This is a genomic window from Brachybacterium sp. NBEC-018, from assembly GCF_024860185.1.
GTDB classification, from domain to species: Bacteria; Actinomycetota; Actinomycetes; order Actinomycetales; family Dermabacteraceae; genus Brachybacterium; species Brachybacterium rhamnosum.
This window is the reverse complement of record NZ_CP100650.1, coordinates 1,360,078-1,805,632: the sequence shown is the minus strand read 5'-3', so window position 1 is coordinate 1,805,632 and position 445,555 is coordinate 1,360,078. Positions and strand designations below refer to the sequence as shown.

Annotated in this window: 413 protein-coding genes, 11 tRNA genes and 1 riboswitch (1 of these 425 cut by a window edge); of the genes, 161 read left to right on the top strand and 263 right to left on the bottom strand. The window is 73.0% G+C overall.

Annotated elements, in window-relative coordinates:
- From NLU66_RS08140 to NLU66_RS08125, 4 genes are all read right to left on the bottom strand, one after another.
- Positions 1 to 1,769 carry the 5' portion of a DUF4209 domain-containing protein gene (locus NLU66_RS08140; protein WP_259362396.1) on the bottom strand. It extends 52 nt beyond the left edge of the window, so 1,769 of the gene's 1,821 nt are visible here — the first part of the coding sequence; the start codon lies at positions 1,767 to 1,769; its stop codon lies off the left edge, out of view.
- 120 nt (positions 1,770 to 1,889) lie between these two features.
- The gene (locus NLU66_RS08135; protein ID WP_259362395.1) at positions 1,890 to 2,936 is read right to left on the bottom strand and encodes a DUF4238 domain-containing protein; all 1,047 of its coding nucleotides are present in this window, start codon (positions 2,934 to 2,936) and stop codon (positions 1,890 to 1,892) included.
- Positions 2,937 to 3,522: 586 nt separating this feature from the next.
- Positions 3,523 to 4,608, bottom strand: a complete 1,086-nt coding sequence (gene ychF / locus NLU66_RS08130) for a redox-regulated ATPase YchF (protein WP_259362394.1) — start codon at positions 4,606 to 4,608, stop codon at positions 3,523 to 3,525.
- Between the two features lie 90 nt (positions 4,609 to 4,698).
- Positions 4,699 to 5,349 carry an NAD(P)-dependent oxidoreductase gene (locus tag NLU66_RS08125; RefSeq protein ID WP_259362392.1) on the bottom strand — a complete coding sequence of 217 codons (651 nt, stop codon included), beginning with the start codon at positions 5,347 to 5,349 and terminating at the stop codon, positions 4,699 to 4,701.
- A gap of 174 nt (positions 5,350 to 5,523) precedes the next feature.
- On the opposite strand from NLU66_RS08125, the gene NLU66_RS08120 reads away from it, so the two are divergent.
- Together NLU66_RS08120 and NLU66_RS08115 are read left to right on the top strand one after the other, a co-directional pair.
- Positions 5,524 to 5,886 (top strand): winged helix-turn-helix transcriptional regulator, encoded by a 363-nt coding sequence (locus NLU66_RS08120; protein ID WP_259362391.1) that lies wholly within the window; start codon positions 5,524 to 5,526, stop codon positions 5,884 to 5,886.
- Between the two features lie 62 nt (positions 5,887 to 5,948).
- A complete protein-coding gene (locus NLU66_RS08115; RefSeq protein ID WP_259362390.1) occupies positions 5,949 to 7,160 on the top strand; it encodes a DNA recombination protein RmuC in 1,212 nt (403 codons plus the stop codon).
- Positions 7,161 to 7,225: 65 nt separating this feature from the next.
- On the opposite strand, the gene NLU66_RS08110 is transcribed toward NLU66_RS08115, so the two are convergent.
- Positions 7,226 to 8,230: a 4-hydroxy-3-methylbut-2-enyl diphosphate reductase gene (locus NLU66_RS08110; protein WP_259362389.1), complete on the bottom strand. Its 1,005-nt coding sequence runs from the start codon at positions 8,228 to 8,230 to the stop codon at positions 7,226 to 7,228.
- 177 nt (positions 8,231 to 8,407) lie between these two features.
- Between NLU66_RS08110 and xseA the strand changes: the two genes are divergently transcribed.
- Together xseA and NLU66_RS08100 are read left to right on the top strand one after the other, a co-directional pair.
- Positions 8,408 to 9,712, top strand: coding sequence for an exodeoxyribonuclease VII large subunit (xseA, locus tag NLU66_RS08105; protein WP_259362388.1), 1,305 nt, complete (start codon positions 8,408 to 8,410; stop codon positions 9,710 to 9,712).
- Complete coding sequence (locus NLU66_RS08100; RefSeq protein WP_259362387.1) at positions 9,709 to 9,990, top strand: exodeoxyribonuclease VII small subunit; 282 nt, start codon at positions 9,709 to 9,711, stop codon at positions 9,988 to 9,990. The genes xseA and NLU66_RS08100 overlap by 4 nt, the downstream gene beginning before the upstream one ends.
- A 24-nt stretch (positions 9,991 to 10,014) precedes the next feature.
- Here NLU66_RS08100 and NLU66_RS08095 read toward each other — a convergent pair whose 3' ends face one another.
- Positions 10,015 to 10,656, bottom strand: coding sequence for a DUF4245 domain-containing protein (locus NLU66_RS08095; protein ID WP_259362386.1), 642 nt, complete (start codon positions 10,654 to 10,656; stop codon positions 10,015 to 10,017).
- 56 nt (positions 10,657 to 10,712) lie between these two features.
- Here NLU66_RS08095 and NLU66_RS08090 point away from each other — a divergent pair, with 56 nt between their 5' ends.
- Both NLU66_RS08090 and NLU66_RS08085 read left to right on the top strand, forming a co-directional pair.
- Positions 10,713 to 11,624 carry a carbohydrate kinase family protein gene (locus NLU66_RS08090; RefSeq protein ID WP_259362385.1) on the top strand — a complete coding sequence of 304 codons (912 nt, stop codon included), beginning with the start codon at positions 10,713 to 10,715 and terminating at the stop codon, positions 11,622 to 11,624.
- Between the two features lie 63 nt (positions 11,625 to 11,687).
- On the top strand, positions 11,688 to 13,103 hold the full coding sequence (locus NLU66_RS08085) for a class II fumarate hydratase (protein ID WP_259362384.1): 1,416 nt from the start codon (positions 11,688 to 11,690) through the stop codon (positions 13,101 to 13,103).
- A 104-nt stretch (positions 13,104 to 13,207) separates the two neighbouring features.
- On the opposite strand, the gene NLU66_RS08080 is transcribed toward NLU66_RS08085, so the two are convergent.
- A complete protein-coding gene (locus NLU66_RS08080) occupies positions 13,208 to 14,656 on the bottom strand; it encodes a PhoH family protein (protein WP_259362383.1) in 1,449 nt (482 codons plus the stop codon).
- A 318-nt stretch (positions 14,657 to 14,974) separates the two neighbouring features.
- Positions 14,975 to 15,733 carry an isoprenyl transferase gene (locus NLU66_RS08075; protein ID WP_259362382.1) on the bottom strand — a complete coding sequence of 253 codons (759 nt, stop codon included), beginning with the start codon at positions 15,731 to 15,733 and terminating at the stop codon, positions 14,975 to 14,977.
- Between the two features lie 174 nt (positions 15,734 to 15,907).
- On the opposite strand from NLU66_RS08075, the gene trhA reads away from it, so the two are divergent.
- Entirely contained in the window at positions 15,908 to 16,897 is a 990-nt protein-coding gene (gene trhA, locus NLU66_RS08070) for a PAQR family membrane homeostasis protein TrhA (protein WP_323374649.1), read from the top strand.
- Between the two features lie 35 nt (positions 16,898 to 16,932).
- Here trhA and NLU66_RS08065 read toward each other — a convergent pair whose 3' ends face one another.
- Together NLU66_RS08065 and mca are read right to left on the bottom strand one after the other, a co-directional pair.
- Positions 16,933 to 17,292 carry a hypothetical protein gene (locus NLU66_RS08065; protein ID WP_259362380.1) on the bottom strand — a complete coding sequence of 120 codons (360 nt, stop codon included), beginning with the start codon at positions 17,290 to 17,292 and terminating at the stop codon, positions 16,933 to 16,935.
- Complete coding sequence (gene mca, locus NLU66_RS08060; RefSeq protein ID WP_259362379.1) at positions 17,289 to 18,194, bottom strand: mycothiol conjugate amidase Mca; 906 nt, start codon at positions 18,192 to 18,194, stop codon at positions 17,289 to 17,291. The genes NLU66_RS08065 and mca overlap by 4 nt, the downstream gene beginning before the upstream one ends.
- A gap of 189 nt (positions 18,195 to 18,383) precedes the next feature.
- Between mca and NLU66_RS08055 the strand changes: the two genes are divergently transcribed.
- Both NLU66_RS08055 and greA read left to right on the top strand, forming a co-directional pair.
- Positions 18,384 to 18,776: a DUF4307 domain-containing protein gene (locus tag NLU66_RS08055; RefSeq protein ID WP_259362378.1), complete on the top strand. Its 393-nt coding sequence runs from the start codon at positions 18,384 to 18,386 to the stop codon at positions 18,774 to 18,776.
- A 243-nt stretch (positions 18,777 to 19,019) separates the two neighbouring features.
- Positions 19,020 to 19,508 (top strand): transcription elongation factor GreA, encoded by a 489-nt coding sequence (gene greA, locus NLU66_RS08050; protein WP_137770176.1) that lies wholly within the window; start codon positions 19,020 to 19,022, stop codon positions 19,506 to 19,508.
- A gap of 121 nt (positions 19,509 to 19,629) precedes the next feature.
- On the opposite strand, the gene NLU66_RS08045 is transcribed toward greA, so the two are convergent.
- Positions 19,630 to 20,970 (bottom strand): AI-2E family transporter, encoded by a 1,341-nt coding sequence (locus tag NLU66_RS08045; RefSeq protein WP_259362377.1) that lies wholly within the window; start codon positions 20,968 to 20,970, stop codon positions 19,630 to 19,632.
- A 198-nt stretch (positions 20,971 to 21,168) separates the two neighbouring features.
- Here NLU66_RS08045 and NLU66_RS08040 point away from each other — a divergent pair, with 198 nt between their 5' ends.
- Positions 21,169 to 22,017 (top strand): ABC transporter ATP-binding protein, encoded by an 849-nt coding sequence (locus NLU66_RS08040; protein ID WP_259362376.1) that lies wholly within the window; start codon positions 21,169 to 21,171, stop codon positions 22,015 to 22,017.
- The gene (locus NLU66_RS08035; RefSeq protein ID WP_259362375.1) at positions 22,002 to 23,714 is read left to right on the top strand and encodes a hypothetical protein; all 1,713 of its coding nucleotides are present in this window, start codon (positions 22,002 to 22,004) and stop codon (positions 23,712 to 23,714) included. Before NLU66_RS08040 ends, NLU66_RS08035 begins: the two co-directional genes overlap by 16 nt.
- Positions 23,715 to 23,744: 30 nt before the next feature.
- Here NLU66_RS08035 and NLU66_RS08030 read toward each other — a convergent pair whose 3' ends face one another.
- The 7 genes from NLU66_RS08030 to glmS all read right to left on the bottom strand — a co-directional run bounded on the left by NLU66_RS08030 (position 23,745) and on the right by glmS (position 30,838).
- Positions 23,745 to 24,257, bottom strand: a complete 513-nt coding sequence (locus tag NLU66_RS08030; protein WP_259362374.1) for a GNAT family N-acetyltransferase — start codon at positions 24,255 to 24,257, stop codon at positions 23,745 to 23,747.
- Positions 24,258 to 24,273: 16 nt separating this feature from the next.
- On the bottom strand, positions 24,274 to 25,035 hold the full coding sequence (gene tsaB / locus NLU66_RS08025; RefSeq protein WP_259362373.1) for a tRNA (adenosine(37)-N6)-threonylcarbamoyltransferase complex dimerization subunit type 1 TsaB: 762 nt from the start codon (positions 25,033 to 25,035) through the stop codon (positions 24,274 to 24,276).
- A complete protein-coding gene (tsaE, locus tag NLU66_RS08020; RefSeq protein ID WP_259362371.1) occupies positions 25,035 to 25,610 on the bottom strand; it encodes a tRNA (adenosine(37)-N6)-threonylcarbamoyltransferase complex ATPase subunit type 1 TsaE in 576 nt (191 codons plus the stop codon). The genes tsaB and tsaE overlap by 1 nt, the downstream gene beginning before the upstream one ends.
- Positions 25,607 to 26,755: an alanine racemase gene (gene alr / locus NLU66_RS08015; protein WP_259362370.1), complete on the bottom strand. Its 1,149-nt coding sequence runs from the start codon at positions 26,753 to 26,755 to the stop codon at positions 25,607 to 25,609. Before alr ends, tsaE begins: the two co-directional genes overlap by 4 nt.
- A 13-nt stretch (positions 26,756 to 26,768) precedes the next feature.
- Positions 26,769 to 28,316 carry an NAD(P)H-hydrate dehydratase gene (locus NLU66_RS08010; protein WP_259362369.1) on the bottom strand — a complete coding sequence of 516 codons (1,548 nt, stop codon included), beginning with the start codon at positions 28,314 to 28,316 and terminating at the stop codon, positions 26,769 to 26,771.
- Positions 28,313 to 28,807, bottom strand: coding sequence for a holo-ACP synthase (locus NLU66_RS08005; RefSeq protein ID WP_323374648.1), 495 nt, complete (start codon positions 28,805 to 28,807; stop codon positions 28,313 to 28,315). Before NLU66_RS08005 ends, NLU66_RS08010 begins: the two co-directional genes overlap by 4 nt.
- A 162-nt stretch (positions 28,808 to 28,969) precedes the next feature.
- Positions 28,970 to 30,838: a glutamine--fructose-6-phosphate transaminase (isomerizing) gene (gene glmS / locus NLU66_RS08000; RefSeq protein WP_259362368.1), complete on the bottom strand. Its 1,869-nt coding sequence runs from the start codon at positions 30,836 to 30,838 to the stop codon at positions 28,970 to 28,972.
- 202 nt (positions 30,839 to 31,040) lie between these two features.
- Here glmS and coaA point away from each other — a divergent pair, with 202 nt between their 5' ends.
- On the top strand, positions 31,041 to 31,997 hold the full coding sequence (gene coaA / locus NLU66_RS07995) for a type I pantothenate kinase (RefSeq protein WP_259362367.1): 957 nt from the start codon (positions 31,041 to 31,043) through the stop codon (positions 31,995 to 31,997).
- A gap of 231 nt (positions 31,998 to 32,228) precedes the next feature.
- On the opposite strand, the gene NLU66_RS07990 is transcribed toward coaA, so the two are convergent.
- Both NLU66_RS07990 and glmM read right to left on the bottom strand, forming a co-directional pair.
- Complete coding sequence (locus tag NLU66_RS07990; RefSeq protein ID WP_259362366.1) at positions 32,229 to 33,020, bottom strand: hypothetical protein; 792 nt, start codon at positions 33,018 to 33,020, stop codon at positions 32,229 to 32,231.
- Positions 33,021 to 33,062: 42 nt separating this feature from the next.
- The gene (gene glmM / locus NLU66_RS07985; protein ID WP_259362365.1) at positions 33,063 to 34,415 is read right to left on the bottom strand and encodes a phosphoglucosamine mutase; all 1,353 of its coding nucleotides are present in this window, start codon (positions 34,413 to 34,415) and stop codon (positions 33,063 to 33,065) included.
- A gap of 192 nt (positions 34,416 to 34,607) precedes the next feature.
- Here glmM and NLU66_RS07980 point away from each other — a divergent pair, with 192 nt between their 5' ends.
- Positions 34,608 to 37,961 (top strand): DEAD/DEAH box helicase, encoded by a 3,354-nt coding sequence (locus NLU66_RS07980; protein WP_259362364.1) that lies wholly within the window; start codon positions 34,608 to 34,610, stop codon positions 37,959 to 37,961.
- Positions 37,962 to 37,977: 16 nt separating this feature from the next.
- Here the strand turns inward: NLU66_RS07980 and cynS are convergent, their stop codons facing one another.
- The 4 genes from cynS to truA all read right to left on the bottom strand — a co-directional run bounded on the left by cynS (position 37,978) and on the right by truA (position 40,881).
- The gene (gene cynS / locus NLU66_RS07975; protein ID WP_259362363.1) at positions 37,978 to 38,472 is read right to left on the bottom strand and encodes a cyanase; all 495 of its coding nucleotides are present in this window, start codon (positions 38,470 to 38,472) and stop codon (positions 37,978 to 37,980) included.
- Positions 38,473 to 38,698: 226 nt separating this feature from the next.
- A complete protein-coding gene (gene rpsI / locus NLU66_RS07970; RefSeq protein ID WP_137770163.1) occupies positions 38,699 to 39,199 on the bottom strand; it encodes a 30S ribosomal protein S9 in 501 nt (166 codons plus the stop codon).
- 49 nt (positions 39,200 to 39,248) lie between these two features.
- Positions 39,249 to 39,692, bottom strand: coding sequence for a 50S ribosomal protein L13 (gene rplM, locus NLU66_RS07965; protein WP_137770162.1), 444 nt, complete (start codon positions 39,690 to 39,692; stop codon positions 39,249 to 39,251).
- A 313-nt stretch (positions 39,693 to 40,005) separates the two neighbouring features.
- Positions 40,006 to 40,881 (bottom strand): tRNA pseudouridine(38-40) synthase TruA, encoded by an 876-nt coding sequence (gene truA / locus NLU66_RS07960; protein ID WP_259362362.1) that lies wholly within the window; start codon positions 40,879 to 40,881, stop codon positions 40,006 to 40,008.
- A gap of 113 nt (positions 40,882 to 40,994) precedes the next feature.
- Between truA and purD the strand changes: the two genes are divergently transcribed.
- Positions 40,995 to 42,287 (top strand): phosphoribosylamine--glycine ligase, encoded by a 1,293-nt coding sequence (gene purD, locus NLU66_RS07955; RefSeq protein ID WP_259362361.1) that lies wholly within the window; start codon positions 40,995 to 40,997, stop codon positions 42,285 to 42,287.
- A complete protein-coding gene (locus tag NLU66_RS07950) occupies positions 42,284 to 43,189 on the top strand; it encodes a phosphoribosylaminoimidazolesuccinocarboxamide synthase (RefSeq protein ID WP_259362360.1) in 906 nt (301 codons plus the stop codon). The genes purD and NLU66_RS07950 overlap by 4 nt, the downstream gene beginning before the upstream one ends.
- Before the next feature lie 28 nt (positions 43,190 to 43,217).
- Here the strand turns inward: NLU66_RS07950 and NLU66_RS07945 are convergent, their stop codons facing one another.
- Entirely contained in the window at positions 43,218 to 43,946 is a 729-nt protein-coding gene (locus NLU66_RS07945) for an MBL fold metallo-hydrolase (protein ID WP_259362359.1), read from the bottom strand.
- 211 nt (positions 43,947 to 44,157) lie between these two features.
- On the opposite strand from NLU66_RS07945, the gene purS reads away from it, so the two are divergent.
- Together purS and purQ are read left to right on the top strand one after the other, a co-directional pair.
- Entirely contained in the window at positions 44,158 to 44,409 is a 252-nt protein-coding gene (gene purS, locus NLU66_RS07940; protein ID WP_259362358.1) for a phosphoribosylformylglycinamidine synthase subunit PurS, read from the top strand.
- Entirely contained in the window at positions 44,409 to 45,134 is a 726-nt protein-coding gene (gene purQ / locus NLU66_RS07935) for a phosphoribosylformylglycinamidine synthase subunit PurQ (protein WP_137770156.1), read from the top strand. Before purS ends, purQ begins: the two co-directional genes overlap by 1 nt.
- A 102-nt stretch (positions 45,135 to 45,236) precedes the next feature.
- On the opposite strand, the gene NLU66_RS07930 is transcribed toward purQ, so the two are convergent.
- Positions 45,237 to 46,493, bottom strand: a complete 1,257-nt coding sequence (locus tag NLU66_RS07930) for a class I SAM-dependent methyltransferase (protein WP_259362357.1) — start codon at positions 46,491 to 46,493, stop codon at positions 45,237 to 45,239.
- On the bottom strand, positions 46,490 to 47,542 hold the full coding sequence (locus NLU66_RS07925; RefSeq protein WP_259362356.1) for a pirin family protein: 1,053 nt from the start codon (positions 47,540 to 47,542) through the stop codon (positions 46,490 to 46,492). The genes NLU66_RS07930 and NLU66_RS07925 overlap by 4 nt, the downstream gene beginning before the upstream one ends.
- Before the next feature lie 39 nt (positions 47,543 to 47,581).
- Between NLU66_RS07925 and NLU66_RS07920 the strand changes: the two genes are divergently transcribed.
- On the top strand, positions 47,582 to 48,736 hold the full coding sequence (locus NLU66_RS07920) for a serine hydrolase domain-containing protein (protein WP_259362355.1): 1,155 nt from the start codon (positions 47,582 to 47,584) through the stop codon (positions 48,734 to 48,736).
- A gap of 95 nt (positions 48,737 to 48,831) precedes the next feature.
- The gene (locus tag NLU66_RS07915; RefSeq protein WP_259362354.1) at positions 48,832 to 49,797 is read left to right on the top strand and encodes a nucleoside hydrolase; all 966 of its coding nucleotides are present in this window, start codon (positions 48,832 to 48,834) and stop codon (positions 49,795 to 49,797) included.
- 7 nt (positions 49,798 to 49,804) lie between these two features.
- On the opposite strand, the gene NLU66_RS07910 is transcribed toward NLU66_RS07915, so the two are convergent.
- Genes NLU66_RS07910 through NLU66_RS07900 form a run of 3 tightly spaced genes read right to left on the bottom strand, consistent with a single transcriptional unit; the run spans position 49,805 to position 53,399 of the window.
- Positions 49,805 to 50,710: a MaoC/PaaZ C-terminal domain-containing protein gene (locus tag NLU66_RS07910; protein ID WP_259362353.1), complete on the bottom strand. Its 906-nt coding sequence runs from the start codon at positions 50,708 to 50,710 to the stop codon at positions 49,805 to 49,807.
- Between the two features lie 5 nt (positions 50,711 to 50,715).
- Complete coding sequence (locus NLU66_RS07905; RefSeq protein WP_259362352.1) at positions 50,716 to 52,056, bottom strand: 3-oxoacyl-ACP reductase; 1,341 nt, start codon at positions 52,054 to 52,056, stop codon at positions 50,716 to 50,718.
- Positions 52,057 to 52,085: 29 nt separating this feature from the next.
- Complete coding sequence (locus NLU66_RS07900) at positions 52,086 to 53,399, bottom strand: acetyl-CoA C-acetyltransferase (protein WP_259362351.1); 1,314 nt, start codon at positions 53,397 to 53,399, stop codon at positions 52,086 to 52,088.
- Positions 53,400 to 53,571: 172 nt separating this feature from the next.
- On the opposite strand from NLU66_RS07900, the gene NLU66_RS07895 reads away from it, so the two are divergent.
- From NLU66_RS07895 to purL, 3 genes are all read left to right on the top strand, one after another.
- On the top strand, positions 53,572 to 54,198 hold the full coding sequence (locus NLU66_RS07895) for a TetR/AcrR family transcriptional regulator (RefSeq protein WP_259362350.1): 627 nt from the start codon (positions 53,572 to 53,574) through the stop codon (positions 54,196 to 54,198).
- Positions 54,195 to 56,360, top strand: coding sequence for an acyl-CoA dehydrogenase (locus NLU66_RS07890; RefSeq protein WP_259362349.1), 2,166 nt, complete (start codon positions 54,195 to 54,197; stop codon positions 56,358 to 56,360). The genes NLU66_RS07895 and NLU66_RS07890 overlap by 4 nt, the downstream gene beginning before the upstream one ends.
- Positions 56,361 to 56,460: 100 nt before the next feature.
- Entirely contained in the window at positions 56,461 to 58,788 is a 2,328-nt protein-coding gene (gene purL / locus NLU66_RS07885) for a phosphoribosylformylglycinamidine synthase subunit PurL (RefSeq protein WP_259362348.1), read from the top strand.
- 66 nt (positions 58,789 to 58,854) lie between these two features.
- Here purL and NLU66_RS07880 read toward each other — a convergent pair whose 3' ends face one another.
- The 22 genes from NLU66_RS07880 to NLU66_RS07775 all read right to left on the bottom strand — a co-directional run bounded on the left by NLU66_RS07880 (position 58,855) and on the right by NLU66_RS07775 (position 75,112).
- The gene (locus tag NLU66_RS07880; protein ID WP_259362347.1) at positions 58,855 to 61,218 is read right to left on the bottom strand and encodes a polysaccharide pyruvyl transferase family protein; all 2,364 of its coding nucleotides are present in this window, start codon (positions 61,216 to 61,218) and stop codon (positions 58,855 to 58,857) included.
- A 34-nt stretch (positions 61,219 to 61,252) separates the two neighbouring features.
- On the bottom strand, positions 61,253 to 63,370 hold the full coding sequence (locus NLU66_RS07875) for an S-layer homology domain-containing protein (RefSeq protein WP_259362346.1): 2,118 nt from the start codon (positions 63,368 to 63,370) through the stop codon (positions 61,253 to 61,255).
- A 258-nt stretch (positions 63,371 to 63,628) separates the two neighbouring features.
- Positions 63,629 to 64,087, bottom strand: coding sequence for a 50S ribosomal protein L17 (rplQ, locus tag NLU66_RS07870; protein ID WP_259362345.1), 459 nt, complete (start codon positions 64,085 to 64,087; stop codon positions 63,629 to 63,631).
- 29 nt (positions 64,088 to 64,116) lie between these two features.
- Positions 64,117 to 65,112: a DNA-directed RNA polymerase subunit alpha gene (locus NLU66_RS07865; protein ID WP_137770142.1), complete on the bottom strand. Its 996-nt coding sequence runs from the start codon at positions 65,110 to 65,112 to the stop codon at positions 64,117 to 64,119.
- A 175-nt stretch (positions 65,113 to 65,287) separates the two neighbouring features.
- On the bottom strand, positions 65,288 to 65,692 hold the full coding sequence (rpsK, locus tag NLU66_RS07860) for a 30S ribosomal protein S11 (RefSeq protein WP_137770141.1): 405 nt from the start codon (positions 65,690 to 65,692) through the stop codon (positions 65,288 to 65,290).
- A 113-nt stretch (positions 65,693 to 65,805) separates the two neighbouring features.
- On the bottom strand, positions 65,806 to 66,180 hold the full coding sequence (rpsM, locus tag NLU66_RS07855) for a 30S ribosomal protein S13 (RefSeq protein ID WP_137770140.1): 375 nt from the start codon (positions 66,178 to 66,180) through the stop codon (positions 65,806 to 65,808).
- Positions 66,181 to 66,387: 207 nt separating this feature from the next.
- On the bottom strand, positions 66,388 to 66,501 hold the full coding sequence (gene rpmJ, locus NLU66_RS07850) for a 50S ribosomal protein L36 (protein ID WP_010532506.1): 114 nt from the start codon (positions 66,499 to 66,501) through the stop codon (positions 66,388 to 66,390).
- A 21-nt stretch (positions 66,502 to 66,522) separates the two neighbouring features.
- Complete coding sequence (gene infA, locus NLU66_RS07845; RefSeq protein WP_010532507.1) at positions 66,523 to 66,744, bottom strand: translation initiation factor IF-1; 222 nt, start codon at positions 66,742 to 66,744, stop codon at positions 66,523 to 66,525.
- 351 nt (positions 66,745 to 67,095) lie between these two features.
- Positions 67,096 to 67,932 (bottom strand): type I methionyl aminopeptidase, encoded by an 837-nt coding sequence (gene map / locus NLU66_RS07840; RefSeq protein ID WP_259362344.1) that lies wholly within the window; start codon positions 67,930 to 67,932, stop codon positions 67,096 to 67,098.
- An 11-nt stretch (positions 67,933 to 67,943) separates the two neighbouring features.
- Positions 67,944 to 68,558: an adenylate kinase gene (locus tag NLU66_RS07835; RefSeq protein WP_259362343.1), complete on the bottom strand. Its 615-nt coding sequence runs from the start codon at positions 68,556 to 68,558 to the stop codon at positions 67,944 to 67,946.
- On the bottom strand, positions 68,555 to 69,859 hold the full coding sequence (secY, locus tag NLU66_RS07830) for a preprotein translocase subunit SecY (RefSeq protein WP_259362342.1): 1,305 nt from the start codon (positions 69,857 to 69,859) through the stop codon (positions 68,555 to 68,557). Before secY ends, NLU66_RS07835 begins: the two co-directional genes overlap by 4 nt.
- A gap of 166 nt (positions 69,860 to 70,025) precedes the next feature.
- Complete coding sequence (gene rplO / locus NLU66_RS07825) at positions 70,026 to 70,481, bottom strand: 50S ribosomal protein L15 (RefSeq protein ID WP_259362341.1); 456 nt, start codon at positions 70,479 to 70,481, stop codon at positions 70,026 to 70,028.
- Between the two features lie 3 nt (positions 70,482 to 70,484).
- Positions 70,485 to 70,667, bottom strand: coding sequence for a 50S ribosomal protein L30 (gene rpmD, locus NLU66_RS07820; protein ID WP_168198052.1), 183 nt, complete (start codon positions 70,665 to 70,667; stop codon positions 70,485 to 70,487).
- On the bottom strand, positions 70,664 to 71,347 hold the full coding sequence (gene rpsE / locus NLU66_RS07815) for a 30S ribosomal protein S5 (protein WP_137770135.1): 684 nt from the start codon (positions 71,345 to 71,347) through the stop codon (positions 70,664 to 70,666). Before rpsE ends, rpmD begins: the two co-directional genes overlap by 4 nt.
- A 37-nt stretch (positions 71,348 to 71,384) precedes the next feature.
- Positions 71,385 to 71,771 (bottom strand): 50S ribosomal protein L18, encoded by a 387-nt coding sequence (gene rplR, locus NLU66_RS07810; RefSeq protein WP_137770134.1) that lies wholly within the window; start codon positions 71,769 to 71,771, stop codon positions 71,385 to 71,387.
- A 2-nt stretch (positions 71,772 to 71,773) separates the two neighbouring features.
- The gene (gene rplF, locus NLU66_RS07805) at positions 71,774 to 72,316 is read right to left on the bottom strand and encodes a 50S ribosomal protein L6 (protein WP_259362340.1); all 543 of its coding nucleotides are present in this window, start codon (positions 72,314 to 72,316) and stop codon (positions 71,774 to 71,776) included.
- Positions 72,317 to 72,335: 19 nt separating this feature from the next.
- Positions 72,336 to 72,734, bottom strand: a complete 399-nt coding sequence (rpsH, locus tag NLU66_RS07800) for a 30S ribosomal protein S8 (protein ID WP_137770132.1) — start codon at positions 72,732 to 72,734, stop codon at positions 72,336 to 72,338.
- A 67-nt stretch (positions 72,735 to 72,801) separates the two neighbouring features.
- The gene (locus NLU66_RS07795) at positions 72,802 to 72,987 is read right to left on the bottom strand and encodes a type Z 30S ribosomal protein S14 (protein ID WP_103384804.1); all 186 of its coding nucleotides are present in this window, start codon (positions 72,985 to 72,987) and stop codon (positions 72,802 to 72,804) included.
- Between the two features lies 1 nt (position 72,988).
- Positions 72,989 to 73,561: a 50S ribosomal protein L5 gene (rplE, locus tag NLU66_RS07790; protein WP_259362339.1), complete on the bottom strand. Its 573-nt coding sequence runs from the start codon at positions 73,559 to 73,561 to the stop codon at positions 72,989 to 72,991.
- A complete protein-coding gene (gene rplX / locus NLU66_RS07785; RefSeq protein ID WP_103384802.1) occupies positions 73,561 to 73,947 on the bottom strand; it encodes a 50S ribosomal protein L24 in 387 nt (128 codons plus the stop codon). Before rplX ends, rplE begins: the two co-directional genes overlap by 1 nt.
- Before the next feature lies 1 nt (position 73,948).
- Positions 73,949 to 74,317 carry a 50S ribosomal protein L14 gene (rplN, locus tag NLU66_RS07780; RefSeq protein ID WP_137770131.1) on the bottom strand — a complete coding sequence of 123 codons (369 nt, stop codon included), beginning with the start codon at positions 74,315 to 74,317 and terminating at the stop codon, positions 73,949 to 73,951.
- A 387-nt stretch (positions 74,318 to 74,704) separates the two neighbouring features.
- Positions 74,705 to 75,112, bottom strand: a complete 408-nt coding sequence (locus NLU66_RS07775; RefSeq protein ID WP_259362337.1) for a hypothetical protein — start codon at positions 75,110 to 75,112, stop codon at positions 74,705 to 74,707.
- Between the two features lie 103 nt (positions 75,113 to 75,215).
- On the opposite strand from NLU66_RS07775, the gene NLU66_RS07770 reads away from it, so the two are divergent.
- Complete coding sequence (locus tag NLU66_RS07770; protein ID WP_259362336.1) at positions 75,216 to 75,626, top strand: hypothetical protein; 411 nt, start codon at positions 75,216 to 75,218, stop codon at positions 75,624 to 75,626.
- Positions 75,627 to 75,715: 89 nt separating this feature from the next.
- Here NLU66_RS07770 and NLU66_RS07765 read toward each other — a convergent pair whose 3' ends face one another.
- From NLU66_RS07765 to ngcE, 15 genes are all read right to left on the bottom strand, one after another.
- Entirely contained in the window at positions 75,716 to 77,365 is a 1,650-nt protein-coding gene (locus NLU66_RS07765; RefSeq protein WP_259362334.1) for an MFS transporter, read from the bottom strand.
- 380 nt (positions 77,366 to 77,745) lie between these two features.
- Positions 77,746 to 78,060, bottom strand: a complete 315-nt coding sequence (rpsQ, locus tag NLU66_RS07760; protein ID WP_103384700.1) for a 30S ribosomal protein S17 — start codon at positions 78,058 to 78,060, stop codon at positions 77,746 to 77,748.
- Between the two features lie 22 nt (positions 78,061 to 78,082).
- Positions 78,083 to 78,316: a 50S ribosomal protein L29 gene (rpmC, locus tag NLU66_RS07755; RefSeq protein ID WP_103384701.1), complete on the bottom strand. Its 234-nt coding sequence runs from the start codon at positions 78,314 to 78,316 to the stop codon at positions 78,083 to 78,085.
- Positions 78,316 to 78,735 carry a 50S ribosomal protein L16 gene (gene rplP / locus NLU66_RS07750; protein ID WP_103384702.1) on the bottom strand — a complete coding sequence of 140 codons (420 nt, stop codon included), beginning with the start codon at positions 78,733 to 78,735 and terminating at the stop codon, positions 78,316 to 78,318. The genes rpmC and rplP overlap by 1 nt, the downstream gene beginning before the upstream one ends.
- A 5-nt stretch (positions 78,736 to 78,740) precedes the next feature.
- The gene (rpsC, locus tag NLU66_RS07745; RefSeq protein WP_259362333.1) at positions 78,741 to 79,574 is read right to left on the bottom strand and encodes a 30S ribosomal protein S3; all 834 of its coding nucleotides are present in this window, start codon (positions 79,572 to 79,574) and stop codon (positions 78,741 to 78,743) included.
- Between the two features lie 10 nt (positions 79,575 to 79,584).
- Entirely contained in the window at positions 79,585 to 79,938 is a 354-nt protein-coding gene (gene rplV, locus NLU66_RS07740) for a 50S ribosomal protein L22 (RefSeq protein WP_103384703.1), read from the bottom strand.
- 50 nt (positions 79,939 to 79,988) lie between these two features.
- The gene (gene rpsS / locus NLU66_RS07735) at positions 79,989 to 80,270 is read right to left on the bottom strand and encodes a 30S ribosomal protein S19 (protein WP_114853748.1); all 282 of its coding nucleotides are present in this window, start codon (positions 80,268 to 80,270) and stop codon (positions 79,989 to 79,991) included.
- Positions 80,271 to 80,285: 15 nt separating this feature from the next.
- A complete protein-coding gene (gene rplB / locus NLU66_RS07730) occupies positions 80,286 to 81,122 on the bottom strand; it encodes a 50S ribosomal protein L2 (RefSeq protein ID WP_103384749.1) in 837 nt (278 codons plus the stop codon).
- Positions 81,123 to 81,170: 48 nt separating this feature from the next.
- A complete protein-coding gene (gene rplW / locus NLU66_RS07725) occupies positions 81,171 to 81,473 on the bottom strand; it encodes a 50S ribosomal protein L23 (protein ID WP_103384748.1) in 303 nt (100 codons plus the stop codon).
- On the bottom strand, positions 81,470 to 82,414 hold the full coding sequence (gene rplD / locus NLU66_RS07720; protein ID WP_259362332.1) for a 50S ribosomal protein L4: 945 nt from the start codon (positions 82,412 to 82,414) through the stop codon (positions 81,470 to 81,472). Before rplD ends, rplW begins: the two co-directional genes overlap by 4 nt.
- Before the next feature lie 5 nt (positions 82,415 to 82,419).
- Positions 82,420 to 83,100, bottom strand: a complete 681-nt coding sequence (gene rplC / locus NLU66_RS07715; protein ID WP_137770125.1) for a 50S ribosomal protein L3 — start codon at positions 83,098 to 83,100, stop codon at positions 82,420 to 82,422.
- 11 nt (positions 83,101 to 83,111) lie between these two features.
- Positions 83,112 to 83,420: a 30S ribosomal protein S10 gene (gene rpsJ / locus NLU66_RS07710; protein ID WP_137770124.1), complete on the bottom strand. Its 309-nt coding sequence runs from the start codon at positions 83,418 to 83,420 to the stop codon at positions 83,112 to 83,114.
- 362 nt (positions 83,421 to 83,782) lie between these two features.
- Positions 83,783 to 84,706, bottom strand: coding sequence for a carbohydrate ABC transporter permease (locus NLU66_RS07705; RefSeq protein WP_259362331.1), 924 nt, complete (start codon positions 84,704 to 84,706; stop codon positions 83,783 to 83,785).
- Positions 84,703 to 85,683: a carbohydrate ABC transporter permease gene (locus NLU66_RS07700; protein WP_259362330.1), complete on the bottom strand. Its 981-nt coding sequence runs from the start codon at positions 85,681 to 85,683 to the stop codon at positions 84,703 to 84,705. Before NLU66_RS07700 ends, NLU66_RS07705 begins: the two co-directional genes overlap by 4 nt.
- Entirely contained in the window at positions 85,683 to 87,170 is a 1,488-nt protein-coding gene (ngcE, locus tag NLU66_RS07695) for an N-acetylglucosamine/diacetylchitobiose ABC transporter substrate-binding protein (RefSeq protein WP_259362329.1), read from the bottom strand. Before ngcE ends, NLU66_RS07700 begins: the two co-directional genes overlap by 1 nt.
- A 271-nt stretch (positions 87,171 to 87,441) precedes the next feature.
- Here ngcE and NLU66_RS07690 point away from each other — a divergent pair, with 271 nt between their 5' ends.
- Positions 87,442 to 88,413 carry a general stress protein gene (locus NLU66_RS07690; protein WP_259362328.1) on the top strand — a complete coding sequence of 324 codons (972 nt, stop codon included), beginning with the start codon at positions 87,442 to 87,444 and terminating at the stop codon, positions 88,411 to 88,413.
- A 236-nt stretch (positions 88,414 to 88,649) separates the two neighbouring features.
- Here the strand turns inward: NLU66_RS07690 and tuf are convergent, their stop codons facing one another.
- From tuf to NLU66_RS07595, 18 genes are all read right to left on the bottom strand, one after another.
- Positions 88,650 to 89,837, bottom strand: coding sequence for an elongation factor Tu (tuf, locus tag NLU66_RS07685; protein WP_259362327.1), 1,188 nt, complete (start codon positions 89,835 to 89,837; stop codon positions 88,650 to 88,652).
- Between the two features lie 124 nt (positions 89,838 to 89,961).
- Positions 89,962 to 92,115, bottom strand: a complete 2,154-nt coding sequence (gene fusA / locus NLU66_RS07680; RefSeq protein WP_259362326.1) for an elongation factor G — start codon at positions 92,113 to 92,115, stop codon at positions 89,962 to 89,964.
- 90 nt (positions 92,116 to 92,205) lie between these two features.
- The gene (gene rpsG, locus NLU66_RS07675; RefSeq protein ID WP_137770118.1) at positions 92,206 to 92,676 is read right to left on the bottom strand and encodes a 30S ribosomal protein S7; all 471 of its coding nucleotides are present in this window, start codon (positions 92,674 to 92,676) and stop codon (positions 92,206 to 92,208) included.
- On the bottom strand, positions 92,676 to 93,050 hold the full coding sequence (gene rpsL / locus NLU66_RS07670) for a 30S ribosomal protein S12 (RefSeq protein WP_103384966.1): 375 nt from the start codon (positions 93,048 to 93,050) through the stop codon (positions 92,676 to 92,678). Before rpsL ends, rpsG begins: the two co-directional genes overlap by 1 nt.
- Positions 93,051 to 93,574: 524 nt before the next feature.
- Positions 93,575 to 94,897, bottom strand: coding sequence for a resuscitation-promoting factor (locus NLU66_RS17705; protein WP_323374636.1), 1,323 nt, complete (start codon positions 94,895 to 94,897; stop codon positions 93,575 to 93,577).
- 222 nt (positions 94,898 to 95,119) lie between these two features.
- Positions 95,120 to 95,569, bottom strand: a complete 450-nt coding sequence (locus tag NLU66_RS07655) for a hypothetical protein (RefSeq protein WP_259362325.1) — start codon at positions 95,567 to 95,569, stop codon at positions 95,120 to 95,122.
- A 134-nt stretch (positions 95,570 to 95,703) separates the two neighbouring features.
- On the bottom strand, positions 95,704 to 96,369 hold the full coding sequence (locus tag NLU66_RS07650) for a response regulator transcription factor (protein WP_259362324.1): 666 nt from the start codon (positions 96,367 to 96,369) through the stop codon (positions 95,704 to 95,706).
- Positions 96,366 to 96,596, bottom strand: coding sequence for a hypothetical protein (locus NLU66_RS07645; RefSeq protein ID WP_259362323.1), 231 nt, complete (start codon positions 96,594 to 96,596; stop codon positions 96,366 to 96,368). The genes NLU66_RS07650 and NLU66_RS07645 overlap by 4 nt, the downstream gene beginning before the upstream one ends.
- Before the next feature lie 4 nt (positions 96,597 to 96,600).
- Positions 96,601 to 98,010, bottom strand: coding sequence for a hypothetical protein (locus NLU66_RS07640; protein WP_259362322.1), 1,410 nt, complete (start codon positions 98,008 to 98,010; stop codon positions 96,601 to 96,603).
- A gap of 204 nt (positions 98,011 to 98,214) precedes the next feature.
- Positions 98,215 to 102,099, bottom strand: coding sequence for a DNA-directed RNA polymerase subunit beta' (locus NLU66_RS07635; protein ID WP_259362321.1), 3,885 nt, complete (start codon positions 102,097 to 102,099; stop codon positions 98,215 to 98,217).
- A 99-nt stretch (positions 102,100 to 102,198) separates the two neighbouring features.
- Entirely contained in the window at positions 102,199 to 105,687 is a 3,489-nt protein-coding gene (gene rpoB, locus NLU66_RS07630; RefSeq protein WP_137770114.1) for a DNA-directed RNA polymerase subunit beta, read from the bottom strand.
- Between the two features lie 509 nt (positions 105,688 to 106,196).
- Positions 106,197 to 106,580, bottom strand: a complete 384-nt coding sequence (gene rplL, locus NLU66_RS07625) for a 50S ribosomal protein L7/L12 (RefSeq protein ID WP_103384855.1) — start codon at positions 106,578 to 106,580, stop codon at positions 106,197 to 106,199.
- An 87-nt stretch (positions 106,581 to 106,667) separates the two neighbouring features.
- The gene (rplJ, locus tag NLU66_RS07620) at positions 106,668 to 107,183 is read right to left on the bottom strand and encodes a 50S ribosomal protein L10 (protein ID WP_137770113.1); all 516 of its coding nucleotides are present in this window, start codon (positions 107,181 to 107,183) and stop codon (positions 106,668 to 106,670) included.
- A gap of 397 nt (positions 107,184 to 107,580) precedes the next feature.
- Positions 107,581 to 108,300: a 50S ribosomal protein L1 gene (gene rplA, locus NLU66_RS07615; RefSeq protein WP_259362320.1), complete on the bottom strand. Its 720-nt coding sequence runs from the start codon at positions 108,298 to 108,300 to the stop codon at positions 107,581 to 107,583.
- A gap of 4 nt (positions 108,301 to 108,304) precedes the next feature.
- The gene (gene rplK, locus NLU66_RS07610; protein WP_137770111.1) at positions 108,305 to 108,736 is read right to left on the bottom strand and encodes a 50S ribosomal protein L11; all 432 of its coding nucleotides are present in this window, start codon (positions 108,734 to 108,736) and stop codon (positions 108,305 to 108,307) included.
- A gap of 170 nt (positions 108,737 to 108,906) precedes the next feature.
- Positions 108,907 to 109,806, bottom strand: coding sequence for a transcription termination/antitermination protein NusG (nusG, locus tag NLU66_RS07605; protein WP_259362319.1), 900 nt, complete (start codon positions 109,804 to 109,806; stop codon positions 108,907 to 108,909).
- 74 nt (positions 109,807 to 109,880) lie between these two features.
- Entirely contained in the window at positions 109,881 to 110,117 is a 237-nt protein-coding gene (gene secE / locus NLU66_RS07600) for a preprotein translocase subunit SecE (protein WP_240811261.1), read from the bottom strand.
- 63 nt (positions 110,118 to 110,180) lie between these two features.
- Positions 110,181 to 110,253 (bottom strand) — tRNA-Trp (locus NLU66_RS07595).
- Positions 110,254 to 110,453: 200 nt separating this feature from the next.
- Here NLU66_RS07595 and NLU66_RS07590 point away from each other — a divergent pair.
- Both NLU66_RS07590 and NLU66_RS07585 read left to right on the top strand, forming a co-directional pair.
- Entirely contained in the window at positions 110,454 to 111,692 is a 1,239-nt protein-coding gene (locus NLU66_RS07590; RefSeq protein ID WP_259362318.1) for a pyridoxal phosphate-dependent aminotransferase, read from the top strand.
- Positions 111,693 to 111,711: 19 nt separating this feature from the next.
- Positions 111,712 to 112,761, top strand: a complete 1,050-nt coding sequence (locus tag NLU66_RS07585; RefSeq protein WP_259362317.1) for an adenosine deaminase — start codon at positions 111,712 to 111,714, stop codon at positions 112,759 to 112,761.
- Here the strand turns inward: NLU66_RS07585 and galK are convergent.
- The 4 genes from galK to NLU66_RS07565 all read right to left on the bottom strand — a co-directional run bounded on the left by galK (position 112,749) and on the right by NLU66_RS07565 (position 116,973).
- Positions 112,749 to 113,972 carry a galactokinase gene (gene galK / locus NLU66_RS07580; protein ID WP_259362316.1) on the bottom strand — a complete coding sequence of 408 codons (1,224 nt, stop codon included), beginning with the start codon at positions 113,970 to 113,972 and terminating at the stop codon, positions 112,749 to 112,751. The genes NLU66_RS07585 and galK overlap by 13 nt on opposite strands.
- Positions 113,973 to 114,083: 111 nt before the next feature.
- Entirely contained in the window at positions 114,084 to 115,145 is a 1,062-nt protein-coding gene (locus NLU66_RS07575; protein ID WP_259362315.1) for a lactonase family protein, read from the bottom strand.
- Complete coding sequence (locus NLU66_RS07570) at positions 115,142 to 116,602, bottom strand: threonine/serine ThrE exporter family protein (RefSeq protein WP_137770104.1); 1,461 nt, start codon at positions 116,600 to 116,602, stop codon at positions 115,142 to 115,144. Before NLU66_RS07570 ends, NLU66_RS07575 begins: the two co-directional genes overlap by 4 nt.
- A gap of 80 nt (positions 116,603 to 116,682) precedes the next feature.
- Positions 116,683 to 116,973 carry a DUF3017 domain-containing protein gene (locus NLU66_RS07565; RefSeq protein WP_259362314.1) on the bottom strand — a complete coding sequence of 97 codons (291 nt, stop codon included), beginning with the start codon at positions 116,971 to 116,973 and terminating at the stop codon, positions 116,683 to 116,685.
- Positions 116,974 to 117,058: 85 nt separating this feature from the next.
- Between NLU66_RS07565 and NLU66_RS07560 the strand changes: the two genes are divergently transcribed.
- Positions 117,059 to 118,597 carry an aspartate ammonia-lyase gene (locus tag NLU66_RS07560; protein WP_259362313.1) on the top strand — a complete coding sequence of 513 codons (1,539 nt, stop codon included), beginning with the start codon at positions 117,059 to 117,061 and terminating at the stop codon, positions 118,595 to 118,597.
- A gap of 117 nt (positions 118,598 to 118,714) precedes the next feature.
- On the opposite strand, the gene ppk2 is transcribed toward NLU66_RS07560, so the two are convergent.
- The 3 genes from ppk2 to purN all read right to left on the bottom strand — a co-directional run bounded on the left by ppk2 (position 118,715) and on the right by purN (position 122,141).
- Entirely contained in the window at positions 118,715 to 119,620 is a 906-nt protein-coding gene (gene ppk2, locus NLU66_RS07555; RefSeq protein WP_259362312.1) for a polyphosphate kinase 2, read from the bottom strand.
- 147 nt (positions 119,621 to 119,767) lie between these two features.
- Positions 119,768 to 121,402, bottom strand: coding sequence for a bifunctional phosphoribosylaminoimidazolecarboxamide formyltransferase/IMP cyclohydrolase (gene purH / locus NLU66_RS07550; protein ID WP_259362311.1), 1,635 nt, complete (start codon positions 121,400 to 121,402; stop codon positions 119,768 to 119,770).
- 115 nt (positions 121,403 to 121,517) lie between these two features.
- A complete protein-coding gene (purN, locus tag NLU66_RS07545; RefSeq protein ID WP_416232187.1) occupies positions 121,518 to 122,141 on the bottom strand; it encodes a phosphoribosylglycinamide formyltransferase in 624 nt (207 codons plus the stop codon).
- A 36-nt stretch (positions 122,142 to 122,177) separates the two neighbouring features.
- Here purN and NLU66_RS07540 point away from each other — a divergent pair, with 36 nt between their 5' ends.
- Positions 122,178 to 122,585, top strand: coding sequence for a hypothetical protein (locus NLU66_RS07540; RefSeq protein ID WP_259362310.1), 408 nt, complete (start codon positions 122,178 to 122,180; stop codon positions 122,583 to 122,585).
- 7 nt (positions 122,586 to 122,592) lie between these two features.
- Here the strand turns inward: NLU66_RS07540 and NLU66_RS07535 are convergent, their stop codons facing one another.
- A complete protein-coding gene (locus NLU66_RS07535) occupies positions 122,593 to 124,050 on the bottom strand; it encodes a DUF6350 family protein (RefSeq protein WP_259362309.1) in 1,458 nt (485 codons plus the stop codon).
- Between the two features lie 83 nt (positions 124,051 to 124,133).
- Between NLU66_RS07535 and NLU66_RS07530 the strand changes: the two genes are divergently transcribed.
- Entirely contained in the window at positions 124,134 to 125,420 is a 1,287-nt protein-coding gene (locus NLU66_RS07530; protein ID WP_259362308.1) for an isochorismate synthase, read from the top strand.
- A 39-nt stretch (positions 125,421 to 125,459) separates the two neighbouring features.
- On the opposite strand, the gene NLU66_RS07525 is transcribed toward NLU66_RS07530, so the two are convergent.
- The 4 genes from NLU66_RS07525 to NLU66_RS07510 are packed head-to-tail and all read right to left on the bottom strand — an operon-like array spanning position 125,460 to position 131,252.
- Positions 125,460 to 126,935 carry a trypsin-like peptidase domain-containing protein gene (locus tag NLU66_RS07525; protein ID WP_259362307.1) on the bottom strand — a complete coding sequence of 492 codons (1,476 nt, stop codon included), beginning with the start codon at positions 126,933 to 126,935 and terminating at the stop codon, positions 125,460 to 125,462.
- Positions 126,936 to 126,940: 5 nt separating this feature from the next.
- A complete protein-coding gene (gene menD / locus NLU66_RS07520; RefSeq protein WP_259362306.1) occupies positions 126,941 to 128,668 on the bottom strand; it encodes a 2-succinyl-5-enolpyruvyl-6-hydroxy-3-cyclohexene-1-carboxylic-acid synthase in 1,728 nt (575 codons plus the stop codon).
- 53 nt (positions 128,669 to 128,721) lie between these two features.
- The gene (locus NLU66_RS07515; protein ID WP_259362305.1) at positions 128,722 to 129,699 is read right to left on the bottom strand and encodes an o-succinylbenzoate synthase; all 978 of its coding nucleotides are present in this window, start codon (positions 129,697 to 129,699) and stop codon (positions 128,722 to 128,724) included.
- 23 nt (positions 129,700 to 129,722) lie between these two features.
- A complete protein-coding gene (locus NLU66_RS07510; RefSeq protein ID WP_259362304.1) occupies positions 129,723 to 131,252 on the bottom strand; it encodes an amino acid permease in 1,530 nt (509 codons plus the stop codon).
- Between the two features lie 131 nt (positions 131,253 to 131,383).
- Here NLU66_RS07510 and NLU66_RS07505 point away from each other — a divergent pair, with 131 nt between their 5' ends.
- The 3 genes from NLU66_RS07505 to NLU66_RS07495 are packed head-to-tail and all read left to right on the top strand — an operon-like array spanning position 131,384 to position 134,663.
- Positions 131,384 to 132,376: a 1,4-dihydroxy-2-naphthoyl-CoA synthase gene (locus NLU66_RS07505; RefSeq protein WP_259362303.1), complete on the top strand. Its 993-nt coding sequence runs from the start codon at positions 131,384 to 131,386 to the stop codon at positions 132,374 to 132,376.
- Positions 132,373 to 133,710: an AMP-binding enzyme gene (locus NLU66_RS07500; RefSeq protein WP_259362302.1), complete on the top strand. Its 1,338-nt coding sequence runs from the start codon at positions 132,373 to 132,375 to the stop codon at positions 133,708 to 133,710. Before NLU66_RS07505 ends, NLU66_RS07500 begins: the two co-directional genes overlap by 4 nt.
- Before the next feature lie 56 nt (positions 133,711 to 133,766).
- A complete protein-coding gene (locus NLU66_RS07495) occupies positions 133,767 to 134,663 on the top strand; it encodes a 1,4-dihydroxy-2-naphthoate polyprenyltransferase (protein ID WP_259362301.1) in 897 nt (298 codons plus the stop codon).
- Between the two features lie 45 nt (positions 134,664 to 134,708).
- On the opposite strand, the gene NLU66_RS07490 is transcribed toward NLU66_RS07495, so the two are convergent.
- Positions 134,709 to 134,984: a DUF4229 domain-containing protein gene (locus NLU66_RS07490; RefSeq protein ID WP_259362300.1), complete on the bottom strand. Its 276-nt coding sequence runs from the start codon at positions 134,982 to 134,984 to the stop codon at positions 134,709 to 134,711.
- 62 nt (positions 134,985 to 135,046) lie between these two features.
- Complete coding sequence (locus NLU66_RS07485) at positions 135,047 to 135,385, bottom strand: hypothetical protein (protein WP_259362299.1); 339 nt, start codon at positions 135,383 to 135,385, stop codon at positions 135,047 to 135,049.
- 101 nt (positions 135,386 to 135,486) lie between these two features.
- Here NLU66_RS07485 and NLU66_RS07480 point away from each other — a divergent pair, with 101 nt between their 5' ends.
- Positions 135,487 to 135,834, top strand: coding sequence for a PLD nuclease N-terminal domain-containing protein (locus NLU66_RS07480; protein ID WP_259362298.1), 348 nt, complete (start codon positions 135,487 to 135,489; stop codon positions 135,832 to 135,834).
- Between the two features lie 78 nt (positions 135,835 to 135,912).
- On the opposite strand, the gene ccsB is transcribed toward NLU66_RS07480, so the two are convergent.
- The 6 genes from ccsB to NLU66_RS07450 are packed head-to-tail and all read right to left on the bottom strand — an operon-like array spanning position 135,913 to position 141,263.
- A complete protein-coding gene (ccsB, locus tag NLU66_RS07475) occupies positions 135,913 to 136,953 on the bottom strand; it encodes a c-type cytochrome biogenesis protein CcsB (protein WP_259362297.1) in 1,041 nt (346 codons plus the stop codon).
- Entirely contained in the window at positions 136,950 to 138,629 is a 1,680-nt protein-coding gene (resB, locus tag NLU66_RS07470) for a cytochrome c biogenesis protein ResB (protein WP_259362296.1), read from the bottom strand. Before resB ends, ccsB begins: the two co-directional genes overlap by 4 nt.
- Entirely contained in the window at positions 138,629 to 139,438 is an 810-nt protein-coding gene (locus NLU66_RS07465) for a cytochrome c biogenesis CcdA family protein (protein ID WP_259362295.1), read from the bottom strand. The genes resB and NLU66_RS07465 overlap by 1 nt, the downstream gene beginning before the upstream one ends.
- The gene (locus tag NLU66_RS07460) at positions 139,435 to 140,016 is read right to left on the bottom strand and encodes a TlpA family protein disulfide reductase (RefSeq protein WP_259362294.1); all 582 of its coding nucleotides are present in this window, start codon (positions 140,014 to 140,016) and stop codon (positions 139,435 to 139,437) included. The genes NLU66_RS07465 and NLU66_RS07460 overlap by 4 nt, the downstream gene beginning before the upstream one ends.
- Positions 140,013 to 140,660: a histidine phosphatase family protein gene (locus tag NLU66_RS07455; RefSeq protein ID WP_259362293.1), complete on the bottom strand. Its 648-nt coding sequence runs from the start codon at positions 140,658 to 140,660 to the stop codon at positions 140,013 to 140,015. Before NLU66_RS07455 ends, NLU66_RS07460 begins: the two co-directional genes overlap by 4 nt.
- 57 nt (positions 140,661 to 140,717) lie before the next feature.
- Positions 140,718 to 141,263, bottom strand: a complete 546-nt coding sequence (locus NLU66_RS07450; RefSeq protein ID WP_259362292.1) for a MarR family winged helix-turn-helix transcriptional regulator — start codon at positions 141,261 to 141,263, stop codon at positions 140,718 to 140,720.
- A 124-nt stretch (positions 141,264 to 141,387) separates the two neighbouring features.
- Here NLU66_RS07450 and NLU66_RS07445 point away from each other — a divergent pair, with 124 nt between their 5' ends.
- Positions 141,388 to 141,918, top strand: a complete 531-nt coding sequence (locus NLU66_RS07445; RefSeq protein ID WP_259362291.1) for a YceI family protein — start codon at positions 141,388 to 141,390, stop codon at positions 141,916 to 141,918.
- A gap of 88 nt (positions 141,919 to 142,006) precedes the next feature.
- Positions 142,007 to 142,306, top strand: coding sequence for a glutaredoxin family protein (locus tag NLU66_RS07440; RefSeq protein ID WP_259362290.1), 300 nt, complete (start codon positions 142,007 to 142,009; stop codon positions 142,304 to 142,306).
- Positions 142,307 to 142,383: 77 nt separating this feature from the next.
- Here the strand turns inward: NLU66_RS07440 and NLU66_RS07435 are convergent, their stop codons facing one another.
- The 3 genes from NLU66_RS07435 to NLU66_RS07425 all read right to left on the bottom strand — a co-directional run bounded on the left by NLU66_RS07435 (position 142,384) and on the right by NLU66_RS07425 (position 146,100).
- Positions 142,384 to 142,482: a 30S ribosomal protein bS22 gene (locus NLU66_RS07435; RefSeq protein ID WP_019174583.1), complete on the bottom strand. Its 99-nt coding sequence runs from the start codon at positions 142,480 to 142,482 to the stop codon at positions 142,384 to 142,386.
- 181 nt (positions 142,483 to 142,663) lie between these two features.
- A complete protein-coding gene (locus NLU66_RS07430) occupies positions 142,664 to 144,364 on the bottom strand; it encodes a GTPase (protein ID WP_259362289.1) in 1,701 nt (566 codons plus the stop codon).
- Entirely contained in the window at positions 144,361 to 146,100 is a 1,740-nt protein-coding gene (locus NLU66_RS07425) for a dynamin family protein (RefSeq protein ID WP_259362288.1), read from the bottom strand. The genes NLU66_RS07430 and NLU66_RS07425 overlap by 4 nt, the downstream gene beginning before the upstream one ends.
- A gap of 129 nt (positions 146,101 to 146,229) precedes the next feature.
- On the opposite strand from NLU66_RS07425, the gene NLU66_RS07420 reads away from it, so the two are divergent.
- Entirely contained in the window at positions 146,230 to 147,126 is an 897-nt protein-coding gene (locus NLU66_RS07420; protein WP_259362287.1) for a hypothetical protein, read from the top strand.
- 17 nt (positions 147,127 to 147,143) lie between these two features.
- Here NLU66_RS07420 and NLU66_RS07415 read toward each other — a convergent pair whose 3' ends face one another.
- Complete coding sequence (locus NLU66_RS07415) at positions 147,144 to 148,361, bottom strand: acetoin utilization protein AcuC (protein ID WP_259362286.1); 1,218 nt, start codon at positions 148,359 to 148,361, stop codon at positions 147,144 to 147,146.
- Positions 148,362 to 148,461: 100 nt separating this feature from the next.
- On the opposite strand from NLU66_RS07415, the gene NLU66_RS07410 reads away from it, so the two are divergent.
- Positions 148,462 to 149,877, top strand: coding sequence for a TrkH family potassium uptake protein (locus tag NLU66_RS07410; RefSeq protein ID WP_259362285.1), 1,416 nt, complete (start codon positions 148,462 to 148,464; stop codon positions 149,875 to 149,877).
- A gap of 54 nt (positions 149,878 to 149,931) precedes the next feature.
- The gene (locus tag NLU66_RS07405; RefSeq protein WP_259362284.1) at positions 149,932 to 150,603 is read left to right on the top strand and encodes a potassium channel family protein; all 672 of its coding nucleotides are present in this window, start codon (positions 149,932 to 149,934) and stop codon (positions 150,601 to 150,603) included.
- 78 nt (positions 150,604 to 150,681) lie between these two features.
- On the opposite strand, the gene proC is transcribed toward NLU66_RS07405, so the two are convergent.
- From proC to NLU66_RS07385, 4 genes are all read right to left on the bottom strand, one after another.
- Positions 150,682 to 151,521 carry a pyrroline-5-carboxylate reductase gene (gene proC, locus NLU66_RS07400; protein ID WP_259362282.1) on the bottom strand — a complete coding sequence of 280 codons (840 nt, stop codon included), beginning with the start codon at positions 151,519 to 151,521 and terminating at the stop codon, positions 150,682 to 150,684.
- A 22-nt stretch (positions 151,522 to 151,543) separates the two neighbouring features.
- A complete protein-coding gene (locus NLU66_RS07395; RefSeq protein ID WP_259362281.1) occupies positions 151,544 to 151,762 on the bottom strand; it encodes a hypothetical protein in 219 nt (72 codons plus the stop codon).
- On the bottom strand, positions 151,759 to 156,405 hold the full coding sequence (locus NLU66_RS07390; protein ID WP_259362280.1) for a hypothetical protein: 4,647 nt from the start codon (positions 156,403 to 156,405) through the stop codon (positions 151,759 to 151,761). The genes NLU66_RS07395 and NLU66_RS07390 overlap by 4 nt, the downstream gene beginning before the upstream one ends.
- A 76-nt stretch (positions 156,406 to 156,481) precedes the next feature.
- Positions 156,482 to 157,378 (bottom strand): DeoR/GlpR family DNA-binding transcription regulator, encoded by an 897-nt coding sequence (locus tag NLU66_RS07385; protein WP_259362279.1) that lies wholly within the window; start codon positions 157,376 to 157,378, stop codon positions 156,482 to 156,484.
- A gap of 164 nt (positions 157,379 to 157,542) precedes the next feature.
- Between NLU66_RS07385 and NLU66_RS07380 the strand changes: the two genes are divergently transcribed.
- A complete protein-coding gene (locus NLU66_RS07380) occupies positions 157,543 to 157,737 on the top strand; it encodes an antitoxin (protein WP_259362278.1) in 195 nt (64 codons plus the stop codon).
- Positions 157,738 to 157,882: 145 nt separating this feature from the next.
- Here the strand turns inward: NLU66_RS07380 and NLU66_RS07375 are convergent, their stop codons facing one another.
- Together NLU66_RS07375 and NLU66_RS07370 are read right to left on the bottom strand one after the other, a co-directional pair.
- Positions 157,883 to 158,521 (bottom strand): copper resistance CopC family protein, encoded by a 639-nt coding sequence (locus NLU66_RS07375; protein ID WP_259362277.1) that lies wholly within the window; start codon positions 158,519 to 158,521, stop codon positions 157,883 to 157,885.
- 88 nt (positions 158,522 to 158,609) lie between these two features.
- Complete coding sequence (locus tag NLU66_RS07370; protein ID WP_259362276.1) at positions 158,610 to 160,046, bottom strand: nitrilase-related carbon-nitrogen hydrolase; 1,437 nt, start codon at positions 160,044 to 160,046, stop codon at positions 158,610 to 158,612.
- A 73-nt stretch (positions 160,047 to 160,119) separates the two neighbouring features.
- Here NLU66_RS07370 and NLU66_RS07365 point away from each other — a divergent pair.
- Positions 160,120 to 160,192: transfer RNA gene (locus NLU66_RS07365), tRNA-Arg, on the top strand.
- A gap of 25 nt (positions 160,193 to 160,217) precedes the next feature.
- On the opposite strand, the gene NLU66_RS07360 is transcribed toward NLU66_RS07365, so the two are convergent.
- The 6 genes from NLU66_RS07360 to NLU66_RS07340 form a co-directional block, all read right to left on the bottom strand.
- A complete protein-coding gene (locus tag NLU66_RS07360; RefSeq protein WP_259362275.1) occupies positions 160,218 to 161,285 on the bottom strand; it encodes a tyrosine-type recombinase/integrase in 1,068 nt (355 codons plus the stop codon).
- Positions 161,282 to 161,515 (bottom strand): helix-turn-helix transcriptional regulator, encoded by a 234-nt coding sequence (locus NLU66_RS07355; RefSeq protein ID WP_259362274.1) that lies wholly within the window; start codon positions 161,513 to 161,515, stop codon positions 161,282 to 161,284. Before NLU66_RS07355 ends, NLU66_RS07360 begins: the two co-directional genes overlap by 4 nt.
- A gap of 76 nt (positions 161,516 to 161,591) precedes the next feature.
- Positions 161,592 to 163,094, bottom strand: coding sequence for a replication initiator (locus tag NLU66_RS07350; protein ID WP_259362273.1), 1,503 nt, complete (start codon positions 163,092 to 163,094; stop codon positions 161,592 to 161,594).
- On the bottom strand, positions 163,084 to 163,341 hold the full coding sequence (locus tag NLU66_RS17730) for a WhiB family transcriptional regulator (RefSeq protein ID WP_416232194.1): 258 nt from the start codon (positions 163,339 to 163,341) through the stop codon (positions 163,084 to 163,086). The genes NLU66_RS07350 and NLU66_RS17730 overlap by 11 nt, the downstream gene beginning before the upstream one ends.
- A gap of 11 nt (positions 163,342 to 163,352) precedes the next feature.
- Positions 163,353 to 164,897 (bottom strand): hypothetical protein, encoded by a 1,545-nt coding sequence (locus NLU66_RS07345; protein ID WP_259362272.1) that lies wholly within the window; start codon positions 164,895 to 164,897, stop codon positions 163,353 to 163,355.
- The gene (locus NLU66_RS07340; protein ID WP_259362271.1) at positions 164,897 to 165,271 is read right to left on the bottom strand and encodes a hypothetical protein; all 375 of its coding nucleotides are present in this window, start codon (positions 165,269 to 165,271) and stop codon (positions 164,897 to 164,899) included. Before NLU66_RS07340 ends, NLU66_RS07345 begins: the two co-directional genes overlap by 1 nt.
- A 147-nt stretch (positions 165,272 to 165,418) precedes the next feature.
- Here NLU66_RS07340 and NLU66_RS07335 point away from each other — a divergent pair, with 147 nt between their 5' ends.
- On the top strand, positions 165,419 to 166,183 hold the full coding sequence (locus tag NLU66_RS07335; protein ID WP_259362270.1) for a GntR family transcriptional regulator: 765 nt from the start codon (positions 165,419 to 165,421) through the stop codon (positions 166,181 to 166,183).
- A gap of 4 nt (positions 166,184 to 166,187) precedes the next feature.
- Positions 166,188 to 166,856, top strand: a complete 669-nt coding sequence (locus NLU66_RS07330) for a YdcF family protein (protein ID WP_259362269.1) — start codon at positions 166,188 to 166,190, stop codon at positions 166,854 to 166,856.
- Between the two features lie 46 nt (positions 166,857 to 166,902).
- Here the strand turns inward: NLU66_RS07330 and NLU66_RS07325 are convergent, their stop codons facing one another.
- Together NLU66_RS07325 and NLU66_RS07320 are read right to left on the bottom strand one after the other, a co-directional pair.
- Entirely contained in the window at positions 166,903 to 167,685 is a 783-nt protein-coding gene (locus NLU66_RS07325; protein ID WP_259362268.1) for a TIGR02391 family protein, read from the bottom strand.
- A gap of 4 nt (positions 167,686 to 167,689) precedes the next feature.
- Positions 167,690 to 168,334, bottom strand: a complete 645-nt coding sequence (locus tag NLU66_RS07320) for a hypothetical protein (RefSeq protein WP_259362267.1) — start codon at positions 168,332 to 168,334, stop codon at positions 167,690 to 167,692.
- Between the two features lie 471 nt (positions 168,335 to 168,805).
- Here NLU66_RS07320 and NLU66_RS07315 point away from each other — a divergent pair, with 471 nt between their 5' ends.
- Both NLU66_RS07315 and NLU66_RS07310 read left to right on the top strand, forming a co-directional pair.
- Positions 168,806 to 169,546: a hypothetical protein gene (locus NLU66_RS07315; RefSeq protein ID WP_259362266.1), complete on the top strand. Its 741-nt coding sequence runs from the start codon at positions 168,806 to 168,808 to the stop codon at positions 169,544 to 169,546.
- Between the two features lie 543 nt (positions 169,547 to 170,089).
- Positions 170,090 to 170,182 (top strand) — tRNA-OTHER (locus NLU66_RS07310).
- A 47-nt stretch (positions 170,183 to 170,229) separates the two neighbouring features.
- Here the strand turns inward: NLU66_RS07310 and NLU66_RS07305 are convergent.
- A complete protein-coding gene (locus NLU66_RS07305) occupies positions 170,230 to 171,120 on the bottom strand; it encodes an alpha/beta hydrolase (RefSeq protein WP_259362265.1) in 891 nt (296 codons plus the stop codon).
- A gap of 66 nt (positions 171,121 to 171,186) precedes the next feature.
- Positions 171,187 to 171,648 (bottom strand): MarR family winged helix-turn-helix transcriptional regulator, encoded by a 462-nt coding sequence (locus NLU66_RS07300; RefSeq protein WP_259362264.1) that lies wholly within the window; start codon positions 171,646 to 171,648, stop codon positions 171,187 to 171,189.
- Positions 171,649 to 171,818: 170 nt separating this feature from the next.
- Between NLU66_RS07300 and NLU66_RS07295 the strand changes: the two genes are divergently transcribed.
- The 4 genes from NLU66_RS07295 to NLU66_RS07280 all read left to right on the top strand — a co-directional run bounded on the left by NLU66_RS07295 (position 171,819) and on the right by NLU66_RS07280 (position 174,616).
- Positions 171,819 to 173,033: an MFS transporter gene (locus NLU66_RS07295; RefSeq protein WP_259362263.1), complete on the top strand. Its 1,215-nt coding sequence runs from the start codon at positions 171,819 to 171,821 to the stop codon at positions 173,031 to 173,033.
- Between the two features lie 83 nt (positions 173,034 to 173,116).
- A complete protein-coding gene (locus NLU66_RS07290) occupies positions 173,117 to 173,941 on the top strand; it encodes an aldo/keto reductase (RefSeq protein WP_259362262.1) in 825 nt (274 codons plus the stop codon).
- A 101-nt stretch (positions 173,942 to 174,042) separates the two neighbouring features.
- The gene (locus tag NLU66_RS07285; RefSeq protein ID WP_259362261.1) at positions 174,043 to 174,312 is read left to right on the top strand and encodes a hypothetical protein; all 270 of its coding nucleotides are present in this window, start codon (positions 174,043 to 174,045) and stop codon (positions 174,310 to 174,312) included.
- Positions 174,313 to 174,463: 151 nt separating this feature from the next.
- Positions 174,464 to 174,616: a hypothetical protein gene (locus NLU66_RS07280; protein WP_259362260.1), complete on the top strand. Its 153-nt coding sequence runs from the start codon at positions 174,464 to 174,466 to the stop codon at positions 174,614 to 174,616.
- Between the two features lie 126 nt (positions 174,617 to 174,742).
- Here NLU66_RS07280 and NLU66_RS07275 read toward each other — a convergent pair whose 3' ends face one another.
- Together NLU66_RS07275 and NLU66_RS07270 are read right to left on the bottom strand one after the other, a co-directional pair.
- Positions 174,743 to 175,843 (bottom strand): Gfo/Idh/MocA family protein, encoded by a 1,101-nt coding sequence (locus NLU66_RS07275; protein ID WP_259362259.1) that lies wholly within the window; start codon positions 175,841 to 175,843, stop codon positions 174,743 to 174,745.
- A 146-nt stretch (positions 175,844 to 175,989) separates the two neighbouring features.
- The gene (locus NLU66_RS07270) at positions 175,990 to 176,286 is read right to left on the bottom strand and encodes a Dabb family protein (protein WP_259362258.1); all 297 of its coding nucleotides are present in this window, start codon (positions 176,284 to 176,286) and stop codon (positions 175,990 to 175,992) included.
- A gap of 77 nt (positions 176,287 to 176,363) precedes the next feature.
- Between NLU66_RS07270 and NLU66_RS07265 the strand changes: the two genes are divergently transcribed.
- Positions 176,364 to 177,050: a DNA alkylation repair protein gene (locus tag NLU66_RS07265; protein ID WP_259362257.1), complete on the top strand. Its 687-nt coding sequence runs from the start codon at positions 176,364 to 176,366 to the stop codon at positions 177,048 to 177,050.
- 65 nt (positions 177,051 to 177,115) lie between these two features.
- Here the strand turns inward: NLU66_RS07265 and NLU66_RS07260 are convergent, their stop codons facing one another.
- The 4 genes from NLU66_RS07260 to NLU66_RS07245 all read right to left on the bottom strand — a co-directional run bounded on the left by NLU66_RS07260 (position 177,116) and on the right by NLU66_RS07245 (position 181,295).
- Positions 177,116 to 178,849 (bottom strand): bifunctional 3'-5' exonuclease/DNA polymerase, encoded by a 1,734-nt coding sequence (locus NLU66_RS07260; protein ID WP_259362256.1) that lies wholly within the window; start codon positions 178,847 to 178,849, stop codon positions 177,116 to 177,118.
- Positions 178,850 to 178,928: 79 nt separating this feature from the next.
- Positions 178,929 to 180,143, bottom strand: a complete 1,215-nt coding sequence (fdhA, locus tag NLU66_RS07255; RefSeq protein WP_259362255.1) for a formaldehyde dehydrogenase, glutathione-independent — start codon at positions 180,141 to 180,143, stop codon at positions 178,929 to 178,931.
- A 208-nt stretch (positions 180,144 to 180,351) separates the two neighbouring features.
- The gene (locus NLU66_RS07250) at positions 180,352 to 180,555 is read right to left on the bottom strand and encodes a cold-shock protein (protein WP_103385063.1); all 204 of its coding nucleotides are present in this window, start codon (positions 180,553 to 180,555) and stop codon (positions 180,352 to 180,354) included.
- A 272-nt stretch (positions 180,556 to 180,827) separates the two neighbouring features.
- Positions 180,828 to 181,295, bottom strand: a complete 468-nt coding sequence (locus NLU66_RS07245) for a GNAT family N-acetyltransferase (protein ID WP_259362254.1) — start codon at positions 181,293 to 181,295, stop codon at positions 180,828 to 180,830.
- A gap of 42 nt (positions 181,296 to 181,337) precedes the next feature.
- Between NLU66_RS07245 and NLU66_RS07240 the strand changes: the two genes are divergently transcribed.
- Positions 181,338 to 181,946: a class I SAM-dependent methyltransferase gene (locus NLU66_RS07240; RefSeq protein ID WP_259362253.1), complete on the top strand. Its 609-nt coding sequence runs from the start codon at positions 181,338 to 181,340 to the stop codon at positions 181,944 to 181,946.
- Between the two features lie 6 nt (positions 181,947 to 181,952).
- Here the strand turns inward: NLU66_RS07240 and NLU66_RS07235 are convergent, their stop codons facing one another.
- On the bottom strand, positions 181,953 to 183,338 hold the full coding sequence (locus NLU66_RS07235; RefSeq protein ID WP_259362252.1) for an MFS transporter: 1,386 nt from the start codon (positions 183,336 to 183,338) through the stop codon (positions 181,953 to 181,955).
- A riboswitch (TPP riboswitch) is annotated at positions 183,330 to 183,422 on the bottom strand. Its footprint overlaps the gene before it by 9 nt.
- Before the next feature lie 120 nt (positions 183,423 to 183,542).
- Positions 183,543 to 184,025 (bottom strand): hypothetical protein, encoded by a 483-nt coding sequence (locus NLU66_RS07230; RefSeq protein WP_259362251.1) that lies wholly within the window; start codon positions 184,023 to 184,025, stop codon positions 183,543 to 183,545.
- Between the two features lie 100 nt (positions 184,026 to 184,125).
- Between NLU66_RS07230 and NLU66_RS07225 the strand changes: the two genes are divergently transcribed.
- On the top strand, positions 184,126 to 186,132 hold the full coding sequence (locus NLU66_RS07225) for a prolyl oligopeptidase family serine peptidase (protein WP_259362250.1): 2,007 nt from the start codon (positions 184,126 to 184,128) through the stop codon (positions 186,130 to 186,132).
- A gap of 15 nt (positions 186,133 to 186,147) precedes the next feature.
- On the opposite strand, the gene NLU66_RS07220 is transcribed toward NLU66_RS07225, so the two are convergent.
- From NLU66_RS07220 to NLU66_RS07180, 9 genes are all read right to left on the bottom strand, one after another.
- Complete coding sequence (locus NLU66_RS07220; protein ID WP_259362249.1) at positions 186,148 to 187,149, bottom strand: acyltransferase family protein; 1,002 nt, start codon at positions 187,147 to 187,149, stop codon at positions 186,148 to 186,150.
- Between the two features lie 98 nt (positions 187,150 to 187,247).
- Positions 187,248 to 188,012 (bottom strand): phosphotransferase family protein, encoded by a 765-nt coding sequence (locus NLU66_RS07215; RefSeq protein WP_259362248.1) that lies wholly within the window; start codon positions 188,010 to 188,012, stop codon positions 187,248 to 187,250.
- 67 nt (positions 188,013 to 188,079) lie between these two features.
- Complete coding sequence (locus tag NLU66_RS07210; protein ID WP_259362247.1) at positions 188,080 to 188,298, bottom strand: hypothetical protein; 219 nt, start codon at positions 188,296 to 188,298, stop codon at positions 188,080 to 188,082.
- A gap of 146 nt (positions 188,299 to 188,444) precedes the next feature.
- Positions 188,445 to 189,251, bottom strand: a complete 807-nt coding sequence (locus NLU66_RS07205) for a DUF4184 family protein (RefSeq protein ID WP_259362246.1) — start codon at positions 189,249 to 189,251, stop codon at positions 188,445 to 188,447.
- A 65-nt stretch (positions 189,252 to 189,316) separates the two neighbouring features.
- Complete coding sequence (locus NLU66_RS07200) at positions 189,317 to 189,745, bottom strand: GNAT family N-acetyltransferase (RefSeq protein WP_259362245.1); 429 nt, start codon at positions 189,743 to 189,745, stop codon at positions 189,317 to 189,319.
- A 36-nt stretch (positions 189,746 to 189,781) separates the two neighbouring features.
- A complete protein-coding gene (locus tag NLU66_RS07195; RefSeq protein ID WP_259362244.1) occupies positions 189,782 to 190,381 on the bottom strand; it encodes a phosphoglycerate transporter in 600 nt (199 codons plus the stop codon).
- A gap of 38 nt (positions 190,382 to 190,419) precedes the next feature.
- Positions 190,420 to 191,886: a hypothetical protein gene (locus tag NLU66_RS07190; RefSeq protein WP_259362243.1), complete on the bottom strand. Its 1,467-nt coding sequence runs from the start codon at positions 191,884 to 191,886 to the stop codon at positions 190,420 to 190,422.
- A gap of 425 nt (positions 191,887 to 192,311) precedes the next feature.
- A tRNA-Lys gene (locus NLU66_RS07185) sits at positions 192,312 to 192,384 on the bottom strand.
- Positions 192,385 to 192,465: 81 nt separating this feature from the next.
- Positions 192,466 to 193,047, bottom strand: coding sequence for a hypothetical protein (locus NLU66_RS07180; RefSeq protein ID WP_259362242.1), 582 nt, complete (start codon positions 193,045 to 193,047; stop codon positions 192,466 to 192,468).
- Positions 193,048 to 193,130: 83 nt separating this feature from the next.
- Here NLU66_RS07180 and NLU66_RS07175 point away from each other — a divergent pair, with 83 nt between their 5' ends.
- Positions 193,131 to 193,793: an IMPACT family protein gene (locus tag NLU66_RS07175; RefSeq protein ID WP_137770050.1), complete on the top strand. Its 663-nt coding sequence runs from the start codon at positions 193,131 to 193,133 to the stop codon at positions 193,791 to 193,793.
- Positions 193,794 to 193,817: 24 nt separating this feature from the next.
- Here NLU66_RS07175 and NLU66_RS07170 read toward each other — a convergent pair whose 3' ends face one another.
- Positions 193,818 to 194,546, bottom strand: a complete 729-nt coding sequence (locus NLU66_RS07170) for a hypothetical protein (protein ID WP_259362241.1) — start codon at positions 194,544 to 194,546, stop codon at positions 193,818 to 193,820.
- A 108-nt stretch (positions 194,547 to 194,654) separates the two neighbouring features.
- Between NLU66_RS07170 and NLU66_RS07165 the strand changes: the two genes are divergently transcribed.
- The 3 genes from NLU66_RS07165 to NLU66_RS07155 all read left to right on the top strand — a co-directional run bounded on the left by NLU66_RS07165 (position 194,655) and on the right by NLU66_RS07155 (position 197,866).
- Positions 194,655 to 195,431, top strand: coding sequence for an IclR family transcriptional regulator (locus tag NLU66_RS07165; protein WP_259362240.1), 777 nt, complete (start codon positions 194,655 to 194,657; stop codon positions 195,429 to 195,431).
- Between the two features lie 190 nt (positions 195,432 to 195,621).
- Entirely contained in the window at positions 195,622 to 196,392 is a 771-nt protein-coding gene (locus tag NLU66_RS07160) for an SDR family oxidoreductase (protein WP_323374601.1), read from the top strand.
- 70 nt (positions 196,393 to 196,462) lie between these two features.
- Positions 196,463 to 197,866: a GntP family permease gene (locus tag NLU66_RS07155; protein WP_259362239.1), complete on the top strand. Its 1,404-nt coding sequence runs from the start codon at positions 196,463 to 196,465 to the stop codon at positions 197,864 to 197,866.
- Between the two features lie 94 nt (positions 197,867 to 197,960).
- On the opposite strand, the gene NLU66_RS07150 is transcribed toward NLU66_RS07155, so the two are convergent.
- Positions 197,961 to 198,245 (bottom strand): GlsB/YeaQ/YmgE family stress response membrane protein, encoded by a 285-nt coding sequence (locus NLU66_RS07150; RefSeq protein ID WP_259362238.1) that lies wholly within the window; start codon positions 198,243 to 198,245, stop codon positions 197,961 to 197,963.
- Between the two features lie 298 nt (positions 198,246 to 198,543).
- On the opposite strand from NLU66_RS07150, the gene NLU66_RS07145 reads away from it, so the two are divergent.
- From NLU66_RS07145 to NLU66_RS07125, 5 genes are all read left to right on the top strand, one after another.
- Positions 198,544 to 199,758, top strand: a complete 1,215-nt coding sequence (locus NLU66_RS07145) for an inorganic phosphate transporter (RefSeq protein WP_259362237.1) — start codon at positions 198,544 to 198,546, stop codon at positions 199,756 to 199,758.
- Between the two features lie 2 nt (positions 199,759 to 199,760).
- Complete coding sequence (locus NLU66_RS07140) at positions 199,761 to 200,045, top strand: hypothetical protein (protein ID WP_259362236.1); 285 nt, start codon at positions 199,761 to 199,763, stop codon at positions 200,043 to 200,045.
- A 17-nt stretch (positions 200,046 to 200,062) separates the two neighbouring features.
- Positions 200,063 to 200,833 (top strand): DUF3349 domain-containing protein, encoded by a 771-nt coding sequence (locus NLU66_RS07135; protein ID WP_259362235.1) that lies wholly within the window; start codon positions 200,063 to 200,065, stop codon positions 200,831 to 200,833.
- A gap of 91 nt (positions 200,834 to 200,924) precedes the next feature.
- Positions 200,925 to 204,818: a Pls/PosA family non-ribosomal peptide synthetase gene (locus NLU66_RS07130; RefSeq protein ID WP_259362234.1), complete on the top strand. Its 3,894-nt coding sequence runs from the start codon at positions 200,925 to 200,927 to the stop codon at positions 204,816 to 204,818.
- Entirely contained in the window at positions 204,815 to 206,194 is a 1,380-nt protein-coding gene (locus NLU66_RS07125) for a M1 family metallopeptidase (protein WP_259362233.1), read from the top strand. The genes NLU66_RS07130 and NLU66_RS07125 overlap by 4 nt, the downstream gene beginning before the upstream one ends.
- Positions 206,195 to 206,491: 297 nt before the next feature.
- Here the strand turns inward: NLU66_RS07125 and NLU66_RS07120 are convergent, their stop codons facing one another.
- Both NLU66_RS07120 and NLU66_RS07115 read right to left on the bottom strand, forming a co-directional pair.
- Complete coding sequence (locus NLU66_RS07120; protein ID WP_259362232.1) at positions 206,492 to 207,130, bottom strand: 4'-phosphopantetheinyl transferase family protein; 639 nt, start codon at positions 207,128 to 207,130, stop codon at positions 206,492 to 206,494.
- A 77-nt stretch (positions 207,131 to 207,207) separates the two neighbouring features.
- Positions 207,208 to 207,966, bottom strand: a complete 759-nt coding sequence (locus NLU66_RS07115) for an SDR family NAD(P)-dependent oxidoreductase (protein WP_259362231.1) — start codon at positions 207,964 to 207,966, stop codon at positions 207,208 to 207,210.
- Positions 207,967 to 208,098: 132 nt separating this feature from the next.
- Here NLU66_RS07115 and NLU66_RS07110 point away from each other — a divergent pair, with 132 nt between their 5' ends.
- Positions 208,099 to 208,725, top strand: a complete 627-nt coding sequence (locus NLU66_RS07110; RefSeq protein ID WP_259362230.1) for a TetR/AcrR family transcriptional regulator — start codon at positions 208,099 to 208,101, stop codon at positions 208,723 to 208,725.
- Positions 208,726 to 208,804: 79 nt separating this feature from the next.
- Here NLU66_RS07110 and nrdF read toward each other — a convergent pair whose 3' ends face one another.
- On the bottom strand, positions 208,805 to 209,773 hold the full coding sequence (gene nrdF / locus NLU66_RS07105; RefSeq protein ID WP_259362229.1) for a class 1b ribonucleoside-diphosphate reductase subunit beta: 969 nt from the start codon (positions 209,771 to 209,773) through the stop codon (positions 208,805 to 208,807).
- Positions 209,774 to 209,983: 210 nt separating this feature from the next.
- Here nrdF and NLU66_RS07100 point away from each other — a divergent pair, with 210 nt between their 5' ends.
- The 3 genes from NLU66_RS07100 (at position 209,984) to NLU66_RS07090 (ending at position 212,966) form a co-directional block, all read left to right on the top strand.
- A complete protein-coding gene (locus NLU66_RS07100; RefSeq protein ID WP_259362228.1) occupies positions 209,984 to 211,381 on the top strand; it encodes a DUF418 domain-containing protein in 1,398 nt (465 codons plus the stop codon).
- Positions 211,382 to 211,557: 176 nt separating this feature from the next.
- Entirely contained in the window at positions 211,558 to 211,944 is a 387-nt protein-coding gene (locus NLU66_RS07095) for a PadR family transcriptional regulator (protein ID WP_259362227.1), read from the top strand.
- Positions 211,941 to 212,966, top strand: a complete 1,026-nt coding sequence (locus NLU66_RS07090; RefSeq protein WP_259362226.1) for a permease prefix domain 1-containing protein — start codon at positions 211,941 to 211,943, stop codon at positions 212,964 to 212,966. The genes NLU66_RS07095 and NLU66_RS07090 overlap by 4 nt, the downstream gene beginning before the upstream one ends.
- A 13-nt stretch (positions 212,967 to 212,979) precedes the next feature.
- On the opposite strand, the gene NLU66_RS07085 is transcribed toward NLU66_RS07090, so the two are convergent.
- Positions 212,980 to 214,380 carry a multidrug effflux MFS transporter gene (locus tag NLU66_RS07085; RefSeq protein WP_259362225.1) on the bottom strand — a complete coding sequence of 467 codons (1,401 nt, stop codon included), beginning with the start codon at positions 214,378 to 214,380 and terminating at the stop codon, positions 212,980 to 212,982.
- 269 nt (positions 214,381 to 214,649) lie between these two features.
- Between NLU66_RS07085 and NLU66_RS07080 the strand changes: the two genes are divergently transcribed.
- Positions 214,650 to 216,134: a sugar porter family MFS transporter gene (locus tag NLU66_RS07080; protein WP_416232186.1), complete on the top strand. Its 1,485-nt coding sequence runs from the start codon at positions 214,650 to 214,652 to the stop codon at positions 216,132 to 216,134.
- Between the two features lie 98 nt (positions 216,135 to 216,232).
- Here the strand turns inward: NLU66_RS07080 and NLU66_RS07075 are convergent, their stop codons facing one another.
- The 3 genes from NLU66_RS07075 to NLU66_RS07065 form a co-directional block, all read right to left on the bottom strand.
- Positions 216,233 to 217,822, bottom strand: a complete 1,590-nt coding sequence (locus NLU66_RS07075; RefSeq protein WP_259362224.1) for an MFS transporter — start codon at positions 217,820 to 217,822, stop codon at positions 216,233 to 216,235.
- 162 nt (positions 217,823 to 217,984) lie between these two features.
- Positions 217,985 to 218,767, bottom strand: a complete 783-nt coding sequence (locus tag NLU66_RS07070; protein WP_259362223.1) for an IclR family transcriptional regulator — start codon at positions 218,765 to 218,767, stop codon at positions 217,985 to 217,987.
- A gap of 16 nt (positions 218,768 to 218,783) precedes the next feature.
- A complete protein-coding gene (locus tag NLU66_RS07065) occupies positions 218,784 to 219,881 on the bottom strand; it encodes a D-2-hydroxyacid dehydrogenase (RefSeq protein ID WP_259362222.1) in 1,098 nt (365 codons plus the stop codon).
- A 123-nt stretch (positions 219,882 to 220,004) separates the two neighbouring features.
- On the opposite strand from NLU66_RS07065, the gene NLU66_RS07060 reads away from it, so the two are divergent.
- The 3 genes from NLU66_RS07060 to NLU66_RS07050 all read left to right on the top strand — a co-directional run bounded on the left by NLU66_RS07060 (position 220,005) and on the right by NLU66_RS07050 (position 222,205).
- The gene (locus tag NLU66_RS07060; RefSeq protein ID WP_267136241.1) at positions 220,005 to 220,964 is read left to right on the top strand and encodes an NAD(P)-dependent oxidoreductase; all 960 of its coding nucleotides are present in this window, start codon (positions 220,005 to 220,007) and stop codon (positions 220,962 to 220,964) included.
- A gap of 64 nt (positions 220,965 to 221,028) precedes the next feature.
- Positions 221,029 to 221,544: a hypothetical protein gene (locus NLU66_RS07055; RefSeq protein ID WP_259362221.1), complete on the top strand. Its 516-nt coding sequence runs from the start codon at positions 221,029 to 221,031 to the stop codon at positions 221,542 to 221,544.
- A complete protein-coding gene (locus NLU66_RS07050) occupies positions 221,531 to 222,205 on the top strand; it encodes a hypothetical protein (RefSeq protein WP_259362220.1) in 675 nt (224 codons plus the stop codon). The genes NLU66_RS07055 and NLU66_RS07050 overlap by 14 nt, the downstream gene beginning before the upstream one ends.
- Here NLU66_RS07050 and NLU66_RS07045 read toward each other — a convergent pair.
- Positions 222,189 to 222,494, bottom strand: a complete 306-nt coding sequence (locus NLU66_RS07045; protein WP_259362219.1) for a hypothetical protein — start codon at positions 222,492 to 222,494, stop codon at positions 222,189 to 222,191. The genes NLU66_RS07050 and NLU66_RS07045 overlap by 17 nt on opposite strands.
- Positions 222,495 to 222,703: 209 nt before the next feature.
- Here NLU66_RS07045 and NLU66_RS07040 point away from each other — a divergent pair, with 209 nt between their 5' ends.
- Positions 222,704 to 223,621: a WXG100 family type VII secretion target gene (locus tag NLU66_RS07040; RefSeq protein WP_259362218.1), complete on the top strand. Its 918-nt coding sequence runs from the start codon at positions 222,704 to 222,706 to the stop codon at positions 223,619 to 223,621.
- A 79-nt stretch (positions 223,622 to 223,700) separates the two neighbouring features.
- On the opposite strand, the gene nrdE is transcribed toward NLU66_RS07040, so the two are convergent.
- The 4 genes from nrdE to NLU66_RS17690 all read right to left on the bottom strand — a co-directional run bounded on the left by nrdE (position 223,701) and on the right by NLU66_RS17690 (position 228,783).
- Positions 223,701 to 225,833 (bottom strand): class 1b ribonucleoside-diphosphate reductase subunit alpha, encoded by a 2,133-nt coding sequence (gene nrdE / locus NLU66_RS07035; RefSeq protein WP_137770031.1) that lies wholly within the window; start codon positions 225,831 to 225,833, stop codon positions 223,701 to 223,703.
- 5 nt (positions 225,834 to 225,838) lie between these two features.
- Positions 225,839 to 226,237: a class Ib ribonucleoside-diphosphate reductase assembly flavoprotein NrdI gene (nrdI, locus tag NLU66_RS07030; protein ID WP_259362217.1), complete on the bottom strand. Its 399-nt coding sequence runs from the start codon at positions 226,235 to 226,237 to the stop codon at positions 225,839 to 225,841.
- A 20-nt stretch (positions 226,238 to 226,257) separates the two neighbouring features.
- Entirely contained in the window at positions 226,258 to 226,521 is a 264-nt protein-coding gene (gene nrdH, locus NLU66_RS07025; protein ID WP_259362216.1) for a glutaredoxin-like protein NrdH, read from the bottom strand.
- 576 nt (positions 226,522 to 227,097) lie between these two features.
- On the bottom strand, positions 227,098 to 228,783 hold the full coding sequence (locus NLU66_RS17690; RefSeq protein ID WP_267136240.1) for a Gfo/Idh/MocA family protein: 1,686 nt from the start codon (positions 228,781 to 228,783) through the stop codon (positions 227,098 to 227,100).
- 213 nt (positions 228,784 to 228,996) lie between these two features.
- On the opposite strand from NLU66_RS17690, the gene NLU66_RS07010 reads away from it, so the two are divergent.
- Both NLU66_RS07010 and NLU66_RS07005 read left to right on the top strand, forming a co-directional pair.
- Complete coding sequence (locus NLU66_RS07010) at positions 228,997 to 229,668, top strand: lysophospholipid acyltransferase family protein (RefSeq protein WP_259362215.1); 672 nt, start codon at positions 228,997 to 228,999, stop codon at positions 229,666 to 229,668.
- Positions 229,669 to 229,800: 132 nt separating this feature from the next.
- On the top strand, positions 229,801 to 230,184 hold the full coding sequence (locus tag NLU66_RS07005) for a universal stress protein (RefSeq protein ID WP_259362214.1): 384 nt from the start codon (positions 229,801 to 229,803) through the stop codon (positions 230,182 to 230,184).
- Positions 230,185 to 230,261: 77 nt separating this feature from the next.
- Here NLU66_RS07005 and NLU66_RS07000 read toward each other — a convergent pair whose 3' ends face one another.
- Together NLU66_RS07000 and NLU66_RS06995 are read right to left on the bottom strand one after the other, a co-directional pair.
- Complete coding sequence (locus tag NLU66_RS07000; protein WP_259362213.1) at positions 230,262 to 231,773, bottom strand: catalase; 1,512 nt, start codon at positions 231,771 to 231,773, stop codon at positions 230,262 to 230,264.
- Between the two features lie 66 nt (positions 231,774 to 231,839).
- Positions 231,840 to 232,313 carry a Fur family transcriptional regulator gene (locus NLU66_RS06995; RefSeq protein ID WP_259362212.1) on the bottom strand — a complete coding sequence of 158 codons (474 nt, stop codon included), beginning with the start codon at positions 232,311 to 232,313 and terminating at the stop codon, positions 231,840 to 231,842.
- Positions 232,314 to 232,525: 212 nt separating this feature from the next.
- Here NLU66_RS06995 and NLU66_RS06990 point away from each other — a divergent pair, with 212 nt between their 5' ends.
- The 4 genes from NLU66_RS06990 to NLU66_RS06975 all read left to right on the top strand — a co-directional run bounded on the left by NLU66_RS06990 (position 232,526) and on the right by NLU66_RS06975 (position 236,094).
- The gene (locus tag NLU66_RS06990) at positions 232,526 to 233,722 is read left to right on the top strand and encodes a sensor histidine kinase (RefSeq protein WP_259362211.1); all 1,197 of its coding nucleotides are present in this window, start codon (positions 232,526 to 232,528) and stop codon (positions 233,720 to 233,722) included.
- Complete coding sequence (locus NLU66_RS06985; RefSeq protein ID WP_259362210.1) at positions 233,722 to 234,432, top strand: response regulator transcription factor; 711 nt, start codon at positions 233,722 to 233,724, stop codon at positions 234,430 to 234,432. The genes NLU66_RS06990 and NLU66_RS06985 overlap by 1 nt, the downstream gene beginning before the upstream one ends.
- Positions 234,433 to 234,699: 267 nt before the next feature.
- Complete coding sequence (locus NLU66_RS06980; protein ID WP_259362209.1) at positions 234,700 to 235,182, top strand: hypothetical protein; 483 nt, start codon at positions 234,700 to 234,702, stop codon at positions 235,180 to 235,182.
- 108 nt (positions 235,183 to 235,290) lie between these two features.
- On the top strand, positions 235,291 to 236,094 hold the full coding sequence (locus NLU66_RS06975; RefSeq protein ID WP_259362208.1) for a hypothetical protein: 804 nt from the start codon (positions 235,291 to 235,293) through the stop codon (positions 236,092 to 236,094).
- Between the two features lie 66 nt (positions 236,095 to 236,160).
- Here NLU66_RS06975 and NLU66_RS06970 read toward each other — a convergent pair whose 3' ends face one another.
- From NLU66_RS06970 to NLU66_RS06960, 3 genes are all read right to left on the bottom strand, one after another.
- Positions 236,161 to 236,340, bottom strand: a complete 180-nt coding sequence (locus tag NLU66_RS06970) for a hypothetical protein (RefSeq protein WP_259362207.1) — start codon at positions 236,338 to 236,340, stop codon at positions 236,161 to 236,163.
- A gap of 67 nt (positions 236,341 to 236,407) precedes the next feature.
- Complete coding sequence (locus NLU66_RS06965; protein ID WP_259362206.1) at positions 236,408 to 236,581, bottom strand: hypothetical protein; 174 nt, start codon at positions 236,579 to 236,581, stop codon at positions 236,408 to 236,410.
- A gap of 11 nt (positions 236,582 to 236,592) precedes the next feature.
- Entirely contained in the window at positions 236,593 to 236,790 is a 198-nt protein-coding gene (locus NLU66_RS06960) for a hypothetical protein (RefSeq protein WP_259362205.1), read from the bottom strand.
- A gap of 1,589 nt (positions 236,791 to 238,379) precedes the next feature.
- Here NLU66_RS06960 and NLU66_RS06955 point away from each other — a divergent pair.
- Complete coding sequence (locus tag NLU66_RS06955; RefSeq protein WP_259362204.1) at positions 238,380 to 239,183, top strand: hypothetical protein; 804 nt, start codon at positions 238,380 to 238,382, stop codon at positions 239,181 to 239,183.
- Between the two features lie 269 nt (positions 239,184 to 239,452).
- On the opposite strand, the gene NLU66_RS06950 is transcribed toward NLU66_RS06955, so the two are convergent.
- Positions 239,453 to 239,908 (bottom strand): hypothetical protein, encoded by a 456-nt coding sequence (locus NLU66_RS06950; RefSeq protein ID WP_259362203.1) that lies wholly within the window; start codon positions 239,906 to 239,908, stop codon positions 239,453 to 239,455.
- A gap of 332 nt (positions 239,909 to 240,240) precedes the next feature.
- On the opposite strand from NLU66_RS06950, the gene NLU66_RS06945 reads away from it, so the two are divergent.
- Positions 240,241 to 240,480 (top strand): hypothetical protein, encoded by a 240-nt coding sequence (locus NLU66_RS06945; RefSeq protein WP_259362202.1) that lies wholly within the window; start codon positions 240,241 to 240,243, stop codon positions 240,478 to 240,480.
- Positions 240,481 to 240,552: 72 nt separating this feature from the next.
- Here the strand turns inward: NLU66_RS06945 and NLU66_RS06940 are convergent, their stop codons facing one another.
- Positions 240,553 to 240,972 (bottom strand): hypothetical protein, encoded by a 420-nt coding sequence (locus NLU66_RS06940; protein ID WP_259362201.1) that lies wholly within the window; start codon positions 240,970 to 240,972, stop codon positions 240,553 to 240,555.
- A gap of 849 nt (positions 240,973 to 241,821) precedes the next feature.
- Between NLU66_RS06940 and NLU66_RS17725 the strand changes: the two genes are divergently transcribed.
- Positions 241,822 to 242,040, top strand: a complete 219-nt coding sequence (locus NLU66_RS17725) for a tautomerase family protein (protein ID WP_416232193.1) — start codon at positions 241,822 to 241,824, stop codon at positions 242,038 to 242,040.
- An 89-nt stretch (positions 242,041 to 242,129) separates the two neighbouring features.
- Here NLU66_RS17725 and NLU66_RS06935 read toward each other — a convergent pair whose 3' ends face one another.
- The 4 genes from NLU66_RS06935 to NLU66_RS06920 form a co-directional block, all read right to left on the bottom strand.
- Positions 242,130 to 242,447, bottom strand: coding sequence for a hypothetical protein (locus NLU66_RS06935; RefSeq protein ID WP_259362200.1), 318 nt, complete (start codon positions 242,445 to 242,447; stop codon positions 242,130 to 242,132).
- A 37-nt stretch (positions 242,448 to 242,484) separates the two neighbouring features.
- A complete protein-coding gene (locus NLU66_RS06930; RefSeq protein ID WP_259362199.1) occupies positions 242,485 to 242,943 on the bottom strand; it encodes a hypothetical protein in 459 nt (152 codons plus the stop codon).
- Between the two features lie 382 nt (positions 242,944 to 243,325).
- Positions 243,326 to 243,401, bottom strand: a tRNA-Thr gene (locus tag NLU66_RS06925).
- Positions 243,402 to 243,507: 106 nt separating this feature from the next.
- Positions 243,508 to 245,157: an alpha/beta hydrolase gene (locus tag NLU66_RS06920; RefSeq protein WP_259362198.1), complete on the bottom strand. Its 1,650-nt coding sequence runs from the start codon at positions 245,155 to 245,157 to the stop codon at positions 243,508 to 243,510.
- Between the two features lie 163 nt (positions 245,158 to 245,320).
- Here NLU66_RS06920 and NLU66_RS06915 point away from each other — a divergent pair, with 163 nt between their 5' ends.
- Together NLU66_RS06915 and NLU66_RS06910 are read left to right on the top strand one after the other, a co-directional pair.
- Positions 245,321 to 246,445: a sensor histidine kinase gene (locus NLU66_RS06915; RefSeq protein ID WP_259362197.1), complete on the top strand. Its 1,125-nt coding sequence runs from the start codon at positions 245,321 to 245,323 to the stop codon at positions 246,443 to 246,445.
- A complete protein-coding gene (locus NLU66_RS06910) occupies positions 246,430 to 247,113 on the top strand; it encodes a response regulator (RefSeq protein ID WP_259362196.1) in 684 nt (227 codons plus the stop codon). Before NLU66_RS06915 ends, NLU66_RS06910 begins: the two co-directional genes overlap by 16 nt.
- A 23-nt stretch (positions 247,114 to 247,136) precedes the next feature.
- Here NLU66_RS06910 and NLU66_RS06905 read toward each other — a convergent pair whose 3' ends face one another.
- The gene (locus tag NLU66_RS06905; RefSeq protein WP_259362195.1) at positions 247,137 to 247,499 is read right to left on the bottom strand and encodes a metallopeptidase family protein; all 363 of its coding nucleotides are present in this window, start codon (positions 247,497 to 247,499) and stop codon (positions 247,137 to 247,139) included.
- On the bottom strand, positions 247,496 to 248,098 hold the full coding sequence (locus tag NLU66_RS06900) for a TetR/AcrR family transcriptional regulator (protein WP_259362194.1): 603 nt from the start codon (positions 248,096 to 248,098) through the stop codon (positions 247,496 to 247,498). Before NLU66_RS06900 ends, NLU66_RS06905 begins: the two co-directional genes overlap by 4 nt.
- 109 nt (positions 248,099 to 248,207) lie before the next feature.
- Here NLU66_RS06900 and NLU66_RS06895 point away from each other — a divergent pair, with 109 nt between their 5' ends.
- Together NLU66_RS06895 and NLU66_RS06890 are read left to right on the top strand one after the other, a co-directional pair.
- Positions 248,208 to 249,227: an aldo/keto reductase gene (locus tag NLU66_RS06895; RefSeq protein ID WP_259362193.1), complete on the top strand. Its 1,020-nt coding sequence runs from the start codon at positions 248,208 to 248,210 to the stop codon at positions 249,225 to 249,227.
- A 31-nt stretch (positions 249,228 to 249,258) separates the two neighbouring features.
- Positions 249,259 to 249,624 (top strand): hypothetical protein, encoded by a 366-nt coding sequence (locus tag NLU66_RS06890; RefSeq protein WP_259362192.1) that lies wholly within the window; start codon positions 249,259 to 249,261, stop codon positions 249,622 to 249,624.
- 67 nt (positions 249,625 to 249,691) lie between these two features.
- Here NLU66_RS06890 and NLU66_RS06885 read toward each other — a convergent pair.
- From NLU66_RS06885 to NLU66_RS06865, 5 genes are all read right to left on the bottom strand, one after another.
- A tRNA-Phe gene (locus NLU66_RS06885) sits at positions 249,692 to 249,767 on the bottom strand.
- 151 nt (positions 249,768 to 249,918) lie between these two features.
- Positions 249,919 to 250,938, bottom strand: coding sequence for an NADP-dependent oxidoreductase (locus NLU66_RS06880; protein WP_259362190.1), 1,020 nt, complete (start codon positions 250,936 to 250,938; stop codon positions 249,919 to 249,921).
- Positions 250,939 to 251,041: 103 nt separating this feature from the next.
- A tRNA-Asp gene (locus NLU66_RS06875) sits at positions 251,042 to 251,115 on the bottom strand.
- Between the two features lie 285 nt (positions 251,116 to 251,400).
- The gene (locus NLU66_RS06870; protein WP_259362189.1) at positions 251,401 to 251,592 is read right to left on the bottom strand and encodes a hypothetical protein; all 192 of its coding nucleotides are present in this window, start codon (positions 251,590 to 251,592) and stop codon (positions 251,401 to 251,403) included.
- 100 nt (positions 251,593 to 251,692) lie between these two features.
- A tRNA-Glu gene (locus NLU66_RS06865) sits at positions 251,693 to 251,768 on the bottom strand.
- 228 nt (positions 251,769 to 251,996) lie between these two features.
- Here NLU66_RS06865 and NLU66_RS06860 point away from each other — a divergent pair.
- The gene (locus NLU66_RS06860; RefSeq protein ID WP_259362188.1) at positions 251,997 to 253,667 is read left to right on the top strand and encodes a formate--tetrahydrofolate ligase; all 1,671 of its coding nucleotides are present in this window, start codon (positions 251,997 to 251,999) and stop codon (positions 253,665 to 253,667) included.
- A 21-nt stretch (positions 253,668 to 253,688) separates the two neighbouring features.
- Here the strand turns inward: NLU66_RS06860 and mnhG are convergent, their stop codons facing one another.
- From mnhG to NLU66_RS06830, 6 genes are read right to left on the bottom strand one after another with little or no spacing between them, the layout of a single operon-like run.
- Positions 253,689 to 254,291 carry a monovalent cation/H(+) antiporter subunit G gene (gene mnhG / locus NLU66_RS06855; protein WP_259362187.1) on the bottom strand — a complete coding sequence of 201 codons (603 nt, stop codon included), beginning with the start codon at positions 254,289 to 254,291 and terminating at the stop codon, positions 253,689 to 253,691.
- Entirely contained in the window at positions 254,288 to 254,869 is a 582-nt protein-coding gene (locus NLU66_RS06850) for a monovalent cation/H+ antiporter complex subunit F (RefSeq protein WP_259362186.1), read from the bottom strand. The genes mnhG and NLU66_RS06850 overlap by 4 nt, the downstream gene beginning before the upstream one ends.
- On the bottom strand, positions 254,866 to 255,402 hold the full coding sequence (locus NLU66_RS06845) for a Na+/H+ antiporter subunit E (RefSeq protein WP_259362185.1): 537 nt from the start codon (positions 255,400 to 255,402) through the stop codon (positions 254,866 to 254,868). The genes NLU66_RS06850 and NLU66_RS06845 overlap by 4 nt, the downstream gene beginning before the upstream one ends.
- Entirely contained in the window at positions 255,399 to 256,955 is a 1,557-nt protein-coding gene (locus NLU66_RS06840) for a Na+/H+ antiporter subunit D (RefSeq protein WP_259362184.1), read from the bottom strand. The genes NLU66_RS06845 and NLU66_RS06840 overlap by 4 nt, the downstream gene beginning before the upstream one ends.
- Positions 256,956 to 256,958: 3 nt before the next feature.
- Positions 256,959 to 257,657 carry a Na(+)/H(+) antiporter subunit C gene (locus NLU66_RS06835; RefSeq protein ID WP_259362183.1) on the bottom strand — a complete coding sequence of 233 codons (699 nt, stop codon included), beginning with the start codon at positions 257,655 to 257,657 and terminating at the stop codon, positions 256,959 to 256,961.
- Positions 257,647 to 260,583, bottom strand: a complete 2,937-nt coding sequence (locus NLU66_RS06830) for a Na+/H+ antiporter subunit A (protein WP_259362182.1) — start codon at positions 260,581 to 260,583, stop codon at positions 257,647 to 257,649. Before NLU66_RS06830 ends, NLU66_RS06835 begins: the two co-directional genes overlap by 11 nt.
- 144 nt (positions 260,584 to 260,727) lie before the next feature.
- Here NLU66_RS06830 and NLU66_RS06825 point away from each other — a divergent pair, with 144 nt between their 5' ends.
- Positions 260,728 to 262,071: an MFS transporter gene (locus tag NLU66_RS06825; protein ID WP_259362181.1), complete on the top strand. Its 1,344-nt coding sequence runs from the start codon at positions 260,728 to 260,730 to the stop codon at positions 262,069 to 262,071.
- Positions 262,072 to 262,081: 10 nt separating this feature from the next.
- Here NLU66_RS06825 and NLU66_RS06820 read toward each other — a convergent pair whose 3' ends face one another.
- Together NLU66_RS06820 and dcd are read right to left on the bottom strand one after the other, a co-directional pair.
- Entirely contained in the window at positions 262,082 to 262,882 is an 801-nt protein-coding gene (locus NLU66_RS06820) for a hypothetical protein (RefSeq protein ID WP_259362180.1), read from the bottom strand.
- Complete coding sequence (gene dcd / locus NLU66_RS06815; protein ID WP_259362179.1) at positions 262,879 to 263,472, bottom strand: dCTP deaminase; 594 nt, start codon at positions 263,470 to 263,472, stop codon at positions 262,879 to 262,881. The genes NLU66_RS06820 and dcd overlap by 4 nt, the downstream gene beginning before the upstream one ends.
- A gap of 108 nt (positions 263,473 to 263,580) precedes the next feature.
- Here dcd and NLU66_RS06810 point away from each other — a divergent pair.
- Positions 263,581 to 263,651, top strand: a tRNA-Gly gene (locus NLU66_RS06810).
- Between the two features lie 78 nt (positions 263,652 to 263,729).
- Positions 263,730 to 264,314, top strand: a complete 585-nt coding sequence (locus tag NLU66_RS06805; protein ID WP_259362178.1) for a TetR/AcrR family transcriptional regulator — start codon at positions 263,730 to 263,732, stop codon at positions 264,312 to 264,314.
- A gap of 12 nt (positions 264,315 to 264,326) precedes the next feature.
- On the opposite strand, the gene NLU66_RS06800 is transcribed toward NLU66_RS06805, so the two are convergent.
- From NLU66_RS06800 to NLU66_RS06770, 7 genes are all read right to left on the bottom strand, one after another.
- Complete coding sequence (locus NLU66_RS06800) at positions 264,327 to 266,732, bottom strand: pyrophosphatase (protein WP_259362177.1); 2,406 nt, start codon at positions 266,730 to 266,732, stop codon at positions 264,327 to 264,329.
- 19 nt (positions 266,733 to 266,751) lie between these two features.
- Positions 266,752 to 268,671, bottom strand: coding sequence for a redoxin domain-containing protein (locus NLU66_RS06795; RefSeq protein ID WP_259362176.1), 1,920 nt, complete (start codon positions 268,669 to 268,671; stop codon positions 266,752 to 266,754).
- Positions 268,672 to 268,798: 127 nt separating this feature from the next.
- Entirely contained in the window at positions 268,799 to 269,491 is a 693-nt protein-coding gene (locus tag NLU66_RS06790) for an HAD family hydrolase (RefSeq protein WP_259362175.1), read from the bottom strand.
- Positions 269,488 to 270,204 carry an HAD family hydrolase gene (locus tag NLU66_RS06785; RefSeq protein WP_259362174.1) on the bottom strand — a complete coding sequence of 239 codons (717 nt, stop codon included), beginning with the start codon at positions 270,202 to 270,204 and terminating at the stop codon, positions 269,488 to 269,490. Before NLU66_RS06785 ends, NLU66_RS06790 begins: the two co-directional genes overlap by 4 nt.
- A gap of 73 nt (positions 270,205 to 270,277) precedes the next feature.
- Entirely contained in the window at positions 270,278 to 271,585 is a 1,308-nt protein-coding gene (locus tag NLU66_RS06780; protein WP_259362173.1) for a bifunctional o-acetylhomoserine/o-acetylserine sulfhydrylase, read from the bottom strand.
- Positions 271,586 to 271,672: 87 nt separating this feature from the next.
- Positions 271,673 to 273,334, bottom strand: a complete 1,662-nt coding sequence (locus NLU66_RS06775; protein WP_259362172.1) for an ABC-F family ATP-binding cassette domain-containing protein — start codon at positions 273,332 to 273,334, stop codon at positions 271,673 to 271,675.
- A gap of 148 nt (positions 273,335 to 273,482) precedes the next feature.
- Positions 273,483 to 274,973 carry a glycoside hydrolase family 3 N-terminal domain-containing protein gene (locus NLU66_RS06770; RefSeq protein WP_259362171.1) on the bottom strand — a complete coding sequence of 497 codons (1,491 nt, stop codon included), beginning with the start codon at positions 274,971 to 274,973 and terminating at the stop codon, positions 273,483 to 273,485.
- 58 nt (positions 274,974 to 275,031) lie between these two features.
- Between NLU66_RS06770 and NLU66_RS06765 the strand changes: the two genes are divergently transcribed.
- Positions 275,032 to 276,048 carry a BadF/BadG/BcrA/BcrD ATPase family protein gene (locus tag NLU66_RS06765; protein ID WP_259362170.1) on the top strand — a complete coding sequence of 339 codons (1,017 nt, stop codon included), beginning with the start codon at positions 275,032 to 275,034 and terminating at the stop codon, positions 276,046 to 276,048.
- 37 nt (positions 276,049 to 276,085) lie between these two features.
- Positions 276,086 to 277,507, top strand: coding sequence for a flavin-containing monooxygenase (locus tag NLU66_RS06760; RefSeq protein ID WP_259362169.1), 1,422 nt, complete (start codon positions 276,086 to 276,088; stop codon positions 277,505 to 277,507).
- On the opposite strand, the gene NLU66_RS06755 is transcribed toward NLU66_RS06760, so the two are convergent.
- The 10 genes from NLU66_RS06755 to NLU66_RS06710 all read right to left on the bottom strand — a co-directional run bounded on the left by NLU66_RS06755 (position 277,449) and on the right by NLU66_RS06710 (position 288,156).
- Entirely contained in the window at positions 277,449 to 279,251 is a 1,803-nt protein-coding gene (locus NLU66_RS06755) for a CopD family protein (RefSeq protein WP_259362168.1), read from the bottom strand. The two genes, NLU66_RS06760 and NLU66_RS06755, sit on opposite strands and share 59 nt — an antisense overlap.
- The gene (locus tag NLU66_RS06750) at positions 279,248 to 279,664 is read right to left on the bottom strand and encodes a fluoride efflux transporter FluC (protein ID WP_259362167.1); all 417 of its coding nucleotides are present in this window, start codon (positions 279,662 to 279,664) and stop codon (positions 279,248 to 279,250) included. Before NLU66_RS06750 ends, NLU66_RS06755 begins: the two co-directional genes overlap by 4 nt.
- Positions 279,661 to 280,350, bottom strand: coding sequence for a fluoride efflux transporter FluC (locus tag NLU66_RS06745; RefSeq protein ID WP_259362166.1), 690 nt, complete (start codon positions 280,348 to 280,350; stop codon positions 279,661 to 279,663). The genes NLU66_RS06750 and NLU66_RS06745 overlap by 4 nt, the downstream gene beginning before the upstream one ends.
- Positions 280,351 to 280,423: 73 nt before the next feature.
- A complete protein-coding gene (locus NLU66_RS06740) occupies positions 280,424 to 281,857 on the bottom strand; it encodes a dihydrolipoamide acetyltransferase family protein (protein WP_259362165.1) in 1,434 nt (477 codons plus the stop codon).
- Between the two features lie 13 nt (positions 281,858 to 281,870).
- Positions 281,871 to 282,872, bottom strand: a complete 1,002-nt coding sequence (locus tag NLU66_RS06735) for an alpha-ketoacid dehydrogenase subunit beta (protein ID WP_259362164.1) — start codon at positions 282,870 to 282,872, stop codon at positions 281,871 to 281,873.
- Entirely contained in the window at positions 282,869 to 283,996 is a 1,128-nt protein-coding gene (locus tag NLU66_RS06730) for a thiamine pyrophosphate-dependent enzyme (protein WP_259362555.1), read from the bottom strand. The genes NLU66_RS06735 and NLU66_RS06730 overlap by 4 nt, the downstream gene beginning before the upstream one ends.
- A 117-nt stretch (positions 283,997 to 284,113) precedes the next feature.
- The gene (locus tag NLU66_RS06725) at positions 284,114 to 284,866 is read right to left on the bottom strand and encodes a DUF6882 domain-containing protein (protein ID WP_259362163.1); all 753 of its coding nucleotides are present in this window, start codon (positions 284,864 to 284,866) and stop codon (positions 284,114 to 284,116) included.
- 68 nt (positions 284,867 to 284,934) lie between these two features.
- Positions 284,935 to 286,230, bottom strand: coding sequence for a Gfo/Idh/MocA family protein (locus NLU66_RS06720; protein ID WP_259362162.1), 1,296 nt, complete (start codon positions 286,228 to 286,230; stop codon positions 284,935 to 284,937).
- Positions 286,231 to 286,264: 34 nt separating this feature from the next.
- Positions 286,265 to 286,888, bottom strand: coding sequence for an AAA family ATPase (locus tag NLU66_RS06715; RefSeq protein WP_259362161.1), 624 nt, complete (start codon positions 286,886 to 286,888; stop codon positions 286,265 to 286,267).
- Positions 286,846 to 288,156, bottom strand: coding sequence for an MFS transporter (locus NLU66_RS06710; RefSeq protein ID WP_259362160.1), 1,311 nt, complete (start codon positions 288,154 to 288,156; stop codon positions 286,846 to 286,848). Before NLU66_RS06710 ends, NLU66_RS06715 begins: the two co-directional genes overlap by 43 nt.
- 378 nt (positions 288,157 to 288,534) lie before the next feature.
- Here NLU66_RS06710 and NLU66_RS06705 point away from each other — a divergent pair, with 378 nt between their 5' ends.
- Complete coding sequence (locus NLU66_RS06705; protein WP_259362159.1) at positions 288,535 to 290,259, top strand: HNH endonuclease; 1,725 nt, start codon at positions 288,535 to 288,537, stop codon at positions 290,257 to 290,259.
- A gap of 19 nt (positions 290,260 to 290,278) precedes the next feature.
- Here the strand turns inward: NLU66_RS06705 and NLU66_RS06700 are convergent, their stop codons facing one another.
- Complete coding sequence (locus NLU66_RS06700; protein WP_259362158.1) at positions 290,279 to 291,421, bottom strand: histidinol-phosphate transaminase; 1,143 nt, start codon at positions 291,419 to 291,421, stop codon at positions 290,279 to 290,281.
- Positions 291,422 to 291,492: 71 nt separating this feature from the next.
- Positions 291,493 to 292,440, bottom strand: a complete 948-nt coding sequence (locus NLU66_RS06695; RefSeq protein ID WP_259362157.1) for an alpha/beta fold hydrolase — start codon at positions 292,438 to 292,440, stop codon at positions 291,493 to 291,495.
- Positions 292,441 to 292,524: 84 nt separating this feature from the next.
- On the opposite strand from NLU66_RS06695, the gene NLU66_RS06690 reads away from it, so the two are divergent.
- The 3 genes from NLU66_RS06690 (at position 292,525) to NLU66_RS06680 (ending at position 294,807) form a co-directional block, all read left to right on the top strand.
- Positions 292,525 to 292,917, top strand: a complete 393-nt coding sequence (locus NLU66_RS06690) for a phage holin family protein (protein ID WP_259362156.1) — start codon at positions 292,525 to 292,527, stop codon at positions 292,915 to 292,917.
- Positions 292,918 to 293,035: 118 nt separating this feature from the next.
- Positions 293,036 to 294,481: an adenylosuccinate lyase gene (gene purB, locus NLU66_RS06685; protein ID WP_259362155.1), complete on the top strand. Its 1,446-nt coding sequence runs from the start codon at positions 293,036 to 293,038 to the stop codon at positions 294,479 to 294,481.
- Complete coding sequence (locus NLU66_RS06680; RefSeq protein WP_259362154.1) at positions 294,478 to 294,807, top strand: metal-sensitive transcriptional regulator; 330 nt, start codon at positions 294,478 to 294,480, stop codon at positions 294,805 to 294,807. The genes purB and NLU66_RS06680 overlap by 4 nt, the downstream gene beginning before the upstream one ends.
- 15 nt (positions 294,808 to 294,822) lie before the next feature.
- On the opposite strand, the gene NLU66_RS06675 is transcribed toward NLU66_RS06680, so the two are convergent.
- Positions 294,823 to 295,524, bottom strand: coding sequence for an SDR family oxidoreductase (locus NLU66_RS06675; RefSeq protein ID WP_259362153.1), 702 nt, complete (start codon positions 295,522 to 295,524; stop codon positions 294,823 to 294,825).
- Positions 295,525 to 295,587: 63 nt separating this feature from the next.
- On the opposite strand from NLU66_RS06675, the gene NLU66_RS06670 reads away from it, so the two are divergent.
- The gene (locus NLU66_RS06670) at positions 295,588 to 296,349 is read left to right on the top strand and encodes a CPBP family intramembrane glutamic endopeptidase (RefSeq protein ID WP_259362152.1); all 762 of its coding nucleotides are present in this window, start codon (positions 295,588 to 295,590) and stop codon (positions 296,347 to 296,349) included.
- Positions 296,350 to 296,379: 30 nt separating this feature from the next.
- On the opposite strand, the gene NLU66_RS06665 is transcribed toward NLU66_RS06670, so the two are convergent.
- From NLU66_RS06665 to mshD, 10 genes are all read right to left on the bottom strand, one after another.
- Positions 296,380 to 296,703 (bottom strand): rhodanese-like domain-containing protein, encoded by a 324-nt coding sequence (locus tag NLU66_RS06665; RefSeq protein WP_259362554.1) that lies wholly within the window; start codon positions 296,701 to 296,703, stop codon positions 296,380 to 296,382.
- Between the two features lie 73 nt (positions 296,704 to 296,776).
- Complete coding sequence (locus tag NLU66_RS06660) at positions 296,777 to 298,129, bottom strand: FtsX-like permease family protein (protein WP_259362151.1); 1,353 nt, start codon at positions 298,127 to 298,129, stop codon at positions 296,777 to 296,779.
- Complete coding sequence (locus tag NLU66_RS06655; RefSeq protein ID WP_259362150.1) at positions 298,126 to 298,905, bottom strand: ABC transporter ATP-binding protein; 780 nt, start codon at positions 298,903 to 298,905, stop codon at positions 298,126 to 298,128. The genes NLU66_RS06660 and NLU66_RS06655 overlap by 4 nt, the downstream gene beginning before the upstream one ends.
- Positions 298,906 to 299,023: 118 nt before the next feature.
- The gene (gene pstB, locus NLU66_RS06650) at positions 299,024 to 299,809 is read right to left on the bottom strand and encodes a phosphate ABC transporter ATP-binding protein PstB (protein WP_259362149.1); all 786 of its coding nucleotides are present in this window, start codon (positions 299,807 to 299,809) and stop codon (positions 299,024 to 299,026) included.
- Positions 299,810 to 299,838: 29 nt separating this feature from the next.
- Positions 299,839 to 301,002, bottom strand: a complete 1,164-nt coding sequence (gene pstA / locus NLU66_RS06645) for a phosphate ABC transporter permease PstA (protein ID WP_259362148.1) — start codon at positions 301,000 to 301,002, stop codon at positions 299,839 to 299,841.
- 4 nt (positions 301,003 to 301,006) lie between these two features.
- Positions 301,007 to 302,026: a phosphate ABC transporter permease subunit PstC gene (pstC, locus tag NLU66_RS06640; RefSeq protein ID WP_259362147.1), complete on the bottom strand. Its 1,020-nt coding sequence runs from the start codon at positions 302,024 to 302,026 to the stop codon at positions 301,007 to 301,009.
- A 99-nt stretch (positions 302,027 to 302,125) separates the two neighbouring features.
- Positions 302,126 to 303,265: a phosphate ABC transporter substrate-binding protein PstS gene (gene pstS / locus NLU66_RS06635; RefSeq protein WP_259362146.1), complete on the bottom strand. Its 1,140-nt coding sequence runs from the start codon at positions 303,263 to 303,265 to the stop codon at positions 302,126 to 302,128.
- A 215-nt stretch (positions 303,266 to 303,480) separates the two neighbouring features.
- Positions 303,481 to 303,771 (bottom strand): DUF4190 domain-containing protein, encoded by a 291-nt coding sequence (locus tag NLU66_RS06630; RefSeq protein ID WP_259362145.1) that lies wholly within the window; start codon positions 303,769 to 303,771, stop codon positions 303,481 to 303,483.
- 384 nt (positions 303,772 to 304,155) lie between these two features.
- Entirely contained in the window at positions 304,156 to 305,112 is a 957-nt protein-coding gene (locus NLU66_RS06625) for an NUDIX hydrolase (RefSeq protein WP_259362144.1), read from the bottom strand.
- A gap of 2 nt (positions 305,113 to 305,114) precedes the next feature.
- Positions 305,115 to 306,014 carry a mycothiol synthase gene (gene mshD, locus NLU66_RS06620; RefSeq protein ID WP_259362143.1) on the bottom strand — a complete coding sequence of 300 codons (900 nt, stop codon included), beginning with the start codon at positions 306,012 to 306,014 and terminating at the stop codon, positions 305,115 to 305,117.
- A 173-nt stretch (positions 306,015 to 306,187) separates the two neighbouring features.
- Between mshD and NLU66_RS06615 the strand changes: the two genes are divergently transcribed.
- The 6 genes from NLU66_RS06615 to NLU66_RS06590 all read left to right on the top strand — a co-directional run bounded on the left by NLU66_RS06615 (position 306,188) and on the right by NLU66_RS06590 (position 311,035).
- Positions 306,188 to 306,937 carry a hypothetical protein gene (locus NLU66_RS06615; protein ID WP_259362142.1) on the top strand — a complete coding sequence of 250 codons (750 nt, stop codon included), beginning with the start codon at positions 306,188 to 306,190 and terminating at the stop codon, positions 306,935 to 306,937.
- 163 nt (positions 306,938 to 307,100) lie between these two features.
- Positions 307,101 to 307,748: an FABP family protein gene (locus tag NLU66_RS06610; RefSeq protein ID WP_259362141.1), complete on the top strand. Its 648-nt coding sequence runs from the start codon at positions 307,101 to 307,103 to the stop codon at positions 307,746 to 307,748.
- A gap of 7 nt (positions 307,749 to 307,755) precedes the next feature.
- Entirely contained in the window at positions 307,756 to 308,892 is a 1,137-nt protein-coding gene (locus NLU66_RS06605) for a YgfZ/GcvT domain-containing protein (RefSeq protein ID WP_259362140.1), read from the top strand.
- A 31-nt stretch (positions 308,893 to 308,923) separates the two neighbouring features.
- A complete protein-coding gene (locus tag NLU66_RS06600; protein ID WP_323374553.1) occupies positions 308,924 to 309,367 on the top strand; it encodes a hypothetical protein in 444 nt (147 codons plus the stop codon).
- The gene (locus NLU66_RS06595) at positions 309,364 to 310,671 is read left to right on the top strand and encodes an FUSC family protein (RefSeq protein WP_259362139.1); all 1,308 of its coding nucleotides are present in this window, start codon (positions 309,364 to 309,366) and stop codon (positions 310,669 to 310,671) included. The genes NLU66_RS06600 and NLU66_RS06595 overlap by 4 nt, the downstream gene beginning before the upstream one ends.
- Positions 310,672 to 310,714: 43 nt before the next feature.
- Positions 310,715 to 311,035 carry a DUF2516 family protein gene (locus NLU66_RS06590; RefSeq protein WP_259362138.1) on the top strand — a complete coding sequence of 107 codons (321 nt, stop codon included), beginning with the start codon at positions 310,715 to 310,717 and terminating at the stop codon, positions 311,033 to 311,035.
- 81 nt (positions 311,036 to 311,116) lie between these two features.
- Here NLU66_RS06590 and fbaA read toward each other — a convergent pair whose 3' ends face one another.
- From fbaA to NLU66_RS06575, 3 genes are all read right to left on the bottom strand, one after another.
- On the bottom strand, positions 311,117 to 312,142 hold the full coding sequence (fbaA, locus tag NLU66_RS06585) for a class II fructose-bisphosphate aldolase (RefSeq protein ID WP_137769907.1): 1,026 nt from the start codon (positions 312,140 to 312,142) through the stop codon (positions 311,117 to 311,119).
- A gap of 133 nt (positions 312,143 to 312,275) precedes the next feature.
- Positions 312,276 to 312,911 (bottom strand): TrmH family RNA methyltransferase, encoded by a 636-nt coding sequence (locus tag NLU66_RS06580; protein ID WP_259362137.1) that lies wholly within the window; start codon positions 312,909 to 312,911, stop codon positions 312,276 to 312,278.
- On the bottom strand, positions 312,908 to 313,576 hold the full coding sequence (locus tag NLU66_RS06575; protein WP_259362136.1) for a DedA family protein: 669 nt from the start codon (positions 313,574 to 313,576) through the stop codon (positions 312,908 to 312,910). The genes NLU66_RS06580 and NLU66_RS06575 overlap by 4 nt, the downstream gene beginning before the upstream one ends.
- Before the next feature lie 122 nt (positions 313,577 to 313,698).
- On the opposite strand from NLU66_RS06575, the gene NLU66_RS06570 reads away from it, so the two are divergent.
- A complete protein-coding gene (locus tag NLU66_RS06570) occupies positions 313,699 to 314,622 on the top strand; it encodes a neutral zinc metallopeptidase (protein WP_259362135.1) in 924 nt (307 codons plus the stop codon).
- Positions 314,623 to 314,701: 79 nt separating this feature from the next.
- Here the strand turns inward: NLU66_RS06570 and pyrE are convergent, their stop codons facing one another.
- Positions 314,702 to 315,301, bottom strand: coding sequence for an orotate phosphoribosyltransferase (pyrE, locus tag NLU66_RS06565; RefSeq protein ID WP_259362134.1), 600 nt, complete (start codon positions 315,299 to 315,301; stop codon positions 314,702 to 314,704).
- Between the two features lie 43 nt (positions 315,302 to 315,344).
- Positions 315,345 to 316,193 (bottom strand): SDR family NAD(P)-dependent oxidoreductase, encoded by an 849-nt coding sequence (locus NLU66_RS06560; protein WP_137769902.1) that lies wholly within the window; start codon positions 316,191 to 316,193, stop codon positions 315,345 to 315,347.
- Between the two features lie 93 nt (positions 316,194 to 316,286).
- On the opposite strand from NLU66_RS06560, the gene NLU66_RS06555 reads away from it, so the two are divergent.
- From NLU66_RS06555 to NLU66_RS06525, 7 genes are all read left to right on the top strand, one after another.
- Positions 316,287 to 317,102 (top strand): exodeoxyribonuclease III, encoded by an 816-nt coding sequence (locus NLU66_RS06555; protein ID WP_259362133.1) that lies wholly within the window; start codon positions 316,287 to 316,289, stop codon positions 317,100 to 317,102.
- Positions 317,103 to 317,468: 366 nt separating this feature from the next.
- Positions 317,469 to 318,593, top strand: a complete 1,125-nt coding sequence (locus NLU66_RS06550; RefSeq protein WP_259362132.1) for a hypothetical protein — start codon at positions 317,469 to 317,471, stop codon at positions 318,591 to 318,593.
- Entirely contained in the window at positions 318,590 to 319,783 is a 1,194-nt protein-coding gene (locus NLU66_RS06545; protein WP_259362131.1) for a TadA family conjugal transfer-associated ATPase, read from the top strand. The genes NLU66_RS06550 and NLU66_RS06545 overlap by 4 nt, the downstream gene beginning before the upstream one ends.
- Complete coding sequence (locus tag NLU66_RS06540) at positions 319,780 to 320,871, top strand: type II secretion system F family protein (protein ID WP_259362130.1); 1,092 nt, start codon at positions 319,780 to 319,782, stop codon at positions 320,869 to 320,871. Before NLU66_RS06545 ends, NLU66_RS06540 begins: the two co-directional genes overlap by 4 nt.
- Before the next feature lie 128 nt (positions 320,872 to 320,999).
- Positions 321,000 to 321,200 (top strand): DUF4244 domain-containing protein, encoded by a 201-nt coding sequence (locus tag NLU66_RS06535; protein WP_137769899.1) that lies wholly within the window; start codon positions 321,000 to 321,002, stop codon positions 321,198 to 321,200.
- Positions 321,200 to 321,643 carry a TadE family type IV pilus minor pilin gene (locus NLU66_RS06530; RefSeq protein WP_259362129.1) on the top strand — a complete coding sequence of 148 codons (444 nt, stop codon included), beginning with the start codon at positions 321,200 to 321,202 and terminating at the stop codon, positions 321,641 to 321,643. Before NLU66_RS06535 ends, NLU66_RS06530 begins: the two co-directional genes overlap by 1 nt.
- Positions 321,640 to 321,972 (top strand): Rv3654c family TadE-like protein, encoded by a 333-nt coding sequence (locus tag NLU66_RS06525; protein WP_259362128.1) that lies wholly within the window; start codon positions 321,640 to 321,642, stop codon positions 321,970 to 321,972. Before NLU66_RS06530 ends, NLU66_RS06525 begins: the two co-directional genes overlap by 4 nt.
- Positions 321,973 to 322,004: 32 nt before the next feature.
- On the opposite strand, the gene NLU66_RS06520 is transcribed toward NLU66_RS06525, so the two are convergent.
- Positions 322,005 to 324,443: a DEAD/DEAH box helicase gene (locus NLU66_RS06520; RefSeq protein ID WP_259362127.1), complete on the bottom strand. Its 2,439-nt coding sequence runs from the start codon at positions 324,441 to 324,443 to the stop codon at positions 322,005 to 322,007.
- 79 nt (positions 324,444 to 324,522) lie between these two features.
- On the opposite strand from NLU66_RS06520, the gene NLU66_RS06515 reads away from it, so the two are divergent.
- The 9 genes from NLU66_RS06515 (at position 324,523) to NLU66_RS06475 (ending at position 336,565) form a co-directional block, all read left to right on the top strand.
- On the top strand, positions 324,523 to 326,151 hold the full coding sequence (locus NLU66_RS06515) for a methyltransferase (RefSeq protein WP_259362126.1): 1,629 nt from the start codon (positions 324,523 to 324,525) through the stop codon (positions 326,149 to 326,151).
- Positions 326,148 to 327,218 carry a phosphatase PAP2 family protein gene (locus tag NLU66_RS06510; RefSeq protein ID WP_259362125.1) on the top strand — a complete coding sequence of 357 codons (1,071 nt, stop codon included), beginning with the start codon at positions 326,148 to 326,150 and terminating at the stop codon, positions 327,216 to 327,218. The genes NLU66_RS06515 and NLU66_RS06510 overlap by 4 nt, the downstream gene beginning before the upstream one ends.
- Positions 327,219 to 327,301: 83 nt before the next feature.
- Positions 327,302 to 329,995, top strand: coding sequence for a type I DNA topoisomerase (gene topA, locus NLU66_RS06505; RefSeq protein WP_259362124.1), 2,694 nt, complete (start codon positions 327,302 to 327,304; stop codon positions 329,993 to 329,995).
- 185 nt (positions 329,996 to 330,180) lie between these two features.
- On the top strand, positions 330,181 to 331,527 hold the full coding sequence (locus NLU66_RS06500; protein WP_259362123.1) for an ABC transporter substrate-binding protein: 1,347 nt from the start codon (positions 330,181 to 330,183) through the stop codon (positions 331,525 to 331,527).
- A gap of 77 nt (positions 331,528 to 331,604) precedes the next feature.
- Entirely contained in the window at positions 331,605 to 332,654 is a 1,050-nt protein-coding gene (locus NLU66_RS06495) for a carbohydrate ABC transporter permease (RefSeq protein WP_259362552.1), read from the top strand.
- Positions 332,651 to 333,544 carry a carbohydrate ABC transporter permease gene (locus tag NLU66_RS06490; protein WP_259362122.1) on the top strand — a complete coding sequence of 298 codons (894 nt, stop codon included), beginning with the start codon at positions 332,651 to 332,653 and terminating at the stop codon, positions 333,542 to 333,544. Before NLU66_RS06495 ends, NLU66_RS06490 begins: the two co-directional genes overlap by 4 nt.
- Before the next feature lie 77 nt (positions 333,545 to 333,621).
- Positions 333,622 to 334,683: a Gfo/Idh/MocA family protein gene (locus tag NLU66_RS06485; protein WP_259362121.1), complete on the top strand. Its 1,062-nt coding sequence runs from the start codon at positions 333,622 to 333,624 to the stop codon at positions 334,681 to 334,683.
- Positions 334,680 to 335,411 carry a dTMP kinase gene (tmk, locus tag NLU66_RS06480; protein ID WP_259362120.1) on the top strand — a complete coding sequence of 244 codons (732 nt, stop codon included), beginning with the start codon at positions 334,680 to 334,682 and terminating at the stop codon, positions 335,409 to 335,411. The genes NLU66_RS06485 and tmk overlap by 4 nt, the downstream gene beginning before the upstream one ends.
- Positions 335,408 to 336,565 carry a DNA polymerase III subunit delta' gene (locus tag NLU66_RS06475; RefSeq protein WP_259362119.1) on the top strand — a complete coding sequence of 386 codons (1,158 nt, stop codon included), beginning with the start codon at positions 335,408 to 335,410 and terminating at the stop codon, positions 336,563 to 336,565. Before tmk ends, NLU66_RS06475 begins: the two co-directional genes overlap by 4 nt.
- Before the next feature lie 172 nt (positions 336,566 to 336,737).
- Here the strand turns inward: NLU66_RS06475 and NLU66_RS06470 are convergent, their stop codons facing one another.
- From NLU66_RS06470 to NLU66_RS06455, 4 genes are all read right to left on the bottom strand, one after another.
- Positions 336,738 to 337,745 carry a DUF3027 domain-containing protein gene (locus NLU66_RS06470; protein WP_259362118.1) on the bottom strand — a complete coding sequence of 336 codons (1,008 nt, stop codon included), beginning with the start codon at positions 337,743 to 337,745 and terminating at the stop codon, positions 336,738 to 336,740.
- Positions 337,746 to 337,750: 5 nt separating this feature from the next.
- Positions 337,751 to 338,137: a cold-shock protein gene (locus tag NLU66_RS06465; RefSeq protein ID WP_137769886.1), complete on the bottom strand. Its 387-nt coding sequence runs from the start codon at positions 338,135 to 338,137 to the stop codon at positions 337,751 to 337,753.
- A gap of 104 nt (positions 338,138 to 338,241) precedes the next feature.
- Positions 338,242 to 338,985 carry an NUDIX hydrolase gene (locus NLU66_RS06460; RefSeq protein WP_259362117.1) on the bottom strand — a complete coding sequence of 248 codons (744 nt, stop codon included), beginning with the start codon at positions 338,983 to 338,985 and terminating at the stop codon, positions 338,242 to 338,244.
- Positions 338,982 to 339,677 carry an endonuclease III domain-containing protein gene (locus NLU66_RS06455; protein ID WP_259362116.1) on the bottom strand — a complete coding sequence of 232 codons (696 nt, stop codon included), beginning with the start codon at positions 339,675 to 339,677 and terminating at the stop codon, positions 338,982 to 338,984. The genes NLU66_RS06460 and NLU66_RS06455 overlap by 4 nt, the downstream gene beginning before the upstream one ends.
- Before the next feature lie 159 nt (positions 339,678 to 339,836).
- On the opposite strand from NLU66_RS06455, the gene NLU66_RS06450 reads away from it, so the two are divergent.
- The gene (locus NLU66_RS06450; protein ID WP_137769883.1) at positions 339,837 to 340,514 is read left to right on the top strand and encodes a Crp/Fnr family transcriptional regulator; all 678 of its coding nucleotides are present in this window, start codon (positions 339,837 to 339,839) and stop codon (positions 340,512 to 340,514) included.
- 96 nt (positions 340,515 to 340,610) lie between these two features.
- On the opposite strand, the gene NLU66_RS06445 is transcribed toward NLU66_RS06450, so the two are convergent.
- Genes NLU66_RS06445 through NLU66_RS06430 form a run of 4 tightly spaced genes read right to left on the bottom strand, consistent with a single transcriptional unit; the run spans position 340,611 to position 342,449 of the window.
- Positions 340,611 to 341,426 carry an MBL fold metallo-hydrolase gene (locus NLU66_RS06445; protein WP_259362115.1) on the bottom strand — a complete coding sequence of 272 codons (816 nt, stop codon included), beginning with the start codon at positions 341,424 to 341,426 and terminating at the stop codon, positions 340,611 to 340,613.
- 1 nt (position 341,427) lies between these two features.
- Entirely contained in the window at positions 341,428 to 341,925 is a 498-nt protein-coding gene (locus tag NLU66_RS06440; protein WP_259362114.1) for a RidA family protein, read from the bottom strand.
- 3 nt (positions 341,926 to 341,928) lie between these two features.
- Entirely contained in the window at positions 341,929 to 342,105 is a 177-nt protein-coding gene (locus tag NLU66_RS06435; RefSeq protein ID WP_137769880.1) for a DUF4177 domain-containing protein, read from the bottom strand.
- Positions 342,106 to 342,146: 41 nt separating this feature from the next.
- Entirely contained in the window at positions 342,147 to 342,449 is a 303-nt protein-coding gene (locus NLU66_RS06430) for a WhiB family transcriptional regulator (RefSeq protein WP_416232185.1), read from the bottom strand.
- A gap of 221 nt (positions 342,450 to 342,670) precedes the next feature.
- On the opposite strand from NLU66_RS06430, the gene NLU66_RS06425 reads away from it, so the two are divergent.
- The 6 genes from NLU66_RS06425 (at position 342,671) to NLU66_RS06400 (ending at position 349,995) form a co-directional block, all read left to right on the top strand.
- Positions 342,671 to 345,079 carry a penicillin-binding protein gene (locus tag NLU66_RS06425; RefSeq protein ID WP_259362112.1) on the top strand — a complete coding sequence of 803 codons (2,409 nt, stop codon included), beginning with the start codon at positions 342,671 to 342,673 and terminating at the stop codon, positions 345,077 to 345,079.
- On the top strand, positions 345,079 to 346,008 hold the full coding sequence (locus NLU66_RS06420) for a metallophosphoesterase (RefSeq protein WP_259362111.1): 930 nt from the start codon (positions 345,079 to 345,081) through the stop codon (positions 346,006 to 346,008). The genes NLU66_RS06425 and NLU66_RS06420 overlap by 1 nt, the downstream gene beginning before the upstream one ends.
- Positions 346,009 to 346,075: 67 nt before the next feature.
- Positions 346,076 to 346,149 (top strand) — tRNA-Pro (locus NLU66_RS06415).
- A 480-nt stretch (positions 346,150 to 346,629) separates the two neighbouring features.
- Positions 346,630 to 347,730 carry a peptidoglycan-binding protein gene (locus NLU66_RS06410; protein ID WP_259362110.1) on the top strand — a complete coding sequence of 367 codons (1,101 nt, stop codon included), beginning with the start codon at positions 346,630 to 346,632 and terminating at the stop codon, positions 347,728 to 347,730.
- Between the two features lie 229 nt (positions 347,731 to 347,959).
- A complete protein-coding gene (locus tag NLU66_RS06405; protein ID WP_259362109.1) occupies positions 347,960 to 349,369 on the top strand; it encodes a beta-N-acetylhexosaminidase in 1,410 nt (469 codons plus the stop codon).
- Positions 349,370 to 349,392: 23 nt separating this feature from the next.
- Positions 349,393 to 349,995 (top strand): LytR C-terminal domain-containing protein, encoded by a 603-nt coding sequence (locus NLU66_RS06400; protein WP_259362108.1) that lies wholly within the window; start codon positions 349,393 to 349,395, stop codon positions 349,993 to 349,995.
- On the opposite strand, the gene NLU66_RS06395 is transcribed toward NLU66_RS06400, so the two are convergent.
- Positions 349,996 to 351,975 carry an Ig-like domain-containing protein gene (locus NLU66_RS06395; protein WP_259362107.1) on the bottom strand — a complete coding sequence of 660 codons (1,980 nt, stop codon included), beginning with the start codon at positions 351,973 to 351,975 and terminating at the stop codon, positions 349,996 to 349,998. It lies immediately after the preceding gene.
- A gap of 109 nt (positions 351,976 to 352,084) precedes the next feature.
- Between NLU66_RS06395 and NLU66_RS06390 the strand changes: the two genes are divergently transcribed.
- Positions 352,085 to 353,542, top strand: a complete 1,458-nt coding sequence (locus NLU66_RS06390; protein WP_259362106.1) for a maltokinase N-terminal cap-like domain-containing protein — start codon at positions 352,085 to 352,087, stop codon at positions 353,540 to 353,542.
- Here NLU66_RS06390 and NLU66_RS06385 read toward each other — a convergent pair.
- From NLU66_RS06385 to NLU66_RS06375, 3 genes are all read right to left on the bottom strand, one after another.
- A complete protein-coding gene (locus tag NLU66_RS06385) occupies positions 353,517 to 354,005 on the bottom strand; it encodes a hypothetical protein (RefSeq protein ID WP_259362105.1) in 489 nt (162 codons plus the stop codon). The two genes, NLU66_RS06390 and NLU66_RS06385, sit on opposite strands and share 26 nt — an antisense overlap.
- A 160-nt stretch (positions 354,006 to 354,165) precedes the next feature.
- Positions 354,166 to 357,564 carry an ATP-binding protein gene (locus tag NLU66_RS06380; RefSeq protein ID WP_259362104.1) on the bottom strand — a complete coding sequence of 1,133 codons (3,399 nt, stop codon included), beginning with the start codon at positions 357,562 to 357,564 and terminating at the stop codon, positions 354,166 to 354,168.
- A gap of 22 nt (positions 357,565 to 357,586) precedes the next feature.
- Complete coding sequence (locus NLU66_RS06375) at positions 357,587 to 358,336, bottom strand: TetR/AcrR family transcriptional regulator (RefSeq protein ID WP_259362103.1); 750 nt, start codon at positions 358,334 to 358,336, stop codon at positions 357,587 to 357,589.
- A 97-nt stretch (positions 358,337 to 358,433) separates the two neighbouring features.
- Between NLU66_RS06375 and NLU66_RS06370 the strand changes: the two genes are divergently transcribed.
- Entirely contained in the window at positions 358,434 to 359,423 is a 990-nt protein-coding gene (locus NLU66_RS06370; protein ID WP_259362102.1) for an epimerase, read from the top strand.
- On the opposite strand, the gene NLU66_RS06365 is transcribed toward NLU66_RS06370, so the two are convergent.
- The 6 genes from NLU66_RS06365 to NLU66_RS06340 all read right to left on the bottom strand — a co-directional run bounded on the left by NLU66_RS06365 (position 359,410) and on the right by NLU66_RS06340 (position 366,353).
- A complete protein-coding gene (locus tag NLU66_RS06365; protein WP_259362101.1) occupies positions 359,410 to 360,444 on the bottom strand; it encodes an alcohol dehydrogenase catalytic domain-containing protein in 1,035 nt (344 codons plus the stop codon). The genes NLU66_RS06370 and NLU66_RS06365 overlap by 14 nt on opposite strands.
- Before the next feature lie 43 nt (positions 360,445 to 360,487).
- On the bottom strand, positions 360,488 to 362,335 hold the full coding sequence (locus NLU66_RS06360; protein ID WP_259362100.1) for an SIP domain-containing protein: 1,848 nt from the start codon (positions 362,333 to 362,335) through the stop codon (positions 360,488 to 360,490).
- A gap of 4 nt (positions 362,336 to 362,339) precedes the next feature.
- Positions 362,340 to 363,359, bottom strand: coding sequence for a FecCD family ABC transporter permease (locus NLU66_RS06355; protein WP_259362099.1), 1,020 nt, complete (start codon positions 363,357 to 363,359; stop codon positions 362,340 to 362,342).
- Positions 363,356 to 364,354, bottom strand: coding sequence for a FecCD family ABC transporter permease (locus tag NLU66_RS06350; protein WP_259362098.1), 999 nt, complete (start codon positions 364,352 to 364,354; stop codon positions 363,356 to 363,358). The genes NLU66_RS06355 and NLU66_RS06350 overlap by 4 nt, the downstream gene beginning before the upstream one ends.
- Positions 364,355 to 364,357: 3 nt before the next feature.
- Complete coding sequence (locus NLU66_RS06345; protein ID WP_259362097.1) at positions 364,358 to 365,431, bottom strand: ABC transporter substrate-binding protein; 1,074 nt, start codon at positions 365,429 to 365,431, stop codon at positions 364,358 to 364,360.
- A 202-nt stretch (positions 365,432 to 365,633) separates the two neighbouring features.
- A complete protein-coding gene (locus NLU66_RS06340) occupies positions 365,634 to 366,353 on the bottom strand; it encodes a DUF4194 domain-containing protein (RefSeq protein WP_259362096.1) in 720 nt (239 codons plus the stop codon).
- 161 nt (positions 366,354 to 366,514) lie between these two features.
- Between NLU66_RS06340 and NLU66_RS06335 the strand changes: the two genes are divergently transcribed.
- Both NLU66_RS06335 and NLU66_RS06330 read left to right on the top strand, forming a co-directional pair.
- Entirely contained in the window at positions 366,515 to 369,622 is a 3,108-nt protein-coding gene (locus tag NLU66_RS06335; protein ID WP_259362095.1) for a hypothetical protein, read from the top strand.
- A gap of 123 nt (positions 369,623 to 369,745) precedes the next feature.
- Positions 369,746 to 370,153: an MGMT family protein gene (locus NLU66_RS06330; RefSeq protein ID WP_259362094.1), complete on the top strand. Its 408-nt coding sequence runs from the start codon at positions 369,746 to 369,748 to the stop codon at positions 370,151 to 370,153.
- A 15-nt stretch (positions 370,154 to 370,168) separates the two neighbouring features.
- On the opposite strand, the gene NLU66_RS06325 is transcribed toward NLU66_RS06330, so the two are convergent.
- On the bottom strand, positions 370,169 to 371,065 hold the full coding sequence (locus NLU66_RS06325) for a helix-turn-helix transcriptional regulator (protein ID WP_259362093.1): 897 nt from the start codon (positions 371,063 to 371,065) through the stop codon (positions 370,169 to 370,171).
- A gap of 101 nt (positions 371,066 to 371,166) precedes the next feature.
- Here NLU66_RS06325 and NLU66_RS06320 point away from each other — a divergent pair, with 101 nt between their 5' ends.
- Positions 371,167 to 372,654 carry an MFS transporter gene (locus NLU66_RS06320; protein WP_259362092.1) on the top strand — a complete coding sequence of 496 codons (1,488 nt, stop codon included), beginning with the start codon at positions 371,167 to 371,169 and terminating at the stop codon, positions 372,652 to 372,654.
- Here NLU66_RS06320 and NLU66_RS06315 read toward each other — a convergent pair.
- Complete coding sequence (locus NLU66_RS06315; RefSeq protein WP_259362091.1) at positions 372,624 to 374,153, bottom strand: DUF3375 domain-containing protein; 1,530 nt, start codon at positions 374,151 to 374,153, stop codon at positions 372,624 to 372,626. The genes NLU66_RS06320 and NLU66_RS06315 overlap by 31 nt on opposite strands.
- A gap of 121 nt (positions 374,154 to 374,274) precedes the next feature.
- On the opposite strand from NLU66_RS06315, the gene NLU66_RS06310 reads away from it, so the two are divergent.
- Positions 374,275 to 377,259, top strand: a complete 2,985-nt coding sequence (locus NLU66_RS06310) for a glycoside hydrolase family 2 TIM barrel-domain containing protein (RefSeq protein ID WP_259362090.1) — start codon at positions 374,275 to 374,277, stop codon at positions 377,257 to 377,259.
- 105 nt (positions 377,260 to 377,364) lie between these two features.
- Complete coding sequence (locus NLU66_RS06305) at positions 377,365 to 378,033, top strand: hypothetical protein (protein ID WP_259362089.1); 669 nt, start codon at positions 377,365 to 377,367, stop codon at positions 378,031 to 378,033.
- Positions 378,034 to 378,088: 55 nt separating this feature from the next.
- On the opposite strand, the gene NLU66_RS06300 is transcribed toward NLU66_RS06305, so the two are convergent.
- Positions 378,089 to 379,714 carry a PQQ-like beta-propeller repeat protein gene (locus tag NLU66_RS06300; protein ID WP_259362088.1) on the bottom strand — a complete coding sequence of 542 codons (1,626 nt, stop codon included), beginning with the start codon at positions 379,712 to 379,714 and terminating at the stop codon, positions 378,089 to 378,091.
- Entirely contained in the window at positions 379,711 to 381,036 is a 1,326-nt protein-coding gene (tgt, locus tag NLU66_RS06295; protein ID WP_259362087.1) for a tRNA guanosine(34) transglycosylase Tgt, read from the bottom strand. Before tgt ends, NLU66_RS06300 begins: the two co-directional genes overlap by 4 nt.
- A 115-nt stretch (positions 381,037 to 381,151) precedes the next feature.
- Between tgt and NLU66_RS06290 the strand changes: the two genes are divergently transcribed.
- Complete coding sequence (locus NLU66_RS06290; RefSeq protein ID WP_259362086.1) at positions 381,152 to 382,129, top strand: hypothetical protein; 978 nt, start codon at positions 381,152 to 381,154, stop codon at positions 382,127 to 382,129.
- 840 nt (positions 382,130 to 382,969) lie between these two features.
- Here the strand turns inward: NLU66_RS06290 and NLU66_RS06285 are convergent.
- From NLU66_RS06285 to NLU66_RS06275, 3 genes are read right to left on the bottom strand one after another with little or no spacing between them, the layout of a single operon-like run.
- Positions 382,970 to 383,980 (bottom strand): flippase-like domain-containing protein, encoded by a 1,011-nt coding sequence (locus NLU66_RS06285; RefSeq protein WP_259362085.1) that lies wholly within the window; start codon positions 383,978 to 383,980, stop codon positions 382,970 to 382,972.
- Entirely contained in the window at positions 383,977 to 385,092 is a 1,116-nt protein-coding gene (locus tag NLU66_RS06280) for a glycosyltransferase family 4 protein (protein WP_259362084.1), read from the bottom strand. Before NLU66_RS06280 ends, NLU66_RS06285 begins: the two co-directional genes overlap by 4 nt.
- A complete protein-coding gene (locus NLU66_RS06275; RefSeq protein ID WP_259362083.1) occupies positions 385,089 to 386,219 on the bottom strand; it encodes a glycosyltransferase family 2 protein in 1,131 nt (376 codons plus the stop codon). Before NLU66_RS06275 ends, NLU66_RS06280 begins: the two co-directional genes overlap by 4 nt.
- Positions 386,220 to 386,432: 213 nt before the next feature.
- Between NLU66_RS06275 and NLU66_RS06270 the strand changes: the two genes are divergently transcribed.
- Positions 386,433 to 387,923 (top strand): hypothetical protein, encoded by a 1,491-nt coding sequence (locus tag NLU66_RS06270; RefSeq protein ID WP_259362082.1) that lies wholly within the window; start codon positions 386,433 to 386,435, stop codon positions 387,921 to 387,923.
- Here the strand turns inward: NLU66_RS06270 and NLU66_RS06265 are convergent.
- From NLU66_RS06265 to NLU66_RS06250, 4 genes are all read right to left on the bottom strand, one after another.
- Positions 387,856 to 389,721, bottom strand: coding sequence for a hypothetical protein (locus NLU66_RS06265; protein WP_259362081.1), 1,866 nt, complete (start codon positions 389,719 to 389,721; stop codon positions 387,856 to 387,858). The genes NLU66_RS06270 and NLU66_RS06265 overlap by 68 nt on opposite strands.
- Before the next feature lie 145 nt (positions 389,722 to 389,866).
- A complete protein-coding gene (locus NLU66_RS06260; RefSeq protein WP_259362080.1) occupies positions 389,867 to 391,111 on the bottom strand; it encodes a polysaccharide pyruvyl transferase family protein in 1,245 nt (414 codons plus the stop codon).
- A complete protein-coding gene (locus NLU66_RS06255) occupies positions 391,108 to 392,136 on the bottom strand; it encodes a lysylphosphatidylglycerol synthase domain-containing protein (RefSeq protein WP_259362079.1) in 1,029 nt (342 codons plus the stop codon). The genes NLU66_RS06260 and NLU66_RS06255 overlap by 4 nt, the downstream gene beginning before the upstream one ends.
- Before the next feature lies 1 nt (position 392,137).
- Positions 392,138 to 393,214 carry a nitroreductase family protein gene (locus NLU66_RS06250; RefSeq protein ID WP_259362078.1) on the bottom strand — a complete coding sequence of 359 codons (1,077 nt, stop codon included), beginning with the start codon at positions 393,212 to 393,214 and terminating at the stop codon, positions 392,138 to 392,140.
- Positions 393,215 to 393,498: 284 nt separating this feature from the next.
- Here NLU66_RS06250 and NLU66_RS06245 point away from each other — a divergent pair, with 284 nt between their 5' ends.
- From NLU66_RS06245 to NLU66_RS06230, 4 genes are all read left to right on the top strand, one after another.
- Complete coding sequence (locus NLU66_RS06245; RefSeq protein ID WP_259362077.1) at positions 393,499 to 394,815, top strand: UDP-glucose dehydrogenase family protein; 1,317 nt, start codon at positions 393,499 to 393,501, stop codon at positions 394,813 to 394,815.
- Positions 394,816 to 395,183: 368 nt separating this feature from the next.
- Positions 395,184 to 397,295, top strand: a complete 2,112-nt coding sequence (locus tag NLU66_RS06240; protein ID WP_259362076.1) for an acyltransferase family protein — start codon at positions 395,184 to 395,186, stop codon at positions 397,293 to 397,295.
- Position 397,296: 1 nt separating this feature from the next.
- Positions 397,297 to 399,324, top strand: coding sequence for a DUF6541 family protein (locus NLU66_RS06235; protein ID WP_259362075.1), 2,028 nt, complete (start codon positions 397,297 to 397,299; stop codon positions 399,322 to 399,324).
- Entirely contained in the window at positions 399,321 to 400,727 is a 1,407-nt protein-coding gene (locus tag NLU66_RS06230) for a M18 family aminopeptidase (RefSeq protein WP_259362074.1), read from the top strand. Before NLU66_RS06235 ends, NLU66_RS06230 begins: the two co-directional genes overlap by 4 nt.
- 52 nt (positions 400,728 to 400,779) lie before the next feature.
- On the opposite strand, the gene NLU66_RS06225 is transcribed toward NLU66_RS06230, so the two are convergent.
- Complete coding sequence (locus NLU66_RS06225; protein ID WP_259362073.1) at positions 400,780 to 401,073, bottom strand: hypothetical protein; 294 nt, start codon at positions 401,071 to 401,073, stop codon at positions 400,780 to 400,782.
- A gap of 14 nt (positions 401,074 to 401,087) precedes the next feature.
- Here NLU66_RS06225 and NLU66_RS06220 point away from each other — a divergent pair, with 14 nt between their 5' ends.
- Positions 401,088 to 401,915: a uroporphyrinogen-III synthase gene (locus NLU66_RS06220; RefSeq protein ID WP_259362072.1), complete on the top strand. Its 828-nt coding sequence runs from the start codon at positions 401,088 to 401,090 to the stop codon at positions 401,913 to 401,915.
- A gap of 2 nt (positions 401,916 to 401,917) precedes the next feature.
- Complete coding sequence (locus NLU66_RS06215; protein WP_259362071.1) at positions 401,918 to 402,310, top strand: hypothetical protein; 393 nt, start codon at positions 401,918 to 401,920, stop codon at positions 402,308 to 402,310.
- On the opposite strand, the gene NLU66_RS06210 is transcribed toward NLU66_RS06215, so the two are convergent.
- Positions 402,275 to 403,690, bottom strand: coding sequence for a glutamyl-tRNA reductase (locus tag NLU66_RS06210; protein WP_259362070.1), 1,416 nt, complete (start codon positions 403,688 to 403,690; stop codon positions 402,275 to 402,277). The genes NLU66_RS06215 and NLU66_RS06210 overlap by 36 nt on opposite strands.
- 259 nt (positions 403,691 to 403,949) lie before the next feature.
- On the opposite strand from NLU66_RS06210, the gene hemE reads away from it, so the two are divergent.
- The 8 genes from hemE to hemL all read left to right on the top strand — a co-directional run bounded on the left by hemE (position 403,950) and on the right by hemL (position 412,941).
- Positions 403,950 to 404,969, top strand: a complete 1,020-nt coding sequence (gene hemE / locus NLU66_RS06205; RefSeq protein WP_259362069.1) for a uroporphyrinogen decarboxylase — start codon at positions 403,950 to 403,952, stop codon at positions 404,967 to 404,969.
- Positions 404,966 to 406,639, top strand: coding sequence for a protoporphyrinogen/coproporphyrinogen oxidase (locus tag NLU66_RS06200; protein WP_323374513.1), 1,674 nt, complete (start codon positions 404,966 to 404,968; stop codon positions 406,637 to 406,639). Before hemE ends, NLU66_RS06200 begins: the two co-directional genes overlap by 4 nt.
- Complete coding sequence (hemQ, locus tag NLU66_RS06195) at positions 406,636 to 407,373, top strand: hydrogen peroxide-dependent heme synthase (RefSeq protein ID WP_259362068.1); 738 nt, start codon at positions 406,636 to 406,638, stop codon at positions 407,371 to 407,373. The genes NLU66_RS06200 and hemQ overlap by 4 nt, the downstream gene beginning before the upstream one ends.
- A 33-nt stretch (positions 407,374 to 407,406) precedes the next feature.
- Positions 407,407 to 408,657, top strand: a complete 1,251-nt coding sequence (locus NLU66_RS06190) for a ferrochelatase (RefSeq protein WP_416232184.1) — start codon at positions 407,407 to 407,409, stop codon at positions 408,655 to 408,657.
- Positions 408,654 to 409,604 (top strand): hydroxymethylbilane synthase, encoded by a 951-nt coding sequence (gene hemC, locus NLU66_RS06185; RefSeq protein ID WP_259362067.1) that lies wholly within the window; start codon positions 408,654 to 408,656, stop codon positions 409,602 to 409,604. The genes NLU66_RS06190 and hemC overlap by 4 nt, the downstream gene beginning before the upstream one ends.
- Positions 409,601 to 410,446 (top strand): uroporphyrinogen-III synthase, encoded by an 846-nt coding sequence (locus NLU66_RS06180; RefSeq protein ID WP_259362066.1) that lies wholly within the window; start codon positions 409,601 to 409,603, stop codon positions 410,444 to 410,446. Before hemC ends, NLU66_RS06180 begins: the two co-directional genes overlap by 4 nt.
- On the top strand, positions 410,443 to 411,513 hold the full coding sequence (hemB, locus tag NLU66_RS06175) for a porphobilinogen synthase (RefSeq protein ID WP_259362065.1): 1,071 nt from the start codon (positions 410,443 to 410,445) through the stop codon (positions 411,511 to 411,513). Before NLU66_RS06180 ends, hemB begins: the two co-directional genes overlap by 4 nt.
- A gap of 123 nt (positions 411,514 to 411,636) precedes the next feature.
- Entirely contained in the window at positions 411,637 to 412,941 is a 1,305-nt protein-coding gene (gene hemL, locus NLU66_RS06170; protein ID WP_259362064.1) for a glutamate-1-semialdehyde 2,1-aminomutase, read from the top strand.
- Positions 412,942 to 413,048: 107 nt separating this feature from the next.
- Here the strand turns inward: hemL and NLU66_RS06165 are convergent, their stop codons facing one another.
- Both NLU66_RS06165 and NLU66_RS06160 read right to left on the bottom strand, forming a co-directional pair.
- Positions 413,049 to 414,494 carry a tagaturonate epimerase family protein gene (locus NLU66_RS06165; protein ID WP_259362063.1) on the bottom strand — a complete coding sequence of 482 codons (1,446 nt, stop codon included), beginning with the start codon at positions 414,492 to 414,494 and terminating at the stop codon, positions 413,049 to 413,051.
- A gap of 216 nt (positions 414,495 to 414,710) precedes the next feature.
- A complete protein-coding gene (locus NLU66_RS06160; protein ID WP_259362062.1) occupies positions 414,711 to 416,426 on the bottom strand; it encodes an HNH endonuclease in 1,716 nt (571 codons plus the stop codon).
- Between the two features lie 189 nt (positions 416,427 to 416,615).
- Here NLU66_RS06160 and NLU66_RS06155 point away from each other — a divergent pair.
- A tRNA-Met gene (locus NLU66_RS06155) sits at positions 416,616 to 416,689 on the top strand.
- 31 nt (positions 416,690 to 416,720) lie between these two features.
- Positions 416,721 to 417,338 (top strand): pentapeptide repeat-containing protein, encoded by a 618-nt coding sequence (locus tag NLU66_RS06150; RefSeq protein WP_259362061.1) that lies wholly within the window; start codon positions 416,721 to 416,723, stop codon positions 417,336 to 417,338.
- An 80-nt stretch (positions 417,339 to 417,418) separates the two neighbouring features.
- On the opposite strand, the gene NLU66_RS06145 is transcribed toward NLU66_RS06150, so the two are convergent.
- From NLU66_RS06145 to NLU66_RS06115, 7 genes are read right to left on the bottom strand one after another with little or no spacing between them, the layout of a single operon-like run.
- Complete coding sequence (locus tag NLU66_RS06145; RefSeq protein ID WP_259362060.1) at positions 417,419 to 418,009, bottom strand: CoA-binding protein; 591 nt, start codon at positions 418,007 to 418,009, stop codon at positions 417,419 to 417,421.
- Positions 418,006 to 419,418 carry an O-acetylhomoserine aminocarboxypropyltransferase/cysteine synthase family protein gene (locus tag NLU66_RS06140; protein ID WP_259362059.1) on the bottom strand — a complete coding sequence of 471 codons (1,413 nt, stop codon included), beginning with the start codon at positions 419,416 to 419,418 and terminating at the stop codon, positions 418,006 to 418,008. Before NLU66_RS06140 ends, NLU66_RS06145 begins: the two co-directional genes overlap by 4 nt.
- On the bottom strand, positions 419,415 to 420,599 hold the full coding sequence (gene sfnG, locus NLU66_RS06135; protein ID WP_259362058.1) for a dimethylsulfone monooxygenase SfnG: 1,185 nt from the start codon (positions 420,597 to 420,599) through the stop codon (positions 419,415 to 419,417). Before sfnG ends, NLU66_RS06140 begins: the two co-directional genes overlap by 4 nt.
- A 50-nt stretch (positions 420,600 to 420,649) precedes the next feature.
- Positions 420,650 to 422,734 carry an acetate--CoA ligase gene (gene acs / locus NLU66_RS06130; RefSeq protein WP_259362057.1) on the bottom strand — a complete coding sequence of 695 codons (2,085 nt, stop codon included), beginning with the start codon at positions 422,732 to 422,734 and terminating at the stop codon, positions 420,650 to 420,652.
- Positions 422,731 to 423,507 carry an ABC transporter permease gene (locus NLU66_RS06125; protein WP_259362550.1) on the bottom strand — a complete coding sequence of 259 codons (777 nt, stop codon included), beginning with the start codon at positions 423,505 to 423,507 and terminating at the stop codon, positions 422,731 to 422,733. The genes acs and NLU66_RS06125 overlap by 4 nt, the downstream gene beginning before the upstream one ends.
- A gap of 50 nt (positions 423,508 to 423,557) precedes the next feature.
- Positions 423,558 to 424,634: an aliphatic sulfonate ABC transporter substrate-binding protein gene (locus NLU66_RS06120; protein ID WP_259362056.1), complete on the bottom strand. Its 1,077-nt coding sequence runs from the start codon at positions 424,632 to 424,634 to the stop codon at positions 423,558 to 423,560.
- Positions 424,631 to 425,461: an ABC transporter ATP-binding protein gene (locus tag NLU66_RS06115; protein WP_259362055.1), complete on the bottom strand. Its 831-nt coding sequence runs from the start codon at positions 425,459 to 425,461 to the stop codon at positions 424,631 to 424,633. The genes NLU66_RS06120 and NLU66_RS06115 overlap by 4 nt, the downstream gene beginning before the upstream one ends.
- 425 nt (positions 425,462 to 425,886) lie before the next feature.
- Between NLU66_RS06115 and NLU66_RS06110 the strand changes: the two genes are divergently transcribed.
- From NLU66_RS06110 to NLU66_RS06100, 3 genes are all read left to right on the top strand, one after another.
- Complete coding sequence (locus NLU66_RS06110; protein WP_259362054.1) at positions 425,887 to 426,786, top strand: C40 family peptidase; 900 nt, start codon at positions 425,887 to 425,889, stop codon at positions 426,784 to 426,786.
- Between the two features lie 258 nt (positions 426,787 to 427,044).
- On the top strand, positions 427,045 to 427,437 hold the full coding sequence (locus NLU66_RS06105) for a YciI family protein (protein WP_259362053.1): 393 nt from the start codon (positions 427,045 to 427,047) through the stop codon (positions 427,435 to 427,437).
- A gap of 34 nt (positions 427,438 to 427,471) precedes the next feature.
- Positions 427,472 to 428,662: an RNA polymerase sigma factor gene (locus NLU66_RS06100; protein WP_259362052.1), complete on the top strand. Its 1,191-nt coding sequence runs from the start codon at positions 427,472 to 427,474 to the stop codon at positions 428,660 to 428,662.
- A gap of 24 nt (positions 428,663 to 428,686) precedes the next feature.
- Here NLU66_RS06100 and NLU66_RS06095 read toward each other — a convergent pair whose 3' ends face one another.
- Entirely contained in the window at positions 428,687 to 429,805 is a 1,119-nt protein-coding gene (locus NLU66_RS06095) for a glycosyltransferase family 4 protein (protein ID WP_259362051.1), read from the bottom strand.
- Between the two features lie 10 nt (positions 429,806 to 429,815).
- Positions 429,816 to 430,964, bottom strand: coding sequence for an NAD-dependent epimerase/dehydratase family protein (locus NLU66_RS06090; protein ID WP_259362050.1), 1,149 nt, complete (start codon positions 430,962 to 430,964; stop codon positions 429,816 to 429,818).
- 149 nt (positions 430,965 to 431,113) lie between these two features.
- Between NLU66_RS06090 and folP the strand changes: the two genes are divergently transcribed.
- On the top strand, positions 431,114 to 432,040 hold the full coding sequence (gene folP, locus NLU66_RS06085) for a dihydropteroate synthase (RefSeq protein WP_259362049.1): 927 nt from the start codon (positions 431,114 to 431,116) through the stop codon (positions 432,038 to 432,040).
- A 27-nt stretch (positions 432,041 to 432,067) separates the two neighbouring features.
- Here the strand turns inward: folP and NLU66_RS06080 are convergent, their stop codons facing one another.
- Positions 432,068 to 432,880, bottom strand: coding sequence for a serine hydrolase domain-containing protein (locus NLU66_RS06080; protein WP_259362048.1), 813 nt, complete (start codon positions 432,878 to 432,880; stop codon positions 432,068 to 432,070).
- Positions 432,877 to 433,719 (bottom strand): serine hydrolase domain-containing protein, encoded by an 843-nt coding sequence (locus NLU66_RS06075; protein WP_259362047.1) that lies wholly within the window; start codon positions 433,717 to 433,719, stop codon positions 432,877 to 432,879. The genes NLU66_RS06080 and NLU66_RS06075 overlap by 4 nt, the downstream gene beginning before the upstream one ends.
- Positions 433,720 to 433,943: 224 nt before the next feature.
- On the opposite strand from NLU66_RS06075, the gene NLU66_RS06070 reads away from it, so the two are divergent.
- The 9 genes from NLU66_RS06070 (at position 433,944) to NLU66_RS06030 (ending at position 444,629) form a co-directional block, all read left to right on the top strand.
- On the top strand, positions 433,944 to 434,708 hold the full coding sequence (locus NLU66_RS06070; RefSeq protein WP_259362046.1) for a L,D-transpeptidase family protein: 765 nt from the start codon (positions 433,944 to 433,946) through the stop codon (positions 434,706 to 434,708).
- Positions 434,709 to 434,958: 250 nt separating this feature from the next.
- A complete protein-coding gene (locus NLU66_RS06065) occupies positions 434,959 to 435,672 on the top strand; it encodes an FhaA domain-containing protein (protein ID WP_137769819.1) in 714 nt (237 codons plus the stop codon).
- Between the two features lie 7 nt (positions 435,673 to 435,679).
- Positions 435,680 to 436,192, top strand: a complete 513-nt coding sequence (locus NLU66_RS06060) for an FHA domain-containing protein (protein WP_259362044.1) — start codon at positions 435,680 to 435,682, stop codon at positions 436,190 to 436,192.
- Positions 436,189 to 437,472 carry a PP2C family protein-serine/threonine phosphatase gene (locus NLU66_RS06055; RefSeq protein ID WP_137769817.1) on the top strand — a complete coding sequence of 428 codons (1,284 nt, stop codon included), beginning with the start codon at positions 436,189 to 436,191 and terminating at the stop codon, positions 437,470 to 437,472. The genes NLU66_RS06060 and NLU66_RS06055 overlap by 4 nt, the downstream gene beginning before the upstream one ends.
- Position 437,473: 1 nt before the next feature.
- The gene (locus tag NLU66_RS06050; RefSeq protein ID WP_137769816.1) at positions 437,474 to 438,868 is read left to right on the top strand and encodes an FtsW/RodA/SpoVE family cell cycle protein; all 1,395 of its coding nucleotides are present in this window, start codon (positions 437,474 to 437,476) and stop codon (positions 438,866 to 438,868) included.
- Positions 438,865 to 440,310, top strand: coding sequence for a peptidoglycan D,D-transpeptidase FtsI family protein (locus NLU66_RS06045; protein WP_259362043.1), 1,446 nt, complete (start codon positions 438,865 to 438,867; stop codon positions 440,308 to 440,310). Before NLU66_RS06050 ends, NLU66_RS06045 begins: the two co-directional genes overlap by 4 nt.
- Positions 440,307 to 441,788 carry a serine/threonine-protein kinase gene (locus tag NLU66_RS06040; RefSeq protein ID WP_259362042.1) on the top strand — a complete coding sequence of 494 codons (1,482 nt, stop codon included), beginning with the start codon at positions 440,307 to 440,309 and terminating at the stop codon, positions 441,786 to 441,788. The genes NLU66_RS06045 and NLU66_RS06040 overlap by 4 nt, the downstream gene beginning before the upstream one ends.
- Complete coding sequence (pknB, locus tag NLU66_RS06035) at positions 441,785 to 443,977, top strand: Stk1 family PASTA domain-containing Ser/Thr kinase (RefSeq protein ID WP_323374497.1); 2,193 nt, start codon at positions 441,785 to 441,787, stop codon at positions 443,975 to 443,977. The genes NLU66_RS06040 and pknB overlap by 4 nt, the downstream gene beginning before the upstream one ends.
- The gene (locus NLU66_RS06030) at positions 443,964 to 444,629 is read left to right on the top strand and encodes an anthranilate synthase component II (protein WP_259362041.1); all 666 of its coding nucleotides are present in this window, start codon (positions 443,964 to 443,966) and stop codon (positions 444,627 to 444,629) included. Before pknB ends, NLU66_RS06030 begins: the two co-directional genes overlap by 14 nt.
- Positions 444,630 to 444,695: 66 nt before the next feature.
- Here the strand turns inward: NLU66_RS06030 and NLU66_RS06025 are convergent, their stop codons facing one another.
- On the bottom strand, positions 444,696 to 445,448 hold the full coding sequence (locus tag NLU66_RS06025; RefSeq protein ID WP_259362040.1) for a DUF881 domain-containing protein: 753 nt from the start codon (positions 445,446 to 445,448) through the stop codon (positions 444,696 to 444,698).
- Positions 445,449 to 445,555: the final 107 nt, after the last annotated feature.

The following is a 445,555-nucleotide window of genomic DNA, read 5'->3' as shown; positions in this document are numbered from 1 at the left end:
GGCCACGTCACCAGCCGCAGACAGAACCACCACATGTAGAGCGCCGAGTAGCTCCACGCCGAGTTGTCATCGAGAAGGCCGTGCGCGAGGTCGTTGCGTAGGTTCGGACCACCTTGGACGACCAACATTGCCTTCATCTCCATGACCATCCCTGCACCAAAGACGTCCTCGGTCTCGGTCATGTCGAGAAGCGCGTTCAAGCTCTTCTCACTCTCCACGCCCTGCTCATCGACGAACAACGTGTACACGTCGTGCCGCCTCAACATGACCCGCACGACTTGCTCCAACTGCGGGACCAGAACAGAGACCGCAGCGCCGAAGTTTCCGCCCATGCCGAGCGCCAGCCCGTCGCCCCACAACGTCTCGTGCCCCTCGGGCACTGTCGGCGACTCCACGCACAGCGACACCATGTACTGCCGACTGAACCGGTGCTCAGTAGTCAGGACCTCTTGCGCAGGCTGGATGATTCCCTTTCCGAGCAATTGGGAATGAAAAAACACCGTGCGGACCATCTCGGCCCACACCGCGTCCTCATCGGCTTGACCTGAAGACCCGGGCCTCGATGCGATCTTCCGGAAGTCAGAGGAAAACGTAGATGATCCAAAGAGGTGGCTGATGGTGCCCTCCAGCATCTTCGCGGCGTTCTCGCGCGTACTGGCTTCGTCTAGCGGCGGTGCGAGCATGGCAAATGCAGCGAGCGCGTCGAACTTGTCCGCGTGACCCGAGACTTGTGACCGTGCGTAGGACACTGCGTCAGTCAGATCGACCGGGTCCGACTGGATACGCATCATCTGCTCCATCGACGACTCCCGGCTCTCACGCAACCGAATGCGGAGGTTGTCGATGAGCTCGTCGAGTCCGTTCTCGAGCCGGTAGGAGCGCGGGAGGGTTCGGAGGACTGCGATGGCCTTCTCCAAGAAATGGCCCTCGGCCAGCGCGCCCGCCTCTGGGTCCGTCTGAATGCGGGAATCGGCTTCTGTGATGTAAGTCCGCGCAACGCGCTCGGTCGCAGAGCTCGTCGCTGCCGAGTCCGACCCACTAAGCCACGCGAGCGCCTCACGCTCGAGATGGCGCGACAGGCGAGGGGTTTCCGACGACGCCTGTGCCGCGAGCGCGAACAGCGCCTCGCGCACCTCAGTGCGCCCGGCAGCGTCGACACGACCGTGTTGGCGCAATGTCTCCGCGAACCCCACTGTTCTAAAGCTGTCCGTGACCTCGCCGGCCACGACCTGGGCCTTCAGCGCGTCCGACATTTCCTCCACACGCGCCTGGCCGTCCGGGCCGCGCCGTGCTGCAAGCTCGAACGCTCGAACCCACGCGTCCTTCCCCACGCTGAACCACACATCGTCCGTCAGCGGCGCGGCCCGATAAGCGTCGATGGCCCGGTCCAACATCGCAACGTCCGATCGCTCCCCGTAGACCCAGGCGACATCAGCGACCCGAGCCCGCAGATCATCACGTTCGACGAGAGGAGCGATACGTGCCAGTAACGCCACCTGGTCGGCATCGAAGTCCGCCGGTACCACAGTCCGCTTGCCACTGATCTGCATCGCGGGTGCGAACGGCTCCAGCCAGTCCTCAGCGTTCAGCATCGCCGACGACACCATCGCCAACACCCGCAGCACTTGTGCGTGAAGCCCCGTGACGGCCGGATCGGCAGCCGCCCGCTCGAGATGCGATGACAACAACTCTGGCGGTTCATAGCGGTCATCAAGCGACGCCGCCGCCAGCACGTCCTCCCACCACGTCGGGTCGATCGCGTCGCTCACCGAATCTCCCATGCTCATACGCCACACTTCCTCTACCGGAACATCATCGCCGCCGACGACGCTAGCCCGAGCCGTCTGAGGTCGTCATGCCTTGGTGCTCCGCGCTTTCCCTCTGTCCAGTCAGCCCTCGCGTCCGTTGGGCGCGAACAGCGGCTCACCGTCGAAGTCCATGTCGACGAGTCCTCCGATCGGTTTGATGTTGATCAGGTCCGGCTCGGGCAGATTGACAGGGACATACCGCTCGTCCTCGGGGTGGTGAAAGACGTACTCCCCAGCCGACTCCGCGGTGTGCAGATTGAACAGTTTCTCCATTGCTGTGGTCCCGGCCTGGATCCGGTCTATCCGTCCGGCAAGCACCATCTCGCGGAGCTGTTGGACACGCGGATCGTCCGCTCCGGCACCCTCCAACGTCGCCATGGGATCGCTCATGAGGAGCCCCAACTTACGCGTGAGCGGGAACGTGACGCCCCATGCCGTCGCGAAGCCGACTCCCTCCCACGGCTCGTCGTCCGGTCGGCGCACCAGACTGACCGGAGCATCCGATGTGATGAGGGAGCGTCGGTCGAAGCGAATGAGTGCCCAGGGGCGGATCGCAAGGTAGGGCGTCAGTTCGATCGCGGTCTCGACTGCGTTCTGGATGTGAGCCAGGTTGGAGAATCCGATCGGCGGTCCACCGGGCTGCGTGACCTCGTTCCAGATTCGATCCTCTTGCTCCGGCGTCGGGTCGAATCCGAGATTGTCACGGATCCACGCACCGACATTCTTGCGACCACCAGCACCCACCTCCAGCCGGACCATGGTCGCGCGGAGATGCTCGGTCGTCCTCCGAGTATCCGGCCCTCGCACGCTCTGCAACGCCGTGTAGTGGGCGAAGGCCCGCCTGTTCTCCTCGGAGGGAGGAAACTCGCCGTTGGCGAAGCCCTTGATGATGCCGAGGGCCTGGCCCTCGACCTCGCTCAGCGCCTTCTCGAACGCATCCGGCTCATCGAACTCACCGACCGTGTGGAAGTGGTTCTGCGCAGCCACGTTCTTCACGCTCGGCGTGTATGGCTGCCGGGAGCGGTCGAGGGGTACGACCCTGATGCGCTCTTGGCCCGTCGCGAAGCCTCGAAGGTACCCCTGCGGCACATAGTGATGCAGCTTCGCCGTGCTCTTCTTGCCAGTCATGTGCGCACTATCTCTGCGGTCGCACCTGAATCGCCCTCACCCATGCAGCTCCCCCTACGTCGCACATCTGCGCACCTCTTCGATTCAAACTGCAGACCCCTTCTTCATGGCGACAGTCTTCCCTACGGGACCGCCAGTCTGAGCGACAAGGGGAAGAAACAGCTCTTCGCAGTCGTGTACAGCGGCGACAGATCCACCACCTACATCTGGCACATCAAGATGTCCTGCGGCCATACGAACACGACCTCTACAGGCGACGGACGCCCCTATCAGCCGAGCACGCATAGCTGCCCGGAGCGCCGCATCCGGCGCGCCGTCGTCATGGTCGCCCGCGGCATGCCCGAAGTCGATGACGACAGCACCGGCGGAGAACCACAATGAGTCAGCATCGCGCCGAATGACCGAGGAGGCCGGACGCGCTCGCAACCGCGTCCAACCGGGCTGCGCGCCTGCCGTGACGCCGATCGCGGATGCTCAGACGCGAGACTGGGACCCAAAGCAGATGTCAGACGGGCACGTGGGTCGCATTTCGCCACCTACGGACCTCATACTGTTTTCGCAGGTCAGCAGGTACTCTTGGCGGTTTCTAGACATTAAACCTAAATTCCACGACGTCGCCGTCCTTCATGACGTACTCCTTGCCCTCCATGCGGACCCAGCCCTTGGCCTTGGCCTCGGCCATGGAGCCCGCCTCGAGGAGGTGGTCGAAGGAGACGATCTCCGCCTTGATGAAGCCGCGCTCGAAGTCGGTGTGGATGACGCCGGCGGCCTGCGGGGCGGTCGCACCCTGCGGGATGGTCCAGGCGCGGGACTCCTTGGGACCGGCGGTGAGGTAGGTCTGCAGGCCCAGGGTCTGGAAGCCCACGCGGGCGAGCTGGTCCAGGCCGGACTCTTCCTGGCCGGTGGACTCGAGCATCTCCTTGGCCTCGTCCTCGTCGAGCTCGATGAGCTCGGCCTCGAACTTGGCGTCGAGGAAGATCGCCTCGGCAGGGGCGACGAGCTTGCGCAGCGCGTCCTGGGAGGCGGTGTCGGCGAGGCCCTCCTCGTCGGTGTTGAAGACGTAGATGAAGGGCTTGGCGGTCATGAGCTGCAGCTCGCGCAGCTCGGCGACCTCGATGCCGGCCTTCTCGGCACCCTGGAAGAGGGTCACGCCGGTCTCCAGCAGCGTCTGCGCCTTCTTCACGTTCTCGAGGACGCTCGCCTCGATGAGACCGCGCTTGGTCTCTTTCTCGAGCCGCGGCAGCGCGTTCTCGATGGTCTGGAGGTCCGCGAGGATGAGCTCGGTGGTGATGATCTCCATGTCGCCGGACGGGTCGGTGGAGCCGTCCACGCGGGTCACGTCGGGATCAGCGAAGGCGCGGGTGACCTGGCAGATCGCGTCGGCCTCGCGGATGTTGGCGAGGAACTTGTTGCCGAGGCCCTCGCCCTCGCTGGCGCCCTTGACGATGCCGGCGATGTCCACGAAGGAGACGGTCGCGGGCACGAGCTTCTCGCTGCCGAAGACGCCGGCGAGCTGCGCGAGCCGCGGGTCCGGGAGCGGGACGACGCCGACGTTCGGGTCGATCGTGGCGAACGGGTAGTTCGCCGCGAGGACCTCCGCGCGGGTCAGGGCGTTGAAGAGGGTGGACTTGCCGACGTTGGGCAGTCCGACGATTCCGATAGAGAGAGCCACGGGAGGTGATTCTACGGGGCGGGCCGCGGGGCCCGGGAGCGGATCCGGTGAGCCACCGGTCTCACTCCCGGGCCGGGCCCTGCTGATCGCTCAGTAGGCGACGTGGAAGCGGGCGCGGTGGTGCGCGGGCTTCTCGATCTCGTCGACGAAGGCGACGCCGAGATCCTCCGCGGAGAGCGCGGAGTTCCCGGCCTCGTCCACGAGCAGGAGGTCGTCGCTCACGCGGTAGGTGCCGGTGCGCTCCCCCGGCGCATGGGCGCCGAAGCCGCCCGCGGGGCTCACGAAGAACCAGTCGAGGTCGGTCGTGTCCTCGCGGAGGTCGGTGAGGACGTCGGTGAGCTCCTTCGCCTCGGCCGTGAAGGCCTCGGGGAAGTCGGGGGTGTCCTGGACCTGCGGGCCGCCCTCGGCGACGAGGGTGGAGCCGGCGCCGCCGACCACGCCGAAGCGTGCGCCCTGCTCGCCGGCGATGCGCGCGGCGGCCGCGTAGGCGGCGCGGAGCGTGCCGGGCTCGGCGAGGTCACCGCGGGGCGCGGAGGCGGCGATGACGACGTCGGCCCCCTTCACGACCTCCTGGAGCAGGGTCTCGTCGCGCAGGTCGCCGGCGCGGTGCGCAGCGCCGGCGGGCAGGGACTCCGGGGCGGTACGGGAGACGGAGAGGACGTCGTGGCCGCGGGATGCGGCCTCCGTGACGATGCCGGTGCCGGCGTAGCCGGTCCCTCCGAGGACGACGATGCGAGCCATGTGCTCTCCTTCCGGGCGCCCTGGAGGCGCCGCTGATGATGATCACCCACAGCACATGCCGCGGACCTTGATGCTCACTGTAGGTAACCTAGTCTCCGTCGGGAAGTAGGCACTTTCCGGTAACCGTCCCCGCGCCGCCGCCCACCCGCCCCGCGCCCCTCGGAGGAGACCCCGATGACCGTCCTCGACGTCGACCCCTACGCCCGCGACTGCCCCTCCCGGCAGCTGCTGGACCGCATCGGGGACCGCTGGACCGTGCTCGTCATCAACGCCCTCGAAGGCGGGCCGCAGCGCTTCTCGCAGATCTCGCGGCGCGTGGACGGCATCTCCCAGAAGATGCTCACGCAGACCCTCCGCGCCCTCGAGGCCGACGGCCTCGTCGAGCGCACCGTCTACCCCGAGATCCCGCCGCACGTCGAGTACGAGCTCTCGGCGCTCGGCCGCTCCCTGCTCGAGCCGCTCGGCGCACTCATCACCTGGGCCGTCGAGAACCTCGGCGCCGTGCAGAGCTCCCGGGAGCGCGTGGCCGCCTCCTGAGCGCATCCTCGCGAACGGCGCGGCAGGCGTCGTTCGTCGGGCCCCCGTGGTGTGCTGGGCGGATGGACGCCCTCACCGTGATCCTCATCCTCCTGGCCGGGGCCGCGCTCGGCGCCGCCGTGACCTGGCTGCTGCTGCGCGAGCGGGTGCGCGCCGCGGAGGCCGGCCACGGCCACCGGCAGGCGGAGTCCACCGCCCTGCTGGACCTCGCCGGGGAGCGCTTCGAGCGGGACAGCGCCCGGCGCGAGGCCACCGAGCACGCGCGGGACGCGCAGCTCACCCGCACCCTCGCCCCGATCTCCGAGTCCCTCGCCCAGGTGGAGCGGGCGCTCGCCCGCACCGAGCAGCTCCGCTCGCAGTCCGACGGCGCCCTGCGCCGCCACCTCGGCGAGCTCGCCGAGCGCACCGAGCGGCTCGACGCGGGCACCCATGCGCTGACGACGGCCCTCCGCGCGCCCACCGCCCGCGGCCGCTGGGGCGAGGTGCAGCTGCGCCGGATCGTCGAGGCCGCCGGGATGCTCGAGCACGTCGACTTCACCGAGCAGCACGCGGGCACGAGCGCCGGCGGCGAGCGGGGGCAGCGGCCGGATCTCGTGGTCCACCTCGCCGGGGACCGGCACGTCGTCGTCGACGCGAAGGCCCCGATGGACGCCTACCTCGACGCGATCGAGCAGACCGACCCGGACCACGCCGCGGGGCGCCGCCGCGCCCACGCGAAGGCCCTGCGCGGCCACGTCGACGCCCTCGCGAAGAAGTCCTACTGGGCCTCCCTCGGGGACACCCCCGAGTTCACGGTGATGTTCGTGCCGAGCGACGGCGTGCTCGCCGCGGCGCTCGAGTCGGAGCCCGGACTGCTCGAGCACGCCTTCGCCAAGGACGTCGTCATCGCCTCCCCCGCCACGCTCGTCGCGCTGCTGCGCACCGTCGCGCACACCTGGCGCACCGACGCGCTGAACAAGGACGCCCGCGAGGTGCTCGAGGCGGGTCGCGAGCTGCACCACCGGCTCGCGACGCTGAGCGGTCACCTCGGCAAGGTGGGCCGCTCGCTGGACTCCTCCGTCGCCGCGTTCAACGACGCCGTCGGCTCGCTGCAGTCCCGGGTCATGGTCACCGCGCGCCGCTTCGAGGACCTGGGCCTCACGGCCTCCTCGATCGACGAGGTCGAGCAGCTCACGCGCCGCTCCCGCAGCCTCGGAGAGGACGAGATCGCCGATCTCGCCCGCGGGGACGGGGCCGACGGCCGCGACGCCGGGCGGGAGAGCCGCGCGGGCTGAGCCGTCCGGCTACGCGTCCGGGCGCCGAGCTCAGCGCACCGAGCCCGAAGCTCAGGGCCTGCCGCTCAGGACTCCGCGGTCGCGCGGTCGCCCGAGGGGCGGGTGCGGCGGTCCGACTCGCCGGCCGCCTTCATCTCCTGGCGCAGCTCGCGCGGCAGGGAGAACATGAGGTCCTCGGTCGCGGTGCGCACGGGCTTCACGTCGCCGTAGCCGCGCTCGGCGAGCTCGGCGAGCAGCTGCTGGACCAGCACGTCCGGCACCGAGGCGCCGGAGGTGACGCCCACGGAGCCAACGCCCTCGAACCACTCCTCGCGCAGCTCGGAGACGTCGTCGATGCGGTGGGAGGCCTTCGCCCCGGCCTCGAGCGCGACCTCCATGAGCCGCACCGAGTTCGAGGAGTTCGGGGAGCCGACCACGAGCACGAGATCCGCGTCCGGGGCGATCTTCTTGATCGCGACCTGGCGGTTCTGGGTGGCGTAGCAGATGTCGTCGCTCGGCGGCGCCTGCAGGGTCGGGAACCGCTCGCGCAGGCGGTCCACGGTCTCCATGGTCTCGTCGACGGAGAGCGTGGTCTGCGAGAGCCACACGACTTTCTCCGGGTCGCGCACGGTGACGTGCTCGACGTCGTCCGGGGAGTTGACGATCTGCACGTGATCGGGCGCCTCGCCGGCGGTGCCCTCGACCTCCTCGTGGCCGGTGTGGCCCACGAGCAGGATGTCGTAGTCCTCGCGGGCGAAGCGCACGGCCTCCTTGTGCACCTTCGTCACGAGCGGGCAGGTCGCGTCGATCGTGCGGAGGTTCCGGGCCTCCGCCATCTCGCGGACCTTCGGGGAGATGCCGTGCGCGGAGAAGATGACCAGGGCGCCCTCGGGCACCTCGTCGACCTCCTCGACGAACACGGCGCCCTTCTCCTTCAGACGGTCCACGACGAACCTGTTGTGCACGATCTCGTGGCGCACGAAGACGGTCTCGTCGTAGTGCTCGAGGGCACGCTCGACGGCGACGACGGCGCGATCGACGCCCGCGCAGTACCCGCGGGGCTCGGCCAGGAGGACGGTTCCGGTGCTCACCGCTCCATCGTAGGAAACCTGCAGGCCCCGTGGCACGGGGGTGCGCCATGCCTCACCACACCTCCACATCACACGCCGGCCCGGCACCTCGCACCGATCGTTCCTCCCCAGTGCCCGTGCGTCCCCCGCCGGCGGTGCCGGGCCCGGGGTGTCCGCCGCGCGTGCCAGAGTGGACCCATGACCGAGCCCCTCCCCGAGCAGTCCGCGGCCGCCCCGCGGCCCGCGCCCGCCGCGACCGCGGCGGAGACCACGCTGGAGAACCCGTGGCCGCTGCGGCAGCTGTCGGTGAAGGTCGGCGAGTACGTCTCGCGCATGTCCCCGATCTGGGTCGAGGGACAGATCGTCCAGCTCAACCGGCGGCCCGGCGCCGGGCTCTCCTTCATGACCCTGCGGGACGTCGACGTCGACATGTCCTTCTCCGTCCCGGTGCGCGAGCACGTGCTTCGCTCACTCCCCGTGGAGCCCGTGCCCGGCGCGCGCGTGGTCGTGCACGCAAAGCCCACCTTCTGGACCAAGCGCGGCAGCCTCCAGCTCGAGGCGGACGACATCCGCCCCGTCGGCCTCGGCGAGCTGCTCGCCCGGCTCGAGCAGCTGCGCCGCAGCCTCGCCGCGGAAGGGCTCTTCGAGGCCTCCCGCAAGCAGCCCCTCCCCTTCCTGCCCCGCACCGTGGGGCTCATCTGCGGCCGCGAGTCCGCCGCGGAGCGGGACGTGGTCGTCAACGCGGAGCGGCGCTGGCCCGCCGTGCGCTTCGCGATCCGCGAGGTCGCCGTGCAGGGTGCGCGCGCCGTGAAGGAGGTCTCCGCGGCGCTCACCGAGCTCGACGCCGCCCCGGAGGTCGACGTCATCGTCATCTCCCGCGGCGGCGGCTCCCTCGAGGACCTGCTGCCGTTCTCCGACGAGCAGCTCGTGCGCCTCGTCGCCGGCGCCCGCACCCCGATCGTCTCCGCGATCGGGCACGAGGTGGACACCCCGCTGATCGACCTCGCGGCCGACGTCCGCGCCTCCACCCCCACCGACGCCGCGAAGCGCGTCGTGCCGGACATCCAGGCGGAGCGGGACCAGCTGACCCTGGGCCGCACGCGGCTGCGCGCCGCGATCCGCACCCGCATCGACCGTGAGCAGAGCGCGCTCGAGGCGATGCGCTCGCGTCCCGTGCTCGAGGACCCGAGCTCGATCCTCTCGGGCCGCGAGGAGGAGATCCGCTCCCGCATCGCGCTCGCCCGCACGCTCATGGGCTCGCGTCTGGACCGCGCGCGGGACGAGGTGGTGCACCTGGGCCGCCAGGTGCGCGCGCTGAGCCCGCTCGCGACCCTCGAGCGTGGCTACGCCGTGGTGCAGACGCCCGACGGCGGCGTCCTCCGCTCCCCCGACGACTCCGCCCCCGGCGACGCGCTGTCCGTGCGGGTGGCCGGCGGTCGCTTCGGCGTGGAGCGCACCGCGCAGGACCCCTACATCCCCCCGACCCACGAGGAGACCTCATGACCAGCCCCGATGCATCCGTGGAGCCCGTCGAGCCGAGCGGCGAGGACCAGGCCCCGCTGCCGGAGGACGTCGCCGCCCTCAGCTACGAGGCCGCCCGCGACCAGCTGGTCGACGTGGTGCGCCGCCTCGAGTCCGGGCAGGGTGGGCTCGAGGACTCGATCGCGCTGTGGGAGCGGGGCGAGATGCTCGCCCGCCGCTGCCAGCAGTGGCTCGACGGCGCCCGCGAGCGCCTGGACGACGCCGTCGCCGCACGCCGCGGGGGCGAGCAGGAGCGCTGATCGCGACCGGTCCTTCGTCCCCGCTCAGCCGATCGAGGTGAGCGCCGCCTCCATCACGGTGCGCAGCTCCTCGGGATCGGCCTTGCCGTGCACGAGGATCCCGAAGTCCTCCCCCTGGCAGGCGATGCCGTTCTGGGTGCCGCCCTCCCCCTCCCCGGTGAGGACCTGGCACGCGGCGCCGGAGATCGTCGTCTCCTCCTGGACGGTGGAGCCGGGGATCTGCGCGGAGAGCAGCTGCGGGGTGACCTCGCCCTGCTCCTCGAGGGACACGAGGTGCCCGGCGGGGGACGTGTAGCCGATCGTCCACGCGGCCGGGTCCGCGCCGTCGAGGCGGGCGCTGCGGGCGGTCCAGTCGTCCTCGAGCGCCGGGTGCGCGACCGGGAAGTCCACCTCGGCCTGGGCGCGCTCCGCGCTCGCGGCCACGTCGAGCCGCGAGTTCTCGGGGACCTCCCGCTGGAGATCGTTGCCGACGCCGAAGAACGCGACCGCGAACAGCGCGACCACGGCCATCATGATGCCGAGCGCCCACGTCATGTTGCGCAGGGACGTGTTCTTGCGCGAGGGGAGCTCGTAGTTCGAGGTGCGCGGTGCCTGCTCCGGGTCGCCGTCCGGGGCCGCCGCCGTCGCGACGGAGCGGTCAGGGGAGTCCTCGGGCTGGGCATGCATGTCCCCCATTGTCACCCGTGTTCGCCCCTCCCCGCGAAACCTGCGATGATCACCCGGTGACAGCGAGATTCCTCATCGCCGGAGAAGCCCTCACCGACATCGTCGTCCAGTCCGACGGTGACCGTCAGGAGCACCCCGGCGGCTCCCCCCTGAACGTCGCCGTGGCCCTGGGCCGCCTGGGACACGACGCGCACCTGCTCACCCGCATCGGCTCCGACGAGCGCGGCGCGGCGATCCGGGCGCACGTCGAGCAGTCCCACGTGCAGCTCACCGGCGGTGCGATCGTCGACGCCCCCACCTCCACGGCGGAGGCGGTGCTCGACGCGACCGGCGCGGCCACCTACACCTTCGACCTCGTGTGGGACCCGGACCCCTCCGGCCTGCCCGAGCGGATCGATGCCGTGCACACCTCCTCGATCGCCGCCGTGCTCGAGCCCGGCGCCGCGACCGTCGCCGAGGTGCTGCGTCGCCACCGCGCGACCTCCCTCATCAGCTACGACCCCAACGCGCGCCCCACCCTCATGGGCGATCCCGCGCGGGTGAGGCCGATCGTCGAGGCGAACATCGCGCTGAGCGACATCGTCAAGACCTCCGACGAGGACGTCGAGTGGCTCTACGGCACCGACGACGTCGAGGACGTCGTCGCGTCCTGGCGCCCCCTCGGCCCGGCCGTCACCGTGCTCACCCGCGGCGGCGAGGGCGCGGTGGGCTTCACCGACGCCGGCCGCGTGCAGGTCGCCCCGGAGCGCGTCGAGGTCGTCGACACCGTGGGCGCCGGGGACACGTTCTCCGCCGGCCTGCTCGACGCCCTCGCCCACCGCACCCTGCTGGGTCCCGAGCACCGCGAGCAGCTGCGCGAGCTGCCCTCCGACGAGCTCGCCGGCGTGCTGCGCCGCGCCGCCCGTCTCGCCGCGGTGACCGTGTCCCGCGCCGGGGCGAACCCGCCCTGGGCCCACGAGCTGGCCTGACCCACCCCGCCCCGCGGGGCACCGACCACCATCCCGAACGAGCATCAACCAGGAGGTTCCTCCATGTCCCAGACCGTCAGCGCCGCCGATCAGGACGGGTACCGCATCGAGCACGACACCATGGGCGAGGTGCGGGTGCCGGCCTCGGCGCTCTACCGTGCGCAGACCCAGCGCGCGGTGGAGAACTTCCCGATCTCCGGCCAGGGCCTCGAGCCGGCGCACATCCATGCGCTCGCCCAGGTGAAGAAGGCCGCCGCCCGTGCGAACGTCGAGCTCGGCGTCCTGGACGCGGGCATCGCCGAGGCGATCGTCGCCGCGGCGGACGAGGTCATCGCCGGGGAGCACGACGACCAGTTCCCGGTGGACACGTACCAGACCGGCTCCGGCACCAGCTCGAACATGAACATGAACGAGGTGCTCGCGACCCTCGCCTCGCGCGGCGATCTCGAGGTGCACCCCAACGACGACGTGAACTGCTCGCAGTCCAGCAACGACGTGTTCCCCACCTCGGTACACGTCGCCGTGACGCAGGGCGTCGTCGAGCACCTCCTGCCCTCCCTCGCGCACCTCGCCGAGGCGCTCGAGGAGAAGGCCGAGGCCTGGAAGAGCGTCGTGAAGTCCGGCCGCACCCACCTCATGGACGCGACCCCGGTGACGCTGGGCCAGGAGTTCGGCGGCTACGCGGCGGCCGTGCGCTACGGCATCGAGCGGGTCGAGGCGGCCCTCCCCCGCACCGCGGAGGTCCCCCAGGGCGGCACCGCCGTCGGCACCGGCATCAACACCCCGATCGGCTTCCCGCAGAAGGTCATCGCGAACCTCGCCGAGCAGACCTCGCTGCCGCTGACCGAGGCGCGCAACCACTTCGAGGCGCAGTCCGCCCGCGACGGCCTCGTCGAGATGTCCGGCGCGCTGCGCACGATCGCCGTCTCCGTCACGAAGATCTGCAACGACCTGCGCTGGATGGGCTCCGGCCCCAACACGGGCCTCGGCGAGATCGCGATCCCCGATCTCCAGCCGGGCTCCTCGATCATGCCCGGCAAGGTCAACCCGGTGATCCCGGAGGCCGTGCTCATGGTGTGCGCGAAGGTCGTGGGCAACGACGCGGCGATCGCCTGGGGCGGCGCGCAGGGCGCCTTCGAGCTGAACGTGCAGATCCCGCTCATGGGCACGAGCCTGCTCGAGTCGATCCGCCTGCTCGCGAACGCCGCGACGGTCCTGGCCGACAAGACCGTCTCCGGCCTCACCGCGAACGAGGAGAAGGCCCGCTTCTACGCGGAGGCCTCCCCGTCGATCGTCACGCCGCTGAACAAGCTGATCGGCTACGAGTCCGCCGCGAAGATCGCCAAGCACGCCGTCGCGGAGCGGATCTCCGTGCGCGAGGCCGTCATCGCGCTGGGCTTCGTGGAGCGCGGCGAGCTCACCGAGGAGCAGCTCGACTCCGCCCTCGACGTGCTCTCCATGACCGCGCCGAAGGCCTGATCCGCTCCCGGGCCCCGGGACCGCGCAGGGCGCGCCACCTCCTCGGTGGCGCGCCCTGCGTGCGTCCGGGCGGGGGCCGACGGGCCGGCCCCGTCGGCCCCCGCTCAGTCGATGGGCTCGTCGAGCACGTGGGTGACGAGCTCGGCGACCTTCGAGCGCTCCGAGCGCTGCAGCGTGATGTGCCCGAACAGCTCGTGGGACTTGAGCGCCTCGACGACGGAGGCGATGCCGTCGTAGCGGCCGATGCGCAGGTTGTCCCGCTGCGCGATGTCGTGGGTGAGGACCACCCGGGAGTTCTGCCCGATCCTCGAGAGCATCGTCAGCAGCACGTTGCGCTCGAGGGACTGCGCCTCGTCGACGATCACGAAGGCGTCGTGCAGGGAGCGGCCGCGGATGTGGGTCAGCGGGAGCACCTCGAGCATGCCGCGCGAGGCGACCTCGTCGATGACGTTCTGGGAGACCATCGAGCCGAGGGTGTCGAACACCGCCTGCCCCCACGGGCCCATCTTCTCGCCCTGGTCGCCGGGCAGGAAGCCGAGCTCCTGGCCGCCCACCGCGTACAGCGGGCGGAACACCATGATCTTGCGCTGGGTGCGGCGCTCGAGGACCGCCTCGAGGCCGGTGCACAGGGCCAGGGCGCTCTTGCCGGTGCCCGCGCGCCCGCCGAGGGAGACGATGCCGATCGAGTCGTCGAGCAGGAGGTCGATCGCGATCCGCTGTTCCGCGGAGCGGCCGGAGACGCCGAACACGGTCTGGTCGCCGGGGACGAGGCGCACCTTCTTGTCGCGGGTGAGCCGGCCCAGTGCCGAGCCGCGGTTGGAGGTGATCGTGAGGCCCGTGTGCACGGGGTGGTGGGCGACCTCGGGCAGCTCGACCTCCTCGCCGTCGTACAGCCGGGAGACGGTGGCCTCGTCCGTCGCGACGGAGACCATGCCGGTGTAGCCGCGGTCGCGGGCGAGCTCGGCGCGGTACTCCTCGGCGTGGATGCCGGAGGCGGAGGCCTTGATGCGCATCGGCAGGTCCTTGGAGACCAGCACGACGTTCTTGCCCTCGAGCTGCAGGTTCTTGGCGACGGCGAGGATGCGGGTGTCGTTGTCCCCGAGGCGGAAGCCGTCCGGCAGGGAGGCGGTGCTCATGTGGTTGAGCTCGACGTGCACGTGCCCGCCGTCCTTGCCGATCGGCAGCGGGCGGGAGAGGTTGCCGTGCTGGTCGCGCAGGTCGTCGAGGATGCGCAGCGCCTGGCGGGCGAAGTAGCCGAGGTCCGGGTGGTGGCGCTTGGCCTCGAGCTCGGTGATGACGACGATCGGCAGCACGATGTCGTGCTCGGCGAAGCGGTTCAGCGAGAGCGGGTCCGCGAGCAGCACCGAGGTGTCCAGGACGTAGGTGATGACGCCGGTCTCGAGGTCCTGCAGCACCTCCTGCGCGCCGCCCGGTCGCAGCGAGGGCACCACGGGCGCGCTCCCCAGCGGTGCCGTTCCCGCCCCGTATCCCGATGCGTCCCCCGCGACGACCTGCTCGGTCAGCGTCTCGCGGGTGGTGGTGGTCTCGTCCATGGGAGCCTCCGTCCTGTGCGGTTGCCTGGAGGCTAGCGCTCCCGGCAGCCGTGCTCGGGCGCCTCCCGCGGGGCACGGGATCGACGTTCACCCGATCGTCATCCGGTGTTGTCCGGATCACATGACGTCCATCCTGCCACCGCCCGCGCGCGGGCCGGGGACCGTGCGGCGGCCGTGATCCAGCGGTGACCCGACCTGCCCGGACGGGCGAGTGACGGCGGGTCGTCGACCCCGCCCGAGGGCGTGCGTCAGGGGATGGGCAGGCCGACGGTCGACGGCGGCTCCCCATCGGTGCGGCCGACGGCCGGGAGTCGGGGCTCAGGCGCCGAAGCGGCGCTCGCGGCGGCAGAACTCGCGCAGAGCGCGCAGCAGGTCCACGCGGCGGAACCCGGGCCAGTAGGTCTCGCAGAACCAGTACTCGGAGTGCACGGACTGCCACAGCAGGAAGCCGGAGAGCCGCTGCTCGCCGGAGGTGCGGATGATGAGGTCCGGGTCCGGCTGGCCGCGCGTGTAGAGGTGCTCGGAGATCGAGTCGGTGCTGATGGCGGAGGCGATCTCCTCCGGGCCGAGCCCCTGGGCGCCGAGGTCGCGCACGAGCTCGCGGACGGCGTCGACGATCTCCTCGCGCCCGCCGTAGCCGATCGCCACGTTGACGGTGAGCGGGGAGTCGACGACGGCGGCCTCGCGGATCCCCGCGATCGCGTCCTGCACCTCGGCGGGCAGCAGGTCCGCGTTGCCGGTGAGCCGCACCCGGTGGCCGGCGCCCGCGATCTGCTCGATGGTCTCGGTGATGATCGCGTAGAGCGCGCCGAGCTCCTCCGCGGGGCGGTGGAGGTTGTCGGTGGAGAGCATCCACACGGTGACGAGCGGGATCTCGAGGTCCTGGCACCAGGAGAGGAACTCGACGATCTTCTCCGCGCCGGCGCGGTGGCCCTGGGCGGTGGTGGCGCCCGCGGCCTTCGCCCAGCGGCGGTTGCCGTCGACGATGACCCCGAGGTGCTGGGGCAGCGAGAAGTCCTCGAGCTCCTTGGTGAGGCGGCGCTCGTAGACGCGGTAGAGGAGGGAGTCGTCGTCCATGGCGCTCTCCGTTCCTCCGGGGTGTCCAGGCGGTCGGCGCGGACCTCCCCGGTCTCCCGCGCTCGTCCATTATCCGTGACGCGGGGAGCAGCTCCGGGCACCTGGCGCAGATCCACACCGGATCGCCACAGGGCGCATCAGCGAACCTACGGTTGCGTAGGTTACGCTTCGACCATGAGCACCGGCATCCGTCGCGGGAACGCGAGCAGCCCCGCCGTGAACCCCGGCGACACCCCTGGCGGGAACCCCGTCGCCCCCACCTCCGACCCCGCCTCCGCCCCCGACGCCGAGGCGGCCCTCGAGGGCGCCACGGAGCAGCCCGTTCCGCAGGCCGCCGCGACCGACGTCGACACGGCGGACGCCGCGCACGCCCGCGCCGCCGGCTCCCCCGCCGGCCGCGCGCCCGGCTCCGGATCCGGCTCCAGGACCGCCCCCGAGGCGGCCGACGCCGACATCCCCTCCGCGGAGGACCACCCCTGGGCGCCCCGCACCCTCACCCGCGCGGTGGCCGCCCGTGCCCGGCAGCTCGGCATCACGCTGCCCAAGCCCCGCCTGCGCGGCATCTCCCACCTCGCCGCGTTCCCCGCGGCGCTCATCGCGGGGCTCGTGATCGTCGCGCTCGGGGACTCGCTCGCGAACCGCCTCGCGATGGTCGTCTTCGTGACGACGGCGTCGCTGCTCTTCGGCGTCTCCGCCACCTACCACCGCGGCACCTGGTCACCGCAGCACGCGATCATCCTGCGGCGCTTCGACCACGCGAACATCTTCCTCATCATCGCGGGCACCTATACGCCGCTCGCCGTGGCCCTGCTCGAGCCCCGGTCCGCGGCGATCCTGCTGACGATCGCCTGGGCGGGCGCGCTGATCGGCGTCGCCTTCCGCGTGTTCTGGACCCACGCGCCGCGCTGGCTCTACGTCCCCGCCTACGTGGCGCTCGGCTGGATCGCGATCTTCTACATGCCGCAGTTCCTCGCGGGCGGCGGCTGGGCCGTGGTGTGGCTGCTCGTCGCGGGCGGCCTCGCGTACACCGCGGGAGCGGTGGTCTACGGCCTCAAGCGGCCGAACCCCTCCCCCGCCTGGTTCGGCTTCCACGAGATCTTCCACGCGGCGACGCTCGCCGGCTTCGCCTGCCACTTCGTGGCGGTCGCGATCGCCGTCGTCTGATCCCGCACCGGCCTCGCGCCGGGGGCCGGAGGCGGTCAGCGCCCGCTCGGGTCCTCCGGGGTGCCCGGGGCATCGGCGGCGCCCGGCTCCGAGCCGCCGTCGCGGGGCTCGCCGTCGGCGTCGGCCGTGGACGATCCACCGGCGTCCGCACCGGCCCCGGAGGCCTCGCGCTCCGCGGCCTCGCGCTCCTCGGCGTGGCGCGCCTCGACCTTCGCGGTCGCCTGGACGCGGCGCACGCGCCGGTTCATGTCGACCACCAGCAGCAGGATCACGATCCCCACGAGGAAGATCGCGATAAAGCCCGGGGTTCCCGGGGTGATCGTGCTGGGGGTCATGTCACCGCCGTCGGAGGGCGCCGCCAGCAGCACGGCGCGGGAGATCTCGACGGGGCTCATCGGCCCTCCTCCTGCTCGGGGCGGAGGCCGGCGAACAGATCGTCCTCCGGCAGCTGCACGCCGATCCGGGAGATGTGCAGCTCGAAGTCCTCCGTGCCCCACACCTCGCGCTCCACGTCGTGCGAGATCCGGAAGAACGGCCCCTCGGGGTCGACCTGGGTGGCATGGGCGCGCAGCGCCTCGTCCCGCACGTCGAGGTAGTCCTTCACGTCGATGCGCGTGGTGAGCAGGCGGTCGCGGCTCTCGTCGAAGTGCTGGAGCATGAGCTCGAGCTCCTCGTTCGGCATCTGGTGCGTGCGCAGGTGGCGCGCGACGACCGCGAGCTTCTGGCGGTGGAAGACGTTCGTGTAGTAGACCTTCGCGACCTCCCACGGCTCCCCGAGCTCGGGGGCGTACGCGGGATCCGCGGCGAGGCGGAACGCCTCCATGCTCACGCGGTTGGTCTGGATGTGATCGGGGTGCGGATAGCCGCCGTTCTCGTCGTAGGTGACGAGCACGTGCGGGCGCAGGCGGCGCAGCGCCTCGACGAGCGGGCGCGCGGCCTCCGCGGGGTCCAGGGTCGCGAAGCTGCCCTCGGGCAGGGCCGGCAGCGGGTCCCCCTCGGGCAGGCCCGAGTCGACGTAGCCGAGCCACTCGTGGGCGATGCCGAGGATCTCCTGTGCGCGGGCCATCTCCGCGCGGCGCACGGCCGGGAGGTTCCGCGCGATCTCCTCGTCCCCCTGCAGGTGCGGGTTCAGGATGTCGCCGCGCTCGCCGCCGGTGCAGGTGACGACGGTGACCTCGACGCCCTCGCGCACGTAGCGGGCCATCGTGCCGGCACCCTTGCTCGACTCGTCGTCGGGGTGCGCGTGGACGGCCACCAGGCGCAGGGGCTCGTCAGGGGCGGGACGCAGGACGCTCACGGTTCTCCTCGGGAGGATGCGGCGGGAGGCCGCCGGGACGGGGCGGGCGGCGCTCGCGGGAGCGCTGTCCGGCACCGCACGAGACTACGCCACCCCACCTGGGGCGTCGCTCCGTCATGTCACCCCCGCCACAGCAGTGCACGAACGCCGCGGGGGCCGCGTCCCAGGTGGATCTGGGAGACTCCTGCCATGAGCGACTCCCCCGCCCGGGACACGGCCCGCTACGGCGGGCCCCTCGTCCCCCGACGCACCGCCCGCCTCCTCCTGGTGCTCGGAGCGGCCCTCGCGCTCGTCGTGCTCGTGCTCGTCGGCCTGCGCTTCGCGGACCAGCCCGTGCGCTCCGAGCTCATCTCCTACGACCACGTCGGCGAGCACGAGATCCGCGTGGACTTCACCGTGACGATGACCCCGGGCGACGCCGCCACCTGCACGATCCAGGCGATGAACGACGGCCGCGCCCAGGTGGGCTTCGTCGAGGTCCCGATCCCCGCGCAGACCGAGCGCCGCACCGCGCACACGGTGACGATCTCGACCCAGGGCGAGGCGGTCTCCGCCGAGATCCTCGACTGCTCGCCGGTCTGAGCCGCGGCGGCCCCGGCGCCGCCGGAGGCGCTCCCGCGGGCGGCGGCGGGACCCCGAACACGCGGTCGGCACCTGCGTGGATGCTGGGGCCACCGCGCACGCCCGGTGTAGAGTTCTCCGGATACCGGCTCCACGCCGGACGTCATCACCCGCACACGGGGCGCATGGATGTCATGTGCCCCGTGATTCGTGTCGGAGGGCCCTGACGCCCTCCCCACCCCACAGAACGACAGGAGTGAACCCATGAGCAGCCAGCCGAATGGCGCCTGGCTCACCCAGGATGCCTACGACCGCCTCGCCAACGAGCTCGCGGAGCTCGAGGGCCCGCGTCGCACCGAGATCGCCGAGCGCATCGCCGCGGCCCGCGACGAGGGCGACCTCAAGGAGAACGGCGGCTACCACGCGGCCCGCGAGGAGCAGGGCATGAACGAGGCCCGCATCACGGACCTCAAGCACCTGCTGAAGAACGCCGTGGTCGGCGAGGCCCCGGAGGACGACGGCGTCGTCGAGCCCGGCATGGTCGTCACCATCACGATGGCCGGCTCCGAGCGCACCTTCCTGCTCGGCAACCGCGAGATCGCCGAGGGCACCGACCTCGAGGTCTTCTCCTCGGACTCCCCGCTCGGCGCGGCGATCCACGGCGCGAGCGTCGGCCAGACGATCGACTACACCGCCCCCAACGGCAAGTCGCTGCCGATCGAGATCACCGGGGCCACGCCCTACAAGGCCTGACCGCAGGGCTCCCGCGCCGGGGTCCGCGCGGGACAGCGGAGAGCGAAGCCCCCACCGGCCGTGCCGGTGGGGGCTTCGTCGTGTCCGGGTCCCGGAGGACCGGGGAGGGCTGCGGAGGGGATCAGCCCTCGGTGGTCGTCGTCCCCGGGGCCCTTCCGGGCGCCCTCTCAGGGGCCGTCACGGGGGTGTCCTCCGCGTCGCCCGCGGGAGCCGACGCCGGCGCCGCCTCGTCCGGCCCCTTGTCCGACTCCTCGGACTTCTCCACCTCGGCCTCGTGCTCGCTCGCCTCCTCCTCGGCGTCGGAGCCGCGGGCGCCGCGGCCCAGCGAGGCGAGGAAGGTCCTCAGCGTGGGGTCCGTGCCCAGCTCGGGGCTCGGGTCACGACCCACCAGGTAGAGCATCGTCGCGTTGACGAAGGCGATGATCGGGATCGCGAAGAGCGCACCGGGGATGCCGGCGACCATCGCGCCCGCGGCCACGCCGAGGAACACCGCGAGCGGGTGGAGCTCGACGGCCTTGCCCATGAGGAAGGGCTGGAGCACGTTGCCCTCGAGCTGCTGCACGCCGAGCACCACGACGAGCATGATGATCGCGCCCACCCAGCCGTTCAGCACGAGCACCAGCAGCACCGCGATGGCGCCGGAGAGGATCGCGCCCACGAGCGGGATGAACGAGAACAGGAAGACCAGCAGCCAGATCGGCACGGCGTACACGCCGAGGCCCAGGGCCAGCATGCCGATCGCGATGCCGGTCGCGTCCACGGCCGCGACGAGGATCTGGGTGCGCACGTACGCCGAGAGGGCCTTCCAGCCGCGGCGCACGGACTCGTGGGTGGGGACGCGCGCCTGCGGGGGCAGCAGACCGATCACCCAGCGCCAGATCCCGGCGCCGCCGGAGAGCATGAAGAAGAGGGTGAACAGGCACACGACGACGCCGGTGACGACGTTGCCGAGGACCGCCGCGGTGCTCAGCGCCGAGTTCAGCAGGGCATCGGCGTTCTGCTGGAGCTGGGTGAGCCCCTCGTCGATCGCCGAGCTGATCATCGTGTCGTCGATCTGGAAGGTGCCGGTCGCCCAGGTCGTCAGGGCCTGGAAGCCGCCGATGGCCTTGTTCTGGATGTCCGACCACTGGGCGATGAGCTGGCGGCCGGCGAGGGTGAACATGCCGGCGATGACGATGAGCAGGCCCAGCATCGCGACGGCGCTCGAGGCGCCGCGGCCCAGGAAGGTGTACTTCGTGAGCAGCTTGACGATCGGCTGGAGCATCGCAGCGAGCAGCACGGCCAGCAGCACCGGGATCACGAGCGTGGAGACCTGGGAGATTCCCCAGAGCAGCAGGGCCGCGGCGGCGACGATGACGAGCAGGCGCCAGGACCAGGCACCGAGGCGGCGGACGCCGATCGGGATCTCCGCGACCTCCTGGGCGAGGGCGGGGCCCTTGGGGGCGGGACGCAGCTGGGGCATCGCTTCTCCTTCCGGAGCCGATCGGCTCACGGGCCCCACTGTAGCGGCCCCGCTCGCGGCCGCACCTGCCGACGACCAGCCGGTACACGTGGCCCGGCCCGACGGGGCGCCGTCGGTCGGAGGTCCCCGACGAAGGTCGCACCCCCTCGCGCCCCGTGGCGGGGTCCCGCAGCGGCGCGGGTCACTAGCGTGGGGCGCATGTCGACGCCCGACGCCTCCCCCGCCCCCCGCCCCGCCGTTCCCGAGGAGCTCGGCGCCGCCGCGCCGCTCGACGCCGGCGCCGCCCCCGACTCCTCCGCCGCGCTCTCGATCCGCGGCCTGCGGAAGTCCTTCGACGACCGCGAGGTCGTTCACGGCCTCTCGCTCGACGTGCCCCGCGGCTCGTTCTACGGGATCGTCGGCCCGAACGGCGCCGGGAAGACGACGACGCTGTCGATGGCGACCGGACTGCTGCGGCCCGATGCCGGCAGCGCCGTGGTGCTCGGCGAGGACATGTGGCAGCAGCCCGCACGGGCGAAGGCCCGCCTCAGCGTGCTCGCCGACGGCCTGCGCACCTTCGACCGGCTCACCGGCCGGGAGCTCCTCACCTACGTGGGCCTGCTGCGCGGCATGGACGCCGCGACCGTCGAGGAGCGCAGCGCCTCCCTGCTCGAGGCGCTCGACCTCGCGGGCGAGGACGGCAAGCTCGTCGTCGACTACTCCGCCGGCATGACCAAGAAGATCCTGCTGGCCTCCGCGCTCATCCACGCCCCGCGGCTGCTCGTGCTCGACGAGCCGCTCGAGGCCGTCGACCCCGTCTCCGCGCAGGTCATCCGCACCATCCTCACCGCGTACGTGGACGGCGGCGGCACCGTCGTGCTCTCGAGCCACGTCATGGAGCTCGTCGAGGGCCTGTGCAGCCACGTCGCGATCATCGCGGGCGGCGAGCTCAAGGCCGACGGCACGCTCGCCGAGGTGCGCGGCGAGGGGACCCTCGTGCAGCGCTTCATCGATCTCGTGGGCGGCGCACGCGTCGCGGAGGGGAGCCTGTCGTGGCTGGAGTCCTGAGCAGCGAGCAGACCGCCGTCGCCTCCGCCCAGCACGCGGGGCACGGCGATATCCCGACGCGCGCGGTGATCCGCCTGCTGGTGGGCCTGAAGTGGACGCTGTGGAAGCGGTCCTACCGCAAGAACGTCGGCAAGATCGTCGGCACCGTGATCGGCTCGCTCTACGCGCTCGGCGGCCTCGTGGGCCTCACCTTCGCCTTCCTCGGCACGACGCTGTGGAGCGGCGAGGGCGAGACCTTCCCGCTGATCCTGCGCACCCTCGGCGTCGCCGCCGTGCTCCTCTGGCTGCTGATCCCGCTGCTCGCCTTCGGGGTCGACGACACCCTCGACGCCCGCGCCTTCGCCCTGCTCCCCCGGCGCGCCCGGGAGCTGCAGCCGGGCCTCTTCGCCGCCGCGGCGCTCAGCCTGCCGAGCCTGTTCACGCTCGCCGCCGTCGCCGTCGCGACCGTCTTCGAGGCGATCTGGCTGGTGCTCCTGGGCCCCGGCCCGCTGTGGACGGTGCTCGCGCTGATCGCCCTGGTCCCCGCGAACCTCGCCGGGATCGTGCTGTGCCTGCTGCTGCCGCGCGCCGTGTTCGCCCACCAGGCGGGTCGGGCGAGCTCCCGCAGCGGCCGCGAGCTCGGCGGGATCCTCGCGATGGTCGTGTTCCTCGCGGTCGTCTACGCCTTCTCCGTGGGCATGCAGTCGCTCGGCTCGCTCGACCTCGACCAGCTGCTGCCCGCCCTCCTCGTCGCCGTGGACGTCCTCGCCTGGACGCCGATCGGCGCCCCCTTCGCCGTGCCCATGGACCTCGCCGAGGGCGCCGTCCTCGTGGCCCTCGGGCGGGCCGCGGTCACGGCCGCCTCGATCTGGCTCGTGTGGCGCTGGTGGCGACGCTCCCTCGACGCGGCGATGACCTCCGCGCTCACGGGGGACGCCTCCTCCGGCACGGCGAAGGTCTCCGCCCTCGTCCCCCGCTGGGCGCCCAGCACGGCGCTCGGCGCGGTGATCGGTCGCAGCCTGCGCTACTGGCGACGGGACACGCGCTACCTCGCAGCGATCAGCATCTACCCGGTGATGTTCGTGTTCTTCGGGGCGATGGGGTTCGTGCTGCCGGAGTCGCGCTCGTTCATGATGATCATGGTCGTCGCGATGGGCGGTCTCACGGGCATCGCGATCTCCAACGAGATCGGCTTCGACGGCCCCGCCGGATGGGTGAACATCACCGCCGGGGCGCCGGCCCGGGCGAACCTGCTGGGCCGGGTCGTCGCCGCCGCCGTCATCGTGCTCCCGATTGTCCTCGTGCTCTCCGCCGTCGTCTCCGTCGTGCTCGGCATGGCCGCGCACCTGCCCGTGATCCTGCTCGGCATGCTCGGGCTCGTGCTCTCCGGCTGGGGCGCCTCGGTCCTGGCGGGCACGCTGCTGCCCTACCCCACGTCCCCTCCGGGCACGAACCCGATGAAGGACAAGTCCGCCTCGAGCGCGAACGCCATGCTCTCGATGGCGATCACCTCGGCCGCGGTGGGCGTGCCGCAGATCCCGGCGATCGGCCTCGCGATCTGGGGTCTGCTGGGCGGTGGCCCGCTCATCGAGCTGCTCGCCGGGCTCGTGGCCGTCCTGATCGGCGCGGTCGTGCTGGTCGTCGGGCTGCGTCTGGGCGCCGCCCGGCTCGAGCGGTCCTACCCCGAGCTGTTCCAGAAGGTCCGCGCCTTCGTCTGAGCGGCGGCGGTCGGGCCCACCGGCGGGCTGTCAGGCCCGCAGGCGGCGCTCAATGACGAGGGCGTCGACGGTGCGGTCCGGGAGCCGGTAGTAGCCGGGGCGACGGCCGATCTCGGCGTACCCGGCCCGCGTGTAGAACGTGCGGGCCCGGTCGTTGTCCTCCCGCACCTCGAGCAGCATGCGCTCCGCGCGGCGCACCACGGCGACCTCCTCGCACCAGCGCAGCAGCGCCCGGCCGATCCCGACCCCCGGCCGCAGGGTGCCGATCGTGTGCAGGTCCGCCACGTCGCCGGCGACCATGATCCCGGCGTAGCCGAGCAGCGGGCCCGCGGCGTCCTCGCCCTCCGCGGCGACCACGTAGTCCCGGGAGGGGTGGGCGATCTCCTCGGCGAGCTGGGCGGGGCTCCAGGCCTCACCGGGGAAGAGCGCGAGCTCCGCCTCCGCGATCGGGCCCAGGTCCTCGGGGCGGGCACGGCGCAGGGCCCAGGGCGTCCCGGGCTCCGGGGCGGGACCGCCCACGGTCACGGCGCTGATTGGCGGCATGGCCTCGGGCCGGGCCTCAGCGGCCCAGCGCGCTCTTGCGCGCGGTGGGCTTCGCGGCGTCGGGCTCGCGCAGGTACAGCGGGGCCGTGTCGGTGAGGTCCTCGCCGCGGGCGACCAGCTGCGAGGCGACCTGGAGCAGGTGCCCGGCGCCCGCGTGCGCGAGCGACGAGGTCGCGGGCAGCAGCTCGGGGTAGAGGGCGGCTCCGGAGCCCACGAGCAGGTCGCAGGCCGTGAGCTCGGCGGCGACGTCCGCGGGGGCGCCGACGGCGGGGCCGTGCTCGCGCACCAGGTCCCCGCCCTCCGTCCGGCGGTAGCGGGCGTGGTAGACCTCGCGGCGACGGGCGTCGAGGGCGACCGCGACCGTGAGCGGCGCACCGGCCCCGGGGCCGACGGCGGGGTCGTCGGGACCGGCGGCGGCGTCGGCGGGACCGGAGTCGGCGTCGGCCTCGGCGAGCGCCTCGTGCGCGAGCGCGTCGAGGGAGCAGACGCCCACGAGCGGCACGTCGAGCACCGCCGCGATCGTGCGCGCGACGACGAGTCCCACCCGCAGCCCGGTGAAGGGACCGGGGCCGCGGCCGGCGACGACGCCCGTCACCTCGGAGCGGGTGGCGCCCGCAGCGGCGAGCACCTCGTCGACGAGGCCCAGCAGCACCTCGTCGTGGTGGCGGGCGCGGTCGTCCCCGGCGACGGCGAGCACCTCGAGCGGCTCGGGCCCGCCCAGGGTGCCGCGGGCCGCGGCGACGCTCACGGCGCCGGAGGTGTCGATCCCGAGCAGCATCAGCGTGACTCCTCGTCCTCCGCCGCGATCACGGCGGTCGGGGCGGTGGTGGTGACGGACAGGTCCGCGGAGCGCAGGGCCTCGGCGAGGTCGGTGCGGGCCGCCTCGTCCCAGCGCGGGCCCTGCGGGGTCAGGCGGATCGTGCGCGGCTCCTCTGGGTCCTCCGGGTCGCCGTCCCAGATCTCCGGCCGCTCGAGCTCCACGAGCAGCCACGACTCCACGAGGTGCTCCACGCGGCCGCGGCCCCATTCGATGACGGTGACGGCGCGGTCGAGATCCGCCTCGAGGTCGAGGTCGTCGAGGTCCTCCCCGTCGCCCAGCCGGTAGGCGTCGACGTGGACGAGGTCCGGGCCGCCGCTCAGCGAGGGATGGACCCGCTCGATGACGAAGGTCGGCGAGGCGACGGCGCCGCGCACGTCGAGCCCGGCCCCGAGGCCCTGGGTGAACGTGGTCTTCCCGGCGCCGAGGGGGCCGTCGAGCACGAGCAGGTCGCCGGCGCGGAGCACGCCCGCGAGGGCGCGGGCCAGGGTGCGGGTCCCCTCCGCGCGGTCCGTCTCGACGCAGAGCGTGGTCACGGGAGGACCTCGCGGGCCACGCGGCCGGAGACGGAGGTGAGCACCTCGTAGGGGATGGTGCCGGCGGCGCGCGCCCAGTCCTCCGCGGACGGGGCGCCGGCGCCGAACAGGACGACCTCGTCCCCCGCGCGGGCGGCGGAGTCCGGGCCGAGGTCCACGACGATCTGGTCCATGCTGATGCGCCCCACCTGCGGGGCGCGCAGGTCACCCTCGGCGGTGCGCACGAGCACCTCGGCGCGGCCGCTCGCCGCACGGTGCAGGCCGTCCGCGTAGCCGATCGGGACGAGGCCCAGCCGGGTCGCGCGGGAGGTGGCGTGGGTGCGGCCGTAGCCGACGCTCTGCCCCTCCGGCACCTCCTTCACCAGCGCGAGGCGGCTCGTGAGGCTCATCGCGGGGCGCAGCTCGAGGTCCGTCGGCACCGGGGCGTAGCCGTACAGCGCGAGCCCGGGGCGCACGATGTCGCGGTGCAGGTCGGGGCGGGTGAGCGTCGCCGCGGAGTTCGCGAGGTGCTGCAGCGGCACGGGGCCCATCTCCTCGGCGAGGTCCGCGCAGGCGGCGTCGAAGATCTCGACCTGCGCGTCGGTCGCCGGGTCCGCCGGGTCGTCGGCGCTGGTCAGGTGCGTCCAGGCGGCGCCCACGCGGAGGTAGTCGTCCTCCTGGATCGCGGCGGCGATGCGGCGCACGTCCTGCGGGAGCACGCCGTTGCGGCCCATGCCGGTGTCGATCTTGAGGTGGAGGCGGGCGCGGCGGTCGGCCTGCCGCGCGGCCTCGGAGAGCAGGGAGACCATCTCGAAGGAGCCGACGGAGACGTTGACACCGGCGCGCAGGGCCTCCGGCAGCACGGCCTTCGCGGTCTCGGGCTCGTAGAGCCAGGTGAGGATGTTGACGTCGAGGCCCGCGCGCGAGAGGGCGAGGGCGCTCGCGGGGTGGGCCACGCCGAGCCAGGTCGCGCCGCCCTCGAGGGCCGCGCGGGCGGCGGTGAGCATGCCGTGCCCGTAGCCGTCCGCCTTCACGACGGCCATCAGGGCGGTGTGCCCGGCGAGGGTGCCCGCGATGGCGCGGGTGTTCTCGGTGATGGCCGAGGGGTCCACGACGGCACGGTTCGGCACGTGCCGCGGGTCCTCCGCGGGGATCGGGATGGTCATGGTGCTCCTTCGCTCAGGGCAGGGCGCCCGCCAGGATAGCGGCGAGAGCGGCCGGGAGGTGGTCGGCGACGTCCAGGGCGACGAGGGGGACGAGGCCGTCGCGGGACGCGAGCCGGCCAGCGCGGCCGTGCAGCAGGGCGGCGAGGGCGGCGGCCTCGGGGCCGGGGAGACCGGCCGCGAGGAGGGTGCCGAGGATCCCGGCGAGCACGTCCCCGGTGCCGGCCGTCGCGAGCTGCGAGGTGGCGTCGTCCTGGGCGAGCAGCGGCCCGCCCGTGCGGCCGGGGGCGACGACGGTGACGGCGCCCTTGAGGAGCACCGTCGCGCCCGTGGTGCGGGCGAGTGCGCTGGCCAGCGCCGGGGCGCTCTGCTCGGTGTCGATCTCGAGACGCTCCGCGAGACGGTCCGCCTCGCCGCGGTGCGGGGTCAGCACGATCTCCGATCCGAACCGGTCCTCGGAGCCGATCGCGCCGAGCGCGCCGGCGTCGATCACGCCGCGGCCCGGGCCGTGGGCGCCGCGCCGCAGCAGGGCCACGCCGGCCCGGGCGCGGGGGTCCTCCGGGGAGAGACCGGGGCCGACGACGAGCGCGTGGGTGCGGCCCGCGGCCTCGAGATCGATGACGGGCCGGGCGTGACCGGTCTCATGCGAGGGCGGGGTGGGGCTCTCGTGGCCCACGACCTCCGGCCGGCGGTGCAGCACGAGCTCGCGCACGCTCTCCGGGGCGAGCAGGCGCACCATGCCGGCGCCCGCGCGGGCGGCGCCCGAGACGGAGAGCACGGCCGCGCCCGGATAGTCGGGGCTGCCGGCGGCGAGGGCGACGACCCCGCGGCGGTACTTCGTGGACCCCGCCCCCGGGCGCGGGAACAGGGTGCGCACGTCGGCGTCGGTGAGCCGCTGGACCACGAGCCCGGGACCGGAGGTGGGCAGGTGCGGGTCCAGGCCCAGGTCCACGGGGTGCACGGTCCCGGCGAGCGCGCTGCCGCCGGGGAGGAGGAGGCCCGCCTTCACCGCGCCGAAGGTGAGGGTGGCACGGGCGGCGAGCACCTCGGGGGCCGCCTCGCCGGTGGTCGCGTCGAGGAAGCTCGGCAGGTCCACGGCGATCACGGGCAGGCGGTGGCGACGCACGGATTCCAGCAGCGGGACGATCGGGGCGGGCACCTCGGGCCGGCCGCCGATGCCGACGATCGCGTCGAGCACGAGGTCCATCTCGTCGAGGAGGTCGTCGAGGTCCCGCTCGGGCAGCTCGTCGAGGCGGTCGATCCGCCCGCCGGCCTCCCGCAGCGCCTGTGCCCCGCCCTCGTGCAGGCTCGCGCCGGTCGCGAGCGCCCGCGCCTGCACACCGCGGCCGCGCAGCAGGGCTGCCGCGTGGAGGCCGTCCCCGCCGTTCGCGCCCGAGCCGGCGAGCACGAGCACGCGGCGGTCGCGCAGCGGGCCGCGGGGCTCGAGCAGCGCCGCGACGTGTGCGTCGATCGCGGCGGCGGCGCGCTGCATGAGCGGCTCTCCCGCGTCCAGGAGGGGACGCTCGGCGGAGCGGACGGCGGCGGCGGAGTAGCCGATGATCATCGCGGGACCTCGATGTTCGCTGTCGGGGACGGATCGGCCCGCTCGGCGACGACGATCGCGGTGGCGATGTCGCCGTCGTGCGAGAGGGACAGGTGCAGGTGCGTCACCCCGAGCTCCTCCGCCGCGGCGAGGGTCGCGCCGCGCAGCACGAGGTAGGGGCGGCGCACGGCGGTGCGCTGGACGGTGACGTCCTGCCAGGAGAAGTCGCCGGGATGGCCGAGGGCCTTGCCGACGGCCTCCTTCGCCGCGACCCGTGCCGCGCGGGAGGCGAGGGAGAGCTCGCGCTCCTCGGGGGCGAAGAGCCGCTCGCCGAGGGCGGGGGTGCGCTCGAGCAGGCCCTCGAGCCGCGAGATCTGGGCGACGTCGATGCCGACGCCGACGATCCGGCCGTCCTCGCGCGGCGGGAACGCCCGGCCCGTGACGGTCGTCCCGTCGGTCGACCTGTCAGTGCTGCCCGCGGCGGTGGCCCCGGGCTCGGAAGAGGTGCTCACCCTCGCAGTATCACACCCGCTCCCCCACCCGTGCAGGCCCGTCGGCCCGCAGCAGGACGACCGGCCCACCACCCCGGGAGGGGTGACGGACCGGCCGTCGGGCGCGCCGCGCAGGCGCCGACGGGTGCGCCGCCCACAGCGGCGCGCCCCGTCGTCAGCGGGTCACTCGACCGTCACCGACTTCGCGAGGTTGCGCGGCTGATCGACGTCCAGGCCCTTCGCGGCGGCGAGGGCGCACGAGAAGATCTGCAGCGGGATCACGGTCAGCAGCGGCGCGAAGAGCGTGCGGGTCGCCGGGACGCGCAGGACCACGTCCGAGTACGGCAGCACGTCCTCGTCGCCCTCCTCCGCGATCACCAGGGTGCGGGCGCCGCGGGCGCGCACCTCCTGGATGTTCGAGACGACCTTCGAGTGCAGGGAGTCGCGGCCGCGCGGGGACGGCACGATGACGAAGACCGGCTGCCCCTCGTCGACCAGGGCGATCGGCCCGTGCTTGAGCTCGCCGGCGGCGAAGCCCTCCGCGTGGATGTAGGCGATCTCCTTGAGCTTGAGCGCCCCCTCGAGCGCCGTCGGGTAGCCGACGTGGCGGCCCAGGAACAGCACGCTCGTGGTGTTCTTCATCGACTGCGCGAGCTCCTCGACGGCGCCCGCGCCGTCGAGCACCGTCTGCACGTGCGCGGGGAGCTGCTCGAGGTCCTCCATGAGGGCCGCGATCTCGTCGGGGAAGAGGTTCCCGCGCACCTGGGCGAGGTACAGGCCCAGGAGGTAGCAGGCGGTGATCTGGCCGAGGTACGCCTTCGTCGAGGCGACCGCGATCTCGGGGCCCACGTGGAGGTACAGGGCGGCGTCGGCCTCGCGCGGGATCGTCGAGCCGTAGGTGTTGCAGATCGCGACGACCTTCGCGCCCTGCTCCTGCGCGTGGCGCATGGCCATGAGGGTGTCCATGGTCTCGCCGGACTGGGAGATCGCGACGACGAGGGTCTTCTCCGTGACGATCGGGTCGCGGTAGCGGAACTCGTGCGCGAGCTCGACCTCGGTGGGGATGCGGCACCAGTGCTCGATCGCGTACTTCGCGACGTTGCCGGCGTTCGCGGCGGTGCCGCACGCGACGACGATGATCTTGTCGATGCTGCGCAGCACCGACTCGTCGATGCTCATCTCGTCGAGGTGGAGGGCGCCGCTCTCGATGCGGCCGCGGAGGGTGTCCGCGACGGCGGTCGCCTGCTCGTGGATCTCCTTGGCCATGAAGGAGTCGTAGCCGCCCTTCTGCGCGGCGGCGACGTCCCAGGCGATCGTGTACTGCTTCTTCTCGGTGACCTCGGTGCCCTCGAAGTCGGTGACGGCGACGTCGTCGGCGGTGACGGTGACGACCTGGTCCTGACCGATCTCGAGCGCCTCGCGGGTGTTGTCCACGAAGGCGGCGACGTCGGAGCCGAGGTAGTTCTCGCCCTCGCCGAGGCCCACGACGAGCGGGGAGTTGCGGCGGGCGGCGACGACGCGGTCCGGCTGGTCGCGGTGGATGGCGAGGAGGGTGAAGGCGCCCTCGAGCTGGACCGCGGCGGCGCGCAGGGCGAGGGTGAGGTCGCCGGTGCGCTGCATCTCGCGGGCCACGAGGTGCGCGGCTGCCTCGGAGTCGGTCTCGGAGCGGAAGGTGTAGCCGTCGGCCTCGAGGGAGGCGCGGAGGGCGGCGAAGTTCTCGATGATGCCGTTGTGGACGAGGGCGAGCTCGTCGTCCTTGCCGCCCAGGTGGGGGTGGGCGTTCTCGTCGGTCGGCGCGCCGTGGGTGGCCCAGCGGGTGTGGCCGATCGCGACCGCGGAGGTCGGGACGTCCTGTCCCTCGAGCACCCCCCGGAGGTTCTTCAGCTTGCCCTTGGCCTTCGCGACGCGCACCTCGGAGCCGTCGAGGACGGCGACGCCCGCGGAGTCGTATCCGCGGTACTCGAGACGGGCGAGGCCCTGGAGGGCCACGTCGACGGGACGGGAGGAGGGGGAGGCGGGGCGCTGGCCCACGTAACCGACGATTCCACACATGGGGACGAACGTAGCGCCCCGGGAGGCCCCGCGCCGCACCAGATCGCCGCAGGTCACGAGTGTTCGCTCACGCTTCACCCTCCTCGTGACCGGTCGTGACGGGCGGTGCGCACGCCCGTGCACGATCGCGCAGGGGTGCGTCGTGGGTCTCACCGGCGCGGGAGTGACGGGGGCACGGGCGGGCGGCTGGAAGAATCGCCCCATGAGACCCGCTGCCGCGTCGAGTGCCGTCACCCCCTTCCTCGAGATCCCCCGCGAGGACTGGGCGAGGCTCTCCCGGCAGACCCCGCTCCCCCTGGACGCGCGGGACGTCGACAAGCTCCGCGGCCTCGGCGACATGATCGACCTGAGCGAGGTCGACGCCGTGTACCGGCCGATCTCCCGCCTGCTGAACATCCAGGTCGCCCAGGCGCAGCGCCTGCGCCGCTCGCGCGGGGACTTCCTCGGCGAGCAGCAGGTGCGCACCCCGTACATCATCGGCGTCGCCGGCTCCGTCGCGGTCGGCAAGTCGACGACGGCCCGCCTGCTGCGCGAGCTCATGGCCCGCTGGCCGGACACCCCCCGCGTGCAGCTCGTGACGACCGACGGCTTCCTGCTCCCCAACGCGGAGCTCGAGTCCCGCGGGATCATGCACCGCAAGGGCTTCCCCGAGAGCTACGACCGGCGCCGGCTGCTGCGCTTCGTCGCGGACGTCAAGGCCGGGGTCGAGCGCGTCGAGGCGCCCGTGTACTCGCACCTCGTCTATGACATCGTGCCCGACGAGCGCGTCGTCGTGGAGAGCCCCGACGTGCTCATCCTCGAGGGCCTGAACGTGCTCCAGCCCGCGCGGCCGCGGCGCGACGGCCGGCTCGGCATGGCCGTCTCCGACTTCTTCGACTACTCCGTCTACGTCGACGCCCGCGGCGAGGACGTCCAGCGCTGGTACGTGGACCGCTTCCTCGCCCTGCGCCGCACCGCCTTCTCCGACCCGCGCTCGTACTTCCGCCGCTACGCGGAGCTCACGGACGAGGAGGCGGTCGAGACGGCGCTGCGGATCTGGCACACGATCAACGGGCCGAACCTCTCCGAGAACGTGCTGCCCACCCGCGGCCGCGCCGACCTCGTGCTGCGCAAGGACGCCCGGCACCGCGTGCAGAACGTGCTCCTGCGCAAGGTCTGAACCCGCCCCCGCGCCCGCCCACGCCCACGCACCCACGCACCCACGCACCTGCGCGCCCGCGCGCCCGCGCAGAACGGGGATGGTCCGATTCTGTTCCAGATCCACCATTGATCTGGCCCAGAATCGGACCATCGGCAATTGCGCGCGAGCGCCGGGCTCGCGGGAACGCCGAACTACAGGGAGCGCTGGGCTCGCGGAAGCGCCAGGCTCGAGGGAAAGCCCGGCCCCGGTTCAGTCGAAGGCCGGGTCCTGCTCGAGCCGCTCTGCCAGCAGCCGCTCCGCAGGGCCCAGCGAGCTCAGGGCGAGCGGCTCGTCGACGCCGGGGACCATCCCACCGCCCCACCAGCGGACGGTGCCGGGCCACCAGATGACGGTCCCGTGCGCGGCATACGGGTGGGAGGCATCGTGCACCTCTCCCCAGCGGGCCCTGATCCCGTCGTCCTCCTCGCGACGCAGCGGAGGACGCTCGAGCAGGCGCAGCAGCGCTCCGCCGCGCCGGGCGTGCCAGGAGGGCTGGGCGAGATCCGCGGGCGCGCCGTCGTCCAGGATCCCGGGGAGCAGCAGCACCTCGGCGTCCTCGGCGAGCGGCGCAGGTTCGCTCTCGATCGACCGGCTCAGCAGCTCGGCGAGACCGCCGATGATCGCCCCCTCCGGGCCCGGTGGCGGGTCGAGGTGCCACTGCGCGGGCGCGGACGGCGCCAGGGCCGCGTGGGCGAGGGGCAGGTCCTCGTCGTCGAGGTCCCTGCGCTCGAACCAGACGTCGAGCTCCGACGTCGTCGAGTCCTGCCCGAGCAGCACGGACGGCACCCGGGCATCCGAGGACGGGGGATCGTCGGGCCAGGTGCGCAGGGAGCGGCCGTCGTCGGCGATCCGATATCGCAGACGAAGGGCGACCTCCCCACCGACCTCGAGCGCGAGCATCGCCGCGCCGGGCCGCAAGGGTGTGGATCCGGCCACGGGGAGCACAGGCCACGGCTGCCACCACGTGCTCACCGCGACGGCGCGCGGCGTCCGCTCCGTCATCCCCGTGACCTTCAGATCAGCCGCGCCGGCGGTGCCCCGCGCTCAGAGCGCGAGGCGCTCCTGGACGACGGCGGCGAGGCGCTCGGCGACGGCGGTCGCGGTCTCGTCCGTGGGGGCCTCGACCATGACGCGGACGACGGGCTCGGTGCCGGAGGGGCGCAGCAGCACGCGGCCGCTCTCGCCGAGCTCCGCCTCCGCCGCGGCGACCGCGTCGCGCACCTCGTGGTCGATCGTCGCGCGGGCCTTGTCGACGCCCTTGACGTTGATGAGCGCCTGCGGGAGGCGGGACATGACGTCCGCGAGCTCGCGGGCGGAGGTGCCGGTCGCGGCGATGCGCTGCAGCAGGTGCAGGGCGGTGAGCTCGCCGTCGCCGGTGGTGGCGTGCTCGGCGAGGATCACGTGACCGGACTGCTCGCCGCCCACGGAGTACCCGCCGAGGTTCATCTCCTCGAGCACGTAGCGGTCGCCCACGCCGGTCTGGGCGAGGGTGATGCCGTGCTCCTTCATGGCGAGCTTGAGGCCGAGGTTGCTCATGACGGTGACGACGAGGGTGTCGTCGTGGAGCTTGCCGCGCTCCTTGAGGTCCAGGGCGAGGATCGCCATGATCTGGTCGCCGTCGACCGGCTCGCCGTCCGCCGCGACCGCGAGGCAGCGGTCCGCGTCGCCGTCGAAGGCCACGCCGAGGTCCGCGCCGTGCTCGAGCACCGCGGCCTGCAGCGGGCCGAGGTGCGTGGAGCCCACGCCGTCGTTGATGAGGCCGCCGTCGGAGCGGTCTCCGATCACGTGGACGGTCGCGCCGGTGCGGCGCAGCGCCTCCGGCCCGGAGACCGAGGCCGCGCCGTTCGCGCAGTCGGCGACGACGGTGAGGCCCGTGAGCGGGCGGTCGAGGGTCGCGACGAGATGCTCGACGTACTGCTCGACGGCGTTCTCGTAGGGGCGGATGGTGCCGACGGCGGTGCCCTGCGGGCGCTCCCACTCCTCGCCGAGCCGCGCCTCGATCGCGTCCTCGACCTCGTCGGGCAGCTTCACGCCGCCGCGGGCGAAGAACTTGATGCCGTTGTCCGGGGCCGGGTTGTGGGAGGCGGAGATCATGACGCCGAGGTCCGCACCGGTGGACTGCACGAGGAAGGCGAGGCCCGGGGTCGCGATGATGCCCGCGTCGAGCACGTCGACCCCGGCGGAGGCGAGGCCCGCGCTCACCGCGGCGGCGAGGAAGTCGCCCGAGGGGCGGGTGTCCCGGCCGACGATCGCGACGGGCTTCTTCCCGTCCGCCTCGAAGGCGCCGAAGGTCCCCAGCACGTGGGCGGCGCCCACCGACAGCTCGACCGCGAGCTCCGCGGTGATGTCGTCGTTCGCGCGTCCGCGCACGCCGTCGGTGCCGAAGAGTCGAGCCATGAGGAGGGTCCTTCCGAGATGCGGGGCCCTGCGCGGCCTGCGCGGGCGGAACGGCACCGACTGTAGCGCCCGGGGCTCCCCCGGCGCCCCGGGCGCGCCCCGCGTGGTCGTGCTCACGCCGCCCCCGTCGGCCCACCGTGGGCCCTCCCTCGGATGCGCCGTGAGGGCTCCGCGCTCGATACGCTGTCCCCTATGCCTTCGTCGGCCTCCTCCGCCTCCACCCCGCCCTCCGCCGCCGCGCCGCTGCCGCACGTGCCGCCGCTCGCGATCAGCCAGGCGGTGGGCGACGCCGCCGCCGGCCGCGGCCTCGAGTACTCGCGCCAGAAGCGGGTGATCTCCCTGGACTGGGACCGCGCCGCGGGCCGCGCCGAGGCGGAGGTCGAGGGGATGAGCGACCGCTACCGGGTCGTCGTCGAGCTGCGTGAGTACGAGGAGGACGCCGTCTCCCGCCGCTTCTGGCGCCCCACGGCGGGCGGCATCTGGCGGCCCACCGGCTCCCGCTGCACGTGCCCCGTCTCCCGCGACTGCAAGCACGTCGCGGCGACCCTGTACGCGCTCGACGCCCGCGCCGAGGAGCAGGACCGCGAGCACCCGCCCTCGGAGTGGCGCTCCGTGCTGCGCCCCCTGCTCGGCGAGGAGGCCGCCGAGGAGACGACGCCCCAGCCGCTCGCCCTGCGCTTCGACCTCGCGGCCGCGCCGCTGCAGGGCCGCGGCGCGCGGATCGGCCGGGAGGACGTCACCGAGGAGCACCTCGCGGCCGGCTCGCCGCTGTCGCTCAGCATGCGCCCGCTGATCATGGGCCGGAAGGGCACCTGGATCAAGGGCGGCATCTCCTGGCGCACCTTCGAGTACCGCGTCCACTCGACCGCCTACGACCCCGCCCATGCGGAGGCCCTCACCCGGATCTTCGCCGCGGCCTCCGCCGAGCGCTCCTACGCGGTGGGCGCGATCGAGCAGCTGTGGATCAACCAGATCGGCTCGCCGCTGCTGTGGCAGGCCCTCGCCCACGCGCGCGACGTCGGCGTCGCCTTCCTCCCCGGCAGCGCGCTCACGGGTCTCTCGCTCGCGGGCTCCGCCGCGGTCACGGTGGACCTGCGCAGCACCGGCGAGGGCGCGCCGCTCGTCGTCCGGCCGCTCGTGACGATCGACGACGTGCCCGCCCCGCACGCCCGCCCGCTCGGCAGCGCCGGCATCATCGACCTGGACCCGGAGCGCGCCGAGCCCGCACCGAAGGGCGACGGCCTGCGCCTCCCGGCCCGGATCGCCCCCGCCGGCAGCCCGATCCCCACCGCCCTGCAGCGCCTCTTCCAGCGCACCGCGCCGCTCGAGGTCCCGCCCGCCGAGCGCGAGGAGTTCCTCGAGGTCGCCTACCCGCACCTGCGGGCCACGACGGCCGTGACCAGCTCCGACGGCAGCGTCGAGATGCCCGCGGTGCGCCCTGCGACGCTGCGCCTCGCCGCCGCCTACGCCGAGGGCGACCGCCTGGACCTCACCTGGTCCTGGCAGTACCACGACCCCTCGCGCACCCTCCCCATCGACCGCCGCCAGGGCGTGCGCCGCGACGTGGAGCACGAGGACGCGGTGCTCGAGGCGGCCCGCTCCCTGTGGGCGCAGGCCGGCCGCGACGCGACCGAGCACCTCTCCGGGCCGGACACGGCCGCCTTCACCGAGCACGTCCTCGACGCGCTCGGCACCCTCGACCACGTCGAGGCGCGGATCGTCGGCACCCGCCACGCCTACCGCGAGCTCGACGGCTCCCCGCAGGTGCGCGTGAACCAGTGGCCCACCCCCGGCAAGAACGACTGGTTCGACCTGGGCTTCGAGATCACGGTCGACGGCCGCACGATCCCCTTCCCCACCCTGTTCACGGCCCTCGCGACCGGCCAGGGCCGGCTCATGCTCCCGGACCGCACCTACTTCTCCCTCGACAACCCCGTCTTCGACCGGCTCCGCGAGCTGATCGGCGAGGGCGAGGCGCTCGCGGAGTGGAACCCCCACCAGCAGCAGATCAGCCGCTACCAGGTGGACATGTGGGAGGACATCACCGCGATCGCCGAGGAGGCCCGGGCGAGCGCCGAGTGGGAGCGCAGCGTGGGCGCCCTCGCCCGCCTCACGGAGATCACCGCCCCGCCCCTGCCCGCCGCCCTCACGGCGACCCTGCGTCCCTACCAGGAGGAGGGCTTCGCGTGGCTCGCCTTCCTGCTCGAGCACGGCCTGGGCGGCGTGCTCGCCGACGACATGGGCCTCGGCAAGACGGTCCAGACCCTCGCCCTGCTCGCCCACGCCCGGGCGAAGGATCCCACCGCCCCGCCCTTCCTCGTCGTCGCGCCGTCCTCCGTGCTCGGCGTGTGGCGCGCGGAGGCGGAGCGCTTCACGCCCTCGCTCAAGGTCGTCGTCGTGGACCGCACGGCCCGCGCCCGCGGCACCGACGTCTCCCGCGAGATCCTCGGCGCGGACCTCGTCGTCACCAGCTACACCGTGCTGCGGATCGACGCCGAGGAGTTCACGGCGCTGGAGTACCAGGCGCTCGTGCTCGACGAGGCGCAGTTCGTGAAGAACCGCCGCTCCCGCTCCCACCAGGTCGCCGCGGAGATCCGTGCCTCCTTCCGGCTCGCGATCACCGGCACGCCGATGGAGAACACCCTCGAGGACCTCTGGTCGATCCTCGCGCTCGCCACCCCGGGCCTGTTCCCCTCCGCGATCGCGTTCCGCCAGCGCTACACCGCGCCGATCGAGTCCGGGGAGCACCCGGAGCGGATGGCGGAGCTGCGCTCCCGCGTGCGGCCCTTCCTGCTGCGCCGCACCAAGGAGCTCGTCGCGAAGGACCTCCCGCCCAAGCACGAGCAGGTGCTCACGGTGACGCTCTCCGAGCAGCACCGCGCCCTGTACGACTCGATCCTGCAGCGGGAGCGCAAGAAGGTCCTCGGCCTCATCGAGGAGGACCTCGACCGCAACCGCTTCATCGTCTTCCGCTCCCTCACCCTGCTGCGGATGATGGCGCTGGACCCCTCGATCGTCGACGCGGAGGCGCACGGCGACGTCGCCAGCTCGAAGCTCGAGGCGCTGTTCGACCGCCTCGACGAGGTGGTCGACGGACACCGGGTGCTGCTGTTCAGCCAGTTCACCTCGCACCTGCGGCACGTGGCCGACGAGCTCGACATGCGCGGCATCCGCTACGCCTACCTCGACGGCTCCACGAAGGACCGCGACGCCGTGGTCACCTCGTTCCGCGAGGGGGACGCGCCGGTCTTCCTCATCTCGCTCAAGGCGGGCGGCTTCGGCCTGACCCTCACGGAGGCGGACTACGTGTTCCTGCTGGACCCGTGGTGGAACCCGGCCGCGGAGAACCAGGCCGTGGACCGAGCCCACCGCATCGGCCAGGACCGCACCGTCATGGTGTACCGCATGGTCGCGGAGGACACGATCGAGGAGAAGGTGCTCGCCCTGCAGCAGCGCAAGGCGGAGCTCTTCGAGGCGCTCACCGAGGGCGGCGGCGCCTTCGCCCGCGGCATCAGCGCGGAGGACATCCGCGAGCTGCTCGCCTGATCCGGGGCGACCGCGCTCAGGCCTCCGAGGAGACCCAGTCGTAGGGCAGGAACTTCCCGTCGATCGTGAGCACGACCCGGTCGCCGCCGGCGTGCTCGCCCCGGCGCAGGTCGATCGAGCAGTTGATGGCGCTCATGATCCCGTCGCCGAACTCCTCGTGGATCAGCGCCTTCAGCGCCGGGCCGTACACCTGGATCAGCTCCTGGAACCGGTAGATCGTCGGATCGCTGAGCGCCTCGTGGTCGGCGGTGCGGGTGGGCTGACGGGTGAGGGCGGCGACGAGGGCCGGCTCCAGGTCCAGGACCTCCCGCAGCACCTCGGCCTCCGGCGACGGCACGGGGTGCGCGCCGAGCACGGCCGCGGTGAGCCAGACGACCGGCCGTCCCGTGCGCTCGGCGAGCGCGGCCCAGGTGATCCCCCGCTCGCGGCGCCGCTCGTCGATCAGCTCCCCCGCCCGGCTCTTGCCGACGGGCTCCGGTGCTGCGGTGCTGGGCGTCCCCGAGGTGGTCATCGGTGGTTCCTCTCGTCTCCGACACGGATCGAGCGGCCAGGATGCTCGCCGCCGTCGGCGCCGGGGACTGCGGTCCGCCCACCGTGCACGGAGGTCTCGGTCCGGTCTCACCCCGAGGCCGACGGCGCCCCGCGCGGACCCGGGGACGCGGAAGGGCCCCGCCACCCGGAGGTGGCGGGGCCCTTCGCAGCAGAGCGCTCGAGCGCTCGAGGCGGTGATCCGGGGATCAGCGCTTCGAGAACTGCGAGGCCTTGCGGGCCTTCTTGAGGCCGGCCTTCTTGCGCTCGATGACGCGCGCGTCGCGCGTCAGGAAGCCGGCCTTCTTCAGGGTCGCGCGGTTGGCGTCCTGATCGATCTCGTTGAGCGCGCGGGAGACGCCGAGGCGCAGCGCACCGGCCTGGCCCGAGGGGCCACCGCCGGAGATGCGGGCGACGACGTCGAAGCGGCCCTGCAGATCGAGCACCTTGAAGGGGTCGTTGACCTCCTGCTGGTGCACCTTGTTCGGGAAGTAGTCCTCGAGCGTGCGGCCGTTGACGGTCCACTGGCCGGAGCCGGGGATCAGACGGACGCGGGCGATGGCCTCCTTGCGGCGGCCGGTGCCGTACCCGGGCGCGATGGCCGACTGGCCGGAGCCGACGGCCTCCTCGCCGGTGGACTCGGTGGTGAAGGTCGAGGGAGCCGACTCGTCAGTGACGGTCTCGAGGTCCTCGTGGGTGGTCTCGGTCACGGTTCTCCTAGATGTTTTCCGTGCAGTGAGCGGCAGCGGCGGGGGCCGCTTACTGCGCCACCTGGTCGATGGTGAAGGGGACGGGCTGCTGGGCCGCGTGCGGGTGCTCGCCGCCTGCGTAGACCTTCAGCTTCTTGAGCTGCTGGTCGGCCAGCTTGTTCTTGGGGAGCATGCCCTTGATGGCCTTCTCCACCGCGCGCTCCGGATGCGTCTCGAGGAGCTCGGAGTAGGGGGTGCTCCGGAGGCCGCCCGGGTAGCCGGAGTGGCGGTAGGCCAGCTTGGCCTCACGCTTGTTCCCGGTCAGGGCGACCTTCTCGGCGTTGATGATGATCACGAAGTCGCCTGCATCCACGTGGGGTGCGAAGACCGGCTTGTGCTTGCCCCGCAGCAGCTGAGCAGCCTGGGAAGCGAGCCGGCCGAGGACGACATCCGTTGCGTCGATGACGTACCAGGAACGCTCGACATCGTCGGGCTTCGGGGTGAACGTACGCACTCGTGCCTTCTTCTCTCGTCGGAGTGCCCGTCGAGCTCGTTGCTCGCGGGGCACGTTTCGATGGACCGTGGACACGCTTCCTTCGAAAAAAGCATGGCCTTCTCGTCGTGCCCGTCCCGTTCCGCCCACGATGCGGCGACGGTCCTGGATGCGGGTGAGACCCCTCCTCGCGCCGGAAACCAGGTTTCGGCAGCGGAGCAGAGCGCACATCAAGGCACGACGACGCCTCAGGATAGTCGCGGGCGAGCAGGGGGGTCAACGCGGGGAGCGCCCCTCGGGGAGTGGCTTCGCCCACGTCCGCCGCGCCCGGGGCTCAGCCCCGGAGGGTCCGCGCCCGTCGCGCCTGCTCGGCGAGGCCGTCGTCCGGCGGGTACTCGATGTCCTCGAGGGTGAGCCCCTGGGGCGGGCACAGGCTCGCGGCGCCCGCCTCGCCGCGCCGGCCGGCCTCGCGGGTGCGGGCGGCGAGCACCGCCGCGGGCCAGTCCTCCCCCTGGCGGCCCTCCCCCACGGGCAGCAGGGTCCCCACGAGCGAGCGGACCATGTGGTGGCAGAAGGCGTCGGCCCGCACGGTCGCGACGACGAGCCCGGCATCGGCGCTCCCGGGCGCCGGGCGCTCCCAGCGCAGCAGCTCGAGGGTGCGGGTGGTGCTCGCCCCCTCGCGGGGCCGGCAGAAGGAGAGGAAGTCGTGCTCGCCGAGCAGCACCTCGCTCGCCCGGTCCATCGCGTCCACGTCGAGGGGCCGACGGTGGCGCAGCACGTCCCGGCGCAGCGGGTCGTGCACGGACGGGGAGTCGGAGATCCGGTAGCGGTAGGTGCGGCGCAGCGCACCGAAGCGGGCGTCGAACGCGTCCGGGACGACCCGTGCGGAGTGGACGACGACGTCCGAGGGCAGGACGCCCGCGAGCCGGGTCACGAGGGCCTCGGCGGGGTCCCGGTCGGAGCGGCCCGGCAGGACCGCGAGGGTCTGCACACCAAGGTCGAGGTGGCACACCTGCCCGCGGGCGTGGACACCGGTGTCGGTGCGGCCGGCGACGGTGACGGAGACCGGGGTGCGGGTCACCTGGGCGAGCGCGGCCTCGAGCTCCCCCTGCACGGTGCGCAGCCCCGGCTGCACGGCCCAGCCGTGGAAGGCGGTGCCGTCGTAGGAGAGGTCGAGCCGCAGGCGGCGGGTGGGGTCGGGCTCCGGCATACGGGCGATCGTAGCCGCGAGCGGGCCGCCCTCCTCGTGCACGCCCGGAGCCGCACCCTCCGCAGTGCGGGCACCTCCGCGGGAGGTGGACAGCCGTCGGTACCCTGGCCCGCGTGAAGATCCTCGTCATCGGCTCCGGTGGTCGCGAGCACGCGATCGTGCGCCGCCTCGCCGCCGATTCCCCCGCCCCCGAGCTCCACGCCGCCCCCGGCAACCCCGGGATCGCCGCGCTCGCGACCTGCCACGACGTCTCCGTCGACGACCTCGACGGCCAGGTGGCGCTCGCGCAGGAGCTCTCCCCCGACCTCGTCGTCGTCGGCCCCGAGGCCCCGCTGGTCGCGGGCGCCGCCGACAGGCTCCGCGCCGCGGGCCTGACGGTCTTCGGCCCCTCCCAGGAGGCCGCACGGCTCGAGGGCTCCAAGACCTGGGCGAAGGAGATCATGGACGCCGCGCGCGTCCCCACCGCCATGGCGGTCACCGCCACCACGGGGGACGAGGTGCTCCCCGCGCTGGACCGGGTGAACCCGCTGCGGGACGTGCCCTTCGTCGTGAAGGCCGACGGCCTCGCCGCCGGCAAGGGCGTCGTCGTCACCCCGGACATCGAGCACGCGATCGCCCACGGCCGCGCCGTCATCGGCGCAGGCGGCTCCGTCGTCGTCGAGGAGTACCTCGACGGCCCCGAGGTCTCCCTGTTCTGCGTGAGCGACGGCACCCGCGTCGTCCCGCTCGCCCCCGCCCAGGACTTCAAGCGCGCGCTCGATGGCGACGAGGGCCCCAACACCGGCGGCATGGGCGCCTACTCCCCGCTGCCCTGGGCCCCCGCCGGCCTCGTCGAGGAGATCGTCGAGAAGGTCGCCCAGCCCACGATCGACGAGCTCGCCGCCCGCGGCATCCCCTTCGTGGGCGTGCTCTACTGCGGCCTCGCGCTCACCGCCCGCGGCGTGCGCGTGGTCGAGTTCAACGCCCGCTTCGGCGACCCGGAGACGCAGGTGGTCCTCGAGCGGCTCACCTCGCCGCTCGGCCCGCTGCTGCTCGCCGCCGCCCAGGGCGACCTCACGACCGCCGGCGAGCTCACCTGGAGCGACGACGCCGCGGTGACCGTGGTGATCGCCTCCGCCGGCTACCCGCGCAGGAACCGCACCGGTGACGTCATCACCGGGATCGAGCAGGCCGAGGCCACCGGGGCGCACGTGATCCACTCCGGTACCGCCCTCGACGCCGACGGGGACCTCGTGAGCGCCGGCGGCCGGGTGCTGTGCGTCGTGGGCCGCGGCCGGAACCTCTCCGCCGCCCGCGCCGCCGCCCTCGCCGGGGTCGACGCGATCGACCTCGAGGGCTCCCACCACCGCACCGACATCGCCGCCGAGGCCGCCGGGTCCGAGTCCCGGAGCGGGGGCCGGGCATGAGCGCCGCGCTGATCGAGGCCCCCGCGCTCGAGGGCTGGGACCACGCCGTCACCGGCAAGGTGCGCGAGCTGTACGTGCCCGCCGGGGAGGACGTGAGCACCGCCCAGGAGGTGCTCGTCCTCGCCACGGACCGCATCAGCGCCTACGACCACTCCCTGCAGCCGGGGATCCCGGACAAGGGCCGTCTGCTCACCGGGATCAGCCTGTTCTGGTTCGAGCAGCTCGCCGATCTCCTCCCCCACCACGTGCTCTCCGCGACGGACGTCCCGGAGCAGGTCGCCGGGCGCGCGCTGCGCTGCCGGGGCCTGGACATGGTGCCGCTGGAGTGCATCGCCCGCGGCTATCTCACGGGCTCCGGCCTCGCCGACTACCGTGCGGGCGGCTCCGTGGGCGGGCACGTGCTGCCCGCGGGCCTGCGCGAGGCCTCCCGCCTGGACCCGGCGATCTTCACGCCGTCGACGAAGGCGGGCCCCGGTGAGCACGACGAGAACATCACCGTCGCGGAGGCGGGCGACCGCCTCGGCGAGGAGCTCGTCGCGGAGCTCGGCAGCCTGACCCTCGCGGTCTACGAGCGGGCCCGCTCGCTCGCCGCGGAGCGCGGCATCCTGCTCGCGGACACGAAGCTCGAGTTCGGCCGTTCCCGCACCGACGGCGCCCTGACCCTCGGCGACGAGGTGCTCACCCCGGACTCCTCGCGGTTCTGGTCCGCGGAGTCCTACCGCGAGGGCGCCGCGCAGCCGAGCCTGGACAAGCAGTACGTGCGCGACTGGCTCACCTCCCGCGCCTCCGGCTGGCACAAGGGCTCCTCGACGCCGCCGCCGGAGCTCCCGGCGGAGGTCGTCGAGCAGACCCGCGCGCGCTACGTCGAGGCCTACGAGCGGCTCACCGGCACGAGCTTCTGAGCAGGGCGGGGCCCGCCCCGACCTGCGCTCAGAGCTCGACCTGACCGTCCACGCCCCAGTCGCGCACCTCGGTGCCGGCGGGGGCGAGGGCGGCGGACTGCCGCAGGAAGATCGGGCGGCCCAGCTCGCTCGCGACCGCCTCATGGACGGGCAGCGCGAGCACGGGACGCACCTCCCGGAGGAACTCGATCGTCTCGCTCATCTTCGACCAGGGGGCGACGACGGCGAAGGCGAGCACGTCGATGCCGTGGAACTCGGGGACCGGTTCGAGGGAGTCGCCCGTGATCCCCAGACGGGGCCCCTCACCGGCGCGGAGCACCAGGCCGCAGTTGCCCACGCGCGGGATGTCCGGGTGGATGATCGCGTGCCGGCCGCCCACCGCCTCGATCCGCAGCTCCGGCTCCCCGGCCGCGGCGGGGAACACGTGCGCGGCCCCCGCGGCGAGCGAGAGGGTGCGCCCCCGCGGCACGGCGGGCCCCTCCCCCATCGGCCCCGCGTCCTCCTGCTCGAGCAGCGTCGCGGTCTCCGGCTCCGCGACGACCACGGCCTCGGGGCTCGCGGCGAGCACCTCGGCGAGCAGCGCGCGGGAGACGTGGTCGGTGTGCTGGTGGGTGATCGCGACGACGTCGATCGCGGAGAGGACCTCGGGGCCGAGCGCGCGCACGGCCTCCGCGCTGAAGGCGCCCGGGTCCACGAGGACGCGGCGGCCCCCGAGCTCGACGAGCAGGCACGAGTGGACGAGATGGCGGATGCGCATGGCGGGACCTCCTGGCGGGGCGGGCGCTGACGCACAGCACGGTACGCCGCCAGCCCGGGACCCGCGGCAGGGCGGCGGATGCCCGGCGGCGGGCGCCCGGGCACCGCGGGCCCCGCAGTCGATACCATGGCCCTGCAGACGCTCGCGGCCGTGCCCTCCGGGGCCGCCACGGGCCCTCGCCCACCCAGCGCCGTCCCCCAGGAGAACGCCCATGCCACGCGTCGTGGTCCACGTCATGCCGAAGCCGGAGATCCTCGACCCGCAGGGGAAGGCCGTCGCCGCCGCCCTGCCCCGCCTCGGCTTCGAGGGGATCGCCTCCGTGCGCCAGGGCAAGCGGTTCGAGCTCGAGGTGGAGGGCGAGGTGACCGAGGAGGTCCTCGCGACCCTCCGCGAGGCCGCCTCGACGCTGCTGTCCAACCCGGTGATCGAGGACGTCGTCGCCCTCGAGGTCGAGGACGCCTGATGCGCATCGGCGTGGTGACCTTCCCGGGCACCCTCGACGACCGGGACGCCCTGCGGGCCGTGCGCCTCGCGGGCGGCGAGCCCGTCTCCCTGTGGCACGGCGACGACGACCTCCAGGCCGTCGACGCGGTCGTGCTGCCGGGCGGCTTCTCCTACGGCGACTACCTCCGCGCGGGCGCGATCAGCGGCTTCGCCCCGGTGATGGGCAAGCTCGTGGACGCCGCGAAGGGCGGGCTGCCCGTGCTCGGCATCTGCAACGGCTTCCAGATCCTCTGCGAGACCCACCTGCTGCCCGGCGCGATGATCAAGAACGCGCACCGCTCGTTCCTGTGCCGCGACCAGCCCCTGCGGATCGAGAACAACCGCACCGCGTGGACCACGGAGTACGCGGAGGGCCAGGTCATCCGCGTGCCGCTGAAGAACCAGGACGGCCAGTACGTGGCCGATGACCGCACCCTCGCGCAGCTCGAGGACGAGGGCCGCGTCGTGTTCCGCTACGTCGCGGGCGCGACCCACGGCCCGGCGGGCTTCGAGGCGAACCCCAACGGCTCGCGCCACGACATCGCCGGCATCACCAACGAGGCGGGCAACGTCGTGGGGCTCATGCCGCACCCCGAGCACGCCGTCGAGGCGGGCTTCGGCCCGGACCAGCCGGGCGAGGGCACCCGCACCGGGACCGACGGGCTGGGCCTGTTCACCTCGGTGCTGCGCAGCCTGGTGGCCTGACCGGCCGCACGGCTCCCGCCGCCGAGAGGCGCGCTCCGACCTCCGGGTCGGGGCGCGCCTCTCGCGTTCCCGGGCTGGTCGGCCCGGGGCCCGTCGGGCGACTCAGCGGCGGCGGGCGCTCAGCACCGTGAAGCGGCGGTCCCGGGCGCGCTCGCGCACCGCGCCGATCCGTCGCGCGAGCTCCGCGCGGTAGCGCAGGGAGGAGTTGTGGACGAGCCACAGCTCCCCGCCGGGGCGCAGCACCCTCGCGGCGGCGTCGAGCAGGTCCTGCACGAGCGTCGCGTCGACCGCGGTGCCGTCGTGGAAGGGCGGGTTCAGCACCACGAGATCCACGCCACCCACGCCGCCCGCCGCGGCGCCCGGCCCGTCCTCGTCCCCGAGGAGGTCGTCGAGCTCCGCCGCCGCCTCGGCCTCCTCGAGGGTGCGCTCGAGGGCGTCCTCCCAGAGGACGTCGACCCCGTCGCGGTCCAGGCCGTTCGCGGCGAGGGTCGCCCGGGTAGAGAGCACGGCGTCCGCGTCGTCGTCGCTGCCGCGCACCCGCGCCCCGGGCAGCGCCGCGGCGAGGTAGGCGGTGAGCAGGCCGTTGCCGCTGCCGAGGTCGATCGCGGAGCGGATCCCCTCCGTGCCCCGTCGGAGGTGCTCGTCGAGGGCATCCAGCAGGAGCAGGCTGCCGGCGTCCGCCGCGGCGCCGCCGAACACCCCGCCGTGCGCGCGCAGCGCGAGGGCGCGCCGCTCCCCGATCACGGCGACCTCGGCGCTGCCCTCCTGGGCCCGCGGCGCCGGGGCGTCCTCCCGGACGCCGCTCGCGATCAGCGCGCGGGACTTGCCGACCCCGCGGCCGCCCCGCACCTCGGTGAAGGCGCGGGCGAGCACCTCGTTCTGGCTGCGGGTCATGTGCTTGACGCGGCCGCCGGCGACGAGCGTGTGCTCCCGCCCGCCGTCCCCGGAGCGGGCGCCGGCGAGCGCGAGGGCGGTGTCCTCGAGGGCGCGGAGCGACTTGGGCAGGCGCGCGAGCACCGTCAGGCACCCCTCCCCCGCGGCGGCGGCCTCGGCGAGCGCGGCGGGCTCGGTCCCCTCCTCGCCGGCCGTGGCGAGGACCAGGCGGCCGCTCGCGAGCGCCTCGGCGAAGCGCGCGGCGAGCGCGGTGGTGAGGGCGCGGGAGGAGGCGCGGGTGATCACGCGGCCGTCCTCGTGCTCGGCCATGGTCGTGAGGGCGAAGGCGGTGAGCGCGCCGGTCGCGTCGTCCAGGACGAGGACGTCGCAGGGGCAGCCGATGCCCTCCTCCTCGGCGGCGGCGATGATCGCGCGGTCCGTCTGGTCGGGGGCGGGCGCCGGGTCGTGCGGCGTGCTGGTGGTCATGCGGGGTGCTCCTCGGGGTGGCCCACGCGGCCGCGGGTGCGCAGCCGTCCGTGGGGAAGGGCGGGGGCGGGCAGCGCCGCCGGGGTGTGCGGGGCGAAGGGGCCGAACTGCTCGGCGTCGGCGGCGAGGCCGGCGCGCTCGCGGGTCAGCGGGTCCACGGCGGCGCCGTCGGGCCCGTCCTCCTCGCCGATCTCGACCTGGTAGCGGGCGCGGAAGGCGACGATCTCCTCGTGGGTGCGGCCCACGAAGTTCCACCACATGAGGATCTCCTCGCCGAGCGGCTCCCCGCCGAGCAGCAGGACCCGCAGGTCCTCGCCCTCCTCGGCGGTGAGGGTGAGGGAGGAGGCGCCGTCGGGCAGGACGTGCAGCTCCCGCGGGGCCGCGGTCGTTGATCGCTCTCCCGCCTCGAGGCGGGCCGTGCCGCGGTCCACGAGCAGGCCGTGCTCGTGGGACGGGTCGAGGTCCATGCTCGCCCTCGTCCCGGCGGCGAGGTCGATCTGGGCGAGGAGGAGGGCGGTGTCGGTCGTGACGGGGCTCGCGTCGGCGAGCACGGCGCCGCCCGCGCGGAGGGTGAGGGCGCCGAGACCCACCCGCATCCGGGCGGGGCCGCCGGCCTGCTCCACGGGGGTGGTGACGAGGAACTCGCGCTCGCGGAAGCGGCGGGCGTCGGGCAGCGCGTACCAGAGCTGGACGCCGTGCAGCACGGTCGTGTCCGGGCTCGAGAACTCCGAGTGGGTGATGCCGGCGCCCGCGACCATGAGGTCCAGGTCGCCGGGGCGCACGAGGGCGTGGCTGCCGAGGGCGTCGCGGTGCACGATCGCGCCGTCGAACAGCCAGGAGACGGTCGCGAGCCCGGTGTGCGGATGGCGGGGCACGCGCATCCCGCCGGAGGCCTCGACGTCGTCGGGGCCGAAGTGGTCCACGAAGCACCAGGCGCCGATGAGGGAGGTCGCGCGCGCGGGGAGGGTGCGGTGCACGGTCATCGCGCGCGGGCCGCCCAGCGGGACCTCGCGCGGCGCGAGCAGCAGGAAGTCCTCGAACGCGCTCATGCCCGCGAGTCTACGGGCGCGTCTGCGTAGGCTGGCGGCATGACGACCCCCGCGGCCCCGTCCCCCGGCTCCTCCCGCTCCGCCGAGTCCGTGCTCGAGGACGCCGTGCGGCGCGGCGTGGTGCCGGGCGGCATCGTCGCCCGCGGCCGCGATCCGCGACCGGTGCCCGTCGGCGTCCACGGGATCCGCGGGGCCGACGGGGCCGACGGGGCCGACGGGGCCCCGTGGCGCGGCGACGAGATCGTGCGCATCCAGTCCATGTCCAAGGCGATCCTCGCGGTCGCCGCGCTGCGCCTCGTGGAGCGCGGCGCGCTGGGGCTGGACTCCCCGGTCGCGTCCTGGATGCCGGAGCTCGCGGCGCCGCGGGTGCTGCGCCGCCCCGACGCCCCGCTCTCGGACACGGTCGCGGCCGACGCTCCGCTCACCCTGCGCCACCTGCTCACCTGCACCTCGGGCTACGGCATGGCGCTCACGCCGTCCCCGCTCCAGGACGCGATGCGGGACGCCGGCCTCGAGGCGGGCGCGCTGCCCTGGCCGATGGACGCGGACGCCTTCGTCGGCGCCCTCGCCGCGCTGCCGCTCGTCGGCCGGCCCGGCGCGCGCTGGCGCTACCACCACTCCTTCTCCCTGCTCGGGGTGCTGATCTCCCGCGTGACCGGGACGAGCACCGGGGAGCACCTGCGCACGGACCTGCTCGACCCGCTCGGCATGGTCGACACCGCGCACCGCGTCCCCGCCGGGCAGGAGCACCGCCTGCCGCCCGCCCTCGGCGAGGAGGACGGCGCGCTCGTGGAGCGCGAGCCGGCCGGCGGCGGCCCGCTCACCGGCCCCGCCCCGCACGACGTGAGCCACGAGGAGCTCGTCTCGACCGCGGCGGACTACCTGCGCTTCCTCACCGCGCTCCGTGACGGCGCCCTGCTCACGCCCGCGCACCTCGCGCTCATGACCACCGACCAGGTGCCCGCCGCGGCGAAGGACCCCGACGGCTTCTTCCCCGGTTTCTGGGAGACGACCGGCTGGGGCATGGGGGTGTGCACGGTGACCGCCGGTGCGCACCGGGGACGCTGGGGCTGGTCCGGCGGCTACGGCACGGACTTCTTCGTGGACCCGGACGGCTCCGTGGGCCTGCTGCTCACCCAGCTCGAGATGGGCGAGCGGATCGGCCCGCTGCTCGAGGCGTTCCAGAAGAGCTGAGTCGAGCCGGTCGGGCGCCGCGCACCGGCTCGTCGTCCTCGACCATCCGCGGATGGGCCATGGGGCGATCTTGCCGCAGCCCGTAGGCTCCCGCCATGACGCTCCCCCTCCTGGTCGACTGCGACACCGGCATCGACGACGCGATCGCCCTGACCTACCTCGCCTGCCGGGAGGACGTGGAGGTGGCCGGGATCGTCTCGACCGGCGGCAACGTGCCCGTGGAGGCCGTGCACCGCAACAACCTCGTGCTCGCGGGCCTGCTGGGGCTCGAGGTTCCCGTCTCGCGTGGGGCGGGGGCCCCGCTCGTGGAGCCGCCCATGTACGCAGAGGACACCCACGGGCCGACGGGCCTCGGCCATGCGGTGCTGCCCGAGCCGGAGCGGGAGGAGGATCCCCGCGCGGGAGCGCAGCTGTGGGTGGACCTCGCCCGTGAGCGCCCCGGCGAGCTCGAGGGCCTCGTGCTGGGCCCGCACACGAACCTCGCCCTCGCGCTCGAGATCGAGCCGGAGCTGCCGCGGATGCTGCGGCGCCTGCACATCATGGGCGGGGCGATCCACCACCGCGGCAACACGGGTCCCACGAGCGAGTGGAACGTGGCCGTGGACCCGGAGGCCGCGCAGCGCGTGCTCGCCGCCTTCACGGAGGCCCCGCGGCGACCCGTGCTCGGCTCCCTCGAGGCGACCGAGGCGGTGCGCTTCGAGCCCGCGACCCTCGAGGCGGTCGAGGGGATCGCGAGCGGCACGGGACATCCGGTGGCGCGGATCATCGCGGACGCCCTGCGCTTCTACTTCGCCTTCCACGAGTCCGACGGCTACGGCTGGATGGCGCACGTGCACGACCCGATCGTCGCGATCCACGCCGTGACCGGCGACTTCGCCGCGACCTCCCCGCTCGCCGTGGACGTCGAGCTCACGGGGACGCTCACCCGCGGGCAGACCGTCGGCGACGTGCTGGGCCGCTGGGGCCGCGAGCCGAACGTCGACGTGCTGCGCGACGTGCGGGCGGAGGCCCTCGTGGAGCATCTGCTCTCGACGCTCCGCGAGGGCCTCTCCCGCGACTGATCCGGCCTCAGCCGAGCGGCGTCACCGCGACCTCGAAGCAGCGTCGGTCGGGCTTGCCGTCCCGCCCGGGCCGCCAGCCCACGCAGGTGGTCGAGCCGTCGGCCCGGTCCTCGTAGGAGACGAGCACCGTGCCGGGCAGCGTGACGGGGGCGTCGAACTCGACGTCCCAGCGCAGCGGCCGGGAGAGGTCCGGCCGGGCCTCGGTGAGCGCCCGCGCGGCCGTGTACATGCCGTGCGCGATCGCCCTGGGGAACCCGAAGGCGCGGGCGGTCAGGCCGCTCATGTGGATGGGGTTCGCGTCCCCGGAGACCGCGGCGTAGCGGCGGCCGGTGTCCGCGCCGAGGGACCAGCGGCCGGTGGGGCGCGGCGCGACGAACTCGCGGCGCCGCGAGGGGGAATCCGCACCCGTGGCCTCCGCGGCGGGGCTGTCGCCCTTGGCGAGGTAGGTGGAGACATCCGTCGCGATGATCGCGCCGCCCTGGTCCAGCACCGTCGCGACGGCCTCGAAGGTCCAGCCCTTGCGGTGCGGGCGCAGGTCCCGCACCCGGCACTCGACGTCGACCTTCTCCCCCACGCGCACGCTGCGGTGCTGGAGCAGCTGGTTGCGCAGGTGCACCACGCCCAGCAGCGGGAAGGGGAACTCGTCCCGCGCCATGAGCGCGAGCGAGACGGGGAAGGCGAGGATGTGCAGCACCGCGGGGTGGACGAGGTCCGTCGCGGCGCCGCCCAGCAGGTGGTCCACGTCCCGGGCCCGCTCCGCGTCGATCCGCACCCCGCGCACGCGGTAGGCGAGCGAGGGCAGCGCGGGCTCCCGGCGGCGGGAGCGGCGCGCGCGGGACGGCGTGAGCGCCGCCGCGTACACCGCGGGGAAGGACGGGACGTCCCGGAGGTCCTTGATCGTCTCGGCGCTCACGGGTCTCACCGCCCCACGATGTTCTGGCCGCACACGCGCAGCGTCTCGCCGTGGATGCCGCCGGCCTCGTCGGAGGCGAGGAAGGCGATCGCCTCGGCGACGTCCACGGGGAGCCCGCCCTGGCGCAGCGAGCTCACGCGGCGCGCGAGCTCGCGGTTCAGCGGGGGCATCCGGGCGGTCATCTCGGTCTCGATGAAGCCGGGCGCGACCGCGTTCGCCGTCCCGCCGAGCTCCCGGAGCCGCTCGGCGAGCGCGGCGACGAAGGCCATGACGCCGGCCTTCGAGGTCGCGTAGTTGGTCTGCCCGGCGTTGCCCGCGATGCCGCTCGTCGAGGCGAGGGAGACGACGCGCGGCCGCGGGCCGAGCGCGTCGCCGGCCGCGACCAGCGCCTCCATGAGCGTGATCTGGCTCGTGATGTTCACCGCGAGCACGCTGTCCCAGCGGTCCGGCGTCATGTTCGCGAACATCTTGTCGCGGGTGATGCCGGCGTTGAGGACCACGCCGTCGAGCACGAGTCCCCGCTCGCGCAGCTGGGCCACGAGCCGCTCGCCGGCGCCCGCGGAGGTCACGTCGAGCTGCACGGGCACGGCCCGCAGCTCGTTCGCGAGGCGCGCGAGCTCGGTGCCCGCGCCGGGCACGTCCAGGAGCACGAGACGGGCGCCGTCGGCGGCGAGGGTCCGCGCGATCGCCGCGCCGATGCCGCGCGCGGCGCCGGTGACGAGCACGGTGCGCTCCGCGAAGGGGCGCGAGCGGTCCGCCGGGGCGGTGCCCTCGGCGCCGTCCACGGTGAGGATCTGGCCGTCGACGTAGGCGCTGCGGGCGGAGAGCAGGAAGCGCAGGGCGCCCAGCACGCTCGGGGCGTCCAGGGGCACGCCGTCGACGACCTGCACGCCGTTCGCGGTGCCGCCGCCGCGCATCTCGTGGGCGAGGGAGCGCAGCCAGCCCTCGACGCCGCCGCGGGCGGCGTCCCGGGCGGGGTCCTCCCCCGTCGCGGGACGGGAGAGGGAGACGACGCGCGCGCCCGGGGCGAGGGAGCGCATGGCCCCGGCGAGCGGGAGCAGGATCTCGCCCAGCGCTGCGGGGGCGGCGACCTCGTCGAGGACCGCGACCACGGAGCCGACGGTGCGCAGCTCGTCGAAGCGGCGACGCACGTCGACGCCCTCGGCGAGCAGCAGGGAGGTGATGGCGTCGGCCCCGGAGGAGCGGCCGAGCACGACGACGGGGCCGAGCACGGGCTCGGGGCGGTCCTCGCGGCGCAGCAGGCGGGAGGGGCGCGGGAGCCCCAGCTGCTTGGCGATGGTCCTCCCCGGGGCGGAGCGGACGAAGCGGGTGTAGGCGTCGGTCATGGTGACCTCGGTTCTCCTTCCCGTCGCGCTCAGGCGACGGACTCGATGAGGGCCACGGTGCCCTGGCCGGCGGCCGCGCAGATCGACACGAGGCCGCGCTGCACGGTCCCGGTCTCGACGTGGCGGGCGTGGAGGTGCTTGGCGAGGCTCGCGACGATGCGGCCGCCGGTCGCGGCGAAGGGGTGCCCGGCGGCGAGCGAGGAGCCCAGCGGGTTGAGCTTCGTGCGGTCGATCGCGCCGAGCGCGCCGTCGCGGCCCAGGCGCTCGCGGCAGAACTCCTCGGACTCCCAGGCCTTGAGGGTCGCGAGCACGGTCGCCGCGAAGGCCTCGTGGATCTCGTAGACGTCGAGGTCCTGGAGGGTCAGGCCGTTCGCGTCGAGCAGCTCGGGGACGGCGTAGGCCGGGGCCATGAGGAGGCCCTCGTCGCCGTGCACGAAGTCGACCGCGGCGGAGCGGGCGTCGATCACGCGGGCGAGCGGGGTGAGGCCGCGCTCGGCGGCGAACTCGGCGCTGCCCAGCAGCACCGCGGAGGCGCCGTCGGTGAGCGGGGTCGAGTTGCCGGCGGTCATCGTGGGCTCGGCGACCTGGGGGCTCTTCACGCCGAAGACGGGCTTGAGGCCGGCGAGCTTCTCGAGGGTCGAGTCCGCGCGCAGGTTCTGGTCGCGGGAGAGGCCGCGGTAGCCGGTGACGAGGTCGTCGTGGAAGCCGGCGTCGTAGGAGGCGGCGAGGTGCTGGTGGGAGGCGAGGGCGAGCTCGTCCTGCGCCTCGCGGGTGATGCCCCACTGCGCGGCGGTGAGCGCCATGTGCTCGCCCATCGAGAGCCCGGTGCGGGGCTCGCCGTTGCGCGGGGGCACCGGGGCGAGGTCCGCGGGGCGGATCGCGGCGAGGGCCTTGAGGCGGTCGGCGGTGCTGCGGGCGGCGCTCGCGCGGTGGAGGATCCGGCGCAGGCGGGCGGAGACCTCGATGGGGGCGTCGGAGGTGGAGTCGACGCCCGCGGCGATCGCGGAGTCGATCTGGCCCAGGCGGATCCGGTTGGAGACGTGGACGACGGCCTCGAGGCCGGTCGCGCAGGCCTTGGAGAGGTCGATCGCGGGGGTGCGGGGGTCCAGCGGGGTGCCCAGCGCGCTCTCGCGGGTGAGGTTGAGGTCCCCGGCCAGCTTGAGCACGGCGCCGCCGGCGACCTCGCCGAGGCGCGCGCCCTGGAGGCCGTAGCGGGCGATGAGGCCGTCGAGCGCGGCGGTCAGCAGGTCCTGGTTCGAGATCCCGGCGTAGGGGCCGTTCGCGCGGGCGAAGGGGAGGCGGTTGCCGCCGAGGATCAGGGCGTCGCGGGGGCTGGAGTTCACGGTGCACCTCGTTGTGGTCGCGGGTCGGGGTCGGTCCGTCGTCCGGGACGGCCCTGCGGGTGGCGGGGCGTCCGGCGGTCGGTGGTCGGCGCCGGGGTCGGCAGAGGATCGTGGCGATCGATCGCCCGTGACCCTTTACATAGAACCGGCGGTACTTGATACCCTACGTACCGTGAATGCGACGACGCAAGCCCCCCTCGACGGCCGCTCGGCCCGCTGGGCCCAGCACCGCGAGCAGCGGCGGGCCGAGCTGCTCGACGTGGCCCGGCACCTCATCCACGACCGCGGCCCCGACGTGACGATGGAGGACATCGCCGCAGCCTCCGGGACCTCCAAGTCGATCGTCTACCGGTACTTCTCGGACAAGGCGCAGCTCCAGCAGGAGCTCGGCCGCTCCATCCTCGCCACGATGCACCGCCGCCTCCTCCAGGAGCTGGAGGACCTCGAGGCGGGCGGCGCGACCCCCGGCGCACCGGAGCGGATCCACGCCATGATCCGCGCCTACGTCGAGACCGCCGAGCGCTCCCCCGGCGTGTACCGCTTCATCATCCGACCCAGCGACGGGCTGAACCACTTCCTGGACAGCGTCTCCCGGCTCATCGCCACGTTCCTGCCCGACTCCGTGCCCGCCCCGCAGATGTGGGCTCACGGGGCGGTGGGCTTCGTCGAGGGATCGGTCGACGCCTGGATGACGCAGCAGGAGACCCACGCCTCCGACCCGACCACACCCGCGCCGCTCGACGCCGACGACGTCGTCACCCACCTCACCAGCTGGCTCATGAAGGGAATGCACCCGTGAACACCACCGACACGACCCCCGAGGCCGTCACCTCATCCACCGCGCACGCGAGCACCGCGACCCCCACCGGTCCGCTGCCCGTCCCGCCCGCCGGCGGTCCCCGCCTCGACGTCGAGGCCGTCTCCGCCGCGCTGCTGGGCAGCTGGGCGGAGGTGCGCCGCGAGGCCCGCGAGCGCGCCGCCCGGCCCGAGATGCACCGCCCCGTCGACGCGACCGTCGCCGAGCACCGCGAGCGGGTCTTCGGTCAGCTGCAGACCCTCGCCGACGAGGGCGTCGCCCGCCCGATGCTCCCCGAGTCCCTCGGCGGCCCCAACGACAACGGCGCCAACGTCGCCGCCTTCGAGGAGCTCGTCGTCGCGGACCCGTCCCTCCAGATCAAGTCCGGCGTGCAGTGGGGCCTGTTCACCTCCGCGATCCTCCAGCTCGGCACCGAGGAGCACCACCGCGCCTGGATCCCCGGCGCGATGAGCCTCGAGACCCCCGGCGCCTTCGCCATGACCGAGATCGGCCACGGCTCCGACGTCCAGTCCCTCGCGACCACCGCGACCTACGACCCCGAGACCGACGAGTGGGTCATCCACACGCCCTTCCGCGCCGCCTGGAAGGACTTCCTCGGCAACGCCGCCGTCCACGCGCGCGCCGCGACCGTCTTCGCGCGGCTCGTCACGCGCGGCGTCGACCACGGCGTCCACTGCTTCTACGTGCCCGTGCGCGACGCCGAGGGGAACCTCCTGCCCGGCGTCTCGAGCGAGGACGACGGCGAGAAGGGCGGCCTGAACGGCATCGACAACGGCCGCCTCGCCTTCGACCACGTCCGCGTGCCGCGCACGAACCTGCTGAACCGCTACGGCGACGTCGACGCGGACGGGGTCTACTCCTCCCCCATCGACTCCCCCGGGCGCCGCTTCTTCACGATGATCGGCACCCTCGTGCAGGGCCGCGTCTCCCTCGACGGCGCCTCCAACCGCGCGAGCCAGCTCGCCCTCACGATCGCGCTCACCTACGCCTCCCAGCGCCGGCAGTTCTCCGCCGCGGACCCGTCCCGCGAGACGGTCCTGCTGGACTACCAGGCGCACCTGCACCGCCTGCTGCCCAAGCTCGCCGCGACCTACGCGGGCGCCTTCGCGCACGAGCAGCTGCTGCAGGCCTTCGACGACGTCTTCTCCGGCCGCGGCGACACCCCCGAGGCCCGCGAGGACCTCGAGACCCTCGCCGCCGCGCTCAAGCCGACGTCGACCCGGCTCGCCCTGGACACGCTCCAGGAGTGCCGCGAGGCCTGCGGCGGCGCCGGCTTCATGGGTGAGAACCAGCTCGTGGGCCTGCACCAGGACCTCGACGTGTACGCGACCTTCGAGGGGGACAACACGATCCTCCTGCAGCTCGTCGCCAAGCGCCTGCTCGCGGACTACACCTCGGAGCTCAAGAGCGTGGACCGCGCGGGGATCGGCCGCTTCATCGCCCAGCGCGCGGAGACCCTCGCCCGCCGCCACACCCCCTGGACCGAGCTCGCCCAGGGCATCGGCGACCGCGGCAACCCGCGCCGCGCCTTCGACTCGATGCGCCAGGCGGACTTCCAGGAGGAGATGCTCGCCGGCCGCGCCCGGATCAAGGTCGAGGAGGTCGCGCTCGCGCTGCGGCCCGCGGGGAGGATGTCCCCCGAGGACGCCGTCGCGCACGTCAACAAGCACCAGGTCGAGATGCTCGACGCCGCCCGCGCCCATGCGGACCTCGTGCGCTGGCGCGCCTTCACCGACGGGATCGCGGCGATCGACAGCGAGGGCTCCCGCGCCGTGCTCACCGAGGTCCGCGACCTCTTCGGGCTCACCGTCATCGGGGACGATCTCGCCTGGTTCCTGCTCAACGGCCTCATCTCCACCCAGCGCGGCCGGCAGATCGCCGCGGACCAGCGCCGGCTGCTGTGGCGCCTGCGCCCGCACGTGCTCGACCTGGTCGCCGCCTTCGACGTGCGCCCCGGCCACGTCCGGGCCCCGATCGCGCTCGGCGGGGAGAAGGAGCGGCAGGACGAGGCCGCCGCGTACTTCCGTGCGCAGCGGGCCAGCGCGGACGCCCCCGTGAGCGAGAAGGTCCTGCGTGACCAGGAGCGACGCCGCCAGAAGGCGGCACGCGGGGCGGGCGGCTCCGCCCGCGGCGCCCGGCGCTGAGCGGCCCGGCCCCGGGAGCGGGCGTCGACGTAGGATGGGGCGGGCCGGTCACGACCGGCCCGCCCCCTCTGTCGCCGCCACGAAACGGACCCGACCGCGCATGACCGCCTCCGCCCCCACCCCGTCGGCCCCGCAGCCCGGCACCGAGATCGACACCGTCGAGGACGCCGCGGGCACCCCGGAGCAGGCCCAGCCCTTCGCCGAGCTCGGCCTCAAGGAGGACGAGTACGCCTCGATCCGCGAGATCCTGGGCCGCCGCCCCACCAACGCCGAGCTCGCCATGTACTCCGTCATGTGGTCCGAGCACTGCTCCTACAAGTCCTCCAAGATCCACCTCAAGACCTTCGGCGACCACATCACCGAGGCGATGCAGGAGCATCTGCTGGTGGGCATCGGCGAGAACGCCGGCGTCGTCGACATCGGCGACGGCTGGGCGGTGACCTTCAAGGTCGAGTCCCACAACCACCCCTCGTACGTCGAGCCCCACCAGGGCGCCGCGACCGGCGTGGGCGGCATCGTCCGCGACATCATCGCCATGGGCGCGCGCCCCGTCGCCGTCATGGACCAGCTGCGCTTCGGCGCGATCGACCACCCGGACACCGCGCGCGTGGTGCACGGCGTCGTCTCCGGCGTGGGCGGCTACGGCAACTCCCTGGGCCTGCCGAACATCGGCGGCGAGACCGTCTTCGACGCGGCGTACCAGACCAACCCGCTCGTCAACGCGCTCGCGGTGGGCGTCATGCGCCACGAGGACATCCACCTCGCCTCCGCGACCGGCACCGGCAACAAGGTCGTGCTCTTCGGCGCGCGCACCGGCGGCGACGGCATCGGCGGCGCCTCGATCCTCGCCTCGGAGACCTTCGACGAGGGCGGCCCCGTGAAGCGCCCGAGCGTCCAGGTGGGCGACCCCTTCATGGAGAAGGTGCTCATCGAGTGCTGCCTCGAGCTCTTCCACGGCGGCGTGGTCGAGGGCATCCAGGACCTCGGCGCCGCGGGCATCTCCTGCGCCACGAGCGAGCTCGCCTCCAACGGCGGCTCCGGCATGCACGTGGACCTCGAGACCGTGCTGCTGCGCGACCCGACCCTCACCGCGGGCGAGATCCTCATGAGCGAGTCGCAGGAGCGCATGATGGCGGTGGTGACGCCGGAGAACCTCGAGCGCTTCCTCGCGATCACCGCGAAGTGGGACGTCGAGACCGCCGTGATCGGCGAGGTGACCGGCGACGGCCGCCTCACGATCGACCACCACGGCCGGCGCATCGTCGACGTGGACCCGGTGACGGTCGCCCACGGCGGCCCCACCTACGACCGCCCCTACGCGCGCCCCGACTGGCAGGACGCCCTCCAGGCGGACCGCGCCGAGGACCTCCCCCGCCCCGAGGGCGCCGAGCAGCTTGCCGCGACCCTGCGCGAGCTCGTCGCCTCCCCGAACCTCGCCTCCGCCGCCTGGGTCACCGACCAGTACGACCGCTACGTGGGCGGCCAGACCGCGCTCGCCATGCCGGACGACGCCGGCGTGCTCCGCGTGGACGAGACCACCCACCGCGGCGTCGCCATCGCGACCGACGCGAACGGCCGCTACACGAAGCTCGATCCCCGCACCGGCGCCCAGCTCGCCCTCGCGGAGGCCTACCGGAACGTGGCCACCGTGGGCGCCCGCCCGCTCGCCGTCACCGACTGCCTGAACTTCGGCTCCCCGGAGGACCCGGGCCCCATGTGGCAGCTCGTCGAGGCGATCGGCGGCCTCGCGGAGGCGTGCGAGACGCTCGGCGTCCCCGTCACCGGCGGCAACGTCTCCCTCTACAACTCCACCGGTGAGCCCGGGCGCATCGACTCGGCGATCCACCCGACCCCGGTCGTGGGCGTGCTCGGCGTGCTCGACGACGTCACCCGCCGCACCCCCTCGGGCTGGCACGAGGAGGGCCTCGCCGTGCTGCTGCTCGGCACCACCCGCGAGGAGCTCTCCGGCTCGGCCTGGGCGCAGGTCGCCCACGACCACCTCGGCGGTCTGCCCCCGCAGGTGGACCTCGAGGCGGAGCGTGCGCTGGGCCGCGTGCTCATCGCCGCGCGGGACGCCTCGCTCGCCTCCGCGGCGCACGACCTCTCCGAAGGCGGCCTCGCGCAGGCGCTCGTGGAGTCCGTGACGCGCTTCGGCACGGGCGTGCAGGTCGATCCCGCCGCGCTGCTCGAGCGGGACGGCGTGGACCTGTTCACGGCGCTGTTCTCCGAGTCCCAGGCCCGTGCGCTCGTCGCCGTCCCCGCGGAGCGCGAGCAGGAGCTGGCCGGCCTCGCCGCGGAGCACGGTGTGCCCGCGCTGCGCCTCGGCACCACCGGCGGCACCGCCCTCGAGCTCGAGGGCGTCGGCTCCTTCGAGGCGGCCGAGCTGCGGGAGCTGCGCGAGGGCACGCTGCCCCGCCACTTCGGCTGAGCGCCCCGCCCACGACGACGGGCCCCGCCCGGGAGAACTCCTCCCGGGCAGGGCCCGACGCGCTGCTCAGCGCTCGCGCCGCCCTCGCAGGCGCCGCACCGCGCGCGCCCCGAGGCTCAGGGCGTCCAGCCGCGCGACCTTCTCGCGGACCTCGGCGAGCTCCTCCCGCGTGGCGCGGAGCTCCTCGTGCAGCGAGTGCAGCTCCTCGACGAGGCGGTCCTCGCTGCGCTGCAGCATCGTGCCCGTGCTGTGCGTGAGGTAGAGCGGCAGCCCCAGGCCGTGGTCCCGCGTCCAGGAGCGCAGGTGCCGCTCGCGCAGCACCGCGTCGAAGGCGACATGCTCGTCCCGGCGGGTCGTGATCGAGTTGCCGCCCGACCCCGTGGCCCGGGGCCGCTGCCGCCAGTGCGCGAGCGGCCGCTCGAGGAAGCCGACCTCCGCGCGCTCGAGCAGCGCGAGGTGGAAGGCGTAGTCCCCCACCACGGGCAGCGACTCGTCGAAGAGCCCCACGGCCTCGTGGATCGCGCGGCGGTGCAGCATGGCGATCGGCGTATGGCGGTTGATCTCGAGGTAGTCCAGGAGGCGCACCCCGGTCACCTCCGGCCAGGAGACGTGCACGCCGTCCTCCACGAAACCGGCGTCCGTCTCGTGCTCGTGGACGACGAGCGTGCGCACCACCACCGCGTCCCGCGCGGGGTGCTCCGCGAGGTGCGCGGTGGTCTCCTGGAGGAAGGTCGGGTGCCAGGTGTCGTCGTCGTCGTGGACGGCGATCAGCGGGGCGGAGGTCGCGGTGAGCCCGGCGTTGCTCGCAGCCTCCATGCCCTCGGAGGCGGTGCGGTGCACGACGGCGAGGCGGCCGGCGGCCTCCTCGCGGTGGCGGTCGAGGACGGCGTCCACCGCGGCGGCGTCGCCGGCGTCGTCCACGACCAGCAGCTCCCAGTCCTGCCGGCTCTGGCCGAGCACGTCCTGCACGGCGCGGTCGAGCATGAGCGGGCGCCGCTGCGTGCGCATGAGGATCGAGACCTCGGGCGTCACGGCTCGGGGACGTCCCCGGTGCTGCGGCGGCACGAACGGGGCGAGAGGGGCCTCGAGCTCCGCGGGCCAGCGGGCCGCGCGCGGGAGGCCCGCGCCGCGCGGGTCCGGGAGCCCGGAGGCGTCGTCGGCCCCGCGCAGCACGGCGTCGATCCGGTCCCACCACTCCTCGACGGCGGCGAGGACGGGCCCGCGGGCCGCAGCGAGCCGCTCGCGCTCGGCACCGCGGCCGGCCACGAGGGCGTCGAGGACCGGCTCGAGCAGGGCGGAGGGGGCGCGCGCGGCAGGGTCCCAGAGCGCCGCGAGCGGCACCGTCCCGCCGCCGATGCCCATGTTCGCGAGCGCCCCGTCCATGCGGGAGGCGCCGTAGCGGTTCAGCGGCAGGGCGAGGACCCCCGCTCCCCCGAGGGCGCCGAGCACCACGGGGTGGAAGCGCGTGGAGACCACCCAGGCGGCCCGCTGCGTGCGGGCGACGGCCGCCGTGTCGGTCTCGATCGGCAGCACACGGGCGGGGACGGTGAGCCGGGCGGCGAGCTCCTCGTGGATCGCGAGGTCGGCGCCGCCGGTGTCGGGATCGGCCATGTGGGGCAGCAGCTCGACGTCGGCGCCGGTGCGCGCGGCGAGGCCGTCGACCACGGCGGCGAGCATCCGCACGTAGTCCTCGCGCGGGAAGGGGTCGCCGTCGGCCCCGAGCGTCACGGAGAGGGCGCCGGTCCCGTCCCCGGGGGCGGAGCCCTCCGCGCCCGCGGGGCCGACGGAGCCGGCGGGACCGGCGGGGCCGTCGGGATCGGAGCCGTCGACGGGGACGAGCCCGATCGCGTCGTCGAGGGTGTGGAGGATCGCCGGGTGCTCCGGGGCGATCTGCCGGGCGAGGCGCGCGCTGTGCGCGTCCCGCAGCCCCACGAGCGTGCACAGGTCCAGCAGCTCGCGGATGCGGTCGCGGTCCTGCGGGGTGAGCTCGGGGCCCAGGCTCTGGCCGCTCAGCACGACCGGCAGGCCGAGCGAGCGGGCCACCAGCGCGGTCGCGAGGCGCTCGTCGAGCAGCCAGCCGTAGCGGGAGGTGAGCGCGCCGCCGCCGCCGATCACGAGGGCGTCCGCCTCCCGCAGGCGGTCCACGAAGGCATGGAGCTTGTCGCCGCGCGGCAGCGCGCCCGCGTCACCGTCGAGGACCCGCCGGATCTCCCCGAGGTAGGCGGCGCGGCGCTCGAGCTCCCAGGGGAAGACGAGAGCGGGGAACGACGGGTCGGGCCGCCCCCCCGCCGGGCCGAACTTCTCGAGGCGGCTGATGCGCAGCACCTCGTGCCCCCGCTCGCGCAGGCGACGGGCCGATGCGCTCGCGATCGCCTCGTCCCCCACGTGGTAGACGGTCTGGTCCACATCGCACAGCAGGGCGACCTTCACGCGGGGTGCTCCTTCCGGCGGGCGTGCCTGGTGGTCACAGCCCGCGATGGTCCATCCAGCGGATCATGAACGCCGCCATCGCGTCGCGGGCGATGGGCAGCGTGGGACGGAAGGTCCCGTCGCTCCAGCCGGTGGTGATCTTCGTCGAGGCGAGCCACGTGATCTCGCGGGCGAACTGGTGGTTCGCCGGCACGTCGCGGAACCCGCTGGTCGTCCCCGTGGAGGGACTCCCCGAAGCACGGTACAGGAAGGCGGCGACGGCTCCCCGCTGCACGGATGCCGTGGGCCGGAAGGTGCCGTCCGGCCAGCCCTCGACGATGCCCTGCGCATGCGCCCAGCAGATCTCCTCGTAGTACATCGTGGAGGGGCTCATGTCCCGGAAGGGCGACCGCGCGGGCGGGGTCGAGGCGGGCGCGCCGAGCGCCCGGTGCACGAAGACGACCATCGCGTCCCGCTGGATCGGGGACAGCGGGCGGTAGGTGCCGTCGGGCCACCCGGTCGTGATGCCGCGGGCGGCGAGCGCGTCGATCTCCGGGAAGTACATGTGCTGCCCGGTGACGTCGCGGAACCGGTTCTTCAGGAACACCGCCTCCTCGCCGCTGCCCACGGCCTGCCCCGCCGCGAAGCCCTGCAGGGTCCGGCCGCCCTCGCGGCGGGGGTTCCCGAGCGGTCGTCCCCAGGAGGCGCTCCACCGGCGGGAGACCTCGCTGCGCCAGCCCGTCGCGGTCGCCGCGCCGCGGCCGCTGAGCACGAGCCCGGAGGTGAGCACGGTCGCCTCGAGGTCCCCCGTGATGTGGGCGCTCCGGACCACGGTGCCGAGCGCCGACCCGCCGCCGGCCCGGGAGAAGGCGCCGAGGTGCTTGCGCCAGCCGCCGTCGATCCTCCGCTGCGCCGCGTCGCGGATGCTCTCGAGCTTCCCGTAGAGGTTCCTGCCGGGGCACTCGGTGACGTTGACGTCGCGGTGCCCCATGACGACCTTCAGCTCGTGGGTGCCGATCGGGTAGTTCGTGTCCGGGGTGGTGACGTCCCAGGTGCCGGTCGCGTGCGTCGAGGTGGTGAAGGTGCTCAGCAGCTTCCAGCCGACGAGCCGCGTGATCGCGTCCTGCGCCGCGGAGGGGACGGAGGCGACGTCGTAGTCGCCGAGCAGCGAGATGCCGAAGGAGCCCGTGTTGTAGCCGCGGGCGTGCGCGCCGACGATGTTGCGGTGCAGGCCGCCGCCGCGCCCCTCGAACACCTGCCCGTACTTGTCCACGAGCATGTTGTAGCCGAGGTCCGCCCAGCCCAGGGTGCGCGTGTGATAGCTCAGGATCCCCCGGATCAGCTGCGGGGAGTCCTTCGCGGAGTAGGCGTTGGACCCGGCCGTGTGGTGGACGACGACCGCCTTCAGGCGATCGGCGGCGCTCGTCGAGCGCACGAGGGACTCGTCCGCTCCCCAGGCGGCGCGGGAGACGAACGCCGGTGCCCCGGGCATCGGCGGCGTCGCCGGGTTCGTCACGGCTGCGGCGCGCAGCATCGGCTGGTCCTCGAGGCCCAGGCTCGCCGAGGGACCGCTGTAGCTGCCGACCTCGGCGTCCGCATCGAGCGGGGAGGTCGTCAGCAGGTGGGCGGTGAGCTCGTCCGCGACGTCCTCGCCGTCCCGCTCGGCGCGGATCTGCACGCCGGTCACGGGCCCGAGCCAGCCGGCCTCGGTGGCGGGGACCTCGTCGCCGGTGCCCGGATCGGTCGCGGGGTCCAGCGCGTGCCAGTCCGTCCAGCCGCCGCCCGCGAGCCGGCCGCGCACCGTCACGGCGGGTGCCCCTCGCCCGTCCTCCCAGCGCACGCCGACCATCGTCGCGGTGTGCTCGGGCAGGTCACGGGCGGGCACCCCCGCGGCGTCGGCGCCTCCCGCGTCCGACGGACCGGAGCCCGCGTCCTCCACGTCGACCTGGTCGGTGCCCGCGAGCGGCACGTCGACGATCCGGGTCTCACCACCGGTCACGGCCGGGTCCGCATGGGCGGGAGGGGCGGTGACCCCGACGGCGAGGGCGGCGCCGGTCGCGGGGAGCCCGAGGGCGGTGAGGGCGAGCAGGCCGCGCCGGCTCGGTCCCGTCGGCCGAACACGGGGCGGATCGTGCGGGGCGGGGGCGTCGTGAGGGCGGGTCGGCTCGAGCATGCGCTGCTCCGATGCAGGAGGGGGACGGGACACGGAGAGCCGGCCGAGGCCCTCCCCCACACCGTAGGCCGGGCCCGGCGCCGAATCCCTGGACACGTGCCATCGGAAGCGGATCGTTGCCCGACCGCGACCTGCCTCCCAGGATCCGACCCCGGCGCCGGGCCACCTGCCGGAGCCCGGCCACCTCCGGGTGTCCGGACGGCGAGAGGCCCCGCCGAGCGATGCTCGACGGGGCCTCTGCGCGTGGCGCGAGGGGGCTCAGGCCTCCTCGGTCTCCTCGGACGCGGCGGCGGGGGCCTCGGTGGCGTTCGCCTTCGCGGCGCCCTCGGCCTCCTTCACCACGGCCTGCTTCGGGGAGTACTCCTCCTGCACCAGCTCGATGACCGCCATGGGGGCGTTGTCGCCCTTGCGCGGACCGATCTTGGTGATGCGGGTGTAGCCGCCGGGACGCTCGGTGAACGTCGGGGCGATCTCCTCGAAGAGCGAGTAGACGACGCCCTTGTCGCGGATGGTGCGCATCACGCGACGACGGGAGGCGAGATCGCCCTTCTTGGCGTGGGTGACGAGACGCTCGGCGTACGGGCGCAGGCGCTTCGCACGGGACTCGGTCGTCGTGATCGCCTTGTGCCGGAACAGCTCGGTGGCGAGGTTGGCGAGGATCATCCGCTCGTGCGCGGGGGACCCTCCGAGGCGCGCGCCCTTGGTGGGAGCAGGCATGGTCGTTCTCCTAGAGGTTCAGATGAAGGTCAGTACTGGTCGCCGAAGTCGTCGGAGTAGGAGTCCAGGGCGGACGGGTCGAACCCGGCCGGGGAATCCTTCAGCGACAGACCGAGGTCGGCGAGCTTCGCCTTGACCTCGTCGATGGACTTCTGCCCGAAGTTGCGGATGTCGAGCAGGTCCGCCTCGCTGCGAGCGGTGAGCTCGCCGACGGTGTGCACGCCCTCGCGCATGAGGCAGTTGTACGACCGCACGGTGAGGTTGAGGTCGTTGATCGGCAGCGCCAGATCGGCGGCCAGGGCCTGGTCCGTCGGGGACGGGCCGATGTCGATGCCCTCGGCCTCCTGGTTCAGCTCGTGCGCCAGACCGAACAGCTCGACCAGGGTCTTGCCGGCGGAGGCGACGGCGTCGCGCGGGGAGATGGCGGGCTTCGTCTCGACGTCGACGATGAGCTTGTCGAAGTCGGTGCGCTGCTCGACACGGGTGGCCTCGACCTTGTAGGTCACCTTCAGGACGGGCGAGTAGATCGAGTCGACCGGCACGCGGCCGATCTCCCCGTCGAGGGACTTGTTCTGAGCGGCGGAGACGTAGCCGCGGCCGCGCTCGACGATCAGCTCGACCTCGAGACGGCCCTTCTGGCTGAGGGTCGCGATGTGGAGGTCGGGGTTGTGGATCTCCACGCCGGCGGGCGGGGTGATGTCGGCCGCGGTCACCGGGCCCTCCTCCTCCTTGCGGAGGTACATCACGACGGGCTCGTCGTTCTCCGAGGAGACGACGAGGTTCTTGATGTTGAGGATGATCTCGGTGACGTCCTCGCGCACGCCGGCGATGGTGCTGAACTCGTGCAGCACGCCGTCGATGCGGATCGAGGTGACCGCGGCACCGGGGATCGAGGAGAGCAGGGTGCGGCGCAGCGAGTTGCCGAGCGTGTAGCCGAAGCCCGGCTCGAGCGGCTCGATGACGAACCGGGAGCGGTACTCCGACACGACCTCTTCGGTCAGCGTGGGGCGCTGTGCAATGAGCACTGTGGGTCCTTTCCGTGAGCGTCCGCCATATGACGCTCAGAAGGGGGCGATGGTCTGAGAAGGGTGGTGGTCCAACAGGTGCGACGGGGGTCGGCGGACGCCCGGACGCACCGGTGCCGGCCGCGATCCGGGAGCACGGATGCTCCGCGGGATCACGGCTCACGGCCGACGAGGCTCAGACGCGGCGACGCTTCGCCGGACGGGTGCCGTTGTGCGCCTGCGGGGTGACGTCCTGGATCGAGCCGACCTCGAGGCCGGTCGCGGTGAGCGAGCGGATCGCGGTCTCGCGGCCGGAGCCCGGGCCCTTCACGAAGACGTCGACCTTCTTCAGGCCGTGCTCCTGGGCGCGGCGCGCGGCGGCCTCGGCGGCCATCTGCGCGGCGTAGGGGGTGGACTTGCGCGAGCCCTTGAAGCCGACCTGGCCGGCGGAGGCCCAGGAGATGACAGCACCGGTCGGGTCGGTGATCGACACGATGGTGTTGTTGAAGGTGCTCTTGATGTGGGCCTGGCCGTTGACGACGTTCTTCTTGTCCTTGCGGCGCGGCTTGCGCGCGGCGGCCTGGCGGGTCTTGGTTGCCATGCGGCGGAACTCCTCTGGTGGGTATCGGGTGCGCCGGATCCCTCAGCGGCGCGAAGTGTGTGCGGGGCTGCGCCGGAGCGCGGGCACCGGCATCACCACGGCGGTGCCGTGGGTCAGCGGGCCTTCTTCTTGCCCGCGACGGTGCGCTTGGGGCCCTTGCGGGTACGGGCGTTGGTCTTGGTGCGCTGACCGCGCACCGGAAGGCCGCGGCGGTGACGCAGGCCCTCGTAGCTCCCGATCTCCACCTTGCGGCGGATGTCGGCGGCGACCTCGCGGCGGAGGTCACCCTCGACCCGGTAGTTCGCCTCGATGTGGTCGCGCAGCTTGACGAGCTCGTCGTCGCTCAGATCGCGCACTCGCGTGTCACCGGAGACCCCGGTGGCGGCGAGGGTCTCGAGCGCACGGGTGCGCCCCACGCCGAAGATGTACGTCAGGGCGACCTCGAGGCGCTTCTCGCGCGGAAGGTCGACTCCCACCAGACGTGCCATGTGCAGTTTCTCCTTGTTCCTCCGGAGGCCTGATCCGACACCTCGCCGACGGGCTGCTCCCGTGGCGCCGCAGCCTCCGACTGCGGGTGACCGGCCGAGGCCGGTGATGTCGACTCTTCATTTGTGTGTGCCCCCGCGGGGGCGGTGCCGCGCGATGGCGGCGGGGTCACGGCAGGACCGTGGCTGCGGGGCCCGGAGGCCCCGGGATCAGCCCTGGCGCTGCTTGTGACGCGGGTTCGAGCAGATCACCATGACGCGCGAGTGGCGACGAATCACCTTGCAGTTGTCACAGATCGGCTTGACGCTCGGCTTGACCTTCATGTCTTCCTTCTCCCAGGACGATCACTTGTAGCGGTAGACGATGCGGCCCCGGTCGAGGTCGTAGGGGCTCAGCTCGACGACCACGCGGTCCTCGGGAAGGATGCGGATGTAGTGCTGGCGCATCTTCCCGGAGATGTGCGCGAGCACCTTGTGCCCGTTGTCGAGCTCGACGCGGAAGCGCGCGTTCGCGAGCGCCTCCGTGACCGTGCCCTCGACCTCGATCACGCCGTCCTTCTTGGCCATGCCTCCCCAATCTCTCACCCCCGGTCGCCCGGTGGCTGAGTTCCGCATTCGGTGTCCGCCGTCCCCTGCCGCCTGACGGCGGTACGGTGGACGACGCAGGCTGCTCAGCACCCGGGCCGACCGTCCTGGGACGGCGGCTGACGGGCCCGCGGACCGGCTCGGCTCCGACCGGGATTCGCTTCCGGATCGGGGCAGGGCACGGCGCTCACGCGCGGAGCACACCCGATCGACCAGCGTACACGGCATCCGCGGGACCCGCGAGGGAATGTGCCGATGACCCCCGTCACGTGACCGGACGGGCCGGCGCCCGGAGGGCTCCCGGGACGTCGTGCGACGCGCCGGGAGGAGGCGTCAGGCCGCGGGATCCGGTGCGGCCGTGATGCCCGCGGCGGCGAGGCGGGCGGCGCCGCCGTCGGCTTCGGTGAGGACGATCAGGCCCTGCTCCGTGACGGCGACCGAGTGCTCGGCGTGGGCGGCCCGGCCGCCCCCGGTGGCGCGGACGGTCCAGTCGTCCTCGTCCATCTCCCACTCCCCCGAGCCCTGGATGAGCATCGGCTCGATCGCGAGGCACAGGCCGGGGACGACCTTCGCGCCCCGCGAGCGGGTGCGGTAGTTCATGACGTCGGGCGGCTGGTGCATCGCGGTGCCGATGCCGTGGCCGCCGAAGCCCTCGAGATGGGAGAGGGTCTCCCCCGCCTCCATCGCCACGAGGTCCTCGATCGCGGCCCCGATCTCGCCGACGCGGCGGGCCGAGGCGAGGGCGGCGATGCCCTCCCACAGCGCGGCGTCGGTGATGCGCACGAGCTCCTCGTCCGCCGCACGCCGCGGCGCGCCGACGATGTGGGTGCGCGCCGCGTCGGAGTGCCAGCCCTCGACGATGCAGCCGCCGTCGATGGAGACGACGTCCCCCTCCTCGATGACGAGCTCACCGGGGATGCCGTGGACGACGACCTCGTTGACGCTGATGCAGAGGGAGGCGGGGAAGCCCTGGTAGCCCTTGAAGTTCGGCAGGGCGCCCTCGTCGCGGATCATCTCCTCGGCGAGGGCGTCCAGCTGCGCGGTGGTGATCCCGGGACGCAGCTCGCGGGCGAGCATGTCGTGCACGCGCGAGAGCAGCAGTCCGCTGCGGCGCATGATCGCGATCTGCTCGGCGGTCTTGAGCTCGACCTTCTCCCGCACGATCCCCACGGCGCGCCCGCTCAGCCCTGCAGCGCGGCGGTCAGCGCCGCGGAGACCTCGTCGATCGAGGCCATGCCGTCGACGCGGCGCAGCACGCCGCGGCCCTCGTACACCTCGACCAGCGGGGTGGTCTGCTCGGCGTACACGTGGAGGCGGTGACGGATGGTCTCCTCGGTGTCGTCGCTGCGGCCGGACTCCTGGCCGCGGGCGATGAGGCGCTCGACGACGGTGTCGTCGTCGGCCTCGAGCAGGAGCACGCGGTCCAGCGCGGTGCCGAGCTCGGCGAGCATGCCGTCGAGCGCCTCGACCTGCGCGAGGGTGCGCGGGTAGCCGTCGAGCAGGAAGCCCTCGCGGGCGTCGTCCTGCGCGAGGCGGTCGCGGACCATGTCGTTGGTGACCGAGTCCGGCACGTACTCGCCCTTGTCCATGTAGGACTTCGCGAGGACGCCGAGCTCCGTGGACTGCGAGACGTTCGCCCGGAAGATGTCGCCGGTCGAGATCGCGGGGATCCCGAGCCCCTCGGCCAGGCGCGCGGCCTGGGTGCCCTTGCCGGCGCCGGGAGGGCCGACGATCAGCAGGCGGCGGGCGGTCGGAGCGGTGTCGCTCGCGGGGGTGCTCGTGGAGGTGTCGGTCACCGGAGGATCCCTTCGTAGTGGTGCTGCTGGAGCTTGGCGCTGATCTGCTTCACGGTGTCGAGACCGACGCCGATGATGATGAGCAGCGACGCCCCGCCCAGCGGGAAGTTCTGCGAGGCACCCAGGTACACGAGCGCGAACAGCGGGATCAGGGAGATCACCGCGAGGTAGATCGCGCCGGGCGTCTGGATGCGGTTGATGACGTAGGTCAGGTACTTCTCCGTGGGGCGGCCCGCGCGCACGTTGGGCACGAAGCCGCCGTACTTCTTCATGTTGTCCGCGATCTCCTCCGCGTTGAACGTGATGGAGACGTAGAAGAAGGCGAAGAAGACGATCAGCGCGACGTACACGGCGGCGTAGATCCACGAGAACGTGAAGCCCATGACGAGGTGCGTGTTGATCCACTGCACCCATCCCGCGCTCGGGTCGCCGAACGAGGCGGCCATCTGCGGCAGGGCGAGGATCGAGCTCGCGAAGATCACGGGGATCACGCCGGCCTGGTTGACCTTGATCGGGATGTAGGTGGAGGTGCCGCCGTACATGCGCCGGCCCACCATCCGCTTCGCGTACTGCACGGGGATGCGTCGCTGGGACTGCTCCACGAACACCACGCCGAGCATGACCACGAGGGCGATGACGATGACGAGGGCGAAGGTCATCCAGCCCTGGAGCTGCCAGATCTGGCCGAGCGCCGCCGGGAAGGAGGCCGCGATCGAGGTGAAGATCAGCAGGGACATGCCGTTGCCGATGCCGCGCTCGGTGATCATCTCGCCCATCCACATGATGAGGACGGTGCCGACGGTCATGGTGAGCACCATGAGCACGAGGGTCACGATCGACTCGTCCGGGATCAGGGTGAGGTTGCAGCCGGTGAAGAAGTTGCCCGAGCGCACGAGGGTGATGATCGTGGTCGCCTGCAGGACCGCGAGGCCGATCGTCAGGTAGCGCGTGTACTGGGTGAGCTTGGCGGTGCCCGACTGGCCCTCCTTGTGGAGGGCCTCGAAGCGCGGGATGACCACGCGCAGCAGCTGGATGATGATCGACGCGGTGATGTAGGGCATCACGCCGAGCGAGAAGATCGACAGCTGCAGGAGGGCCCCGCCCGAGAACAGGCTGACCATCCCGAGGACGCTGCCGCCCTGGGCGGCGGAGGCCTGGTCGGAGCACACCATCACGTTGGTGTAGTCGAAGCCCGGGGTGGGGATGAAGACGCCGAGCCGGTAGACGGCGAGCAGGCCCAGGGTGAAGAGGATCTTCGCCCTCAGCTCCGGTGTGCGCAGCACACGCACGATCGCGTTCACGAAAATTCCTCCTGGAGGTCCGGGGACGGGGACCGCCGGTCCTGCCGGCGGAGCCCGTGGCCGCCATGGCGGCACGGTCGTCGGACCGGTCCCGTAGGTGCTGATGCACGACGACGGGGCACCGCGGCACAGAGTATTCTGCGCCGCGGTGCCCCGTCAAAAGAGGTCACGCGGTGGTGACGGTCCCACCCGCCGCGGTGATCTTCTGCTCCGCCGAGGCGGAGAACTTCTGCGCGGTCACGTCGAGCTTGACGCTCACCTCGCCCGTGCCCAGCACCTTGACGGGCTGGTTCTTGCGCACGGCGCCCTTGGCGACGAGGTCCTCGACCGTCACGGAGCCGCCCTCGGGGAAGAGCTCCTGCAGGGTCGCCAGGTTCACGACCTGGAACTCGACGCGGAAGGGGTTGGTGAAGCCGCGGAGCTTCGGGAGGCGCATATGCATCGGCATCTGCCCGCCCTCGAAGCCGACGGGCACCTGGTAGCGGGCCTTCGTGCCCTTGGTGCCGCGGCCCGCGGTCTTGCCCTTGCTCGCCTCACCACGGCCGACGCGGGTGCGCGCGGTCTTGGAGCCCGGCGCGGGGCGAAGGTCGTGGAGCTTCAGGGGGTTCTGGTTGTCGGTCATGGATCAGTCCACCTCTTCGACCGTCACCAGGTGGGTGACGGCGCGGATCATGCCGCGGATCTCGGGGCGGTCCTCCTTCACCACCGTGTGGCCGATGCGCTTGAGGCCGAGGCCGCGCAGGGTCGCACGCTGGGACTGAGTGCCGCCGATGTCGGAGCGCACCTGGGTCACCTTGAGCTGCATCACGCACCCACCTTCTCGGCGCGGGCGGCGGCGCGGCCCTCGGCCTGCGCACGCAGCAGGGCCGCAGGAGCGACGTCCTCGACGGGGAGACCGCGACGGGCCGCGACGGCCTCCGGCTCCTCGAGACGCTGGAGGGCGTCCACCGTCGCACGGACGATGTTGATCGCGTTGGTCGAGCCGAGCGACTTCGAGAGGACGTCATGGACGCCCGCGCACTCGAGCACGGCGCGGACGGGACCGCCCGCGATCACACCGGTGCCGGGGGCAGCCGGACGCAGCAGGACGGTGCCCGCGGCGTCGTGGCCCTGGACCGGGTGCACGACGGTGCCCTGGATGCGGGGGACGCGGAAGAAGTTCTTCTTCGCCTCCTCGACACCCTTGGAGATCGCCGAGGGCACCTCCTTGGCCTTGCCGTAGCCGACGCCGACGGTGCCGTCGCCGTCACCCACGACCACGAGGGCCGTGAAGGAGAAACGACGGCCGCCCTTGACGACCTTCGACACGCGGTTGATGCTGACCACGCGCTCGAGGAATGCCGACTTCTCGGCCTCCTGGTTGTTGCGCCCACGGCCCTCGCCGCGGCGCCCGCCGCGATCGTTGCCGCCGCGGCCGCTGTCGTTGGTGGAGTTCTCGCCCCGCCGGCCGGTGGCCGCGGGACCATTGTTCCGCTGCTGTGCAGCCATGTTCAGATCCTCTTCTCGTCCTGTGTCCGGGGGGCGGTCACAGCGCCAGGCCGGCCTCGCGAGCGCCGTCAGCGACGGCGGCCACACGACCGTGGTACTTGTTGCCGCCGCGATCGAACACGACAGCCTCGATGCCGGCGGCCTTGGCGCGCTCGGCGACCAGGGTGCCGACGGTCTTGGCCTTGTCCGACTTGGTGGCGGAGGCGGCGCGGACGTCGGCCTCCATCGTCGAGGCCGAGGCCAGGGTGCGACCCAGGGAGTCGTCGACGACCTGGACGAACACGTGGCGCGACGACCGGGTGACCACCAGGCGCGGGCGCTGGGCGGTGCCGATGACGCGACGACGGACGCGGAGGTGACGACGGCCGCGGGAGCGCAGCTTCGAGCCGGCCTTGCCCTTGGTGTGCTTGAGTGCGTACCCCATGATCACTTACCAGCCTTTCCGGCCTTGCGGAGCACGGTCTCGTCCGCGTAGCGCACACCCTTGCCCTTGTAGGGCTCGGGCTTGCGCAGCTTGCGGATGTTCGCGGCGACCTCGCCCACCTGCTGCTTGCGGATGCCGTTGACCGCGAACTTGGTCGGCGACTCCACGGCGAAGGAGATCCCCTCGGGGGCCTTCACCACGACGGGGTGGGAGAAGCCGAGGGCGAACTCGAGGTCCGTGCCCTTCGCGGTCACGCGGTAACCCGTGCCCACGATCTCCAGCTTCTTCGTGAAGCCCTCGGTCACGCCGAGGACCATGTTGTTGATGAGCGTGCGGGTCAGGCCGTGCAGGGCCCGGTTCTCGCGCTCGTCGTCGGGACGGCCGACGACGATCGAGCCGTCCTCCGCGCGCTCGACGGTGATGGGCGCGGGCACCTCGTGGGTGAGCTCGCCCTTGGGGCCGGTCACCGTGACGGTGCGACCCTCGATGGAAACGTTGTTGACTGCGGCCGGCACAGTGACCGGCAGGCGTCCGATGCGGGACATATGAAGGCTCCTCTCCCGCTCACCAGATGTAGGCGAGGACTTCCCCACCCACACCCTTCTTGGCAGCCTGCTTGTCGGTCAGGAGGCCGGAGGACGTGGACAGGATCGCCACGCCCAGTCCGCCGAGGACCTTGGGCAGGTTGGTGGACTTGGCGTACACGCGAAGGCCGGGCTTCGAGATGCGGCGCACACCGGAGATGGCGCGCTCACGGCTGTCGGAGTACTTGAGCTCGAGGGAGAGGGTCTTGCCCACCTCGGCCTCTTCCTCGGTCCAGCCGAGGACGTAGCCCTCGGCCTTGAGGATGTCCGCGATGCGGACCTTGAGCTTCGAGGACGGCATGGTCACGGTCTCGTGGTAAGCGCCGGAGGCGTTACGGATGCGCGTGAGCATGTCCGCGATCGGGTCGGTCATGGTCATGTCTGTAGCTTCTTCCTCACCTGGTTTCCCTCACCCCTCGCGGGACGGGGACCTGTGGCGATAGTCCTTACCAGCTGCTCTTGGTCACGCCGGGCAGCTCACCGCGGTGAGCCATCTCGCGCAGGCACACACGGCACAGCCCGAACTTCCGGTACACGGAGTGGGGGCGGCCGCAGCGCTGGCACCGGGTGTAGCCGCGCACGGCGAACTTCGGCGTACGCTCCGACTTCTTGATCAGGGCGGTCTTGGCCATATCAGTTCTCCTTGAAGGGGAAGCCGAGCAGCTTCAGCAGCGCGCGCCCCTCGTCGTCGGTCTTCGCGGTGGTCACGACCGTGATGTCCATGCCGCGGACGCGGTCGATCTGATCCTGGTCGATCTCGTGGAACATGACCTGCTCGGTGAGACCGAAGGTGTAGTTCCCGTTGCCGTCGAAGTGGTTCGGCGACATGCCGCGGAAGTCGCGGATGCGCGGGAGCGCGGTCGAGAGCAGACGGTCCAGGAACTCCCACATGCGATCGCCGCGGAGCGTGACGTGCGCGCCGATCGGCATGCCCTCACGCAGCTTGAACTGGGCGATGGACTTGCGGGCCTTGGTGACCTGCGGCTTCTGGCCGGTGATCGCGGTGAGATCCTTGATCGCGCCGTCGATGACCTTGGAGTCGCGAGCGGCGTCGCCGACGCCCATGTTCACGACGACCTTGGTCAGGCCCGGGATCAGCATGACGTTCTCGTAGCCGAACTGCTCGGTGAGCTGGCCCTTGATCGTCTCGCGGTACTTGCTCTTCAGGCGCGGGGTGGGCGCCTGCGTGGTGGTCGTCTCCGACATCAGATGTCCTTCCCGGAGCGCTTGGCGTACCGCACGCGGACCTGCTTCGTGCGGCCGTTCTCGAGCTCGACGGTCTCGACGCGGAAGCCGACCTTGGTCGGCTTGTTGTCCTCCGGGTCCACCAGAGCCACGTTGGAGACGTGGATGGGGGCCTCGCGCTGCTCGATGCCGCCCGCACCGCCGGCCTGGTTCGGCTTGAGGTGGTGGGTGCGACGGTTCACGCCCTCGACGAGGACGCGCTCGGTGTCGGTGAACACCTCGAGCACACGGCCCTGCTTGCCCTTGTCGCCGGCCTCGAGGCCGCGCTTGGCGGCCGCATCGGCGTCGCCGGTGCGACCGGAGATGACCTGCACGAGGTCACCCTTCTTGATCTTCATCTTTGCCATGTCACACGACCTCCGGCGCCAGCGAGACGATCTTCATGAACCGCTTGTCGCGCAGCTCGCGACCGACGGGCCCGAAGATGCGGGTTCCGCGCGGCTCACCGTCGGTCTTGAGGATGACCGCGGCGTTCTCGTCGAAACGGATGTACGACCCGTCGGCACGACGGCGCTCCTTGGTCGCACGCACGACGACGGCCTTGACGACGTCGCCCTTCTTCACATTGCCACCGGGGATGGCGTCCTTGACGGTCGCCACGATGGTGTCGCCGATTCCGGCGTAACGGCGACCGGAGCCACCGAGAACGCGGATGCAGAGGATCTCCTTGGCACCCGTGTTGTCGGCGACCTTGAGTCGCGACTCCTGCTGAATCACTCCGTACTCCTGTCGTCTCACCGGTTCTCACCCGCGTGAGCGGGCCGAGCCTGGCGGAACGGATGGTGGACCGCTGCCCGGCGAGGCGCCCCCGGAGGGGCGGATCGTCGGCGCGGACAGCCACGGGCATCAAAAAACCCTCCGGCGGACTCGGGCACAAGGACCGTTCCCTCGGCCGGGGCCGTGGGGACGGGCGGTGCGAGGTCTCCGTCGGGGGATGGACGCTGCCGTCCGCGAGATCCGGGCTCTCACCCGGATTCGCAACCGTCCCAGCATAGGCGCTCCGCGTGCACCGTGGGAAGGGAGTTCCCGGGCCGCCCCCGTGTGTCCTTGCTCTCGGAGCGCGGCCGCTCCGGTCGCGCCGGGCCCCGCGATCCTTCCGCCGCCTCACTCCGGGGCGACGATCCAGAGCTCCTCGGCGCCGCGGCAGGCCTCCGGGACGGTCCACGAGTCGGAGGTCCTCCACGTGGTGTCCGAGGCCTCGATGCTCCCCCCGCCGAGCTCGACGTACTGACCCACGGTGAAGGACCGAGGCCGCGCGTCGGACCGTCCGAAGACGGGGTACACGTCCTCCCCCTCGTCGCCCCGGACGACGAGGCACCCGCGGACCTCGGCGACCGTACCCAGCAGCAGCGCGGCATCCCCTTCGCGGGAGTCCGGGAGGGTGATCCAGGTCAGTCCCGCCTCGTTGACCGCCGGCTCGGGCGCCCCGCATCCTGCGGCCGCCGCGAGCAGCAGCGCCGCGGCGCCGAGCATCCGCACGCCGCTCCCCCACCGCACCGCCCCGTGGTCCATGCCCCGATGCTCCGCGCCCCCGCCCGTCACCGCCAGGGACCCCAGCCGATCGGCATCGGATCGTGACGGACCACCTCGGCGGCGCAGTCCCTAGACTCGCCGCATGATCGACATCGACGTCGCCCGCCGCCTCCGCGCCGCGGGCCTGGACTGGGAGCCCCGCGACGGGGACCGCTTCGCGATCGACACGGAGGACCTGAGGGAGGAGACGTTCCTGCTCTCCTCCATGGTCATCGAACCGGGGATCAGCCGCAGCGGCGGGAAGGTGCTCCGCTTCAACGGGACCACCGAGTGGGCGCTCGACTCCGTGGAGGAGCGCGAGGTGGTGTGGATCCCCCGCGAGGACCAGCTGCGTGAGGCCCTCGGCGACGCGTTCCTCGCCCTGCGCCGCGACCCGGCCGGGACCGGCTTCGTCGTGGACATCGCCCGTGGGACGGACAGCCGCGCGATCACCGCCCCGCACGCGGAGGACGCCCTCGCCGGAGCGCTGCTCGTGCACCTCAGCGAGGACTGAGAGAGGACACCCCTCCCCCCATCGCACACGACGACGGGCCGCCCACCCGGAGGTGGACGGCCCGTCGGTCGCGTGAGGGAGCGCTGCGCTCAGGCCTTCGCGGAGGGCTCCGCGTCGCCCGCGCCCGCGGCGTCCGTCGGCAGCCCGGCACCGGGCTGGTCGAGGGCGTCCTCGATCTCCCGCTCGAGCTCCTCGGGCACCACGATCGGCATCTCCGAGGTGTTCAGCAGGGGGTTCTCCTCCTGGTGCTCGACCAGGTCGATCGCCTCCTCGGTGGTCTCCACCGCAGGGAACGAGCCCAGCAGCGGCCGCTGCGCGCTCTCGCGCATGAAGATCACCGCGATGCCCGCGATCACGGCGAACGCCATGATCCAGATCGCCGGCATGTAGCTGTTGCCCGTGAGCTCGATGAGGGTCTGCGAGATGAGCGGCGTGGTGCCGCCGAACAGCGAGACGGACACGTTGTAGGCGATGCCCATCGCGCCGTAGCGCGCGGCCGTCGGGAACAGCGCCGGCAGCGCCGAGGCCGAGGGCCCGATGAACAGGGCCACCGGGACGGCGACCATCACCATCGCGGCCTGGATCGCGAAGAAGGAGCTCTGGTGCATGAGCCAGAAGGCCGGCAGCAGCAGGACGACCGCGGCGATCGCGGCGGTGAAGTACAGGTTGCGGCGCCCGAACCTGTCCGAGGCCATCCCGACGAACGGGATCATCGCGCAGAGGATCAGCAGCGAGGGGATCGTCGCGGCGGCGCTCGCCATCTCGTTGAAGCCGAACTCGCTGCCCAGGTAGGTGGGCATGTAGCTCGTCAGCGCATAGCCGGCGGTGTTCGTCGCGGCCACGATCGCGATCGCGATGAGCAGCTCGCGCCAGTGGTGCTTGACGATCGCACGAGGACCCTTGCGGGCGTGCAGCGAGGAGTCGTCCTCCCCGGCCTGCGCGGCGGCGCCGTGGCCCTGGGCCTCCGCGGCCTGCTCGGCCTCGGTGGCCTCGTAGGCCGGCGTCTCGGGGATCCGGGCGCGGAACCAGATGGCGACCGCGCCGAGCGGGATCGCGAGCAGGAACGGCACCCGCCAGCCCCAGTTGAGCATCGCGTCCGGTCCCCAGACCTCCGCGGTGATGAGGTGGGTCAGCGCGACCGCACCGGCACCCATCGCGAAGCCGAGGTAGGAGCCCACGTCCAGGAGCGAGGAGTAGAAGCCGCGCTTGCGGTCCGGGGAGAACTCGGCGACGTAGGTCGTGGCGCCGGCGTACTCGCCGCCCGTCGAGAAGCCCTGGACGAGCTTGAGGGCGTAGAGCAGGAAGGCGGCCCAGACGCCGATGTCGGCGTAGGTGGGGAGCACACCGATCAGGGCGGTGGCGATCGCCATCATCGCCATCGTGAAGAACAGGACCTTCTGGCGCCCGATCTTGTCACCGAGCGGGCCGAGGACCAGACCGCCGAAGGGACGCACCAGGAAGCTCACCGCGAAGGCGAGCAGCGACAGGATGAGGTCGAGGCTCTCGCTGCCGGTCTGGAAGAACAGCTGCGACAGCATGATGGCCATGTAGCCGTACACGCCGAAGTCGAACCACTCCATGACGTTGCCGACCACGGTGCCGCCGATGGCGGTCCGCATGCGGCGCCCCTTGACGACGAGGACGTCGTCGACCTCGAGGCGGGGCGGCTTCGGTGAGCGGCGGCCCTTGCGGGGGCGGCGCGCTGCGGGCGGGGTGGTCGATTCGGATGATGAGGACATGGACCTGCCTTCGTGAGGCGGGTGCACGAGGGGCCGACGAGCGGCGCTTCCTACCTCGCGATCACGGGCGCGCGGTGTCCCCGACCGGGGGCTCTGCGGCGCCCGGATCCTGGGCACGGCCATATAGACAACCACGTTGCACAGCCGATGTCACGCCCATGACCTGCATCGATGCTCAGAAATCGGTGCTGACCAGGTGAAGCGGAGCCTGAATTCGTCCTGTGACCCAGGTCGCAGGAGCGTCCTCCCAGCAGCATCGACGGCGCGTCCGTCGGGCCCCTTCGGGCGTCCGCCCGAGGGCACGGAGAAGGGCCGGCCACCCCCTCGCGGGGATGACCGGCCCTTCTCGGATGCGGTCGACGGTCACGAGGACCGATCGATCACTTGGCCTTCTCGACGACCTCGACCAGACGCCACCGCTTGGTGGCGGACAGCGGCCGGGTCTCCATGATGAGCACGCGGTCGCCGATGCCGGCGACGTTGTCCTCGTCATGGGCCTTGAACTTGTTGGTCTTCGTGAGGACCTTGCCGTAGAGCGCGTGCTTCACGCGCTCCTCGACCTCGACCACGATGGTCTTGTCCATCTTGTCGGAGACCACGAAGCCGCGGAGCGTCTTGCGGTAGGGACGCTCGTGGGACGACGCGTGAGCGCCCTCCTTCGCAGCGGCCTCGACCTCAGGGGTGTTCTCGTTCATCTCTCAGTTCCTCGCTTCGCGGTCACTCGGCGGAGCCGGGGGCCTGGCGGATGCCCAGCTCGCGCTCGCGCAGGATCGTGTAGATCCGTGCGATGTCCTTCTTGACGGACCGCAGGCGGCCGGAGCTCTCGAGCTGACCGGTGGCGTTCTGGAAACGGAGCTTGAACAGCTCGTCCTTGGCCTTGGCCAGCTCCTCGGCCAGCTTGACGTCGTCCAGCTTGTCGAGTTCGTCGGCGGTGAGCTTGGTCGCTGCCATCAGATGTCACCACCCTCTCGGGTCAGAATGCGGCACTTCATGGGGAGCTTGTGGATCGCGAGGCGGAGGGCCTCACGGGCGGTCGCCTCATCGACGCCGGCGATCTCGAACATGACGCGACCGGGCTTGATGTTGGCGATCCACCACTCCACGGAGCCCTTGCCGGAGCCCATGCGGACCTCGGCGGGCTTCTTGGTGAGCGGGCGATCGGGGTAGATGTTGATGTACACCTTGCCGCCGCGCTTCATGTAGCGCGTCATGGCGATACGAGCCGCCTCGATCTGACGGTTGGTGACGTAGGCCGGCGCGAGCGCCTGGATGCCGTAGTCGCCGAACGCCAGCTCGGTGCCGCCCTTGGCCATGCCGCTGCGGGTCGGGTGGTGCTGCTTGCGGTGCTTGGTCCTGCGAGGGATCAGCATGTCGCTCAGGCCTCCGTTCCGGGCTGCTGCGCGGGTGCTGCCTGCTCCGCGGGGGCGGCGGTCTGCGGTGCAGACTCGTTGCCCTCACGACGCGCGGCGGCGTTGCGCTCGTTGCGACGGCCGCGGGGACGCTCGGCACGGGGGCCACGACCGCCGGAGCGGGGACCCTGTGCGGCGGCCTGCTGGGCCGCGAGCTCCTTGGCGGTGACGTCGCCCTTGTAGATCCACACCTTCACGCCGATGCGGCCGAAGGCGGTGCGGGCCTCGTAGAAGCCGTAGTCGATGTTCGCCCGGAGGGTGTGCAGAGGCACGCGACCCTCGCGGTAGAACTCGCTGCGGCTCATCTCGGCGCCGCCGAGGCGGCCGGCGACGGCCACTCGGATGCCCTTCGCACCGGCGCGCTGCGCGGACTGCATGCCCTTGCGCATCGCACGGCGGAAGGAGACACGGGCGGCGAGCTGCTCGGCGATGCCCTGTGCGACCAGCTGGGCGTCGGCCTCGGGGTTCTTGACCTCGAGGATGTTCAGCTGGATCTGCTTGCCGGTGAGCTTCTCGAGCTCACCGCGGAGGCGCTCGGCCTCCGCGCCGCGACGACCGATCACGATGCCCGGGCGGGCGGTGTGCAGGTCCACGCGGACACGATCGCGGGTGCGCTCGATCTCGACCTTGGAGATGCCGGCTCGCTCGAGTCCATCGGACATGAGCTTGCGGATCGCGACGTCTTCCTTCACGTAGTCGCGGTACCGCTGGCCGTCCTTGGTGGAATCGGCGAACCAACGGCTGGTGTGCTCCGTGGTGATCCCGAGGCGGAACCCGTTCGGATTGACCTTCTGGCCCATTCGGGACTCCTTACTTGTTCACGGGAGCGACCACCACGGTGACGTGGCTGGTGCGCTTCTTGATCTGGAAGGCTCGACCCTGTGCACGCGGCTGGAACCGCTTCATGGTCGGACCCTCGTCGACATAGGCGGCCGAGACGACGAGCTCGCGCTCGTCGAAGCGCTCACCCGCCTGATCGGCCTTGACGCGAGCGTTGGCGATCGCGGACTGGACGAGCTTGAGGACGGGCTCGCTGGCGGCCTGCGGGGCGAACCGCAGGGTGTCCAGGGCCTCAACCGTGCTCTTGCCACGAATCAGGTCGACAACGCGGCGAGCCTTCATGGGCGACATGCGGAGGTACCGCACCTGCGCCTTGGCTTCCATCGTTTCCTGCTTTCTCTCGAATTCGAGAAGTGCTGCCGTGCTGACCGAGGTCAGCGGCGGCGGCCCTTCTTGTCGTCCTTCTCGTGGCCCTTGAAAGTCCGCGTGGGGGCGAACTCGCCGAGCTTGTGGCCGACCATCGACTCGGTGACGAACACCGTGACGTGCTTCCGACCGTCGTGCACTGCGAAGGTGTGACCCAGGAAGTCCGGAGTGATGACACTGCGGCGCGACCAGGTCTTGATGAGGTTCTTGGTGCCCTTCTCGTTCTGGACGTCCACCTTCTTCTGCAGGTGGTCGTCGACGAACGGGCCCTTGGCGATACTGCGAGGCATGTGCGGTTCTCCCTATCAGCGCTTCTTGCCGGTCCGTCGACGGCGCACGATGAGCTTGTCGCTCTCCTTGCCCGGACGACGGGTACGACCCTCGGGCTGACCCCAGGGCGAGACCGGGTGACGACCACCGGAGGTGCGGCCCTCGCCACCACCGTGCGGGTGATCGACCGGGTTCATGACCACGCCGCGGACGTGCGGGCGCTTGCCCTTCCAGCGCATGCGGCCGGCCTTGCCCCAGTTGATGTTGGACTGCTCGGCGTTGCCGACCTCGCCGATGGTCGCGCGGCAGCGCGCATCGACGTTGCGGATCTCGCCGGAGGGCATGCGCAGCTGCGCGAAGCGGCCCTCCTTGGCGACCAGCTGCACGGAGGCGCCGGCCGAGCGGGCGATCTTGGCACCGCCGCCGGGGCGCAGCTCGATCGCGTGGATCACGGTGCCCAGCGGGATGTTCTTGAGCGGCAGGTTGTTGCCGGGCTTGATGTCCGAGCCCTGACCGTTCTCCACCCAGTCACCCTGACGCAGCTTGGCCGGGGCGAGGATGTAGCGCTTCTCGCCGTCGGCGTAGTGCAGCAGCGCGATGCGCGCGGTGCGGTTGGGGTCGTACTCGATATGCGCGACCTTCGCGTTCACGCCGTCCTTGTCGGAACGACGGAAGTCGATGACGCGGTAGGCCCGCTTGTGGCCGCCACCGCGGTGACGGGACGTGACACGACCGTTGGCGTTGCGGCCGCCGCTCTTGGAGAGCGGGCGGACCAGCGACTTCTCAGGCGTGTCGCGGGTGATCTCGACGAAGTCGGCGACGCTCGAGCCGCGACGGCCCGGCGTGGTCGGCTTGTGCTTGCGAATTCCCATGGTGGGTTTCCCTCAGACTCTCTTCGGCTCCTCGGACGTCGGCCGCGCTCAGGCGACCGACCCTCCGAAGATGTCGATGGCTCCGTCGGTCAGGGTGACGATGGCGCGCTTGGTGTCCTTGCGCTTGCCCATCCCGAAGCGCGTGCGACGCGCCTTGCCCTGACGGTTGATCGTGTTGACCGAAGAGACCTTGACGTCGAAGACCTTCTCGACGGCGATCTTGATCTCGGTCTTGTTGGCGTCGGCAGCCACCAGGAAGGTGTACTTGCCCTCGTCCATCAGCCCGTAGCTCTTCTCGGAGACGACCGGGGCCAGCAGGACGTCGCGGGGATCCTTGTTCAGCGCGCTCACTTGGCGGCCTCCTCATCGGACGAGGCGGACTCCTTGACGGCGTTCACGAACCCGGCGGCCTTGGCGGCCTCCTCCGTCGCGAACCAGACCTCGGCCTTGGTGCGGCCGTACCACGGAGAGTCCACCGAGTGGAACTTCATGGAGTCCTTGTTGCCCTTGATGCTGAAGCCCTCGGGGGCGGAGCCGTCGGCCAGGGGGGCCGCCGATCCCTCGCCGAAGGGGGCGTCCTGCGCGGCAGCGGCGACCGGAGCGGCCGGGGCGGACGCCTCGGTACGGGCCTTCGCGAAGCCGGAGGTGGGCAGGGACAGGGTTGCGGCGGCCACGAAGTCCTCGAGCGCACCGGAGGTGAACACGACGTCGTCGGAGAGCATGACGTCGTAGGTGTTCAGCTGATCGGCGTACAGGACGTGCGCGGTCGGCAGGTTGCGCGAGCTCAGGGCGCCCAGGTCGTCGTCGCGACGCACGACCACCAGCAGGTGGCGACGGTCGGAGACGTTCGACAGGGTCGAGCGGACGGCCTTGGTGGACGGGGCGTCACCCTCGAGGAGGGAGGACACCACGTGCACGCGGCCGTTGCGCGCGCGGTCGGAGAGGGCACCGCGGAGGGCGGCGGCCTTCATCTTCTTGGGGGTGCGCTGCGAGTAGTCGCGCGGGACCGGTCCGTGGACCGTGCCGCCGCCGGCGAACTGCGGAGCGCGCAGCGAGCCCTGGCGCGCACGGCCGGTGCCCTTCTGCTTGTACGGCTTCTTGCCGCCGCCGCGGACCTCGCCACGGGTCTTGGCCTTGTGCGTGCCCTGACGGGCAGCCGCCTGCTGGGCCACGACCACCTGGTGGATCAGGGGGACGTTCGTCTGCACGTCGAAGATCGACGTGGGGAGCTCGACGGTCCCGGCCTTCTTGCCGGCCGGGTCGAGCACGTCGACGGTCAGGTTGTCTGCCATCGGGCTCAGGCCTCCTTCGCGGGGCTCTTGACGGCCGAGCGGACCAGCACGAGGCCGCCCTTGGGGCCGGGGACGGCACCCTTGACGAGCACGTAGCCCTTCTCGACGTCGACCGCGTGAACGGTCAGGTTCTGGACAGAGGTGCGGTCGCTGCCCATGCGGCCCGCCATGCGCAGGCCCTTGAACACGCGACCCGGGGTGGAGGCGCCGCCGATGGAGCCCGGCTTGCGGTGGTTGCGGTGCGCACCGTGGGAGGCGCCGACACCGGAGAAGCCGTGACGCTTCATGACACCCGCGGTGCCCTTGCCCTTGGAGGTGCCGACGACGTCGACCTTCTGGCCGGCCTCGAAGACCGACACGTCGATCTCCTGGCCGAGGGTGAAGTCCGAGGCGTTGATGGTGCGCAGCTCCGCGAGGTGACGGCGCGGGGTCACGCCGGCCTTCTCGAAGTGGCCCTTCAGCGGCTTGGAGACCTTGCGGGGATCGATCTGCCCGTAGGCGATCTGGACCGCGTCGTAGCCGTCGGACTCGACGGACCGCACCTGGGTGACGACGTTCGGACCGGCGTGGACCACGGTCACGGGGACGAGCTTTCCGTTCTCGTCCCAGACCTGGGTCATGCCGAGCTTGGTGCCGAGCACGCCGGACACGGCGTGGGCACGCTGTCCCGTCAGTTCGTTGCTCATGTCGACCTGCCTCAGAGCTTGATCTCGATGTTGACGTCCGCCGGCAGGTCGAGACGCATGAGCGAATCCACGGCCTTCGGCGTGGGATCGACGATGTCGATCAGTCGCTTGTGCGTGCGCATCTCGAAGTGCTCACGGCTGTCCTTGTACTTGTGGGGAGAACGGATCACGCAGAACACGTTCTTCTCCGTCGGCAGCGGCACCGGGCCCACGACCGTCGCGCCCGCGTTGGTGACCGTGTCGACGATCTTGCGCGCCGAGGAGTCGATCACCTCGTGGTCGTACGACTTGAGCCGGATGCGGATCTTCTGTCCCGCCATGGCGTCCTGTCTCTCTTCTTCGTCTGTCATGGAACAGCCGCCCCGGTACCCGAGGACGGGCGTGTCGGCCTCCGCGGAGCGCGCGAGCGCGTGCGGATGCCGCCGCGTGACGGCTGCGTCTGCGCTTCTCCCTCCTCCGACGCGCGGTCGATGCGAGGCATCGTTCGCGTCCTGGGGATGGACCTCCTCCGGTGATCATTCGCCGCAGGAGAACCCACGGAGAACGGAACCGGGCATGGCGGCCCACGCAGACAACTCCCCAAGTATGCCCCGGACGCGTTCACCCCCACAAGGGAGGGGCGGGTGCGGCCAGTCACACCGGCCGCGCCCGCCCCTCTCCCCCGTCCCTGCGGACGACGGCCCTACTTGTTCGTGCTGGGCCCGATCCCGCCCTGCAGCTGACGCTGGAAGATCAGGTAGACGACGAGCACCGGCAGGATCGTGATCGTCACCGAGGCGAACATCGCCGCCCAGTCCGAGCGGTAGCCCTGCTGGGCCTGCAGGTTCGCGAGGCCCTGCGCGAGCACGAACTTCGACTCGTCGGTGTTCAGCACGACCGGGAGCAGGAACTGGTTCCACAGCCCCAGGAAGTTGAAGATCGTGACGCTGGCCATCCCCGGCCCGGCCATGGGGAGCATGACCTGGAAGAAGGTGCGGAAGTCCCCCGCGCCGTCGATCGCGGCCGCCTCGGCGATCTCCTCCGGCAGCTGCCGGAAGAACGCGTAGAGGAAGAAGACCGTGAAGGGCAGCGCGAAGCCCACGTAGCTGAGGATGAGCCCGAGGTAGGTCCCCCGCAGCCCCATCGACTCGAGGATGAAGAACAGCGGCACCACGGCGAGGAACAGCGGGAAGGTGAGCCCCGCGATCAGCGCGTAGTAGATGACCCGCCGGCCCGGGAACTCGTAGCGGGCGAGCACGTAGGCGCACATCGCCCCCAGCACCATGACCAGCACGAGCGCCGAGCCCACGACGAGGACGGTGTTGAAGAAGTACCGGCCGATCCCCGCCTGGTTCCAGGCCCGCACGAAGTTGTCGAGGTTCCACTGCTCCGGCAGCGCGAACGGCGAGGTGAGGATCCCGCGGGTCGACTTGAAGGAGCTGAAGACCGTCCACAGCAGCGGGATGACGACGATCAGCGCCCAGAGCGCGAGGACGATCTGGGAGACCCCGCCGAAGACGCGGTCCCCGACGCTGCGGCGCGGCCGACGTCGGCGCGGGGGCGCGGAGCCCGCGGCGGCCGGTGCGGGCGCGGGCTCGGTGGCCCGCCCGGTGGTCGTGGTGCTCATGCCTCGTCCTTCCCGCGGCTGATGACGAGGACCAGCACGGCCATCGCCATCGTCAGCAGCGCCATCACGACGCCCATCGCGGAGGCGAGGCCGAACCTCGACTCGGAGAAGGCGGTCTCGTAGAGGTACCGCGAGACCACCTCGGTGCTCTTGCCCGTGCCGCCCGTCGGCGTCATGACGTTGACGAAGACGAACATGTCCAGCGCCATGATCCCCATGTAGACGGCGGCGGTGGAGACGTTGCCCCGCACCATCGGCAGGACGACCTGGACCGCGAGCCGCAGCCGGCCGGCGCCGTCGATGCGCGCGGCCTCGACGACCTCCGACGGGATCGACTTGATCGCCGCGACGAAGAGCACCATGTAGAAGCCCACGAGGCTCCACACGACGGCCGCGACGATCGCCGCCATCGCAAAGCGTCGCTCACCGAGCCAACCGATCGACACGTCCAGCCCCACTGCCTGCAGGAGTCCGTTGAGCAGGCCGCCGTTGGGCGAGTAGACGAAGGCGAACAGGATGCCGACGACGACCGCGGGGATCGCGTACGGGAAGAAGCTCACGACACGGTAGACCGTCGCCCCGGGCACGCCGCGGATAGCCCCGCGGGAGTCGCCGCCCACCGTCACGAGCACCGCGAGGGTGAACGCGAGGGTGATGGTGATCAGCGGCAGGGTGACGAGCAGGATCAGGTTGTTGCGCAGCGCCTTGAGGAACACCGGCTCGTGGAACAGCGTCACGTAGTTCTCGAGCCCGATGAACTGCGGCGCGCGGGAGAGGCCGCGCCAGTCCGTGAGCGAGTAGTAGAACGCCTGCAGGAACGGGGAGACCACGAAGACGACGTAGATCGCGAGCGGCACCCCGAGGAAGATCAGGAAGAAGAGGATGCGGGCGGGCGTCAGCCGACGCAGCGCGCCGCGCGACCCCCGGGGGCGGGCCGGTGCCGCTCCCGGGGTGGTGGACGTGGGGACTGCTGCCATCACTCGACGTCGAACTTCTCGATGCTGTCGTCCTCGCGCACCTTGTCGACGATCTCCTGCGTGCGCTCGAGGCATTCGTCGGCGGTGATGTCGCCGCCCAGGAACTCGGTCCACAGGGGCTTGATGTCCGGGCCCAGCCCGTACCAGTCCTTGAAGTTGTAGGTGAAGACGTCCTCGCCCGCACCCTGGATGAGCTCGTTGACGGAGGCGAGCGCGGTGGAGCCGAAGGCGTCCTCCGGCACCGTGTCCTTGACGATCGTGATGGAGCTCGTGAGCTTGGAGAAGTTCTGGCACTGCTCCTTGGAGAGCATGATGCGCAGGAACTCGAGGCCGCCGGCGCCGTTCTTGCCCTGGGAGGGGACCATGAACGGCTCGCCCGCGGCGCCGTGGATGGCGGCCGCCCCGAGCTTCGCGCCGTCGCTGAGCACCGGCGTGGAGAGGCCCGTCATCTTGAAGTCCTCGGGCGTGACATCCCGCTGCTCGTTCTCGATCCAGGAGCCGGAGGGGTACATGACCGCCTTGCCGGTCACCCACTCCGCCTGGGCCTCGGTGTGCTTGATGCCGGCGCCGCCGGACATGAAGTACCCCGCCTTCACGGCCTCCTCGATCGCCTTGTGGGCGTCGACGACGGTCTGCTGGGAGAAGGCGTCGGCGTCGAGCTTGTCGAGCTTCGTCGCGACCTCCTTGCCGCCCTCCTTGATCGCCATCGAGAGCGCGAGCTCCTGGTAGTAGTCCGCGGCGTTCTGGCCGCCCCAGGCGAACAGGGGCAGCTTCGCGGACTTCGCCGACTCGCCGATCGCCATGACCTCGTCCCAGGAGGCGGGGGCCTTCCAGCCCTCCTTCTCGAACTGGGTCGCGGAGTACCAGAGGGCGAAGACGGTGTAGGTGTAGTTCAGCGCGAAGAGCTTGCCGGAGTAGGTGCCGGGCACGAGCACACCGGGGAGCAGGGACTCCTCGATGGTGCCGCCGTCGAGGCTCGGGGCCTTGATCAGCGCGCCGAGCTCGCCGAGGCTGCCGTCGCTGATGAGCGCCGAGGTGTTCATGCTCTGCGCGCCGGAGTTGTCGAAGAGGTCCGGCGGGTTGCCGCCGATGAACCGGGGCTGGAGGTCCGGCTGGATGTTCACGGTCGAGGAGACCTTGACGTCCGCCTCCGGGTAGAGCTCCGCGTACTTCGTGCCGGCGTCCTTGCCGTACTGGTCGCCGAAGCCGCCGTTGAAGATCACGACGTCCACCGGTGCGGAGGCGTCCACGCCGAAGGGGTTCTCGTCGCTCACCTCGCCGCCGCCCTCGGCGACCGCGGCTCCGCCGCCGTCGCTGGAGCCGGCATCGTCTCCGCCGCCGCCCCCTGCGGCGCAGGCCGCGAGCCCTGCGGCACCCGCGGAGACGCCCGCGAGCGAGAGGAAGCGTCGACGGCTGGCGCCCAGCCGGTCGAGCGGGGTCTCCAGCGCGGCGGGGTCCTCCGCAGGGCGCTGATCACGTGCAGTCATGGTGGGTCCTCACTCCTCGTCGACGACGCTGTCCCCGGGACCTTACCGCGCACGGGGAGGCGCAGATCACTTCTGGCAGTTTCGACACCGTGTCGTGACATGAAAGTTTGTTCCCCCGCTCCGACGGGCCGCTCCGCGCCCGTCCCGACGGCCCCCACAGCTCGCTTCGCAGCCCCCTCCGGCGCCTCCTCCCGGCACGGGGTCAGGGGACTCCCAGGCAGATCGGCGTCGCTCCCTGGGAGCATCCGGACTCCTGTCCTAGGCTCAGCACATGACCTCACCGCAGCACTCGCCGCTCACCCAGCGGCTCTACGACCTCGAGTACCCCCGCTCCCTCGGCGTGTACAGCACCTACGCCGAGGTGCAGGCCGTCGTCGATGCGCTCGCGGACCGCCAGTTCCCCGTGCAGAACACCATGATCGTGGGCACGGACCTCAAGCTCATCGAGCGGGTCACCGGCCGCCGCACCTGGGGAAAGGTGATCGGCCAGGGCGTGCTCTCCGGCGTCTGGATGGGACTGTTCATCGGCCTCATCCTCATGTTCCTCAACCCCGGGGGCAGCGTCGCCGCCGTCGTCTCGAGCGTGCTGCTCGGCATCATCTTCTTCACCGTCTGGGCCGTGATCGGCTACGCGATGACCGGCGGCAAGCGGGACTTCACGTCGATGACCGCGACGATCCCCATGCAGTACGAGCTCATGGTCGAGCACAGCCATGCCGAGCAGGCCCGCCGCGTGCTCGCCGAGGCCGGCGTGAACCCCGGCCCCGCGACCGGGCGCTCCACGGTGCCCCCGGCCCAGGCTCCTGGCCTCGGCTCCCCGAGCGGCCGCGCCGCGGCCCCCGGGGCAGGCGCGAACGGCTTCGGCCACGGCGCCTCCGGCCAGACGATCGGCGGGACGGGTGCGCACGGCGCGTCCGGTCCCGGCGGCGCACCCACCCGGCCGGAGTCCCCCGCGGGCAGCTACGGGTACGGCGCACCCAGCTCCCCCGCGGGCACGGGCGCGAGCCACCGCCCCAGCTACGGGCAGCCCGCGCCCACGACACCGGAGGCCCAGCGCGGCGCCGCCGCCCCCCGGCCCAGCTACGGCCGGCCCGCCGAGCAGGCGACGACCCCGGCCACCGGTTCCCCGTCGGCGGCCGAATCCCCCTCCACCGCGTCGGGGCCCGACGACGCTACCCGACCCGCGCCGACCGAGCGTGCCGACGCACCGCGCTGGGGCGAGGACGACCGCCGGGACGGCTGAGCCGCCGCCTCCGCACGACGCCGACGGGACGGGCGTCCACCTCCGGGTGGGCGCCCGTCCTTGCATCCGTCCGCGCGCCCGCCGCCGGCTGGTCACCGGTGCTGCATCCGCGCCGGCCGCCGTCGGCCCCGCCGCCCCTCGAGCCGCCCCAGGACAGACGGAAGGACCCCTGACCGATCTCGCGGTCAGGGGTCCTTCGAGTGCCGTTCACGGCTGCGGGGTCACCCCCGCGGTGATCACTTGGTGATCTTGGTGACGCGGCCCGAGCCCACGGTGCGGCCACCCTCACGGATGGCGAAGCCGAGGCCCTCCTCCATGGCGATGGGCTGGATGAGCTCCACCGTCATCTCGGTGTTGTCGCCGGGCATGACCATCTCGGTGCCCTCGGGCAGGGAGATGACGCCGGTGACGTCGGTGGTCCGGAAGTAGAACTGCGGACGGTAGTTCGAGTAGAACGGGTTGTGACGGCCGCCCTCGTCCTTGGACAGGATGTAGACCTGCGCCTCGAAGTTGGTGTGCGGGGTGATCGAACCCGGCTTCACGACGACCTGGCCGCGCTCGACGTCCTCGCGCTTGGTGCCGCGGAGGAGAAGACCGCAGTTCTCGCCGGCCCACGCCTCGTCCATCTGCTTGTGGAACATCTCGATGCCGGTGACCGTGGTCTTCTGCGGCTCGCGGATGCCGACGATCTCGACCTCGGAGTTGATGGCGAGCTTGCCGCGCTCCACCTTGCCGGTGACGACGGTGCCGCGACCGGTGATGGTGAAGACGTCCTCGACGGGCATGAGGAACGGCTTGTCCATGTCACGGACCGGGTCGGGGATGTTCTCGTCCACCGCGGCCATGAGCTCCTGCACGGACTTGACCCACTTCTCGTCGCCCTCGAGCGCCTTGAGAGCGGACACGCGCACGACGGGGGCGTCCTCGTCGAACTCCTGCGAACCCAGCAGCTCGCGGACCTCCATCTCGACGAGCTCGAGGATCTCCTCGTCGTCGACCATGTCGGACTTGTTCAGCGCGACCAGCAGGTAGGGGACGCCCACCTGGCGGGCGAGCAGAACGTGCTCACGGGTCTGGGCCATCGGGCCGTCGGTGGCGGCGACCACGAGGATCGCGCCGTCCATCTGGGCCGCGCCGGTGATCATGTTCTTGATGTAGTCGGCGTGGCCGGGGGCGTCGACGTGGGCGTAGTGACGCTTCTCGGTCTGGTACTCGATGTGCGAGATGTTGATCGTGATGCCGCGCTGCTTCTCCTCAGGCGCGTTATCGATCTGGTCGAAGTCCCGCTTCTCGTTGATGTCCGGGTACTGGTCGTACAGGACCTTCGAGATCGCAGCGGTCAGCGTGGTCTTGCCGTGGTCGACGTGACCGATGGTGCCGATGTTGACGTGCGGCTTGTTCCGCTCGAACTTGGCCTTCGCCATGGTGTGTCCTCCTAGGACTTCGTAATCTCTGGGTACTTCTGGTCGGGATCGGGTCCCCACCTTCCGGTGGCTCTCCGACGGAGGCGGAGGGAGCAGGCAGGAATGCTACCTGCTCCCCCGACCCTCACTCGCCCCGGGTCTTCGCGACGATCTCGTCCGAGATGTTCTTCGGGACCTCCGCGTAGCTGTCGAACTGCATCGAGTACATCGCACGACCCTGGGTCTTGGACCGCAGGTCGCCGACGTAGCCGAACATCTCCGACAGCGGGACGAGAGCGCGGACGATCTTGACCCCGCTCGCATCCTCCATCGACTGGACCTGACCTCGACGGGAGTTCAGGTCGCCGATGACATCTCCCATGTACTCCTCCGGAGTACGCACCTCGACGTCCATGAGCGGCTCGAGGATGACAGGGTTCGCCTTGCGCATGGCCTCCTTGGCGGCCATGGAACCGGCGATCTTGAAGGCCATCTCCGAGGAGTCGACGTCATGGTAGGCGCCGTCGGTGAGGGTGGCCTTCACGTTCACGACCGGGTAGCCGGCCAGGACACCGCTCTGCAGCGCGTCCTGGATGCCCGCGTCGACGCTCGGGATGTACTCGCGCGGAACGCGACCGCCGGTGACCGCGTTCTCGAACTCGTAGAACACGCCCTCCTCGGCACCCTCGAGCGGACCGAAGGTCAGCTGGACCTTCGCGAACTGGCCGGAGCCGCCGGTCTGCTTCTTGTGCGTGAAGTCGAACTTCTCGACGGCCCGCTTGATGGTCTCGCGGTACGCGACCTGCGGCTTGCCGATGTTCGCCTCGACCTTGAACTCGCGGCGCATGCGGTCCACGAGGATGTCGAGGTGCAGCTCGCCCATGCCGCGGATGACCGTCTGACCGGTCTCCTCGTCGAGCTCGACCTGGAAGGTCGGGTCCTCCTTGGCGAGCTTCTGGATGGCGACGCCGAGCTTCTCCTGGTCGCCCTTGGTCTTGGGCTCGATGGCCACGGAGATCACGGGCTCGGGGAAGGTCATCGACTCCAGCGCGATCGGGGCCTGGAGGTCGCACAGCGTGTCACCGGTGTTGGTGTCCTTGAGACCGATGAACGCGTAGATGTGGCCCGCGAACGCCTCGTCGACCGGGTTCTCCTGGTTGGAGTGCATCTGGAAGAGCTTCCCGATGCGCTCCTTCTTGCCGGAGGTGGCGTTGAGGACCTGGTCGCCGGTCTTCACCTGGCCCGAGTACACGCGGACGTAGGTGAGCGCGCCGAAGAAGGGGTGCGCCGCGACCTTGAAGGCGAGCGCCGAGAAGGGCTCGTCCCAGTCGGGCTTGCGGGTGAGCTCCTTCTCCTCGTCCTTCGGGTCGTGACCGATCATCGGCGGCACGTCGAGGGGCGAGGGGAGGAAGTCGATCACCGCGTCGAGCATGAGCTGGACGCCCTTGTTCTTGAACGCGGAGCCGGCGAACACCGGGTAGGCCTCGGAGTTCACGGTCATCTTGCGGATGCCGGTCTTGAGCTGCTCCTCGGTGAGGTCGCCCTCCTCGAGGTACGCCTCCATGAGCTCCTCGGTGGACTCGGCGACGTCCTCGACCAGCTTGGCGCGGTACTCGTCGACGGTGTCCTGGAGCTCGGCGGGGATCGGGATCTCCACCTGCAGCTGGCCGAGGGTGGCGTCGCCGCCCTTCTTGCCGAACGGCGCGGCGGAGGCGTCGTCCGGGAAGACCTCGGGCCACTCGAAGGCCTTCTGCTTCACGAGGTCGACGATGCCGTTGAACTCGCTCTCGGCGCCGATCGGCACCTGCATGACGAGGGGCTTCGCGCCGAGGCGCTCGATGATGGTCTTGACGGTGAAGAAGAAGTCCGCGCCGAGCTTGTCCATCTTGTTGACGAAGCAGATGCGGGGGACGTCGTACTTGTCGGCCTGGCGCCAGACCGTCTCGGACTGGGGCTCGACACCCTCCTTGCCGTCGAACACGGCGACGGCGCCGTCGAGCACGCGGAGCGAGCGCTCCACCTCGACGGTGAAGTCGACGTGACCCGGGGTGTCGATGATGTTGATCTGGTTGTCGTTCCAGTAGCAGGTCGTCGCGGCAGACGTGATCGTGATGCCGCGCTCCTTCTCCTGCTCCATCCAGTCCATCGTGCCCGCGCCGTCGTGGGTCTCACCGATCTTGTAGTTGACACCGGTGTAGTACAGGATGCGCTCGGTCGTGGTGGTCTTGCCGGCATCGATGTGGGCCATGATGCCGATGTTGCGGACCTTCGTGAGGTCGCTGAGCACTGCGAGTGCCACGGGCTTTGCCTTTCGTCTGGGCTGAAGCGGGAAGAGCGGCCGGGGGGTGCGGGGCGGGGGCCCGCCGGGTGGGCGGGCCCCCGACCGGACTCACCAGCGGTAGTGAGCGAAGGCGCGGTTGGACTCGGCCATCTTGTGCGTGTCCTCGCGACGCTTCACCGCGGCGCCGAGACCGTTCGAGGCGTCGAGGATCTCGTTCATCAGACGCTCGGTCATCGTGTGCTCGCGACGGGCGCGCGAGTAGCCCACGAGCCAGCGCAGCGCGAGGGTCGTGGAACGACCCGGCTTGACCTCGACCGGCACCTGGTAGGTCGCACCGCCGACGCGGCGGCTGCGGACCTCGAGGGTCGGGCGGATGTTGTCGAGAGCCTTCTTGAGGGTCGCGACGGGATCCTGACCGTTCTTCTCACGGGCGCCCTCGAGCGCGCCGTAGACGATGCGCTCGGCGACGGTCTTCTTGCCGTCGAGCAGGATCTTGTTGATGAGCTGGGTGACCATCGGGGACCCGTAGACGGGGTCGACCACGAGGTCGCGCTTCGGAGCTGCTCCCTTACGAGGCATTACTTCTTCTCCTTCTTCGCGCCGTAGCGGGAACGAGCCTGCTGACGACCCTTCACACCCTGGGTGTCCAGGGAGCCGCGGATGATCTTGTAGCGCACGCCCGGGAGGTCCTTCACACGACCGCCGCGCACGAGCACGATGGAGTGCTCCTGGAGGTTGTGGCCCTCACCGGGGATGTACGCGGTGACCTCGACGCCCGTGGAGAGTCGGACACGCGCGATCTTGCGCAGCGCGGAGTTCGGCTTCTTCGGGGTCTGGGTGTACACGCGCGTGCACACACCGCGGCGCTGGGGCGAGCCCTTGAGCGCCGGCGTGTTGGACGCAGAGGGCTTGTCCTGCCGCCCCTTGCGCACCAGCTGCTGGATAGTAGGCACAGCTTCTCTTCCTGTTCGGCCCCGATCAGTATTGCTGAACGAGGATCAACTGCTTCGGTCGTCGAGACGACCGGCGACCCGCGAATCCGCTCCCATGCCCGGGATGACGGATGGCGACCCGCCCGTGCGGTGATGGCACCGCTCGGGCGTCCGGAGGACCGTGATCGGTGCCCGCGGGGAGGGGCCGGGCATGGCCTTCTCCCCGTCTTTCGGGCACGCCGCGAGGATCCGCTCCTCGCGGGGGACACCCTCCGTCCCCTCCGCCGCACGGGCGTCAGGTCCGGATCTCGTCCCGGGTCACGACCGGAGGGCACTCCGGACGCACGCGACAGTCTAGTGAGACCGCGTGTGAACGGTCAAAGGATCCGCCTCCATCCGACGCAGATCACACGGGATGCCCGGCGCGCCTGGTCGCGGCGGCTCCGCCCCTCCCCCGGGGACGGCGAGAGCGCGCCGCGGGATCCCGCGGCGCGCTCTCGCACCGGATGTCGCCAGGGTCCTCCGGGACCCGTCGAGGGACCTCGTCAGCGGATGCCGAGCTGCGAGGTGCAGGACGGCCACGCGCCCCAGCCCTGGCCGGCCTGGACCTTCTTGCCGATCGCGATCTGCTGCTCGCGGGAGGCGAGGTGCGCGTTCGAGGCGTACTGGCCGCCCCCGTAGGCGAGCCAGGTCGACTTGGTGAACTGCAGGCCGCCGTAGAAGCCGTTGCCCGTGTTGATCGACCAGTTGCCGCCGGACTCGCACTTCGCGAGCTTGTCCCACACGGAGCCGCCGGAGACCGAGGGGGCGGAGGAGCTCGACGAGGAGGAGCTCTCCTCCTTCTCGGAGGAGGAGTCGTCGCTCTTCGAGGAGGAGGAGGAGCTCTTCTTCTCGTCGGAGGAGCTCTCCTTCTCGGAGGACGAGGAGCGCTCGGAGCTGCGCGAGGACTCGGTGGTGCTGCGAGAGGTCGAGGCGGAGCTGCTCGAGGAGCCGCTCTCCTCGGCCTTCTCCTCGGTCTTCTCCTCGACGGGGGCCTTCTTGGTGCCCTCGACGACGACCTTCGCGACGGGCTCGGCGGTGACCTTCTCGGAGACCTTCTCGGACTCGGTGGTCTTCCCGTCGACGACGGTGTCCTTGTAGACGATCTCCTTGGAGCCCTTCTTGCCCTCGGTGGTCGTCCTCGTCGTGCCCTCGAGGAGGGTGTCGTCCTTCTTCGTGGTGGTCTCGAAGGGGATCTCCTCGGTCTCCGTGCGCTCCTTCTCGCGGGTGCGGTGCACCTCGATCGTGGCGCCGTCCTCGAGGAGCGCATCGCGCTCGACGGAGGCTGTGTCGGAGTCCTCGATGTTCGTGAGGAGGGAGGTCATCGCCTCGTCCACCGTCTTGGCGGTGGTCTCGAAGGTCGCGGAGCCGTACTGCCCGGTGAAGGTGACGGTCTTGAGCGTGGAGACGTCGACTGCGGTGGCCTCGGTCGCGGAGAGCTCGGTCTCCGGCGCAGGGGTGACCTTCGCGCCCTCGGCCTTGTAGTCCAGCTCGTCGAGCGCGTCCTGCACCGTGGTGCCGGTGGTGAGGACGTCCTTCTCGGCGCCGTCGATCGTCACGGTCGCGAGGTGGCGCTGGACGACCTGGATGTCCATGCCGTCGGTGACCGTCTCGTCGAGACCGGGGGTCACGAGGTCGTTCTCCTGAACGGTGATGCCCTGGCTCTCGAGGAGCTCGGCGACGGTGGGGCTCGAGAACGTGCGGACGCTGCTCGCCTTGCCGTACACGGTCACGGCGGCCTCGCTCGAGACGGCGTAGGCGGTGCCGCCGCCGCCCACGGCGAGCACGGCCACGGTCGCCGCGCCGATGATCCACGGGGTCTTCTTCACTGCATCCACCTGTTCCGCCGCCGGCGGTCGGCCGGCGGTGCTCGTTCCCTGAGCCGCACGCTCCGGGGGCGGAGGTGCGGGGCGGGCGCGAGCGCGTCCTCGGGTCACGAGGTGCTGCGGGGGAAGTTCGCGCGGAGTTCTCCGCCGTGGTCGATCCTCCCGGGCGCGCGCGGGGCGGCGGAAGGGCTGCCAGCGGACTTTGGGGAGACGCCCAGGGAGTCTTTACGAAGCGTTGAGGTTCGGCGCGGTCTCCGTCACCTCGGACGCCCCTCCGCGTGCTCCCTGCCACGCACGACGGGAGACGGAGAGCACGCTCCAGGTCGCGGCCGCCGCACCGAGGACGACGCTCACCCAGAGCGGGCTGGACGCGGGGAAGACGCTGCCGAGCAGGACGGAGCCGACGACGGCCGGCAGCAGCGCCCCGCCGAGCACCGCGGTCGCCGCGAGGGTCGAGGCGCCGCGCGTGGGACGCATCGCGACGGCCGTGAGGGCGCCCGCGCAGAGCACGAGCCAGGCGAGGAGCGCGGGCAGCAGCGCGGGGCGCAGCAGGGCCGCCTCGGCACGCCACCACGGCGCGCCCGCGAGCAGCGGATCGACGAGGAGGAGCAGGACGGCCGTCGCCGCGAGGGTGACGACGGGGAGCAGGCAGCGGCGTGACCTCTCCCCCGACATCACGTGCTCCTCCCCGCCGTCACCGGCACCCGTGCCCTGACCGGTCCACCGTACGGAGACCCGCCGCGGGGTGTCCTCCCCCGTACGGAGGAGGTCCCCGGGAAGATCGTCGGGCCTCCGCGCGGCGACGAGGGTCAGGCGGGGGTGAAGTACTTGTGCTTCACGGCCTGGATGATCAGCTGCGCGTGGTTCGCCGCGCCCAGCTTCTCGCGCAGGCTGCGGGCGTGGCTCTTCACGGTGCTCACCTCGACGCACAGCTGCTGCGCGATCTGCTCGTACTCGAGGCCCTGGCACAGCAGGCGCAGGGTCTCCCGCTCGCGCTCGGTGAGGCGCGGGGCCGTCGCCGGCGCCTCCGGCAGCACGTCCCCGCTGATGACGATGTCCTCCGCGAGGGTGCCCAGGCGCAGCGGGGCCTCCCCCGCCGCGGCCCGGTGCACCGTGTCCACGAGCACCTCCTCCGCCGCCGTCTTGGCGACCGCGGCGATGGCCCCCGCCTCGAGGGCACGCGCGATCCCCGGCCCCGGGGAGACGGTCGTGAGCAGCACGATCCGGGCCGCGGGGTCCAGGCGGAGGATCTCGGCGGTCGCGTCGATTCCGTTCATCCCGGGCGCCATGTTGACGTCCATGAGCACGACGTCCGGCCGCAGCGCGCAGTACGCGGAGATCGCGTCCTCCCCGCTGTGCTCGGGCTCGAGCACCGACAGACCCGGGTCGTCGCCGAGCACGGCGGCGACGGCGCGCGTGGTCCACCGGTCGTCGTCGACGATGAGCACCCGGACGACGGGCCCGTCGGCGCTCATGTGCAGTTCCTCAGGAAGCGCTCGTGGTCGGCGAACCGCCAGTAGAGGCAGCCCCACCGGATCTCCCCCGGCAGCCGCACGAGCACGGCGGCGGCGCCGGTCCGCGAGGTGCTCGCGCCGCTCGTCGTGCTCGTCGTGCTGGTCATGCACGGCGACGCCGCGTCCGCGTGCTGCGCGGTCGTCAGGAACGACCCGGCGGCGAGGAGGAGGGCGACGAGGAGGCGCATGCCCTCATTCCACCCCGGCACGGCGATCCTCGGCCTCCCCCGCGCGGAGGAGATGATCCCGGCGCCGGGGACGACCCGGTCCCCGGCCCTCCGCCGCACGTCCCTCGGGCGACGTGTCCGGGCCGAGGGCACCGACCGCCACGGGCCCGTCGAGGACCTCCTCGCCCTCCGCCCCCGGGGGATCCGCCTCGGGGAGCGCGGGCACCGGGAGCAGCACGCGCACCTCGAGGGTGCTCCCCGGGCCGTGCCCCACCGAGCAGTCCCCGCCGAGCGCCCGGGCGCGGCGCGTGAGGGTGCGCGGTGAGACCGGATCCGTCCCCTCCACGACGTTCCGGGAGACGAGCAGGAGCGCCTGCACACCGGGACCCTCCGCGAGACCCGCCCGCACCGAGGCGCCGTCCGGCGAGCACGCGTGCTTGAGGACGTTCGTGGCGAGCTCGAAGAGCATCAGCTGCACCTCCGCGGCGAACCGCGACTCGACCCGTCCGGGCAGATCGCCGCGGGCGGTGAGGAGGTCGAAGCCCCCCGCGCGGGCCCCCGAGCGGATCGCCTCGAGGGACGCCGGGATCTCCCGCCTCAGGTCGACGACGTCATCGGAGTCCCGGGGCGAGTGCAGACGCGCGAGGAGCTGCCGCAGCTGACGCTGCGCGCGGGCGTTGACGAGGGCGAGCTCCGAGAGCACCCGCTCGTCGAGACCCTCCTCCCGCGACCGCCCCATCATCCGGATGATCGCGGCCTCGGTCGCGAGCGCATGGGAGACCGTGTCGTGGGTGTCGGTGGCGAGCTCCACCCGCAGTCGCTGCAGCTCCTGCTCGGCCAGCCGCGCCGCCCGCTCGCGCCGCCGGATCTCCGCGTCGATCCGTGCCTGGAGCACGGCCGCGCTGAGCCCCAGGATCATCGTCAGCAGCCACAGGATCGGCTCGGTCCGGTCGATGCCGAAGGTCCTGTCCGGGCTCACGATGCCGCCCAGGAGCATGAGCGCCACGTACACGCCCGTCGCGACGAGCAGCAGCCGCCAGCGACGGCCGGCGGCCGAGACGGCGACCACCGTCGCGCAGGTCGCGAGGAATGGGGTCGGGTCCGCGGGCGCCAGCACGGCGTGCACGGCCTCGCCCGGCAGGATCAGCACCAGCGCGATCGTCGGCCGCACCGTGGCGACGAGCAGGAGCACCGCGGCGGCGGCCTCGGTGAGGTAGTCGGCGCGCAGCAGGTCGGTCCCCGGGGAGGGCAGCACCATGGCCACCGCGAAGAGCCCGGCGAACAGGCGAAGCGGCGGATCGATCACGCGCGGCCCCAGCAGGCGCTCGCGCAGCCGGGGCGGGAACGCGAGCCGGTGGCGGGAGGCCGCTCGGGGCTCGCTCGGGCGCGTGCGCCGCTCCCCCGCCGCGCTCGCCGCCCGTCCGTCCTGTCCCATCGGGTCAGTATCCCAGCTCGCCCGCCCCGTCCGGCCCATCGCCCAGCGGGGCGCGGGCGCCCGGCGTCGAGGGCCTGCGCGGGAGCGTCCGGCCGTCGCGGGCGGTGGTCACCTGCCCCGGGAACGCCGACGGGGCGGCCCCACCCGGAGGTGGGACCGCCCCGTCCGGAGCGTGCGGGCCGCAGGGCCCTCAGCAGATTCGGCTCAGCGGAAGTCCGTGCGGAACGGATCGGCGTAGTCGATGTCGTCCAGGTTCACGGAGCCGGTCGAGCCGAAGCCCGAGAAGTCCAGCTCGTCGTAGCCCGGCACCTGGTACATCTGCGCCTTCGCCTCGTCGGTCGGCTCGACCGCGATGTTGCGGAAGCGGGACAGACCCGTGCCGGCCGGGATGAGCTTGCCGAGGATGACGTTCTCCTTGAGCCCCACCAGCGAGTCGCTGCGGCGGTTCAGGGCGGCCTCGGTGAGCACGCGGGTGGTCTCCTGGAAGGAGGCCGCCGACAGCCACGAGTCCGTCGCGAGCGACGCCTTCGTAATGCCCATGAGCTCCGGGCGACCGGAGGCGGGCTGACCGCCCTCGGAGAGCACCCGACGGTTCTCCCGCTCGAAGATCACGCGCTCGGCGAAGTCGCCGGGCAGCAGATCCGCGTCGCCGGACTCGATGACCGTCACGCGACGCAGCATCTGGCGCACGATGACCTCGATGTGCTTGGCGTGGATGTCCACACCCTGCGACACGTAGACCTTCTGGACCTCGTCCACCAGGTGCTTCTGCACGGCCCGCGGGCCGAGGATGCGCAGCACCTGCTTGGGGTCGACCGAGCCCTGCGAGAGCTGCTGGCCCACCGTGAGGTGATCGCCGTCCGCCACCAGCAGGGTGACGCGCTTGGAGACCGTGTAGGTGATCGGGTCGGTGCCGTCGTCCGGCGTGACCGTCAGCTTGCGCTGCTTGTCGCTCTCCTCGATCTCCAGGCGACCTGCGGCCTCGGTGATCGGCGCGAAGCCGGCCGGGGTGCGGGCCTCGAAGAGCTCCTGCACTCGCGGCAGACCGTGCGTGATGTCGCCGTCCGCACTCGCCACACCACCGGTGTGGAAGGTACGCATGGTGAGCTGCGTGCCGGGCTCGCCGATCGACTGCGCCGCGATGATGCCGACGGCCTCGCCGATGTCCACGAGCTGACCGGTGGCCAGCGAGCGGCCGTAGCAGTTCGCGCAGGTGCCCACCGCGGAGTCGCAGGTCAGCACCGAGCGGATCTTCACGTCGCGGACGTTCGCCGCGACCAGCTGCTCGATCTGCACGTCGCCGATCTCCGCACCCGCGGGCAGCACCTCCTGGCCGTCCGCACCGAGAGCGGCGGCCGCGAGGATGCGACCGTGGATGGTCGTCTCGAGGTTCTCCGCCGGGACGATCGCGCCGGCCTCCTCGACGGTCACCGCGAGGGTGAGGCCCTTCGAGGTGCCGCAGTCGGCCTCGCGGACGATGACGTCCTGCGAGACGTCGACGAGACGACGCGTGAGGTAGCCGGACTGGGCGGTCTTCAGCGCGGTGTCCGCGAGGCCCTTGCGGGAACCGTGCGACGCGATGAAGTACTCCAGGACCGAGAGCCCCTCCTTGTAGTTGGAGAGGATCGGGCGCGGGATGATCTCGCCCTTCGGGTTGTTCACCAGGCCGCGCATACCGGCGATCTGACGGATCTGCATCCAGTTGCCTCGGGCGCCCGAGTCCACCATCCGGAAGATGGTGTTGGAGCGCTCGAAGTTCTCACGCATGGCGTTGTCGACCTCGTTGGTCGCCTCGGTCCAGATGTCGATGAGCTCGATGTTGCGCTCGGCCTCGGAGACCAGACCCAGGTCGCGGTTCTCCTGGACCTGAGCGGCCTTCGCCTCGAACTTCGAGATGATCTCGCCCTTGTTCGGGGGCGCGACGACGTCGGACAGCGCGAAGGACACGCCTGAGCGGGTCGACCACGAGAAGCCGTAGGACTTCAGCGCGTCCAGGGACGCCGCGACCTGGCCCTTGTCGTAGCGCTCGGCGAGCGTGTTGACGATCGAGCCGAGGCGCTTCTTGCCGACCTGGCCCTGCACGAACGGGAAGTCCACCGGCAGCGTCTCGTTGAAGTAGACGGTGCCCAGGGTCGTCTCGAGGATGATCGGGTCACCCTCGGTCCAGCCCTCCGGAGCCTCCCAGTCGCTCGGCGGGACGATGTCCTCGAAGCGGATCCTCACGGGCGCGTTGAGGTGCAGCTCCCGCGCGTCGTTCGCCATGATCGCCTCGGCGACCGAGGAGAACTGGCGCCCGGCGCCCACGGCGTCCTCGCGGACGGTCGTGAGGTGGTACAGACCGATGATCATGTCCTGTGCGGGCATGGTGACCGGGCGGCCGTCGGACGGCTTGAGGATGTTGTTCGAGGACAGCATCAGGATGCGGGCCTCGGCCTGCGCCTCCGCGGAGAGCGGGAGGTGCACGGCCATCTGGTCGCCGTCGAAGTCCGCGTTGAAGGCGGCGCACACGAGCGGGTGCAGGTGGATGGCCTTGCCCTCGACGAGCTGCGGCTCGAAGGCCTGGATGCCCAGGCGGTGCAGGGTCGGCGCACGGTTCAGCAGCACCGGGTGCTCGGTGATGACCTCCTCGAGCACGTCCCAGACCTCGGGGCGGGCGCGCTCGACCATCCGCTTCGCGGCCTTGACGTTCTGCGCATGGCTGAGCTCGACGAGGCGCTTCATGACGAAGGGCTTGAAGAGCTCGAGGGCCATGGTCTTGGGCAGACCGCACTGGTGCAGGTTCAGCTGCGGGCCGTTCACGATGACGGAGCGGGCGGAGTAGTCCACGCGCTTGCCGAGCAGGTTCTGGCGGAAGCGCCCCTGCTTGCCCTTGAGCATGTCGGAGAGCGACTTCAGCGGGCGGTTGCCCGGCCCGGTGACCGGACGACCGCGGCGGCCGTTGTCGAACAGCGAGTCGACCGACTCCTGCAGCATGCGCTTCTCGTTGTTCACGATGATCTCGGGGGCGCCGAGATCGAGCAGCCGCTTGAGGCGGTTGTTGCGGTTGATGACGCGGCGGTACAGGTCGTTGAGGTCGGAGGTCGCGAAGCGGCCGCCGTCCAGCTGCACCATCGGACGCAGGTCCGGGGGGATGACCGGGACCGCGTCGAGCACCATGCCGACGGGCGAGTTGGTGGTCGAGCGGAACGCGGAGACGACCTTGAGGCGCTTGAGGGCGCGGGCCTTCTTCTGGCCCTTGCCGGTCGCGATGATCTCGCGGAGCAGCTCGGCCTCGGCGTCCAGGTCGAAGTCCTGGAGGCGCTTCTGGATCGCCTCGGCGCCCATGCCGCCCTCGAAGTAGGTGCCGAAGCGCAGCTTCATCGCGCGGTAGAGCTGCTCGTCGCCCTCGAGGTCGGCGACCTTGAGGCCCTTGAAGCGCTCCCACACACGGGTGATGCGGTCGATCTCGGCGTCGTACTTCTTGCGGATCTGGGCCTGCTCGCGCTCGGAGGAGTCGCGGACCTTGCGCTTCGCGTCGGCCTTGGCACCCTCCTCCTCGAGCTGGGCGAGGTCCTTCTCCGCGGAGACGGCGCGGTCGTTCAGGGCGGCGTCGCGCTCCTTCTCCAGCTCCTTGACCTCGAGGTCGTGGCGGGCCTGGAGATCGGGCATGTCCTCGTGGCGAGCCTGCTCGTCCACGGAGGTCACCATGTAGGCGGCGAAGTAGATGATCTTCTCGAGATCCTTCGGCGCGAGGTCCAGCAGGTAGCCGAGACGGCTCGGCACGCCCTTGAAGTACCAGATGTGGGTGACGGGGGCGGCGAGCTCCACGTGGCCCATGCGCTCACGGCGCACGGAGGACTTGGTGACCTCCACGCCGCAGCGCTCGCAGACGATGCCCTTGAAGCGCACGCGCTTGTACTTGCCGCAGTAGCACTCCCAGTCCCGGGTGGGGCCGAAGATGCGCTCGCAGAAGAGGCCGTCCATCTCGGGCTTCAGGGTGCGGTAGTTGATGGTCTCCGGCTTCTTGACCTCGCCGTGCGACCAGGCGCGGATGTCATCGGCGGTCGCGAGGCCGATGCGCAGCTCGTCGAAGGTGTTGACGTCGAGCACAGGTGTCCTTCTCTCGAATCTGAAGTCGTGTGGTCTGAGGGATCAGGGCGGGGGCGGTGGGACGGGGCGCGAGGTGCGCTCCCCGTCCCACCCCGTCGCTCAGACCTCTTCGATGGAGCCGACGCCCTCGTGGGGACGGCGGGACAGGTCGATGCCGAGCTCCTCCGCGGCGCGGAAGACCTCCTCGTCGCTCTCGCGCACCTCCTGGGCGGTGCCGTCGGAGGAGAGGACCTCGACGTTCAGGCACAGCGACTGCATCTCCTTGAGCAGCACCCGGAAGGACTCCGGGATGCCGGGCTCGGGGATGTTCTCGCCCTTGACGATGGCCTCGTAGACCTTCACGCGGCCGGAGATGTCGTCCGACTTGATGGTCAGCAGCTCCTGCAGGGCGTACGCGGCGCCGTAGGCCTCGAGGGCCCACACCTCCATCTCGCCGAAGCGCTGGCCGCCGAACTGGGCCTTACCGCCCAGGGGCTGCTGCGTGATCATCGAGTACGGGCCGGTGGAGCGCGCGTGCAGCTTGTCGTCCACGAGGTGGTGGAGCTTCAGGATGTACATGTAGCCCACGGAGATCGAGTCCGGGAACGGCTCGCCGGAGCGGCCGTCGAACAGCTGCGCCTTGCCGGAGGCCTTGACCATCTGCTCGCCGTCCCGGTTGGGGCGGTGGCTCGCGATCAGGCCGGTGACCTCCTCCGCGGAGAGACCGTCGAAGACGGGGACCGCGACGGGGGTGCCGGGCTCGCCGTGCAGCGCCGACGCCGGGAGCTCCGCAGCGGTCTCGCTCTCGGGGTCGATGTCCCAGCCGGACTTGGCGACCCACCCGAGGTGGGTCTCCATGACCTGGCCGATGTTCATGCGACCGGGCACGCCCATGGGGTTGAGGATGATGTCCACGGGGGTGCCGTCCTCGAGGAACGGCATGTCCTCCACGGGCAGGATCTTCGCGATGACGCCCTTGTTGCCGTGGCGGCCGGCGAGCTTGTCGCCGTCGGTGATCTTGCGCTTCTGGGCCACGTACACGCGGACCATCTCGTTCACGCCGGTCGGGAGGATGTCGCCGTCCTCCTCGTCGTTGAACACGTGCACACCGATGACCGTGCCGGTCTCGCCGTGGGGGACGCGCAGCGAGGTGTCGCGCACCTCGCGGGCCTTCTCGCCGAAGATCGCGCGCAGCAGGCGCTCCTCCGGGGTCAGCTCGGTCTCGCCCTTCGGGGTCACCTTGCCGACGAGGATGTCGCCCGGCTGCACCTCGGCGCCGACGCGGATGATGCCGCGCTCGTCGAGATCCGCGAGGACGTCGTCACCGACGTTGGGGATGTCGCGGGTGATCTCCTCCTTGCCGAGCTTCGTGTCGCGCGCGTCGACCTCGTGCTCCTCGATGTGGATCGAGGTGAGGACGTCGTCCTGGACCATCCGCGAGGACAGGATGATGCCGTCCTCGTAGTTGTGGCCCTCCCAGGACATGAACGCGACGAGCAGGTTCTTGCCCATCGAGAGCTCGCCCTCGTCGGTGGAGGGGCCGTCGGCGAGGACGGAGCCGGCCTCGACGCGGTCGCCCTCGTTCCAGAGCACGCGGTGGTTGTAGCAGTTGCCCGCGTTGGAGCGCTCGAACTTCGGCACCGGGTAGGTCTGGCGGGTGCCGTCGTCGGCCATCACCACGATGAGGTCCGCGGAGAGCTCCTCGATGATGCCGGCCTTGGACGCGACGATGACGTCGCCGGCGTCCACGGCGGCGCGACGCTCCATGCCGGTGCCGACGAGCGGCATCTCGGTCTTCAGGAGCGGCACGGCCTGGCGCTGCATGTTCGAGCCCATGAGCGCGCGGTTGGCGTCGTCGTGCTCGAGGAACGGGATCATCGCGGTCGCGACGGAGACCATCTGACGCGCGGAGACGTCCATGTAGTCGACCTCGGCCGGCGGGACCAGCTCGGGCTCGCCGCCCGTGGTGCGGGAGAGCACGGCGTCCTCGAGGAACGTGCCGTCCTCGCCGACCTTCGCGTTCGCCTGGGCGATGACCAGGCGGTCCTCGTCGTCGGCGGTGAGGTAGACGATCTCGTCCGTCACGCGACCCTCGACGACCTTGCGGTACGGGGTCTCGATGAAGCCGAACGGGTTGATGCGCGCGAAGGTCGCGAGCGAGCCGATGAGGCCGATGTTCGGGCCCTCAGGGGTCTCGATCGGGCACATGCGGCCGTAGTGCGACGGGTGGACGTCGCGGACCTCCATGCCGGCGCGGTCGCGCGAGAGGCCGCCCGGGCCGAGCGCGGAGAGGCGGCGCTTGTGGGTCAGGCCCGACAGCGGGTTGTTCTGATCCATGAACTGCGAGAGCTGGGAGGTCCCGAAGAACTCCTTGATCGCCGCCGTGACCGGGCGGATGTTGATCAGGGTCAGCGGGGTGATCGCCTCGACGTCCTGCGTGGTCATGCGCTCGCGGACGACGCGCTCCATGCGGGACAGGCCCGTGCGGACCTGGTTCTGGATGAGCTCGCCCACGGCGCGGATGCGACGGTTGCCGAAGTGGTCGATGTCGTCGGTCTCGACGCGCACCGTGCGGCCGTCGACGCTCGTGTACTCGGTGACGCCGTCGTGCAGCGCGACGATGTACTTGATCGCGGCGACAATGTCCTGCAGGCGCAGGGTCGACTCCGAGAGGCTGCCCTCGAGACCGAGCTTCTTGCCGATCTTGTAGCGACCGACCTTCGCGAGGTCGTAGCGCTTGTGGTTGAAGTACAGGTTGTTGAGCATGGCCTCGCCCGCATCGCGGCTCGGCGGCTCGCCCGGACGCTGCTTGCGGTAGATGTCCATGAGCGCCTCGTCCTGGGAGGACACGCGGTCCTTCTCCAGGGTCGAGCGCATCGACTCGAACTCGCCGAACTCCTCGAGGATGTCGCTGTGGGACATGCCGAGGGCCTGCAGCAGGGTCGTGACGGACTGCTTGCGCTTGCGGTCGATGCGCACGCCGACCTGGTCGCGCTTGTCGATCTCGAACTCGAGCCACGCACCGCGCGACGGGATGATCTTCGTCGAGAAGATGTGCTTGTCCGAGGTCTTGTCGATGCTCTCCTCGAAGTACACGCCGGGGGCGCGCACGAGCTGGGAGACGACGACGCGCTCGGTGCCGTTGATGATGAAGGTGCCCTTGTCCGTCATGAGCGGGAACTCGCCCATGAAGACCGTCTGGGTCTTGATCTCACCGGTCTCGTTGTTCATGAACTCCGCGATGACGTACAGCGGAGCGGCGTAGGTGAGGTCCTTCTCCTTGCACTCGTCGACCGTGTACTTCGGGTCGTCGAAGGTGTGGTCGCGGAACGACAGCGACATGTTGCCGGCGAAGTCCTCGATCGGGGAGATCTCCTCGAGGATGTCCGCGAGACCGGAGGTCTGCGGGACGTCCTCGCGGCCGGCGGCGGCGGCCTCGGCGGCACGCTCCTGCCAGCGCTCGTTGCCCAGCAGCCAGTCGAAGGACGTGGTCTGCAGGCTGAGCAGATCAGGGACCTCGATCGGGTCTCCGAGCTTCGCGAAGGTGACTCGCGGCGAAGCGGTGCGCAGCTGAATGTCAGTGGTGAGGTCGGTGCTCGAGGCAGCCAAGGGTGGGGTCCTTCCACAGGCCGATGACGGGTTCCCAGGCGCGGCGAGCGTCCTCCGGGGGCGATGAGGCACAGGTGGAGCAGCGTGAAGCAGCGGGACCCGTGGACGACGCACAGCGCAAGGACCGAGCATACACAAATGCACGGATGGACGCAAGGGCCCTCAGAGCCCGGTCCATCCGCGTCGGCCACCATATGCCTGGCGCGGAAGGCCTGCCTCCTGCCCGTCTCTCTCGACGTGACCGCGCCCGGTGCCCCGGGGGTCCTGCGGCAGGAACAGCAGCGCTGTTACGGGGAAGATTCTGGACCTCGACGGCCCCGGAGTCAAGCACGCGCCGCTCCCCCGGCGCGGCGCGGCGCTGCCCGTCGAGCCGCGGTCCCCGCGCTCGCGCTGGTCACGGCCGGTCACGCGACCCGCGCCGTGCTCTCCCGGGAACGGCGGAGGAGCCGCCCCGCACAGCGGGACGGCTCCTCACGAAGCGATGCACGGCGCCGCGAGGGCGCCTCGGATCACTTGACGGTGACGGTGGCGCCGGCGGCCTCGAGCTTCTCCTTGGCGGCGTCGGCGTCCTCCTTCTTGACACCCTCGAGGACGGCCTTGGGCGCGCCGTCGACGAGCTCCTTGGCCTCCTTGAGGCCGAGCGAGGTGAGCGCGCGCACCTCCTTGATGACGCCGATCTTCGCGGAGCCGGCGGACTCGAGGACCACGTCGAACTCGGTCTTCTCCTCGGCGGCCGGGGCGTCAGCGGCGGCACCGCCGGCGGCGGCGACGGCCACGGGAGCGGCGGCGGTCACGTCGAAGACGTCCTCGAACTGCTTCACGAACTCGGAGAGCTCGATGAGGGACATCTCCTTGAAAGCCTCGATGAGCTCGTCGTTGCTGAGCTTCGCCATGGTGGCGTTCCTTCCTGTCGGTGGGACGGTGTCCCGGTGGTGTTGACGGCGCTCACGCGCCAGGTTCTACGGGCTGAGCCGGGGGGCTCAGGCCTCCTGCTTGGCGCGGAGCGCGTCCACGGTGCGCGCTGCCTTGGACAGCGGCGCCTGGAACACGGCAGCGGCCTTGGACATCGACGCCTTCATGGCGCCGGCGGCCTTGGCCAGCAGGACCTCGCGGGACTCGAGGTCCGCGAGCTTCTTGACGTCGTCCTCCGAGAGCGCCTTGCCCTCGAAGTAGCCGGACTTGATCACGAGCGCGTCGTGATCCTTGGCGAAGTCACGCAGAGCCTTCGCGGGCTCCACGGGCTCACCCTTGATGAACGCGATGGCGGTGGGACCGCTGAGCGTGCCATCGAAGGCGTCGATGCCGGCCTCGCGGGCGGCGATCTCCGTGAGCGTGTTCTTCACCACGGCGTAGGTAGTGTCGGAGCCGAGCGAACGACGCAGCTGCTTGAGCTGGCCGACGCTGAGCCCGCGGTACTCGGTGATGACGGCGGCGTCGGACTCGCGGAACAGCTCCGCGATCTCGGCGACGGCGTCCACCTTCTCGGGGTTCGCCATGGCCCTCCTTCCAGAGGTCTCTCGCCGCCGGCTGAAGGAGTCCCGGAACGGGAAAAGGCCTCGACACGCAGGTGTCGAGGCCAGACGCACGATCCGGCTCACCGGGGGATTCCTCCCCGCGGAGGGCGCGACCGTGCGGGTCGCTTCAATCACCTGCGCAGGCCATCCCGTGAGGGAATCCTTCGGTCGTCCTCCGGATGGAGGGCGACGACCGGCGGTCTTCGGTAGGTCCAGCCTAGACCAGCCCCCTCCCCCGGCGCCATGGATCAGGGAGCACTCGGACGCACGTCACACCCGCGACGCGGACGAGGGCCCACCCGGCCGGGGCCGTGCGGAAGCGGACGAGCCCCCGCGTCCTCGAGGGATGCGGGGGCTCGTCGCAGGAGGACGACGGGGCTCAGGCCTCGTCGGTGTCCTCGAGGAGGTTGCGGGTGCGGTTCACGTCGACCGGGATGCCCGGGCCCATGGTGGTGGACACGGTGATCTTCGTGATGTAGCGACCCTTCGAGGAGGACGGCTTGAGCCGCAGGATCTCCTCGAGGGCGGCGACGTAGTTCTCGACCAGCTGCTGGTCGGAGAACGACACCTTGCCCACGATGTAGTGCAGGTTCGCCGCACGGTCGGTGCGGAACTCGATCTTGCCGCCCTTGATGTCGTTCACAGCCTTCGTGACGTCCATCGTGACCGTGCCGGTCTTCGGGTTCGGCATGAGGCCGCGGGGGCCGAGCACGCGGCCCAGCTTGCCGACCTTGCCCATGAGGTTCGGCGTGGCCACGGCCGCGTCGAAGTCGGTCCAGCCGCCGGCGACCTTCTCGATGAGCTCGTCGTCGCCGACCTCGTCGGCGCCGGCCGCGAGAGCGGCCTCGGCCTGCGCGCCCGTCGCGAAGACGATCACGCGGGCGGTCTTGCCGGTGCCGTTGGGCAGGTTGACGGTGCCGCGCACCATCTGGTCAGCCTTGCGGGGGTCGACGCCGAGACGCATCGAGACCTCGACCGAGGCATCGAACTTCGCCGGGTTCGTCTGCTGCGCGAGGCGCAGGGCGTCGAGCGGCGAGTACTGGCGGCCGGCCTCGATCTTGGCGGCGCCGTCCTTGTAAGCCTTGCTGCGGAATGCCATGTCGTCAGTCCTCCACCGTGATGCCCATGGAACGAGCGGTGCCGGCGACGATCTTCGCAGCGGCCTCGATGTCGTTCGCGTTCAGATCAGGCATCTTGGTCTCCGCGATCTCGCGGACCTGCGCCTGGGTGATCTTGCCGACCTTCACGGTGTGAGGGGTGGCGGAGCCCTTGGGAAGGCCGGCGGCCTTCTTGATGAGCTCGGCGGCCGGCGGGGTCTTGGTGATGAAGGTGAACGAGCGATCCTCGTACACCGTGATCTCGACCGGGATGATGTTGCCGCGCTGATCGGCGGTCGCATCGTTGTAGGCCTTGACGAACTCCATCATGTTCACGCCGGCAGCGCCGAGCGCGGGACCCACGGGCGGCGCAGGGGTGGCCTGGCCGGCCTGGATCTGGAGCTTGATGATGCTCGCGATCTTCTTCTTGGGAGCCATTGCTCTTCCTTACTGTGTCGTGGTTCGGGCGGAGCTCATCAAGCGCTCCTCCCACTGGCCCTGCGCGCCGGGGCGTGCGAGGACCGGGTGCGACGCTACCTGTGCGCCGCGCCGCCGTCGAGCGGGACGAAGGGTGATCTTCGTCCGATCGACGCCGGGGGTTCGGGGGATCAGATCTTGGCGACCTGGTCGAAGGCGAGCTCGACGGGGGTCTCGCGACCGAAGATCGAGACCAGCACCTGCAGCTTCTGGTGCTCGCTGTCGATCTCGGAGATGCTCGCCGGCATCGTCTCGAAGGGGCCGTCCATGACGGTGACGGACTCGCCGATCTCGAAGGCCGGCACGGCCTTGGCGGCGGCGGCCTTGGACGGCGCGCCGGAGCCGGAGCGCTTCTTCTCGGGCAGGCCCACGGACGGGGACAGCAGCGAGAAGATCTCGTCGAAGGAGAGCGGGGTCGGATCGGTCGCGTTGCCCACGAAGCCCGTGACGCCGGGGGTGTCGCGGACGACGCGCCAGGACTCCTCGGCGAGCTCCATGCGCACGAGCACGTAGCCGGGGATGCGCACGCGGCGCACGATCTTCTTCTGGCCGTTCTTGATCTCGGTCGCGTCCTCCATGGGGACCTCGACCTGGAAGATGTACTCCTCCATGTCCTGCGTCTCGATGCGCGTGGTCAGCTGCGTGCGCACGCGGTTCTCGTGACCGGAGTAGGAGTGGACGACGTACCAGTCGCCGGGGGCGGAGCGCAGGTGGCGCTTGAGGACCGCGACCGGGTCCTCCTCCTCGGGCTCCTCGGAGCCCTCGGACGCGGCGGCGTCCTCGTCGGCATCCTCGGCGTCGGAGCTCTCGGCGGGCTCGTCCTCGACCGGCTCCTCGGCGGAGTCGTCAGCAGGGGCCTCGTCGGCCGCGACGTCCTCGGCGGGGTCCGCCTCGACGGGCTCGACGGCCGCGGGCTCCTCGGAGGCCTCGAGGGTCGCGTCGTCGGCGCCCTGCTCGGGGGAGGACGAGAACGACAGCGAGTCGTCGACGTCGTCGTAGGAGTCCTCGGGGGTGGAGGTCTGCTCGTTCACCGTCGTGAACCTGCCTTCCTAACAGCTGGGGATCGGATCGGACCGTGGTCCGGTGGAACTGCTGCGGATCCCGCTCAGTCAGGGACCGCGAAGGTGAGCCGGGACAGCCAGCTGAACAGGGCGTCGACGCCGAAGACGAAGGCGATCATCACGGCCACGAAGAGCAGCACGGTCAACGTGTAGACCGCGAGCTCCTTGCGGGTGGGGACGACGACCTTGCGGAGCTCGGCGATCACCTGGCGCACGAACAGACCGATCGCCACGAACGGGTTGCGTGAGGCCTGGGCCTCGTCGTTCCGGCTGGAGTTCACGTCTGCAGGGTCCGATCTGGTCGTCGTCATCCGCATCCAGCCGGACGAACCCGGCCGGACGGGCAGGGTAGACAGGGCTCGAACCTGCAACCTGCGGTTTTGGAGACCGCTGCGCTACCAATTGCGCCACTACCCTTCACGGGGCGAACCCCGTGGGCCCAAGGGCCGAGGACCAGCATACAAGCCGCCGGGACCCGGGGCGAATCCGTCCGCGGCGGACCGGACCCACGTCACACTCACCGCCCCGCTCCCCCGTCGCGCACCGCGCGATCGGCCGCCGGCGGCCGATCGCCGGTCATCCTGGCGGGACGGCGCCCGCTCTGCCACGATAGGCCCGTGAGCACCGACGACGCCCTTCCCGCCCCGTCCCGCAGCGCGCGCGAGCACCGCATCTCCCAGCGGATCGCCGCGATCGCCCCCTCCGCGACGCTCGCCGTCGACCAGGCCGCGAAGGCCCTCAAGGCCGCCGGCCGGCCGGTCATCGGCTTCGGCGCCGGGGAGCCGGACTTCCCGACCCCCGCGCACGTGGTGGAGGCGGCCGTGGCCGCCGCGCAGGACCCGGCGAACCACCGCTACACCGCCTCCGCCGGCCTCCCGGAGCTGCGCACGGCCGTCGCCGCGAGCGTCGCCGCCTCCACCGGGCTCGAGTTCTCCCCCGCGCAGACGCTCATCACCAACGGCGGCAAGCAGGCCGTCTACCAGACCTTCGCGACGCTCCTGGACCCGGGCGACGAGGTCATCCTCCCCGCGCCGTACTGGACGACGTACCCCGAGGCGATCCGTCTCGCCGGCGCTGTCGAGGTGCCCGTGCTCGCAGGAGCCGACCAGGGCTACCTCCCCACGATCGAGCAGCTCGAGGCGGCCCGCACGGAGCGCACGCGCGCGATCCTCGTGTGCTCCCCCTCGAACCCGACCGGCGCGGTCATGACCCCGGAGCAGGTCGAGGAGCTGGGTCGCTGGGCGCTCGAGCACGACCTGTGGGTGATCACCGACGAGATCTACCAGCACCTCACCTACGACGGCGTCGCCTTCACCTCGGTGCTGAAGGCCGTCCCCGAGCTCGCGGAGACCACCGTGCTGCTGGGCGGCGTCGCGAAGTCCTTCGCCATGACCGGCTGGCGCGTGGGCTGGATGGTGGGCCCGAAGGACGTCATCGCCGCCGCGTCCAACCTCCAAAGCCACCTCACCTCGAACGTCAACAACGTCGCCCAGCGCGCGGCGATCGCCGCGCTCACCGGTCCGATGGAGACCGTCGAGGAGATGCGCGAGGCCTTCGACCGCCGCCGTCGCACGATCGTCGAGAAGCTCTCCGCGGTGCCCGGGTTCTCCGTCCCGACCCCCACGGGCGCCTTCTACGCCTTCCCCGAGGTGACCGGGGCGCTCGGCCGGGAGATCCGCGGGACCCGTGTGGGGACCAGCACCGACCTCGCGTCCGCGATCCTCGAGCACGCCGAGGTCGCCGCCGTGCCGGGAGAGGCCTTCGGCGCCCCCGGGCACCTGCGCTTCTCCTATGCGCTCGGCGACGCGGACCTCGCCGAGGGCATCGACCGCGTCATCGCCCTGCTCTCCGAGTGACGGCGGGCGGGCGGCGCGCATGAGCACGGGCCGCGACCTCGCGGCGCTGCCCAAGGCGCATCTGCACCTGCACTTCACGGGGTCGATGCGCCCGGGCACGCTGCGGGAGCTCGCCGAGGAGCGGGGACTGCGGCTGCCGCGCTCGCTCACCGACGACGTCGCGCTGCAGGTCGAGCCGACCCGCCGCGGCTGGTTCCGCTTCCAGCGCGAGTACGACACGGCCCGCGCGGTGGTGGACTCCGAGGCTGCCATGCGGCGGATCCTGCGGGAGGCCGTCGAGGACGACGCCGCCGAGGGCTCGGGCCGGCTCGAGCTGCAGGTGGACCCCACGAGCTACGCGCCCTTCGTCGGCGGTCTCTCCCCCGCCCTCGAGATCGTGCTCGACGAGGCCGAGGCGAGCGAGCGCGCGACGGGCGTGAGCGTCGGCATCGTCGTCGCCGCCTCCCGCACGAGGCATCCCCTCGACGCGCGGACCCTCGCGCGGCTCGCGGCCCGGCACGCCGGCCGCGTCATCGGGTTCGGGCTGTCCAACGACGAGCGCCGCGGCGTGACCGCCGAGTTCGCCCCCGCGTTCCGGATCGCCCGCGAGGCGGGACTGTGGTCGCTCCCCCACGGCGGCGAGCTGCTCGGGCCCGCCCACGTCGAGGCGGTCGTGGACGCGCTCGCCCCGTGGCGCCTGGGCCACGGCGTGCGCTCCGCGGAGGACCCTCGCCTGCTCGAGCGGATCGTCGAGCAGGGGATCGGCCTCGAGCTGTGCCCCGCCTCGAACGCCTCCCTGGGCGTCGTCGCCGAGCCGGAGGACGTCCCGCTGCGGGCGCTCGTCGAGGCCGGGGCGCAGATCGCCCTGGGGGCCGACGACCCGCTTCTGTTCGGCTCCCGGCTCGTGGAGCAGTACGCGATCGCCCGGCGGATCGGGCTCACCGACGAGGAGCTCGCCGCGCTGGCCCTCTCCTCGATCGGGATCTCCGCGGCGGATCCCGCCACCGCCGCCCGGCTGCGGGCCGGGGTCGCGGACTGGCTCGCCGCTCCCCCGCCCTCAGCGGCAGGAACGGTGGATCAGCGGTCCTGACCCGCGCCCTCCGAGGGCAGGGCGAGGAAGAACTCCGGGGCGGTGAACCCGCGCTGGGCGAAGGCCTCGGCGATCGCCGCGGCGACGGCGTCCGCCGCGTCGGTCTCCACGAGCGCGATGATCGAGCCGCCGAAGCCGCCGCCGGTCATCCGGGCGCCGTGCGCCCCGGCCGCCCGGGCGGCGTCCACCGCGACGTCGAGCTGCTCGACGGTGACCTCGTAGTCGTCCCGCAGGGAGTCGTGCGAGGCGTTCAGCAGCGCGCCGAGCTCCGTGACGTGATCCCGCACGGTGCCCTCGGCGAGCAGGGCGTCGAAGTCCCGGACCCGCTGGATCTCGGTGACGACGTGGTGGGCGCGGCGGCGCACGACCTCGTCCTCGATCCGCGGCAGCAGCTCCTCGAGCCGCGAGGCGTCCACGTCCCGCAGGGTCGCGACGCCGAGGGCCTCCGCGGCCCGCTCGCTGTCCGCCCGACGGGCCGTGTACTCGCCGTCCACGTGGGAGTGCTCGGCGCGCGTGTCCGTGATGAGCAGCGCGAGGCCCTGGCCGGCGAGGTCCCACGGCACGGGGCGCGTGGAGAAGTCGCGGCAGTCCAGGTACAGCGCGTGGCCGGCACGGGAGAGCACCGAGGCGGACTGGTCCAGTCCGCCGGTGGAGGCGCCCGCGAAGTCGGTCTCCGCGGTGATCGCCGCGCGCACCCGGTCCAGCGGGGCGGTGCCGAGGGTCAGGAGGGCGTCGATCGCCTCCGCCGCGGAGCACTCGAGGGCCGCGGAGCTCGAGAGCCCCGCGCCGAGCGGCACCTGGCCGTCGATGAGGATGTCCATGCCCTGCGTGTGCGCGCCCGAGATGAAGGGTCGCAGCGCCCAGAGCACGCCGGCGACGTAGGCGGGCCAGCCCTCGACGGCGCCCGGCTCGAGGGCCGCCGCGTCGAGGTCGAGCTGGAGGTCGTCCTGCGCGGAGCGCAGGCGCACGCGGTCCGTGGGCGTGCGGGCGGCGGCCGCGAAGCAGCGGTGCGAGATCGCCATCGGCAGGCACAGGCCGTCCTGGTAGTCGACGTGCTCGCCGATGATGTTGACCCGGCCCGGGGCCGACCACACGCCGTCGGGGCGGTACCCGTAGGACTCGACGAACAGCTGCTCGGCATGCGCGGCGGCGGCCGCGCGGTCCGGGGCGGCCGAGAGCACGGGGGTGCCGGCGGTGGTGGCAGGGGTCATGGTGGGTCCTCCAGAGCGGGGCAGGGGGGCGGGCGCCCGGCAGAGTCTAGCCAGGGCCCGCCCGCCGCGGCGTCCAGGACCGGCCAGAGGACGGCGGGCCGTCGCCGAGGATCAGGGGCGAGGCGCGAGGCAGGAGACGCTCGGGGCGGGGATCGGGTCCCCCGCCACCTCGAGGGTGTCCTGGTGGCGGCGCAGGACGTCGATGCGGTCGCCCTCCTGCGCGGCGACCAGGATCGTCGTCCCCAGCTGGGTGAAGTGCCGCGGGTGGGCGCCGACGGGCACCTCCGCGACGAGCTCCGGTCGCATGCCGGCGAGGCTGAACAGCGAGATCGTGTCCGGGCCGCGGTTGGCGACGAGGGCGTGGTGCTCGTCCGCGGCGAGCTCCACATGGGACAGCGCCGACTCCTCGGACCGGCCGCTCGCGGGGACCATCGAGCGCACCGACCACTCGAGCTCGGGGCCGCGCATGACCTGCAGCGCGCCGACGTCCTGCGGGACCTCGCCGCGCACCGCCACCCCGACCTTGCCGGAGAGCTCGCAGCTCACGAGGAGCTGGGAGGACTCGTGGTCCGCCGCGAGATGGCGGGGCCCGCTGCCGCGGCTGAAGGGGATCTCCCCCGCCGGCTCGATATGGCCGGTCTGCACCTGCCGGTAGAGCACCACGCGGTCCAGGCCCAGGTCCGGCACGGCGATCAGCTCGGTGCCCGGCAGCTTCACCACCTGGTGCGGGTGCGGGTCGCGGTCCTCCGCGTAGTCGTGGTGGTCGTCGAGGTCGAGGAGCTCGACGGGCAGGCCCTCGGCATCCAGGCGCACCGTCTCGACCGATCCGGAGCCGTAGTTCGCGACGAGCAGCGTGTCCGGTCGCGTGCCGGGCGCGAGGTGGCATCCCCCGGAGCCGGCGAGCTCGAGGTCGCCGACGATCTCCGCGCTCGAGCCGTCCTCCGCGACGCGGAGGGTCAGCACGTGCGTGGGGCTGGTCTCGGTGACCGCGTGCAGGAGGGAGCCGTCGGCGCTCCAGAGCAGGAACGAGGGATCCGCGGCGGCCACCTCCCAGAGGGTCTCCGCGGCGGCGCCGGAGTCGTCCGGGGTCACGCGCAGGAGCGCGATGCCGGTGCCGCGGCCGGAGCCGCTCGTGGAGTAGCCGCCGACGGCGACGAGTGCGGGAGAGGTCATGCTCGCTCCTCGGGATCGGTGCGGCGGTCCCCCGCGGCGGAGGTGGGGTCGAGCTCCTCGAGCATCGAGGGGGACAGCGCTGTCATCTCACCGGTCATCGTAGACGGCTCGACGAGGGCCACGCCGTCACGACCACGGGCGCGGCGGCGCGTGCCCACGGAGAGGCGACGGCGGCGCATCGTCGTGAAGGGCACCGAGATCATCGGCGTGTAGGCGATCTGGCGGGCGCCGACGACCCGCGAGGCGAGCAGCTGGCCCAGCACCGCGCCGGCGGCGATGCCGATCGCGATCTCCCCGGCGCTGAACAGCTCGAGCGCGCCGTCGGGCACGGCGTCGCCGAGCGCGAGCAGGCCCCGGTAGATCCGGCTGCCCGGGACGAGCGGCACCACGCCGCCCATGACGAACACGAGGGTGGGGGCGCGCATGCGGTCGCCGAGCACCACGGCCGCCACGCCGACGAGGAAGGAGGCGACGCCGACCGCGTAGACCCGGTCCACGACGTCGCTCAGCAGGTGCGAGAGCCCCGCCGAGCCCGCGGCGACCAGCGCGACCGCGGCGAGCATCCGCATGGGGACCTGGGCGCCGACCCCGAAGCCGAGGCCCATGACGGCTCCGGCGACCACGAGGACGAGCACGGAGGCGAGGGAGACCGGGGTCGCGGAGGAGATCGACACGTCCACCCCCACGAGGTCCGCGACGAGCAGCCCTCCGCGCACACCGGCGACGATGCCGACCGTGAGCATGAGGGTCTCGAGGATCCGCCCGGCGGCCGTCACGTACCAGCCGGTGACGGCGTCCTGCATGGCACCGATCGAGGTGAGGCCCGCGAGCAGCACGATGATGCACGCGACGACGACGATCGACGGGTTCAACGAGGGGTCCAGCGCACCGAGCAGCACGGCGACGCCCACCGCGAGGAAGCCGCCGAGGGCCTGGCTGTAGAAGCGCGGGATGCGCCGCCGGGTGAGGACCGTGTCCACCAGGATCATCAGCGCCGCGGCGAGGGTCGCGGCGATCACCACGAGCCAGTTCGCCCCGAGGCTCAGCGCGGCGCCGCCGCCGAGCAGGCCGAAGCCCGCGCAGACGAGCGAGAGCCGGTAGGGCGGCTTCTCCTGCGGGATCGCGGCGGCCTGGTGGCGGGCCTCCTCGAGGGAGAGGTCACCGCTGATGTAGCCGAAGGTGACGTCCTCGTAGGCGGCGAGCCGCGCGAAGTCCTGCACGCGCTCGCTCGCGGCGCGCACGCGGGTGAAGGGGGCGGAGAGCTCGTCCGGCAGGTAGGAGATCGTGACCTCGTCGAAGGTGACCTGGACGGCCACGTTGCGCAGGCCCGAGGAGCTCGTGATCCGCAGGACGGTCGCGGTGACCTCCGAGGCCGCGGCGCCGTTGGTGAGCAGGCCCTCGCCGACCCTCATGGCGAGGTCGAAGACGGCGTGCAGGCGGGCGGAATCGGTGGGCACGCCGCGATCGTGCCATATGCGCGGGCCTGCTCGGAACCGTGCCGGGGGCGGCTCCGGGGAGGCGCTCGGCACAGTCGGGATCAGAGGTTCGGGGAGCCCGTCAGCGCACCGATCGCGACGCCCAGCGCGACGAGGCAGAGGACGTCGACGAGCCGGGAGCGCACCGCGAGCGCGCCCACCGCGCGGGTGGGAAGCAGCAGCCGCAGGGCGGCGAGGACGAGCAGCTCCGCGCTCAGCAGCATCCCCGCGAGCGGGGCGTGCCCGGCGATGCCGAGCAAGGCGATGACCGCGAGCGCCACGAGGGCTCCCGTGAGCACCGCCTGGCGGCGCACGGCGGCCCCGGCGGTGAAGGGTGATCTGGGCTCCGGCACGGGCACATGCTACGGGGCCGGGATGGATAGGCTGTCAGCGGCCGACGACGACGCCGGCCGTCCGAGAACCCGGAGGACAGTACCCATGACCCATCCCGGTGCGACGACAGGATCCGCCACCCGCCGCGAGCACGACCTGCTCGGCGATCGCGAGGTCCCCGCCCACGCCTATTACGGGATCCAGACCCTGCGGGCGCAGGAGAACTTCCACATCACGGGAGTCCCCCTGTCCCACTTCCCCCGCCTCATCGAGGCGCTCGCCCAGGTCAAGCGGGCCACCGCCCGGGCCAACCATGCTCTCGGGGCGCTCGACGACGAGCGCGCCGCCGCGATCGAGCAGGCCTGCGAGGAGATCGCGGGCGGTGCGCTGCACGAGCACTTCGTCGTGGACATGATCCAGGGCGGTGCGGGCACGAGCACCAACATGAACGCGAACGAGGTCATCGCGAACCGCGCGCTCGAGATCCTGGGGCACGAGAAGGGCGACTACGAGCACCTCCACCCCAACAACCACGTGAACCTCGCGCAGTCCACGAACGACGTCTACCCCACCGCCGTGCGGCTCGCGATGATGCTCTCCTTCCCCGCGCTCGCGGAGGCCATGGACACGCTCATCGGCGCGCTGCGGGACAAGGGCGACGAGTACGCGGACGTGCTGAAGATGGGCCGCACGCAGATGCAGGACGCGGTCCCGATGACGGTGGGCCAGGAGTTCCGCGCCTGGGCGACGACGATCAGCGAGGACGTCGAGCGGCTGACCCGCACCGCGCGGCTGTTCCAGGAGATCAATCTCGGCGCGACCGCGATCGGCACGGGCATCACGACCGATCCCCGCTACGCGCAGCTCGCGGCCCGAGAGCTCTCGCAGCTCACCGGTGTCGAGTTCACGGTCGCCGCGGACCTCGTCGAGGCGACGAGCGACACGGGCGCCTTCGTCACCTTCTCCGGGGTGCTCAAGCGCATCGCGGTGAAGGTCTCGAAGATCTGCAACGACCTGCGCCTGCTCTCCTCCGGCCCGCGAGCGGGCTTCGCCGAGATCACCCTGCCGGCGGTGCAGCCGGGCTCCTCGATCATGCCGGGGAAGGTGAACCCGGTGATCCCCGAGGTCGTCAACCAGGTGGCCTTCGAGGTGATCGGCAACGACCTCACGGTGACCTTCGCGGCGGAGGGCGGCCAGCTGCAGCTGAACGCCTTCGAGCCGGTGATCTGCTTCAACATCCTGGAGTCCACCCGGGTCATGACCCGGGCGATGGACACGCTCGCGGAGCGCTGCATCCGCGGGATCACCGTGAACCGCGAGGTCGTGGACGACTACATCCACCGCTCGATCGGGGTGGTGACGGCGCTCGTCCCGGTGATCGGCTACGCCGCCGCGACGGACATCGCGAGCACCGCGCTCACCACGGGACGGCCGGTGCGCGAGCTCGTCCTCGAGCGGGGCCTCATCGACGAGCACCGGCTGGAGCTGCTGCTCTCCCCCGCCTCGATGACCCGCCCGGTGCGCGCGACGGCCACGGGCACGATCCCCGCGCTGACAGAGGAGGCGCCGGACTCCGGGGAGATCGGCCGTCCGCTCGAGCAGGACCCGCAGGAGCTCCCGGTCCCGGACGACGGCACCGTCTGAGCCGCCCCGCCGACCCGCCGTCGGCCCGTCCCGCCCGGGACGCGGAAGGGCCCGGCCCCGAGGGGACCGGGCCCTTCCGCACGTCACGAGGGACGGCGGGACGGCGAGCTCAGCGGCTCACTCGTCGGCCTCCTCCATCTTGCCGCGCATGACGAGCTTCGGATCGGGCTGGCCGACCACGTCGTGGTCCTTGTCCTCGTACTCGAACTGCGAGAGGAAGTAGCGCATCGCGTTGATGCGGGCGCGCTTCTTGTCGTTGCTGCGGATGATCGTCCACGGCGCGTACTTCTTGTCCGTGCGGCGGAACATCTCCTCCTTGGCCTGCGTGTACGCCTCCCAGCGGTCGAGGGACTCGAGGTCCATCGGGGAGAGCTTCCAGCGGCGCACCGGGTCGAGCTGGCGGATCGCGAAGCGGGTCCGCTGCTCCTTCTGCGAGACCGAGAACCAGAACTTCGTGAGGTGGATGCCGGAGTCCACGAGCATGCGCTCGAAGGACGGCGTCTGGTTCATGAAGGTCTCGTACTGCTCGGGGCTCGCGAAGCCCATGACCCGCTCGACGCCGGCGCGGTTGTACCAGGAGCGGTCGAAGAGCACCATCTCACCCTCGGTGGGCAGGTGCTGGACGTAGCGCTGGAAGTACCACTGGCCGCGCTCGCGGTCGCTCGGCTTGTTCAACGCGACGACGCGCGCGGTGCGCGGGTTCAGGTGCTCCGTGAAGCGCTTGATGGTGCCGCCCTTGCCGGCCGCGTCCCGCCCCTCGAAGATGATGATCGCCTTCTGGTCGTTGTCCTCGAGCCAGTACTGGAACTTCAGCAGCTCCACCTGGAGCTTGTACTTCTCCAGCTCGTAGTCCTCGCGGTCCATCCGGGTCTCGTAGGGGTACCCCTCCTGCCAGGTGTAGACGGGGTTGCCCTGCGGGTCGATGAGGTCGGGGTCGGGGGTGTGACCGTCCTGGACCGTGTAGCCCTCCTCGCGCAGGTGCTCGATGTACTCGCGCAGGGACTGGTTGTCAGGGATTCTCACGGTCACTCCTTCGACACATGCTCATGTTGGGCACCACTGTAGGGGGCGTGCATGACGTCCAGGTGAACGGACGGCCTGCTCGGAGCGGGGACCGACCGGTCCGTCGCACGGCGTGCGCGAGGGACCGGCCGGGAGCCCCGGAGGGGCTCAGTGGGCGAAGTGCCGGGTGCCCGTGAGGTACATCGTGACGCCCGCCGCGCGACAGGCCTCGACGACCTCCTCGTCGCGGATGGAGCCGCCGGGCTGGACGATCGCGCGGACCCCGGCGTCGATGAGGATCTGGGCGCCGTCGGCGAAGGGGAAGAAGGCGTCCGACGCGGCGACCGCGCCGCGGGCCCGCTCCTCGCCGTCCTCGCCGAGCGTGTTCGCGCGGGTCACGGCGAGCCGGCAGGAGTCCAGGCGGTTGACCTGGCCCATGCCGATGCCCACGGCCGCGGAGTCCTTCGCGAGCAGGATCGCGTTGGACTTCGCGGCGCGGACGGAGCGCCAGGCGAAGGCGAGGTCCGCGAGGGTCGCGGCGTCCGCCGCCTCGCCCGAGGCGAGGGTCCACCGCGAGGGGTCGTCGCCGTCGGCGTCGACCGCGTCGGCGTCCTGGATGAGGGTGCCGCCCCAGATCGGGCGCACCTCGACGCCGCCGCGGGTGCGGTCCTCGACCTGGAGGATGCGGAGGTTCTTCTTGCCCTGGAGCAGCGCGAGGGCGTCCTCCTCGTAGCCGGGGGCGAGGATGACCTCGGTGAAGATCGGCTTGACCTGCTGCGCCATCGCGAGGGTGACGGTGCGGTTGGCAGCGATGACGCCGCCGTAGGCGGAGAGCGGGTCCGTCGCGTGGGCGCGCGCGTGGGCGAGGGCGAGATCCTCGCCCTCGGCGACGACCGCGATGCCGCAGGGGTTGTTGTGCTTCATGACGACGACGCACGGCTGGTCGTGGTCGAAGGCGGCGCGCGCGGCGGCGTCCGCGTCGACGTAGTTGTTGTAGCTCATGGGCTTGCCGCCCAGCAGCGTCGCGCCCGCGAGGCCCGGGGCCTCGGGGTCGGTCACGGCGATCCGTGCCCGCTGGTGGGGGTTCTCGCCGTAGCGGAGGGTCGCGGTGATGCCGAAGGCGGCGGCCTCGTCCTCGGGGAGGTCGAGCAGCGAGACCTCCTGGCCCTCCTCGGCGCCGTCGGTCTCCTCGCCGGCGTCCTCGGAGAGGCGCGCGGTCATCCACTCGGAGATCGCGGTGTCGTAGTCCGCGGTGACGGTGAAGGCGATCGCGGAGAGCTCCTGGCGCTCGGCGAGGGTGAAGCCGCCGACGCGGGCGGCGCGCGCGGCGTCGGCGTAGCCGTCCTGCTCGACGACGACGGCGACGCTCGCGAAGTTCTTCGCCGCGCCGCGCACCATCGAGGGGCCGCCCACGTCGATCTTCTCGATGATCTCGTCGAAGCTGCCGCCGGCGGCGACGGTCTCGGAGAACGGGTAGAGGTTCACGACGACGAGGTCGAAGGGCTCGATGCCGTGCTCGGCGAGCTGGGCGCGGTGGGTCTCCTCGCGGAGGTCCGCGAGGATGCCGCCGTGCACGCGCGGGTGGAGGGTCTTCACGCGACCGTCGAGCATCTCGGGGAAGCCGGTGACGGTCTCCACCTCGGTGACGGCGATGCCCGCGTCGCGGACGGTCGCGGCGGTCGAGCCGGTGGAGACGATCTCGGCGCCGGTCTCGGCGAGCGCGGTGGCGAGCTCGACGATGCCGGTCTTGTCGAAGACGGAGAGGAGGGCGCGGCGGATCGGGCGGCGATCGGTGGCGGTCACGAGGGGGCTCCTGTTCGAGGGCGGGTGCGGTCCTTGCGACGAGCACCCAGGCGGTCGATGCTCGCGGTTCACTCCCCGGTGGTCCTCCCACCTGCGCCAGTCGTGTGGGACCAGACTACCGGGCGGCGAGGGTGCGCACCACGTCGACCAGGAGCGGCTGCTCCGCGGCCTTGATGCGCTCGTGGAGCGTGCCCTCGGTGTCGTCCTCGAGGACAGGGACGGCGACCTGGGCGAGGATCCGCCCGGTGTCCACCCCGGCGTCGACCTCGATGACGGTCGCGCCGGTGATCTTCACCCCGTGGGCGAGGGCGTCGCGCACGCCGTGGGCGCCGGGGAAGGAGGGCAGCAGGGCGGGGTGGGTGTTGACGATGCGGCCCCCGTACGCGTCCAGCAGCGGGGAGCCGACGAGCCGCATGAAGCCGGCGAGCACCACGAGCTCGGGATCGTGGGCGGCGACGGCGGCGGCGAGCGCCTCGTCCCAGGCGGCGCGGTCGGGGAAGTCGCGCAGGGCGACGACGGCGGTGGGGATCCCCGCCTCCCGGGCGATGTCGAGGCCCGCGGCGGGCTTGTCCGCGAGGACGCCGACGATCACGTAGGGCGAGTCCGCGGCGCGGGAGGCCTCGAGCAGGGCGGCGAAGGTGGAGCCGGTGCCGGAGAGCAGGACGACGACGCGCGTGGGCGCCGTCCCGGGGGTCCCGGTGGTCGCAGGGGTCTCGGGGAGGGGGGTCGCGGGGGTCACCGGGCCAGGGTAGCGACGAGCGGGCACAATGGGGCGATGAGTCCCGCGAGCGACCCCTCCCCCGACGACAGCCGCCGGCACATGCGGCGGCTCGCGCTGCTCACCGTGCTCATGCTCCTGGCCTGGATCCTGCTGATCGCGCCGCTGCCGTGGTCGCTGCTCGCGGGGGTCGTCGCCGCGGCCGCGCTCGTGGTGCTCGTCCCGGTCGCCGTCTCCGCGTTCCGCCGGGGCCGGCGCGGCTCGGCGGTGCTCGCCGCCGTGGTGGGGGTGCCGGCGACGCTCATGATCATCACGAGCTCGCTCGTCTCGGTGCTGTTCTACGGCCCGATGTCGGAGCTCGAGGAGTGCCGGGACACGGCGCTCACGCAGCGCGCGGAGGCGCAGTGCCGCCAGGACGTCGAGGACTCCGTCGCGACCTGGCTCGGGGACCTGACAGGGAGCTGACGGGGAGCTAGCGCTCCGAGGGCGAGCCCGCCGCGAGGCTCGTCCCGCGCTCCTCCGCCTCCTCGGCGTCGGACGCGGTGGAGGTGTCGGGAGCGGTGGCGGCATCGGACGCGGTGGAGGCGCCGGACCCGGTGCTGTCCTCGTCAGCGGCGTCGTCGTCCGTGGCCCCGGAGCGGGCGGCGCCGGCTCCGCGCTCCTCCTGCTCCGCGCGCTCGACCCGCTCGCGGAGGGAGCCCACGAGACCGCGCGCCCACGGCACCGCCGGCGTCGCGAGCAGGCCGATCACGGCGGCGGTGCTCAGCACGACGATCCCCAGCAGCGGCAGCAGCAGGGTGGACATCTCCGGGCCGAGGTGCACCAGGCGGCCCTCGCCGATGCGCCCCGTGGAGAGCCCCGCGAGGAGCAGCACCGCGACGACGACGAGCGCCGGGTAGGCGACCCAGGCGGTCACGCGGTCCCGCAGCGCGAGCCCCGCGGTGTCCCGGACGAGCCGGTACGCGCCGAGGACCACGGCCGCGACCGGCAGCACGAGCAGCGCCCAGACCCAGACGGGGGCGGCGCCGGGCTGCGGGATCGCGGCGAGCATCGGCAGCGCGGGGAGCACCCCGGTCTCGACGCCGTGCAGGGACAGGGCCGTGCCGCTGCCCACGGAGACGGTCCCGCCCAGCAGCACCGCCATCGCCCAGACGATGAGCAGCGGCAGCAGGGCGAGCTGCAGCAGGGTCAGCACCGCACCGCCCACGACGCCCGGGGCCAGCTGGTCGAAGAGCGCGGACTGGCCCGGGATCGAGATCACCAGCAGCACCACCACGAGCGCGGTCGCGGCGGCGACGAGCCCGCCCAGCGCGAGCAGCACGGCGCGGGCGACGGCGTCGAAGGGCGCGGGCAGCAGGGCGAGGACCCGCACCGCGGGGACCGTCGCGGTCGCCTCCCGGCGCACGGACCACAGCAGGCCCAGAAGCCCGCCCACCACCGAGATCAGCGCGGCGGAGACGAGGGCGGAGGCGATCACGGGGCTCGCCTCGCCGCTGCGTCCGAGCGCGCCGACGACCGCCATGCCGACGGCGTAGACCGCCGTGTACGCGCCGAGCGCCCCGCCTGCGTCCCGCAGGGCCCGGGTGCGCAGCACGCCGTCGTCGCGGACGAGGTCCAGGCCGCGGCCCACGCGGCGCATGCCGAGCGCGGAGACGGCGACGAGCAGCAGGCTGAGGCCCAGCGGCGTGAGGGTCGTGGCGCCCTCGATGACGCCCGTGCCGAGCGTGACCCCGCCGCCGTGGCCGAGGACGAGCAGGTTCAGGGCGATGAGGACGGCGTCCAGGGCGGTGGCGCTCGAGCCGCTCCCGGCGATCTGCGCGGCGAGCGCGGGGACCACGGTGATCGCGAGGACCGTGCCGAGGCTCACTGCGGCGGCGACGACCCCCCGGACCAGGGGTGTCGCGATGCTTCCGCCGCCGCTGCTGCTCACGCTCTGCTCCATCCGCCGGGTGTGCTGGTCGAGGTCCATGGTCGCACCCGGGACGGGCCGTCCAGTGTCGCATAATGACACGGATGCCATCCACGGACCTGAACCTCGACCCCGCTGCGGAGCAGCCGCGGCTCGTGGTGCGCACCTGGCGGATCGACGAGGACGTCGACCTCGCGGCGCACCTGCCGGCGGCCCCCTCGGGGGCGTGGCTGCGACACGGTCAGGGACTCGTCGCCCTGGGCCGGGCCTGGGAGTTCACCTCCACCGGGCCGGACCGCTTCACGGCGGCCTCCGCCGCCTTCCGGGCGCTCGCCGCCCGCGCCGACGTCGTCGACGAGGTCCTCACCCGCGGCAGCGGTCTCGTGGCCCTCGGCTCCTTCTCCTACGCCGCCGCCTCCGAGCGCGCCTCGACGCTGCTGGTGCCGGAGGCCGTGCTCGGCGTGCACGACGGCGAGGTGTTCCTCACGCTCGCCTCCCGGGACGACGAGCCGTCGGCCCCCGCGCACTTCACCTCGCTGTTCCCCGCCGCCCCCGCGGAGCCGCCGCTCCCCCCGGGTCGGCTCACGATAGAGGCGGACCACTCCCCCGACGAGTACCAGGCGCTCGTGCGCGAGGCCGTGCGGGCGATCCGGGCGGGGCAGGCGGAGAAGGTCGTGCTCTCCGAGACGACGACGGTGCGCACCGCGGAGCCCGCCGTGCCCGGCGCGCTGCTCGCCCGGCTCACCGCCGCCTACCCGAGCACGTGGACGTATCACGTGGCCGACATGATCGGGGCGAGCCCGGAGATGCTCGCCCAGGTCCAGGACGGCCGGCTGTTCTCGCGCGTGCTCGCGGGGACGCGATCCGTGGCCGACGTCGGCGAGCTCGCGGCGGACGACCGCCGCGCCTTCCTCGCCGATGCGAAGGAGCTCTCCGAGCATGCCTACGCGATCGACTCGGTGCTCGCGCGGCTCGAGGGCATCGCGCAGGTCGAGCACCGCTCCCCCGAGCCGTTCGTGCTGCGCCTGCCGGGGCTCGAGCATCTCGCCTCCGACGTCACCGCGCAGCTCTCCGAGGGCGTCACGAGCCTCGACGTGGCGGCGCGCCTGCATCCCTCCGCGGCCGTCTCGGGGACCCCGCGCGAGGCGGCGGACGAGATCATCGCCCGGCTCGAGGCGCGGGACCGCGGCGGCTACGCGGCGCCCGTGGGCTGGATGGACGCGCGCGGCGACGGCCAGTGGGCGATCGCCCTGCGCGGCGGCCACCTGCTCGAGGACGGCGGCGTGCGGCTCCAGGCGGGCGGCGGGCTCGTCGCCGCCTCGGACCCGGTCTCCGAGCACGCCGAGGTGCTCGCGAAGTGCCGGCCGATGCTGCGGGCCCTGCGGGGCTGAGCCCCGCCGGCGCTCAGCCCCGGCCCCGGAGCGGCACCGTCAGGAGGCGGCCGTGAGGGTCACCGTGACCTGCTGCTCGCTCCCGTCGCGGACCACCGTGAGCGTGTGCTCCGAGTCCACGGCGAGGCCGCGCACGACGCCCGTGAGCGCGGCGGCGCCGTCGACCGGGGTGTCGTCGACCGCGACGACCACGTCGCCCTTCCTCAGACCGGCGCTCGCGGCCGGGGTGCCGTCCTCCGCCGAGACGACCTCGGCGCCCGTGCGGGTGGTGCCGCTCGCCTCCGCGCTGCCGTCCGTCGTGGTGACGCCGAGGTAGGCGTGCTGGGCGGTGCCGCCGTCGATGAGCTGGTCCGCGATGAGCTTCGCGGTGCTCGCGGGGATCGCGAAGCCCAGGCCGATGCTGCCGGCGGTCTCCTGGCCGCTCGCGACGCCCGCGATCGAGGAGTTGATGCCGATCACGGCGCCGGTCGCGTCCACGAGCGGGCCGCCGGAGTTGCCGGGGTTGATCGAGGCGTCGGTCTGGATCGCGGAGGTGTAGGTCGAGTCGGAGCCGTCGGGCTGCTGGCCGGTCGTCGTCACGGGGCGGGCGGTCGCGGAGACGATGCCGGTGGTGACCGTGTTCTGCAGCCCGAGCGGCGTGCCGATCGCCATGACGTCCTGGCCCACCGTGACGGAGCCCGAGTCGCCGAAGGTCGCGGGCTGGAGGTCGCTCGGCGGATCGTCGAGGCGGAGCACGGCGAGGTCCGTGGAGGCGTCGGTGCCGACGATGCTCGCGGCGTAGACGGAGCCGTCGGAGAGGGTGACCTGCACCTGCTGGCCGCCGTCGACGACGTGGTTGTTCGTGAGGATGTTCCCCGTGGTGTCGAGCACGACGCCGGTGCCGGTGGAGGTGCCGCCCTGGGCGGCGACCTGGATCTCCACGGTGCTCGGGGTGACGGCCGCGGCGACCGCGGACCAGTCCGGGTCCGAGGACGAGGAGGCGGTGCTCACGGGGCCCTGCGTCGAGGACGAGGAGGTCGCCGCCGTGGAGGCGCCGTCGGAGCCGAGCAGCTGGTCGTAGGCGACGACGCCGCCGAGGGTCACGCCGCTGGAGAGCAGCATCCCCGCGCCGACGAGCACGACGACGCCGCCCCACCCGGGACCGCGGCGGGTGCGGGCGGGGGCGGCCGCGGTGTCGACCGGCGCCGGTCCCGCGTACCCGGGATCGGCCGGCGCGCCGTAGGTGCCCTCGGGCGCCGGGGCGCCGTAGGTCGGCGCCTCACGGCTCGTCGCCCACCAGGGGTCCGCGGAGGCCTGCGGGGCGCCCGTCACGGCCGGAGCAGGCTGCTGGTCGGTGGGCACCGAGCCGAGCTGCTCCGTGGGCGGCTCACCCCACTGCGGGGCGAGCGTCTCGGTGGGCTGCTCCGCGCCCGGCCGGGCATCCGGCGCCGCGTACCAGCCCTGCGGCGGGGACACGGTGGGGTCCTGAGGCTGGCGGGGCTGCTGCGGCTGCGGGGGCGTGCTCTGCTCGTTCACGGGAGTCAGTGAAGCGGAGCTTCCCCGGAGTCCGGCTGGAAGCGGCTGTGCATCTCCTGTGCGATGAGGACCCGCAGGCCGCGGGACGGCGCGGCGAGGGCGGCGGGCAGCTCCTCGGGTGCGAGGGTGCGGGCCTCGGCGCCGAGCGCGGCCGCCGCCGCGGCGAGATCGGTGCCGTGCGGGGTCGTGAAGAAGCGCCGCAGCAGGGACGGCGGCGCGGAGGCATGCTCGAGCCCGCCGAAGATCCTGCCCCCGTCGTCGTCCACCACCACGACATCGAGATCGGGGCGGCGCTCCTCGGGCCCGATGACGAGCCCGGTGAGGTCGTGCAGGGCGGTGAGGTCGCCGACGAGCAGACGCACGCGGCCCGTGCTCCCCTGCTCCGCGCCCGCGGCGGAGCGGGCGAGGGCGACGCCGCCCGCGACGGAGGTGGTGCCGTCGATGCCGGCGAGGCCGCGGTTGGCGAGCACGGTGCCCGCGACGGGCCCCGCGTGCTGCTCGAGGTCCCGCACGAGGCTCGAGGAGCCGAGCACGAGGACGTCCTGCTCCTCGGTCGCGTCCCAGACGGCGAGCGCGGCGCGCGCCTGCCACGGAAGCGGGGCCGCGGCGCTCTCCGGCTCAGGATCGGAGGCCTGCCAGGCGGCGAGGTGCTCGCGGCGCCGCGCGGCCTCGGTGGCGTCCGGGGCAGGGGCGGTGATCGCGGGGACCACGAGCCGGGCTCGACGGGCGGCGTCGGCGAAGTCCGGGTGGGGATCGACGACGACCACGTCGACGTCGGCCGCGCCGAGGAGCGCGCCGATCACGGGGCGGGAGAGCGTCGGATGCCCCAGCACGATCGCCTGTCGCGGGCGCAGCGGGTGCGCGGGATCGGCCATGACCCGGGCGAGGAGCGCGGGGTAGCCGGGGACGAGGGAGCTCCCGGAGCGGGCGCCGGAGCTGGGCTCGGCGAGCAGCGGGAGCAGCTGCGCCTCCGCGAGCTCCCGGGCCGCGGGACCGGCGCCGTCCCCGGCGACGACGACCGCGCTCGGGTCGATCGGCACGGCGACCGGGGCGGGAGGCCCCGCGGGCACGCGATGCGTGAGGACGATCCCCGGCGCCTCCGCGGCCGGGGAAGGACGCTGTGCGGGGGCGACGGGGGCGAGGGGGTCGCGGAACCCGAGGTTCAGGTGCACGGGGCCGGGATGCTCGCCCGTCGCGGCGGCGACCGCGCGGGCGGCCGTCGAGACGAGCGTGCGCAGCTCGGTCGCGGTCGCGCCGGCGGCGGTCGGCGCGGGGAGGTCCGCGCGCAGTCGCGTGAAGTCGCGGTACAGGTCCGCCTGCCGGGTGGTCTGGTTCGCGCCGGTGCCGCGCAGCTCCGCGGGACGGTCCGCGGTGAGCACGATCAGCGGCACCCGCGAGTGGTGGGCCTCCATGACGGCGGCGAGGAGGTGCGCGGTCGCGGTGCCCGAGGTGGTGAGCACTGCTGCGGGGTGCGCGGGGTCCTCCCGGGAGAGGCCCAGGGCGGTGAAGGCCGCGGCGCGCTCGTCGATCCGCACGTGGGCCTCGAGCAGCTCCGGGAGGTCGCCCTCGTGGAGGGCGTGGACGAGGGGCGCGGAGCGGGATCCCGGCGCGGCGACCACGTGCCGCACGCCGAGCGCGGCGAGCGTGCGCCACAGGGTGACCGAGGCGTCCACCGCCCCCGATCCGGTGGGTGCCGGGACGGGGATCGTGGTGGGGCCGGGGAGCGCGGGCATGAGCCCAGCCTAGTCAGCGCCCGGGGCTCCGGTGCCCGGCCGCGGGGCGGGGCTCAGAGCATCGACGCGCACGCCGCGAGACGCTGCTCCCAGGCGGCCTCGAGGGCGGGGGCGGCCGCGTGCCGGTCCAGGAGGTCCTCCTCCGGCTCCGCCCGGCCCACGGGCAGGACGCCGCCGCGGGCGTGCAGCGAGCGCGCGGTGAGGTCCGCGGTGAGCAGGCTCGCGGTGCCGAGGCCGCAGTCGTGCGCGAGCTCGGGCAGGGAGCCGGCGAGCGCGAGCCCCGCGGAGAGCCCCACGCTCGACTCGATCGCGGAGGAGACGACGACCGGCAGCCCCGCCTCGGCGGCGAGGTCGAGGCAGCGGCGCACCCCGCCCAGCGGCTGCACCTTCATGACGAGGACGTCCGCCGCCTCGGCGCGGGCGACCCGCAGGGGGTCCTCGGCGCGGCGCACGGACTCGTCGGCCGCGATCGGCACGTCGAGGCGGCGGCGCAGGGCGGCGAGGTCCTCGATGTTCGCGCAGGGCTGCTCCGCGTACTCGAGCCCGCCGGCGGCGCGGTCCAGCCGCGGCAGCGCGTCGAGCGCCTCCTCGAGGGTCCAGGCGGCGTTCGCGTCCACGCGGATGCGGCCGTCGGGGCCCAGCGCGTCACGGACCGCGGCGACCCGGTCGAGGTCCTCCTCGGGGCTCGCGCCGGGATCGGCGACCTTCACCTTCGCGGTGCGCGCGCCGCCCACGCCCGCGAGTCGGGCGGCGAGCGCCGGCTGCACGACGGGGATCGTCGCGTTGACGCCGATCTCCCGGCGGAGCGCGGCGGGGCGGGGCAGGGTCGCGTCCTCGATCGCGGCGCGCAGCCAGGCGGAGGACTCCTCCGCCTCGTAGTCCCAGAACGGGGAGAACTCCGCCCAGCCCTCCGGCCCGTGCAGGAGCACGCCGTCGCGCACCTCGATGCGGCGGAAACGGGTGGTCATGGCGATCGCCCAGGCGTGCGCCCGGTCGATGCCGAGGTCTCGGAGGGAGGCGGGGATCTGCATCCCTCGAGGGTAGTGCGACTCCCTCAGCGCTCCTCGCCCGGGCCGGCGGACGGAGCCGGCGGCACGGCGTTCCAGGCGTCGGCCTCCGCCTGCTCCTGCGCGACCCGCTCGCGGAACGCGGCGCGCGCGGCGACGTGCTCGGGGCGGCGGCGCAGCAGCACGTAGCCCACCGCGATCACGACGAACCAGACCGGCGTGGCGAGCATGCCCGCGAGCGTGTCCGGGTCCCCGGTGAACGCCCACAGCAGGAACAGGAAGAAGCCGAGGACGACGCCCACCATGGCGCGCCCGCCGGGCATGGCGAAGCTGCTCGCGGCGTGCTCCTGCGGTCGCCGGCGGCGGTAGGCGAGGTAGCTCAGCAGGATCATCGTCCACACGAACATGAAGCACAGCGAGGAGACGGTCGTGACGACGGAGAACGCCGCGGACTCGCCGAGGCCGAAGGCCAGCAGGACGACCGAGGCGAGCAGCATCACGCCCGTGAGGTAGAGGGCGTTCTGGGGGACGCGGCGACGGGAGACCTTCGCGAACAGGGCCGGGGCGTCCTTCTGGGTGGCGAGGCCGAACACCATCCGCGAGGTCGAGTAGATGCCCGAGTTCGCCGAGGACATGGCGGAGGTCAGCACCACGAGGTTGACGATCGCGGCGGCCGCGGGCAGCCCTGCCGCGTCGAAGACCTGGATGAACGGGGAGTTGTCGGCGTCGTAGACGGTCCACGGCATGACGGACATGAGGATCACGAGGGAGCCGATGTAGAACAGCAGGATGCGCACGGGGATCGACTGGATCGCCCGGGGCAGGTTGTGCTCGGGGTCCTTGGTCTCCGCGGCGGTGGTGCCGACGAGCTCGATGCCGACGAAGGCGAAGGTCGCGATCTGGAAGGCGGCGACGAAGCCGGTGAAGCCGTTGCCGAAGAACCCGCCCCGGTCCCACAGGTGGGCGAAGCTCGCGGCGCCGTGGCCCGAGTCGAAGCTCGTCAGGACGAGCACGAGGCCCACGACGATGAGGGCGAGGATCGCGACGATCTTCACCATCGCGAACCAGAACTCGGTCTCGCCGAAGGCGCGCACCGTCGGCAGGTTCAGCCCGATCAGCGCGACGATGACGACGAGCGCGATGACGGGTGTGGCCCAGGCCGGCAGCACGGGGACGAGGTGGCGGACGTACACGGAGGCGATGACGATGACGTCCGCGACGGCGGTGACGACCCAGCAGAACCAGTACGTCCAGCCGGTGAAGTAGGCGGCCCAGGGGCCCAGCAGGTCACCGGTGAAGTCGGCGAAGTTGCGGTACTCGCGGCGGGAGAGCAGCAGCTCCCCCATGGCGCGCATGACGAAGTACAGCATGAAGCCGATGATCAGGTAGACGAGCAGCACGGACGGGCCGGCCACGGAGATCGTCTTGCCGGAGCCCATGAAGAGCCCGGTGCCGATGGCGCCGCCGATCGCGATGAGCTGGATGTGGCGGTTGCCGAGGGCGCGGTCCAGGTGCGGGGAGGACTGGTCGCCGTCGCCGCCCTGCCGGGTGGTGCGGGAGGTGGTGTCTGAGGTCACCGCGCGAGGCTACTCCTCGGTCATCCTCAGTTCGCACGAGCGCCACGCCGTGACCGGATCGCGACGGGACGGCCCGGGCGCCGCTCGCCGACCGCCTCCCCGGCCCTCCGCCCCGGCGATACCCTGAGCAGATGACCGTCGACCCCGCTCCCCTGCCCCGTCAGGTGTCCGACACCTTCGACCCCGCGCGCTGGCGGGAGGTGGGACCCGAGGAGCTCGGCGGCCCCGCGCTCACCGACGTCACCTACCACCGCGCCGTCGAGCGGATCGAGAGCCCCGACGGGGAGCGCACTGTGCGGGACCTCCCCACCGTGCGGATCGCCTTCGACCGGCCCGAGGTGCGCAACGCCTTCCGGCCGCAGAGCGTCGACGAGCTGTACCGGACGCTCGACCACGCCCGCCTGGACCCCACCGTCGGCGTGATCCTGCTGACCGGCAACGGCCCCTCCCCCAAGGACGGCGGCCACGCCTTCTGCTCGGGCGGCGACCAGCGGATCCGCGGCCGCTCCGGCTACGAGTACGACGACGCCGAGGAGCTCGACGCGACCGCCTCCGTGCGCACCCGCTCCGCGGGACGGCTGCACATCCTCGAGGTGCAGCGCCTCATGCGCACCATGGGCAAGGTCGTCATCGCGGTCGTCAACGGCTGGGCCGCGGGCGGCGGCCACTCCCTGCACGTGGTCGCCGACCTCTCGATCGCCTCGCGGGAGCACGCGCGCTTCAAGCAGACCGATGCGGACGTCGGCTCCTTCGACGGCGGCTACGGCTCCGCCTATCTCGCCAAGCAGGTGGGCCAGAAGCGGGCCCGGGAGATCTTCTTCCTCGCCGAGGAGTACTCCGCGCAGGACGCCTACGAGTGGGGCGCCGTGAACCGGGTCGTGGACCATGCCGAGCTCGAGGACGCCGCGCTCGCGATGGCCGCGACGATCGCCACGAAGTCCCCGCAGGCGATCCGGATGCTGAAGTTCGCCTTCAACCTCGCCGACGACGGCCTCATGGGCCAGCAGGTGTTCGCCGGGGAGGCCACCCGCCTCGCGTACATGACCGACGAGGCCGCGGAGGGCCGCGACGCGTTCCTCGAGAAGCGCGCCCCGGAGTGGTCCTCCTTCCCGCACCCGCAGTGACCGCGGAGATCGCCCCGGCGGCGCCCTGGGCCCGGCCCGCCCCCTATGACGCCTCCGCGGCCTCGCTCGCGGAGCACGTCGCGGCGATCGGCGAGGTCATGGCCGGCCGCTCCCGCCTGTGGCTCGGCGCCGGGGACCCGCCGTCGTCCCTGCCCGCCGGCTTCGAGGACACGGTGCTCGTGGTCCCGACCTCCGGCTCGACGGGCACCGCGAAGTCGGTCGCGCATCCGCTGCGCACGCTGCTCGCCTCGCAGGACGCGACCGCCGCGGCGCTCGGCGGTCACGGCCTCTGGCTGCCGCTGCTGCCGCCCACGCACATCGCGGGTGTGCAGGTCATCGCGCGCGCCCATCGCACCGCCCAGGTGCTCGGGCTCGACGCCGCCGCGCTCCCGGAGCAGCTGCCGGACCTGCGCGGCCACTTCGACGCGGCCGCGCTCGTGCGTGCGGCCGCTCCGGCGCTCGAGCAGGCGGAGGCCGCGGGCCTGCCCGCCTTCACCTCGCTCGTGCCCACGCAGCTCGCCCGCATCGTCACGGGCGCGTCGGGGGACGACGCCCGGGCGCGCGCCCTGCTGCGCCGCTTCGCCGGGGTGCTCGTGGGCGGCGCGGCGACCCCGGGCGACGTCCTCGCCCGTGCCCGCGGCGCCCGGATCGCCGTGCGCACCACCTACGGCTCCTCGGAGACGGCGGGCGGCTGCGTGTACGACGCCGCGCCGCTCGCGGGCGTGCACCTCCTCCTCGCCGACGCGCACGACGGCGAGGGCCGCCTGCTCGTCGACTCCCCCACGCTCGCGACCGGCTACCTCGGCGCGGACGGCGCCGGCGTGCAGGACGGCTTCGCCGAGGTCGACGGTCGGCGCGTGCTCGTCACGAGCGACCTCGCCCGGATCGCGGAGGACGGCTCGCTCACGGTCCTGGGACGCGCGGACGACGTCATCGTCACCGGCGGCCGGAAGGTGCTCCCGCAGGACGTGGAGCGCGCCGCCGAGGCCTCGCTCGTGCTGCGCGGGCTCGTGACCGGCTGCGCCGTGGTCGGCGTGCCCGACCCGGAGTGGGGTCAGCGCGTCGAGGCGCTCGTGACGCTCGTCGCGGGCGCCGCCCCCGAGGAGGCGACGGCGCTCGTGCGCTCCGCGCTCCGGATCGCGGAGCTGCCCTCGTGGTCGATCCCCAAGCGTGTGCACGTCGTCGCCGAGCTCCCGCTGCGGGGCATCGGCAAGATCGACCGGGCGGCCGCCGCCGCGCTCGCCCGGAGCCGCGCCGACGAGGCCACCACCGCTGTCGACGTCGGCGATGACACGGCCGCGCGCGGGACCTCCGCGGGCGATCGGCGCGCCTGAGCGGCGTATCCTCGACGGGGCCGCGCAGTGCGGGACCGGACGGCGACAGGAGCATCATGGCCAGCCTCTCCCAGTGGGTGCAGGGGGCGCGCCCCCGGACCCTCCCGGCGGCCGTCGCCCCGGTCGCCGCCGGCACCGGGGTCGCCGTGCGCGAGATCCTCGCGAGCGGGGAGAGCCTCGGCTGGGGCCTGCTGCTCCCCCGGGTGCTGCTCGCCCTCGGCGTCGCGCTCGCGCTGCAGGTGGGCGTGAACTACGCCAACGACTACTCCGACGGGATCCGCGGCACGGACGACGATCGTGTCGGGCCGTTCCGCCTCACCGGCTCGCGCTCCGCGGAGCCCGCGACCGTCAAGCGCGCCGCGATCGGCGCTCTCGCCCTCGGTGCTCTGCTGGGCGTCGTGCTGATCGCGATCGCCGGGATCTGGTGGATGCTCGTGGTCGGCGCGGCCGCCGTCGCCGCCGCGTGGATGTACACGGGCGGGAAGCACCCCTACGGCTACCTGGGCCTCGGCGAGCTGTTCGTGTTCGTGTTCTTCGGCCTCGTCGCCGTGAACGGCACCGCCTACGCGATCACCGGCGGCCTCTCCCTCTCCGCGCTGCTGGTCTCCTGCGCGATCGGGCTGCTCGCGGTCTCGATCATGCTCACCAACAACCTGCGGGACATCCCCACGGACCGCGAGGCGGGGAAGACGACGCTCGCGGTGCGCCTGGGCGAGCGCGGCACGCGGCTGCTGTTCGCGGTCACCGTCATCGCGCCGTTCGTGCTCGTGGTGCCGCTCATGGTCCAGCATTGGCCGGCCGCGCTCGTGCTGCTCGCGCTGCCGCTCGCGATCGGACCCGCACGGGTGGTGCTCCGAGGCGCCCAGGGCCGGGCCCTGATCCCCGTGCTCGGCGCCGCCGGGCGCCTCGAGCTCGTCTTCGCGCTGCTGCTGCTCGCGGGTCTCTGCCTCTGAGCCCGCGCCGGCCCTGAGTCGGCGCGCGGCGTCGGGTGCGGACGCTCAGTCGCGGTCGCGCTCGTCGAGGAGCGCGTCCTCCTCCGCGGCGTCCTCGTCCACGACCGGGCCCCGCTTCTCGCGCCGCCGCTCGTCGACCTGCTGCAGGCCCTCCGCGGCCTTCTGCCGCCGGCCTCCCAGCAGGAGGAAGGAGATCATCATCGCGATGAGCACCGCGAGCAGGCCCGCGAGGATCTCGCCCACACCCACCAGGGTCAGCAGGTACCAGATCACCAGCCACAGGGCGATCCGGATCAGGGCGTAGCCGAGCACGTTGCGCATGGGGTCAGCGTAGGACCCCCACCTCCGAGGAGCCTCGGGAGCGGCGCGCTCCGGGGCGGAGGTCACTCCCCCGCGGCGTCGGGCTGGTCGAAGACGTAGAAGGCCCCGCCGCCGGGGGCGGTGAAGCCGGCGACCTGCCCGCCGGGGATCCGGTAGGGCGGGACCGGCCCGGCGATGCCCGGATGGGCGTCGATCCAGGCGGCGAGGTCGGGGACGAGGTACATGGGCCCCGCGGGCTGGTCGGTCTCGGAGACCATCACCTGGCAGCCGGCGTCGGGGACCCGGTAGGCGATCTTGCGGCCGCCGTCGCGCCAGGCCTCCTGCCAGCCGAGCTCGTCGCGGAAGAAGGCCTCGTCGGCGGCGAGGTCGTCGGTGTGCTGGAAGAGGAACGTGAGCTGCATGAGGGCCTCCGGGGCCGGCTTCGGGACTGCTCCGTCCCGACGAGACTATCCCTCCCCCTCCGCGCGGACCAGGGGCCCGCGTCGCCGCCTAGACTCGATCCATGGCCCGCGTGATCCCCGTCGTCCTCTCGATCGCTCTGACGATCTTCGCCCTCGCCGACTGCGTGCAGACGGAGGACGCGAAGGTGCGCGGGATCCCGAAGTGGGCCTGGATCGTGCTCGTCGTGCTGATCCCGTGGATCGGGCCGATCACCTGGCTGCTCGTGGGCCGGGACCGGACCCCGGGCACCGGCACCGCCCGTCGCGGCGGTCCGCGCCGCGAGGGGCCCCTCGCCCCGGACGACGACCCGGAGTTCCTGCGCGACCTCGACGAGCAGATCCGCCGCGAGCGCCGCGACCGGGAGCGCCGGGAGCAGACCCCCGGGGACGACGACGCCCCCGAGGCCTGATCGGCCGGGGCCGATGCAGACCGCGGGGGCGGTCACGCCGAGGTCGGGTGGACCGTCGGCCTCGCGTGCGGCGACGGCTCAGCCGAGGCCCGAGTACGAGTGCAGTCCGTTGATCACCGTGTTGACGATCGTGTAGTTGAAGACCACGGCCGTAAAGCCGGCCAGCGCCAGCCAGGCCGCGCGCGTCCCGCGGAAGCCGCCGGTGGCGCGGGCGTGCAGGTAGGCGGCGTAGATGACCCAGATAATGAAGGTCCACACCTCCTTGGGGTCCCAGCCCCAGTAGCGGCCCCACGCCTCGCGCGCCCAGATCGCGCCGAAGATCAGCGTGAAGGTCCAGCACACGAACGCGACGGAGTGGATGCGGAAGCTCAGCGCCTCGAGGGAGACGGAGCGGGGCAGGCGGTCCAGGACGTGACCTGCGCGGCCCCAGTGCTCCGGGTCCTCCTCGCCCGCGGCGACCTTCGCGGCGAGCACCTTCTCGTGCCGGGCGGAGGCGAGCTGCAGCCCGGCGACGACGGCGCCCAGGATCGACAGGGCCGTGGCGAGGATGGCGACGCCGATGTGGATGTAGATCCAGTGCGAGTTCTGCAGGCTCGGGGTGAGCTTCGCGGCGGGGACGATCCAGAAGGTCTGCGCGGCGAGCATGAGCAGCAGGATCGGACCGATCACGAAGGTGCCGAGGGCCCGCAGCTCCGTGCGGCGCACGGAGAAGACGAGGAAGGCGACCATGACGACCGCGGAGCTCGTGGTCGCGAACTCGTACATGTTCGCCCACGGGACGCGCTCGGTGGCGATCGCGCGCATGGCGACGCCGGCCACGTGCAACACCGCGCCCGCGGCGGAGACGCCGAAGGCGAAGGTCTGGGCGCTCATGCCGCCGCGGGCCGCGGCGCGGGCCTCGGCCGACGGCGGCTCGGCGACGGCCACGCCCCCGGCTCCTCCCCCGACGCCCGCGGGGACCGCGGCGCGCGCCCGGTCCTTGGCCGCGAGGCGCTCGTCGCTGCGGCGCTGCGAGGTCCCGGCGAGATCCGCCGCGAAACCGATGAGCGCGAGCACGTAGAGCACGATCGCGACGACGAGGGCGAGGTGGGAGACCTCCGCCAGCTGCTGGTCGATCACTGCGCTTCCCCTTCCGGGCTGTCCGTGGAGCCGGGACCGGCTCCCCTATCCTGCTCCGTCCCGAGCGTCCGGGCCAGGGCCCGGACGTCATCTGCGAGGGACGGGTCGTCACTGCGGGCGAGTCCCGCGACCTCGAGCACGGCGCCGCCGCCCGCGCGCGGGGTGACGCGCACCCAGACGCGGCGGCGCGGCACGAAGAGCGAGAGGATCAGCCCGCCGACCGCGGTGAGCGCGAAGATCAGCACCCACCGCTCGAAGGGGTCGTGGGCGACGTCGAAGGCCGCGTAGCGCTTCACGCCGTCGAAGCTCAGCGTCGAGCCGTCGGGCAGCGTCGTGGAGTCCCCCTGGTACAGGCGCAGGAGGAGCGGATCCTCGGACCCCTCCGCGGTGAGCGGCGTGAGGGTCGAGAGGTCCACCTCGTAGGCGTTCTGCGGGACGCCCGAGTCCAGGCCGAGGTCGCCCTGGTAGACGGTCGCGACGACCTGCGGGTCCACGAGGTCCGGGTACGAGGAGTGCGGGCCGCTGTCGTCGATCGTGCCGGTGGGCAGGAAGAAGCCGACGACGGCCGTCTGCTCCGGGGAGGCGTCGGGCGCCTTGAGCACGAGCTGGCTGGTGTAGCCGGTGTCGCCGAGCGGCACGGTGATCAGCGGGCCGGAGGCGACGACGTTGCCCTCGGGGTCGGTGAGCGTGATCTCGGGGGCGTAGCCGTTGCCGAGCAGGTACATCGAGGAGCCGTCCACGTGCAGCGGCTTGTTGACCTGGAGCGTCTGGGAGAACTTCTTGCCGTCGGCGTCGACGGAGACGTCCGCCTCGAAGGAGAGCGGCTTGCCGAAGTTCTCCTCGGTCTGGGTGGTGTCGTAGGTGGCCCGGAAGTCGTCGAGCGTGAAGCGGAAGTCCGGCAGCGAGGAGGAGTCGAACCAGGCGCCCGAGTCGAAGGAGTCGTACTGCGTGAGGGAGTTGGAGAAGCCGTCCCCCTCGATCACGGTGATCTGGCCGCGGTAGGCGGTGAGCTGGCCGCCGGCCACGCAGATCAGGACGCCCACGAGCGCGATGTGGAACAGGAGGTTGCCGGTCTCGCGCAGCAGCCCGCGCTCCGCGCTCACCGAGGAGGAGCGCTTCTCCTCGCGCAGGTCGGTGCGGTAGCGGGAGCGGCGCAGGCGCTTGCGGGCGGCGCCGAGCAGCTCCTCGGGATCCGCGGCGGGCAGCTCGATGCGGGTGTGGCCCACGAAGCGGTCCAGCCGGGACGGGGTGCGCGGGGGCCGGGAGCGCAGCTGGCGCAGGTGCACGAGCACGCGCGGGATGATGCAGCCGATCAGCGAGATGAACAGCAGCAGGTAGATCGCGGAGAACCACGGCGAGGAGAAGACGTCGAAGAACCCGAGGGTGTCGAGGATCTTCCCCCACCGGCCGTTCTCGTCGAGGAACTGCTCGGTGAGGGTGGGGTTCACGCTGCGCTGCGGGTAGAGCGAGCCGGGCACGGCGGCGACGGCGAGCAGCATGAGCAGCACGAGCGCGGTCTGCATGCTCGTGAGCTGGCGCCACAGGAACAGCAGGGTGCCGCGCAGTCCCAGCGAGGGGACGCTCACGGGCTCCTGCTTGCTGCTCCAGGAGTCGGAGCGGTCCGGTCCGGCGCTCTCGCCCTCCGGCGTCGTGTCCGTCGTTCGCTTGCGGGTCATCACACCACCGGTTCGAAGGTCGCGATCGCGCCCTGCAGGGCGGCCGTCCACTGGGCCCACTGGCCGGTCAGCAGCAGCACCCCGATGGCGATGAGCAGCGCTCCGGAGAGGAGGCCGATGCTGCGGCGGTGCCGGGAGAGCGCGCGGCTGAGGCCGAGCGCCTTCTCGAACAGCAGGGCGAAGAGGACGAAGGGGATGCCGAGCCCGAGGGCGTAGGCGAGGGACAGGAGGGCGCCGCGGGTCGCGGCGCCGCCGCCGGAGCCGTCGAGCGTGAGGCCGAGGATCGCGGCGTAGGTGGGGCCGATGCACGGGGTCCAGGACAGGCCGAAGACGATGCCCATGAGCGGGGCGCCCAGCAGGCCGGCGTCGGGGCGGCGGCCGGTGAGGGACTTCGTGCCGCTGAGACCGGGGAACACGCCCATGAACACGAGGCCCATGAGGATGACGACGACGCCGGCGATGCGGTTGATGAGCACGGCGTGCGCCTGCAGCAGGTAGCCGAGGGTGCCGGCGAACCCGCCGAGGACCATGAAGACGATCGTGAAGCCGGCGACGAAGAGGCCGCTGCCGGCGAGCATGCGCCCGGTGCTGGGGCGGGCGGGTGTGCGCACGACGCCCGGCCCGGTGCCGGTGGTGGAGCCCTGCCCGGCGAGGCCGGAGACGTAGCCGAGGTAGCCGGGGACCACGGGCAGCACGCACGGGGACAGGAAGGCGACGAGCCCGGCCGCGGCGGCGACCGCGAGGGCGAGCAGGAGGGAGCCCGAGAGGGCGGTGGCCTGGAAGGCCTGACCGATGTCCGCCCCGCTCATTCGGCGAGCACCCGGTCGAGCATGGCCCGCAGCACGGAGGGGTCGGCGGCGCCGGAGATGCGCGCGGCGACCCGCCCCTCGGTGTCGAGCACGAGGGTGGAGGGGACCGCGTTGGGGGCGACCTGTCCGCGCAGGGAGTACATGATTTGGGCGTCGAGATCGGGCATCGAGGGGTAGGTGATGCCGTACTTCTTCTCGAAGGCCGCGGCGGGGCCCTCCTCGTCGCGCACGTTGACGCCGATGAGCTGGACGTCCTGGTCGGCGTAGTCCTGGTGGACCTTCTCCAGCTCCGGGGCCTCCTTGCGGCAGGGCGGGCAGGAGGCGTACCAGACGTTGATGACGAGCACGTGCCCGCGGGCGTCCTCCGAGGAGAAGGCGTCCCCCTCGTAGGTGGTGCCCGTGACGGTGAGCGGCTCGGCGCGGTCCGCGGCCGGGATCTCGGTTGTCACGCCGTCCCCGGAGACGTAGCCGGAGTCGTAGCGGGAGGAGGTGTCGGTGTCGCCGCAGGCGGCCAGGAGCGCCGCACCGAGCAGCCCCCCGGAGCCGGCGAGGAACCGGCGCCTGGTGGATCGGGTCATGTGAGCCGGCCTCCGGTGGCGTCGACGGCGCCCGCGTACAGCTCCTGCGCGGGCTCGGTGTAGTCCACGCCGGCGAGGTGCGGCCCCGCGAAGCGGAAGCTGGTCACCGAGCACAGTCCGCATTCGCGGCGGCGCGGGTCGTGGACGAGCGGGCGGCCCTCGGCGCTCAGGCGCGTGAGCCAGATGGGCAGCTGGTGCAGGACGAGCACGGCCTCGTGCCCCTCCGCCTCGGCGCGCGCGGCGTGCATGGCGGCGGTGACGCGGGAGACCTGCTCGCGGTACGGCTCCCCCCAGCTGGGACGGAGCGGGTTGGCGAACCGGCGCCAGTTGCGGGGGTCGGTGAGCTTGGCGTCGCCGTGGCCCATCCGCTGCCCCTCGAAGTGGTTCTCGGACTCGATGAGGCGCTGGTCCTGCGAGACGTCCAGACCGTGGGCGGCGGCGATCGGCGCGGCCGTCTGCTGCGCGCGCAGCAGCGGGGAGGCGCGTACGAGGGTCACGTCGTTGCCGGCCAGGTGCTCCGCGACGCACTGTGCCATCCGCTCCCCGCGCTCGCTGAGGCGGTACCCGGGCAGGCGTCCGTAGAGGATGCGCTCGGGGTTGTGCACCTCGCCGTGGCGGACGAGGTGGACGGTGGTCGTGGTCATGGCGGCAGGATCCTCCTACGGTCCGTTCGCCCGCACGGTACCAACGGAACCTGCGGATCAGTCGGCCGCGGGAGCGCCCGCGTGAGGTGCCGGACACCCGAGGGCGACGGGGGCGTCCTCGGGCAGCGTCCTCGCGAGGATCCGGCCGAGCTCGAGGAGGTCGTCGTGGCCGACGACGTCGACGAGGCGGTCGCGCACCGAGCGCACGTGGACCGGGGCGGCCTGCTCGAGGAGCCGGCGGCCCGCGGCGGTGAGGTGGGCCTCGCGGCCGCGTCCGTCGGCGGCGCAGCGCACGCGCTCGACGAGGCCGCGGCGCTCCATGCGGGTGACGGTGTGGGTGAGCCGCGATCGCGAGTGGACGACCTGGTCGGCGAGGTCGGACATGCGGATGGCGCCGCCGTCGGCCTCGGAGAGCCGGACGAGGATCTCGTACTCGCCGAGCGTGAGGTCGATCCCCGGGGCGGACTCGAGCGCCTCGGAGAGCTTCTCGTTGAGGAGGGTGGTGGCGTAGAGGAACTGCCGCCAGGCCTCCTGCTCCTCGCGGGACAGCCAGAGGTCCTCGCTGGTCGAGGCGGGCTCCGCGGTTGACGGGGTGGTGTGCATCACGTTCTCCTGTTCGTCGGGACGAGTCCCGGTTGCATTCTCCGTCAGAGAAGTTTAGATTTCAAGCACAAGCCCGGGGCGCCCGCCCCGGGTCAGCTGATCGACAGACAGAAAGGGATCTCGCATGAGCGACCTCACCCCCGGCACCTGGACCCTCGACGCCGCCCACACCTCCGCGGGCTTCACCGTCCGCCATGCGGGCATCTCCAAGGTGCGCGGCACCTTCGCCGAGCTCGAGGGCACCCTCACGGTCGGCGAGTCCGAGAAGGACCTCGCGTTCTCCACGACCCTCCAGGTCTCCTCCATCTCCACCGGCAACGCGGACCGCGACGGCCACCTGCTCTCCGCGGACTTCTTCGACGCCGAGTCCTTCCCGACGATCACCTTCGTCTCGACCCGCGTGGACGGCGACCAGCTCGTCGGCGACCTCACGATCCGCGACACCACCCGCGAGGTCTCCCTCGACTTCACCTACGAGGGCGCCGCGACCGATCCCTTCGGCACCTACCGCGCCGGCTTCACGGGCGAGACCACGATCTCCCGCAAGGACTTCGGGCTCTCCTGGAACGCCGCGCTCGAGGCCGGCGGCGTGCTCGTCGGCGACCCGGTGAAGATCGTCGTCGAGGCGGAGTTCACCGCCCCGACCGCGGCCTGACCCGCAGCCGAGCCACCCTGCAGGGGCCGCTCCCGCCACGGCGGTGAGCGGCCCCTGCCGCGTCCCGGCGATGGCTACAGTGCTCCCCATGACCTCTCGCATCCCCTCCCCCACGGACCCGGACGCCCGGGTGCTGTACCTGACCCGCGAGGGCTGCCACCTGTGCGACGAGGCGCTCCCCGTGGTGCGCGCCGAGGCGGACCGCGCCGGCAGCACCGTCGAGGTGCGCGACATCGACGAGGACCCCGCCCTGCTCGCGGACTGGGACCACGACGTGCCCGTGATCATCGTCGACGGCGCCGTCCACGCCCGCTACCGGGTCGAGGCCGCCGCCCTGCGCACGGCGCTCGCGAAGCGGCCCCTCTGGCGGCGCCTGCTGCGCCGCTGAGACGCCCCCCACGACGCACCGACGCATCGGGGCCCCCGTCGAATCCGACGGGGGCCCCGATGTCGCTCAGCGAGCGCTCACTTCTTGTTGCGGCGCTGGTGGCGGGTCTTCCGGAGGAGCTTGCGGTGCTTCTTCTTCGACATGCGCTTGCGACGCTTCTTGACGACAGAACCCATGGGTGCCTCTGTTCTGCAGGCATGAGCCTGCGTGCGGATCGACGGATCGGGGATGCGCGGCCCGCGGATGCACCACTCCGGTGCTCATGCACCGGGTGCGCGCGGGTCCGGCGCCACGGTCGACCACCCATTTTACACGCGGATCACCCGGGCGGCCACGGCCGCCGATGCGAGATCGGACTCAGCGGGCCGTGCCGGCCGCGAGCGCGAGGTCCGCATCGGCCGCGCGGGCCCGCTCGAGCTCCGCGTCGACCTCCGCGACGACGAGCCCCGAGCCCACGTCCTCGACCCGGTCGGTGAGGATCCGTCGCGCCCGGCGGCGGTGCCAGGCACCCACGGCCGCCGCGACCGCCGTGCCGAGCACGGCGAGCAGCACCCCCACGGCCACACCCAGCACGATCAGCGCCGTGGGGAGCGGGACGGGGACGGGGAGGTCCTCGAGCATCGGGACCGGCAGCGGGGGCATGCCGAGGAAGGCGAGGCCCGCGTTCACGGCCAGCCAGCCGAGGCCCACCACCCAGGTGAGGACGGCGAGCCACTGCAGCACGTCGAGCACCGGCCACCACCACGAGCCCGAGCGGGCCCGGAGATCCGCCTCCGCGACCGCCTGGTCGAGGGCGTCCGGGAGCTCCTCCTCGCGCGAGCGGGCCGCGCGGCGCACCGCCGAGCGCCAGGGATCGCTGCCGCCCGCGCTCGCGGAGTCCGCGAAGCGGCGCACCCCGCCGGAGGCGCGGGCCCGGGTCGCGGCATCGGGCTCGGGCAGGGAGGTGCGCTCGAGACGGTTCGCGTCCCGCTCCTGGCCGATCCCCAGGCGGCGCAGCGGATCCGGGCGGAAGCGGCGCACCCAGCGCAGCGGCGGCCAGCCCACCTTCCCCGCCGCGCGATGGCGGTAGGAGGCGCCGACGGCCGTCGCGACCGGTTCGACGCGGGCCGCGACGGCGAGATCGGCGGTGAGCGCGGCACGCTCCCGCGCGGAGCTCTGCGCCGCCATGCCGGCGGGCTCCGCAGCCGTGCGCAGGCGGGTCGCGGCGGCGGTGACGTCGGCCCGCTGCCGCTCGGCGATCGCCCCGCGGGACCGGGCGACCTGCACGATCCGCTCACGCAGCTCCTCGACCCCGTCCCCGGTCGTCGCCGAGGTCGCGAGCACCGGGGCGGAGGTGAGGCCGTCGGCGCGGGCGATCCCCTCGAGGGAGGCGAGCACGGGACGACGCTCGTCCTCGCGGATCCGGTCGATCTGGTTCAGCACGAGCACGGTCACCGCGTCGTGCCCCGCGAGGGGCCGCACGAACTCCTGGTGGAGCACGGCGTCGGCGTACTTCTGGGGGTCGGTGACCCAGACGAGCACGTCCACCATGCCGGTCATGTGCTCGACGATCGCGCGGTTCGCCGCTTCGACGGAGTCCATGTCCGGGAGGTCCAGCAGCACGATCCCCGGGGCTCCCTGGTCCCCGCGGCGGGCGCGGCGCGAGCTGGGCACGGCGAGCGCGGCCTGCTCGAGCGCGGCCCCGGTGCCGTCCAACAGGTGGCGGTCCTCGACGCCCAGCCAGTCCAGCAGCGGATCGGCGCCCGTCTCGCCGACGACCGCGGCGACCGGGTGGCCCGTCGTGGGGCGGCGCACGGCGGCCCGCGTCACCTCACGTCCCACGACGGCGTTGACGAGGGAGGACTTCCCCGAGCCCGTCGCCCCGAAGAAGCCGATGATCGTGTGCTCGGCGGAGAGCGCGCGCCGGCGGTCGATCCGCTCGAGCACCGCGGCGACGGCCTCCGCCTCCGACTCGGGGGCGACAGGGGCGATGACCGCCGCAGCCCGGTCCAGGGCCTCGATGCGCTCGGCGAGGCCCACGCCGGCGCGGCTGCCCCGACGACCGAGGCGGGGGCTCATGACTGCTCCCGGATCGACGCGGCGAGCTCCTCGAGGGCGTCGGCGTCCCCGCCCAGCAGCTCTCCCCCGCGGAGGTCGCCGAGGGTGTCCAGCCGTTCGCGGAACGGGGCGGTGCGGCTGTTCACGAGGGCGTCCAGGCGGGCGGTGAGCCGCTCCCGGGCCACGGTCGCCATGCGCCGCACGGCCTCGTCGCCGAAGATCGACTCGAGCAGCTTCTGCCCCACGACCGCCGCGCCCGCACCGACGCCCACCTCGAGGCCGGTGGGGATGAAGGCGGTGGAGACGAAGACGATCACCATGAGCGCGACGCCGAGCACGTTGACGCCGAGCGACAGCACGCGCGCCTTCGTGCGACGGTCCGCGCCCTCGGTGCGCACGAGGTCCAGCACGTCCCCCTGCCAGGCGCGGATCGAGGCCGCGGCCTCCTCGCCGAAGCCGTCGGGCAGGCGGGAGAGGTCGTGGCCCTCGGCGAGGGAGCGGCCGGCGGGGCTGCGGCGCCAGGCGGTGTCCGCCCGCTCCGCGCCGCGCGCCGTCTCGTCGATGAGCACGTGGACGAGGCTCGCGCCGAGCGCCTGCTCGGCCTTCACGGCGGGGGCGGTGCGGCCGGTGAGCGCCATGCCGATGCGGTCCCGCAGCCGGCCCACGAGGCTCTCCACGCCGCGCAGGAACTCGCCCGTGCCGACGACGTCCTGCCAGCGGGAGAGCACCTCGCCGCGCAGCAGCGAGCCGTCGCCGACGGCCTCGTCGATGCGCTCGCGGCTCGTCGCGAAGGCCGCGTCGACCTCGCCCTCGAGCCGCTCCGCCTCCTCGTGCTGGGCGGCGGCGTGGGCCGCGATCTCCCGGGCGGAAACGGCGAGCCCGCCGACGGCGCCTGCGAGGGTGCGCCGGGCGATGCGGCCGCGGGTCTCGGCGTCCTCCGCGAGGGAGACGAGACGCTCGCGCAGCGGGGCGATGACCTCCGCGGGGACCATGCCCTCCGCGTCGAGCCGGGTCTCGGGGACGAGCAGCAGGTGGTCCGGGTCGATGCCCTGCCGCTCGAGCATGGTGCGGAGGTCCCCGGAGAGCTCCTCGGCGACGCCCGGCGCCTCCGGCACCCGGTTCATGACGACGTCGACGGTCACGTCACGCTCGGCGGCGGTGCGCAGCACCTCCCACGGCACGGCGTCCGCGTAGCGGTTCGCGGTCGTGACGAAGAGCCAGAGGTCCGCGGCGCGCAGCAGCTGCCGGGCGAGCTCTCGGTTGCCCGCGGCGACCGAGTCGATGTCCGGGGCGTCGAGCAGGGCGAGGCCCTGCGGGATCGCGGGCAGGGAGCGCAGCTCGAGGGAGGTCGCCGCGACCGAGGCGTCCTCCGCCTCCGCCGTGGTACCGCCGCCGCTGCCGGTGACGCGCGCGAGGCCCGGCAGGATCCGGGTGCCCGTGAACCAGGGCTCGTCGGCCGGGTGGTGGAGCAGGACCGGCCGACGGGTCGTCGGGCGGATCGCACCGGAGCGGCTCACCGCCTCCCCCACCACGGAGTTCACGAGCGTGGACTTCCCGGCGCCCGTCGACCCGCCGACGACGACCAGCAGCGGCGCGTCGAGGGACTCCACGCGCGGGATGACGTGGTCGTCGAGCTGGGTGAGCGCCGCGGCGACCTCACGGCGGGCGTCCTCCGCGCCCTCCACGGGCAGCGGCAGCTCGAGGGTGCGCAGGTGCTCGGCGAACGTGCCGAGCACGGCGGCGGGCGTGGTGGTCATGTCTCCCCCTCGGCGTGCGGTTCGGCGCCATTGTGGCAGGGCGTCCACATTCGTTCGCACCTTTCCGTCCGGAGGACCACCACTTTGCTACGGTCGGCCGCGATCGATCGGAATCGGGGGAGGACCGACGTGGACCATCGCGACAGCACGCTGGGGGCGCCTCTGCATCGGACATGGCGAGGGCATCTCTCGTGGGCAGTTCCCCTCCTGCTCGCCCCCGTCTCGTACTTCGTATTGCTCACCGCGGGCGTCGCCCTGTCGGATGTCGAACCATCCGTTCCTCTTCTGGGCCTGGTGAAGCCCCTCTCGGTCCTGGCGCTCGTGATCGGCGGATTCGTCGTCCCGGTGGTTCTCCTGATCCGGTCTCTGGTCGCTCTCTACCGCATATGGCGCAGCTGGCGCCGAAGCCAGGGCCACTTTACGAAGAAGGAACGTCAGTTCAACACACAGGTCGCCATCAACGAGCGCGCCTTCTCCGACGGTCTGCGAGTCCGGGAGCAGCTTCTCCGTGGTGAGACGCTGCCGTCGGTCCCGGTGACCGACGTCCTGCCGGCCCAAGGTGAGCGCCTACTGCTCAGAGGGATCGCCCGGTACCGCCGCTACTACGGGCAGGTCGTCAACTACTCGACGTCGGGCACCTTCGCCATGGGCCGGCCCACCTTCGTCGCGGCGATGCTCGTGACCTCGGCGATCGCCAACTCGTCCGCGCGTTCCCGCGCCGAGGCCGCGGCCCGAGCCCAGTGGCGGGAGGACCAGGCGCTGGAGGTCATCGTCTCCGACCGTCGCATCTGGTGCCGGACCCCGCACGCCGGATGGCTCACCTTCGACTACGCGGGTGTCACCGCTCTCTACCCGGACCCCGAGCATCAGGGCCTCGTGCTGGAGTTCGAGCGCGGTGAGCCGCTGTTCCTCGCCGGGCCGATCATCCCTATGGCCTGCATGATCGTCGTCCATGCCCGCCTGGGGGCAGAGGGGCTGCGCACCCACCCCGCCCTCGCCGCACTGCCGGCGCTCCCCAGGGCCTGAGGGTCCGGGCCGGGCGATCAGTCGAGGAAGGGGTCCAGGCCCCATTCGGGGAAGGCGCCGCGGCGGGCCGCCTGGACCGCCCGGTCGAGGTCGTCCTCGGGGTCGTAGCCGCCCTCCCAGTCGCGCACCGCGAGCGGGCGGCCGTCGCCGAAGGTGAGGATGCCGGGCTCCGGGGAGAGGCCGCTCTCCTCGCGGGCGCGGGCGGCGGCCTCGAGGAACTCCGCGGGCAGCGGGGCCTCCGCGGGGATCGCCTCGCCGGTCGCGATCGCGACGAGGTGCGCCCAGGAGCGGGGCACGATGTCGATCACGGCGTAGCCCCCGCCTCCGAGGGAGAGCCAGCGGCCCTCGCAGACCTCGTCGGCCACCTCCCGCAGCAGCAGCATGACCTCCCGCTGCGCCTCGAGGGTCACGCCGAGGTCCGCGAGCGGGTCCGAGCGGTGCGTGTCCGCGCCGTGCTGGGTGACGAGGAGGTCCGGGCCGATCGCGCGGGCGAGCGCCGGGACGACCGCACGGATCGCGCGCACCCAGCCGTCGGCGTCGGTGCGGGGCGGCAGGGGGACGTTGATCGCGGAGCCGAGGGCGCCCGCGCCGCCCGTGTCCTGCACGAACCCGGTGCCGGGGAACAGCCGCTCCCCCGTCTCGTGGATCGACAGGGTGATCGCGGCGGGCTCGTCCCACAGGGCGCGCTCCACGCCGTCCCCGTGGTGGACGTCGACGTCGACGTAGAGCACGCGGCGGGCGCCGCGGTCCAGCGCATGGCGCACGGCGAGCGCGGCGTCGTTGTAGACGCAGAAGCCGGAGGCGGCGCCGGGCTTCGCGTGGTGCATCCCGCCGGCGACGTGCACGGCGCGGCGCACCTCGCCGTCGAGGATCGCGTCGACCGCGGCGATCGCCCCGCCCGCGATCCGCGCGGAGGCGGTGTGCATGCCGGGGAAGGACGGGACGTCGTCCCCGCCGATCCCGAAGCGCAGCAGGTCCTCCCACTCGGCGCCGGGCTCCGAGGCGCGGCGCACGGCCGCGAGGTACTCCGGTTCGTGGACGCGCAGCAGCTGCTCGTCGGTCGCGACGGGCGCGGGCAGGGCGACCACTCCGGGACGGTCCAGCAGCCCGGTCGCTGCGGCGAGGGTGCGGGTCAGCTCGAGCCGGATCGGGGACATCGGGTGGTACGGGCCGAAGTCGTAGTCGCGCAGCGCGTCGTCCCACACCACCCCGGTCGCCATCGCTCCGTCATGCATGCCTCGAAGCCTACCGAGGTCAGCGCGCTGCTCGACGTAGACTCCCCCGCGTCGGGCGCCGCCGGGGCGCACGGGACAGTGCACTGGGAAGGGGCGTGACATGGGACGAGGCCGCTCCCGTGCCGTGAAGGCCCCGCCCGGGACGCTCTCCCCGACCTCGCTGCACAGCGGCTGGCGCGCCACCCTGCGCGGCCTCACGAAACCCACCCCGGCCCGGCTCGCGCTCGCGGCCTTCACGGGCCTCATCGCGATCGTCACCGTGCTGCTGATGATGCCCTTCGCGACGGCCGACGGCTCCCGCACCCCCTTCGTCGACGCCCTGTTCACCGCGATCTCCGCGATCTGCGTGACGGGCCTGTCCACGGTGGACACCGGCGTGCACTGGTCCGACGGCGGGCTCACCGTGATCATGGTCGCCGTGAAGATGGGCGGCATGGGCATGCTGACCCTCGCCTCGCTGCTCACGCTCTCCGTGGCCCGCAGCATCGGCCTCGCGCAGCGGATCGGGACCGCGACGGAGACCCGCTCGGAATCCATCGCCGAGGTGGGCGGGGTGCTGCGCACGATCGTCATCACCTCGACGAGCTTCGAGGTGCTCACCTTCATCGCGCTGACGCCGTACATGATCATCACCGACCACCCGTTCTGGCGCTCGGTGTTCCTCGGCATGTTCTACGCGATCAGCGCCTTCAACAACGCGGGCTTCGTGCCGGAGGCGGAGGGCGTCACCCAGTACGCGAGCGACCCGCTGTTCCTCGTGCCGATCGGCCTCGCGGTGCTCGTGGGCTCCCTCGGCTTCCCCGTGATCCTCGTGGTCGTGAAGAAGTGGCGTCGCCCGCGCCGCTGGTCCGTGCACGTGAAGCTGACCCTCGCCACCTCGGGCCTGCTGCTCGCCGTCGCCTGGCTCGGCTACCTCGTCATGGAGTGGTCCAACGAGATGACGCTGGGGCCGCTCGGGATCGGCGAGAAGCTGCTGGCGTCCGGGTTCACGGCGATCATGCCGCGCTCGGGCGGCTTCGCGATCCTCGACGTGGGCCACCTGACCGGGGAGTCGCGCCTGCTCACGGACGTGCTCATGTTCATCGGCGGCGGCTCCGGCTCGACCGCGGGCGGCATCCGGGTGACGACCTTCGCGCTGCTCGTGCTGTCGATCTGGGCGGAGATGCGCGGCAACAAGGATGTCGAGGTGTTCCAGCGCCGCATCCCGCAGGAGACGATCCGCCAGGCGATCGGCGTGCTCGTCATGGGCTCCGCGGTCGTCCTCGCGGGCACCTTCGCGCTGCTGCGGCTGACCTCGTTCACGCTGGACCAGTCGCTGTTCGAGGTGCTCTCCGCCTTCGGCACGGTGGGCCTCAGCTACGGGATCACCGACGAGCTCTCCACCGGGGCGAAGCTCGTGCTCGCCGCGTGCATGTACATCGGCCGTGTGGGCCCCGTGACCCTCGGTGCGGCGCTCGCGCTGCGCACGCGCACCCGGATGGTGCGCTTCCCCTCCGAACGTCCTATCGTCGGCTGACGGCCAGCGTCCCGATAGTCCGCTCCGACACATCCATCCCCCAGGAGGAACCTCGTGCCCCGATCCCGTTCGGAAGCCAGCGGCGTGCTGGTGATCGGCCTGGGCCGCTTCGGCGCCGCGCTCGCCCTCACCCTCGAGCGGCTGGGCACCCGCGTGCTCGCCATGGACACCGACGCGGACCTCGTCCAGGCGCATGCCGCGCACCTCACCCATGTGGTGCAGGCGGACGCCACGCAGGCGGAGGCCCTCGCCGAGGTCGGCGCGAGCGACTTCAAGGTCGCCGTGGTGGGCGTGGGCTCCTCGATCGAGTCGAGCGTGCTCATCGCCGCGAACCTCGTGGACCTGGGCGGCCCGGTCATCTGGGCGAAGGCGATCTCCGCCGCGCACGGGAAGATCCTGCGGCGCATCGGCGCCCATCACGTGGTGTTCCCGGAGGCGGATGCGGGCAGCCGCGTCGCCCACCTGGTCAACGGCCGACTCATGGACTTCATCGAGTTCGACGACGACTTCGCGATCGTGAAGATGCGGCCGCCGCGCTCGATCCACGGGCTCTCCCTCACCGAGGCGGACATCCGCCGCACCTACGGCGTGACGGTGGTGGGCGTGAAGTCCCCCGGCAAGGAGTTCCGCTACGCGAGCCCGGACACCGTCGTCGAGGCGCACGACGTGGTGATCGTCGCGGGCGAGACGACGAAGATCGACCGCTTCACGCACCAGGCGAAGTAGCGCCGAGCGGCCCCGCCGCACCGGCTCGACGAGGAGCGGGGCGGCGGGGCCGGGTCCCGATGCTGCCGGGAGGCGGGATCAGTCCCCGGTCATGGCGCGGGAGCGGTCCGCGGCGGCCTGCATGGCGCTCGCGATCGATCCGCGCACGCCCTGCCGCTCGAACTCGGCGAGCGCCTCCGCGGTGGTGCCGCCGGGGCTCGTGACGGCGTTCTTCGCGACGGCCGCGTGGACACCGGTCTCCGTGAGCACGGTCGCGGCCCCACGGACGGTCTGCTGGACGAGCTGCGCGGCGAGGTCGCGCTTGAGCCCCTGGCGCACGGCCTCGTCGGTCATCGACTCGAGCAGCGCGTAGACGACGGCGACGAGCGAGCCGGCCGCGCCGATGAAGGCGTGCACCTGGTCCTCGGTGATCGTCACGGCCACGCCGGCGCGCGAGAACAGCTCCTCGACGAGGCCGTACTGCTCGTCGGTGACGCTCGTTCCGCGCATGAGGCCGACGGCGCCCTCGCCCACGGCGATCGGCGTGGAGGGCATGGAGCGGACGACGGGGCGGCCGGCGGGCAGCGCGCCCTCCATCGCCTCGAGGGTCACGCCGGCGGCGAGGGACAGCACGACGGCCTGCTCGGGCAGCTCGTCGGCGATCTCGCCGAGCAGGTCGATCACCTGGTAGGGCTTCACGCCGAGCACGACGAGGTCCGCACCGGCGAGCGCCTCGGAGCGGCTTGCGGCGGCGGTGACGCCCAGCTCGCCGGCGGCGCGCTCGCTGCTCTCGGGGGTGGAGTTCGCGACGTGGACGTTCTCCCCGCGGGCGCCGGCGGCGAGGAAGGTGCGCACGACGGGGCCGCCCATGTTCCCGGCGCCGATCACGGCGATGCGGGCGGTCGAGGGGGCGGGGACGGTGGTTGCGCTGGAAGTCATGCCGACCAGCGTAACGACCCGCTCAGGCGCCGGTCCCCCAGTGCGGGGGCCGGTCCCGGGCGAGGCGGGAGTCGTTGGACTCGTCGGCGCCGGGCTCGGGGGCGTCCTCGCGGACGCGGTCCGGGAGCACCTTGGGCTCCTCGCCGCGCGCCGCGGCCCCGGCAGGACCCGCGTGGTCCTCCGGGTCCTCCCAGGGGATCGGGCGGCCCGTCAGCGAGGAGATGACGACGCGGCCGCTCACTGGCGCTCCTGATAGCGGCGGATCGCGCTCGAGACGGAGACGTCCAGCAGCACCGAGCGGCTCTCGAAGCCGAGGAAGCTGCGCACCTCGGTCGCGAGGTGCTCCTCGAGGCGGGCGCGGCCGTCGGAGCAGATGTACTCCACGACCTCGTCGAAGTCCTCGCTCGAGTAGAAGCTCAGCGGGTGGCCGGCGGGGATCTGCGGGCGCGGCAGGCGGTGGCGGATGGTGCCCACGCCCGTCGGGGAGTCGGTGCTCTCCTCGGCCTGCACGATGCGCAGCGCGCGCTCGGTGGCGCGGCGGATCCGCTCGGCCTCGCCGTCGGGATCGATGAACAGCGCCCAGGACCAGACCCGCTCGGTCGCCCAGCCCGCGGCCTCGAGGCGCTCGGCCCGGAGGCGGTCGCGCTCGCGCTGGCTCGCGGTCTCGACGTACCGGGCGCCGTCGGTGTCCACGGCGAGCAGCAGCCGGCCGGGGAGGTCGGGATGGCCGAGGGCCAGCTCGATCCGGTCGGGGGTGGGGCCGAACTCGCGCTCGACCTGCAGGCCCATCCGCCAGAGGCGGTCGGCGAGGTCGCGCACGAGGGCATCGGTCTCGAGCTCGCGCGGCGCGGTGGGCGCGGCGGCGGGCTCCGCGACCGGCTCGTCGGCTGGGTCCGCGGCGTCGACGGGCTCCGCGTCGGCAGGCTCGCCGGACTGATCGACGGAGGGATCGACGGCCTCGTCCTCGGGGGTCTCGGCGCGCTGGGCCTCCGGGGCGTCCTCCGCCGCCGGGGCGGTCTCCTCGACGGGCCCGTCGGCGCCGTCCTCGACGACGGCCTCGGCGGCCTCGTCCACGGAGGACTTCCGCGCGAGGGCCGCCTCGATCGCCGCGTCCATGTCCTCCTCGGACAGGTCCGCGGCCGGGGCCTCGGCGTCGTCCGCGGGGGCGGCCGGTGTGCGGGGCTCCTCCGCGGGCGCGGGCGCGGGGGCGGGGCTCGGCGCGAGGGGCGCCGGCACGGGCTCCGTGCTCCCGGCGAGGGCGGAGACGTGCGGCACGACCGGCACGTCCTGGCCGCCGCGCAGCACCCAGAGCAGGGCGCGCAGGTCCTCGGCGCCCTCGGTGCGCAGGCGCGCCGGATCGAGGTCCTCGACGTCGATCGCGGAGACGACGGTGGTGCGGCCGCGGGCCCGGGTGATCACCGTGGCGAGGGCCTTGCGGCCGCCCGCCTCGGAGAGCGGGCCGAAGCGGTGGAGGAGCCTGCCGTGCGGGGTCTTGCCGAAGCCCACCGAGACGATGACGTCGTCGCGGACGATGCTGCTGGCCTGTGCGGCGGGCAGCACGGTGAAATACTCCGTCGCGCCCGGGTCGAAGTAGGAGCGCAGCGCGGGGACCACGGAGACGGTGCTCATGATCCGCTCCATGAGCCGGCGCGCGTGCTCGGGCGTGAAGGTGAGCACCGCGAGGGAGCGCTCGGAGCGGGAGCGGGCGTGCTCGATGACGAGGTCGGTGACCTTGCGCAGCTCCGCCTCGGTGGACTCCACGTACTCCATGGACTCGGTGACGGGGCCGCGGCCGTTCTCGACGCGCACCAGGCGGTCGTCCTCCGGCGGGATCGGGCTCGGCACGGCGACCGTGCCCGCGCCGAGCGCGCGGCGGCGGGCGAAGGCGCGCAGTCCCTCGCGGGCCGGCTGCGGGTCACGGGCGAGCTCGACGTGCGGGGCGATGCGGAGCATGTCGTCGAGCAGGCTCGGCTCGGAATCGCCGCCGTACTCGAGCGGGTCGCCGACGACGACGGTGCGGGTGCCGCGCACGATCGAGGGGAGCGCCGCCGCGGTGGGCAGGCGGCCGCCGTCCGCGACGATGACCACGTCGAAGTGGCGACCGCGCGGGATGACCTGCGGGACCAGGTAGGGCGAGGCGAGCCAGGCCGGTCGGGCCCGGAAGAGGATGTCCTCGTACTTCGCGGCGAGGTCGCGCACGGAGACGGTCGAGGCGCGGGCGAGCTCGGCGATCGCCGCCCGGGAGGTGTCCGGGTAGGACTTCATGGTCTCGACGCGCACCTCGTCCGCCGCGGCGTGCACGCGCGCGCCGGCGCCGGCGAGGTGCTCCGCGTCGAGGCGGCGGAAGCGCTCGGCGACCTGGGAGAGGGAGGTGCCGTCGTACTCGGAGATCGTGGGCTCGGCGCCCGCGATCAGCTCGAGGACGCTGCGCCACCACGCGAGCTCGAGCTCGGCGCCCACCTGGGCGGCGGGCACGCGTCGCCGGCGGAGGTCCTCGACGAGCTCGCCGAGGCCGTCGAACTCGAGGCGGCGCAGCAGCTCGGTGCGTCGCGGCAGGGGCACGAGGTCCGCGCGGTCCGCGTCCAGGGCGTCCATGCGCTCCCCGAGGACGGCGAAGGACGTGGTCTGCAGGGACGCACCGGCGGGCGTGCCGGCGAGCAGCACGCCGAGCTCGTCGAGCACCTTCTGGGTGCGCGCGGTGAGCGTGCGGACGTCCTCGAGACCGGAGGGCACGGAGGGCGTGGTGCCGCTCCCGGCCGCGGCGCGGCGCCAGTCCTCGCGCACGCGGCGCGCCTTCTGGAGCTCGCCGTGCAGGTCCGGGGTGAGGGTCGCGGGGCGCTGGAGGGCGGCGGCCTCGCGGCGCAGCCGGCGTCGGACGCCCCATCCCATGGTCACGCCGTGCTCGGCGCGCCAGGACTTGTCCCCCGTGGCGGCGACGAGGTCCGCGAGCTCGGCGCCGAAGACGGCGCCCTGGAAGGTGTCGAGGAGCTCGGCGACGCGGTCGAGCAGGGCGATCCGCTCGACGAGCGCGGCAGCGGAGTCCGCGGGCTCGAGACCGATCTCGACGCCCGTGTCCACGGTCGCGGAGCGCAGCGCGGGGAGCAGCTCCCCGCGCAGGAGGTCCACGAGCTCCGCGGCCCGCTGCGCCTGGGTGTCGGTGCTGATGGGCGCCCCGTACCAGGCGGTCTCCTCGGGGCCGGTGCTGAGCAGCCCCACCTCGGAGGCCTCGCGCAGGGCGGCGGCGTAGCGCTCGCGGTCCGCGCCGATCATCTGCTGGGCGACGTCCGCCCGCAGGCGCACGACGGTGCGGGGCGCGGGCCGATGGCGGGTCAGCGCGGCGAGGGCGGAGATCGCATCGTGCGCGGAGGCCTGCCACGGCTCCTGCACCCGGTGCATCGCCTCGACGTGGCCGGTGAGGATCTCGCGGCTGCGCTCGAGCTCCTCGGTGTCCGCGTCCTCGGGGCCGAGGCCGTGGCTGCCCGCGCGGCGCAGGCTGCGCAGCAGCGCGGCGGAGGCGTTGCGCTGCAGGGACGGGTCCGGGGAGAGGTCGAAGACGAGCTCGTCGATCCCGCGGCGGCGGGCGATCTCGACGAGCTGGGCGAGGTTGCGGCGGCGCTGGGAGACGACGAGCACGCTCTTGCCGCGCGCGCCGAGCTCCTCGACGAGGTCGACGACGAGGTCCAGGGTGCCGGCGCCCGGGCCGGCCGCGACGGCGAGGTCCTGGCCGGCGAGGACCCGCTCGACGACGCGCTGGTGGTCGAGGTCCACGGCGGCGACGAGCTCGCGCTCGTCGAGGGCGGGGACCTCCGCGTCCCGCGCCTCGCGCAGGGTGCGGGCGGCCTCGGCGTCCCCGGCGAGGGCGGCGACGAGGTCGGAGGAGGTCCAGTCCGCGGGGTCGGTGCGGAGGTCGGTGGCGACGGAGCCAGCGGCGTCCATGAGGTTGCCGACCACGAGGGCGTGGCTGATCCGGAAGCCGGGCAGCGGCTGGCCGAGCGCCCGGAACGCATCGAGCACCGGGGTGGGGTCGAAGCCGTGGGTGGAGTCGGTGGTCGCGAGCAGCGAGCGGGCGTCGATCGCGACGCCGGCGTCCCGCAGGGCGCGCAGCAGCACGGGGTTCAGATCCGCGGTCGCGTCGATCTCGAGCTCGACGTCCTCGCGGGCGTTGCCGCGCAGGCGCAGTGTCAGCGGGCGCACGAGGACGGGCGCGTGGATCGGGGCGGAGCCGTCCTCCGGGTTCCAGGTGGCCTCACCGATGCCGAGATGGCAGGTGGTCAGGCCCACCTCCTCCGCATGGCGCTCGGCGATCTCGCGGATCGTGCGGGCGTGGGCGCGGGCGTCGGCCAGCGCGCCCACCTCGCGCACGAGGGAGGAGAGGCGCGTGGGCCCGCGGCCCGCGAGGAGCTGCGCGAGGCCCGAGGGATGGGAGTGCGAGAGGTCGAGGACGGTCGCCCCGGCGCGCATCTGCGTGAGGAAGGACGGCGCGGTGCGCCCGCCGGTGATCCGGTGGGTCCAGCGGTCCAGGGCGTCCGCGACGAGGTCCTCGCGGCTGAGCGGGCGGTGCTCGCGCGGCGGGGTGAGCTGGTCGTCCTCGCTCTGCTCGGGGGCGATGCCCGCGCCGACGGAGTCGACGGCGTCCAGGCGGTGCTGCACGACGATGCCCACGCCGTCCTGTGGGGACCGCGGAGCGGGCGCGGCGGAGGGGCTGCCGGGGCTCGCGGGACCACCGGGTCGCGAGGATGCCGGGCGGTCCCCCGCCGACTGCTCCTGCTGCCCGTCCTGCTGCCGACCGCGGGCGCGATCGGCGAGGGCGGACAGGGCCTGATCACCCTCCGCCGGGGGTGCCGTGACCTCGGAACGCTTCTTCCCGCGCAGGAAACTCCACATGGTCGCTCACGCTACCGGGAGCAGGGCTCCCGCACGTGCAGGCGTGCCGCGCGCGGACGCCTCGACGCGGGCCGGCTCACACCTCGTGCAGGCGCACCGAGGTCTCCTGGAGGTGCGCCCGGAGCTCCTCGGGGACGGGGCCCGCGATGACGAGGTCGGTGAGCGCGGAGACGGGGCAGATCCCGGCGAGCGCGCGGTGGCCGACCTTGTCCGCGGTCGCGAGGCCGACGACCCGTCTCGCGTGCCCGATCATCGTCCGGGTGACCCCGGCCTCGGCGTCGGAGTTGCAGGTGAGACCTGCATGGATGTCGAGGCCGACAGTCCCCACGAACATCATGTCCAGCCACAGGTCCCGCATCGTGGCGGTCGCGAGCGGTCCGGTGAGCTCGAAGGAGTAGGGCTCGGCGACGCCGCCGAGGACGACCGTGCGCACCGAGGGCCGCAGCACGGTTTCGAGCGCGATGTTCAGCGCGGCGCAGACGACGGTGAGCCCGGGGACCCCGTCCTTGGAGTCGAGGTCGGGGCGGGCGACGATCCGCCGCGCGGTCGAGGTCGTGGAGCGGCCGCCGTTCACACCGATGATCTGGCCGGGCGTCACGAGCGTCGCGGCGGCCGCGGCGACGCGCTCGCGATCGGCGCCGTCCTGGTCGGTGGAGCGCGGGGAGGCGGCGAGCGAGTAGGCGACGTCCACGGCGACGATCCCGCCGTGGGTGCGGCGCGCGAGCTGTGCCCGCTCCATCTCGACGAAGTCGCGTCGCACCGTGGACTCGCTGATCCCGAGATCCGCGGCGACCTCGGAGACGCTGAGCCGCCGCTCCTGGGCGAGGAGGGAGAGCACGTGGTCCCAGCGGGCGGACTTGTGCATCCCGGGGGTGGGGTGGGGGGTGCCGGGCGCAGCGGCGTCCGGGGCGCCGGGCGCAGCCGGGTTCGGGGTGCCGACGGCGGCCGGGGAATCGGGACTGCTCGCATTCACGCAGTCAGTATTGCTCGGATCGCGCATCCCACGCGCCCGCACGCTCAGATTCGGTCACTTCAGCGTCATTTTTCTGATCACGTTTGTGTCACAGGAGGGACGGGCCTACGTTGGAGTCCGTCGCCCCGGCTGGGGCGTGAACAGCGACGAAAGGATGTCTCACCATGGGTTTCGATGACGCGCTGAACAAGGCCAAGGACTTCGCCGGCGAGAACTCCGAGCAGGTCGAGCAGGGCATCGACGGTGCCACCGATCAGATCAAGGAGCGCACTCCGGATCAGTTCGACGGCGGGATCGATCAGGCGGGCGACGCCGCCCGCGATCAGCTCGGCCTCGGCGGCGACAACAACAACGAGTGAGTCCCGCGCCCTCGCGGCGCGCGTGACCACAGGAACCCCCGGCACCCTTTGGGCGCCGGGGGTTCCGTCATGTCCGGGCTCGCGCCGCGGGCCTCACGTCCTGCGCCGCAGCGCGGCGCTCAGTTCCTGCGCCGCAGTGCGGCGCTCACTTCTTGCGCCGCAGCGCGGCGACGGCCCCGCCGGCGACGGCGAGCACGGCCACGACGATGACGACGATCAGGACGACGGGGGCCCCGCCCTCGGAGTCCCCGGACCCAGGGGCCTGCGCGGCGGGAGCGGTGGTCTCCGCGGGAGCGCTCGTCGCGCCGCCCGCGTCGCTCGCCGGGACGGAGGTCTGCCCGCCGGCGTCGGACACCGCACCGGACGCCCCCTGCTCCACGGTGAAGGTCTGGGTGCCCTCGATCGGGTGGCCGTCGGAGGAGACCACGCGCCAGCGCACCTCGTAGTCGCCTGCGGCGAGCGGCTCATCGAGCGCCGCGCTCACGGTCGAGCCGTCGACCTTCGGGTCGAGCTCGGCGACGACCTCCCCGTCCTTCCCGGCGATCCGGACGACGGGGCTCACGTCGAGGACGTCCGCCGAGTAGTCCAGGGTGATCTGCTCGGGCGAAGTCTCGAGTGTCGCCCCGTCCTCGGGGTCGGAGGAGACGAGGGTGTCGTGCGCGGAGGCCGGCGCCGCGGTGAGCAGCAGCAGGAGCGCCGCGGCGACGAGCGCCGCGAGCGGGGCGAGCCGGAGCAGGATCGGCGACGCCGCGTGCGGGCGCGCGAGGTGCACAGGAGTGGTCATACCCGGCAGGCTACGTCCGGTCGCTACCCACCAGGGGTCCGGGACCCGGGGACGGTGTCGCGGGCCTCACAGCGATGCCCGCGCGGCCTCACAGGGCGGAGTCGGCCGCTCCGTGCTCGAGCACGGGGAGCGCGAGGCGGGCCTGCGCGATCTCCTCGAGGTCGATCTCGGCGAGGAGCAGGCCCTCCTCTCGGCCCAGGCGCGTGCGGACCTGGCCGAGCGGGCCGATGACGGCGCTCTCGCCGATGCCGCGCGGAGCCCGGCCCGCGTACTCCGCCGGCGGCGCCTGGTCCGCGGCGAGCAGCACGCAGGTCGCGTCGAGGGCGCGGGCGCGCAGCAGCACCTGCAGCTGGTCGCTCTTCCCGGGCCCGTCGCCCCAGGCGAGCGGCAGCACGATCACCTGGGCGCCGCGGCGGGCGAGCGCTTGGAACTGCGCCGGGAAGCGCACGTCGTAGCAGGTCGCGAGGCCGATGCTCACGCCGTCGACCTCGATCACGACGAGCTCCTCCCCTGGTGCGACGGTCTCCGACTCCCGCGATCCGTAGGCGTCGTAGAGGTGGATCTTGCGGTACTCCGCGCTGACGCCGCCCCCGCGCACCAGGAGCGTGTTGTGCACGCGGGCGCCGTCCGCCGGGGAGAAGGAGCCGGCGACGATCGTCAGCCCGTGCTGCTCGCCGAGCGCCTCGAGGAGGGCGGCGAAGCGCTCGTGGTGGGCCTCGGCGGCCACACGGAGATCCGTGCCGAAGGGGGTGAGCGTCGCCTCGGGCAGCACGAGCACGCGTGCCCCCTCCCCCGCGGCGCGCTCGACAGCGCGCCGCACGGCGTCGAGGTTCGCGTCGACGTCCTCGGAGACCTCGATCTGGGCGAGGGCGATGCGGGGCCCGGCGGCGCGCTCCGCGGCGGCGACGTCCTCGGGGGTGTCGAGGTCCGCGGCCTCGGCGCCCGTCGCGGGGACCAGCTCGAGCTGCTCGGGGGTGAGCTGGGCATACACCGCGCGCAGGGCGAGGTCCTGCCAGCCGGTGCCGGGCCGCTCGACGGCGGCGAGAGCCTCGCGCAGCAGGGCGAGCGGCCAGGCGGCGGTGAGGAACTGGGCGGTGCCGTCCTCCCGGGCGATCGCCGCGACCCGGCCCAGCGCCGCCCGGTCCAGCAGGGCGTGGAGCGTCTCCGTGCGCAGCAGCGGCATGTCCCCGCCGAGCACGAGCACCCGGGCGGTGTCGCCGAGGTCCCCGAGCTCCGCGACGCCGCGGGCGAGGGCCGCGGCGGGCCCGGCGAGCTCCGGCTCCTCCCGCACGAACCGTGCTCCGTGGCGCTCGGTGATGTCGGCGCCGTCGTCCCCCTCGGGGCCGACGACGATCCGCCGCTGCACCGGTGCGCTGCGCAGCACCCGCTCGAGGGTGGGCACGCCGGCGACGGGCAGGCGGGTCTTGTCGCGGCCGGCGAGTCGACGCGCGGCGCCGCCCGCGAGCACGATCGCGGCGGTGCTCGGCGCGGGGGTGTGAGGGTGGTCCCGGTGTGCGTGCGGCATGCCGCGATCCTGCCACGGCCCGCTACGATGACCGAGGTCCGCGTCACGCCCCGTCTTCGGGGCCGGCGCCCACGCCTCCGTAGCTCAGGGGATAGAGCACCGCTCTCCTAAAGCGGGTGTCGGCAGTTCGAATCTGCCCGGGGGCACTGATCTGACCAGCACGTTCACGAATCACCACAGCGGCTGACCTGCGTAGTCGGCCTCCTGTGACCCCCTGGTGACACCCGCCCTTCCGTTCACCAAGGCCAGCGCCGCTTTTTCTTCACTCCCCGCGACGTGGGTATAGCGCGAAGTCACCGCGAGCGAAGAGTGCCCCGCCCAGGTCCGGACCGTCGCCAGCGGCACCCCGGCACGGACCCACTCGGACACCGCGACGTGCCTGAGGTCGTACAGCCGTAGCTCCGGAGCGATCACGGACCAGTGCATGTCCCGCCTCATGTTCCGCGATGCGATCAGGCCCCCTCCCGGCGCCGAGAACACGCGATCACGAGGGGCGAGGTCCGCGATGTGCTGTTCGAGGTCTTCCCTCACAGCAGTTGCCAGCGGGACGTACCGAGCCTGATGGTTCTTCACGTCCTTCTCCCTGTGCCCCTCCGGGAAGGACCGCAGCACCCGCAGCCGCCCGCCGGACACGTCCCGGACCCGCAGTGCCCGCATCTCCCCCGGCCGCAGGCCCGTGTACGCCATCACCCGCACGTACAGCCGGTAGCCGGGATCCTTGATCTGCGCCGCGATCAGCTCGACCTCATCCCACGTCGCCATGCTCGCCGAGTGCCGCGCAGCCTCGCCCGCGACCTTGATCCCGCGAGCCGGGTTGTCCATCCTGTACCCGCGCTTGATCGCCCAGCCGAAGAACGCCGACAGGGACGTCAGAACCCGCTTCTTCGTTCCGGCAGAGACCCGGAGACCATGCACGTACCGGTCGAGCTCCACGTCCGTGATCGCCCCGATGGCCGACTTGCCGATACCGATCGGAAGCGCCGTCAAGAACCGGCGATCAGTGGCGACCGTGGACTGTGCTACCCGCCCCTCACGATCCGCCAGGAACTCCGCCACCGCAGCCGCGACCCGAGTCGTCTTCCCCAGCCGAGGATCGAACCCGCCCGCCAGGCGCACCCGCTCCGCCGCCTCCCACGCCACCGCATCCCGCTTCAGATCGAACGTCCGCGTCGCCACGACCGTACGACCACGCTTCACCCGCGCACGGAACCGCCCCGAGGGCAGCTTGTCCACGCTCACGCCGCCATCTCCTGCAGCCAGGCGAGCACATCAGCCCGCGCATACCGCGGAGACGACGGACCGAGCCAGATCACCCGCGGCCCCGTTCCCGCCAGCCGCCACCGGCACAAGGTCGAGCGGTCCACCCGCAGCCACTTCGCGACCTCCATCGTCGTCAAGTACTCATCCATTCCTCTCACCATCCCTTTCCTGCGCAGCACGCAGATTCTCAACATCAGCAGCAGTAACACCGCCGAGCATCGCCTTCGCAATCAACTGCCGTTCCAGATCTTCCACACGAGAAGAAACTTCCTCTGTCGACAATTCTTACCCCTCCCTTTTCATCTTGTGATTCGACGCCTTGAGTCGCGCGTACTCCCTGGCCCGAGCAGCCGCCGCCTCCGCGAGCTCCTTCTCTCCCACGCTCCCCCAGCCGCTCCCGACGAACTCCCACGAGGACCCGACCACGAGCGTCGTCTCATCCTCGCCAAGCAGCAGCGCATCCAGGTCCCCAACATCGAGCGGCTGCCCCGTCCGCTCCGACTCCGCTTTCAGTCGCGCATATCGTCGTCGCGCAGCTCGCAGCCGGCCCAGCGTCACCGAATAAGCACGTGATTTTGTCGAGAAGTGCCCGCGAAAACCAAGCATCCGTGCCCACTTGCCGAGTAGCACGTAGGGTGAATAAGGATCAGAAGCATGTGCCCGTTTCGCGAGCGAAAGACAAAGTCGTTCCATCTTCCGCATATGCGGCCGCTGCACACCGCCGTCGTGGGCAGCTTTCGTCGCGTACTTCGCGAGATACCCAGCGACCTGGCCCGCGTGCAGCTCATCGCTGGTCCGCACGTCGTCAAGCAGGTCCCCCGGTCGGCCAGTGCGCACGGTCCGCGCGTCGAGCTGCACACCGAAGCGCAGCACACGCGGCACGTCCGCACCATCGACCGGAGGAGCCTCGACCCGGACCCCGCGCGCGGCCTGCTCCACCAGGTGAGCCAGAGTCACGCCATCGACCGGAGCGGGAGAACCGGGACCGTCTGGGCCATCGACCCGCACGAGCGCGTGAAAGTGCACGAGGCCACGGGCCTGGAACTCCGCGACCTTCGCGTACTGGACCGTCGCGACCTTCCGCAGACCCGCACCCGTCACCCCGAGGTGCGCCGCCAGGGCCCGCCGCAGCGCGATGGTCATACGCCGCCACAGCTCCGGCGCGTGCCACTGCCACACGAGAGCGGAAGTCCAGTCGTAGCACTCCCAGCACAGAGGCGACCCGACCTGTTCGTCGCCGTCTTCGTGGGCCTTGAAGCAGCTCAGCGACCGCCCGTGCTCACACTCCCCCGCGTCCTTGCGAGGACGGCACAGCCCGCCATCACGCACCCCGTGCACCCGCCCGAACGAGGGCGCGGTCAAGGTCGCGAACACGAGCGGATTGTCCGCCACCGTATCCGGCACCAGCTTCCCGCCGAGCAGCCCCGTCCGGATCATCTCGAAGGTGTCCCGCGCGTAGACCCGCGAGCAGGCCGGGCACTTGTCCGCCCGACGATTCCCACACGGCACCCGAACAACGCCGCCCGGAGCATCACCCGATGAGAACCCCTCCATGACACCGGTCGCCGCATCAAGCGTCAGCGAGGAGCCGCGCAGCATCACCGGGTGAGAGCACCACCCCACCCGAGCAGCTGCATCGCTCCACGCCGACCACGCGCCGCGACGGACACGCCAGTCCACTGTCTCGACAGCAGCCGCCGACAGGGACCCGAGGTCAAGGTCAGGCAGAGCACCCGCACCCGGCATCCCCGCCGAGACGTAGCCCGCCACCAACTTCTCAAGCTCCACGAGCCATCGCCCCCAACCGAAGCGCCAACTGCTCCGGGGCCTCGGAGGCCGTCAGATCCCGCCCCGCCCAGAACCCCGCCGTCGGACGGTCCCGCAGGACTTCCGCGCTGCACGCGCCAAGGACGGGGCACCCAGCGCACACACGGGCCATCGAGCGACGCTCCGCCCCCGTAGCAACCTCAGCGGTCCATGGCAGTTCAGCCGCCCCCGGGCGGGCGCAGGCAGCCACAGCCACCCACGCCCGCATCTGACTGGTCATCACGCGGCCTCCGCCTGACGAGAGCGTCGAGGCGAACGCTTCCGGGCAGGCCTGACCGGCTCGGATGAGTCCTCCGACGAGCCCGATGCCCGAGGCGACGCCTCCTCCGAGGGATCGGGATCAGGCACCACAGGACCGATCACGTCACGGCGCAGCCCAGCGTGAGCATGCGCCAGCGCCGAAGCGGTCTCCGTCCGCAGATACCCGAACCTGACTACCTCCCGGCCTCCGGTCTCCGACGCCACCACCGCGTAGCCAGGCTCCGGAGGAAGCGCCGTCGCCGTGGGATCATCGGGCCCCGGAGACGTACCCATGATGGCCTTCTCCGCATCCGGAGTCTTCACAGAAAACGCAACCGCGCTTGCCGCATTTGCACCGATGGTCGTCGGAAGTGAATCACTGGTCGGCTTCTGCGTCGTCGGAATGACCCAGATTCCCACCGACCGACCCTTACGCACCAGGGATGCGATAGCCGATTCGGTCCGGTCCCGGAAAGCTGCTGCCTCCTTGTCACCCTTCATGACCTGCGTGACGTCCAGGTAGGTCTGGCACTCATCAATGATGAGAACCAGCAGGGGAACGTCCTTAGACGGACCGCCGGTCTCCCAGACCGAAGGGCCTCCGCGCAGCTCAATCATTTGATCGAGGCGCTGCCGCATCACGGCCACGACCGCCTCGAGTTCGAGTGCCGCCCGCTGACGATCGTCATCCGAGCGGTTGTACAGTGAGGCACGCGGAGCCATCCAGCCCCAGTCGTGGCCGCCCTTGCCATCCCACACGAGGAACTGAACAGCGGGGGACGGAACCAGGACGCTGAGCAGTGCCGTCAGTCCCGCCGTCTTTCCACCGCCGGGCAGACCACCCACGACGGTGCCGCTGCACTCGCGCACCTTGTGAGTCGCCACGGACCCATCAGCACGCAGCCCGTACGGCACCGCAGCCCAGTCCCCGGACCACGGCATCGGCCCATCGAGCGGCAGCATCTCCGCCCGAGGATCACGCGGCACCTCGTCCAGGAACTCGATGCGATAGTGTCCGCCCGGTCCCGTCTGCTGCACGCGCACACTCTGCGCACCCTCCACGAGCGCCAGCCGGCCCATCACCGAAGCCTCGACACCCTTGGGATCCGTCAACGCGGGAAGCGGTGCGTCGATCACCCACACCCCGCGACGGAACGACGTCCGATACAGACGCTCATCGTTGACGGCCGCGAACCCGAAGCTCCGCAGCAGCCGATTTCCCGCTGCCCGGGCCCGCTTCCTCCGCCGCGCACCGCACTCCGCGACGACCGGGAGCACTCGGCGCAGCCACTCGAAGCGACGCGACAGCACCAGGAGAATCACCAGCAGCGCGAGCACGCCGATGGAGTACGGGTACCAGGACGAGTCCCCCTCCCCGTCAAGCACGAGGGCGGTCACGAACAGCGCCAGCCAGCCCAGCGTGACCCAGAAGCCCCGCAAGAGCCACAGCGTCACGACGAACAATCCGCCGATCACACCGCCGATCAGCGCCGCCAGCCAGTCGTCCTTCTCCTGCCCGGCCATCAGGCAGCCGCCTTCTTCGCGTCATCAGCGCTCACGATGGACTCCGCCGACCACGAGCACTGCACCTGGTTCGTCCGGCGGTCCACCCGCACCGAGACCGTCAGACCGTCGAACCGCACGGGCTGGAACGGCGGGACGTTCGGCTGGTGAATCGCGCCGACGCCCACCTTCTCCGAGACCGTCGAGGCACGCCCCCACTCCTCCGTGCGGTACACGCACTCCACCGCCCACAGCGGCATCCCCGTGTCCCCGTGCCGCGCCTGGTTCTCACCCGGACGCCGCTTGCCATCGACCTCCACCCACTCCATGATCGGCTCCACCACGCCCGTGCCGATCATCTGCTGCTTGCTGCTGTCCACTGCGAACGTGGCCATGGGTCTCATCTCCTCCTCGGCCACCTCCCTTTGAGGTGGTTCTATTGCAACCGTAGCACCACGGGCGTCATAGTGCTACCTCTATCACACGCAAGGCGACATCACTCCTGGTAGGGGTACCCTTAGACGCTTACGAGAGGAGAGCAGATGACGCTCGGCTACAAGGAGCTGGCGCGGGAGCTGCGCGAGCAGATCGCACAAGGGAGGCCGGAGCCCGGCGAGACACTGCCCCGCCAGGCAGACCTTGCGCAGGAGTACGGAGTCAACGTGAAGACTGTGCGTGCCGCGGTCGCGCTACTTGAGTCCGAAGGGCTGGTGACGCCCGTCCGTCGCCGGGGCACAGTTGTGCGCGAGCGTCCCCAGGTCCGGCGGCTCGGGGCGGAGCGGTACTCCAAGAGCAAGTGGAAGTACGGAACTGTCGCGTTCGCCGCGGATCGCGAGGCGAGCGAACTCCCATGGTCACCGAGCGACCAGACTCAGACCGTCGAGCTAACTACGCCGACCCAAGAGGCAGCGGACGCCCTCAAGGTCTCCGTGGACAGCCTCGTCTACATGCGAAGCCGCATCATCCGTCTTGAAGGGACGCCGACACATAGCCTCGTGAGTTTCTACCGTGAGGAAGACGTGGCCGGCACCCCGCTGGTCGATCCGAGCCCCGGTCCGGCGACCAGAGGCGGAGGTTTCGCTGTTCTCACCCTTCAAGGACTTGAACCCCATCGCGTCAAAGAGGAGATCGGCGCGCGGATGCCCGCACCGGTGGAAGCCGAAGCTCTCGAAGTGCCCGCAGGTGAGCCAGTCGTGATCCTGAAGCGAACCATCAGCACGCAGACCGGCAGACCGGTCGAGTTCGCGATCGGAGTCCACCGTGCATCGATGTTCACGTGGAGCTACTCCTTCGACATGCCAGACTGACCACATGCTCCCCGCCGACCTGATGCAAGCAGCCGAAGCCCTCTGGTCGTACCACCAGCTCAACAACGCCGACGAGCCCGCCGACATCGCTATTGGTCTCGGCAGCCATGACATCGGCGTGGCAGAGCACGCGGCCGACCTCTACGCCAACGGGATGGTTCCACGCATTCTGTTCACTGGCGCCAATGCGCCGACGACGGTGGACATATTCCCTCGCGGAGAAGCAGCCCACTACACAGACCGCGCGATCGAGCTTGGCGTTCCCGCTTCAGCAATACTAGTTGAGCCAAACGCACGAAACACGGGAGAGAATTTCAGCTTCGCCAAGGCCCTTTTGGACTCCGAACACCTGTGGGTCAAGTCTGCGATTATCGTGAGCCGCCCATATCAGCAGCGACGCGCATTTGCTACATCCCGGAAGCTCTGGCCGGAATTAAAGGTAACTTGCTCGTCGCGTCCGCAGACATTAACTGAATATCTTACTGCGATTGGCGATACAAAAAGAGTCCTGAATATGCTAGTAGGAGATACGCAGCGCATCTGGGTGTACGCCGATGAAGGCTTTGCTATTCCCCAGGAGGTCGGATCGGGTGTGATGGCAGCATTCAAAACATTAGTTGCCGCGGGATACACCGACCGCTTAATTCCTGGAGCTAGCATTCCGCATATCTAAGAACGCGTCGATCGTCGACTCCGCGCGTCAAACGCGAGGCTCATTGCTACGATGGAGCGTCAACTGCCCCCTCGGAAAAGTCTGAAGCGCTAATCATTTCGCATCGCTCGACAAATGTCGCAAGCAAACTCAAGGCGGCTAGCCTTTCAATAGCTTCCTCGCGACTAATTCCCGCATCAGGATGATGTGCTGAAGTATTTCTCACTGTGCGCTGTAGGCCCGCCGCCAGGTCCCTAAGGCCCTCATTCATATTTCGAACGTCTACGTCACTAGGGTCACCAGGCCAGCGTAGTCTCGGTGCACCGGCACTCGGCGGACTTGAGGAAAATGCCTGCCGCCAAACATCGATGCCCACCAGGTCTGTACGCCCCGTACGCGATCGCGCCTCTTGCACTACTTGCTCCGCGGCAATGCTTACGGCCTGCGAATAGTCCTCACGACTGAACGACTTACGTGCGGCACCTGCAACCGTCGGATGAAGGGCGCCGAGATCCGTCTGAGGCAACGAGGGGCCCATGCGCCTTTCAACTTCAGTGGCCGCCTTAATGGCGCCAATTCCGGCGTGAGCAGCATCCAGGGCCTTATCCCATATGGCCAACCCGCCGGTCTTGAATCCAGCCAGCTCGGGGTCGAGACGCAGCAAGATCTGACGAACCACCGGGACCTCTTGCTTCACGCGCGCGACAGCGTCCTTCGTGCTGCCCCGAAATTTCTTAGTCTCTTCGATAAGAGCAATGAACTCGCGCAACTGATGCTCGGCCCATTCATATCCTCCATCAATCATCAGAGCACCTTTCAGGTCGATGTAGCTGCCAGAAACAATATTCAACTACTCACGCGATATGCGGTAGCCACATTTTTTCCAGAGTCAGCAAGTAGTCACCAAAGCTTGCAGCGCTGCGCTGACTCTTCCAGAAGTTCGGATCGAAACACCTCGGCATTAGAACTTCAGCATGCCCATTAGACGTAAGCGTGACGGTCAGGTCCGCGAGCACCTCAAAAACGTTACTCCCCTCGCCGATATGTTGGGCCGCATCGCGAATGAGGGTCTCCTCGTCGACGCTTACCGCCGCCGAGCTCTTCTCATAGAGACGCCCTCGAAGGTTCACGCGTACAGCCAGAACACGCGACGCGGCTTTATAGATATCAAGGCGCATATCATGCAGCACCGTCCCGTCCACAAACGCCTGGGCCTCCCTCGGACTTAACGAGAGCGCAACGAGCTGCCGGACGGTTCCGTCCTCCCACCCACGACCACGAGCGAACCGACGCGCAACCTCAGCCCGGATCGACCGCTCCTGCTCATCCGAGAGCGCAAGAGGCCGACGAGTCGCCAACTCGACCAGATTCCAACACTCCCCGCCCTCCGGCCCTAGGACCGGCAGTGGAGCCTCGCCCGCCGCTACCTGAGCGCGGAACTGCGACGGCGACACCCCGTAAGCCGTCGCCGCCTCCGCGAGCGTCACCGTCGTACCCATGGATCGATCCTACGGTCCACCACGCCGAACCCGACGCCCGTGAGCACGACGAGTGAACCGGCCAAGGTTTTCTGTTCCACTACGCGGGCGAGGCAATGCCGTAGCTCAAACAATCCAAAAAACCCGACGCACAGAGCTTGTATGAGCGCCTGCGCTTGAACCATCTCCATAGCAGGCGCCTTCAAACAAGGCACTTCCAAATGCACTCAAGTAGGCACACGTCCACCTACCCCTGCCGCCACACACCCGCCGTGGTATAGTGCCCCGCGAGGGGCCGAGCCCAGCGGAGCACCTCACGCAACGTTGCCATCGATTGATGGCCCACACCAAAGGGGGAAAGATGCATTTCGTAGTGCCACAGCTCAGTGAAGTCCTGTTTGGCGCAGGATGGCTCGCACTGATCGGCGTCATCGGCTTTGCACTATTCAAGGGGGTCCGAAGTGGGCGCGGCAAGACGGGTGGGACAAGCAGGTGAAAACTAATCGTCGCGCAGGCGCACTGACCGCCCTCCTCATTGCGCTCATTATCGGAATCGGTTTCCCAGCGACCGCGACAGCTGAGACGCCAGATCACGATGGGCTTACAGCGTACTCGGACGCGGAGCTCACCAAGCTTTTCGGCGATGCTGGCGTAACAGAAGATGACATCGCAGACCTTATCGCGAAGGTTCGCGCCGGGGAAGTCCCGGATTCAATGAAGGCTGACAGCGCGCCAACTGAGGAGTACACCGAGGAGGTTAAGGGCGGCTACGTTACCGTCTACCGCTACGCAGACGGTTCTGCGACAACAGTCACCTCTACCTCGGGGGACCAGGCGGACGACCCCAAGCCAGGCACAATCACAACCCGGGCAATCGCCGTCAAGGGGGTTGGGTGCTCCTCGAAGAAGACCTCTGGCTCAACGACCACTTACACCGGGTGCAATGTTGAAGCTGCCTACCTGATTGGTACCGCCAAGTTCAAATTTGACGGCAAGCGCTCTGGCGGGAAGTTCACCATCACGCGCGTTTACGGTGGTGGATGCAACTACTTGACGAAGTGCGGTAGCCCAACGATCGTGCGCAAGACGTCGTCTTCTTCGCAGCACGCACAGGCCGAGATGGCAGTGCACGGTAGCCCCATTAAGGGTGTCGGCTGGACGCAGCACCTGCTCGTCCGGGTTACCAACAAGGGCGTCATGACCGCTTACGGCGACTACAGCTACATCAAGTAGAAGCCCTCCACGTCAGTGAAGCGAGCTAGCTCGCTTCCTATTGCCCAGCAGTGTAAGGCCTCACCGTTGTTGCAGTCGGTGGGGCCTTACGCTGTTCAGCGCCAAGGTTCAAACTATCCGTAAGGCCTTTTGCCCGACACGGCAGACCTCAGGCTCACCGCATCCTCGCCCTCGCCACGTGGAAGTTGCAGTCGTAGTAGGTTCCTACAGCGCCAGTGCGCTCTGTCGGTGAGAACTTTCCTTACTGACTCAAGGCGGCGGCTCCGCCGCCGCGCGGCTGCCGGGACGGGGCCCCACGACCGGGGCCCCGCGCAGCGGCCGCGGGCGGCCTCGCGCACCCCAGTCGCACCCCACCCCGCCAGCCGCACACAGCAAGGGCGGCCCCTGGTCTCCCAGGAACCGCCCTCATGCCGACGACGTGGCTAGGCCATGACTGCCGCGGACGCTCCGCGCCCTTGCCATCGAGGTATCGCGGGGCAAATCTCCGCGTGACCCCCAGGTGACCCCCGGACGTCGGAACACCTGCCAAACGTCCCATCCGCGGCACCCCGTGCACCAGGCACAACGTCGCGCCGGACCCGCCTCCCGGGACTCCTAAAGCGGGTGTCGGCAGTTCGAATCTGCCCGGGGGCACCATCTCGGCCGCGCAGCACCGCTACGACCAGGCTCGACTGATCCAGCCGTCACCGCCGTCGGCCCCGCGACCACTCCCCACCGGCCGTCTCTCGCACCGCGCGGACGATCCTCGCCCGCGCCTCGCGCCCCTCCGGGGTCGGCAGCAGCGGGTGGACGTGGATCTGCCCCGGCGCCTCGTGGTACTCGATCGGCGCCCCCTCGCGCCGTGCGCGGCGAACGAACAGCCGCGTATCGGGGTTCAGCAGGTCCCGCGTGCCGCTGAAGAGCAGCAGCGGGCCCAGTCCTCGGAGGTCGCCGAGGAACGGGTTCAGCACCGGATCCTCGCCGTGCTCGCCGATCCAGCGCTCGGTGAGCTCGAGCTGGCCGGTCTTCACGAGCCAGGGGTCATGGGGCTGCACGGCGTCGATCTCCGGATTCTGCATCCGCAGGTCGAGCGCGGGGGCGATGAGGACGGTGAGATCCGCCGGTCTCCCCCGGTCCCGCAGCAGGAGCGCCGCGGAGAGCGCGATGGTGCCGCCCGCGGAGTCGCCGAGCAGCACGAGCGGGCGCGCCGCCTCCTCGGCGAGGCGGGCGACGACGGGGACGACGGTCTCGGCGGTGCCGCCGTGCTGGACCAGCGGATAGACGGGCAGCAGCACCTCGACCCGGGCCTCGACGGCGAGCTGCTGCGCGAGCCGCCAGTGGGCGGGGGCAGCCTCGTTCATCCAGGCGCCGCCGTGGAGCTGGAGCACGGTGGCCGCAGGCTCTGCATGGCGCGGCGCGACCCGGTGCACGGTCCACCCGTGACGCTGCTCGGTGGAGATCCGTACTCCCTTGCGGGACCGGCGCGGCGGGTGGGTCGGCTCGGGCCGGAGGGTCAGCTGCTCGAGGCGGCGCCGCACGTCCTCGCGGGTGCGGTGGTGGCGGTCCGCACGGCGCACGCGCATGGCGGCCGGCATGAGGCGGGCCGCGAGGCTCAGCCGCGCCGCACCGGGCTCACGAGCCGCCCTCCGGTCGCCGGGCACCTATCCGGCCGGGACCGGCTCCGGCGCCTGCTCGTGCAGCGCGCCGACGAGGGCGGAGAGCTCGGGGATCTCGGCGGCCTCGGCGAGGGCGCTCTCGAGCACCCGGTCGTGCGTGGGGTGCGCGGCCTCGAGCAGGGCGCGGCCGGGCGGGGTGAGCTCGGTGTAGATGCCGCGGCGGTCATCGGTGCAGAGGATGCGCACGAGCAGGCCGCGGTCCTCAAGGCGGGTGACCAGGCGCGTGGTGGCGCTGCTGGAGAGCGCGGCGGCGCGCGCGAGCTGGCGCATGCGCATGTGCCAGCCGTCCTGCCTGCTCAGCGCGTCGAGCACGGTGAACTCGACGACGGAGAGCTGGTGCTCCTTCTGCAGCGCCTGCTCGAGCTCGCCCTCGATGAGCCCGTGGAGCGCGGCGAGCGTGCGCCATCCCCGTGCTCGGATCTCTACGGCGTCGTCCGCGATGCCCATGTGGCCTCCCTTACTCGTACGAACGCACCCAGCATACCCTCCTTGCGCCGATAGCGCGCGTATGCAACGATCTCGTCCGTCGGATTCCTTTGCGTCTGCAACTACTGCAGACGCGCTTCATCGTCTGGCGCAGGATATCCCGCGCCGCACACCCAGGAGGATCACCCCTCATGCCCCTCGCACTCCTCGCACTCGCCGCAGGCGGGTTCGGCATCGGACTCACCGAGTTCGTCATCGCCGGCCTCCTGCCCGAGGTCTCCACGAGCCTCGGCGTCTCCGAGGCCACCGCCGGCGGCCTCGTCTCCGGCTACGCCCTCGCCGTCGCGGTGGGCGGGATCCTCATGACCGTCGCGCTCTTCCGCGTGGACCGCAAGCGCGCCCTCCTGGCCCTGATGATCTTCTTCATCGCCGGCAACCTGCTCTCCGCCCTCTCCCCCGACTACACGACCATGCTCGCCGGCCGCATCATCGCCGCCCTCACCCACGGCGCGTTCTTCGGCATCGGCTCCGTCGTCGCGGCCTCCCTGGTCGCCCCGCAGAAGCAGTCCGGCGCGATCGCGCTCATGTTCGCGGGCCTCACCATAGCCAACGTGCTCGGCGTGCCGCTGGGCACGCTGCTCGGCCAGGCCGCCGGCTGGCGCTCCACCTTCTGGGCCATCACCCTCATCGGGATCCTCGCCCTGATCGGCATCGCGATCCTCGTGCCGCGCGGCGTCGCCGCCCCGCAGAGGAACGGCGGGAGCATCCTGCGCGAGTTCACGATCTTCCGCTCCGGCCAGGTGTGGGCCTCCATGCTCGTGACCGTGCTCGGCTACGGCGGCATGTTCGGCGCCTTCACCTACATCGCCTTCACCCTCACCGAGGTCTCCGGCTTCGCCTCCTCCTCGGTGCCGTGGCTGCTCGTGCTCTTCGGCGGCGGGCTCTTCATCGGCAACATCCTCGGCGGCCGCGCCGCGGACAAGCACGTGAGCCTCACCCTCGTCGTCGCGCTCTCCGCCCTGACCGCGGTCCTCGTGATCTTCGCGCTCACCGCGCAGAGCAAGGTCGCGACCATCGTCGCGCTCGTGCTCATGGGCGCCCTCGGCTTCGCGACCGTCCCGGCCCTCCAGACGCGGATCATGCGCCACGCGTCCGCGGCGCCCACGCTCGGCTCCGGCGCGAACATCGCCGCGTTCAACCTCGGCAACGCCTTCGGCGCCTGGGTGGGCGGCATGACCATCACCGCGGGCCTCGGCTACACCTCCCCGCTGTGGGCCGGCGCGGCGATCACCCTCGCGGGCCTCGCGATCCTGCTCGTCGCGGATCTCGCCCCCGGCGGCGAGCTGCGCCGACGGGGCACCGCGGAGGTCACCCCCGCCGCCGAGCCCGCCCTCGCAACCCGGTGACCCCAGCGGCCACCCCACCCGCTCCCCTCACCCACCTCCCGTCGGCCGACCCCGGCCGGCACCACCACCCGGAAGGACCCCTCATGACCACCTCCGTCCCCACCGTCCCCCTCCGCGACGGCAGCTCCATCCCGCAGCTCGGCTTCGGCGTCTTCCAGGTCCCGGACGACGAGACCACCGCCGCCGTGGGCCACGCGCTCGAGGCCGGCTACCGCAGCATCGACACGGCCGCCGTGTACGGCAACGAGCGCGGCGTGGGCCGGGCGATCGCCGCCGCGGGCCTCCCCCGCGAGGAGCTCTTCGTCACCACCAAGCTGTGGGTCGCCGATCTCGAGGACCCGCGCGCGGCGCTCGCGGCAAGCCTCGAGAAGCTGGGCCTGGACCACGTGGACCTGTTCCTCATCCACTGGCCGGCCCCCGCGACCGACGCCTACCTCGGCGCCTGGCAGACCCTCGAGGCGCTCCGCGCGGAGGGCCTCACCCGCTCGATCGGCGTCTCGAACTTCCTGCCCGAGCACCTCGACCGCCTCGCCGAGCTGGGCGGCGAGCTGCCCGTGATCAACCAGGTGGAGCTGCACCCGGCGCTGCAGAACCGCGAGACCGTCGCGGCGAACGCCCGCCACGGCATCGTCACCGAGGCGTGGAGCCCCCTCGCCCAGGGCGCCGTGCTCTCCGACCAGGCCGTGCTCGACGCGGCGGAGGCCCACGGCGTCACCGCCGCCCAGGTGGTGCTGCGCTGGCACCTCCAGCAGGGACGCGTCGTCATCCCGAAGTCCGTGACCCCCGCCCGGATCGCCCAGAACCTCGACGTGCTCGGCTTCGACCTCACGCCGGAGGAGCTCTCGGCGATCGACGCGCTGGACCGCGACGGCCGCACGGGCCCGCACCCGGCGGAGTTCAACGACTGATCCCCTCGACGGCCGACGGGGGCGCCCGGCCCATCACCGTGCAGGTGGTGGGCCGGGCGTCCCCGTTACGCTGTCCGGGACCGATCGTCCTGAGGAGACCCGTGACCGACCGCCCCCGCCGACCCTTCGACGCCACCTGGCTGCCCTTCGGCATCCTCATCGGCACGATGCTCGGGATCGGCGTGGGGATCGAGGTGTTCGGCAGCATCTGGGCCGGCGGCGCCGTGGGCGTGGGCCTGGGCCTCGCGATCGGGATCTTCCTGGGCCTGCGCGGCCGGCGTGGCCCGAGCGCCGAGGAGAGCGAGGACGCGATCATCGACGCGGCCGAGCGCGAGGCCGCCCGCCGGCGGGATCCTCGCAGCGACGACTGAGCGGGGGCGGGGGCGCGGATCGTTCCTCCCGAACGGTCTGTCATGCACATTCCAGGTGTCGTGCCCGAATCTCCGAGGTTCCGGTGCCATGCTGTGGATCACACCGGGTGAACCGGCGATGAACAGCCCCCTGCTTCCCGAGGAGGACTCGATGAAGATCACCGATACGCATGACACCGCAGCCGAGCACTTCGACTACCTGGCGGAGGAGACGGTCGACAGCGACGCCGACCTGATCACGCTCACCACGGGCAGCCCCCGCCGCTCCGTCTCCGAGGAGCTCCAGGACAGGCGCTCCGCCTGACGGCACGGGGTGGAGCATGCTCCACCCCGTCTCCACACCACCGCGAGCGGTGGGTCGCCCTTCCCCCTGGGGCGGTCCACCGCTCGCGGCTTCTCCCTGCATCCCCGCGGGCGGCAGGGACCGGGCTCAGGCGCCGATGCTCACCTCGGCGCCCGCGGCGGCGGAGCGGTAGCAGGCCTCGAGGACCTCGGCGCGGCGCAGCGCAATCTCCCCGGTGTGCTCGGCGGGATCGCCGCTGCGCACCACCTCGATGAAGTCCGCGACCGCGGCGGCATGCCGGCCGTCGGGGCCGACGGCCGGCGTGACCTCCGCGGGGAGCCCCGCGACCTCGGTCCAGACGGTGAGGTGGTCCCCCTCCGGCGTCCCGAAGACGAGCTCCGCGCCGCCCTCGGTCCCGTACAGCGTCACCGAGCAGCGGTCCGAGGGGATCATCTGCGCCCAGCTCGCCTCGAGCAGCACCGTCGCGCCGTCCTCGAGTCGCAGGAAGGCCGTCGCGAGGTCCTCGACCTCGAAGGGCACGCCGTCGGCGACATCGGAGATGCCGAAGCCGGAGCCGCCGCGCCCGCGCGGGCCGAAGTCCGCGTAGGTGCTCGCGGAGGCCGTGCGCACGGCGGGCTCACCCAGCAGATGCAGGGTCATGTCGAGCATGTGCACGCCGATGTCCGCGAGGGCGCCGCCGCCGGACTTCTCCGCCTGCGTGAACCAGGTCCCCAGGCCCGGGATGCCCGCGCGGCGCACCCAACCGGTCTTCGCGTAGTGGATCTCGCCCAGCACGCCGGACTCGATGACCTGGGCGAGGGCGGCGACGTCGCCGCGGCGACGATGGTTGAAGGACACCTCGAGGATGCGGCCGGTGCGGCGGGAGGCCTCGACCATCGAGCGGGCGGCCTCGGCGGACTGCGCCATCGGCTTCTCGGTGAGGACGTGGACGCCGGCCTCGAGGGCGGCGATCGCCATGGGCGCGTGGAGGAAGGTGGGCGTGGCGACGGAGACGATGTCGAGATCGGCCTTCTCGAGCATCTCCTGCCAGTCCGGGTAGCGCAGCTCGACGCCGTGCTCGTCGCCGAAGCGGGTGAGCAGGTGGTCCTCCATCGCGGAGAGGGCGACGAGGTCCACGGTGGGGTCGGCGGCGTAGGCGGCGACGTGCTGCTGGCCGGCCCAGCCCAGGCCGATCACGCCGGCGCGGAGTCGTCGCGGGGCAGGGGTGGAGGAGGTGGCGGTGGTCATCGTGAGGGTCCCTTCGTCGGTGGAGGCGCCCGGCAACCCTAGTGGCTGGGGAGCGCCCGCGCCGTGGCGGGCCGGTGCCCGGGACCGCCGCCCCGGCGACGGTGCTCGCGGTGCGCGGCCGCCGGTCCGTCCGACGGGCATCCGGCTCAGGCGAAGGGGACGAAGTCCTGCTCGGCGAAGTCCGCGACCTCGGTGGCCCAGCGGGAGGCGACGAAGCCGCGGTGGTCGGGGTGGGCGTCGTAGGCGTCGTAGGTGGCCTGGTCCGCGAAGGTCATGGCGAACTGGAAGCGGAACGGGCTCTTGGCGCTCACCTGGCGGGAGACGGTGAAGTCCTGCACGCCGGGGATCGCGGTGAGCAGGGCGGGCCCGGCGGTGAGGAAGTCGCGCTCCTCGGCGGAGCCCTCGGCGTGGACGAGCGTGAAGGACACGGTATGGCGGATCATGGAGGCACCGTAGCCGCCTGCCGCCCCCGCTCTTGGCACGAGCCATATCGTGGGCGGTCCGCCCGGAGGAGAGAGACATGACCGCGACCGACGACCCCGCTCGGACCGTCCCCGCCCTGCTCGAGGAGCTCGACGGCCTCGCGGACCCGCGCATCCTCGAGGTCAACCGGCGCCACGGCGACGAGCACGCGGTGAACCTCTCCGCCCTGCGCGCCGTCGCGAAGCGCCTGCGCTCGGACCACGAGCTCGCCCTCGCCCTGTGGGCCACCGGTCAGGTGGACGCCCGGCTGCTCGCGCTGCTCATCGCGAAGCCCCGCCTGCTCTCGCCGGAGGAGCTCGACGCCATGCTCCGCGAGGCGGGCACCCCGAAGGTGCAGGACTGGCTGGTCAACTACATGGTCCGCAAGTCGAAGCATGCCGAGGTGCTGCGCGGGCGCTGGATGGAGGACCCGGACCCGGTCGTGCAGAGCGCCGGCTGGGCGCTCACCTCCGAGGCCGTCGCGAAGCACCCCGAGGTGCTCGACCTGACCGCCCTCCTCGACGACGTCGAGGCGCGGATGGCGACCGCGCCGGAGCGCCTGCAGTGGGCGATGAACCAGACCCTCGCGACGATCGGGATCGAGCATCAGGAGCTGCGCGAGCGGGCCCTCGCGATCGGTGAGCGGCTCGGCGTGCTGCGGGACTACCCGACGTCGGCGGGCTGCATCTCGCCCTTCGCCCCGATCTGGATCACGGAGATGGTGGCGCGGCGCGAGGAGGCCTGAGCCTCCGCGCCCCGCCGGACCGGTCGGCCCCGTCGGCCCCGCCGGTCGTGCCCTTCTTCCCCGGGTCACTTCGCGGAGCGCTCCGTGATCGTCAGGTCCAGCGGGAAGTCGACGGGGCTGCCGGGGAACAGCAGCCTGCCCGCGGATTCCGCGGCGTCGCGGACCGCCTGCGCGGCCTCCTCCGCATGCTCGCGCGGGGCGTGCACGATCACCTCGTCATGCAGGAAGAACGCCAGGTGGGGACGGTTCCCGAGTGCCGGCCCCGAGGCGGTCGCCGCGTGCTCCTCGGGGACGGGGGCGACCCGGGACAGCCGCAGGCGGAGATCCGCGAGCCACGCGAGGGCCCACTCCGCGGCGGTCCCCTGGACCACGAAGTTGCGGGTGAAGCGGCCCCGGTCACGCCCGGCGCGGCGGGCCCGCTCCTCGTCGGCGGTCGTCGCGTCGACCACCCCGCCGCGGGTCTGCACCGCCGCCCACTCCGGGCCCGGCGGCGGGGAGGTGCGCCCGAGCCAGGTGTGCACGGTCCCGCCCCGCTCCCCCGTCGCCGCCGCCTCGTCCACGAGTGCCATCGCGCGCGGGAACGTGCGCCGCAGCCGCGGGACCAGGCGCCCCGCGTCCCCCGTCGTCGACCCGTAGAGCGCACCGAGCACGGCGACCTTCGCCTCCGCCCGGGTCGCGACGACCCCGGCCTCGACGATGCCGGAGTAGAGGTCCTTGCCGCGGCCGGCGTCGGCCATCGCCCGGTCCCCCGCCATCGCGGCGAGAACCCGCGGCTCCAGCTGGGAGACGTCCGCGCCCACGAGCATCCAGCCAGGATCGGCGCGCAGCGCGGGACGCAGCTGCCGCGGGATCTGCAGCGCACCGCCGCCGTTGGACGCCCAGCGCCCGGTGACGACGCCGCCAGGCAGGTAGACGGGCCGGTAGCGGCCCTCGTGCACCCATTCGTCGATCCACGCCCACCCGTTCGCGGTGAGCAGCCGCGAGAGCTTCTTGTAGCGCAGCAGCGGCTCGATCGCCGGGTGATCGTGCTCGGCGAGCTCCCACTGCGAGGTCGAGGAGACGTCGATCCCGGCACGGCGCAGCGCCTTCAGCACCCGCGGCGGCGAGTCCAGCGACAGCATCGGATCGCCCAGCGCGGCCCGCACCTGGGCGCCCACCTCGACCATGCGGGCCGGCGGCTGGCCGTGCCCGGGCCGGGGGCCCAGCTGCTCGGCGAGGATCCGGTCGTGCTCGACCACGTCCCAGGGCATGCCCGCCGCCTGCAGCTCCGCCGCGACGAGGCCGCCGGCGGACTCCGCCGCGGCGAGCAGGCGCAGCGGTGAGGGATCCGCGGCGGAGGCGATCGCCGCCTGCTGCCGGGCGTGCTCGGCGAGCGTCTCCTCGAGGTCATGGGGCACCGCGGAACCCGCCGCAGGGGCGACGTCGAACAGGGTCGCGGCCGGGGGCCGGCCCTCCGCGGGGACGACGGGGCCGGTCTCCCAGGAGGTGGCGGCGCGCAGCGCGGCGCCGTCGGTGACCGCGGCGGCGTGCTGGAGGATCGTGTGGACCAGGCGCAGGTCGTGGCAGCGCTCCACGCGCACCCCGGCGGCGAGCAGCCCCGGGTACCAGGTGGCCGTGTCGCTCCACACCCAGCGCGGGGTCCCCGCGGCCTCGTGCCCGGCGACGACCTCCGCCAGCCGCTCCTCGTCGAACTCCTGCCGCGGGCCGGGCTCGCCGTCCCCGCCGATCTCGCATAGCGCCACCCTGCCACCGGCCAGGCGTCCCAGCACACATGTGGTGGGGCGAGGGGCGGCGGTCATGTGCCGAGGGTACTGCGGGTCCCCGACGCCGACGGGCGCCCGGACCGCTCACGGTCCGGGCGCCCGGCGGCGGGGCCGACTACTTGATGTAGCCGTTGGGGTTCAGCACGTACTTCCTCGCCGCACCCTGGTCGAAGTCCGCGTAGGCCTGAGGCGCCTCGTCCAGCGGGATCGGGGTGGCCTTCACGGCCTTCGCGATCTGCACCTTGTCATGGAGGATCGCCTGCATCAGCTGGCGGTGGTACTTCATGACGGGGCATTGCCCGGTCGTGAACGACAGCGACTTCGCCCACCCGAGCCCCAGGCGGATCGAGAGCGACCCCTCCTGGGCGGCGGCGTCCACACCGCCGGGGTCGCCGGTGACGTAGAGCCCGGGGATGCCGAGCGCGCCGCCCGCCTCCGTGAGATCCATGAGCGAGTTCAGCACCGTCGCCGGCGCCTCGTGGCCGGCGTCGGATCCGTGACCGCGGGCCTCGAAGCCCACGGCGTCCACGCCGCACTCGACCTCCGGGACGCCGAGCAGCTGCTCGATCTGGTCGCGCGGGTCCCCCTGCGAGACGTCGACCGTCTCGCAGCCGAAGGAGCGGGCCTGCTCGAGCCGGTCGGCGTTGAGGTCGCCGACGATCACGACGCCGGCGCCGAGCAGCTGCGCGCCGACGGCGGCGGCGAGGCCCACCGGACCGGCGCCCGCGATGTACACCGTCGAGCCCGGCTTCACGCCGGCGCTGTAGGCGCCGTGGAAGCCGGTCGGGAAGATGTCCGAGAGCATCGTGAGATCGAGGATCTTCTCGAGGGCCTGGTCCCTGTCGGGGAATGTCAGCAGGTTCCAGTCCGCGTACGGGGTGAGGACATACTCGGCCTGGCCGCCGACCCAGCCGCCCATGTCGACGTAGCCGTAGGCGCTGCCCGGGCGGTCCGGGTTCACGTTCAGGCAGATCCCGGTCTTGCCCTCCTTGCAGTTGCGGCAGCGGCCGCAGGCGATGTTGAAGGGGACCGAGACGATGTCGCCCTTCTTGATGAACTCGACGTCCGGGCCGACCTCGACCACCTCGCCGGTGATCTCGTGTCCCAGGATGAGCCCCTCCGGGGCGGTGGTGCGGCCGCGCACCATGTGCTGGTCGGAGCCGCAGATGTTGGTCGCGACGGTGCGCAGGATCGCGCCGTGGGGCACCTTCCGGCCGACGTTGGCCGGGTTCACCCCCGGACCGTCCTTCAGCTCGAACTCGGGGTAGGGGGTGTCGACCACCTCGACGTGGCCTGCTCCCTTGTAGGCGACAGCTCTGTTCTCAGACATCATCGTCCTTCCGTGGAACCACTGACGAGCGGCACCGCGAGCGCACCGGGCGACCGGTGCCGCGGGCCCCGCGAGCACGGGGCCCTCCCTCGCCAGCCTGCCCCGGCGGTCAGGGAAAGACAAGGTCCGGAGGTTCTCCCTCCGGACATGACGGAGCGCCCGCCGGATCGTTCCGACGGGCGCTCCGAGAGCTGTGGGGCTCCGGGGCTCAGGCGCCCTGGATGTTCACGGCGGTGAGGCCGCGGTCGGTGCGCTCGACCTCGAAGGAGACCTTCTGGTTCTCCTCGAGGTTGCGGTAGCCGGTGCCAGCGATGTTGCTGAAGTGGGCGAAGACGTCGTCCGAGCCGTCGTCGGGGGCGATGAAGCCGAAGCCCTTGTCGGCGTTGAACCACTTCACGGTGCCAGTAGCCATGTTCCTGTAATCCTTCGATGTCGTCGGCCGAGTCTCGGCCAATGATGCCTGCCGCCGGAAGACGCTCCGCCGACGACGTGGACCCCGATCAGGGTCCGGCGGCACGCCGCGGACGACGTGCCGAGCACTAGGTTCGCAGACTTTCGCCCCGGATGCGAGCACGATTCCCCGATTGTTCATCGAAGGAGACCGATCGCTCGGTCCCGACTGCTCGGAAGCGACCCTCGAACGGAGTGCCCGCGCACGGTCGCCCGGGCTCAGCGCCCACAGGTTCAGGGGTTCCCGAGGTCCTTGACGAGCGTCTCCGAGGTCTCGGTGGCCGTCCGCCTGACGCCCCCGTCGTCCACGTACTCGTAGGAGACGGTCTCGAGCTGGCCGGTCGCGCGGTAGCCGCGTCGCTCGTAGAGCCGTCGGGCGCGCGGGTTGTCCAGCCCCACGGCGCAGGCGATCCGTCCGCGGGGCCGCGCGAGCTCCTCGGCCGCCTCCATCAGCCGGCTGCCGACGCCTCGGCCCCGTGTCGGAGCATCGACGCTGAGGTTCTTGAGCAGAGGGAGCTCCCCCTCGTCCACCTCGCAGGAACCGACGGGGAGCTCGCCGCTCCAGGCGATGAGGAAGGTGCTCTCCCCTCGCTCCTGGCGCGCGGCCGCATGGCGGGCGAAGCCCTGTCCCGCCGGCTCGCGGGCCTCGAGCAGCGCGACGTCGGCCGGGGCGCAGCGACGGATCTGGACCGGGATCTCCATCCCTCCATCATCCCGGAGGCGCACCCGACGTACGGTGCCGTCATGGCGCTTCCACCTCGGGACTCCGACCGCGACTTCAGCGCGTACAACGCCGCGCAGGCAGGGCGCCCGCCACGCCCGCTGGCCCGGCGGGCGCTGGCCGCGCTCCGCGAGCGGGTGCCTGCGCCGCGGCGGCCGCTCGCTGTCGACCTCGGCTGCGGCGCCGGGATCGAGTCCCGGTTCCTCGCGGAGAACGGGTGCGAGGTGCTGGCGATCGACGGGGACCCGAGCGTGCGCCCCGTGCTCGACGCGCTCGCGCAGACGCTGCCGATCCAGGTCCTGATCCAGCGGCTCCAGGAGCTGAAGCACCTGCCCGACGCGGACCTCGTGCTCTCCTGCGCGGCTCTGCCGTTCGTGCCCCGATCGCATTGGGATGCCCTCTGGGCGCGTGCCGTCGGCTCCCTGCGGCCGGGCGGGGTGATCGCTGTCGACCTCTTCGGCGACCACGACGACTGGGCATCCGCCGAGGGCACGTATCTGCGTCGCGACGAGGTCGAGGCGATGACCCGCGATCTCGACGTGATCGAGATCGGCGAGGAGGAGTGGGACGGCGGTTCCTTCTCCGGGCGGAAGCACTGGCACACCTACCAGGTCATCGCCCGCCGCCGCTGAGCGCCGTCACCGCTCCCCGGCGAGCGCGACCGCGTCGAGGTCCCCGTCGAGGTCCGCGGGCGTGAGGCGCGGGCCGAGCCGGGCGCCGAGGATCAGCAGCGCCGCCCCGAGCACCATGAGCAGCAGCACCGAGCCGCGAGGGCCGGTGATCCCGGCGAGCAGCGGGAGGTAGAAGGGGTACAGGGCCGGCAGCACGAGGGAGAGGCTGTAGGCGGAGCCGTACCCGGTGGAGCGCACGGCCGTGGGGAAACGCTCGGACAGATACGCGGAGACCGGGCCGTAGGCGGCGACGGTCACCACCTGCAGCAGCGCCGCGCAGAGCGCCGCCCGGGCGAGGCTCCCGGAGCCGACGGCCGCCCACCACAGGGGCGGCCCGAGGAGCAGGGCGGCGATCCCCCAGAGCGTGAGCAGCCGGCGCCGGCCGATCACCGTGGAGAGGTGCCCGGCGAGCGCCATCGCGAGCGCCTGGGCGACGGAGGCGATGCCCATGGCGAGCGCGACCTCGGTGGCGGCGAGGGCGCCGCCCTCCCCGAGCCGCGCGGTGAGCAGCAGGACCGTCGTGTTCGTGAGCAGCCAGAGCCCCGTCATCATGACGAAGGCCTGCCGGAAGGCGCCGGACCAGCGGCCTGCGAGCACCTGCCGGACGCCGCCCCGCACCGGCGTCGTATCCCCGTCCGTCGTGGCGCGGCGGGTGATCGGCGCGTCGACGACGTGCGAGCGGTAGTACAGCAGCATCCCCAGCGAGAGCAGCGCGCCGACGACGAACAGCAGTCGCCAGCCCCAGACGGCGTACTCCTCCGGCCCGAGCACCAGCAGCAGCGTGGCGGTCGCGAAGGCGATCGCCCCCTGCGCCCACGGCGCCATCGAGAGGATCAGGCCGCTCATGAGGCCACGGCGGCGCGGCGGCGACCACTCCATGGCGAGCGGGATCGCGGCGGAGTACTCCCCGGCGACGAAGATGCCGCCCAGGAAGCGCAGACCGAGGATCAGCGCGATCGTGCCCGCGCCCAGCAGCTCGTGCGTGGGCATCGCGGCGATCAGCAGCGCGCACCCGGCGGTGCCGGCGATCGCGACCTGCGTGGTGCGGGTGCGGCCCAGGCGGTCGGAGATCCTGCCGAAGACGACCCCGCCGACGGGCCGACCGAGCATCATCGCGATGACGACGATCGCGCCGGTCGCCGCCGCGACCCCGGGCCCCGCGACCGTGGCGAGCGCGGGGGTGAGCGCGGTGAGCGGCAGGAACACGTGGACGTTGTCGATGAAGTTCCCGACCACGCCGGCGCGGAGCGCGGCGCGCCCCGTGGGCGGCAGACGGTCCGGCGGGCCGACGGGGCCGGGGTGGTCGACCTCGTCGATGGTGGGTGCATCGGTCGCGGGCAGGCGCGAGCGCATGGCGGACATCCCTTCGTCAGTACGAGCTGCATCAGGTTCCACGGGTGTGATCTCAGCGCCGGCGGCGCACCCCGTGTCCGCGATCGAGTATCCCGGGTGCGGGTCGCGCCAGGCCGACGTGTCCACGGGACACCGCCGTCTTCGCGCCGGGGCCCGGGCGCGCCGACCGCCGTCGGCCGACCCGCTCCTGCCGGCGCGCCGCCCTCAGCCGATCTCGTCCGGCCAGCTCCCCGGCATCGAGCCGTCCTCGGCGGCGGGGACCATCCCGCGGTAGCCGGTGACCGTCTCCCACCGGTCTCCGCGGGCGCGGACGAACAGGTAGACCTCGCCGGCGTCCTCGATGCCCGTGAGGGCGTCGCGGCTCTCCCCGCAGCCGTACGGCAACGAGAGCACCTCGATGCTCGACCCCTCGCCGTCCGCCGGGGCTCCGGAGACCCACTCGGCGACCTGAACGGTCCACAGCGGCACGTCGTACAGCTCGTAGCGACCCGTCGCGGGCGGTCCGTCGACCGTGCCGCGCACGACGGCGTCGGACTCCGCCGCCGCGTCCGCGGGCGTCTCCAGGGAGATCCAGTCGATGCAGCTCGCGGCGGTGGCCTCGTCCTCCGGGCGCGTCGCCGGGCCGTCGCAGCCGCTGAGGGCGGCCGCTCCGGCGAGCGCGGCGAGCAGGGTGCGTCGGCGGACCATGGGCACATCGTGCACCCGCCGGACACCGTCGAGGAGGTCCGTGACCGCATCGCAACCGTGATCGTGCACCGGCCGTGGCCTGGCTCGATAGCGTGCAGGGATGACCGCTGACGCCCCCGCCTCCCCGTCCCTCGACCTCCGTGACGTGGAGGCGTTCCTGCGTGTGCCGCGGGTCTCCGCGATCGCCGCGGGCCCGGGCGGCCGGGCGGTCGCGGTGGTGCAGGAGGCCGACGAGCACCTCTCCCGCCTGGTCCCCTCCCTCTGGGAGCTCACGGCCGGCGGCCCGGCCCGGCGACTGACGGTCTCGGAGAAGGGCGAGTCCTCGCCGCGCTTCGCGCCGGACGGCTCGCTGCTGTTCACCTCCTCCCGTCCCGATCCCGCGGGGGACGCGCCCGAGGGGACGACGGCGATCTGGCGGCTGCCGCTCACCGGGGAGGCGCAGGTGCTCGCGCACGCGCCGGGCGGGCTCGAGCTGCTCGACGTGGCCGGCGACGGCACGATCCTCGCCGCGACGAGCGTGCTGCCCGGGGTGAGAATCGAGGAGGACGCCGAGGCGCGCGCGGCGCGGAAGGACGCGAAGCGCACGACGATCTGGCACACGGGCATGCCGATCCGGCAGTGGGACCACGAGCGCGGCGACTCCTCCCGCCACCTCCTGCTCGTCACCGCGCAGGGCGAGCTGCGGGATCTCACGCCGGACGCCGGCACGCTGCCCCTGCACACGGCCTCCGCGACGCTCTCCCGTGACGGGCGCACCGTCGTGACCGAGTGGACCGAGCGGATCGCCCGCGGGGAGACCCGCACCGGCCTGGTCCGCATCGACGCGGCGACCCTCGAGCGCACGGCGCTGCTCGAGGCGACGGACGAGCACGGCTACGACTCCCCCGTGCTGTCCCCGGACGGCCGGCTCCTCGCCGTCACCCGCTCCACCGTCTCCACCCCGACGGACACGAGCTACGGGCGCCTGGAGATCCACGACCTCGAGGGCGGCGGCGTGGTCGCGGCGGATCTCGGCGACCTCACCGCCGGGCAGGTGGTGTGGCAGGCCGACGGCGGCACGCTGCTCGTGAGCGGGGACCTGCACTCCTCCGGTGCGGTGCTCGCGGTCGACCCCGCGACCGGCGCCGTCTCCACGCTCGCCGCGGGCGGCGTGTTCTCCTCCCTCTCCCCCGCGGAGGACGGCTCCGTGCTCGCCCTGCGCAGCGACGTGGCGACGCCGGCCCGCCCGGTGCGGATCACCGCGGAGGGCGCCGTGGAGCTGCCCACGCCGGGCGCCGTCGGCCCGATTCCCGGCACCCTCGAGAAGGTGACCACCACGGTGGACGGCGTCGAGGTGCCCGGCTGGCTGTGCACGCCCGCGGGTGCGAGCGCCGAGGATCCCGCGCCCGCGCTGCTGTGGGTGCACGGCGGCCCGCACTCCTCCTACAACGCGTGGAGCTGGCGCTGGTGCCCGTGGCTGTTCACCGCCCGCGGCTACGCGGTGCTGATGCCGGATCCGGCGATGTCCACCGGGTACGGGGACGCGGGGCTGAACCGCGGCTGGCCGCGCCGGCCCGACGTCGTGCTCGCCGAGTGCGAGGCGCTGCTGGACCTCGTGCTCGAGCGGCCCGAGCTCGACGAGACGCGCACGGCGATGCTCGGCGCGAGCTTCGGCGGGTTCATGGCGAACTGGATCGCCGGGCACACGGACCGCTTCGACGCGATCGTGAGCCATGCGGGGCTGTGGGCGCTGCCGCAGCAGCACCGCACCACCGACGCGGCCGCCTCGAAGATGCGCGTGCACGGCCACGAGGACGCGGATCCCGAGTGGTACCGCGCCTACTCCCCGCATGCGGCGGCCGCCGCGATCACCACGCCGATGCTTCTCACGCACGGCAGCCGCGACTTCCGGGTGCCGATCAGCGAGGCGCTGCGGCTGTGGTGGGACCTGGTCTCGCACTGGGACGGCGCCCCGGAGGACATGCCGCACCGCTTCCTGCAGCTCACGAGCGAGAACCACTGGGTGCTCACGCCGTCCAACGCGCTCACCTGGAACGAGACGGTGCTCGCGTTCGTCGACCAGCACGTGCGGGGCGGTGCGCCGATCCCCGAGGTGCTGCCCTGGTGATCGCCGCGGCGCCCGTCAGCCGCGCTCGGCGCTCCGGCGCCGCAGGTCCGGGAAGACGTACAGCCACGGGGTGCGCGGCCGCAGGTGCACCGCGCCGATGCAGGCGCCGAGGGTGACGGTGCCGAGGATCAGCGCGCCGGGCAGACCGTCGGGCAGCGGCAGGTAGCGGGTGAGGATCTCGAGCACGGGCAGGTGCACGACGTACATGACGATCGAGCTGCGGCCCATCCACTCGAGGGCCCGCACCGGGCGGATGCGCGGGAGGCGCTGCGCCACCCCGATCGCACCGAGGATCCCGATGATCACGACGACCTGGTCGAGCACGGGGATCTGCGGCTCGCCGTCCGCCCGCACGGCGAGGACCGCCCAGATCATCGCGACGACGATCCCGGGCACGGCCACCGCGAGCGGGACCTTCCGCGCGAGCAGGGTCCGGCCGAGCGCCGCGCCGGCGAAGAAGAACACCGCGTAGTAGACGAACTTGTCCGGGCGCAGCCCGTACAGGTCCGGGGAGACGCCCAGCAGCGGTGCGGCCGTCCAGACCACGATGCTCGCGATCGCGACCCAGCCCGGCGGGACGCGCTTCAGCACCAGTCCCACCACGTAGTAGCTCAGCAGCGCCATGAGGAACCACGTGTACATCCCGTTGATCCACCACAGCGGCTCGGCGGAGGACTCGAACAGCTGGGTGGCGCCGAGGACGACCGACCACACGAGCCACGGCCACAGCAGGTTGCGGGCCTTGCCCTCGAGGAAGCGGCCCGGCGGCTTCTTCAGCGAGCGGGGCAGCAGCATCCCGGAGACGAACAGCAGCATCGGCATGCGGAACGGGGTCGCCGCCTGGGCGATGACCACGAGCGCGCGCGGCGTGTCGCCGTCCCAGATCCCCTGGAGGATCTCGAGGTGCAGCAGGACCACGAGCAGGATCGCGGTCCCGCGCACGAGGTCCATCCAGTGATGGCGGGCGCGCGGCACGGGCACGAGATCGGCGGCGCGATCGGTGACAGGCGTGGACATGGTCGTCCACGGTACGGTCCGTGCGCCGCGAGCGCTCCCCTTCGGGCCGTCACGGTGTGTCGCGCCACGTCCTCGCGGCCGCGATCCGGGCACCGCGTTCAGGGGGCGGGATCGTCCATCCGGGCGCGGAGCACGTCGAACTCGCAGCCCGGGGCGTCGGGGGCGAAGCCGTGCTCGAGCAGCCAGCGCGCGGCCGTCAGGCTCCGCAGCGACCACCAGGCCCGGATCGCGGTGCGGTCCGCGGGCTGCCGGCCGTCGGTGTCGTAGCCGGCGAGCAGGTCCTCGAGGCGCTCCTCGTGGCCGAGGGTCAGCACGGCGAGGTCCATCATCGGATCGCCCGGGGCGGCCTCGGACCAGTCGATGATCCCGGTGACCTCGTCCCCGTCGACGAACACGTGCGTGATCTGCAGGTCCCCGTGGATGAACGCCGGCGCCACGGGCCGCAGCGCCTGCTCGGCGATCGCCCGGTTGCGGTGCACCATCTCAGCGGGGACCACGGCGGTCTTCAGCAGCCAGTCGCACTCGCGGTCCAGCGCCGCCCGCAGCTCCGCGACCGGACGCGTCGTGCCGGGCGGCAGCGGCGCCTCGTGCAGCCGCCGGATCACCCGCCCGGCAGCGTGCCAGGCGCCGGCCGTGGCCGGGGAGGGCTCACCCAGCACGCCGAGCGCACAGCCCGGGACGCGCGCGATCGCGAGCACGGGCGGCCGGTGCCAGAGCACGGGCGGGGTCGGCACGGGCGCGAGCTGCATCCCGCGGATCTCGACGGCGGCGTGCGCGGGATCCGTGTCGACCTTGAGGAACACGTCCCCCACGCGCAGCGTCGCCCGCTCGCTGTGGGCGACGACGACCTCGATCTCGTCCATGCCACCAGCATGTCGCTCGATCTCCGGGCTGTCCTCTCCTTTCCGGCCGACGGCCGGGCGGGCCCGGTCAGGCGGGCACGGGCGGGGCGGCGAGCACGGTCGGCGCGGCGAGAGCGGCGGGGGCCGCGACCGCGGCGATCCAGTCGGCGAGCCTCTTCCCGGGGAGCGGGCCGACGGTCACCTCCGTCTCCCCGCTGGTGCAGGTGACCCAGATCCCTGCGGAGTCGGCGTGCAGGGTCAGGGCGTCGGTGTCGACGTCGGACAGCTCGAGTGCGGGATGGTTCATGATCGCTCCGGATCCTCCGCCGGCGGCCGTCGTTCGTCGATGAGACGGCGGCACCGGATGGACGGATAGTACTCACGCCCGAGGCCCCGGCAAGTCTCGGGATGGTAAAGGTTTCCGCTTTCACCGCTGTGAATCGTTATCGCAGGTCATCCGCACTTTTGTGACCTATCGGAAACCTGCTGGGGAAAGCGCTTGGAGCGCCCTCGCAGGGCGATCGCGAGGGCGAGCACGAGCAGCCCCCAGAGCCCGCAGGCGGTGGGCAGGACCCCCATGAGGCGGTAGACCTCGCCACCCGTGCCGGGCACCCCCGAGTGCGCCGCACCCAGGACGAGAGCGCCGGTCATGAGCAGCGGGAGTGACAGCCAGCAGCCCCACCGGATCACGCCCGGTGCCGGCCGGACCGGCCCGACCGGCTGTCTGCTGAGGCGCAGCGCGCCCCAGACGGCGAGCACCACGAGCCCACCCACCCCCGAGGCGTACTGCACGATCTTGTAGCCGGGCAGCGGCCCCCACATCGCAGCGAGCACCGGGACCCACTGCGTGCCCGCGCGGTGCGCATGGCTGAAGGCGTCCCACAGGAGATGGCTGCCGACGCCCGCGGCGAGCAGGAGCAGCAGGAGCACTCCGTCCCGCACCGAGGGGAAGGTCTCCCGGATCGCGCCGTCGCCGCTCCCGTCCCAGGACGACGGCAGCCGCTCGCCCACCCGTGGCGGTGCGAGCGCGCGGGCGGCGGGCCGCAGCAGGCCGCGCCAGATCAGCAGCAGGCCGAGGGCGAGCAGCGTCGTGGCCGGGATCCACCGCGGGTCATGAGTGAGCGGGTAGGCGTTCGGGACGATCCCGCGCAGGAACAGCGGGAGGTCCGGGGCCATCGCACCGACGGCGAGCGGCGCGGCGACACGGGCGCGGCGCGCGAAGGGCAGCGCGACGATCGCGTGGCTCGGGGTGAACGGCATGGCCGCATGCTAGATCGGCGCCACCCCAATACGGCACGGCACTCCGGAACCCCGATCATCCCGGGTCAGCGGGCGAACCTCACGAACGCACGGCCGGGCTCTGTATCTCCCAGCTGCGAGAAGCCCAGGGACTCGTAGAACGCCTTCTGTCCGTCCTCTTCGTCCGTGATCAGGACGTGCTGCCGAACGGTGACGAAGTGAGCGAAAGCTTCGCGGACGAGCTGCCCACCGACTCCTGCTCTGCGTGCGTCCGGAGCGACGAGCACGTCCTGGAGGTAGCAGATCGTGGCGCCGTCGCCCACGAGGCGTGCCAGGCCGATGAGCACGTCGTCAGCGCGCGCAACGACGACGCGCAGCGAGTTATGCAGTCCCTTCATGAGGGCGTCGATGTCCCGGGTGTACGTGCTCCAGCCCACCGAGGAGTAGAGAGCCTCCACCTCCGCCGCACTCGGCAGAGTGGACTCGGTGCAGGTCGTGATCGAGAGCGCTTGCATGCTCCGACGCTACCCCGGCTTCCGGGCCCGTCGGCCTCACGCTCCCGTTTTCGGCACTCCGGGCACCGATCCCGTGAAGCGGACGTCCGCCATGCTCCGCGGATCGAATCGCTCGACGAAGTCGCGTTCGTTGGGGACCCAGATCTCCTGCCAGAGCTGCTCGTGATCCCTTCCGATCTCCGCGTCGCGGGCGCGGCCCCGCGTGGTGGCGGTGGCGAGGTCCACGTCGCACCAGATCCGCAGGTCCAGTGCCGGCGCGGTGGCCGGGTGGAACAGCCCGATGAGGTCGACGATCATCACGTCGCCACGCGGCACCGGCTCCGGCTCGCCGAGGGCACGCAGCGCCCAGTCGTACCGTCGAAAGGTGGAGTCGCGCCGTTCGCGGAAGGGCACGAGGACGTCGCGAGCGAGCCGTTCACGTTCGACGCCGTCCCAGTCCGACGACCGACGGTGAGATCGGGACGGATCGAGGAAGTCGTCTCCCCGCATCCGCACCGCGCCCTCGACCTCGGACTCCAGCCATCGGGCCACGGTGGACTTCCCCGACCCTCCGAACCCGGAGACCCCGACGACGACCGGGCGTCCTGCTCTTCGTCGGGTCTCGCCGACGATAGCGGCGACCTCCTGCGCGTCCATTCGAGGACTGTACCGAGGCACGACTCACGGCCCTCGGTTCACACCCCGGAGAAGAACGGCGCCGGCGGCACCTGCCCGGGCGTGGCCGGGCCGCCGGCCGGGCCCTGCTCGGTGCGGCGCGCCCGGGCGGAGCGGCGGAACCAGTTCACGAGGAATCCCGGCACGAAGCGGTCCACGAACGGTGCACCGAACCGGGAGATCGCCTCGATCACCGCGCCGATGACGAAGGCGAGCAGGGGCATCCAGAGCGCGAGGCCCATGTGCACCACGATCGAGCCCATCATCCCCATGTGCGCCTGCGCGCTCGTCCACACCAGACCGAGCAGGACGAGCGACCAGACCGTGTAGGCGAGCGGGAGGGCGACCCATGAGGCCACCAGCGCGATGACGTTCCCCTTCTCGATCTCGCGGTCGCGGTTCCACAGCACGGCGATCAGGAGCGGCACGACGAGGGCGATCAGCACCATCGGGACCCACACGTACCAGGGCAGATCGAAGAACCAGACGTACTCGCCGTCGCGGCTGAGGCCGAGGCTCTCGACGTCGCCCTGCGTGCTCACGCGCACCGGCACGACCAGCATCCCGAGCCCGGGCAGGAGGGCGAGGGCCGTCGGCCCCCAGATGGGGAGGGAGAGGAGCAGGGGCAGGACGGAGCCGCCGTCACCGTCGACGGCGAGGCCGATCGCGCCGCCGATCACACCGAGGATCCCGACCGGGACGGCGAAGGTGAGCGCGTGGACGAGGGCGAGGCGGAATCCGGCGGCGAGGTCCGCGACGAGCGGCCACCAGCGCGGCTTCGTCAGCCCCGCCATGTGGCCGAGGAACAGCGGCACCGTGATCAGCGCCCAGGTCCCGAAGAACATGTCCGCCCCGGCGGAGTGCATCGAGAACGACATGCCGAGGGACTCGTCGGCGTAGGAGAACGCGGTGAGGCGCACGATGATCACGGCGACGATCGCGACGCCCAGACCGGAGATGCCGGACCACAGGGCCGCGCCGAGCACACCGTTGCTGCTCCATCGGCGCTGCGCGAGGCGCGCCAGCACGAAGCCCGCGACGACCATCGCGATGGTGATGAGCAGCGGGAGTCCGCGCCAGCTCACGGTGAAGCTGCCGAAGAACCCGAGGTCCATCTGCATCTCGTAGGAGCCGAAGGAGGCGAGGGAGACCAGCTGGAACGGTATCCCGAGCAGCCCCACGATCGACTCGAACGCACCGTCGCTGCTCGAGGGTGTGGTGCTGCCGCCGGTGGGGTCGAGGGTGCCGCCGGTGACGTCGCCGGTGTCCGCGGTGAGCGCGGCGGCGACGGCGGAGGCGATGACGACCAGCGAGGTCAGCAGCGCCACGATGTAGGCGACGGCCCCGGCAATGAAGGTGGGCAGCGGGTTTCCGATGCCGATCTTCTTCAGGGTCGCGCCGACCTGCGCCGTCGACAGGTTCGAGCCGGGCGCCGGCTGCCATGCTGGCTGCGGCTCCGCGGCGCTGGGCGCCGAGGCGCTGGGCACCGATGCGCCGTGCTGCCCGGGTGCCTGTCCCGGCTGCTCCCCGCCCGGCTGCGCCGGGCTCCCGTTGCCGCCGTACGGCTGATTCCACTCCGGCATCTGCGTCCCTCTCACGTGCCTGATTCTTCTGGGCGCGGTGATGTACCCCCGAGCGGGAGTTTATCCGGGGGTGGGACGATCCCGAGGCCGGGTGACCGGCCGTTCGGTGCCGGGCGCTGAGCCGGCGCCTGCGCCGTCGCGACAGCCGGGTGGCACTCGATCATCGTCGCGGGACGGGGCCGAGGGGCGGAGCGAGGGCGGCAGGGCCAGGGCCTCCTGCGAAAAGACTGGTCATCATGTACATGATGACCAGTCATTTTCAGACACGAACCGGTCCGGAGCCGGCCGACGGGGCGCTCGCGGACCTCGGGATCGTGGCGTGATCAGGGTGGGCCCGGTGGGGATCGAACCCACGACCCGCGGATTAAAAGTCCGATGCTCTGCCGACTGAGCTACAGGCCCGTGCCCGCCAAGCGGGCCGTCCCATCGTAGCGGCGGGACGGGCCGTGGCGGGCACGGGCCTGCGGTGCGGGGAGGGGCCGGTCAGGCGGTGCGGCGGCGCTGCACGACCATCCAGATGATGCCCGCGAGGAGCAGCAGGAAGCCGAGGATGCCGCCGAGCACGGCGAGCAGCACGCCGCCGATGCCGCTGAAGATTCCGCCGATGGAGACGGGCGGGCCGAGCGCGACGGGGCTGCCGGCGCAGTCGATCTGGTAGTCGCCGGCCGTGCTCGCGGTGAACGAGTTGAAGGAGACCCAGGTCTGGCCGTCGATCGTGGTGGAGCTGGACTGGTTCGTGCCGCCGCTCGGCTCGGTGCCGTCGGGCGTGATCAGGGAGCAGCTGGGCGGGGTGGAGCCCTCGGGGGCGTAGGCCTGGATCTCCTCGCCGGCCTCGGCGGTGTAGGTGCCCGCGCCGGAGGAGTAGACCTGGATGTCGCCGATCCCGCGGGCGGTCGCGCCGAAGCCGATGACGGCGAGGACGATGCCGGAGACGAGGCTGAGCACGAGGATCAGGGCGCCGATGACCAGGAGGACCACGGGCCCCTTGGAGCGGCGCTTCGGAGGGGCAGCGGGGCCGGGCTGCCACTGGCCGCCCTGCGGGGCACCGGGGTATGCGGCGGTCATGGGGGCTCCTTCATCGGTCCGTCCAGGATCTGCCCAGGCTATCGCCCGCCCTAGACTCACCACCATGTCTGAAGCCGGTCACCGTGCCTGATCCGCTGGTCCTCGCCGCCGACGTCGAGACGGAGCTCGTGGAGAAGCGGTCCCGCTTCCTCACCCGTCTGCACCGCGTCACCTCGGTGGAGGAGGCCGACGAGCGGATCCTCGCGGCACGCCGGGACCATCCCTCGGCCCGGCACCGCTGCACGGCCCTCGTGATCGGGGAGACGGAGACCGCGGCGGTCGTGCACCGCTCGAGCGACGACGGGGAGCCGTCGGGCACAGCGGGGATGCCGATGCTGCAGTCGCTGCTGCATGCGGAGCTCACGGACACCCTCGCGATCGTCATCCGCTACTTCGGCGGGGTGAAGCTCGGCGCGGGCGGACTGGTGCGCGCGTACACGGCCGGCGTGGAGCAGGCGGTCGCCGCGGCGACGCTGCTGCGCCGCACCACGCTGAGCGTCGCGCGGATCGAGGTGGGCCACGCCGATGCGGGCGCGGCGGAGCATGCGGTGCGGACCTGGGCCGACGCGCACGGCGCCGCGATGGAGCCCACCGCGTACGGCTCCCGCACGGCGGTGCTGACGGTGCTCGTCGAACCCTCCCTGCTGGAGGAGCTGCGGGCCGATGCCGCGCGGTGGTCCGCGGGCCGGGCACGGGTCGAGGAGGCCGGGAAGCGCCTCGCGGACGTCCCGCTCGCCGGAGCCTGACGCCTGCCGCTCAGAGCCCGCGCCTCAGAGCCCGGGCACGTCGACGTACCAGTCCGGCACGGTCTTCAGGGGCCGGCAGGATCCCTCGGCGGAGCCGACGAGCAGCGTGAGCACCTCGAAGGCCGTGTCCCGGGCGAGGGTCGCGAACTCCTCGATCCGCTCCTCCGGCACCACCGGGTGCACCCAGCGCCAGTGGGAGGCGGGCTCGTCGCGCAGGTCCACGGGGTCGCGGGAGATCGCGAAGGCGGTGCCGGGCGGTCGCACGGCGTCGAGCACCGCCTCGAGCACGGGCCCCAGGTCGCCGTCCTCGACCCGGGCGAGGCTGTCCCCGCTGCCGCGACCGCTCGCGACCTCGACGACGAGCGTCCCGGAGGCGGCCTCCTCCTCCCAGGCCAGCGCCTGGATCGAGTAGACCGCGCCGGGCGCCTCGAACTGCTCCATGAGCACGCGGGCCAGCAGCTGGGACCGCTGGATCGCGGCGGCCGCCCCGGGCACGCCCGCGCGCCAGGGCACGCCGACGTCCACGGCGAGCGCCCCCTCGAGCCGGCCGCGCTGCGCGTACGCCTCCCGGGGCACGACGTTCGCGTTGTACAGCCACGCGTAGTGGGGCACCTCGAGGGCCTCGAGGAGCGCTGGATCCGCGTGCTCCCGTCGGGCCAGGGGCGTCGCCTCCGGGCGCGCGGTGAGGCCGAAGCGATCACGCAGATGCTCCAGCTGCTCCTCGGGGGCGGGGGCTCGTCGGCGGGCGGCCATGCCCCCACGGTATCGGGGCGGCCCGGGTCAGGACCGGCGGCGCGGTCCGGGGTGCTCCTCGCCCCGCCGCTAGGATCCCTCAGGTCACCACCCCGGAGAGAGGCACCGATGCCCGACGTGAAGGATCCCGCCCCGGCCGTCAGCCGTGCCCTGCGCGTGCTCACCGTGCTCGGCGCCTCCCCCGCGCAGCCGATGACGCTGACGACGATCGCCCGGGAGCTCGGGATCGCGAAGTCCTCGACCTCGAACCTGTGCGCGGCCCTCGAGCAGGGCCGGATGATCCGTCGCGTCGAGGGCGGCTACGTGCTGGGCATGCGCACGGCGGAGCTGGGCGGCCAGTTCGCCCTCCAGTTCCACCAGATCCGGGAGTTCTTCCCCGTCGTCGAGGAGGAGGCGGAGCTCGCTGGGGAGCTCGTGCAGATCGCGGCGCACGACGACCTCGACACCCTGTACCTCGTCCGCTACGAGGGGCGCGAGCGGCGCCTCGGCTCGCCGCTGGGCACGCGCCTTCCGCTCGTGCTCACCGCGACCGGCCTCGCGATGCTCTCCGCCATGCCGGAGGCGGCGGTCGAGGACGTCCTCGCCCGCACGGAGATCCCGGCGCTCACGGCGCGCACGTCGACCTCCGCCGCGGCGATCCGCGCGCAGATCGAGCAGGCCCGCGAGCGGGGCGTCGCGATCGACGAGGGCGCCTCGACGGTGGGCGTCACCGGGATCGCGGCGCCGCTGCCGCCGTGGCACCCGGCCGATCCGATGCTCGCGGTGGGCACGGCGATCCCCTCCGCGGAGCTCGACCCTGCGCGCATCGAGACGATCTCCGCGGCGATCCTCCGCGTCGCCGCGGCACTGACGAATCCGCTCGGCGCGGCCTCGCGCCGCCGCTGAGCGCTCTCCCCGCCCCTTCCACCTCCGCCGCTCCTCCGGGAGAGGATGAGGGCGACCTGTCTCACACTGCCTCACGGTTCAGGATGCTGAACCGTGTCCCCCAGAGAGGACCGGGTGCCGTAGTCTGGCGCCGGTCCTCGTCACCCGTCGACGAGCACCACCGACATCGCCTCGCCAATGGAGCCGCCCCATGTCCGTCGCCGCCTTCGACCTCAGCGGTCGCCTCGCCCTCGTCACCGGATCCACCCGCGGGATCGGCCGGACCCTCGCCGAGGGGCTCTCCGCCGCCGGCGCGACCGTCGTCGTCCACGGCCGCAGCCTCGAGCAGGCCACCGCCGAGGCCGCCGCGATCACCGCCGCGACCGGCACCCCGGCCCTCGCGACCGCCTTCGACGTCACCGACACCGCCCAGATCGACACGGCCCTCACCGCGCTCGAGGCGGAGCACGGCGCCCTCGACGTGCTCGTGAACAACGCCGGCATCCAGCGCCGCGCCCCGCTCACCGAGTTCACCGACGAGGACTGGGACGACCTCGTCGCCACGAACCTCTCGAGCGCCTTCAAGTGCGCCCGCCGCGCCGCCGCCGGCATGATCGCCCGCGGCTCCGGCCGCATCATCAACATCGGCTCCGTGCAGTCCCAGCTCGCGCGCCCCTCGATCGCCGCCTACAGCGCGACCAAGGGCGGCATCGTCATGCTCACCAAGGGCCTCACCGCCGATCTCGCGCCCCACGGCGTGCAGGTCAACGCCCTCGCCCCCGGCTACTTCGCGACCGAGCTGACCGCCGCCCTCGTCGCCGACGAGGAGTTCTCCGCCTGGGTCGCCGGGCGCACCCCCGCCGGCCGCTGGGGCGCGACCGAGGACCTCGTGGGCCCGCTCGTCTTCCTCGCCTCCGACGCGGCCGCCTTCGTCAACGGCCAGACCCTGTACGTCGACGGCGGCATGACCGCCGTCATCTGACCCGCTCGGAGGCCCCGCCTCCGCGTCCCTTCACACCCCTCACCCCTCACCTCGACAAAGGAGTCCGACGATGGACGATCTCGTCCTGAACTGGGATCTCGGCACGGGCGGTCTGCTGATCCTCGCCGTCGCCGCGATCGCCGGCCTGCTCGTCATGATCATGGCGCTGCGCATGCACGCCTTCCTCGCCCTGCTCATCACGAGCCTGCTCACCGCCGTCATCGCCGGCGTGCCCGCCAACCGCCTGCTCGAGGCGATCGGCTTCGGCTTCAACTCGACGCTCGGCAACGTCATGCTGCTCGTGGGCCTCGGGGCGATGCTCGGCCGCATGATCGAGGCCTCCGGCGGCGCCCAGGTCCTCGCCGAGAAGATGATCGACCTGTTCGGCGAGCGCCGTGCGGGCATGGCCCTCTCGGTGGCCAGCCTCCTCATGGGCTTCCCGATCTTCTTCGACGCCGGCCTCGTCGTCATGATGCCGATCATCTACGCGGTCGCCCGCCGCACCGGCGCCTCGTTCCTCTCGATCGCCCTCCCGAGCGCCGTCGCGTTCTCGGCGATGCACATCTTCTCCCCGCCGCACCCCGGCCCCGTCGCCGCCTCGAACATCATGGGCGCCGACGTCGGCCTCGTGCTCCTCGTGGGCCTCGTCTTCGCACTCATCATCTGGGCGACCGTCGCGCCGCTCGCCGGCAAGGTCTTCGGCGACCACATCCGCGTGCCCGTCCCCACGATCCTCGACTCGAACTCCGAGGAGACCGGCTTCGAGTCCCGCCCGTCGGTCCCCGCGATCATCTCGATGCTGCTGCTGCCGCTCGTCCTGATCCTGCTCAACACCGGCCTGAACACCCTCGCCGCGACGAAGGACGACCCCGACGCCTTCAAGGCCCTGCCGGTCGTGCAGGTGCTGCGCGTCCTCGGCGAGACCCCGATCGCGCTGCTCATCACCGTGCTCGTCTCGATGGTCGTGCTCGGCTGGGGCGCGGGGAAGAGCGGCACCCTCATCGAGAAGATCCAGGACTCCGCCCTGGGCCCGATCTGCTCCGTCGTCGTCGTCACCGGCGCCGGCGGCATGTTCGGCGGCGTGCTGCGCCTGACGGGCATCGGCGACGCGGTCGCGGGCTCCCTGAACAGCCTCGGCATGCCCGTGATCGTCGCGGCCTTCCTCATCGCCCAGATCGTGCGCATCGCGCAGGGCTCGGCGACGGTCGCGCTGACGACCGCCGCCTCCCTCATGACGGCCGTCGTGGCCGCCGGGGACTTCAACGCCCTGCAGGTCGTCGCGATCGTCATGGCGATGTCCGCGGGCTCCGTGGGCGTCTCCCACGTCAACGACTCGGGCTTCTGGCTGGTCTCGCGCTTCTTCGGCCTCTCGATGAAGCAGACCCTCGCCAGCTGGACCCTCATCCAGACCGCGATGGCCGTGATCGGCTTCGCGCTCTCGCTCGTGCTGTTCGGGGTCGCGTCGGTCGCCTGACCCGCACCCGGAACGGCGGAAGCCCGGGACCGATCGGAGGATCGGTCCCGGGCTTCGTCGTTCCCGGGGCCGGCACGGGGCCGGCCGGGAGGGCTCAGGCGCGGTTGCGCGTGGCCAGGCCGTAGATCGCCATGACGACGATCGCGCCGACCACGGCGAGCAGGATCGTGCCGATGCTCCAGGGGTTGTTCATGATCCCCGAGATGCCCTTGCCACCGAAGAGGCTGCCGATGAAGCCGCCGACGACGGCGCCGACGACTCCGAGGACGATGGTCATGCCCAGGCCCATGGCCTGCTTGCCCGGCATGACGGCGCGGGCGAGCAGCCCGATGATGGCGCCGATGATGAGCCACGAGATGATCAGGCCGATGAGACCCATGTCGTTCTCTCCTTTGGTGGTGGGGGAAGGGAGGAGGCGCAGGGGCCTCCGCCGTCATTGTGCTCCCCGACGAGCCGGAATGCCCAGAGCTCGGACGGACACGCCGGTCATGGCGACCGCACGGTAGAGCGAGCCCCTCCTGTGGCACGCACGGGAGGGCCGGCGCCAGCAGGCGCGGAGGCGGTGCGTGTGATCTCGCGAACTCCCGCGGGCATCCCCGCACGTGGAAGGTGAACGACAGATGAACGGCCCGATCGGCGGGTGGCACGGGGGCAGTTCCCGGCCGCATCCTGTCGTCATGACCGGAGAACTCGTCATCCTCCTGCTGCTGATCGTCACGGCAGTCGCGTTCGACTTCACCAACGGCTTCCACGACACCGGCAACGCGATGGCGACCTCCATCGCGACCGGCGCGCTGAAGCCCAAGGTCGCCGTCGCGCTCTCGGCGATCCTCAACCTCGTCGGCGGGTTCCTCTCCGTCGAGGTCGCGGTCACCGTGACCACCTCGGTGCTGAAGATCCAGGACACCGACACGGGCGCCCTCATGGCCGGCCTCGATGCGGAGACGGCGATGTTCATCATCTTCGCCGGCCTCGTCGGCGGCATCCTGTGGAACCTGCTCACCTGGCTCCTGGGCCTGCCCTCCTCCTCGTCCCACGCCCTGTTCGGCGGCCTGCTCGGTGCGGGCCTCGCGGCGCTGGGGACCTCCGGCATCAACTGGTCCGGCCTCACCGCGAAGGTGATCATCCCGGCCCTGCTCTCCCCCTTCATCGCCGGCCTCGTCGCCGCGATCGGCGTGTGGCTCGTGTTCCGCGTGACCCGCGGCGTGCGCGAGGCCCGCCGCGAGCGCGGCTTCCGCTACGGACAGATCGCGACCGCCTCCCTCGTCTCCCTCGCCCACGGCACGGGCGACGCGCAGAAGACGATGGGCGTCATCGCCCTCGGCCTCATCGCCCACGGCACCCTCTCCGACCAGGAGATCGAGGCCAACGGCCTCCCGGTCTGGATCATCGTCCTGTGCGCCGGCGCGATCGCGCTCGGCACCTACCTGGGCGGCTGGCGGATCATCCGCACCCTCGGCAAGGGCCTCGTCGAGCTCGACTCCCCGCAGGGCATGGCCGCCGAGGCCTCCTCCGCGGCCATCATCCTGACCTCGAGCCACCTCGGCATGGCGCTGTCCACGACCCAAGTCGCGACCGGCTCGATCATCGGCTCCGGCGTCGGCCGGCCCGGCGCGAAGGTGCGCTGGGGCGTCGCCGGCCGGATGGTCGTCGGCTGGCTCATGACCCTCCCGGCCGCCGCGATCGTCGGCGCCGTGACCTACTTCCTCGGCCACCTCGTGGGCGGCGTCGGCGGCGCCTTCCTCGTCTTCGGGATCCTCGTGGTCGCCGGCGGCGCGATCTACCGCCGCTCGCAGCAGCAGAAGGTCGACCACACCAACGTCAACGCCGAGTGGGAGGGTGAGGGCACCGAGCTCGCGCCCGAGCTCGCCACCGCAGGGAAGGACGCCTGACCATGGACATCGACCTCACCTCGATCGCCACCAGCACCCTCAGCGTGATCGTCGTCGGCATCCTGCTGGGCGCCGGTCTCCCCCTCCTGTTCAGCCTCGGCATCGTGCTGCAGGACCGCGGCGCCGGCGGCGAGCACGCCGACGGCAGCATCACCGCGCCGAACCCGGCCGCGCGCTACGCCTCCTGGGCGATCTTCGCGGTCGTCGCGCTCGTGGTGCTCTACGGCCTGCTGTTCATCACCAAGGGCTCGATCAGCCACTACCTGGGCATCGAGCTCCCCCTCTGAGCCGGAACGGACCGACCATGGCCAACCCCGTCAGCCGTGTCCTGGACTGGCTGCACGCCGGCTACCCGGACGGCATCCCGCCCCGCGACTACACCCCCCTCCTCGCGCTGCTCACCCGCACGCTGAGCGAGTCCGAGGTCGACGAGATCGTCGCCTCGGTCATCACCGAGAACCCCGACGGCCGCATCGCCCCCGAGGCGGTCCACGAGAGCATCGAGCAGCGCAAGCGCGCCGCCGCGACCCCGGAGGACGTGCACCGCGTCGCCGGGCGCCTCGCGGCCGTCGGCTGGCCGCTCAGCGACTCCCCCGACGACGACGAGCTCCGCGCCGTGGCCCGCGCCCACGAGGCCGCCGCGGGCGCCGGCACGAGCACCGCCACCGACGCCGACGGCGGCACCGTCGGCCCGGCCGTTGGCACCGCCGTCACCACCGGCATCCCCGGGGGGATCCCGCCCCTGGATCCCGCCGCCGACGGCGCCGCGCTCGAGGTCCCCTCCCCGAACGCCGCCCAGCGGGTCATCGCCTGGCTCACCGAGGGCTACCCCGACGGCATCCCCGCCACGGACCGCGTGCCGCTCATGGCGCTGCTGCGCCGCCGGCTCACGGACGAGGAGGTCGAGGAGGTCGCCGCGCGGCTGATCGACGACGCCCGCGCCGGGGACATCGACACCGTCGACGCCGGCACGCTCATCACCCGCTACACCGACGAGCTCCCCGCCGAGCAGGACATGGCGCGCCTCGCCTCCCATCTCGCCGAGAAGGGCTGGCCGCTGCGCGCCGAGGGCTGAGGTCCCCAGCGGAGGACGTGCAGGTCACACCGCACGGCAGGTCCCGTGGACGCTCCCGGTCCCCCGGCGGGCGAAGGTCGACAATCATGAGGTGACAGACCCCGTGCCCTCCCTCCTCCCCGAGCTCCTCGCCGGTGACCGCGCCCCCGCCGCGCGCACCCTCGTCGACGTCCTCGCCCGGACCGTCGCCGCGAACGGCGACGCCCCGGCCCTCGACACGGGACTGACCTCCCTCACCTACCGCGAGCTGCACGACGCCGCGGACGAGGTCGCCGACCGGCTCGCCGCGATCGGCGCGGGCCCCGGCGACGCCGTGGGCGTGCGCATCGCCTCCGGCACGACGGACCTCTACATCGCGATCATCGGGATCCTGCTCGCCGGCTGCGCGTACGTGCCGGTCGACGCCGACGACCCCGACGAGCGGGCCCGCGTGGTCTTCGAGGAGTCCGCCGCCGTGGCCGTGATCGGCGACGAGCTCGCGATCACCACGACCGACGCCGGCGCCGGCCGTGCCCCGCGCGAGCGCGCCGAGGTCACCCCCGCCGAGGACGCCTGGATCATCTTCACCTCCGGCTCCACCGGCAGGCCCAAGGGCGTCGCCGTCTCCCACCGCAGCGCCGCCGCCTTCGTGGACGCCGAGTCGCGGATGTTCCTCCAGGACGCGCCGATCGGCCCCGGCGACCGGGTCATGGCAGGGCTCTCCGTCGCCTTCGACGCGAGCTGCGAGGAGATGTGGCTCGCCTGGGCCTACGGCGCCTGCCTCGTGCCCGCGCCCCGCTCGCTCGTGCGCTCGGGCGTGGACGTCGGCCCCTGGCTGACGGCGAACGCGATCACGATCGTCTCCACGGTCCCCACCCTCGTCTCCCTCTGGCCGAACTCCGCGCTGGAGAAGGTGCGGCTGCTCATCATGGGCGGCGAGGCCTGCCCGCCCGAGCTCGCCGCCCGCCTCCAGGCGCCCGGCCGCGAGGTCTGGAACACCTACGGCCCCACCGAGGCGACCGTCGTCGCCTGCGGCGCGCAGCTCGACGGCCAGGGCCCCGTGCGGATCGGCCTCCCCCTCGAGGGCTGGGACCTCGCGGTCGTCGACGAACAGGGCGTGCCCGTGGCCGCCGGCGGCACCGGCGAGCTGATCATCGGCGGCGTGGGCCTCGCCCGCTACCTCGACCCCGCCAAGGACGCCGAGAAGTACGCCCCCATGCCCACCCTCGGCTGGGAGCGCGCCTACCGCTCCGGGGACCGCGTGGTCAACGACCCCGCCGGCCTGCTCTTCGCTGGACGCGCGGACGACCAGATCAAGCTCGGCGGCCGCCGCATCGAGCTCGGCGAGATCGACGACCAGATGCTGCGCCTGCCCGGCGTCGTCTCCGCGGCCGCCGCCGTGCGCCGCACCGCCTCCGGCAACCAGCTGCTCGTCGGCTACCTCACCGTCGACGCCGCCTACGACGCCCCTGCGGCGCGCGCCCTGCTGCGCGAGCGCATGCCCGCCGCGCTCGTGCCCCGGCTCGCGGTCGTCGACGAGCTGCCCACCCGCACCTCCGGCAAGGTGGACCGCGACGCGCTCCCCTGGCCGCTGCCCGCCGCCGGCACCGAGCAGGACGGCGGCTCCTCCCTGCACGGCACCGCCGCCTGGATCGCCGAGATCTGGGCGGACGTCCTCGGCGCGGAGGTCACCACCGGCACCGAGGACTTCTTCGACCTGGGCGGCGGCTCCCTCACCGCGGCGCAGGTCGTGGGCCGCCTGCGGGAGCAGCACCCCGAGGTCGCCGTCGCCGACGTCTACACCCACCCGACCCTCGCCGGCCTCGCCGCCGCGGTCGAGTCGATGGGCGTGGCGACCGCCCGCAGCGACCGCGAGGTCCCGCCGCTGCGCCGCACCTTCCAGCTCGCCCAGCTCGTGGCCCTGCTGCCGCTGCGGGCGCTCGGCGCGCTGCGCTGGGTGGCCTGGCTGCTCGTCGCCTCCGCCCTCGCCTCCGCCGTCATGGACCTGCCGTGGCTGCCCGCGGTGCCGCTCGCGGTGACGGTCCCGCTCGCCCTCGTCGTGCTGCTGCCGCCGGTGCGGATGACGATCGCGGCCCTGCTCGCCCGTCTGCTGCTCGCCGGGGTCCGCGAGGGGACGCACCGCCGCGGCGGCCTCGTGCACCTGCGGCTGTGGGTCGCCGAACGGGTCCAGGAGGAGCTCGGGGCGACCCACCTCACCGGGGCCCCGTGGATCCCGTTCTACGCCCGCGTGCTCGGGGCGCGCCTGGGCCGCGACGTGGACCTCCACTCCCTCCCTCCCGTCACCGGCCGCCTCCACGTCGGCACCGGCGCGAGCGTCGAGCCGGAGGTCGACCTCGCGGGGACCTGGATCGACGGGGACACCCTGCACATCGGCACCGTGCGCATCGGCAAGCACGCCCGGGTGGGCGCCCGCTCGACCCTCGGCCCGGGCGCGCGGATCGGCCACGACGCGGAGGTCGGCCCCGGCAGCGCCGTGCTGGGCGAGGTGCCCGCCGGCGAGTTCTGGTCCGGCTCCCCCGCCTCACGCCGCGGCCGGGCCCGCGGGCCCTGGTCCCCCGAGCACCCCTCCCGCAGCCCGCTGTGGCTCGCCGCCTACGCGGTTCTCGCGCTCCTCGTCGGCTCCCTGCCCGGTCTCGCCGTGCTCGCCGGGACCGCCGTGCTGCTGCCCGCCGCGAACGGCACCGCATCCCTGCGCGAGGCGATCCTCGCCGCGCTCCCCTGGCTGCCGCTCGCCGCCCTCGCCGGCTACCTGCTGCTCGGCCTCGGCGTGCTCGTCCTGACCCGGCTCTTCGCCCTCGGCATCCGCCCCGGTCACCATCCCGTGCGCTCCGCCGCCGGGGTGCAGATCTGGGGCACCCTGCGCCTGCTCGACGAGGCCCGGAACTGGCTGTTCCCGCTGTACTCCGGGGCGCTCACCCCGATCTGGCTGCGCCTGCTCGGCGCGAAGGTCGGCAAGGGCGTCGAGGCCTCGACGGTGCTGCTCATCCCGAGCCTCGTGCAGGTGGGCGATCACGCCTTCCTCGCCGACGACACCATGGTGGGCTCCTACGAGCTCGGCGGCGGCTGGATCCGCGTGGAGCGCGTGAAGGTGGGCCGCCGCGCCTTCGTCGGCAACTCCGGCATGCTCGCCCCCGGCCGCAAGGTCCCCAAGAAGTCGCTCGTCGCCGTGCTCTCCGCGGCGCCCCGCCGCACCGCCGCGAAGGCCGGCAGCTCCTGGATGGGCAGCCCGCCGCGCCGGCTGCGCCGCACCGGCGGCGAGGCCGACGAGTCCCGCACCTACGCGCCCGCACGGCGCCTGCACGTGTACCGGGGCCTCGTGGAGACCTGCCGGATCGTGCCGCTCCTGCTCGCCGTGCTCCTGCACGCGGCCGTCGGTGCGACCCTGCTCGCGCTGCTCGTGCGGCCCGGCGACGGCCTCGCCGCCGCCCTGCTGCTCGGCGGGCCCGTGCTGCTCGCCGGCTCGATCGCCGCGGCCCTCGTCGCGGTGCTCGCGAAGTGGCTCGTCGTGGGCCGCCACCGCGAGGGCGAGCACGGCCTGTGGACCTCCTTCGTGTGGCGCAACGAGCTCGCGGACACCTTCACCGAGGTGCTCGCCGCGCCCTGGTTCGCCCGCGTCACGACCGGCTCCCCCGCGCTCGTGTGGTGGCTGCGGGCGATGGGCGCCCGCATCGGCCGCGGCGTCTGGTGCGAGAGCTACTGGCTGCCGGAGACGGACCTCGTGACCCTCGGGGCGGGCGCGACCGTGAACCGCGGCTGCGTCGTCCAGACCCACCTCTTCCACGACCGCGTGCTGAGCATGGACACGGTGACCCTCGACGCAGGTGCGACCCTGGGTCCGGGCAGCGTGATCCTCCCCGCCGCCCGGATCGACCGCCACGCGACCGTGGGACCCGTCTCGCTGGTCATGCGCGGCGAGCGCGTGCCCCCGGGCACCCGCTGGACCGGCAACCCCATCAGCCCCTGGGCGGAAGAGGAGAGCGGATGAGCTCGCAGAGCAGCCATCACCACGGCGGCAGCGACCCGTACGTCCCCGGCCACGGCGACGCCAGCTACGGCGTGCTCCACTACGACCTGGACCTCGTCTACAAGGTCGACACGAACCGGCTCGACGCCGAGGCGACCCTCACCTGCCGCGGTCTCGCCGACGCCCCGTCGCTGCGCCTGGACCTGCGCGGCCTCACCGCTCGCGCGGTCAAGGTCGACGGGAAGCCCGCGAAGCACACGCACGAGGGCGGCGCGCTCACCGTGAAGCATCCCGTGCGCGAGGGCGAGGAGCTCACCGTGCACGTGAAGTACGCGGGCAAGCCGCACCCGGTGTCCTCGAAGGTGCTCGGCAGCGCCGGCTGGGAGGAGCTGACGGACGGCGTCATCGTCGCCGCGCAGCCCCACGGCGCGCCCTCCTGGTACCCGTGCAACGACCGGCCGGACGACAAGGCGACCTACACGATGCGGGTCGCCGCCCCGCCCAGCCATTGGGTCGCCCTCGCCGGGGAGCTCGAGGGGAAGCGGCGCAGCGGCGCCGTCACCACCTGGTCCTACCGCCAGGACGTGCCGATGCCGACCTACCTCGCGACCGTGCAGATCGGCCGGTACACGCCGGTCGAGCACGAGGGCGGCCCGGTGCCCGTGCGCACGCTCGTGCCCTCCGGGGTGGGCGAGCGGGACCTCGCGCCGACCTTCGGCCGGCAGGGCGAGATGGTTGCCTTCTTCGCGGGACTGTTCGGCGACTACCCCTTCGGCTCGTACACGGCGGTGATCACGGCCGACGACCTCGAGATCCCGCTCGAGTCGCAGGGCCTGTCCACCTTCGGGAAGAACTTCGTGGGCGAGGACTGGGAGTCCGAGCGGCTCGTCGCCCACGAGCTCTCCCACCAGTGGTTCGGCAACGCCGTGACCCTCGCCCGCTGGCAGGACATCTGGCTGCACGAGGGCTTCGCCTGCTACTGCGAGTGGCTGTGGGCGGAGGAGACGGGCCGTGCGAGCGTCGCCGAGGAGGCGCGCCGTCACCACGCCGGCCTCGCCCGCAAGAAGCAGGACCTGCTGCTCGCGGATCCGGGCCCCGAGCTCATGTTCGACGACCGCGTCTACAAGCGGGGCGCCCTCACGGTCCATGCGCTGCGCCGCCGCGTGGGCGACGAGGCCTTCTTCGCCCTGGTCTCCTCGTGGATCGCGGAGCACTCGGGCGGCTCGGTCACCACCGAGATGTTCGAGGAGCACGCCCAGGCCGCCGCCGGGGACGACGACCTCTCCGACCTGTTCGGCGCCTGGCTGCACGAGCGCGAGCTGCCGGACCTGCCGGACGAGCCCGCGCCGCGCGAGCCCACCCATCGCGGACTGCGCGGACTGTTCAGCCGCTCCTGACCCCTGCCCCGGGACCCGTCGTCCGGCCACCGGGCCTGCCATGCCGGGTCGCCCTCGTCGGCCACCGGTCCGTCGGCCGGGCTGCGGGACCTCTTCGACCGCATGTCCGCTCATGGGGCCCGACCCGTACGAAGAGGTCCCGCAAGCCCCGGGGACACGGGACGTCGTCGCGCAGGTCCCCGGCTTTTCGGCCCCATCTGCGCGATGACGTCCCGTCCCCGCCGCGGCTCCGCCCGATGGGCCGACGGGGGCCGACGGGCCGACGGGTCGACGGGCCGCACGATCGCGGGCCGCGGATCAGTCCGGTGGGCCGGCCGGCAGCGCGACCGCGGCGACGAAGCCGGACGGCGCCGCGACCTGCCGCACGTCGACGTCGGCGAGCCGGATCTCCGGCATGGGCGTGCGCAGGCCCGTGCCGAGCAGCTTGAGCACCGCCTCCTTGCCGGCCCACAGCCGGGCCCGGCCCTCCGCCGTGCGGGCGAGGTGCTCCTCCCCCGGGGCGAGGACGAGCGACGGGTCCCAGCGGTCGTCGACCGCGGCGATCTCCTCGATGTCCACGCCGATCCCGCCTCCGAGGTGCACCGCGGTCAGCAGGTGGGGGCCGGACCGGGACAGGCTCACCCCGATCCCGGCATCGCTCTCGACCCTGTTCCGGAGCCCGATGCTCTCCGCACGCCCCGTCACCCGAGCCCAGGGCCGCCCGTGCGCGGAGGAGCCGCAGGCGGGGCACAGACGCCCGGTGCGCACGGCGTCGGCCGGCACCCCGGCGAGCGCGGCGACCTGCGCCCGGAGGGCGGCGTCGGCGTCGACCGCCAGGTCGTGGAGGCGCACGGTGGTCGCGGACCCTCGGCCGGTGATCGACGTCCCCCGGCCCGGCAAGGCGTCGCCGCGCCCGTCGCCGCGCCCGGCGCCGCCCCAGTCGCCGGTGCTCCCCATCCTCTGCCCCTCCCCTGCACGCACGTCTCTCGCACGACACAGTGCCACAGCATCCGCGGGGCTCCTGCCGCGGAGGCTCAGGGGTAGACCTGCACCTCGCCGCCGTCGACGAACAGCTCGCTGCCCGTCATGAAGCTCGAGCGGTCGGAGGCGAGGAAGAGGACGGCCTCGGCGATCTCCGTCGGTGAGCCCAGGCGGCCCAGCGCCGTGCTCCGGGCCATGCCCTCGAGCATGGGCGCGAGCCGCTCCGGGTCCCCGGCGAGGCCGCGCAGCCCGGGGGTGTCCGTCGGCCCGGGGACGATGACGTTCACGCGCACGCCGCGCGGGGCGAGCTCCGCCGCCCAGACCCGCGCGAACTGGCGCAGCGCCGCCTTGGTCGCGGAGTAGACGCCGAACCCGGGGACCCCGCGGCGGGCCGAGGTGGAGCCGGTGAGCACGATGCTGCCGCCGTCGACCATCAGCGGGAGCGCCTTCTGGACCGTGAAGACGGTGCCGCGCACGTTGATCCCGAAGGTCCGGTCGAAGCTCTCCGGCGTGAGCGTCTCCAGCTCCTGCCCGGACTCCCCGCCGCCGGCGTTCGCGACGAGCACGTCGAGCCGGCGGCCGTCGTCGGCGATCCGCGCGAACAGGCGGTCGAGGTCGTCGAGGTCGGAGACGTCGTTCCGGATCGCGATCGCCCGCTCGCCCAGGGCCTCGGCGGCGGCCTCGAGCTCTCGCGTGCGCCGTCCCGTGAGGTAGACGTGGGCGCCCTCCTCGACGAGACGCGTGGCGGCGGCGAGCCCGATGCCCGTGCTGCCGCCGGTGACCAGTGCGGTCTTCCCGATCATGTGACCCATGTCTGTCCATCCTCTGTGCGGGTGCGGCGGGCGTGCCGGGATGCTGGGGTCCCGTGCCCGCACCGGTTCTTGACCGATCGGTCCAGATTAGGCGTGCTGGACCGATCGGTCAAGAACCAGTACGGTGACGGCATGGCACGACCGAGACAGTTCGACGAGGACGCCGTGCTCACCGCCGTCTGCGACCAGTTCTGGGACGCGGGCTACGCGGCGACCTCCCTGCAGGACCTCATGCAGGTCAGCGGCCTGGGCAAGGGCAGCCTCTATGCCGCCTTCGGGGACAAGCACGCGCTCTTCCTCCAGGCGCTGCGCCGCTACACCGAGTCGCTCGACCGCGGGCTGCGGGCATCCTTCGACGAGGCGCCGAGCGCCCTCGAGGCGCTGCGCTCCTTCGTGATGTCACCGGTGGGCGACCCCGAGGGGGCGGCGGCCCGGCGCGGCTGCCTCCTGGCCAACAGCACCACGGAGCTCGCCTCGAGCGACCCCGATGTGGCGGCCGAGGCCCGGCGGGCCTACGAGGCGACGACGGCGCTCCTCGCTGAGTGCGTGGAGCGGGCGCAGCACGAGGGCGACCTGCCCGGCTCCACCGACCCGGTCGCCACCGCGCGGGCGCTGCTCGCCGCGCAGCAGGGGCTGACCTTCATGGGGCGCTCCGGGATGGACGTCGGGACGCTGCGGACGACCGCCCGCACCCTCGCGGACGAGCTGCTGCCGGCACCCCCTGTCGCGACCGCTGCGGCCGGCACGCGCGCCTCATAGAAGCGACGGGGCCCGGGCCTGCGCCGCTGCGCAGACCCGGGCCCCCTCCGCCCCGGCATCCCGGGGCGGGCTCAGGAGATCAGAAGTCCCAGTCGTCGTCGTCCGTGTCGACGGCCTTGCCCATGACGTAGCTCGAGCCGGAGCCGGAGAAGAAGTCGTGGTTCTCGTCCGCGTTCGGGGAGAGCGCCGCGAGGATCGCGGGGTTCACCTCGACCTGGTCCGCCGGGAAGAGCGCCTCGAAGCCGAGGTTCATGAGCGCCTTGTTCGCGTTGTACCGCAGGAAGGTCTTGACCTCCTCGGTCCAGCCCACCGGGTCGTAGAGGTCCTCCGTGTACTCCTCCTCGTTCTCGTACAGCTCGAAGAGCAGGGAGAAGGTGTAGTCCTTGAGCTCGGCCTGGCGCTCCGCGGAGGCCTGCTCGTAGGCCTTCTGGAACTTGTAGCCGATGTAGTAGCCGTGCACGGCCTCGTCACGGATGATCAGGCGGATGATGTCCGCGGTGTTCGTGAGCTGGCCGTGGCTCGAGTAGTGCATGGGCAGGTAGAAGCCCGAGTAGAAGAGGAAGGACTCGAGCAGCGTCGAGGCGATCTTGCGCTTCTCCGGGTCGTCGCCCTGGTAGTAGCCCATGACGATCCCGGCCTTCTTCTGCAGCGCGGAGTTCTCCTCGCTCCAGCGGAAGGCGTCGTCGATCTGCTTCGTGTTCGAGAGCGTCGAGAAGATCTGCGAGTAGGACTTCGCGTGCACGGACTCCATGAACGCGATGTTCGTGTACACCGCCTCCTCGTGGGGGGTCACCGCGTCGGGGATCAGGGAGACCGCGCCCACCGTGCCCTGCACAGTGTCCAGGAGCGTGAGCCCCGTGAACACGCGCATGGTGAGGGTCTGCTCCTGCTCGGTGAGCCGGCCCCACGACTGGATGTCGTTGGAGAGCGGCACCTTCTCGGGGAGCCAGAAGTTGCCGGTCAGGCGATCCCAGACCTCCTGGTCCTTCGGATCCGGGATCCGGTTCCAGTTGATCGCCTGGACGGTCGTCTTCAGGTGGTCGTTCACCGCAGCCTCACTGTCACGTCTGGGAGTTGATCGTCGCCAGTCTAGGCGGGCGCGGCGGCCCGGAGCGGGCCCGCCGGGCCGTGGCGCAGTGGGGCTTCCCACCCGCCCCGGGGCGGCCCGCGGGAAGACCAAGGTCGGGGGCGTGCGACGGGTCCCGCGACCTACCGTGGGAGCTCGTCCACCGCCGCCGTGCCCGCTGAAGGACCGACCATGGACCCGCGCCCCGCACCCCTCCCCTCCGCCGCCCCGGTCCCCGCCGCACCTGTCCGGGCGACCCGCTCGCTCGCCCCGGACGTCGCCCGCGGGCTGATGCTCGCGCTGATCGCCGTCGCGAACGTCTCCTGGTACCTGTGGGGCACTGCGGAGTCCGCGGGGATGACCCCGCACGTGCCGGCCACCGGTCCGCTCGACACCGTGGTGCAGGTGATCATGACGATCGCCGTCGATCACCGGGCGATGCCGCTGTTCGCGATGCTGTTCGGCTACGGGATGGTGCAGTTCGCCCGCTCCCGGGCGGAGCGCGGGATGGACCCGCGGGCGGTGCGGACGATGCTGCGGCGCCGGCACTGGGCGATGCTCCTGCTGGGCCTCCTGCACGCCGCGCTGCTGTTCTACGGCGACATCCTGGGCACCTACGCGCTCGCGGGCCTCGTGCTCGTGTGGTGGTTCTTCGGCCGGACCTCCCGCACCCTGCGGATCTGGGTCACGGTCCTCACGATCCTCCTGGCGCTGGGCGCGCTGCTCTCGATCCTCGCGGGCGTGACGCTGTCGCTGTTCGCCCCGCCGGAGGTCCTGGGCGCGATGGAGGCGGGCATGGAGCAGGGCGGCACCGGCACGGCGCGGCCCCTCGCCTACGGGGAGCCGTACCTGCCCTCGGTGCTGTACCGGCTGTCGCTGTGGGCGGCGATGACGCCGATCGCCGCGATCACGACGGCGCCGCTGCCGATCCTCCTGGGCTGGCTCGCGGCGCGGCGGCGGATCCTCGACGAACCGTGGCGCCACGTGGTCCTGCTGCGCCGGATCGCCGTGGTCGGGATCGGCATCGGCTGGCTGGGCGGGGTGCCGGAGGCGCTCGCGGTCGCCGGGGTGATGCCGCTGCCCGCGGCCACCCCATGGATGCTCACCGCGCTGACCTCGCTCACGGGCGTCGCCTGCGGGGCCGGCTATGCCGCGGCGTTCGGCCTGCTCGCGCTGCGGCTCGAGGGCCGTGAGCCGCGCACGGAGGCCCCTGCCCCCGCACGCGGCGCGGACCGCGACCTGCTGCCCGCCGAGCGCGCGATCGGCGTCGCGGCCGACGTCGACGTCCCGCCCCGGCGCCGCGCGCCCGGCCGCGTGGAGCGGGCGCTGGCCGCGGTGGGGCAGCGCTCGCTGAGCTCCTATCTGTTCCAGTCCCTGCTGCTCGCGCCGATCATGGCCTCGTGGGGCCTGGGCCTCGGCGGGAACCTCGGGACGGCGGCGGCCGTGGGCATCGCCCTGCTGGTCTGGCTCGCCTCACTGCCGCTCGCGGCCTGGCTCGAGGCGCACGGACGGCGCGGGCCGGCGGAGGCCCTGCTGCGGCGGATGACCTACGGGCGGCGCGACCGGGCACCGCGGTCCCGACGGGCCTGAGCCCGACGGCCCGCCGCCGTCGGACCTGGGCCCGACGAGCCTGGGCCCGACGGCGGCGTGCCGCGAGCACTCGCGCACCCTCGACCCGCCCAGCACCCCTTGCCGTAGTACGTCTGCCGTAGTACGGTCGCCGTAGCAGGGGGACGTTCTCCCCGCCATCACGACGAGGAGGACCGATGATCGGAGCCGACGCGATCCGCGGGCACATCGATCTGATCCTGCTCGCGATCCTCGAGCACGGGCGCTCCTACGCCTACGAGATCTCCAAGACGCTCGAGCGCCGCTCCTCCGGCGAGTACACGATCAAGCAGACCACCCTCTACACGGCGGTCAAGCGCCTGCAGTCCCAGGGTCTCCTCGACGCGCACGAGGAGCTCTCCGAGACCGGCAAGCCCCGCACCTACTACGCCCTCACCGCCGAGGGCCACGAGCAGCTCGCCCTGAAGCGCGACGAATGGCGCAGCACGCGCGCCCTCGTCGACCAGTTCGCCCGCCCCTCCGGCGACGCGCAGCCCTCCCCCGCAGCACAGCCCTCCCACGAACAGGACCAGGTCCCGTCATGAGCGTCATCGACTCCTATCTCGACACCCTCTTCGCGCCCTACCCCGACACCGCCCGCATGCGGGAGGCCCGCATCGAGCTGCGGGACATGATGGAGGACTCCGTGCAGGGCCTCATGGGCGAGGGCCTGACCGAGTCGCAGGCCCTGGGCCGCGTCATCGCGGACTTCGGCAGTCTCGAGGAGGTCGCCGGCGAGCTCGGCATCGACCGCGAGCTGGGACGCGCCGCGCACGGTGCGCACCCCGACACCGAGGACCGCCCCACCCTCGACCTCCCGCGGGCGCAGGAGTACGCCGCCGCCGCACGCGGGGTCCAGGGGTTCTCCGCCGCCTCGATCGTGCTGTTCGTGCTGTGCCCCGCGCCCCTGATGCTCGCGATCGCCGTGCACGGCACGGTCGTCCCCGAGCCCGCCCCCTGGGCGATCGGGATCGGGCTCGTGCTGCTGCTGGTGCTCGTCGCCGCCGGCGTGGTGCTGATGACCGTCCGCGGGGCCCGCCTCGCCGGCTTCGAGGACGTGACCGAGGGGACGGCGCGCCCCTCCCCCGAGGTGCGCCGCTACGCCGCGGACCTCCGCACCGAGCACGCCCGCACCCGCGCGATCGGCGGCGCCGTCGCGACCACGCTGTGGATCCTCGCCGCCGCGCCGGTGGTGCTCACCGCCTTCGCGGCGGACGGCGACAGCAGCAGCGTCCTGCCGCTCTACGGCGTGGTGGGCACGCTGGTCATGGTCGCGCTCGGCATCGCCTTCATGTTCTCCACGAGCTGGTCCTCCGACGTCGCCGAGACGCTGCTCTCCACCGAGACCGCCGAGGAGTCGCTCGAGAACAGCTCCTCGCCCGCCGTCCGCGCGATCGCCGCGGTGTACTGGCCCGTCTTCGCAGGGGTCTACCTCGCATGGAGCTTCTTCACCGGCGACTGGGATCGCACCTGGATCATCTGGCCCGTGGCCGGTGTGCTCTACGCGGCGCTGTGGGCGCTGAACTCCGCGCTTGAGCGCCCCGAGGAGCGGCGCCCCGCCCGCTGAGGAGCGGGGAGGCTCAGGCCGTCGCGCGGTGCCGGGTGCGGCCCGCGATCACGAGGCACGTGACCGAGGCGGCGACGCCGACGACCATGACGATGCCCATCGGCACGGCGGACTCGGTGCCCGCGACGCCCACGAGCGGCGAGGCGATCGAGGCGGAGAACGAGAAGCCGAGGCCCAGCAGGGCGGAGCCGGTGCCCGCGCGGTCCAGCGCCTCCCGTGAGGCGAGGGCGCCCGCGTTGCCGAAGATGAGGCCCTGCGGGGCGACCATGAGGAAGAAGCCCGGGATGACGATCCACGCCGGGGTGCCCAGCAGCAGCGCGCCGATCAGCAGGCTCACGGAGGCGACGGACGTCACCGAGAGGCCGACCTTCACGAGGGTGCGCGGCGCCACGCGGCCGGAGAGCCGCGCGGAGGTGAGCGACATGGCCATCATGCCCACCGAGTTGATCGCGAAGAGCACCGAGTACTCCTGCGAGCTGAAGCCGAGCATCTCCTGCATGACGAAGGAGGAGGCGGCGACGTAGGCCATGAGGGAGAACGCGGAGAACGCGTTGACCATCATGTACGAGGTGAACTGGGGGCGGCGCAGGAGGTCCCCGGTGCTCGTGAGGAACAGCCGGAACCCGCCGCTGTGGCGCCGGGAGCGCGGCAGCGACTCGGGGATCAGCAGCAGCACGCCGATCAGCGAGATCAGGGACATCGCGGCGATCACGAGGAACACCTCGCGCCACTGGCCGACCAGCAGGATCAGCCCGCCCAGCAGCGGGGCGACGATCGGGGCGACGCCGCCCACGCCCTGCATGATGTTCATGGTGCGGAACAGCTCGGGGCCGTCGGTGAGGTCGATGAGGACCGCGCGGCCCAGCACCATGCCGAAGCCGCCGCCGATCCCCTGCAGCACGCGGAAGATCAGGAGCACCTGGATGTTCGGGGCGAGGGCGCAGACGATCGAGCCGACGAGGCACAGCACGATGCCGACGAGCAGCGGTCCGCGGCGGCCGAGGCGGTCGGAGAGCGGGCCGGCGACGATCTGACCGCCCGCGGTGCCGACGAAGAACGCGGTGATCGTCAGCTGCAGGAGGGCGGCCGTGGTGCCGAGGTCGCTCGTCACGTCCGGGAACGCCGGGATGTACATGTCGGTCGCGAGCGGGCCGATCGCGCTGAGGGTCGTGAGCACGACGATCACCATGACGGTGACCTTGGAGCGGGTGCGGGCGTACTCGGCCTCGCTGGGGAGGTGCGCGAGGTCGCGGTCGGCGAGGTCCTCGAGCACCGGGATGCCGCCGGTCATCGTGGTGGGGATGGGGCCGGTGAAGGTGCGCGGCTCGGAGTCCTGGTGGGGGCCGCCGGACCGGCGGGTCTCGGGTGCGGGGGTGGGCTGCGACGGGGTGCGGTCGTCGTCGGGCGCAGTCATCGGTGATCTCACATCGAGGGAAGGGAGGGAGCGGGACACGGGATGCCGGTGGCAGGGACCGCTGCGTCGAACCTACCCCCGCGGCGCGCGGATGTGCACGTTCACGGCCACGGAATGGACCGACCGTCCCCTGTCGTGCCGCTGACACCGTCTCGCAGCCGCCCCGTCGAAGGGTCTATCCTCATCGCCGCCACAGTCGGTTCGGGGGAATCCGCATGGTCGCCCCGATCCGGCGTCGTGCCAGACGTCCCCGAGCATCGGAGCCCTCCGTGTCCACTGAACCCCGCCGCACCGTCGCGGAGCCGCCCGACTCCCCCGCCCCCGGCGCGAAGGCGCTGAGCGCGCGCGTGCTCGCGCTGGCCATCGCGGGCGCCCTCGGCGGGTTCCTGTTCGGCTTCGACTCCTCCGTGGTCAACGGCGCCGTCGGCGCGATCGAGGGACAGTTCGGCCTCGACCCCGCGATCACCGGCTTCGCGGTCGCGAGCGCCCTGCTGGGCTGCGCGGTGGGCGCCTACTTCGCCGGTCGTCTCGCGAACCGCTGGGGCCGCATCCCGGTGATGCTCGTGGGCGCCGTCCTGTTCCTCTCCTCCTCGATCGGCGCGGGCCTCGCCTTCGGCGTCGCGGATCTGGTGATCTGGCGGATCATCGGCGGCCTCGGCATCGGCATCGCCTCGGTCACCGCCCCCACGTACATCGCGGAGATCGCGCCCCGGAAGATCCGCGGCCGCCTCGCCTCCCTCCAGCAGCTCGCCATCACGATCGGCATCTTCGCCGCGCTGCTCTCCAACGCGGTGCTCGCCAACAGCGCCGGCGGCGCCGCCCAGCAGCTCTGGCTGGGCCTGCCGGCCTGGCGCTGGATGTTCCTCGTGGGCGCCGTGCCCGCCGTCGTCTACGGCGTGGTCGCGCTCGTGATCCCCGAGTCCCCGCGCTTCCTCATGATGAAGGGCAAGGAGGAGAAGGCCCGCGAGGTGCTCGCGACGATCGTCGCGCCCGAGGAGATGGACCGCGAGCTGCGGGACATCCGCGAGGCGCTCAAGGACGAGGAGATCGGCCGCTCGGGCTCCCTCAAGGGCAGCCTGCTGGGCCTGAAGCCGATCGTGTGGGTCGGCATCGCGGCGGGCATGCTCCAGCAGTTCGTGGGCATCAACGCGATCTTCTACTACTCCACGACCCTGTGGCAGTCCGTGGGCTTCACGGAGTCCGACTCGTTCACGATCTCCGTGGTGACGGGACTGGTGAACATCGCCGTCACCTTCATCGCGATCGGTCTCGTGGACCGGATCGGCCGGCGCCTGCTGCTGCTGATCGGCTCGGTCGGCATGATCGTCACCCTCGCGACGCTCGCCCTGTCCTTCTCGCAGTCCGTCGAGGTGGACGGCGCGCCGTCCCTGCCGGGCGCGTGGGGCCCGATCGCGCTGGTCGCCGCGAACCTCTACGTGGTGTTCTTCGGCGCGACCTGGGGCCCGGTGCTGTGGGTGCTGCTGGGCGAGATCTTCCCGACCCGCCTGCGCGGCAAGGCGATGGGGGTGGCGACCGGCATGCACTGGATCGCGAACTTCATCGTGAGCACCTCCTTCCCGGTGGTCGCGGAGATCTCCCTGGGCCTCGCCTACGGCATCTTCACGGCCTTCGCGGTGATCTCGCTGCTGTTCGTGAAGCTGTTCCTGCCGGAGACGAACGGGCTGTCCCTCGAGCAGGCGGACACCCTGCTGCCCACGACCCGCAGCTCCGAGCGGTACCGCCGCCGCTCCTGAGCGGAGCACCCTCGGGGTGCACGACGAACGCCGGAGGGCGCTGGGAGATCTCCCAGCGCCCTCCGGCGTTCCTGTGCCCCCGGGAGGGGCGGGTGCCGTCAGCCGGCGGTCGTCGGCAGCGGGGTCCGCCCCGCCCCGGCGGCCTCGGGTCCGACGGACGCACGGCCGACGGACGCGCCGTCGACGGTCGCGCCGTCGACAGTCCTGCGGCCGCCGTCCACGGCGCCGCCCGTCGTCGCCGCGCCCTCCGAGGGGACCTGGGCGAGGGCCGCGGCGGGCACGTCGGGGACGTCGTGGTCGTGCTCGTCGCAGGAGATCCGCAGGGCGTCCTCCGTGCGGAGCAGGTCGCGACCGCGGGTCTCGGGGACGAGGAAGGTCGAGGCGACGGTGATCGAGGCGAGGGTGCCCATGTAGACGGCGAGCACGGTCCAGTTGCCGCCGGTCCAGGCGAGCATCGCCGCGCCGAGCACGCCGGCGAGGCCGCCCGCGAGCACCGCGGAGATCTCGCGGGCCATGGCCACGCCGAGGTAGCGGTGCTTGGCGCCGAAGAGCTCGGGCAGCATCGCGCACTGCGGGCCGAGCATGGTGTTCACGGCGACGCCGATGCCGATCGCGATGACGGCGATCGCCACGCCCTCCCCTGCGGAGGAGAGCAGGTACCAGGCCGGGAAGGTGTAGGCGAGCATGAAGACGGCGCCGGCGCGGTAGACGGGAACGCGGCCGAACCGGTCGGAGAGGTGGCCGGAGAGCGGGACGGTGATCATGCCGATGAGCGCACCGATCGTGACGCCCCAGGTGACGGTGCCGCGGTCCATGCCGATCGCGGCGGAGGTCACGAAGGCGAGGGCGAGCGACTGGAACATGTAGCTGCCGCCGTTCTCCGCCATGCGCAGGCCGATGCCGACGACGACCCCGGCGCGGCCGCGGGTGAAGATCTCCCGCAGCGGCCGCTCGGCGACCTGCTCGTGCTTCTCGAGGTGCACGAAGGTGGGGGTCTCCCGCAGGTGGGAGCGGATGAACAGCGCGATGATGATCAGCAGGAACGAGGCGAGGAAGGGCAGGCGCCAGCCCCAGGCGAGGAAGGACTCCTCGGGCATGAGGGTGAGCAGGGAGAAGACGAGCGCGGCGAGGAGCGTGCCGCCCTGGATGCCGATGAACGGCAGGGCGGAGAAGAAGCCGCGGCGGCGCACGGGCGAGTACTCGGCCATGAGCACGGTGGCCCCGGCCTGCTCGGCACCCGCGCCGAGTCCCTGCAGGAGGCGGAGCACCACGAGCAGGATCGGGGCGAGGAAGCCGGCCTGGTGGAAGGTGGGCAGCACGCCGATGAGGGTGGAGGCGCCACCCATCAGCAGCACGGTGATCACGAGGACCCACTTGCGGCCCAGGCGGTCGCCGAGGGTCCCGAAGATGAGTCCGCCGAAGGGGCGGGCGACGAAGCCGACGCCGTAGATGCCGAAGGCGGCGACGGTGTTCATCGCGGGGTTGCCCTCGGGGAAGAACAGGGTGTTGAACACGAGCGCGGTCATGAGGCCGTACATCGCGAAGTCGAAGTACTCCATCGCGCTGCCGATGCTCGAGGAGAGCGTGGCGCGGCGGAGGTTGGCGGCATAGTCAGCGGCCGCGGCAGGGTCCGTGGCGTCGGGCTGCGGGGCCCCCGTGGGGTGAGGGGAGTTCGTCGTCGAGCTCATGGCATCTCCTTCGATGCGACCGAAGCGGGCAAGGGCGTCGGGTGCGGGCGGCGTACGCCGCGGGTGACGCCCACTGTACTCAATTCTGAACGCTGTGCAACAGGTTGAACGAACGAGTTTCCTGTGGATCCACGGCCGCGCCACCGGAGGGCCGGCCGGAGGTCAGGACGGGCGGCGCGAGAGCGGGTTCGTGAGCTGGGCGGCGATCCCCACGAGGGCCTCGCCGATGCCCGCGACGGTGCCCTCGTCCGCCTCGGCGGCGCTGAGGGCGACGCCGACGGCCATGCGGGGGTCCCCGGGCTGCCAGGGGTCCAGGGGCGCCGCGACGCCGTGGACGCCGGCGAAGGACTCCCCGCGATCGATCGCGTAGCCGCGCTCCCGGGCGGCGGCGATCTTCTCGCGCACCTGCTGCGGGGTGCGCACGGACAGCTCGGTGGAGGGCGTGAAGGTCGAGGCCCCGAGGACCTCCTCGACCTCGGCGTCGCCCATGGCGAGCAGCATGGCGTTGCCGACCGCGCAGTGCACGAGCGGCAGGCGTGAGCCGAGCGGCGTGCCGAGGCGCTCGCGGCGGCCCTCGTGGCGGGCGAGGTAGATCGCGTCGGGCACGTCGAGCATGGCGACCTGCACGACCTGGCCGCGCAGCAGCGGATCCGCCTCGACGACGGCGTAGAACTCGCGCACCTGGTTGAACTGGGCGGCGAAGGCGCCGCCGAGCTCCGCGGTGCGCAGCCCCAGGCGGTAGCCGCTCTCGGCGCGCTGGATCATGCCCTCCGCCTCGAGGGCCTGGCAGATGTTCGAGGCGGAGGACTTCGCGATCCCGAGCCCGCGGGCGATCTCGGAGAGGGTCAGCGGGGCGCCGGCGCCCTCGAGCGCCCGCAGCACCCCCATCGCACGGCTCACGGCGGGTGAGGGGTCGCGCCCCTCGGGGGCGGTGCTGACGCTCATGGGCACTCCTGGTCGATCAGTAGAACTCGACGGTGTCCACCACGTTGCGCAGCTCCCGCCCGTCGAGGAAGCGGTCGAGGTTGTCCACGAACAGCCGCACGATCCGCTCCTCCTCGCGCGAGGACAGCGCCGCCGTGTGGGGGCTGACCAGGACACGGGGATGATCCCACAGGGGGCTCGACTCCGGCAGCGGCTCGGTCGCGAAGACGTCGAGGGCGGCGAAGCCCACGCGCCCGTCCTCGAGGGCGGCATGGAGCGCGACCTCGTCGATCACGGTGCCGCGGCCGACGTTCACGACGATCGTGCCGGGGCGCACGGCCGCGAGCACCTCCTCGCCCACGAGGCCCTCGGTCGCGGCCGTGCCGGGTAGGGTCACGACGATCGCGTCCGCGCGGGCGGCCGCGGCGGCGAGGTCGTCGATCGGGACGAGCTCGTCGACGCCCTCCACGGCCTCGCCGCTGCGGGTCGTGCCGAGCACCTGAGCGCCCGCGGCACGGAAGAGGGAGGCGCAGGCGCGGCCGATGCCGCCGAGACCCACGACCAGCACGGTCATCTCGTCGAGGTGCTGCATCTCCCAGCGGTCGGTCCACTCGTGGGCCCGCTGCTGGGCGCCGAGGCGCGGGAGGGTCTTGGCCCCGGCGAGCACGCCGAAGAGGGCGAACTCGGCGAGCGGCCGGCCGTGCACGCCGGCGGTCGTGGTGAAGGTGATGCGGTCGAGGGCCTCGCGGTCCAGGCCGGCGGCGAGGACCTGCGAGCCGCCGCCGGCGGCCATGGCCTGCACCCAGCGCAGTCGCGGGTTCGCGGCGACGGTGCGGGCGAGCGCGGCGGGGTCGACGTCGGGCAGGGAGAAGAGGACGTCGGCGGAGTCGACCATCGACTCGAAGGCGGCCTGCTGCTCGGCGGTGCGCTCGTGGGCGGGGTCGCCGGACCAGTCGGCGGGGCCGCGGCGGGGGCGGTAGAGCGCATGGTCGCGGACGACCTCGACGCGGGGCTGCGCCTCCTCGATGCGGCGGCAGAGGTCCTCGGGGAGGTCCGTGGCGATGACGACGCGGAGGCGGTCGGTGGGCGCGGCGGCGCCGGCCTCGACGGCGGGGGCGGGAGAGGTAGTGGACACGGGAGCTCCTTCGCTCGGTCCTCTGCGGCGAGGCCGGTTCGGCAACGGGGTCGGCTCCACCTTAGCGCGTGTTCAACATATTGGACACTGTTCTACTGTTTGGTCTCGCGGTAACCTCGTGCCATGAGCCACGACGACGACGTCTCCCCTGCCCCGACGACCCTGCCGGCGTCCCCCGCCTCCGCTCCGGACAGCGCGGCGCCGACGGTGGGCGTGCTGGGCCTCGGCGCCATGGGCCTGCCCATGGCCGAGCACCTCCTCGCCGCCCACGGCGCGCTCACGGTGAGCTCCCGTCGGCCGCGGCTCGAGCTCATCGACCAGGGCGCCGCCTGGGCCGCGACCCCGCGCGAGCTCGCCGCGGCGAGCACCGCCGTGCTCGTCATGCTCCCGGACCTCCCCGAGCTCGAGCCCCTGCTCGAGGGCGAGGACGGCCTGCTCGCCGGCGCGGGCGAGCTGCTGCTCATGATCGGCTCCACCTCCTCCCCCGTCGCCGTGCGCGCGCTCGACGCGGATCTCCGCTCCCGCACCGACGGCCGCGTGCGGGTCGTGGACTGCCCCGTCTCCGGCGGCGAGGACGGCGCCCGCGCGGGCACCCTCTCGATCATGCTCGGAGGCGCCGAGGAGGACACGGCCCTCGCGGCCCGCCTGCTCGCCCCGTGCGGCACCCCGGTGCACCTGGGCCCGCTCGGCGCCGGCGAGGTCGCCAAGGCCTGCAACCAGCTCGTCGTCGGCGCGACCGCGCTCGCCCTCGGCGAGGTGACCGTGCTCGCCGAGCGCAGCGGGATCGATCTCGAGACCCTCTTCGACGTGCTGGGCGGCGGCTACGCGGGCTCCGCCTTCCTCCGGGCGCGCCGCGAGAAGTTCACGACCGGCGACGACTCCCCGAGCGGCGTCGCGAAGTACATGGTCAAGGACCTCCGCTTCGCGGCGGAGACCGCGGAGGCCACGGGCACCGAGGGCGCCCTGCTCCCGGCCCTGCGCGCCGCCTACGACGAGCTCGTCGACGCGGGCCTCGGCGATCTCGACCTCGCGGCCACGCGACGCTTCACGGCCGGCCGGTCCGGGTCCCGCGAGGAGGGCTGAGCGCCGGTCACCTTGCTGCATCGTCCTCGACCGAGCGGCGGAACCCATGACTACAGTGGCCGACATGACGTCCGACCCCCGCACCGTCACCGTGCAGGACCCCGAGGGCCCCGCCCCGAGGATGAGCCTCACGCTCCCCGGCACCTGGGGCGAGGTCCCCGACGCGGGCCCCGTCCTCGCCGCGTACTCCGACGGTCGCGCCCTCAGCCCGGCCATCGCCACCAACGTGGTTCTGACCGCCATGACGGTGCCCGAGGGCCAGGACCTCGAGGACTGGCAGGGCGCCGTCCGGGCGGCGCAGATGTCCACGCTCCCGGACCTCCAGGTACTCGATGACCGCCGGCTCGACGCGGCCGACGGCTCGACGCAGTGGTACACCGCCTCGGTGATGACCGATCAGAGCGGTGTGAGCGTCCTGACCCGCCGCTGGAGCCGCGTGGTGGGCGAGCGCGGCCTCACGCTGACCCTCACCACGGTGCCGATGGTCGACGCGCAGCACGCCGAGCTGCTCGACGCCGTCGCCGCCTCGTGGACCGTCGACGCCCCCGCCACGGACGGAGCCCTCGTTGATCACGCCTGACCCCGCCTCCCCCGCCCTCGCGACGGGGAGCACCGACGACGTCGACGCGCTCCTCGAGGCGCTGCGCTCGGGCGGCACCGTCGCAGGGGCGGACGCGCTCTCCGCGGAGTTCGTCTCGACCCTCACCGCGATCCTCGGCGCCCCGGGCGGGGCGCTGGACGTCGTCCTCTCGCTCCCGCAGGGGTACAGCACGCACCGCCTCACGCTGGCCCGCGCCGGGGTGCTCCGCCGCAGCAGGGGCCTCACCGCCCAGGAGGAGATCGCCCTGCATCCCGTGACGGTCCTGCCCGGTGCGCTGCTGCGCCTGGTCGGCATCGCCCCGGTGGAGGCCCTGGAGGCAGCAACCGTCCTCGAGGTCTCCCGGGACGCGGTGGACGGGCTCTTCGACGCGGGCGCCGGCGCCCGGACCGCGTCCTGGCGTGCGGTGACGGAGGCCGCCGCCGCACTGCCGACGGCAGCGAGGCAGGATCTCGACAGCGCCCCGCCGCGTGCCGCTCGCGTGACCCGGCACCGCCCGGAGGGATCCCGCAGCGCCACGATCCTCCTGCTGCGCGGCCGCTACCTGGTGCTGTCGCCGGAGGGGCCCGGATCCCTGGTGGGGACGACGCCGACTGGCGCCTCGCGCGCGGTCACGAGCACCCTGCTCAGCGCGGACGGATGAGGTCCCGCTCCCGTCGTCGCTCTTCGCGCAGCCAGGACGGGTAGACCCACAACGGCATGACGCTTCGATAGCCGGTCGTGAGCAGGGCCGCGCCCCAGAGGATCAGCTCCCCGATCACCGCGACCGGGATCAGCACGGACGCGCCGGCGTCCCGCAGCGCGTCCACGCCGAGCACGCCGGCGACGAGTCCCCAGACGATCAGCGTCTGCGCGAGGAGCGGGAGCACCACGAGCACCGCGATCTCGCCATAGGCATACCCGGCGCGGGCGCCTGCGACTCGCTCCTGCACCCAGAACCGGGTCCCCCTCCCCCGTCCCCACCGGCAGACAGCCGCAACTGCGGACATCACGGCCCCAGCCCCCAGGAGGAGGAGCGCGGTGATGACATGCACGGGTTCCATGCCCCCATCCTCGCATCGGATGGGGACCACTCCCCATCGACGGCATCGGTACCAGGATCTAGCCTCGATGACATACGCCCCGTCCCCATGGAGGAACCTTGTCCAGTTTCCAGGGAATGAACACCGCTGAGGTCGCAGACCTCGCCGACCTCCTCTCCGAGCGTGCGCAATCCCTGTCCGACCTCCTGGACGAGCTGAGCAGTCGCGTCGACGGAGTCGTCGGCGCGCAGTGGATCGGTCCGGACGCAGAGGCCTTCTCCGAGCGGTTCCGTTCCTCCGTCCACCCCTCCTTCCGCTCCTCGGTGGACGGGCTCTCCGCACGCCGCACCGAGCTCCAGACACATGTCGAGGAACAGGACGGCGCATCCTCCGGGGACTCCGGAATGGGCAGTTCCGGAGCGGTCCCCGCCGGCGGAGGCGGCGCCCCCACCGGCACCGGTGCTGCGAGCGCCTTCCTCGGCGCCGATTGGGGAGACATCTCCTTCGGGGAGGTGTGGGACAACTGGAAGGAGAACGTCGGGATCGACGGCGTGGACAGCGCCGGCGGGATCCTGTCGACCGCGCACAGCTTTGCGAAGAACTTCGGCGACTTCGCCATGGGCAAGGGAAGCGTCCCGGCGTTCATCCCGATGATCGGCGACGCCTTCACGGGCATCATGGCGGGCGTCGACCGCTGGAACGATGATGCGGGGCGCAGCGATCTCTCCACGGGAGAGCGCATCGGTCGAGCGGTGATCGACGGGGGCGCGAACTTCATCGGATCGATGGCGGGCAGCTTCGTCGGTGGAGCCATCGGCACCAGCATCGGAGGTTCGATCGGCGGTCTCTTCGGAGGAGGCGGTGGCGCGGCGGCGGGCGCCCCGGCCGCCGGAGTCGGAGCGGTCCCCGGTGCGGCCGCCGGCGGTGTGACCGGCGCGGGTGTCGGCGGTGTCGTCGGAGGCATCGTCGGCGACGTCGTCGGCAGTTATGTCGGTGCGACGACCGCTGACTCGATCATCGACTCCTTCTTGGACTGATGACACGACTGCATCCACCACGGACGCCGACGGGCGGGCCTCCCCGTGGGGAGGCCCGCCCGTCGGCGGAGGTGGGACCTCAGAGCATGCAGCTCACGCAGCCCTCGACCTCGGTGCCCTCGATGGCCATCTGCCGCAGGCGGATGTAGTAGAGGGTCTTGATGCCCTTGCGCCAGGCGTAGATCTGCGCCTTGTTGACGTCGCGGGTGGTGGCGGTGTCCGGGAAGAAGAGGGTCAGCGACAGACCCTGGTCCACGTGCTTCGTGGCCTCGGCGTAGGTGTCGATGATCTTCTCGTAGCCGATCTCGTACGCGTCCTCGTAGTACTCGAGGTTGTCGTTCGTCATGTACGGCGCCGGGTAGTACACGCGGCCGATCTTCCCCTCCTTGCGGATCTCGATCTTGGAGACGATCGGGTGGATCGAGGAGGTCGAGCCGTTGATGTAGGAGATGGAGCCCGTGGGCGGCACCGCCTGCAGGTAGGCGTTGTACATGCCGTGCTTCTTCACGTCCTCGCGCAGCTGCGTCCAGTCCGCCGGGGTGGGCAGGTGCACGCTCGAGGCCTCGAAGATCGCGCGGATCTTCTCGGTGCGCGGCACCCACTCGCCGTCGATGTACTTGTCGAAGTACTCGCCGGTGCCGTAGGCGGAGTTCTCGAAGTCGTAGAAGACCTCGCCGCGCTCCTTGGCGATCTCCATCGAGGCGCGGATCGCCTGGTAGGTCACCGCGTAGAAGTACATATTGGTGAAGTCCAGGCCCTCCTCGGATCCGTAGTGGATCGCCTCGCGGGCGAGGTAGCCGTGGAGGTTCATCTGGCCCAGGCCGATCGCGTGGGACTTCCGGTTGCCCTCCGCGATGGTGGGCACCGACTCGATGTCCGAGGTGTCGGAGACGGCGGAGAGACCGCGGATCGACGTCGCGATGGTGCGGGCGAAGTCCGGGGAGTCCATCGCCTTGGCGATGTTCAGCGAGCCCAGGTTGCAGGAGATGTCGCGGCCCAGCTCGTCGTAGCTGAGGTCGTCGTTCATCGTGGACGGCGTGGCGACCTGCAGGATCTCCGAGCACAGGTTCGAGTGGGTGACCTTGCCGGGGATGGCGTTGGCCCGGTTCACCGTGTCCTCGAACATGATGTACGGGTAGCCGGACTCGAACTGCAGCTCGGCGAGGGTCTGGAAGAACTCGCGCGCCTTGATCTTCTTCTTCGCGATGCGCGGGTTGTCGACCATGTCGCGGTAGTTCTCGGTGACGTTGACGTCCGCGAAGGGCTTGCCGTACTCGCGCTCCACGTCGTACGGGGAGAACAGGTACATCGGCTCGTTCTTCTTCGCGAGCTCGAAGGTGATGTCCGGGATCACGACGCCCAGGGAGAGGGTCTTGATGCGGATCTTCTCGTCGGCGTTCTCGCGCTTGGTGTCGAGGAAGCGCAGGATGTCCGGGTGGTGCGCGTGCAGGTACACGGCACCGGCGCCCTGGCGCGCGCCGAGCTGGTTCGCGTAGGAGAAGGAGTCCTCGAGGAGCTTCATCACGGGGATGACGCCGCTGGACTGGTTCTCGATGTGCTTGATCGGCGCGCCGTACTCGCGGATGTTCGAGAGCAGCAGGGCCACGCCGCCGCCGCGCTTGGACAGCTGCAGGGCGGAGTTGATCGAGCGGCCGATCGACTCCATGTTGTCCTCGATGCGCAGCAGGAAGCAGGAGACGAGCTCTCCGCGCTGGGCCTTGCCGGCGTTGAGGAAGGTGGGGGTCGCGGGCTGGAAGCGACCGTCGAGGATCTCGTCGACCAGGTCGCGGGCGAGCTGCTCGTCACCGCGCGCGAGGGCGAGGGCGACCATGAGGACGCGGTCCTCGAAGCGCTCGAGGTAGCGCTTCCCGTCGAACGTCTTCAGCGTGTACGAGGTGTAGTACTTGAACGCGCCGAGGAACGTGGGGAAGCGGAACTTCTTCGCGTACGCCTGCTCGGAGAGCGACTCGATGAAGGAGAAGTCGTACTGGTCGAGCACGGCCTGCTCGTAGTACTCGTTCTCGACGAGGTAGTCGAGCTTCTCCTTGAGGGAGTGGAAGAACACCGTGTTGGGGTTCACGTGCTGCAGGAAGTACTCCCGCGCGGCGAGGCGGTCCTTGTCGAACTGGATCTTCCCGTCCGGTCCGTACAGGTTCAGCATCGCGTTGAGCGCGTGGTAGTCGAGCTGCTTGTGGTGCTCGACCGCTGGCATCTCGGTCAGTGTCGCCAAAACTCTTCCAATCCGTCGTGGACCCGCTGCACGTCGCGCGGCGTGCCCAGGAGTTCGAACTTGTACATGTGGGGGACCTGGCACCTGGCGGAGATGATGTCCCCCGCCAGGCAGTAGGTCTCGCCGAAGTTGGTGTTCCCCCCGCCGATCACGCCCCGGATCAGGGTCCGGTTGCGCTGGTCGTTGAGGAACTTGATGACCTGCTTGGGGACGGCTCCGCGGCCGTTGCCCCCGCCGTAGGTCGGGACCATGAGGACGAACTCCTCGTCCATGACGAGGGGCTCCTCCTTGGGGTAGAGCGGGATCCGCTGCGCGGGGAGCCCGAGCTTCTCGACGAAGCGGTGGGTGTTGCCCGACACCGAGGAGAAGTAGACGAGGGCGGACACGCCTTCCTCCCTCCGGGCGGTCAGATGGCGGCGGTGCGACGCGGCGCCGCGGCGCCGACCGAGGCGACGACCGCCTTGATCTTGTCCGGGCGGAAGCCGGACCAGTGGTCCTCGCCGGTGATGACGACGGGGGCCTGCACGTAGCCGAGCGACTTGATGTGCGCGAGGGCCTCGGCGTCCTCGGTCACGTCGACGACGTCGTAGGCCACGCCGGCCTTGTTCAGGGCGCGCTTGGTGGCGTCGCACTGGACGCAGAGGGGCTTGGAGTACACGGTGATGTCCACGGGAAGAGGGCCTTTCTCGAGCGCCGCGCCGAGGCGGCGCGAGGAGCGGTGTTCATGCGGTGAGCGGGGCGGGATCCCTCCGGCGAGGACCCCTGATCAGGGGCCCGTCCGGCGGTTCTGCGGTGGATCACCGCGACCTCTCCAACACTACACCTAGTGGTGCCCGGGTGGGGAGACCACAAGATGTACTGAACTACATGCCTGTCATCCACAGCACTCCTGTGGAGGGGATGTGGATGACGGGGGACGACGGTGGACGACCGCGCCCCCGCACCGTCCACCACGCACGAACCCCGAGGGAACAGGCCTCGAGGACGTGTGGACGGGGGCTCGGGCGACCCGCCGCCGGTGGGGACGGACCCCTCCGGGAGCAGTGCCCCGGGGCCCGACGTGAGGTCCGTCGCCCGGCGAGGATCGTGATCCGCTCGGCGTGTCCCGGCGTGTCGTCCCCCGGGCTCCCCCGGCCGTCCCCAGACCGTCCCCAGGACCGGCTCGCGGACAGCGCGGGGCCGACACGTCGCAGGGCGCCGCACCCCCGGGTGCGGCGCCCTGCGACGGCGTGGGTCAGGTGCCCGGTCAGCGACCGGAGTCCGGCGCGGAGCCCTCCCCCGTCGACGGGTCGGCGGCATCGGCGGCGGCGTCCTCGGCGGATCCGGCGGCGGCCGGGGGCCAGCTCGAGCGGATCGGCCCGGTGGACTCGTGCGGGTGCGCGGGGTCGTCGGACGACGAGGGGGCGGGGACGTCGCCCCCGACCGGGTCGCCCGCGACCGGCTCACCCTCGCTCGGCGCGCCCTCGACGGACCAGGCGTCGACGATGCCGTCGGTGCGCGTGGACGGCTCGGCCTCGCCCGAGAGGTCCGGGAGGACCTCGGTGGGCTCACCCGCGAGCGGGGCCGACTCCGACGGGAGCGCGACGGGCTCCGCGGGAGCATCGGGCTCGACGATCTCAGCAGGCTCAGCGGGCTCAGCGGGCTCGACGGTCTCAGCAGGCTCATCGGTCTCGGCAGGCCCAGCAGGCTCGGCAGCCTTGGCGGGCTTCGCGACGGCAGCGGCGGGGGCGACGACCTCGATCCCGGTCCCCTCCTCCGCGGCCACCGGGGCGTCGGCCTCCGACTCCTCCTTCTCCACGACCGCGTCGATGTCACGGCCGTCGGCCTCGACGACGGCGGCGAGCACCTTGCGCAGGAGCGTCACCTGCTGCTGGGCGGAGGCGGGGCCGGAGATCGGCGCCTCGCCCTTCTCGACGAAGGCGTGGAACGCCTCCCACATCGACTCCGCCGAGCCCAGGCCCGCGACGGTCGCGACCTCGGTGACGACGCCGGACTTCTTCTCCCGCAGGTGCAGGGTGGAGCGGCGGTCGCCGTGCGAGGGGGCGAACAGCTCGAGGTCCAGGCGCTTGCGCGCGGAGAGGATCTGCAGGGTCTCGGAGTACTCGGGGGCGAAGGGCAGGTAGTGCCACACGAGGTGCACGTGAGCGCCGCCCTCGAGCTCGCCGAGCAGCTCGATCGAGCCGGGGATGACGCCCTTGGGCCAGTGGCGCACGGCGGTCAGCTCGGTGAGCGGGCCGTAGACGGACTCGATGACGGAGAGCTGATGGGCGACGCCCGTCAGCAGGCCCTTGACGTAGAGGTCGCGGTCGCGCTGGGTGGCGCTCTCGCCGCTGCCGGCGACCACGGCCTCCTGCAGGGCGTTGCGGCGCTCGCTGCGCTGCTCGGCGGGCAGGTCGTAGGCGGAGGTGGTGACGTGGGCGCCGCCGAACAGCGGCTGGCTCGCGGGCATGAGCACCCGGTGCTCGATCATCCGCACGTCCTTGACGGCGATCTGCTCGGCGATGCGCCCCACGGAGTCGTCGTACTGCTGGGGGTACGCCATCATCACGAGGTTCCGGCCGGTCATCCGCTCGAAGTCCGCGATCTTCGCGATCTCCGCGGCGGAGTAGCCCAGCGGCGCCTCCACGAGCACGGGCACGCCGCGGCGCAGGAGCTGCAGGAGGTCGTCGACGTGGAGACCGTCGGTGGACAGCAGCGCGGCGTCCACCGTGATCCTGCGCGAGCGGATCGCCTCCACGAGCTCGCCGACGGTCGCGTACCGCTTCTCCTCGGCGATGCCCCAGACCTCCGCGGACTCCCGGCGTCGGCGCTCGGAGTGGTCCACCAGCGCGGTGACGGCGAAGCGGTCCCAGCGACGTCGCAGCACCGGCAGATGGACCGCCTGGGCCATCGTCCCGGCGCCGATGACGGCGATGTTCAGGGTCTTGGGCATGTCGGGGGAGCTCCTCGGGCTGGGCGGGGCGGGCGCCCGGACCGCGTGCGGTCGCCGTGGGGCCTCACCGGCCCGGGGCGCCGCGCACGGCCGGCGCGGGCGCTGCGCCTGTTCTACCACACACACCGGGGCCCTCACGGGGCGGTCCCGCACGGCCCGGGAGCGCCCGCGGCGGTACGGTGTCCCCGATCGTCGACCCCTCCTGGAGGTACCGTGCCCACCGCGTTCTACTACGGGGCCCGCGCCCTGGTGCGCCCCTATGTCCGCCTGTTCTGGAAGCCCCGCGTGACCGGGCTCGAGAACGTGCCCCGGGAGGGCGGGTACGTCATGGCGGCGAACCACCTCGCCAACGTCGACTCCTTCCTCATCCCGGTCGTGTTCGACCGCGAGGTCCACTTCGTCTCCAAGGACGACTTCTGGAAGAAGCCCGGCCTCAAGGGCTGGATCCTCAAGACCTTCTTCGAGCAGGTGGGCGCGGTGCCGCTGGACCGGGAGGCGCTCTCGAGCGGCAAGGGTGCGCTCCAGGCGGGTCTCGAGGTGCTGCGCGAGGGGCACGGGTTCGGCATCTACCCCGAGGGCACGCGCTCCAAGGACGGCCTGCTGCACCCGGGGAAGCAGGGCGCGGCGTGGCTCGCGATCGAGTCCGGCTGCCCGGTGGTGCCGGTGGGCGTGAAGAACACCCCGTCGATCTTCTCCGTCCCGTGGCGGAAGGTGCGCGGCACGGTGTCCGTGCGCGTGGGCCGCCCGATCGAGGTCTCCGAGATCGATCCGAGCCTGAGCAAGGGCGCCCGTCGCCGCCTGCTGACGGCGCGGATCATGGACGAGATCCAGAAGCTCTCCGGCCAGACCCGCTCCGACGTCGTCCTCCCCGACGCCGAGGACTGAGCCCGACCCCCCCGGTGCCGGCGGAACGGGACCGGACCCCGGACCGCCCGCCCCCGCGCACGCCGTAGGATCGGGGCAGATCGCGCACCGTCGCAGCGTCCCGGTCCCCGAGCAGCACCCTCAGGAGTGGTCATGGCAGTCGTCGTCGGATTCATCCCCACCGACGTGGGGTTCGCGGCGCTCGACGCGGCCCGCACCGAGGCGGAGCGCCGCGGCGGCCCGCTGATCCTGGTCAACGTGGTGCGCGACGGCGTCGAGGACGATCCCCGGCACGCCGACGAGGGCCAGCTGGACATCGCCGCCGATCACCTGCGCGGCGCCGCGGTGCGCGTGGAGGTGCGCCAGGAGCGCACGGAGGACGACATCGCCGAGGTGCTGCTGCAGGTCGTCGAGCAGGAGCGGGCCGAGCTGCTCGTGCTCGGCATCCGCCGGCAGCGGGAGCTGGGCCGGCACCTCATGGGCCTCACCGTGCAGAAGCTGCTCCTCTCCTCCCCCTCCGAGGTGCTCGTCGTCTGAGCACCTGGCGCTGACGAACGCGAGCGGCCCGCCTCCTTCCGGAGGCGGGCCGCTGTGCGTCGGTCGGTGAGGTCAGATCACTCGTCGACGGGATCGGCGCCGGGGACCTGCTCCTCGAGGCCGGCCTTCACCGCCGCCTCGATCGCCGCACCGACCTCCTGGTCGATGTTCTTCCAGTACTGGAAGGCGTTCGAGAGCACGGGCTCCTGGACGGTCGAGAGGGCGCCGGAGACGGTCTCCACGAGACGGCCGCGCTCGGCCTCGTCCATGACTTCGCGGATCAGGGTGTGCGCCTGACCGAAGTCGTCGTCCTCCGCGTGCAGGGAGTAGGCGGAGCGCACGAGCGCACCGTCGGCCTCCCAGCCGTTGTCCACGGGGCCCTGCTCCTCCTGGTAGGCGCGACCGAAGGAGTTCGGCGCGTACACCGGCGCGTCGCCGCTGTGCAGGAACTGCATCGCACCCTCCTTGTCATAGGAGTTCGTGTCCACGAGCGGGCGGTTCACGGGCAGCTGGTTGAAGTTCGTGCCGAGGCGGTTGCGCTGCGCGTCCGGGTAGGAGAAGACGCGGCCCAGCAGCATCTTGTCCGGGGAGACGCCGGTGCCCGGCACGGTGTTCGAGGGGCTGAACGCGGCCTGCTCGATCTGCGCGTAGTGGTTGGTGGGGTTCTGGTTCAGCGTGAACCGGCCCAGCGGGATGCGCGGGTAGTCCTTCTTCGACCAGGTCTTCGTGAGGTCGAAGGGGTTGAAGCGGTAGTCCTTCGCCTCGTCGTAGGGCATGAGCTGCACCTCGACGCGCCAGGACGGGAACTCGCCGCCCGCGATCGCGTCGAAGAGGTCGCGGCGGTGGTAGTCCGCGTCGGAGCCCGCGAGCTCGCCGGCCTCCTCGTTGGTGAGGAACTCCAGGCCCTGCTCGGTGAGGAAGTGGTACTTGACCCAGAACTTCTCGCCGGCCTCGTTGACCCACAGGTAGGTGTGGGAGGAGTAGCCGTTCATGTGGCGCCAGGTCTTGGGCAGCCCGCGATCGCCCATGAGGTAGGTGACCTGGTGGGCGCTCTCCGGGGAGAGGGTCCAGAAGTCCCACTGCATGGTGTTGTCGCGCAGGCCGGAGTCCGGGAGGCGCTTCTGGCTGTGGATGAAGTCGGGGAACTTCATCGGGTCGCGCAGGAAGAAGATCGGGGTGTTGTTGCCGACGATGTCGAAGTTGCCCTCGGCGGTGTAGAACTTCAGCGCGAAGCCGCGCACGTCCCGCCAGGTGTCGGGCGAGCCCAGCTCACCGGCGACGGTGGAGAAGCGGGCCAGCAGCGGGGTCTTCGCGCCCTTCTGGAAGAGCCCGGCCTTCGTGTATCGGGAGAGGTCCTCGGTGATCTCGAGCTCACCGAAGGCGCCGGAGCCCTTCGCGTGGGGGCTGCGCTCCGGGATGCGCTCGCGGTCGAAGCGCGCGAGCTTCTCGACGAGGGCGACGTCGTGGAGGAGCAGGGGGCCGTCGGCGCCGACGCTGAGCGAGTGGGCGTCGCTCTCGCGGGGGGCGCCGGACTCGGTGGTCGAGGGCAGCGACGAATCGTGATGGGCCGTGGGATCCAGGTGGGTCATGGGCTTCTCCTTCGGTCGGACGGTCGGGAAGGGCTGCCCCGGAGGGCAGGTCTGTGGGGGCGGCGCTCAGCCGCGGGTGGTGGCGCCGGCGGGGGCGGCGGCTGCGGGGGCGCCGGCAGAGCGCTCGCTCCGGCAGCTGCTGCACACACCGCGGTAGACGACCTCGGCGACCTCGATCTCGAAGCCGTGGTCCTCCTGCGGGGTGAGGCAGGGCGCGTGGCCGACGGCGCACGGGACGTCCTCGAGCCGGCCGCACTGCGTGCAGACGAGGTGGTGGTGGTTGTCGTGGCGGTGCATCTCGTAGAGCATGCTCCGGCCTCCCACCGACACCCGACGGAGGATCTCCGCCTCGGTGAGGGCGCCGAGGATGTCGTAGACGGCCTGGCGGGAGATGGTGCCGAGGGTCGAGCGCACGGACTGCGCGACCGCGTCGGCATCGGCGTGAGGCAGCTGCTCGACGGCCTCGAGCGTGGCCAGCCGTGGCGCCGTCACCCGCAGTCCCGCGGCGCGCAGGGCGGTGGAGTGGTCAGCGGTGGACATGACCCCGACTGTACCCAGCTCTCTGGACTTGATCAAGAAACGGGCATCTTCCAGACAGCGGCATTCATCCACAGTCCAGACGCACACTTCGCTCAGACTTCTATCAGCATTACTCTTTCCGGGTGATCGAGCGCACACCACGGCCCGTCGGGGCCTCCGCACGTCCCCGCACGGGGCCGGGTGCGGACTCCCCCGATGGCGGGGGCGCGCAGGTGGCGAGCAGGCTCCCGCGCCTCGACAGCCGCGCCGCGGCGGTCGTCGTCACCGTCCTGCTGCTCGGCGGCACGCTCCCCGTGGCCGACGGCATGGGCCCCGCCTCGCTCGCCGTCGCCACCGCGCTCAGCGTCTCCGGCGGCCTCGCTCTGCGCCGCCCCGTCACCGCCGCGGTCCTCACCGGCGGCGTGCTCACGCTCGCCCTGGGCCTCGGCCCCGCGCACATCGGCACCGGCATCCTCGCGAGCCCGCTCGCGATCGCCGCGCTCGCGGCGCACGGCCGCCCTCGTCTCGCGGTCGCGGCCGCGCTGTGGCACGTCGCCTCGCCCGCCGCGGCCGAGGTGCTGCGCGGCGCGCACCTCGACGCCGTCCTCGCCCAGACGATCGGCTGGCTGACCCTCCAGGTGACCGCCCTGCTGGGCGGGAGCTGGGGCCGGGCGCAGGTGCAGCGCGAGGTCGCCGAGCGCGCCCGGGCCGAGTCCGAGCTCGCCGAGCAGCGCCGCGCGATCGCCCGCGAGCTCCACGACACCGGGGTCCGGGCGATGGCCCGCGTCGTCATGCTCGCCGAGTCCGCCCCGCGGGAGCCGGGCGAGCAGCACCCCTCTCCCCTGCGCCGGATCTCCGCGACCGCGCGCGAGGGCACGGACCAGCTGCGCTCGCTCCTCGAGGAGCTGCGCGAGGAGCAAGCCGGCCCCGCCTCCGCCACGGCACCCGCCGTCGCCACCCTCGGACCCCCACCCCTCACGGTCACCGAGGAGGCCCCGCTCACGGAGGCACTCGAGACGCTGTGCGGGCGGCTCGCCGGCGACGGCTTCACCGTGCACCTCCACGCCGCGGGCGCCGAGGCGATCCCCGGCGGGCCGGGCGCCGTGGTGCGCCGCTGCCTCACGGAGATCGAGGAGAACGTGCTGCGCCACGGCGACCGCGAGTTTCCCGTCGCGATCCTCGTCGAGATCGAGGACGCCCCGGATCATGCGTCGCGCGCCGCCACGACCCCTCCGGGCCTCGGGGCGGGCGTCGACATCATCGTCCTGAACGCGGTGGACGAGCACCGACCCTCGGCGCTCTCCGGCGGCCACGGCCTGACCGGCATCACCGAGCGTCTCGCCGCAGTGGGCGGCACCCTCCACACCGAGCGCGACGGCCGCATGTTCCTCACCCGCCTCGCGATCCCGGCACTCACGGACGCCGCCTGATGCCGCGCGGCACCCCCTCCCCCGCCCCGAGCACCCGGGTGCTCGTGTGCGACGACGACCCGATCGTGCGGGAGGCGCTCGCGGCCTACCTGGACCGCGAGGGCGACCTCGAGGTCGTCGCCGTCGAGGAGACGGCGGAGGCCGCCCTCACGCGCATCGAGGAGCTTGAGCCCGAGGTCGTGCTCATGGACCTCGTCCTGCCGGGCATGGACGGGATCGCCGCCACATCGGCGATCGTCGAGCGCCGGCCGCACACATCCGTGCTCGTGCTGACCACCTTCGGCACCGAGGAGCAGGCCCGCGCCGCGCTCGGCGGGGGCGCCGCCGGGTTCCTCCTGAAGACGACCTCCGCGGAGGCCCTCGTCGCGGCCGTCCGCGCGGCCCGTCAGGAGGCGGTGACGGTGCTCTCGCCGGTCATCGCCGCGAACATCGTCGCGGCCGGACCCGCCGAATCCGAGGAGCGGGATGCCGACGGCGACGCCGCCGCGGCCCTGGGGCTCAGCGAGCGCGAGCAGGAGGTGCTCGCCGCCGTGTGCCGGGCGAGCTCGAACGCCGAGATCGCCCAGGAGCTCGGCGTCACCGAGTCCACCGTGAAGTCCCACGTCACCGCGCTGAACGCGAAGCTCGGCTGCCGGTCGCGGATCCAGCTGACGGTGCGCGCCTTCGCCCTGGGCCTTGTCGCCCCGCCAAGCGGCACGCCGATCCCGTAGCGCGGTCCCGGATCCCGACGGCAGCCCGCTGACGCGCACCCCACTCTTCCCTCGCGCCCGACCCGGGCCCGCGTGAGGCTCCGGATCAGGAGTTTCGGGGCCTCCGGACGCGCGAGCCGCCGGAGCCAGCGACATGTTCGTTTCAGTAGATGACCTTCTGCAGCACGGAAGCATTCAGATCAGCCCCTCAGCTGAGATGCTGCAGTTCTTGGCTCGCCTGAACGAAACCGTCTTCACGCACGGACGGGAACACGTGGAGGAACCGTCATGCAAGTGAAGATGCACAGTCGGCCATATAGCACCGGCACCGTTGATCAGCGCACCGACGACCGGCGGATCGGCCGATACCGCAGCGCGTACACCCACTGCGGCGCGGCCACCCGCTGGCCGTGCGGATCTGGGCAGGCGCCACCACCCGCCCAGGGGAACATCGGCCAGGCCGAGATGTCCGTAGAGGATGCGATCGCGCTCCTCGATGCCGGTGGTGCGCTGATGGCGATCCGTGGCGATTATCACCGCGATCCCCCCGCACCGGAGAGGGTTCGGAATGCCGACGTCGTCAGGATGCGCGCCGCCTTCCAGAGCCTCGAGGACGACCTCGTTGGCCGCGGCGCGCGCCTCCGCCGAGAGACGAGCTGTGGGCTACCTGTCTCGCGCATAGGGTCGCCCGCCCCCTGCAAGACATCGCAAGGCTTCGATCTCGGCGAGGATCCAAGGGACCCAGATCACCATTCTCAACCTGACACCTGAGAGCGGGCCTGACAGTATTCATCGAGGTGAGCGCGCTCCCAGAGTCCTGGACAGCCAGGTCTTGAACGCGCTCAAGAGTTCATGCAGTCGACGGAATATGCACCCCATATGGCCTCCTTCACACCTTTGTCCGTTTTGGTTGTAGGGGTTCTCCTGGTCAGTAACTTTCCGCTCATGAATAACGAACGAGACCCGCGGATCAGCCGACGCACGCTCGCCCACGGCGTGACTTGGGCAGCCCCCACCGTCATCACCGCGGTCGCCGCACCAGCCGTCGCCGCCTCCCTCCGGAAGGACCCCGGTCTGAACGGATGGGTCAGCAACCGCTATGCGGCGGGAACCTGCGGCAGCGCCAACACGACGGTCGAGATCACGTCGATCGCCACCGGCACCACCCCCGATGGAGCCCCGTTCGGCCTCTACCTCTACGACACCGACAACGTGAAGTCCGCGACCGGTGCGACGATCACCTACTGGGTTCTCGGCAATCACGGGACCACCGACAACACGGCGATCACATGGTCCAACGCAAGCGGTCACTCCTCCTGTTGGAACTACCAGGGCCGCGTCGGAACTGCGGTCAAGCCGGACGGCCTCACCTACACCGGTTACCGCTGGATCTACACCTGCGCCATCGATCCGAAGGCGACGACCACCGGCACGGACGGCATTAAGCGCGTCTTCCTGGGCAACTTCCACGTCACCACGAACTCCTTCCGCCAGCCCACTGGCTCCTGCGGCAAGCTGAACGTCTGGACCGAGCGCTCCGTCATCCTCGACGGGGTCACCAAGACTTTCCAGCGCCGCGCCGGCACGGACGGTGCCTACGTCAAGACTGCCGCCCGCTCCGCACGTTCAACGGACTCTCAGACCGAAAGCTCCCCCGAGGAAGTGAAGACCGTCAACTCCTGAATCCAGTGGCAACGAAACGCCCCCGCTCTCCTATGGGAGGGCGGGGGCGTTCGTGCTTGCCGGGGATCAGTGCCTGTCGAGGTACTTTCGAGCTTGCTGCTGGGCCTGGTCGATCTTCGAGGAGTGCTTCGGGGAGACGCGGCGTGCCGTGTTGGCGGCGGTGTCGGTGAGGCGGGTGGCGGTCTCCCGGCCCTTCTGGGTGCGGAGGGCGGACTTGGCGGCGTAGATCATGCGTCGCAGGTTCATCCCGCGATCCGACCATGGGCGCCTGGCACGCTCCTGGGCGCCCGCTGGCAGTACACACCGTGGGGGTTCAGGACTGCGGTTCGTGGTCCATCTTCAGTACCCAGTCATGGTGGAACGCGCACAGTGGAACTCGTCGGAGGCCGTCGGCGTAGGGTAGCTCGACCTCGGCGATGGCGGGGTTCTTGCAGTTGAAGAACTTGCACCGGCCGGCCTGTTCGTGACTGGTGTCGGTGACGTCCATCGGGTCCGGGTTCATGGCTGGCGTCGGTGCTTCGCGACGATGTCCCAGTAGTCAGCGCCGTCGAGCTCCTGCACGGTGCCCTCGGGTGCTCGCTGGTTCAGCTCGTCGACGATGGCGTCGATGTCGAAGTCGGCAGGGTCGTGCGGACCTTCGCTGGCGCGTGCTTCGATGGCGTGGGTGACGGTGAGCTTGAGCTTCTCTCTGTCCATGTCGGCCTCCTAGGGTCGCGAGGGTCCGAGGCTACTGCCGTGATGGGTTGCGCAGCCCCGGTTATGGCGGGATCGACCGAACGGTCGACCGTGAGCGCTGTGACGAAAGGTGCCCTACGGATTCCGTGACTGGGCGTCTGCTCCCTCCATTCTGCGCGCCCGATCAGCGCGCAGGGTGCAGACCATCACTGCCTGATGGCCAATCTCGAGGGTGAGGGAGAAGACCATCGGAACCGAGGCGGGTGCGTCGCAGTCGAGGTGATCGCAACCCCTACTGCGACGATACGCCGCAGACACCGAGCGAGCACGGAATCTCCTCATATGGAGACGCTGCACCTCACGAACGTCGAACTGCTCCGTGACGGAGGAGCATTTGCAGGAGGATCTGCTCTGCGCTCGCGCCGCCGAGCTCCGGGGACCGGGCGGTCCACTGCCGGATGGGGGTGATCAGTCGCGGGGAACGCACAGTGAGCAGAGTGCCATCCGACAGCCACAGCCAAATCGTGGGCACGCTCATCGGGAAGATTCTATGGAGCTGCACCGATAGGGGAAGGAGCGGGACGCGAACAAGTCGGCGTCCGGTGTCCGCGTCGTAGACGGCGAGACGCTCGCCGGCGACGAAGAGAGTTCCCTCCGTGCTCCGCCCGTGGAGCGAGGTGCCGTCGTCGAGCAAATCGGCCCTGCGGTCCGCGTCGAAGTGCCGGAAGCGCGCAGCCAACCGTGCAGGAGGTGCACCAGGAAGCCCGGGAAGGTCACCCTCGACTGGCTGCTCGGGGACGACTGTTTTCACCATGATCTGGATGTTACTGGCACCTGTCGTGCGTGAGTACTGCTTGCGGCTAGGGCTAAGCCGACGTAAGTTGGTCAGCGGCTGTTCCGGTGCTTGAAACCCCCTGGATCATCCTTGCTGGGTGCCCCCGTCCTCTCCTCCGGGAGGGCGGGGGCACTTTGGTGTCACCCGATGGGATGGGCCTCCGCCGATGGTCTTGGTGCCCGGTTAGACCTCTCCGCCCCTACCGCGCTTCCGCCTCGATGGCCACCCGAACACGGCCGACTTAGCCGCACCGACAGGGAGGATCAAGCCCGCTTCCGGCAGCCCCGCAAGGAAGGCGACGGCACTTGCGAAGACGAGCAAGGCCGCAGACACGAGGAGCGCATCTACTTTCTGCATGCCCGGGCTGTGACTGGCGCGCCCAGCTCAACACCACCCGCCGAATGCCTGGGGCAGCCACTCTCATCGGTCGGTGATCCCGTTACCCGGTGAGGTGCACATGCTGCCACGTCTGCAGTCACTCCGGCTCGGGACGCGGCGCTTGCTTCCGCAGCCTCGCGCCGTTCAGGTCCACGTGCGCCTGCCCTCGTCCGAACACCCGAGGCTGCACCTCGGCGATCCGCCCCGGCGCGCAGACCGCGACGGCGCCCCCAATGGTCGAGACATCCCGACTGCGCAAAGCTAACTGCTACTCACACCTCTGAACAGCACAAAGAATCAACATGCAAGCGTTGCAGTATTCAACCATTATGAACCGAGTCACAAACCAGGGAGACCTTAATGCGAAACCCACATGCCCCGGAATACATTTCCGTTCATGACCGCCACACCCGCAAAGACCACCGTGACGCGCCGAACGCTCGCGCGAAGCGTCGCTTGGATCGCACCGACGGCTGTAGTTGCAGCTGCAGCTCCAGCCCTCGCCGTCAGCACAGATTGCGTCACAGTCAACCTCGCGGTCGGCTCGCAGATGACCCTGACGTGGGATAACCAGTGGGTGGAGTCACTGAACAGCTCGAACTTCGTCGCCAACTCTGGAACTCTAGCAGGGTCACCGACGACCTTTACTCCATCGTCCGGATCCCGCTGCCTGAACGGCCGCAACGTGGCCGCGGCAACCCCGGTGACGCAAGCAAAGATCGGCCAACGCGACCCCAACAAGAACGGCGCGACGTTCTCGTACGATCGCACCCTTTGCATCGCTGCTGGGACCTATCAGATTCGTTACTATGCCGCCGCTTATCGCGGCAATCCCATTACGGCCTATATGACGCCGTCGGTTCATAGCCCAACGGGAAGCACGCTCGCGGTGACCGCGATCCCCTCAACTACTCTCTCGCAGAGTGTGACGGCTCACGGTTTCATCAACCCGTCAACCGGTTCCGGGACCAACTCGAACTACGTGCAGTCGAACTTGAGCCGTACGCAGTTTGGCTTCCAGTTCGTGGTTCCTACCCGGGGGACCTACACCTTCCGGTTTCTCTGGAGTTTCGGAGCCATCTCAACTGATGCTGCCAATGCGGGGCGTCTGACCCAGAACCCTTTCCAGGGAGATGCGTGCCTTCCCACGTACGCCAATGACATCGCAGTGGAAGCTCCAGTCATCCGCAGAGCAGCCTGACCCAGCTCATGCCTGAAACCGCCCCCGCCCTCCTACGGGAAGGTGGGGGCGCTTTCGTCATGCCTGTTCGGCGCACTCCATCCTCACCACCCAGTCGACGTGTCAGTCGCACACCATAATCGGCTGCTCGCCGTCTTGGAGGCATAACATCAGGACCATCGGCACAGTCGCCGGGTTCGTGCAGTCGAAGAGGTCGCAGGGGTACATGCCTGGCCAATACGCCGCTGTGCGCGGCGTGAGCAGTGGCTCGGCGTCGTGGTCGCGGCGGCTCAGCGGCGTTTGGTTGCTCCGTGTTGGAGGAGGAGGTTCGAGAGGATTTGCTCCGCGCTCGCGGCCTCGAGTTCCGGGTTCTGAGCGGCCCAGCGCCGGATGGGGTTGCTCGGCCGCGGGGAGCGCACGGTAAGCAGGGTGCTGTCCGAGAGCCACAGCCACAGTATGGGGACGCTCATGGGGAAGATCCTGTGGAGTTGCACCGACAGGGGCAGGAGCGTGACGCGTACGCGCCGGCGTCCGGTGTCGGCGTCGTAGACGTCGAGTCTTTCGTCGGCGATGAAGAGGGTTCTCTCGGTGCTTCGTCCATGGAGTGAGGTGCCGTCGTCGAGAAGGTCGACCCTGCGGTCGGCATCGAAGTGCCGGAAGTGCGCGGCAAACCGTGCAGGTGGTGCCCCGGGTGAGCCTGGGAGATCACCCTCGGCAGATTGGTCGGGGGTGATAGCGTGCGCCATGATTCGGATACTACTGGCGCCTGTCGTTAGCTGATACTGCTTGTGGCTAGGATCGGATCGACGTAAGTTGATCGGCGGCTGCCCCGGTGATTGAAGCCCTCTGGGATCATCCTTGCTGGGTGCCCCATCTTCTCCGGGGGGTGAAGCACTTTGGCACGTCCGGGATGAGGTGTGCGCGAGCTGACCCACCCGGGAGACGCCGAGCACGCCCGCACCGCACTCCGCACGATTCACGATTCACGATTCACGATTCACGATTCACGATTCACGATTCACGATTCACGATTCACGATGCAGATGATGCTGGGGCCTGATGACCGCGACCCTGCAGGATGACGAATCGGGCGCAGCGCGACGGCACCATGGTCTCCATGCAGTTGATCATGATCATCGGACGTGCCGTCGCCGCGCTTGGGCTCATCCTCCTCGCGGTCTCCACGCGTTGGGTGAAGTCCTGGGGCAACCAGTACGCCACTACCGGCGTCCCCACCTCGTGCGCTGGCTGGGCTCTCCTCGTGCTCGGCCTGGGGTTGATCCTCGGCCCGGCGTACTTGTCCGGTCAAATCGGGTGACAGCGAAGCACCCCACCCATCTTCTTGATGGCGGGGCACTGCTGGCTCAGCAACTATGGACGGCAGAGCACTCTAGGCGGATTGCCACACGGTTCCGTAGGTCACTGTCCCTGAGCCGAGTGCGATCAGCCCCAAGTTGGCGTTAAGGAATGAGGGGGCGAAGCAGACCGTTTGGGAACAATCGTTGACGGTGCCACCGATGCGGATAGGGATAGAGAGGGAGAAGCACAGTGAGCGCGGACGCACCGGAAGAGAGCCGACGCCAGCGGCCGACGCATAGGTGCCGTTCGGAAAGCGTACGTTCGGGAACGAAATACCACTGCCGAGCGCTGCGACTCCCGCCACGTGCGGGCCGACTCCGAGGTTCGCCGTGGTGGTGTACACGTTGCCGTCAGACATCGTCAGCGTTGCTTGATGAGTAGTGACGACTCCGCCCGCCACCAGACCTGTGCAGCCCGTCAACTGGGCGGTGAACGCGCCCGCGATCGCCAACGCGCCACGGTTGCCGGTGACAACGGCCGTGGAAGCGCCGCCTCCCGCGAGTGGGGTAGAGCAGTTCTGGCAAGACGGAGACAACGCCAAGGCGGGCGCGGATGACGCGGCGAGCAGCCCCAAGGTTGGTGCAGCCCATAGAGCTCCGCGCGCGATGGTCCGACGTGGAACCTGCCGAGATTCAGTCATGGAGGTGACCCCTGTAGAGGCTGGCGAATCGCTCATCTCGGACTCGCGTTCGCAGATGCTAGCAACTTGGGCGACGCTTGTCAGCACGTTGAGTCGGTCCGGAGCGATCGGCTGGCTAGGGCGGGTGCTGACCGTAGAGCTCACCCTGTTCGACCTCAGCCTTCGATGCCACAGCTAACTTCGCTGTCCGCTACTTGGCAGTAGGTATGGCGAACTTCAACCCCCCTCCGTTAATGTTCGCGGCACAGGCATCACTGCCGGCCAAGAGAGGGGGTATCATTGGTAGCTCTCAGAGCCCTTGGTCTGGCGGCAACGCTTCTACTCTGTGCTCTCTTATACCCCACAAGCCGATTACCAGCCGCCATTCAGAGTTCCCCGGAGGGCGTTGGGCGGCGGCGCCTGCCGCTTGGGTTCACCGTGCGCAACATTGGTACGCAAAGTGTCCTCTCGGCCAAGGTGGACTCGATTGCGCTTGCGCACCTGGAAATGGGGCACTGTCGCTCGCTGGGCCGGGCAGTGCATCTTGGGGAAACGGTCCAAGTGACGTTCAAGAATGGCGCAGCCGGAAGCCTGGATGGCGGACTGCCCATCACGGTTAATGTAACTGAGGTAGCTCGTGGCTATTATCGTGTTATCAATCTGGTATTCGCGATTCCATGAATATGGATCGCCGCAGGCGTCACCGAAGCGATCGTCGCCAGCACCGGCGCACCGGCGGAGTCCGTGCACGTTCTGATCAACGAGGGCTCCGACGATCGGTACGCCGCTGGAGGCGTGATGCTACGCCCGGCGATGCAACAGCGAGCCGGTCAAGGGCCGCGCAATCGACGAAGCGCCCCCCTCTCCCACGGGAGGGTGGGGGCGCATTCGTGCGTCTAGGGTCAGGTCGGGAGGGCAACCTTCAGGGAGCGACTGAAGCTCACCGAACCGCCAAGGCGAGTGTCGGTGAACTTAAAGCGCTCACGCCGCTAGCTCTGGGCCAGAGCATCGAACAGCATCCCAATGCACGAGTAACGGGAAACCTCGCTGGACTCATCACCAGGCGTGGAGCCGGTGAACCCCACGACCTGGATTCCGGAGTCTCGAAGCATGGCCACGACGACCTCATCCCCGCTGTACTGGGTCATCCGCTCGAGCACCTCATGAATGGCGTCGTCGTACTCGACCGCGAGGGCAGGGGTCCCCGACTGGTACTTGTTGGCGCGCAGGTACTCGCGCCCGTCAGCGGTCGCGGTCAACTTGCCGAACGCACGTGCGACCTCGAGCCTCGCTCGAACGGTGCTCATCGCTTCCACCTTCGAAAGATCTCCTCAGCCTCATCGATCATCTGATCGTGGCGCCATGACAGGTGTCGATCCGTGAGACCTCGTGGATCTCTCCGCCCGGCTCCGCGAAGTAGGGCATGATCGCGAACCGCACGACGAGGTCACGGTAGACGTTCTGCACAGTCTGCGGCTTCAGCTCGTCGGTGAGGTCGATCGGGACAACAACGTCCGTACATGCGCTCAGAGGAGGCGGCTCGTAGACCCGCGCGTCGGGGTAAGCCCCCATGTCGACCAGACGGCGCCCAGTGCGATCGACCGGAGTCATAGGCCTGCCCTCATCTAGTTGGAGGAATCCCCTCCCCGCGCGATCCCAGCTAGTTTCGGCCCGCTCCATCCGCTCGACCCAGCCGGCGTGCCAGTCGCACACGGTCACGGGCTGCTCGCCGTCCGCGGGGCGCAGTTCGAGGACCGTCGGCACCGTCGCGTCTGCGGTGCAGTCGAAGAGGTCGCAGTCCAACCCGTGAGGGTACCCGCGGCACCCCGGCACCGTCACCGGTGGATCACCCCCGACGGGTCCGTTCAGCCGAGGTCCTCCAGCCTGCCGCAGTCCCGGCACTCCAACGTCTGATGCCCACCCGAGAGCGGCCCGCCGCCACAGAGGCAGGATCGCCAGCCGACGACTAACCTCGAGCCCCCGCACGCGCACCGAGGGGGCAGGGGCTCGGCCCAGCCGTGCCGAGTGTGGGTCAGCTATCCGTCCATGGCGCAAGTGTGCATTCGAGGTGCGACGCACCGCGATGGGTATCCCGAGGGGCAACGGAGCCCAGAAGGGGGACCTGATGGGCATCTCGGCACGAGAAATGCCCGGTCCCCCTCGCGGGGAATCCGGACCTGACCTGTGGAGCCGCCTGCCGGAATCGAACCGGCGACCTATTCATTACGAGTGAATCGCTCTACCGACTGAGCTAAGGCGGCGTCACCGCCGATCACGGCGGACCGGATCACTGTAGGCGACTCCTGGCCCCCGGCGCAAAACGCCGGGGCGGATCCCGCCGCAGGTCACATCCGGCGCCGCACAGGATCAGCAGCGGGTGCCCTCCGCGGGGGCGGTGCCCTCGAGCAGGTACGCGTCGACCTGCTCCTCGATGCAGCCGCCCGAGCGGCCGTAGGCGGTGTGCCCGTTGCCCTCGAAGGTCAGCAGCACGCCCGAGGAGAGCTGGTCGGCGAGGGCCTCGGCCCAGGCGTAGGGGGTGGCCGGGTCGCCGGTGGTGCCGATGACGACGATCGGGGCGGCGCCGTCGGCCGTGACGGGGGCGGGCTCGCGCACCGGCTTCTCCGGCCAGTAGCCGCAGGTGGTGGCGGCGTAGGAGAAGGAGGAGCCCCACACCGGGTCGTCCTGCGAGAGCTGCTCCGCGAGCGCGGTCTCCTCCTCCTCGCTCGCGAGCCCCGGACGGTCCAGGCAGTTCACGGCGGTGATGACCTCGTTGCCGTTGCCGCTGTAGCTGCCGTCACGGTTGCGGCTCGCGGACTGGTCCGCGATGTTCAGGAGGATCTGACCGTCCCCGTGAAGCGCGGCGGCGAGCCCTTCGCGGCCGTACTGCCAGGAGCTGTCGTCGTACATGAGCATGAGCACAGCGGAGCGGGCGAGGGCTCCGGTGAGCGGGCGGTCCGGGTCGTCCGTGGGCAGGGGGTCCGACTCGGCCGTCTCGAACAGGTCCAGGAGCTGCTGCACGGCGGCGTCGACGTCCCCGGTGAAGGGGCACTCGCCCTCGCCCTGCTCGAGGCAGTCCTCGAGGAAGGTGCGGGTCGCCTGCTCGAAGCCGCCCGCCTGGCCGGTGCTGAAGTCGTCCGCGGTGAGCGTGGGGTCCACGGCGCCGTCGAGCACCATCCGCCCCACGCGCTCCGGGTACAGGCCCGCGTAGGTCGAGCCGAGGAAGGTGCCGTAGGAGTAGCCGAAGTAGTCGAGCTCCTCGGAGCCGACGGCCGCGCGGAGCACGTCCAGGTCCCGCGCCGAGGAGGCCGTGTCGAGGTACGGGAGCAGCTCCGCGGAGTCCGGGTCCGCCTCACAGCCCTCGCCGAGGCGCTGGACCCACGGGTCCTGCACGAGCTCGCCGCCCTCGGTGAGGAGGTCGAAGGTGTCCGAGCGCATCTGGTCGAGGTCCGCGTCGGAGAGGCAGTCGATGCCCTGGGAGCGGGCGACGCCGCGCGGGTCGAAGCCGATCACGTCGTAGGAGGCCATGACATCGGCGGAGAAGTACGCATCCGCCTGGGCGGCCATGTCCACGCCGGACCCGCCGGGGCCGCCGGGGTTGACGACGAGCGAGCCCGTCGCGTCGACTGTCGCGCCCTGCCGGGCGACGGCGAGCTCCACGTCCCCGGCGGAGGGGTCGTCCCAGGCGAGCGGCACGGTGAGGGTGCCGCACTCGAGCCCGTCGGAGCCGCTCACGTCCTCGCAGGCGCCCCAGTCGATCTGCTGGTCGTAGTACTGCGCGTAGGCCGGGTCCGAAGCCGGGTCGACGTCGAGATCCGCGGCGTGGGAGGTGCCCAGCTCCGCGAGCTCCGCGGTGCCCGTCCCGGTGCTCGCGGCGCCCTGGTCCGCGCCGCCGTCGGAGGCGTCGGCCCCGTCGGAGCCGCCTCCGGGGGTGCAGCCGGTGACCGCGAGGAGCGCGGCGGCGGCGAGCACGCCGAGGCGGGCGAGGGGGCGACGGGGCACGGGGCGGGGGCTGCTCATGGAGGCTCCTGCGCACCGGCGGGGACGAGCCGGCGCAGTCGACGGGCGAGGGACGGGCGGGGGTCGGGCGGCCCCGGGCCGGTCACGAGGACGGCCCTGCGGGCCCGCACATCCTAGGGCGCCGGGCGCGCCGCACCCCTCTCAGCGCCGATAGGCTGGGCGGATGGACGAGCTGGGGATGCCGGTCAGACGCCGGTGGCAGGAGGTGGGCCTCGCCCTCCTCGTCCTCCTCGAGACCGCGCTGACCTTCGTGCTGCGCAGCGGGCGCGCCGACCTCCTGGCCTGCGCGGTGACGCTCGTGCTCGGCGCCGCCCTGCTGTGGCGATGGACCCGCTGGCCCTGGCTGCTGCCGCTCGTGCTCGCACTCAACGCCCTGGCCGGCTCCCTCGTGGTGATGGTCGTGGGCACCTACGCCTACGCGACGCGCAGCGCCTCGCGGCTGCGCACGGTGCTGATCGCGGCCGTCGCGGGGGTCGCGGGGGCGATGCCCACCCTGTTCCTCGGCGACACGATGCTCTCGGTGACGGGCGCGCTCACGAGCGTCCTCGTCGTCGCGGCGGCGACCGCGACGGGCATGTACACCGCGACCCGGCGCCTGCTGCTGGGCCAGCTGCGCCAGCGCGCGGAGCAGGCGGAGTCCGGCCGCGGCCTCGCGGAGGAGCAGGCCCGGCGGGCCGAGCGCACGCGCATCGCCCGCGAGATGCACGACATCGTCGCCCACAAGATCTCCCTGGTCGCCCTGCAGGCCGGCGCCCTCGAGGTGAACCCGAACCTCGAGCGGGAGCAGGTGCAGGCCTCCGCCGGGCTCATCCGGCAGACCGCCGCCTCCGCGCTCAACGAGCTGCGGGAGGTGCTCGGCGTGCTCCGCGGCGACGGCGAGGAGGCGCCGCTCGCCCCGCAGCCCACCTGGGAGGACGTGCGCGCCCTGGTCGCCGGCTCCCGCGAGGCGGGGATCAGTGTGGAGATGTTCGACTTCATCGACGACCCGGTGCCGGACGCCCTGGCCCGCACCGCCTATCGGGTGGTCCAGGAGGGGCTGACGAACATCCACAAGCACGCGCGGCTCACCGACTCCCGGGTGGCGCTCATCGGCGAGCCCGGGACCGAGCTGATCATCGAGGTCAGTAATGTTCTCCCCCAGGGGTTCACCTCGGATCTGCCGGGCGCCCGCATGGGCCTGTCCGGGATCGAGACGCGTGTGCTGCACGCGGGAGGGACCATCACCTCCGGCCCCACCGACGACGGACGATTCGAAGTGAGGGCGGTGATCCCATGGCCGGCGACGTGACCCGCGTGGGACTGATCGACGACGACTCCCTGGTGCGCGCCGGGCTGGCCATGATCCTCGGCGCGGATCCCGGGATCGAGGTGGTGGGCGAGGGCAAGGACGGCTCCGAGGCCGTGACCCTCGTGCACCGCCACCGGCCCGACGTCCTCCTGATGGACGTGCGGATGCCGCAGATGGACGGCATCGCCGCGACGAAGGCGGTCGTGGCGCTCGCGGAGGCGCCGAAGATCATCATGCTCACCACGTTCGACATGGACGAGTACGTCTTCCAGGCGCTCGAGGCGGGGGCGAGCGGGTTCCTGCTCAAGGACACCCCGCCGCAGGACCTCGCGCGCGCGGTGCACGTGGTCGCGGGCGGCGAGGCGATGCTCGCGCCGACGGTCACCAAGCGGATGCTCTCGCACTTCTCCGAGGCGAACCCGAGCTCCCGCCAGGACCGTCACCCGGGCCTGGACCAGCTCACGGAGCGGGAGACGGAGGTCCTCGGCGCGGTGGGCGCGGGACTGTCGAACGCGCAGATCGGCATGCGCCTTTTCATGAGCGAGGCGACCGTGAAGGCGCACGTCTCGAAGATCTTCTCGAAGCTCGACTGCACCAACCGCGTGCAGATCGCGATCATCGCCCACGAGGCGGGGCTCAGCGACCTCGACGTCGACCTGCCCGACTGAGCCGTCACGGGGCGGCCCGGGGCTCAGCCCCAGCCGAGCTCGTGGAGCCGCTTCTCGCTGAGGCCGAAGAGGTGCCCGAGCTCGTGCAGCACGGTGACGGCGATCTGCCGCACGAGGTCCTCGCGGCTGCGGGCGTGACGCCGCAGGGGCCCGCGGTAGACGAAGATCCGGTCCGGCTCGCGGAAGCCGTCGAACACGCTGCGACGATCCAGCGGGATGCCGACGTACAGGCCCAGCAGCTCGGTGCCGTCGCCGCGCGGCTCCGGCTCCTCCTCGACGAGGATGACGACGTTGGACTCCGCGATGGTGCGGGCGATCTCGTCCGGCAGCGAGTCGAGGGCGTCGTCCACCGCCTCCTCGAAGTCCGCGCGGCTGATCTCGATCATGCGGTCATCGAAGCATGTCCGGGTGGGAGCACGGCGAGACCGTCGACCAGCGCGCGGATCATCGAGGTCTCGCTCGCGACCTCGTCGGGACGCTCCGGATCGATGAGGTGGCTGAGCGCGACGATGAGGTCCTCGGCGCGCAGCCCGGGGCGGAGGCTCCCCTCGAAGGCGCCGCGGTCGAGGATGCGCTGGACGGGCTCGGCCAGGAGGCCCAGGAACTGCTCGGGCAGGGCCGCGTAGGCGGGATCCCCGGAGTGCAGGGCGCTGCCGAAGCCCTGCTTGGCGGCGACGAAGCCGGCGAGGCTCCGGGTCCAGGCACGCAGCGCCTCGGGCGGGGGGAGCTCGTCGCCGAGCCGCTCGGCATCCGCCGCGGTCGCCTCGAGCTCGTGGCGGAAGACGGCGATGATCAGGTCCGATCGCTGCGGGAAGCGACGGTACACGGTCCCCACGCCGACGCCCGCGCGCGCGGCGATGCTCCGCATGGGCGCGTCCACCCCGACCTCGGCGAAGAGCTCGCGGGCGGCCTCGAGCACCGCGACGGCGTTGCGCTCCGCGTCGCGGCGGCGACGGGGCGTCCCGGCATCCTGCTGAGCGGTCACGGATCTCCTGCCGTTGACAAGCGGAACGCAGTTCCGCATACTTCCGGACGACGGTTCCGGTGAGGGACAGCCTAGACCTGCGCCACGGCGCACACCCCAGGAGGACACCATGCAGCACCGACCGCTCGGCCGCACCGGCATCCACGTCTCACCCCTCGCGCTCGGCGCGATGATGTTCAGCTCGTTCGGCAACGGCGACCAGACCCAGGTGGACCGGATGGTGGGGCGGGCCCTGGACGCCGGCATCACGGTCGTCGACACCGCCGACGCCTACGGCGAATCCGAGGAGATGCTCGGGCGCGCGCTGCGAGGGCGTCGCGACGAGGTGGTCCTCGCGACCAAGTTCGGGCGCCCGATGGGCGAGGACCCGAACCGGGGCGGCGCCTCGCGGCGCTGGATCATGACCGCCGTCGAGGACTCCCTCCGCCGGCTCGGAACAGACCACCTGGACCTCTTCCAGCTGCACCGACCGGACCCCGCCACGGACATCGAGGAGACGCTCTCCGCCCTCACAGACCTGGTCCGCAGCGGGAAGGTACGGGCGATCGGGACCTCCGACATGCCGGCGTCGGACATGGTCGAGGCCCACTGGATCGCCGAGCGGCGGGGCCTGGAGCGCTTCCGCACCGAGCAGCCGCACTACTCGCTGCTGGATCGCGGCATCGAGCGCGAGGTGCTGCCCGTCGCCCAGCGACAGGGGATGGGGACCCTCATCTGGAGCCCGCTCGCGAGCGGGATGCTCACCGGCCGCGTGCGCCGCGGGGTCGAGAGCGACCTCCGGCGCACCTCGCTGTTCGCGGCGCTGCGGGACGAGCGCCGTATCGACGCCGTCGAGGAGCTCCTGACCCTCGCCGAGGGCGCCGGACTCTCCCTCACCCACATGGCGATCGCCTTCGTGATCGCGCACCCCGGCGTGACCTCGGCGATCATCGGCCCGCGCACCCCGGAGCAGCTCGAGGACCTGCTCGCCGCCGCGGAGGTCAGGCTGACCGACGACGTGCTGGACCGCATCGACGAGATCGTCCCGCCGGGGACCGGTGTGGGCCGCATGGACCAGGAGTACTCGACGCCCCCGGTCCTCGACGCCCGCCTGCGCCGTCGCCCCCTCGAGCAGCGCGCCGCCGCCTGATCCCCACGCGGGCCGCCGTAGGCTCTCCCCCATGGACACGACGGCGCACTGGGTCGCGGCGACCCGCGAGGACGGGGAGACCGTGGGGCACCTCGAGCCCCTCGACGAGGACTTCGAGCAGGTGCAGCCGCGCTCCCTGCTCGGCCACCCCGTCGGCGGGCCCACGGACTACTGCGCCGCCGAGGAGCGGCTCGTGGAGCGCGGGATCGGGGAGCTCGCGGGCCTGTGGACGCTCGACGCGGGCACCGCGCAGGCGCTGCACCGCGTGGGCATCGTCGAGCTGTCCCGGGACGGGATCGTCGTCGCCGACGCCCTCCTCACGAAGGCCCTCTCCCCCACGGCGCGGCACCGGATCCCCTGGCCGGACCTCGAGGGACGGCTGCGCCCCGAGGACTGAGGCCGGGCCCCTGCGCGATCGGGCCCCGAGCACGACGAAGGCCCCCTGCGAGGCAGGGGGCCTTCCGTGGTGGCTCCGACCGGCGTCGATCCGGTGACCTTTCGATTTTCAGTCGAACGCTCTACCAACTGAGCTACAGAGCCGTGACCGTCATGGCCGTGGCCGCGGGGCGACCGAGGAACAGGCTAGCAGGGCTCGCGCCCTGCTCCCAACCGCCGGGCCCGGGTGTAAGGCACACCACCCTCGCGGACTCGACGGTCGCCCCGCGCCGGCCTGCCGGGTGCCGGTCCAGGATCAGTCGAGGGTCACGAGGGCCTTGCCGAGGTTGTCCCCGCGCAGCATGCCGACGAACGCCTCCGGCGCCCGGTCGAGGCCCCGGGTGACGTCCTCCGTGTAGCGCACGGAGCCGTCCTGCACCCACGCGGTCATCTCCCGCAGGAAGTCCTCGTGCATCTCCTCGCGGAACTCCCGCTGGATGAAGCCGCGCAGGGTCAGGCTCCGGGAGAGCACCTGCCCCAGCAGCTGCCCCGAGCGGTCCGGCCCCTCGGGCAGCGAGGTGGCGCTGTACTGGGCGGCGAGGCCGCACACGGGCACCCGCGCGTACTCGTTCAGCAGCGGCAGCACGGCGTCCCACACGGCGCCGCCCACGTTCTCGAAGTACACGTCGATGCCGTGCGGGGCGGCCCCCGCGAGGCGGCCCGGGAGGTCCGGGGCGCGGTGGTCGAGGGCCTCGTCGAAGCCGAGGCCGCGCAGGTGCTCGACCTTGCGCTCGCCGCCGGCGATGCCGATCGCGCGGGCGCCGCGCAGGCGGGCGATCTGTCCGACGGCGGAGCCGACGGGCCCCGCGGCGGCGGCGACCGCGAGAGTCTCCCCTTCCTGCGGCCTCCCGATGGCGCGCAGGCCTGCGTAGGCGGTGAAGCCGGGCATGCCGAGCACGCCGAGGGCGGTGGTGACGGGGGCGACGACCGGGTCGAGGCGGCGCAGCGTCGCGGCCGGCTCGACGCTGTACTCCTGCCAGCCGCCGTAGCCGAGGACGATCTCGCCGGGAGCGAGATCATCCGCCTCGGAGGCGACGACCTCGGCGACGGTCGCGCCGACGATGACGTCCCCGATCTCCATGGGGGCGGCGTAGGAGCGGGCATCGCTCATCCGGCCGCGCACGTACGGGTCCAGCGAGACGTGGAGGGTGCGCAGCAGCGCCTCCCCGGGGCCGGGGACGGGCAGCAGGGCGGAATCGTGGAGGAAGTCCTCCGGCGCGGGCACGCCGTGGGGGCGGGAGGCGAGACGGATCCGGTGGTTGACGGGGGTGCTCATCCCTCAACCCTAGGATCCGCCCGCCCCCGCTCCTCGTGACCCTGTGACCCGCCCGGGCATGCAGAAGGCCCCGGAGCGATGCTCCGGGGCCTTCTGTGCGGGGCGACCCTGACCGGACTTGAACCGGCGACCTCCGCCGTGACAGGGCGGCGCTCTAACCAACTGAGCTACAGGGCCATTCGTCGTTCCGCCTCGCGGCCTCTCGACTCGGATAACTCTACCGGACGTCCGCGGGGGGTCATGACCACTTTTGCTGTGACGCCCCTCGCAGTCCGCGACGCGGCGCTCGACCGCGTGGGACCGGGGCTCCCTGATCGCCCCGCCGCTGCACCCAGTCGTGGTGGAAGCCGCAGAGATCGACGGGCCGCGGGCCGTCGGCGAAGGGCAGCTCGACCGTGGAGACCGCGGCGCTGCTGCAGCCGCCGATCCCGCACCGGCCCGTGCGCTCGAAGGTGGTGTCCGTCATCGCTCATGCTTCGCGATGATCCGCCAGCAGTCGGCCCCGTCCAGCTCCTGCACCGTCCCCTCCGGGGCGAGGGTGTCGAGCTCCTCGACGATCGCGTCGACGTCGAAATCGGAGGGGTCCCGGGACCCCTCGCTCGTGCGGCTCTCGATCGCGTGGACGACGACCAGCCTCAGCTTCTCCCGGTCCATGCGGACCTCCCTCGGTAGCGTCCTCCCGAGGCTACGCCCCGTGCCGCCGGAACGGGAGGGGCCCGGGCGCCCGACCGCGGCGCCCGGGCCCCTCCCGTGCTGGTACCCCCAACGGGATTCGAACCCGTGTCGCCGGCGTGAAAGGCCAGTGTCCTGGGCCGCTAGACGATGGGGGCCCGGGGCAGCGAGCTGCCCCGGCCGAGCATACCCATGCCCGTGACCCGCGTGCGAGACGTCCCCACCGCGATGCGGCGCACCCGACACCGTGGGCGCCTGCGGGGCCACGGGGCCGGAACCCGGCGAAGCCGCCGCGCGCCCCGCGCCGCGACCCTAGGGTGAGGACTGCCGGCCACCCGCCGGCGCCGCCGTCCCAGGACCACCTCCGTCCCGAGAAAGAGGAACCGATGCCGTCCGAGAACCCGGATCTCGCCATCGCCCAGGCCGCGACGCTGCGCCCCATCGCCGAGATCGCCGCCCGCGCGGGCATCCCCGAGGAGGCGCTGGTCCCCCACGGCCACCACATCGCGAAGGTGGACCGCTCGCGGGTGGCCCCGTCGGGCGGCACGGCGAAGCTCGTGCTCGTCTCCGCCATGTCCCCCACCCCCGCGGGCGAGGGGAAGTCGACTACGACCGTGGGCCTCGCCGACGCCCTCTCCCTCGCCGGGAAGCGGACCATGGTCGCGCTGCGGGAGCCGGCGCTCGGCCCCGTGATGGGCGTCAAGGGCGGCGCGACCGGCGGCGGGCACGCCCAGGTGGTGCCGATGGAGAACATCAACCTGCACTTCACGGGTGACTTCCACGCGATCCAGATCGCGAACAACACGCTCGCCGCCCTCGTGGACAACCACCTCCACCAGGGCAACGCGCTCGGCATCGATCCCCGCCGGATCCAGTGGCGGCGCGTCGTCGACGTCAACGACCGCGCCCTGCGCCACGTCGTCGTCGGGCTCGGCGGCCCCACCCAGGGCGTGCCGCGCGAGGACGGCTTCGACATCGTCGTCGCCTCGGAGATCATGGCGATCCTGTGCCTCGCGACCGACGTCGCCGACCTCGAGCGCCGCATCGCCCGGATCGTCGTGGGCTTCCGGTACGACCGCTCCCCCGTCACGGCCGGCGACCTCGGCGTCGCGGGCGCGATCACGCTGCTGCTCAAGGACGCGCTGCTGCCGAACCTCGTGCAGACCCTCGGCGGCACGCCCGCGCTCGTGCACGGCGGCCCCTTCGCGAACATCGCCCACGGCTGCAACTCCCTCGCCGCGACCCGCCTCGCCCTGGACCTCTCCGAGGTGGTCGTCACCGAGGCGGGCTTCGGCTCGGACCTCGGGGCGGAGAAGTTCCTCGACATCAAGGCCCGCCTGGGCGACCTCCATCCCGACGCGGCGGTGCTCGTCGCCACCGTGCGGGCGCTGAAGATGCACGGCGGCGTCGCGAAGGACGACCTCGCCGCGGAGGACGTCGACGCCGCGCTGCGCGGCACCGCGAACCTGCGCCGCCACGTCGAGAACCTGCGGCGCTTCGGCCTCGAGCCCGTCATCGCGTTGAACCGCTTCCCCACGGACACCGACGCCGAGATCGCCGCCGTGCTCGACTGGGCCCGCGAGCAGGGCTGCCGGGCGGCGCTCTCCGAGGTGTGGGCCTCCGGCGGGGAGGGCGGGCGCGCCCTCGCCGAGGAGGTCCTCGCCGTGCTCGAGGAGGGCTCGGACTACCGCCCGCTCTACGACCCCGCCGGCGGCGTCGAGGCCTCGATCCGCACGATCGCGACCGAGGTCTACGGCGCGGGCGAGGTGCTCCTGACCGACCGCGCCCCCGCCCAGCTGCGGATGCTCCGGCGCCACGGCTGGGACACGCTGCCCGTCTGCATGGCGAAGACCCAGTACTCCTTCTCCGAGGACCCGACCGCGCTCGGCGCCCCGGACGGCCACACGCTCCACGTGCGCGACCTCGTGCCGCGGATCGGCGCGGGCTTCGTCGTCGCGCTCACCGGCGCGGTGATGACCATGCCGGGACTGCCGAAGGAGCCGGCCGCCCTGCGCATGGGGGTCGAGGCCGACGGCACCGCCCGCGGGCTCTTCTGAGCCTCCTCGCCCGGTGAGGGGTCAGCGGCGCGCGTCGCGCTCCGCGACCTCCTCCGCCTCGCGCTCGGTCTCGTCGCCCAGGTCGAGGTCGTAGCTCTCGGGGTCCGGGCCGAGGTCGTCGTCCTCGTCCTCGTCGACGTCCCAGTTGTGGTCGATGACGGCGCCGGCGGCGTCCTCCGCGGCGACGACGTTCTCGGGGAAGCGGTGGTCCTCCGCCTGCGCCCCGAGGCCCTCGTGCGGGTCGTCGCCCTCGTCGAGGAAGCCGTCCTCGTCGTCGTCCTCGTCGCCGACGTCGGCGAGGCGCGGGGTGAGCTCGTCGATCGCGTACTCGCCGCCGCGCACGAAGCCGCGGCGGAACGCGGCGCGGCCCACCATCGTGCTCGCCACGGGGACGGTGAGCATCTGCGCGACGAGCACGAGCACGAGCATCCCCGCGAGCGCCCAGGAGCCCACGAGCAGGGCGACGCCGCCGAACACGAGCACGAGGCCCAGGGTCTGCGGCTTCGAGGTCGCGTGCATGCGGGCGAGCACGCCGTCGAAGCGGTGCAGGCCCACGGCGGCGACGACCGTGAGCAGCACGCCGAGGGACATGAGCACCACGGCGAGGATCTCGAGCGCGGTCATCGCGGGCCCTCCTCACGGCCGAAGCCCTCCACGAGGTCGTCGTCCTCGTCGTCGTGGTCATCGTCGGGGTCCCGGACGTCGGTCCGGGGGCCGTCGCCGGCCTCCGGCCCCGGTCCGCCGTCGGCGTCCTCGTGGGCGTTGACGGGGATCTCCTCCCCCACCTCGACGTCCTGCCAGGTGTTCGCGCCGTCGGCCCCCTCGGGACCGTCGCCGTCCTCCCAGCCGGCGACCCTCCCGGGCTGCTCGAGGTCGAGCGCCCGGAAGCCGCCCGTCGAGGAGGCCTCCCCGTGGGTGCGACGTCCGGGCCGGGCCGGGTCCTCGCGGGCCACGAAGCGGGCGAAGGTCACCGTGCCGATGAAGGCGAGACCCGTGAGGGTGAGCATCGAGGGCACGGCCCAGGCGGCGTGGGCGTGCGCCGTGTACAGCGCGAGGGCGAGCACCAGCAGCACCACGAGCATGTCGGTGGCGACGGCCCGGTCCAGGATCGTGGGGCCGATGATCATGCGCACCACGACCGCGATCGCGGTGAGGGCGAGCACGCCGCCGAGCACGAGCAGGGCGATGTCGACGGGGGTCATCGCAGTCCCGCCTCCTCGAGCACCTCGCGCCGGGCGAGGGCGAGCAGCAGCCGCCGCTCCTGCGCCCGGGTCGCCTCGCGCTGCGCCTCCGCCTGCTCCTCGTCCGCCGCGCCGATGACGTGGAGGAAGAGGGTGCCCGTGGCCCGCTGCGCCTCGACCACGACGGAGCCGGGGATGAGCGTCGCGAGCACGGCGGTCATCGTGAGGAAGAAGTCGGAGCGGCTCGCGAGCGTCACCGCGATCACCGAGCTCGCCGGCTGCCCCGCGGGACGGACCGCGTACCAGCCCACCTGGACCGCGGAGACCGCGAGGTCCCCGAGGAAGCGCACGAGGAACGACGCGAAGCGCAGGGGTCGCAGGGTCAGCTCGTGGCCGACGGGCGGCATCGGGAACAGCACCATGACGAGCGCCGCGACGAGCAGGCCGCCGAGGACCGTCTTGAGGTCGACCGCGCCCCACAGCAGGCACCACACGGCGACCGCGCCGAGCAGCCACACCCAGGAGCGGCGGAGGTCGCCGAACGTGCGGGTCATCGCTCCACCACCTTCTCGCCGGCGTCGTCGATGCGGTACTGGAGCTCACCGGCGGCCTCGTCGCCGAGCACCGCGGAGACGTACGGGGTGCGCTCGAGCACGGTGCGGGCGGCCTCGTCGGAGTAGGTCATGAGCGGGCCCGCGGCGAGGGTGAGCCCCACCGAGAAGGCGACGAGGGCGGTGGTCGCCCCGGTCATCACGCGCGGCACGGGATGGTCGTTCGCGACGACGTCCTCCGAGGGGGCCTGCCAGAAGGCGCGGTTCCAGATCTTCGCGATCGCGTACAGGGTGAGCAGGCTCGTCAGCACGCTCGCCCCCACCAGGATCCAGCCGGCGGGCCGGTCGTAGGCGATGCCGGCCTCGACGAGCCCCACCTTGCCGATGAAGCCGGAGAACGGCGGGATGCCCGCGAGGTTCATGGCGGGCACGAAGAACAGCACCGCGATCACGGGCGCGGCCTTCGCGAGGCCGCCCAGGCGCGCGAGGTTCGTGGTGCCGCCGCGCTGCTCGATGAGGCCCGCGACGAGGAACAGCGTGGACTGCACGGTGATGTGGTGGGCGACGTAGAAGATCGTCGCCGTCATGCCCAGGCGCGTGCTCACGCCGAGGCCCAGCAGCATGTACCCCATGTGGGAGACGAGCGTGAAGGACAGCACGCGCTTGAGGTCCGTCTGCGCGACCGCGCCGAGGATCCCGATCACGAGGCTCAGCGCGGCGGCCGCGAGCAGCAGGTTCGACAGCTGCGAGGCGGGGAAGAGCAGCGTCTCCAGGCGCAGGATCGCGTAGATGCCGACCTTGGTGAGCAGTCCCGCGAAGACCGCCGTGACGGGCGCCGGCGCGGTGGGGTACGAGTCCGGCAGCCAGGCGCTGAGCGGGAAGATCGCGGCCTTGATCGCGAAGGCGACGAGCAGCAGCAGCTCGAGCACCATGCGCGTGCCCTCCTGCAGGCCGTCCAGCCGCACGGCGAGCATCGCCATGTTGACGGTGCCGGTCGCGGCGTAGATCGCGGCGATCGCGGAGAGGAAGATGACGGAGCTCAGAAGCGAGACGATGACGTAGGTCGTCGCGGCGCGCACGCGGCTCGCGGAGCCGCCCAGGGTGAGCAGCACGTAGCTCGAGGCGAGCAGCACCTCGAAGCCCACGTAGAGGTTGAACAGGTCCCCCGCGAGGAAGGCCATGGACACGCCCGCGACGAGCGCGAGGTACGTGGGGTGGTAGATCGCGACCGGGGTGCGCTCGGAGTTCTCGGCGACCGTCTGGCCGCTCGAGTAGAGCAGCACCGCGAGGGTCACCGCGCTCGAGACGAGCAGCATGAGGGCGGTGATCCTGTCCGCGACGAGCACGATCCCCTGCGTGGGGGTCCAGTCGCCGATCTGGAGGACGAGCACGCCGCTCGCGGGGACCAGCGCGATGAGCGCGATCGCGACCGCGAGGATCGCGGCGAGGGTGAGGATGGTGAGCCACAGCTGCACCTTGTGGCGGTGGCGCAGCAGCAGGGTCGCGGCCGCCCCGGCGAGCGGCAGGACGACGGGGAGGGCGAGGAGCAGCTCCATGTCTCAGGCCTCCCCTCTGCCGTCGCGGTGGTGATGGTCGGTCTCGACGGCGGGTCCGGCGCCGGGCGCCTGGGCGGGATCCCCCGTGGTCGGCGCGCCGTCGGATCCGTCCGGCCCGTCGGGGTCCTCGGCGTCTCCCACGGCCCCGGCGGGCCGGCGCACGGGTCGCGCCTCCCCCTCGTCGGCCTCGGTCGCGTCCTGCGGGACGTCCTCGGCACCGGAGAGGTCGTCGCCCAGCGGGTCCTCGGGCCGGCCCGGCTCCTGCGAGCGGCGCAGCGCACCGCGGCGCGCCTCCTCGCTCAGGGCCTGCGACCACGGGAGGTCGTCGGCGTCCCCGCTGCGGCGGCGGCTGCGGCGCAGCACGCGGCGGTCCTCGACGTCGTCGGGGACCTCGTCGTGGCCGAAGAGCTGCCAGGCCCGGTAGGCGAGGGCCATGCCGAAGGCGGTCACGCCCAGCGAGATGACGATCGCGGTGAGCACCATCGCGAGCGGCAGCGGGTCCGTCATCTCCGACGGCTCCGCCGTGCCCTCGAATGGCGGGGTCCCCGGACGGCCGGCCGCGACCACGAACAGCAGGTTCACGCCGTTGCCGAGCAGCACGAAGCCGAGCACCACGCGGGTGAGGGTGCGCTCGAGCACGAGGTACACGCCGCACGCGATGAGCACGCCGGCGGTGAGCAGGAGGGCGAGGCTAACGGACATCGGACTCCGCCTCCTGCTGCTGGTCGATCTGCGCGCCGAGGGTGCGCAGGAAGTCGAGGATCACGCCGAGGACCACGAGGTACACGCCCACGTCGAAGAGCAGGGCGCTCGGCAGGTGGACCTCGCCCAGCAGCGGCACGTGCAGCACGGGGGTGACGGTCTGGAAGATCGTGCCGCCGAACAGGAGCGGCAGCACCGCGGCGGCGGAGGCGATCGCCATGCCGGTGCCGAGCACGAGTCCCGCCTGCACGGGTGCGGCCTCGGTGAGCTCGTAGCGGCCGCCCGCGAGATAGCGCATGGTCAGGGCGAGACCGGCGACGAGGCCGCCCGCGAACCCGCCGCCGGGGAGGTTGTGGCCGGCCATGAGCAGGTACACGGAGAAGATCATCATCACCGGGAAGGCGAGGCGGGTGATGACCTCGAGGATCACCATGCGGCGCTCGGGGGCGAGGGTCAGGCCCGCGGAGAGCCAGGTGCGCCAGCGGTTCGTGCCGGCGACCTCGTCGGTGCGGGCGTCGAAGTTCAGGACGTTCTGCGGGAGCGGGGTGTCCGGGTGGCGGCGCCAGATCGAGGTGCCCGCGGTCAGGTCCCGCACGCGGGAGATGCCCTGCTCGCGGCGGGTGACGAAGATGAGGGAGGCGACGCCGGTCGCGACCACGAGCAGCACGGTGATCTCGCCGAAGGTGTCCCACACGCGGGCGTCGACGAGGGTCACGTTGACGACGTTGTGCCCGCCGCCGGAGGTGTAGGCGGGCTCGATGAGCTCGGGGCCCAGCGGGTCGAGGTAGCGGGCGTCGGCCGCGTAGAGCGCCGCGCCGCAGAGGGTGACGGCCGTGCCGATCGCGATCCCCCAGCGCCCGATCGCCCCGATCCGCAGCGGGCGGCGCGAGAAGTGCAGGGGCAGACGGCGCAGGACGAGCACGAGCACGACCGTCATCGCGGTCTCGACGAGCACCTGGGTGAGGGCGACGTCCGGGGCGCCGGAGACGAGGAACAGGACGGCGACGCCGTAGCCGGTGACGGAGATGAGGAAGACGGCCCGCAGCCGGCGCCGGGAGCGGGCCGCGCCGATCGCGGCGAGCGCGGCGACGGGGAGCACGAGCAGCTCGACCGGCGAGTGGAAGGGCACGAGGTTCTGCGGCAGCGGGGCCTGGGTGAGCGCGACGGGGACGGTCAGCGCGATCATCACGACGAGCATCGTGCCGAGCGTGTACGGCAGGGAGCCGCGCTGGAACAGCGGGGTCACGGCGACCGCGAGCGCGTCGACACCGCGCATGGTGCGGCGGAACAGGCGCTCCGCGTCGAGGAACTCCTGGAGCCCCTCGCGCGCCCAGGTCATCGGGGAGACCGCGCGCTGGAGCCGCTGCACCGGGCGGGCGGCGACCGCGAGCAGCGCGCCGAGGCCCAGGGTGAGCACGGACGCCAGGAGCGGCACCCCCAGGTGGGGCACGACGAGCAGGTGGGCGTGGGTCTCCTGCTCCGGCAGCACGGCGGCCGCGCCGGTGAGCAGGTCCTCGAGCGGCCCCGCGAGGGCGACGAGCACGACCGAGAGCGCCGCGATCGCGGCGGGCGGCAGCCAGAACAGCACGGGGATCTGCGGGGTGCGGGCGCGCGGGGCACCGGCGGAGCGGCCGAAGGCCCCCTGCACGAAGCGCCACGAGTAGGCGACGGTGAGCACGGAGCCCGCGACGAGCGCGACGAGCAGACCGCGCTGGTAGGCGCCGCCGTACCAGAGCGCCGTGTACACGGACTCCTTCGCGACGAAGCCCAGCAGCGGCGGCACCGCGGCCATCGAGGCGGCCGAGACGATGCCGATCACCGCGACGACGGGCACAGCGCGCCCCACCCCGGAGAGCACGCGCAGGTCACGGGTGCCGAACTTCTTGTCGATGATCCCGACGACCATGAACAGCGGCGCCTTGAACACCGCATGGGCGACGAGCATCGCGAGACCCGCGAGCACGGCGTCCTGCGTGGCGAGGGCGCCGATCGCGGCGAGGAAGCCGAGCTGGGAGACGGTGCCGTAGGCGAGCAGGAGCTTGATGTCCGTCTGCCGCAGGGCGCGCCACCCGCCCAGGAGCATCGTCGCCGCGCCGATCACGGAGACGACGACCTGCAGCACGTCGAGCACGGACAGCGCCGGGGCGAGGCGCAGGATCAGGTACACGCCCGCCTTGACCATCGCGGCGGCGTGGAGGTAGGCGGAGACGGGGGTGGGCGCGGCCATCGCGCCGGGCAGCCAGAAGTGCGTGGGCACGAGCGCGGACTTCGACATGGCACCCGCGAGCACGAGCACGACGGCGGTGACGAGGTACGGGCCGGGGGCGGACCACATCGGGTCGGTGAGGATCGCGGAGAGCCGGAGGGACCCGGCGGCCTGGCCCAGCATCAGCAGGCCCACGAACATCGCGAGGCCGCCTGCGGTGGTCGAGATGAGCGCGTTCATCGCGGCGCGGCGGGAGGACTGCTTCTCCTGGTAGTGCCCGATGAGCAGGTAGGAGAAGACGGTCGTGAGCTCCCAGAAGGTGTAGAGCACCATGACGTCGTCCGCGAGGACGAGGCCCACCATCGCGCCGGCGAAGGCGGTGAGCACCCCGGCGAAGCGACCCAGCGCGGGCTCGGTGTCCTTGAAGTAGCGGGCGCAGTACAGGAGCACGATCGCGCCGATCCCGGTCGCGATGAGCGCGAGCACCCAGCTCAGCGTGTCCACGCGGAAGGCGAGCCCGATCCCGAAGGCCGGGATCCACTCGGCGGAGATCTCGACCGGGGCGCTCGCGAGGGAGGCGGGGTCGAAGGCCGTGGCGAGCCAGAGCGCGGAGGCCGCGGGCACGAGCGCGAGCGGGTAGAAGGCGTTGCGGCCCAGCATCCTCACCAGCAGCGGCGCGAGGAGCGCGGCGAGCAGATGGGCGAGGAGCATGAACAGCATGCGGTCTCCGTCCATCGCGGGGGGAAAGGGCCTCGTCCAGTCTACTGTCCGGTGTCCGGCCGCTCCCGCCGTCCGGGGGACTTCTCACTCTCGGCGAACACGGGCATCCTGCGCCGGCGCCCGCGGGCTTCGTACAGTGACCCCATGCCCGCGACCCCGCGCACCGCCGCCGCCCACCCCCTGCGACGGGCGGTCACCGCCTTCGCGCTCTGGGACGGGGGGATGTCCGCCTTCAGCTCGGTGATCCTCACCTTCGTGTTCTCCACCTACGTCGCGAGCGCCGTCGCCGCGGAGGGCGCCGTGGGCGACGCCGCGGTGAAGGCGGCGCAGGACCACGGATCCCAGGTCCTCACCACCTGGCAGGCGATCGGCGCGGTCGCGATCGCGCTGCTCGCCCCGCTTCTGGGGAACCTCGCGGACCGCGGCGGGGTGCGCAACGCCCTGCTGCGGATCACGACGCTCGCGACCGTCGCGATCGTCGCCCTCATGCCCACGGTCGCCCGGGACCCGGACTTCCTGGTCTGGGGCGCCGTCCTCATCGCGCTCGGCGTCGTGACGAGCGAGCTCGCGGGGGTGTTCGTGAACTCGGTGCTGCCGGAGATCTCCACGCCCGCGAACCGCGGCCGCATCTCGGGGACCGCGTGGGCGGTGGGCTACTGGGGCTCGATCGTGTGCCTGGGCGTGGTGCTGGTCGGCTTCGTCATGCCGGGCACGGGGCTGCTCGGGATCACGGCCGAGGCGGGCTGGAACCTGCGGGCGATCCCCGTGTTCGTCGCGCTGTGGATCCTCGCGCTGACCCTGCCGCTGCTGCTGTGGGCGCCCCGCCACGAGGCCCTCGAGCCCGTGGCGCGGTGGACGCCCTGGCAGGGCTACGCCGACATCGTCCGCCGCGTGGTGCGGGCGGTGCGCGAGGAGCCCGTCATGCTGCAGTACCTCGTGGCCTCGGCGATCTACCGCGACGGCCTGGGCGCCGTGTTCTCGATCGCGGGCGTGCTCGCGGCGAACGCGTACGGCTTCACGACCGTCGAGGTGATCGTCTTCGGCATCGCCGCGAACCTCGTCGCCGGTATCGGGGTGTTCCTGGGCGGCCGGATCGACGACGCCGTGGGGCCGCGGCCGGTGATCATCGGCGGCTGCGCGGCGATCGTGGTGCTGGGACTGGTGGTCCTGCTCCTCCCGGCGACGGCCGTGTTCTGGGTCGCGGGCCTCGCGATCTGCCTCTTCGTGGGCCCGGTGCAGTCCGCCTCGCGGAACCTGCTCACGCGGCTCTCGCAGCCCGGCCGGGAGACGGAGAACTTCGGCCTCTACGCGACGACGGGCCGGGCGCTGGGCTTCCTCGGCACGGCGGCCTTCGCGCTCGTGGTCTGGATCGCGCAGGACACCCGCACCGGGATCCTCGGGATCGTCGTCGTCATCGCGATCGGCCTGCTGGCCTTCGTGCCGATCCGCCTGGGCGGCGCGGGGCGCGCCGCCGCCGCCGCGGGCTGAGGAGGAGAGCTCAGGCGAGATCCGCAGGATCCACGAGGAACCCCTCGAGGTCCACGACGTACCCGCCGACGCTCTCGACGAGCAGTCCCGCGAGCAGCCCGATCCGACGGTACGCCGCCATCCAGCGCTCCCCCGTCGCCGCGTCGGGCAGCTCGGTCTCCTCCTCGTCGGGATCCGCGGGCAGGTGCACGATCGCGTAGTCCACGGCCCCGTCGATCCAGCCCAGCCGCGCGAGGGCCGTGGGGACGGAGCTGCGCCCCACGCGCAGGGCGATCTCCTCGCCCTCCCCCACCGGGATCGTGACGCTGTAGCCGGTCACGGAGGCGCCGTCCGGCACCTCGTCGAGCTCCGCCTCGGGCTCGAGCGGCGCGATGAGCTGCGCGAGGGACTCGGGCGCGAGCGCGTGCGGGCTCACCACGGTGAGGTCGCGGACGTGGAAGGGGTGCGGCTCGAGGCGCACCCCGCCGTCGGTGACGACCGCGCCGTGCAGGCGCCGCGCGAGGGACCACAGGAGGTCCAGCGCCTCGCGCTCCGCGCCGAAGGGCAGGCCCTCGGGGAAGGCGCGGCCGTAGCCGCGGAGGTCGTCGCCGCCCTCGGGGGCCGGGTCCTCGCGGTCCCGGTCGACCTCGAGGGTCCAGCGGCCCGCGCCGCGCGGTGAGGTGTCCGGGACGAGCAGCGCCCCGTCGCCGAGGTCGAGCGTTCCGTCCTCGCGGCGGGAGGCCGCGGGGCGCACGTTCGTGATCATCGTCAGCACGTCCTCCGGCGCGGTGTCCCGCGGGAGCTGCAGGCGGTGGGAGGTGCGAGCGGTCACTGCTCCTCCTGGAGGGGGATGCGGGTGCGGTGGAAGTTCAGGTGCGAGCGCGAGGCGGTGGGACCGCGCTGGCCGTGGTACCGGTTGTGGTTGCCCTCGCTGCCGTAGGGGCTGTCCGAGGCGGAGGACAGCCGGAAGAAGCACAGCTGCCCGATCTTCATGCCCGGCCACAGCGCCACGGGGAGCGTCGCCATGTTCGAGAGTTCGAGGGTGATGTGCCCCTGGAAGCCCGGGTCGATGAAGCCCGCGGTGGAGTGGGTCAGCAGGCCCAGGCGCCCGAGCGAGCTCTTCCCCTCGAGCCGCGCGGCGACGTCGTCCGGCAGGGTCACCTGCTCGTAGGTGGAGGCGAGCACGAACTCGCCGGGGTGGAGCATGTACGGCTCGTCGGGGTCCACGGCGACCTCGCGCGTGAGCTCCTCCTGCTCGACCGACGGGTCGATCATCGCGTACTTGTGGTTGTCGAAGAGCCGGAAGTAGCGGTCGATGCGCACGTCGACCGAGGCCGGCTGGATCATCTGCGCGTCGAAGGGGTCCAGGCGCACGCGCCCGCCCTCGATCTCGGTCCGGATGTCGTGGTCGCTCAGCAGCACGCGTGCCAGCCTAGCCCGCCCCGTCGTGGTCGTCAGCCGGCGTCCGATTCGCGCCGCGGCCTGGGCACGGGGTATGCTCTCGGAGGTCGTCGGCCGATGCCGGCGCATGCGGGTGTAGTTCAATGGTAGAACTTCAGCTTCCCAAGCTGACAGCGCGGGTTCGATTCCCGTCACCCGCTCTCGGACAGGAACCGCAGGCCATCGGCCTGCGGTTCCTGCGTACACGGGGGCGTGGGCCCCACGACCCCGGAGGCGTGATGCCCAAGATCATCGGCGGCTCGCTCGAGGAGCACCGCGAGCGCACCCGGGAGAAGATCTTCGCGGCCCTCGGCGAGCTCCTCGAGGCGCAGGACTTCGACGCGGTGACCTTCTCGGCGATCGCCGAGCGCGCCGGGGTGGGCCGCACCGCGATGTACAACCACTTCCCGGACAAGGACACGCTCCTGGTCGCCTACGCGATGCACGAGACGGCCGGGTACATCGAGCAGCTCCGCGCCTCGACCGCGGGCGCCCCCTCCCCCGTCGAGGCGGTGCGCCGCTACGTGCGCACCCAGCTCGAGCTGTCCCTCACCTTCCACATGCCGCAGTCCTCGACGATGCGCACCGCCCTCACGGCGGAGAACGCGGCGCGGATGCGGGAGCACGTGGTGCTCATCGAGGAGGTGCTGCGCACGATCGTCCGGGACGGCGTGGCCGACGGCTCCTTCTCCCCCGCGCTCGACGTCGACGCGACGGTGCGGATCGTCAACGGCCTCGTCGTGGGCCCGACGGCCCGGCGCTACTCCCCCGAGGCGCTCGAGGACTTCGTCCTGCGCGGTCTCGGCGCGGATCCCGCGGCCTGATCCCGCGGGCCGTCAGCGACGGTCCTCGTCGCTCTCCCAGCTCATCGAGTCGATGGTCTCGAGCTCCTCGTCGTCGCGGTCGTCCCGGCGGCCGAAGAGCGGCGCGGAGACCTCGCCCTCGCCGTCCTCGAGATCGACCTCGGGGGCGGTCGCGGCGACCACCCAGGTGACGACGACGATCGCGATCGCGACGACGGCCACGCCCCAGCGCAGGTAGTGGCTCGTGCCGCCGGTGATCATCGCGACCGGCGAGGAGACCACGAGGGCCCCCGCGAGCGCGCCGACCAGCAGCAGCGGGGCGGCGGTCGCGCCGAGCGTCGAGCGCAGGACGCCCGTGAGCACGGCGCCGCCGAGGGCGCCGGAGTGGCCCCAGGAGCCGGGGCCGCCGTAGCGGCCCGCGGCGATCGTGTCCGCGGCGCCCTCGAGCGTCGCGGCGGAGCCGATCGCCCAGACGCCGAGCCCGGCCGCGGTGAGCGCCGCGCCGACCGCATAGCCGGCCAGCGCGCTCGGCCCCAGCCCGTAGGCGGCGACGACGGGGGCGAGCAGGGCGACGGCGAGGGCCGGCACGGCGGCACGGCGCGAGCCGTCGCGCAGGTCGCCGACGCTCAGGCGGTCCTGGTCCTCGAGCAGCGCGGCGCGCGCGGCGACCACGGCGAGGGCGCCCGCCCGGCGCGCGGCGTCGGCGAGCGAGGCGAGGACCAGCAGCACGGCCATGACGCCGAGGGCGAGGCCGCCCAGCAGGGTCACGGACTGCGGGGTGACCGCGTGCAGCGCCCGCTCCTCCCACACCGAGGAGGCGCGGGCGGCGACCTGGACGGTCGTGACGACGGGGCCGACGGCCGCGAGGCCGCCGAGCACGGCGGCGAGCAGCAGCGCCAGGCGGGGACCGGTCGCGGAGGCGGTGGCCGCCTCGCGCCGCTCGCGGTCCGCACCGGGACGGTCCAGCAGGGTCGTCGCGAGGAACGAGGCCCCGAAGCCGCTGACGACGACGAGGGCGCCGAGGCCCGCATGGACCAGCAGGGCGAGGGCGAGCGCGGGGATCCCGGCGGAGAGCACGCTGATCACGGCCGCGACGAGGACCACGAGGCCCAGGGCGGAGGCGGCGACGAGGGCCGCGGAGCCGAGGCCCGCGACGGTGCCGAGGGCCCCGCCGGTGCGGCTCGTGCGGGCCGCGCGCAGCACGCTCCCGCCGTGGCGGTCCGCGAGGGTCCCGCCGAGCAGCACGACGCCGAGGGCCACGAGGGCGCCGAGCGCGAGGGCGCCCGCGACCACGGTCGCCGGGGAGATCGTGTACAGGGTGAGGACGTCGAGGAAGGCGCCGGCGTCCCGGGAGTCGTCGGTCGCGGAGATCCACTGCGACATGTCGGTGACCGCGGACTCGATCTGCGGCTCGAGCTCCGTGCGGGCCATCGGCTCGTTGCCCGCGATCGCGGTGTCGGTGAAGCTGCCCATGCCGACCTGGTCGAAGCGCAGGTTCTTGTACGCCGAGGGCAGCCAGAGCGCCGCGGCGACCACGGCGCCGACGCCGCCGGCGAGGGCGGGCGCGAGACCGCCCAGGCGCAGGCGCCCGGCGATCGGCCCCTCCCCGCGCACGACCGGCCAGAGGGCGGAGGCGAGGGCGACGAGCAGGGACGTGCCGAGCGCGAGCAGCACCACGAGCACCGCCTCGCCCGCGAGCACGGGCAGGCCGATCTGCAGGCCGAGGGCCGCGAGGGCGGCGGCGACGGCGACGAGGTCCGCGGCGAGGCCGCCGCCACGGCGGGCCATCCGCGCCGAGCGCAGCAGCGGGGCGCCGAGGTTGTCCTCGGCGTCGGCGGCGAGCTCGTGCTCGTCCGTGCCCACGAGCAGGGCGGCCGCGTCGCCCGCGGCATCCGCGGTGACGGCCGTCGCGCGCAGGGCGAGGGCGGAGACGGCGGCGCCCGCGGCGAGCGCCACGAGCGGGGCGGAGGCCGCCTGCTGGAGGAACCACAGGGACAGCGAGACCGGGAGCACAACGAGGGCGAGGGCTCCCGCGACGGTCAGCGCGCCGAGGCGCGGCAGCAGGGTCCCGCGGCGCTCCTCGTCCAGGCCGAGCGCCGCGATCTGCACGGCGGTGCCGCGCCACGCGGCGAGCGGACCCAGCAGCAGGCCCACGAGCATCAGGGCGGAGCGCAGGATCCGCTGGTCCGTGTCCCCCGGCAGGAGGAGCGCGAGCAGCACGAGCGGGAGGCCGATCCACAGGATCACGGAGCCGCCCGCGCTGAGCCCGCGCCCGAGGCGCAGGCCGAGCTCGGGGTCGATCTCCGCGCCGTCCTCGTCGCGCCGCAGCCGGGAGGGCACGACGGCCCCCGCGACGAGCGCGGCGATCGAGAGGACGCCGAGGATGAGGAGCGCGACGGCGAGGTCGTCGCCGAGCGGGAAGTCGGTGATGAGGTCCACGATCAGCTTCCGGGAGGGGTCAGGCGAGCAGCGAGAGGTCCAGGGTGGTGGGCGCGCCCTCGACGACGCGGATCGGCACCCCCCAGTCCTGCTGGTGCATGTGGCAGGCGGGGAACTCGACGGCCGGGTCCGCATCGCACGAGGCGGCGCGCGCGTTGATGTGCAGCACGCCCTCCGTGTACGCGGGGTCCAGCTCGATCGTCCGCTCGAGGTCGGTGCCGACCCCGCTGCCCGCGGTGATCATCGTCTGCGGGGTCGTCGAGACGGTGACCTGCGTCGACGGGCCGAGCGAGTTGTCGAGCTTGTGCCCCTCGGGCGGGGTGAACAGGACCCGCACGGTGAGCGGGCCGGGGCCCACCTCGGTCGCGGGGCGCTCGGAGCGCTGGGCGCCGTGGTCCAGGACGCGCTCGGCGGCCTTCGCGACGGGCACCCAGGTCACGCGGTGGGCACCGGACTCGACGACGACGAGCTGGCCGATCCCGTCCACGGGCGGGCCGACGATCGCGCCGGAGGGCTCGTCGAGATCGGTCGCGACGGTGACGACGGTCGCGGAGCCGTCCTCGGCGCCGTGCTCGTCGATCAGGCGGATCGCGCCGTTGTAGGTGTCCGCGACGGCGATCCGGCCGTCGGGCAGAGCGGTCACGCCGAGCGGGTGCTGCAGGCGGGCGTCCTCCGCCGCGCCGTCGACGTGGCCGAAGTCGAACAGCCCCTTGCCCACGAGCGTCGAGACCGTCATCGTCTGCGGGTCGATGACGCGCACGGCCGAGGACTCGGAGTCCGCGACGACGATGCGACCGTCGGCGAGCTCGTCGACGCCCGAGGGCTGCGCCCACCAGGAGCCGACGACGGGGCCGTCGACGAGGCCCTCCTGGGTGGTGCCCGCGAGCACCATGAGCGCCCCGGTGACGGGGTCGAAGGTCCACATCTGGTGGATGCCGGCCATGGTGATCACGGCCCGGTTCAGCGCATGGGACCAGGTGAGGTCCCATGGGGTGGAGAGGGAGAAGCTGCGGGGGTCGCCCTCGCCACGGGGCAGCGGCTCGCCCTGCATCCACTGCGCACCGGTGCCGGCGACGGTCGTGACCTCGGTGGCGGTGCGGGAGCGGAGCAGGCGGTCCTGCCCCACCTTCACCCCGCGCAGGAGGTGGTTGGCGGTGTCCGCGACGAGCAGGTCGTAGCCGACCTCCTCGGCGATCTCGTCCGGGAGGGCGATGACGCCGTTGGGCTCGGCGAGCTGCGCGGTCTCCGCGTCGCCGTCGGTGCGGCCGCGGCGGCCCTCGCCGATGACCTCGTCGACGGTCGCGCCGTCGACCTCGAAGACGACGAGCCGGTGCTGGCCGGCGTCGGAGACGACGAGCCGGCCGTCGGGCAGGGCGGCGAGCTTCGAGGGGAAGCGGAGGGTCTGCGGGACGCGCTCGGTGAGCACGGTGGGGGCGGGCCCGCGGCGCAGGGAGCCGTCGGCCTCGCCCTCGGCGACGAGCCGGCCGATCAGCTGGTCGAGGTTCGCGGCATGGCCCTCGCCGGAGAGGTTGCCGGCGATGCGGCCCTGCGTGTCGAGCACCATGAGGGTGGGCCAGGCGCGGGCGCCGTACTCGGTCCAGGTGAGCAGCTCGGGGTCGTCGAGCACGGGGTGGGTGACCTCGTAGCGCTCGATGTTCGCCTCGAGCGCGACCGGGTCCTTCTCGAACTCGAACTTCGGGGAGTGCACGCCGATGACGACGAGCTCCTCCGCCCACTTCTCCTCGAGCGGCCGCAGCTCGTCGAGGACGTGGAGACAGTTCACGCAGCAGAAGGTCCAGAAGTCGAGGAGCACGATCTTGCCGCGCAGGTCCTCCAGGCTGAGGTCCGCCCCGCCCGTGTTGAGCCAGCCGCGGCCCCGGAGGGCGGAGCCGTGCGCACGGGCGGTGAGGGGCCGGGAGGCGTCGTCGGGGGTCGTCATGGGGACCAGTGAACACCGCGAGCCTGGACGGTGGCCAACTCATCCACCGGGAACGGACACGACGCGCCCGGTGGCGGACGTGTGCGTCACATCCGTGTCATCTGCGGGCCGCCGGGCGCGACCTGGGTCACCAGGTGCGGATCCAGGCGGCGAGCTCCGGGTCCGCGAGGCTGCCGAGCACGAGGTCCGCCGGGGGCGCCGTCGCGCCGGCGACGGGCACCGCGATGAGGCGCAGCCCGGCGTCCCGGGCGGCGCGGGCCCCGGTGCCGGAGTCCTCGAGGGCGAGGGCGGCGCCGGGCTCGACGCCGAGGGCGCGCGCCGCGGAGGCGTACATGTCCGGCGCGGGCTTGGGGTTCTCGACGGTGTCGGAGGCCTCGAGCACCGTGAAGCGGTCCCGCAGGCCGCCCGCGGTGAGCTTGTGCTCGAGCGCCTCGAGCCACGAGTTCGACGCACAGCCGAGCGGCACCCGCGCCGCGGCCTCGCGCAGGGTGTCCTCGGCGCCGGGCATGAGGCGGATCCCGCCGGAGAGCTCGCGGTCGAACTCGCGGCGCAGCAGCGCGAGCACGGCGGGCTCCTCGCGTCCGGAGCGGGCGGCGAGGACCTCGGCGGCGACCTCGATCGTCGAGCCGTGGAGCACCTCGTCGTCCTCGGGGAGCAGCACGGCGCCGATCTGGGCGACGACGGCGTCCTGGGCGCTCTGCCAGACGGTCTCGGTGTCCAGGAGCAGGCCGTCGCAGTCGAAGACCACGGCCTGCGGGGTCCAGTCGCCGAAGGCCGCGCGGAAGCGGTCCGGGACGGGGCGGGGGGCGTCGGCGGTCATCGGCGGCGCTCCCATCCGGCGATCCAGTCCCTCAGCACGGGGTCCTCGAGGGAGTCGAGGGTGCGCGGGGCCTCCGGCGCCTGGCCGGGGACGGAGGGCACGGCGAGGAGGTGCAGGCCCGCGGAGGTCGCGGCGCGGGCGCCCACCTCCGAGTCCTCGAGGGCGAGGCAGTCGCCCGGCGCGGCGCCGAGGGCCGCGGCGGCGGTGAGGTAGAGGTCCGGGGCCGGCTTGCCGTGGGCGACGTCGTCGATGCTCACGGTCGCGTCGACCACGTCGAGCAGACCGATCGCGGCGAGCTTCGCGTCGAGCATGTCCCGCGGCGAGTTGGAGGCGACGGCGACGGGGACGGCCGCGGCGGCGGCGCGCACGATCTCGACGGCGCCGGGGAGCGGGGGCTCCTGCTCGGTCACGTCCTCACGGTGCGCGGCGAACAGCTCGTCGGCGACGACGAGCGGCTCCTTGCCGACGTGCTCGGCGATCGTGGTGACGACGACCTCCGCGGACTGCCCGGTGACCGCGCGGCGCGTGACGTCGTCGAAGGCGGCGCCGTGGGAGGCGAGGTACGCGTCCTGGAGCACGACCCAGCGCGACTCGGTGTCCACGAGCAGGCCGTCGCAGTCGAAGACGACGGCCGCGGGGGTCCAGGCGGGCGGCCAGCTCGCGAGGGGGGACGGGAGCGGCTGCGGGCGGGCGGAGGCGGGGGGTCGGCTCATGATGTCCCCAGCGTATCGACCGCGCGGGGCGGGTGCCGAGGCACCCGCCCCGCGCGGCCCAGGCGGTCGCTCCTCAGAGCCCGAGCGCCGCGAAGCCGCGGTCGAGGTCCGCGAGGATGTCGTCGATGTGCTCGATGCCCACGCTGAGGCGCACGAAGCCCGGCTCGACGCCCGCCGCGCGCTGCTCCTCGGGGCTCAGCTGCGAGTGCGTCGTCGAGGCGGGGTGGATGACGAGGCTCCGCACGTCGCCGACGTTCGCGACGTGCGAGTGCAGCTCGAGGGCGTCGACGAAGGCGGTGCCCGCCTCGAGGCCGCCCTCGAGGGTGAAGCCGAGCACCGAGCCCGCGCCGAGCGGGAGGTACTTCTGCGCGCGCTCGTAGTAGGGCGAGTCCGGGAGTCCCGCGTAGGCGACGGAGACGATGCCCTTCTTCGTGGTCAGGTGCTCGGCGACCTTCTGCGCGTTCTCCACGTGGCGCTGCACGCGCAGCGGGAGGGTCTCGAGGCCCTGGGCGATGAGGAAGGCGCTGTGCGGGGCGATCGCGGGGCCCAGGTCGCGCAGCAGGGCCACGCGGGCGCGGATCGCGTACGGCGGGAGCGCGGGGACCAGCGAGGTGTAGACGAGGCCGTGGTAGCTCGGGTCGGGCTCGTTGAGCAGCGGGAAGCGCTCGGGCTCGGCCGCGTAGTCGAAGGTGCCGCCGTCGACGATGACGCCGGCGATCGTGGTGCCGTGCCCGCCCAGGAACTTCGTGGCGGAGTGGACGACGACGTCGGCGCCGTGCTCGAGGGGGCGCAGCAGGTACGGGGTCGCGATGGTGCTGTCGACGATGAGCGGGACGCCCGCCTCGTGGGCGACGCCGGAGACGCCCTCGATGTCGAGCACGTCCTGGCGCGGGTTCGGGATCGTCTCGGCGAAGAAGGCCTTGGTGTTCGGCCGGACGGCGGCGCGCCAGGAGTCCAGGGAGTCGGGGTCCTCGACGAACACGGGCTCGATGCCGAGGCGGGAGAGGGTGTTCTTGAAGAGGTTGTAGGTGCCGCCGTACAGGCTCGGGGAGACGACGACGCTGTCCCCCGCCTGGGCGACCGTGAGGATCGAGAGCGTGATCGCGCTCTGCCCGGAGGCGACGAGCAGCGCGGCCGCGCCGCCCTCGAGGGCGGCGATGCGGTTCTCGACCGCCTCCTGGGTGGGGTTGGTGATGCGGGTGTAGATGGGGCCCAGCTCGGCGAGCGCGAAGCGGTCCGCGGCGGTCTTCGCGCTGTCGAAGACGAAGCTCGTGGTCTGGTAGATCGGCAGCGCGCGGGCGCCGGTCGTGGGATCGGGCTCCTGCCCCGCGTGGATCGCGAGGGTCTCGAAGCGCGGGCTGGGCGCGGCGGTGTCGGTCATCGTTCCTCCAGGGGAGCTGGGCGGCGGGGTGCCGGATGCGGCACAGCCTCACCCGCGCCCGTGCTCAGCGGCCAGGAACGTGAACGGTCATGACGGGGAGCCGGCGCCGATCTCGAGCGTGCGTCCCCGCCAGCGCCGCCGCAGCCAGCGGTCGTGGGAGGCGATGACGACGGTGCTCTCCCAGTCCTGCACGGCCCGCTCGAGTCGGGTCGCGAGGTCGAGGGAGAGGTGGTTGGTCGGCTCGTCGAGCAGGAGCAGCCCGGGCGGGTCGGCGAGCAGGGCGGCGAGGGCGGCGCGCCGCTGCTGGCCCCGGGAGAGGAGTCCCAGGGGCCGGTCGAGGTCGCGGGGGTGGACGAGCCCCATGAGCTCGGGGGCGGCCTCGCCGGGCAGGCCGCCGAGCAGGGCGCGCACGGTCCTGTCCTCGTCGACCTCCTCGTCCTGGGCGAGCAGGGCCCGCCGGGAGGTCGCCCGGACGGTGCCGGAGGTGGGCTCGAGGGTCCCCGCGAGGAGGGCGAGCAGGGTCGACTTCCCGCTGCCGTTGGGGCCGGTGATGAGCAGCTTCTCCCCCGCGCTGAGGCTCACCGAGGTGGGGGCGAGCCGCCCCTCGACGGCGGCGTCGGCCGCGGCGAGCAGCACGCCGCCGTCGGCGCGGCTCGCCCCGGGCACCCCGGTGAAGTGCAGCTCGGCCGGGGGCTTGCGCACCTGGGTGCGCTCGAGCTCCTGGAAGCGGCGCTCGGCGTCGCGCACGCGCCGGGAGACGACGGTCGCGTTGCGATCCGAGTAGAACTTCTTCGAGATGCGGGACTCGGTGCGGGGACCGCGGCCCTCGTGGCCCACCTGGTGGGAGTCCTGGAGCTGGGTGCGCAGGCGCTTCAGCTCCTCCTGCTCGTCGCGGAAGCGGAGCTCCCAGCGCTCGCGGGCGTCGAGTCGGGCATGGAGGTAGTCGGTGAAGGTGCCGGTGTAGGCGGTGAGCCCGCCGGGCTCCTCCTCGAGAGGCCGGGGCGCGGGGTCGAGGTCGAGCTGGCCGCGGGTCGCGGCGTCGAGGAAGGCGCGGTCATGGCTCGCGATGAGCACGGGCCCGGGATGCTCCCCGAGCAGTGTCGCGAGGTAGTCCGCGGCCTCGTCGTCGAGGTGGTTGGTGGGCTCGTCGAGCAGGAGCGTCGTGGGGCGCGTGATGAGCAGGTGGGCGAGGGCGAGGCGACCGCGCTGTCCTCCGGAGACGCGGGCGATCAGCCGGTCCCCCGGCAGTCCCGCGAGGCCGAGGCCGGCGAGGACCTCCGCGGCGCGGACCTCCGCGTTCCAGACGTCCGCGAGGGTCGCGCGGGCGAGCAGCTCGTCGTAGCGCGCCGCGGCCGCGTCGGCGCCTGCGTCACCCGCGGGCCCGCCCTCGCCGACCTCGGCGAGCGCCTCCCCGGCGGCGGTGAGCTCCCGCTCGAGCCGGCGGGCGTGGCGCAGGGCGTCCTGGACGGCGCCGTCCACGGTGGTGCGCTCGGGGTCCAGGGGCAGCTCCTGGTGGAGCATGCCGACGGGGCCGGGGGCGTTGACCGTGCCGACGTCGGGGTGCAGCTCACCGGCGAGGATCCGCAGCAGGGTCGACTTGCCGGAGCCGTTCTCGCCGAGCAGGCCGGTGGGGACGCCTGCGGGCACGGTGAGATTCACGTCGGTGAGGACGCGGCGGTCGCCGAAGGCGTGGGAGATGCCCTCCGCGCGCAGGTGCAGGGCGGCGAGGGAGGAGGCGTTCTGGGACATGGATCAGCTCCGGTGGGTGCGGGAAGCGGGCACGGACGGGGGCGGGTCACAGACGCATGGGGACGACGGTACGACCCCTCGCCCCCGGTGCGCCAGGTCTTTTCCGCTTCTTCTCCGCGGGACCGCCGCGCGCCCGCACCGGCGCCGGCTAGACCGATCGGTCACCGAGCAGGGCGGCGACGGCGGCGTCGAGCATGGTCCTCGAGGCGCCGAGGGTGCTCACGGTGCGCTCGGCCTCGGGCAGGGACTCGCGCGGGCCCGTGTGGACGACGATCGCGTCCGGACGCGCCCCGAGCAGGGCGCGCAGGCGCTCCGTCTCCCCCGGGTCCCGCATCCCGCGCCCGGTGAGCGCGAGGAGCTGCGGCGCGGCCTCGAGATCCGCCGCGTAGAGCGGGGACTCCGCCTGCAGGTGGCGCGCCCGCAGCGCCTCCACGAGCGCGGCCGCGCCGGCCTGGTCGCAGAGGTCGACGACGGCGACGGGGCGCAGGTCGAGGGCGGCGCGACGCGCCCGCACGGCCCGGAGGGCGAGGGCGGAGGAGCGCGCCGCGAGGACCGCGGCGGCCGCCGCGGGATCCGGGGTGGGCAGCCAGCGGCGCCGGGCGCGCAGCGCGGCGAGCCGCTCCGCGGCGGCCCCGGTGCGCTGGGCGAGGAGCTCCGGGGGCAGCTCCCCGGTGCGCTCGGCCTCGCGGAGCGCCGCGGCGGCGGGGGCCAGGGCCGACGGGTCGCCGACGTGCAGCACGTGCGCCCCGGCGCGGGCGGCGGCGAGGACCGCCGCGGGCAGGTCGAGGCCGTCGCGGGCGGCGGCGACGCCGAGGTCACCGGCTACGAGCAGGCCGTGGAAGGGGGCGTGGGCGGACTCCTCGAGCAGCCGAAGGGGCCAGGGAGCGAGGGCGGCGGTCCCCTCCCCAAGGGCGGGGGCGCCGACGGGGGCGGCGAGGACGGCGTCGAGCCACGGGGCGATCGCCCACGGGAGCAGGTGGTCGCGCCACTGGGCACCGGTGAGGGGCACCCACTCCCCCGGCCGGTCCCCGGCCGCGTCGGCCCACGGGATCCCGCCGAGCCCCGGCAGGGCGAGCCCGCAGGCGGCGATCCCGGCGTCCCGCACGCCGGCGGCGAGCGCGCGGCCGTGCCGGGCGACGAGGTCCCCGTCCCGGCCCACCGCGGCGGTGCCGACGAGCGGGTCGGGCCCGCCCGCCACGTGCAGCACGGGGCCGAGGAGCACGTCGATGCCGAGTCCCGCGAGCAGGTCGCCGAGCGCATCGCCGAGGGCGCGGGTCGCGTCCACGTCGTCGACGGTGCCCAGCGCTGCGGCCGAGGGGAGGAGCGCTGCGGCCGAGGGGAGGAGCGCCGCCCCCGCCGCGAGACCCTCCCCCGTCGGGTCCCCCGCCGTCGGGTCCTCCTGCGCGCGCACGGCGAGCAGCGCCCCGGGCAGGGCCTCCCGGGCCGCGGCGGCGAGCTCCGCCCAGGGGCCCGGGTCCACGGCCGGCAGCTCGAGCACGGCCGGGTGCACGGGACCGGCGGCGATCCGCTCCAGGGCGCCGAGCGGATCGCCGGCGGGGAGGCGGGCCGCGAGCGGGAGCGGGCTCGTCCCCGGAGCGGGTTCCCCGGCCACGGGATCCCCTGCTGACCGTGCGATCATGTGCCCACCTCCTCGGGACGTGCGTCCCGCTCAGGATAGGACTGCGCAGGGAGAGCCCATGGACCCCGTCACCCCCTCCTCCGGCCCCTCGCCGAGCGCCCCGCTCGTGCTCGCGGGATTCATCGGGACGACCCGCAGCCGGGTGGTGCTCGCCCCGGTCGCCGCGGGCACGTCGCCCGTCCTCGACCTCGACGGCCCGGGGGCGACGCCCGGGGCCCGCCCCGAGCAGAAGCTCGACCTCCTCGGCGCGACCGCCCATCGCGCGATCGATGCGCTGCGGGAGGAGCGGGGCGCTCCCCCGCACCTGGTCGCCGTGTCCCTCGGCGTGCACGGCCTCGCCCACACGGAGCTCGAGGAGGCGCAGTCCCTCGGCGAGAGCCTCTTCTCCCCGCTCGCCCGCCCGGCGGTCCCCGCCTCCCGGATCGTCGTGGGGCGCGGGCTGCTGACGTCCTTCCTCGCGGGCGGCGTGGGCGACTCGGGTCTGCTCGTGCGGGCCGGCACGGGCGCCGTCGCGGTGCGCATCGAGGACCGCCGGGTCGTCGCGCGGCGGGACGGCATGGGCCCGCTGCTGGGGGACGTGGGCTCCGCGGTGTGGATCGGACGGCGCACCCTGCAGGTCGTCGCCGCGGACATCGACGGCCGCGGCCGTCGGACGCTGCTCACGGAGCGTCTGGGCGACATGCTCGACCTCGACCTCCGCGACGGGCTGCTCCCGCCCTCGCCCACCGGGGACGTGCGCGACGACCTCGCCCGGGCGATCGCCCGCATCGCCCCTCCCGGCAACCTCGCCGAGCTGGGCCGCTTCGCGCCGCTGCCGGGCACGGTCCCCGAGGACCCCACGGCGCGGGACATCCTCGACTCGGTGGTGCGGCACGTGACGGAGACGGTGCGGCAGCTCGATCCCGCGCTCGACCTGCCGGTGGTGCTCGCCGGCTCGGTGCTCGCGACCCCCGGGCCCATCCACGACGAGCTCGTGACGGGGTTCGAGGCCGCCGGCCGCGAGCACCGTGAGGCGATCGACGGCCTCCCGGGTGCGCTCCAGCTGGCCCGGGAGGCGGCCACCGCGGGCGTCTAGGATGGGCCCGCCCGCTCCTCGATCCGAAAGGCTCTCCATGCCCGAGCAGCACGACCTGCACGATCCGGTCCCCACGCGCGCGAAGGTGCTCGTCATCGGTGCCGGTCCGGCGGGACTGGCCGCCGCGGCCGCGCTCAAGGCGCTCGAGGTCCCCTTCGACCTCGTGGACCGCGCGAAGGACGTGGGCGGCATCTGGAACCTGCAGCGCGAGGACTCCCCGGTGTGGCCCGCGCTCGAGATGGTCTCGTCCCGTGAGAGCACGCAGTACGAGGACATGCTGCAGCCGGTGTCCTTCCCCGAGTTCCTCACGCCCGGCCAGATGGCGAAGTACCTGCGGGCCTACGCCGCGCGCCACGAGCTCACCGCGCACTTCCGCCCCGGTGTCGAGGTGCGCTCGGCGCGCCCCTTCGAGGACGGCGTGTGGCAGGTGGAGCTCTCCACCGGCGAGATCCACGTCTACGGCGCCGTGGTCTCCGCGCACGGCATCGCCGAGCGCCCCCACCGCCCCGCGTGGGCGTCGGAGGTGGGACACGGCACCCGGGTCATCCACTCCTCGCAGTGGAACGGGGCGGACGGCCTCGAGGGGCAGCGCGTGCTCGTCGTGGGATCGGGGCAGTCCGCGGCCGACATCGCGGTGGACGCCGCCCGCCGCGCCCTCGAGGTGCAGTGGTCGGTCCGCACGGGCCACTGGGTGGTGCCGCGCCGCATCGCCGGGACCCCCGGCGACGTGCTCGCCGCGCGCGAGCCGGCCGTGCTGGGCCGCCTGAACGGGAGGATCGCCGAGGCGGTCGTCTCCCGCGCCGCGGGCGACCCGGCCTCCGTCGGCCTGCCCGCCCCGACCGCCCCGCTGCTCGAGGACTCCGTGATCGTCTCCGACGACGTCCTGGACCGCGTGCGCGAGGGCCGCATCACCCCGGTGGGCGCCGTGACCGGCGTCGAGGACGGGCGTCCCGTGGTCGCAGGGCTCGGCCCGGTCGCCGCGGATCTCATCATCCTCGCGACCGGCTACGAGACCGGCGCCGGCCACCTCCCCGAGGGTGTCGTCCCCCGCACGTCGAGCGGCGACCTGGACCTCTTCCTCGGCGCGTTCCCGCGCGGCCGCGACGATCTCGTGGTGCTCGGCCAGCAGCGGGTCACCGGCGGTGTGCTGCCGGTGCTCGTGGAGCAGGCCGACGTCGCCGCCTACCTCCTGCGCGCCCGCCTCGACGGCGCGGCAGGGTCGACGGGGACGGGGATCGAGCAGTTCCGCCGTCTGCGCGCGGGCTCGGACTCCGCGGTCCCGACGGCCCCGGCCCCGGGCACGGGCGGCGAGGGCCTGCGCGGCCGGATCGGCTCGCTCCTGGGCGGCGGCGCCCGTCGGCCCGCCGCGGTCGAGGGCACCGGCGAGCGGCTCGTGCCGTTCACCGACCGCGAGCAGCTCCTCGCGCGCCTGCGGACGGTGCGCTCGCTGCTCTTCTGATCCGCGAGCGGCGCAGCAGCAGCGTCACGACGGCGGCGATCGCGGTGAGCAGGGCCACGGCCAGCACCGCGGCGCCGCCGCGTCGCTGATCGGCGAGGGCATCGGCCCACCAGGTGCGCCCGGTCGCGCCGAACCAGCTCGCCGCGAGCAGCACGTCCGTGCCCAGCAGCGCGGCGCCGCCGGCCGCGGCGAGCGCGAGCGGCACGGCGGCCAGCAGGAGCGGCCGCGCCGAGGCCCGCACGGCGAGCACCGGCAGCGCCCCCGCGAGCAGCGACATCAGCTGCAGGGCGAGGTGCGCGGGATGCGAGTCCAGGGCGAGGCGCAGCACGGGCGAGTCCGCATAGGCGGCGCCCACCAGCAGCAGGGGAACGGCGGCGGGCAGCAGGAGCAGCAGCTGAGACCGCCCCGCGAGGGCGCGCCACCGCTCGGGCACCGTGAGGGCGCTGCCGATCAGCACCCCGGCGAGTGCGGCGAGCAGGACGTGCTGCAGCAGGTGCGCGGAGGAGGCGACGGTCGCGTAGACCTCGAAGGGGCCCTGTGTGAGCACGAGCAGCGCCCCGAGCCCCAGCAGCAGGCGCGCCGTCGCGCGGCGCGGGCGGGCCGGGGCGGCGGCGCGCCACCACACGAGCAGCACGACTGCGCAGAGCGCCAGGTGGAAGGGCGCGGGACGCCACTGGCCGAGCAGCGCGGGGAGCTCCGGCGCGGGCGGCAGCACGTAGCCCGTGAGCAGGCCCGCGGGGCCCGAGGGCGGGGTGGACTGCTCGGCGGGCGGCGGGGAGGAGCTCATCGCCGCGGCGAGGGAGACGGCGAGCGCCATGAGCACGAGCTCGAGGAGCGCGAGGCGGCGGTAGGCGGCGACGGAGCCCCGCGCCCAGACGCTCCCTGCGGCCGCGAGCTCACGGCGCTGCAGGGCGCCGAGCACGCCGAGGGCGATCAGCAGGGCCGCCTTCGCGAGGCCGATCTGCACGTAGGCGCTCGTGAGCAGGTCGCCCGGGCCGTTCATCCGCACTGCGAGCGCCCACACGCCGCTCAGGGCCAGGGCGATCCAGCACACGAGCGCGAGGTGCGAGTAGCCGCGCACCACACGGGCGTCGTCCCGGGAGCGCTCGGGGAGCAGCTGGAGGGTGCCGAGGCCGCCGAGCCAGACGCCCACGGCGAGCAGGTGCACGAGCATCGTGGAGGTCGCGACCTCGTGGCTCGAGTCCCCCGCCGCGTGCCCGGTCATGGCGGCGCTGAAGGCGAGCAGCCCCGCGAGCACGGCGACCGTGCGGGCGAGGCCCACCGAGGAGCCGGTCGCGGCGGCCGTGGTCGCGATCGCCGCGAGGACCACCGCCGTGACCAGCCAGACCCCGAGGTCGGTGGAGACGAAGACGAGCAGGTCCGAGCCGAAGCGCTCGCTGCCCACGGCCTGCCCGGTCGCGACCGCGTAGGAGAACAGGAGGGAGACGCCGCGGGCGAGGGTCGTGACGCCGCCGGCGATCGCGACGAGGGCCATGGCGCGCACGCGGTCCTCGTCCTCGCGCAGCAGCCAGCCGGCGACGACGGCGCCGCCCAGCAGCACCGCGGCGGCGAGATCGGCGATCAGGGAGGCGACGGGGCCGCCGTGCCGGGCGACGGCGCCCGCGTCGAGCAGGGCGAGGGCGCCGCCGCCCGCGGCGTCGGCCGCGAGGACGGAGACGACGGCGACGAGCACGAGGACGCCGCCGGCGGCGAGGAGCGCGCCGGGATGGGGACGGGTGGTCACGAGCCGATCACCAGTCCCAGCCACAGGAAGGCCATGGAGACGCCGACGGAGAGCATGAGGTAGCCGAGCGCGATCGAGGCGGTGCCGCGGCGCACGAGGTCCACGACGTCCATCGCGGCGGTCGAGAGCACCGAGAGGCCGCCGCAGAGCCCGGTCCCGAGCAGCAGGAACACGTAGCCGGCGCCGCCGGTCGCTGCGCCCAGGCGGGTGACGACGATGCCCAGCAGGAAGCTCGAGACGACGTTCGCCGTCCAGGTCATCCAGGGGCGCACGACGGCGAGGTCGACATCGGGCAGGCGGCGCGCGAGGAGCCGCGGCCCGTGCTCGGCGAGGGCCCAGCGGCCGACGGTGCCGATGCCGGCGCCGATCATGACGAGGAGGAGGCCTCCGAGGCCCAGCAGCGCGGTGATCATCGGTCCTCCCCCTCCCCGGGCGACACCGGCGACCCCGGCGACCCCGGCGACCCCGGCGACTCGGGCGACTCCGCGGAGCGCACCCGGGCGCCGGGGCCCGGCAGCGCGGCGGGCGTGCGGGAGCCGTCGTGGAGGGCCGGGTCCGCGACGGGGCGGGCGATCCGGCGTGCGACCAGCAGGCCCAGCACCACCGCACCCAGGCTCAGGGAGACGGTGAGCATCCCGTAGGCGAGGGCCAGGATCGGGAAGTCCGCGCCGAGCATCGCCGAGCCCTCGACGACCACGGCGGACATCGTCGTGAAGCCGCCGCACAGCCCCGTGCCCAGCAGCGGCATCGTCCAGGCCGGGGCGCGGCGCACCTCGAGCACGCCGGTGAGCGCGCCGAGCGCGAGGCAGCCGATGACATTCGCCCAGAGGGTCGCCCACGGGATCTCGACGAGGGTGGGCGTCGTGACGGTCGGCGCGATGACCGCGATCAGGTACCGCAGGCCCCCGCCCACGGCGCCGCCCACGCCGACGAGCAGGGCGGTGCGCCGCGCGCCGAGCCCGCCGGGCTGCACGGGGCCGGAGCCGAGCACCCGCGAGGCCTCGACCTCGTCGAGCTGCAGGGCGGCCATCTCGACCGTGTGCATCCGCGGGTCGTCGCGGCGCGCGGAGCTGTCGCGGGCTGGAGGGGTCGAGGTCACCGGATCAGGGTACCGATGCTCGTCCCGACCGGACCCAGGCCGGCCCCAGGCCGGCCCCAGGACCGGCCGCCGGTCACCCCCAGACCAGGCCCATGCTCGGGTTCTCGAGCACCGCGGAGACGTCCCGCAGGAGCTCCGCGCCGAGGGCGCCGTCGATGAGGCGGTGGTCGAAGCTCGCGGCGAGCTGCACGACGCGGCGGGGGACGATCTGGCCGTCCACCACCCACGGCTTCTCCTTGATCGCGCCGACGCCGAGGATCACGGACTCGCCCGGGTTGAGGATCGGGGTGCCCGAGTCGATGCCGAACACGCCGAAGTTCGTGATGGTGATCGTGCCCTGGCGGGTCGCGGAGAGCGGGGTGCGGCCGGCGCGGGCGGTGCGGGCGAGGTCGTCGATCGCGTCGGCGAGCTCGCGCAGCGTCATGAGGTGCGCGTCCTTGATGTTGGGCACGATGAGCCCGCGCGGGGTGGCCGCGGCGATGCCGAGGTTCACGAAGTGCTTGTAGACGATCTCGCCGGCGACCTCGTCCCAGGAGGCGTTCACCTCGGGGTTGCGGCGGATCGCGACGAGCAGCGCCTTGGCGACCACGACGAGCGGGGAGACCTTGACGTCCTTCCACTCGCGGGAGGCCTTCAGCTGCTGGACGATGTCCCAGGTCGCGGTGATGTCGACCTCGTTGAACACGGTGACGTGGGGGGCGGTGAAGGCGGAGGCCACCATCGCCTCGGCGGTGCGCTTGCGCACGGAGCGGATCGGGGCGCGGGTGGTGCGCTCGTCGCTCGTGACGCCGGCGAAGGGCTGGTCGCGGACGGACTTCATGGCGCCGCCGAGTCCCTCGGGGACCTGCGGGGACTCCTCGGGGAAGAAGTCGGCGTCGCTCTCGCCGGAGGTCGTGCCGGAGATCGCGCGCTGCTGGGCGCCGAGCACGTCCTCGCGGGTGACGGTGCCGCCGGGGCCCGTCGCGATCACGGAGGACAGGGCGATGCCGAGGTCGCGGGCGAGCTTGCGCACGGGCGGCTTCGCGAGGGCGCGCTCGGCCGGGTACTGCTCGTCCCCCGCCTGCTCCGCCTGGGCCGCGGGGCGGCGGCGCCGGCGCTGCGGCGCCTCCTTCGCGCCGTAGCCCACGAGGTTCTTCGGCTCGGCGTCGGCAGGGTCCGGCGCCGCGGCCGCGGGCTCCTCGGGCGAGGGCACCTCGGTGGCGACGTCGCCGTCGGCGGGTCCGTCGGGGGCGTCCGACAGGGGCCCGCCCGCGGTGTCGACCTCGATGAGCGGGGCGCCCACGGCGACCTCGTCCCCCACGGCGACGAGCACGCGGGTGACGGTGCCGGCGACGTGGCTGGGCAGCTCGACGGCGCTCTTGGCGGTCTCGACCTCGATCACCGGGTCGTTGATGGCGATCGTGTCGCCGGGCTTCACCTTGATGTCGAGGATCTCCGCCTCGGTGAGGCCCTCACCGGGATCGGTGAGGTCGATCGTGACGAGCGACGGGGTGGGCTGGGAGCTCATGGCGATGATCCTTTCAGTGCTGCAGGACGCGGTCCACCGCATCGAGCACCCGGTCGAGGTCGGGGAGGTAGGCGTGCTCGGTGCGCGCGGGCGGGTACGGCGTGGAGTAGCCGCCCACCCGCGTCACGGGCGCCTCGAGGTGGTAGAAGCACTCCTCGGCGACGCGGGCGGCGATCTCCCCGCCGAGGCCGCCGGTCACGGGCGCCTCGTGGACGATGACGAGGCGGCCGGTGCGGCGCACCGAGTCGGTGACGGTGGGCAGGTCCAGGGGCGCGAGGGAGCGCAGGTCGATCACCTCGAGCGAGGTGCCGTCCTCCTCCGCGGCGGCGGCGGACTCGAGGGCGAGCGGCACGCTCGGCCCCCAGGCGAGCAGCGTCGCGTCGGTCCCCTCGCGCAGCACGCGGGCCTGCCACGGGGACAGCTCGGGGCGGTGGTCGGGGTCGACGTCGCCCTTGATCCAGTAGCGCTTCTTGGGCTCGAGCATGATGACCGGGTCCTCGGACTCGATGGCCTGGCGGGTCATCCAGTAGGCGTCCTGCGCGGAGGCGGGGGCGAGGATCCGCAGGCCCGCGGTGTGCGCGAAGAGCGCCTCGGGGCTCTCGGAGTGGTGCTCGACCGCGCCGATGCCGCCGCCGTGCGGGATGCGGATGACCATCGGCAGGGTGACGCGGCCGCCGGTGCGGTAGTGCATCTTCGCGACCTGCGTGGTGATCTGGTTGAAGGCGGGGTAGACGAAGCCGTCGAACTGGATCTCGACGACGGGCCGGTATCCGCGCATCGCGAGGCCGACGGCGGTGCCGACGATCCCCGCCTCGCCCAGCGGCGTGTCGACGACGCGCAGGGCGCCGAACTCGTCGAAGAGGCCGTCGGTCACGCGGAACACGCCGCCGAGGCGGCCGATGTCCTCGCCCATGAGCATGACGTGGTCGTCGGCGCGCATGGCGTCGCGGAGGCCGGCAGTGATGGCCTTGGCGATGGGCAGCGTCGTGGCGTGCCCGGAGCGGGTCTCGGTCATCGCGCGGTCTCCTCGTCCTCGAACTGGGCGGCGTACTCGAGGTACTGCGCGCGCTCGGCGTCCACGACAGGGTGGGGCTCGGCGTAGACGTGGTCGAAGATCATCACCGGGTCCGGGTCCTCCATGCCGTGGATGTGGTGGTGCAGCTGCATCGCGAGGTCGTGGCCCTCCTCGTCGCAGCGCTTCACGTAGTCCTCGTCGATCTCGCCGAGCTGCTCGAGGTGGCGGCGCAGGCGCAGGATCGGGTCCTTCTCCGCCCACTCCTGCTCCTCGGCGCCGGGACGGTAGCGGGAGGCGTCGTCGCTCGTGGTGTGCGCGGCCATGCGGTAGGTGACGGCCTCGATGAAGCGGGGCCCCTCCCCCGCGCGGGCGGCGTCGAGGGCGCTGCGCACGGCGCCCATGACGGCGAGCACGTCGTTGCCGTCCACGCGCACCGAGGGGATGCCCCAGCCGCGGGAGCGCTGGGCGAGCGGCACGCGGGACTGGACGGTGGTGGGGACGGAGATCGCCCACTGGTTGTTCTGCGTGTAGAAGACGGTGGGCGCCTGGAAGGAGGCGGCGAAGGTGAAGGACTCCGCGACCTCGCCCTCGCTCGAGGCGCCGTCGCCGAACAGGGCGAGCACGGCGGTGTCGGTGTCCCGGTCGCCGGTGCCGACGAGGCCGTCGCGCTGCAGGCCCATCGCATAGCCGACGGCGTGCGGGGCCTGGGAGCCGAGCACGATCATGTACGGGTGGGTGCGCAGCTCGGCCGGGTCCCAGCCGCCGTGGCTGATGCCGCGGAAGAGCTCGAGCAGGCGCCAGGGCTCGATGCCGCGGGCCCAGGCGACGCCGTGCTCGCGATAGGTGGGCACGAGGTAGTCGTGGGCGCGGGAGGCGTGGCCGGCGCCGATCTGCGCGGCCTCCTGCCCCAGGGCGCTCGCCCACAGGCCCAGCTGGCCCTGCCGCTGGAGGCTCGTCGCCTCGAGGTCCGCGGCGCGGATCATCACCATGTCGCGGTAGTAGCCGCGCAGGCGCTCGGGGGTCTGGAGGTCGTCGTCACCGCCCCCGCCCGCGCTGCCGTCGAGGACGGCGTCGAACTCGTCGTGCGGGGTCCGTGTGCCGTCCGGTGCGAGGAGCTGGATCATCGGCTCCTGGTCGGCCACGGCAGGGATCGTCGTCTGGAACACGCTCACGGCGGAGAGACTAACCTACGCTTCCGTAGGTTCCAAGCGGCCACGACTCCCGACACACCCCGAGGGGCGTCAGCCCTGCTCGGTGCTCACGAGGATCCGCCGGGCACGGCCGCGGTCATCGCGCTCGGTCCGCAGCACCAGGCGCAGGCCCTCCTCGTCGGCGACCACGTCCACGTCGCCATCGAGGCGGTGCTCCCGGCGGGCGCTCCAGGCCGGGACCATCGCGGCGAGACCGTCGAGCGCCCAGGCGGCGTCGTCGAGCGCCAGGGCCTCGGGGCCGAGCGAGGCGGCGACGTCGGCCAGGCGGATCGGCGGCAGCTCGAGATCCAGGTCCCGCAGCGCCACGACCGCCCGGGAGACGCCGTCGGTCGGGAAGGTGTAGTAGACCGTCTCCGGGCCCAGGACCTCGACCGCGACGCGGCCGACGGCATGGGCGAGGGAGGAGATGACGTCGTCGCGGTCCTCGTCCGGTGAGATCTCGTAGGGGACCTCCTCCTCCACGAGGGAGGGGAGGTCGCGCTCACGACCGTGGTCCCGCAGGCGATGGGCGAGCTCGTCGGTGCCGACGACGTCCGCCAGCAGCGGGGACCAGCCCCAACGGAGGCGCTGCGGGTCCGCGGGGACGGAGGCGATGACGTCGGCCCGGCCGGAGACCTCACCTCCCTGGCCGCCCTGGCCGCGGAAGGTGAGGCGCTTGCCGGCGAGGTCGAGGCTGTAGCGGTAGCGGCCGAGCCGTGCGAGGAGCGCCGCGTCGAGCGCCTCCTGCCGGTTGCTGGAGTAGAGGAGCGCGTGCTGGGCGATGCTGCGGAGGTCCGGTTCCATGCGCGCCCATGCTACCGACGGCGGGGAGGAGGTCCCCCTCCTCCCCGCCGTCGACGGGATCGGGCCCGTCAGCCCTGGGGCCGCTGCTCCGCGACCGCCGCCTCGAGCGCGGCCTTGTCGAGCGCCTCCTGCTCGGCGTCGAGGTCGACGACGGGCAGCGGGCAGTCGCCGAGGTCCTGGATCTCCAGGCGAGCGCCGCCCGCGCGCATCGACTGGTGGGCGATCACGCCGGGGAGCGTGTAGCGCGCAGCCTGCCAGGCGTTGACGACGGGCTGGTGGCCGCCGGAGACGGCGCGCGCGAAGTCGTCCACGAGGAAGTGGTGGGCGCCCTCGTGGCCGTTGGGCATGCCCTGGAACTCGGCGGGCAGGCGGGACTGGTGGTGCGCGGGCGAGGCGCCGGCGACGAAGGCATCGCGCAGGGTCGGTGAGACGTCGGCCAGGCGCGGGTCGTCCAGGCTCATGGTGCTGCCGGTCGCGACGAGCCCGGTGACCTCGAGGACGGTCTCCTTGTCGTGCCAGTAGGTGACGTCGACGGTCTCCTCGAAGCTCGCCTCCTCGCCGAAGAAGCGGAAGCGGGACTCGCGCTTGTGGCTCGGGTAGCCCACGCGCCGCAGCTCGTTGGTGCGGAAGGCGCCGCCGTTGTCCATCTCGAACAGGGCGAAGGCGTTGGAGACGTCGTTGTCGAACTGGGAGACGGTCTTGTCGAAGACGCCGTCACCGCGGGTGTCCGGCCGGCCGATGCAGGAGACGGACACCGCGTGGCGCTCGCCGAGCACGCCGAGGATCCCGCCGATCGAGTGGGTCGGGTAGAGCATGGGCGGGTAGGAGGCGGTCGACCTCCAGCCCTCGCCGCCGGAGTACTTGTAGGCGTCGTAGAAGCCGAGGTCCATGTCGTGGACGTAGTCGCCCTCGGCGTAGAAGACCTCGCCGAACGCGCCGGAGCGGTGGATCCGGCGGGCGAGCACGACGGCGGCGTTGTACTGGCTGGTCTCGCCCATCATGTAGACGAGCCCGGTCTCCTGGACGAGGCGGGTGATCTCGCGGATCTCCTCCTCCTCGATCGCCATCGGCACGGCCGAGTAGACATGCTTGCCGGCCTCGAGGGCGGCGATCGCGATGCGCCCGTGGGTCCAGCGCTGCGTGAAGATCGCGACGGCGTCGACGTCGGACGCGAGGAGCTCCTCGACGGAGCCGAAGCGACCGGCGAAGCTCACGGCGTGCTCGGGGCGCTGCTCGAGCGCGTCGATGCGCTCGGGGACGTCGTCCACGGCGTAGACCGCGGAGATGTCGGGATGGGCCGAGAAGAGCTCCGCGAAGTGGGACCCGAACTGCCCGATCCCGATGATGCCCAGCGTGAACGACATACTTCCTCCTTGAAATAAAGTGTCGGGAGGAACGCTACGGCACGCGCGGGGACGGAGGCAAGGGGTCTCCCGTCCCGATGTCGCCCAGCGCCGGCCAGCGGGAGTCCGCCCACGCCGTCCACGTCGCATGGCCGACGGGCGGCGCCGGGAACGGGGTGCCCGCGATCTCGTCCGCCGTGGGCGGCGTGAACAGGGCGAGGTACCGGTCGTGGTCCTCGTCGGTCATCGCGAAGGTCGTGTGCGGGGCGGCGCGGAAGCGCTCGTCGGCCCGGCGTCGCCGCTCGGGCTCGGGGACGGAGAAGGACGCCAGGCCGAACCCCGCCCCTGCGGCCGCCGCGATCGCCCGCAGCGACCACCGCTCCTCGGCGGACCAGCAGCCGAAGTCGAGCACCACCGAGGCGCCGCCGCGCAGGACCTGCACCGCGGTCCAGATCATGCGGCCCTCGAGCACGTCCCGGCTGCCGTCGACGTCCGACGCCCCGAACAGCGGGTTCATCCACTCGTCCGGGGAGAGCCGCAGGATCCGGTGACGCTCCGCGAACTCCCGCGCCCAGGTCGTCTTCCCGGTCCCCGGGAGCCCCACCGTGAGGTGCAGCGTCGGCCCCACGCCCGCGCTCACAGCCGGCGCCAGCGGCCGCTGCGCCAGACCTCGCGCCACGGCGGCACCTGGAGGCCGCGCGCGGCCATCCGCCGGCGCAGCCGCCAGCGGGAGATCAGCATGCCCGCGACCCCGAGCGCGAGCAGCGGCAGCTGGACGGCGAAGGCGAGACGGAAGGCCTCGAGGTCGTAGTCTCCCGCGGGGCGTTGGAGGTCCAGCAGCACGCCGATGAGCAGCGTGGCCACGAGCCCGCCGATGAAGCCGCCCATGATCACGACGCCCGTCGCCGTGCCGAGGCGGTGCTGGGCGAGGTCCGTGCGCGGGAAGTCGAAGCCCACCGAGGAGGCGGGGCCGCCCACGGAGAACCCGGCGACCATGATCAGCAGCAACCACAGCGGCGCCGGCCCCGGCCAGAGCACGAGCGCGGTGAGCGGCAGCACGATCGAGAGCACGATGAGCAGCACGAGGGTGGAGCGGCGCAGCGGATGGCGCTGGGTGAGCGCGCCGACGAGCGGACCGCCCACGATCGAGACCACCACGAGCACCGTCATCACGCCCGAGGCCGCCGCACGGCTGAGCCCCTCCCCGGCCGTCAGGTACGGGTAGCCCCACATCATCGCGAAGACGATCCCGGGGAAGCCGGCGGTGAAGTGGGAGAAGAAGCCCAGCTGCGTCGAGGGATGGCGCACGATCCGCGCGACCTGCAGCGGCACCCGGCGCAGGTCCTGGCGCGCACGCGGCCGCGGGACGCCGGGCGGCGCGGCCCGGACCAGCAGCACGACGAGCAGCGCGGCGACGGCGCTCATCCCGGCGGCGCCCGTGAAGGCCGTGGTCCATCCAGCCGCGCCGAGCAGGGCGACGAAGGGCACCGCGGAGGCGATCTGGCCGACCTGGCCGAGGATCCCGGTGAGCTGTGTGAGCACAGGGACGCGGGAGGCGGGGAACCAGGCGGGCACGAGCCGGATCGCGCTCGAGAAGGTCAGCGCGTCCCCGGCGCCCACGACCACGCGGGCGAGGATCGCGGTGCCGACGACGTCCGCATGCGCGAGCAGCAGCTGCCCGCTCCCCATGAGCAGCGCCCCGGCGACGAGCGTGACGCGGGAGCCGTAGCGGTCCAGGAGCAGGCCGGCGGGGATCTGGGCGAGCGCGTAGACGAGGAGCTGGAGGACGACGAAGGTGGAGACGATCGTCGCGGAGGTGCCGAAGCGCTCGGTGGCCTCGAGGCCGGAGACGCCCATCGTGGTGCGCTGCAGGACCGCGATCGCATAGGCGAGGATCGCGACGATCCAGACGAGATGCGCCCGCGGCCCCCCGAGCTGTGCGGGCATCCGCTCCCGGGCACTTGTCGCGGCACCCCGCACCATGCAGTCCTCCCCTGCCGGCGCCGTCCCCGCGCAGGGCCTGCGCGGCGCGCGCCGATCCGCCTCGTCCGACGCTCCCAGGGTAGCGGTGCAGCCGCTCGCAGCTCATCGGTGACCACCTCCGCGTCGCCGTCCGCCATCCCGCCGCTCCCGCCCGACCCGCCCTCCGCACCCCAGCGCCCAGCCTTTTCTCCCCACGACACCTCCATCCACATTCACAACACGAGCCTTGACATCTCAGATGCACACTGACCTCGCCCTATGTCGCCATCGTCCCGCAGGATCCCGTCCACAGATCCGTCGTACACCCTTTCGAAACGGGCCGACCCATGGGAGAATGGAGGCATGCCGACGACGCCCCGCTCCCCCGCCGCCCAGGAGGGCCCCACGCCCTTCCGGGCCACGGCCGCGAGCCTGCGCGACGGCGACCTGGCGGGACTCGGCCACCTGCTCGGGGACGTGGCGCACTGCCTCGCCGATCTCGCCGCGGAGCCGGGTGATCTCTTCGCCCCGGAGGCGCCCGCCACCCCAGCGGAGGCGGGCTCCCGCACCCTCGTCCACCTGCTCGCCGTCCAGCAGGACCTGCGCGCCGCGCTCCACGTGCTCGAGGCGCGCACGGCCGTGGCCCTCGAGGCGCAGACGCGTCGGGAGGTCGAGGCCCGCGCCCGGGACGAGGCCGCGCACGAGCAGGCCGCACTCCCGTCACCCACCGCGCTCGACGACCGCGCCGCCGCGATCGCGCGCCGCGACCTCTCGCTGATCACCCGCCGCTCCCCCGCGCACGCCGGGCGCGCCCTCGCCGTGGCCCACCGGCTCGTCGAGGAGATGCCGCAGGTCCGCACCGCGCTCGCCCGCCACCTCCTCTCCCCCGAGGTCGCCACCGCGCTCGCGACCGCGACCGCGACGGTCACCCCCGCGCAGCGCCGCGAGGTGGACGCCGTCCTCGGCGAGCGCCTGCCCTACCTCGACGGTGCCGGGCTGCGGGACTGGACGGACGAGGCCCACGGGATCATCGCGGGCCTCGACCCGGAGGGCGCGACCCTGCGCCACCGCCGGGCCCGTCGAACCCGATCCGTCACGCTCACCCCGGGGGCGGACGGCATGGCCCGGTTCTCCGCCCTGCTGCCCGCGGTCGACGCGCACCTCGTGCACAAGCGCCTCTCCCTCGAGGCGGAGCGTCGTCGCGCCGACGGCGCCTCGGACGGCCACGTGGCGATCATGGCCGACTCCCTCGTGGACACCGTGCTGGGACGCGAGGGCGCGATGGAGCAGGTCGAGCTCGACGTCGGCGTCATCATCACCGACCGCGCCCTGCTGCTGCCGGACTCCGGTGACCCCGCCCGCATCGCCGGCTACGGGGCCGTCCCGCCCGAGGCGATCCGCGAGCAGCTGCGCACCTGCCTCACGCCGCCCGCACCGTCCTCCGTCGACCACACCGTCGCTGATCCCTTCGGGGCCGACGGTCCCGCGGTGCGCGCGGTGCTGCGACGTCTGTACACGCATCCCACGAGCGGCGAGCTCGTCGCGGTGGAGTCCCAGGGTCGGGCCTTCCCGGCGGCGCTCGGTCGCTTCCTCACCTGGCGGGACACCTCCTGCCGCGGCCCGTTCTGCAACGCCGCCGCCCGCCAGCACGACCACGTGCACCCCCATGCACGGGGCGGGCCCACGAGCGCGAGCAACGGTCAGGAGCTCTGCGCCCACTGCAACGGCGAGGAGCAGCAGCTCGCGCGGGTCGAGACGATCGGTGCGGCGGCGGAGCATGCCGATCCGCCGGGCGGCACCGCACAGCAGCGCCCGTCCGAGGAGCGACGACCATCCGTGGAGCACAGGCCACCTGCGCACCGCGTGGCATGGACCGGGCACAGCGGCGTCACGCGCGTCACCGGGCCGCGCCCGCTGGTCCGCCCCCTGCCATCGGAACGCGCGCCGTCCCTCTCGGCGTCGCACGGCGCCTCGGCCCAGGAGAGGCTTCGGGCACACCTCCGTCGCCGCCGGCCGCCTGCGCCGGCACATCCGCTCGGGGTCGCCCTCGAGCGGCTCCTCGCCGGCCACCGGCCTCCCCGGGGGTGACGCTCCCGGGGAGAGAGGCTCAACGCCGGCCGGCGCGCTCCCGCCAGGCGGCGGCCGCAGAGATGAGCAGATCGCTCGCCTCCGCCTCGGCGATGGAGGCGCGCACACCGTCCGTGCCGTAGCTGCGCAGCACGACCCCCCGCTCCTCGGCGAAGGCGGCGAAGGCCGCGGAGTCCTCACCGAGAGGGAAGTAGACGAAGTTGCCCTGCGAGGCCGGGAGCTCCCAGCCCTGCGCGGCGAGGGCCGACTGCACCCGTTCGCGCTCGGAGCGGATCCACGCCGCCTGCTCGTCGAGCCGCTCCCGCACGGCGGGCTCCAGGGTCGCGAGGGCCGCGGCCTGCGCCGGCAGGCTCGCCCCGAAGGGCACCGTCACCTGGGACAGCGCACGCGCCAGGCGCGGGTGCGCGATCGCGTACCCGATCCGCAGGCCCGCGAGGCCCTGCATCTTCGAGAAGGTCCGCAGCACCACGACGTTCCCGTGGCGCCGGAACAGCGCGGCGGTGTCCAGCACCGTCCGCGGGTCGTGGAACTCGCGGTAGGCCTCGTCGATCGCGACGACGACGTCCACGGGCACCGACCCCAGGAACTCCTCGATCGCCTCCGTGGTGAGCGAGACGCCGGTGGGGTTGTTCGGGGTGCACAGCAGCACGAGCCGGGTGCGCTCGGTGATCGCCGCGGCCATCGCCGGGAGATCGTGCTCGAGAGCGTCGGTGAGCGGCACGGGGACGGAGGTCCCGCCGTGCGAGCCCACGAGGATCGGGTACGCCTCGAAGGAGCGCCAGGCGAAGACCACCTCGTCGCCGTCGCCCACGAGCGCCCGCACGAGGTCGCCGCTCACGGCGACCGCCCCTGTGGAGAGCACCACCTGGGCGGGGTCCACGCCGTGCTCCGCGCCGAGCGCCTCGCGCAGCTGCAGCGCGGCGGCGTCCGGGTACCGGTTCGTGCCCGACATCGCCGCGATCGCCGCGTCCCGCACCTCCGGCAGCGGCGGGAACGGCGACTCGTTCGAGGAGATCTTGAAGCGACGGCGCCCGTCGTCGGCCGGAGGCCTGCCGGCCACGTAGGCGGGGAGCTGCTCGAGGGCGGGCCGCACGCGGATAGACTCGACGGGCTGGGCAGGCTGGGGCTGGGCAGACTGGGGCTGGGCGGGCTCGGCGGGCATGCCGTCAGGGTATGCCGTCCCGACCCTGCCGACCGCCGCGTCCGTGGGGCGCGAGGAGCGGAGAGTGTCGCTCAGCCCAGCAGCCGCAGGATCTCCTCGACCACGAGCTCGGGCTGGTCGACGGGGACGAGGTGACCCGAGCGCTCCGCGGCGACGAACCGCCCCGCACCGCCGCCCGGTCCCGCGCCATCACCAGGTCCCGAGCTCAGGGCGGCGCGCTCGCGGTGCGCCGCGGTGAGCTCGTCCCGCAGCCGCCGGCCGAGCCCCTCGGGGCGTCTGCCCGAGATGACCGTGAGCGGCACCCCGCAGAGGTCCGGCGGGTCGAGCCGCAGATGCCGCAGGCCGCGCGTGATGTGGCGGGCCTCCTCACGCACGGTGCGCGCCGCCGCGGCGGTCGCGACGGAGGCGGCGGCCTGCTCGCGATGGGCCTCGGGCAGTCCGCGGGTCGCGGAACGCTGGAGGCGACGCAGCAGGTGCGCCCGGTCCAGCAGCACCATCGCGTGGCCCTGCACGCGGTTCATCACCTCGACCGTGGGGGTGAAGTACAGGTCGGCGAGCTCGTCCGCCGGGTCCACGAGCACCGCGCCGGCGACCGCGCGCCCCTGGGCGGCGAGGTCTGCGGCGAGCGTGCGCACCACGGGTCCGCCCCAGCTGTGGCCCACGAGCACGAGCCGACGGTGCGGCACCGCCGCGACGACCGTCCCGAGCTCCGCGGCAAGGGCGCCCAGGTCCCGGGGGCCGCCCGCCGGGTCGCTGGCCCCGTAGCCGGCACGGTCGTGGGCGAGCACCTGCAGGGGGCCGACGGGCCCGGCGAGGTCGACGGGGCCGACGGGGCCCTCACGATTCGCGAGGCCGTCGAGCACCGCACCCCAGCTCGCCGCCCCCGCCCCGAGCCCTGGCTCGAGCAGCACGAGGTCCGCCTCCGGGTCCCCCACCGCCGTCCCGTCCGTCGAGCCGACGGACCCCAGCAGGTGCACACGACGACCGTCGACGATCAGAGGGTGGGGGTGAGCGCTCATGCGCCGATCCTCGCAGCGCGATCCAGCGCCCGGCACGGGGATATCCCCCGTGCGCCCGCACGGGCCGACGGCGATGATGGGGGCATGCGATTCCTCGGCCACATCATCGTCACGTCCCTCGCCCTGTGGGTCACCGCCCTGATCCTGCCCGGCATGCACCTCGGCGACGACTCCGCCTCGATCCTCACCCAGGTGCTCACGATCGCGGCGATCGCCCTCATCCTCGCGATCCTCAACACGATCGTGAAGCCGATCCTGTCCCTCCTCGCCCTGCCGATCACGTGCCTGACGCTGGGTCTCTTCCAGCTCGTCATCAACACGCTGATCCTGCTGCTGACCAGCTGGGTCTCCGGACTGTTCGGTCTCACGCTGGCCTTCGACACCTTCTGGTGGGCGCTGCTCGCGGGGGTCATCATCGGCATCCTCTCCGCGATCGTGGAGGCCATCACGGGGATCGGCGACCGCGAGGACGCCTGACCCCGGGGACGCGCCGCGTCCTCCGACGCGGCGCGTCCCACCCCTTCCCCCGTCCCTGCCCGGCCCGACCCCCGGGCAGGGGCCGACGGCGGCCCGCATCTCTGGGAGAATCACCCCCATGGCTCACTCCTTCGCGGACATCACTCCCCCGATCGCCCTCACCCCGCTCGACGGGCGCTACCGCTCGCAGGTGGCCCCGCTCGTGGACCACCTCTCCGAGGCGGCCCTGAACCGTGCGCGGCTCGTCGTCGAGACCGAGTGGGTCATCCACCTCCTGGACCGCGAGGCGATCCCGGGCCTGCGCACCCTCACCGAGGACGAGCGCACCCTGCTGCGCTCCATCCCCGAGGAGTTCGGCGCCGAGGGCATCGCCGAGCACGCCGAGATCGAGCGCGAGACCGTGCACGACGTCAAGGCCGTCGAGTACTACATCAAGCGCCGCCTCGCCGGCACGAGCCTCGAGCCGCTCGCCGAGATCGTGCACATCTACTGCACGAGCGAGGACGTCAACAACCTCTCCTACGCGCTCATGGTGCGCGGGGCCGTGCACGACGTGTGGCTGCCCGCCTACGAGGCCGTCATCGGCGACCTCGCCCAGCTCGCCCGGGACACCGCGGAGGTCCCGATGCTCTCCCGCACCCACGGCCAGCCGGCGACCCCGACGACGCTCGGCAAGGAGCTCGCGGTGTTCGTGCACCGCCTGAGCCGCCAGGCGCGGCGGATCCCCGCCAATCAGATCCTCGGCAAGATCAACGGCGCGACCGGCACCTACGCCGCGCACGCGATCTCGGTGCCGGGCACGGACTGGGAGGAGGTCTCGCGCAGCTTCGTCGAGCACCTCGGCCTCACCTGGAACCCGCTGACCACCCAGATCGAGTCCCACGACTGGCAGGCGGAGATCTACGCGGACGTCGCCCGCGCCGGCCGCATCCTCCACAACCTCGCGACGGACGTCTGGACCTACATCTCGCAGGGCTACTTCCGCCAGCGCCTCTCCGCGCAGGGCGGCACGGGCTCCTCGACGATGCCCCACAAGGTCAACCCGATCCGCTTCGAGAACGCCGAGGCGAATCTCGAGATCTCCGGCGCCCTGCTGGACTCGCTGTCGCAGACCCTCGTCACCTCGCGCCTCCAGCGCGACCTCACCGACTCGACCACGCAGCGCAACATCGGCACGGCGCTGGGGCACTCGCTGCTCGCGATCGCGAACCTCCGCAAGGGCCTCGCCGGGCTCGACGTGGACCCGGACGCGATGGCGGCGGACCTCGAGGGCAACTGGGAGGTGCTCGGCGAGGCCGTCCAGTCCGTCATGCGCACCCTCGGCGTGCAGGGCACCACAGGCATGGACAACCCCTACGAGCGGCTCAAGGAGCTCACCCGCGGCCACCGCGTCACCGGCGAGGGCATGCGCGAGTTCATCGAGGGCCTGGGACTGCCCGACGCCGAGCGCGACCGCCTGCTGGCCCTCTCCCCCGCGACCTACACCGGGTACGCGGCGCGGCTCGTCGGCCACCTCGGCGAGGACCCCGTCGGGGGCGGCACCGGGGGGTCGACCGCGTCATGACCGCTCCGGAGGCGGCCGCCCACGGCGACCACGGCACGCACGGGGATCCCGGGTACCAGGACTCCAAGGCCGCCTACCTGCGACGGCTGAGGCTCATCGAGGGGCAGGTGCGCGGGATCGGCCGGATGGTCGAGGAGGACACCTACTGCATCGACGTCCTCACCCAGGTCTCCGCGGCGACGAAGGCGCTGCAGTCGGTGGCGCTCGGTCTCGTGGACGACCACATCCACCACTGCGTGCACGATGCCGCGGAGTCCGGGGACTCCGCGGAGCTGGACCGCAAGATGGAGGAGATCATGGCCGCCGTGAAGCGGCTCATGAAGTGACGCGGTCCCGCGCGCTCAGCGCGGCCGGACGCTGAGCTCGTCGATGCTCGCCTCGGCCGGCAGGTCCAGCGCGAGGCGCACGGTCGCGGCGACCGTCGCGGGGGCCACGTAGTCGCTCTCGCGGTACTCGCCCTGCTCGAAGTCCCGCAGCTGGCGCTGCATGTCCGTCGCGACCCGTCCCGGGTGCACGGAGGTGACCCGCACACCGTGGCCGCGCTCCTCGTCGCGCAGGGCGTCGGTGAGGGCGCGCAGCGCGAACTTCGAGGCCGCATAGGCGCCGCCCCCGCCCTTGGCGGTGTAGCCGCTGCCGGAGTTGATCGTGACGACGGTGCCGCGGATTTCCCGCAGCGCGGGCAGCAGGAGCCGCGTCAGCTCCGCGACGGCGGTGACGTTCACGGTGAGCGACCGGGTCCAGTCCGCCGTGGAGAGGTCCTCGACCCGGCCGCTGACGAGCACGCCCGCGGAGTGCACGAGGCCGTCGAGTCCGCCGGGGAGGGCGAGGGCGCCGACGGCGGCCGCCGTCGCGGCGGGATCCGTGAGGTCGGCGACGAAGGTCTCCGCGGCGGGGAGCTCCGCGGCGAGCGCGGTGAGCGCCGCCTCGTCACGGCCGCCGAGCACGAGGTGGTGGTCCGGGGCGAGGGCGAGCGCGATCTCGCGACCGATCCCCCGGTTCGCACCGGTGACGAGGACGCGCGGGAGGGCAGTGCTGTCGTTCATGCCCCGAGTCTGCCACCGGTGCCGCCGCTGATCCTGCCGCTGCGCGGTGGGAGCATGTGCCCCATGGAACCCGTCTCCCCCACCCGGGGACTGCTGCGCGCCGAGCTGCTCATCGTGCTCGGGCTGTCGCTGGGCCGCAGCGCCGTCTACTCGCTCATCGCGCTCGTCCAGGCCCTCGCCTCGGGACCGCTCGCCGGGCAGTCGACCTCCCTGAACACCTCGCAGGCGCGCGACCCGTGGCTCGACCTGCTCTACCAGCTGCTCTCGATCGGCTTCACGCTCGTGCCGGCGGCGCTCGCGGTGCTGCTGCTCGCGCTCACCGCGGGGAGCCTCGCCCAGGCGATCGGCGACCTGGGGCTGGACCTGCGCCGGCCGGGCCGCGACCTGTGGCAGGGCGTCGCGATCACGGCGGCGATCGGCGTGCCCGGCCTCGCCTTCTACCTCGTGGGACGGGCCCTCGGGATCACGGTCGAGGTGATCCCCGCGGCCCTCGACGCGCACTGGTGGACGATCCCGGTGCTCCTCCTGCAGGCCCTGAAGAACGGGATCATCGAGGAGGTGGTCGTGGTCGGCTATCTCGTGCAGCGGCTCGAGCGCCTGGGCTGGTCGGGCCGGCGCATCGTCGTGGTCTCCGCGGTGATCCGCGGGGCGTACCACACCTATCAGGGCCTCGGCCCGGGCGTCGCGAACCTCGTCATGGGGCTCGTGTTCGCGCAGTGGTTCCGCCGCACCCGGCGCACCGCGCCGCTGATCGTCGCGCACACGCTCATCGACGCCTTCGCCTTCGTGGGCTACGGCCTCGTCAAGGACGTGCTCCCGCTGTAGCCCGGCTCCGCGGCCGGCCGACGGCGGGGCTCAGAGCACGTACGGCTCCCCCTCGCCCTCGGAGACCATCGGCAGGCCCGACTCGAACCAGAGGTCCATGCCGCCCACGACGTTGATCGCGTCGTACCCGTTGCCGTTGAGCCACTGGGTCACCTGGGCGCTGCGGCCGCCGGAGCGGCACACGATGTACAGGTCGCCCTCCTCGGGCAGCTCGTCGAGCTTCTCGAGCAGCCCGCTCGCGGCGAGGTGCGTCGCCGTGGGGGCGTGCCCGGCGTCCCACTCGTTCTGCTCGCGCACGTCGATCAGGTGGGCGCCCTCGGGCACCTCGGCGGGGGTGACGACCTGGTTCTGCATCTCCATGGCGTCCAGCGTAGTGGGGCGGGGCGCGCGATGGGGAGGCGGGGATCCCCGCCTCCCCGCCTCCCGATCAGACCCGCACGCCGCGGCGGACGAGCGGCGCCGAGACCGCGACCGCGCCGAGCACGAGCACGTACGCCCCGATCACGGTCGCCAAGTACTGCACGAGCGCCGCGGGGTCCGGCGTCGAGGCGCCGACGGTCGCGACGACGACCAGCAGGGCCGTCCCCGCCGCGAGCACGGAGCTCAGCAGCACGGGAAGGAGCGCCTGCAGCATGCGCGCCCGCTGCAGCTGACCCACCTGCGCGCCGGCCACGTGCTGGGCCCGCAGCACGGGCATCTCGTCGATCACCTGCGCGGTGCGGGTGATCCCCGTGGAGATCGCGGCGAGCACCGCGGCGATCGCGAGGGTGAGCAGGCCGCCCGTGCTCATCGCGGTCATGAGGATCGCGTCCTCCGGCGTCGAGGCCTCGCCGAGGCTCGAGAGCACCGTGAGCAGACCGGCGACGACCAGGGCGATCGTGATCCCGGAGACGGTGCGCCAGGCGCCGCGGGGATCCGCGGCGAGCCGGCGCGCGGCGACGAGCAGCCCGGCGGTCGGGGCCGTGGCCGCGAGGGCCCGGGCGAGCAGCCACACCACGAGCGGGCCGACCACGTTGACCCCGGCGACGACGCCGCCCACCAGCACGATCATGATGATCAGCATCCCGGCCAGTCCCGCGACCGCGGTGACCAGCTGGGCCAGCTGGGTCACGGCGACCAGCAGCACGATCAGCACCGCCCACACCGCGAGGCGCAGCAGGCTCATACGCACCGTGCGGGACTCCCGCGCCACCCCGAGCGGGCTCAGCACGACCCCGGCGAGCGCGACCGCCGCGGAGCCCAGGGCGACCAGCAGGATGCCGAGCACCACGAGCGGGTAGGCCCACACGGGCAGCAGCAGCTCCCCCACGGTGAACGGGGCGATCCCGAAGTCGAGCGCGGTGAGCGCGGGGGTCACCGCGAGGTGCGCGAGCACGCCGAGCACGGAGCCCAGCAGCGCCTGCGCGGCGACGTCGAGCAGCGCGATCCCGCCCACCTGGGCGGAGGTCCCGCCCACCAGGCGCATCGCGGCGAGGTCCCGTTCGCGGCGGGCGAGGGACAGCCGTGCGGCGGCACCGCCGAAGCCGACGGCGCTCGGCACCAGCAGCACGCTCGCCGTGAGCGCGCAGAAGGCGAGCATGCCCATGATCGAGTCCTCCCCCGTCGTCGACCCAGTCGATGGGTCCATCGCCCCCGCGGGCATGCGGCCCACGAAGGCGAGCAGCCCGCCGAGGACGGTCGCGGTGATCGCCGTGGAGGCGGCGAAGGCGAGGACGGGCAGCACGTCCGCGAGGGCGCTGCGTCGGCGCAGCAGCAGCGGCGCGGCGGCGAGGACGCTCATCGCCCCTCCCCCGCACGCTGGAACTCCTGGACGATGACGCCGTCGCGCATGGCGACCGTGCGCCGGCAGACGGCCGCGACCTGGGGGTCGTGGGTCACCATGACGAGGCTCGCCCCGGAGTCGCGGCAGGCGCCCACGAGCACCTCCAGCACGGAATGGCCCGTGGCCTGGTCCAGGGCGCCGGTGGGCTCGTCGGCGAAGACGACCTGCGGACGGCCCGCGAGGGCGCGGGCGATCGCGACGCGCTGCGCCTGGCCGCCGGAGAGCTGGCCGGGGCGGCGATCGTGCATGCCCGCGAGACCGAGGCGGTCCAGCCAGCCGCGGGCGTCGGCCGTCGCGGTGCGGCGCGGCGTGCCCGCGAGCATCCGCGGCAGGATCACGTTCTCGAGCGCGGTCAGCTCGGGCAGCAGACGCCCCTCCTGGAAGACGAAGCCGAAGGCGCTGCGCCGCAGCCGCGTGCGGGCCGCGTCGGGCAGGGAGGAGAGGTCGGTGCCGTCGTGGTGCACGGTGCCCGCCGAGGGGCGGAGGATCCCGGCGAGCACGTGCAGGAGCGTCGTCTTGCCGCAGCCCGAGGGGCCCATGATCGCGAGGGAGTCCGCCCGGGCGATGTCGAGGTCCACCCCGGCGAGCGCGCGGGTCGTGGGGCCCTTCTGACCGGCGTCCCCGAAGTCGCGGACGAGGGAGCGGGCGGAGAGCACGGCCGGACCGGCGTGGGGGCCGACGGCGGGGCCGGGCTCGGACGGGGAGCGGTAGGTGGAGGGGATCGCTGTGGTCATGGCACGAGCATCCGTCGCGGCCCCCGGGACGCGCGTCGGCCCCGGGATCGATCTCCCGGGGCCGACGTCAGACCGTGGTGTGAGGCGGGGCTCCTCCCAGGGGGAGTCCCGCCGCCGCTCACCCGAAGCGACCGGAGATGTAGTCCTCGGTCTGCTTGTTCTCCGGGTTCGTGAACATCTTCTCGGTGTCGTCGAACTCGATGAGGTGGCCCGGCTTGCCGGTGCCGGCGATGTTGAAGAAGCCCGTGCGATCGGAGACGCGCGAGGCCTGCTGCATGTTGTGGGTCACGATGACGATCGTGTAGTTGTCCTTGAGCTCATGGATGAGGTCCTCGATCGCGAGGGTCGAGATCGGGTCCAGGGCCGAGCACGGCTCGTCCATGAGCACCACCTCGGGGCGCACCGCGATGGTGCGGGCGATGCACAGGCGCTGCTGCTGACCGCCGGAGAGGCCCATGCCGGGCTTGTCGAGACGGTCCTTGACCTCGTTCCAGAGGTTCGCGCCCTGGAGCGAGGACTCCACGAGCTCGTCGGCGTCGCGCTTGCTGATGCGGCGGTTGTTGAGCTTCACGCCGGCGAGCACGTTGTCGCGGATCGACATCGTGGGGAACGGGTTCGCCTTCTGGAAGACCATGCCGACGCGGCGGCGCACGTTCACCGGGTCCACGCCCTGGGCGTAGATGTTCTCGCCGTTGATCTCGACGGTGCCCTTCGCGTAGGCGCCCGGGATCACCTCGTGCATCCGGTTCAGGGTGCGCAGGAAGGTCGACTTGCCGCAGCCGGAGGGGCCGATGAGCGCGGTCACCGAGCGCGGCTGGATCGTCACGTTGACGTCCTCCACGGCGAGGAAGTCGCCGTAGTAGATGTTGAGGTCCTCGACGGTGATGGGCTGGGGGGCTGCCATCTCGTGTGTCCTTTCGCGGTCCCGCCGCCTCAGCGGCTGAGCTTCGGGGAGAAGTAGTGGCTGATGAGGCGGGCGATGAGGTTGAGCACCATGACGATCACGATGAGCGTGAGCGCGGCGGCCCAGGCCCGGTCGATGTTCGTCGTGACCGAGCACGAGTACACGTCGCCGTTGACCACATTGGTGACGGTGTCGGTGCGGCACTGGGCGCTGCCCGCACGGTACTGCTGGTTGATGAAGGTCGGCAGGGTGGCCATGCGCCCGTCGAACATGCTCCAGTTGATGCCGGTGACCATGCCGACCGTGAGCAGCAGCGGCGCGGTCTCACCGATCACGCGCGCGATGGCCAGGGTGATGCCGGTCGTCAGGCCCGCGATCGAGGTGCGCAGCACGACCCGCACCACGGTGAGCCACTTCGGCACGCCCAGCGCGTAGGCCGCCTCGCGCAGGTCCAGCGGCACCAGGCGCAGCATCTCCTCGCTCGAGCGGACCACCGTCGGGATCATGAGCAGGGACAGGGCGACGGAGCCCATGATGCCCATGCGCACGCTCTGGTCCGGCATGAAGGCGAGGAACAGCGCGAGGCCGAACAGGCCGGCGACGATCGACGGGATACCGGTCATGATGTCGACGAGGAAGGTGACGCCCTTGGCGAGCGTGCGCTTCCAGCCGGTCGAGGAGTACTCCACGAGGAAGATCGCCGTGAACAGGCCGATCGGGATCGAGATGACCGAGGCCCAGAAGGTGATGAGCAGGGTGCCGATCGCGGCGTGGAGCACGCCGCCGGCGTCGGCCCCGCCGATGACCCCGGACATGTCCGAGGTCCAGAAGGCGAAGGGGTGCGGCGCGGCCTTCACGACCCGCGAACCGCCCTCGACGAGGACCTTCCACAGCAGCGAGAGCAGCGGGAACAGCGCGATCGCGAAGGCGCCGATGACGAGCAGCATGACCACGCGGTCCGCGGCCCAGCGCCGGCCCTCGCGGACCCGCGAGTAGACGTAGGTGACGACCAGGTGCAGGACGTAGCCCAGCAGGATCACGCCCACGATCGACAGGTTCCCGAACGTGGCGAGGATCAGGGCGGCGAGCACGAGGGAGGCGGCGCCCGTCAGCAGCAGGTGCCAGAGGGGCAGGCGGCGCTCGGCGGCCCGCGCCCCGGAGAGGGTGCTCGCAGTGGTGGTGGCGGTGCTCATGGGCTCAGCCCTTCACGGTCGTGCGGGAGACGATCCACCGGGCGATCGCGTTGATGATGAACGTGAGCACGAACAGCACCAGGCCGGTGTAGATCAGGTAGGACATGTCCGCCCCGGAGGACTCCGCCTGCTTGGAGGCGATGTTCGCGGCGATCGTGTTGTGCATGCCGACCTCGAGGATGTGCCACGAGAAGGTGGCGCCCGGCGCGAGGATCATGAGCACGGCCATCGTCTCGCCGAGGGCGCGGCCGAGGCCCAGCATCGACGCGGCGACGACGCCCGAGCGGCCGAAGGGCAGCACCACGGTCCTCACGACCTCGAAGCGGGTCGCACCGAGCGCGAGCGCCGCCTCCTCCTGGAGCCGCGGCACCTGGAGGAACACCTCGCGGGACATGGCAGTGATGATCGGCAGGATCATCACCGCGAGCACGACGGCGGCGGAGGCCAGGTTCCGCATGGGGGCGGTCGGATCGCCCGCGAACAGCGGGATGATCGCCTCGCCGGAGGGGACCAGCGGCACCCATGAGGGCCACACGAGCGTCTGGTTGAGGAAGACGTACAGCGGCTCGAGGCGGGGCACGAGCCAGACGCCGCCCCACAGGCCGTAGACCACGGAGGGCACGGCCGCGAGCAGGTCGATCATGTAGCCGAGCCCGGCGGCCATGCGGCGGGGAGCGTAGTGCGAGATGAACAGCGCGATGCCGATCGAGACGGGGATCGCGATGACGAGCGCGATGAGCGCCGCGAGCACCGTGCCGAAGATGTACGGCGCGACCCCGCCGATCAGCGAGAAGGCCGGGTCGGCGGTGCCGAAGATCCCGGCGAGCTCCTTGCTCTCCCGGAAGGCGGGCATCGACTCCGCGGTCAGGAAGATCGCGACGAGCGCGAGGGTCACGAAGATCAGGATCCCGGAGCCGACGCTCAGGGCGGAGAAGAGGGTGTCGCCGAAGCGACGGCCGCCGCTCCTCAGGGAGGGCTGCTCGGGCGCCTCCGGTGCATCCGGGGCGACGTCGGTGCTGCTCACGATGGGCCTTCCTCGAGGATCACGGGACGGGGAGCGCGGCCGTGCCGCCGGGTCGTGGAACGGCCCGGCGGCACGGCGGTGCGCGCAGTGTGCAGGATGTCAGCCGACGGCGATCGCGTCGATCGCGGCCTGCGCCTCGGAGGAGAGCTCGTCGGAGAGCGGGGCGGCGCCCGCGTTGTCCGCGGCGGCCTTCTGGCCATCGGCGGAGACGATGTAGGAGGCGTAGGCCTTCACCGCGTCGCCCGTGGCCTGATCGGCGTAGGAGCCGCAGACCGCGAGGTAGGAGACGAGCACGAGCGGGTAGGCGCCGGACTCGGTGGTCTTGCGGTCGAGCTTCACGACGATGTCGTGGTCCTCGCGGCCCTCCTCGCGCGGGGAGGCGTCGACGGCCTTGGCGGCGGCGTCGGCCGAGTAGGGGACGTACTCCTCGCCGACCTTGATCGCGGCGGTGCCGAGCTCGCCGGCCTGCGAGGCGTCGGCGTAGCCGATGGTGCCGTTGCCGCCCTGGACGGTGGAGATGAGGCCGGAGGTGCCCTCACCGGACTGACCGCCCGAGGTGGGCCACTCCTCGACGGGGCCGTCGGTCCAGACGTCGCCCGCGGTCTCGGAGAGGTACTCGGTGAAGTTCTCCGTGGTGCCGGACTTGTCCGAGCGGTGCACGGGGACGATGTCGAGGTCCGGGAGCGTCGCGTCCGGGTTCTCCTTGGTGATCGCCTCGTCGTTCCACTTGGTGATCTTGCCGGAGAAGATCCCGGCGATGGTCTCCGGGGAGAGGTTCAGCGAGTCGACGCCGTCGAGCTTGAAGACGACCGCGATCGGGGAGATGTAGACGGGCAGGTCGAACGCCTGCTCACCGTTGCAGACCTCCTTGGAGGAGGCGAGCTCCTCCTCGGTGAGGGCGGCGTCGGTGCCCGCGAAGGCGGCCTGGTTGGAGAGGAACTGCTCACGGCCGGTGCCCGAGCCCACGGAGTCGTAGGTGACGTTGAGCGAGCTGCCCTGGCCCTGGGCGATCCCCATGAAGGACTCGGTCCAGGCGGTCTGGGCGTTCTGCTGCGAGGAGGCGCCGGCGCCCGTGAGGTTGCCGGTGAGCGAGGCGTAGTCGCCGGACGCCGCGGCGCCGCCGTTGTCGGAGCCGGTGCCGGAGGCCGTGTCCGAGCCGCCGCCGCAGGCGGTCAGGGCGAGCCCGCCCACGAGGCCGAGCGCGGCGAGGGAGGCGAGCTTGTTCTGGCGAACGTTCACTGCGAGTCCTTTCGGGGGCCGGAGCCCGGACTGTTCCGTCGAAGGTCTGGAGGTCTGACGGCAGTGACGGTAGGGAGGGGAGGTGACGGGGTTCCCCCACGCGCATGAACATCGGGTGAACGGGATCCGCATCTCGGTGAACGTGCAGGTCAGATGAACGAATCGTCTACGTCACAGGTTTGGTCACGGTCCGGTCACAGGACCTGCGGCGGGCGTCAGTAGTCCGTCGGGACCGTCGCCACGAGCACGAACATGAGGACGATGTAGACGATCCAGAACGCGAGCAGCAGCGTGCCGAGGATCGACGTCACCAGACCCGCGATCGCGAGGCCGCGACCGCCCTGCACGGGCACCGCCCCGGGCGCCGTCCGGCGCATGGCGATGATCGAGAAGATCAGGCCGACGGGCCCGACGATGCCCTGGCACAGCGTGAGGGAGAGGATCCCGAGCACGAGCGCGGCGATCGCGCTGCCGGCCGTGGGCGGCGCCACCGCGTAGGCGGGCATGCCGTAGCCCGCGGCACCGTACCCCGCCGTCGCGTAGGCAGGGGCGGCGTAGGCGGCGTCGGCGGGCGCGGCGACGGGCGAGCCGCCGAACTCCGGCCCGAAGCCCGGCGAGGCGAGCTGGTCCTCACCGCCCGCGGCGGAGCTCGTCGTCGCGTACGGGTCGTACGCGCCGTAGGGGTCGGGGGCGGAGGACGTGGAGGTAGGGGTCGGAGGAGGAGTAGGGATCGGAGGTGCCGTACCCCCAGCTCCCGTCGCCGCCCTGGCCGCCGCTGTGTCCGTCGCTCATCGTCGCCCCGTCTCCCCTCGTCCCCGGATCGGTGGTTCCCCGGGGTCCAGCCCCGCATGCTACCGGCCGTGCGGGGGCGCCCGCCCGGCCCGTCCCGATCAGCCGATGTTCGGGAGATGGCGCTCGATCGCGACGACGCTGCCGGAGGGCGTCGTGTGCAGCACGAGCGCCTCCCCCGCGGCGAGGTACGGGTCCTGGCGCGGCAGCTCGAGCGCCGCCCCGCGGGCGGAGACCCGGCGCACCGACTCGATGATCGTGGGCAGCACCGGGCGGTGCGTGCACACGACCGTCGCGCGCGCCTCGTGCATGACCCGCTCGACCACGGCGGCCGTGCGCGAGGGCCGGTCCGCATGGCCGGCCTCGGTCAGCTCGGCCTTGGTGCGCACGTCCAGGCCCGCGTCCTTCGCGAAGGGCTCGACCGTCGTCCGGCATCGCTTCCAGGGGCTCGAGAGGATCCGTGAGGGGTCGAAGGCGTCGAGCAGCGGCGGCAGGGCCTGCGCCTGCTTCTTCCCCTTGCCGCTCAGCGGCCGGCTCTTCTCGCCCTTGCTCTCGCCCTTGCGCCACTTCGCGCGGGAGACGGCCGCCGCGTGCCGCTGGATGATGATCGGCACCGTGCGCAGCTCGTCGGCGTCGAGGTGGCGGCGCAGCGACTCGACCGTCACCACGTCGCTCTGCCGGGTGAGCAGGGCCGTCGCCTCGTCGAGGTCCACCCAGCGCACCTCGTCGATCTCGCGCGGGTTCTCCGGGCCGGGCGCGACCTTCGCCCGCACCGTCGCCGTCCAGTACTGGACGATCTTCGTGCGGCCGTCGGGCAGCAGGTACACGGAGGCGGGGAGCGGTCGGTGCAGCCGCACGCGGTAGCCCGTCTCCTCGGCGACCTCCCGCACGGCCGCGGCGGGGAAGGTCTCCCCCTTGTCGAGCTTGCCCTTGGGCACCGACCAGTCGTCGTAGCGGGGACGGTGCACGAGCATGACCTCCACGCCGGAGGCGCCCTCGCGCCAGGCGAGGGCGCCGGCGGCGAGGACGGGCGGCGGGGTCCCGGGGGCGACGCGCACCCTCAGCCCTCCGTCGCCCGGCGCAGCTGCAGGTGCCGGCCCGAGACGCTGAACCCCCAGCGCTCGTACAGGGCCAGCGCGGGGGCGTTGTCCCCCTCGACGTACAGCTCGACGCCGGGGACGCCGCGCTCCGCGAGCCGCTGCAGGGCGGTGCCCAGCAGGTGCCCGGCCACCCCGTGACCCTGTGCGGAGGGCGCCGTCGCGACGACGTAGATCTCCGCGTCAGGGAGCTCCGCGTCAGGGAGCTCCGCGTCGGGGCTCTGCTCCCGCTTGACCCAGACGAAGCCGGCGAGGCCCTCCGGTGTGCGCGCGAGGACCATGTCCTCCGGGTCGAACCAGGGCTCGGCGAGGCGCTCGTCCAGGTCCTCCCGGGTGAGCGCGCCCTGCTCGGGATGGGAGGCGAAGGCCGCGGCGTTCAGGGCGACCCAGTCCTCGGCGTCACGCCCCGCATCGAAGGAGGTCACCTCGACGCCCGGGAGGTCCGTGGCGGGCACCGGGGGCAGCGGGTGCTCGGCGTCCAGCGGACGGCGCAGCACGAGCAGCAGCCGCTCCTGGCGCAGGCCCTGGCCCTCGAGCAGGGCGACGGCGCCGGGCAGCGCCCCGTGCGCCCAGACCCCGGCGTCGGGTCGCCGCTCGAGCACGGCCGCGAGCAGCGAGGTGCCGAGCCCGGTGCGGCGGTGGGAGGGGTCGACCATGCCCTGCACGGTCCCGTCCTCGAGCAGGCTCGCGTAGCCGGTGACGGCGGCGCCGTCCTCGATCAGGAGATGGGTCGCCCCCTCGCCGCGGAGGGCGAGCCGGGCCGCCTCGTCGAGCGGGGAGATCCCGTCGTGTGCGATGACGGCGGTCAGCAGCGACTCGATCGCGCCGCGCCGCTGGGCCGACAGGGCATCCGTCGTGATCATGTGGTCCTTCCGATGCGCACGATGCCGCCCCGGGGAGCGGGCGCTCGTAGACTGCCCACTGTAGCGCCCGACCGCCGCCCCGCCGGAGGCCGGCCGCGACCCCGCCCCGAGCGCGTCCCGACGACGTCCCGGGCACGATCGAGAAGGCCACCGAGAAGGCTGAGGAGTCCCGCATGACCGCACCCGAGCGCGCACCCCTCGGTGCCGCCCTGGCGCTCCTCATCGCCCTGGTCGCCCTCACCGGTCCCCTCTCCCCCGTCCTCATGGCGGTCGTCGCGGGGGCCCTCGCGCTGCTGCTCGGCGCCGCCTGGCCGGACCTGCTCGAGCTGCCCTCGCCGCGCGGCACGCGGATCGTCGTCGCGGGGTCCGGGATCGTGGGCGCCGCGCTCACGGTGCTCGCGCCCGAGAGGCTCACCCCCGTCACCTCCCTGCTCGTCGTGACCGCGGTGGGCGTCTTCGCCTCCTTCGGCCACCAGATGCTGCGCAGCGACCGCCACGACCTCACGAGCTCGCTCACCGGCACCGTCGCGGGCGTGCTCCTCGCCGCCGTCGCCTCGTGCTGGGCGATCGCCCAGGAGATCTCCACGGCCGCCGGCGGCTCGCTCCTGGTCACCGCGATCGCCACCGGCCTCGCCGCGACCCTGCTCCTGGACGCGACCTCGCTGCCCGTGCTGCCGCGCACGCTCCTCGCCGTCCTCGCGGGCACGGGGATCACCGCCCTGCTCGCCGTGCAGCTCGGCGCGATGGCCGCCCTCCCGGCCGCCGGTCTCGGCGCGCTCGTCGCGGTCGCCGCGAGCTGCACCCACCTCCTGCTGGGCTCCTCCCTCGTGGCCCGGGAGCCGGTCGCCGCCCTCGGCGTCGCCGCGGGGCCCGTCGCGACGGCGGGCGTCATCGCCCACCTCGCCGCGGCGATGCTCACCTGAGCACCCGCCCCTGAGCCCCTGTGCGGCCGCGGAGTCGATACACTGCGGGGCATGTCCTTCCTCTCCCTGTTCTTCCTGGTGCTCGTGGTGCTCGTGGGGCTCGGCACGCTCGCCTTCACGGTGCTCGTGCTCTCCCGCCTCTTCGACCGCCGCTGAGGCCGTCGTGCCGATCACGCTCGACCCGTCCCTCCCCCCGTCGCTCTACCCGCTCGCGTGGCTCGTGGGCTCGTGGCAGGGCTCCGGCGCGGTGCACCACGGCGAGGACGCCGCGGACCAGCGTGTGGAGCAGCAGCTGCGCTGCGAGCCCCGTGAGGACGGCACCCTCGCGTGGACCTCGGTGATCCACGTGATCGACGCCCCCGCCCCGCTCCCGCCCACGAGCGCCTTCGCGAAGGAGGAGCCGGCCGCGCCCGCTCCCTCCGGCAGCGGGCAGCGCTCGCTGCTGCTGCGCGAGAGCGGCGTCTGGACCGTCGGCGAGCCGCTCCCCGGCCAGGACCTCGAGCGGGCCCGCACCGCGAAGCCCGGCTCCCCCGAGGCCACCCTCTCCTACGCCCTCACCGCCGAGCTCGAGAGCGGCGACGGCGCCGGCTCGTGGGCCGGCGAGGTGCGCGGTCCGCGCATCCAGCTCGCCCTCGCCGACGGCGACGGGCCCGCCCCCGCCGTGGGCGTCTCCCACCCGCGGCTCGCCGCGACCCGCATGCTCGGGTACGTGGGCGGCCGCCTCATGTGGCTGTGGGAGCGCCGCGACGAGAGCGCCGGCGCGGGGGGCGAGCTCGCCCCGTACCTCTCCCTGGAGCTCGACCGTGCCTGACCCCGCCGTGACTGAGCCCGCCGCTCCCGACCGCACCGTGCGCCCCCTGCTCTCGGCCTCCGCCGTGCTCGGCGAGGGGCCGGACGCCGCGGTCCCCGAGCACTACGGCGCCCCGCTGCGCGAGCAGCGCCGGCTCCTGCGCCGTCGTGCGGTCGTGGACCTCGGCCAGCTCGAGGTGCTCGAGCTGAGCGGGGCCGACGCCCGCAGCTGGCTCACCACGATCTCCTCCCAGGTGCTGACCGGCGTGCCCGACGGCACCGGCGCGAGCCTCGCGGTGCTGTCCCCGCAGGGGCGCGTCGAGCATCTCGCCTCCGCCGTCGTCACGGGCGAGGAGTCCGTGCTCCTCGTGACCGACGCCGGCGCCCGCGCCGGGCTGCGCCGGTACCTCGAGATGATGCGCTTCGCCGCCCGCGTCGAGATCACCGACCGCGACGACCTCCGCGTGCTCGGCGCGCTCGGCCCCGCCGGCGAGGTCCTCGCCGGCTCCGGGCTCGAGCTGCCCGAGCCCGTCGCCGTGTGGGACGACCGCTGGCCCCATGTCGCGCCCGGCGGCGTCGCCTACGGCCCGGACCCGGAGGACCCCTCCGGCGCGATGCTCACCGTGCTCGACGCGGCCGCCCTCGAGGCGCTGCCCTGGCAGGCGGAGCACCTGGCCGGCATGTCCTCCTGGGAGGCCCTGCGGATCGCCGACCACCGCGCCCGCCAGGCCCGCGAGGTCGACGAGCGCTCGATCCCCCACGAGCTGGACCTGCTGCGCACCGCCGTGCACACCGCCAAGGGCTGCTACCGCGGCCAGGAGACCGTCGCGAAGGTCATGAACCTCGGCCAGCCGCCGCGGCGCCTGGTCATGCTGCACGTGGACGGCTCGCAGGACGTGCCCGTCACCCCCGGCGGCGAGGTGCGCCTGGGCGGGGCCGACGGCAAGGTCGTGGGCACCGTGACCTCCGCCGCCCTGCACGCGGACCTCGGCCCCATCGCTCTCGCCGTCGTGCGCCGCGCCGTCCCGCTCGACGCCCCGCTGCACCTCGCCGTGACCCTCGCGGGCACCGGCGAGGACGCCACCACGCTCTGGCTGGACGCGACCCAGGAGCCGATCGTCGTCTCCCGCGAGCACGGGCAGCGCCCCGCGACCGCGAAGCTCTGATCCGGCCCGCGGGCGCGGTGAGGCAGGGATGATGGCAGCCATGGACGGCGACGGCGGGCAGCAGGCGTGGAGCGCGCACCGGCGCGAGGTGCTCGCCGCCCAGGAGGATGCCCTGCGCCGTACCCGCCAGGAGGAGCACGAGCGCGCCACCGCGAAGCTCCGCGCCGCGATCGGCCGCTGGCAGGAGGCGGGCATCGACCCGCTCCCGCTGCGCGCCCAGCCGTACACCGGCTCCGGCAGCGTGCGCACCTCCCTGCACGGCTGGTACCTCAAGCACGACCGCTCGATCGCCGTGGACACCGAGGGCCGCTTCTACGTCATGCGGGTGGACGGATCTCTGCTGAGCCGCCTGCGCGGCGTCACCCCGGAGCCCTCCCCCGCCCCGCTCGTCGTGGGCCGCGGCGCCCGGGACGGCGAGACCTTCGACCTCGACGAGCTGCTCGACATGCGCGGGAAGGACCCGGTGCGACCATGACCGCCCGCCGCTCCGGCACGGACACCCCCACCCAGGCGCTGCCGCTCGGCGAGCGCCTGCGCGGCGGCGTCGAGCGCCACTTCCACGACGGCTTCAGCCGCAGCCGGGTCGACGCGCTGAGCATCGGCCGTGCCGCGGTCGCCGCGGCCATCGCCTACTTCGTCAGCGGCCTGATCTGGGGCCACGCCCACCCGTTCTTCGCCTCGATCGTCGCCTTCATCATCATCGGCTTCAGCACCGAGAAGAAGATGCGCAAGGTCGTCGAGATCTCGTGCGGCGTGATGATGGGCGTCGTGCTCGGCGAGGTCGCCCGGGCGACGATCGGCTCGGGCACCTGGCAGATCGCGGTCGTCGTCTTCGTCGCGGGCATGCTCGCCCGCTTCATCGACCGCTCCGTCGTGCTCGGCTTCCAGATGTCGATCCAGTCGCTGCTGGTCATGATCATGCCGATCACGCCGACCATGTCCCCGGGCGGCCGCGTGCTCGACGCGCTCACCGGCGCCGCCGTCGCGATCGTCATCCACCTGCTGCTCTCGGGAGATCCCCGTCGGGCCCAGCGCCGCGCCGCGCGCTCCTTCTACCGGGAGCTCGAGAACACCCTGGTCTCGCTCTCGCTCGCCGCGCGCTCCGGGGACACCGGCGTCGCGCGCGCCGCCCTGCGCTCCGTGCGCGACACCTCCCAGAAGTACACCGACGAGTGGCGGCTCGCGAACGACGCCGCCAACGAGATGGCCACCTTCTCCCCCACCGGCCTGCGGCACGCCGACGAGATCGGCCGGCTGCGCCACCTGCTCGTCGGCTCGGACCGGGCCATGCGCAACATCCGCGTGATCGCCCGCCACGAGGTCGAGTTCCTCGAGGCGGTCGACGGCGACCCCCACTCCACGCTCGCCGACGCCCTGCTCGCCGCGCAGGACGCCGTCTCGACGCTGCGCTCCGCCGTCGGCCACCAGGAGGTCGACTTCACCGAGGTGCGCCGCTGCCTGCGCCTGTTCACCGCCTACCTCACGCCCGAGGTGCTGCTGAAGAACGACAAAGGCGTGCGCCCCGGCCGCGCCGGCCACTTCGAGGGCGTCACCCTCGTGGTGCAGCTGCGCGCGCTCGCGATCGACCTGCTGCAGGCCACGGGCCTCGAGGCGAAGGACGCCAAGCGTTTCCTGCCGAGCCTGCTCATCGCCGCCGACGGCGACTCCATCGGCCCGCGCCCGATGACCCGGGAGATGCGCGCCGTCGAGCCGCCCGCGACCACCGAGGCTCTCGAGCTGCTCATCACGGACCGCTCCGACCCGTCCCGCCGGCGCTGATCCCTCCGAGCCCGTGCTCGGGGAGGGACCGTATCCTGGGCCGATGATCGCCTCCGCCCAGCTCTGGATCTTCGCCGTGCTCGCCCTGCTCCTGTTCCTCGTGGAGATCTGGGCGCTCGTGAACGCCCTGCGCTTCCGGGCGGACGCCTACACCGCCGCGGACAAGCGCTCCAAGGTCTTCTGGGGCGTGCTGACGGGGGTCGCGGTGCTGCTCGGCTTCCTGTCCCTGCCCTACCCGATCGGCTCGGGCGGCTCCTCGATGCTGTTCATGATCGCCGGGATCATCATCGCCGGCATCTTCCTCGCGGACGTCCTGCCGGCCCTGCGCCGGGTCATGGGCCGCGCCGCGGGCAACCGCTGGTGAGCACCTGACCCCGCGCCCCGCACGAACGGGGAAGGCCCCCGGAGCAGCGCTCCGGGGGCCTTCCGCCGCGATCGGCCCGACTCAGGCGTGGGTGCCCGCCGAGCGGAGGTTCTCGCAGGCCTCGACGACGCGAGCGGCCAGACCGGCCTCGGCCTTCTTGCCCCAGGCGCGGGGGTCGTAGGCCTTCTTGTTGCCGACCTCGCCGTCGATCTTCAGCACGCCGTCGTAGTTCTCGAACATGTGCGAGACCACGGGGCGGGTGAAGGCGTACTGGGTGTCGGTGTCGATGTTCATCTTGATGACGCCGTTGTCCACGGCCTCCTGGATCTCCGCCAGGGTGGAGCCCGAGCCGCCGTGCATGACGAGGTCGAACGGCTTCTCCTTGCCGTACTCCTTGCCCACCGCGTCCTGGATGTCCTTGAGGATCGACGGGGTCAGCTTGACGTTGCCCGGCTTGTAGACGCCGTGCACGTTGCCGAAGGTGAGGGCCGTGAGGTAGCGGCCCTTCTCGCCGAGGCCGAGGGCCTTGGCGGTCTTCAGGCCGTCCTCCGGGGTGGAGAAGAGCTTGGACTCGTCGACGTCGGCGGAGACGCCGTCCTCCTCGCCGCCCACGACGCCCACCTCGATCTCGAGGATCTTCTTCGAGGCGGCGGTCTTCTCGAGCAGGCGCTCGGCGATCTCGAGGTTCTCGTCGACCGGCACGGCCGAGCCGTCCCACATGTGGGACTGGAACAGCGGGTCCAGGCCCTTGTTCACGCGGTTCTCGAGGTCCCACTCGAGGAGGGGCTCCACCCAGGTGGGCAGGACCTCCTTGGCGCAGTGGTCGGTGTGCAGGGCCACGTTGATCGGGTAGTTCTTGGCCACGGCGTGCACGAACTCGGCGAGCGCGAGGGAACCGGCGACGCGGTCCTTCACGGTCGAGCCGGAGAGGTACTCGGCACCGCCGAAGGACACCTGGATGATGCCGTCGGAGCCGGCCTCGGTGAAGCCCTGCAGCGCGGCGATGGCCGTCTGCGAGCTGGAGACGTTGACGGCCGGGTAGGCGAACTTCCCCGCCTTCGCGCGGTCGATCATCTCGGCGTACTGATCCGGGGTTGCGACTGCCATGAGGCATTCTCCTTCGCTGAAGCGACTGGCGACGACGGTCGGCGCGGAGGGCGCAGCGCACAGTCGTCCTATCGCTCACATTGTCCCATAGGCGCCCTGGCACGGGCCGTGCGCGTCCGTCCCTGGAGCGGGCTCAGCGCAGCGGGCCCTCGGGGATCTCCGCGTGCTGCTGCACCCAGGTGTGCATCGCGATCGCGGCGGCCGCGGCGACGTTGATCGAGCGGGTCGAGCCGAACTGCGTGATGCCGACGACGAGGTCCGCCGCGGCGAGCAGCTCCGCGCTCAGGCCCGGCCCCTCCTGCCCCACGAGCAGGACCGCGTCCCGCGGGAGCGGCGTGCGCTCGATCGGCATCGCCCCGGGGACGAGGTCGATCGCGACGAGCGGTCTCCCTGCCTCCCGCGCCCAGGACACGAGGTGCGCGGCATCGGGATGGTGGATCTCGTGCTGGTAGCGGTCGGTGACCATCGCTCCCCGCCGGTTCCAGCGGCGCCGGCCCACGATGTGGAAGGCCTCGAGGGCGAAGGCGTTCGCGGTGCGCACGATCGAGCCGATGTTCGCGTCGTGCTCGAGGTTCTCGATCGCGACGTGGAGGGGATGGCGGTGCTCGTCGAGCTCCGCGACGATCGCCTCCCGTCGCCAGTAGCGGAAGCGGTCCTCGACGTTGCGCCGGTCGCCGTGGGCGAGCAGCTCGGGGTCGAGGCGGTCGTCCTCCGGCCACGGCTCGGGATGCGGGCCGAGGCCCACCTCACGCGGGGCCGGGGTGCTCACGTGCCCTGCTCGTGCTCCTGCTCGCGGACCGCGTCGTCGGGGTCGGGCAGGCCGAGGGCCCGACGCCGGCGCTCGCGCAGCAGGATCCGCACGACCACCACGATCACGGCGATGACGATGACCGCGTAGATGACGTTGGAGAAGACGTCGGTGTACGGCTCGATGATGTGCCAGTTGCTCCCCAGGACGTACCCGAAGGTGAGGAAGATGCCGTTCCAGATCCCGCTGCCCAGCACCGTGAGCAGGCTGAACACCCAGAACGGCATGGCGTACAGGCCCGCCGGGATCGAGATGAGGGAGCGGACGCCCGGCACCATCCGGCCGAAGAAGATCGCCTTGTGCCCGTGGCGGTCCATGAAGGCGACCGTCTTCTCGTAGTCCTCGACGTGCACGAACGGCAGGGCGAGGAAGATCCGGCGCAGGCGCTCGGGCCCGAGCAGCCGGCCCAGCCCGTACAGCACCCAGGCGCCCACGAGGGAGCCCGCGATCGACCACAGCAGCATGACGACGAAGGTGTGCTCCGGACCGGCGGCGGCGACACCCGCGAGCGGCAGGATCACCTCGGAGGGGATCGGCGGGAAGATGTTCTCGAGGAAGATCAGCAGGAAGACGCCGAGACCTCCCAGGCGGTCCATCGTCGCGACGGCCCAGTCCACGATGTTCATGCAGGGATCCTCTCCTCGAGGGTCGATGCTCGCGCGACGGGTCGGCGCCGCGATCCTTCCCCATGGTAGGTGGAGCGCCTGAACGCTCCCCCTCGGGGTCCTCTGCCGTCTACCCTGCCCCCATGACCTTCAATCCTGATGCCGAGATCCAGTCCGGCAACACCCGCAGCGCGGGCGGCGGGGGCGGCATGCTCCCCCGCGGCGGGGGCGGCGGTCGCATCGCCCTGGGCGGTGGCGGCGGCTGCCTGCTGCTGGTGATCGTCATCGTCTTCGCCCTCATGGGCGGGAACCCGATGGACCTGCTGGGCGGCGGGAGCACCCAGACCGGGGCCGCCTCCTCCGGGGAGGGCGGCGCGCTCGAGCAGTGCAGCACGGGCGAGGACGCGAACACCGACGACAAGTGCCTCGTGCAGGGCGTCGTCGAGTCCGCCGACTCCCTCTGGGCGCAGCTCGGGCCGGACTCCGGCATCGAGTTCCGCGAGCCGCAGGCGGTCGTCTTCTCCGATCAGGTGCAGACGGGCTGCGGCGCCGCCACCTCGGACGTCGGCCCGTTCTACTGCCCGGCGGACCAGACCATCTACGTCGACGACAGCTTCTTCGGCGACCTCCAGTCCCGCTTCGGGGCCGACGGCGGGCCGTTCGCGAAGATGTACGTGGTCGCCCACGAGTACGGCCACCACATCCAGAACCTCTCCGGGACGATGTCGAAGGTCGACCACCAGGAGACCGGCCCGCAGTCCGGCGGCGTGCGCCTCGAGCTGCAGGCGGACTGCTACGCGGGCGTCTGGGCGAACCACGCCTCGACCACGACCGACGACAACGGCGTGACGATGCTGCAGCCGCTCACGGACCAGGACATCCAGTCGGCCCTCTCCGCGGCCTCCGCCGTGGGCGACGACCACATCCAGGGTGACGTCTCCGGCGGCCAGGTGCAGCCGGAGACCTGGACGCACGGCTCCTCGGAGCAGCGGCAGAACTGGTTCATGACGGGCTACCAGGAGGGCACCGTCGAGGCCTGCGACACCTTCGGCGCGGAGAGCGTGTGAGCGCAGCGGCCCACCGACGACGGAGGGGCCGACGGGGAGATCCCCGTCGGCCCCTCCGTCGTGTCGGGGGTGCGTGCGCTCAGATCTCGAGCTCGGAGATGTCGTACGCGGAGAGGTAGCGGTAGCCCGCCTTCTCCACGGCCTCACGGGAGGCATCGGCCCGGTGCACGATCACGGCGACCGCGGCGATCTCCGCGCCGGCCTCGGTGAGCGCCTCGCACGCGGTGAGGACGCTGCCGCCCGTGGTGGACGTGTCCTCGACCGCGACCACGCGGCGGCCCGTGACGTCGGGGCCCTCGATGCGGCGCTGGAGGCCGTGGGCCTTCTGCGCCTTGCGCACGACGAAGGCGTCGATCGGCGCGGCATCGGCGTCCGCCGCGGCGGCGTGCATGATCGCGGTCGCGACCGGGTCCGCGCCGAGGGTCAGCCCACCCACGGCCTCGACCCCGGGGACGAGGCCCTCGCGGCGCAGCAGATCCAGCATGATGCGGCCCACGAGCGGCGAGGCCTCGTGGTGCAGGGTGATGCGGCGCAGGTCCACGTAGTGGTCCGCCTCCGCACCGGAGGAGAGGGTCACGCGACCGCGCACCACGGCGAGGTCGCGGATCAGCTCGCGGAGGCGCTCGCGATCGGCGGCGAGATCAGGGGCGGGGGCGGCGGGGGCGGCAGGCTCGGACATGCGCCCCAGGGTAGACGGTCCCGGCCGGGCGGCCCGTCCCCGATCAGGGGACGTCGTCGCGCTGCCACGGCGCGTGCAGGTCCCGCTTCGAGGCGCGGCGCCGGGCCTTCCGCACGGCCTTCTGCTGCATGCGGCCGTACCAGTTCGGGGAGGTCAGCGCCCGGACCATGGAGCGCGGGGCGATCCGTGAGACCTCCCCGGCGGTGCGGTACTTCACCGAGGGGATGGACAGCACCGCCCCCTTCGAGGCGTCCTTGAGCGCCTGCTCGACCACGAACGGCGCCTTCAGCCACGTGATGCGCGGCAGGCCGTCCATCCGCATCGACGCGCGCTCGTGGAACTCGGTCTGGACGAACCCCGGCAGCAGCGCGGTCGCCGTGACGCCCGTGCCCTGCAGCTCCATGGCGAGGGACTCGGTGAACACGGTGACCCAGCTCTTGGAGGCCGCGTAGGGCCCGGCCGTCGTGTAGCCCGCGAGGGAGCTGACGTTGATGATGGCGCCCTTGCGCCGCTGCACCATCGACCCGGCGGCCGCGTGGGAGAGCACGAGCACCGCCCGCATGAGGGTGTCCATCTGCCGCTCGTGGTCCTCGACGGGGATCTCGAGGAAGCCGCCGCGCAGACCGTAGCCGGCATTGTTGACCAGCAGGTCCACGGGCTCCACGGGGTCCGTCAGGCGGATCGCGACCTTGTCGAGGCGGGGGCGGTCGGAGAGGTCCGCGGGCAGGACCTCCACCTGCACGGGGTGCACGTCGCGGATCTGCTCGGCGACCGTGTGCAGCCGGTTCTCGTCCCGGGCCACCAGGACGAGGTCGTGCCCGGTCCCGGCCAGCTGCCAGGCGAACTCCAGGCCCAGGCCGGTGGTGGATCCGGTGACGAGTGCGCGCGCCATGGGCTGATCCTAGAGCCGTCCCGCGCCCGCGGGTGACGCGACGGGGCGATCAGGGCCTGCCGGGCGGTCGGGGCGGGCCCGTAGGATCGGCCCATGCGCATCGCGACCTGGAACATCAACTCCCTGCGAGCCCGGATGGATCGGGTGGTGGCCTTCCTGGACCGCCATCAGGTGGACGTGCTCGCCCTGCAGGAGATCAAGGCGAAGCCCGCCCAGCTCGACCTCGCCCCGCTCGAGGCCGCCGGCTACGAGGTCGCGGCGCACGGGCTGAACCAGTGGAACGGCGTCGCCGTCATCTCCCGCGTGGGGCTCACGGACGTCGCCCTGCAGCTGCCCGACGTGCCCACCTGGCCGGAGGACGAGACGGGGGTGGTCGAGGCCCGGGCGCTCGGCGCGACCGTGGGCGCCGGCTCGGACGGCGGCGGCCTGCGGATCTGGTCGCTGTACGTCCCCAACGGCCGCGAGCTCGACCACCCTCACTACCCGTACAAGCTGCGCTGGCTCGACGCCCTGCGCGCCGAGGGTGCGCGCGAGCTCGCCGCGGATCCGCGCTCCCGCACCGTGCTCGTGGGCGATTTCAACGTGGCCCCGCAGGACGACGACGTCTGGGACATGGCGTTCTTCGAGGGGAAGACCCACGTCACCGAGCCCGAGCGCGCCGCCTTCCGCGCGGTCGTCGACGCGGGCTATGCCGACGTGGTGCGTCCCGAGCACCCCGGGCCGGGCACCTACACCTACTGGGACTACCAGGCGCTGCGCTTCCCCAAGAAGGAGGGCATGCGGATCGACTTCGTGCTCGCCTCGCCCGCGGCGCAGGAGGCCGTGACGGGCTCCTTCATCGACCGTGAGGAGCGCAAGGGCAAGGGCGCCTCCGACCACGCGCCGGTGGTCGTCGATCTCGACCTCTGAGCGGGGCGCCCGCGGGTGACCTGACCCCGGGCTGACAGGACGGAGCGGCGGTCCGCTGTGCGGCCGCCGCTCCTCGACGTTTCGGCACCGGGATCAGGCGTGAAAACCGTCTGGCTGCGGTGGCGCTGTCGACGCCTCACAGCCGGTCCGCTTGCGGGGACCAGTCGCACGTGGGTTCCGGTGCCGATATTCGTCGTTGTCCACGTCACACTACGCCCGGCCCGCCGGGGGCGCAAGCACTCCCGTCGACGGGGGACGAGCGCCCCGCCGGGGAGGCGCGTCGGGGAGGTTCCTCCCCATCGCGCCGTCGTCCACAGCGACGCCGCCCGGAGCCCACCGGGGCGCTCCGCCGCCCACGATGTCGCCATGACCAGCGACTCCGCTCTCCTCACCGCCGGCACCGGCCACGGCCCCGGCGTCGTCGACCCGCGCCGCGCCGCGCGCTTCCCCCGCCCCGGCACCGGCGGTGCCCGGATCCGCTGGCGCGGAGCGGACCCCCACCTCCGCGACCTCGTGCGGGACCATGCGACCGCCGTCGGCTCCCCGCTCCTCGAGGACGACTCCGCGGCCGCCGCCTGCGAGGTCCTCGACCCTGCCGCGCTGCTCGCCGGGCCCCCGCGCGCCGATCGTCCGCTCCCGCTGCTGGTCGTCGTCGACGCACTCGACGAGTCCGCCGTGCCCTCCTCGGTGTGGGAGGCGGCGCTCGCCGCCGGGGCCCGCGCCGTCCTCCCCCTCCCCGCACGGTCCGACCGCCTCCTCGCCGAGCTCGCCGCCCTCAGCAGGCCCGACGACGCCGCGCTCGTCGTGGGCGTCGCCGGGGGCTGCGGCGGTGCCGGCGCCTCGAGCCTCGCCGCCCGTCTCGCCGGGGCCGCCGGCCGCTCCCGGAGCTCCGGCGGCGCCGGGCCAGAGGGGGACGTGACGCTGGTGGACGCCGATCCGCTGGGCGGGGGACTCGACCTGCTCGTCGAGGCGCCGCCCACGGAGGGCGGGCGATGGCGGGAGGCGGCCGCCCTCGGCGTCGAGGACGGCGAGGCGCTGCGGGAGTCCCTGCCCCGGGTGGACGGCATCCGGCTGCTCACGAGCGGGTCCGACGCCGCCGGCGCGAGCGCTCCCGCGCTCGCGGGCGTCCTCGCCGCGCTGCGACCCCGGGGCGGGACCGTCGTCGTGGACCTCGGCGCGGACCTCGTGCCCGCCGCCGCTCGGCAGCTGGACCGGCTGCTGGTGCTGGTCCCCGCGAGCGACCACGCCGTCCGCGCCGCCGCCCGGCGCCTGGACCGGTGGGACCTGCCGCCCGGGCTCGCCGCACTCGTGGTCCGCCGCCGCGGGCCCCTGGCTCCCGGCGAGGTCGCCGCCGACCTCGGCCTGCCCCTCGTGGCAGACTTCCGCGATTCCCCGCGCGGCGCCGTCCCCCTGCTCGACGTGCGCCGCCGCGGCGCCGACCGCGCCTGCCGGGAGCTCCTGGAGGATCTCCGGGACGGCGGCGCGCGATGACCGCCGCAGCCGCGAGCGCCGACCTCCTGGACCGGGTCCGCGCGGATCTGGTCCACGCGCCCGGACCGGTGGACGTCCCCCGGATCGCCCGGGTGCTCGCGGAGGCCGGCGTCGTCGTGGGCGCGGCGACCATGCTCGAGCTCACCGAGACCGTGCGCGACCACGTCGAGGGGCTCGGCCCGCTCCAGGGGCTCGCCGCGGAGGGCGTCACCGACCTCCTCGTGAACGAGGACGGCTCCGTCTGGCGCGACGACGCGGAGGGGCTGCGGCGGACGGCGGTGCACCTGACCGCCGCCGAGGCCCGTGACCTCGCGGTGCGCCTCGCGACGGCCGGCGGTCACCGGCTGGACGACGCCGTGCCCTGGGCCGATGCCCATCTGCCCTCCGGCATCCGCTTCCACGCCGTCCTGCCGCCGCTCTCCCCCGGCGGAGCGATCATCTCCCTGCGCCTGCCCGGCCGTCGCCGCTGGGACCTCGACGCGCTCGCGGCCCACGGGGCCTTCTCCCCCGCTGTGCAGGAGGTGCTGCTCGCGATCGTCCGCGCCCGCGTGCCCTTCCTCGTCACGGGCGGCACGGGGTCCGGCAAGTCGACCCTGCTCGCGGCGCTGCTGCAGACCGCGCTCCCCGACGAGCGGATCGTCGTCGTCGAGGACGTCCTCGAGCTCGAGATCGCCCACCCGCACGTGGTGCACCTGCAGTCCCGGCACGCCAACACCGAGGGCGCCGGCGGGGTCGACCTCACGGCCCTCGTGCGCCAGAGCCTGCGGATGCGACCGGACCGCATCGTGCTCGGCGAGTGCCGCGGCGGTGAGATCCGGGAGCTGCTGCAGGCCCTGAACACCGGGCACGAGGGCGGCTGCGGCACCGTCCACGCGAACACCGCGGCCGACGTCCCCGCGCGGCTCGAGGCGCTCGGCGCCCTCGGCGGGCTCGACCGCCATGCCCTCGCCGCCCAGGTCGCGAGCGCCCTCGAGGTCGTCGTCCATCTCGGGAGGCGGGACGGCGTGCGGCGCCTCGAGGAGATCGCCGTGCTCGGGAGGGACGACCACGGGGTGCTCGTCGCGCGCACCGCGCTGCGCACCGCGGGCGAGCGGATCCTCGAGGGACCGGGCGCGGAGGCCCTCGCCGCCCGCCTCGCCCCGGCTCCGGCTCCAGCTCCGGCCGGCATCGTGGGGAGGCGGGAGCCGTGATCGTCGTCGGCCTCATGATCGCGGCGATGGCGCTGCTCGCCTGGCTGCTGCCCGCGCCCTCCCCCGTCGTCCGCGACGCGGCGGCCCCGGCCGCCCCGCGCCCCGCCCGCGCCGGGACGCTCGATCTCGCCCGCCTCGTGGAACGGCTCGCCACGGTGCTCGCGACCGGTGCGAGCCTCCGCGGAGCCTGGGCGGCCGTCGCCCGGAGCCTCCCGCCCGGTGACCTGGCCGATCTCGCCCGGGCGGCCGCCGCAGGAGCGGACCCCCGCCGCAGCGCGCCGGGTGCCCTGCGCGGCTCCGCCCCGGTCGCCTCCCTCGGCGCGGCGCTCGCCGTCTGCGAGCGCACCGGCGCACCGACGGCGGCCGTGCTGCGCTCCCTCGCGGAGGCGCTGCGAGACCTCCACGACGCGGCCTCCTCCCGGCGCACGGCCTTCGCGGGCCCCCGCTCCACGGCGCGCATCCTGCTCGTGCTGCCGCTCGCCGGGCTGGGCCTCGGCATGCTGCTCGGTGGGGACCCGCTGCGACTGCTCGCGACGACCGCCGCGGGGCGTGTCCTGCTGGTCCTCGGGGTGCTGCTCACCGCCGCCGGATGGTGGTGGATGCGTCGCCTGCTGCAGCGCGCGGACCCGGCGCGGAGCACCGGGGTGGACCCCTCCGTGCTGCTCGAGCTCGTCGCTGGCGCCCTCGGGGCAGGCCTCCCGCTCGCGCAGTCCTGCGCCGCCGTCGCCGAGGCGCTCACCGAGTCCCCCGAGCGGCAGGCCCTCTCCCGCCTCGCGACCGCCCTGCGCGCCGGGATCCCCGTCGACCTCGCCGCACGCACCCTGCCCCCGGCCCTCGCCCCGCTCGGCGAGTCCGCCGCGCTCGCCGAGGCGTCCGGGGCGGATCTCGCCCCGGTGCTCCGCTCCGCCGCTCGCGATGCCCGCCGCGGCCAGGCCCGGGCGGCGGAGGAGCGCGCGGCCCGGCTCGGCGTCACGCTCGTCGTCCCCACGGGGGTGACGCTGCTGCCGGCCTTCGTCGTGCTCGGCATCGTCCCCACCGTCATGTCGCTGCTCGGCGGCACCGTCGGACTGAGCGGCGGGGCGCTGTGAGCCCGCACCGCTCCCCCACGACCACCGGGACACCCCGGTGGGCGGGCCCTTCCCGGGCCCGCCCGGCGCCGGCACCCGCCGGCGTCACCCCGACGGCCTCCGCCGTCACCGAGAAGAAGGAGGACACCATGTCCCTCACCCTGGAGCGCCTGCGCTCCCGACTGGACCGCGCCCTGCGGGACGAGACCGGCGCCTCGACCGCCGAGTACGCCATCACCGTGCTCGCCGCCTGCGGCTTCGCCGCCGTGCTGGTGGCCCTGCTGGCCTCCGGCGAGGTCCGCGAGCTGCTCATGGGCATCATCACCTCGGCGCTGTCCAAGGGGTCCTGATGCCATGGCGGCCCTGGTCCTCCCGCCTGCGGGAGGACCAGGGATCCGCCACCGCGGAGACGGCGATCGTGCTGCCCGTGGTGGTCGCGATGGTCGCCGTGCTGCTCATCGCAGGCCTCGGCATCGGGGCCCAGGTGCGCCTGGAGAGCGCGGCCCGCGGCGCCGCCCGCGAGCTCGCGCGCGGCGAGGACCCGGGCACGGCCGCCGAGGTCGCCCGTCGCCTCGGGGGCGAGGGCACCACGGTGAGCATCGGCGGGGACGGCAGCTGGGTGCGGGTCGAGGCGCGGCGCACCTATCGCGCGGACGCCCCGCTGCTCGGCGGTGCCCGCTGGGAGCTGCGCGCCGATGCGCAGGCCCACCTGGAGCCGCAGCTGCTCGAGGGCGGCGCCGGAGCGGGAGGCGGCGGAACGGGCGAGGACGGCGCAGGAGGAGGTCAGCCATGAGCACCGGAGCCGCCGGGGTGCTCGCCTGGACCGGGGCGATGACGACCGCGGTCGCCGGCCTCACGCTGCTGGGCGCGGGGCTGCTCGCCCAGTCCCGGGCGGAGACCGCCGCCGACCTCGCCTCCCTCGCCGGGGCGGACTCCCTCGCGGCGGCGAGCGGCGACCCGTGCGCGGTCGCCGGTGAGGCCGCCGCCCGCAACGAGGCGCGCCTCCTCTCCTGCGAGGTGCAGGGCTGGGACGTGCTGGTCCGGGTCGAGGTCGACGCCGCACCGCTCGGCGCGATGGGGGCCCGCTCCCGGGCTGGCCCCGGCCCCGCGGAGCTGCCGTGAGCGCAGCGGCCGCATCGGTGCAGGCGGCGGCCTCAGGGGTGCAGGAGGGCCAGCAGCTCCTCGGCGCGCGGCTTGCTGAGCGGCTCGTTGCCGTTGCCGCACTTCGGGGAGACCACGCAGGCAGGGCACCCGTTCTCGCAGGGGCACTCGGCGATCATGTCCGCCGTGGACCGCAGCCACGCCGCGGCGTCGTCGGCCCCGCGCTCGGCGAAGCCCGCACCGCCCGGTGCGCCGTCGTACACGAAGATCGTCGGCTCGCCGGTGTCCTCGTGGTGCGCGGCGGAGACCCCGCCGATGTCCCAGCGGTCGCAGGTCGCGAGCAGCGGGAGCATCGAGATCGCGGCGTGCTCCGCGGCGTGCAGCGCCCCCGGCAGCTCCTCGTCGGGGATGCCCGCGGCGTCGGTGCGGGCCTTCGGCACGACCCACCACACGGCCTTCGTCGTGAGGGTGCGGGCGGGCAGGTCCAGAGGATGCTGGGCGAGCACCGCCTGGGTGAACACGTCCCGCACCTGGTAGCCGGTGACCTGGTCCGTGACGTCGACCGTGCCGAAGCACAGCCGCACGCCGTCCGCCCACTCGACCTCGCGGTCCGCCTGCCGGATCCGGATCGTCGACCGGGACTGCGGATGCGTCGAGTGCAGGGGGTCCTCGCGGTGCACCATGGCGACCGCCTGGTCCACGTCGAGGTGGTCCACCACGTAGGAGCGGCCCTGGTGGAGGTAGACGGCGCCGTCGTGGACCTGGGTGTGGGCGCTCGCGGCATCCACCGTGCCCAGCAGCGCGCCGCTGCCCGCCTCGACGATCCGCACCGGCTCCCCGCCGCTGCCGCGCAGGTCGGTGAGGTCATGGGCCGATTCGCTGAGCGTCCAGTACCAGCCCGTGGGGCGGCGGCGCAGCACGCCGCGCGCGGCGAGGGTCGTCAGCAGCTCCCGCGCCGTGGGCCCGAAGATCCCCTCCTCGCCGTCCTTGATCGCGAGCTCCGAGGCGGCCGCGCACAGGTGCGGGGTCATCACGTACGGGTTCGCGGGGTCGAACACAGCCGCCTCGACCTCCGCCCCGAACACCGTCTCGGGATGGTGGACGACGTAGGTGTCCAGCGGGTCCTCCCGCGCGACGAACAGGGCCAGCGCCCCGGGCCCCGTCTGCTTCCGCCCCGCGCGGCCCATCTGCTGCCACAGGGAGGCGCGGGTGCCGGGCCAGCCGGCGATCATCACCGCGTCGAGACCGGCGATGTCGATGCCGAGCTCGAGGGCGTTGGTCGAGGCGAGCGCCCGCAGCTCCCCGGAGCGGAGGTCGTCCTCGAGGGCGCGGCGCTCGGAGGCGAGGTAGCCGCCGCGGTACGCCTTCACCCGCCCGGCGAGATCCGCGAGCGCGCCGGATCCGTGCTGCTCCGCCTGCTGCTCGAGCAGCCGCCGGGCACCGCTCGCGACGAGCTCCGCACCCCGGCGCGACCGCGCGAAGACGAGGCTCTGGACGTCCGCCGCGACGAGGTCCGCGAGCAGCGCCCCGGCCTCGGAGGTCGCGGAGCGCCGCAGCGGCTCCTCGCTGCGGCGGGGCCCCGTGCCCCGGGCGCTCTTCTCCGCCGGCGCCTCGGGGGACGAGGAGGCGCCCGCATCGTCCTCGAGCGGGCGCCCGTCGATCTCCGCCTCGCGCGTGCCCGGCTCCCACAGCCCCACGGTGAGCCCGGCCCGCGGCGAGCCGTCCTCGGTCACCGCGACGACGTCCTCCCCCACGAGCCGGGACGCCGAGAGCTCCGGGTTCGCGGTCGTCGCCGAGGCGAGGACGAAGGTGGGCTCGGCCCGGTAGGCGGCGGCGATGCGCCGCAGCCGCCGCATCACGAGGGACACGTGGCTGCCGAACACGCCCCGGTAGCTGTGGCACTCGTCGATCACCACGTAGCGCAGCGCCCGGAAGAAGGAGGCCCACTGCTCATGGCCCGGCAGGATCCCGAAGTGCAGCATGTCCGGGTTCGTGAGCACCACCGAGCCGTGCCGGCGGATCCACCGTCGCTGCTCGGTCGGGGTGTCGCCGTCGTACACGGCGACCCGGGCGTCGCGGATCCCGGCGCCGTCCGCCATCGCGGTGATGTTCGTGAGCTGGTCCGCGGCGAGCGCCTTGGTGGGGGCGAGGTAGAGGGCCGTGGCCCGCGGCGCGGAGTGGTCGAGCTCGCGCGCCCCCACCGCGCTCAGCACGGGCAGCAGGTAGGCCAGCGACTTCCCGGAGGCGGTCGCCGTGGACAGCACCACGTGCTTGCCCTCGTGGGCGAGCGTCGCCGCCTGCTCCTGATGGGTCCACGGCGCGGTGATGCCGCGTGCGGCGAGATGCTCCACGAGCCGCGGGTCCGTCCACTCCGGGAACATTCCGCGCTTCCCCTCCCGCTCGGGGAGGTGCTCGACGTGGGTGAGGCAGCCGCGACGGGTCAGCGGCAGGGAGAGGTCGCGGAGGAGGTCGTCCGCCTGCCCTGCACGCATGCTCCTCCTCACAGGATCTTCGCGGGATCCCCCGATGTCCGGACGTCCCGGTCGGGCCCGCTGGGGCACAATCGTAGCCATGCAGACCGACGTCCTGGACGCCCCGCCGCGGGTGATCCCACCCCTGGTCAGCGCCCTGCGCGCCGACCTCCTCGCGGCGCCCTACACGATCGCCGCGACCGAGGACCTCTACGGCCCGCTCGCCGTGGCCGCCCTGCGGCGAGAGAACCCCGTCCCCGCCCGTCGGGTCCTGCGCGGCCGCACGGATCCGCTCGCGGTGCTGCTCTCGGTGCTGACCCTGGGCGCCGCGGTCCCCCGCCCGCTGATCGACGCCGCCCTCCCCTCGCTCGGCGCGGAGGGCGCCCTCGAGCTGGGGATCCTCGTCCCCGCCTCCGCCGACGGCGAGGGAGGTGCGGATGCGGATGCCGCCGACGGGGAGTCCCTGCTGCGCGCCGCGATCGACCTCTCCCCCTACTCCGCGCAGGACGATGCCGGCGAGATCGACTGGTGGATCGCCTCGGACCTCTCCGAGCTCGCGACCGGGCGGCCCCTGCGCGGCGAGCACGTGCTCGGCGTGGGCGGCGCCTCCCTCACCCTCGCCCGGATCACGCCCCGGGACGCGGTGGGCTCCGTACTGGACCTCGGCTGCGGAGGCGGCATCCAGGCGCTGCACGCCGCGCGCCACGCCCGCCGGGTGGTCGCGACGGACCTCTCCGAGCGGGCCCTCGCCGTCGCCGCCTTCAACGTGGCCCTGAACGCGGAGGAGGGCGCCGCCCCGATCGAGCTGCGCCACGGCTCCCTGCTCGAGCCCGTCGCCGGGGAGACCTTCGACCTCGTCGTCTCCAACCCGCCCTTCGTCATCACGCCGCGGGACACGGCGCTCGCGCACGACCGCACCGCGGGCGCCGAGGGCTCCTGGACCTACCGCGACGGCGGCCGCGCCGGGGACACCCTGCTCGCCGAGCTGCTGGGCGCGCTGCCCTCGCACCTCGCCCCCGGCGGCCGCGCCGTCATGCTCGGCAACTGGGAGGTGCCCGACGGGGAGGCGACGGACGCGCACCCGCGGGCCTGGCTCGACCCCGCCCTCGAGGACGGGGTGGACGCCTGGGTGATCCTCCGCGAGACCGAGGACCCGGCCCAGTACGCCGAGACCTGGGGCCGCGACGGCGGCGTCACCGACCGCGACCCCCGCTGGCAGGACATGCAGGAGGCCTGGCTCGACGACTTCGCCGCGCGCGGCGTGGAGGGCCTGGGCTTCGGCTACCTGCTCCTGCGCCGGCCGGAGTGCGGCACCGCACCGCGACCGGGGATCCTGCGCAGCGAGGAGGCGACGGGCACCGGCTCAGGCACCCTCTCCTCCCACCTGACCGCCTCGCTCGCGATGATCGACGTCCTCGCCGGGATCGACGACGACGCCCTCGCCGCCTCCCGCCCCGTCCGCGCGGCGGACGTCGTCGAGCGGCGCCATCTCACGCCCGGCGCCTGGGACCCCACGCTCATCGAGCTCGTCCAGGGGGCCGGCCTCGCCCGCGCCGTCCGCGCGGACCAGCTGCTCGCCGCCACCGTCGGCGCCCTCGACGGCACCCTCACCCTCGGCCAGACCGTCTCCGCCGTCTGCGCCCTCACCGACACCGACCCCGACCAGGCCCGCGAGACGCTGTTCCCGCAGATCCGCGAGCTGGTCACGACCGGGATGCTGAGCCTGTGACGACACCCGCCGAGCCCACCGACCCCAGGACGCCCGACGAACCCGTCACGGCGTCCGGTCCGCACGAGCCGGACGAGCGCAGCACGTACGAGCCCGCCCCGGCGCCGCCCGTGACCCCCGAGCGCGTCAGCGTGCGCGGCGGCGTCGTCGCGCCGATCCTCTCGCTGCTCGTCGCGGCCGTCTGCGTCGTCGCGACGGTCGCGCTCGCCCGCTTCGCCGTCGGCACCGCGAGCGGTCAGCGGCTGGACCAGCTGATCCTCTCCGGCGCGCAGTCGCAGGAGGACCGCTTCTCCGCCCTCGCGGAGCTCGCCGTGGGCAGCGTGAGCGTGCCGGTGATCATCGGCGTGCTCGTGCTCACCGTCGTGCTGGTCCTCATCCGGCGGCGGCCCGGCCTGCTCGTGCCGCTCGCGGCCCTCGTCGCGGGGGCGAACGTGACCACGCAGGTGGTCAAGCACCTCGTGGTCGTGCGGGAGGCGCTCGGCCCGGGCATCGACGTGACGCCGAACTCCTTCCCCTCGGGGCACACGGCCCTCGCGGCGAGCGCCGCGGTCGCGCTCGTGCTCGCCTCGGGCGCCGCGCGCTGGCTCGTGGCGCTGCTCGGCGCGGTCTGGACGGCCGGCGCCGGCATCGGGACGCTCGTGCTCGGCTGGCACCGCCCGAGCGACGTGGTCGGCGCGATCCTCGTGGTCGCGACCTGGACGTTCCTCGTCCTGTGCGTCGACGGCATCCACTCCCGGCTGCGCCGCTCCCGTCTCGCCCGGGCCTCGGCCCGCGGCCGCCGCCGCGCGGGCGCCCCGGCCGTCGCGGGCCGCCCCCGCCACGGTGTGCTCGACTCCGCTGCCTCGGCGCTGCTGGCCCTCGTGGGCCTCGTCGCGACGATCGTCGGCCTGCTCACCCTCGCCTCGCTCTCGCTGCCGCTGGACCTCCAGGACGCGGCCCAGCAGTCCGCCGGGTACACGGGAACGGCCGCGCTGGTCTGCGGCGGGACCGCTCTGTGGCTCGCGCTCGTGCTGGTCCTGCGGGTCCCGCACGTCCCGGGGCGCCCCCGGGGCGAGCGTGTACCGTGAGCACTCGCCGGGAGCCCGGTGGGTACGGATCCCGCTCCCGGGACGACGGGCCGCCTGAGCGCGGCGAGGAAGGAACACGAACCGTGACTGGCGGACGGCATCTGGTGATCGTCGAGTCCCCCGCGAAGGCGAGGACCATCGGCCGATACCTCGGGGACGAGTACATCGTCCTCGCCTCGGTGGGGCACATCCGGGACATCCCGGTGCCCCGCGACCTGCCGGCGGAGATGAAGAAGGGGCCGTACGGGAAGTTCGGCGTCGACGTCGAGAACGGCTTCGACCCCTATTACGTCGTCAGCGCGGACAAGAAGAAGACGGTCGCCGATCTCAAGAAGGCCCTCAAGGACGTCGACGACCTCTACCTCGCCACCGATGAGGACCGCGAGGGGGAGGCGATCGCCTGGCACCTGCTCGAGACCCTCAAGCCCAAGAAGTCCCTGCCCGTCAAGCGGATGGTCTTCCACGAGATCACGCGTGACGCGATCCAGGGCGCGCTGTCGAACACGCGCGAGATCGACGGCAGCCTCGTCGACGCCCAGGAGACGCGCCGCATCCTCGACCGCCTCGTCGGCTTCGAGCTCTCCCCCGTGCTCTGGCGCAAGATCAAGCCCTCGCTCTCCGCGGGCCGCGTGCAGTCCGTCGCGACGCGGCTCGTCGTCGAGCGCGAGCGCGAGCGCATGGCCTTCGTCGCCGCGGACTACTGGGACGTGACCGGCACCTTCGCGACGGAGGAGAGCGCCTTCACCGCGAAGGTGCAGACGGTCGACGGCTCGCGGGTCGCCTCCGGCTCCGACTTCGCCGACGACGGCTCCCTCAAGCCCCGCTCGCAGGGCGCCGTGGTGCTCACCGAGGAGTCCTCGCGGGTCCTCGTCGAGGCGCTCACGGGCGCCCCGGCACAGGTCACGAGCCTCGAGTCGAAGCCGTACACGCGCCGCCCCGCCGCCCCCTTCACGACCTCCTCGCTGCAGCAGGAGGCCAGCCGCAAGCTGCGCCTCGGCGCGCGCCAGGCGATGCGGGTGGCCCAGTCGCTCTACGAGAACGGCTACATCACCTACATGCGCACCGACTCGGTGACGCTGTCCTCCGAGGCGATCCGGGCCTCCCGCGCCCAGGCCTCGGAGCTGTACGGCTCCCAGTACGTGCCGGACACGCCGCGCGTCTACCAGAACAAGTCGCAGTCCGCGCAGGAGGCGCACGAGGCGATCCGCCCCGCCGGGGACCGCTTCCGCACCCCGGCGGACGTCGCCGGCCAGCTCTCCGGGGACGAGTTCCGCCTCTACGAGCTGATCTGGAAGCGGACCGTCGCCTCGCAGATGGCCGACGCGAAGGGCACCACCTCGACCGTCGAGCTGACGCTCGCGAAGGACGACCGCACGGCGACCTTCCGCGCCGCCGGCACCGTCATCACCTTCCGCGGCTTCCTCGCCGCCTACGAGGAGGGGCGCGACGCGAGCCGCTACGGCGGCGAGGACGAGGGCGGCGACAAGCGCCTCCCGCAGATGAGCGAGGGCCAGGAGCTCGAGACCCGCGAGCTCACGCCCGACGGCCACTCGACCACCCCGCCGCCCCGCTTCACGGAGGCCTCGCTCGTGCGGGCGCTCGAGGAGCGCGGCATCGGCCGTCCCTCGACCTACGCCTCGACCGTCGCGACCGTGCAGGACCGCGGCTACGTGCTGCGCCGCGGCACCGCGCTCGTGCCCAGCTGGGTCGCGTTCGCCGTGGTGCGCCTGCTCGAGGAGCACTTCGAGACCTACGTCGACTACGACTTCACCGCGCAGATGGAGGAGCAGCTGGACCGCATGGCCCGCGGCGACCTCTCCCGCGCGGACTACCTGCGCTCCTTCTACTACGGCACGGGTGAGGACGGCCCGCTGGGCCTGAAGCCGATGGTCGACGACCTCGGCGACATCGACGCCCGCGCCATCAACTCGATCGAGATCGGCGAGGGGATCACCCTGCGCGTGGGCCGCTACGGCGCCTACGTCGAGAGGGCGGCGCGCGGCGAGGACGGCGAGCTGATCGAGGGGGCGGACCCGCAGCGCGCGAACGTCTCCGACGACCTCGCGCCCGACGAGCTGACCGTCGAGGCCGCGAAGGAGCTCCTCGAGCGCGCCAAGGACGACGGCCGCGTGCTCGGCACCGATCCGGCGAGCGGCCACGAGATCGTCGCGAAGGACGGCCGCTTCGGCCCCTATGTCACCGAGGTGCTGCCCGAGCCCGCGGAGGGCGAGAAGAAGGTGCCGAAGTCCAAGCAGCCGAAGCCCCGCACGGGCTCGCTGCTGAAGTCCCAGGACCTCTCCTCGATCACCCTCGAGGAGGCGCTCGCGCTGCTGAGCCTGCCGCGCGTGGTGGGCACCGACGAGGACGGCACGGAGATCACGGCGCAGAACGGCCGCTACGGCCCGTACCTCAAGAAGGGCACCGACTCCCGCTCCCTGGAGACCGAGGAGCAGATGTTCACCATCACCCTCGACGAGGCGAAGGCGCTGTACGCGCAGCCCAAGAGCCGCGGCCGCGCCGCGGCGAAGCCGCCGCTCAAGGAGCTCGGCACGGATCCCACGAGCGAGAAGCCGATCGTCATCAAGGACGGCCGCTTCGGCCCGTACATCACCGACGGCACGACGAACGTGTCCCTCCGGGCGACCGAGAAGGTCGAGGAGATCACCGAGCAGGTCGCGATCGAGAAGCTCGCGGAGAAGCGTGCGAAGGGTCCGGCCAAGAAGCCGGCCCGTCGGACGACCACGACGAGGAAGAAGAGCACCACCGCCAAGAAGTGACGGCGGGGTGGGGTGAGGATCGACCGGTCGGTCGCCGCCTCCCCGGTACGCAGGGCGCGGAGCTGAGGCTCCGCGCCCTGCGTGCGTCCGTGCGACCTGCGGGATCGTCGCCGATCCGAGACCTCTTCCGGGCGCGGGCACGGTTACAGTGACCTCACCGACGGCCCTCCCACGAAGGAGCGATGATGCAACGACGCCTCAGCCGGCGCGCGGCCATGACGGGGGCCGCGACCGCGGCCGCCGCCGTAGGGCTCGCGGGCTGCCTCCAGAACCCGGACTCCTCCGGCGGCACGACCGCCACGGCGGAGAAGTACACCGAGGGCGACGTGCCCGGCTCCGGCACCGTGACGGTGCTCGGCGCCTTCGGCGGCCAGGAGCAGGAAGCCTTCCTCGCCTCCCTCGAGGACTTCGAGAAGGAGTCCGGGGTCACCGTGCAGTACACGGCGGACACGGACTTCACCAACACGATCCGCCAGCGGGTCGGCTCCGGCGACGCCCCGGACGTCGCGCTGTTCCCGCAGCCGGGCGGTCTCTTCGACCTCGCGCGCGGCGGGAAGGTCGTCCCGATCGACGTCTACCTCGACTACGACGCGCTCGACGGCACCCTCATCCCCGGCTTCCTCGACTCGGCACGGCTGCAGGGCCGCGTCTACGGCGCCCCCATGCGCATGGCCTGCAAGTCCCTCATCTGGTACCCGAAGGCCGCGTACGAGGAGGGCGGGTACTCCGCCGAGCCCGCGACCATGCAGGAGCTGTACGGCATCGCGGACGAGATCAAGGCCGACGGCATCACCCCCTGGTCCGACGGCTGGGCCGCGGACCAGGCCACCGGCTGGGTGGGCACCGACTGGATCGAGGAGCTCATGCTCCGCGTCCACGGCCCGGACGTCTACGACGACTGGATCTACCACCGCATGCCCTTCAACGACGAGAAGGTCGTGCAGGTCTTCGACCTCCTCGGAGACCTGCTCAAGGGCGAGGGCAACGTGCTCGGCGGCACCGACACGATCCTCAACACGCCCTTCTCCGAGGCCCCGCTGCCGCTGTTCGAGGACCCGCCGAAGGCCATGTACGTGCGCCAGGGCAACTTCGTCACGGGCTTCTTCCCGGAGGACGTCCAGAAGAACCTCGATGAGGAGGTCGGGGTCTTCGCGATGCCCACCTGGGAGGGCGGCTTCGACGGCCAGCCGATCCTGGGCGGCGGCGACCTCGCGGCGCTGTTCACCCTCAACGACGACTCCGTGAAGCTCATGACGTTCCTGACCTCGCCGGAGTTCGGCGGGCCGTGGGCGCAGGCGGGCGGCTGGCTCAGCCCCCACACGACCTTCGACGCCTCGCAGTACCCGGACGAGATCACCCGCCAGGTCGCGGAGATCGCCTCCGGCGCGCAGGTGTTCCGCTACGACGGCTCCGACGTCATGCCGGGCGCGGTGGGCGGCGGCTCCTTCTGGACCGGCATGGTCGAGTGGCTCAAGGGGTCGAAGAACTCGCAGCAGGTGTGCGACGAGATCGAGGCGGGGTGGCCGAAGTGACCACCGCCGTCGCAGAGCGCGAGGAGCGGGCCGGCTCCCCTGCCCGGCCCGTGCGGCTCGTGGTCGGCGCCGTGGGCATGGTGCTCACCGCGTGGCTCGCCTGCAACATCTTCCTCGCCTTCGCCTACTACCCGCAGTGGTTCGGCGGTTCGAGCGTCGTCATCGGGCTCCTGGGGCTCGTGGTCGGCATCGGCGGGTCCGTGCTGTTCTTCCGCTTCCTCAACATGTGCGTCGAAGGGCTCCCCTCCCGCTTCTCCGAGGGCGTGATCCCCTACGCCTTCCTGCTGCCGGGGTTCAGCCTCATCGCCCTGCTGCTGCTCTACCCGACCGTGCAGACCGTCGTGTACTCCTTCGCGAACGCGGACTCCACCGCATGGGCGGGGCTCACGAACTACACGGCCGTGCTCGGCAGCGGGGAGTTCTGGTCCGCCCTGCTGAACAACCTGCTGTGGATCGTCGTGGTGCCGATCGCGACCGTGGCGCTCGGCCTCGGGGTCGCGGTGCTCGCGGACAAGCTCTCCCCCACGGGCGAGAAGATCACGAAGTCGCTGATCTTCCTGCCGATGGCGATCAGCTTCGTGGGCGCGGCGACCATCTGGGGCCTCGTCTACGCGTACAACGCCCCCGGCAGCGGGCAGACGGGACTGCTCAACGCGATCGTCGTCGCCCTCGGCGGGGACCCGCAGCCGTGGTACCAGCTCGACACGGCGCGGCTGAACTCGCTGCTGCTCATGGTGATCCTCATCTGGCTGCAGACGGGCTTCGCGATGGTGCTCCTGAGCTCCGCGATCAAGGCGGTCCCCGAGGACACGATCGAGGCCGGGCGGATGGACGGCGCGAGCGAGGCGCGGATCTTCTGGCAGATCATCTTCCCGCAGGTGCGCGCGACCCTGCTCGCGGTCTTCATCACCGTGCTGATCCTCGTGCTCAAGGTCTTCGACGTCATCTACGTGACGACCAACGGCCTGTACTCGACGGACGTCATCGCGAACCTGTTCTTCCGCAAGCTGTTCACGGACCAGCAGGCGGGCCAGGCCTCCGCGGTCGTGGTCGTGCTGCTGATCCTCGTGCTGCCGATCCTCGTGTACCAGGTGCGCAGCTTCCGGGCCCAGGAGGCAGGACGATGAGCGCGACGACCCGCACCCCCGCTCCGACGGCGTCGACCCGGGGCACCATGGCCGACGGCCGTCGGCGCTCCCCGCTCGCGATGATCGTCATGCCGCTGCTCGCGCTGCTGTGGACGGTGCCGACCCTCGGCCTGCTCGTGACGAGCTTCCGCACCCGTGAGGCCGCGGCGGCGAGCGGCTGGTGGAGCGCCCTCACCCACGGCGGGTGGACGCTCGACAACTACGCGCAGGTGCTCGGCAGCGCCTCGATGGGCACCTCGCTCGTGAACTCGATCGTGGTCGCGGTGCCGGCGACGGTGCTGCCGATCATGTTCGCGGCCTTCGCCGCCTATGCGTTCACCTTCATGGAGTTCCGCGGGAAGGACCTGCTGTTCATCGTCATCGTCGCGCTCATGGTGGTGCCGATCCAGGTGGCCTTCCAGCCGATGCTGGACCTGCTCGGGCCGCGCGGCCTGGGCATCAACGGCCAGTTCGTCGCGGTGTGGCTGCTGCACACCGGCTTCGGCATGCCGCTCGCCGTCTACACGCTGCGCAACTACATGGCGACCCTGCCGGGCTCCGTCGTGGAGAGCGCGAAGATCGACGGGGCGAGCCACTTCCAGACCTTCTGGCGGCTCGTGGCGCCCATGTCCTCCCCGGCGATCGCGGCGTTCGCGACCCTGCAGTTCCTGTGGGTCTGGAACGACCTGCTCATCGCGAAGCTGTTCATCGGCGGCGGGGCGAACAAGACGATCATCGTGGACCTCCAGCAGATGCTGGGCACCCAGGGCCAGGGCACGGAGCTGCTCACCGCCGGCGCCTTCATCTCGATGGTGGTGCCGATGATCGTGTTCTTCTCCCTGCAGCGCTTCCTCGTGCGGGGCATGACCTCCGGCGCCGTCAAGGGCTGAGCCGGGCCACCCCCTCCCCAGGCCGAGCCGTCCCCACGTCCCGCACGGACGTCGGGACGGCTCGGTAGATTAGGGGCATGAGCTCGCGCGAGAACACGCCCGGGGAGCCCCTGGTGCTCCCCGCCCCCCGCACCCCCGAGCCGGCGGCCGCGCCGGGTCTGCGCTGGGGTGTCGTCTCCCCCGGCCACATCGGCACCCAGTTCACCGAGACCGCGCACCGCGCGACCGCCTCCCGGGTGGTCTCCGTCGTCTCGCGCTCCGCGGAGCGCGCCCGCGCCTTCGCCGTGGAGCACGGGGCCGACGGCGCCTTCACGAGCGTCGAGGAGATGCTCGCCGCGGGCGGCATCGACGCGGTCTACGTCGCCTCCCCGCACGCCCAGCACGCGGAGCTCGCGCGCCCCGTGCTCGAGGCCGGGATCCCCGTCGTGGTCGAGAAGGCCTTCACGCTCAACGCCGGCCAGGCCGCGGGGCTGCTGGACCTCGCGCGGGAGCGCGGCGTCTTCGCCATGGAGGCCATGTGGGCGCGCTTCCTGCCGCACTACGACGTGCTGAACCAGGTGCTCGAGTCCGGGCTGCTCGGCGAGATCATCGAGGTCGCCGCCGATCACGGGCAGTCGATGCCCACCGATCCCTCCCACCGCATGAACGACCCCGAGCTGGGCGGCGGCGCGCTGCTCGATCTCGGTGTGTACCCCGTCTCCTTCGCCCAGATGGTGCTCGGCGACCTCACCGACCTCGCCGTGCGCGGCGACCTCACCCCCACGGGCGTCGACGCGAGCGTCGGCATCCTCGCCCGCGGCGAGCGCGGCCGGGCCCGGCTGGGGACCACCCTGCGTGCCCGCACGCCCACCGAGGCCGTGATCAGCGGCACCGCGGGACAGGCACGCCTCGCGGGCGCCTTCTTCGCGCCCACCACGCTCACCGTGACCCTGCTCGACGGCCGCCGCGCCTCCTTCGAGGCTCCGGGGATCGGCGGGGACGGCATGGCCTACGAGATCGCGGAGGCCGCCCGCCGCATCACCGCCGGGGACCTCGAGTCCCCGCTCATGAGCTGGGCGGACACCCTCTCCGTCATGAACACCCTCGACGCGGTGCGCGCCGAGCTGGGCGTCGTCTACCCCGGGGAGGCCGCCCGATGATGCCCGGCGGCCTGCCCCCTGCCCTCACCGTCCCCGCCCCGCGGCCGCCGCGCCGCGGCGTGTTCATCTCCTTCGAGGGCGGCGACGGCGCGGGCAAGTCCACGCAGATGTCCATGCTGCGCGACCACCTCATCCACGACCGGATGGTCGACGAGGACCTCGTGCTCACCACCCGTGAGCCCGGCGGCACGCCGCTCGGCGCGCAGATCCGCGAGCTCGTGCTGCACGGGGACGACGTGGACCCGCGGGCGGAGGCCCTGCTCTACGCCGCGGACCGCGCCCACCACATCGCCTCGAGGGTCCGCCCCCACCTGGCGCGCGGCGGCCTCGTCCTCGGCGACCGGTACCTCGACTCCTCCGTCGCCTACCAGGGGGCCGGTCGCGAGCTGGAGGCCCGGGAGATCGCCGCCCTGTCGCTGTGGGCGGTGGACGGCCTGCTGCCGCACCGCACGATCCTGCTGGACCTGCCCCCGGCGGCGCTCGCGGAGCGTCGCGCGCCCGGGGAGATGGACCGCCTCGAGCGGGCCGGCCTCGAGTTCCACGAGGCGGTGCGCGAGCAGTTCCTCCAGCTCGCGGCCGACGATCCCGACCGCTTCGCGGTGATCGACGCGGCGCTGCCCAAGGAGGAGGTGCACGCCCAGGTGCTCGAGAAGGTCTCCGGCGTGCTGCAGCTGTTCGACCCGACCTTCGAGCAGCCCGTCCCCGCGAAGCACCGGGACGAGCTGTGAGCGCCCCGGCCGTGGGCGCCGTGTGGCGGGACGTCGTGGGCCAGGAGGCCGCCGTCGCCCAGTTCCACCGCGCGGCCACCGGTCAGGCGTCCCTCGCCCAGGCGTGGCTCGTGACGGGGCCGCCCGGCTCGGGCCGCTCCACGGCCGCGCGCGCCTTCGCCGCGGCGCTCCAGTGCGAGCAGGGGGTCGGCTGCGGGGAGTGCACCGCGTGCCGCACCGTCCTCGCGGGCACCCACCCGGATGTCACCGTCGTCGCGACGGACAAGCTCTCCATCGCGAAGGAGGAGGTGCGCTCCCTCGTCATGACCGCGCAGCGCTCCCCCGCGACGGGGCGGCACCGCGTGATCGTCGTCGAGGACGCCGACCGCATGAGCGCGGGCACCTTCAACGTGCTGCTGAAGTCCATCGAGGAGCCGCCCCCGGCGACGGTGTGGATGCTGTGCGCCCCCTCCGCGGAGGATCTCGCCCCCACGATCCGCTCCCGCTGCCGGCTCGTGACCCTCACCGTCCCCTCCGCGGAGGTCGTCGCCGGTCTGCTGCAGCGGCGGGACGGCATCCCCGAGGATCTCGCCGTGCGCGCGGCCCGCGCTGCCCAGGGGCACATCGGCCTCGCCCTGCGCTACGCGACCCAGGAGGGCACCCTCGCGGCGCGGGAGGAGTCCGCCCGGAGCCTGCTGGGGCTGCGCGGGACGGGCCAGGCGGTGCTCGCCGCGCAGGCGCTCGTGGACCGTGCCACCGCGGAGGCGAAGGAGCATGCGGACCTCGTCGCGACCGAGGAGAAGGAGCGGTTCCTGCGCTCGGCGGGCATCGAGGACGGCAAGGTCCCGCCGGCGCTGCGCGGCCAGCTGCGCCAGCTCGAGGAGGACGCGAAGCGACGCCAGACCCGTCTCGTGCGGGACGTGCTGGACCGCTATCTGCTGGATGCCCACTCGGTGCTGCGGGACGTGCTCACGCGCCAGCTGGGGTCCGGCAGCGATCTCGTGAACGTCGAGGTCACGCCGGAGATCGAGCACGCCGCGGGCGGCGGCTCGGCGCACACCACGCTCGGTCTGCTCGAGGCGGTCCAGGGCGCGCGCTCACGGATCGCGGGGAACGTGCCGCCGCTGCTCGCGATCGAGGCGCTCCTGTCCCGGGTCGCGGTCTCGCTGCGCTGACCCGCCGCCGGGGATGACCGGCCGGCGGAGCGGCGCGCCGAGCCGGTCCCGGCCCCGCTCACTCCTCGGCGGGAGCAGGCTCCTCGGTGCGGTCGGTGTCCTCGGAGGAGGCGGAGTCCTCACCCTTGCCGGGAGCGACGGCCTCATCGGCGGCGGCCGGCTCATCGGCAACCTAATCGTCGGCAACCTGCTCGTCGGACTCCGGCACCTCGGTCACGGGCTCCGCGGGGGCGTCCACGACGACGGTCTCGCCGGTGGCCTGCTCGCCGGAAGCCGACTCGTCAGCGACCGGCTCGTCAGCCGTCGTCTCATCGGCAGCGGTCTCGTCGCCGACCGGCTCGTCGGCGACGGCTCCGTCGTCAGTCTGCTCGTCGGAGGCGGGCTCCTGCAGCTCGAGGTCCGCCTCGAGCTCGTCGACCACGACGCCCGCGCCGCGCGCGGCCTCGTGATCGGTCTCCTCCTGGCCGGTCTGCGAATGCGACCCGCAGCCGTAGCCCAGGTGCACCACGCGGCCGTCGGCCGGGGACCACTCGTTCGTGCAGACCCCGAACTCGGTGCGCAGCGACCCCGAGAGCAGCGACAGGAACCCGCAGCTCGAGCAGGTCGCGGTGACGGTGCCGCGGCGGCCGCGGTGCGAGGTCTGGCGCGGGCCGAACTCGCCCTCGGTCCAGCGCTCGGCGGCCTCGGCGCGCCCCTCGGGCGAGAGCACGCGCTCCCGGCCCAGGCCCAGCTCCCACTGGGCCACGCGGTCCTCGTCCTCGTCGCCCGTGGCCTCGTAGCCCTGCTCGAGGCGCGCATCCTGCTCCCGGAAGGGCAGGAGGTCGTCGGCGCCCACGTCGGAGGGCTTCAGACGCTCCGCCCACGGCTCCCACGCGGGGGCCAGCAGAGCGCCCTCGCCGGGCAGCAGCGCCGTCTCGGCGACGGTCGCCGCCTTCGCCCGGGGCGCACGGCTGAGGACCACGACCCACGACCAGCCGCGGTACCCGGGCATCGTGCAGTCGAAGACGTGCGTGACCAGCCGCTCGCCGGCGGGCTCGGCGCGCAGGTGCTCGCCCACCTGGCCCGGCTCGGTGACCTCCACGAGGGCCTCGCGGGCCTGCTCGATCGCGGCGGCCGCGACGGCGTCGAGCTTCGGCTTCGCGGTCCGGGGACGACGGGATGCGGTGGTCGGCTGGGTCATGGGGATCAGGCCTCGAAGTTGTCCGCGACGGCGCGCAGCACGGTGGCGATCTTCTGGGAATGGCCGCGGTCGGGGAAGCGCCCCTGCCGCAGGCCGTTGGAGGCGTCGTCCAGGAGCCGGATGAGGTCCTCGGTCATCGTGGCCATCTCCTCCGGCTTCGGTCGGCGCGCACGGGAGACGGAGGGCGCCGGCTCGAGCAGCTGCAGGGACAGCACCTGCGGGCCGCGACGGCCGTCGACCATGTCGAACTCGACGCGCGCGCCGGGGCGCAGCGTCGTCACGCCCTCGGGGAGCGAGGTCGCGTGGACGTAGACGCTCTGTCCGTCCTCGTCATCGAGGATGAAGCCGAAGCCCTTCTCGGCGTCGTAGAACTTCACCTTGCCGCGTGGCACGTTGATCCCGTCCTGTCCTGGGGTCTGGGGGCTGGTCACTGGAGGGGCCCGCGTCGGGGACGCGGGCGTGGCGGGGCCGCCCACGGGGCCGCCGCCGATCGAGTCTACAGGCCCGCGCTCCCCGGGACGCGCCGTCCCGGGGCGGGGTCCGGACGCTGCCTCCGGCGCTCGGCGGGGACCTCCCGGGCGGGGGCGTCCGGGGGCACCGGCGGCAGACCCAGCTCGACGAGCACACGGTCCAGGATCAGGGCGGTGAACCCCCAGACGAACGCCTGCTCGGGCAGGTCGAAGGCGGGTCCGACGTCCATCCCGTCGAGCCGGCCGCGCAGCCGTCGGGCGGGATCGCCGAGGGATCCGGGGCCCTGGAGCCGCGCCCACACGACCCGCTCGACCTCGACCGGGTCCTGCACGCCGAGCACCGGCCGCTCGGGCGCCCAGGCGAGCACCGGCGTGACGTACTGGCGCCGCCAGGGCATGCCGATCGGGGCGAACGCGCCGAGCACGCGCGCCGCCCCCTCGACCAGGCCGGTCTCCTCCTGCGCCTCCCGCAGCGCCGTGTGCACCTCGTCGCGGTCGGTGGGGTCCATCGCGCCGCCGGGCAGCGAGAACTGACCCGGCTGCGAGCGCAGGCGGTGACCGCGCTCCTCGATCACGAGCTCCGCGTCCTCCGCGGTGGTCCCGCTCAGCAGCATGAGCACGGCGCTGCGGCGCACCTCCTCGCGCGGCGGCAGGAGGGGCGCGTCGGGGCGCCCGACGTCCGCGACGAGCACCTCGTCACCGCGGGCGGCGCGCTCCGCGATCCCCGAGAGGAAGGCGGGCAGCCCCGTCCCCCTCGCACCCCCGGTCACGCGGCGACCCCCGCGCTCGGGCAGAGGTTCGCGAGCACGCAGTCCTCGCAGCGGGGCGCCCGGGCGGTGCAGACCCGTCGGCCGTGGAGGATGAGGCGCAGGCCCAGCAGGGTGAGCTCGCCCGGGGCGCCGTCGGCCGCGACCCGGGCCACGACGTCCTCCTCCACCGCGCGCGGGTCCGTCGCGGCGGTCCAGCCGAGCCGGCGTGCGAGACGCCCCACGTGCGTGTCCACGGCGAGCAGCTCGTGCCCGAACCAGGCGCCGCGCACCACGTGCGCCGTCTTCCGCCCCACCCCGGGCAGGGCCTCGAGGGCGGCCTGGTCGTCCGGCACCTCGCCGCCGTGGTCGCGCAGCAGCGCCGCGGCGAGGCCGACGACGCGCCGGGCGCGCGTGGGGCCCATGCCGAGCGGGCGCAGCAGCGCGGCGACCTCCTCCTCGGGGGCGGCCGCGAGGGCGGCGGGATCGGGCCACCGCCCGAAGAGCGCGGGCGTGAGGCTGTTCACCCTCGCGTCGGTCGTCTGGGCCGAGAGCACCGTCGCGACGAGCAGCTCGAAGGCGTCCCGATGATCGAGCTCGGTGCGTGCGCCGGGGTGCTCCGCGGCCAGGCGCAGGCTCACGGCGGCGGCGTCGGCCGCTCCCCGAGGGGCCGTCCGGGAGCCCGCAGGGGTGCGGCGCGGGGCGGCCTGGGACATCGTTTCGGCTCCTCGGTCTGGCGGGGCGGCGGGTCTGGGGGCGCCGGGCGCGATAGTGTTCCCCCATGATGTGACTGCGACCACCGAGGGGTGGAGCGCCGTCACGATCGGCACAGGCACGGTCCCGGCGGCTCCGGGACCCGATCACCAGGAGGACCCGTGGACGAGAACATCGTACGGTCGTCGCCGCTGTTCGCGGCTCTCGACGAGGACGGCAAGCAGGCCGTCCTCGCGTCGATGAAGCAGGAGGACTACCACCGCAGCGCGGTGATCTTCCGCGAGGGCGATCCCGGTGACCGCCTGTTCATCATCGGCGCCGGCAAGGTGAAGGTGGGCCACGCCTCGGGCGACGGCCGCGAGAATCTGCTCGCCGTGCTCGGCCCGGGCGAGACCCTCGGCGAGCTCTCCCTCTTCGACCCCGCCCCGCGCAACGCGACCGCGACCGTGGTGGCCGAGTCCACGCTGTACTCGCTCTCCCAGCAGGATCTCTACCGGGTGCTCGCGCAGCGCCCGGAGGTGGGCCGCCACCTGCTCGCGTCCCTCGCCCGCCGCCTGCGCAAGACCAACGAGTCCCTCGCGGACCTCGTCTTCGCGGACGTCCCCGGCCGCGTGGCCAAGAACGTCCTCGACCTCGCCCAGCGCTTCGGCCGGCAGACGGACGACGGCGTCATGGTCGCCCACGGCCTCACCCAGGAGGAGCTCGCCCAGCTGGTCGGCGCCTCCCGCGAGACTGTGAACAAGGCCCTCGCGGACTTCGCCTCGCGCGGCTGGATCCGCCTCGAGGCCCGCGCCGTGCTCATCGTCGACGTGGAGCGCCTGCGCCGCCGCGCCCGCTGACCCCTCGCACGCACGAGCGCCCGTCCTCCGCGCGGAGGACGGGCGCTCGTGCCGTCCGGGGACGGGGGCAGGGGAACCCGAGAGGTGCGCGGCGCCTCAGCGCCCGGCGGCGAGATGCTCGAGGGTCGCGCGGAGGTTCCAACGGGCACCCTTCTCGAGCTCGGGCGGGAGCTCCGTGCCGTAGATCGCGCGCACCAGGCGGTCCAGGGTCAGCACCCCGGCGCGGCGTGCGCGGCGCACCTGCTCGATCCGCTCCTCACGGTGCGCGATCGCGGTCTCCACGAGGGCGAGCGCGTCCAGCGGCCCCTCGGCGGCGGGCCCGTGGCCGGGGTGGATCGCGCTGATCCGGCCGTCGATCGCCATGGCCCGCAGGATCGCGAGGGACTGCAGGTGCTCGTGGATCGTGCCGCCGTCGTCGGGCACGATGACGGTCGAGGAGCCGCCGCCCAGCAGCGTGTCGCCGCTGAGCAGCCGCCCGCCGTCCACGAGCAGGCCCACGGAGTCCGCGGTGTGGCCGGGCAGGTGGATGACGTGCGCGACGGTCCCGTGGTCCCCCTCGAAGGTGGACGGCAGGGGCCGCGAGCCGGTGACCGCGTCCTGATCGGCGGCCCACAGCGGCACCTCGAGGCCGCTGCGCGCGGCGAGCTGCCGGGCGAGGGTCGCCGCTCCCGCGGTGTGGTCGAGGTGGCGGTGGGTGACGAGCACCCCCTGGGGCCGGGGCGCGGAGGCGAGGAGCAGCTCCGCGAGATGCTCCGGGTCCCGGGGCCCGGGGTCCACGACCCAGCTGCGCTCCCCGTCGACGATCACGTAGGAGTTCGTGCCGTCCAGGGTCATCGCCCCGGGGTTCGCGGCCCGGACCAGCCGCAGCTCGACCGGAGGCGCCGCGGGCTCGCGCTGCGGCTCCGGGCCCATCTCAGACGGTCCCGGGCGCGAGCTCGACGTGGAGGTCCAGCTCGACCGGCGAGTCCAGCGGGAGCACGGCGACGCCGACGGCGCTGCGGGCGTGCGTGCCCGCCTCGCCGAGGATCTCGCCGAGCAGCGTGCTCGCACCGTTGATGACGGCCGGCTGGCCCGTGAACTCCGGCGCGGAGGCGACGTAGCCGGTGACCTTCACGACCCGGACGACGGCGTCGAGCGCCTCGACCCCGCCGAGCAGGTCGGCGACGGCGGCGAGCGCGTTCAGGCAGCTGATCGCGGCGAGGCGCGCGGCCTCCTCCGGATCGACCCCGGCGCCGACCTTCCCGGTCGTGGGCAGGGCGCCGTCCACGAAGGGCAGCTGGCCGGAGGTGTGCACGTGGTCACCGGTGCGGATCGCGGGCACGTAGGCCGCGACGGGCGCGGCGACGGGCGGCAGGGCGAGCCCCAGCGCCTCGAGGCGTGCGGCGATGCGCCCGGCGGGGGCGGCGGTCACGGCTCAGGCCCCGGCCGTGTCGAGGGGCCGCTTCATGTAGGCGACGAGCGACTCGGGATTGGGGCCGGGCACGACCTGCACGAGCTCCCATCCCTCCTCGCCGTAGTTGTCGAGGATCTGCTTGGTCGCGTGGATCAGCAGCGGGACGGTCAGGTACTCCCAGCGGGTCGGTGCGCTCATGGGGCGAGCCTACCGGCGCCGCGCCCCGCGCGGCGGGCGGCTCAGCTGCCGACCGCCTCCCGGGCGGCCCGCTGCAGCAGGGCGGTCCAGCTGCTGACCTCGGGGTGCCGGCGCAGCAGGCGGCGGCGCTCGCGCTCGGTCATGCCGCCCCAGACACCGAAGTCGATGCGGTTGTCGAGCGCGTCGGCGAGGCACTGCGTGCGCACGGGACAGCTCCCGCACGCGGTCTTGATCTGGTTCTGCTCCGTCCCCTGGACGAAGAACTCGTCGGGATCCATCCCCGCGCACGCCCCGCGCGCGGCCCAGCTCTGGTCGTCCCCGGCCCCGGTGGCCCCGATCATCATCGATCTCCCCCCTTCATGGATCTCCGTCGATCCGTAGGCTTCCCCCTCACTCTAGGGAGACCCATGCCACAGCGCAAAAACTGACCCCGGTCGATCGGTCCGTCGGGCCCGACCTCGGGCCCCGCACCCGCTCCCCGAGGACAGGGAGCCTTCGTGAAGATTCCGTCCAGGCGGGCATGGCAGATGGAACCTGGGAACGGGCCCGCCGTACTGTAGGGAGCATGGCCCGTTCCACGTCCTCGCGCCCCGAGGGAGCCCGCTCGCTCCCCGTCGCCCTGGCCCAGACCCTCTACCTGCTCCTCGGCCTCGTGGCCGTGGCGCTCCTCGGCGGAGTCCTGCTGGCGGCGTTCTTCCTCCCGGCGGTCTCCGCCTCCTCGGCCGTCGCCGAGGACGGCGTGACGCTGTTCGACTCGTACCCCAGCGAGCTCGAGGTCGAGCCGCTGAACGAGGCGAGCCGGATCGAGGCCTCGGACGGCTCGCTGCTGGCGACCTTCTACACCGAGAACCGCATCATGGTCCCGCTCGAGGAGATCTCCCCGAACATCCAGCACGCGGTGATCGCGATCGAGGACAAGCGGTTCTACGAGCACGGCGGCATCGACCCCAAGGGCATGGCGCGCGCCCTCGCGAGCAACGCGGGCGGCGGCTCGACCCAGGGCGGCTCGACCCTCACCCAGCAGTACGTGAAGAACGCCCTGCTCATGGATGCCGTCCAGCGCGGCGACCAGGAGGACATCGACGCCGCGACCGAGCAGACCTACGGCCGCAAGCTGCGCGAGGCGAAGCTCGCGATCTCGCTCGAGAAGAAGTGGAGCAAGGACGAGATCCTCAACGGGTACCTCAACGTCGCCCAGTTCGGCCCCTCCCAGTACGGCGTGGAGACGGGTGCCCAGCACTACTTCTCCAAGAGCGCGAAGGACCTCAACCCCGGTGAGGCGGCGCTGCTCGCGGGCATCACGAACGGCCCCAACCAGTACGACCCGGTGAAGCACCCCGAGGCCGGCCAGAAGCGCCGCAACGAGGTGCTGTGGACGATGCTCGACCAGGGCTACATCGACCAGGCGGACTACGACAAGTACACGAAGCAGCCCGTCGAGGACATGCTGAAGATCAAGACGGTGCGCGCCGGCTGCGCCTCCGCCGACGGCAGCGGGTTCTTCTGCGACTACGTCACGCGCACCCTCCTGAACGACCAGTCCTTCGCGCCGACGGCCGCGGAGCGGCGGAAGCTGCTCTACGGCGGCGGCCTCACCATCAAGACGACGCTGGACCCGAAGCTCCAGAAGGACGCCGAGGAGATCCTCAACCGGAAGGTCCCCGCGGACTCCGCGAGCGGCTTCGGCCACTCGATCGTCACGGTCGAGCCCGGCACCGGCAAGATCCTCACGATGGCGGAGAACCGCACCTTCAACCCGTACGCCGACGCCGGCGCCGGCGAGACCGCGATCAACTACAACGTCCCGAAGTCCCTCGGCGGCGGCAGCGGCTTCCCCGTCGGATCGACCTTCAAGCCCTTCGTGCTCGCCCAGTGGCTCGAGAGCGGGAAGTCGATCTACGACACCGTGGGCACCAAGCGCGAGGTCATGAAGTCCTTCCCCGCGAAGTGCCTGAACCGCGGCCGCTGGTACGAGACCGCCGGCTACAACCCGGACAACGCCGTCTCCGTCCCGCTCTCCTCCATGGAGACGGTCCTCAACGCGACGAAGTTCTCCGTGAACACCTCGTACGCGAACATGGCGCGACAGCTCGACCTGTGCGACATCGCGGACACCGCGCGGGACCTCGGCGCGATCCCCGCGACCTACAACCCGTACGACCAGACCACCTGGGACATGCCGATCGACGAGATGTACGGCACCGAGCTGGCCCCCTCCGTGGTGGTCCTCGGCGAGCTGCGGATCTCCGCCCTCGACATGGCCTCCGCCTACGCGACCTTCGCCGCGGAGGGCACCTACTGCAAGCCCACCGGCATCAACGAGGTCGTGGACCGCAACGGCGACAAGATGGAGACCACGGGCTCCAGGTGCGACCAGGTCATGGACAAGTCCGTCGCGGACGAGATCGCCTGGACCCTCGAGCAGGACCTCACCGATCCCCGCGCGACCGGCAAGGGCAAGGTCATCCCGGGCCACGACGCCGGCGGCAAGACCGGCACCTCCGGCTCGCAGTTCCACACCTGGTACGTCGGCTTCACCCGCCAGATGTCCACCGCCGTGTGGTTCGGCCACCCCAACGCCAACGTGCGCCCCGCCGGCTTCTCGGTGGACGGCGAGGTCCTCCAGAGCGGCAAGGTCTGGGGCAACACGGTCTCGCTGCCCACCTGGCAGGAGTACATGACGAAGGCCTCCGAGGGCCTGCCCAACGAGGCGTTCCCCGCCGCCCCCTCGGGAGCGGCGCCGAACACGGCCGCGGGCAAGCCCGCCGAGGCCGGCACGGTCCCGGACGTCTCCGGCGACTACCTCAGCGCGGCGCAGTCCACGCTCCAGGCCGCCGGCTACACGACGAAGGTCGTGCGGGAGCCCTCCGCGACGGTGGGCCAGTGGTACGTCATCGGGACGGATCCCGCGCCCGGCACGAAGCTCGCCCCCGGCAGCACGGTCACCATCCGCCAGTCCAGCGGGAAGGGCTGATGCGCGCCCTCCCCCTGGCCGCCCTGGGCACCGCCGGTGCCGCGGCGGCCACGGCGGCGGCCGCCCACGTGTGGGCGCGCCACGTCGAGATCCACCGCTACACCGTGCGCGAGCAGGAGCTGCGCATCCTGCCGCCCGGGGCCCGCACGATCCGCGTGCTGCACATCAGCGACATCCACCTCGTGCCGGACCAGTCGCGCAAGCTCGACTTCCTGCGCCACCTCGCGACCTACCGGCCGCACCTGGTCATCGACACCGGGGACAACATCGCCTCCGCGGCGGCCGTCCCCGTGCTCGCCGAGGCGATCGAGCCGCTGCTGCGCCGGCCGGGAGCCTTCGTCATGGGCTCGAACGACATGTTCGCGCCCGTGCGCAAGAACCCGCTGCGCTACTTCCTCCCCGATGCCCGCCCCGCGGGTCTCACCGAGCGCACGGACGGCGACCTGCCCACGCAGGAGCTCGCGCGGCGGCTCGGGGAGTTCGGCTGGAAGGACCTCACCAACACCCGGGCGACGATCGAGCTCGGCGGGCTCGAGGTGCGGCTCGCCGGGGTCGACGACCCCCATCTCGAGCGCGACCGCTTCCCCGATCCCGCGCCCGTGGAGCCCTCCGCCCCGGTGCACGGGAACGTGCTGCGGCTCGGCGTCGCGCATGCGCCCTACCGTCGCGTGCTGGACGCCTTCGTGGCCGACGGCGCGGAGCTGGTGCTCGCGGGCCACACCCATGGCGGGCAGCTGCGCCTGCCGGGCTACGGGGCCCTCGTGACCAACTGCGACATCCCGCGTGAGCAGGCCCGCGGCCTCTCCACCTGGAAGGGCGTCCCGCTCACGGTGAGCGCCGGGATGGGGGCGAGCCCCTATTCGAACTACCGTCTGTTCACGCCTCCGGAGGCGACGTTGCTCACGTTGCGGGCCCGACGCCCCGACTGAGTCCCGCGCACCCCCGGAGCACTGGTAATGTTCCTGATCGGTGACTCGCTGAGGCGAGGATCCGCACCGGGGTGTGGCGCAGCTTGGTAGCGCGCCTCGTTCGGGACGAGGAGGTCGCAGGTTCAAATCCTGTCACCCCGACCGCCAGGCCCGGGGCCCGCATCCGTGAGGATGCGGGCCCCGGGCCTTCCTGTTGCCCGGAACCCTGCCGGCCCCACGGCCCCACGATCCCGACGCCGCCGCCGAGCGCCGTCAGCCCGTTCCCAGCGCGCGCCCGCAACTCCTTCACATCCCGTGCACGCCCCACGCACCGCGACCGAATGACACCGATGTGATTAACATGACGATGCCCGTTTCGACTGAACGACACGGCGGTGATTCAGGAAATTGAGTAAAAACTTCGTCAAATAAGGTCGCGTGCGGCGCAAACTCCCTGGGGGAACCCTGAGAACGCCACCTACGGTGGGTGGCGGTGCCGCCTCGACCGGGCACCCGTCCCGGGTGCCGCCTTCCCGTCACCGCCCAGGACGCTTCCTCCGCTTCCCTGGGTGACGGGCGCAGGCCGGCAGCTCCCCCGTGCCGGTGAAGCCTGTGCGGCGACGGAGAAGGAGCTCGACGGACATGTTCCGCACCGCATCACGAGGCACGCACCGGGCGACCGGCCGTGCCGTCATCGACTACCGAGGACTCGCGGTCCCGGTGGGCAAGGGCGTGGGAGGCGTCGCCGTCCTCGGCGCCGTCACCGCGACCGGAGCCCTCCAGTCCGCACCCTCCGCCCAGGCCGCCCCGGCACCGGCCGCGAGCACCGTCCGCAGCGCCGTGACCGCCCCGGTCGCCGCTCCGGCCACCAGCTCGTCCTACTCCTCCGTGAAGCTCCGCCTCGGGGCCCGCGGCGACGCCGTGAAGAGCCTCCAGCGGAGCCTCAACGACCAGGGCGCCGGCATCTCCGCCGACGGCGTCTTCGGCTCGAGGACCCTCCGCGCCGTCAAGAGCGCCCAGTCCTCCGCGGGCATCAAGGTGGACGGCGTCGTGGGCCCCCAGACCTGGGCCGCCCTCAACGGGTCCGAGAAGAAGGGCGGCTCCTCCTCGAGCTCGTCCGGCTCCTCCTCGTCCCTGCTGCGCCAGGGCTCGCGCGGATCCTCCGTGCGCACCCTCCAGTCCTCGCTCAACGAGGCCGGCGCGAGCCTCAAGGTCGACGGCGTCTTCGGCAGGGGCACCGCCTCCGCGGTGCGCTCGCTGCAGTCCGCCGCCGGGATCCGCGTCGACACCGTCGTGGGCCCGAAGACCTGGTCCGCCCTGGACCGCGGGGTCCGCATCGGCTCCTCCGGCTCGGATCGCGGCACGAGCCGTGACGAGGTCGGCTCGAGCTTCGACGGCCAGGCCATCGTCTCCGCCGCCCGCGCGCAGATCGGCGTGGGCTACACGTGGGGCGGCTCCAGCCCGTCCACCGGCTTCGACTGCTCCGGCCTCGTCTACCACGCGTACAACCAGGCCGGCATCGACCTGTCGCGCAAGACCGCCAAGGGGTACACCTTCGGCGGCCGGATCATCTCGCAGTCCGAGGCGAAGGTCGGCGACCTCGTCGCCTTCACCGGCAACGACTACGGGCACATCGGCATCTACGCCGGCAACGGCACCATCATCGACGCCTCGGGCTCGCGCCAGCGGGTCATGGAGCGCTCGATCTGGAGCGCCCCCCACGTCTTCGTGACCTACCGCTGACGCGGAGGCCCCACAAGACCCCCGAGCCCGCTCGGGACCACGACGGCCTGCTCGACGCGCACGCGTCACCGGGAAGGAGCAGGACGCCGTGACCGGAGCCCCGGTCGGTCCGCCGACCGGGGCTCCGCCATGCCCGTTGCGCACCGTGTGGCCGTCGTCACGACGACGCGCGCGACGTGGCAGACTGAAGCCTCTCGCCAGGAACGACGCCGTCTCAGGAGACAATTCCATGCCGGATCCCATCGCCCTCGTCCCGCTCCCCCGCTCGGTCATCTGGAGCGCGGGCACCTGGGAGACCACCGACCCCTGGGACGGCCTCTCCGTGGGCCTGTCCGAGGAGCTCCCCCGCACCGAGTACACGCTGTCGATCTCCCCCTCGGGCGCGAGCCTCACCGCGGGCAGCGAGGCGGCCCTCGCGGACGGCCGCAACACCTTCGCGCAGATCGTCACCGGCGCGGGCGGCTCGATCCCCTGCGTGACCATCGCCGACTCCCCGAAGTACGCCTGGCGCGGTCTGCACCTCGACGTCTCCCGGCACTTCCTGCCGGTCGAGGAGGTCGAGACCATGATCGACGCCCTCGCGCTGCACCGCCTCAACGTCCTGCACCTGCACCTCACCGACGACCAGGGCTGGCGCATCGAGATCAAGGGCTACCCGCGGCTGACGGAGATCGGCGCGCGCCGCACCCGCACCGTCGTCGGCCGCCACGGCGAGATGGCCGAGGGCCTCGAGTTCGACGAGACCGTCCACGAGGGCTCCTACACCCAGGAGGAGCTGCGCGGGCTCGTCGAGTACGCCCGCCGCCGCGGCGTCATGATCGTCCCCGAGGTGGACCTGCCCGGGCACATGCAGGCCGCGATCGCCGCCTACCCGCAGCTGGGCAACGTCCCCGACCGCGAGCTCGAGGTGCGCCAGGTCTGGGGGATCTCCGACCACGTGCTCGGCGTCTCCGACGAGGCCTTCGACTTCGTGCGGGACGTGCTCACGCAGGTCGCGGAGATCTTCCCCGCCCCCTACGTGCACATCGGCGGCGACGAGGTCCCGCGCGGGGAGTGGGAGCGCTCGAGCGCGGCCCGCAGCCGCATGAACGAGTGGGGGCTCACCCGGGTCTCCGAGATCCAGGGGCGCTTCACGCAGTTCGCCTCCGAGGTCCTCGCCGAGAGCGGCAAGCGGGTCCTCGCCTGGGACGAGGTGCTCGAGACGCACCTGCCCGACGACACCGTCATCATGAACTGGCGCAGCCCGGCGGGCGTCACCGAGGCCGTCTCGCGCGGCTTCCAGACCATCGTGGCCACCTCGGACCTGCTCTACTTCGACCACTACCAGGCCGATCCGGAGGAGGAGCCGCTCGCGATCGGCGGCCTCACCACGGTCAAGGACGTCTACACCGGCCGCCTCCTGCCCAAGAAGATCACCGAGGAGCAGGAGCGCCTGATCCTCGGCATCCAGGGCCAGCTGTGGTCCGAGTACCTCCCGGACGCGGAGCAGGTCCAGTACATGGCGTTCCCGCGCGTGTGCGCCCTCGCCGAGCGCGCCTGGGGCTCCCCCGAGCAGAGCTGGGACGAGTTCGAGGAGCGGCTGCGCGCCCACCTCCCGCGGCTGGACGCCTTCGGCATCCGCTACCGCCCGCTGGACTGACCCGGGACCCCCGCGAGGCCGCCATGTCCGATCCGCACCGCGCCCACCCCTACGGCCGCTCGGCCGACGACGTCCGACGCCGCGACCTGCGCGCCCGCCGCACCCGGCGGTTCCGCATCACCCAGATCGCGGTCTTCTCCGTCGCCGCCGTCCTGCTGCTCGGGGTGGGTGCGTACGCCATCGGACAGCTGCGCGCACCGAACCCCGCCCCGGGCGTCATCGCCACGAAGACCTTCGGCAGGGCCGAGCCGGAGGTGACCTGCCCCGAGGCGGGGGCGGTGCCCGCCGCGCCGGAGGACGTCACCGTGAACGTCCTCAACGGCACCGGGCGGAGCGGCCTCGCCGGCCGCGTCTCCGAGTCCCTCGCCGATCGCGGCTACACCGCGGGGAAGGTCGGCAACACCTCGCAGGCCTCCGGCGCCGCCGTGATCGTCTACGGGCCCTCCGGCTATCTCGCCGCGCAGTCGGTCCTCGCGCAGGTCGGCACGGCGGAGCTCACGCTCGACGGTCGGGACGACGCGAGCGTGGACCTGCTGCTGGGTGACGGCTTCTCCGACCTCGCCGGCAGCGGCGCCGCGGAGAAGGCGCTCGGGACGCCGGTCGCGACCCCCGAGGGCTGCGGCTGATCAGTCCTCCCAGTCGCGGCGGTCCCGCTCCATGCGCAGGCCGATCGCGAGGGACACCCCGCCGCCGAAGACCAGCAGCAGCACGATCGTCCCGAACACCACCGAGGTGCTCTGCGAGCTCGGCAGGAGACCCACCAGCAGCGAGTTGATCCCGCTCGGCTCGGTGCGGGCGCCGTCGACCACCGCGCCGCCCGGATCCACCTCGATCGAGAGGGTCGCGCTCGCGGGCACGCCGTCCTCGTCCTCGACCGTGTACTCGATCGGCTCCGTCGCCCCCGTGAACCCCGGGACCGGGGTGACGGTGATCGAGCCGTTGGCCGAGACCGTGTACGTGGCCTCGCCCGGGATCACGAGGCGCTTGCCCGTGAACTGGTCGAGGTCCTGCAGGTTCGTCGCGTCGAGCGAGCGCAGCCGCACGCTCGAGGCGACGAGCGGGGCCGCCGCGGTCCCGGCCGTGTCGTTCGCGAGGACGTCGATGGTGCGCGGGGTGCCCGTGCCGGTCCGCTCGGCGTCGTCGCGGAGCACCGGCACCGCGTCCACGATCCGCGCCGTGAACAGCCCGGTCGCGGTGTTGTCGGCATAGATGCCCGTGCCGGCGACCGTCACCGCACTCTCCACCCCTGTCCTCTCCTCCGACGCCTCGAAGGTGAGGGTCAGCGCGTCGAGGTCCAGGGTCCAGGTCCCCACCCCCGGCAGCTGCGCCGTCAGACCGTCCGCGGAGAGCGTCGCGCCGCCCGGCAGCGCCGCCTCGTCCAGGTGGAGGGAGTCCGCGCTGAGGTCCCGGGTCCCCGAGGAGAGGTCGAAGACGACGGGGCTGCCCGGCGTCGCCGCCTGGGAGCGGTCCTGGAGGATCGGGTAGGCCGTCGAGAGCACCCCGGGGGACGCGTCGTTGCCCTGGTCGTCGGTGCCCGTGACCGTCATCGGGACGGTGACGTGGACGTCCGCGCTCTCCGGGGTGAAGCGCACCGCCCCCTCGCTGCGGTCGAGCGTCCAGACCCCCTGGCCGGGCACCACCGCGCGGGTGCCGTCCTGGGACAGCTCGACGCCCTCCCCGCCCTCGGGCGGCTCGAGCCGCAGGGTCGAGAGGTCCACGTACTGCTGCCCCTCGGAGACCGAGTAGCGGATCTCCTGGCCGTAGGGCGCTGACCAGTTGAGGTCCGAGATGATCGGGACGGTCAGCTCGACCTCCGTCGCCCCGACCGGCGCGCCCTCGGCGTCGAGGGCCACGAAGCGCACCGGGGTGGGCTGGTAGCCGAGCCGGGTGGAGCCCGGGGAGTAGGTGACCCGTGAGCCGTCCGCGGAGAGCTGCCAGCCGCCCTGCTCGGGGATGACGAGGCGGCTGCCGTCGGAGGAGAGGCTCGACCGGGCGGTCAGGCCGTCGAGCGTCATCCGGACCCCGCCGCCCGAGGGCACCGTCAGGCCGAGCGGCACCGGCACGTCGACGCCCGCGGCGGAGTGCTTCGCGACGGAGGCGACGTCGAGCACCGTCGGGCTCAGCTCCGCGGGCTCCGAGCGGGTGCCGTGGATGCTGCCGACGGTGATCGCGACGGGCAGGGTGGGGGCCGTGACGCCGTCGTCCGGGGTGAAGACGAGGGTCGTGCCGAGCAGCGACCAGGTCCCCTCCCCCGAGACGGTGAGCGTGCGGCCGTCCTCGGAGACCGCCATCGCCGCGGCGTCGGTCTCCCCGAGGGACGGGGGCACCACCAGGCTCGCGGTGGACTCGTCGAGCTGGTCCTGCTGCGCGTCGTCGATCAGCGCGTCGAGCGGGACCGAGGTGACGGCGTCCGGCAGCACGGAGATGCTCGGGGACTCGAGCGGGAGGGGGAAGGTGCCGTCCTCGCCGAGCGCGGAGGCCGGGAGGACCCCGGAGACGCCCAGCAGCAGCGTCGCGCCCGCGGTCGCGGCGACGCGCACCAGCGGGCCGCGCCGGACGCCGCGCGGCCGGGCGGACGACCGGGAGCACGGCATCGGATCGAGCACCGGCCCAGGGTAGCAAGGGCGCCCGGGCCGAGGCCGGACGGCGTGCGCGCACCGACCGGTGTGCGGGGTGCGCACGCCGCGGGCCCGTCGCCGCCCTAGCATGGGCCGCATGGACGCCTCGGCCGCCGCCTCCGCCACCGATGCCGCTCGCGGACGCCTCGACCTCACCTCGCTGCCCACCCCGGAGACGCTGCTCGATCGGCTCCGCGACCCGCTCGGGGCCTGGCTGCCCACGCGGCGCTGGTTCGCGCACCGCCCCGCAGGCCCCGCTCCCCAGCCCCTCGACGTGGAGGTCGAGTCCTGGGCCGGGCTGCGCGTGCAGGCCGACGTCGCCGTGCTGTGGACCGTGCTCGCCGTCGACGACCATCGCGGCGGCCGGGCCCGCTACCAGGTGCCCCTCGCCCTGCTCGACCCGGACGCCGAGGTGGCCGAGGACGCGCTCGTGACGAGGACCGACGAGGTCGCCGTCGCCGACGCGCTCGCGCTCCCGGCGGGCCGGGACGCCGTGCTCGCCGTGCTCGCCGAGGGATCGGGCGCCCTGGGCCCCGGGCTGCGGCTGCTCGCGGACCCCGCGCCGACGGCGCAGGCGGCGCAGGCGGCACCGCCGGCCGGGCCCGGCGCCTCCTCCCGGGTGCTCAGCGGCGAGCAGTCCAACACCTCCCTCATCCACGAGCAGCCCGGCCGTACCCCCGTGATCCTCAAGGTGTTCCGCCTGCTCGGCGACGGCGAGAACCCCGACGTGGTCCTGCAGTCCGCGCTGACCTCCGCCGGCAGCCCGCACGTGCCGGCGGTGCTCGGCTCCGCCCGGATCGCCTTCGGGGATCGGCGCACCCATGCCCTCGTGGCGCAGGAGTTCCTGCCGGGTGTCGAGGACGCCTGGCGCACGATGCTGCGCGAGGCCGCCGCCGGCCGGCTCGACGAGGCCGCCCTCCGCGAGCTCGGCACGGTGCTCGCGCGCGTCCATGCGGATCTCGCCCTCGCGCTGGGCACCGTGCCGACGGGGGACGCGGAGGCACGGCGGATGCTCGCGCAGATGCGCGGCCGCCTCACCGACGTCGCCTCCTCCGTGCCGGCCGTCGCCGCGCACGTCGAGGTGCTCGGGACCCTGCTGCAACGCGCGGCGGAGGTCCCCTGGCCCGCGATGCAGCGGATCCATGGCGACCTGCACCTCGGGCAGGTGCTCGCCGCCCCGGGACGCGGCTGGGTGCTGCTGGACTTCGAGGGCGAGCCGCTGCGACCGCTCGCCGAGCGGCTCCAGGAGGACTGCCCGCTCCGGGACGTCGCCGGGATGCTCCGCAGCCTCGACTACGCCGCCGCGGTCACCGCCCGCGAGCACGGCATCGACGCCGCGGGCTGGGCCCTCGCGGCCCGGGAGGCCTTCCTCGACGGCTATCTCGCCGGCGTCGGCATCCCCCCGCAGGATCCGGCGACCCGGGCGCTTCTCGCCGCCTTCGAGGCGGACAAGGCCGCCTACGAGGCGCTCTACGAGTCCCGGAACCGGCCGGACTGGCTCGACATCCCGCTCGCGGCCCTGAGCAGGATCAGCGCGACGGTGCGCGAGGGCTGAGCTCCCCCGCGGGGCTCGTCGGCGCCGCGTCCTCGGGAGAGGGCAGGAACGGCGCGCTGATGACGCGCAGCGCGGCCCGCACGCCGAGCACGAGCTCGAGCCGGTCCCCGTCCTCGAGCTCCCACACGACGTGGCGGATCCCGTGGCGAGTACGGGACGTGCCCGGGGCGGAGCGGCGCCGACGGGCGACGACGTCCACCGCGCGGACGAGCGCGTCGGCCGCCGCCGGGGACGGATCCGGCGCGCGGCGGGCGGCGAGCAGCGCGCTCACGTGCACGAGGGTCGGGGCGCCCTCGGCGCTCTCCCCCGAGGGACGGTCCCGCTCGGGGCGGGCGTCCTCGAAGCCCTGGAGCGAGGGCTGCTCGGCGAGCAGCGCGCGGCCCGCCGCCGTGAGCAGCTCCCGCACCCGGTCGTGCACCGCGGCCTGCGCAGGGGTCCCGACGGTGCTCGGCGCGGTCGTCATGCGGCGACTCCGTTCGTGATCCGTTCCTGGCCGGCGCCGGGAGGCGCTGCGCCGCGTCCCCCTCCCGGCGCGGCGCCGGGCAGGGGGAAGCGGTCAGGGTATCGACGGCGGCCGGGGCGGGCCATGGGGAGTTCTCCCCATGGCGCCCGAGCGCCCGGGCTCACCCGGGGACCGGCACGAACTCGACGGGCGCCACCTGCGAGTAGCGGTCCTGCCGGATCGAGACCACGCCCACGCCACCGATGAACGGCGCGAGGGCCTGCGGGTTCTTGCCCGGGTTCGCGAGCAGCACCTGGAAGCCGAAGTGGCGGAAGGACTCCATCGCCGCGGTGATGAACTTGCCGGCGCCCTTCGAGAAGGCCTCGTCGATGATGATCGGCGCGTAGCGCGGGACCTCCTGGCCGGTGCCGGCCAGCTGGTAGCGCAGCGCCGCGGCGAGGCAGAAGGTCGTCAGGCGCTCGTTCTGGCCGCCGGAGAGCGGACCGCCGGACTCGTGCGCGTGCACCACGGTCCCCTCGGCGTCGACCTCCTCGGCGTGGAAGTGGACGTGGCGGCGCACGTCGAGGATCGCGCGGGAGACCTGGTCGTCCCGCGTGCGGGCGGCGCCGATGAGGTCCATGAGGTGGCGCAGCGAGAGGAAGCGCTCCTCGGCGAGGTCCCGGTCGCGGCTCATGTCGTTGAGCGTGGAGCCCGTGACCGCGTCCTCGAGCGCCGCACGGAACTCGTCGAGCGCGGCGAGGTGCACGGGCCGCATCGACAGCTGCAGGAAGCGGCCGGAGTGGAACTCCACCTGCGAGAGCAGGGCGTTGATGCGCTGCAGCCGCTTGCGGATCTCCGCGGGCTCGCGCGCGATCGCGGTCGCGAGCGCCTGCACGTCCCCGAGCGTGTTCCCGGTGAAGAACTCGAAGAAGCGGTCCTCGACCTCGGGCAGCTTCTCCTCCTCGATCCGCTGCAGGATCGCGAGGAAATCGTCGACCCCCTCGAGGGTCGGGACCGTGTCCCCGGCCTGCGCGGGCCAGCGCCGCACGAACTCGCGCATCGCGGTGCGCATGTCCTCCTCCGCGCGCGAGGTGCGCCGGGTGAGGTCCATGAGCTCCGCGTCGAGCGTCGCGGAGGCGTCCTTGGTGACCTGGTCGATCGTGGACAGGACGATCGTCGGCGCGATCGCGGCGAAGCGCTCGGAGAGCTCCTCCTCGACCTCGGGGGCGAGGGTCGCGCCCTCGAGGCGCTCGCGGGCCTCGGCGAGGCGCTCCGCGGCGCGCTCGGCCTGCTCGCCGAGACGGCCGGCGGTGCGGACCACCTCGAGCAGCTCCTCGTCGCTCTCGGCGATGCTCGCCTCGACCTCGTCGATCTGGCGGGCCAGCTCGGTGAGCGCCGCGGAGCCGTCCTCCGCCGCGCGGACCATGTCCCGCAGGTTCGCCACGCGCCGGGCCACGGAGGCGGCGTCGATGTCGTCCCAAGAGACGGTGCTGATCGCCTGCAGGGCGTAGAGCCGCTCGCGGCGGCGCCCGGCCTCCGTCTCGACGTCCTTCCGGCGGGCCTGCGCCTCGAACAGGGCCTGCTCGGCGCGCGTGCGCTCCGCCTCGAACACCGAGCGCTTGGCGCGGTTGTCGAATCCGAGCACCCACTGCGAGCGGTCGTTGATCTGGCGGTCCGCGCTCTTCTCGTGGCGGGAGGCGGAGTGCTTGATCTGGCCCGAGCGCAGCACCGCGCGGCCCAGCCGCGTGAACTCCTCGAGGTCCTCCGCGCAGGTGTAGTCCATGCGGGAGGCGATCTCGCCGCTCAGCCAGGCGTGGAACTCGCCGTCCTTGACGTCGAGCTTCGCGGCGAGGGAGCGCTCGTCGATCCCGCGGGAGGGCCGACGGAGGTCGGTGTTGATGCGGTTGTAGGAGATCCGGCGACGCAGCCTCGTGCGGTCGATGACGGCCGCGACCTGCCGGTAGACGCGGTCCGGCACGAGGATCGAGCGGGCGAGGCCGCGCAGCGCCTGCTCCGCGGCGGCCGTCCACTCCTCCTCCCCGGCCTTGACCTGCAGCAGCTCCGCCGCGAAGGGCAGCTCGGTGGGGGCGACCCCGACCTCCTGCGCGATCGCGTCGCGCAGGGCGATGTCCTCGGAGTGCAGGTTCGAGGCGCGGGAGCTCAGCGAGGCGAGCTCCTCCCGGGTGCGCTGGAGCTGGGTGCCGAGCTCGCGCACGGCGGCCTCCGCCTCCCAGCGCGCGGCGTCGGCCCCGCGCTCCTCCTCCTCGAGGGAGGTGCGCAGCGCCTGCACCTCCCGCTGGAGGGCGAGGAAGGTGTCCTCGCCGGCCGGGGAGCGCAGCTCGACGGTCGCGAGCTGGGCGGAGAACTCGGCGGCCCGCTCGCGGCGCCGCTCCCGCTCGACCTCGAGGCCCGCGATCTGCTGCTTCCAGTCGTCGATCTCACCACCGCCGGCCCGCTTGCGCTGCTCCTTGAGCTGGGACAGGTCCCCGCGTGCCTCGGCCACGTCCTGGGTGAGCCGGCGCTGCTGCGCGGTGAGGCGGTCGCGGTCCAGCTGGAGCCGCTCCTCCTCGCCGGAGAGCAGGCGCACGAGGTGCTGGGCGGCGAACACGTCGATGTCCGCGCGACGGTCCACGAGCTCCCCGCCGCGGCGGCGCATCTCGGTCCACGAGGTGTGGTTCTCCCGCAGGCCGCGCAGCAGGTCCCGCTGCTCGCGGGCGGTCACGAGGGCCTCGTGGACCTCGGAGAGGTTGTGGAAGTTGGCGAGCGCCTGGTCCGCGAGGTCGAAGGTGCGGGGCTCGTCGAGCATGTAGTCGCGCAGCAGCGCGTTGACGTCGCCGAGCTCCTTCGCGGACTGGATCTTGTGCAGCAGGCCGAGCGCCTTCTCGTCGGGGATCCCGAGGAGCTGGCAGAAGGCGGCGCGGTACTCGCGGAACTGCCGGTAGGTCTCGGTGCCGGGGAACGCCGCGGCGAGCGCCTTGCCCTCGATCTGGGTGGAGACGAAGGGGCGCAGGTCCGTGACGTCGAGCGGCTGCCGCGCGATGACGTAGAGGCTCTTGACGTCGCTGTCCGCGCTGTGACCGGCGTGGAGCAGCAGCAGGCGGGAGAGCTGCACGGTCCCGCCGCGGCCGTCGGAGAAGCGCAGGGTGACCACGGACAGGGTGCTGCGGTCGCGCAGCACCTCCTGGCTGAACTCACCGGTGGCCTGGTCGTAGTGCATCGCCCAGGCGCCGCGCACGTAGCTCGCGACGGTGCGGCGGTACTTCGAGCGCGCCGGGCCGGCATCGGAGGCGGCGGCGTTGAACTGCAGCGTGCGCGGGGGCGTGAGCAGGGCGCTGATCGCGTCCAGGAGCGTGGACTTGCCGGTGCCCGGCCCGCCGGTGAGGAAGAAGCCCTTGGGCGAGATCGCGAGGTCGTGGGTGCCGTGGAAGGTGCCCCAGTTCGAGACCTGCAGGTGCGTCAGTCGCCACTGGCCCGGATGCGGGTGCTGGGGATCGGTGGGGCCCTCGTCCGGGGCGCTCGCACCCTCGGGCATGCCCGGGAGGTCGAGCCCGTCCTGGGCGGTGTCGGTCGCGGAAGTCACCCTGGAAGGGTACCGGTCCGGATCAGGCCCCGGGCAGGCCGAGGGACCGCGCCTGGGCGCGGGCGACCGCCTCGAGGTACGCGGCGCCGTGCTCGACGGATCCGACGTAGTGGCCGTGCAGCTCGAAGCCGATCGTGCCGATGCCCTCGGTCCATCCGCGGAGCACGCCGAGGGCCGCGGCGTCGGTGATGCGCTCGCCGCCCTCGAGGTGCGCGATCGACCAGTCGCGGACCCGGTCGAGGTCCTCCCGCAGCCCCGTCCCGGGAGGCGCGGCGAGGGCCGACGGGCCGCCGAGGTCGGGGTCGCCGCCCGGGCGCGCGTCGACGGCGAGCTGGGCGAGGACCGTGATGAGGCGGGTGGCGGCGTCGATCGTGCGCGCGGGGGCCGCGTAGCCGATCACCGGGGTGCCGTAGACGAGCGCGAACTCGTGGGGCCGCTCGAGGGCATGCTCGCGCACGGCGAGCCAGACCGCGACCCAGGCCTCCGCGGCGCCGTCCCCCGCCCGGGCCGCGGCACGCTCGGCGGCGGCGCCGATGCCCTCGTAGGCCTCGACGACGAGCGCGGTGAGCAGGTCGTCGCGCCCCTCGACGTAGCGGTAGAGGCCGCCGGCGGCGACCCCGAGGCGGCGCGCGATCGAGCGCACCGAGAGCGCACCGGGGCCGGCCTCGGCGAGCTCCTCGCGGGCGGCGCCGAGGATGCGCGCGCGCATGCCCCCGCCGCGCTCGGCAGCGGCGGGCGCGCTGATGACCTCTCGGCTGCTGTCGGACGGCACGGCACTCCCCCTTGACGAGATGAACAGTGTTCACCATACTCGACGCCACGAGCGTGAACACCGTTCACTCCAGACTCGCACCCTGATCGGAGCACCCATGGCACCCACCCGCGTCACCCTCATCGGCGCCGGCCCGCTGGGCCGCGCGACCCTCCCCCACCTGCTCGAGCGCGGCGACGAGGTCACCCTCGTCACCCGCTCCGGGACCGCCCTGCCCGGCACCGCGCCGTTCGCCGGGGACGTCACCGTCCCCGGCTCCCTCGACGGCGCGCCGGAGGCGGACGTCGTCCTCGTGGTCTGCAACTTCCCCTACGGGCGCTGGCCGCGCGACTGGCCGCCCGCCATCGCCCAGGTCCTCGACCTCGCCGCGCGCGACACGGCCCGCGTGGTCCTCGCCGGCTCGCTCTACTCCTACGCCCGCGGTCCCCGTGGGCCGATGCGCCAGGACGAGCCGCTCGTGGACACCTGGGTCAACGGCCGCCTGCGCCGGATCGTCTGGGAGCAGGTGCTCGAGGCCCGCGCGACCGGCCGGATCGCGGGCGCGGTCGAGGTGCGCGGCAGCGACTACGTGGGCCCCGCGACCGGACCGAACGCCCACGGCGGCGATCGCGTGCTGCTCCCCGCGCTCGAGAGCCGCACGGTGCGCCCGCTCGGCGACCCCGACCTGCCCCACGCCTGGACCGCGACCGCGGACTTCGGGCGGCTCCTCGCCCGCGCCGTGCACGATCCCGCCATGGAGGGGCGCGCCTGGCACGTGCCGAGTGCCCCCGCCGTCTCGCAGCGCCGCCTCGTCACGATGGCGCTCGAGAGCATCGGCCGCGAGGACACGCCGCGGATCTCGCCGGTCCCCACGACGCTGCTGCGCGCCATGGGCCTGTTCTCCCCGGACATGCGCCGCCTCGCCGAGGCGACCTACCAGTTCACCGCCCCCTGGCTCGTGGACGACTCCCCCGCCCGCGAGGAGCTCGGTGAGACCCACACCCCGCTCGAGGAGAGCCTGCGCGCGGCGATGGAGCACCTCCGGCAGGAGCAGCGCCGGACGGGGTCGCGCCGGGAGGAGCGCCGCCCGCCGGTCACGGCCGGATGATCGTCACCCCGGGCCGCGTGCGCTCCCCGAGCTCGAGCAGCGCCTCCCCCGCCTGCTCGAGGTCGAGGGTGCGCGTGACGAGGTCCTGCGGGCGCAGCGCCCCGGAGACCACGAGCGCGAGCAGGCCCGGGTAGTCCGCGGCGGCCATGCCGTGGCTGCCGAGCACCGTCAGCTCCTGCCCGATCACGCGCGGCATCGCGAGCCGCGGCGGCGCCGCGTACAGGCCGATCTGCACGTGCCGGCCGAGCGGGGCGAGGGCGAGCAGGGCCGCGTCGGTGGTCTGCTCGCGGCCCAGCGCCTCGACGGTCACGGAGGGGCGCTCGCCCGCGGCCTCGACGATCGCCGCCGCGGCCTGCGCGGCGTCGAGGCCCGAGGTGTCCACGAGAACCTCGGCGCCGTGGTCGCGGGCGAGCGCGAGCGCGCCCGGGTCGACGTCCACCGCGATCGGGCGCGCCCCGAGCGCCGCCGCGATCATCACCGCGGAGAGCCCCACACCGCCGCAGCCGATCACCGCGACGCCCTCCCCCGCCCGCAGGCCGGCCCGGGCCGTGAGTCCCCGGTAGGCCGTCGCGAAGCGGCAGCCGAGGGTGACGACGGCCTCCGCGGGCAGATCCTCGGGGACCGGCACGAGGTTGTGGTCCGCGGCGCGGATGACGACCTGCTCCGCCCAGGAGCCGTCGTGCGTGAAGCCGGGCTGGGTCTGGTCCGGGCACACCTGGGAGGCGCCCTCGCGGCACCAGCGGCAGCGGCCGCAGCCCTCGACGAAGGGCGTGGTGACGCGGTCGCCGATCCGCACCCGCCGGACGCCCTCGCCGAGCGCCGCGACCCGGCCCACGAGCTCGTGACCGGGCACGTGCGGCAGCGTGACGTCCCCGTCGTGCCCCGCGAAGGCGTGGTGGTCGGAGCGGCACAGGCCCGTCGCCTCCACGTCGAGCACGACCGCCGCGGCGGGGGCGACGGGCGCGGGGACCTCGCGGACGGCGGGGAGCACCCCGAACTGCTCGATGACGACGGCTCTCATGGGGTCAGTCTCGCGCGTCCCCGTGCCGCCGCGACCGACGGGTTCAGCCCTCGGCGCGGCCCTGGCGCCAGTAGCCCATGAAGGAGACCTGCTTGCGGTCCACGCCGATCTCCTTGACGAGGTGGCGGCGCAGGGTCGTGATGACCTTCGCCTCCCCCGCGAGCCACGCGTAGAACGGCCCCTGGCCCTCGGTGGTCTCCCAGAGGATCGCCTCGTCGACGTCGACCTCCTCGAACTCCCCCGTGGTCGAGGGCACGCCCACGGTGCAGTCCCGACAGAGCTCGGGCCGCTCCTCGATGAGGGTCCGCACGGCCGGGTCCAGCAGGGTGCCGTGCGGCGCGTCGCCGCGGGCGAGCCACGTGATCTCGACGTCGGATCGGGTGGGCACGCGCTGCTCGTCGGCCGCGTCGGGCACCTCGATGAGGGCATGACCGGTGAAGGACTCCGGGAGCGACTCGATGACCGCGCAGATCGCCGGCAGCGCCGTCTCGTCCCCCGCGAGCAGGAGGCGGCGCGCCGTGCCGGGGCGGAACTCGATGCCGCCGTAGTCGGGGCCCACCAGGTGGGTGTTCGGGCCCAGCAGCGTGATCTCGTCGCCCACCTGTGCGGACGCGGCCCAGCGGGCGGCGACGCCGGTCCCCTCGACGACGGGCTCCTCGAGGTGCAGGACCATGTCGATGTCGAGCTCGGGATCCGGCCCCACGTTCCCGGGGTGGCCCGCGCCGCGCAGCGCGCGCACCGAGTAGGTGCGCATCCAGCCGCGCTCGGCGGGGTCCACCTGCAGCCAGTCGCGGTACCAGCCGTCGAAGGCGGAGGGATCGGAGACGGCCGTCGGGCGCAGCGCCGCGAAGTGGTCCGCGGTGCTCCCGGGCGCCGGGACGATGAGCTTCACGCGCACGTCCAGCAGCGGCCCGCCCACGCCGAGGTGGCGCAGGTCGGGGCTCGTGAAGGTGAGGCGCACGAGGTTCGCGCCGACCATCCGCCGGGCGGCGACGGTGAGCGAGAAGGCGAGCTGGGGGCTGGCCTCGAGGGCGGGGACCCGCACGGCGGCGTCGGATCGGGTGGGGCTCTCGGTCGCGGTCATGCTGTCCTCCTGGGAGTCGGGGGGCGTCTCACGGGTCAGCGGCAGCACCATCGGGGTGCCCGTGACGGGGTCGGGCGAGATGAGGGCGTTGAGGGCGAAGACCTCCCGGACCGTCTCCGCCGTGATGACCTCGGCGGGACTGCCCTGGGAGTGGATGGCGCCCTGGCGCACGGCCACGAGGTGGTCGGCGTAGCGGGCGGCGAGCTGGAGGTCGTGGAGCACGATGCCGACGGTCGTGCCGCGGCGCTGGTTGAGCTCGCGGACCACGTCGAGCACCTCGAGCTGGTGCGTGACGTCGAGGTAGGTGGTGGGCTCGTCGAGCAGCAGCACGTCGGTGCGCTGGGCGAGGGCCATGGCGATCCATGCCCGCTGGCGCTGCCCGCCGGAGAGCTCGTCGAGCAGGCGGTCGGAGAGCTCCTCGGTGCGGGTGAGGGTGAGCGCCTCGGCGACGGCCTGCTCGTCCTCGTCGGTCCACTGGGGGAACAGCCCCTGGTGGGGGTAGCGGCCGCGCGTGACGAGCTCGCGCACGCTCACGCCGTCCGGCGCGATCGGCGACTGCGGGAGCAGTCCCAGGCGGCGAGCGAGGTCCTTGCCGCGCAGGGCGTGGACGTCCTGCCCGTCGAGCAGCACCTGGCCCTTCTGCGGCGGGAGCAGCCGGGAGAGCCCGCGCAGCAGCGTGGACTTCCCCGAGCCGTTCGCGCCGACGATCATCGTCACCCGGCCCTCGGGCAGGGCGAGGTCGAGGTCCTCGACGACGACGCGGCGGTCGTAGGCGAGTCGCAGGTGGGAGGCGGTCAGCTGGGCCATGGGATCACCTTCCGCGGCCGGTGGTCGAGGAGCGCATGAGCATCCACAGCAGGAACGGCGCCCCGAGCGCTCCGGTGATGACGCCGGCCGGCATCTCGACGCGGCCGAAGAGGTTCTGGCCCGCGACGTCGGCCGCGAGCACGAGCACCGCGCCGAGCAGCGCGGCGAGGACGAAGCTGGGACGCCCGGCGAGGAGTCGGGCGATGGGCCCGGCGAGGAAGGCGACGAAGGCGAGCGGGCCGGCGACCGCGACGGTGAAGGAGCTCAGCAGCACGCCCACGAGCACGAGCGCGATGCGCGTGGCGGGGACGGGCAGGCCCAGGCTCGCGGCGGTGTCGTCGCCCAGCTGGAGGATCCGCAGGCGCCCCACGAGCGCCGCGAGCACGGGGATCAGGACGACGAGCGCCCCGGCGAGCACCGCGACCCGCGGCCAGGTCGCGCCGGAGAGCGAGCCGACCAGCCAGTGCATGGTGTCCCCCGCCTTCTTCGTCTCCATGCGGCTGAGCAGGTACTGCACGAGCGCGAGGAGGGCGGCGGCCACGCCGATGCCGACGAGCACGAAGCGGTCGTCGACCGCTCCCGCTCCCCCGGCGCCGTGACCGCCGCGGCGGTGCGCCTGCGCGACCCAGAGGACGAGGAGTGCGGTGAGGAGCCCGCCGAGCAGGGTCCACCAGAACAGGGCGAGGCCCTGGGCGTCGACGAGCGCCATTCCGGCGACCGCCGCGGCGGAGGAGCCGAGGGTCACGCCGATGACGTCGGGGCTCGCGAGGGGGTTGCGCAGCATCGTCTGGAAGACGGTGCCGGAGAGTCCGAGGGCGGCGCCGCCGAGGACCCCGACGACGGCGGCGGGCAGGCGGTCGTCCATGACGATGAAGGAGACCCCGGGGATCTGCTCGCCGAGCACGGCGCGCACGGCGAGGTCCGCGTAGACCATCGGCGTGCCGACGAGGACCCGCACGACGACGAGGCCCGCGACGACCAGCGCGAGGGCGAGAGGGAGCAGGAGACGGCGGCGGGCGCTCACAGGGCCACCCGCTTCCGGGTGCGCAGCAGGACGAGGAAGACGGGCACGCCGAGCAGCGCGGTCATGACGCCGACCTGCACCTCCGCGGGCGGCGCGATCACGCGGCCGGCGACGTCGGCCAGGAGCAGCACCGCGGGTCCCACGAGCAGCGAGATCGGCAGCAGGCGGCGATGGTCGGAGCCGGCGAGGAGGCGCACGGCGTGCGGGACGACGAGGCCCAGGAAGCCGACGGGACCCGCGAGGGAGACGGCGGAGCCGACGAGCAGGACGATCCCGATGCCGAGGACCGTCCGCACCCGGCCCACGTGGACGCCGAGCCCGGTCGCGGCGTCGTCCCCGAGGGCGAGGGCGTTCAGGGCGCGCGCGGAGCCGAGCACGACGAGCACGCCGGCGACGAGGAAAGGCGCCACACGGGCGAGGTCGCCGAGGTCGCGGGCGCCCAGGGTGCCCACCTGCCAGGCGCGCATCCGGTCCAGGGCGCCCTGGTCGAGGATGACGAGGCCGTTCACGACGGAGCCGAGCCCGGCCGTGACGGCGGCCCCCGCGATCGCGAGGGTGACGGGGGTGGCGCCGGAGCGGGAGGCGGAGGCGATCGCGTAGACGATCACCGCGGCGACCGCGGCGCCGAGGAAGCCGGCGACCATGAACTGGGTGACGGAGCCGAGCCCCAGCAGGTAGACCCCGAGGGCGACCGCGGCGGCGGCGCCGCTGTTCAGCCCCAGGATCCCGGGATCGGCGAGCGGGTTGCGGGTCATGCCCTGGAGGCCCGCGCCCGCGAGGGCGAGGGCGATGCCGACGGCGAGGCCCGCGAGGGTCCGCTGCAGCCGGCTGTGCACCACCGCGTGGTCCGCGAGCGTCGGGTCGTAGGCCACGAGGGCCTGCCACGCCGTGCCCGGGGGGACCGTCCGTGCCCCCACCATGAGGGAGAGCGCGCACGCGATCGCCAGGGCGAGGACGCTCCCGGCGATCACGAGCACGGTGGTGCGGGAGGGCACGTCTCAGGCCTGCGCCGTCTTCGCGGCCTCGACGACGGCGGGGACGACGTTCTCGATCGCCCACGGGAGGCTCAGCACGCTCGCCGCGGAGATCGAGAGGGTCTGGTGGTCGTCCGTGGTGAGGACGAGGGCGCCGCTCGCGACGGCCGGGATCTGCTGGAACAGGGAGTCCTTCTGGAAGGTCTCGACGGTGTCCCCGGCGGAGGCCCAGGTGTAGATGACGTCGGAGACGAGCTCGTCGCCGCGCTCGGCGGACCAGTCGAAGTAGAAGGTGCTCGCGTCCTTCGTGTTCTCGGTGACGACCTCGGCCTGGGTCATGCCGAGGGCGGTGAAGAAGCGGGGACGGGTGTCGTCGCCGGAGTAGATGCTGATCTTGTGGTCCGTCAGCGACAGGTTCGAGGCGATGAAGGTGGACTCGCCGACCTCGGGGTTGTCCGTCCCGACCTTCGCGAGATCGGCGGTGACCTGCTCGCCGAGCTCCTTCGCCCGGTCGCTGCGGCCGGTGGCGGTGCCGACGGCGGTGAGCACGTCGTCCCAGGAGGCGGTGTAGCCCGCGGCGAGCGGGCCGATGGTCGGCGCGATCTTGCTCAGCGTGTCGTACTCCTCCTGGGTGAGGCCGGAGTAGGCGGCGACGATGAGGTCCGGGGTGAGCGCGGCGATCTCGTCGGTGTTGACGCCGTCGGCCTCGGAGTAGGTGGTGGGGGCCTTGTCGCTGCCCCAGGCGGCGCCGAGCTCCTCGAGCTTCGCGTCGATCCAGTCGGTGGACTTGTTGTCGTTGCCGCCCCACTCGACGAGGGGCATGCCGACGGGGACGATGTCGAGCGCGAGGAGGGTGTCGCCGTTGACCCAGGAGACGGTCGCGATGCGCGTGGGCTCCGCGGCGATCTCGGTGGTGCCGTAGATGTGCTCGACGGTCGCGGGGAAGGTGCCGGTCGCGCCGGAGCCGCCGTCGGAGGCGGAGCCGCCGCCGTCGGCGGAGGTGGTCGTCGAGCCGCCGCTGCAGGCGGCGAGCGCGGTCAGCGCGGGCACGGCAAGGGCGGTGAGCACGACGGAGCGGCGCGGGAGCGAGCGCGACATGGACGGTCCTTCTCTCGGCACCCTCGGGAAGAGGATGAGGTGAGGCTGACCTTATTACGCAACGCCTGATGTGCTCAATTGAAGTTCGTTCAGGAAACCCGTGCTCAGCATGCCTTCCGGACATCGGTGCCCGTCACAGCGTCGGGCCCCACGCGGAATGCGGCCCGGATCACGTCCGGGCGGGGTCGGCGGGCCCGGGCGATCAGGGCGCCGCGGGGGTCTCCTGTGCGGAGGCGTCCTCGTCGGCGTCCCCGTCCTCCTCCGCGCCGTCGGCATCCACGGGGTCGTCGAGCCCGCCGACGCCGGCCTGCCGGTAGAGGTCGATGAACTCGCGCGCCACGTCCGGGCCGATCATGAGCCGCAGCACCGGGGAGACCTCGTAGTCCGTGCCCTGCTCGTCGAGCAGGCCCGCGCGCTGGACCTTCGCGATCGAGGCGCGCACCTCCTTGGCGAAGCCGGCCTCGTCCGTCGAGGTGGTGCGGCGGTAGGCGGCGAGGGCCTGCTGGATCTCCGCCTCGGAGACGACGGTGCGCTGGCCGCGCGAGGACTGGGTGAGCAGCATCTGCCGCAGCACGAGCAGCAGCACGGAGTCCAGGCGGTTCAGGCCGGTCAGCCGCCGCAGCAGCTTGGGGGCGTCGGGGTCGTCCTCGCTCTGCCGGACGAAGGCGACCTGCGCATCGTCGTCCACGACGAGCTCGAGGAAGAGGTCGGCGAGCCGCCGCTCGATCGCGGCGCGGTCCCGCAGCAGCTGCCCGTAGCGGTTCGGGTCGCGGCGGCCGTCGAGGAAGGGCCCCTGCATCAGGTGCACGAGCACCCGGCGGGACTCGTCCACGAGGGCGCCGCCGGGGGCGGTGGGGGCGTCGACGGCCTGGTCGAGGTCGTCCTGCTCGCCGGGCTCGGGGCGGTATCCGGTGCTCGTCACAGCGCCCTACCCTACCGGCGGACATAGGGGTGCACGCCGGGCGGATGAGAAGCCGATTGTGTCGAAAGCGTGACCCGGGCCACGTGATCTGGTGGAATCAGGGGGCATCCCGCAGGAATCCCCGTCCCGGCCGGGCCGGGGACCGACGGCAAGGAGCAGCCATGTCAGACGTCTCTGTCCCCCTGATCATCGTGATCGCCGTGGTGGTGATCCTCCTGATCATCCTCCTCATCGTCCTGGGTGCGCGCAGCGCCCGGAAGCGCCGCGAGGCGCAGGAGGCCGCGGACCGCCAGCGGGCCGCGGAGATGCGCGAGAAGGCACGCGCCGACGAGGCCGCCGTGAAGGAGCGCGACCTCAAGGCCCGCGAGACCGAGCTCGAAGCGGACCGCACCCGCCTGGAGGCGGAGCGCAAGGCCAAGGAGGCCGAGCAGGAGCAGATCAACGCCGAGCGCCGACGCGCCGAGGCGGAGAAGCAGCGCACCGCGGTCGAGCAGGACCGCTCGGCGGTGCAGGAGCAGCTCGCCGAGGCGGATCGCCTGGACCCCGATGTCGAGGATCCCGAGAAGGCATCCGGCCACACCGGCCGCGCCGACGGCACGGATGATGCCGGGCGCACCGAGCGTGACGGCTCGGGCGCCGGGACCGCGGCGGCCGCCGGGGCGGGCGCCGGTGGCGCGACCGCGGTCGCCGCATCGCAGGGCCGGGACCACCGCGCGGAGCCCGCTCCCACGGGATCCGAGGCCGGCGTGACCGGAGCCGAGGGCAGCGGCACGCGTGCGGAGGACCGCACGGTCGGGACCTCGCGCGAGACCACGGCGGACGCCGCCGTCGACCGCTCCGTCGACGACCGCACCGCCGCCGACGCGTCCCGCACGACCGAGCAGACCCACGAGGGCCAGGACGAGCACCGCCACAGCAGCGGCGCCGGGACCGCCGCCGCGGCGGGCCTCGGGGCCGGTGCGGTGGGCGGCGTCGCCGCCGGGACCGCCGCCTCGCGCCATGAGGAGCACCGCGGTCGCCATGCCCAGGAGCCCGTCGCCGAGGGCACGACCGAGGACCGGCCCGTGAGCGGACAGGACCGTCCGGCCGACGACGGTGCCCAGAGCACCCAGGGCACCGAGAGCACCGAGGGCACCGCCTCGACCGATCGCGACGACTCCGGTCGTGTCGGCTCGGATCGTGACGGGGCGGGACGATCAGGGACCGCCGCCGCAGCAGGCGCCGCCGGTGGTGCTGCCGGGGGCTACGCCGCCGGCTCCGCCGCGGACAACCCCGACGTGATCCGCGACCCGCAGGGGGACCTCGGGAACCGCGAGGACGGCCACCGCGCCGAGCAGGATCGCCCCCTCGGCGACCGTCCGGAGGCTCAGGACGACCGCCGCGCTGCGTCGGTCGGTGACGGCGCTGGTCGTGACGACGCCGCTCGTGACGACGCCGTCCGTGACGAGACGGACCGTGACCGTGCGGGCCGTGACGAGTCGGAGCGCGACGGGAGCAGCCGCGGCGCGACCGCCGCCGCCGTGGGCGCCGGTGCCGCCGGTGGCGTCGCCGCCGGAGCCGCCGCCTCCCACCGCGCCGACCGGGATCACCGCGAGGACGGTGACCACCGTGAGGACCGTGATGCCGACGGCACGCGCCAGGGCCTCGAGGATCGTCGCGATCCTCAGGATCGCTCCGGGCGTGAGCAGGACGGGCTCGTGCAGGAAGGTCGTCCGCTGGACGGCCAGGAGCGCTCCGACGGCGACCGCGACGAGACCCGGTACGGCTCCGCCGCGGACAACCCCGACGTGATCCGCGACCCGCAGGGCGACCTGGGCGGCGCCACCGCCTCCGGCGAGGACGGGGACCGCCGGGACGGACAGGAGCGCTCCACCGAGTACGGCGAGGCCCGCCCGGTCGAGTCCGGGACGACCACGACCGGTGCCGGTGCGGCAGCCGGAGCCGTCGGCGGGGCCGGCCTCGCCGGCGCCTCCGGCGAGTCCACCCGTGAGGGCCAGGGCGCCGAGGTCCGCGGGTCCGAGCAGGACCGCTCCGCACGTGAGCAGGACGGGCTCGTGCAGGAGGGTCGTGCGCAGGACGAGGGTCGTGCGCAGGACGGCCAGGATCGCGTTGACGGCGACCGACGCCGGGAGGACGACGGCCTGGCCGGCGCCGGGCGCGAGGACCGTGAGGACCGCGGGTCGCTCGACGGCACCGACGGCGACCGCGACGAGACCTGGTACGGCTCCGCCGCGGACAATCCCGACGTGATCCGCGACCCGCAGGGCGACCTCGGCGGCGACACCGCCGCCGGCGAGGCCCGGGACCGCACCGTCGACTCCCAGGACGACCGATCCGCTCAGGGCCGTCCGGCCCCGGAGGGCGATCGTGCTGAGGAGCCGCGGACGGACCGCTCCTCCGACCAGGACCGCCCCTATGACCAGGAGCGCTCCACCGAGTACGGCGAGGCCCGCCCGGTCGATTCCGGGACGACCACGACCGGTGCCGGCGCCGGCGCCGGTGCGGCAGCCGGAGCCGTCGGCGGGGCCGGCCTCGCCGGCGCCTCCGGCGAGTCCACCCGGGAGGGCAAGGGCGCCGAGGTCCGCGGGTCCGAGCCGGACTCGTCCGCCTCGTACGGTGCCGGGCAGGGCTCGTACGAGCAGAGCTCCTACGGCCGGAGCACCACCGGGCAGGGCGGCTCCGAGCAGCGCTGGGCGGAGGTGCGCGAGGACGGCGACGGGGACGTCGGCGGGTCCGCCGGCTCCACCCCGGTCTTCGAGACCGTGCAGGAGGACTACGCGGCCGACGACCGCACGGCGTCCGGCGACAAGGCCCGGTGGGATGCGTCGACCGGTGCCGAGCGGACCTCCGCCACGGACGGCTCCTCCGAGTCGCTGCCGCAGTACGACGGCGTGAGCCGTGAGTACAGCGAGCAGGCCCCGCAGTACGGCCAGGGCACCCAGGACGGCCAGACCGCCCAGGCAGGCCAGACGTACGGCGAGGGCCAGCAGTACGGAGAGGGCCAGCAGTACGGCGAGGGTCAGCGGTACGGCGAGCAGGCCCCGCTTCACGGCGACCAGCAGGCCGGCCAGGGCGCTCACCAGCCCCGCGTCTCCCCCTACGGCGAGGGCCAGTTCGGCGCCGAGCCGGCGGAGTTCCTCCGGGAGGACGAGGACTACCTGGGCCAGGGGCAGGGTCGGACCGACGACCGGTCGCCCGAGTTCCGCTCTCCGGAGGAGGGCACCGACGGCGTGATCCCTCCTGAGGAGGGCGACCAGCCCCGGCGCTGATCTCCGACACCGCTGAGCCCGCACCGCGGGACCCGGCGCACCACGAGCGGCATCCGCCCTGCCCCGGCAGGACGGGTGCCGCTCGACCGTGTCCGGCCCTCCCCTCCGTGTCAGACTTCCCCCATGCCCAGCGACCGTCGGCCGACCACCCCGCGCACCCGCATGGACGACCTCACCGTCGAGCGGGTGCTGCGCGTGGTCGAGGCGATCCCGCCGGGCCGCGTCGTCGCCTACGGCGAGGTCGGGGCGATCGTCGGTGTGGGCCCACGCCTCGTGGGCCGCATCATGGGCACCTGGGGATCGTCGGTCGCGTGGTGGCGGGTGACGAACGCGAGCGGCGACCATCCCCTGCTCGCCCGGGCGCGTCCGCACTGGGAGGCCGAGGGCATCGAGATCAAGCCCAACGGGCTCGGCTGCCGGATGAGCCGCTTCGGAGCGGACCTCGATCAGCTCCGCGCCGACGCCGCACCGGCCCTCGCCGAGCTCGAGGAGGAGTCCTCCCCCGAGGCGGGCCGAACCGAGGAGGGCTGACTCCCCGGTCGCTGCTCAGCCGACGAGGGAGGCGCCGTCGGCCGCCGCGAGCGGGGCCGTCCAGGCCGGATCCTCTGCGACCGCGGCCGCGAGGCGCACCAGGCGCTCGCGGGTGAGGTCGTCCGCCGGGACCATGACCACGATCCGGGAGCCGCGGTCGGGATCGAGCCACAGGCTCTGGAAGTGCACGGTGAGCAGCCCCGCCCGCGGGGAGTGGTAGCGGCGCAGCCGGGAGCGGTCGTCGGCGACGTCCCCGCGCTCCCAGAGCCGCGCGAAGTCCTCCGACGTACCCTGCAGGCGCGTGACCAGCTCGTCGACCCGGCCGCGGCCGCTGTGCTCGGCATGGCGACCGCGCAGGCGCGCCACGATGTCCGGGAGCACCTCGTCCTCGTCCGGGAGGGCGCCGCGCCAGCCGGGATCCGTGAACAGCAGCCAGGCGCAGTTGCGGTCCTCGACGGGGAGAGCGTCGAGATCACCGAAGAGGTGGCGGTAGGTGCGGTTCGCGGCGATGAGGTCGTAGGCGTCGGTCTGCACCGCCGCGGGGAAGGGCAGCAGCTGCTCGAGCAGCGCCGTGTGCTCGGGACGGACCTCCATGAGCGGCGTGCGCTTCGCGGGGGCACGGCCGGAGAGCACCGCGAGGTGGCGTCGCTCCGCGGCCGTCATCCGCAGCACCCGGGCGACCGCGTCGAGCACCTGGTCCGAGACACCGGTCGCGCGCCCCTGCTCGAGCCACGTGTACCAGGTGGTGCCGATCCCGGCGAGCTGGGCGACCTCCTCGCGGCGCAGGCCGGGGGTGCGCCGGCGGCCGGAGCCGGGAAGCCCCGCCTGCTGCGGCGTCACCTTCTCGCGGCGGGCGCGCAGGAACGCGCCGAGCTCCTTGCGGCGGGTGGCGGAGGCTTCTGCATCGGGCACCGGACCAGTCTGGACCCCGCGGGCCCCGCTATCCAGGTGGTGGTGATACCCGTATGAGCGCACTCCTGGTCCCAGGATCCGCGCGGGCGGAGGGTCGGGGCATGTCGTCCTCCCTCCGCGCTCCCGCCCCCACCCCACCGGCCCTCGCGGCGCCCGCCCCGCCCACCGGCCCCGCCGTTGGCCCCGACCCCGCCGCGGGCACCCTCACGCGCGGCGGGCTGGCCGTGCTGCTGCTCGCGTACGCGCCGGTCAACATCGTCTTCGGCTCCGCGAACGTGCTCGCGGACCCCATCGGGCGGGACCTCGGCGCGGACGCCTCCGGCCAGCAGCTCGTGCTCGCCGCCTACACCACGGCCTTCGCCGCGAGCCTCGTGATCGCGGGCCGGCTCGGGGACCGCTGGGGCCGCCGCCGGCTGCTGCTCGTGGGCTCCCTGTCGATGGTGCTCATGAGCGTCCTCACGGCCTTCGCCCCCACGCTGCACGCCGCGGTCGTCCTGCGGGTGCTGCTGGGCGTCGCCGCGGGCCTGCTCACCCCGCAGGTGCTCTCCACGATCCGCGCCGCGGCCCCCGAGCCGCTGCGCACCACGGGCCTCATGCTCTTCGCGGCCGTCGCCGGGGTGAGCACCGTCGTCGGGCAGCTCATGGCCGGTCTCGTCGCGAGCGCCCTGCCCGAGCACCTCGGCTGGCGGGCCGTGCAGCTGCTCATCGGCCTCATCGCCCTGATCGGCGCGGCCGGGCTCCCCCGCGTGCCCCGCACCCGCTCCTCGGCCCCGCTCGCCCTCGATGCGGGCGGCGCCGCGCTGCTCGGGGCGACGCTGCTGCTGCTCGTCATCCCGCTCACCCTGGGCCGCTCCGCCGGCTGGCCGCTGTGGACCCTGCTCTCCCTCGCCGCCGGTGTCCTCGCCCTCGCCCTGTTCTGGATGCTCCAGCGGCGCTCCGAGCGGGCCGGCCGGCTCGGCGTGGTCCCGCCCTCGGCCCTCGCCCTGCCGGTCGTGCACCGCGGTCTGCTCATGGCCCTGCTGTTCTTCGTCACCTACGGCGCCTTCCTCTACGAGGTGACCTCCTTCGCCCAGCTGCGGACGGACGGCGGGACCCTCGGCCCGGCCCTGCTCGTGCTCGGCTTCGGCATCGCCTTCGTGACCGCCTCCGCGCTGCTGCCGCGGCTCCTGCCCGGGGCGGGGCCGCGCACCATGACGCGGGCGGCCGTGGCGCAGGCCCTCGCGCTCCTCGCCCTCGCGGCGCTCGTGCTCACCGGCCACTCCTCGCCGATGGCCCTGCAGTGGGGCCTCGTGCCGCTGGGCGCCGCGCAGGCCCTCATGTTCGGCCCGCTGCTGAGCACGGTGCTCTCGCAGGCGCCGCAGTGGGCGGCCGGGATCGCGAGCGGCCTCTTCGCGACCGCGCAGCAGCTCGGCCTGACCCTGGGAGTCGCGGTGCTCGGCGGGCTGTTCTGGAGCCTCGCCGGGGCCGACGGCGGCGCGGCGGACCACGCCCTGGTCGTCGTGCTGGCCGTGCACGCCCTGTGCGCGCTCGTCTTCGCCGCGCTCGCGCGCTCGCTGCGTCAGTCGACGGGGACGTCCTCGAGGAAGTAGTACGCGGGGACCTTCGCCGCGTAGTCCTTCCCGTCCAGCTCCCGCCAGGTGACGATCTCCGTGGAGCCCTCGCGCTGCTGGGCGTGCTGGGTCGCGAGGAACATGAGGCCGATGACGCTCGCGAGGCCCTGCTCGGCGGGGCGCGCCCGGAGCACGTCCCCGATCGAGGCCTGGCCTCCCTGCGCGCCCGAGCCGCGCACGGCGTTGACGTGCCCGGTGAGGCCCACGATGTCGATGTCGTTCGTGCGCACGAGGTCCTGGAGCACCTCGACGCTCAGCGCGGTCGCGTCGTGCACCTCGGCCTCCGCAGGGGCGCCCGGGTCCGTGGGGTCCTTCAGACGCTGCTGGGACACGGAGGAGAGCAGGACGCGGGAGAGATCCAGCTCGAGCGGGAACGGGGTGCGCGTGGGGACCTCGTCCTTCTGCGCGAGGGCGAGCCCCTGCGCCTCCTGGAGCACCTCGAGCAGCACGCGGTGCTGGCGGAAGTCCTGGGAGCGCACGAACCGGGCGAGGGAGCGATAGAGCTCGGTCTTGACGTCGAGCACCTCCTGCGCCGGCTCGTAGAGGTCGCTGAACACGTTCGCGAGCCGCTCGCGCTCGGTGCGATCGAGGTCCCGGGCGAAGTCGCGCTCGAGGAGGCGGTCCACGAGCTCCTGCGCCTCGCGCGTCTGCACGGGGTCGTTGAGCATGCGGAAGAAGGCCGTGAACGTGCGGCCCACGGTGGACTGGCCGAGGAGGTCGTCGCCCGCGAGCAGCTGCTCGAGGATCTCGCCGCGCGCGGTCTCCGGGGAGAGGATCTGCTCGCGCAGGTGGAGGTCGACGGCGCGGAGGTCCTCGCGGTACTGGAGGAAGTCGCCGGAGAGCTCGCCGGCGATCTGGAGGATGTCGCGCAGGCGGTCCGCGGAGGCCTCGGAGCTGGGCAGCAGCAACTCCCCCTCGGCGAGGTCGCGGATCTCCTGCTCGATCCGCTCGCGGCGCCGCTGCAGATCCGCGAGGCGCACGTCGCGGTCCGTCTCCGTCTCCTGGGCGAGGCGGTCGAACTGCTGGATGACGAGGGTCAGGCGGGACTGGGTGGTCGTGGGCCGGTGGTCCTCGAGGGAGGCGATGAACTGGATCGCGTCGATCGTGGCGGGGCTCGGCTCGAAGGTCGTCTCGCTGTGCTGCTGGTCGTCGCGGCGCGTGAGGTAGCCCTCGCGCACCCAGGTGTCGACGTAGTCCCCGGCGGTGCGGCCGGTGACGGCGCCGTCCTCGGGAGCGGGCTCCTCGTCGCGCAGCAGGCCGACGTGCGCGCCCACACGGGCGACGAGCTCGGAGCGGGGCAGGCGGCGGTCGCCGGGAGGGAAGGTCGCCTGCAGGATCGAGAGCACCGCAGGCGCCTTGGTCGCGGCGAGCAGGCGCCACGTGCTCGCCCGGCGGAGCTGCTCGTAGGCGTCCTTGCGGGCCGCGACGGCGTCATGGCGGCGGTCGGTCCACCGGTCGTCGGGCGCAGGCGAGGTCACGAGGAGCGAGTCTAACGGCGCGGGCGGTCGGCGTCGCCCGACGGGGCGGCGCGAGGGTCTACGCTGTCCCTCGGGAACGTTCACGAACCCTGTCCCACCGCACTCGACGAGGAGCCGCACGATGACCACCCCCACTCCGCAGACCGCCCCGTGGTGGGAGGAGCTCCCCGCCGGCCGGAACCGCATGCGCGGCCGCGCCCACCTGCACACCGACGCCCCCGAGCTGAGCCTCGACGGCACCTGGGACTTCCGCTACGGCACCCGGGCCGACGGCTCCGACCTCGGCGAGCCCGCCCCGATCACCGTCCCCGGCCTGTGGCAGCTGCAGGGCTACGGCGCCCCGCAGTACACGAACGTCGTCTACCCGATCCCCGTGGACGTCCCCCACGTCCCGGACGAGAACCCCACCGGGCACTACTCCCGCCAGGTCGCCGTCCCCGCCGACTGGGCCGATGCCCTCGCCGCGGGCGGCCGCGTGCTGCTGCGGTTCCAGGGCGTCGACTCCGCCGCACGCGTGCTGATCGACGGCACCGAGGTGGGCGTGACCTCCGGCAGCCGCCTCACCCAGGAGTTCGACGTCACCGATGCCCTCGCCGGCGCCGGCGAGGACGGCGCCGCGGAGCACCGGCTCGACGTGCAGGTCGTCCAGTGGTCCGTGAACACCTACGTCGAGGACCAGGACATGTGGTGGATGTCCGGCATCTTCCGCAGCGTGGACCTGCTGCTGCGCCCCGCGGGCGGCATCCACGACCTCGTCACCCACGCCGACTACGACCCCGCGACCGGCGAGGGCACCCTCACGGCGCTCGCGACCGACGCCGACGGCGCCTCCGTGCCCGCGACCGTGCGCATCCCCGGCCTCGACCTCGAGGTCCCGGCGGACGGCACCCCCGTCGCCGTCGGCCCCGTGGACCCCTGGAGCGCGGAGGTCCCCTCCCTGTACGAGGCGACCGTCACCGCCGACTCCGGCGCGGAGACCGTGCGCCTGAAGCTCGGCTTCCGCCGCGTCGTCGTGGACGGCGACGTGCTGCGCGTCAACGGCGAGCGCGTCGTCTTCCGCGGCGTGAACCGCCACGAGGTCGACCAGCACGTGGGCCGCACCCAGAACCTCGAGAACCAGGACCTCGACGTGGCGCTCATGAAGCGGCACAACCTCAACGCGGTGCGCACCTCCCACTACCCGCCCCACCAGCGCTTCCTCGAGGTGTGCGACGAGCAGGGCCTGTACGTGATCTGCGAGGGCGACTTCGAGGCCCACGGCTTCCACGCCGACTCCACCTGGGGCGAGGACCCGACCGGCGCGGCCCGTCGGCCCGCGGACGACCCCCGCTTCCTCGAGACGCTCGTCGAGCGCAGCGACCGCTTCGTGCGCCGCGACCGCAACCACGCCTCGATCGTGCTGTGGTCCATCGGCAACGAGGCCGCGACCGGCTCCGTCACCACCGCGATGATCCAGGCGGTGCGGGACGCCGATGCGACCCGCCCCGTGCTCTACGAGCAGGACTACCGCACCGACGACGCGGACCTCTTCTCCCTCATGTACCCCTCGGTGCAGGAGAGCCGCGAGATCGGCGAGAAGTCCCTCAGCCCGGAGTTCCGCGAGCGCCTCGTGGGCATGCTGCGCGCCCTGGGGCTCGACGCGGCCGACGACGGCTTCGACGACGCCCCCGCCCTCACCAAGCCCTTCCTGTGGATCGAGTTCGCGCACGCGATGGGCAACGGCGCCGGCTCCCTCAAGGAGTACATGGCGCTGACCGACGAGTTCGACTCGCTGCAGGGCGGCTTCATCTGGGAGTGGATCGACCACGGCCTCGTCACGACCGACGCCGCCGGGAACCGCATCTGGGGCTACGGCGGCGACTTCGGCGAGCGCCTGCACGACGGCAACTTCGTGGCCGACGGCCTCGTGCTGCCGGACCGCACGCCCTCCCCCGCGCTGCTCGACGCGAAGCACCACTACTCCCCCGTGAAGCTCGAGGTGGGAGCCGGCTCGGCGACGCTCACCAACCGCCATGCCTTCCGCGACCTCTCCCACCTGCGTGCCGAGGTCTCCGTGGACGGCCAGCTGACGTGGCAGGAGCTCGAGCTGCCCGCGCTCGCCCCCGGCGAGAGCGGCACGCTCGCGCTCCCCGCCGCGGAGGCCGGCGTCACCGTGGTGCGCCTGCTGACCCGCGAGGCCGAGGGGGCCGTCCCCGCCGACCACCTCATCGTCGCGGCGGACCACGTGGATCCTGCGGCCCGCGCGGCCGCAGTGCCCGCCCTCGGCGCGGCCGCCGCGCCGGTCCGGGCGGAGGACGGCTCCTGGACGCTCGGCCCGGCCCGCTTCGACGACCTCGGCCGCCTGATCGCCCTGGGCGGCCTCAAGGTCGAGCACAGCGACGTCGACCTCTACCGCGCCCCCGTCGACAACGAGCGCGCCCGCACGCACTACCCGCTCGAGGCGCGCTGGAAGCGGATCGGGCTGGACGTGCCCCGCCGCCGCCTCGTCTCGCTCACGGCGGAGGGCGACGCGCTCGTGGTCCGCACCCGCCTGGGCCTGGACGGCAGCTCCCTCGGCGCGGACGTCACGACCACCTGGCGCGGCGACGCCTCCGCCGTCGAGGCGGCCGTGACCGTCACCCCGTCCGCGCACTGGCCCGCGGACCTCCCGCTGCCGCGCGTGGGCTGGACCCTCGCCCTGCCGGGCGGCCTCGACGAGGTCGCCTACGACGGCGCCGGCCCGCACGAGTCCTACCCGGACACCGGCGGCGGCGCGACCGTGGGGCTGTGGACCTCGACCCTCGAGGACCTGCAGGTGCGGTACGTGTTCCCGCAGGAGAACGGCAACCGGGCCCGCGTCGTCGCCGCGGACCTGCGCGGCGAGGCCGGCTCCCTCGCGCTGCATGCGCCGGAGGGCCTGGGCCTCGCCGTGCGGCCCTGGTCCACCGCGGAGCTCGACCGCAAGGACCACGACGGCGCGCTCGAGGCCGACGGCCGCACCTGGGTGACGCTCTCCGCGGCGCTGCAGGGCGTGGGCTCCGCGGCCTGCGGCCCCGCGCCGCTCCAGGAGTACGTGCTCGACGCCTCCGAGCGGAGCTTCGGCTTCCGCCTCACCCCGGGAGCCTGACCCGAGCAGGCACGCGCCCCGTCCACAGCGGTGCAGCGCCCCCGTGACCGGCCGATAGGCTGGACGCGGGGGCGCGCCCGTGTCCCGGGGACACGGAGGAGCACCATGACACAGGGGTACGGATCGCAGGGCCAGGGGTACGGATCGCAGGGCCAGGAGCCGGCACCGCAGGGGCAGGCACCGCAGGGGCAGTGGGTCCCGCAGGGCCAGGCGCCGCAGGGCCAGTGGGCCCAGCCGGGCCAGGCACCCCAGGGACAGTGGGCCCCGGTGACGCGCAGCCCGCAGGAGAAGGTCGCCGCCTACGCGAAGTGGATCCTGATCCTCACGATCGCCGTGGTCGCCGTGCGCGCCCTGGTCGACATCATCGGCTTCTCGACCGGATTCGCCGCCGGAGCGATCGGCGCCTCCTCGGGGGACTCCGACGCCGCCCTCGTCACCGCCGGGATCGGCGGGATCCTCGCACTCCTCGCCCTCGCGGTGAACGGCATCCTCTCGATCGCGCTGCTGGTCCTCGCGATCATGACGATCGTCCAGGGCACCGGCCGCGGCCGCACGGGCGCGATCGTCATCGTCGCGGCGCTCCTGCTGGGCGTGGTCGCCTCCTGGATCCTCCGCATCATCACGCAGGTGATCGTCGCGAACGCCGGCTACGACGCGTACACCGCCGTCGCGATCATCTCGGCGGTCCTCGAGGCGCTCCGCTGGCTCGTGATCTGCGGCGCGCTCCTCGCCGGCGCGATCATGATCCGCCGCTGGGTCGCCCAGCGCGCCTGACACCCGGCGCCCTCCCGGCCCGCGCTCACGCGGCTCCCGCCGGCGGCGCCCGCGCTCACGGGCCGAGGAGGTAGGCGGCATCCCCGGTCGTCACGAGCGCCCGGCCGTCGCCCAGCGCACGCACGCCCTCGACCTCGTCGCCGTCACGCACCACGAGGTCGAGCCGCAGCCGCCCGCTCGCCGCGTCGATCGTGCGCACCCGCACCCCCGAGCGCGGGTCCAGGGACCGCTCCCGCGGCGCCGGCGTCACCACCGCGACGAAGCCCGCCGCGACGTCGCCGCGCAGGTCCTCGAGCGGGGAGGCGAGCGGCGCGCTCCACGTGTTCTCCCCGGTCGCGGTGTCGTAGGCGAGCAGCTGACCCTGCTCGTTCGTGACGACCATGCGGGAGCCGTCGATGCCCACCCGGCTCGTGAACGCGCTCGCCTGCTCGATCCCCGCCCCGCCGGGACGTGACCATGCCCCGCCCGCCTCCGAGGCGACGATCTCGCCGGTCGCGCCGGTGCCCGCCTCGGTCCCGCTCGCGAGGACCCGGCCGTCCTCCATCCGCACCGTCCACTCGCCCGCCGGTGACGGGTCCGAGGTCCACTGCTCCTCGCCGTCCCGGGTCGCGGTCGCGGTGAGCGCACCGTCCTCCGCCGCGCACACGGTGAGCACGACGGGCTCCGTGTCGCCGGGTGCGGGATCGGTCGCGGCGATGCGGCACGGGTCCTCGGGCCCGGCGAGCACCCGACCCATCGGGAAGCCGGTCGTCGGGTCCAGCTGCACCCATCCCTGGGCCGGGTCGAAGCGCAGCGGGACCGCGGGCACCACGCCCGTGGCCGTGATCGCGTCGAGCAGGCCCGCCGGCGCCGCGCCGACCACGATCGCCGGGGCGGCGGGGCCGCCCGAGCCCGGGTCCGGCCCCCGGGGCGTCGTCGAGGCGTCCCCGTCGAGGACCTGCCAGAGCGGCTCCGGCGCGGCATCCGCCGACGGCGCCTCTGTCAGGTCGTACCCGGTGAGCAGGCACGCCCCCGCCTCGCACACGCGCGCCACGGCCACGTCCCCGGCCAGGGCGAGCACCGGTCCGGGGAGCGTCGCGAGGGCGACGGGCTCCCCGCCCCCGCCGGCGTCGAGCACGGTGGTGCCCGACTCGCTCGTCCGCAGCAGGTGCGTCCCGTCCTCGGAGAGGGCGAGCGCCTCGTCGGCCCCGGACTCCACCGCCTGGACCCGGGTGCCGCTCAGCAGCTGCCCTCCCCCGGCGGCGCGGCGCACGAGCACGGGAGCGCCCGCCGCGCCGAGGCCGACCACCGTGTCGCCGTCGCCGAGCGGGGCGATCCGGGCGAGGGCGGACGAGTCCAGCGACGGGGCGCGGGCGGCGATGAGCGCCGGCGCCGTGAGCGCCGTCGCGACCGCGAGCGCCAGCACCGCCGCAGCGGGCAGGAGCAGCGCACCCCGACCCCGCCGCAGCGCCACCAGGCCGGCCCCCGCCGCGAGCCCCACGAGGACGCCCGCGGCGATCCGCAGCACACCCAGCAGCAGATGATCGCCGAGCAGGGCGCACACCCCGGCGAGCGCCCCGAGCACGACCGCCGCGCCCGTCCAGGCGACCGGGTCCGGCCGCGACGGTCCGTCGTCCGGGGCTGCTCCGGCGCTCCCGGGACGTCGGGCGCTCCCGGGGTCCGGGACGTCGGCCTCGGTCACCGCGGGGTGCCGTAATAGGCGCCGGTGGTCTCCTCCCGCAGGGCGTCGAGCTCGCCGGCGGTGATCGCCGCGCGGATCCGGTCCACGAGGCGCACCACGAAGCGCTCGTTGTGGATCGTGCAGAGGGTCGAGGAGAGCATCTCCTTGGCCCGGAACAGGTGGTGCACGTACGCCGCCGTGTAGTGCGTGCAGGTGTAGCAGTCGCAGGTCTCGTCGATCGGCGCGAACTGCCGGCGGTAGCGGGAGCCGGTGAGGTTCACGCGGCCCGTGCGCGTGTACACCGCGCTGTTGCGGGCCACGCGGGACGGGGAGACGCAGTCGAAGGTGTCCGCCCCCGCCGCGACCGCGGTGAAGAGGTCGTCGACCTCGCTGATGCCGAGCAGGTGCCGGGGCTTCGCCTCCGGGAGCTCGTCGGTCACCCAGCCCACGATCGTGCCCAGGTTCTCCTTCTCGAGCGCCCCGCCGATCCCGAAGCCGTCGAAGCCCCAGCCCTCGACGTCCATCGCGCCGAGGTCGCGCGCCGCCTTCCGGCGCAGGTCCTCGTACTGGGCGCCCTGGATGACGCCCCACAGCTGCTGGTAGGGCCGATGGGTGCGGTCCGCGCTCAGCCGGGCGTGCTCGGCGAGGCAGCGGATCGCCCAGAGCCGAGTGCGCTCGAGGGCGCTCTCCTGGTAGCCGCGGGAGTTCATGAGCGTGGTCAGCTCGTCGAAGGCGAACATGACGTCCGCCCCGAGGCCGTGCTGGATCTGCATGGAGATCTCCGGCGTGAACCGGTGGACGTCGCCATTGATGAAGGAGCGGAAGGTGACGCCGTCGTCGTCGACGTGCGCGAGACGCTCCTTGCCCTCCGCGACGGCATCGTCCTCACCGGACGCCGTGCGGGCCTTCTCCCCGCCGGAGAACTCGCTCGAGAGCACCTTCTTGAAGCCGGCGCCGAGGCTCATCACCTGGAAGCCGCCCGAGTCGGTGTACGTGGGACCGGGCCAGTTCATGAAGGCGCCGAGCCCGCCCGCCTCGTCCACGAGGTCGTGCCCCGGCTGGAGGTAGAGGTGGTACGCGTTCGCGAGCAGCGCCTGCGCGCCCAGCTCCGTCATCGACTCCGGCAGCACGGCCTTCACGGTCGCCTTGGTGCCCACGGGGATGAAGGCGGGCGTCGCGATCTCCCCGTGCGGCGTGGAGATGACCCCCGCGCGGGCCTTCTCGCCGTCCTGCGCGGTGACGGCGAAGCCGGTGCTCGCGCGCCCGGGATGCGCCGAGGGCGGAGGGACGGCGGAGGCGGCGCCCGTCGGGGCCGCGGGGGCGGTGGCGTCTGCAGGGGTCACCGGGACATGGTCCCACGACACGGGCTCGTGGGATCATGCCCGGGGAGCGTGCGGTGGGGGCCGGCGCCGCGCTCCGGGGGACCCCCGCCATCGGCCCGGCACCGCTGGAGGACCCATGCACCAGAGCCCGATCCCGAGTACGAGCTCGAGCTCGCGTCCTCCCGCCCCGGCGGCCTCCTCGGCGGCAGGGCACCGACTGCCCGCGCTGCTCACCGCGGCCGCCGCCGGGACCACGGCGATCCTGCTCGGGACAGGCATCCTGCTGAACTCCCTGGAGGTCACCTCCACGGCGGTCTCGGTGCTCTGGGTCGTCGACGCGCTGGTCATCGCGGTGCTGATGCTCTCCGTCTGCTGGTTCCTCGCACGCTCCCACGTCAAGGGCAGGGTCACGCTGCCGGCCGTGATCGTCGCGGCGGCGCTGGTCGTTCAGCAGCTGATCCCCACGCTCGGCTCCGTCGTGTTCATCGTGATGGCCCTCGCGATGCCGATCGAGGAGTTCGTCGCCGCCGCCTCCGTCATCTGGGCGATCCGCACCTCCGTCGTGGTCCTCGCGCTCCTCGCCGCGGCGGCGATCGCGCTCGTCACCGGGCTCCGCGCCGCGCCGGGTCGCCGCTCTGTCCCCGTGCCGTTCACCGCGACCGCCCGCGCCGTGATCCTGCTCGGCACCCTGGGGGCGGCGCTCGTGCTGGACGTGCTGCCATGGCTCGTCGTGGGCATCTCCCACGCCGAGGACAGGTCGATCGCGGCGTCGTACGTCTCCGGCCTCGGGGAGAACCTCGCCGTCCTGCTCGTCATCGCGGCGGGGCTGCTCCTCGCCGCTCGCGCCGACGGCCTCCTGCGCTGGGCCGCACCTACCGTCCTGGGTCTGCTGCAGCTCGCGTCGGCCGCTCAGCAGCTCCTGCTGGCGATCCGCTCTGCACAGATCGGCTCCTCGGGGCAGCCGGTGCCGCTCGACGGAGTCCTGGAGTTCCTCGCCGAGGGCACGCTCCCGCTCTCCTTCGTGGTGGGGGCGGTCGTCGTCGGGGCGCTCCTCGCCCTCGGCCAGGGGCGCTCCGCACGTCCTCTCCCGTCGGCCGACGGAGCGGCATCATGACCGCCGTGCGCGCCACCGGCGCCGCGACCGCGATCCTCGCTGCGCTGTCCCTCGCGGTGCTCGTCGCCCCCGCGCTGCTTCCCCCGGTCGCGGGGAGGGTGCTGCCGCTGCTGACCGCCTCCCTGCTCGCGCTGCTCCTCCTCGCGGCCGCCGCGGCGCTGCACGTCGCCCCTGCCGGCCGTGGCACGGCCCTCGCGGGCATCGCCCTCGGGGCCGTGCTCCTGGGCCCGCTGCTCACCGCGGGCCTCGCCCTCGTGGACACCGCCGCGCTCGTGCTGCTCGACGAGGGCGTCGCCTCCTCGCTCGTGGCCGTCGGGTGGGTGCTCGACCCGGTCGTGCACGCGCTGCTCCTGATCGCGGCGGGCGCGCTCGGCGTCGCCCTCGCGGTCCTCGGCTCCCGCGCGACGCGGGAGACGGCGCCGCGGCCGCTGTCACGGACGCTCAGCGCCCTCGCCGTCGCGCTGCTGCTCCTCGCGGCGGTGACGCTGCCGGGCCTGCGGCTGCTCTTCGACCTCAGCGACTCGGTGACGCTGACCTCGCCGATCGGCGAGCTCGTCGGCCAGGCCCTGCTGCTCGTGGTGCTCGCCGCCGCGACGGAGACGGTCGCGGTCCTCGCACGACGGGCCACCGGCCTCGCCCTCGCGACCTGCGCGGTGGTGCTCGTCCTGCTCGCGACCCTCACCGCGACCCAGACCGTGACCGTGGCCCGGGGCTTCGCCACCGCGACCTTCGGCTACCCCGGGCCGGGCCTGTACCCGGATCCGCTGTTCACGTGGCTGCGCGCCGGGGCCCTCGTCCTCGCCGCGGGGGCGCTCGCGGCGGGCGCCGCCGCGGACCGGCTCAGCGGGCGTCCGCGCCCGTCGGCCCCGTCGGCCCCGTCGGCCCCGTCTGACCCGTCGGATCCGACGTCCCCACCGCCGCCGCCTCACGGGCGGCCCGCGCCCGGCGCGACAGCAGCAGACCCAGGCCGCCCAGGAGCAGATCCGCGAGGGTGAGCACCACGCGGGAGAGCAGCACGACCGCCAGCACCCCGCCCGTGGACAGGCTCGCACCGAGCATGATCGCGAGGATCGACTCGCGCACCCCGGCGCCCGCGGGCACCACGACGACGAGGAAGCCCACGACCCACGCGAAGCCGTAGCCGCCGATGCACAGGAGCACCGAGCGGGCGTCCGCCTCCATGCCCACGCCGACCGCGAGCACCCACACCTGCAGACCCGCGACGATCCAGGCGAGCAGCTGCCAGCCCACGGCCGCGCCGATGCCGCGCCAGCGCAGAGGGCGCTCGAGCGGCTCCCCCTTGGTCACGCGCAGCGCGAGCGCGACGATCCGGCCCAGCACGGGCGGCAGCAGCACGATGACGAACAGCGGCAGCAGCACCAGCACCCAGCCGAAGCGGTCCGCGAGGGCGGGCGGGGAGAAGGGCATCGAGATCGCGGCGAGCATGAGACCCGTGACCATCGAGATCAGGAGCGTCACGAGCATCGCGGAGACGCTGCGGCGACGCGGGATCCTGTGGTCCGCACCCATCTCCGCCGCGGCGACGATGTTCCACACACCGCCGGGCACGTACTTGCCCAGCTGCGAGACGAGGAAAACGGGCGCTGCGGAGCTCATGGGCAGCGGCGTGCCGTGGTCGGCGAGCACCGCCCGCCAGGACAGCATCGTCAGGACCACGTAGACGAGTCCCAGGGCGAGCGCCGCGACGAGCAGCAGCGGGTCCATCGAGACGAGCGCCGCGGAGACCTCGTCCCACTGCGAGACGACCGCCCAGACGGCGAGCGCGAGCGCGACGACGAGGAACCCTGCCTTCACGGCGCGGGAGCGCAGCACCTCGAGCACGCGGCTCATCGGGCGGCCTCCGCCGCGAGCCGGTCCCGGAGCGGGGCGACGACGGCCGCGGGATGGAAGGCGTCCCGGGCCGCGGCGGCGGCGCGGTGCGCGGCCGCGAGGGCCGCGGGATCCCCCGCGAGGCGGCGCAGGGCCGTGGCGAGCGCGACCTCATCCCCCGCGGGGACGAGCACGGCGGCGTCCCCGAGCACCCGGCGCTGGGGCGCGGTGTCCGAGGTGACCACGGCGCAGCCGGCGGCGATGCCCTGGTAGACCTTGTTGGGGACGACGTCCTGCCCCTTCGCGGAGGTGCCGACGATGCCGAGGCACACGTCGTGGCCGGCGACCACGGCCGGGAGCTCCGCCGCGGGCACCCAGGAGGTCCAGGTCACCGAGTCGACGCCGGCGAGGATCTCCTCGCACTCCTCGAGGTCCTGGCCGCCGCCGATCAGCGTCGCGCGCACCGGCGCACCCTCCTCGTGGAGCAGGCGCAGGGCACGGGCGATCGTGGGCGTGCCCTGGAGCGGCGTGAACAGGCCGTAGAAGACGACGGAGAGCTCCTCGCCGGCGCGGGCCTGCGGAGCCTCCGCCGCGGCGAACCAGTCCTCGGGGGCGCCGACGGGCACCACGACGCCGCGGGCCGCGACGGCGGGGGCGAGCCGGGCGCCGTGCTCGGGGGTGTCCACGACGACGAGGTCGGCGGCGGAGGTCGCGAGGCGGTCCAGGACCCGCAGCACGGCGAGCTTGAGGCCGCCGCTCTCGCCGCGGTCCTGGGCGGTGCCCGCCGCGAAGATGAGGTGGTCCAGCACGATCGTGGTGCGCGGGAACAGGACCCGCGCGAGCAGCACGTCGAAGTGGCCCAGGTAGCCCACGAGGACCACGTCCGGGGCGTGGCGGCCGCGGTACCGCAGGCGCCCGCCCACGAGTCCCGCCCAGCGCGTGGCCAGGCGCGCGACGAGCTTCCCGAGCAGCCACGGCTTGCGCAGCAGCTCGACCTTGTCCGCCGTGCTCAGGCCCAGCGGACGGTCGAGCTCGGCGACCTCCCAGCCGCTCGCGGCCAGACCGTCCAGCAGCACCCCGACGCGGGGGTGCTGGTCACGGTCGTAGGTGCCGAACCCGAGCAGACGGCTCATGCGTCGCGGCGGGGAGCGGTGGTCTCACGGCCGGCGGCCGTCGTCCACTGGTCCACGACCGCGTCGTCGGTGACGGGTCCGGTGTGCTGCGCCGGGTCGAGCACGCGCTCCCCGTCCACCCAGCCGGTGGCGATGGGCCCGGTGGAGGTGGGCACGGTCTCGCCGGAGCCGACGAGCGGGTTGTTCGGCGTCCCGTACTGCACGAGCTTGATCCGTTCGAGGGCCTCCTCGACGAGCACCCGGTTGGTGCGCTGGAGATCCGCGATGATCATGAGCACGAGCGTCATGAACGCGCAGGTGAGCAGCATCAGGCCGAAGATCAGCGACTGGATGTGGCCGTCGCCCTCGCCCATGATCGCGTAGACCAGGAAGCGCACGAACGGGATCAGGCCGATGACCCCGGCGATCGCCGCGATCCAGCCGAGCACGTGGTGCGGCTTGAACATGAGGTAGGCCCGCACGATCGCGGAGCCGGACTTCGCCATGTGCTGGAAGATGTTGTTGAACAGCCGCGACTCGCGGGTCTTGGGGTTCGTGTCGATCGCGACCGAGGCGATCCGCAGCCGCTTGTTGCCGGCCTGGATGATCGTCTCCATGCAGTAGGAGAACTGCGTGATGACGTTGAGGCGGAGCAGGGACGCCTTGGAGTAGGCGCGGAAGCCGGAGGCGGCGTCCGGCAGCTCGGTCTCCGCGGCGATGTTCACGACCTGCGAGCCGACCTGCTGCATGACCTTCTTGAACGGCGAGAAGTGCGCGATCTTCTTGGTCTGGCGGTCCGCGATGGCGATGTCCGCCTCGCCGGAGACGACGGGCGCGACGAGATCCGCGATGCGCTCCTGCTTGTACTGGTTGTCGCCGTCGGTGTTCACGACGATGTCCGCGCCGTGGGCGAGGGCGTAGTCCACGCCGTCGCGGAAGGAGCGCGCCAGGCCCATGTTCCGGGCGTGGATGACGAAGTGCTTCACGCCGTGCGCCTTCGCGACCTCGATCGTCCGGTCCGTGGAGCCGTCGTCGATGATGAGCACCTCGACGGAGTCCACGCCGGGGAGCTCCTTGGGGATCGTGTCGAGCACGAGCGGGAGCGTCTGCTCCTCGTTCAGGCACGGGATCTGGACGAAGACCTTCATGGGGACATCACCTTGTCGTGGACGTGACCGGGCCCCCGCGGTCGCTTCCGCCGAAGGCCCCCAGCACTGCGCGGAACCGGGTCAGTGTATCCAGAACGACCTGGGACGAGCAGTTGTGACGCTCACGCCGGCCGCGTGAGCCCGCGCACCAGCGGGCGCCGTCCGACGCCCCTCTAGGCTGGGCGTGCCGCGACCACGCCACGAGGAGCCTCCATGCGTCGCCCCAGCCCGCTCGATCTCCCCGTGACCTCGGGGATCGTGATCATGGTGCTCGCCGCGACCACGGCCCGCAGCTTCCTCACCCCGCTGTTCTCCTCGGGGGACGAGATGGCCCACTTCGACTACGCGGTGCAGGTGTGGCACGGGGACCTGCCGGTCTTCGAGGACGGCCTGCAGGTCGAGCTGCCCTGGGGCGTCCGCCCGCCCGTACAGTGGACGTCCCAGCACCCGCCGCTGTTCTACCTTCTGCTCGCACCGGTCGTCGGACCGCTGTACGACGCAGGGAGCCCGTACCTCGCCGGCATGGCCGGCCGCATGGTCAACACCGTGATCGCCGCTGCGCTGTGCGCCGCCGTCATGTGGGCCGTGCGCCCGCTCTGCGGGGGCCGCCGCTGGCTGCCATGGATCGCGGGCCTCGCCGCCGCCTCCTCCCCCTGGGTCATGGGCGTGGGCAGCGCGATCTACAACGACGACATCGCCGCCCTCGAGATCACGGTGGTGCTCGGTGCGGCCCTCCGGCTGATCACCCTGCCGCGCGAGGGGACGGACGCCCTCGCCGCCCGGACCGGCACGTGGTGGGTGCTCGGGGTCGCCGCCGTGGCCGCCGCGTCCACCCGGCTCGCGCTGATGCCGATCGTCGCCGTGGTGTTCGGCGCGCTCGTGCTGCGGGGGCTCCTCGCCCCGGGCCCGCTCCCGCGCCGCTCGTGGCTGCTGCGCCCCGTGCTCATCGGCCTCGCGATGATCGCGGCGACCGGCTGGTTCTACCTGCGCAACGTGCGCCTCACGGGGACCGTCGCCGGCGGGCACCCCGAGTGGGCGATGGCCAACACCGACCGGACCTCGCCCCCGGCACCGCTCGAGGTGGCCGCGGATCCCGTCTACTGGGCGAAGCTGCTCGGGATCTTCTCCCCGGGGAACACCCCGGACGGCCTGACCCTGTGGGCCCTGCTCGTGGCGCCCGCGCTGCTCGGCGCCGTGCTCGCGATCGTGCTGGGCGCGGCCTCCCGCCGAGGCCGGAGCACGCCGCACGGCTCCCACGCCGCGGGGGCGGCCGAGCGGCCCGTCGCCCTCGCGGGCGTGGTGATGCTGGCGGCCGTCTCCGGCCTCCTGATCGCGATGCAGTTCGTGTACGTCTCCGCGGCGGCGGGGAACCTCTTCCCGCGCTACTCGCTGCCGATCCTCCCCGTGACCTGCCTGCTGATCGCGTGGGGACTCGGCGGTCTCCGCCGGGCGGCGCCGTTCCTGGTGCTCGCGTGGTCCGCGACGGCCTGGTGGCAGATCGTCGTGTTCCTGCTCGGGCGGCCACAGGTCGCGGCCACGGGTCAGGCCGAGCTCCGGCCCGACCTCGCACTGCCGTTGCTGGGCGTCGCGGTCGCGGCCGCCGCCGTGACCGTCGTCGTGGTGCTGATCGGCGTGATCAGGACGCCGCGACCGGCTCCAGGCGGCCCTGGGCGTCGAGCTCGTCGAGCAGCGGCCCCGGCATGATCCATGCGTGGTAGCCGTAGCTCTCCACCCCGCTGATCATCCGCGCGCCCTTCGCGCTGCCCTCGGGCCAGATGTCGCAGCCCAGGACGATCTGCGCCTGGGACGTGTTGCGGTCCATGCTCACGTCCATCGTGGTGGGCGAGATCCAGTACGCGAGGGTGTTCTGGACGACGGCGTTGTTGCTGAGCCCGGGCGTGCAGAAGCGGTCGAAGTCGACGGTGAGCTCACCGTCGTGCTCGGCCTCGAGGCGGTTGATCTCATCGGCCAGGACGGGGTGGCCGCCCTCGAGCTGCTGGAAGTGACCGGTGGCGCGCGTCGAGGCGATCGTGCCGACGCTCGCGAGGACCATGAGCACCGCGACGAGGACCTCGCCGCCGCGACGGCCCAGCCGGCCCGCGCCCGTGAGCGCGGCGAGCAGCAGCAGCGCGGGGATGCTCGCGAGCAGCCAGAAGCGGTTCTCGTTGGTGAGGCTCGGCACGAGGCCCCACTGCCAGGTCTCGGCGGTCGCCGTCGGCAGCGTCGAGAACCAGGGCATGACGGCCGGGATGTGCGCGGGGGTCACGTAGCCCCACGTGGGGGCGCCGGGGGCGAGCCACAGGACGGTCACGCCGACGAGGCCCGCGGTGAGCACTAGCGCCGTGGCGAGCACGCGGCGCGACAGCCCCCGCACGATCGCGGCGAGGCCGAGGGCGACGAGCAGCGCGGTCACCGGGTCGAGGTAGCGCCCGTACAGCCAGGCGTCGAGCCGGCGCCAGGAGGCGAGGTAGAGGGCGGACTCGTTGGACCACTGGCCGACGGACAGCACCACCACGCCGAGCAGCATCGCGGCGATCAGGCACACGGGGCCGATCGCGTGCTCGCGCCGCAGCTCGCGCCACACGAGCACGAGCATGACGACGAGTCCCACGACGACCAGGCCGAGGGAGCCGACCGTCTGCTCCCACGACTGGCCGATGATCACGCGCAGGATGATCGAGGGCCGCGAGCCGAGGAGGTTGCCGAGCAGCTTCTCGCCCTGGCTGAATCCGCCGCCGAGGTACTGGTTGAGCAGGCCGCCGGACCAGAAGGCGAGGTAGCCGATCGGGAGCAGCACGACGAGACCCGCGAGGGAGGCCTTCCACGAGCGGATCGCCAGGCACAGCAGCCAGATCGCGCACGCGATGAGCAGCACCGCCGCCCGGGAGTGGGTCGTGGTGAGGACGGCCGCGGCGATCGCGAAGACGACCGCGCGCGGGACCGTGGGCCTCTCCCAGAGGCGCAGGGCCGCGAGGATCGTCCAGGCGAGGGCGAGGAAGAGCAGCTTCTCGCTCGTGACGTAGCCGGTCTGGACGGTGCGCGCGGGCATCGACATGACGAGCGAGGCGACCACGACCGACTGCGGCGTGCTGAGGCCCACGCGGGTGATCGCGCGGGACAGCGGCCAGATCGTGACGATCGCGGCGATCACGCCGAGCCCGATCGCGACCCGGTAGGCGACCGCGGGGTTCGAGGTGAACCACCAGATCGGCGCCATGATGACGCTCCACGCCGGGAAGTAGCCGGCGCCGCGGGGCGGGGTGGGCATGCCGGCGCCGGAGAGGAACTTCGAGTACTGCAGCAGCGCGATCTCGTCGAAGGCGAACGAGGGGGTGCGGGCGCCCCAGGCGATGACGACGTGGAGCGTGAGGGCGAGCACCACGCTCACCACGGCGCCCCAGCGCCACAGCGGTCCGAGGCCGCGAGCGGCGCCCTCCATGGCGGCGCGGTGGGGATGCGGGGCCGATGCCGCTGTCGCTCCGGGGTCAGCGCTCACGGTCATCGGTGCTCACGGTCCTCAGTTCTCGGGGGCGATGGGTCCTCGGGGTGATCGGCCCTCAAGGGCGGGGGGACGCACCGGTGCTCGCGCGCCCGGTCCCCCACGGCAGGGCCCGAGCTTACCGGGCGAACCACCCGCGACCCGGCAATCAGCGCCGCGCGGCGGACCGCTCGCGCACGAGCGTCGCGATGAGGTCCGCCTGCTGCAGGGAGCGCTCGCGCACCTCGGGCAGGTGCGCGTCGAGCTTCGCCTGGACCTCGTCGCGGCGCTCGTCGAGCTGCTCGAAGCGCGTCCAGAGGTAGCCGGGGTCGAGCTGGTCGTGACCGAAGGCCCACTCCTCGAGCTCGAACATCTCGAGCACCTCGCGGTACTTGTGGCTCCAGCCGATGACAAGCGTGGGCACGGCCATCGCGAGCGAGGAGACCATCGCGTGGAAGCGGCTCGCGACGAAGAGGTCGCAGCGGCCGATCAGGTGCCGCAGCTGCTGGGAGCCGAGCTCGCGGTCCACGAACAGGAGGTCCGCGCCCGGCTGCAGGCGCTCGTGGATGCGGGTGCACAGCGGCAGGTCGTTGTTGTGCGTCTTGCCGGTGCCGGTGCGCACGCTGTGCGGCACGAGCAGCACCTTCTTGCCGTGGCGGCGCAGGCGCTCGATGAAGGCCACCATCTGGCCCTCGTAGTCGTCGTTCCGGGCGTCGACCTTCTTCTGGAGCACGACCGACGGGCACACGCCGACCACGTCGCCGCCCTCGAAGAAGCCGAGGTCCACGCCCGCCTCGCGCAGGGCCTGCTCCTCGGTGCCGTCCATGGCGAGGGAGAAGGCGTAGTCGGCGCCCGCGACGAGGTTCGTGAGCCCGAGGCCCTCGGCGTGCTCGTGGGTGATGCGACCGCGGGTGACGAGGGTGTGGGCGCGGGGCAGGAAGACCTTCGAGACCACCCGGTTGATCGGATTGCGGAAGGGCCCCACGGCCTGGGCGCACTTGAACACGGGGACCCGCAGGTCCAGCGCCGGCAGGATCGAGGCGACGTTGTAGAGCAGGAACTTCTCGCGGCCGTCGGTGAAGGTGATGCCGCCCTGGTCCAGCAGCACGTCGCTGCCCGCGAGGGCGCGGATCGCGGGGTGGCGGCGCAGCAGGGGGCGCAGCGGGGGCAGCAGCCGGTGCGTGAGGGCGAGCACGTTGATGGTGACGCCGAGGGTCCTCGGATCCGCGGCGAGGACCTCGAGGTTCGGGTACGGGTTCTGGGCCCGGTCCTCCTCGGGGTACATGCTCAGCAGGGTGAACTCGACGTCGCCGAGGCGCTCGGTGAGGGTCTGCACGGCGCTCTCGAGCATCGCGGCGGCGCCCTTGTTGCCGGACAGCGCGGAGCCGATGATCGTGATGCGGGGGGTGCTCATGGGCGGATCTCCTGGGGGATGGTGCGGCGGACGGCGAGGTAGACGAGGGCGACGACGGCGTCGCCGATCGTCGCGAGGAGGCGGGCGAGGAGGCTGATGACGATCGCCTCCGGGGCGGGGACGTACTGGCTGAGGACGAGCACGATGACGGCCTCGCGCACCCCGAGCCCGCTGGGCACGAGGATCGCGAGGATGCCGACGGCGCCGGCGAGCGCGTAGGCCGCGGCGAAGGGCAGCCACTGGCCGGGGCCGATGTCGCTCACGGTCGCCGCGATCATCACGAAGCCCACGCCGTTGACGACGCGCGGCAGCACGAACTCGAGGACCGAGACGAGCGAGCGGGGGCCGGAGAGGAAGTACTCCGCCGGGACCGGCCTCTTGAGGATGCGACGCAGCGGCAGGTCCACGATCCGGCGGAAGGTGGGGGCGTGCAGCACCATCGCGGCGGGGATCAGCACGAGCAGCGGGGCGAGCAGGAGCGTCGCGTTCGCGCCGAGCACGCCCGGGCCGAGGCTGATCAGCAGGATCACGAGGGCGGGGACGATCGAGGCGATCTGCAGGAAGACGTTCTCGTAGACGAAGCTGATGAGGATCAGCGTGCGGCTGATGCCCTTCTTCCCCGCCCACAGGACCTTGTTGGTCACGGAGCCGACCTGCCCGGGGATGTACTTCAGCACCCAGGAGAGGCACTGCACGGCGACGGCCTCGCGGGCGGAGACCTCCGCCTGCGGGTCGAGCCAGCGCACGATCCGGCCCCAGGCGGAGCCGGTCACGGCGACGGCGCCGGCGAAGCACACGGTCGCCGCGACCCACCACCAGGAGAAGCGGAGGTGCTGCGCACGCAGCTCCGTCCAGTTCGCGGCGAGGCTGCGGGCGAAGAGCCAGCCCACGAGGCCGACCACGAGGATCGTGACGCCCCAGCGCAGGGCGCGCTTCAGCCCGGAGCGGCGGGGACGGGCGGCGGGGTCCGCGGAGGCGGCGTCGTCCGGGGAGGCGGGGTCGGGAGAGGCGGCGGGGTCCGTCATCTCAGTCGTTGTACCGCCGGAAGGTGTCCAGCCCCTTCTTCGCCGAGTAGGGCACGAGCCCCTCGTCGTGGGCGTACCCGAAGGCGATGAGCATGACGACGCGGTCGCTCGTGTCGAGCGAGAGGCGGCGCTGCATCTTCGCCTCGAGCGGCTCGAAGTCCGGCCAGTTGATGACCGAGGAGCTCAGGCCGAGGGTCTCCAGGGCGAGGATGAACTGCATCGCGGCGAGCGAGCTGTCCACGTAGATCGCGTGCCGGTCGCGGGGGCTGAAGTAGGACTCGAGCTTGCCCACGACCACGGCGACGGCCGGCACGTTGTCGGAGTACCCGGCGGAGCCGAAGGGGATCGCGGCGATCTCCTTCGCCAGCGCCGGGTCGTCGAAGATCCGGAACTCGTAGGGGATGCGGTTGCACGCGGTGGGCGCCTGGCGCGCGACCCGCAGGGCCTTGTCGATCTGCTCCCGCTCGACCGGGCGCTGCTCGAACCAGCGCACGCTGCGACGCTGCTGCGCGAGCAGCACGAGGTCGTCGTAGGAGATGTCGCTGATGAGCTCCTTGGGGTGCGGGATCTTGCCGGTGCTCTCCGCCCCGTGCTCGACCTTCGCGAAGCGAGCGCGGGCCGCCTCGACGGTGCGGTCCGTCGTGCCGCTCACCCGGAAGTACTCGGTGAGGACGTCGTGCGCCCACTCCATCTCCGCGGAGTCCATGGTGCCGGGGGCCTGGCGCCACTGCCGCGCTGCGGTCTCGTAGAACTCGATGGTCTCGGTGATGTAGTCCCGGGCGAAGATCTCGCGCCGGGGCCGCATGATGAGGCCCTTCTCGAGCCGGTGGATGTTCCGCCGCAGCTCGACGTGGGTGACGCGGGCGGTGGACTTGTTGCGGTAGTAGTTGCGCCGGCCGCGCAGCACCGCGGACTGCTCGCGGTTGAAGGCCAGGGGGTTGCCCGTGAAGAACAGGTGGGTGAGCACCCGGCTCGAGCCGAAGGACTCGAGGAACCCGCGGTTCACCGTCTCGTAGGTCCGGCGGATCCAGGTGATCGCGAGCAGGTCCTTCGCGATCGTCTTCCATCGATTCAGCAAGCGGCATCCTCCGGGGGACGGGGCGGGCCGGAGCGGGGGATCCGGCCGAGGCGGGGCGGGACAGGACGGGCGGGGGCCGGTCCGGACGGGACGGCACCGGCCGAGGACGGGGGAGGTCCGCGGCGGCGCCGGGCGGGCACGTCAGCTCTGACGGGTGCGCTCAGGGGGACGATCCCGCCGTCGACGATCCCGAGAACTCTACGTCAGCGAGCGGCGTCGACCGTGATCCGACGCACCGGCGCCGTCCCGTGGACGGTACCCGCGCCCGGGTACGATCTGGTCCCATGCGAATCACGACCGTGGGATGCGGATACCTGGGTGCCGTCTACGCCGCCTCGATGGCCTCGATCGGGCACGAGGTCCTCGGCCTCGACGTCGACCAGAAGAAGATCGACGACCTGAACAAGGGCATCGCCCCCTTCCACGAGCCCGGCTTCGAGAAGGTCCTCACCGAGGCCCTCGGGTCCGGCCGTCTGCGGTTCTCCACCGACTACTCCGACGCCGCGGACTACACCGCGCACGTCATCTGCGTGGGCACCCCCCAGCAGATCGACGGCGCCGGCGCGGACCTCACCTACGTCCACGCCGCGGTCGACTCCCTCCTCCCCCACCTCTCGGACACGGCCGTCGTCCTCGGCCGCTCCACTGTGCCCGTCGGCACCGCGGCCTCCCTGCGCGAGCGCCTCCGCGCCGGCGGCTCGGACGCCCCGCTCGCCTGGAACCCCGAGTTCCTCCGCGAGGGCTTCGCCGTCAAGGACACCCTCCACCCCGACCGCATCGTCTACGGCCTGCCCGAGGACCCCGCCGAGGCCGCCCGCGCCCGTGAGGTCCTCGACGAGATGTACGCGCCGATGCTCGAGGCCGAGACCCCGCTGGTGATCGGCAACTACGCGACCGCCGAGCTCGTGAAGGTCTCCGCGAACTCCTTCCTCGCCACGAAGATCTCCTTCATCAACGCCGTCGCCGAGGTCTGCGAGGCCACCGGCGCCGACGTCTCCGTCATCGCCGAGGCGATCGGCCTGGACGACCGGATCGGCCCGAAGTTCCTCCGCGCCGGCATCGGATTCGGCGGCGGCTGCCTGCCCAAGGACATCCGCGCCTTCATGGCCCGCGCCGGCGAGCTCGGCGTCACCGAGGCGCTCGGCTTCCTCCGCGAGGTCGACCACGTCAACAACCGCCGCCGCGACCACGTCGTCAACCTCGCCCGCAAGGCCCTCGGCGGCAGCTTCACCGGCAAGACGGTCGCCGTGCTCGGTGCCGCCTTCAAGCCCGACTCCGACGACACCCGCCAGTCCCCCGCGCTGTACATCGCCTCGAAGATCTCCGGCCGCGGGGCCGACGTCGTCGTCACCGACCCCGCCGCGAACGAGCGCGTCCACGCCGAACGGCCGAACCTCGCGATCGCCGAGGACGCCTACGCCGCCGCGAAGGACGCCGACCTCGTCCTCCTGCTCACCGAGTGGACGCAGTTCAAGGAGCTCGACCCCGTCGCCCTCAAGGAGGTCGTCGGCACGGCGCACATGATCGACGGCCGCAACGTCCTGGACCCCCAGCAGTGGCGCGACGCCGGCTGGACCTACCAGTCCCTGGGCCGCCCCTGAGCGGCGGGCACCGCCCCGCCTGAGCTCGGACCAGCGCCAGAGAGCCGACGATCCGCTCCCCCGACGACGACGGGACGCCCGCACCGCGCGGGCGTCCCGATCGGCCTGCCCCGGCGCGGGACGCGCTCGAGGACTGGACGCAGGACGAGCAGCAGCCCGAGCCGCGCACGGCGCCCCGCTCGCGGCTCGGGGACTGGCTGAGCCCGCCCCTCGCACCGCGCGCCACCGCGCTCGAGGACTGGCTGCAGGGCCCGATCGAGGCGCACGTCGAGCAGGAGGCCCAGGACGCCTGGTCGACGGGCGAGTCGGTCTCCGGTCGCGGGGAGGCCGCGGGCCGGGCGCCCACCCCGGGGGACGGCCCGGCCCCGGTGCCGGCGGGAATCCCCGAGCCGCCCCGTTCCCGGCCCGCCTTCCGCGCCGAGCTGCACGGCCTGCGCGCCGTCGCGCTCGGGCTCGTCGCCGTCTATCACATCTGGCTCGGCCGGGTCTCCGGCGGCGTCGACGTCTTCCTCTTCCTCTCCGCCTTCTTCCTCACCGGCACCTTCGTGCGCCGCCTCGAGAGCGGCCGCCCGCTGGGCGTGCCCCGCTACTGGCTGCACACCTTCAAGCGGCTGCTGCCGCCCGCGGCGGTGACGATCCTGCTCGTGCTGCTGGGGACGGGCCTGCTGCTGCCGGCCTCCGCCTGGCCCTCGATCATGCAGCAGGCGGTGGCCTCCGCCGCCTACGTCGAGAACCTCGTGCTCGTGCAGCTGCAGGTCGACTACCAGGCGCGGGATGCCGGGGCCGCCTCGCCGCTGCAGCACTTCTGGTCCCTCAGCGTGCAGGGGCAGGCGTTCGTGCTGTGGCCCCTGCTCTTCACCCTCGCGCTCCCGCTCGCCCGCCGCGGCCGCGGGGTGCGACGCCCCCTGACCGTCCTCATGCTCGTGATCGGCGCGGCCTCGCTCGCCTGGTCCGTGCACTCCACGGCGATCCAGCAGCCGGTCGCCTACTTCGACACCCTGGCCCGGCTGTGGGAGTTCGCGGCCGGCTCCCTGCTCGCCCTCGCCCTGCCCGCGATCGACCGCCTCACCGGGGCGGCACGGCCGGAGGACGACACCGCCCCGCGGCTGCGGTGGCTGCGGGCGCTCGCCGGATGGGCGGGCATCGCGGGGCTGCTCGCCGTCGGCATCGTCCTGGACGTCTCCTCGCAGTTCCCCGGCTGGATCGCCGTGGTGCCGCTGATCGCCGCCGGCGCGGTCGTGGTCGCCGGTCACTCGGGCACGAGGTGGGGCGCGGACCGCCTGCTCTCGACCCGGCCCGCGGCGTTCGTCGGCGACATCTCCTACGCGCTCTACCTCGTCCACTGGCCGATGCTCGTGCTGTGGCTGCACGTGAGCGGCCACCAGCGCGCCGGGCTGCTGGACGGGCTCGTCCTGCTCACCGCCGCAGTGCTCCTCGCCTGGGGCCTCACCCGGCTCGTGGACGCGCCGATCCGCCGCTCCGCCTGGCTCGAGGCGCGGCCCTGGCGCGCGCTCGCCGCCGTGGGGCTCAGCGTGGCGCTCGTGGCCGGGACCACCGGCACCTGGTGGGGCCTGCTCCAGCGAGAGGCGGCCGCGGAGCCCGCGGCGACCGCCGCCCCCGCCGAGCCCACCGACGAGGTGCTCACCGAGGCGCCCGCCCAGATCCTGCCGCAGGGCTGGGAGCTCGGCTCGCAGTGGCCGAACCTGCCCGAGTCCTGCGCCGGGGACCTCGCCCCCTCGACGACCTTCCGGCACGTGCCCTGCCAGCAGCTGCTGCCCGACGGCACCGCCCACGCCGGGCTGCTCGTCGTCGTCGGCAGCTCCCACGCCCGCCAGTACATCCCCGCGATCCTGCCCTGGGCCCAGGAGCACGACCTGCAGGTCGTGAACCTCCACATGGACAGCTGCGACTTCGTGCCCGGCACCGAGGAGAGCCGGTACTGCTCGGGGTACAACGACTACGTGCTCTCCTACCTCGACACGGTGCAGCCCGAGGTGGTGCTCACGAGCTCCACGCGCACCGTCCCGGACTCCGCCGAGGAGACCACGCCGGAGGGCATGGTCACCGCGGTGCAGGAGCTCACCTCCCGCGGCATCGACGTCATCAGCGCTCGTGACACCCCGCGCTGGACCGAGGACGAGTACGCGTGCGCGGAGGCGGTGATCGGGGCCGACGGCACCCCGGTGGAGGCCGACGCCGCATGCGGCGCGGACGCCTCCGCGAAGCTCGCCCCGGAGAACCCGGCCGCGGGCCTCACCCCCGCCGAGGGCGGCGGCAGCCTCACCCTCCTGGACCTCAGCGCGCAGATCTGCCCCGAGGGCCGCTGCTCCCCCGTGCTCGGGGACACCTACGTGTACATGGACGACGACCACCTCACCAAGCGCTTCACGCAGCTGACCCTCGCCCCCGCGGCGACCGCGGTCCTCGACGGGCCCACCGGCCCGGTCAGCGTCCGGGAGCGCGCGGAAGGAGGCTCCTGAGATGGACCTGCTCGCCGGAACCCTCCTCGCCGCGATCGCCACGATCGCGGTGCTGGCCCTGCCGGGGCTGCCCCTCGCGCTCGCCCTGCGGATGCGCGGGCTCGTGCTGTGCGCGGTGCTGCCCGTGCTCTCCCTCGCCGTCATCGCGCTCTCCGCGGAGATCGGGCACGAGCTGCGGGCGGACTGGTCGCTGCTCGTGCCGCTGGCCCTCGGGATCCTGCTCGCCGGGATCGTGCTCGGAGCGCGCGAGCTGCACCGTCGGCGCGCGGGGCACCGCCCTCGCCACCTGGGCGCCGCGGGCAGCCCCGCACCTCCCGTCCTGCCGACGGGGCGCGAGGGTCTGCGGGCCGTGCTCGTGCCCGTCGCGGGACTCCTCCTCGGCGGCGGGAGCCTGCTGGTGCTGCAGCTGCGGCGCATGGGGTCGGTGGACGCCGTCAGCCAGACCTTCGACAACGTCTTCCACCTCAGCGCCGTGCGGCACGTGATGCGCCTGCACGACGCCTCCGTCGGCGTCGTCGGCGGGATGACCCGCCTGCCCGGGGAGTCCGGCTACTACCCGGCCCTGTGGCACCAGGCGGCGAGCCTCGTCGCCCAGCTCTCGGGGCAGGACGTCGCGCTCGCCTCGAACGTGCTCATGCTGGCCGCCGGCTGCGTGGTGTGGCCGCTGGGGATGATGGCGCTCGTCGGCTCCGCGACCTCGGGCGGTCGGGCCGCCGTCGGCCTCGCCGGGGCCCTCGCCGGGATCAGCGGCGCCTTCCCGCTCGAGCTCATGAGCTGGGGGCTGCTGCTGCCCTACCTGCTCTCGATCGTCCTGCTGCCCACGCTGCTGCTCGGGGCCGCGCACCTGCTCGCGCTCTCCCCCGCCACGCGCCGGCCCGATCCCGCGCAGCTCGCGGCGATCCTGATCGCCTCCCTGCTCGCCGTGACCCTCGCGCACCCGCAGGGGTCGCTCGCCGCGATCCTGCTCGGGCTGCCGATGGCGCTCGTCGCCGTGGGCCTGCGCGTGCGCTCGCTCCGCCGCGGGGACACGGACTCCCCCGCGGGGCTCGCGGCGACCGCGGGGCTCGCGCTGCTGGCACTCGCCGCGGGACTCGTCGGGTGGAGCATCGCGCGGCCGTCGCGCGGCGCCTCCTCCTGGGACCCCACCGCGCGCCCCGGGGAGGCGGTGCGCCAGGTGCTCTCCCTGGCCCCCAACTCGTCGCAGGCCTTCCTGCCGCTCGCCCTGATCCTGCTCGCGGCGGTGCTCGCGGTCGCGCTGCGGAGCCGCTCCCGCTGGCTGCTCGCTCCGTGGCTGGTCGCCGCCGGCGCGGACGTCCTGATCCGCTCCCTGCCGGAGGGCGACCTGCGCTACCTGCTCACCGGGCCCTTCTACAGCGACAACCATCGGGTCTCCGCGCTGACCGTGCTGCTCGCCGTGCCCCTGCTCGCCGTGGGCCTCGAGGCGATCGGCCGTGAGCTCCGCGACCGGGCGGCGGCGCGCGGTGCGGCACCGTCGGTGCTCACCGCGATCGGGGTGCTCGGCGTGCTCGTCGCCCCGCTCGTCCTCGCCGTCTCCTGGGCCTCCCCCGCGACCGGCCAGGCGGAGCGCGGCGCCCTCCCGCAGTGGCAGGGGCAGCAGCTGCTCTCCCAGGACGAGCGCGCGCTGCTCGCGGAGGTGCCGGGGATCGTGCCGCCGGACGCCGTGGTCGCGACCAACCCCTGGAACGGCGGCTCCCTCGTCTACGCGCTCGCGGACCGCGAGGTGACGAGCCTGTACATGACCGAGGAGGTCCCCCGCGACACGAAGCTGCTCCACGACCGGCTGGACGAGGCGCGGCACGACCCGAGGGTGTGCGACGCGATGCACGAGGAGGGCGTCGAGTACGCCCTGGACTTCGGGCCCGAGGAGCTCTGGGACCGCCGCGACACGATGTCCGGGATGAAGGACCTCTCCTCCTCCGGCGTCGGGGTCGTCGTCGCGCAGGAGGGCGACGCGAAGCTCCTGCGCCTGCTCCCCTGCCGCGGCACCGATGGTTCAATGAGCTCGTGACCTCCACCGCTGAGCATCCCGCACGCCCGTCCGGCTCCACCCGCCCCGGCGGCCCCGCCGGCCCCTCCGGCCCCTCCTCGCAGGCCCGCGACGTCGCCCTCGACCTGGGCGCCTTCGTCACCGCCTCGCCCTCGAGCTACCACGCCGTCGCCGAGGCCGCCCGACGGCTCGAGGCCGGCGGCTTCCGGGGCCTGCTGGAGACCGAGGACTGGACCGCGGAGGACGTCGCCGGCGAGCGCTACGTGATCCGCGACGGCTCGATCATCGCGTGGTCCGCCCCCGAGGGGTCCGACTCCCGCAGCGCGTGGAGGATCGTCGGCTCGCACACCGACTCCCCCGCCCTCAAGCTCAAGCCCACGCCCCGGTACGGCGGCGGGGAGGGCGTCGCCCAGGTGGGCGTCGAGGTCTACGGCGGGCCGCTGCTGAACTCGTGGCTGGACCGCGAGCTGCGCCTCGCCGGCCGGCTGACGCTCTGGGACGGCACGACCGTGCTCACCGCGACCGGCCCGCTGCTGCGCATCCCCCAGCTCGCCGTGCACCTGGACCGCGCCGTGAACAAGGAGGGGCTGGTCCTGGACCCGCAGCGCCACCTGCAGCCGGTCCTGGGCCTCGAGGCGCCGGGCGGCGGGAGCGATCAGAACGGCCAGGGGAGCCAGGGCGGGCTCGACGTCATGGCGATCCTCGCCGCGGAGGCCGGCGTCGACGCGGAGGACGTCGCCGGCTTCGACATCGTCACCGTCGATGCGCAGGCCCCCGCGCTGTTCGGCGCCCACGAGGAGTTCCTCGCCTCGGCGCGGCTCGACAACCTCACCTCGGTGCACGCGGAGGTCGAGGCGCTGCTCTCCGTCGCCGACGGCCCCCGCGAGGAGGGCGACCCGATCGCGCTCCTCGTCGCCAACGACCACGAGGAGGTGGGCTCCGCGAGCCGCTCGGGCGCCGCCGGACCGTTCCTCGAGGACGTGCTCGTGCGGATGCATGCGGCGCTCGGCGGGGACGACGCCTCGCGCCGCCGCGCCTTCGCCTCCTCGCTCGTGGTCTCGGCGGATGCCGGCCACGCGGTGCACCCGAACTACCCCGAGCGCCACGACCCCGTCACCCGGCCGCGCCTGGGAGAGGGGCCGATGCTGAAGATCAACGCCCAGCAGCGCTACGCGACCGACGCCGTCGGCATCGCGGCCTTCGTCGCCGCGTGCGACGACGCGGGCGTGCCCCATCAGCACTTCGTCTCGAACAACGCGATGCCCTGCGGGTCGACGATCGGCCCGATCACGGCGACCCGGCTCGGGATCACGACGGTCGACGTCGGCATCACGCTGCTGTCGATGCACTCCGCGCGCGAGATGTGCGCGGTCGAGGACCCGCTGCTGCTGCAGAAGGCCTGCGCGGCCTTCCTGCGCGGCTGAGGGGAGCGCGCCGAGGGCGGCGGCCAGCGGCCCCGGCTCGGCGCACGCGGCCTCAGGTGTGGTTCTGCTCCCGGTCCCGGGCGATCGCGATCCGCTCCACCTCGTCGCGCACCGCGCGGGCCTCGGCGATCGCCGGGTGGTCCGGGTCGCCGCCGCTGCCGCGCTGGGCGTCCTTGACGAGCTCCTCCGCCTGGTACCAGGCATCCTCGAGGTGACCGGCCTCGGCGGTGGCGAGGGCGAGCTCGCCGCGCACAGCCATGGCCTCCTCGGTCGTGGACTCGCCGGCCTCGAGCAGCTCGAGCAGGCGGCGGGTGGCGTCGTGGACACGCTGGGCAGGACTGGTCACGGCACAATGGTGCCATGACCGCCGCCAGCGCCCTCCCCGTCCTCGTCCCCTCCGCCGCGGGGCACGGGGTCCCGCTCATCGAGGCGCTGCAGGCCCGCGGCTACACGATCGACCACTGCCCCTTCCTCGAGCTGCGCCCGCAGCGGGACGCGGACACCCGCCTCGCGATCGAGGACCTCGTCGAAGGCCGCTACGCGCAGGTGGTGGTGGAGGGACCGCTCTCCGCCCAGCTGCTCGTGGAGGAGGTGCTCGGGACGGGCGCGGTGCTCCCCGCCGGTCTGCGCGTGGTCTCGGCCGGCTTCGAGACCGCGGAGGCACTCCGCGCGGGCGGCATCACCCCCACCGCGACCGCCTCGGACGCCGAGGCCTCGATCGCCCAGGCCGTCGGGCCGGCGGGCGAAGGTCCGGCCGGCGGCGGTCCCTCGGATGGCGGCGGGGCGGGCAGCAGCGGGGGCGGGGCGGCCTCCGATCTGCTCCTGCTCGGCTCGGCCCTGCTCCCGCCGACCCTGCGCACCTCGCTCGAGCGCTCCGGCCACCGGGTGACCACCGTCGTCGGCTACCGGCCGCGCACCACGAGCCTGGACCCGCAGGTGGTCCGCGATCTGCGGCTCGCGGGCTACAGCGCCGTGGTGCTGCCCACGACCCTGCTCGCCTCCCTCGCCGGGCACCTCGGCATCCACCAGGACATCCGGGTGGTCACCGTGCACCACGAGGCCACGGGCGCCGCCCAGGCGAAGGGCCTCACCGTCCACGGCGAGGCGGCCGAGCCCAGCCCGTGGGCGCTCGCCGCTGCGGTCGACGCGGCCGTCCGCGCCGGCGCCCCCACCACGGGCAGGCCCTGACCATGGAGATCAACCCGTACGACGCCCGGCTGCGGATGCTGCAGCAGGTCGACTCGGTCCAGCAGCAGCGGGAGGCGACGCCCGGCGAGGAGACCGCCGGCTGCCCCGGCTGCCCCTACTTCTGGACCTGCCCGGTGCCGCATCGCGGCGAGGAGGTGCGGGCGCCCGCGCAGATCGAGATCGCGGACGTCACCGATCAGCTGGCGCCGCGCGGCGAGTACCGGCCGCGCGACGAGAGCGACGTGGGCTGGACCGACGTCTGGATCGAGACGGACGAGCCCGCGGAGACAGGGCAGGACGGTGCAGCGCGGGGCGATGCGGCGCGGGACGGCGAGAAGGGTGCCTCGGCGCCCTCGCGCTCAGGCCGTCGTCGCCTCTTCCGGCGTCGCCGCTGAGATCCCGCGGCGCACGGCGGCCTGGGCGAGGTCGCGCGCGGAGGACGGCGGGACGGTGAGGTCCACGCGCATCCAGCCCGCGGTGTGCATCGGGTCGTCCTCGGCGGCGGTCCCCCCGCCGCTGCCGCCGTTCGCCGCGGCGGTGCTCACGCCCTCGCCGGAGATGTCGATGCCGAAGATCGTGTGGAAGGCCTCGACGTAGGCGTCGGCCTGGCCCGTCTGCGCGAGGTGCCGGGCCCGCTCGGAGGGGTCGTGCATGACCTTCGCGAGGATCCGGCGGATGCTGCGCTCGAGGACGTCGGCCGTCTCGCCGTCGACGTCCTGGCGCAGGCGATCGATCTCGGCGTCGGCCGTGTCCGCGACCTGGCGCCGGAGGGCGGCCATCGCCGGGTCCACGCGGCGCACCTCCTGCTGCACGCGGAAGGCCTCGACGGTCTCCTCGACGATGTCCTGGGCGAGCAGCAGGGCCGGGTCGGCGTCGTCCGCCCCGACCTCGAGGTCGCGCAGGCCCAGCACGGTCACCCCGCGCAGGTGCCGCACGAGCGGGTGCAGGTCGGAGTGCAGGGCGAGGTCGAGGACGACGGTGCGGCCCGCGCCGAGGAAGCGGTCCGGGAACAGGCTCGTGCCGCGGCCGGAGCAGGCGACCACGAGATCCGCCTCCGCGATCGCCTGCTCGAGCCTCTCCGCGCCGACGGCCTCGATGCCGTGGCGACGGGCGAAGCCGAGCTCGCGGCCCGAGGGCGAGTGGACCTGGATGCGCTCGGCGCCGCGGCGCAGCAGCTCGGCGACGCCGAGGCGCGCGTAGGCGCCGGTGCCGACCACGAGCGCGCGGCGCCCCTCCATCCCGCCGAGCTCCGCGGCCGCGCGGTCGATCGCGACGGCGGCGCCGGAGCGCCCGGCCGCGCCGATCGGCGCCTGGGTGGCGACGCGCTTGGCGCAGCGGAAGGCGTGCTGGAAGAGGTCGTGCAGGAGGGAGGTGGTGTGGCCGGTGCGGCGCGCGGCCTCGTAGGCGGCGCGCACCTGCCCGGCGATCTCCGCCTCGCCGAGGACGACGGAGCGCAGCCCCGAGGTGACCTCGTCGAGATGGCGGGCGACCGCGTCGCCCATCGCGGCCTCGAAGCAGAGGGAGACGATCTCGCGGTCCAGGCCCGAGGCGGCGGAGACGGCGTCGATCACGAGGTCCACGCCGTCGTGGAAGCGCACGGCGTCGAGGTAGATCTCGAGGCGGTTGCAGGTGGAGACGACGGCCCATCCCTCGAGCGCCCCGCTCGCGGCGTCGAGCTCCGCGATGCGGGCGGGAAGGGTGTCCGCGTCCCGCGTGAGGGCGTCGAGCACATCGAGATCGAGGTGCTCGTGGGAGGCGCGGAGGGCAGCGAGCATGGCCGCAGTCTAGGCCCGCCCCCTGGACCGGGCGCCCCTGGGAGCACGCCCGCGCCGACGTGTGCACAATAGGGGCGTCATGGCACAGAACAGCACGTCAGAGCAGGTTTTTCGCGACAGCGCGTCAGAACCTACCCCCGTCCCGACGCTCCCGCAGGTGGGGGCGTCTTCCCGGACCGCCGACCCGGTCCTCCTGCCCGTCTCCCATCCCGCCGCGCGACCCGTCGCGGACGGCGGGGTGAGCGATGCGCCACTCCTGATGCATCTGCGCGGGGAGCGGAGTGAGAGCGAGGACACCTCCGCCCCGGTGTGGTTCATGCGACAGGCCGGGCGCTCCCTGCCCGAGTACCGCGAGGCCCGCGGCACCACCGCGATGCTCGACGCGTGCGTCACCCCCGCGCTCGCCGCGGAGATCACCGTGCAGCCCGTGCGCCGCCACCGCGTGGACGCCGGCATCTTCTTCTCCGACATCGTCGTCCCCGCCCGCCTCGCCGGGCTCGGCGTCGAGATCCGACCGGGCGTCGGCCCCGTCTTCGACCACCCGATCCGCACCGCGGCCGACGTCGACGCGCTGCCCCCGCTCGGCGACGACTACGAGGCGGCGCTCGACCCGATCCGCGAGGCCGTCGGCCTGACCGTCGCCGAGCTCGGCACGACCCCGCTCATCGGCTTCGCGGGCGCCCCGTTCACCGTCGCGAGCTACATGGTCGAGGGCGGCCCGAGCCGCGACCACCTCCGCACCCGCGCCCTCATGCGCTCCGAGCCGGAGACCTGGCACCGCCTCGCCTCGTGGGTCGCCGAGCTCTCCGGCCGCTTCCTGCGCGCGCAGGTGCTCGCGGGCGCCTGCGCCGTGCAGCTGTTCGACTCGTGGGTGGGCGCGCTCGGCGCGGACCTCTACCGCGAGGCCGTGCTCCCCCACTCCGCCGAGGTGCTCGGCGCCGTCGCGGATCTCCCCGTCCCCCGGATCCACTTCGGCGTGGGCGCCGCGCACCTGCTGCGCCCGATGCACGAGGCCGGCGCGACCGTCGTCGGCGTCGACCACCGGATGCGGCTCGACGAGGCGCTCGAGATCCTCCCCGAGGGCACCCCGGTGCAGGGCAACATCGACCCGGCGGTGCTCTTCACCTCCGAGGAGGTGCGCTTCGCGGAGGCCCGCGCGGTGCTCGCGGCCGGCGCCGGCGCGAGCGGCCACGTCGTGAACCTCGGCCACGGCGTCCCGCCCGAGACGGACCCGCAGGTCCTCACCGACCTCGTCGCCTTCCTGCACGCCCAGCGATGACCGATCAGGGCCCGATGCCCGACCGCGGCCCCGAGGGCCGCGCCGTCGGCGTCGCCGGGGACCGCGCGGTCGCCGGCGGCGAGGGCCGCACAATCGTCGTCGGCGGCGGCCTCGCGGGGCTGCTCGCCGCGCGCTCCACCGCCCGCGCGGGCCGCTCCGTCCTGCTGCTCGAGGCCGGTCCCGCCCTCGGCGGGGCGATCGCGGCCGGTCGGGTCGCCGGGGTCCCGCTCAGCACGGGCGCGGAGGCGTACTCCGTCGCCGGCGGGCACGTCGACGCGCTGCTCGAGGAGCTGGGGCTCGACGGGTCGGCGCCCGGTGCCGCGGGGTCCCCGACGGTCGTCACCCCGCGCGCCGGGCTCGGCAGCAGGATCGTCTCCGACGCCGGCACCCACCCCGCCCCGTCGGGCTCCGTGCTCGGCGTCCCCTCCCGCCCCCTCGCGCGGGACGCCCGGGCCGTGCTGGGCCTCGCGGGCTCGCTGCGCGCGGCGCTCGAGCCGCTGCTCCCCGCCCGCATCGGCTCCCGCCCCGGCGCGAGCGTCGACGCCGTGATCCGCGCCCGCTGCGGGGCCCGCGTGGCCGAGCGGCTGGTCGCCCCGATCGTCGGCGGCGTGCACTCCGCCGATCCCCGCACGCTCGAGCTCGCGAGCGCGTCCCCGCAGCTCGCGGCCGGCCTCACACGGCACGGCTCACTCACCGCCGCCGTGCGCGCGATCACCGCGGAGTCCGCGCGCCGCGGCAGCCCCGGCACGCGGGTGCGCTCGCTCGCGCCGACCATGGGGGCGCTGCCCGAGGCCCTCGCCGCGGAGATCCGCGCGCACGGCGGCGAGATCCGCACGGAGGCGCCCGTGCGCCGCATCTCTCGGGGGGCCGACGGCGGCTGGACGGTCGCGCTCGGCTCCTCGCCGGCCGTCGGCGCAGGCATCGCCGGTGCAGGGACCGTCGGGGCAGGGTCCGTCAGCACAGTGTCGGTCAGCACAGGGTCCGTCAGCGCCGAGGAGCTCGTGCTCGCCGTCCCGCCGGACACCGCGCGCGATCTGCTCGCCGAGGCCGCCCCGACGCTCTCCGCCGCGATCCCCCAGGCCCCCGCCGCAGCGGTGCGCCTCGTCGCCCTCGTCGTCGACGCCCCCGCGCTCGACGCCTTCCCCGCCGGCACCGGCGCGCTGGTGGCCCCCGGGACCGTCGGTGCCGCCGGCAGGAGCGGAGTGCGGGCCAAGGCGCTCACCCACGTGAGCGCGAAATGGGAGCACGTGCAGGCCGCCGCCCGCGCGGCCCTGCCCGAGGCCCGCTCCCCGCACGTGCTGCGTCTGTCCTACGGCCGGCCCGGCGAGCCCCTCCCCGACCCGTCGGGGATCGTCGACCTCGCCCTCGCGGACGCGAGCGTGATCCTCGGGACGCCGCTGCGCCGGGAGGACCTCCTCGGCAGCGCCGTGATCGACTGGGACCGCGCCATGCGCCAGGCCCGTCCCGGCCACGCCGAGGCCCTCGCCGAGGTCACCGCGCTGCTCGCCCGGCCCGAGCACGCAGGCCTCGACCTCGCCGGCACCTGGCGCGCCGGCACCGGCATCGCGGCGATCGTCCGCGCCGCGACCGCGTCCCCGACGCCCACGCCCACGTCCACGTCCACCTCCACCATGCCCTCGTCCACCACCGCGGAAGGAAACCCCTCATGACCAGCGCCCCCCTCTCCTCGACGGCTCCCACGGCCGAGGGTCCCTCGGACCAGTTCACGACGACGAACTACACGAGCTACACCGTCTACCGCCGTCTCGCGGGCCTCACCCAGGACGGCACCACCACCGCCGCCCGCATCGAGGACGCCCTCGCCGCGGTCTCCACCCGCATCGAGGAGCTCGGTGCGCACCTGCTGGGCTACTACGACCTCACCGGCTTCCGCGCCGAGGCCGACGTCATGATCTGGCTCCGCTCCGAGGACGCCGCCGCCCTGCAGGCCGCGATCCGCGTCTTCGAGTCCTCTGCCGCCGGCGGCTTCCTCGAGCGCACGTGGGCCGCCGTGGGCGTGGACCGCCGCGCCGAGTTCGCCTCGCGCCACGTGCCCGCCTTCATCGACCCCGAGCGGGACCGGAAGGAGTGGATCACCGTCTACCCCTTCGTCCGCTCCTACGAGTGGTACCTGCTGCCCGAGGAGGAGCGCCGTCGCATGCTGCGCGAGCACGGCCTCCTGGGCCGCGACTACCCTCAGGTCAATGCCAACACCGTCGCCGCCTTCTCCCTGGGCGACTACGAGTGGCTGCTCTCCTTCGAGGCGGACGACCTCCACGACCTCGTCGACATGATGCGCCACCTGCGCTACTCCGATGCCCGTCTGCACGTGCGCGACGAGCTCCCCTTCCACGCCGGTCGCCGCCTCGCCTCCCTCGCGGACGTCGCGGCCCTGCTCGCCTGACCTCCCACCGCCAGCACCCCCCACGAGGACACCGTGACCACTACGTCCCAGACCGATCAGCACCTGACCACCCCCTTCTCCGTCGATCCCCGCTCCGCAACGCACACCCGCCGGGCCGAGCCGCGCGACTTCGACGCGATCCTCTTCGCCTCCTTCGGCGGGCCGGACGGCCAAGACGACGTCATTCCGTTCCTGCGCAACGTCACCCGAGGGCGCGGCATCCCAGACGAACGGCTCGAAGAGGTCGCCGGGCACTACCGTGCGCTCGGTGGGCGGTCGCCCATCACCGCGCAGAACCATGAGCTCATCGCTGCGCTGGAGCAGGAGCTCTCGCGCCGTGGCATCGATCTGCCCGTCTACTTCGGCAATCGCAACTGGAAGCCCTACCACGCCGATGCCGTCCGTGCGCTCCATGCCGACGGCAGACGCCATGTGCTGGCGCTGGTCACCAGCGCATACTCCTCCTACTCCTCATGTCGTCAGTACCGCGAGGACTTCGGCATGGTCCTCCAGGAGACCGGGCTGACCGGCGAGGTGACCATCGACAAGGCCCGCGTCTACTTCAACCATCCCGGGTTCCTCGAGCCCGTGCTCGACGGATTGCGCAACGCTCTCGACGATCTCGCCACCCAGGGCCACGATGCCGAGAGCGTCCGAGTGCTGTTCTCCACGCATTCGGTCCCGCTGTCCATGGCTGAGGCGTCAGGGCCGGAGGAGACGCGCGCCGAGGGCTCGGGCGGCTGGTACGTCGAGCAGCATCTCGCCGCGTGCCGCTGGGTCATGGACCAGATCGACGACGACGCGCCACATGCGCCGCAGTGGGAGCTCGTCTACCAGTCACGATCGGGTGCTCCCCACATCCCGTGGCTCGAGCCGGATGTCAACGACGTGATCACCAGACTCGCGCAGACTGGCGACAGCGGGACACAGCCCGCGGTCGAAGCTGTCGTCGTGGTCCCGATCGGCTTCGTCACCGACCATGTCGAGGTGGTGTGGGACCTCGACACCGAGGCGAAGGAGACAGCCGCCGAGAACGAGCTCGCGTTCCGCAGGGTGGCGACTCCGGGATCCGATCCCCGGTTCGTGTCCGCCCTCGCGGATCTCGTCCAGGAACGTCTGAATCCCGCCTTTCCGCGCAAGGAGGTGACGGACTTCGGATCGACTCCCGATGTCTGCGGAGCGAACTGCTGCGTGGGGAGGCTGTGTCGCCCCACCACGAGTGGCGTGGACTCCGCCGAGGACGTCCGTCGCGCCGGGCAGCCGCAGGCGGTCGCTGAACGGTGACGGGAGATTCAGGAAGGTCACCTCTGCGCCTGGGCACCCGGGCCTCCGCCCTCGCCCTCACGCAGTCCGGGCTCGTGGGCGAGGCCCTCGTCGCCGGCACCGACCGCGAGGTGGAGCTCGTGCACGTGCGCTCCCAGGGCGACGTGGACCGCACGAGCCCGCTCGCCCGGATCGGCGGGACCGGCGTGTTCGTCACCGCCGTGCGCCAGGCGCTCCTGGACGGGGACGTGGACGTCATCGTCCACTCCTGCAAGGACCTGCCGACGGCCCCCGCGCCCGGCATCTCCCTGTCCTGCGTGCCCGCGCGGGAGGACCCCCGCGACGCGCTCTGCGCCGCGGGCGGCCGCACCCTCGACCAGCTGCCCCGCGGGGCGCGCGTGGGCACCGGCTCCCCGCGCCGCGCCGCGCAGCTGCTCCGGGCCCGCCCCGACCTCGAGGTCGTCGCGATCCGCGGCAACGTCGAGACCCGCCTCGCCCGCGCGCTCGGTGCGGAGGCGGACCTCGACGCGGTCGTGCTCGCCGCCTCCGGCCTGCGCCGCGTGGGCAAGCAGGAGTCGATCAGCGAGCTGCTGCCCGTCGAGGTCATGCTCCCCGCGCCCGCCCAGGGCGCCCTCGCCGTCGAGACCCGCGAGGCCACGGAGCCCTGGCTCGCCGCCGCCCTCGCCGGGCACGAGGACGCCGCCACCCGTGACGCGGTCACCGCCGAGCGGGCGCTGCTGCGCACCCTCGAGGCCGGCTGCTCGGCCCCCGTCGCCGCCTTCGCCGAGCAGCGGGACGGCGCCCTGCACCTGCGGGCGCTCGCGATCTCGACCGACGGCGCCCGCGTCGTCGAGGGCGAGCGCACCGCGCGCGACGGGGAGGACGCCGCGCAGCTCGGCCAGGAGCTCGCCCGCGACCTCCTCGACCGCGGTGCCGGCACGATCCTCGCGGAGGCGACCTCGCTGTGACGCCGCGCCCGGTCCTCCTCCCCCGCCCGGCCGGGCGGGGCGGGGATCTCGCGGCGCGGCTCGGGCCGCAGGGGGTGCGCGTCGAGCACCACCCGCTGATCGCGCTCCGGACCGAGGACTCCCCCGCGCTGCGGACGGCGCTGGATCAGCTCGCCGCCGGCCGGTACACGCACCTCGTCGTCACGAGCCGCACCACCGTCGGCGCCCTGCTCACCGTCCGTGAGCGAGAGGGCGCGGCGGAGGGCATCGTGGTCCCCGCCGGCACGCAGGTGATCGCCGTCGGCCCCGGCACCGCCGCCGAGCTGCAAGCGGCGGGGATCCGTGTGGATCACGTCGCCGCGGGCTCCGGCGCCGCGCTCGTCGAGGAGTTCCCGACGCTCGCCGGCCCGGCCATCGCCGGCTCGTCGACGACCGGTGGCGGCGCCGCCCCCGCTCGCGTCCTGTTCCCGACCTCGGCGGCCGCCGCGTCGACCGTGCGCCGCGGGCTCGAGGCGCTCGGCGACCTGGTCGAGAAGGTCGATCAGGTCACCGCCTACCGGCCCGAGGCGCTCACCCCGCCGCCCGCCGTGGCGGCGGCGCTCCGCGAGGGCGGCTACGCGGCCGTCGTCCTCACCAGCCCGATGATCGCCCGCCACGTCGCCGGCATCGGCGTGGGCGCCGGCACCGCCGTCGTCACCATCGGCGCACCCACCACCGAGGCCGCCCGCGAGGCCGGTCTCACGGTGAGCGTGCAGGCCGACGCCCCGGACGATGCCTACCTCGCCGCCGCCGTGCAGCAGGCGCTGCACGGGCCCGGCCCCGCCTCGCAGACCCCCACCGACGACCCCCAGGAGGATCGATGACCACCCCGTCCCAGCCCCGCACCCCGTCGGACGCCCGCACCTCCCTCCCCACCGGCCCGCTGCCCGTCGAGCGGACCCGCCGCCTGCGCTCCACCTCCGCCCTGCGCTCGCTCGTGCGCGAGCACACCCTGCGCCCCGCGGACCTCGTGCTGCCGATGTTCGTCGCCGAGGACCTCACGGGCGGCGACTCCCGCCCGATCACGTCCATGCCGGGGGTCGCCCAGCACTCCCTGGACGCCCTCGCCCGCACCGCCACCGAGGCCGTCGAGCGCGGCGTCGGCGGCATCATGCTCTTCGGCGTCCCCACCGCGAAGGACGCGATCGGCTCCGGGGCGACGGATCCCGACGGCGTGCTCAACCAGGGCCTCGCCCGGCTCCGCGCCGAGCTCGGCGACGACACCGTGGTCATGGCGGACCTCTGCCTCGACGAGTTCACCGACCACGGCCACTGCGGCGTGCTCGACGCCGACGGCCGCGTCGACAACGACGCGACCCTCGAGCGCTACCGCGACATGGCTGTCGCCCAGGCGGAGGCCGGGGCGCACCTCGTGGGTCCCTCCGGGATGATGGACGGGCAGATCGCGGCGATCCGCGACGCGCTCGACGTGACCGGTCACGAGGACACCGTCGTCTACGCCTACACCGCGAAGTACGCCTCGGCGTTCTTCGGCCCCTTCCGCGAGGCCGTGGACTCCTCCCTCGTGGGCGACCGTCGCACCTACCAGCAGGACCCCGCCAACGGCCGCGAGGCGCTGCGCGAGCTCGAGCTCGACGTCGCCGAGGGCGCCGACCTCGTCATGGTCAAGCCCGGCATGCCCTACCTCGACGTGCTCAAGGAGGTCTCCCAGGCCTCCCCCGTGCCCGTCGGCGCCTACCAGGTCTCCGGCGAGTACGCGATGATCGAGGCGGCCGCCGCGAACGGCTGGCTGGACCGCGAGCGCACGATCCTCGAGTCGCTGCTGGCCTTCCGCCGCGCCGGCGCGAGCACCGTGCTGACCTACCACGCGAGCGAGGTCGCCGGCTGGTTCCGCGACGGCCTGCCCGAGGGGCTCCGCGAGTTCCTCTGAGCCCGGCCTCCGCCACGCATCGTCACCGCACCCCGCCACCGCATCCGACCCCGCATCCGACCCCGCCGTCGCCCCTCGCCACCGCACCTGACCTCGCCACCGCACCTGATACAGGAGCCCGCCATGACCTCGACCCCCGCCGGCCTCTCCGAGGAGCTCTTCGCCCGCGCCCGCCGCGTGATCCCCTCCGGCGTGAACTCGCCCGTGCGGGCCTTCGGCTCCGTGGGCGGGACCCCGCCGTTCCTCACCTCCGCCTCCGGCGCGCTGCTCACCGACGCCGACGGCCGTGAGTACGTGGACCTCGTCGGCTCCTGGGGGCCGATGATCCTGGGCCACGCGAACCCCGCCGTGGTCGAGGCCGTGCGCGAGGCCGCCGGCCGCGGGCTCTCCTTCGGCGCCCCGCAGCCGGGCGAGGTCTCCCTCGCCGAGGAGATCGCCCGGCGCGTGGGCCCGATCGAGCGGCTGCGGCTGGTCAACTCCGGCACCGAGGCGACGATGAGCGCGCTGCGCGTGGCCCGCGCCGCGACCGGCCGCGACGTGGTCGTGAAGTTCGCCGGCTGCTACCACGGGCACGTGGACGCGCTGCTCGCCGAGGCCGGGAGCGGCGTCGCGACCTTCGCCCTGCCCGGCTCCGCCGGTGTCACGGCCTCCACCGCGAAGGACACCGTGGTGCTGCCCTACGGCGACCTCGACGCGGTGCGCGAGCTGTTCGCCGCCCGCGGCGAGGAGATCGCCGCGGTCATCACCGAGGCCGCCCCCTGCAACATGGGCGTGGTGACCCCGCCGGAGGGCTTCCACCGCGAGCTCGCGGGCATCGTCCACGGCGCCGGCGCCCTGCTCATCAGCGACGAGGTCCTCACGGGCTTCCGGGCGAGCGCCGCGGGCTACTACGGCATCGACGGCGAGGGCTGGACGCCGGACCTCCTGACCTTCGGCAAGGTGATCGGCGGCGGTCTCCCCGTGGGCGCCTTCGGCGGCCGGGCGGACCTCATGGACCTGCTCTCCCCGGCCGGCCCCGTCTACCAGGCGGGCACGCTCTCGGGGAACCCGCTCGCGACCGCCGCCGGGCTCGCGACCTTCGCGGGCCTCGACGATGCCGCCTACGCCCACCTGGACCGGGCCTCCGCGGCCCTCCAGCAGCTCGTCGCCGAGGCGCTCACGACGGCGGGTGTCCCCCACGTGATCCAGACTGCCGGGACCCTGTTCTCGGTCTTCTTCCGCAGCGAGCCGGTGCGCACCTACGAGGACGCGAAGGCGCAGGACACCGCCGCCTTCACGCGGTTCTTCCACTCGCTGCTCGACAGCGGCATCTACCTGCCGCCCTCCGCCTTCGAGGCCTGGTTCGTCTCGACGGCGCACACGCCCGAGGTCATCGACCGGATCGCCGAGGCCCTGCCCGCAGCGGCACGAGAGGCCGCCTCCGCCTGACAGCCGGGCCGGGTCGGCGCGCAGACCGTCCGAGCGCCCCGACCGTCCGAGCGCGCCGACCCGGCCCCGGCGCTCCGGGGTCCTGTGGGCCCGGCGGGGCGAGGGTGTCAGCGGGCGGCCACGGTCCCGAAGGCCTCGAGGTGCCGGCTCAGGTGCGGGACCAGCACGGCCGCGTAGTCCTCGTGGTGCTCACGGAGCACCGCGCGCAGACGCTCCACGAGCGGCGTGCCGTCCACGAGCTCGGTGGTCAGCGAGTCGCCGTAGCCCACGTGGAGGATCTGCCTGCCGTCGGCCCCCTCCAGCAGCGCCAGCAGGTCCACACCCTCGAGGGACTCGGGCGTGTTCTCCACCTGCGCGGAGACCTGGTAGGACGCGGCGGCGCGGGCGTAGGCGGCCCGCGAGATCCGCCAGATCTCCGCGAACAGCTCCGGATCATGCCGGGCGACGACCTCGAGGGCGCACAGGTAGCTGGTGCCGGAGGTCTTCAGGTGCACGAGGCCCTCGGTGGCCTCGACGGCGAGCGGGTAGATCGAGTACTTGTCCGAGCCCGAGTGCAGCGAGATCTTGTAGCCGCCGAACAGCTCGCCGATCGCGTGGTGCGCGGCGAGGTTGCTGCGCAGCTCCTCGTGGTCGCCGAGGAACTCCAGCCCCTTCTCGAACCCGTCGACGTAGCGGGGGGCGAAGCTGAACCACTCGGCGCCGAGCCGACGGAGCTCCGCGGCGAGGAAGTAGTGCTCGAAGAAGGAGGTCTGCCACGCGGTCTCGTCCACCGCGATCTCGGCCTCGACCTCGTACCCGGCGCGCGCGGCGCCCTCGCGGAGGTGGCGGTACAGCCCGATGGCCTCCGCGACCGCGCCCGCGTACTTCACGGCGGCGGTGAGGACCTCCTGCTCGTCCGGCTCGAGGACGAGGCCCGGCGCGACCTCGACCCGGATGCCGGCGTAGCGGGCGAGGGTGCCCTCCCAGGTGTCCTCGAGGACCTCCCAGGGCAGGGCGAGCGCCTGCTCGAGGGTCGCCCCGGCGGTGACGTCCTGGACCGCGTCGCCGGGGTCGAGGGTGAACATCGTGAAGCCCGCGTCGAGGCCCCGGTCGATGCCCTCGGTGGTCTTGATGTGGTCGCAGTCCGCGCCGTAGCCGCGGTCCCAGCCCGCCTCGACGAGACCGAAGGTCGCCTCGTCCATGACCTCGCGGGCGCTGCGGCCCAGACGGTCCATCTCGCGGATCGACTGCTGGGCGAGCACGGGCAGCACGTCCCCGCCGACCGCGGCGAAGGCGGCGGCCTGGCCGGCGGTGGCGAGGCCGAGCCGGTCGCCGGTGCCCACGGAGGTGCGGTGACCGGTGACGAGCTGCGGGCGGAGCGCGGGGATCGCGGCCCGCAGGGCGACGGCGTTCTCGTGGGAGAGCGGGCCTGCGAGCAGGTGGTCCCCGCCGTCCGTGCTGAGCTCGCCGTCGAACCCGGCGAGGGCGGCGGCGTCGCTCGCGCGGAGCAGGAGCGTGCTGCCGTCGCTGGTGCGGGTGACGTCGGCGGTGAGGGAATCGGTGCGCAGGGTCATGTCTGTTCGTGTCCTCGATGACGCGGGGTGCAGCGTGGTGCCGCGGAGCCTGGGACTGCAAACGTTTCCATACCTCGCGCCTGTCGGCAAGCCCTTTCCCTCGATGGTCTGCCTGAAACACGTTGCAGCTTCCCGAGAGCCTCCCCCACCGGGGGCGGTTCAGCCAGGGTGGGACGGGTCAGCCAGGGTGGGACGGGTCGGTCCGGTGGGGACGGGTCAGTCCGGGCCGGACGGCGGGGGCGCCTGTGCGGGCGGGGTGAGCGCCCGCGGTCCCGTGACCCGGGTGACCCCGTTGCGGCTCCTCCAGGAGACGCGGTGCCCGGGCATGCCGTCCTCCGCGCGCGCCACCGACCTCGTCTGCTCCGCACGACCGAGGTTGCAGTACGCGCAGCCGCCCTGGCCGTCGTCCAGGCTCGTCGCCCCACCCTCCGCATACGGCAGCACATGGTCCATGTGACGGATGGGCGCGTCGCAGAACGGCCCGCGACACGTCGTGTCGCGCCAGGTGAGGAAGCGTCGCATCCCCGCGGGGAAGGCTCGAGCACGGGAGTCGGCCGCGATCAGCTCGCCGGTCGTGGGATGCGTGAACAGGCGCCGGAACACGGTGCGCACGCTCGCCCCCGCGAGCCCGAAGGGGTCCGGCTCCCCGGGTGGAGGTGGGTCCAGCGCCCGTCGGATCTGCTCCCGCACGGCCTCCGCAGGGACGGCGCCGTAGCCCTCGAGGTGCGCGACGTCCCCGGACTCGGGCGCGAGGAGCGTGCGCTCGGTGATGAGCACGCCGATCTCCAGGGTGAACCGGGGCGGGGAGCCCGACGGGCCCGCCCCCGGCGCCGATGTCTCGTCCTCGGCCTCCGTCGTGCTCTCCGTGCCCTCCGGTGACGGCTCCGATCCCGGCGCCGAGTCCTCCACCGCCGCCGGCTCCGGATCTGCCGCCGACACCGGCTCCGGCGCGGACACCGGCTCCGGCGCCGTCTCCGCCTCCGGTCCCATCTCCGTCTCCGTCTCCGACGACGGCATCACGCTCGGCACCGCGACGGGGCCGCCCAGCAGAACCGTGGAGGCGAGGTCCGCCATGAGGGCGCCGTGCCCGGTGCGGTCGCCCGCCGCCCGCCGACGCTCCGCCTCGAGCGCGAACCGCTTGCCGATCAGCGCCCCATCCACGGCGGGCAGGTGCAGGGTCACCGAGGCCATGCCGTCCTGCCGCCGGTGCACCCTCAGGTGCCGCCGCCGGCGCGCGATCTGGTGACGACGGGCCGCACCCTCCGGATCCGCGGCCTCGACCGCGGCGGCGGCCTCGTCCTCCCATTGCCGTGTCGAGGCGGCGTCGAGGTACGGGAGCCGTGCAGCGAGCGCCTGGTCCACCTGCGCGCGACCGTCCTCGTCGAGCACGCGGACGGCGCTCGCAACCCGCAGCGCGGCCTCCGCGCCGATGCCGCCCACGGCGACCGCCTCGTGGATCGAGGGCAGGGAGCGGACGAGGCGCTGCGCGGCGGAGAGGGACCAGACGGCCCGTGCGGGCGACTGCCGCGTGACCATCGAGACCTCGCGCGCGGCGGCCTGGTCCGCGCCGCGGTCGGTGCTGCGCATCGCGCGCTGGTCATGGTCGCCCTCGGCGGTGGCATGGGCGTCCCGCTCCTCGCGTCGGGTCGCCTCCGCGATCGCCGTCTGCGCCGCGGGGGCCAGGGCGTCCAGCACGCCGCGGAGCTCGACGATGCGCTGCAGCAGGGCCGTGAAGTGCGCACTGGGGTGGATGCCCGCGTCGAAGGTGCCCTCGCTGTCCAGGAGCACGCCCAGCAGCGCATGCGCGTGGTCGCCCAGGGTGGCGGCGAGATCCTGCGGCGCCGGTCCCTGCGCTGGGCCGGGCAGGCTCTCGCCGGCATCCGGCGGCGGCTCGCCTGCCGGGTGCTCGGGATCCTGCGCGTGCTCGGTCATGTCCCCAGCCTCCGCCGGGCCACGCTCGCCCGCAGCGGATCACCGCCGGCGGTGGACGAGCAGGCGATGGGGAGGAACGATCGCCGGGCCCGCGACCGGAGACGAGCCGGTGACAGCGGACGAGGGTCCGCGACAGAAGATGACGCGGCGCTGGCCCCGGGGGCCCGGTATCGGGCACGGTGGTGGCATCGCTTCGTAGCTCAGGCCGGTAGAGCAGCTCCCCCATAAGGAGTACGTCGCAGGTTCGAATCCTGCCGGAGCGTCTCGTCGGACCCGGATGGCAGGATCGGGCCCATGTCTCCGCTCCCCCGCCGCACCCGCTCCCGCCTCCGCGCCCCCGCGCTCACCGCCCTCGACGCCGCCACCCTCGAGCCGGCGGGCCCCGAGGCTCTGCGGTCGGACGAGCTCGCCGACTCCCTGCTCCTCGAGGGAGCGGACCTCACGGGCGTCGACCTGCGCGGCTCCCGGATCGTGGCCAGCCGCCTGGACCGCCCCCGAGCGCCCGAGCTGCGGGCGACCGACGGCTCCTGGCGCGAGGTCGAGCTGCTCTCGCCCCGGGTGGGCGCGCTCGCCCTCGACGGCGCCGCGCTCAGCTCGGTGCTGATCAGCGGCGGCAAGGTCGACTGGCTGAGCCTGCGCGGCGCCGAGCTCACCGACGTCGTCATCGAGGACGCGACGATCACGAGCCTCGACCTCACCGAGGCGCGGCTGACCCGGGTGGCCCTGCGGGACTGCCGCATCGACGAGCTCACGATGGATCGCGCGACCTGCGTCGACGTGGACCTGCGCGAAGTGCGCCCGGGCGTGGTGCACGGGGTGGACGCACTGCGCGGGGCCACCGTGGGCCCCGCGCAGCTGATGGATCTCGCCCCGCAGCTCGCCGAGCAGCTCGGGATCCGCGTCGCCGACTGACCCGCGGCTCCTCCGCTCAGGAGCTCACCGGCTCAGCAGCTCACCGGCTCAGCAGCTCACCGCCTCACGAGCTCACCGCCTCAGGCCAGGCGCTGCTTCCGCGAGCTGATCTCCCCGGTGTTGAAGCCGGCCAGGTGCAGGCCGCCGTGGAAGCGGGCGTGCTCGATCTTCACGCAGCGGTCCATCACCACGTCGAGGCCGGCCTCCTCGGCGATCGCCGCGGCCTCCTCGTTCCAGGATCCGAGCTGCAGCCACAGCGCCTTCGCGCCCACGGCGACCGCCTCGCGGGCCACGCCGGGGAGGTCGGCGTCCTTGCGGAACACGTCGACGATGTCGGGCACCACGGGGAGGTCCGCGAGGGAGTCGTAGGCCGGGTGTCCCAGGATCGTCTCCGCCCGCGGGTTCACGAAGTAGACGTCGTACGGGCTCGAGGAGAGCAGGTACGTCGCCACGAAGTAACTCGCCCGCGCGGGGTTCGCGGAGGCGCCGACGATCGCGATGGACCGTGCGCGCCGCAGGATCGTGAGCCGCTCGGGGGCGGTGGGGCCCTGCCAGCTGCGCCCGTCGGCCCCGGCCGCCCCCGCGTCGCCCGAGGCGCCGCCCGCCGAGCTGCCGCCGACGGCGCAGGCCGCCCCGGCGCCCTCGATGCTGATGCCGTTCGCGCCGCTCATGCCTGCTCCTCCCGGGTGCGGCCGGTGGCCGCGGTGATCGCCTGGTCGAGGTCCCACAGGATGTCCTCGACGTCCTCGAGGCCGACGGAGATCCGGATGAGGTCCGGTCGCACGCCGCCCGCGAGCAGCTGCTCGGGGCTGAGCTGCTGGTGCGTGGTCGAGGCGGGGTGGATGACGAGGGTGCGGGCGTCGCCGATGTTCGCAAGGTGCGAGGCGAGCTGCAGGTTCCCGATGACGGCCTCGCCGGTCGCACGGGCCGCGGCGGCCTCCTCGGCCTCGTCGGCGAACTCGCCGGACGGCGTGACGCCGAAGGCGAAGACGCTGCCCGGTCCGAGCGGCAGGTACTTCTGCGCCCGCGCGTGATGGGGATGGTCCTCGAGTCCCGCCCAGGTCACGAAGGAGACGCGAGGGTCCGCGTCGAGCCACTGCGCGACGGCGCGCGCCCCGGCGAGGTGCGCGTCGATGCGCTGGGGCAGGGTCTCGACGCCCTGCAGCAGCTGGAAGGCGGACTGCGGGGACAGCGAGGGGCCGATGTCCCGCAGCTGCTCGGAGCGGAGCTTCGTGAGGAAGCCGTACTCGCCGAAGTTGTCCCACCAGCGGATCCCGCCGTAGGACTCGACGGGCTCGGTCATCGTCGGGAACTTGCCGTTGCCCCAGTCGAAGCGGCCCGCCTCGACGACGACACCGCCGAGGGTCGTGCCGTGCCCGCCGAGGAACTTCGTGGCGGAGTGGATGACGACGTCGGCCCCGTGCTCGAGCGGACGCACGAGGTAGGGGGTCGCGAGGGTCGCGTCGACGACGAGCGGGACGCCGTGCTCGTGGGCGAGGGCCGCGAGAGCCTCGAGATCCGCGATCTCCCCGGAGGGGTTGCCGATCATCTCGACGTAGAGGACCTTCGTCTCCGGTCGGAACGCCTCGCGGTAGTCCTCCGGGTCCGACGAGGCCACGAAGGTGGTCTCCACGCCGAAGCGGCGCAGGGTGACGTCGAGCTGGGTGACGGTGCCGCCGTACAGCTGCGCGGAGGAGACGACGTGGTCGCCCGCGCCGACGAGCGCCGCGAAGGTGATGAACTCGGCGCTCATGCCCGAGGCCGTCGCGACCGCGCCGATGCCGCCCTCGAGGGAGGCGATCCGCTCCTCGAAGGCGGCGACCGTGGGGTTGCCGATGCGGGAGTAGATGTTCCCGTACTTCTGGAGGGCGAAGAGGTTCGCGGCGTCCGCGGCGTCGTCGAAGACGAACGAGGTGGTCTGGTAGATCGGGACCGCGCGGGCGCCGTGCTGGGCGTCGGGGGTGCCGCCCGCGTGCAGGGCGCGGGTGCGGAAGCCGAAGCTGCGCTCAGGAGTCGCAGAACCAGGAGCCTGAGAACCGGGGGTCGGGGAAGCGGGGGCCGCGGAGTCGAGGGCCGTCATGCGGCGGCCTCCTCGGCGCTCACGCCGGGGGCGACGGGGAGCAGGTCGGTGTTCAGCTCGGTGCCGTGGGCGCGGGCGAGCTCCGCCTCCTTCTCGCGCACGATCGGCAGCACGTCGCGGCCGAAGGCGGCGACCTCCTCGGCGAAGTGCAGGTAGCCGGTGAGCAGGAGGTTCACGCCGATCTTCTTGTACTCCAGGATGCGGTCGGCGATCTCCTCGGGGGTGCCGATGAGCTGCGTCCTGAAGCCGTCGTTGTACTGGACGAGGTCCTCGAAGGAGGAGTCCGCCCACATGCCCTTGCCGTCCTTCGTGGACTGGCCGGCCTCCTTGACGGACTGCGCGAAGCCCTCGACCGCGGGGCGGTGGGCCTTGGCGATGATCTCGCGCAGGGTCTCCTCGGCCTCCTTGCGGGTCTCGCGGGCGATGACGAAGCCGTTCAGGCCGAACCGCGGGTCGCGACCGGCCTCGGCGGCGGAGGCCTGGACGCCGGCGACGTTCCCGGCGTAGCCCTCGAGGTCGCGGCCGTTGGAGAAGTACCAGTCGGCGACGCGGCCGGCGGTGGCCTGGGCGGCGGTGGAGTTGCCGCCGAAGAAGATCTCGGGGTGCGCGCGGCCGGGGATCTCGAGCGGCTTCGGGGAGAGGTCGATGCCGGAGACCTGGTAGTACGTGCCGTCGAGGGAGAAGTCCTCCTCGGTGAGCAGGCCGCGCAGCACGCGGATGAACTCCTCGGTGCGCACGTAGCGCTCGTCGTGCTCGAGCCAGGGCAGGCCGAAGTTGATGAACTCGTCCTTGAGCCAGCCGGAGACGATGTTGACGGCGGCGCGGCCGCCGGAGATGTGGTCCGCCGTGATGAGCCACTTGGCGAGCACGCCGGGGTGCCACATGCCGGGGTGCACGGCGGAGATGATCTTGAGCCGCTCGGTCGCGCCGAGCAGGCCGAGGGAGAAGGCGGTCGCCTCGTGCTGGCGGTCCGCGCCGTAGCTCGCGGCGTAGCGGGCCTGGGTGAGGGCGTACTCGAAGCCGGAGTCCTCGGCGATGCGGGCGAGGCGGCGGTTGTAGTCGAACTCCCAGTCGGTGCGCTGCTCGATCGTGGAGACGACGAGGCCGCCGGAGACGTTGGGGACCCAGTAGGCGAGCTTGAGCGGTGTCTCGTAGGTGGAGCGGGGGACGGTGGGGGTCATGGTTCCTCCTGGGGGTCGATGCTGGTCGGGCCGGGTCAGGACGGCTCTGGTCAGGACACGGCCGGGTGGCCGACGGGCAGGGCGGCGATCCGCGCGGCGACGGCGTCGACGGCCTCGGGGTTCTGCAGGCTCGTCACGTCGCCCAGCGGGGAGGGCTCCCGGCCGGCGCGGCGGTCGCGCTCGGCGTGGACGAGCTGGGCGAGCAGGCGTCGCATGATCTTGCCGGAGCGGGTGCGGGGCAGGTCCGGGACGTCCAGCACGTGGCGGGGCTTGGCGATCGGCCCGATCTCCCGGGCGACCCGTTCGCGCAGGGCGGCGGCGTCCACCTCGGCGCGGCCGCTCGCGATGACGAACACCGCGACGGCCTGGCCGGTGAGGGGGTCGTCGATCCCGGCGGCGCCGGCCTCGGTGACGGAGGGCTCGGCGACCAGCGCGGACTCGATCTCGATGGTGGAGAGCCGGTGCCCGGAGACGTTGACGACGTCGTCGAGGCGGCCCAGGATCCAGACGCAGCCGTCGGCGTCCACGGTCGCGGAGTCCCCGGCGACGTAGAAGCCGCCGTGCTCGCCGCGGCCGGCGTAGGCCTTCCAGTAGGAGTCGCGATAGCGCTCGGGGTCGCCCCAGACGGTGCGGGCCATGCCGGGCCAGGGGCGGCGCACCACGAGGGTGCCGGAGCGGCCGGCGGGCAGCTCCTCCCCCGCCTCGTCGACGACGGCGGCGTCGATCCCCGGCAGCGGCCGGGTCGCGGAGCCGGGCTTGAGGGTCGTCACGCCGGGCAGCGGCGCGATCATCGCCGCGCCGGTCTCCGACTGCCACCAGGTGTCGACGATGGGCAGCTCGCCGCGGCCGAAGGTGCGGTGGAACCAGACCCAGGCCTCGGGGTTGATCGCCTCGCCGACGGTGCCCAGCAGGCGCAGCGTGGAGAGGTCGTGGCCCGCGGGGAGCTCCTCCCCGAACCAGGTCATGAAGGTGCGGATGAGGGTGGGGGCCGTGTAGTAGACGGTGACGCCGTAGCGCTCGATGATCTCGAGGTGGCGCTCGCGGTGCGGCTCGCCGGGCGTGCCCTCGTAGATGACCTGGGTGAGGCCGTTGCTGAGCGGCCCGTAGATCTCGTAGGTGTGGGCGGTGACCCAGGCGAGGTCCGCCGTGCACCAGTGGACGTCCTCCTCCTCGGCGTCGAAGACGGCCCAGTGGGACCAGGCGGCGTGGGTGAGGTAGCCGCCGGAGCTGTGGACGAGGCCCTTGGGCTTCCCGGTGGTGCCGGAGGTGTAGATGATGAACAGCGGGTGCTCGGCGTCGAAGGGCTGCGGCTCGTGGATCTCGCTCGCGATGTCCACGCTCTCGTGCCACCACACGTCGCGACCCGCGGTCCAGGGGACGTCCTGGCCGGTGCGGCGCACCACGAGCACGTGCTCGAGGGCGGGGAGGCCGGCGGCGGCGACGTCGGCCTGGCTCTTCACCTCGACGGCCTGGCCGCGGCGGAACTGGCCGTCGGAGGTGACGAGGAGCTTCGCGCCGGTGTCCTCGAGGCGGAATCGCACGGCCTCGGCGCTGAAGCCGCCGAAGACGAGCGAGTGCACCGCGCCGATCCGGGCGCAGGCCAGCGCGATGACGACGGTCTCGACGAGCACGGGGAGGTAGACGACGACCCGGTCGCCGGGACCGATGCCGAGCGCGGTCAGGGCGTTCGCGGCGCGGGAGACGCGGGCCTGGAGGCCCGCGTAGGTGACGGCCTCGCGGTCCCCCGGTTCGCCCTCGAAGAACAGGGCGACCTTCTCGCCGCGGCCGGCGCGCACGTGGCGGTCCACGCAGTTCTCGGCGACATTGAGCCGGCCGCCGTCGAACCAGCGGGCGCGGGGCACCGGCACCTCGCCGGTGGCGGGGTCCGGGACGGGGCCCTGCCAGTCGAGCACGGTGTGCCAGGGCTCGGCCCAGTCGAGGCGGCGCGCGGCCTCCTCCCAGAAGGCGAGCGGGTCGGCGGCGGCCCGGGCGTGCTCCTCGGGGCCGACGTTCGCCCGCGCGGCGGCGGCCGCGGGGGCCGGGTAGCTGCGGGTCTCGACCAGGCGGGACTCGTCCACCTGCGGGGCGGCAGTGGTCGTGGGGCTCGCGGCGGTCGTGGGGTTCGTGGTGGTCATGCCCACCTCCTCAGCAGGTGCTTCTCGGCGACGCCCAGCAGGGCGTTGGTCAGGCTGCCCAGCAGGGCGAGCAGGACGATGGCCAGCAGGATCCGGTCCACGCGACCGTTCTGCTGGGAGTCGTTGAGCAGGAAGCCGAGGCCCATCGAGGAGGCGATGAGCTCCGCGGCGACGAGGAACAGCCAGGCCTGGGCGAGGGCGAGGCGCAGGCCGGAGACGACGGCGGGCACCACCGCGGGCAGCTGCACGGTGCGCAGCAGGGACCAGCCGCGCAGCCCGAAGGCGCGGCCGGCCTCCACGAGCTGCGGGTCCACGTGGCGCAGCGCGGAGGAGACGGTGGTGAGCACAGGGAAGAAGGCGCCGATCGCGATGAGCGTGATCTTCGAGCTCTCCCCGATCTGCATCCACAGGATGAGCAGCGGCACCCAGGCGAGCGAGGGGACGGTGCGCAGCGCCGCGAGGGTGGGGGCGAGCAGGGCGTCGCCGAGGCGGCTCAGCCCGACGACCGCGGCGAGCGCGAGGCCGACGGTCGCACCGATCGCGAAGCCGATGAGCACACGCTGCACGGAGATCGCCACGTGCAGCCAGAGGTCGCCGCCCTCGGCGAGCTGCCCCGCGGCCGTGAGCACGCTCAGCGGCTCGGGCAGGCGGTAGGCGGGCACGAGGCCGGTGGAGGTGACGACCTGCCAGGCCACGAGGATGACGAGCGGCAGCAGCGCGCCGAGCGCGAGCCGCACCCCGCGCCGCTGCGTGAGCGGCCGCGCCGCGAGCAGCGGCGTGCTGCGGGAGGCGTCGACGGACTGCCCGGTCAGGAGCTCCGCGCTCACTTCCCGGACCCCGCTGCCGCGGCCGCCGCCTCGGCGAAGTCCGCGTGGACGATCGAGGAGAGGGCCGCGGCGACGGCGTCGGCCCCGCCGGCGACGTCGCCGGAGTCGGCGAGGACGGGCGAGATCCGCTCGAGCACGGCGGTCTGGTCGTCGCCGGGCACGCCGGAGACGTCGAGGTTCGAGCGCTCGGTGATGACGGTGGTGGCGACCTCGGGGGCGATGCCGGCGACCTCGGCGAGCAGCGAGGCGGTCCCCTCGAGGTTCTCGAGGGCCCAGGCGCGGGCCTGCTCGTAGGCGTCGACGACGACCTGGGCGACGTCCGCGTGCTCGGTGATGAACTGCTCGGTCGCGTTGAGGAAGCCGTAGGTGTTGAAGTCGACGTTGCGGTAGACGAGCACGTCCCCGGACTCGACCTCGGCCGCGCCCATGATCGGGTCCAGCCCGGACCAGGCGTCCACGGAGCCGCCGTCCAGCGCGGAGCGGCCGTCGGCGTGCTGGAGGGCCTGCACCTCGACGTCCTTGACCTCCAGGCCGGCCTCGGCGAGCGCCTGCACGAGGAAGAAGTACGGGTCGGTGCCGGGGGTCGCGGCGACGGGCCGGCCGGCGAGGTCCGCGGGGCCGGTGACGTCGCTGTCCCCGCGCACCACGAGCGCGGACCACTCGGGCTGGGAGTAGATGTCGATGACCTTGATCGGGGAGCCGTTCGCGCGGGCGAGCAGGGCCGCGGAGCCGGCGGTAGAGGCGACGTCGGCGGAGCCGGAGCGCAGCAGCTCGTTGGCCTTGTTGGAGCCGGCGGACTGCACCCAGGTGACCTCCACGCCGTCGCCGAGCGCCTTCTCGATCAGCTGCTGGTCGCGGACGACGAGGCTGAGCGGGTTGTAGGTCGCGAAGTCGATCGTGAGGGTCGCGGTGGACCAGGAGCCGCCGTCGGATCCGCCGGAGCCGGCGGCGTCCGCGTCGGCGTTCTCCCCGGCCACGCAGCCGGCGAGGGCGAGCGGCGCGGCGAGGGCGCCCGCGGCGAGCAGGCCGCGGCGGGGGAACGGGGTGCGGGAGGAGGGGGCGGTGGGGGTCATCGGGGATCCTCGGTGTGGTGGTGGGTGGGCACGCCGAGGCCCTCGAGGAGCTCGGCGCGCAGCTGGGCGAGGGCGGGGTCGGTGCGGTCGCGGGGGCGGGCGCCGGGCACGTCGATCCGGCGGGCGAGGGAGGCGGCGCCGGCCTCTGCGCCGCGCAGGCTGCGCAGCAGGAGGACCTGGTCGGCGAGGTAGAGGGCCTCCTCGACGTCGTGGGTCACGACGAGCACCGTGGTGGGCTCCGCGGCGTGGATCTCGAGCAGGAGGTCCTGCATGCGCAGCCGGGTGAGGGCGTCGAGCGCGCCGAAGGGCTCGTCGAGCAGGAGCACCTCGGGACCGCGGGCGAGCGCCCGGGCGAGAGAGGCGCGCTGGGCCATGCCGCCGGAGACCTCGCGGGGCCGCTGGCCGGCGGCGTGCTCGAGTCCCACGAGCTGCAGCAGCCGGCGCACGCGGTCGCGGCCCTCGCCGCGGGCGGTGCCGCGGGGCAGGCCGAGGGCGACGTTCGCCTCGAGGGTGCGCCAGGGCAGGAGACGCGGCTCCTGGAAGGCGACGGCGGTGCGCTCGGCACCGGGGGTCGTGAGGCGCCCGGCGCTCGGGCTGTCGAGGCCGGCGACGAGGCGCAGCAGGGTCGACTTGCCGCAGCCGGAGGGACCGATGACGGCGTGGATGCCCCCGGGGGCGAGCTCGAGGTCGAGGGCGCGCAGCACCTCGTGGCGGCCCTGGGGGCCGTCGAAGCCGCGGGCGACGCCGTCCAGGCGCACGCCGCGGGCGGGCCGGGCGTCCGGGCCCGGGTCCCGGGTCGGGGCAGAGGCGGGAGCGGGTGCGGTCATGTGGCCGATCATGACGGCGCATGGCCGGAGCGATCCACCGCCATGTCATCAGCCGTCATATGCCCCGTACGAAGGTGACGTGAGGGTGACGGTCGTGCGGCGCCCGTCACACGGCGGGGACGCTCCTCTCCCCCTGCCCCCACCGCCCTGACGCCGCCCCGTATGGCGCACGCCATGCCGGGAGGTCAAGCCGGACCACCGCCGCGTCAATGGAGCCTTCCGCGGGTCAAATCCCGTTCAACGGCACGATGCGGCTCGTTCAACGCGCTTCAGGTCCGCCGGCACGGCTCCTAGCGTGGATGACCGCTCCCCGGACGCCCGGGCCCCGCCCTCGACGTCACCGCATGTCGCCCGTGACCGGAGCGAGCATCGCGTCGAGGGACGCGAGAGACCCACAGCATCGCCACGAAGGAATCACCACCCCCATGACGCTCCAGAACACCCACCGCGCCGCCGGCCGCGCCGTCACCCCGCTCACCGCCTCCCGCCGTGCGGCGCACGCGATCGGCGGCAGCGCCGTGCTCGGCACCGTCCTCGTCGGCACCGCCTTCGCCGGCGGCACCGCCGCGCTGGCCGACGACTCCGCGCTCGCGGGCTCCGACGAGGCCGCGGTCACCGCGACCTCCGCCCCCGCCCAGGCCTCCGGCTCCGACGAGTCCGCCGAGTCCGCCGAGCAGGCCTCCGACGCGGCGTCCACCGACACCCTCCGCCGGGGCGACTCGGGCCGGGCCGTGGAGGACCTCCAGGAGGCCCTCAACGCGCAGGGCGCCGACCTCCCCGAGACCGGCTTCTTCGGCTCCATGACCCGCGCCGCGGTCATCGACCTCCAGTCCGAGGCCGGCATCGCGACCGACGGCGTCGTGGGCGCCGACACCCGGGCCGCGCTCGACGACGGCTCCGCCGATTCCGGTTCCGACTCCGACTCGGGCTCCACGAACGGCACCCCGGCCGGCGCGACCGCCGTGCCGTCGAGCTCCTCGGACTCGAGCGGGAGCGGCTCGACGATCGTCGACGCCGCCCGCTCCGCGATCGGCACCCCCTACTCCTGGGGCGGCTCCTCGCTCGGCGGCATGGACTGCTCCGGCCTCGTGAACTACGCCTACCAGGCCGCGGGCATCGACGTGCCCCGCACCGCCGGCCAGCTGGCCGACCAGGGCCGCAGCATCTCCGAGTCCGAGGCGCAGCCCGGCGACCTCGTCACCTGGCCCGGCCACGTCGCGATCTACGCGGGCGACGGCGAGATCATCGACGCCTCCGGCTCCAAGCAGCAGGTCGTCGAGCGCGAGATCTGGGGCAACCCCACCGGGTTCGTCACCTTCCGCTGATCCTGCTCCCGGCCCGGCTCTCCCCTGAGCCCGGCACCGAGGCCCGGTCCCGCACCCTGCGGGGCCGGGCCTCGGCGTCTCCCGGGCGGCGACATCGGCCGTCCGGCGCGTGGTCCGGCGTCGCCGGTGCGACCATGTCGAGAACTCGCCCGCAGCTCCGACGTGTGGGTGCAGGACGGCGGAGGCGCACCGCGCCACCGCCGCGCACGAGACCGGTCGCCCCGACCGGTCAGCCGCGCAGGCCACGAAGGAGCAGTCATGAAGTACGTCATCCTCATCCACTCGAACCCGCAGCCCTGGGGGCATCCCACGCCGGACTTCCTGCCCGAGCACCAGGCGCTCCCCCGGGAGGAGCGCGAGGCGGGGAGCAGGGCGTTCGACGAGGGCCTCGCCGCGATCACCGAGCGCGGCGAGCTCGTCCACGCCGAGGCCCTCGCCGCACCGTCCAGCTCCCGCCTGCTGCGCTGGGAGGGCGATCGCAAGGTCGCCGTCGACGGTCCGTACGCCGAGGGCAAGGAGCACCTCGCCGGGTTCTTCCTCATCGACGTCGACACCGCCGAGCGGGCCGAGGAGATCGCCGGGATCTTCGGGGCACGGGGCGAGACGATCGAGCTCCGCCCCGTCATGAGCGGCGAGCCCGACGTCTCCTGAGCGGCCCGACCCGGGCGGTCCCGGGTGGGAGGACGTGTGGCGCCGCGAGGCGCCGCACGTCCTCTCCACGCTGCTGCGCCGCCACGGGGACTTCACGACCTGCGAGGACGCCGTCCAGCTCGCGCTCGTCGCGGCCGCCGAGCAGTGGCCCCGCGAGGGGACGCCGAGGAATCCCGCCGCCTGGCTGACGCGCGTCGCCTCGCGCCGCGCGGTGGACCTCCTCCGTGCCGACGCCGCCCGGCGCGACCGGGAGGAGCGGGCGGCGGCGCGCGAGCCCGGGAGGGCGTCGGATCCGTCGGACCCCGTCGAGCCCGACGACACCCTCGTGCTGCTGATGCTCTGCGCGCACCCGGCGCTGACCACGGCCTCGCAGGTGGCGCTCATGCTGCGCGCCGTCGGCGGGCTCACCACGGCCCAGATCGCGCAGTGCTTCTTCGTGGAGGAGCGCACGATGGGGCAGCGCATCAGCCGCGCCAAGCGCACCCTGGCCGATCAGGGGGCCCGGTTCGAGGCGCCGACCGCCGCGGACCTCCCCGCCCGTCTGCACGCGGTGCGCCATGCCGTCGCGGCCGTCTACGCCCAGGACCACGCCCTCACCGAGCGGGTGCGCGGCACGGATCCGCTGCTCGCCGCGGCGGCGCTGGACCTCGCCCGGAGGATCCACCGACTCGCGCCCTCGGACCCGGAGAACGCGGGACTGCTCGCCCTGCTCCTGCTCACCCATGCCCGCGCCCCCGCGCGCCTGGACGCCGACGGGGAGATCGTCCCGCTCGCCGAGCAGGACCGGTCGCGCTGGAGCCCTCCCCTGATCGCCGAGGGCATCGCGCTGATCGAGGCGGCGCTGCTGGTGGGGCCCGTGGGACCGTTCCAGCTGCAGGCCGCGATCGCCGCGGTCCATGCGGAGGCCGCCACCATGGAGGACACCGACTGGGAGCAGATCCTCGTGCTCTACGGGATGCTCGATGCCGTGGAGCCGGCGCCGTCGGTCACGCTGGGCCTCGCCGTGGCGACCGCCGAGGTCTCAGGGCCGGAGGCCGGTCTCGAGATCCTCGACCGGCTCCCCGCGTCGAGCCACCGGCGTCAGGCCGTCGCCGGCCACCTCCTGAGCCGGCTCGGCCGGGCCGACGAGGCCCGGGAGGCCTTCCTCCGCGCCGCCGAGGGCACGCGCAGCCTGCCCGAGCAGCGCTACCTGCACCGCCTCGCCGGCGCGATCCGGCCGGTGTGACCCGGCCGGGGTGACCCCGCCTGTTCAGCCGTGCTGCGCGATCGCCATCTCGTAGTAGCGCAGGAGGTCGTCCGACGCCGCCTCCCAGGAGTACTTCTCCGCCTCGGCGCGGGCCGCGGCGCGGATCCGCGTGCGCAGCTCGCCGTCCCCGAGCCGCTCGAGGGCGGCGTCGAGGGAGGCCTCGTCGCCGGAGTCGAAGAGCAGCCCGTCCACGCCGTCGGTCACCTGCTCGAGGGTGGGGCCGGAGCGGGCGGCGACCACCGGGAGCCCGGAGGCCATGCCCTCGAGGATGACGAGCCCGAGGGTCTCGGTGACGGAGGGGAACACGAAGGCGTCGGCGCTCGCGAAGGCGCTCGCGAGCTCCTCCCCTTCCATGAAGCCGGGGAAGACGGTCGAGGTGCCGCGGAAGAGCTGCTCGAGCTCCCCGCGGAACGGCCCGTCGCCCACGATCGCGAGGGCCACGTCGTCGCGGCGGTCCATCATCGGCCGCAGCCGGTGGATCTCCTTCTCCGCGGCGAGGCGGCCCACGAACACCAGGAGCTTCTTCTCCGGATGCCCCTGCGTGAGCCGCTCGCGCATCGCGGTGCTCGCGAAGGAGGGGTGGAAGGTGTGGGTGTCCACGCCCCGTCGGACCACGTGGAGGTTCTCGATGCCGTGCTCGGCGAGCTCGGCGCGCATCGTCTCCGAGGTCGCGATGTTGACGTCCGCGAGGGCGTGATTGCGCCGGATCTGCCACCACACGGCGGGCTTGCCCCACCGCCACGCCCGGTAGAGGTCCAGGTAGCGCGGGATGTGGGTGTGGTAGCTCGCGACCAGCGGGATCCGCTGGCGGTGCGCGGCGAAGGCCCCCGAGGAGGCGAGCAGGATCGGCTGGGCGGCGTGGACGACGTCCGGGTGGAAGCCCCGGATGATGCCGTCCACGTTGGGGCTCGGCAGGGTGAAGCGCCGATGCTTGTAGAACGGCAGCGTCACCGGCCGCACGCCCACCACCCGGGCCCCGTGGTGCTCGGTCACGCCGAGGTCCGGCGCGATGACCATGACCTCGTGACCGAGGTCCACGTAGCGCTCGACGGCGTGGCGCAGCCTCGTCACCACGCCGTCCACGGAGGGCAGGAAGGTCTCCGTGACGATCGCGATCCTCACCGGGCGGTCGTCACTTCCAGGTGACGGTGGGCATGACGAGCTCGCGCTTGACGCGCTCGGTGTTCTGCTGGGCGACCTTCAGGACCTCGGCGAGGTGCTCGTCGGTCAGCAGGTGCGGCTCCAGGCCCAGGTCCAGGAGGTTCGTGTTGACCGCCTTGTAGTAGTGGTCGTACTTCTCCACGCGCGGGTTCTCGGTGTTCGCGATCTCCGCCTGCATCCCGAGATCGCGGGCGACCTTCTGGACCTTCTGCGCGAGCTCGAGCACGGAGAACTGCTCGGTGAACTGGTTGTAGACGCGGAACTCGCCGCGGTCGGCGGGGTTCAGGCAGGCCAGCTCGATGCAGCGCACGGTGTCCTGGATGTCGAGGTAGCCGCGGGTCTGCGAGCCGTTGCCGTAGACCGTGAGGTCGTGGCCGATCGCCGCCTGGATGATGAAGCGGTTCAGGGCGGTGCCGAACACGGCGTCGTAGTCGAACCGGTTCACGAGGCGCGGGTCGAGGCGGGTCTCGTCGGTCTCGAGGCCGTAGACGACGCCCTGGTTGAGGTCCGTCGCGCGGACGCCCCAGACGCGGCACGCGAACATGATGTTGTCGCTGTCGTGCACCTTCGTGAGGTGGTAGAAGGAGCCGGGGGCCTTGGGGAACGGGAGGCGGTCCTTGCGGCCCTTGTGCTCGATCTCGATCCAGCCCTCCTCGATGTCGATGTTCGGCTGGCCGTACTCGCCCATGGTGCCGAGCTTGACGAGGTGGCAGTCCGGCGCGTGGTCCTTGATCGCCCACAGGACGTTGAGGGTGCCCTCGACGTTGTTGCGGTGGTTCTCGATCGCGTGCTCGCGGTCGATCATCGAGTAGGGGGCGCTGCGGTGCTCCGCGAAGTGCACGAAGGCCTCCGGCTGGAGGTCCTCGAACAGGTGCGAGACGGTCTCGTAGTCGGTGAGGTCGCCGATGACGACGGCGATGTCCTTCCCGGAGACCTCCTTCCAGACCTGCACGCGCTCCTCGAGGGGGAGGATGGGGGTCACGGAGTTCGAGCCGAGCTCCTCGTCGATCTCGCGGCGCACCAGATTGTCGACGATCGTGACCTCGTGGCCCTTCTGCGAGAGGTAGAGGGCGGTGGGCCAGCCGCAGAATCCGTCTCCGCCGGCGACGACGATCTTCATGGTTCGATACCTCCGATAGGTCGGTTCCCGGCGTTCGCGGGGACGCCCTCGGCCGGATCGAGGATCAGAGCGTCCGCTCTTAACGTAATGCAGGGCGACAGGCCGTCAAAGACGGACTCCCGCCGTCATGAACAGCAGAGGAATGACCGATGACCCAGGACCGACGCCCCGATGTCACCGTCGTGCAGGCGCCCGCGCCGACCGCCGGCCTCCCCGGCCCCCTCCGCCCGCGGCCGCTGCCGCCCACGGATCGCCGGGTGCTCGTCATGGGCATCGTCAACCGCACCCCGGACTCCTTCTTCGACCAGGGCCGCACCGATTCCCTCGAGAAGGCGGTCGCGGCGGGCCTCGCGGCGGGCGCGGCGGGGGCGGACCTCGTGGACGTGGGCGGCGTGAAGTTCGCGCCCGGCGAGCCGGTCCCGGTGGCCGAGGAGATCGACCGCGTGGTCCCCGTCCTCGAGCGCCTGCGCCGCGAGCTGCCCCACGTGCTGCTCTCCGTGGACACCTTCCACGCCGACGTCGCGGAGGCCGCGATCGCCGTGGGCGCCGATCTCATCAACGACACGACGGGACTCTCGGATCCGCGCCTCGTCGGCCTCGTGGCCCGCACCGGCGCCTCCCTCGTCATCACCCACTCGCTCGCCGAGCCCCGCCGGGCGCACCCGCACCCCGTGTACGGGGACGTCGTCGCCGAGGTGCGGGAGTTCCTCGCGGTGCGCGTGGAGCAGGCCCTCGCGGCGGGCATCGCCCCGGAGCAGATCGTCGTGGACCCCGGCCCGGACCTCAACAAGTCCACCGTGCAGACCCTCGAAGTGCTGCGCGGCTGGGAGCGCTTCGCCGATCTCGGCCATCCCGTGCTCGCGGCGCTCTCGCGCAAGGACGTCATCGGGGAGTCGCTGGGCCTCCCGGCGGCCGAGCGCCTCGAGGGATCGCTCGCCTCCGCCGCCTGGGTCATCGAGCGCGGCGCCCGGCTGCTGCGGGTGCACGACGTCGCGGAGACGGTGCGCCTGGTGCGGATGCTCGAGGTGATCCGGGGGTGGCGGGACCCGGAGGGCCCGCTCGTGCACAACGTGTGAGGCCGACGGCGGCGTCGGCGGCCGGCGTCAGCGTCGGTGCTCGTCGAGCACGGCGTCGGCCAGTCGCGGCATGACCTCGCGGTGGGCGTCGCAGAAGTCGTGCGAGGTGCCGACCACGAGCGCGAGGTCCGCGACGGGGTCCACCCAGAAGGCGGTGCCGCGCATGCCGAAGTGACCGAAGGTCTCCGGGGAGTTCCCGCTCCCGGTCCAGTGCGGGGACTTGTGACCGCGCACCTCGATGCCGAGGCCGAAGGGGTTCGGGTCCTGCTTGCCGAAGCCCGGCATGATGCCCACGAGCTCGGGCAGCTGGGGGGTGGTCAGCTCGCGCATCCACGGCGCCTCGAGCAGGGTGGGCCGCAGCAGCTCCCCCGCGAGCAGGGCGAGGTCCGTGAGCGCGCCGTGGGCGCCCACGGAGGCGGAGCCGGTCCAGTCGAGGCCGGTCATGCCGAGGGGGTCCGCGACCCGCTCCTGCACCCAGTCGCCGAAGTCGCGGCCGACGGCGCGCTCGACGTGGCGGGCCGCCTCGTCGATCCCGTAGTTCGAGTAGTGGCGGCGCAGCCCGGGCGCCTGCAGCGTCGAGTCCGACTCGTAGAAGTAGCCGGAGGCGTGCGCGAGCAGGTGGCGCAGGGTGGAGCCGGGCGGGCCGGCCGGGTCCTCGAGGTCCGCGCGCCCCTCCTGGAGGGCGATCGCGCAGGCGGTGCCGGTGACGGTCTTGGTCACGGAGCGCCAGGGACGCACGAGGTCGAGGTCGCCGCGGGCGGCGCGCACCCCCTCCGGGCCGATGACGATCGCGGCGGCCTCGAAGCCGAGGTCGTCGAGGAGGTCGAGCGCGGTGCTCACGGTCGGCTCTCCCCGGGCAGGGCGTCCGCGAGCAGGGCGTCGGTCAGGCCGGGCCAGGCGGCGACGTGGGCGGGGCCGAAGGGCTCCGCGCCGAGGTAGGCGGCGGTGAGGCCCGCCTCGGGGTCCACCCAGAGGAAGGAGCCGGACTGGCCGAAGTGGCCGAAGGTCCGCGCGCTGCTGCGGGAGCCGGTCCAGTGCGGGTGCTTGCTCCCGCGGATCTCGAACCCGAGGCCCCAGTCGTTGGGGCGCTGGCGGCCGTAGCCGGGGAGGATGCCGTCGAGCCCGGGGAACTGCACGGTCGTCGCCTCCCGGTGGAGGTCCTCGGGCAGGAGCGTGGGGGCGAGCAGCTCGCGGCCCACGGCGAGCAGGTCGCGCACGCTTCCCCGGTAGCCGGCGGCCGGGGAGCCGTCCACCTCGAGGTCGACGAGGCCCAGCGGCGCGAGGACGGTCTGCTCGACCCAGTCGGGGAGGTCGTGACCGGTGGCGTCCTCGAGGACCGCGCCGAGCACCTCGAAGCCGGCGTTGGAGTAGATGCGGCGGGTGCCGGGCTCGGCGATCGCCTCGGCGCCCTCGAAGGGGAGGCCGGCGGTGTGGGCGAGGAGGTGGCGCACGGTCGCGCCCGCGGGGACGCTCTCGCGGTCCACGGCGTCCTCGAGGTCGATCAGCGCCCGGTCCACGGCGACGAGCGCGGCGAGCGCGGTGATCGGCTTGGAGACGCTCGCGAGGGGGCGGACCCGGCCGGGGTCGCCCTCCGTGCGCAGCACGGCGTCGGCGTCGCTCAGCCCGAGCTCGTGCGGGGCGGGCAGCGGCTCGGGGGGCGGGGGCGCGACGTTCTCCACCGGGCGATGATCGCACAGCGCCCTCCGGGACGAGGGGTGGCCGAATCGTGACCCGGGGCCGACAGCGCCCCGCACCTGGTCGATTCTCGACTACTGACCAGAAACCTGCTGACCGGGAACTCTTTACCCCTTGTTGACCCGAGTGCGACTCGTGCATGATGTCCCAGGGGCCCGGAGATCCCGGGCGACCCCGGCAATACTGGCGTCACAGGGGGAAGACCATCATGAACCGTCCGCTCATCCATCTCTCCGCGCGGCCGCTGCCGTCGGAGTCCGACCCGGCCCCGCCGGTCGACCAGCTCCCCGCCACGTCGCGCCGCGGGCTGATCCTGCTCGGCGTCGGCACCCTCGGCGCGGGCCTCACCCTCGGCACCGGCACGGCGCTCGCCGCCCCGGTGCTCAAGAAGGGCTCCCGCGGCTCCGCCGTCACCACGCTCCAGAAGAACCTGAACGCCCTCGGCTACTGGTGCGGCACGGCGGACGGCAGCTTCGGCCACGTCACCGAGCAGGCCGTCTACGCGATCCAGAAGGTCGCCGGCCTCAGCAAGGACGGCGTCGTCGGCGCGAAGACCCAGGCCGCGATCGCCGCGAAGAAGAAGCCGAGGAGCGCCGTCACGAGCGGCTCCTCCTTCGACATCGACCTCACGCGGCAGATCCTCATCTGCTACACCGGGGGCCGTGTGAAGTGGACCTTCAACACATCCACCGGCAGCGGCGAGCGCTACTACTCCGGCGGCCGCTGGAAGACGGCGACGACGCCCAAGGGCAGCTTCCGCATGTACCGCCTCGACAGCGCCGGCTGGCAGACGGGCTCCCTGGGCCGCCTCTACCGCCCCGGCTACTACGACCGCGGCTGGGCCATCCACGGATCCACCTCGATCCCGCCCTACCCCGCCTCGCACGGCTGCGCCCGCATCTCGACCGCCGCCACGGATCTGCTGTGGCGGGAGAACTGGATCGTCAAGGACCGCCGCGTCCTCGTGCGCTGACAGCGCCACGACCGTCCCTCGCCCCTTCCCCGGCAGTCCGGGCCGAGGGACCCCCGGAGGAGCCCCGCCGCACGGCGGGGCTCCTCCTCCATGCGGCCCCTCCTTCACGAGGCCTGCACGATTCCCTCGCCGTCCTGCCGCGCGGCCCCCGCTCCGCGCCCCCACCTGCACGCTACGATCGGGGGGCGAACAGCCCCGCGCGGCACGGGCCGGCGGAGCACCGATGGCACGAGGACAGCGAGGGTTCACCGTGGGGATCTTGGACCGGATCGAGCGCGGGCTCGACCGCGGGGTGACGAGCGTGTTCTCCCCCGGGCGCGGACAGCTCAAGCCGCTGGACCTCGCCCAGGGGCTCAAGCGCGAGTGCGACGACCAGATCCAGGTCATGGACCGCGTGCGCACCCTCGCGCCGAACGCCTACACCGTCTACCTGCACAGCCAGGACTTCGAGCGCTTCTCCTCGTGGCAGGACACCCTCGTCGAGGAGCTCGTGCGCGTGCTCATGGAGCACGCCGAGAAGCAGCGCTACATGTTCGTCGGCCCCGTCCACGTCGACCTCGCGCAGGACGACGACGTGCGTCCCGGCCGCTTCGAGACCGAGTCCCGCACCGAACGCGGCAGCGTCGCGCCGGCCACGGCGGCCGGCCGCGCGGGCGCCGGCGGCCACCCGATCGTCGAGATCGACGGCCAGCAGTACCTGCTCACCGGTCCCGTGACGGTGATCGGCCGCGGCGGGGACGCCGACATTATCCTCGAGGACACGGGCGTGTCCCGGCACCACATCGAGCTGCGCACGGAGGCCGACGGCACGCTCGTCGTCACCGACCTCGGCTCGACCAACGGCACCCACGTGGACGGCGAGCGCATCCGCACACCCGTGGTCCTGCACGACCGCTCGCTGGTCAAGATCGGACGCACCCGGCTCACCGTCCTGCTCCCGGCCGGCGCGCCGGAGAGCTGGTGAGCGACGCATGAGCGAACTGACCATCGTCGCCCTGCGGCTCGGCTTCGTGCTGGCCCTGTGGCTCTTCGTCATCGCGGTCGTGATCGTGCTGCGCGGGGACCTCTTCGGCACCACCGTCGTGACCCGCTCGAGCAAGGACCCGCGCCGTGAGCAGCGGCCCTCCGCGGCGGGCGCACCGCCCACCGCGGGCGGCGGCGCCACGCGCACCGATCCCGCCGTGACCGCGACGACGCTCGTCGTGACCGCCGGCCCGCTGCGCGGCACGTCGCTGACCCTCGGCTCGACCCCGATCCTCATCGGCCGCGCGCCCGAGTGCACGCTCGTCCTCGACGACGACTACGCCTCCAACCGCCACGCGCGCGTGTTCCAGCGGGACGACGAATGGGTGGTCGAGGACCTCGGCTCGACCAACGGCACCCTCGTGTCCGGCCGCCGCATCGAGGGCTCGGTGCCGTTCCGGCCCGGCGCCCAGGTGCGCATCGGCCGCACCGAGATCGAACTGAGACGAGGCCCCCGATGACCATCGCCCTCCGCTACGCCGCACGCTCGGACGTGGGCCTGGTCCGCTCGAACAACCAGGACTCGGGATACGCCGGCAGCCACCTCCTCGTGGTCGCCGACGGCATGGGCGGCCACGCCGGCGGCGACGTCGCCTCCTCCGTCGCGATCGGCCACCTCGCCCGCCTCGACGCGGACACCCCCGCCTCGGACATCGTCGCGACCCTCGAGGAGTCCGTCCTCGAGGCGAACCAGGAGATCCTGCGCCGCGCCCGGGACGAGCCGCAGCTCGCCGGCCTCGGCACCACGATCACCGCCCTGCTGCGGCTCGAGGGCCGCTTCGCGCTCGCCCACATCGGCGACTCGCGCGCCTATCTGCTGCGCGAGGGCGAGACCACGCAGGTCACCAAGGACCACACCTTCGTCCAGCGTCTCCTCGACGAGGGCCGCCTCACCGAGGAGGAGGCCGAGCGCCACCCCCAGCGCTCCGTGCTCATGCGCGTGCTCGGCGACGTCGACGCCGACCCGGAGCTGGACCTCTCCCTGCGCCCCGCCCACGTGGGCGATCGCTGGATGCTGTGCTCCGACGGCCTCTCGGGGCTCGTCTCCCTCGACACGATCGACGCGACCCTGCAGGAGATCGAGGACCCGGGCGAGTGCGCGGACGCCCTGATCCAGCTCGCCCTCAAGGGCGGCGGCCCGGACAACATCACCTGCATCATCGCGGACGTCCTCGACCTCGACGACCTCCCCCGCGGCGAGGAGGCGCCCTCGACGACCCCGCAGATCGTGGGCTCCGCCGCGCGCACCCGCCACGCCCCCACGACCGCCTCCGGCCCGGCCGCGAAGGCCGCCGCGCTCACGCGGGACGAACCCGAGTTCCCCTACGCCGACGAGGACTTCGCGGAGGACGAGCCCCCGCGGCGCAGCCCATGGCCCGTGCTCGTCGCCGTCGCCCTGCTGGTCGCGCTGCTCGCCGGCGCCCTGTGGGCCGGGTACGCGTGGAGCCAGCGGCAGTACTACGTGGGCTCCGACGGCACGCACGTCGTCGTCTACCAGGGCCTCTCCCAGGACCTCGGCCCGATCTCGCTGTCCTCCGAGGTCGAGGTCACCGACGTCGCCATGGCGGACCTCCCCGAGGTGACCCGCCAGCAGGTCGAGGCGACGATCACCGCCGCGAACCGCGACGCCGCCGAGCAGATCGTGGGCCGACTCGAGCAGTCGGCGATCACGGACATCCCCGTGGACCCGCAGGGCACCGGCTCGCCCTCCGACGGCAGCGACTCCGGCGAGGCCGGCTGACATGGCCACGATCGTCTCCTACACCGCACGGCCGCGGCGCATCACCCAGGCGCTGCTGCTGCTGGCCGCCGTCGCGATCGGCGTGACCGCCTACGCGCTCGTCTGGCTGGGCCGCTTCGACGAGCTGCCCCCGGGCCTGGTCGAGCACGCCGTCGGCGCCCTCGTGGTCGCCGTCGTGCTGCAGGCCGTGGTCATGTGGCGGGCGCCGTACGCGGACCCGGTGATCCTGCCGCTCGTCGTGCTGCTGAACCTGCTGGGCATCGCGGTGATCGCGAGCGTGGACTCCGCGCGCATCCTCTACCAGGACCGCAGCAGCGCCGTCGCGGACCGTCAGATGCTCTGGGCGGGCCTCGGCGTGATCCTGTGCGCCGCGCTGCTCGTGGCCCTGCGGGACCATCGCTGGCTGCGCCGCTACACCTGGATCGCGGCCGTGACCGGTGCGGTGCTGCTGCTGACCCCGCTCGTCCCGGGCCTGGGGTCTTCGCGCTACGGCTCGAAGATCTGGATCTCGATCGCCGGCAACAGCTTCCAGCCCGCGGAGCTCGCGAAGATCTGCTTCGCCGTGTTCTTCGCCGGGTACCTCGTCTCGCGCCGCGACACGCTCGCGCTCGCGGGGCCCAAGGTGCTCGGCATCCGGCTCCCCCGCTGGGCGGACTTCGGCCCGATCCTCGTGGCCTGGGCCTTCGCCATGGCGGTCCTCGTGTTCGAGACGGACCTCGGCACCTCGATCATGTTCTTCGGCCTGTTCGTGGCGATGCTCTACGTCGCGACGGACCGCCTCTCCTGGCTCGTCATCGGCGCGGTCCTGTTCCTGCCGCCGGCGGTCATCGCCGCGACCCAGATGAGCCATGTGCGCACGCGCCTGACCTGCTGGCTGGACCCGCTCTCGAGCGAGAACTTCGACCGCTGCGGCCAGATCAACGCGGGCCTGTTCGGCCTCGCCAACGGCGGCATCACGGGCGCCGGCCTCGGCGAGGGCCGTCCGAACGTGGTGCCCTTCGCGGAGTCGGACTTCATCTTCTCCGCGCTCGCGGAGGAGCTGGGCCTCGTGGGCGCCTTCGCCCTGCTGCTGCTCTACCTGCTGCTCGTCGAGCGCGCCTTCCGCGCCGCCGTCGGCATCTCCGACGGCTTCGGCACGCTGCTCGCCGCGGGCCTCGGCTTCGTCATCGCGCTGCAGGTGTTCGTCGTCATCGGCGGCGTCACCCGGGTCATCCCGCTCACGGGACTCACCCTCCCCTTCCTCGCCGCGGGCGGCAGCTCGCTCGTGTGCAACTGGATCATCGCCGGGATCCTCGTGCGGCTCTCCGACGCCGCGCGCCGCCCGGCCGCGCGACAGGTGCCGGGCGCCCCCTCCCCGGCCCCGGCCGGCGGCTCCCCCGCGGAGGCGATCGCATGAACCGTCCCCTGCGCCATCTCTGGCTCGTGGTCAGCGTGCTCTTCGTGCTGCTGTTCACCTCCACCACCTACTTCCAGGTGGTCGCCCAGGGCCGCCTGAACGCCGACGGCCGCAACGTCCGCACGATCTACAACGAGTTCGGCCGCCACCGCGGGCCGATCGTCGTGGACGGCACGGCGATCGCCTCCTCCGCGCGCTCGGACGACTCCTACGGCTACCTGCGCAGCTACGACCCGGGGGCGATGTACGCCCCGGTCACGGGCTACTACTCGGTGGTCTACGGCTTCTCGGGCCTCGAGCGGGCCCTGAACGACACCCTCTCCGGGGACGCGGACGCCCTGTTCTACCAGCGCATCTCCGACATCCTCTCCGGCAAGCAGGGGCAGGGCGCGACGGTCGAGCTCACGATCGACGCGAAGGCCCAGGAGGCCGCCTACGACGCCCTCGACGGCAAGAAGGGCGCGGCGGTCGCGCTGGACCCGGAGACGGGCGCCGTGCTCGCCATGGTCTCCGCCCCCAGCTACGACCCCAACGACCTCGCCTCGCACAGCACGAAGGACGTGCAGGCGGCCTGGTCGGAGCTCAACGACGACCCCGATCGCCCGCTCACCAACCGGGCGATCGCGGGCGACCTCTACCCGCCGGGCTCCTCCTTCAAGCTCGTCACGGCCGCGGCGGCGCTCGAGTCCGGCGGCTACACGCCGGAGACGCAGATCCCCGGCCCGGGCACCTACACGCTCCCCCAGTCCAGCTCCGTGATGAACAACCACGCGGGCGGCGGCACCGAGGCCTGCGGGCCGGACGACTCCTCGACGCTGCAGGCGGCGCTCGAGCAGTCGTGCAACACCTCCTTCGCCCTGCTGGGCCAGGAGGTCGGCGAGGACCAGCTGCGCACCACGGCCGAGGAGTTCGGCTTCGGGCAGAAGCTCTCGATCCCGCTCTCGGTGACCCCCTCGACGATCGGGGAGGACCTCGACGCCTCGCAGCTCGCGACGACGTCGATCGGCCAGTACGAGGACCGCGTGACGCCGCTGCAGATGGCCATGGTGGCCTCCGCGATGGCGAACGACGGCGCGGTCATGCAGCCGCAGCTCGTGCAGAAGGTCAGCACCTCGGACCTCTCCACGATCTCCGAGCTCACGCCCAAGGAGCTGGGCCGGCCGCTGAGCGCCTCGAACGCCGCGCTCATGCGGCAGATGATGGAGGGTGTGGTGAGCGAGGGCACGGGCACCGCCGCCCAGATCGACGGCGCCGAGGTGGGCGGCAAGACCGGCACCGCCGAGTGGGGCGACGGCCGCACCGCCCATTCGTGGTTCGTGGGATACGCGCAGCAGGACGACAGGAAGGTCGCGGTGGCCGTGGTGGTCGAGGAGGGCGGCTACGGCTCGCGGACCGCCGCGCCGATCGCCCGTGACGTGATGGAGGCGGTGATCCAGCCATGAGGACCGAAGCGGGACTGGTGCTCGAGGGACGGTACGAGCTGAGGAGCCTGATCGCCACCGGCGGCATGGGCCAGGTGTGGCGGGGTGTGGACACCGAGCTCGACCGCGAGGTCGCGATCAAGGTGCTGCGCGAGGAGTACGCCTTCGACGAGGGCTTCCTCAAGCGCTTCCGCGCGGAGGCGCGGCACACCGCCGCGCTCTCGCACGACGCGATCGCCGCGCTGTACGACTACGGCGAGCTCGAGGGCCGCGCGTACATCGTCATGGAGCTCTGCCCCGGCCGGCCGCTCTCCGACATCATCGAGGAGAACCCCGGCGGGCTCCCCGAGCGGCGGATCATCCCGGTGCTCATCGATCTCGCCCGGGCGCTCGACGCCGCCCACTCCAAGGGCGTGGTGCACCGTGACGTGAAGCCCGAGAACGTGCTCGTGGACGAGAAGAACGACTGGTCCATGAAGATCACGGACTTCGGCATCGCCCGCAGCTCGGACCAGGCGCGGCTGACGAAGACGGGCCTGGTCATGGGGACCGCCCAGTACCTCTCCCCGGAGCAGGCGATGGGCAAGCAGGCCACCTCGCTCTCCGACATCTACGCGCTCGGCATCGTCGCCTACGAGATGCTCGTGGGCCATCGCCCCTTCACCGGCTCGAGCCAGGTGGAGATCGCGATGGCCCAGGTGAAGAAGCAGCCGCCGGAGCTCCCCTCGGGGATCCACCCGGACCTGCGCCGCCTGGTGATGATGTGCCTCGCGAAGGCCCCCGCGAACCGGCCCCGCTCGGCGGCGGCCGTCGCCCGGATCCTCGAGGCGATCCAGCGCGGCGAGGAGCCCCGCTTCACGACCGGCGCGATCCCGGTGACCCATGTCGAGGACCACGACTGGACGGGCGAGAACCCGACCGGCGCCGCGGCGCGCGGTCGCAGCGGCTCGGCCGCCTCGCCCGCGGGCTCCCCGGGGACGGGACCTCAGGCGACAGGGCCCACCCGCACCGCCGCGATGCCGCTGCCGCTCTCGGGCCGCGGCCGCGGGATCCGCCACCGCTCGGGCGCCTCGGGGCCGTCGGCGCTGTCCGCCTCCTCGGCGAGCTCGGCGCCGGCCCTGCGCTCCGCGGGCTCCCCGTCCCCGGCCGCTCCGGCGGCAGGGGCCGGCCGGCCGGGCGCCGGCACCGGTCCGGACCAGGCGGGTCGGCGCGAGCGCACCGACCGCACGGAGCGCACGAGCCGCGGCTCGGTCACGGGCCGCAAGGTCATGGGCATGTCCCTGCCGGGCTTCGTGCTGCTGCTCATCCTGCTCGTCGTGGTGCTGGCCGCTGTCGCGGGCGGCATGGGCTGGCTGCCGGTCTCCGCCGCGGGGGCGGCGCAGGGCGCCGCAGTGGGCCTGCTCGCACCGGGCCTGAACAGGCCGGGGGCGGAGCGCTCACGCACTACGATGGAACGATCGGCCCGCAGCGGCCACGGCACGAGGACGGGTGTGGAGTGAGCGGAGAGAGTCTGGTTCTGGGGGGCCGTTACTCCCTCGGGCGGATCCTCGGCCAGGGGGGCATGGCGGAGGTCTTCCTGGCGGAGGATCAGCGCCTGCACCGCACCGTCGCGGTGAAGGTGCTGCGCTCGGACCTCGCGCGCGACGACTCCTTCCAGGAGCGCTTCCGCCGTGAGGCGCAGAGCGCCGCCGCGCTGAACCATCCCTCGATCGTCGCCGTGTACGACACCGGCGAGGAGCACCACACCACGGTCACGGGCGCCGAGGTGACGATCCCGTACATCGTCATGGAGTACGTGCGGGGCACCACGCTGCGCGAGCACATCGATCCCGAGCACCCCATGGACCCGCACCGCGCGGGCGAGATCATGGCGGCGCTGCTGAGCGCGCTGGAGTACTCGCACCGCTCGGGGATCGTGCACCGCGACATCAAGCCCGGCAACGTCATGATCACCGACGCGGGCACCGTGAAGGTCATGGACTTCGGCATCGCGCGCGCCGTCGCGGACGCCACGAGCGCGATGACCGCGACCCAGGCCGTCATGGGCACCGCCCAGTACCTCTCCCCCGAGCAGGCGCGCGGCCAGCTGGTCGACGCCCGCTCGGACATCTACTCCGCCTCGTGCGTCTTCTACGAGATGCTCACGGGCCGCCCGCCCTTCACGGGGGACACCCCCGTCTCGATCGCCTACCAGCACGTGCGCGAGCACCCGGTGGCGCCGTCGGCGATCAACCCGAGCATCACCCCGGCGCTGGACGCCGTGATCCTCACGGGCCTCACGAAGGACCGCGAGCAGCGCTACCCGAGCGCGGTCGCGCTCTCGCGGGACATCGCCGCGGCCGTCGCCGGCCGTGAGCCGAAGCTCGTGGACGGCGCCGTCCCGGTGGGCGCGGCGACCGGCCCCGGGGACGACACCCCGGCGACCACGGTCCTCGGGCCCGTCGGCGACGAGACCGAGGCGCTGCCCGCGGTGACCGCCGCCCATGCCGCGGTCCCCGCCGGGGCCGCCCTCGCCGGTGCGGGCGCGGCGGGTGCCGCGGCCGGTCCGGCCACGGGGCAGGTGACGCCCCGCTCGGCGGACGAGGTCCAGGAGGACGAGCGCCGCAAGCCGTGGTGGCTGATCGCGCTCGTGGTCCTCGCCGTGCTCGCGGTGCTCGGCGTGCTGCTGTGGTTCTGGCAGCCGTGGGCGCAGCAGGCCTCCGCCACCGTCGCCGTGCCGACCCTCCAGGGACAGTCCCAGGACGAGGCGGCGCAGAGCCTGGAGGACGCGGGCCTGAAGGGGAAGTACACCCAGGAGGCCTCCGCCGACGTCGACGAGGACACCGTCATCTCCTCGGACCCGGGCGCCGGCCAGGAGGTCACGAAGGGCTCCACGGTGAACGTCGTGGTCTCCTCCGGCCCCGCCCCCGTGGACGTCCCGGACCTCACGGGGAAGTCGAGCGACGACGCGCGCGCGGCCCTCGAGGAGGTCGGGCTGACGATGACCGTCGCGGGCGAGGAGGACGCCGTGAAGGCGGAGGCCGGCACGGTCACCCGCTCGAGCCCGCAGGCGGGCTCCTCCGCGACGCCCGGCGACGAGATCCAGGTGTGGGTCGCGACCGGCAGCTACACGGTGCCGAGCGTCGAGGGCCTCACCGAGGAGGAGGCGACCAAGCGCCTCGAGGACATCGGCTTCCAGGTCGAGACGACCGAGGCGGAGTCCTCGGACGCGACGGCCGGCACGGTCACGGACCAGACCCCGCCGAAGGACTCCTCGGCGAAGATCGGCGCGACGATCCAGCTGACGATCGCCACGGCCCCCGGGCCGGTCGCGGTCCCGAACGTCACGGGCCGCTCCTACGAGGACGCCAAGACGATCCTCGAGGACGCGGGCTTCGGCGTGGAGCGGGGGGACACGGAGTCCTCCGACTCGATCGACGAGGGCAGCGTGATCCGCACGGATCCGCAGGCCGACGAGAAGGTCGACGCGGGCTCGACGATCACGGTGATCGTCTCGACGGGCCCGGAGGCGACCCCGACGCCGACCCCCACCACGGAGGAGCCGACGACCGAGGCCCCCACGACGGAGGCCCCGACCACGGAGGAGCCGACGACGGAGGACCCGACGACCACCGAGGCGCCCACCACCACCTCGAACGGCAACGGGAACGGCAATGGGAACGGGAACAACGGCAATGGCAACGGCTGAGCCCGGTCGCGGCGCACGCGTGCTGGTGATCGACAACTACGACAGCTTCGTCTTCACGATCGTCGGCTACCTCGAGCAGATGGGCGCGGTGTGCACCGTGGTGCGCAACGACGCCGTCCCGGAGACGGCCGACGGCGCCGTGGACCTCACCGGCTTCGACGGCGTCCTCGTCTCCCCCGGTCCCGGGAACCCCGGCACCGCGGGCCGCTCCCTCGACGTGATCGGCCGCTGCGCCGAGCAGGAGGTCCCGATGCTCGGGGTGTGCCTGGGCCATCAGGCGCTCGGCGAGCACTTCGGCGGGACGGTCGCGCACGCGGAGCAGCTCATGCACGGGCGCACGAGCGTCATCGAGCACGAGGGCCGCGGCGTGTTCGCCGGGGAGCCGAGCCCGCTGACGGTGACCCGCTACCACTCGCTGACGGTGCTGCCGGAGTCGGTGCCGGAGGTCCTCGAGGTCACCGCCCGCACCGCGGACGGCGTCGTCATGGGCCTCTCGCACCGGGAGCTGCCGCTGCACGGTGTGCAGTTCCACCCGGAGTCCGTGCTCACCGAGGGCGGGCACCTCATGCTCGCGCGCTTCCTGGAGATGTGCGACGGGATCGACGCCGAGGAGCGCTCGCGGGGTCTCGCCCCGCTGCTCGCCTCCTCCTGAGCCCTCTGCCCGGCGGGATCGCTCAGCACGGCGTCTCGGCGCCGAGCGCTCAGGGCGACTCAGCGCTCAGGGCGTCGTGGTCGCGGCCTCGAGGGAGAGCGAGCCGTCGTAGGCCGGCAGCGTCGTCGTGTCCAGCGTCTCGATCTTCTCGCCGAGGCCCACGTAGTCCACCCATTCCCGGTAGACGCTCACGCCGGGATCGGCGTCGAGCGCGGCGAGCATGCGGTCCGTCGGCCCGATCACGGTGATGACGAAGGGCGGGGAGTAGACCCGGCCCTCGAGCAGGAGCGTGTTGCCCGCGCAGCGGAAGGCGCTGCCGCCCACCACGCGCTGGTCCATGAGCATCATCGACTCGGCGCCGCCGGACCAGAGCGCGTTGATGAAGGACTCCATGTCCTGCTGGTGGACGACGAGGTCGTCGGGCTCGACGCCGTCCATCGAGCCGAGCACGCCCGTCGGCGCGTCGGTGAGGGTGATCCGCAGAGCGGGACCGGAGACCTCGCTGAGGCCCACCTCGTCGGTGAGCACCTGCGTGCGGGCCTCGGTCTCGGCGTCGGCGCCCTGTGCGGTGAGGCCGTCGATCGCCTCGCGCTTGGTGCGCGCCTCGTCGCCCAGGCGGGAAATCTCCAGGTCCCGCTCGCGGAGCACGGAGGCGACGTCCCCGGAGTCGTCGCGCAGGGAGTCGCCGCCGGCGAGGCGCGCGGTGGTCACGAACAGCACGCCGCACAGCGCCATGACGACGGCCACGCCGATCCGACCGCCGAAGGGGCGCCGCGGGGCGTCCGGGTCCGGTGCGGGGGTGCTCTCCTCGCTCGCCATGCCGCCTCCTCTCGTCGCGCCCTCCAGGCACGCCCATTACCCTAGGTCACGGCTCGCACCCGTCGAGCCCGCGCGGCACGCCCGCACGACCCCGATCCGAGGAGCAG

Excerpts from the sequence above, each read along its gene's own strand:
- NLU66_RS07260 (WP_259362256.1), bottom strand. The coding sequence starts at position 178,849 with ATGACCGCCGCCCCTCGCCCCACCACATGTGTGCTGGGACGCCTGGCC.
- NLU66_RS06305 (WP_259362089.1), top strand. The coding sequence starts at position 377,365 with ATGACACAGGGGTACGGATCGCAGGGCCAGGGGTACGGATCGCAGGGC.
- rpsQ (WP_103384700.1), bottom strand. The coding sequence starts at position 78,060 with ATGAACGAGAACACCCCTGAGGTCGAGGCCGCTGCGAAGGAGGGCGCT.
- NLU66_RS07290 (WP_259362262.1), top strand. The coding sequence starts at position 173,117 with ATGACCACCTCCGTCCCCACCGTCCCCCTCCGCGACGGCAGCTCCATC.
- rplF (WP_259362340.1), bottom strand. The coding sequence starts at position 72,316 with ATGTCCCGCATCGGACGCCTGCCGGTCACTGTGCCGGCCGCAGTCAAC.
- rplK (WP_137770111.1), bottom strand. The coding sequence starts at position 108,736 with ATGGCTCCCAAGAAGAAGATCGCGAGCATCATCAAGCTCCAGATCCAG.
- NLU66_RS06090 (WP_259362050.1), bottom strand. The coding sequence starts at position 430,964 with ATGAAGATCGTCGTCGCCGGCGGAGACGGATTCTGCGGCTGGCCCACC.
- NLU66_RS06070 (WP_259362046.1), top strand. The coding sequence starts at position 433,944 with ATGAACCGTCCGCTCATCCATCTCTCCGCGCGGCCGCTGCCGTCGGAG.
- rpsC (WP_259362333.1), bottom strand. The coding sequence starts at position 79,574 with ATGGGCCAGAAGGTCAATCCGAACGGGTTCCGCCTCGGGATCACCACG.
- rplV (WP_103384703.1), bottom strand. The coding sequence starts at position 79,938 with ATGGAAGCCAAGGCGCAGGTGCGGTACCTCCGCATGTCGCCCATGAAG.
- NLU66_RS06700 (WP_259362158.1), bottom strand. The coding sequence starts at position 291,421 with ATGCCCGCCGAGCCCGCCCAGCCCCAGTCTGCCCAGCCCCAGCCTGCC.
- rpsK (WP_137770141.1), bottom strand. The coding sequence starts at position 65,692 with ATGGCAACCAAGACCCGCCAGGCCGCCGCGCGCAAGCCGCGCCGCAAG.
- NLU66_RS06970 (WP_259362207.1), bottom strand. The coding sequence starts at position 236,340 with ATGAACCTGCGACGCATGATCTACGCCGCCAAGTCCGCCCTCCGCACC.
- NLU66_RS08055 (WP_259362378.1), top strand. The coding sequence starts at position 18,384 with ATGAGCGACTCCCCCGCCCGGGACACGGCCCGCTACGGCGGGCCCCTC.
- NLU66_RS06430 (WP_416232185.1), bottom strand. The coding sequence starts at position 342,449 with ATGATGATCGGGGCCACCGGGGCCGGGGACGACCAGAGCTGGGCCGCG.
- fbaA (WP_137769907.1), bottom strand. The coding sequence starts at position 312,142 with ATGGCAGTCGCAACCCCGGATCAGTACGCCGAGATGATCGACCGCGCG.
- NLU66_RS08030 (WP_259362374.1), bottom strand. The coding sequence starts at position 24,257 with ATGCCGCCAATCAGCGCCGTGACCGTGGGCGGTCCCGCCCCGGAGCCC.
- NLU66_RS06880 (WP_259362190.1), bottom strand. The coding sequence starts at position 250,938 with ATGAGCACCCCCGTCAACCACCGGATCCGTCTCGCCTCCCGCCCCCAC.
- NLU66_RS06860 (WP_259362188.1), top strand. The coding sequence starts at position 251,997 with ATGCCGTCCGAGAACCCGGATCTCGCCATCGCCCAGGCCGCGACGCTG.
- NLU66_RS06360 (WP_259362100.1), bottom strand. The coding sequence starts at position 362,335 with ATGGCCCAGCTGACCGCCTCCCACCTGCGACTCGCCTACGACCGCCGC.
- NLU66_RS07200 (WP_259362245.1), bottom strand. The coding sequence starts at position 189,745 with ATGCAAGCGCTCTCGATCACGACCTGCACCGAGTCCACTCTGCCGAGT.
- NLU66_RS06910 (WP_259362196.1), top strand. The coding sequence starts at position 246,430 with ATGGCCGGCGACGTGACCCGCGTGGGACTGATCGACGACGACTCCCTG.
- NLU66_RS06825 (WP_259362181.1), top strand. The coding sequence starts at position 260,728 with ATGCCCGCGACCCCGCGCACCGCCGCCGCCCACCCCCTGCGACGGGCG.
- NLU66_RS06920 (WP_259362198.1), bottom strand. The coding sequence starts at position 245,157 with ATGAGCAGCCCCCGCCCCGTGCCCCGTCGCCCCCTCGCCCGCCTCGGC.
- purQ (WP_137770156.1), top strand. The coding sequence starts at position 44,409 with ATGCGCATCGGCGTGGTGACCTTCCCGGGCACCCTCGACGACCGGGAC.
- NLU66_RS06405 (WP_259362109.1), top strand. The coding sequence starts at position 347,960 with ATGCCGGATCCCATCGCCCTCGTCCCGCTCCCCCGCTCGGTCATCTGG.
- NLU66_RS07430 (WP_259362289.1), bottom strand. The coding sequence starts at position 144,364 with ATGAGCCCCCGCCTCGGTCGTCGGGGCAGCCGCGCCGGCGTGGGCCTC.
- NLU66_RS06835 (WP_259362183.1), bottom strand. The coding sequence starts at position 257,657 with ATGTCCGTTAGCCTCGCCCTCCTGCTCACCGCCGGCGTGCTCATCGCG.
- NLU66_RS07075 (WP_259362224.1), bottom strand. The coding sequence starts at position 217,822 with ATGAGCTCGACGACGAACTCCCCTCACCCCACGGGGGCCCCGCAGCCC.
- NLU66_RS07690 (WP_259362328.1), top strand. The coding sequence starts at position 87,442 with ATGACCTCACCGCAGCACTCGCCGCTCACCCAGCGGCTCTACGACCTC.
- NLU66_RS07210 (WP_259362247.1), bottom strand. The coding sequence starts at position 188,298 with ATGAACCATCCCGCACTCGAGCTGTCCGACGTCGACACCGACGCCCTG.
- rpmJ (WP_010532506.1), bottom strand. The coding sequence starts at position 66,501 with ATGAAGGTCAAGCCGAGCGTCAAGCCGATCTGTGACAACTGCAAGGTG.
- NLU66_RS06780 (WP_259362173.1), bottom strand. The coding sequence starts at position 271,585 with ATGACCGACACCGCCGCGCCCAGCCCGCGCTTCGAGACCCTCGCGATC.
- NLU66_RS06770 (WP_259362171.1), bottom strand. The coding sequence starts at position 274,973 with ATGATCGCACGGTCAGCAGGGGATCCCGTGGCCGGGGAACCCGCTCCG.
- NLU66_RS08125 (WP_259362392.1), bottom strand. The coding sequence starts at position 5,349 with ATGGCTCGCATCGTCGTCCTCGGAGGGACCGGCTACGCCGGCACCGGC.
- NLU66_RS06705 (WP_259362159.1), top strand. The coding sequence starts at position 288,535 with ATGCCGACGACGCCCCGCTCCCCCGCCGCCCAGGAGGGCCCCACGCCC.
- NLU66_RS08120 (WP_259362391.1), top strand. The coding sequence starts at position 5,524 with ATGACCGTCCTCGACGTCGACCCCTACGCCCGCGACTGCCCCTCCCGG.
- proC (WP_259362282.1), bottom strand. The coding sequence starts at position 151,521 with ATGACTTCCAGCGCAACCACCGTCCCCGCCCCCTCGACCGCCCGCATC.
- pstA (WP_259362148.1), bottom strand. The coding sequence starts at position 301,002 with ATGAGCACCGCCACCACCACTGCGAGCACCCTCTCCGGGGCGCGGGCC.
- NLU66_RS06040 (WP_259362042.1), top strand. The coding sequence starts at position 440,307 with ATGAGGACCGAAGCGGGACTGGTGCTCGAGGGACGGTACGAGCTGAGG.
- NLU66_RS06200 (WP_323374513.1), top strand. The coding sequence starts at position 404,966 with ATGACCGATCAGGGCCCGATGCCCGACCGCGGCCCCGAGGGCCGCGCC.
- NLU66_RS07280 (WP_259362260.1), top strand. The coding sequence starts at position 174,464 with ATGAAGATCACCGATACGCATGACACCGCAGCCGAGCACTTCGACTAC.
- NLU66_RS07160 (WP_323374601.1), top strand. The coding sequence starts at position 195,622 with ATGTCCGTCGCCGCCTTCGACCTCAGCGGTCGCCTCGCCCTCGTCACC.
- NLU66_RS07155 (WP_259362239.1), top strand. The coding sequence starts at position 196,463 with ATGGACGATCTCGTCCTGAACTGGGATCTCGGCACGGGCGGTCTGCTG.
- NLU66_RS07120 (WP_259362232.1), bottom strand. The coding sequence starts at position 207,130 with ATGGGGAGCACCGGCGACTGGGGCGGCGCCGGGCGCGGCGACGGGCGC.
- NLU66_RS06845 (WP_259362185.1), bottom strand. The coding sequence starts at position 255,402 with ATGACCCGCACGTTCGGCGACCTCCGCCGCTCCTGGGTGTGGCTGCTC.
- NLU66_RS07655 (WP_259362325.1), bottom strand. The coding sequence starts at position 95,569 with ATGTCGGGGGAGAGGTCACGCCGCTGCCTGCTCCCCGTCGTCACCCTC.
- NLU66_RS06555 (WP_259362133.1), top strand. The coding sequence starts at position 316,287 with ATGCGCATCGCGACCTGGAACATCAACTCCCTGCGAGCCCGGATGGAT.
- pstB (WP_259362149.1), bottom strand. The coding sequence starts at position 299,809 with ATGGCAGCCCCCCAGCCCATCACCGTCGAGGACCTCAACATCTACTAC.
- trhA (WP_323374649.1), top strand. The coding sequence starts at position 15,908 with ATGAGCACCGGCATCCGTCGCGGGAACGCGAGCAGCCCCGCCGTGAAC.
- NLU66_RS06490 (WP_259362122.1), top strand. The coding sequence starts at position 332,651 with ATGAGCGCGACGACCCGCACCCCCGCTCCGACGGCGTCGACCCGGGGC.
- NLU66_RS07905 (WP_259362352.1), bottom strand. The coding sequence starts at position 52,056 with ATGACCGACGCCTACACCCGCTTCGTCCGCTCCGCCCCGGGGAGGACC.
- NLU66_RS07945 (WP_259362359.1), bottom strand. The coding sequence starts at position 43,946 with ATGCGCATCCGCCATCTCGTCCACTCGTGCCTGCTCGTCGAGCTCGGG.
- NLU66_RS07335 (WP_259362270.1), top strand. The coding sequence starts at position 165,419 with ATGACGCTCGGCTACAAGGAGCTGGCGCGGGAGCTGCGCGAGCAGATC.
- rpsE (WP_137770135.1), bottom strand. The coding sequence starts at position 71,347 with ATGGCTGCACAGCAGCGGAACAATGGTCCCGCGGCCACCGGCCGGCGG.
- NLU66_RS06665 (WP_259362554.1), bottom strand. The coding sequence starts at position 296,703 with ATGCAGAACCAGGTCGTCACCCCCGCCGAGGTGCCCGAGGGCGCCCAC.
- hemL (WP_259362064.1), top strand. The coding sequence starts at position 411,637 with ATGACCTCGACCCCCGCCGGCCTCTCCGAGGAGCTCTTCGCCCGCGCC.
- NLU66_RS07305 (WP_259362265.1), bottom strand. The coding sequence starts at position 171,120 with ATGCCGGCCGCCATGCGCGTGCGCCGTGCGGACCGCCACCACCGCACC.
- greA (WP_137770176.1), top strand. The coding sequence starts at position 19,020 with ATGAGCAGCCAGCCGAATGGCGCCTGGCTCACCCAGGATGCCTACGAC.
- NLU66_RS07990 (WP_259362366.1), bottom strand. The coding sequence starts at position 33,020 with ATGACGGAGCGGACGCCGCGCGCCGTCGCGGTGAGCACGTGGTGGCAG.
- NLU66_RS08075 (WP_259362382.1), bottom strand. The coding sequence starts at position 15,733 with ATGGACGACGACTCCCTCCTCTACCGCGTCTACGAGCGCCGCCTCACC.
- NLU66_RS07225 (WP_259362250.1), top strand. The coding sequence starts at position 184,126 with ATGACCGCTGACGCCCCCGCCTCCCCGTCCCTCGACCTCCGTGACGTG.
- NLU66_RS06530 (WP_259362129.1), top strand. The coding sequence starts at position 321,200 with ATGCCATGGCGGCCCTGGTCCTCCCGCCTGCGGGAGGACCAGGGATCC.
- NLU66_RS07795 (WP_103384804.1), bottom strand. The coding sequence starts at position 72,987 with ATGGCCAAGACCGCCCTGATCAAGAAGTCGGAGCGTACGCCGAAGTTC.
- NLU66_RS07950 (WP_259362360.1), top strand. The coding sequence starts at position 42,284 with ATGAGCGCCGCGCTGATCGAGGCCCCCGCGCTCGAGGGCTGGGACCAC.
- NLU66_RS07090 (WP_259362226.1), top strand. The coding sequence starts at position 211,941 with ATGAGCGTCATCGACTCCTATCTCGACACCCTCTTCGCGCCCTACCCC.
- NLU66_RS06985 (WP_259362210.1), top strand. The coding sequence starts at position 233,722 with ATGCCGCGCGGCACCCCCTCCCCCGCCCCGAGCACCCGGGTGCTCGTG.
- coaA (WP_259362367.1), top strand. The coding sequence starts at position 31,041 with ATGAGACCCGCTGCCGCGTCGAGTGCCGTCACCCCCTTCCTCGAGATC.
- rplC (WP_137770125.1), bottom strand. The coding sequence starts at position 83,100 with ATGAGCAACGAACTGACGGGACAGCGTGCCCACGCCGTGTCCGGCGTG.
- NLU66_RS07440 (WP_259362290.1), top strand. The coding sequence starts at position 142,007 with ATGACCTCTCGCATCCCCTCCCCCACGGACCCGGACGCCCGGGTGCTG.
- NLU66_RS06740 (WP_259362165.1), bottom strand. The coding sequence starts at position 281,857 with ATGAGCTCCCAGCCCACCCCGTCGCTCGTCACGATCGACCTCACCGAT.
- NLU66_RS06520 (WP_259362127.1), bottom strand. The coding sequence starts at position 324,443 with ATGCGTGCAGGGCAGGCGGACGACCTCCTCCGCGACCTCTCCCTGCCG.
- NLU66_RS06960 (WP_259362205.1), bottom strand. The coding sequence starts at position 236,790 with ATGGACAGAGAGAAGCTCAAGCTCACCGTCACCCACGCCATCGAAGCA.
- NLU66_RS07165 (WP_259362240.1), top strand. The coding sequence starts at position 194,655 with ATGCCCGACGTGAAGGATCCCGCCCCGGCCGTCAGCCGTGCCCTGCGC.
- glmS (WP_259362368.1), bottom strand. The coding sequence starts at position 30,838 with ATGTGTGGAATCGTCGGTTACGTGGGCCAGCGCCCCGCCTCCCCCTCC.
- NLU66_RS06830 (WP_259362182.1), bottom strand. The coding sequence starts at position 260,583 with ATGCTGTTCATGCTCCTCGCCCATCTGCTCGCCGCGCTCCTCGCGCCG.
- NLU66_RS06690 (WP_259362156.1), top strand. The coding sequence starts at position 292,525 with ATGCGATTCCTCGGCCACATCATCGTCACGTCCCTCGCCCTGTGGGTC.
- pyrE (WP_259362134.1), bottom strand. The coding sequence starts at position 315,301 with ATGTCCGAGCCTGCCGCCCCCGCCGCCCCCGCCCCTGATCTCGCCGCC.
- NLU66_RS07540 (WP_259362310.1), top strand. The coding sequence starts at position 122,178 with ATGAGTCCCGCGAGCGACCCCTCCCCCGACGACAGCCGCCGGCACATG.
- NLU66_RS07055 (WP_259362221.1), top strand. The coding sequence starts at position 221,029 with ATGACGTCCGACCCCCGCACCGTCACCGTGCAGGACCCCGAGGGCCCC.
- NLU66_RS06310 (WP_259362090.1), top strand. The coding sequence starts at position 374,275 with ATGACCACCCCCACTCCGCAGACCGCCCCGTGGTGGGAGGAGCTCCCC.
- NLU66_RS07480 (WP_259362298.1), top strand. The coding sequence starts at position 135,487 with ATGGCCCGCGTGATCCCCGTCGTCCTCTCGATCGCTCTGACGATCTTC.
- NLU66_RS06345 (WP_259362097.1), bottom strand. The coding sequence starts at position 365,431 with ATGTCGCGCTCGCTCCCGCGCCGCTCCGTCGTGCTCACCGCCCTTGCC.
- NLU66_RS06660 (WP_259362151.1), bottom strand. The coding sequence starts at position 298,129 with ATGAGCGTCCTCGCCGCCGCGCCGCTGCTGCTGCGCCGACGCAGCGCC.
- NLU66_RS07295 (WP_259362263.1), top strand. The coding sequence starts at position 171,819 with ATGCCCCTCGCACTCCTCGCACTCGCCGCAGGCGGGTTCGGCATCGGA.
- NLU66_RS06445 (WP_259362115.1), bottom strand. The coding sequence starts at position 341,426 with ATGGGCCCGGAGCCGCAGCGCGAGCCCGCGGCGCCTCCGGTCGAGCTG.
- infA (WP_010532507.1), bottom strand. The coding sequence starts at position 66,744 with ATGGCCAAGAAGGACGGCGTGATCGAGGTCGAGGGCACGGTCACGGAG.
- NLU66_RS06165 (WP_259362063.1), bottom strand. The coding sequence starts at position 414,494 with ATGACCCTGCGCACCGATTCCCTCACCGCCGACGTCACCCGCACCAGC.
- xseA (WP_259362388.1), top strand. The coding sequence starts at position 8,408 with ATGACCGAGCCCCTCCCCGAGCAGTCCGCGGCCGCCCCGCGGCCCGCG.
- NLU66_RS07300 (WP_259362264.1), bottom strand. The coding sequence starts at position 171,648 with ATGGGCATCGCGGACGACGCCGTAGAGATCCGAGCACGGGGATGGCGC.
- NLU66_RS06140 (WP_259362059.1), bottom strand. The coding sequence starts at position 419,418 with ATGACGGCCCTCGACTCCGCGGCCCCCGCTTCCCCGACCCCCGGTTCT.
- rpsH (WP_137770132.1), bottom strand. The coding sequence starts at position 72,734 with ATGACCATGACCGACCCGATCGCGGACATGCTCACGCGCATCCGTAAC.
- NLU66_RS06570 (WP_259362135.1), top strand. The coding sequence starts at position 313,699 with ATGACCTTCAATCCTGATGCCGAGATCCAGTCCGGCAACACCCGCAGC.
- NLU66_RS06220 (WP_259362072.1), top strand. The coding sequence starts at position 401,088 with ATGACCGCCGCCAGCGCCCTCCCCGTCCTCGTCCCCTCCGCCGCGGGG.
- NLU66_RS07390 (WP_259362280.1), bottom strand. The coding sequence starts at position 156,405 with ATGTGGAGTTTCCTGCGCGGGAAGAAGCGTTCCGAGGTCACGGCACCC.
- NLU66_RS06335 (WP_259362095.1), top strand. The coding sequence starts at position 366,515 with ATGTCAGACGTCTCTGTCCCCCTGATCATCGTGATCGCCGTGGTGGTG.
- hemE (WP_259362069.1), top strand. The coding sequence starts at position 403,950 with ATGCATCTGCGCGGGGAGCGGAGTGAGAGCGAGGACACCTCCGCCCCG.
- NLU66_RS07070 (WP_259362223.1), bottom strand. The coding sequence starts at position 218,767 with ATGAGCGTCAGCACCGCCCCCGAGGGGCGCGACCCCTCACCCGCCGTG.
- NLU66_RS06470 (WP_259362118.1), bottom strand. The coding sequence starts at position 337,745 with ATGACCCAGCCGACCACCGCATCCCGTCGTCCCCGGACCGCGAAGCCG.
- NLU66_RS07650 (WP_259362324.1), bottom strand. The coding sequence starts at position 96,369 with ATGAGCGCCGACGGGCCCGTCGTCCGGGTGCTCATCGTCGACGACGAC.
- NLU66_RS07060 (WP_267136241.1), top strand. The coding sequence starts at position 220,005 with ATGAGCCACGACGACGACGTCTCCCCTGCCCCGACGACCCTGCCGGCG.
- NLU66_RS06030 (WP_259362041.1), top strand. The coding sequence starts at position 443,964 with ATGGCAACGGCTGAGCCCGGTCGCGGCGCACGCGTGCTGGTGATCGAC.
- NLU66_RS06655 (WP_259362150.1), bottom strand. The coding sequence starts at position 298,905 with ATGACCACAGCGATCCCCTCCACCTACCGCTCCCCGTCCGAGCCCGGC.
- NLU66_RS06710 (WP_259362160.1), bottom strand. The coding sequence starts at position 288,156 with ATGCCCGCACAGCTCGGGGGGCCGCGGGCGCATCTCGTCTGGATCGTC.
- NLU66_RS07505 (WP_259362303.1), top strand. The coding sequence starts at position 131,384 with ATGACCGTCGACCCCGCTCCCCTGCCCCGTCAGGTGTCCGACACCTTC.
- NLU66_RS06760 (WP_259362169.1), top strand. The coding sequence starts at position 276,086 with ATGCCCGAGCAGCACGACCTGCACGATCCGGTCCCCACGCGCGCGAAG.
- NLU66_RS07100 (WP_259362228.1), top strand. The coding sequence starts at position 209,984 with ATGGACCCGCGCCCCGCACCCCTCCCCTCCGCCGCCCCGGTCCCCGCC.
- NLU66_RS06410 (WP_259362110.1), top strand. The coding sequence starts at position 346,630 with ATGTTCCGCACCGCATCACGAGGCACGCACCGGGCGACCGGCCGTGCC.
- NLU66_RS07435 (WP_019174583.1), bottom strand. The coding sequence starts at position 142,482 with ATGGGTTCTGTCGTCAAGAAGCGTCGCAAGCGCATGTCGAAGAAGAAG.
- fdhA (WP_259362255.1), bottom strand. The coding sequence starts at position 180,143 with ATGTCTGAGAACAGAGCTGTCGCCTACAAGGGAGCAGGCCACGTCGAG.
- NLU66_RS07495 (WP_259362301.1), top strand. The coding sequence starts at position 133,767 with ATGGCCAGCCTCTCCCAGTGGGTGCAGGGGGCGCGCCCCCGGACCCTC.
- NLU66_RS07085 (WP_259362225.1), bottom strand. The coding sequence starts at position 214,380 with ATGACTGCGCCCGACGACGACCGCACCCCGTCGCAGCCCACCCCCGCA.
- rplA (WP_259362320.1), bottom strand. The coding sequence starts at position 108,300 with ATGGCATTCCGCAGCAAGGCTTACAAGGACGGCGCCGCCAAGATCGAG.
- NLU66_RS07775 (WP_259362337.1), bottom strand. The coding sequence starts at position 75,112 with ATGGACCACGGGGCGGTGCGGTGGGGGAGCGGCGTGCGGATGCTCGGC.
- NLU66_RS06850 (WP_259362186.1), bottom strand. The coding sequence starts at position 254,869 with ATGACCCCCGTCGACATCGCCCTGCTCGTGCTCGGCGGCGTGCTCGCC.
- NLU66_RS06955 (WP_259362204.1), top strand. The coding sequence starts at position 238,380 with ATGACCGCCACACCCGCAAAGACCACCGTGACGCGCCGAACGCTCGCG.
- NLU66_RS06790 (WP_259362175.1), bottom strand. The coding sequence starts at position 269,491 with ATGACCGCCGACGCCCCCCGCCCCGTCCCGGACCGCTTCCGCGCGGCC.
- NLU66_RS06320 (WP_259362092.1), top strand. The coding sequence starts at position 371,167 with ATGTCGTCCTCCCTCCGCGCTCCCGCCCCCACCCCACCGGCCCTCGCG.
- galK (WP_259362316.1), bottom strand. The coding sequence starts at position 113,972 with ATGACCCCTGCCACCACCGCCGGCACCCCCGTGCTCTCGGCCGCCCCG.
- hemQ (WP_259362068.1), top strand. The coding sequence starts at position 406,636 with ATGACCAGCGCCCCCCTCTCCTCGACGGCTCCCACGGCCGAGGGTCCC.
- NLU66_RS06255 (WP_259362079.1), bottom strand. The coding sequence starts at position 392,136 with ATGACGGACCCCGCCGCCTCTCCCGACCCCGCCTCCCCGGACGACGCC.
- NLU66_RS06795 (WP_259362176.1), bottom strand. The coding sequence starts at position 268,671 with ATGACGACCCCCGACGACGCCTCCCGGCCCCTCACCGCCCGTGCGCAC.
- NLU66_RS06370 (WP_259362102.1), top strand. The coding sequence starts at position 358,434 with ATGGCACCCACCCGCGTCACCCTCATCGGCGCCGGCCCGCTGGGCCGC.
- NLU66_RS07240 (WP_259362253.1), top strand. The coding sequence starts at position 181,338 with ATGGCGCTTCCACCTCGGGACTCCGACCGCGACTTCAGCGCGTACAAC.
- NLU66_RS07460 (WP_259362294.1), bottom strand. The coding sequence starts at position 140,016 with ATGACCCGATCCACCAGGCGCCGGTTCCTCGCCGGCTCCGGGGGGCTG.
- NLU66_RS06420 (WP_259362111.1), top strand. The coding sequence starts at position 345,079 with ATGCGCGCCCTCCCCCTGGCCGCCCTGGGCACCGCCGGTGCCGCGGCG.
- NLU66_RS06060 (WP_259362044.1), top strand. The coding sequence starts at position 435,680 with ATGAGCGAACTGACCATCGTCGCCCTGCGGCTCGGCTTCGTGCTGGCC.
- NLU66_RS07455 (WP_259362293.1), bottom strand. The coding sequence starts at position 140,660 with ATGACCACGACCACCGTCCACCTCGTCCGCCACGGCGAGGTGCACAAC.
- rplP (WP_103384702.1), bottom strand. The coding sequence starts at position 78,735 with ATGCTGATCCCTCGCAGGACCAAGCACCGCAAGCAGCACCACCCGACC.
- NLU66_RS06870 (WP_259362189.1), bottom strand. The coding sequence starts at position 251,592 with ATGGACCGGGAGAAGCTGAGGCTGGTCGTCGTCCACGCGATCGAGAGC.
- rpsG (WP_137770118.1), bottom strand. The coding sequence starts at position 92,676 with ATGCCTCGTAAGGGAGCAGCTCCGAAGCGCGACCTCGTGGTCGACCCC.
- NLU66_RS07765 (WP_259362334.1), bottom strand. The coding sequence starts at position 77,365 with ATGTCCTCATCATCCGAATCGACCACCCCGCCCGCAGCGCGCCGCCCC.
- NLU66_RS06675 (WP_259362153.1), bottom strand. The coding sequence starts at position 295,524 with ATGAACGACAGCACTGCCCTCCCGCGCGTCCTCGTCACCGGTGCGAAC.
- NLU66_RS07925 (WP_259362356.1), bottom strand. The coding sequence starts at position 47,542 with ATGAGCGCGTTCGAGGACTTCCTGCTGCTCGCGCCGCGCGAGGTCCCG.
- menD (WP_259362306.1), bottom strand. The coding sequence starts at position 128,668 with ATGCCCGCGCTCCCCGGCCCCACCACGATCCCCGTCCCGGCACCCACC.
- NLU66_RS06695 (WP_259362157.1), bottom strand. The coding sequence starts at position 292,440 with ATGAGCGCTCACCCCCACCCTCTGATCGTCGACGGTCGTCGTGTGCAC.
- NLU66_RS07450 (WP_259362292.1), bottom strand. The coding sequence starts at position 141,263 with ATGCACACCACCCCGTCAACCGCGGAGCCCGCCTCGACCAGCGAGGAC.
- NLU66_RS07005 (WP_259362214.1), top strand. The coding sequence starts at position 229,801 with ATGGCAGTCGTCGTCGGATTCATCCCCACCGACGTGGGGTTCGCGGCG.
- NLU66_RS06560 (WP_137769902.1), bottom strand. The coding sequence starts at position 316,193 with ATGGCGCGCGCACTCGTCACCGGATCCACCACCGGCCTGGGCCTGGAG.
- NLU66_RS08095 (WP_259362386.1), bottom strand. The coding sequence starts at position 10,656 with ATGCATGCCCAGCCCGAGGACTCCCCTGACCGCTCCGTCGCGACGGCG.
- rplR (WP_137770134.1), bottom strand. The coding sequence starts at position 71,771 with ATGGGGTACGCACTCAAGCACACCAAGGGCAAGGCCGGCTCGAAGCTG.
- NLU66_RS07110 (WP_259362230.1), top strand. The coding sequence starts at position 208,099 with ATGGCACGACCGAGACAGTTCGACGAGGACGCCGTGCTCACCGCCGTC.
- NLU66_RS06995 (WP_259362212.1), bottom strand. The coding sequence starts at position 232,313 with ATGTCCACCGCTGACCACTCCACCGCCCTGCGCGCCGCGGGACTGCGG.
- NLU66_RS07415 (WP_259362286.1), bottom strand. The coding sequence starts at position 148,361 with ATGCATGACGGAGCGATGGCGACCGGGGTGGTGTGGGACGACGCGCTG.
- NLU66_RS06765 (WP_259362170.1), top strand. The coding sequence starts at position 275,032 with ATGGACCCCGTCACCCCCTCCTCCGGCCCCTCGCCGAGCGCCCCGCTC.
- NLU66_RS07380 (WP_259362278.1), top strand. The coding sequence starts at position 157,543 with ATGGGTTTCGATGACGCGCTGAACAAGGCCAAGGACTTCGCCGGCGAG.
- NLU66_RS06945 (WP_259362202.1), top strand. The coding sequence starts at position 240,241 with ATGACGAATCGGGCGCAGCGCGACGGCACCATGGTCTCCATGCAGTTG.
- NLU66_RS07145 (WP_259362237.1), top strand. The coding sequence starts at position 198,544 with ATGACCGGAGAACTCGTCATCCTCCTGCTGCTGATCGTCACGGCAGTC.
- NLU66_RS06670 (WP_259362152.1), top strand. The coding sequence starts at position 295,588 with ATGGAACCCGTCTCCCCCACCCGGGGACTGCTGCGCGCCGAGCTGCTC.
- rplO (WP_259362341.1), bottom strand. The coding sequence starts at position 70,481 with ATGACCGACAACCAGAACCCCCTGAAGCTCCACGACCTTCGCCCCGCG.
- alr (WP_259362370.1), bottom strand. The coding sequence starts at position 26,755 with ATGACCATCCCGATCCCCGCGGAGGACCCGCGGCACGTGCCGAACCGT.
- NLU66_RS07515 (WP_259362305.1), bottom strand. The coding sequence starts at position 129,699 with ATGCAGATCCCCGCCTCCCTCCGAGACCTCGGCATCGACCGGGCGCAC.
- NLU66_RS07180 (WP_259362242.1), bottom strand. The coding sequence starts at position 193,047 with ATGACCGCCGCATACCCCGGTGCCCCGCAGGGCGGCCAGTGGCAGCCC.
- NLU66_RS06245 (WP_259362077.1), top strand. The coding sequence starts at position 393,499 with ATGCGAATCACGACCGTGGGATGCGGATACCTGGGTGCCGTCTACGCC.
- NLU66_RS06235 (WP_259362075.1), top strand. The coding sequence starts at position 397,297 with ATGGACCTGCTCGCCGGAACCCTCCTCGCCGCGATCGCCACGATCGCG.
- NLU66_RS07585 (WP_259362317.1), top strand. The coding sequence starts at position 111,712 with ATGAGCACGGGCCGCGACCTCGCGGCGCTGCCCAAGGCGCATCTGCAC.
- NLU66_RS07445 (WP_259362291.1), top strand. The coding sequence starts at position 141,388 with ATGAGCGACCTCACCCCCGGCACCTGGACCCTCGACGCCGCCCACACC.
- acs (WP_259362057.1), bottom strand. The coding sequence starts at position 422,734 with ATGACCACCACGAACCCCACGACCGCCGCGAGCCCCACGACCACTGCC.
- NLU66_RS07920 (WP_259362355.1), top strand. The coding sequence starts at position 47,582 with ATGACGACCCCCGCGGCCCCGTCCCCCGGCTCCTCCCGCTCCGCCGAG.
- NLU66_RS06425 (WP_259362112.1), top strand. The coding sequence starts at position 342,671 with ATGGCCCGTTCCACGTCCTCGCGCCCCGAGGGAGCCCGCTCGCTCCCC.
- NLU66_RS07915 (WP_259362354.1), top strand. The coding sequence starts at position 48,832 with ATGACGCTCCCCCTCCTGGTCGACTGCGACACCGGCATCGACGACGCG.
- NLU66_RS06400 (WP_259362108.1), top strand. The coding sequence starts at position 349,393 with ATGTCCGATCCGCACCGCGCCCACCCCTACGGCCGCTCGGCCGACGAC.
- cynS (WP_259362363.1), bottom strand. The coding sequence starts at position 38,472 with ATGACCACCTCGGGGACGCCCAGCACCGCAGCACCGGAGCCCGTCGGC.
- NLU66_RS07220 (WP_259362249.1), bottom strand. The coding sequence starts at position 187,149 with ATGTCCACGCCTGTCACCGATCGCGCCGCCGATCTCGTGCCCGTGCCG.
- NLU66_RS07645 (WP_259362323.1), bottom strand. The coding sequence starts at position 96,596 with ATGCGCCTCCTCGTCGCCCTCCTCCTCGCCGCCGGGTCGTTCCTGACG.
- NLU66_RS06615 (WP_259362142.1), top strand. The coding sequence starts at position 306,188 with ATGACCGCACCCGAGCGCGCACCCCTCGGTGCCGCCCTGGCGCTCCTC.
- mnhG (WP_259362187.1), bottom strand. The coding sequence starts at position 254,291 with ATGACCGCGCTCGAGATCCTCGCCGTGGTGCTCATGTCCCTCGGCGTG.
- truA (WP_259362362.1), bottom strand. The coding sequence starts at position 40,881 with ATGCCGGAGCCCGACCCCACCCGCCGCCTGCGGCTCGACCTCTCCTAC.
- rplD (WP_259362332.1), bottom strand. The coding sequence starts at position 82,414 with ATGGCAGACAACCTGACCGTCGACGTGCTCGACCCGGCCGGCAAGAAG.
- NLU66_RS06105 (WP_259362053.1), top strand. The coding sequence starts at position 427,045 with ATGAAGTACGTCATCCTCATCCACTCGAACCCGCAGCCCTGGGGGCAT.
- NLU66_RS07425 (WP_259362288.1), bottom strand. The coding sequence starts at position 146,100 with ATGACCACCACGCCCGCCGCCGTGCTCGGCACGTTCGCCGAGCACCTG.
- rplX (WP_103384802.1), bottom strand. The coding sequence starts at position 73,947 with ATGGCAAAGATGAAGATCAAGAAGGGTGACCTCGTGCAGGTCATCTCC.
- NLU66_RS06365 (WP_259362101.1), bottom strand. The coding sequence starts at position 360,444 with ATGAGAGCCGTCGTCATCGAGCAGTTCGGGGTGCTCCCCGCCGTCCGC.
- rpsM (WP_137770140.1), bottom strand. The coding sequence starts at position 66,180 with ATGGCACGTCTGGTGGGAGTCGACCTTCCGCGCGAGAAGCGCCTCGAG.
- NLU66_RS06290 (WP_259362086.1), top strand. The coding sequence starts at position 381,152 with ATGCACCAGAGCCCGATCCCGAGTACGAGCTCGAGCTCGCGTCCTCCC.
- ngcE (WP_259362329.1), bottom strand. The coding sequence starts at position 87,170 with ATGACTGCACGTGATCAGCGCCCTGCGGAGGACCCCGCCGCGCTGGAG.
- NLU66_RS07320 (WP_259362267.1), bottom strand. The coding sequence starts at position 168,334 with ATGGGTACGACGGTGACGCTCGCGGAGGCGGCGACGGCTTACGGGGTG.
- NLU66_RS07705 (WP_259362331.1), bottom strand. The coding sequence starts at position 84,706 with ATGAGCACCACGACCACCGGGCGGGCCACCGAGCCCGCGCCCGCACCG.
- NLU66_RS06720 (WP_259362162.1), bottom strand. The coding sequence starts at position 286,230 with ATGTCGTTCACGCTGGGCATCATCGGGATCGGGCAGTTCGGGTCCCAC.
- NLU66_RS06285 (WP_259362085.1), bottom strand. The coding sequence starts at position 383,980 with ATGAGCCGCGTGCTCGAGGTGCTGCGCTCCCGCGCCGTGAAGGCAGGG.
- purB (WP_259362155.1), top strand. The coding sequence starts at position 293,036 with ATGGCTCACTCCTTCGCGGACATCACTCCCCCGATCGCCCTCACCCCG.
- NLU66_RS06535 (WP_137769899.1), top strand. The coding sequence starts at position 321,000 with ATGTCCCTCACCCTGGAGCGCCTGCGCTCCCGACTGGACCGCGCCCTG.
- NLU66_RS06905 (WP_259362195.1), bottom strand. The coding sequence starts at position 247,499 with ATGATCGAGATCAGCCGCGCGGACTTCGAGGAGGCGGTGGACGACGCC.
- NLU66_RS06500 (WP_259362123.1), top strand. The coding sequence starts at position 330,181 with ATGCAACGACGCCTCAGCCGGCGCGCGGCCATGACGGGGGCCGCGACC.
- NLU66_RS06120 (WP_259362056.1), bottom strand. The coding sequence starts at position 424,634 with ATGACCCCCACCGCCCCCTCCTCCCGCACCCCGTTCCCCCGCCGCGGC.
- rplB (WP_103384749.1), bottom strand. The coding sequence starts at position 81,122 with ATGGGAATTCGCAAGCACAAGCCGACCACGCCGGGCCGTCGCGGCTCG.
- NLU66_RS07150 (WP_259362238.1), bottom strand. The coding sequence starts at position 198,245 with ATGGGTCTCATCGGCCTGATCATCTCGTGGCTCATCATCGGCGCCATC.
- NLU66_RS07930 (WP_259362357.1), bottom strand. The coding sequence starts at position 46,493 with ATGACCACCAGCACGCCGCACGACCCGGCGCCCGCCCCCGACCAGACG.
- NLU66_RS07230 (WP_259362251.1), bottom strand. The coding sequence starts at position 184,025 with ATGGTCCGCCGACGCACCCTGCTCGCCGCGCTCGCCGGAGCGGCCGCC.
- NLU66_RS07340 (WP_259362271.1), bottom strand. The coding sequence starts at position 165,271 with ATGGCCACGTTCGCAGTGGACAGCAGCAAGCAGCAGATGATCGGCACG.
- NLU66_RS07370 (WP_259362276.1), bottom strand. The coding sequence starts at position 160,046 with ATGCCGCACGCACACCGGGACCACCCTCACACCCCCGCGCCGAGCACC.
- NLU66_RS07575 (WP_259362315.1), bottom strand. The coding sequence starts at position 115,145 with ATGACCTCTCCCGCACTCGTCGCCGTCGGCGGCTACTCCACGAGCGGC.
- NLU66_RS06330 (WP_259362094.1), top strand. The coding sequence starts at position 369,746 with ATGCCCAGCGACCGTCGGCCGACCACCCCGCGCACCCGCATGGACGAC.
- NLU66_RS07245 (WP_259362254.1), bottom strand. The coding sequence starts at position 181,295 with ATGGAGATCCCGGTCCAGATCCGTCGCTGCGCCCCGGCCGACGTCGCG.
- rpsJ (WP_137770124.1), bottom strand. The coding sequence starts at position 83,420 with ATGGCGGGACAGAAGATCCGCATCCGGCTCAAGTCGTACGACCACGAG.
- NLU66_RS07000 (WP_259362213.1), bottom strand. The coding sequence starts at position 231,773 with ATGACCCACCTGGATCCCACGGCCCATCACGATTCGTCGCTGCCCTCG.
- NLU66_RS06950 (WP_259362203.1), bottom strand. The coding sequence starts at position 239,908 with ATGGCGCACGCTATCACCCCCGACCAATCTGCCGAGGGTGATCTCCCA.
- hemB (WP_259362065.1), top strand. The coding sequence starts at position 410,443 with ATGACCACCCCGTCCCAGCCCCGCACCCCGTCGGACGCCCGCACCTCC.
- NLU66_RS07490 (WP_259362300.1), bottom strand. The coding sequence starts at position 134,984 with ATGCGCAACGTGCTCGGCTACGCCCTGATCCGGATCGCCCTGTGGCTG.
- NLU66_RS06280 (WP_259362084.1), bottom strand. The coding sequence starts at position 385,092 with ATGAGCCGTCTGCTCGGGTTCGGCACCTACGACCGTGACCAGCACCCC.
- NLU66_RS07875 (WP_259362346.1), bottom strand. The coding sequence starts at position 63,370 with ATGCTCGAGCCGACCCGCCCTCACGACGCCCCCGCCCCGCACGATCCG.
- folP (WP_259362049.1), top strand. The coding sequence starts at position 431,114 with ATGACCCAGGACCGACGCCCCGATGTCACCGTCGTGCAGGCGCCCGCG.
- NLU66_RS07345 (WP_259362272.1), bottom strand. The coding sequence starts at position 164,897 with ATGGCCGGGCAGGAGAAGGACGACTGGCTGGCGGCGCTGATCGGCGGT.
- NLU66_RS06840 (WP_259362184.1), bottom strand. The coding sequence starts at position 256,955 with ATGGAGCTGCTCCTCGCCCTCCCCGTCGTCCTGCCGCTCGCCGGGGCG.
- NLU66_RS06595 (WP_259362139.1), top strand. The coding sequence starts at position 309,364 with ATGACCGCCCGCCGCTCCGGCACGGACACCCCCACCCAGGCGCTGCCG.
- NLU66_RS06265 (WP_259362081.1), bottom strand. The coding sequence starts at position 389,721 with ATGACCGTGAGCGCTGACCCCGGAGCGACAGCGGCATCGGCCCCGCAT.
- NLU66_RS07195 (WP_259362244.1), bottom strand. The coding sequence starts at position 190,381 with ATGGACGCGCAGGAGGTCGCCGCTATCGTCGGCGAGACCCGACGAAGA.
- NLU66_RS06025 (WP_259362040.1), bottom strand. The coding sequence starts at position 445,448 with ATGGCGAGCGAGGAGAGCACCCCCGCACCGGACCCGGACGCCCCGCGG.
- NLU66_RS06210 (WP_259362070.1), bottom strand. The coding sequence starts at position 403,690 with ATGCTCGCTGCCCTCCGCGCCTCCCACGAGCACCTCGATCTCGATGTG.
- NLU66_RS06215 (WP_259362071.1), top strand. The coding sequence starts at position 401,918 with ATGGAGATCAACCCGTACGACGCCCGGCTGCGGATGCTGCAGCAGGTC.
- NLU66_RS07215 (WP_259362248.1), bottom strand. The coding sequence starts at position 188,012 with ATGGACGAGATCGAGGTCGTCGTCGCCCACAGCGAGCGGGCGACGCTG.
- NLU66_RS07485 (WP_259362299.1), bottom strand. The coding sequence starts at position 135,385 with ATGCAGCTCACGTTCCTCTTCCAGCACACCGACGACCTCGCCGCCGAC.
- rplL (WP_103384855.1), bottom strand. The coding sequence starts at position 106,580 with ATGGCGAAGCTCAGCAACGACGAGCTCATCGAGGCTTTCAAGGAGATG.
- NLU66_RS07465 (WP_259362295.1), bottom strand. The coding sequence starts at position 139,438 with ATGAGCGGGGCGGACATCGGTCAGGCCTTCCAGGCCACCGCCCTCTCG.
- NLU66_RS06725 (WP_259362163.1), bottom strand. The coding sequence starts at position 284,866 with ATGGAACCGGACCTCCGCAGCATCGCCCAGCACGCGCTCCTCTACTCC.
- NLU66_RS06600 (WP_323374553.1), top strand. The coding sequence starts at position 308,924 with ATGGCAGCCATGGACGGCGACGGCGGGCAGCAGGCGTGGAGCGCGCAC.
- NLU66_RS08045 (WP_259362377.1), bottom strand. The coding sequence starts at position 20,970 with ATGCCCCAGCTGCGTCCCGCCCCCAAGGGCCCCGCCCTCGCCCAGGAG.
- NLU66_RS06110 (WP_259362054.1), top strand. The coding sequence starts at position 425,887 with ATGACGCTCCAGAACACCCACCGCGCCGCCGGCCGCGCCGTCACCCCG.
- NLU66_RS07375 (WP_259362277.1), bottom strand. The coding sequence starts at position 158,521 with ATGACCACTCCTGTGCACCTCGCGCGCCCGCACGCGGCGTCGCCGATC.
- NLU66_RS06485 (WP_259362121.1), top strand. The coding sequence starts at position 333,622 with ATGAGCTCGCGCGAGAACACGCCCGGGGAGCCCCTGGTGCTCCCCGCC.
- NLU66_RS07330 (WP_259362269.1), top strand. The coding sequence starts at position 166,188 with ATGCTCCCCGCCGACCTGATGCAAGCAGCCGAAGCCCTCTGGTCGTAC.
- NLU66_RS17730 (WP_416232194.1), bottom strand. The coding sequence starts at position 163,341 with ATGCGGGCGTGGGTGGCTGTGGCTGCCTGCGCCCGCCCGGGGGCGGCT.
- NLU66_RS06550 (WP_259362132.1), top strand. The coding sequence starts at position 317,469 with ATGACCAGCGACTCCGCTCTCCTCACCGCCGGCACCGGCCACGGCCCC.
- NLU66_RS07270 (WP_259362258.1), bottom strand. The coding sequence starts at position 176,286 with ATGATCCGCCATACCGTGTCCTTCACGCTCGTCCACGCCGAGGGCTCC.
- NLU66_RS07275 (WP_259362259.1), bottom strand. The coding sequence starts at position 175,843 with ATGACCACCGCCACCTCCTCCACCCCTGCCCCGCGACGACTCCGCGCC.
- NLU66_RS07530 (WP_259362308.1), top strand. The coding sequence starts at position 124,134 with ATGCCATCCACGGACCTGAACCTCGACCCCGCTGCGGAGCAGCCGCGG.
- glmM (WP_259362365.1), bottom strand. The coding sequence starts at position 34,415 with ATGGCTCGACTCTTCGGCACCGACGGCGTGCGCGGACGCGCGAACGAC.
- NLU66_RS17690 (WP_267136240.1), bottom strand. The coding sequence starts at position 228,783 with ATGCCCAAGACCCTGAACATCGCCGTCATCGGCGCCGGGACGATGGCC.
- NLU66_RS06385 (WP_259362105.1), bottom strand. The coding sequence starts at position 354,005 with ATGACGACCGCGCCGAGCACCGTCGGGACCCCTGCGCAGGCCGCGGTG.
- NLU66_RS06495 (WP_259362552.1), top strand. The coding sequence starts at position 331,605 with ATGGTGCTCACCGCGTGGCTCGCCTGCAACATCTTCCTCGCCTTCGCC.
- NLU66_RS06150 (WP_259362061.1), top strand. The coding sequence starts at position 416,721 with ATGTCTCCGCTCCCCCGCCGCACCCGCTCCCGCCTCCGCGCCCCCGCG.
- NLU66_RS08065 (WP_259362380.1), bottom strand. The coding sequence starts at position 17,292 with ATGAGCCCCGTCGAGATCTCCCGCGCCGTGCTGCTGGCGGCGCCCTCC.
- NLU66_RS08080 (WP_259362383.1), bottom strand. The coding sequence starts at position 14,656 with ATGGACGAGACCACCACCACCCGCGAGACGCTGACCGAGCAGGTCGTC.
- NLU66_RS06785 (WP_259362174.1), bottom strand. The coding sequence starts at position 270,204 with ATGAGCCGACCCCCCGCCTCCGCCCGCCCGCAGCCGCTCCCGTCCCCC.
- NLU66_RS06750 (WP_259362167.1), bottom strand. The coding sequence starts at position 279,664 with ATGATCACCGCGCTGCTGGGCCTCGGAGGCCTCCTCCTCGTCATGATC.
- NLU66_RS06145 (WP_259362060.1), bottom strand. The coding sequence starts at position 418,009 with ATGAGCGGCGCGAACGGCATCAGCATCGAGGGCGCCGGGGCGGCCTGC.
- rplQ (WP_259362345.1), bottom strand. The coding sequence starts at position 64,087 with ATGCCTGCTCCCACCAAGGGCGCGCGCCTCGGAGGGTCCCCCGCGCAC.
- NLU66_RS06680 (WP_259362154.1), top strand. The coding sequence starts at position 294,478 with ATGACCGCTCCGGAGGCGGCCGCCCACGGCGACCACGGCACGCACGGG.
- NLU66_RS07095 (WP_259362227.1), top strand. The coding sequence starts at position 211,558 with ATGATCGGAGCCGACGCGATCCGCGGGCACATCGATCTGATCCTGCTC.
- NLU66_RS07700 (WP_259362330.1), bottom strand. The coding sequence starts at position 85,683 with ATGGCAGCAGTCCCCACGTCCACCACCCCGGGAGCGGCACCGGCCCGC.
- NLU66_RS06270 (WP_259362082.1), top strand. The coding sequence starts at position 386,433 with ATGCGTCGCCCCAGCCCGCTCGATCTCCCCGTGACCTCGGGGATCGTG.
- purS (WP_259362358.1), top strand. The coding sequence starts at position 44,158 with ATGCCACGCGTCGTGGTCCACGTCATGCCGAAGCCGGAGATCCTCGAC.
- rplJ (WP_137770113.1), bottom strand. The coding sequence starts at position 107,183 with ATGGCGAACCCCGAGAAGGTGGACGCCGTCGCCGAGATCGCGGAGCTG.
- rpsS (WP_114853748.1), bottom strand. The coding sequence starts at position 80,270 with ATGCCTCGCAGTATCGCCAAGGGCCCGTTCGTCGACGACCACCTGCAG.
- NLU66_RS06160 (WP_259362062.1), bottom strand. The coding sequence starts at position 416,426 with ATGACCGAGCACGCGCAGGATCCCGAGCACCCGGCAGGCGAGCCGCCG.
- sfnG (WP_259362058.1), bottom strand. The coding sequence starts at position 420,599 with ATGACCCCCACCGTCCCCCGCTCCACCTACGAGACACCGCTCAAGCTC.
- NLU66_RS07135 (WP_259362235.1), top strand. The coding sequence starts at position 200,063 with ATGGCCAACCCCGTCAGCCGTGTCCTGGACTGGCTGCACGCCGGCTAC.
- NLU66_RS07770 (WP_259362336.1), top strand. The coding sequence starts at position 75,216 with ATGATCGACATCGACGTCGCCCGCCGCCTCCGCGCCGCGGGCCTGGAC.
- mshD (WP_259362143.1), bottom strand. The coding sequence starts at position 306,014 with ATGATCACGACGGATGCCCTGTCGGCCCAGCGGCGCGGCGCGATCGAG.
- NLU66_RS07980 (WP_259362364.1), top strand. The coding sequence starts at position 34,608 with ATGCCTTCGTCGGCCTCCTCCGCCTCCACCCCGCCCTCCGCCGCCGCG.
- NLU66_RS07140 (WP_259362236.1), top strand. The coding sequence starts at position 199,761 with ATGGACATCGACCTCACCTCGATCGCCACCAGCACCCTCAGCGTGATC.
- nrdE (WP_137770031.1), bottom strand. The coding sequence starts at position 225,833 with ATGCCAGCGGTCGAGCACCACAAGCAGCTCGACTACCACGCGCTCAAC.
- NLU66_RS06055 (WP_137769817.1), top strand. The coding sequence starts at position 436,189 with ATGACCATCGCCCTCCGCTACGCCGCACGCTCGGACGTGGGCCTGGTC.
- tuf (WP_259362327.1), bottom strand. The coding sequence starts at position 89,837 with ATGGCGAAGGCCAAGTTCGAGCGGAACAAGCCGCACGTCAACATCGGC.
- NLU66_RS06455 (WP_259362116.1), bottom strand. The coding sequence starts at position 339,677 with ATGTCCCAGGCCGCCCCGCGCCGCACCCCTGCGGGCTCCCGGACGGCC.
- NLU66_RS06045 (WP_259362043.1), top strand. The coding sequence starts at position 438,865 with ATGAACCGTCCCCTGCGCCATCTCTGGCTCGTGGTCAGCGTGCTCTTC.
- NLU66_RS06730 (WP_259362555.1), bottom strand. The coding sequence starts at position 283,996 with ATGATCCAGCTCCTCGCACCGGACGGCACACGGACCCCGCACGACGAG.
- tsaB (WP_259362373.1), bottom strand. The coding sequence starts at position 25,035 with ATGCTGCTCGGGATCGACACCTCCGGCGCCGTGAGCGTCGCCGCGGCC.
- NLU66_RS06575 (WP_259362136.1), bottom strand. The coding sequence starts at position 313,576 with ATGAACATCGTGGACTGGGCCGTCGCGACGATGGACCGCCTGGGAGGT.
- resB (WP_259362296.1), bottom strand. The coding sequence starts at position 138,629 with ATGACCCGCAAGCGAACGACGGACACGACGCCGGAGGGCGAGAGCGCC.
- NLU66_RS06545 (WP_259362131.1), top strand. The coding sequence starts at position 318,590 with ATGACCGCCGCAGCCGCGAGCGCCGACCTCCTGGACCGGGTCCGCGCG.
- NLU66_RS07560 (WP_259362313.1), top strand. The coding sequence starts at position 117,059 with ATGACCCATCCCGGTGCGACGACAGGATCCGCCACCCGCCGCGAGCAC.
- NLU66_RS07170 (WP_259362241.1), bottom strand. The coding sequence starts at position 194,546 with ATGGCCGCCCGCCGACGAGCCCCCGCCCCCGAGGAGCAGCTGGAGCAT.
- rplE (WP_259362339.1), bottom strand. The coding sequence starts at position 73,561 with ATGTCGGAGACGACCACCACGCAGGCGCCCACCCCGCGCCTGAAGAGC.
- NLU66_RS06965 (WP_259362206.1), bottom strand. The coding sequence starts at position 236,581 with ATGGACGTCACCGACACCAGTCACGAACAGGCCGGCCGGTGCAAGTTC.
- NLU66_RS06805 (WP_259362178.1), top strand. The coding sequence starts at position 263,730 with ATGCCCAAGATCATCGGCGGCTCGCTCGAGGAGCACCGCGAGCGCACC.
- NLU66_RS07125 (WP_259362233.1), top strand. The coding sequence starts at position 204,815 with ATGAGCTCGCAGAGCAGCCATCACCACGGCGGCAGCGACCCGTACGTC.
- NLU66_RS06890 (WP_259362192.1), top strand. The coding sequence starts at position 249,259 with ATGGACACGACGGCGCACTGGGTCGCGGCGACCCGCGAGGACGGGGAG.
- NLU66_RS06980 (WP_259362209.1), top strand. The coding sequence starts at position 234,700 with ATGCAAGTGAAGATGCACAGTCGGCCATATAGCACCGGCACCGTTGAT.
- NLU66_RS08010 (WP_259362369.1), bottom strand. The coding sequence starts at position 28,316 with ATGATCATCGGCTACTCCGCCGCCGCCGTCCGCTCCGCCGAGCGTCCC.
- NLU66_RS06525 (WP_259362128.1), top strand. The coding sequence starts at position 321,640 with ATGAGCACCGGAGCCGCCGGGGTGCTCGCCTGGACCGGGGCGATGACG.
- NLU66_RS06115 (WP_259362055.1), bottom strand. The coding sequence starts at position 425,461 with ATGACCGCACCCGCTCCCGCCTCTGCCCCGACCCGGGACCCGGGCCCG.
- NLU66_RS06275 (WP_259362083.1), bottom strand. The coding sequence starts at position 386,219 with ATGAAGGTCTTCGTCCAGATCCCGTGCCTGAACGAGGAGCAGACGCTC.
- tmk (WP_259362120.1), top strand. The coding sequence starts at position 334,680 with ATGATGCCCGGCGGCCTGCCCCCTGCCCTCACCGTCCCCGCCCCGCGG.
- NLU66_RS06630 (WP_259362145.1), bottom strand. The coding sequence starts at position 303,771 with ATGCCCGCCTACGCGGTGGCGCCGCCCACGGCCGGCAGCGCGATCGCC.
- NLU66_RS06915 (WP_259362197.1), top strand. The coding sequence starts at position 245,321 with ATGGACGAGCTGGGGATGCCGGTCAGACGCCGGTGGCAGGAGGTGGGC.
- NLU66_RS06895 (WP_259362193.1), top strand. The coding sequence starts at position 248,208 with ATGCAGCACCGACCGCTCGGCCGCACCGGCATCCACGTCTCACCCCTC.
- NLU66_RS07250 (WP_103385063.1), bottom strand. The coding sequence starts at position 180,555 with ATGGCTACTGGCACCGTGAAGTGGTTCAACGCCGACAAGGGCTTCGGC.
- NLU66_RS06975 (WP_259362208.1), top strand. The coding sequence starts at position 235,291 with ATGGCCTCCTTCACACCTTTGTCCGTTTTGGTTGTAGGGGTTCTCCTG.
- purL (WP_259362348.1), top strand. The coding sequence starts at position 56,461 with ATGACCGCCTCCGCCCCCACCCCGTCGGCCCCGCAGCCCGGCACCGAG.
- NLU66_RS08040 (WP_259362376.1), top strand. The coding sequence starts at position 21,169 with ATGTCGACGCCCGACGCCTCCCCCGCCCCCCGCCCCGCCGTTCCCGAG.
- NLU66_RS07205 (WP_259362246.1), bottom strand. The coding sequence starts at position 189,251 with ATGCCGTTCACCCCGAGCCACGCGATCGTCGCGCTGCCCTTCGCGCGC.
- NLU66_RS06260 (WP_259362080.1), bottom strand. The coding sequence starts at position 391,111 with ATGAGCACCCCCCGCATCACGATCATCGGCTCCGCGCTGTCCGGCAAC.
- NLU66_RS07410 (WP_259362285.1), top strand. The coding sequence starts at position 148,462 with ATGGGACGAGGCCGCTCCCGTGCCGTGAAGGCCCCGCCCGGGACGCTC.
- NLU66_RS06775 (WP_259362172.1), bottom strand. The coding sequence starts at position 273,334 with ATGTCCCAGAACGCCTCCTCCCTCGCCGCCCTGCACCTGCGCGCGGAG.
- NLU66_RS06435 (WP_137769880.1), bottom strand. The coding sequence starts at position 342,105 with ATGAGCGCACCGACCCGCTGGGAGTACCTGACCGTCCCGCTGCTGATC.
- NLU66_RS08115 (WP_259362390.1), top strand. The coding sequence starts at position 5,949 with ATGGACGCCCTCACCGTGATCCTCATCCTCCTGGCCGGGGCCGCGCTC.
- rpmC (WP_103384701.1), bottom strand. The coding sequence starts at position 78,316 with ATGGCAGCGACCAAGCTCACCGCCGACGAACTCGACAAGCTGGACGAC.
- NLU66_RS06735 (WP_259362164.1), bottom strand. The coding sequence starts at position 282,872 with ATGACCGAGACCCGCTCCGGGCACGCCACGACGCTGCCCATCGCCAAG.
- NLU66_RS07640 (WP_259362322.1), bottom strand. The coding sequence starts at position 98,010 with ATGGGACAGGACGGACGGGCGGCGAGCGCGGCGGGGGAGCGGCGCACG.
- NLU66_RS06590 (WP_259362138.1), top strand. The coding sequence starts at position 310,715 with ATGATCGCCTCCGCCCAGCTCTGGATCTTCGCCGTGCTCGCCCTGCTC.
- NLU66_RS06935 (WP_259362200.1), bottom strand. The coding sequence starts at position 242,447 with ATGAGCACCGTTCGAGCGAGGCTCGAGGTCGCACGTGCGTTCGGCAAG.
- NLU66_RS07115 (WP_259362231.1), bottom strand. The coding sequence starts at position 207,966 with ATGGGTCACATGATCGGGAAGACCGCACTGGTCACCGGCGGCAGCACG.
- NLU66_RS08085 (WP_259362384.1), top strand. The coding sequence starts at position 11,688 with ATGTCCCAGACCGTCAGCGCCGCCGATCAGGACGGGTACCGCATCGAG.
- NLU66_RS07235 (WP_259362252.1), bottom strand. The coding sequence starts at position 183,338 with ATGCGCTCGCGCCTGCCCGCGACCGATGCACCCACCATCGACGAGGTC.
- NLU66_RS08135 (WP_259362395.1), bottom strand. The coding sequence starts at position 2,936 with ATGACTGGCAAGAAGAGCACGGCGAAGCTGCATCACTATGTGCCGCAG.
- NLU66_RS06050 (WP_137769816.1), top strand. The coding sequence starts at position 437,474 with ATGGCCACGATCGTCTCCTACACCGCACGGCCGCGGCGCATCACCCAG.
- NLU66_RS06390 (WP_259362106.1), top strand. The coding sequence starts at position 352,085 with ATGGACGCCTCGGCCGCCGCCTCCGCCACCGATGCCGCTCGCGGACGC.
- NLU66_RS07265 (WP_259362257.1), top strand. The coding sequence starts at position 176,364 with ATGACCGCGACCGACGACCCCGCTCGGACCGTCCCCGCCCTGCTCGAG.
- NLU66_RS08100 (WP_259362387.1), top strand. The coding sequence starts at position 9,709 with ATGACCAGCCCCGATGCATCCGTGGAGCCCGTCGAGCCGAGCGGCGAG.
- NLU66_RS06515 (WP_259362126.1), top strand. The coding sequence starts at position 324,523 with ATGCAGACCGACGTCCTGGACGCCCCGCCGCGGGTGATCCCACCCCTG.